The following is a 447,049-nucleotide window of genomic DNA, read 5'->3' on the forward strand; positions in this document are numbered from 1 at the left end:
CGACACCCCCGAGCGCATGTATGCCGAGGCCGGCCTCGACGCCGACGCCATCGTGGCCCTCGTCCGGGACACCCTGCCGGAGCGTCAGGACAGCCGGACCGGCAGCCGGCTGCGCCTCGCCTGAGGCCGCGGCTTTCGGGTGGCCGCGCAGGGCTTCGCGCCGGGGTGTGGCCGCCAAATCCTTGTCCAATCCGCCGTTCGATGACACAAGCGCGCGGCATGACGGGTCGCCCAGGGTGGAAATCACCCTCGGGCGCCGTTTTCCTTTGACGATACGAGCGTGATGGCAGAGGCGACCCAGACCGGCATCTCCGATCCCGGCCCCGTGCTGATCACCGGCGCGAGCGGATTTCTCGGCGCCGCCCTGGTCGACGTGTTTCGGGCGGCCGGCTTTCCGGTCCGGATCCTGGTGCGCGCCTCGAGCCCGCGTACGAATCTGACCTGGACCGATGTCGAGACCGCGGAGGGCGACATGCGCGACGCCGCGGCGGTGGCCGGCGCCATGCGGGGCATGCGCTACCTCGTCCACGCGGCGGCCGATTACCGGCTCTGGGCGCCCGACATGGAGGAGCTCGTCCGCACCAACCGCGACGGCACGCGCCTCCTGATGGAGGCGGCCTTGCGGGCGGGCGTCGAGCGCATCGTCTACACGTCGAGCGTCGCCACCATCAAGCCGCACGACGACGGCACGCCCGCCGACGAGACCCGGCCCCTCACCCCCGGCACCGCGATCGGCGCCTACAAGCGCAGCAAGGTCGTGGCCGAGCGCGTGGTCGACGAGATGGTGGCACGCGACGGCCTGCCCGCCGTGATCGTGAACCCCTCGACGCCCATCGGCCCGCGGGACGTGAAGCCGACGCCGACGGGGCGCATCATCCAGGAGGCCGCGCTCGGCCGGATGCCGGCCTTCGTCGATACCGGGCTCAACCTCGCCCATGTGGACGACGTCGCGGCCGGGCATCTTCTCGCCCTGCAGAAGGGCCGCCTCGGCGAGAAGTACATCCTCGGCGGCGAAAACGTGCTCCTGTCGCAGATGCTCGCTGACATCGCCGGCATGGTCGGGCGCAAGCCGCCGACCGTGAACCTGCCCCGGGCGGTGGTCTACCCGATCGCCTTCGTGTCCGAGCAGGTCGCCCGCTTCACCGGCAAGGCGCCCTTCGCGACCATCGACGGCATCCGCATGTCCCGCTACCGGATGTTCTTCACCGACGCCAAGGCGCGGACCGAGCTCGCCTACACCGCGCGGCCCTATCGCGAGGGCCTGTCCGACGCGATCCGGTGGTTTCGCGGCGCGGGGTACCTGAGGTGAGCGCGGGCCTGCAGAACGCGACCGCCGCGCGCTCCGGCAAGGGGCACCGCGACGAGAACTTCCCGGTCGCCTCCCACCTGATCCATCCGCGCCACCGCGGCGCGATCCTGGCCTTCTACGACTTCGTCAGGGCCGGCGACGACGTCGCCGACCATGGCGGCCTGTCGCCCGAGCGCAAGATTGCGCTCCTCGACGGCCTCGCCGACGCGCTCACCGGCAGGGGGCCCCGCGACGAGGAGGCCGAGCCCCTGCGGCGGGAGCTCGCCGCCCGCAATCTGGCGCCGACCCACGCCCTCGAACTCCTCGACGCCTTCCGGATGGATGCGCGCAAGAGCCGGTACGCGGATTGGGACGAGCTGATCCATTACTGCCGCTACTCGGCGATGCCGGTCGGCCGCTACGTGCTCGACGTGCACGGGGAGGATCCGGCCCGGGTCTGGGCCGCGTCGGACGCCATCTGCGCCGCCCTGCAGATCATCAACCACCTCCAGGATTGCGGAAAGGATTTCCGCGACCTCGACCGGGTCTACATCCCGCAGGACAGCCTCGATCGCCACGGCGCCAGCGTGGCGATGCTCGGCACTGAGCGCGCGAGCCCGCAGCTGCGCGCCGTGATCGCGGAGCTGGCCGAGCGTACCCTCGGATTGCTCGATGAGGGCGCGGTGCTGCCCGACCTCATCGACGACCTGCGTCTCGCCCTTGAGATCGCCGCGATCCATCGTCTGGCCGTGGTGCTGGCCCGTGGGCTGACGACGCGCGATCCCTTGTCCGAGAAGGTCCATCACGGCAAGGCGGCCTTCGCCCTGACGGCCCTCGGGGGGATCCTCGGGACCCTGGCGCGCCGCCCCTTCCGTGGGCGAGCCCTGCGCGCCGCCGCTGCTGAAGGAGCGCGACGTTGAGCGCCACCGCGACGCCGATGCCCGAGACCGCCGGCGCGGCGGCGCCCGCCCTGCCGGCGGCCGGCTCCTCGTTCTACACCGCGATGCGCCTGCTGCCGAAGCCCCGGCGCGAGGCCATGTACGCCGTCTACGCCTTCTGCCGCGCCGTCGACGACGTGGCCGATGACGGCGGGCCGGCCGAGATCCGCGCCGCCGAGCTCGACCGCTGGCGCGCCGACATCGATGCGCTCTTCGCCGGCAAGCCGCCGGCGCGCGTCCAGGATCTCGTCGGGCCGGTGCGCGCGTACGATCTCAAGCGCGCGGATTTCCACGCCGTCATCGACGGCATGGCGATGGACGCCTTCGAGGACATCGTGGCGCCGGACGAGGCCGCCCTCGATCTCTATTGCGACCGGGTGGCCAGCGCGGTCGGGCGCCTCTCGGTGCGGATCTTCGGCATGCCGGAGGAAGACGGCATCCGCCTCGCGTGGCACCAGGGCCGGGCGCTCCAGCTCACCAACATCCTGCGCGACATCGACGAGGATGCCGGGCGGGGCCGCCTCTACCTTCCGCGCGAGAAGCTCGCGGCCATCGGCCTGACTGCGCCGACGCCCCAGGCGGCGATCGCGCATCCGCGAATCGGGGAGGTCTGCGCCGCGGTCGCGCGGGAGGCCGACGCCCATTACCGGGCGACCTGGGACATCATCGGGCGCTCTCCCCGCAAGGCCACGAAGGCGGCCCGCCTGATGGCCGCGGCCTACCGGCTCTACCTCGACGCCCTGCTGCGGCGGGGCTGGCAGGCGCCCCGCGGCCGGGTGAAGCCCGGCAAGCTCGCCCTCCTGGCGGTCGCCCTGCGTCACGGGATCGTCTGATGGCCACCATCCACGTCGTCGGCGCCGGCCTGGCCGGCCTCTCGGCCGCCGTCTCGCTCGTCGAGCGCGGGGCGCGCGTCGTGCTGCACGAGGCCGCCAAGCAGGCGGGGGGGCGCTGCCGCTCCTATTACGACCCGACGCTCGGCCTGACGATCGACAACGGTAACCACCTGCTCCTGTCGGGCAACACCGATTCGCTCGGCTTCATGCGGATCATCGGCGCCCCGGCGGATGCCCTGACCGGACCCGCCGAGGCCGCGTTCGACTTCGCCGACCTGCGTTCGGGCGAGCGCTGGCGCCTGCGCCCGAATGCCGGGCGCCTGCCCTGGTGGATCCTCAGCCGGGCCCGGCGGGTGCCGGGCAGCCGCGCCCGCGACTACCTGGCGCCGCTCGGCATCCTCAAGGCCGCGGCCGGCAAGCCCGAGGGCCAGGGCGGCACCATCGGGCAGAGCATGGCCTGCGAGGGCGTGCTCTACGAGCGCTTGTGGCACCCGGTGCTGCTCGCGGCCCTCAACACCGATCCCCGCGAGAGCGATGTCGGCCTGGCGGCCAGGATCCTGCGCGAGACGCTGGGCGCCGGCGGCAGCGCCTGCCGCCCCCTCGTGGCGGTCGCCGGCCTCTCGGCGGCCTTCGTCGACCCGGCTGTCGCCTATCTCGAGCGCAAGGGCGCCGAGATCCGCTTCGGCCGCCGCCTGCGCGGCCTGAGCTTCGGCGCGGGCCGGATCGCGCGGCTCGACTTCACCGACGAGCCCGTCGATCTCGGCCCCGATGATTCGGTGGTGCTGGCGCTGCCGCCCTGGGTCGCGGCCGAGATCCTGCCGGGACTGGCCGCGCCCAAGAACTTCCGCTCCATCGTCAACGCGCATTTTGCTGTGGTTCCAAAAGCCGGGAGCCCGCTTCTTCTCGGCGTCGTAAACGGCCTCACGGAATGGTTGTTTGCTTATCCCGACCGGTATTCAGTCACGATCAGCGGCGCCGATCGTCTGCTCGATACGCCGCGCGAAGACTTGGCGCGGCAGATCTGGTCGGAGATTGCAACCCTCGGCAATCTTGATCCGGAACTGCCTAGCTGGCAGATCGTCAAGGAGAAGCGCGCAACCTTCGCCGCAACGCCCGAAGAGGCGGCGCGGCGCCCGGCGGCAGCGACGCATTACGACAATCTCGTCCTGGCAGGCGATTGGACCGCGACCGGCCTGCCATCGACGATCGAGGGAGCGATCCGCTCAGGCAAAACCGCCGCGCTCGCACTCATGTGCGAACCGGCACGCGGACGCGGCGCGGCGTGAGGCATACGGCCGCCTGATGAGGGGCCGGTAAGGCGAGGACGATGCGAGAGGCTGTGAACAAGGTCGAGGCGCTGCAGCGCCCGAAGACCCAGGACATTTCCCTGGAGGATGTCGAGCGCGGCGTGGTGAGCGCGACGCGGGCGTTGACGCGCCTCGCGCATGCCGACGGCCATATCTGCTTCGAGCTCGAGGCGGATGCCACCATCCCGTCCGAGTACATCCTGTTCCATCAGTTCCGCGCGACCACGCCTCGTCCCGGCCTCGAGGAGAAGATCGCTCAGTACCTGCGCCGGACGCAGGGCAAGCACGGCGGCTGGGCCCTTGTGCACGAGGGCCCCTTCGACATCAGCGCCAGCGTGAAGGCCTATTTCGCCCTCAAGATGATCGGCGACGACATCGAGGCGCCGCATATGCGCCGCGCCCGCGAGGCGATCCTGTCGCGCGGCGGCGCCGCGAATTCCAACGTCTTCACCCGCTTCCTCCTCGCCCTCTACGGCGAGGTGCCCTGGCGCGCCGTCCCGGTGATGCCGGTCGAGGTGATGTTCCTGCCGAAGTGGTTCCCGTTCCACCTCGACAAGGTCTCGTACTGGGCCCGCTGCGTGATGGTGCCCATGTTCGTGCTGCAGGCGACGAAGCCCCGCGCCCGCAATCCGCGCGGCATCGGCGTGCAGGAACTGTTCGTCACCCCGCCGGACCATGTCCGCACCTGGCCGGGCTCGCCGCACGCCACCTGGCCCTGGACCCCGATCTTCGGCGGCATCGACCGGGTGCTGCAGAAGGTCGAGAACTTCCTCCCGAAGACGCCGCGCCGGCGCGCCAAGGAGAAGGCCGTCGCCTGGGTGAGCGAGCGCCTGAACGGCGAGGACGGCCTCGGGGCCATCTTCCCCGCCATGGTCAACACGGTGCTGATGTACGAGGTGATGGGGTACCCGTCCGATCACCCGCAGGTCCGCATCGCCTGCGAGGCGATCGAGAAGCTCGTGGTCGAGAAGGATCACGAGGCTTATGTCCAGCCCTGCGTCTCGCCGGTCTGGGATACGGCTCTCGCGAGCCACGCGCTGCTCGAGGCCGGCGGCCCCGACGCCGAGCAGCAGGCCCGCCGCGGGCTCGACTGGCTGAAGCCCCGTCAGGTCCTCGACATCGTCGGCGACTGGGCGGCGAGCCGGCCGAACGTGCGTCCGGGCGGCTGGGCGTTCCAGTACGCCAACGCCCATTATCCCGATCTCGACGACACCGCGGTGGTGGTGATGGCGATGCACCGGGCCATGCGCCAGCACGGCCTCGTGGCCGACATGCCCGATTACACCACCGCGATCGCCCGCGCCCGCGAATGGGTCGAGGGCCTGCAATCGAGCGATGGGGGTTGGGCGGCCTTCGATGCCGACAACAACCACATGTACCTGAACCATATCCCGTTCTCGGACCACGGCGCGCTCCTCGACCCGCCGACCGCGGACGTGACGGCCCGCGTCGTCTCGATGCTCGCCCAGCTCGGCGAGACCCGGGCGAGCTCCAAGGCCCTCGACCGGGGCGTCGATTACCTGTTCGCCGAGCAGGAGAAGGACGGCAGCTGGTACGGCCGCTGGGGCATGAACTTCATCTACGGGACCTGGTCGGTCCTCTGCGCCCTGAACGCGGCGGGCGTCGATCCGCAATCGCCGGAGGTCCGGCGCGCCGTGGCCTGGCTGATCCGCATCCAGAATCCGGATGGCGGCTGGGGCGAGGACGCGTCGAGCTACAAGATCGATCCGGCCTTCGAGCCCGGCTACAGCACCGCCTCGCAGACCGCCTGGGCCCTGCTCGCCCTGATGGCAGCCGGCGCGGCCGACGAGGCGGCGGTGACGCGCGGCATCAATTATCTGGCGCGCACGCAGGGCGCGGACGGGTTCTGGAACGAGGAGCGCTACACCGCGACCGGGTTCCCGCGGGTGTTCTACCTGCGCTACCACGGCTACTCGAAGTTCTTCCCGCTCTGGGCCATGGCGCGCTACCGCAACCTGAAGCATAGCAACACCCGCCAGGTCGCCTTCGGGATGTGAGGCGCCGGGGCCCGGATTTGGGCCCCGCGCCCAGCCAGCCCCGGAACGCCGCTCGGAAGGCCCGGAACGCATGCTGCGCGCAAGTCCCTCCCCTGAACGACGGCCCGCATGACCCGCGTGGCGCGGACCGACGGATCCCCCGCGTTGACGGGCCGCGAGACTGGCCCCCTGCCCGTCCTCGCGGTTACCGGGCTCGCCAAGGAGGCGCGTATGGCCGAGGGGCCGGGCGTGATCGCGGTCGGAACCGGCGGAAACCCGCACCGGCTGCGCCAATTCCTCGCCGAGCGGCGTGAGGCCGGATGCCGGGCCGTCGTCAGCTTCGGGATCGCGGGCGGCCTCGACCCGGCCCTGGCTCCGGGCGATATCGTGATTGCCGCGGGCATCGTCTCGGAGTCCGGCCGCAGCCCGGCCGATTCGGCGCTGGTGCGCAGCCTCCTGGCGCGGCTTCAGGATTCCCGCCTGCGGGTCGTCAGCGGTGATCTCGCGGGGGTCGACGCCGCCGTGACGACGCTCGCCGGCAAGGCCGAGCTTCGGGCGGTCTCGGGCGCCTGCGCCGTCGACATGGAATCGCATGTCGCGGCGGATTTCGCGGGCCGGCACGGGCTGCCCTTCGCGGCGATCCGGGTCGTCTGCGATCCGGCCGAGCAGGCCTTGCCGGCCTTCGCCGCGCAGGCGCTGAAGCCGAATGGCGAGCCCGATCTCGGCAAGGTTCTGGGGGCGCTGGTGCGGGGCTCGGCCAGTCTCGGCAGCCTGATTCGCCTCGCCCGCGATTCCTCGGCGGCCTTCGGGTCCCTGAGCCGGGCCCGCGCTCGGCTCGGGGTGGGCCTCGGTATCTGACCACAGCTCGGCCCCAGCCGGTGGGCTGCGCCCCTCGGCATTGCCCAAAGAAAAGCCCCGCGGGAGACCCGCGGGGCTTTCGCGTCGTCGGTCAGGATGCTGCGCGGCGGCGCCTCAGGCGGCGGTGCGCTTGCGGGCTTCCTGCTTCGTGTCGATGCCGGAGGCTTTGATCTCCGAGAGCTTCTGGGCGACGTTGCGCGAGAACACGAACTCCGCCGGGCGCTGATTCTCGAGGCTGACCTCGGGTGCCATCTCGCCCTCGGTCTTGATGCCGCGAATCGCGTGGACGAGGGGCTTCCAGGGCTTGCGCACCGAATCGACCACCGAGGAGGCCTCGTAGCCGGAATGCACCATGCAATCGGCGCACTTCTCGTAATTGCCGGTGCCGTAGGCGTCCCAGTCGGTCTCTTCCATCAACTCCTTGAAGGTCGCCGCGTAGCCCTCGCCGAGGAGATAGCAGGGCTTCTGCCAGCCGAAGACGGTGCGGGTCGGGTTGCCCCAGGGGGTGCAATGGTAGGTCTGGTTGCCGGCGAGGAAGTCGAGGAACAGGCCCGATTGCTGGAAGGTCCACTTCTCGCGGCCCTTCTCCTTGCCGTGCCGGAACACGCCGCGGAACAGGTCCTTCGTGGCCTTCCGGTTGAGGAAGTGCTTCTGGTCGGGGGCCCGCTCGTAGGCGTAGCCGGGCGAGACGGTGATGCCGTCGATGCCCATCTTCGTCACGCTGTCGAAGAAGTCCGCGATCTTGTCGGCCGAGGAATTGTTGAAGAACGTGCAGTTGATGGTGACCCGGAAGCCCATCTCCTTGGCGGTCTTGATGGCCGAGACGGCCTTGTCATACACGCCGCGCTGGCACACCGACTGGTCGTGCATCTCCTTGTCGCCGTCGAGATGGATCGACCAGGTGAAGTACGGGCTCGGCTTGTACTCCTTGATCTTCTTCTCGAGGAGGAGCGCGTTCGTGCAGACGATGGCGAACTTCTTCTGGGCGATGATGCCCTCGACGATCTGGGGCAGATCCTTGTGGAGAAGCGGCTCGCCGCCCGCGATCACCACCACGGGTGCGCCGCACTCGCGCACTGATTCGAGCGCGTCGGCGACGGGCAGGCGCTTGTTCAGGATCTCGTCCGGATAGTCGATCTTGCCGCATCCGGCGCAGGCGAGATTGCAGCGGAACAGGGGCTCCATCATCATCACCAGAGGATAGCGCTTGCGCCCCGTCAGGTGCTGCTTGAGGATGTAGCCGCCGATCTTCGCGACGTACCGGAGGGGAATACCCAAGACGCGGCTCCTTTGTTTTTGGCCCCAGATTGACGGGCTGCTTAGCGTGAAAAGGATACGAATTCCAGCGATCTAGGTTGGAATGGATCTCAAACCGGACCCTATTCCGACGCACGCGCACGTGTTTCCGGAGATGACGCATGGAGGCCACAGCCGTAACGTCCCGCGGGCTTCCGCCACTCGCGTGGGCAGACGCCTATCCCAGGCACGGCGCGTTTTCCTAGCCCCGCCATCGAATGCCAGCTTTGCGTCGGGATTGAGACAACGACTGCAGGTTGAGCTTGGCCGTAAGCTTGTTGCGGTGCGAAATCACACCTGGAGCACAGGAAAAACCGAGAAAACTCGACCCGCGTTGCATTCGGGCCCTCGTCCCTTTACTGAGCAGCCCCATCGCTGCGGGCCGACGGCAAGCGTCTCGCGGCGCGGGAGAAATCGGTCGGTCCCTATATGGCCGTGATCCGCGGCGCGGGTCCGGCCCCGGGGCGTTTCCCATGAGCGGGTGTTTGTGGCAAACGCCCTGGTTTCCCGTTGCGTCGCACATTCTCCCCCGGAAAGCCGCAGCCTTTTTCCGGTCGGTGCTCTAAGCAGGCAGGATACTCGTGATCGAACGTCTCGTCGCGTTTTCCGTCCAGCGTCGCTGGATCGTCATCGCCGTCATCGCCCTGATGACGGCGATGAGCGCCGGCGTCGCCGCCCACCTCTTCCGCATCAACACCGATGTCGAGCGGCTGATCGACGCCAAGGAGCCCTGGCGCCAGGACGAGATCAATTACGAGAAGGCCTTCCCCCAGCGCACCAACACCATCGTGGCGGTGATCGACGGCCGCACGCCCGAGGCCGCGGAGGAAGCCGCCGCCGAGCTCGCCAAGGCGCTAGCTGTCCACAAGAATCTGATCGAGACCGTCAACCGCCCCGATGGCGGGCCGTTCTTCGACAAGAACGGCCTCCTGCTGATGTCGCAGCAGGAATTGGAGAAGACCACCGAGCAGCTGGTGCAGCAGCAGGGCCTCCTCGGCCCGCTCGCGGCCGATCCGTCGCTGCGCGGCGTGATGCGGGTGCTCACGCTCGGCGCCAAGGGCGTGAAGAGCGGCGACGCCAAGCTCGACGAGCTCGAAAAGCCCATGGGGCAGATCAACACGACCCTCGAGACCGTGCTCGCCGGCGAGCCGGCGCGGATGTCGTGGCAGCTCCTCCTCTCCGGCGGCGAGAGCCGGAGCACGGACCTGCGCAAGTTCGTGATGATCCAGCCGGTCCTCGACTTCAACGCGCTGCAGCCGGGCTACGCGGCCTCCAAGCTGATCCGCAACGTCGGCAAGAACCTCAAGATCACCCCCGAGCACGGCCTGCGCATGCGCCTGACCGGGCCGGTCGCGGTGGCGGATGACGAGTTCTCGACCCTCTCCGACGACGCCGTCCTCAACAACTCCGTCACGGTCGGGGCGATCGTTCTGTTCCTGTGGCTGGCGCTCCGCTCGGCCCCCCTGGTGGTGGCGGTGCTGATCACCACCTTCTCGGGCCTCATCGTCACGGCGGCCCTTGGCCTGCTGATGGTGGGCGAGCTGAACCCGATCTCGGTGGCCTTCGCGGCCCTGTTCGTCGGCCTCGGCATCGATTTCGGCATCCAGTTCGCCGTGCGCTACCGGGCCGACCGCTACGAGCAGCCGAGCCTCGAGGCGGCGATCCGGGCCGCCGCGCGCGGCGTCGGCTGGTCGCTGACGCTCGCCGCCATCTCGCTCATCGCGGGATTCTTCGCCTTCCTGCCCACCGCCTTCCGGGGCGTGTCCGAGCTCGGCCTGATCGCGGGCGTCGGCATGGTGGTGGCCTACCTGTTCGCCCTGACGCTGCTGCCGGCGCTGATCGCGGTGTTCAAGCCTCGGGGCGAGAAGGAGGCGGTCGAGACCACCTGGCTCGCGGGGGTCGATCCCTGGATCCTGCGCAACCGCAAGGGCGTGCTGATCGGCGTCGGCCTGATCACGCTGGCGGGCATGCCGCTCTTGTGGAAGCTCCCCTTCGATTCGAACCCGATGCATCTGCGCAGCCCGAAGGTCGAATCGATCGCGACCTATCTCGACCTGATCAAGGACCCGGCGACGAGCCCGAACGTCATCGACGTGCTGGCCCCCTCGGTCGCCGACGTGCCGGACGTGTCGAAGCGGCTCGAAGGCCTCTCCGCCGTCGCCCAGACCGTCAGCATCGACACCTTCGTGCCCCGCGACCAGGACCAGAAGCTCGCCACGATCGCGGACACGGCTCAGCTCCTCGACCCGATCCTCAACCCGGGCCGGCGCCCGCCGCCGCCGACCGATGCCGAGAACGTGAAGGCCATCAAGGAGGCCGCCGCGGCGCTCCGCACCCTGGCGGTCGGCGACCAGCCGGGGACCAAGACCGCGGGCGCCCTCTCGACCACCCTCGACAAGCTCGGCAACGCCCCGGTCGCCACCCGCGAGGCCGCCTCGGTGGCGCTGACGACGGATCTCAAGACCCTGCTCATGCGCCTGCGCGGCCTGCTCCACCCGGAGAAGATCACGCTGGAGAACCTGCCGCCGCAGCTCAAGGCCGAGTGGGTCGCCGCGGACGGGCGCGCCCGCATCGAGGTGCACCCGAAGGGCAATTCCAACAACGACCAGGTTCTGCGCCGCTTCGCCAAGGAAGTGCAGACCATCGCGCCGCACGCCACCGGCGCGCCGGTGGCCACGACCTCGTCGAGCTACACCATCCTGGGCGCCTTCGTGCAGGCCGGGCTCACCGCTCTGGTGCTGATCTTCATCATCCTGTCGGTGGCCCTGCGCAAACCCTGGGACGTGGCGATGACCCTCGGCCCGCTGGTGCTGGCCACCCTCTGGACCCTGATGGCCCTGAAGGTCGTCGGCATGCCGCTGAACTTCGCCAACATCATCGCGCTGCCGCTCATGCTCGCGGTGGGCGTCGCCTTCCACATCTACTACGTGATCGCCTGGCGGGCGGGCGTGGCCGACATGCTGGCCTCGAGCCTGACGCGGGCGATCTTCTTCTCGGCGCTCACCACCGGCACGGCCTTCGGCTCGCTGGTGCTCTCGAGCCACCCGGGCACGGCCAGCATGGGCAAGCTCCTCGCCCTGTCGCTGTTCTTCACCCTCGTGGCCGCCTTCTTCGTGGTCCCGGCCTTCCTGGGACCCCCGCCGAAGAAGCCCGACGCGGATCGGCCCGAGGGGAGGACGGCGGAGGCCGATCCCCTGATCGCCCGCAAGGCCGAGACGGTGGCGGCCAAGTAGGCGTCGTCGAGGAGGCCGCGAGCGAGGCGGGGCCGGCGGAGATGCGGGCATGATCCCCTGGGAGCCTCTCGACACCGCGGAGATCCCCGGCGGCGGCGGGACCCTGCGGCTGCTGCGGCGGGGAACCGAGTTCTCGATCATGCTCGGCCAGAACGAGCTGATGAACAGCCGTCTCAGCGGATCCGAGCAGGCGCTCGCGGACCTCGTCTGCGCCCGCATCGCAGCCCGCCCGGAGGCGCGCCTGCTGATCGGCGGCCTCGGCATGGGCTTCACCCTGCGGGCCGCCCTCGCGTCCCTGCGCCCGGATGCCCGGGTCATCGTCGCCGAGCTGGTCCCGGCGGTAATCGCCTGGGCGCGAGGCCCGATGGCGCAGCTCCACGGGGCGAGCCTCGACGATTCCCGGGTCGTCCTGCGCGAGGCCGACGTGGCCGCGCTGATCCGGCAGGAATCCGCCGCCTGCGACGCCATCCTGCTCGATGTCGATAACGGTCCCGAAGGCCTGACGCGCGCGGCCAATGATGGCCTCTACGACGCCGCCGGCCTCCACTCCGCCAGGGCCGCCCTGCGGCCGGGGGGCATCCTGGCGGTCTGGTCCGCCGGCCCCGACCGGGCCTTCAGCCAGCGGCTGCGCCAGGCGGGCTTCGCGGTCGAGGAGACCATTGTCCGGGCCCATGCGGGCCGCGGGGGCGCCCGCCACTGCATCTGGTTGGCGACCCGGCGGGACGGGGCGGCCGACGCGAAGCCCGGCCCGCGCCGCGAGCCAGTGCCGCGCGGGCGCGCAGTCAGAGAAAGTCCGAGAAGCCGCCGCTGACCAGCCCGGGCCGCGCCACCGCCGCCCGGGCCTCCGGGGCGATGAGCGCGTCCCGCTCGGCCGCGTAGGCGTAGCCCGGCGCCTCGCCGGGGAAGCCGCCCGCGCTCGCCGGGTGGGTGTAGAGTTCCGTCAGGCCATCGGGCAGATGCGCCAGGAGGGCGGCGACGCGGCGCGGCGTCATCGCCCCCGACCAGGCGAGCCCGAGGGTCCGGTCGGGGATCAGCAGACCCATTTGTCGCGCCCGCACGGCGAGCAGCGCCGCCCAGGGGGCGATGTCGAGGGCGGGCTTCGGATTCGCCCCCGGCTCGGCCCGGCGCAGAACCTCCCGCGGCTCGCGCGGAACCCGGAGCGCCCGCATGCCGAAGCGGGCGCCGATGCGCAGGACCGCGCCCGCGATCAGCGGATGGACGTGGAAATGCTTGTGGGCGTTGACGTGGTCGAGGGGCAGTCCGGTCGCCCGGTAGGCCTCGAACTGCGCCGCGATCTCGGCGGCGAGCTGGCGCCGGGCGGATGCCCGGAGGGCGAGGTCGAGGCCGAGACGGCCCATGTCCCGGCGCATCAGCCCCTGCGCATCCGTCAGGTCCGGCAATTGCCCCGCCGGCAGGGTCGGCCAGGCCTCGACCAGGACGAGATGCAGGCCGACCCGCAGGGATGGCAGGCGGCGGGCCCGCGCCACCGCGTCGGCGGCGGCGGGCGCCGAGACCATCAGGCTCGCGGCCGTCAGGATGCCGTCGCGATGAGCCTGCTCGACGGCCTCGTTGACCGCGGGGCTGAGGCCGAAATCGTCGGCCGTCACGACAAGTCGCTTCACGCTCGGCTCCGGTCGCGGCTCAATCCGCAAATGAAAATGGCCGGGCGAGACGCCCGGCCATACACCTCTCGAACGCGCCGTGATCAGGCGGCTTGGCGCTCCTTGAGGAACCGGTAGAACTCGACGCCCTCGCGCAGGCGGCGTTTCATCATGTCGGGCGAGCGAACCATCTCGCTGACGATCGAGGCGATCTTCGGGGCCCGGAAATAGAACTTTCGGTAGAAATCCTCCACCGAGTTGAAGATCTCCGTATGCGACAGATGCGGGTAGTGCAGCGGCGCGACCTGCACGCCGTTCTCATCGACGAGCTCGGCATTCTCCACGTCGAGCCAGCCATTCTCGACCGCCTGCTTGTAGAGGGACGTGCCCGGGTACGGCGCGGCGAGGGAGACCTGGATGGTGTGGGGATTGATCCGCTTGGCGAACTCGATCGTCTCCCGGATCGTCTCCTTCGACTCGCCCGGCAGGCCGAGGATGAAGGTGCCGTGGATGGCGATGCCGAGATCGTGGCAATCCTTGGTGAACTTCTCGGCCACCTCGACGCGCATGCCCTTCTTGATGTTGTGAAGGATCTGCTGGTTGCCGGATTCGTAGCCGACCAGCAGCAGGCGCAGGCCGTTATCCTTGAGGACCTTGAGGGTCTCGCGCGGCACGTTCGCCTTGGCGTTGCAGGACCAGGTGACGCCGAGCTTGCCGAGCTCGCGGGCGATCTCCTCGGCGCGCGGCAGGTTGTCCGTGAAGGTGTCGTCGTCGAAGAAGAACTCCTTCGTCTGCGGGAACTCCTTCAGGCAGTACTTGATCTCCTCGATCACGTGCGCGACCGAGCGGGTGCGGTAGGTGTGGCCGCCCACCGTCTGCGGCCAGAGGCAGAAGGTGCAGCGCGACTTGCAGCCCCGCCCTGAGTAGAACGAGATGTAGGGATGCTTCAGGTAGCCGATGAAGTACTTCTCCATCTGCAGGTCGCGCTTGTAGACCGAGGTGACGAAGGGCAGCTGGTCCATGTCCGTCATGATCTCGCGGTCCTCGTTATGGACCACGACGCCGTCGGCATTGCGGTAGGACAGGCCCTTGATCTGGGACATGTCCACGCCGTCGGCGACTTCCTTGACGGTGAAGTCGAACTCGTTGCGGGCGCAGAAATCGATGCAGGGCGCCTGGGCCATGGCGCCGGCCGCGTCCACCGCCACCTTGGCGCCGATGAGGCCGGCCTTCAGCTTCGGGTTGGCGGCCTTCAGCGCCTCGATCGTCTTCACGTCGGACTTGAAGGACGGAACCGAGGTGTGGAGCACCACGAGATCGAAGTCGTTCGCCTGCGCGACGATCTCGGGGAGCTTGATGTTGTGGGGGGGCGCGTCGATCAGCTTCGAGTTCGGCACCAGGGCGGCCGGCTGGGCGAGCCAGGTCGGGTACCAGAACGACTTGATCTCGCGCTTGGCCTGATAGCGGGAGCCGGCACCACCGTCGAAGCCGTCGAAGGTGGGGGCCTGGAGAAAGAGCGTGCGCATGGGGTTCGGGGCCTCAGAGCAGGGCAGGATTGATCAAGTCGAACGGCGTCGACGCGAAGGTCAGACGGAGGTGGCTTCAGCATCGCGACTGAGGCTGGCCTCCGGAATAAGCGTTCCATCCGCAACGACGCGATAATCGTGACCTTTCCATGTCACTGCCCCCGAGACGAAGCTCCAGGAGAAGTTGGTGAAGGAGAGGATGTCGCGAATCGGCAACAGCCAGTAGGCGTGCGGCTCCAGGCCGAACGCCCGCTCGAGGCGGACGCAGAGAACGATTCGGCAGGCGAGCGCCAGGGCTGCTACCGCGAGCGCGCTGTGCCCGGCGCCGGGCATCAGGGCGCCGATCAGCGCGAGCGGGAAGGCGTGGGTCACGATCGAGCCGGCATAGCCGGCGGGGTCGACGTTGCGGATGGTGCGGTTCCAGCGCAGCTCGTGCCGCCACAGGCCGGAGAGCTCGGTATCGACGCAGGTATGCCCGATGGTGAAGCTCGGGATCGCCACGTGCCGGCCGTTGGCGCGCAGGGCCTCGCCGATGGCGTAATCGTCCGCGAGGTCGTTCCGGAAGGTCTGGAACCCGCCGATCTCGGCGAGCGCCTTGCGGGTGAAGGCGATGGTCGAGCCGAAGCAGGGCTTGGCGAGGCCGAGCGCGGTGCCCATCACGACGTTCGGCAGGAACTGCACGTCGATGGCGAGCGCCGAGAGCTGCGCGTGCAGGCCCCGATGCGCCGGAACCCCGTGATACAGGCAGGTGACGCCGTTGACGCCGGGCACGGACATCTCGGCGACGATGCGCGCGAGGTAATCGGGCTTCACCACCATGTCGCTGTCGGCCAGCACGACGAGATCATGCGCGATGAGGTCCGACATGTTGATGAGGTTCGAGACCTTGCGGTTCGAGCCGTGCTGGCGCGCGTCGATCACGAGGTCGATGCGCAGGCGCGGGAAGGCGGCCTCCAGGCGGCGGACCACGCCGATCGCCGGATCCGAGGCGCTCTGCACGCCGAAGACGATCTGGATCGGCCCAGTGTAAGCCTGGTCGCAGAAGCTCGCGAGGTTCTCGTAGAGGTTCGGCTCCATGCCGCAGAGCGGCTTGAGCATCGTCACCGAGGGGCGCGGCGCCTCCGCCGAGAGGACGGGCGCCGCCCGGCCGGCGAAGCGCCCGGCCAGGATAGCTGCCAGCAGACCGTAGACGCAGCCGGCGAGCGCGAGGACGAGAAAGATCGGCGAGAGCCAGGTCAGGTCCATGAAGGGCATCGCTCGGTCACGAAGATCGGGAGAGAGCCGCGGGAGCCGCGGCCGGGACGGAGGTCGTGTCGTCTGCGTTCAAGGCGCTGGTTTGGCGGCGAGCATCCCGGCGGTGCGTTCGCGCAGGAATTTCAGCAGGGCGTCGGCGCCCCCCGCCTTCACCGGATCGGAGAACAGCGACCTCTGGCTCGCGATCTCGCTCACATCGCCGTTCAGGAGCACGTCCTGCACGCGATGGCCCGGGTTCATCACGAAGTCGATCTGGGAATCCTCACCCTGGGCATTCGCCACCTTGGTGTGCACCACCCGGCTCGGGCCGCGTGTCTCGGCCTGCGGGGTGACCTCGAACGTGCCGCCGGCGGCCTGTCCGAGGCGGTTGGCGTAGGTCGTGGTGAAGTACTGGCCAAAGGCCTCGGTCAGCGCGCCCTGCTGCTCGGGCGTGAAGCTCTTCCATTTCGGGCCGACCGCGACCCGGACCATGGCGGGAAAGTCGAAGCTCTCCTTCATGGCCGGGCCGATCGCCTCGACCCGGGCCTTCACGTCCTTGGCGCCGGTCTGCAAAGCCGCCTGGAAATTGGCGTAGAGGCTCTCGACCGTCCGGACCGCCGGGTCGTCCGCCGCCCGGGCGGGCATCGCGGCCGCGCCGGCGGCGAGACCCGACAGCGCGAGCGCGACCAGGGTTCGGCGGATCAGGCGCACTTCTTCAGGTCTCCACGCTCGGCCTCGCCGGGGCGCAGGCCGGGCGGCGCGCTGCGGGGCGGGGCATAGCTGTAGAAGGGGCCGAGCGTCGCGGTGGCGGGCTGGAGCACCGGCGTCAGGCGGCGGCCGAGCTCGGCGCCGCGCTCGTCCGTCTCCGCATGCGCGGCGTTGCGCTCCAGGAGGTGCCAGGCGACGAGGCCGGGAACACCGATCAGGAGGTCGGCGAGGCGCTTGACCAGGGAGAGCGCGAGGGCGACCTCCGCCGGGATGCCGAAGATGGCGCAGAGGGCGATCAGGCCGCCTTCCTGCGCGCCGAGGGCGCCCGGCACCGCGAAGGCGGCGCCGCGGACGGCCTGGGCCAGGCTCTCGATCACCACCGCCTCTGCGAAGCTCACCGGATAGCCCATGAAGTGCAGGCAGACATAGACCTCCAGGGTGCCGATGACCCAGCCCAGGAGGTGGATGCCGATGCCGCTGGCGATGCGGGCCGGCGCGCCGTAGAGCTTGCGCAGGTTGTCGTAGAGCACGTCGATGGCGCCGAGCGCGCGCCACTCGCGGCCCGAGGCGAAGCGGCTGATGAGCGCCTGGATCACCCGGTGCCCGGAGCGGCGCTGGATCAGGTAGAAGGCCGCGATGGCCGGCGTCGCGACCGCGAGGCCGCCCGCCACCGTGCGCACGACCGGGCCGTCCCCGGCGAGCCAGATCAGGACGCCGAGGCCCGCCACGGTGAAGATCAGCTGGGTCAGCGCCTGCGTCATCAGGTCGACGAACATGCTGGCGCCGGCGAGGCCGCCGGTCACGCCGCGCTTCGTCAGGAGGCGGGCGCCGACGAAATCGCCGCCGACCGTCGCCACGGGCAGGAGCGTGTTGATCCCCTCGCGCACGAAGCGCAGGTTGATGCAGGCCGCGAGGCTCGGGCGCTCGAATTTCGGGAAGATGGCGAACCAGCCGAGGCCGGCCCAGGCGACCGCGAGGGCGCGGGCCGCGACCACGATCAGGGCACCCCAGCCCGCGCTCACGACGGCCGCCGCCACATCCTCCAGGCCGGAGGACAGGAACAGGCCGACGACGGTGCACAATCCGGCAATGAGAGCCAAGGTCGTCAGGCGCTTCATGGTCCTCTTTCGGGGGCTGCGAAGGCGGAGAATGCTGATGTCCCGCCGAGATGCCGACCTAGAGTGCACCGGGCGTGAGGAGCATCTTGGCAAGTTGCAGCTTCTGTCAGCGTTGTCTATCACCCGATAGACACACCGCTGACCAAAGCAGCACGGGGAGCTGGACCCCGGATCAAACGGTTGCGGGACACGCCAGAAGGGGACGTTGATGGACCGCGATTCGCACGTCACGGCAGGTGAGGCCGTGCGCGACGATGCTCATTCCGGGGCCGACCGACAGGGCATCGGGGCCGGCGCCGGCACCCCCGCGCCCCATTCCCCGGTGATGGCCTGGAACGAGTGGGACCCCCTGGAGGAGGTCATCGTCGGCTCCCTCGACGGCGCCACGATCCCGACCCACCACCTGACCGTGATCTTCAACCTGCCGCGGGCCGCGCAGCCCTTCTACCGCTTCGCGTCGGGGTGGAAGTACCCGAAATTCATGAAGAAGCTCGCGCAGGCCGAGCTCGACAACTTCATCAAGATCCTGGCCGGCGAGGGCGTCACCGTCCGGCGCCCCGACACGGTCGATTTCTCGCGCAAGTTCAAGGCGCCGCGCTGGTCGTCGCGCGGTTTCTGCGTGGCCTGCCCGCGCGATCCCTACCTCGTCATCGGCGACGAGATCATCGAGAGCCCGATGTGCTGGCGCTCGCGCTACTTCGAGGGCGACGCCTACCGCGCGCTGTTCAAGGAGTATTTCCGCAACGGCGCCCGCTGGACCTCGGCTCCGCGCCCGCAGCTCACGGACGAGCTCTACAATTACGATTACCGGGTGCCGAACCTGAAGGCCGGCGAGCCGATGCAGTTCACCGTGAACGAGTTCGAGCCCGTCTTCGACGCGGCCGATTTCGTTCGCTGCGGGCGTGACCTTTTCGTCACGCGCTCCAACGTCACGAACCTGATGGGCATCGAGTGGCTGCGCCGCCACCTCGGTCCCGGCTTCCGGATCCACGAGATCGAGAGCCGCTGCCCGCAGCCGATGCATATCGACTCGTCCTTCATGCCGCTCGCGCCCGGCAAGGTGCTGGTCAACCCGGATTACGTCGATGTCGAGCGCCTGCCCGCGGTGCTCAAGAAGTGGGACGTGCTGATCGCGCCCCGCCCCGACCCGGTCTCGGGGTTCATGAGCAAGATCTCGATGTGCTCGCCCTGGACCTCGATCAACGTCCTGGCCCTCGACGAGAAGAAGATCGTCGTCGACGCTAGCCAGCCGACCCTGATCAAGGCCCTCAAGGATTGGGGCTTCGATCCGATCCCGGCGCCGTTCCTGTCCTACGGCCCGTTCGGCGGCTCCTTCCACTGCGCCACCCTCGACGTGCGCCGCCGCGGCACGCTGAAATCCTACTTCTAGGCCTGTCGCGCAGGTTCGATCATGGGAAGGGGCGTGCCGTGCCGGCGCGCCCCTTTCCGGTTCGTGGGGCATGCCGGCGTTGCGGGGCCGACACAGGCGCGCCCGATCCGGAGGCGGCGCGCCTGCGCCCGCGTGCGAACCGCGCGGTTTGTGTCCATAAGGTGCGCCGAACGCACTCTGGACGCCCCGATGGTCTCGCGACACCCGCTGGTCTGCCTGCCCGCCCGTCTCGCGGGTCCCGCCTTGGCGGCCGCGATCCTGGCCGGGCCCGCATTCGCGGCCGACCTGGCGATCGCGCCCGAGGTCCCGGTCTTCGAGAAGCTCGACCGGACGCTCTGGATCGTCACCCTGACGGGCAACATCCAGGCGACCCCCCGCTCGCCCGGCAGCGACGAGTACACGGCCTTGGGCTATCCCGGCATCGGCATCCGCGAGGCCGGCACGCCGCAGCGCTTCTCCACGCCCGATGACGGGGTCAGCTTCTCGGTCTATGACAGCGAGCGCTTCCGCTTCGGGGCGACCGCCCGCTACGTTCCCGGGCGCTACTTCGCGGATGACCGCCGCCACCTGTTCGGGTTGCGCGACGCGGGGTTCGCCGTCGAGCCGGGCGCGTTCGTCGAGTATTACCCGGTGTCGTGGCTGCGCGCGCGCGGGGAGTTGCGGCACGGGATCTTCGGGCATCACGGCTTCGTCGGCTCGGTCGGCCTCGACGTGATCCAGCCGGTGGGCCGGTTCCAGGTCTCGCTCGGGCCGCGCTTCAACTTCGGCGACCAGGCCTTCGCGCGGCGCTATTTCGGCGTGACGCCCATCGAGGCACTCGTCAACGACCGGATCACCGCCTTCACGCCCGGCAGCTACGTGACGGCCGGCGGGCTCGGGGCCCTCACCTACACCTTCAGCGAGCAATGGGCCGCGACCGGCTATGCCGGCTACAATCGCATCCTCGGCGCGACCGCCGACAGCCCGCTGGTGCGCCGCGGCTTCGGCTCGCCGAACCAGTACGTGTTCGGCGCCAAGGTGGATTACAGCTTCACGGTGCCGGCCCCGTTCTGAGGGGCGCCCGCTCCGCCGCCGATGCGGCCGGGCCCCTCAGGCGCCCGGATGCTCCGCCCGGCGCCCGGCGGTACGCGAGCCTGGCGAGGACGAGGGCGCCGCCGATCTGCAGGAAACCGTTCTCGGCGAGATCCGGCGGGGCGCCATTCCAGTGCAGGATCAGGCGCGTCATCGCGTTCAGGGCGATGAGGCCGACGCAGAAGGCGGCGGCTGCGGCGAGGGCGGCGACGAAATCGGGCATGGCGGCGCGTCCCGGACGGGGAACGAGACGCCTAGCAAGCGGCGCGCCAGGAAGGCTCCGGGCAACGGCTTCTCGCGAGGCCCCGAGCCCTCGGGGCCGGGCTCAGCCGGCGGGCGGCTGGCTCGCCAGCATCGAGGGCCGCTCGGCGAAGCCCGCATACCAGGCGGCGAGCGCCGGGTGCCGGTCGCGCCAGGCGAGGTCGCCGAAGCGCAGATCGAGGTAGCCCAGCGCGCTCGCGACCGCGATGGTGCCGATATCGACCCGGCCCGCGAAGCTCCGGGCCGTCCCTTCGAACCAGCCGAGGGCCGAGGCGATCTTGGCCGTCTGCCCGTCGATCCAGGCCGCCGAGCGCTCGCCCTCCTGCCGCGCCGTCAGCTCGTAGCGGATCAGCAGCGCCGCATCGAGGACGCCGTCGGCGAGGGATTGCTCGTTCAGCGCGCGCCAGCGATCGGCGCCGGCCGCCGGGAACAGCCTGTTGCCCCCGAGATCGTCGAGGTACTCGCAGATGACGCGGCTGTCGGCGATCGCCGTGCCCGCATCGTCGATGAGGGTCGGGACCTGCGCCAGCGGGTGCTTGGCCAGCACGCTCTGGTCGCGCTTCATCGGGTGGACGGCGCTCGGCAGGAGCTCGATCCGGTCGGCGAGGCCGAGCTCGTGGGCGACCACCATCACCTTTCGGACGAAGGGCGAGAAATGCGAGTGGAAGAGCTGCATGGGCTGGGCGTCTCGGTCTCGGGCGGTGATCGGGCTCAGGGCCGGCGGGGCGCCGTGGCGTTGCGGGCGGCCGGCGCCGGGCTCGCCGCAGGCGCGGCGGGCGCGTGCGGCGGGCTCGGGCGCGGCGTCTCGACCGCGAGACGCTTCACCGGCCAGCCATCGTTCCAGCGCTCCATGTCGCTGAAGCGCGAATTGTTCTTGAGGGAGGTCGCGTCGGCCCCCGAGAAGGCCGCGCTCGCCGCGAGGTCGAACGTCTTCCAATAGGCGAGGAAATCGAGGCTGTCGGCGCGGGCATTGTTGATCTGCGCCACCAGGGTCTGCTGCTCGCCCGTCAGCGACATGTCGGCCGACCACTTGAAGGGCGGGGCCTTGGCGTCCTTCGGCTCGGGCGGCAGCTTGATGGCGCCCCCGTCGAAGGCCGGATCCATGCCGGCCGGCGAGGACAGGGTGGCGGTCAGCGCCGGGAAGCCGTGGTCGTCCGAGAGGGCGCGCACGAGGAGCTTGCGGTCCTGCGGCACGGCGCTCGCCTCGCGCAGGAGCCGGCGGGCCGCCGCGTCGGCCGCGCGCGCGTCCTTGTCGCCGATCACCGTGATCAGCAGGGTGTCGGGCGCGATGGTCGCCAGGTCCCCGAGCGTGATGCCGCGCGCCTTCGGGTTGCTGGCGATGCCGCCGGGCATCACCGCGAAGACGAGCTTGGGCGCGGGCAACCCCTGCGCCTTGGCCTCGGCCGCGATGTTGGCGGCGATCGGGGCGCCCGCCAGATGCCCGATCAGCGCCACCTTGGCGAGATTCGGCTTGGCATCCGGATCACTCGCGAGATCGTCGAGGGCCGCCTTCAGCAGACGCTCGGCATTGGCGCTCGCATCCGCCGGCCGGGTGCGGTTCGGCTCCTGGAAGCGCGGGAACAGCACGAGATGCCCCATCCGGGCGAGGTGGTCGATCCAGGCCCCATAGGATTGCGGGTTCACCGCGCCCCAGCCGTGCAGGAACACCACGACGGAGCGCCCCTCCGCCGGGGCGGCACCGGATTTGTAGAACGCGAAGGTCGATGCGCTTGGGCGGCCGAGGCCGCGCTTGACGATGGTGGCCGCCCGGTCCCCGACGCCACCGGGTCCCTCGGCGGGCTGCGCCGGCGGCGTCGCCGCCAGGGCCGGCGAGAGGCCGACGAGACATCCGAGCAATCCGCCGACCAGACGGCCGGACCAGAAATTGAGTTGCATGTGGGGCTCGACGGTACGGACGCAACCGGCGGAGCCGGTGGCGCTACATAGCAGATTTGCCCCTGCTGGCGATGTCGCGGAAGCCACGCCGGGGCTGCATGACAATGCCGGCGCGGCTCACCCGGCGGCCTGCGCGCGGGCGATCTGCGATTCGACGCGGCGGGCCAGGTCGGCGAGCAGGCCGGAGGGCGTCTCGTCCGTCACCGGGGCGTAGTGGCTGCGCAGGTCCTCGCCGATCATCGCGAGCCGCGTCGTCTCGCAGGGCGCGCCGGCCGAAACCCAAGTCTGGCCGTAGCGCGCGGCGTGGTCGGGGGTCACGATCTTCATCCGGCTCTCGTCTTGTGCTGCGGCGAACCGTCTCAACGAGGCTTCGGCGTCAGGTTTCCATCTCGCGCGAAATTAATTTTCCGCCGGGCCCGATGACGGAGGGTCCGCTGCGGCTGCCATCCGGCCGGCCGGCGGCCTCCTCGACCCAGGCCAGGATGTCCTGCGCCCGCCAGGGCTTGGGGATGAAGGTCGCGGAGACCCGCAGGTCGCTCGGCTGGTCGCCGGCATCGCCGGAGGTCAGGAGCACGCGCACGCGGGGCCACGTCACCCCGATGATGCGGGCGAGCTCGAAGCCGCCGATCGGCCCGGGCGTGCGCACGTCCGAGAACACGACGCTGACATCCTCGGCGCGGTCGTTGAGGATCGCGAGGGCGAGCTCGGCGGTCTCGGCCTCGATCACCGTGAAGCCGGTCTCTTCCAGGAGCGTGGCCGCGAGGAAGCGCTCGTCGGGTTGGTCCTCCACGACGAGGATGACCGGCTTTGTTCCCGACGGGTTCGCGTCACTCATGGTCCGGGACACTCTATCTGGGCTGAACGGCGAGCCCACGGTTTTGTTTCATCGAATCTTCGCCGTAACAAAGCGGGCGCGCATCGAAGCAAGACCTGCATCGAAGCAAGATCTGAATCGAAGCAAGACCGGCGTCGATGCAAAGCCGACATCGACACAAGACCTGCCTCGCATCCTCGCACATCCCGGCGCGCGCAGCCGTGTCCCTCAGAGCACAGGCCGTCAGGAGATCAGCCGACGCCGTTCGCCTTGAGGAAGTCGAGCGCCTTCGACCACCCGGCCGCGGCCGCGTCCTTGCGGTAGCTCGGGCGGTAATCGGCATGGAAGCCGTGGGGCGCGTCGGGGAACACCGTGAGGGTGACGGACTTGCCGGCGGCGTTCGCCTTGTCGCGCGCCGCCTCCACGGAGGCGACCGGAATGCCCGTGTCGGCGCCGCCATAGAGGGCGAGGAGCGGCGCGTGGATCTCGGCCGCGACGTCGCCGGCCGTGCGCGGCTGGATGCCCGTGCGCTCGCCGCCGACCGGGCCGTACCAGGCGACGGCGGCCTTCAGGTCGCGGCGATGCGCCGCGTAGAGCCAGACCGCGCGCCCACCCCGGCACCAGCCCATGACGCCGATCCGCTCCGGATCGCCCTTCGACGCGGAGGCCGCCCAGACGATCGTGGCGTCGAGATCGGCCATCCACTGCGCGTCGGGCGTCTTGGCGATGACGTCGCGGACGATCTCCTGCACATCCGTCATGCGGGAGAGGTCCCCCTGCCGGGCGTAGAGCTCGGGCGCGACCGCGCAATAGCCCGCCTTGGCGAGGCGCCGGCAGATGTCCTTGATGTAGTCGTGGACGCCGAAGATCTCCTCGATGACGAGGACGATCGGGAAGGGCCCCTTCCCCTCCGGCATCGCGCGGTAGCCGGGCATCGGCCCGTCACCCGCCGGGATGCGCACCTCGCCGGCCTCGATGCCGGTCGTGTCGGTGTGGATGGCCTGCGCCTCGACCCGGGTGGTCGCGAGCGTCAGGCCCGTCATCAGGCTCGTCATCACGAAGCCGCGCCGCGACAGGGGCGGCGCGATCAGGCCGTCGAGACCCTCGGATCGGTGATCGGGGCCGGTCCAATCCCGCCCGTCGATCGGCTTCGGCGTCTCGTCCTGCATCCAATCCTCCCATGCGTTTCGCGCGGGAGGGCACCATGCCGGGCGAGCCCGGTCAAATCCGCAATCAGGCGGTGGCGCGCAGGCCGCCGCTCCGCGCGGGGCGCTCCTCGCTCGCCGGCCTGCGCGGCGCGGGCTTGGGCCGCACGGACTTGGGCCGCACGATCTCGCCGAGGCTCAGGAACCCGCCCTCGGAGCCGGCGGGCTGGCCGGCCCGGATGCCGAAGCCGAGGGCGAAGGAATGGCCGAGGATCCCGTCCCGGGCGATGGCGAACCGGTCGAGCGCCACCAGGAAGGCCTCACGGAACAGGCTCGGCGTGCACCAGCGCTTCTCGGCCATGTGCAGCGGCCATTCCCACAAACCCTCGTGGCGGCGCGCGCCGATGCTCGCGCGCGGGATGAAGTAGCCCGTCGCGCGGTGCTCGAGACCTTCGCCCGACAGGCACCACTCGTCGTTCCGGAAGAGGATGCAATCGTCCGCGTAGGCTTGGCCGCCGTCGATCATCGCTGCGCCCCTCAGGCTTGCCGAGTCAGGAACGCTGAAGCGTCCGGATCAGCTTAGAACAATAGAGGAACACTGGCTCGAAACGGAACAGGGGTCAAGCTTAACGTTCACGGTGCGTTCGCAAATCCGCGGTTCTGGGCGAAGCGCGCGTCAGCGTGCCCGGAACAGGGGATGCTCGACCCGGTCGCCCGCCCGGATCCCGAGCTTGGCCGCCGTCCCGGCATTGAGCTCCAGCACCGAGAGCACCGGCTCGCCGGAGGGGATGACCCGGGTGGAGAGCGGCTCCGCGTCGGCCGCGACCCGCGCCACGGTCCCGTCCGCCCGGATGAACACCATGTCGAGGGGCAGATAGGTGTTCTTCATCCACATGTTGACCGGCAGGGTCTGGCCGAAATCGAACAGCATGCCGTGATCCGGCGCCATGGTGCGGCGGAACATCAGGCCGCGGGCCCGGCTCGCATCGTCGCGCATCACCTCGACCGCGAAGGCGTGGGGGCCATTCTTCGAGCGGATCGTGAGCGCCTCGGTGGCCATTGCCGCCGCCGGGCTCTCGCCCTTGGCCTGGGCGGCGACAGGCAGAATCTGGAGCGGCAGGATCTGGATCGACAGAATCTGGATCGACAGGAGGAGCGCGAGCGCGAGGCCGGCGACCGGACGGAGGATACGGGACACGGGCAGGAACACCATCAATGGGACGATGGCAGGGCCCCGTCGATCAGGCGAACCTCGGCGGCCATCGCCCCCTTGGATCCGTCGCCGTAGCGCACGAGCACCGCCTCGCCGGGCTTCAGTTCGGCGATACCGTAGCGGCGCAGCGTCTCCATGTGAACGAAGATGTCGGGCGTGCCATCGCCGCGGCTGAGGAAGCCGAAGCCGCGCAGGCGGTTGAACCACTTCACCACCGCGGTCTCGAGGCCGCTCGTCGGCGTCACGCTCACATGGGTGCGCGGCAGGGGTAGCTCGGAGGGGTGCGTCGCCGTCGATTGATCGAGGGAGACCACCCGGAAGGCTTGCCAGCCGCGCGTGCGCTCGACCGCCTCGACGACGATGCGGGCCCCCTCGCTCGCGCCCGAATGGCCGTCACGGCGCAGGCAGGTGATGTGCAGGAGCACGTCCGCGCTGCCATCGTCCGGGACGATGAAGCCGAAGCCCTTCGCGACGTCGAACCACTTGATGCGCCCGGACACCTCGACGAGGTCGAGGGGACGATCCTGCTCGTGCCCCTGCGCCCGCGCGCCTGCGCTCAAGCCGTCTGCCGAATGTGGGCTCTCGAGCCCTGATCCGAATTCGTCAGACATTGATAAGCAACCCACACCGAATCGCCGCGAGCGGTTCACAAACGAGATTAACAAAGTCCCGACTCGGCGAAAGCCCGTTTGCTCGTCATCGCCGCCGCACCGGCGTGCAATTTCGCCGGAATCGGCACGGGAGCCACAGGCCGGCCGCAGGCCCGAACGGGCTCGAATCCGAGTCAAATCGATGCATTGATTCGCGGAATGGCGCGGCGGCCCGCGTCCCGGCGGCGTTTCCCGGCCGCCGCGCCGGCGCGGTCACGTTTGCGAGAGTCCTCGGCGCCGGCCTCCGGCGTCGCAGCCGCAGGCGAAGGATGCTACGGGGCCGGGCCATGCCGAACCCCCTGCCCCCGCCGACCGGCGCGCCGAGACCCTCACCCGCGCGCCTGCCCGTCGTCGACGCGGCGCGCGGCGTCGCGCTCCTGGCGATGGCGGCCTACCACGCCACCTGGGATCTCGGATATCTGCGGCTCACCCCGGAGAATTACGCCCTGACCGGACCCGGGCGGCTGGCCGCGCATCTCATCGCGGGCGCCTTCCTGCTCCTCGTCGGCATCGGGCTCGTGCTGATGAACGGGCACGGGGTGCGGGCGCGCCCGACCCTGCTGCGGCTCCTGCGGATCGGCGGCGCCGCGCTCCTGATCACCGCGGCGACCCTCCTGGCCTTTCCGGACAGCTACATCTTCTTCGGCATCCTGCACTGCATCGCGGTGTCGAGCCTGCTCGCCCTGCCCTCCCTGTTCCTGCCGGTCGCGCTCACGGCCCTGGCCGCCGCCCTGGTGATCGCGGCGCCCCATCTTGTGGCGCACCCGCTCCTCGATGCGCCGGCCCTGTTCTTCCTCGGCGTCGGCGCGCGGGCGCCGCAGACGAACGATTACGTGCCGCTCTTCCCCTGGTTCGGGCTCGTGCTCGCGGGGGTGGCGCTCGGGCGCCTCGGCCTGCCGGCCCTCGCCCGCGCGCGGCTCGGCGCCTGGCGTCCTGCCGGCCGGCCCGGGCGCCTCGCGACCTGGGCCGGGCGCCACAGCCTCGCGATCTACCTCGTCCACCAGCCCCTGCTGCTGGCGCTCCTGGCCGGCCTCGTCACCCTGACGGGCCCGAACCCGCGCGCGGGCCTGCCGAGCTTCCGGGCGGATTACCAGGTGAATTGCGTCCGCACCGGCGGCGAGCCGGGGGCCTGCCGGATCGCGGCGCGCTGCACCGCCGACGCGCTGCGCAAGGCCGATCTCTGGTCGTCCGCCGGCCAGGCCTTCACCCCGGCCGAGCGCGCGCGGGCGCAGAGTCTGTCGCAGCAATGCTACGAGGCGGCGGAGGGCACGGCCGCTCCCCCGTGAGGCGCGGGCCCGGAACGCGCCGAAGGCCGGGGCTTGCGGCCCGGCCTTCATGCGCGTCCGACAGGTTGCGGGCGGTACCGGATCAGTCCTTGGCGCGCTCGACATAGGCGCCGTCGGCGGTCATCACCACGACCCGGGTGCCCGCCGCGATGTGGGGCGGCACGGTGGTGCGCACGCCGTTCGAGAGCGTGGCCGGCTTGTAGGACGAGGAGGCGGTCTGGCCCTTCAGGACCGGCTCGGTCTCGGCCACTTCGAGAGTCACGCGCTGGGGCAGCTCGATCGTCAGCGCCACGTTGTTGTAGATCGAGACCATGACGGGCATGCCCTCCTGCAGGTAGGGAGCCGCGTCGCCGACCACGTCCGCCGGCACGGCGACCTGCTCGTAGTTCTCGGGATTCATGAAGTGAAACCCCTCGCCGTCGCTGTACAGGAAGGTGTGCTCGCGGTCCTCAACGAAGGCGCGCTCGACCTGCTCGGTGGTGCGGTAGCGCTCGGACACCTTCACGCCGTCGGTGATGCGGCGCATGTCGAGCTGCGTCACCGGAGTCCCCTTGCCGGGATGGATGTTCTCGGCGAACAGGATCACGTAGAGCTTGCCGTCCTTCTCGACGACGTTGCCCTTGCGGAGCGTACTGGCGATCACCTTCACGGGGGCGTTCCTAGCGTTGACAAAATCAGGCGGCCTCCCCATCGCGGTCTCCCGCGGGGTCGACGTCTTGCCCCGCCACTATCCCATCCGCGGCCCGGTTGCCAGTCGCCGGGTCCCGAGGCGCCACGGGTCCTATGTTTTCTCTGAGCCACGCCGCGTCGCACCGGTTCGCCGCATCGGTTCCGCGGTGACGCCCAATCCCTCTCCCTGGTGGTCGCCGGACGTCCATGCCGACCGCCGGCCGCGGCTGATCCTGCGCAACCGGATCGTCCAGGCGATGCGGGCGCATTTCGCGGGCCTGGGCTTCGTCGAGATCGAGGCCGCGGCCCTGCAGGTCTCCCCCGGCAACGAGACCCATCTCTCGGCCTTCGCCACGGAGGTGATCGGGCCGGATGGCGGGCGGGGCCCGCTCTACCTGCACACCTCGCCGGAATTCGCCTGCAAGAAGCTGCTGGCGGCGGGCGAACCGCGCCTGTTCAGCCTCGCCCGGGTGTTCCGCAACCGCGAGCGCGGTCCCCTGCACCACCCCGAATTCACCATGCTCGAATGGTACCGGGCCAACGAGCCCTACACGGTGCTGATGCGCGATTGCGCCGATCTCCTGCGGCTCGCCGCCGAGGCGGCCGGCGCGACGCGGTTCTGCTGGCGTGGCCGCAGCTGCGATCCGGCCGCGCCCTTCGAGCGCCTGACCGTCGCGGAAGCCTTCCGGCGCCATGCCGGGATCGATCTCCTGGCGACCCTCGACGCGGGCGGCGGGACCGACCGGGAGGCGCTCGCGGCGGCCGTGGCGGGGGCCGGCCTGCGGGTGGCCCCGGACGATACCTGGGCGGACCTGTTCAGCCGCGTCCTCGTCGCCCGGATCGAGCCGCATCTCGGCGAGGAGCGCCCGACGATTCTGTGCGAGTATCCGGCGAGCGAGGCGGCCCTGGCGCGCCGCAGCCCGCGGGACCCGCGCGTGTCCGAGCGCTTCGAGCTCTATGCCTGCGGGGTCGAGCTCGCCAACGGCTTCGGGGAGCTGACCGACCCGGCCGAGCAGCGCCGCCGCTTCGAGGCGGCCATGGCCGAGCGCCTGCGCATCTACGGGGAGGCCTATCCGATCGACGAGGATTTCCTCGCCGCACTTGCGCGTATGCCGGAGGCGAGCGGAATCGCTCTCGGCCTCGACCGCCTCGTCATGCTGGCCTGCGGCGCGCGCCGGATCGAGGAGGTAATCTGGACGCCGGTGGCAGAGCGGAGCGCGCGATGAGCCGCCCGCTGCGCAACGCCGCCGACCTCGCGGCGGCCGGGCTGGTGGCGCCGGCCGACCTCCCGGCGCTGGTGGACGTGGCCGCCCGCTACGCCGTCTCGGTGACGCCCGACATGGCCGAGCTGATTGACGCCGCCGATACCGCCGACCCGATCGCCCGCCAGTTCGTCCCCCGCGCCGAGGAGATGCGGGTTCGGGCGGAGGAACTGGCCGACCCGATCGGCGACGCCGCCCACGCGCCGCTGCCCGGCATCGTCCATCGCTATCCCGACCGGGTGCTGCTGAAGCCGCTGCATGTCTGCCCGGTCTATTGCCGCTTCTGCTTTCGCCGCGAGATGGTCGGCCCGGATGGGCTCGGGGCCCTGAGCGAGGCGGAGCTGAATGCGGCGCTCGGCTACATCGCCGGGCATTCGGAGATCTGGGAGGTGGTGCTCACCGGGGGCGACCCCTTCGCGCTCTCGCCCCGCCGCCTGCGCGCGATCGCGGCGGCGCTCGCCGGCATCCCGCATGTGCGGGTGCTGCGCCTCCACACCCGCGTGCCGGTCGTCAGCCCGGCGCTCGTGGGGGACGACCTCGTGCGCGCCCTGAAGGCGTTCGAGGGCGCGGTCTTCGTGGCGCTCCATGCCAACCACCCGCGCGAGTTCACGCCCGCCGCCCGCGCCGCCATCGCGCGCCTCGTCGATGCCGGCATTCCGGCGGTGAGCCAATCCGTGCTCCTGCGCGGCGTCAACGACGATGCCGCGACCCTCGAGCAGCTGATGCGCACCTTCGTGGAGAACCGCGTCAAGCCCTATTACCTGCACCAGGGCGACCTCGCGCCCGGCACCGCGCATCTGCGCACGCGCCTCGTCGAGGGGCAGGATCTGATGCGCCACCTGCGCGGGCGCCTCTCGGGCCTCGCCCAGCCCACCTACGTCCTCGACATCCCGGGAGGGCACGGCAAGGTCCCGGTCGGCCCGGGCTACCTGCGCGAGGGGCCGGACGGTACCCGGGTCACGGATCCGCAGGGGCGGGAGCATCCCTACGCGCCCCCGGATCCGTGAGCCGGGGCACGGCGCGGGGGCGGGAGCCATCGATCTCCGGTTGCCCCGGCCCCGCGCTCGGTTAGGAAGGGGCCGGGACAAGGGGAGACCGCGCGATGCGCAAGCTGTGGGGCCGGGCGAACTCGGTCAACGTGCAGAAGGCCTTGTGGGCACTGGACGAGCTCGGTCTCGCCTATGAGCGGATCGAGGCCGGGGGCGCGCACGGGGTGGTGGGGGATGCCGCCTACCGGGCTCTCAACCCGAACGGGCTGGTGCCGACGCTGCAGGAGGACGATTTCGTCCTCTGGGAGTCGAACGCGATCCTGCGCTACCTCGCCGAAGCCTATGCGGGCCCCCTGGCCCTGCCGCCGGACCTGCGCGAGCGGGCGCTGATCGGGCAATGGCTCGACTGGCAGACGACGAGCTTCACGGCGGCGATGCGCGACGCCTTCCTGCAGCTCGTGCGCACGCCCGAGGCCGAGCGCGACCCGGCCTTGCTCGCCGCATCGCTGGCGCACAGCGAGGCCCAGGCCGAGACCCTCGATCGATACCTGCGCGGTCGCAGCTACGTGGTGGGCGAGCGCTTCAGCATCGCCGACATCGCCCTCGGCTGCGCGGCGCATCGCTGGCTCGCGCTGCCGGCGGTGCGCGCGGAGCGGCCCGAGCTGCAGCGCTGGTATGCCGGCCTCGCGGTGCGGCCGGGCGCGGCCGTGGTGATGCGCCAGGCCCTCAGCTGACCCGCCCCGGATCGCCGCGCGCCGGGGGGCTCGATGTGGACCGGCCCTGATCGACGCGGATCGGGGCCGTCGCGATCCAGCCTCGCCGGGAATCCGGCGCGACCTACCTTGGGCGAAGACCTGAGGGCCCTCGTCCCAGCGGAGATCCCCACCATGCCGATCGACCCCACCCTGCGCGACGCGCTCTCCGCCGTGACCACGGCGTGCCTCGGGCGGGTGCTCGCCCGGCGCGGCGTGCCGGCCGTCAATTTCCGGGGGCTTCGGGCCCGATCCGGCTCCGCCCGGGCCGTCGGCCCGGCCGCCACCCTGCGGCTGATCCCGGCCCGCGGCGAGGCCGGGCTCTCCCTCAGCCGCAGCATCGAGGCCATCCCCGAGGGCGCGGTCGTGGTGGTCGACACGGGCGGCTCGGTCGAGGCCCTGCCCTTCGGGACGATCCTTGCCGGCCGCCTCGGGCAGCGCGGAATCGCCGGCCTCGTCACGGACGCCGCCGGCCCCCTGGAGGGCGCCCTGCCGGTCTGGTGCGCCGCGCCGGATCGGGCCGAGGCGGGGCCGGGCCTCGTCCTCGTCGGGGCCGACGAGCCGATCGCCTGCGCCGGCGCGGCGATCCATCCGGGCGACATCGTGGTGGGGGATGCGGACGGGGCCGTGGTGATCCCGGCGGGACTCGCCGAATCCGTGGCGCTCGAGGCGGTCGAGCAGCAGCGCCTCGATCTCTGGATCCAGCGGGAGGTCGAGAAAGGCGCCAGCCTCGACGGCCTGCTCCCGCCCGACGACGCCGCGATGGCGCGCTTCGCGGCGGAGACGCGGCCAGCCTGATCCCGCAACCCGTTCGACCGCAGGGCCCGGCCGCACCATGTTCTTCCCCCTCTCGAAGCTGATCTTCTTCGCGATCACGCCCTCGAACTTCCTGATCCTGGTCGGCCTCCTCGGCTGCCTCCTGCTCGCCGCGACGAAGCGCTGGCGCCGGAGCGGCGCGTGGCTCTGCGCCCTCGGCTTCGTCGGCCTCCTGGCCGGGGGCCTTTCGCCCCTGTCGGCAATCGCGCTCGCGCCCCTGGAGGAGCGCTTCCCGGCCTTCACGGAGGACGGCGCCCCGGTCACCGGCATCATCGTGCTCGGGGGCGGCATCGATGCCGGCCTGTCGAAGGCGCGCAACCAGCTGGTGGTGAACGATGCGGGCGAGCGCCCGATCTACCTCGCCGATCTCGCCCGGCGCTTTCCCGGGGCCCGCCTCGTCTTCTCGGGCGGCAGCGGCAGCCTGCACGACGCCACGTCGGAGGCCGATATCGTGGGCTGGATGGGGGACGTGCTCGGGCTGCCCCGCTCGCGCCTGATCCTCGAGAACCGCTCCCGCAACACCTACGAGAACGCGCAATTCACCGCCAACCTCGTCCAGCCGAAGCCCGGCGAGCGCTGGCTGCTCGTCACCTCGGCCTGGCACATGCCGCGGGCGATGGGCTGCTTTCGGCAGGCCGGGTTCGCGGTGACGGCCCACCCGGTCGATTACCGGACCCGGGGCTGGGCCGATGCCGCGCGCGTCTCCAGCTTCGCCTCGGACGGGCTGCTGCAGCTCGATCTCGCGGCCAAGGAATGGATCGGCCTGCTGGCCTACCGCCTCACCGGCTACTCGGACGCCCTGCTGCCGGCGCCCTGAACGGCCGCGTCCCGCGGCTGGCCGAGGCGGTAGATCCCGCGAAAATCGTCCGGGTCCGGCACCACCCGGCCCTTGCGCAGGATCGCGACGCGGCCGGCCTTGGTGAGCCGCACCGCCACGCGCCGCACCGGCTGCATGAGCGGGCCCCAGCCGTCGGGATGCGGGCCGCCGAGGGCGCGGGCGACCTCCGAGGGGCACACCGTCTTGTCGGCGCCCCGTTCCGCCACGAGGCGCAGGAGCGTCTCGGCGATCTCGTCCTCGCTCGGGCGCCGCGGCTCGGGCGCGTTCGGTGGCTGAATCATGATTCGGAATCCGGGTCCGGGCTCGGATCCTCCGCCAGGAGGGCGGCGCGGATCTCCGAGACGAATTGGCGGCGCCACATCACCAGCACCACTGCGGTGGTGGTCAGCATCAGGATGATGGGGCTGACGAACCAGCCGAGATAGGCCAGCGCGAAGAAGAAGGCCCGCTGCCCGCGGGCGAAGTGGCTGCCGGCCGCGATGTTCATGGCGGCGGCCCGGCGGGCGGCGCGCAGCATCACGGCCTCCGAGCAGCCCGCGCCCCTGACCGGCACGGCGCCGATCAGGATCGCCCCGTAATTGAACAGCCGGTAGGCCCAGGCGAATTTGAAGAAGGCGTAGACGAACACCACCGCGAGGCCCGCGACCTTGATCTCCCAGGTGGTGCGGGTCGCCACCGTGCCGAAGGGAAGCGTGCCGAACAGGGTCAGCACCTCGTCGCCGGAGCGCGACAGGGTGAGCACGCCGCCCAGCGCGATCAGGGAGGTCGAGGCGAAGAAGGCGGTGCCGTTCTGCAGCGAGGCGTTGATGGTGGTGTCGACGACGCGGTTCTCGCGCACGAGCATCTGGCGTGCCCAGATCTCGCGCTGCGCGTTCATGATCTGGCTGAGGCTGACGAGGCGCCCGCGCATGCGCCCGACCGCGAGCCCGTAGCCGATCCAGGCGACGATGAAGACGATCAGGGCCGCGAGGTCGAGATGCGAGAAGGCGGCGTCGGTGGTCAGGTTGGTCATGTCACTCGGCGATCGGCTCTGCGCCGGGCAGCCCGGCGGCCCGAATCAGGGTCCCTGGGCCCGCGCCCCGGCTCTTGGGTCTCGGTGCGACGCGCGGGGCCCGCCCCCGTCGAGGAGCCAGCGCCGGCCGCGTCGTCACGCCCCGCGGATCTCGAAGCCCCGGCGCCCGGCCGGACCGCCCGCCTCGCTGACCGTCACCGCGGTGACGTCCGACCCGCGCGGGCCCTGCGCGCAGGCCTTCAGCATAGCCTCGATCGCCTCCGGCGCGCCCGAGAAGGTCGCCGCCACGCTGCCGTCCTCCCGGTTGCGGACATGGCCCGAGAGGCCGTGCAACTCGGCCTGATGCTTGGTCCAAACCCGGAAGCCGACGCCCTGCACCCGACCTGTGATCACGACGTCGACGGTTCTGGTCTCGCTCAAACGGGTCTCCCGCAGTTGCGTGCGTCCGGGCGCGCGCTCCGGGCTCAGGTAGCACGCGGGCGGAATGATGAGAACGCCGGCGGCGTCGCCTCCCGCTAGCCCGCCGGCCCGCGCTGCCAGGCGCGCAGCTCCCGGATATAGGCGGGCGGCAGCTGCGCCGCCTCCGCGGCGCGCAGGACCGCCTCCAGATAGCCCGGACGCGGTGCGCCGGGGGCGGCGCTCCGGCCGAAATAGATCAGGGCGCGCTTGATGCCGCCCTGCGTCACCACGGGCTGCGAGGCCTTGGCGTAGAGCCTGCTCGCCACGCCCTCGTAGCGGTCGAGGGCCGGCACGTCCGCGAGGGCGAGGTCCCAGAGCACGCCCCAGACGCTCCGGGCCGGATCGCGGATCACCGAGGCGTAGCCCTCCCGCATGATGATGAAGCGGTGCCGGTGCAGCTGGCCCTGCCCGATGAGGCGCGAGCCCGGGCAGCGCAGAGCCATCGCGGCGGCATCCATGTTGGCGCCGTAGGCGAAGTAGAGGGGCATCGGGTCAATCCGGGGCCGCCCGGCGGCGGAGCGCCGCCGGGCGGGTGAGGCCGGGCAAGGCTCAGGCGAATTCGAGGATCACGGCATCGACCGCGAGGCTGTCGCCTTCCTTGGCGTGGATCTTCGCCACCGTGGCGTCGCGCTCGGCCCGGAGCACGTTCTCCATCTTCATCGCCTCGACGATGGCCAAGGGCTCGCCGTTCTTGATCTCCTGGCCTTCCTTGACGAGGATCTGCTTCACGAGGCCCGGCATCGGGCAGAGCACCTGCTTGCCCGAGCCCGCATCCTCCTTGACCGGCATCAGGGCGGCGAGCTCGGCCTCGCGGCGGGTGTAGACGCGGGCCTCGGCCGCCGCGCCGGCGTGCTGGAGCGCGACGCCGTTGAGGAGGCCGCGCACCTGGATGGCGACGCGCTGCGCCCCGATCGTGCCGGTCCAGACCGGCTCGCCCGGGCGCCAGTCGCTCATCACCGAGACGGCGTTGCCGTCGGCCTCGGTGACGACGAGGTCGCCCTCCTGCGAATCCACCGTCACCGGGTAGGTGTCGCCCGCCAGGACGACGATTCGGTCGCGCTCGAAATGCAGCAGGCTCGCGTCGCGCATCTGGCCGGAGATGCCGCGCTTGCGCTGGTTGAGCTTGTGGTCGATGGCCGCCGCCGCCGCCGCCATGCGGCGGGCGATCTCGCCCTTCGGCTCCGGCGCGATGAAGCCCTCCGGGAATTCCTCGGCGATGAAGCCCGTCGAGAGGTTGCCGGCGCGCCAGCGCGGATGCGCCATCAGGGCTGCCAGGAACGGGATGTTGTGGCGGATGCCGTCGATCGCGAAGGCGTCGAGGGCCTCGCCCTGCGCCTCGATCGCCTCGGCGCGGGTGGGCGCCCAGGTGACGAGCTTGGCGATCATCGGATCGTAGTGGATCGCGATCTCGCCGCCCTCCTCGACGCCGGTGTCGTTGCGCACGATCGCGCTGCCCTGGCGCCCCTCCTCCGGCGGCCGGTAGGTGGTGAGCCGGCCGATGGAGGGCAGGAAGTTGCGGGTCGGGTCCTCGGCGTAGACGCGGCTCTCCACCGCCCAGCCGTCGAGCTTCACCTCGGCCTGCGTCAGCGGCAACGCCTCGCCCGCCGCCACCCGGATCATCAGCTCGACGAGGTCGAGCCCGGTGATCATCTCGGTGACCGGGTGCTCGACCTGGAGGCGCGTGTTCATCTCCAGGAAGTAGAAGGACTTGTCCTGGCCGGCCACGAACTCGACGGTGCCGGCCGAATCGTAGTTCACCGCCCGCGAGAGGGCCACCGCCTGCTCGCCCATCTTACGACGGGTCTCCGCGTCGAGGAGCGGCGACGGGGCCTCCTCGATGACCTTCTGGTTGCGGCGCTGGATCGAGCACTCGCGCTCGCCCAGGTAGATCACGTTGCCGTGCTTGTCGCCGATCACCTGGATCTCGATGTGGCGCGGATCGGTGATGAACTTCTCCACGAAGACGCGGTCATCGCCGAAGGAGGAGGCCGCCTCGGATTTGGCGCGGGCGAAGCCCTCCGCCACCTCGGAGGCCGAGTGGGCGATGCGCATGCCCTTGCCGCCGCCGCCGGCCGAGGCCTTGATCATCACCGGATAGCCGATCTCGTCGGCGATCTTGACCGCGTGTTCGGGGTTCTCGATCACCCCGAGGAAGCCCGGCACCGTCGAGACCTTGGCGGCCGAGGCCGCCTTCTTCGACTCGATCTTGTCGCCCATCGCGGCGATCGCGCCCGGGTTCGGGCCGATGAAGACGATCCCGGCCGCCTCCAGGGCCTTCGGGAAGGCTTCGCGCTCGGACAGGAAGCCGTAGCCCGGATGCACCGCCTGGGCGCCCGTCTGCTTGCAGGCGTCGATGATCTTCTCGATCAGCAGGTAGGACTGCGCCGCCGGTGCGGGGCCGATATGCACCGCCTCGTCCGCCATCGCGACGTGGACGGCGTCCCGGTCGGCGTCGGAATAGACCGCGACGGTCTTGATGCCCATGCGGCGGGCGGTCTTGATGATGCGGCAGGCGATCTCGCCGCGGTTCGCGATCAGGATTTTTTCGAACATCGAATACCGCATTCACTTTAGACGATGTCGGGCCGCAGGACCCGCACTCAAGCTTTGCCCCGTTAAAGCACTTGTGCGCGTTCTGAAAGGTGACCTTGGGGGGGAGGCGCGGTTTCGGCACCGCACCGATCGGTGCGTCGCTCTGCGGAACGCGCGCGAGCGCCCCGGATTCACCCGCCCGGATGCGGGGTCAGGCGGCGCAGATCCGCGCCCCCGCCGCATCGGCCGGGGCCGCCTCGGGGCCGCGCGCGGACCAGGCCGCGACGACGCGGTTCCGGCCCGCCGCCTTGGCATCGTAGAGCGCCGAATCCGCGATCTGCACCAGGGCGTCGGTGCAGGAGCTCGGCCCCTCGGCCGGCGCGATCGCCACCCCGATGCTGACGCTCACGTGGCGGCCCTCGCCGAGGCCCGGATGGGGCATGCGCAGATCCGCGATCGCGCCGCGCAGGCGTTCGGCCAGGGTCACGAGGCTCCGCGGGCGCGCATCCGGCACGATGGCGATGAATTCCTCGCCCCCGTAGCGCCCCGCCAGGGCGCCCTCCGGCAGCGTGGTCCGGATCGCCTCCGCGACCGCGATCAGGCAGGCATCGCCGGCCGCGTGTCCGAGGCTGTCGTTGAAGCGCTTGAAGTGATCGACGTCGATGAGGACGATGCCGACCGCGCCCTTCACGGCGGCCTGCGCGGTCCAGTCGGCGGTGAGGCGGCTGCCGACCGCCCGCCGATTGGCGAGGCCGGTCAGCCCATCGGTATCGGCCAGGATCGCGAGCTGCGCGTTCACGGCCGCCAATTCCTCCGCCTGCAGGCGGTTTCGCAGGCTGAGCAGGAAGGCGTGTTCGAGGACGAGGTTCATGACCTGCCGGGCCGGCACCAGGCAGCCGATCACGAAGGTGAAGAACATCGTCAGCGTGAGCGGGACCCTGGTCTCGACCATGGGGTTGGTCAGGCTGAAGCCGAGATAGAGGCCGAGGTCCAGGATCGTGGCGGCGAAGCACCAGCCGAAGCGCATCGGGAACACCACGATGGCGGTCGAGGTCGCGAACAATCCGCCGGTGAGGTAGCGCTCGTGGATCGGGCCGCCCCCCGCGGACCCGAGGCTCTGCGCCACCAGCATCATCACGGCGATCGCCAGCGGCAGGGTGATGCCCTCCAGGAAGCCGCTGCGGGGCCGCGACCAGACCCAGATCAGCACGCCGTAGATCGCCGGAATGAAGACCGCCCGCATCGTGATCGAGGTCCAGAACATCTTCGGGTCCTGGAGGAAATCGAGGACGCAGGTGCAGACGCTGAAGACCGAGACCCAGATCAGCCAGGACCGGATGGTGCGGCTGCGCTGGCGCCAGCTCGCCGCGCGGTAGATCTCCCGAAGCCGCCCGGTCAGTTTGATGTCGCGGATCCGGCAGGCCAGGACGGCGTCGAGCTCGGCGAGCAGGACCCGCCGTTCCTCGCGGCTGAGGGCATCGACCAGGCTCAGGCGGGACGCCTCCGCCTCACGACCGTTCCGCACCTCGCCCGTCCTGCCCAAGGGAATCCCACTCATTGCGTTCGAGGCACGCTGTGATGGTCAGACTCTAGTGGGTGAACCTCAGTACTTTCTTGCCGTCCGGGCACGTCGTTGCTCTTGTTCTCAACCTCTAAGCGCAATTTCTGCTTTTCATCCGCCGTCGCGCCGAGGCCGGGCCCGGTTCCATCCCGGCCCGGAGGACATCGAGTGCTCAGGCCGCGCTGGACCGTTCGATTCCGGCATCGGCCTCGCCGTGGCGGACGCAGCATCCCTTGCCGAGAGTCTTGGCCCGGTAGAGCGCCGAATCCGCCTGCCTGAGCAGCTCGGTCGCGTCGCGGCGGCCCGGCCCGGCGCAGGCGATGCCGACGCTGCCGCCGATCCGGATCCTGGGCACGTCGCCGACGCGCATGTCGCGGGCGAGGTCCCGCACCAGCCGGCGCGCCAGCCTCAGGGCGTCGGCGCCATCGAGTCCGCGGGCCAGGATGACGAACTCGTCGCCCCCGAGGCGCGCGACGAGATCGGAGGCGCGCGTCGCCTCGCGCAGGCGCTCCGCCACCGCGATCAGCACCGCATCGCCGACGCCGTGACCGTGGGTGTCGTTGACCGCCTTGAAGCCGTCGAGGTCGACGAAGAGGACGGCGAAATCGGTCCCCGCCGGATCGGTGCAGACCGCGTCGAGCGCGCTCGCGAAGGCGGGCCGGTTCGCCAGCCCGGTCAGGCTGTCGCGCAGGGACCGGCCGAGGCTCTCCTCCTCGGCGACCATGGCGGCGACGAGCGTGCGGTTGATGCGGAAGGCCGCGTTGCCGACGACGAACAGGTAGATCGGGATCTGCAGGCAGAAGACCAGCAGGATCGTCTGCCCGGACAGGAGGGCGCCGAGCGCGATGGGCAGGATGCAGCCGGTGAGTTGCAGCACGACGCCGCGGGGCGCGACGTAGCTGCGCACCACTAGGCCCCCGCTGATCGCGATCGTCGAGGCCACCGTCAGGATCTGCAGGGCGGGATCGTCGGTCCGAAGCGCGATCAAGGCGGCGCACCCGACGAACCAGAGCGAGAGGTGATCCCCCAACAGGAAGAGATCCGTCGGCGTCGGCAGGTTCCGGGTCGATCGCCGGTAGCAGATGACCAGCAGGGTGAACCGACACAGGCTGAGGATCAGGTCGGCCAGGAAGAAGCCCACATGCAGGGCGTCCGGATGCCGGATGGCGCCGATCAGGTTGACCAGCACCGCATTCGTGACCCCGACGAGCCACATCGGCACGAGCGCGAATAGATGGGCCCGCAGCCTGTCCCGGACCCGGTCGGAGACCGGCATGCCGCAATCCGAGAGCCAGCGCAGCGCGCGCCAGCGCAACGGCGAGAAGGTCCGGCCGGACAGGGCGGGGTCCGGCCCCCGCATGGCCACGAGGTCGAGCCAGGGGCCGAGGACCGCGCCGCGAAGGCTCCATCTCGTCAACCCGGTCTGTCCCACGGTCAATCCGGCGCTGCTGCGAAGGGGAATCGGCGGAGCGCAGAATGGCGCCTCGATGCCGATGCCGCCGTTAAGATTCCGCGTCGCGGACCCGCCAAGGCGCACCGAAAACCGATCAAGATCGGTCGAGCCGAGGGTCCCGGAAACCGATTGTGTTCTCCTGCAACCGAAGGGCGCGACGGGCTCAGGCGGCGTTGCGCAGGATCCGCTCGTCCGCGGCCGCGGCCTGGCCCTTGGAGGCGACCTGGCTCTTGGCGGCGAGCGCGAAGGCGACCAGGGCCTCGTCGCTCGACTGCGCCTCGCGCACCACCTCGAAGGCGATGCGGGCGCCGACCGGGCTCGGGCCGTGGCCGTTGCCGATGGAGGCGGCGAGCCAGCGCGCGGTGTCGCGGTCGACATAGCCGGTGGGGCGCTCGCCCCAGACCGAGAAATCGACGATGGCCGCGACCAGCATGTCGGCGAAGGGGGTGCCCGCATGGGTCACGACCCGCTCGAGGGCGATCAGCATGTCGGCCTCGTCGCGCGTGGTGATGCCCTCGGGCAGAAGCTCGCGGCTCAGGATCCGAACATCGGCGGTCGTGATGCGGCCGGCCGCGACGGTACGGTTACAGAAGTTCTGAAGCGAAGCGTTGATCATGTCTTGATGCTCCCCCGGCCTTTGTTTGTGCCGGTCTTTGTCCCTGTGTGTATTGGACTATGCGGGAGGGCATCGACTGCGCGGTTAACGGCCAAATCTGAACTGGCGTTCAGGTTAAAGCCTGATCACGAATGAGCCTTTCGAGATTCTTGCCGAAGGCCGGTCGGGCCGCGCCTCAGCGCACGACCACGCGGGCCCCGACGGGCACGCGGTTGAACAGGTCCACCACGTCGATGTTGCGCAAGCGGATGCAGCCGGACGAGACCGCCTGGCCGATCTTCTCCGGCTCGTTGGTGCCGTGGATGCGGTAGAGCGTGTCGCGTCCCTGGTCCGAGAGGTAGAGCGCGCGGGCGCCGAGCGGGTTGGCGGGGCCGCCCGCCATGGCGTGGACGTGCGGCCAGCGCCGGACCATCTCGGCCGGCGGGTTCCAGGCCGGCCATTCCGCCTTGCGGCTGACCGTGGCGCTGCCGGTCCAGCCATAGGCCTCGTCCCCGACGGTGACGCCGTAGCGGAGCGCCTTGCCGCCGGGCTCGACGAGGTAGAGCTGGCGCGCGCGCGTCTCGACCACCACGGTGCCGGGTGGCTCGTGGGTCGGATCGTCCACGCGGTAGCGGGCGAAATGCGGGTCGAACTCGGCCTCGGGCACCAGGGCCATGAAGGCCGCGTCGCGCGCCGAGAGGCTCGGATCCGGCACCGAAGTGAAGCTGCAGCCGGCGAGCGCCAGAGCCAGAAGGCCGCCCCAGAGGGCGCCGCGCGGGAGGGTCTGGGCAAACATGCGGAGGCGCCGATCCGGCCGCGTCTCGCGTTTATGGTGGACGAGGCCTTGCGCAGCTTATGGCGGCGGCGCACTCATCCGTAGCCCGCATGGCCGATCCCGTGGCAGATTTGCCGCGCTTGTTGCGCGGGCGCGACAGAGCGGGCCCGGCCAAGGACCCGCCGCCGGGAGGGTGACCGTGAGTACCTTGTACCTGAGCCATCCGGCGGCCCTCGACCACGAGATCCCGCCCGGGCATCCCGAGCGGCCCGACCGGATCCGGGCGATCGAGCGCGTGCTGGAGGACGAGCGCTTCGCCTGCCTCGTGCGCGGCGCGGCGCCGCGCGCCGAACCCGAAGTCGCGACCCTGGTCCATCCCGCCGCCTACGTGCAGGCGCTGGTCGAGGCGGCGCCCGAGGACGGCTTCGTCGAGATCGACCCCGATACGCTGATGTCGCCCGGCACCCTCGGGGCGGCGCTCCGGGCGGTCGGGGGCGCGGTCCACGCGGTCGACGCGGTGATGCGGCGCGAATGCGCCAACGCCTTCGTGGCGATGCGCCCGCCCGGCCACCATGCCGAGCGCGACCGCGCCATGGGATTCTGCCTGTTCAACCACGCGGCGATCGCGGCCCGGCACGCCCAGCAGGCGCACGGGGCCGAGCGGGTCGCCCTCGTCGACTGGGACGTGCATCACGGCAATGGCAGCCAGGACATCTTCTGGGACGACGGCAGCGTCCTGTACGCCTCGACCCACCAGATGCCGCTGTTCCCCGGCAGCGGCGCGGCCTCTGAGCGCGGCACCAAGGACACCATCGTCAACGTGCCCCTGCGCCCGAACGACGACGGCGCCGTGTTCCGCGAGGCCTTCGAGGTCGGCATCCTCACCCGCCTCGAAGCGTTCCAGCCCGACCTCATCGTCATCTCGGCGGGCTTCGACGCGCACCGCCTCGATCCGCTCGCCAATCTGCGCCTCGACGAGACGGATTTCGCCTGGGCCACGCGCCGGCTGATGGAGCTCGCCGACCGGCACGCGGGCGGGCGCATCGTCTCGGTCCTGGAGGGCGGGTACAGCCTGGAGGGCCTGGCCCGCTCGGTCGCCGCCCACGTGGACGCCCTGATGGGGCGCTGAGCGCGATCCCTCAGCGCTCACGGCATCTGGCGCAACCCGAGGCGGGCCTGCGCGATCGAGAGCCGGTTGAAGCTCTGGATCAGGGTTAGCAGGTCCGGCGCGGGGCTCGATGTCCGGCGCGCGCGCAGGAAGGCCGTGAGGGTGGCGGGGCGCAGGCCGGCGGAGCGGACGAGCAGCATGATCGGGCGCGGATCGGCGGCCGCATGCGCCGTCAGGGCCAGCTCGTTCTCGACCTCCGCGAGATGCGCCAGGGCGAAGAGCGCCTCCAGGATCCGGCCGCTCTTGAGCCAGTGCAGGACGTCCGCCTCCTCGAGGCCGATCCGCACCCGCAGGCTGACGCAATCGCCGGCGCGGGCGCGGGCCCGCGGCCCGAGGTCGAGATCGGAGCGCGGCCGTCCCCGCTGGCCCTCCGCCCGCATCTCCCGGGACCGGCGCTCGCGCAGCAGATCCTCGCGTCGCGCCGGAGCCACGTCGTCGCGGCTCGCCAGACCGGATTCGAGGGCCGCGCCGTCCTGCACCCGCGCGGCCAGGGTGGCGAGGGCGCGGTCGGAGAGGCGCGCGCCCTTGTTGCCGATGAGCGTCCGCAGGACCGCCTCGTCGCCCTGCTCGGCCAGGATCTCCGAGACGCGCTCGCTCAGGGTCGCGCGCAGCGCGATCGCGGCGAGGTGGCCCTGGCTCCGACCTTCGGCGAGATGCACCAGCGCGTCGTCGGGAATCGCCGCGCAGTTCCGCAGCACCGGCGCCGCCACGTTCGCGGCCCGGTCGGCGGCGAGCTGGCGCACCACCTTGACGGGAGGCTTCGGCAGAAGGCTCACGCGCTCGGCGACGTCCTGGCGGTCACCGGGCGCGGCGCGCGCGACGAGGCGGCTGATCACCGCATCGAAGGTGAGAACCTGGCCGGCGGACAGGTGCGGCGCCTCGTCGACCAGGAGACCGGTGACCTCGCGCAGAACCATGCGGTGCCGGTCCGTATCCGCGACCTCGACGACGCGGTCGACGGTGTCCATCAACTCGGCGAGCGTATTCACCGGGTGCTCCTGTCGTGACGCCTCGGGCGCGGCGCCACCGCCCGGGGGCCGGGTCGGCGCGTCCGTCCTTGGCGGGGGTGGGAGGGGCGGCGCGGGCGCCGTCCCTCCGGGGGTTCAGTTTTGGCCCGGCGCGCTCAGCGCAGGAGCTGCAGGATGCCCTGCTGCGACTGGTTGGCGAGCGACAGGGCCGAGATCGCCAGCGAGTTGCGGGTCGAGAGTGCCTGCGAGTTCGCCGCCTCCTCGTTGAGATCGGCGTTCGTCAGGTTCGCCGCGCCCGTGTCGAGGATGTTGGTCAGGTTCTTGGTGAATTCCTGCCGGTTCTGCACCACCGAGAGGTTCGAGCCGAAGGTCGAGGATTGGGTGCGCAGGGTGCTGGTGGCGGCGTTGAGGCTGGCGACGGCCGTGTTGATGTCGGCGTCGGACTGGAAGCCGTTCGACACGGCATTGAGCCCGAGACCGGTGGCGTCGAAACGCACGCCCGAGATGTCGAGGGCCGAGGTGCCCTTCTCGTTGAAGGTGATGTGCAGGGTGTTGTCGGCCGCGTTGCTGCTGGTCCGGAAGAGCAGGTTGACGCCGTTGTAGCCGGTGTCCTGAGCCTGCTGGGTGATCTGCTGCAGGATCTTGTTGAACTGATCGGCCAGCGTGGAGCGGGTCGAGCTCGCGCCCTTGCCGCCGCCCACGTCGGTTCCCTGCGCGGTAAACGTCGTGCCGTTCGACGCGAGACCGAGGCCGATATCGGTGGTGCCGGCCGACTTGAGGGTGAGCTTCTGGTCGGAGCCGAAGGCCGTGGTCTGAATCGTGAGGTTGTTGTTGACGTAGCTGGCTTTGACCTTCCCGGAGAGGCCAGTATCGGCGTTGATCTGCGTGTTGATCGCGTCGGCGATGTTCTGCTGGGTGACCGTGCCGGTGGTGGTCAGGGTGCTGCTGTCGAGGGTGATGGTCTTCGTCTGACCGCTGCCCAGGGTGAGGCTGAACGAGCCGTTGGAGAAGGCGTTGGCGGCGAAGGAGGCGGGGGTCGTCACCGTGCTGGTGATCTTGGCGAAGGACGACCCGTCGCTCGCATCGCGGCCGTAGCCGGTCAGGCCGGCCGCCGGGGCGCCGGCGCCGCCCGCGCGGGTGCCGTTGTTGTTGGATTTCGTGCCGAAGCCGATCCCGACCGTGTCGTTGGTCACCGAGGCGGTGACGCTGGGGGCCGGCCCCGACGTGGACTTGGCATTGTCCGAGCTGAACGTGATGGCATTGCCGGCGATGGAGGCGGTCGCGGCGATCGACTGCGCGCCGCCGGTCGTGTCCTTCAGCTTGACGTTGATCGCCTCGATGAGCTTCGCCTGCGTGGCGGTGGTGCCCAGCGCGACGCCGTTCTTGTCGAGGCTGGTCGCATCGATCGTGAAGCTCTTCGTGTTCGTGCCGTCACCCACCGAGAAGGAGACCGCCTTGCCGCCGGTGAGATCCACGTTGGGCGTGGCGACCGTGGCCGCACCGGTCGTCGTCGCCCGGGTGCCGAGCAACCCGAGGGTGTCGGCGCTGTCGGTGACCGTGATGTTGACGTTGTTCGCCTTCGACTGGAACGTGAGCTTGTTTCCGGCCGTGCCCGAGACGTCCACCGCCACGGCGGTGCCACCGTCGAGCTGCCCCTGGATGTAGGTGGTGATGTCGGCGGTGGTGGCGGTCGTCTTGCCGAGGTTGGCGGCGTTGATGGTGATGGTCCTGGTGTTGGTGCCGTCGCCGACCGACAGGACCGTCGATTGTCCGCCGCTCAGGTCGTAGGTGGCCGCGAGGTTCGCGGTGCCGGCGATCGAGGACTTCGTGCCGGTCGTCGCGTCGACCCGCGTCCCGATGCCCGTGGCGGCGGGGCCGGCGGTGCTGGCGACCGGCGTGAAGGTCGAGAATCCGAGGCCCGTCGCGCCACCGGCCGTCTGGGCGCTTGCGATGACGGAGAGCTGCGTATCCGGGCCGACGTCCTGCGACGTGAATTTGAGGGTCTTGTTGTTGGTCGCGTCCACGAACGAGGCGGTGATCGTCGATCCGGCATCGGAAAGCTTCTTGTTGACGGCGGCGAGGATGTCCTCGGGCGTCGCACCCGCCGGGTTGGTCCCGAGCGTCTTGCCGGTGTTGTCGACGGCCGTCGTCGCCGACAGGTCGATGTTGACGGTCTTGTTGCCGTCGAACACCGTCAGGGACGACAACTGGCCCTTCGAGAAATCGGTGTTGGCGGCGAGCGCCGCGCCCGCCGTGACGGTGACGGCCGTCGGCGGCGTCGTCGAGACACCGAAGCCGATGTCGAGCGTCGCGTTCGCGGACCCGTTGACCTTGATCTGGCTGCTGCTGCCCGTTGCGGTGCCGGCGAGCGCGATCTTGCCGTCGGCCGTCTGGCTGGCCACGACCTTGCCGGAGAGCGAGGATGCCTGGATCTGGCCGTTGATCGCCGAGATGATCTGATCCGCGGTCACCTTCGTCAGGTCGGAGGTCACGCTCTTCAGGGTCGTGGCGTCGAGCCGGATCGTCGTCTTGCTCACGCCGCCGTCGAGGGAGATGTCGATCGAGGCGTCGTCGTTCGTCAACGACGAGAAATCCTGCGTGCCGTTCGTGCTGCCGTTCAGACTGGCGTAGCTGGCGCCTCCGGCCACGGTGGCGACCTGCGCGGCAGTGCCGCCGAGAACCGCGCCGGTCCCGCCGCTCTTGTCGGCGAGGGCCTGCTGGGCCGTCGATTTCGCGGTGTCGATCAGCTTCTGGATCGAGGTGATGCCCTGGTTGGCCGCCTGGATGGCCTGGACGCCGTTCGAGATGCCGTCGAGGAGCGAGCTGAGGTCGCTGGAGCGGGCCGTGAGCGACTGCGCGGTGAAGAAGTTCGTCGGGTTGTCGAGGGCCGAATTGACCTTCTTGCCGGTCGAGAGGCGGCTCTGGGTGGTGGAGAGGAGGTTGGCCGTGTCCTGCAGCGAGAGCAGGTTCTGACGGGTGGCGGCCGAGAGCGTGATGCTGGAGGACATGATGCGTAACCCTTCTGGTTGCGTCATTCGGGTGAAAGACAGTCCAGATGGTGAGGGTCCGCAGTTTATCCGAAGCTAAATGCCCAGGATTGCTCGCAGAGTTGAGGGTACAATTTGTCCTGTAAAAGATACTTTTCGTACTGTGGTTGTATAGCCGGGATGTGATCGACCTTTTATCAGATCGACGGCATGCGAACGTGGTCTCTCGCGTTGTTCGAGCGACAGACGCGCCACGCCTGCTGGAATTATGCAATTCAAAGTCGTCGATCCGCGTCTTTCACAAATCGAGGATGAGAAAACCCGGCTGAACGTCTGGCGGGGCGTGATCGCGCCATTCTTCGATACGCGCGTGGACCCGGCCACGCCCTTCCCGAGCGATATCGGGTTGCGCTGCTATCACCTCGACCGCATGCTGCTCGGGGCGATCAAGGCCTCGGCCCAGAGCGTCGAGCGCAGCCGCACCCAGATCGCGGCCCAGACAATCGACCATGTCCTGCTGCATCTCAGCCTGTCGGGGGAGACCAGCCTCCAGACCCGCGGCGGGGACGTGCCGATCCGGGCGCGTTCCTTCGTGGTGTTCGACCTCTCGCAGGAGGCGCGCTTCGCCTCCCGGGGCCTGACGGGGATCAACCTGTGCCTCCCCCGACGGGCCTTCGACGCGCGGGTCGGCGAGATCGCCAATCTCCACGCGGCAGCGCTTCCGGCGCGGGAGAACCCGCTGCTCAAGCTCCTGGCGGCGCATCTGCGCACGATGCGCCATTGCCTGGAGAATGCCGACGCCCTGCGGCTCGACCACGTGGTCTCGGCGACCCTGGCGCTCTGCAACGCCGCCTTCACGGCGCCGACGGACAGCGCCCACGACCGCGAGACGGTGCTGGCCGTCGCGATCCGGCAATTCATCGAGGAGAATCTCGGGTCCGAGAGCCTCGACATCGAGATGCTGACGGCGCGGTTCGGCCTGTCGCGCACGCCCCTCTACGAGCTGTTCGCGCCCGAGGGCGGCGTGGCGCGCTACATCCGGGGGCGCCGCCTCGCCCGGGCCATGCGCGTCCTGTCGGGCCTCGAGCGCGGCCCGCGCCCCCGCATCTCGACCCTGGCCTATGCCTGCGGCTTCGATTCCGAGAAGACCTTCAGCCGCGCCTTCCGCCGCCAATACGGGGTGAACCCGCGCGACGTCGACGCGACCTTCCGGCCGGAGGTCCACCACGAGCAGGGCGCCCTGCTGCTGTCGTGGATCCGCGACCTCTGAGCCTGCGCCGGCCGGCGCGCCTCAGCCGTCGAGGGGCTCGTCGCCCAACATCTCGATGCCGAAGCCCGAGAGGCCCACATAGGCCCGCGACGAGGTCGAGAGGTTGCGGATCGAGACGACGCCGAGGTCGCGCAGGATCTGGGCGCCGAGGCCGACCTCGCGCCACTGGCGCACGCGCTGGGCCTCCGTGCCCTCCTCCTCGGAAAAGCGCGAGAGCGGCACGCCGGCGGTGCCGTCGCGCAGATATACCAGCACGCCCCGGCCTTCCTTGGCGAAGCGGCGCATCACGCAGGCGATCTGCGCGCCGCCCTCGATCACGTCCGCCACCACGTTCGAGCGGTGCAGCCGCACCAGCAGGTCGCGCCCGTCGCCGATGCGCCCGTGCACGAAGGCGAATTGCTGGATGCTCTCGAAGGGGGTGGTGTAGGCGTAGCCGGTGAGGTCGCCGAACTCGGTCTTGACCGGGAAATGCCCGACGCGCTCCACGAGCTTGTCGCGGGCCTGCCGGTAGGCGATCAGGTCCGCCACCGAGACGCGCTTCAGGTTGTGCTGGTCGGCGAAGGCGTCGATCTGCGGCCCCTTCATCACGGTGCCGTCGTCGTTGGCGAGCTCGCAGATGACGCCCACGGGGGGCAGGCTCGCGAGCTTGCAGAGATCGACCGCCGCCTCGGTATGGCCGGAGCGCATCAGCACGCCGCCATCCTTGGCGATGAGCGGGAAGACGTGGCCCGGCCGCACGAAATCGGCCGCGCCCATGTTGCCGTTGGCGAGCGCCCGCACGGTGTTGCAGCGCTGCTCGGCGGAGATGCCGGTGGTGAGCCCGTGCTTGACGTCCACCGTGACCGTGAAGGCGGTGCCGAGCGGCGCGTCGTTGGAGGCGACCATCGGGTCGAGGCGCAGCCGGCGCGCCTCGCTAAGGGTGATCGGCGCGCAGACGATGCCGCAGGTGTTGCGGATGATGAAGGCCATCTTCTCGGGCGTGCAGAGGGAGGCCGCGACGACGAGGTCGCCCTCGTTCTCGCGGTCGTCGTCATCGGTGACGACGACGATCTCGCCGCGGGCAAAGGCCTCGATGGCCTCGGTGACGCTGGAATGGGGCACGGGCTTGGTCTCTTCGGAAGGCTGCGGCGGATCAGGCGGGGGTGCCGACCTGTCCCCGATGACGCAGATAGTGATCGGCGAGCACGCAGGCCATCATGGCCTCGGCCACCGGCACGGCGCGGATGCCGACACAGGGGTCGTGGCGGCCCTTGGTGACGAGGTCGACGTCGCGGTTGTCGCGGCTGACCGAGCGGCGCGGCGTCAGGATCGAGGAGGTCGGCTTCACGGCGAAGCGGCAGACGATCGGCTGGCCGGAGGAGATGCCGCCCAGGATGCCGCCCGCGTGGTTGGCCAGGAAGACCGGCGTGCCGTCGTTGCTCGCCCGCATCTCGTCGGCATTGTCCTCGCCGCGCAGGGCCGCAGAGGCGAAGCCGTCGCCGATCTCGACGCCCTTGACGGCGTTGATCGACATCATGGCAGCCGCGAGATCCGCGTCGAGCTTGCCGTAGACCGGCGCGCCGAGGCCCGCGGGCACGCCCTCGGCCACCACCTCGATCACGGCGCCCACCGACGAGCCGTCCTTCCGGATGGCGTCGAGATAGGTCTCGTAGCGGGCGGCGGCCTCGGCATCGGGGCAGAAGAACGGGTTGCGGCCGACCGCGTCCCAGTCCCAGTTCGCCCGGTCGATCGCGTGCGGGCCCATCTGCACCAGGGCGGCGCGGATCCGGACGCCGGCGGGCAGCACCTTGCGGGCGATGGCGCCGGCGGCGACCCGGGCCGCGGTCTCGCGGGCGGAGGAGCGCCCGCCGCCGCGATAATCGCGCAAGCCGTATTTCGCCTCGTAGGTGTAGTCGGCGTGGCCCGGCCGGTAGGTGTCGCGGATCTCGGAATAATCCTTCGAGCGCTGGTCGGTGTTCTCGATCATCAGGGCGATCGGCGTGCCGGTGGTCAGCTGGCGCCCGCCCGTGCGGTCATCCGCGAACACGCCGGACAGGATCTTCACCTGGTCGGGCTCGCGGCGCTGGGTGGTGAAGCGCGACTGGCCGGGCTTCCTCCGGTCGAGCTCGGCCTGGATCTCCTCGGCCTCGAGCGGCAGCCCGGGCGGGCAGCCATCGACCACGCAGCCGAGGGCGACCCCGTGGCTCTCGCCGAAGGTGGTGACGCGGAAGAGGTGGCCGAAGCTGTTGTGCGACATGGCGGCACCGCTCTAGCGCGGGATCGCCCGGCCCACAAATCCGAACCGGGGCACGCCGCGTAAACCCTCCCCGGCGGCGCGCCCGGCCCCGGCGCCGTCGCGGTCCCTCAGGGGCGCGCCAGCACGCCCCCGGTGATGGCCTCGCGCACCCCCGTGGTCGACGGGAAGGTGATCGGCAGGCCCCGGAGCGAGCGCACGGCGAGATGCGCGAAGGCCTGGGCCTCGAGATAGGCCGAGGACCAGCCGATGGCGTCGGCGGTCGTGATCTCGGCGCGCAGGTGGTAGTTCAGGAGGCGCACCAGCTCGCCGTTGCGGGCCCCGCCCCCGGCCACGATCCAGCGCGTCGGGATCTCGGGGGCGTGGTCGAGGGCGCGGGCCACCGCCCGGGCCGTGAAGGCGGTGAGCGTCGCGGCCCCGTCCTCGGTGGAGAGCTGGCCCGCGAGCTTGTGCGAGAACCAGTTCCGGTCGAGCGATTTCGGCGGCCGGCGCACGAAGAACGGGTGGGTCAGGAGCCAGGCGAGGAGCGGCTCGTCGGGCCGGCCCCGGGCGGCGGTGCGGCCGCCGTCGTCGAGGTTCTTGTTCTCCCGCTCCTGCATCCACTCGTCGATCAGCGCATTTCCGGGTCCGGTATCGAAGGCGATGATGCCACCTTTCGAATCGATCAGGGTGGCGTTGGCCACGCCCCCGATATTGAGGATGCCGAACGGCCCCTCGAAGCCCGAGGCCTGCGCCAGGGCCTTGTGGAAGATCGGCACCAGCGGCGCCCCCTGGCCGCCCGCGTCGATATCGGCCCGGCGCAGGTCCGAGACCACCGGGATGCCGAGGCGGCTGGCCAGCGCCTGGCCGTCGCCGACCTGGATCGAGAGGCGGTGGTCGGGCCGGTGGATCACGGTCTGGCCGTGGAAGCCGATCACGTCGATCTCGGAGGCCGCGAGCCCGTGGTCGGCCAGGAACTGCTCCACGGCCTCCGCATGCGCCCGGGTCACGAAGGCCTCGGCCTCCGGCAGCCGGCCGGGCCGGTCGCCCGGCGCGATGACGCTCTCGGCATCCTTGGTGGCCGCCCGCAGCAGGGCCTTCTCGTCGTCGGAATAGCCGCGATAGCCCGTCGGCCCGAGGGGCTCGAGGAAGTTGTTGTGGCCCCTCACGACGCTGACGGTCTCGCCATCCGTCTCGATCAGGGCGACGTCGACCCCGTCGAGCGAGGTTCCGCTCATCAGCCCGATCGCGCGCATCATCGTCATGTCGAACCGCCCCCGTGCCTTTCGGTGGGCGCCCTGCTAAGAGCCGGCGCAATGTGTCGAAGCGCAGGAGCTAGCACGGGCGCCCCGACCCTGTCGCGCGCTCAAGCCTCGCCGAAGCCCCGCCACACGCCCTGCACCGAACCCGAGACCCGAACGCCGCCATGACCAGCCCGACCGAGAGCTTCGCGCCGAAATCCGATTTCCTGCAGATCCTGGGCGAGCGCGGCTACATCCACCAGACCTCGGATCTCGCCGGCATCGACGCGGCCGCGCGCGAGGGGCGGCTCACGACCTATGTGGGCTACGATTGCACGGCGGCCTCGCTCCATATCGGCCATCTCCTGTCGATCATGATGCTGCACTGGCTGCAGAAGACCGGCGGCAAGCCGATCGCCCTGATGGGCGGCGGCACCACCCGGGTCGGCGACCCGTCCGGGCGCGACGAGACCCGCAAGATCCTGACCCTGGAGCAGATCGAGGAGAACAAGGAGGGCATCAAGAAGACCTTCGCGCGCTTCCTCAGCTTCGGCGAGGGCGGCAACGCGGCGATCATGGTCGACAATGCCGAGTGGCTGACGAAGCTCAACTACATCGAGATGCTGCGCGACATCGGGCGCCACTTCTCGGTCAACCGCATGATGTCGATGGACAGCGTGCGGATGCGCCTGGAACGCGACCAGGAACTGTCCTTCCTCGAATTCAACTACATGATCCTCCAGTCCTACGACTTCGTGGAGCTGAACCGCCGTTACGGCTGCATCATGCAGATGGGCGGCTCGGACCAGTGGGGCAACATCGTCAACGGCCTCGATCTCGGCCGCCGCCTCGGCACGCCGCAGCTCTACGGCCTGACCTGCCCGCTCCTCACCACGGCGTCGGGCGCCAAGATGGGCAAGACCGCGGCCGGCGCCGTCTGGCTCGATGCCGGGATGCTGAGCCCCTACGATTACTGGCAGTTCTGGCGCAACACCGAGGATGCGGACGTGGTCCGCTTCCTCAAGCTGTTCACGCTGCTGCCGATGGACGAGATCGCCCGGCTGGGTGGCCTCGGCGGCGCCGAGATTAACGAGGCCAAGAAGGTGCTGGCCACCGAGGCCACCGCCCTGATGCATGGCCGGGAGGCGGCCGAGGCCGCGGCCGAGACCGCGCGCAAGACCTTCGTGGAGGGAACGCTCGCGGCCGATTTGCCCACCGTCACGGTGGCGCGCGATCTCCTCGAGGCGGGTCTCGGGATCCTCACCGCCTTCGGGCCGGCCCATGCCGGGCTCGTGCCCTCCACCAGCGAGGCGCGGCGCCAGATCAAGAGCGGCGGCCTGCGGGTGAACGACGTGGCGGTCAGCGACGAGCGCGCCGTCCTCAATTCGGGAGACCTGAACCCGGAGGGCGTGATCAAGCTCTCCTTCGGCCGCAAGAAGCACGTGCTGCTGCGGGCGGAGTGAGCCCAGACGCGGGTGGAGTGCGGCTGGTAGGGGCGCGCGAGCGCCCCCCTACCGGTCGCTCGCGGGATTGCCCGAGAGGCCGTCCGCGAAGGCGTCGCTGCCGCCGCCGGCGCTGAACAGCTTGCGCAGGAAGCCGGGCGCCACCGCCGAGAGCGGGTTCACGCTCACGTCCGGCGCGGCGAGCTTGCCGGAGACCCGGAAGTTCACGGCGAACAACCCCTCATTGTGGCCGCCCGCCAGCAATGGGCCGAAGAGCGGCACCTGGGCCACCACGTTGTTCAGGCCGTAGAGCGGCACGAAGGTGCCGTTGATGTCCGTGCGCTCCTTGCCGGTGTCGAGATAGCCGGAGAGGGTGAAGCCCATCACGGCGTTCGAGATCGCCGCATCGGTGAAATCGACGCGGCTGCCGTTGCGCACGAAGTTCGCGCGCATCCGGTCGAAGGTGACCTCGCTGCCCTGGCCCTGCACCACGCGCTTGCGGCCACGGACATCGACCACCTCGCTGCTCGCCGGCCCCTGGGCCATGATGCTCGACAGGGCCGGCTCGTTGCGCAGCGTGAAGCTCCGGATCTGGATGACGCCCGATTGCGGGCCATCATTCATGTAGGTGCTGAGCGCGAGCTTGCCGCCATACATCCGCTTGTAGATGTCGACGAAGCGCAGCGTCGCGCCGGCATCGAGGGACTCGACCGCGAGGACCGGGATGCCGCGCTCGCCCCGCGTGATGTTCGCCGTGAAGGGGGCCGAGCGGAAGCGGCCCTGGAAGGTCGCCGACCGCACCTCGCGCCCGCGCAGGGAGAGCTTGAGCGTCGCCCCCGTCAGGGCCTCGTCGTTGAAGCCCGTGAGGATGTTGAGGGCGATGTCGGCCTCGATGTCCTTCGGGCTGTCCTTCCCGGGCTTGGCGTCGCCCCCGGAGAGGGAGCGCAGGAACGGGCGGGCATCCGCGACGGCGCCCTTCACGGCGAGGCGGTAGCCGCCGCCGCTCCGATCGACCACGACCCGCATGTCGTCGCCGGGCGAGAGCTTGAGCGTCGAGAGCTCGGCCCGTTCGAGGTTGCCCTCGGGGCTGATCGCGGCGTTGCCGCGGGCGCTGGCCGGGCCCGCATCCAGGACGATGTCGCGCAGGTCGAAGCCGTTGCCCGGGCCGCCGTCGATCAGCGCGAAGCTGAGACGGCCGGGCTTGCCGGGGGGCTTGCTGAAGCCCGGTACCAGCCCGTCGATGCCGGCCCGGGCGAGATCGGCCTCGACCTTGATCGGCGTGCGCGCCGGGCGGCCGATCGGAACCACGGCCCTCACCGGAATGGCGCCCGTGAGCTGGGGCGAGACCGGGAGGCCTCGCTTGGCGCGCAACGCCTCGTCGAGGGTGAGGCTAACCAGGGCCTCGCCGGCCCCGCCGGCGCGCGGCTGGCGCAGGTCGATCGCCACGGGCGAACCCGCGATGCGACCGTCGCCCTTCAGCCCGAAGCCGTTGCGGTCATAGGTCACCGCGAACTTCCCCGATTCGAGCTTCTCCTTGCCGAAGGCCTTGTCGACCGCGAGGTCCGTCAAAGTCCCGGTGAGGGTGACGGGCAGGTCGGGCAGGTCGGGTATGTGCTTGAGGTTGAGGGGGAAGTCGATGCGCAGGTCCGCATTGCCCTTCACGGCGCCCGGATCGAGGTCGGCACTCACCAGGGGCTTGAACATCTTCGTCTGCAGGAGGGCGGCGAGCGCGTCGGCACCGCCGCCGAGATGCAGCCCGATCTGCGCCACCACCTTGTCGGGCGTGATCTCCGGGATCACGAAGGTCCCGTCCGAGATGGCGAGGGCGCGGCCGTCCGGCATCCGGATATCGGCCGTGACGCCGCGGATCGTCGTGGTCCGGCCAGTGATGACGCCGTTGACGCGCCCGCGAGTGAGCGGGGGCGCGTCGTTGGTGACGGTCAGCGCCGCGTCCGACACCGCGAAGGCGATGTGGACCGCGTTGTCGGGCATCGGATCGCCCTTGGTCGCGGCGGCGAGCTCGGCCGCCGACATGTCGACCGTGATGTCGACCGAATCGGCGCGGCCGCCGCGCAATTCGTCCACCAGGTAGTTTCGGGCGGCGGGGGCGATGTGCTCGGGCCAGAGGCGCAGGGCCGTGCGCGCCTCGGTGTTGGCCGCCGTGATGTGGAGGGTCAGGCCGTCATCGTCGCCCGTGGTTCCGACCGTTCCGGTGATGCGTCCCTGAACGCCCTCGCCGCTGACGCTGAGGTCGTCGATGGCGATCCCGCCGGCGCGCCCGGTCAGGTGGGCGTCGATGGTCGCGATCTTCAGCGGCTTGTCGCCGGGGCTCGCCCCGCGCAGGACCGCGTCGCGGCTCGCGAGCGTGGCCGTCCAGTCGTTCGCCGCGCCGGCCGGGCTCTCGGTCCAGGCGCCCGAGAGCCGCACCGCGTTGCCGGCGCCGCGATAATCGAGCGAATCGAGCTTCATCACCCGGGCCCGCTCGTCCCAGCTGGCGCTGGCCTTCACGGACTCGATGGTGACGGGATTGAAATCCTTCTCCTCGATCAGGAAATTGCCGTCGCTGGTGTGGAGCGTCGCCGTCATGCCCTCGATGCGGCCGGCATCGATCGCGACATCGGCCTTGGCCGAGAGCTTCAGGTCCGTCGTGACCGGGAGCCGCGACTGGCCCGAGAGCAGCAGCAGGTCGGTCACCGGCAGGTCGTCGAGGGTGATGATGCCCGTCCGGCGCGCGCCGCCGGCCTCGCGCAGCGTCCCGCCGAAGCGCCATTCTCCGCGCGGCCCGTCGATCCGCAATTCGAAGATGCGCGCGTCCTGGGTGGCGTCGCGCCCGAACAGGCCGTTGACGTGCTCGAACACGGCGCGCTCGCGGGCCTCGTCGTCGATCAGCGTCAGGCGCGCATCGGTGATGCGGGCCCGGTCGAGGGCGCCGACGACGCCCGCCGAATCGAGGACGACGCCGAAGATCGAGGCCACGGCCGCCGAGAGCGGCGAGACGCTGCCCCGCGCGGGGTCGACGCTCGGCAGCGTGTGCGGCTTGATCTCGCCCTGATGCGCGGGCTCGGAGGCCCCGAAGGCGATGGAGCCGTCCCGGTGGACGAGCGCCGTCATCTGCAGGTCGCGGAACTCGATCGAGCGGGGCTGAACCGCGAGGCGCAGAAGGCCCCAGGTGTCCAGGCTGACGACCGCGAGGGGCGCCCGCACCACCAGGGCCCCTTGCGGGTTGCGGATGTCGAGCCCGGCGACCCGGAGCGCGAGGGAGCGCTCGCTGTCGAGCTCGACCGCGCTGTCGCGCAGCGAGACGTGCCAGCCGGGACCGATCCGGTCGGCGATGGCCGAGGCGACGCGTTCCGAGAGCCCGTCGACGTGAAGCGGCCCGGAGGCGAGGCGCAGCACCCCGAGCCCGGCGCCGAGGCCGAGCAGGAACACCAGCGACAGGGCCGTCCAGAGGCAGACCCCGCGCCAGCGACGGGCCGGTGGCTTCGGGCGAAGTCCCTGGTCCGTTTCCTCAACCATTTAAACCTTGACCGCTGGATCGGAGCGACCGCTCACCGTAAAGCGAAGGGGTCTTCCGGGCTATGTCGGCACCTGTCGGCGCGTCGCGCGGATGGCGTTTCTCACCGCATACCAGCAATCAGCCGAAAGGAAGGCATGATGCCCCTCGACAAAGGCGATCAGGCTCCGGATTTCGCTCTGCCGGGGGCGGGCCAGGAGACAATCTCCCTCGATGGCCTCAAAGGTCACAAGATCGTGCTCTACTTCTATCCGAAGGACGACACGAGCGGCTGTACCCTCGAGGCACAGGGCTTCAACGGCCTGCTGGGCGAATTTGGCGCCGCGGATACGCGGGTGATCGGCGTCTCGCCGGATTCCGTGAAGAGCCACGACAAGTTCCGGACGAAGTACGGCCTGACCTTCCCGCTCGCCTCGGACGAGGCCAAGACCATGCTCGAAGCCTACGGCGTCTGGGTCGAGAAGAGCATGTACGGCCGAAAGTACATGGGCGTGGAACGGACCACGATCCTGGTCGACCGTGCGGGCCGCATCGCCAAGATCTGGCCGAAGGTGAAGGTGCCAGGCCATGCGGAGGAGGTTCTGGCCGCCGCGCGCGCGCTGGCCTGACCCGCGCCGCCATCGCCTGGACGGTGCGCCCGCGCCTTCTCGGTTCGTTAACCTTACGCGGGGCCTAATGGCGGGACGCCATCCGGGTTCGATCCCATGCCCTCCTGTGCCGCTCCCGCGACGACGCTCCCGCGCTGGATGGCAAACCCCCGCCGTTCCACGCTGGTCCTGGGCTGCGGCCTTGCCCTGACGGCCGCCTGGGCCGTCGCGGCGAGCTATTTCCTGGTCTTCCACGACGAGGTGCTGGCGCGCTTCCTGGCACGCCAGGCTTTGGCGCAATCCGCCTACGAGACGCGGCTCTCCGACCTCCAGGGCAAGCTCGACCGGGCCGCATCGGACCGGACGCTGACCCGCGAGGCCGTGGAGGTTCGCCTCTCCGTCCTGGCCGAGCGCCAGGAGGAACTGTCGCGCAGGCAGGCGGCCTTGGCGGAGCTCACGGGCGAGGCCCCCCCATCCACGGGCGGCGGCGACCCGGGCGTCACCGGATCCCTCGGGGAGCCGGAGCCCCTGGCGCTGCGCACGACCGAGACGGCGCCGAAGCGTGAGCGCCGGTCCGCCCGCGAGATCGGCGCCCGCCTCGCGGCGCTCGAGACCCGCCTCGACGCCGCGGCGCAGGTCCAGGCGCGCAGCTTCGATCGGGTCGCCCGGAGCGCCGCGCGCCGGGCCGAAACCCTGCGCGGCCTCGTGGCCGGGACCGGGCTCGATCCGGCGCGGTTCGAGCGCCCGATGCCGGGTCTCGGCGGCCCCCTGGTGCCGATCAGCTCGGATCCCTTCGCGCAGGGGCTCGCGCAGGCCCAGCGCAGCGCCGGCGACGAGGCGCGGCTGCGCCGGGTCGCCGGCGCCCTGCCGTTGCGCCGGCCGATCCTCGGCGAGCACGCCGTCTCGAGCGGGTTCGGGACGCGGCTCGATCCCTTCACCCGCGGCCTCGCGCTGCATACGGGGCTCGACCTCAAGGCCGAGACCGGCGAGCCGGCCCGCGCCACGGCGCCGGGCCGGGTGACGGCGGCGGAGATCGCGGGCGGCTACGGCAACATGGTCGAGCTCGACCACGGATACGGGGTGGTCACGCGCTACGCCCACCTCGCCCGCCTCGGGGTCGCGCCGGGGCAATGGGTGCGGGCCAACGACATCGTCGGGTATGTGGGCTCGACCGGCCGCTCCACCGGCAGCCACCTCCACTACGAGACGCGCATCGACGGCGAGCCCGTCGATCCGCAGCGCTTCCTGCGCGCGGGCGCCCAGCTCGACGCCTGGCAGTTCAACGCCCGTTGACGGTGCCTCGGTCGAGGCTCCCGCTCAGTCGATGTCGGCGACGGCCTCGGTGGCGCCGAAGACGCGCTGGGCGAGGGAAGCTTCCATAAAGGGATCGAGATCGCCGTCGAGCACCTCGTCGGGATCGGTCGATTGGGTGCCGGTGCGCAGGTCCTTCACCAGCTGGTAGGGCTGCAGCACGTAGGAGCGGATCTGGTGCCCCCAGCCGATATCCGTCTTGGCGGCGGCCTCGGCGCTGGCCTTCTCCTCCCGCTTCTTCAATTCGGCCTCGTACATGCGGGCCCGCAGCATGTTCCAGGCGGTGGCCCGGTTCTTGTGCTGCGAGCGCTCCTGCTGGCAGGCCACCACGATGCCGGTCGGGATATGCGTGATGCGCACCGCCGAATCGGTGGTGTTGACGTGCTGGCCGCCCGCGCCCGACGACCGGTAGGTGTCGATGCGGCAGTCCGATTCCTTGATCTCGATCTCGATCCGGTCGTCGATCACCGGATAGACCCAGACGCTGGCGAAGCTCGTGTGGCGCCGCGCGCTCGAATCGTAGGGCGAGATGCGCACGAGGCGATGCACGCCCGATTCGGTCTTGAGCCAGCCATAGGCGTTGTGGCCCTTGATCAGCAGCGTGGCGCCCTTGATCCCGGCCTCCTCGCCGTCCGACCACTCGACGATCTCGACCTTGAACTTCCGGCGCTCGGCCCAGCGGGCATACATGCGCTGCAGCATGTTCGCCCAATCTTGGCTCTCGGTGCCGCCGGCGCCGGAATGCACCTCGAGATAGGTGTCGAAGCCGTCGGCCTCGCCCGAGAGCAGGGTCTCGATCTGGCGGCGGGCGGCCTCGGCCTCGACGGCCCGCACGGCGTTCTCGCCCTCCGTCACGGTGGCTTGGTCGCCCTCGGCCTCGCCGAGTTCGATCAGGGTCGCGGCATCCTCGAGATCCTGCTCCAGGGCCTTGATGGCGGTGACGGCCTCATCGAGCTGCGTGCGCTCGCGCATCACCTTCTGGGCGGCCTCGGCGTCGTTCCAGAGTTCCGGGTCCTCGGAAGCCGCGTTCAGCTCCGCGAGGCGTTTCTCGACGGTATCCCAGTCAAAGATGCCTCCTCAGCAGTCCGATCGACTGCTTGGCGGCATCCGAGGCTTGTTCGATCTCGGCGCGCATCTTGTGTTGGGTCTCTTGAAGTGGGTCTCTCGGGGTGTGGCTCTTGGGGTGTGCCACTCGTGGGCGAGGCGTGAGGCGGCGTGATACCGGCCTGCCCGGGCGCTGTAAACGGCGCCGGGTGCCGTGGATCCGTGACGGCGTCCGTCGAGCCTTCCTGTCAGCGCCCCGGCAGGGGCGCGATCAGGGCCGGGGCCAGGACGTATTCGCGCAGGCGCCGGCGGGCGCCGAAGCGACCCTCGGAGATGCTGTCGTTGTAGTAATCGTAGCCCGTCAGCCCGTAGCCGCCGCCATTCATCACGTGCGGCACCGGGATCGCCGGGACGGCGAGATCGGGCCGGTTCGGCGGCACGATCAGGAGGCCGGTATCCGGGTCCTGCCGCAGGACGGTCGGGGCCTCGGGCGCGGCGTAATAATAGGGCACCGGCTGGGCCGAGGCGTCGCCCGCGGTGAGGCCGAGCCCGATCAGGCTCGCGGCGATGAGGGTCCGGTGGGCGTTGGTCACGCTGAACTCCGCTGCAGGCGCGGCCGGGCGGCAAATGCCGGGCGCTGATGATGGGCCGGGCGCGCCGTCGCGTCCGCGCGCGTCGTCGATCCGGGCGGGGGACCGGCCTCAGCCCTTGGCGCGGACCACGACCTGCGGCTCGCGGGCGACCGGGTCGCAGCGCGAGTAGAACCCGTTCAGGACGGTCGGACGGGAATCGCAGACATAGCCGACCTCCGGCCCCGGCGCCGGGACCGGATCGCGGGCGATGATCGGGTTCGGCGCACAGGCGCCTGCGGCGGCGGTGAGCAGGAGGGCAGCGAGCAGGTTGAGGCGGCGCATACGACCCTCGGACGCGGGGAACGGACAAGTCCGCCCGACCCTGCGGACCGTGGCGGCGCCTGACAAGCACCCCGGGGCGTACCGGGCCGCTTTACCCCCGCCTGTCTCCCCGCCGCAACATGGCGTTCCGCGCGCTCAGCCGGCCTTGGACAGCGGGACGACGTTGTGCAGCGTCCGATCCGAGGTCTCGAAGAAGCGGCGGATGTTGCGCGCGGCCTGTCGGATGCGCTGCTCGTTCTCCACGAGGGCGATGCGCACGAACTCGTCGCCGTACTCGCCGAAGCCGATGCCGGGCGCCACCGCGACATCCGACTTCTCGAGGAGAAGCTTGGAGAATTCGAGGCTGCCCAGCGCCTTGTACTTCTCGGGGATCGGCACCCAGGCGAACATCGAGGCGGTCGGCGCCGGGATCTTCCAGCCCGCCTTCTCGAAGGAATCCACCAGCGCGTCCCGGCGCTTGCGGTAGATGCCGCGCATCTCCTTGATGCAATCGTCCGGCCCGTTGAGCGCGGCCGTCGCGGCCACCTGGATCGGCGTGAAGGCGCCGTAATCGAGGTAGGACTTCACCCGGGTCAGGGCGGCGAGCAGCCGCTCGTTGCCGACCGCGAAGCCCATGCGCCAGCCCGCCATCGAGAAGGTCTTGGACAGGGAGGTGAACTCGACCGTGCAATCCATCGCGCCCGGCACCTGCAGCACCGAGGGCGGCGGCTCGCCGTCGAAATAGACCTCCGCGTAGGCGAGGTCCGACAGAATGATGATCTCGTGGCGCTTGGCGAAGGCGACGAGGTCCCGGTAGAAATCGAGGCTCGCCACGTAGGCCGTCGGGTTCGACGGGTAGCAGACGACGAGCGCCACGGGCTTGGGGATCGAGTGCTGCATCGCCCGCTCGACGGCGGGGAAGAAGGCCGAGGTCGGCTCGGCCGGGACCGAGCGAATCACGCCGCCCGCCATCAGGAAGCCGAAGGCGTGGATCGGGTAGCTCGGGTTCGGCACCAGCACCACGTCGCCCGGGGCCGTGATGGCCTGGGCCATGTTGGCGAAGCCCTCCTTCGAGCCGAGGGTCGCGACGACCTGGGTCTCGGGGTTGAGGCTCACGCCGAAGCGGCGTTGATAGTAATTGGCCTGGGCCCGGCGCAGGCCCGCGATGCCCTTCGAGGCCGAGTAGCGGTCGGTGCGCGGGCGTCCCGCGGTCTCGACGAGCTTGGCGATGACGTGCTTCGGGGCATCGAGGTCGGGGTTGCCCATGCCGAGATCGATGATGTCCGCGCCGTTGGCCCGAGCCGCGGCCTTGATCCGGTTCACCTGCTCGAAGACGTAGGGCGGCAGGCGCTTGATGCGGTGGAAGTCGGTCATGGCCTTCGAGGTGTCCATCGGCGCGGGTCCCGGATTGCGCGGTTCTGTGTCGTCGCTGCGGGATCGGCCTGTCTAGCATCTCAGGCCACGGACGCCGACCCCAAAAACGCTACTCGGCCGGCGCGGCCGCCGGCTTCGGGGCCGAGAGGCCCTTGGCGGTCGTCCGCCCCACGCCCTCGGCGGCCCGGCTCTTGGCCTCGTTGCGGCTGCGGGCGCCTTCGAGCTCGCTCTCGAGGGCCTTCTGGCCCTCGGTCGATTTCGCACGGATCGGCCGCTGCGGCGCCGAGACGCCGACGGGGAGGAACTCACCCCCGGGCTTGCGGGATTCGGCGACGAAATCCGGGGCCGCGATCGGCTTCGCGCCGTAGCCCGCCCCCGTGACGGCCTCGCGCAGCGGGTTCACGTCGCTGGAGCAGGCCGCCACCGTCGCGGCGGCGGCGAATGCGAGGGCGCGCAGGGCGTGTCGGGTTGTGAACATGGTTTCGATGTTTCGACAAATCTGCGCCGCGCTCTGGCGGAACCTCGGCGTGGAGCGTTAATTTGTCGGAAACGAGGCTGATCGGGCAAGCATGCCCCCAGGGCCCGCCGCGGGACGGCAAGGACCGCCGAGACAGTCCGCGAAGACAGGGAGAGACGCACGCGTGACGACGCTGAAAACGACGCCGCAGCTGCCCGACATCGAGGCCCTGTCGCGGAACGCAAGCCTGTTCGTGGAGCAATTCGGCCGCACCGCCGCCACCTACATGAAACCCCTCGAAGGCGACGGCATCCCGACGGGCCCGTCGGAGGAGGTCGGCGACGTGGTGCGGACCCTCGGCACCGTGGCGGAGAAGTGGCTCGCGGATCCGCAGAAGACCCTCGAGGCCCAGGCGAAGCTGAGCGAGGCCTTCATCACGCTCTGGGGCTCGACCTGGTTTCGCATGCAGGGCGAGGCGCCCCAGCCGGTCGCCGTGCCGGAGCCGAAGGACAACCGCTTCGCCCACGCGGATTGGACCACGAACCCGGTCTTCGATTTCCTCAAGCAGAGCTACCTGATCACCTCCCGCTGGGCGGAAGGCCTCGTGGAGGGAGCCGAGGGCATCGACGACCACACCCGCCACAAGGCGCAGTTCTACCTGCGCCAGATCGTGGGCGCGCTCTCGCCCTCGAACTTCGTCCTGACCAATCCCGAGCTCCTGCGCCACACCCTGGAGGAGAACGGCGCCAACCTCGTGCGCGGCATGAAGATGCTGGCGGAGGACATCGAGGCCGGCAAGGGCGAGCTGCGCGTGCGCCAGACCGATCCGTCGAGCTTCGAGGTCGGCCGCAACGTGGCGGTGACGCCGGGCGAGGTGGTGTTCCGCAACGACCTGATGGAGCTGATCCAGTACGCGCCGCAGACCGAGACGGTGCTGAAACGCCCGTTCCTGATCGTGCCGCCCTGGATCAACAAGTTCTACATCCTCGATCTCAATGCGCAGAAGAGCCTGATCGGCTGGATGGTGTCGCAGGGCCTGACCGTCTTCTGCATCTCCTGGGTCAATCCGGACGAGCGCCACGCGCAGAAGGATTTCGAGAGCTACATGCGCGAGGGGATCGAGGCGGCGATCGACGCGATCGGCGCCGCGACCGGCGAGAGCGAGGTGGCCGCCGCCGGCTACTGCGTCGGCGGAACCCTGCTCGCCGTGACGCTCGCGATGCAGGCCGCCACCGGCAACAAGCGCATCAAGAGCGCGACGCTGCTGACCACGCAGGTCGATTTCACCCATGCGGGCGACCTCAAGGTCTTCGCCGACGAGGAGCAGATCAAGGGCATCGAGGCTCGGATGGCCAAGCAGGGCTATCTCGATGGGGCCCGCATGGCGAACGCCTTCAACATGCTGCGGCCCAACGACCTGATCTGGTCCTACGTGGTCAACAACTACGTCAAGGGGAAGGCCCCGATGGCCTTCGACCTGCTCTACTGGAACGCCGACGCCACCCGGATGCCGGCCGCCAACCACTCGTTCTACCTGCGCAACTGCTACCTCGAGAACAATCTCGCCAAGGGCAAGATGGTGCTCGGCAATGTCCGCCTCGACCTCAAGAAGGTGAAGGTGCCGATCTTCAACCTCGCGACCCGCGAGGATCACATCGCGCCCGCCCTCTCGGTCTTCGAGGGCTCGGCCAAGTTCGGCGGCAAGGTCGATTACGTGCTGGCGGGCTCCGGCCATATCGCGGGCGTCGTCAACCCGCCCGCGAAGCCGAAATACGGCTACTGGACCGGCGGCCCGGCCAAGGGCCGCCTGGAGGACTGGATCGCGGCGGCCACCGAGAACAAGGGCTCCTGGTGGCCCTATTGGTTCTCGTGGCTGGAGAAGCAGGCCCCCGCGCGCGTGCCCGCCCGCATCCCGGGCAGCGGCGGCCTCGCGTCGCTCGGCCCGGCCCCGGGCACCTATGTCCGCATGAAGGCCTGAGGCAGCCTCGCCCGGCGCCCATGAAAGAGGCCGGCGGGGAGCCCCCGCCGGCCTCTTTCACGTCGTATCGGGTGTCTTACTGCATCGCCTTCGTGCCGCGCCGGCACGCAAGGCTCCGCGTCGATCCCTGCCCTCAGTACTTGCGGATCAGGGGCGCGGGCGCCGCGACCGGGGCCGGATCGCCGAAGACGTAGCGGAAGCCCACCGACACGATGTCGGCGCTGCCGTCGGCCACGCCCGCGAAGGCGATGCTCTGGCCGATGGCGTTGCGGCTGTCGTAGTCGCGGCCGATGCCCGCCAGGATGCGCGACTTGTCGAGGAACAGGTGCGAGTAGGCGAAGTTCAGGGTCAGCTTCTCGCTCCAGCGGTAGCTCGCGCCGACCGCGAGGTTCACGCGGTCGTTGTCGGGCAGGCGCACCGAGCGGTTCGAGAAGTCGATCGGCGATACCTCGTAGGAGACGCCCGCCCGCAGGGTCAGGTTCTGCGACCAATCGTACTCGCCGCCGATGGAGTAGGTGAAGCCGTCCTTGTAGTTCAGCGGCAGGACGTTCACCGGCACGCCGCGCGCCACCGAGACGACCCCGATCGTGCCGAGCCGGGTCCAGTTGTCCCACTCGAAGCCGAGATTCAGCCGGAGATTCGGGGCGACGGCCTGGGTCAGGCCGACGCTGAGCTTCTCGGGGGTGTTGAGGTTGGCGCGGACCTGCCCGCCGAGGGGCGCCAGGGACAGGAGCGGCACGCCGATCGAGCCCTCGATGTCGTGATGGACCGAGGAGCGGTAGCCGACGCCGAAGGCGGTTCCGGCCCAGGGCGTGATCAGCGCGCCGGCCGTGAAGCCGACGCCCCAGGAATCACCCTTGAGGAAGGAGCTCGGCAGGGCGCCCGGCGGGAGCAGCGGCGTCAGCGGCACGGCCTGGCGCAGGGTCAGGCGGAAATACTCGATATTCGGGCCGGCCGCGACCGAGAGCCAATCATTGACCTTGAAGCCGACGACCGGGTTGAAGGCGAGCGAGAAGATGCGGCTCGAGCGCCCGTAGACCTCGCCGGCCCAGACGTCGCGCGGCTTGGTCACGAGGCCGAAGGGGGCGCCGGTCTGGATGCCGATCCAGAGGCGCTCGTTGAGCTGATAGGAGGTCGCGCCGGAGGGCAGCACCGCGCCCTGCCCGATATCGCCCGAGCCGCCGAGGCCCGCGAAGGCCGGGGTGGTGCCGGCGGTCGGGGTGATCTTGCCCGAGAGATTGACGAAGGTGAGGTTCTGCTCGGTGACCCAGCCCGGGCTCATCGTCACGGTGGCGGGGTTCCAGAACAGCGAGGAGACGCCGCCGCTGCCCGAGGCCGCGCCCGCGTCCGCCATGCCGGCCGCGACCGTGCTCTGCTCGCGCAACCCGAAGGCGCCCGCCTTCGCATCGCTCACGCCGAGCGCCAGCACCGCTCCGGACACGCCCGCCAGCGCCAGAGCGCGAGCGCGAAGATTCCCCACCATGACCGTTCCCACGCTCGATTGTGGCGTCCTGCTTCCCCGTCCCCAGTACGGGTGCAACGCCTTGGGCAGAACATTGCCCTGCTTGCGGTCACTTCGCAATCCCGAGATGAGAACTTGATAGTTAAGATGTGAATTGAACTTTCACTGTGGTTTTAAAGTAAATCCGCCGGTTCGGTAATTTCCGTACCGACACGCGAAGATTCGTTCATATCTAAACCTTCTGCATCCTCGTGCAGGCTGGGCTGTCGAAACCGCGGGTTCGGCGGTTTTGTGCAGATCGTGTGGGATTCCCGCAACATTCCGAAACCGGGCGGCGCGCGCAGCGCTTGACCCCGGCGGCGCCCGGACCACGTTGGGAGGAGAACTGGGTTCGAACGGCGTCGACGGAGCGTGTGAGCGATGAAACTGGTGCGTCACGGAGCGAATGGCGACGAGAAGCCCGGGCTCGTCGACCGGCAGGGCGGCCTGCGCGACCTGTCGAGCGTCGTGCGGGACCTGTGCGGACCCGCCCTCTCGCCGGACGCCCTCGACCGGCTCCGCAGGATCGATCCCGAGACGCTGCCGCTGCTGCCGGCGGGCACGCGCCTCGGCCCCTGCGTCGGCGGCACGCGCAACTTCATCGCGATCGGGCTCAACTTCGCCGACCATGCGGCGGAGACCGGCGCGCCGATCCCGTCCGAGCCGATCGTCTTCAACAAGGCGCCCTCCTGCCTGTCGGGCGCCAACGACCCGGTGATCCTGCCCAAGGGCTCCGCCAAGACCGATTGGGAGGTGGAGCTCGCGGTCGTGATCGGCGCGAAGGCGTCCTACGTCCACGCCAACGAGGCGATGGATTACGTGGCGGGGTTCTGCGTCTGCAACGATCTCTCCGAGCGCGAGTACCAGTTCGACCGGGGCGGCACCTGGACCAAGGGCAAGGGCTGCCCGACCTTCGGGCCTCTCGGGCCCTGGCTGGTGACTCCGGACGAGATCCCGGACCTCGGCAATCTCGGCCTCTGGCTCGACGTCAACGGCGAGCGGATGCAGACCGGGTCGACCGGCACGATGATCTTCGACGTGCCCCAGATCGTCGCCTATCTCTCGCATTTCATGATGCTGGAGCCCGGCGACGTGATCACCACCGGCACGCCGCCCGGCGTCGGCCTCGGCCGCAAGCCGCCGCGCTACCTCAAGAACGGCGACGTCATCACCCTCGGCATCGATGGTCTCGGCGCGCAGCGCCAGGAGGTGATCGCCTTCGACGACTGGACCGCGAAGGTGGCGGCGGGCGAGCCGACGAATTGAGGGCCGGCCCGGCGTCTTGATTTTCCGGCCGAGTTCCGCCTCATGGGCGCATGACGCAGATCTCGGCCCCCGCTTCCCCCTTCGCCAACGCCCTGCCCGTCGCGGTGAAGCCCGTGATCCGCCACGATTGGAGCGTGGCCGAGATCCAGGCGATCCACGACTTGCCGCTCCTCGATCTCGTCTTCCGCGCGGCCGAGATTCATCGCGCGCACAACGATCCGGCCGATATCCAGCGGGCGAGCCTGCTCTCGATCAAGACCGGCGGCTGCCCGGAAGATTGCGCCTATTGCCCGCAATCGGCCCATCACAAGGGGACCGGCATGGCCCGCGAGCGGCTGATGCCGGTCGAGACGGTGCTGCGGGAGGCCGCCGCCGCCAAGGAAGCGGGCGCGCATCGCTTCTGCATGGGCGCGGCCTGGCGCCAGCCCAAGGACGGGCCGGAATTCGACGCGGTGCTCGCCATGGTGCGGGGCGTGCGCGGCCTCGGCATGGAGGCCTGCGTCACCCTCGGGATGCTGACGCCGGACCAGGCGCGGCGCCTCGCCGAGGCCGGGCTCACCTCCTACAACCACAATCTCGATACCGGTCCGGACTTCTACGGCGACATCATCTCGACGCGCAGCTACGCGGACCGCCTTACAACCCTCGAGAACGTGCGCGAGGCCGGGATCGGGGTCTGCTGCGGCGGCATCGTCGGCATGGGCGAGGGCGTGAAGGACCGCGCCGCCATGCTGCAGGTTCTGGCCAACCACGCGCCGCATCCCGAGAGCGTGCCGATCAACGCCCTCGTGGCCGTCGAGGGCACGCCGCTGGAGGACCAGCCGCCGGTCGACCCCCTCGACCTCGTGCGCATGTGCGCCACCGCCCGCATCGTGATGCCGCGCGCCCGGGTGCGCCTCAGCGCCGGCCGCAAGGGCCTGACCCGCGAGGCCCAGATCCTGTGCTTCCTCGCCGGGGCGAACTCGATCTTCTACGGCGAGCGGCTCTTGACGACCGCCAACAACGAGACCGATTCCGACGCCGCCTTGCTGCGCGATATCGGCATCACCGTGCCGGGCCTGACCCTGGCGGCGGCCGAGTAGGCGCCGGGCCCGAGCGCCGGTTCAAGGCCGGCCCGAAGGCCGGTTCTAGGCCGGCCCAGGAATCCAGTCCGGCAGCGTGATCCGGAAGCAGGCGCCCGGCACGCTGTCGTCGAGGCGCAGCGTGCCGCCATTGAGCTCGATCAGCTCCGCCGCGATCGCGAGGCCGAGCCCGGTGCCGCCCGCCCGCATCGAGCCCTGGAAGGGTGCGAACAGGTGGGCCTTCGCCCGGTCGGGCAGGCCCGGCCCGTTATCGGCGACCAGGATCGTCACCGAGCCGGAGCCGACGCCGCCCTGGCGCGTCGCGACGACGGACACTTCCGGGTCGCCCCCGCTCGCGCCCGCCGCATCGAGGGCCTGGACGGCGTTGCGCACGAGGTTCGTCAGGGCCCGCGAGAGCTGTTCGGGATCGGCGCAGATCTGGAGCCCCGAGGGGACGCGCTCCCGCAGGCTCACCCGCGAGCCCGTCGTCAGCCCCGCGAGATCCGGCAGGTCGGCCAGGATCGGGGCCAGCAGGACGAGGCGGCGCTGGGGATGGCGTTCCGTGGCGCGCCCGTAGGCGAGCGTCGCCTCGCAGAACCGGATCGCGCGCCCGAGGGTCGCGACGAGGCGCGGGGCCACGCGCTGGACCGTCAGGTCGGCGGCCCCTTCGAGGCGGTCCCCGAGAAGCTGCGCCGTCGTCAGCAGATTGCGGAGTTCGTGGTTGATCTTGCTGACCGCGAGGCCGAGCTCGGCCAGCCGGCGCTTCTCGCGCAGCTCCGAGGCGAGCGCCCGCTCCATCCGAGCCAGAGCCGTCTCGGCAAGCCCGATCTCGTCGGTGCGGTTGCTCGGCGCGATGATGCGGTCGAGGCTCTCCGGATCGTCCGCGAAGGCCGTGATGTTGCGCGCGAGGCGGCGCACGGGCTCGACGATGACGTGCCGCAGCACGAGGAAGACGAGGCTCGCGGCGGCGGCCGCGATGATCAGGGACGAGACCAGCAGGCGGATCGAGAATTCGACGATCGCCGCGCGCAAGGGGGCTTCCTCGAGCAGGATCTCGACCAGATCGAACCCGTCCCGCCCCTGGCCGACCACCCGGATCGGCGCGTCCGCCGGCGCGATCAGGGTCCGCCACGAGCCGCGGATCGAATCCCACCAGCTGTCCCGCCGCAGGTCGACCATGTCGGAGACCGCGCTCGGCATCGTATCGACGGCGAGCAGCCGGCGCGTGCCCTGCCCCCGCACCGCGATCGCCCGCGCGCCGACGCCGGTGAGCAGGCGGCGCGCCAGCTCGTCCGAGACCGCCTGCCCGGGACTCGCATCGAGGACCAGGGCCGCGACCTGAGCGGCGGCGATCCGGTCGGACAGCCACATCAACCGGTAATTCGCCACCGCCGGCACGTAGATCAGGACTTCGGCGACCGCCACGAAGGCGACGGTGAGCAGGAACAGGCGCCCCGAAAGCCCGAGCCGGCGCCCCATTCCCGGTGTGGCCTCCCGCACAGGTCCCGACGCGGCCGCAGGCGCGATCGCCTGCGCCGTCTCGGTCTCCGAACGCGTACTCACACCCATCGTGCCCCTGCGGGTCTCGTTGCGCCTCCCGCCGGCGCGGCTGCCCCGAGCCCCCTCGCCTGCCGGCCGCATGCGAGGTCGCGGCCGGCGGGGCGGTGGGCTCAGCCTTGGAAGGATGACAGATCAACCAAGTCTCTCGTTACGCGCCGGACTGCGCCGCGTCGAGGGGGGCCTCTGCTGAGCACGTGAGAACAAGATCCGGGCTTTTCCGCGTTCGAACACTTTAGGGTTGAAACGATTCTAGATTGCATTCTTCGGTGGTTTTGCATTCTGGATGCAGTTGCTTGCGATCGCGGCATCCTCGGCCGCCCGATCGGGTATTCGGGGAGATCCCGGCCGCGTCGGGCGCGGGCGCCGCGCGCGCATCGACCTTGGTCAGCCTCTCACGGCGCGCGCCCGGAGGTCGCCGCGAAGCGGCGGCGCAGGACGACCGTGAGCAGGGAGAAGATCGCGAGTGCGGCAAGGCCGGCCAGCATCTTGGGCGAGACGAGGCTGCCCAGGGTGAGGACCTGGTCGCAGGCGCTCGAACCCGCCGCGCGGCAGGCGGCGACCGCCCGCTCATGGCCCGCCACCGCATCCTCGATCCCGGCCCCGGTCGCCGCATACACGAAGGCGCCGGGCAGGAGGCCGAGCAGGGTGGCGAGCACGAAGGTGCGCAGGCGGACGCCGAAGGCGGCGGGCGCGAGATTGGTCATCCAGAAGGGGAAGATCGGCAGCAGGCGCAGGAACGCGATGTACCCGAAGGCATCGCGCCGGAAGCCTTCCGCCAGCCGCCCGAGGCGCGGGCCGGCTCTGCGCCGCAGGAGGTCGGCGGCCGGGCCCCGGCCGAGGGAGAACACGATGGCGGCCCCCGTCGTGGCGGAGGCGACCGCCAGGAGCGCGCCCGTGACGATGCCGAACAGGAAGCCGCAGACCATGGTCAGCACGAGCGAGGCCGGCACGGAGAGGATGACCGCGCAGACATAGACGAGGCCCGCCACCAGGATGGCGCGGGCGCGGTCCGCCTCGACATAGCTCTGGAGCCAGGCCCGGGAGGCGAGCATCCTGTCGAAGCTGAAGAGATGGTAGGCGCCCGAGGCCAGGACGGCCACGGATGCGAGGGCGAGGAGCCCGAGCGGCAGCCATCGCAGGAGCGCGCGGCCGCGATCCGGGCTCGGCGGCTCCGGATTCGGAAACGGCTCCCGCGAGGCAGAGCCCACTCCATCCTCATCGTCGTTGCGCTTCAACGGCACCATCCGGCGCGCCGGCGGCTGCGATGCGCAGGCTCAGGCGCGCTTTCGCATCCGCAGGATCTTGAAGAACCCGCCCGGGAAGGTCGGGGCGACGCCGATGAACTCGACGCCGTTGGCCCGCGCCCAGGCCTCGATCCGCGTGGACTTGAAGTCCGACGACCAGCCGATCTTGGTGCAGAGCGGCGCCACGATCTCCTCGACCCGGGCGACCGGCCCCTCGGTCTGGCCGAAATGGTTGGCGAGCACGATCTCGCCGCCGGGGCGCACCACGCGCAGGAACTCGGAGAGGGCGGCCTCGGGATCCGGCACCAGGGTGATGAGGAACTGGGCCACGACCGCATCGAAGGCCGCGTCGGCGTAGCCGAGCCGGCAGACATCCATCACCTGCAGGCCCTGGACATGGACGAGGCCGCGCCGGCGAACCTTGTTGCGGGCGCGGCGCAGCATGTCCTCGGAGAGATCGACCCCGCAGACGAAGCTTCCGCGCGGGTAATAGCCGAGGGACAGGCCGGTGCCGACGCCGGCCTCCAGGATCCGCGGGCCGCAGGCCACCGCCGCCTCGACGGCCGCGCGGGCGGCCGGCTCGGTCAGCTTGTCGTAGACCACGTCGTAGACAGGGGCCCAGCGGGCGTAGGCCTTGCGCATCAGGGCCGTGCTCGGCCCAGCCTCCTGCGGCTCCCTCAGCATGTTCGTCTCGATTCCGTCGTTGTGGGGCGGGGTCTCAGGCGGCGCGTGCCGTGCCAGCCTGCAACGCGTCGATGCGCCGGATGGTGCCACCACCGAGCACGCGCGCACGCGCAGTGTCGTCGGCGTAGATGACACAGGCTTGACCGGGCGACACGCCGTCCTCGGGCGTCGCCAGCGTCACCTCCGCGCAACCGCTCGCGCTGTCATAGGTCAGGTGAGCCGGCCGCGGCTCGCGGGTCGAGCGCACGCGGACCGCCACCGGCATCTCGTGGAGGTCGCTCAGCGCGCCCTCGCCGAGCCAGTTCACGTCGGTCAGGCGCACGCGGCTCGTGGCCAGCGCGGAGCGCGGACCGACGACGACGCGCGCGGATTCCGGCTCGAGGCGCACCACGTAGAGCGGCTCGCCGACCGCGAGGCGCAAGCCCCGGCGCTGGCCCACCGTGTAATGGATGATGCCCTCGTGGCTGCCCAGGGGCCGCCCGTCGAGGTCGACGATCTCGCCCGGCCGCGCGGCGTCGGGGCGCAGCCGCGCGATCACGTCGGCGTAGCGGCCCTGCGGCACGAAGCAGATATCCTGGCTGTCGGGCTTCTCCGCGACCGCGAGATCGAGGGCGCGGGCGAGGCGGCGGGTCTCGTCCTTCGGCAATTCGCCGAGGGGGAAGCGCAGGAAATCGAGCTGCGCCGGCGTCGTCGCGTAGAGGAAGTAGCTCTGGTCCCGGGCCGGATCGAGGGCGCGGAACAGGGCGCGCCGGGAGGAGCCCGGGGCGACGGGCCGGCTCGCCACGTAATGGCCGGTCGCCAGGGCATCCGCGTTCAGCTCCCGCGCGGTGGCCAGGAGATCGCGGAACTTCACCGAGCGGTTGCACTCGACGCAGGGAACCGGCGTCTCGCCCGCGAGGTAGCTCTCGGCGAAGCGGTCGATCACGGAATCGCGGAAGCGGTCCTCGTAATCCAGCACGTAATGCGGGATGCCGAGGCGCTCGGCGACGCGCCGCGCGTCGTGGATGTCCTGGCCGGCGCAGCACGCGCCCTTGCGGTGGGTCGCGGCGCCGTGGTCGTAGAGCTGCAGCGTGATGCCCACGACATCGAAGCCCTGCTGCTTGAGCAGCCCCGCCACCACGGAGGAATCGACGCCGCCCGACATGGCGACGACGACGCGCGTCTCGTGGGGGGGCTTCGGGAGATCGAGCGCGTTCATGGCTTCAGGGTCGGGGCCGCGGGACGTCAGCGTCGGGCCGGATCCGGGACTCTATAGGGGGTGTCGGCCGCAAGTTCCAGGGACGCGGCGTCGTTCGGGGCCGAGGGCCGCCCCGGCAATTCCTGCCGGGCGGGGGGCAGGTTCGGCCGCGCGGGGCCCCCGCCTCTCTCGCGCTTCGAAAAACTGACCTGTCTTTTCAATTGCTTAGCCGGATGGCCGCGTGGCCTGCCGCTTGCTCGGTCTGCTCCCGTGAGGAGACCCGATATGACGGCGGCGACGGATTTTGCGGATATCTTCGTGCGGCGCGCGACCCAGCCGCCCGCGCGGGAGAACCCGGTCCGGTCGGCGCCGGACCAAGCCCGCTTCAGCCTGGACCTCGCGGCGGGCGACCAGGCCGCGGCCGCGGCCCGCGCGCGGGCCAACGACGCCCGCGACGCCGCCCGCCGGGACCGTGACCAGGACGCGGCGCGCGACCAGGAGAGGCTGACCCGCGATCGCGCCGGCAGCTTGAAGCCCGAGCGGCAGGGCGACACGGCGTCGGCGCGCGCCGGCAAGCCGACGGCCCCGGACAAGCGGGCGGACGACGCCCGGGAGGCCCGCCGGGCCGCCTCGGCCAAGGATGAAGCGGGCGCGCCCGGAGCGCAGGACCGCACGAGCACGGCCTCGGCGGGGGGGGCCGATGCCGCAAAGGCGGCGAGCTCCGCCCAGTCGAGCCAGGCCACCGGAGCGACGGCCTCGCACCTCGCCTCCGTCGCCGCCGGGACGAGCGAGGCCAGGAATGTGGGCGAGACCTCCGCCGACGAGACTCCCGCCGACGAGACGTCCGACGACGAGACCGAGGACGGCAAGACCGCCGCCGCCCCGGGCCTGCTCGGCCTCCTGGGCGCGCTCACGCCGACGCCGCCTCCGGCCCAGCATGCCGGGGCGGCGGCTGCGCCGAGCGGACAGGGCGCCCCGCAACTGCCGACCGGCACGGCCGCGCCGGCCACGGGCCCGGCAAACGCGCAGGCCGCGGCGATCCCGGCCGGCGGACCGACCGTGGACGCCGCCGGCAAGGCCGGCGACCCGGTTGCGGCCGGGCCGCGGCGTCTCGCCGAATCCGGGGATCCGGTCGCGCCCGGCGAGGCTCGCCCCGAGGCCGGCGCGAACCCGATCGACTTCGCCGCCGCGCTCGCCGACGCGAGTCCTCCGCCGCCGGCCGATCCGCGCGGCGTCAAGGAGGCGGCGGCCGCGGCGCCGACCCACGCGCCGTCCGCGAGCGAGCGGGCCCCGGCTCAGGCGTCGCCCGCGCCGATCCAGATCGGACAGGTTCCGCTCACCATCGGCCTGCGCTCGCTCGCCGGGTCGAGCCAGTTCGAGATCCGCCTCGATCCGGGCGATCTCGGCCGCATCGACGTCAAGCTCGACATCGACAAGGAGCGCGGCACGGTGATGACGCATCTCGTGGTCGAGCGCGTCGAGACCCTGCAGATGCTCCAGCGCGATGCCGGCAGCCTGCAGCAGGCCCTCTCCCAGGCGGGCCTCGACCCGAGCGAGGGCGGCATCAACCTCTCCCTCCGGGGCGATTCCCATTCCAGCGGCGGCAACGCCGAGCAGCGCGACGGCCAGTCCCGCGGCAATCCTGCACGATTCGGCGATGTCGAGGCGCGCGGCGCCATCGAGGCCGTGCCGCTGCGGAGCCTGCGCGGGCTCACCGGCCTCGACATCCGCATCTAAGGGAGAGACACGATGGCATCGGGCATCAGCGGGCTGGCGAGCACCGCCACCACCACGGCGACGTCCACCGGCTCGGGCAAGACCTCCCAGGAGATCGCCGGCAACTTCACCCAGTTCCTGACGCTGCTGACGACGCAGCTGAAGAACCAGAACCCCCTCGACCCGATGGATACGAACCAGTTCACCCAGCAATTGGTGCAGTTCGCCCAGGTCGAGCAGCAGCTGAAGGGCAACGATCGCCTGGACTCGATCCTGACGAACTCGAAATCCGCGAGCGCGGCCTCCTCCACCGCCTATCTCGGGCAGACGGTCACGGCGGACGGCAAGACCGCCCAGCTCAAGGACGGCGAGGCCACCTGGAGCCTGAAACCCGCCCGCGCCGTCAGCAAGGCGACGATCACGATCTCGGATGCCAAGGGCAACGTCGTCGGGACGCAGACGAAATCGCTGGCGGCGGGGGCGCAGAGCTTCACCTGGGACGGGCGCAACTCCGCCGGGCTCGCCTCGGCCGAGGGGCAGTACTCCATCGTGGTCAACGCCGTGGACGCCACAGGCCAGAGCGTGAGCGTCGATACGGGCGTGAGCGGCAAGGTCGACGGGGTCGATCTCAGCGGCAGCGAGCCGGTCCTCACCATCGGGAAATCGCGGCTCCCGGTCTCCAGCGTGCGCTCGATCGGCGGTGCGTTATCCACATAGCGTGGAGATCGAATCAGATACGATCGATCCGCTTCAACATATTTTAAGCGGGCGCAAGTAGCTTCCATCCTCGACAGGTCAGTCGAGTGTAGAGCGTATCATGACCGAACCGCACCGCCCGAGAGTGAAATACGTGATCGGGCCCGATGGCAGCCCCCTGACGATCGCCGACCTTCCACCGACCACCACCCGCCGCTGGGTGATCCGCCGCAAGGCGGAGGTGGTGGCGGCCGTGAGAGGCGGCCTCCTCAGCCTCGAGGAAGCCTGCCAGCGTTACACCCTCACCACCGAGGAATTCCTGAGCTGGCAGTTCTCCATCGACCAGCACGGGCTCGCGGGCCTGCGCACCACCCGCATCCAGCATTACCGGCACTGAGCCCGCCACGTCCGGCCGGCGCCCGCCTCGCGCCGCCCTGATCGCGCCGCCTTGCCCCGCCCTTTCGAGCCGCGCCCGGCACCCCGGGTGCGGCTTCGTCGTGTCAGGGACGTCGATCCGCCGCCGCCGCGTCGCCTTGTTAACCGCGTGCTAACCACATCCCCGGCAAATTTTGCCGAGCGCGCCGGCCGTCGGCCGTGCGTCGAGGGGTGCGTCGCGTCGTGAAACCGGTTCTCGATCTGGTGACGAAACTGGGCCCGGCACGGCTCGCCGCCATGGCGGCCGTGACCCTGACCCTGATCGGCTTCTTCGCCTTCGTCATCCTGCGGGTCTCGCGGCCCGATATGGGCGTTCTCTACGCCGATCTCTCGATGCAGGATTCGAGCGCGGTGATCCGGGATCTCGACGCCCGCGGCATCCGCTACGAGACCCGGGGCGATGCCGGCCAGACCGTGCTAGCGCCCCGCGGCGACCTCGCCCGCCTGCGCATGGACCTCGCCGGCAAGGGCCTGCCGAGCCAGGCCGGCGTCGGCTACGAGATCTTCGACAAGGGCGACGCCTTCTCGTCCACGAATTTCGTGCAGAACGTGAACCACCTGCGGGCGCTCGAGGGCGAGCTCGCCCGCTCGATCCGCGCCATCGGGCGGGTCCAGGCCGCGCGCGTCCACCTCGTCATGCCCGAGCGCCGCCTGTTCGAGCGCGACCGCGAGATGCCGAGCGCCGCGATCGTCCTCAAGCTGATGGGGGATCTCGATGCCGGGCAGGTCCGCGCCATCCGCCACCTCGCGGCCTCCTCGGTCGAGGGGCTGAAGCCCGAGCGCGTCTCGATCGTGGACGAGCGCGGCCGGCTCCTGGCCGACGGCGCCCGCGGGGCCGACAACGAGGCCGGCGCCGGGCTCGACGAGAAGCAATCCGGGATGGAGCGCCGCCTGCGCGCGCAGATCGAGGAGATCGTGGCCGGCATCGTCGGCCAGGGTCGCGCCCGCGTCCAGGTCGCGGCCGAGCTCGCCTCGAACCGGATCGAGAGCCGCTCCGAGACCTTCGATCCCGAGAGCCGGGTCGTGCGCTCGAGCCAGACCCGCAACGAGACCGCCCTGACGGGCGGCGCCGAGGGCGCGGTCAGCGTCGGCAACGAGCTTCCCGGCGCCAACCAGCAGGAGAAGGCGCCGACGCCGAAGGATTCGACGAACAAGACCGAGGAGACCACCAATTACGAGATCTCCCGCGTCACCAAGACGGAGATCGTCGAGGGCGGCCGGATCAAGCGCCTCTCGGTGGCGGTCCTGGTCGACGGCGCCTACCTGCCCGGCCCCGACGGGAAGCTCGCCTACCAGGCGCGTCCCGCCGCCGAGATCGAGCGGATCGCCGCCCTCGTGCGCACGGCGGTGGGCTTCGACAAGGCCCGCGGCGACCAGGTCGAGGTGGTGAACCTGCGCTTCGCCGAGGCGCCGGCGGTGCCGGAGTTCAGCGAGCCGGGCCTGATCCAGTCGCTGCTCATGCCGAGCAGGGAGGACATCCTGCGCATGGTCGAGCTGGCGGTCCTGTCGCTCCTCACCATCATCGTGCTGATGGCCGTGGTCCGGCCCCTCCTGCGCAAGGTGCTGAGCCCGGAGCCGATGCCGGCCGGCCTGCTCGCCGGCGCCGGGGCTGCGGCCGCCCTCGTGGGGATCGAGGGCGCCGGCTCCGACATGCAGATCGTACCGCGCGACAACCCGACGGCCCGCCTCGTCGAGTTCGCCAAGATCAACGGCCAGGTCCAGGCCGAGACGGTGCAGCGGGTGGTCGACATGGTCCGGGCGAGCCCGGCCGAGACCGTCGAGGTGCTGCGCAACTGGATCCAAGAGAGTTGAGGCGCCGGCTCGGGCGCGGGGGCGCCCGGCAGGGTCTGGAGCGTGGGGAGTAGCGGGTCATGGCATCGGGGCTGAATATCGGGAAGGCGATGGAGGCGATGGGGGCGAACGCGTTCGCGGCCATGCCCGGCCCCCAGCGCGCGGCCGCCCTGCTGCTGCTCCTCGGCGAGACCGAGGGCGCCCCGATCTGGCAGCTGCTGGAGGAAGAGGAGATCAAGAAGGTCTCGCACGCCATGGTCCAGCTCGGCTCGCTGGAGGCGGAGGTCGTCGAGAAGCTCATCGTCGATTTCGTCTCGCGCCTGTCGTCGGGCGGCGGCATCACCTCGAATTTCGAGCGGACCGAGACGCTCCTCCTCAAGATCTTCCCGACCGAGCAGGTCTCGGCCATCATGGCGGAGATCAAGGGCGCGAGCGGCAAGCGGGTCTGGGCCAGCATCGCCCAGATCGACCCCGAGATCCTCGCCTCCTTCCTGCGCAACGAGTACCCGCAGACCGTCGCGGTGGTGCTCTCCAAGGTGCGCTCGGACTACGCCGCGAAGGTGCTCACCATCCTGCCCGAGGAATTCGCCATCGACGTCCTCAACCGGATGCTGCGCATGGAGACGGTGCAGAAGGAGGCGCTGCGCCACATCGAGGAGACCCTGCGCGTCGAGTTCGTCTCGACCATCTCGCAGGCGACGCGCCGCGACGCCCACGAATTGATGGCCGACGTCTTCAACGCCTTCGACCGCCAGACCGAGGGCCGATTTCTGGCCGCCCTCGACCAGGCCAATCGCGGCTCGGCCAAGCGCATCCGCGAGCTGATGTTCACCTTCGAGGACCTGCTCAAGCTCGATCCGGGCAGCGTCCAGACCCTGATGCGCACGATCGAGAACGACACCCTCTGCCGCGCCCTCAAGGGCGCCGACGAGCGGGTGCGCGCCTTCTTCATGAGCCAGATGTCGACGCGCGCGGCCAAGAACCTCACCGACGAGATGGGCTCGATCGGTCCGATCCGCCTCAAGGAGGTCGATGAGGCGCAGGCCAAGATGACCGAGCTCGCCAAGGACCTCGCCGAGAAGGGCGAGATCATGATCGCCAAGAACAGCGCCGAGGAGGAGCTGGTCTATTGAACGCGCGGCCCTTCCTGTTCGACACCGATTTCCGCCGTCCGCAGGCGAGCCAGACCAGCGCCGAATCCGCCGCGGCGCTGGCGGAGGCGGTCGCGCAGGCCCATGCCAGCGGCGTGCAGGAGGGGCGCGCCCAGGCCGAGGCCCAGGCGCAGGCCCGCCTCTCCGACGCCCTCACCCGCCTCAGCCTCGCGGCCGCCGGGCTCCTGGCCCAGAGCGACGCGCGCGACGCCGAGCGCGAGGCGCAGGCCATCGAGGTGGCCGTGCTGCTCGCCCGGCGCGTCGCGGGCGAAGCGCTCGACGCCCGGCCCCTCGCGACCATCGGCGAGGCGGCGCGCGCGGCGCTGCGGCACCTGCGCGGCGTGCCGCACCTCGTCGTGCGCGTGCATGACAGCCTCGTGGACGAGGCCGAGGCCCTGATGAAGGCGCTCGCCCGCGAGCGCGGCTACGAGGGCCGGCTCGTCGTCCTCGGCGAGCCCGATCTCCTCCCGGGCGACGCCCGCATCGAGTGGGCGGATGGCGGCATCGTCCGCGACCGCGCGCGCATCGAATCCAGCATCATCGAGGCCCTCGGCCTCGACCCGGCAGTGACGCCCTGAGGCCCCCATGTCCGATGATTTCAGCCTGCCGCAGCTCAGCGAGACCGACGGCACCTCCGACGGGCTCGGCTCGATCCGGGACGCGCCGACCGCGCCGAAAAGCGCGTCCGACCTCGAACAGCTCTTCGACGTGCCGGTCGTGGTCTCGGCCGTGCTCGGCTCCTCGCGCATGCCGATCGGCGACCTGCTGCGGCTCGCCCCCGGCGCCGTGCTGGAGCTCGACCGCAAGGTCGGCGAGGCGATCGACATCTTCGTCAACAACCGGCTCGTGGCCCGCGGCGAGGTCGTCCTGGTGGATGACCGCCTCGGCGTCACCATGACGGAGATCGTCAAGGGCGAGCACTGACCGGCCCGCCCCGACACCCTGACATTTCGGCCCGCGCGCCCGCGCCGGGCCCCTCGGACAAGACGGAGTGCCCAGGATGCGGCTCTTGATGATCGGACGGCTCAACGGCGAGCTGATCACCGCCTCGAAGATCGCCATGAGCCGCGGCGCGGCGGTGACCCAGGCGGACGGCATCGCGCAGGGGCTCGCCGCCCTGCGGGCCAAGGGCGCCGACCTCATCATGATCGATGTCGGCCTCGTCATCCGCGACCTCGTGGCGGCGCTGGACGCCGAGCGCATCCGCACGCCCGTCGTCGCCTGCGGCGTCGCCACGGATGCGCGGGCCGCCGTCGCGGCGATCCAGGCCGGCGCGAAGGAGTACATCCCCCTCCCCCCCGACCCGGAGCTGATCGCGGCTGTGCTGGAGGCGGTGGCGGCCGATGGCCGGGCCTTCGTCTGGCGCGATCCCGCGATGGAGCGCGTGGTCAAGCTCGCCGAGCAGGTCGCCCGCGCCGAGGCCTCCGTGCTGATCACCGGCGAGAGCGGCACCGGCAAGGAGGTGCTGGCCCGCCACGTCCACGCCCGGTCGATGCGGGCCGCGAAGCCCTTCGTCTCGGTCAATTGCGCGGCGATCCCCGAGGCGCTCCTCGAATCCGAGCTGTTCGGCCACGAGAAGGGCGCCTTCACGGGCGCGGTGGCGCGGCGCATCGGCCGGTTCGAGGAGGCCCATGGCGGCACGCTCCTCCTCGACGAGATCTCCGAGATGGATGTGCGCCTGCAATCGAAGCTGCTGCGCGCGCTGCAGGAGCGCGTCATCGACCGGGTCGGCGGCTCCGCTCCGGTCAAGGTCGATATCCGGGTCCTGGCGACCTCGAACCGCAACCTCGCCGAGGAGGTCCGCAAGGGCACGTTCCGGGAGGACCTGTTCTACCGCCTGAACGTCGTCCACCTGCGCCTGCCCGCTCTGCGCGAGCGGCCGGCGGACATCCTCGAACTCGCGACGCATTTTTCCAGGAAATACGCCGAGGTGAACGGGTTGCCGGTGCGCCCCCTCAGCCGCGCGGCCCAGACCGTGATGTGCGAGAACCCGTGGCGCGGCAACGTGCGGGAGCTGGAGAACACGCTCCACCGCGCCGTGCTCCTCGCCAGCGGCCCGGAGATCGGCCCGGAGGCGATCATGACGCCAGAGGGCGACACCCTCGCGCCGCCGGCCGGCCCCGCCGCCCGTGCCGCTCAGGTCGCCGAGGCGGCGACCCGTGGCCTCGTCGGCCGCACGGTGGCGCAGGTCGAGTGCGACCTGATCCTCGACACCCTCGACCATTGCCTCGGCAACCGCACCCATGCGGCCAAGATCTTAGGGATCTCGATCCGGACCCTGCGCAACAAGCTCAACGAGTACATGGTGGCGGGCCTCGACGTGGCCGAGCCCGGCAGCGCCCGGGCCGCGGCCGCCTACGGCTGACGATCAGCGGCGCCCGCCGCCCTGCCCCGTATGGGCGGCATTCTGTGCCGCGAGCGCCGCGTCGAGCTTGCGCAGGGCCTCGTGGCGGGCGATGTCGCCCTCGACGTCCCGGATCGTCTCCTCCACGAGATGCCGCTGCAGCGCGATGCGCGGATCGTCGGCGGGCAGGGATTCCCGCTCCTGCAGCCGCTGAACCGCCTGGCGCACCACCGTGTAGACCGCCTCGCGCGCGGGGCGGTCCATCGACGGCGTGATGGCCCGTGCGACGAGATCAGCGAAATCCGACATGGCGCTCGAAGGGGGTTTCGGGGAGGTCCTGAGCCTCGCGCGGCTTGGCTTGGAGGCGGCTTGGCTTGAAGGCGGCCTGGCTTGAAGGCAATTTGGGCCGAAAGGGGCTCCTAGCAGATCGCTGCGGGTGCGATCCAGCCGGGGTGCGGCCTCAGGCCCTCACAACCGCTGGTCGTTGACGCCGCCGAGGATCAGCGAGACCGAGCTCCACACCACCAGGAAGCAGAAGAAGGTGACGAACAGGGTGCGGCCGCGCTGGGGATAGAGCGTGTCGGTCGGCAGGACCGGCGGCACGAAGGTCGCGAGATAGATCTGCTGCTTGCTCGCCGAGATGCGGGCGCGGTCGAGGAGCGTGTTGGCGGATTCGTTGAGCTTCTCGGCGATGACGCGCTCGACGAGCAGGCCCTCATATTCGAGGAGCGCCTGCGTCATGTTCGGCAGGCCGCTCGCGACCGAACTCTCGGTGGTGAGCTGATCCTGCAATTGCTTCATCTGATGGTCGATGGCCGCCACGGTGGCCACCAGCACCTGGATCCCGCGCGACTTCTCGTCGAGGCTCGAATTGCGCAGGACCTGAAGGTCGTTCTCCGCCTTCAGCTTGTCCTTGCGCAGGGCACCGAGGGTCAGGAGCGTCGATTCCGCGGTCTTGATCGGGTCGATGATGCCCCAGTGGTTGCGGAAACGCTGGAGATCGAGATGCGCCTTCTTCAGCCGCTCCTGCGCGACCGTGGCATCCGCCTGGGCATGCGTGACCATGTCGGATTGGGCGCGCAGCGAGATCGCGTTGATCAGCACCTCGGTCTTGGCGATCACGTCGCGCGCGATGGTCAGCGCGTCCTCGGGGGTGAAGGCCCGGGTGGTCAGGGTGATCACGCCCGAGACCGCCTCGATCCGGGCATCGACGTGGTTGCGCCAGTAGCGGGTCAGCTCCTCGATCGGCTGCGGCACGCGGTAGCGAGCCCAGAAATCGGCGTCGCTGCGCGAGAACATCTTCGAGATGCCGATGCTCTTCTCCGCCGCCTCGACGATGCTCTGGCTGTTGATGTAGTCCTTGACGATGAAGCTGTCCTGGCTGTTGTGCTTCTGGATCAGGCTCGTGAACTCGCCGAGATTGACGTCGCCCATGGGCTCGACGTTGCCGCGCACGGCGAACTGCGCCTCCGCCACGTACTGATCCGAGGCGAAGACGAAGAGGTACACGGCCATGAAGGCCGTCGGCAGCAGGACGAACAGGCTGAAGCGGCGGATCAGCTGGGCCGACAGGCTGACCGGCTTGTACTCGCGCGGGCGAATGCCGGGCAGGCGCGTCCAGTCGAGGTTCTCGCGGGCGCGGCGCAGCAGGGCGAGGCCGCGGCGGTCGCGCACGGGCTCGATCGTCTCGGCGTTGCGGCGCAAATCCGGCATGGACCGGCGCGCGACGTCGATCATGCCGCGGAGCCGTTCGCCTTGCTTGACCTCGTCGACGCTCATCCGCTCGTTTTCCTGGGATCCGCTCCGGCACGAAACGGTCGCGGACCGAGCCTCGCGAGGGTCCGGCCAGGCCGCGAACGGACCGGCCGGCACGGTCGCCGAGACCCTGCGGAGATCCCGTCCTTTTCGGCCCTTTTTAAGGCATCCCGCCCGCCCCTGCCAAGCTTGGATCCCGCCCGCGCCCTTTCGGCCACGCGGCCGCGCGCTCCATCGCCACAGGAACCCCTCGGCCGATTGCGCCCGCGGGCGCGAGCCCCTAGCCAAGCTCCATGAGCCAGAGCCCGATGCGCGAGAGCCCGAAGCGCGACAGCCCGATGCGCGAGACAGCGGACGCCGCCCCGCGCGTCGACCGGCCGGCCTCCGGCCCGAAGGTCCGGGCCGCGAAATCGAAGATCGCCGCGGTGGTCCTGGTCTGCGCGAAGTGCCAGAAGCGCCAGGGCGTGGCCAAGCGCGCCGTGCGCGACCTGATCAAGCGCGGCTTGAAGCGCGGCCATCCCAAGCGCAAGGTCCGGATCGTCGAGACCGGGTGCCTCGGCCCCTGCCCGAAGCGGGCGCTCGCCGTCGCGACCGGCGCGAGCCTCGCCTCCGGCCGGATCCTTCTTCTCGATCCCGCCGCGACGCCCGACGACGCGGTCGCGACGATCCTCCCCGATTTCAGCCCCAAAGCCGCGCTAGCGCGCAGCTTAGCGATTCCAGCCGGCCGCCCGTCCGGCGCCTGAGGCGTCCGTCATGCCGGTCGAAGACCCCGCCCCGCCTGAAGCCCCGCTGGGGGGCACGGCGCCCCGCGCCGCCTCCGCTCCGGCGGCGCTCGGTCGGGCGCTGCTGCGCCGCCTGCCCCTCGTCGGCACGCTGCTCGGCCTCGGCCTCGCGATCTGGCTGGTGGCGACGAACGATCTCGGCGCCGTGGCGACCGCCTTCGGGCGCATCGGCTGGCTCGGCCTCGCGGCCGTCGTGCTGACGCGGGTCGTCATCATCCTGCTCTGCGGCCTGGCCTGGGCCCGGCTGCTGGCCGGGATCTGCCGGGCCGGGACCGGCGCCTTCCTGGTCCTGCGCTTCGTGCGCGAGGGCATCAACGTGCTCCTGCCCGTGGCCTCGGTCGGCGGCGACGTGGTCGGGGGGCGCCTCCTCACCTTCTGGGGCGTCACCGGGGCGCTGGCCGCCGCCTCGATCCTGGCCGACCTGCTGATCCAGGCGGGCACGCAGGCGCTCTTCGCGCTGCTGGGCGCTGTCCTGCTGACGCAGCGCGAGGGCGAGGCCGCCGCGGCCTTGTCCGGCTGGGTCCTGCGCGCCCTCGGGGTCGCCGGGATCGCCCTGGCGGCCTTCTTCTCGCTCCAGCGCCTCGGGGCGATCCGGACGATCGAGCGGCGTCTCGCGGGCCTCGGCCGGCGCTTCGTGCGCGAGGCCGAGCCCGATCCCGCCGGCCCCCTGCCGGCGGCCGCGAGCGTGCAGGACGCCCTCGATGCCGTCTGGGGCCGCGGGCGGCTCGGAAACCTGCTGCAGGGGGTTCTGCTCCATCTCCTCGCCTGGGTGATCGGCGCCGCCGAGATCGCCATCGTGCTGGCCTGCATCGGCGTCGAGGGCGTGACCCTCGCGGAGGTTCTGGTGATCGAGGCGCTGGCGCAGGCGATCAAGTCCGCCGCCTTCCCGGTTCCGAGCGGGCTCGGCGTGCAGGAGGGCGGCTTCGTCGTCGTCGGCACGCTGTTCGGCATCGATGCCGGGACGGCGATCGCGCTGTCGCTCGCCAAGCGCGTGCCCGACGTCGTGCTCGGCCTGCCCGCGCTCCTGGTCTGGCAGAATCTGGAAGCCCGGCGCACCGCCCTGGCGCCGCCTCCGTGAGCGCGCGCTTGCGTACCGTCGTGCCCCGATCCAGTTTGCCGCCCCGATGAGCATCCCGAATCGACGTTTCCTCCGCGGCCGGCGCGCCTCAGCCGCCCTCACGGGCGCCGCCCTCGGCCTCGGCGCGAGCGCGGCCCTGGCGCAGAGCGTCACGGTCGATCTCGGCGCGGGCGGCGTCACCGAGCGCGCCCTGCAGCTCGTCGCGCTGATCACCGTCCTGGCGCTCGCGCCCTCGGTCCTGGTGATGGCGACCTCGTTCACCCGGATCGTGGTGGTCCTCTCGATCCTGCGCTCGGCGCTCGGCACCCAGACCGCCCCGCCCACCGCGGTGATCGTCAGCCTCGCGCTGTTCCTGACGGCCTTCGTGATGGCGCCGACGGCGCGGGAGGCCTACCGCACCGGCATCGAGCCGCTGATCGCCGGCCAGATCACGCAAGGGGTCGCCTTCGAGCGGGCCTCGGCGCCGTTCAAGACCTTCATGCTCCGCAACGTGCGCGAGAAGGACCTGAAGCTCTTCCTCGACATGGCGAAGGTTCCGACGCCCTCGGGGCCCGAGGCGGTGGGCCTCGAGATCGTCACCCCAGCCTTCATGATCTCGGAACTGCGCCGCGCCTTCGAGATCGGGTTCCTCCTCTTCATCCCGTTCCTGATCATCGACCTCGTGGTCGCCTCGATCCTAATGGCGGTGGGCATGATGATGGTGCCGCCCGCCACGGTCGCCCTGCCCTTCAAGCTCATCTTCTTCGTTCTGGTCGACGGCTGGACGCTCGTGGCCGGCTCGCTCGTCCAGAGCTACGGCGGCTGAAGGGCTCAGCCCGGCGGGGCGGGCGCTGCGCCCTCGGGCCGGTTCTCGGCCGCGCGGCCGCGCTCCGGCACGGCGGTCTCGGGGTAGCGCTTGCGATACTCGGCCAGGAAGGCCGCCAGGGTCTCGGCGCTCGTCGCCCGCTGGGCGATCTCCCGGAAGCCGGGATTGCGCACCGCGTTCGCGGCGGTGAGGAGCGCGAAGGTCCGGGCATCCGCGCTCTCGGCCATCGGACCCGCGAACTTGGCCTTGAGCCGCTCCAGCCCCAGGCCCTCGGCCGACAGGTCGTAGGCGATCGCGGCCCGGATCACGTCGGCGCGCGCCGCGTCGTCGAGGGGCTGGCGTCCGCGCCAGGCCTCGCCGAGCAGCGTCTCGTGGGCCTCGCCGGCCTCGCGCCAGCGCCGCGCGCCCCACAGGATGTCGGCCCGCAGGCGCTGCGCGTCGGCGCCGGTCTCGCCCTCGATCGTCTCCAGCGCGAGGTCGGTGCGCGACAGGTCCGAGAGGGCGCGGGCGCGGATCAGGCTGCGGGCGCGGCGCAGTTCCCCGGGCAGCTCCGGCAGGTAGGTGGCGTCGAGGGTTTCGAGCGCCTGCAGCGGCTTGGCATCCATCAGGCGGATCGCCGCGAGCCGGGCCGCCACGCCGGCGCGGGCGGGGCCCGCGAGGCGGTGATCGACCTGATGCTGGAGCAGCTCGGCCGCCGAATCGAGGAGGTCGAGCTCGACCAGCCGATCCGCGAGGCGGCGCACGATCTCGTCGCCCCGCCGGCCGATCGGCGCGAATTCCTTGAAATCGAAGTAGAGCGCCACGGCCTCGATCCCCGAGAGTCCGCTGCCGCGCTCGCTCAGGAACAGGTCGTCGAACAGCGTCTGCGCCTCCGCGTGCAGGGCGCGGCTCGTCGGCGTGTCCGGGGCGCTCGCGTTGGCGCGCCGGGTCATCAGGAAGGCATCGCGCCAGCGGCCGGCCTCGGCGTAGAGCCGCGCCAGCCCGGCCACGACGCCGTTCTCGGTCTCGCCCCCGCGCCAGGTGAGGAGGAGGCGCTCCAGGCGATCCACGGTCTCGGCCGCCGTGAGCTTGCCCGCGCCGTGGCCGAGCAGGGCGCCCCGCAGGGTCGCCTCCGCGGCGACCGGCAGGGTTCTGGATTGCGCGAGCGTCGCGTAGGTGGCGGCGGCCACGACGCTCTGCCCCGTCGCCTCCTCGATCCGTCCGCGCAGGAGCGCGAGCCGGTCGCGCGTCAACGCATCCCCGGCGCGGCCCGTCGCGGCGGCGATCTGGCGGGTCGCGGTCTCGAGGTCGCCGGTCTCGATCAGGGTCTCGGCCACCGCGGCGCGCAGAAGGCCCTGCAATTCGTCCGGGTAGCGGTCGAGGATCTCGAGCGTCCCCCGGAAGGCGCTCTCGGCGGCGAGCCAGCGGCCCGCGGAGGCGTCGGCGTAGCCGCGCCAGAGGCTGGCCTCGGAATCGCGCAACAGGGCCTCGCTCCCGAGGATGCGCTTGGCCGCGACGTCGCGGCCCATCAGGGCCTGCGCCGCTCCGGTCAGGAGCACGACGTCGCGCTGGTTGGCCATCAGCGGATCATCCGCCGCGATGGATTCCAGGACGGCGATCGCCTCCAGGTTGAGGCCGTTTGCCAGGAGGCTGCGGGCCAGGACGAGGCGGGGCGGGCCGCGCATCGAGCCCGAGGCCGCCGCGGTCGCGCCGAAAAGCTCGCGCAGGGTGTCGCGGACATTGCCGCGGCGGGCGACCTCCCAGGGGCCGCGCTGGAACGCGAGGTCGCCGACCTCCGCCACCGCGACCTCGGGCTGGCGCGCCACCGTCGAGACGGCGAGCCCCCCCTCGCGGCCGATCGTGACCCCTTCGAGCTCGGGGCGGACCACGAGGTCGTCGGCCTGGGCCAGAACCGCGAGGCCGAGGCGGCTCGGCAGCAATTCGAAATCCACGAAGCGCTGGCGCTTGGAGATTCCGGCGGGCCGCCGGCCGGCGCTGGTGACCACGGCGACCCGCTCGCCATCGAGGTCGAGCCAGGTCGCGCGGCCGGGATCGGGCAGCCTGACCCCGACGCGTCCGGCGGCGCCGGCGAGCCGCGTCGCCGTCAGGGTCTCGCTCGGGCTCAAGCTCTCGCCCGCGACGAGTTCCCACCCGCGCGGCGCCTCCGGGTCGCCGACCGGCAGGAGGTCGATCAGGCGGCCCGCCGGGACCGTGAAGCGATAGGCCACGACCCCGCCCGTGCGCTTCGGCTCGCCGAGCATGCGCAAGCCGGTCCGGCCGGGATCCGGGACCGCGATGGTCTCGCCGGTCTCGAACACGAGGGTGGCGATGTCGGCGCGCTCGAACAGGGCCACCGGGACCGGGCGCGCGAAGGCGAACACCATGCCGTCCCCGGCCGGGCGTGCGGGGCGCGGCGCTGGCGCCTCCGCGCGGCTCGTCGCCGGCGCCGGCGGGGCGGCGGATGGCGCCGACGGGGCGGCGGATGGCGGTGCCGCGCGCGCGGGCATCGCGGCTTTCGCGTCCTGCGCCTCGCCCGGGGCGGCCGGCTCGGTCTCGGCGACGGGTTTCGGCGCCGTGTCCTTGAGCGCCACATCGATCGTGAGGCTGTCCTCGTCCCGGTCGGTGGTGGCGACGTAGCCCTCGGCCGGCATCACCACGACGCTCGCGGCCTTGTCGTCGGCCTCGGTGGTCAGGCTGGCGATCGCCGGCTTGGTGCGGCCGCGGGTATCGGCCGTGTCGAGCCGCCACGCGCCCGGCAAGGTGATGCGGGTCGCGCCACCCGGCCGCTCGATCTGGGGCTGCACGTCGGCGGGCAGGCGGATCGAGAGGCGCGTCAACGACGGCAGGTGCGCGACCTCCAGGCTCAGCGGCCTCGGGACCGGCGGCGGCGTCGCGGCCTTGAGGGCGGCCTCGGCCTTCTGCGCGCGTCGGGCGAGGTCGGCCACGATCTCGGGCGGAAGCGGCGGCGGAAGGCCCGCCCAGTTCTCCGGCAGCAGGTCGACGAAGACCTGCTCGCCGGCTTCCTGAACATTGATGCGATAGGGACGCTGCAGCGCCAGGCGCAGGCCGCTGCCGTCGGGATCGCGCCGGGCGGTCGAGACGAAGGCCGGCATCTCGGTGGCGAGCCGCTCGGTCCCGCCCGAGGCGCGCTCGGCGTAGCTCAGGACCAGGATCGTCCCGGACAGCTTCGCCCGCACCGGCACCGACTTGTCGAAGGCCAGGACGATGCGGCCATAGTTCTCGGGCTGGCTGCCGCGGGCCGAGAGCAGGCGCGCGGCCTCGGCCGGCGCGAGCCCGGCCGTGAGGGCGAGAACCAGCGCCAGCGGGACGGCGGCGAGCGTGGGGCGAACGCCCCTTGCCGGCGCGCCGCGCCGGCCCGAACGCCGTCCTGTTGCGAGAGCCGCCCCCATCGCGAAACGCCACACCCGAGAGCGGCGGGCGCCTTCACGGGAAAGCGCGTCGCCGGATACACCACGATGCAGCGGAGTGTGCCCAAACGCGGCTAACGCCCGCTTAATCCGGAGGGCTACTTCTTGACGATGAGCCCGGGAATCGCGGTTCCGGCCTCCCCGAAGGTCTCGACCGCCCGCTTGCAATTGGCCGGAACGTCTTTCTGGTAGATCTCAGTGTAGGCCTTCGCGCGCAGGTAGAGTTCGCCCTGGCGCAGATCGACCGGATCGACGCCGAGGCGCGTAACGGCGACGCTCAGCCGTTCCGGATCGCCCCGCATCTCGGGGCAGGAGGCGTCGACGAAGGCCACGAGGCCCGCGAGCTTGGCGGCCCCGTTGCGCTGGCGCTCGGTCTTCGGGTCGGGGGCCGGTCCTTCCGGCCCCGGCTGCGCCACTGACGAGGCGACGAGGACGGCCGTCAGGGCCGCGGCGAGCAGGATGCGCTTCATCGTCGTCTCCTCGGGGGCGCCGGGGTTCTGCGACCCTTCGGCGATGTCTCTTTGCGGCGATGTCTCTTTGCGGCGAAGATCTTGCGGCGAAGATGCCGCGCATTCAGCTCCCGAGGGCCAGCACGCGCGCGAGTGCCGCGGAGAAGCCGTTCAGCGGCACCGTGATGACGGTCGGCTCCGCGCCCTCGCGCTTCTGGGCCGTCACGGTCAGGTTCTGGGCGGTCTTCATCGCGTCGGTGGCGAGGGTGGGGAAGCTGATCGGCACGTAGCAGCCCTCGGGGCCGCAGGTGAGATAGGGCGCGCCCTTGCCCAGCACCGTCTCGTCGAGCTTGAAGCTGACGCCGGCCTCGATCGATTGCCCGAACGGCATCAGGATCAGGCCCTCGGCCCGCCCGTCCTTCGGGGTCTTCAGCTCGAAGGCGAATTGGCGCCGGCCGGTCTTCGCGTCGCCCTGCGACTGGACCATGTTGCACTGGGTCGCGGTGTCGCGGACGCAGTTGACCGTCCAGTCCCCGTAGGTCTCGCTGACGGAGCTCGCGCCCTCCGGCCAGACCGCCTTGGGTGCCGTCTCGGGCGCGGCGGCCTTCGCTTCGGGCTTCGCTTCGGGCTTGGTCTCGGCCTTGGCGGCGGGCTTCGGCGGCGGCCTGCGCGGTGCGGGCTTGGGCTTCGGCGCCGCTTCGGGCGCGGCCGGAGCCTCTTCCTGCGCCAAGGCAGGCGACGCGGCGAGAAGCAGCGCGGCGGTCAGGGCGGCGAAGGGCCGGATCATGCGGATCGGCGGCATGGGCAGGTCCGCATGGGCAGGTCCCCGTGGGCAACGCGACAATGCCTTGCCGCCTACCCGCCCGCCGCACGCGATGCAATCGAGCCAAGCGGGATTTCTGCGCACATCCCCGATAGCGCGGCGCCGGATTCCGGCCCGGCGCGGCGTCAGTTCGAGGCGTGGAACCCGGTCGCGCGGGCCTTCTCGCAGCGGCGCGCGAACGCCGCCTCGTGGCCCCGCCGGATGGCGCGCAGGAGGGTGGCGGCGAGCGTCAGCACGCCGGGATCCCGGTCCAGCGGCTCTTCCAGGGGCTCGGCGATATTTGAGACGAGAACCGTGAGCATCGTGGCCTCCTTCGCCCGCGATAACGTTGCTATTGCATTGCAATATGAGAGGCCGGAGAAACTGCTGCAACGCAGCAGGGCGGCGGGGGCGCCATGCGCCGGGCTCATGCGTCGGCAACCGGATGTTCACCCCTTCCCGCGGCGCCCGCGGTTGACCCGGCCGCCGTCAGGCGCCACTGAGCGCGTCGCTCATTCGTCATTTCCGGCACTTATGCACGCCGCTTCGCCCGACGAGGCGACCTGAGAAGAAGGATTGCTCGCGCCATGACAGACCGACCGACCCAGCACCCCATCCATGGCCGGATCACCGGCCCCATCGTGATGATCGGGTTCGGCTCGATCGGCCGCGGCACGCTTCCGCTCATCGAGCGCCACTTCACCTACGACAAGGCGCGCTTCACGGTGATTGACCCGTCCGACAAGGATCGGGGGCTGGCCGACAAGCACGGCCTGCGCTTCGAGAAGGTGGCGCTGACGCCGGAGAATTATCGCGACATCCTGACCCCGCTGCTCACCGAGGGCGGCGGCCAGGGCTTCTGCGTCAACCTCTCGGTCGACACCTCGTCGCGGGCCATCATGGAGCTCTGCCGCGAGCTCGGCGCCCTCTACATCGACACGGTGGCCGAGCCCTGGCCGGGCTTCTACTTCGACAAGAGCAAGAGCCAGGGCGACCGCACCAACTACGCCCTGCGCCAGAACATCCTGGATGCACGCGCCGCGAGCCCCGGCGGGCCGACCGCGGTGTCCTGCTGCGGCGCCAATCCCGGCATGGTCTCGTGGTTCGTCAAGCAGGCGCTCCTCGACCTCGCCAAGGATCTCGGCCTCTCGACCCCCGAGCCGACATCGCGCCAGGAATGGGCCGCCCTCATGCGCGAGGTCGGCGTGAAGGGCATCCACATCGCCGAGCGCGACACGCAGCGCGCCAAGTCCGAGAAGCCGATGGGCGTCTTCGTCAATACCTGGTCGGTGGAGGGCTTCGTCTCGGAGGGCAACCAGCCGGCCGAGCTCGGCTGGGGCACGCACGAGACCTGGAAGCCCGACAATGCCCGCGAGCAGGAGGCGGGCTCGCGCTGCGCCATCTACCTGCTCCAGCCCGGCGCCGACACCCGGGTGCGCTCCTGGACGCCGACCGCCCAGTCGCAGTTCGGCTTCCTCGTGACCCACAACGAGGCGATCTCGATCGCGGATTACTACTCGGTGATGGAGGGCGCGACCGTCGCCTACCGGCCGACCTGCCACTACGCCTACCACCCCTGCAACGAGGCGGTGCTCTCGCTGCACGAGATGTTCGGCAATGCCGGCAAGGTCCAGGCCGAGCACCACATCCTCGACGAGAACGAGATCGTGGACGGCATCGACGAGCTCGGCGTCCTCCTCTACGGCCACGCCAAGAACGCCTACTGGTACGGCTCGCAGCTCTCGATCGAGGAGACCCGCCGGATCGCCCCCTACCAGAACGCCACCGGCCTGCAGGTCACCTCGGCCGTGCTCGCCGGCATGGTCTGGGCGCTGGAGAACCCCGAGGCCGGCATCGTGGAGGCCGACGAGATCGATTTCCGCCGCTGCCTCGAGGTGCAGACCCCGTATCTCGGCCCGGTCGTCGGCGTCTACACCGACTGGACGCCCCTCGACGGCCGCCCGGGCCTTTTTCCGGAGGATATCGACGCGAGCGATCCCTGGCAGTTCCGCAACGTGCTCGTGCACGGCTGAGCCGCCGCGATTCCGCCCGGGCGCCGCGCTCCGCTGGAGCGCCCGGGTTGCGGCGTCCGGACGGCCCCGAATGCCTGTCGCGTGCGCGCGGCGGGTGTTAAGCTCGCGCTCAAGATCGAGCGCGAGTTGTTGCCCTTGCCCCATTTCGAAGATTTCTACGCCGACAAGCTGCGCGGATCGCTCGGCGTCACCGACGCCGAATCGGTGCTCGACCTGCGCGGCACCAATCGCCCCACCGCCGAGGCCTCCCTCAAGGAGATGCTGGAGCGCAGCCGCTTCGCCAAGGGCAAGACCGTGGCGATCCGGCTCGACGCGCCGCCCGATGGCGGCGGCGAGACCCTGTTCCAGCCCGCCGGCCGCCTCCTCCTCGACGCCAAGCGCCGCGGCCTGATCGAGCGCCTGCAGACGCTGCCCGCGCAGGACGGCCTCGGCTTCTACGTGGCGCTCGCGGGCAAGGCCCAGCGCGAGCCGGAGTGAGGCGCGGATTGGCCGGCCTCACCCGATTCCATTTCGGCCGCAACACCCTCGAGCGCCTGGCGCGCTTCGGCTACGGCGCCCGCGGCGCGGTCTATTGCGTGGTCGGCGCCCTCGCGGTCCTGGCGGCGATCGGCCGGGGCGGGCAGGCCGGCGACAGCAAGAGCGCGCTCCGGACGGTGCTGGGCGGCCCCTTCGGCGCCTGGATCGTCGGCCTCATCGCGCTGGGCCTGTTCGGCTTCGCCCTCTGGCGGCTGATCGAGGGCGTCACCGACGCGGACAACCGGGGCAGCGGCCTCAAGGGCCTCGTCGTGCGGGCCGCCCATGTGGGCAGCGCGGCGATCTATAGCGGTCTCGCGGTCACGGCCGCGAGCCTCGCCCTCGGGCTCGGCCGGCACCGCGGCAGCCAGGACGGGATGCAGGACTGGACCGCGTGGCTGCTTTCCAAGCCCCTCGGGCTCTGGCTCGTCGGCCTGATCGGCCTCGGGGTGATGGGCGGCGGGATCGCGTTCCTGCTCAAGGCCTGGAAGGGCGACGTGACCGAGCGCCTCGCCCTCGACGCGGCGGCCTGCCGCTGGGCGAAGCCCATCGGGCGCTTCGGCTACGCGGCGCGCGGCATCGCCTTCCTGCTCATCGGGGGCTTCTTCGTGGCGGCGGCCTGGCACCAGGCCTCGTCCGAGGTAAAGGGGCTCGCGGGCGCCTTCGCGGCCCTGCGCGCCCAGCCCTACGGTTGGGTGCTGCTCGCCCTCGTGGCGGCCGGCCACTTCGCCTTCGGGGCCTTCGGGCTGATCCAGGCCCGGTTCCGCCGGATCGACGCGCCCGATCTCGACAAGGCGGACGATGCGGTGGCGCGCGTCGTGCGCTCGGTCACCTGACGGGTTAGGAATGAGCCTGCGGCCCCGGACGCCGCGTTGACAAGAGCCGGACCCCGCGCCGATACCGCGGGCCGGCCCGGAGCCCATGCAGCAGCGCACCTACAAGACAGCGGTGATGGTGGTCCACGATCTCGTGGCGACCGCGCTGGCCGTGATCCTCACCTTCGTGTTCCGCTTCAACGGCGAGTTCCTCGCCGAGCGGCTGCACGCGCTCCCGCTCCTGCTGCCGCCCTTCATGGCGTTTGCCGGGCTCGTCTACGCGCGGTTCAAGCTCTACCGGACGAAGTGGCGCTTCGCCTCGCTGCCCGATCTCGCCGGCATCGTGCGGGCCGCGAGCGTGCTGGCGCTGACGCTTCTGGTGCTCGACTACGTGCTGGTCTCGGCCGACCTCTACGGCTTCTACTTCTTCGGCAAGATCGCGATCGTCCTCTACTGGGTGCTGCAGATCTTCCTGCTCGGCGGCACCCGCCTCGCCTTCCGCTACCTCAAATATGCCCGCTCCCGGCAATCGAGCGCGCGCGGCGCCACGGTGCCGACGCTGCTCCTCGGGCGGGGCGGCGACATCGAGGTGCTGCTGCGCGCCATCGAATCGGGCTCGGTGCGCAAGCTCAGCCCCAAGGGCATCCTGTCGCCCCGCGCCGACGAGGCCGGGCAGATGATGCGCGGGGTGCCGGTGCTCGGCGGCTTCGCGGATCTCGAGCGGGTGGTGGGCAACCTCGCCGAGCGCGGCCAGCCGGTGCGGCGCCTCGTGGCAACGCCGAGCGCGCTGACGCCGGAGGCCGAGCCCGACGACCTCATCGCCCGCGCCCGCCGCCTCGGCCTGCCGCTCGCCCGCGTCGTCAGCCTCGGCGAGGGGATGCGCGACGCCGAGCTGGCGCCGCTCGAGATCGAGGACCTGCTCCTGCGCCCGACCGTCGCGATCGACCGGCCGCGGCTGGAGCGCTTCCTCGCCGGCGCCCGCGTCATCGTCACGGGCGGCGGCGGCTCGATCGGGTCGGAGATCTGCGCCCGCGCGGTCGCCTTCGGGGCGCGCGCCGTCCTGGTGGTGGAGAGTTCCGAGCCGGCGCTGCACGGGGTCCTGAGCCAGCCGGCCCTGGCCCATGCCGAGGCCGAGGTGACGGGCGCGCTCGCCGATATCCGCGACCGCGACCGCCTGCACGCGGTCTTTGCCGGGTTCCGGCCGGATTACGTGGTGCACGCCGCGGCGCTCAAGCAGGTGCCCTATCTCGAGCGCGACTGGACCGAGGGCATCAAGACCAACGTCTTCGGCTCGATCAACGTCGCGGACGCGACCATCGCGGCGGGCGCGCGCGCGCTGGTGATGATCTCGACCGACAAGGCCATCGAGCCGGTGTCGCAGCTCGGCGTCACCAAGCGCTTCGCCGAGATGTATGCCCAGGCCCTCGATGCCGAGCAGGCCCCCAACACCGAGGGGGCGGCAGAGCGGGCGGCAGAGGGCGGGCGGGCGCCGACGCGGCTCATCGCGGTGCGCTTCGGCAACGTGCTCGGCTCGGTCGGCTCGGTCGTCCCGGTCTTCAAGGCGCAGATCGCCCGCGGCGGCCCCGTGACCGTGACCCATCCCGACATGGTCCGCTACTTCATGACCGTCCGGGAGGCGGCCGACCTCGTCCTCACCGCCGCCTCGCATGCCGACCGCGAGGCGCGCGCGATCCCCGCCGGCCCCTCCGCCGACCAGCGGGCCGCCGTCTACGTCCTCAAGATGGGCCAGCCCGTGCGCATCCGGGAGCTTGCCGAGCGCATGATCCGGCTGGCCGGGTTCGAGCCCGGCGACGAAATCGAGATCCTCACCACCGGGGCCCGGCCCGGCGAGCGCCTGAACGAGATCCTGTTCGCCCGCGAGGAGCCGCGGGTGACCCTCGACGGGATCGAGGGCGTGATGGCGGCCAAGCCGGTCTTCGCCGACCGGGCCGTGCTCGAAGGCTGGACCGAGCGCCTGGCGCGCGCGGTCGCGACCAACGACCGGGCCGACGCCGAGGCGGTGTTCGAGGAGGCCATCCCGGATTTCCGGGACCGCGCCGGGGCGGCGGCCGCCGCCGAGAACCTGGCCCAGAGCCACCCTGAGCCGGCGCCGAACCCGGTCTGAGGGAGGGCCGCCTCAGGTTTCCGAGCGCGCGAGCGCCGCGAGGCCGTCCCGCGAGGGCATGGCGGGCTCCCAGCCGAGCGCCGACAGGCCGTCCGATCGCGCCTGGAGGCCGGTCGAGAGGCGGCTGAACGCCTCCTCCCGCCCGACGAGGCGGCAGGCGAGGCCGAGGAGCGGGGCCGGCACCGGAACGAGGCCGGGGCCCCGGCCGAGACCGGCCCGCAGGGCCGCGACCATCTCGGGCAACGTCAGCGCGTCCGGATCCGCGACCACGAGGGGCCGGCCGAGCGGCCCGGGCGCGGCCAGGACCGTGGCGATGGCCGCCCCGAGGCTCTCGACCGAGACGAGGGAGCGGCGCTGGCGGAGCGAGGCCAGCGGCAGCGGATAGGGCGAGCGGGCGAGCCGCACGAGCGCCGCCATGTTGCCCTTCACCCCCGCCCCGTAGACGAGGACCGGCCGCAGGGCGACCCAATCGAGGCCGGTCTCGGCCAGCGCCGCCTCGGCCGCGAGCTTCGAGCGGCCATAGGCGTCGGTGGGCGCCGGCATCGCGGCCTCCGTCTGGATCGCCGCGCTGCTCGCGCCGACCTGCGCCCGGATCGAGGACAGGAAGACGAAGCGGCGGACCCGCGCCTTGACGGCGGCCTCCGCGAGGCGCCGCGTCGCCTCCGTGTTGAGGGTGCGGTAATCGTCCTCGGGCGCCCCCGACATCGCGTGGGCGAGGCCCGCCGAATGCACGATGGCGTCCACGTCGCTGAGCGCCGCCGCCATGTTCATCGGCCGCGTCAGGTCGCCGACGACGGCGCTGCTGGCGCCCTCCGGCACCGCGATCGGGCGCCGCAGCAGCACCCGGACCCGGTAGCCCTGCGCCGACAGCGCCCGCAGGAGGTGGCGCCCGATGAAGCCGGTCGCGCCCGTCAGTGCCACGAGCTTCGCGCTCACATCCTGTTTCCCCGTTCGAGCGCTCTCCTGAAGTGGAGACCGGTTCGGCGCGAGAGCGCGCGTTCCATCAAGACCGAGAGCCGCCCCCGGCGGCGATGCGGCCGGAAACGACGCTCAAGCGGCCGGCACCGCGCCGCGCGGCGCCCGGCCGAAGCGGCGCAGCAGGATCGCCACCAGGGCGGCCCCGAGCAGCAAGGCCCCCAGGGTGACGGGCCAGAGGGGCCAAAGCAAGGTCGCGGCGGCCAGGAGCGCCAGCCCGGCATTCACCGCGAAGACGCGGCCCACGACCGCGCCGACGCTGAGCCCGTTCAGCGTGGCGCGCTGGTAGAAATGGCTGCGATGGGCCTGCCAGACCGGCTCCCGGCGCAGGGCCCGGCGGATCAGCGTCAGGGTGGCATCCGCGATGTAGACGAGGGGCAGGAGGATCGCGGCGGCAAGGCCGCCCTCGAGCGCCAGCCGATACAGGAGCCAGGCCGTGATCAGCCCGATCGGCAGGGATCCGACATCGCCGAGGAAGAGGCGCGCCACCGGCCGGTTGAACGGGGCGAAACCCAGCATCGCCCCGAGCAAGCCCGCGGCGACGAGCGTCGGGCCGAGGGGCCATCCGCCGCTCTGGCCGAACAGCACGAGCGCCCCGGTGATCGGCACGATCTCGCAGACCGTCATCCAGTCGAGCCCATCCATGAAGTTGACGAGGTTGACGAACCAGAGGCCGGCGATCACCGCCAGAGCCCGCTCGAGCCAGAGCGGCAGGTCGGGCAGCAGGCGCCCGTCGATGGCGAGGATCAGCGCCGTCACGGCCAGGGCCTGCAGGGCGAGGCGCAAGGCCGCCGAGAGGGGGCGGATGTCGTCGACGGCCCCGGTCACCGCGAGCAGGAGGGTGGCGAGCGCCAGCACCGTGAGCTCGCGCGTCTCCCCGCCCGGCAGGATACCCGAGAACAGGCCCGCGACCGCGATCGAAGCCGCCACCACGGCGATCCCGCCGCCCTGCGGCGTCGGCACGCTGTGGCTCGACCGGGCATTCGGCCGGGCGAGGGCGTAGCGCTGGAGCAGGGGCCGCAGCAGCAGGATGAGGCCGGCGCTCGCGGCGGCGGCGAGCGGGATGGCGAGGAGCGGCGCGAGGGGCATCGAGACGGGTGTCAGATCGCGCGGGCGGAGGCGATGGAATGCGCGCAGGCCGCGCGGGCCGGCAGCGTCCGCCGGCCCTTCGAACCGCGATCGGTCAATAGACCTGCGCCGTGCCCGCGTTCTGCTTGGCCGTGCCGTCGCGCCGATGGGCCTCGGAGGTGTCGAGCGCGCGCTCCACCACCTTGGCGAGCCCGATCATGATCTTGTCGAGGACGTAATCCTTCGGCGTGTAGACGGCGGTCACGCCCATGTTCTTGAGGACCAACTCGTCCTCCTGCGAGATGATGCCGCCGACGACCACCGGAACGTGGTCGAGGCCGGCCTCGCGCAGCCTGGCCTTGACGTCGCGCACCAGCGGGACGTGCGAGCCGGACAGGATCGACAGGCCGACCACGTGGGCACCGGTCTCCTTCGCCTTGGCGACGATCTCGGCCGGGGTCTGGCGGATGCCATCATAGGTGACGTCGAAGCCGACGTCGCGGGCCCGCAGGGCGATCTGCTCGGCGCCGTTCGAGTGGCCGTCGAGGCCGGGCTTGCCGACGACGAGCTTCGGGGTCTCGCCGAGGCGCTCGCCGAGATCCGCGATCAGGAGGCGCGCCTCCTCGGCGGCCCCGGAGGATACCGTCTCGAGGGTGACGCCGGTGGGCGCGCGGTACTCGCCGAAGACCTCGCGCAGGCGCGCGCCCCACTCGCCGGTGGTGACGCCGGCCTTCGCGGCGGCGATCGAGACCGGCATGATGTTGGCGCCCGAGCGCGCCGCCGCTTCGAGGTCGGCGAGCGCCGTCTCGACGGCGGCGCCGTCGCGCTTCGCGCGCCAGTCGCGGATGCGCGCCTCGGCCTCCATCTCGACGGTCTCGGAGACCGTGAAGATCGCCCCCTCCCCCGCCGTCAGCGGCGAGGGCTCGCCGTTCTGCCACTTGTTGACGCCGACCACGATCTGGTCGCCGGCCTCGATCGCCGAGATGCGCTTGGCGTTCGATTCGACGAGCGCCCGCTTCAGGGCCCCGGTCTCCACCGCCGCGACGGCGCCGCCGATGCCGCCGATGCGCTCCAGCTCCGCCCGGGTCTCGGCCTTCAGGGCCTCGACCTTGGCGTCGATCACCTTCGAGCCGTCGAAGATATCGTCGTATTCGAGCAGGTCCGTCTCGAAGGCGAGGATCTGCTGCATGCGCATCGACCATTGCTGGTCCCAGGGGCGCGGCAGGCCGAGCGCCTCGTTCCAGGCCGGCAGCTGAACGGCGCGGGCGCGGGCGCGCTTCGAGAGGGTCACGGCCAGCATCTCGATGAGGATGCGGTGGACGTTGTTCTCGGGCTGCTGCTCGGTGAGCCCGAGCGAGTTGACCTGGACGCCGTAGCGGAAGATCCGCTTCTTCGGGTCGGCGATGCCGTAGCGCTCCTGGGCGATCTCGTCCCAGAGTTCCGAGAAGGCCCGCATCTTGCAGATCTCGGTGACGAAGCGCAGGCCCGCATTCACGAAGAACGAGATCCGGCCGAACACGTCGGCGAAGCTCTCCTCATCGAAATTCGGGTCGTCCCGCACCGTGTCGAGCACTGCGATCGCGATGGCGAGGGCGTAGGAGAGCTCCTGCACCGGCGTCGCGCCCGCTTCCTGCAGATGGTAGGAGCAGACATTCATCGGGTTCCACTTCGGCACTTCCTTGGTCGTGAACAGGATCACGTCCTTGGTGAGCCGCAGCGAGGGCGCGGGCGGGAACACGTAGGTGCCGCGCGAGAGGTATTCCTTGATGATGTCGTTCTGGGTGGTGCCCTGGAGCGCCGCGAGCGGCGCGCCCTGCTCCTCGGCCACCGCGAGGTAGAGCGACAACAGCCACGGTGCGGTGGCGTTGATCGTCATCGAGGTGTTCATCTGGACGAGCGGGATATCCTGGAACAGGGCCCGCATGTCGCCGAGATGCGCGATCGAGACGCCGACCTTGCCGACCTCGCCCCGGGCGAGCTCGTGGTCCGGGTCGTAGCCGGTCTGGGTGGGAAGATCGAAGGCCACCGACAGCCCGGTCTGGCCCTTGGCGAGGTTGCCCCGGTAGAGCTTGTTCGATTCGGCCGCCGTCGAGTGTCCGGCATAGGTCCGGATGATCCACGGCTTGTCGCGCTTCGCCTCTGCGACGCCTGCCTGCCCACCCATCCGACCGAACTCCGCTTCCCTGAGACCGTGCCACGGCATACGCGTGCCGGAGCTTGCTGCCAACGTAGCCGAGGCGGCTGCCCGCGTCACCCGGCCCGAAGGTCGGAGGAGCCGGCGCCACAATGGAACATCTCCACGCATCGCCGGAGGGCGAAACGCGCGGATCGTGCATGATTTGTTCAGGGGTTCGGCCGCGCCCCGACCGGAATTTTTGCAACCGCACGGTTGTATCGGTGGCGAGGATTCCGGGGCGCCGGGCGAGACCCGGCCGCCCGCGCGCAGGTCGATCCCGCCTCCGGCCGGGCGGCGCGAAAGCTTTATTTTGAATACAGTAGACCTCGTCGTGAGCCGGCGTTCCTTTTCGGTGGAAACCGCGCAGGCACTAGCCTTTTGTGGCACTTGGAGCGCCCTGTCATCGTCGCTATAGGGGCGCAACGACAGTGTCAGGGAGAGGTCACATGGCTGCGAGTGCGGCGGTTCAATCGGCCGAGGGCAAGGACCTCTACGAGATGGGCGAGATTCCGCCCCTCGGTTACGTGCCGGCGAAGATGTATGCCTGGGCGATCCGGCGCGAGCGCCACGGCCCGCCGGAGCAATCGCACCAGCTCGAAGTGCTGCCCACCTGGTCGATCGCCGACGACGAGGTCCTGGTCTACGTCATGGCCGCGGGCGTGAACTACAACGGCGTCTGGGCCGGCCTCGGCGAGCCGATCTCGCCCTTCGACGTCCACAAGGGCGAGTATCACATCGCGGGCTCGGACGCCTCCGGCATCGTCTGGGCGGTCGGCGCCAAGGTGAAGCGCTGGAAGGTCGGCGACGAGGTCATCGTCCACTGCAACCAGGATGACGGCGACGACGAGGAGTGCAACGGCGGCGACCCGATGTTCTCGCCCACCCAGCGCATCTGGGGCTACGAGACGCCGGACGGCTCCTTCGCGCAATTCTGCCGAGTGCAGTCCCGCCAGCTGATGACGCGCCCCAAGCACCTGACCTGGGAAGAGGCGGCCTGCTACACGCTGACCCTGGCCACCGCCTACCGGATGCTCTTCGGCCACGCGCCGCACACCGTCCGGCCGGGCCAGAACGTCCTGATCTGGGGGGCGAGCGGCGGTCTCGGCGTGTTCGGCGTCCAGCTCTGCGCGGCCTCCGGCGCCAACGCGATCGCGGTGATCTCGGACGAGTCGAAGCGCGATTACGTCATGAGTCTCGGCGCCAAGGGCGTGATCAACCGCAAGGATTTCAATTGCTGGGGGCAGTTGCCCAAGGTCAACTCGCCGGAATTCCACGCCTGGACCAAGGAAGCCCGCAAGTTCGGCAAGGCGATCTGGGACATCACCGGCAAGGGCAACGACGTCGACATCGTGTTCGAGCACCCCGGTGAGCAGACCTTCCCGGTCTCGGCGCTCGTCGTGAAGCGCGGCGGCATGGTGGTGTTCTGCGCCGGCACGACCGGCTTCAACATCACCTTCGACGCGCGCTACGTCTGGATGCGCCAGAAGCGCATCCAGGGCTCGCACTTCGCCCATCTCAAGCAAGCCTCGGCCGCCAATCAGTTCGTGCTCGATCAGCGCGTCGATCCGTGCATGAGCGAGGTCTTCCCCTGGGACAAGATCCCCCAGGCTCACACCAAGATGTGGAAGAACCAGCACCCGCCCGGCAACATGGCCTGCCTCGTGAACGCGCCGCGCGCCGGCCTTCGCACGGTCGAGGACGTGATCGAGGCCGGTCCGCTCAAGCGCTGAGCCGATACCGACCCTTCGCGATGCCTCCTGCGGCCCCTCGCCCTCACGGTGGGGGGCCGCAACGCATTCCGGGTCCGCGCCGCCTCAGCGGCCGCGTGGCGGGTCCTGCGGCAGGTGGCGTCCGTAGGTCTCGGCCTTTTCCTCGCGCTCCTTGATCAGATCGGCATAGGCCTGACGCATCTCGGGCGAGACCGAGACATGGCGCGCCTTGGTGGGTTTGCGCTTCGGCGCCTTCTTGAAGGTGTTGTTGACGTCGCTCATCGCCATCCCCCATCCCAGGATCCCAGCTTCGGCCTCACTATAGGTCGGGGCCGAGACATTCGCGAGACACTTCGGTTCGGGGTCGCCCGAGCCTTTCGGCGATCGGCCACGGCTGGTAGAAGCCGCCCAGGATCCCGCCGGCTCTCGCAGCCGGCCCTCATACGGCGGCGGCAATGGACAAGTTTACAACTCTGGAGGGCGTCGCGGCGCCCATGCGGATCATCAATGTCGACACCGACCGGATCATCCCGAAGCAATATCTAAAAACCATCAAGCGCACGGGCCTCGGCCAGGGCCTGTTCTCGGAGATGCGTTACAACGACGATGGCTCCGAGAATCCGGACTTCGTCCTCAACAAACCCGCCTATCGACAAGCCAAGATTCTCGTCGTGGGCGACAATTTCGGCTGCGGCTCGTCGCGCGAACACGCGCCCTGGGCGCTCGCCGACTTCGGCATCCGCTGCGTCATCTCCACGAGCTTCGCCGACATCTTCTTCAACAACTGCGGCAAGAACGGAATCCTGGCGATCGTGGTCTCGCCGGAGGATCTCGAGAAGCTGTTCCAGGATGCGGAGCGGGGTGCCAATGCGACGCTGTCGATCGACCTGGCGGGTCAGACCATCAAGGGTCCGGACGGCGGCACGCTGCATTTCGAGATCGATTCCGGCCGCAAGCACAACCTGCTGAACGGTCTCGACGAGATCGGCCTCACCCTCGAGCGCGCAACCGCGATCGATTCCTACGAGGCGAAGCTCGCGGCGCGCGGCTGGGCCTGACCGCTCCGGGTCGGACACGGTTCGTTTACCATCAGGGCGCCTTAAAGGGAGAGCATCGTTCGAAACTCCCTGGAGACGCCCCGATGACGTCGCGCATGAAGACCCCCCTTCTCTGCCTGGCGAGCCTCGCGGCCGGTCTCGCGACCACGGGGGCAGCGCGCGCCGATTTCCAATCCTGCCTCTCCGGCATTCAGGCGCAGGCGGCCTCCGCCGGCGTCTCGGCGCAGACCTTCCGGACAGCCACAAGTGGCATAATCTACGACGACAAGGTCATCGAACTCTCCCAGGCCCAGCCCGAGTTCAAGACACCGATCTGGGATTACATGGCGGCCCTCGTCGACGACGAGCGCGTCGATGACGGCAAGGCCGCGATGCGGCAGCATGGCCAAGCATTGGCGGCCGCCGAAGCGAAATACGGCGTCGACCGCTACACCATCGCGGCGGTCTGGGGCGTCGAGTCGAATTTCGGCAAGAATCTCGGCAAGATGCCGCTGGTTCAGTCGCTCGCCACCCTCGCCTGCTCGAGCAACAGGCGGCGAGATTTCTTCCGTGGTGAGCTGATTGCGACCCTCAAGATCATCGAGCGCGGCGATATCGATCCGTCGCGCCTCTACGGTTCCTGGGCGGGGGCTTTCGGGCAGACTCAGTTCATGCCGACGACCTACCAACGCCTCGCCGTCGATCTCGACGGGGATGGCCGCCGCGACGTGGTCGATTCGGCCGCCGATGCCGTCGGCTCCACGGCGAATTTTCTCCGTGCGGCGAAGTGGTCCAACGGCTATGGCTGGGGCTATGAGGTACGTGTACCGAGGGGGTTCAACACCTCCGCGGCCGGGCGCCGCAACAAAAGGCCGGTCTCGCACTGGGCCTCGCTCGGCGTGACCCGGATGGACGGCCGCCCTCTTACCGGTGACGGCCCGGTCGGGATCATGGTCCCGGCAGGCGTGGACGGCCCGTCCTTCCTCGTGACGAAGAATTTCGACGCGATCTATTCCTACAATGCGGCCGAGTCTTACGGCCTCGCCATCGCGGTCCTCTCCGACAGGCTGCGCGGACGACCGGGTGTGCAGGCCGATTGGCCGACCGATGATCCGCCGCTGTCGCGCGCCCAGCGACGCGACCTGCAGAGCCGTTTGGCCGCCCGCGGCTACGATGTCGGCGAGCCGGACGGCAAGGTCGGTGCCAAGACCCGCGAAGCCATCAAGGATGTCGAGGCCAAGCTCGGGATGCCGCAGACCGGCCGGCCCGGGGCGAAGGTGCTCGAGGCCCTGCGACGCGGCTGAGCCGGCGCGTTATCCATCGGCTGACGCGGAGAAGCCCTGCTCTCGTGAGGTCAGGCATGCTCGGCCGCGATGGACCTTTGAGACGTGATTTGATGGCTCGTGCCGGACCGGCTATCGGCTGGCGAGGCCTCGCCGCCTGATCTCGTCCGGTTCGCCCTTCGAGTCCGCGTATGGCTACGCGCGCGGTCGTTCAAGACGGCTTCGTGTTCGTCGCCGGCACCACCGGCTACGATGACGCCAGCATGGTCATGCCCGCCTCAGTGGAAGCGCAGACGGAAGCTTGCTGGCGCACCATCGGATCGGTTCTCTCCGAGTCCGGAACATCCCTCGCGTGTATCGTCCGCGCGACCTATTACGTGACCGATCGCGAGGATGCCGAGGTCGTGCTCCGCGTCTGCGGACGCGTCCTGGCCACGATAAAACCCGCAGCGACGCTTCTCGTCGTTGCGGGTCTGCTTCGTCCCGAGATGAAGGTCGAGATCGAGGTGACGGCCGCGCTGCCGTGAGGTGCGCGGCGCGTGCGCCTTACTCGGCGGCGGCGGGCGCCTTGGCGGGGGCCTTCGCGGCAGCCTTGGCGGCCTTCTCGCTCCCGCGCTCGGCGCGCTCGACGATGCGGGCCGACTTACCGCGACGGTCGCGCAGGTAGTAGAGCTTGGCGCGACGGACCTTGCCGCGGCGGACCACCTTGATCGAGTCGATCAGCGGGCCGTAGACCGGAAACACGCGCTCCACGCCTTCGCCATAGGAGATCTTGCGAACCGTGAAGCTCTCGTTGATGCCGGCACCCGAGCGGGCGATGCAGACGCCCTCGTAGGCCTGGACGCGGCTGCGCTCGCCTTCCTTCACCTTCACGTTCACGATCAGCGTGTCGCCGGGCTCGAAATCGGGAATGGTCTTGTTGAGCTGGGCAATCTGCTCCTGCTCGAGCTGCTGGATGATGTTCATAGCAATACTCCGGCCGTTGCGCCCGCGCCCCGGTTCGGGACTTCGAGCGTCAGGATTTCGGCATCCTGTTGTGAGTTGGCGCAGCCGTTACACCAACCGCTGCGGGTTGTCGATGCAATTCGGATGGGAAACCGGCTGACGCCGCTGAGGCGGCCAGCTTGCGACAGTTGAGAAATGTCGGGCGGCGGTCCACATGGAAGGGGGCGCCCGCGCGGGCGAGCGCCGTTCCCGGCCGGCCTTGAACCGGCGCAGAGGACGAGGATCATAGACAGCCATGTTCATCCAAACCGAAGCCACGCCGAACCCAGCCACCCTGAAGTTCCTGCCCGGCCGGGTGGTTATGCCCGAATCGACCTTCGAGGCCCGCGATGCGGAGACAGCCGAGCGATCGCCGTTAGCGAGCCGGCTCTTCGATGTTCCCGGTGTGGCCGGTGTCTATTTCGGCCACGATTTCATCTCGGTCACGAAGGCCGAGGACGGAAACGAATGGCCGCAGGTGAAGCCCGCGATCCTCGGTGCGATCATGGAGCATTTCCAATCCGGCGCACCGGTTCTGAACGAGGGCGCGGCCCTGGCCGGCCAAAGCGAAGCCGACGAGTTCTACGACGAATCGGATGCCGACACGGTCGCGACCATCAAGGATCTGCTGGAAACCCGAGTTCGTCCGGCTGTCGCCAGCGATGGTGGCGACATCACCTTCCGGGGCTACAAGGAGGGCGTGGTGTTCCTGGAGATGAAGGGCGCCTGTTCCGGCTGCCCATCTTCCACCGCGACGCTTCGGCATGGAGTGCAGAACCTGTTCCGGCACTTCCTGCCGGAGGTGCGCGAGGTGCAAGCCGTCTGAGCGCGACGCAGCCGCGCAACAGGTCCGAGCGTTCTGTCGGCACGAAGGCCGCTCCGCCCTGACGGAGCGGCTTTTTTGCCGTAACGTTCGGCAGCGCTTCGGCGCGTGTTTCCATTAAGAAGACCGGTCGGTCTCCGCCGGCTGCATCTGGAGTGAGCGTGCGTATCCTCGCCATCGACACGGCACTCGACGCCTGCGCTGCCTGCGTGGCGACGGACGCGTCGGACGATCTTCTCGCGCAGGAGAGCATGGTGCTCGCCCGCGGGCATGCGGAGGCACTTCTACCCTTGGTTGAGCGCGTGATCTCGCGGATCGAGGGAGGCTTCGAGAGCCTCGACCGCGTCGCCGTCACGGTCGGGCCCGGCAGCTACACGGGACTTCGCGTCGGCCTCTCCGCGGCTCGCGCCATCGGTCTGGCCACAGGCGTGCCGGTCGTCGGCGTCACCACCCTCTCGGCCCTGCTCGCCCCGCTTCTAGCGCTGAATGGTGATGGTTTGATCGCGGCCGCGATCGATGCGCGCCACGGTGCCGTGTACCTTCAGGCCATGAGCGTCGGCGAGGGCATCGTGGTCCCTCCGAGCCTCCTTAAGCTTGACGAGGCCGTCGAGCGGCTGGGCGCGGGGCCCTTGACCCTGATTGGTTCTGGCGCTCCGGCGCTCGCTGCGGCCGCCAAGTCCCGAGGCGTCGAGGCTGAGGTCGCCGGCACCGGGGCACCGGAGATCGCCTGGGTCGCATCGCTCGGAATCGTCGCCGATCCGGCGCAAGCGATGGCGCGCCCGCTTTATCTGCGCGGGCCGGATGCGCAGCCGCAGGATCATGCGAGGCTCGCCCGCCAATGAGCCGCCCGGTTTCGCCCTTCTGGCCGTTCGAGTGGTGGCTCGCTTGGTGGGATGCTTGGGGACCCGAGCCCTACGTGGCTCCGCTGCGCGATTCCGGGCAGGCCGCTACCCTGGCGCGGCTCCACGCGACGGCGTTCGCACGTCCCTGGGATGCGCATGAGTTCGAGCGCCTGCTTTGTGAGCGATCTTCCGAGGCCCATGCCCTCTGGCGGGCCGGAACCGTGCAGGGCTTCATCCTGTCACGCCGGGTCTCGGACGAGGCGGAGATTCTCACGATTGTCCTGGCCCCTCCTGCACGTGGCGGTGGTCTGAGCGGTCGCCTCCTGCGCGAGCACCTGACGCATCTCGCACATGCGGGGGTGCACCACGTCCATCTTGAGGTCGACGAGGGCAACGCGCCGGCGCTGAGGCTGTACAAGCGTTACGGCTTCGCGCAGGTCGGCGCTCGCACCGGCTATTACACGCGGGCCGACGGCAGCCGCGCGACGGCGCTGACCATGCGCGCGACGCTCTCGTGAGTGTCCGACGAGCGGTGCCATGACGCGCCTCGGCATCGGCGTCCGGCTTGCCGTCTGCGCCATCGTCTTCCTGATCCTCATCGGACCGCACTGGCTCAGCCTGCGATTCAGGCGAGGCCGTATCGCCGCGCACGCACCGACTCTGTTTCACCGCGCCCTCCTGAAGCTTTTCGCGATACGCGTCACGCAGAGCGGAACACCACCCGTTCCCGGCGAACCGGCCCTCGTCCTCTCGAACCACATCTCGTGGCTCGACATCATCGCGTTGGGATCGCTGCGCCCTCTCTCCTTCGTGGCAAAATCCGAGATCGCGGGCTGGCCCCTGATCGGCACACTGGCCCGACTCCAGCGCACGGTCTTCATCGACCGGGGGCGTCGGACCGCAACCGCGAGCGTCAATGCGGCCGTCGGCAATCGTCTCGCGGCCGGTGACCTCATCGTGCTCTTTGCCGAGGGCACGACGGGAGACGGCAATCGCCTCCTTCCGTTCCGCTCGTCGCTCGTCGGCGCGGCTCGCACGGCGATCCGAACCGAGGCGGGCCGGCTCGATCGGATCCGCCTGCAGCCCCTGGCCATCACCTATCCACGTCGCAGCGGCCTGCCGCTCGGCCGCGTGGAACGCCCGGAGATCGCCTGGTACGGCGACATGGAGCTGGCACCTCACCTCGCGCTCTTCGTGAAACGCGGTCCCGTCGACGTGCACGTCGTGTGGGGGGCGCCGATTACCTTTGAGGCGGGAACCGATCGGAAGGCCGCCACGGCCCTTGCCGAGGCATCGGTTCGGTCGGCGATGCAACAGGCGGTGACGGGACGCCTCCCGGGAGGCCCAATCTGGCCCGGTCATCGATCAGGCATATCCGGCGGGCCGAGGGCAGGATCCCTCGGCAACCTGCCGGGTTCGAGCCTGCCCGCGATCTGACATCGGCGCGCGTGCCGGCGCGACGCATCGCGAAATCTGTGTTAGAGGCCGCCCCTCAACCTCCCTATGCCCACGCCCAAGGCAGGGCCTCCTCGGACCTGAACCGTTGAAGAAAGCCTTCGTCCGTTCCTACGGCTGTCAGATGAACGCCTATGACGCCGCCCGCATGGCAGACGTCCTCGGGCAACAGGGCTACGCGGCAACAGACTCGGTCGAAGAGGCCGATGTCGTCATCCTCAACACCTGCCATATTCGCGAGAAGGCCGCCGAGAAGGTCTATTCCGAGCTTGGGCGCCTGCGGGTCCTGAAGGGCGAGCGCAAGCGCGCAGGGCAGGACACCCGCATCGTCGTGGCAGGCTGTGTCGCGCAGGCCGAGGGCGCCGAGATCCTCGCACGTGCTCCGGCGGTCGATGTCGTGGTCGGACCGCAGAGCTATCACCGCCTGCCGCTCCTCCTCGATCAGTCACGGGCCGGGCGCGTCGTCGACACGGAATTTCCGGCGGAGGACAAGTTCGATCACCTGCCGACCCGGCGCAGCAAGGGTGTTTCAGCCTTTCTCACCGTGCAGGAGGGATGCGACAAGTTCTGCGCCTTCTGCGTGGTGCCCTATACCCGCGGCGCCGAGGTCTCGCGCTCGGTTGCGAGCGTGGTGGCGGAAGCGCGCAAACTCGCCGAGGCCGGTGTGCGCGAGCTGACTTTGATCGGCCAAAACGTGAATGCCTATCACGGCGAGAGCCTGACTGGCGGCGCCGCCGCGACCCTCACCGACCTCATCCGGGCGGTGGCGGCGATCCCGGGCATCGCCCGCATCCGCTACACCACCAGCCACCCGAACGACATGGGCGACGACTTGATTCGGGCGCATGCTGAGATTCCGGGATTGATGCCCTATCTCCACCTGCCGGTTCAATCGGGTTCGGATCGCGTGCTCGCGGCGATGAATCGCAAGCACACGGGCGACCAGTATCGCCGTCTGATCGAACGCATCCGTGCAGCGCGTCCGGACATCGCACTGTCTTCGGACTTCATCGTCGGTTTTCCCGGCGAGACCGACGCGGAGTTCGAGGAGACGATGCGGCTCGTGGCGGAGATCGGTTTCCAGAGTGCCTTCTCGTTCAAGTACAGCCCGCGCCCCGGCACGCCGGCCGCCGCGCGCGAGGACGCGGTGCCGGAGAGCGTGAAGAGTGAGCGGTTGGCCGCTCTGCAAGGCCTGCTCGATCGCCAGCGCCACGCCTATCAGAACGCGGCCGCGGGTCAGGTCACGGACGTTCTCGTCGAGAAAACGGGCCGGCATCCGGGTCAGGTCGCCGGCAAGACACCGCACATGCTCGCGGTTCAATTCGACGCACCGGCCTCCACCATCGGCAGCATCGTCGCGGTGCGCATTGTCGAGGCTGGGACAAACAGCCTGTTCGGCGAGATGGCTCCGCAGATCGCGGCCGCCTGACGTGACGGGATCGATCATCCAGAGCGAAGGAAGCTTGCGTGTCACCAGCTGATGGCGGGAGCGGGCGTGGCGGAGCCTCGCGCGGGCATGATTCGGCTGCGCCGACAGGCGACATCACCGAGACGGTCGAGGTCTCCCTGACCTTCGACGACAACCGGCTCGCGAGCCTCGTGTTCGGCCAATACGATCAGAACGTCGCCCATATCGAGCGGAAGCTCGAGGTGACGGCGACGGCGCTCGGCAACCACCTCGTGGTCAAGGGCCCGCCGGACGCGGCCGAGAAGGCGCGTCGCGTGTTCGAGCGGCTCTACGCGCGCGTGAAGACCGGAGGCAGCACGCTGAACCTCGGCGACGTCGACGGGGCAATCCAGGAGACCACCCTGCAGGGCAATCTCTTCCCGTCGGTCGAGATCGCCGCCGAGGCGGACCGGCCGCAATTTGAGCAGATCGCCACGCGCCGGCGCGGCGCCGTGCGGGCCCGCAATGCCGCGCAGGATGCCTATATCAAGGCGCTGCGCACGAACGAGCTCGTCTTCGCCGAGGGGCCCGCCGGGACCGGCAAGACCTGGCTTGCCGTCGGGCATGCGGTCTCACTGCTGGAGCAGGGCCATGCGGAGCGCCTGATCCTGTCGCGCCCTGCCGTGGAGGCGGGTGAGCGGCTCGGCTTCCTGCCCGGCGACATGCGGGACAAGGTCGACCCCTACCTGCGCCCGATTTACGACGCGCTGTACGATTTTATGGAAGCCCGGCATGTCGATCGCGGATTGCAGACCGGCATCATCGAGATCGCACCGCTCGCCTTCATGCGCGGGCGCACGCTGACCAATGCCGTGGTGTTGCTCGACGAGGCGCAGAACACCACATCGATGCAGATGAAGATGTTCCTGACCCGCCTGGGCGAGAACTCGCGCATGATCATCACGGGCGATCCGAGCCAGATCGACCTGCCGCCCGGGCAGCGATCCGGACTCGTCGAGGCCGTGAACGTCCTTGATGGCGTCGAGGGCATCGGCCGCATCACCTTCAAGGACGTCGATGTGGTCCGCCACGATCTCGTGCGCCGCATCGTGACTGCCTACGAGCGTGCCACCCACGGCGAATCGGAGGCTGATCGCAATCCCAATCCGCGCCGCCGCCCGCTCGCGTGACCATGCCGGACATCGAGATCGACGTCGCTCTGGAGGATGAGCGCTGGGTCGGCGTCGACCCGGACCTCGAGGCGTTCGTGGCGCGCGCCGTGCGGGCCGGGTTCGCCATCGCACCGACGGCGCCCACTGGACCTGTCGAGGTCAGCATTCTCCTCACCGATGATTCCGCGGTTCAGGAGTTGAACCGGACATGGCGCGGCAAGGACAAGCCGACAAATGTCCTGTCATTTCCGGCCGCCGCGCAGCCCGCGCGGGGTGGAGCACCGATGCCTCTCGGCGATGTCGTCCTTGCGTATGACACGATGCTGCGCGAGAGTGCCGAGCAGTCGAAGCCGCTCGCCCATCATCTCGCCCATCTCCTCGTTCATGGCACGCTTCACCTTCTCGGCCAGGATCACGAGACCGGCGAGGCCGAGGCCGACGCGATGGAAGCGCTCGAGGTCGCGGCTCTGCGCACGCTCGGCGTCCCCGATCCCTACGGCGACTGAGCGTCGAACACGGCAGACCTGCCCGTTGACCTGCCTGATATCCCAGATCCGAGAGACATGACGAACGATCGAAGTCGCGGCGCGGCCCAGGCCGCGCTCAGTTCCGTGGACGGCGAGACCGGCGCCCGTGAGCCCTGGTACGATCGTCTGCTTCAGGCCCTTCACCTGAAACCGCGCGATTCGCTGCGCGACGATATCGAGGATGCGCTCGCCGAGCCGGATTCCGGAGAGAATGCCTTCTCACCCCTTGAGCGCGCCATGCTCAAGAACGTCCTCGGGCTGCACAAGGTGCGGGTCGACGACGTGATGATTCCGAGAGCCGATATCGTCGCGGTCTCGATCGAGACGTCCCTGGGCGACCTGCTGAAGCTGTTCCGAACCGCCGGACATTCCCGCTTGCCCGTCTACGGCGAGACCCTCGACGACCCGCGCGGCATGGTCCACATCCGCGATTTCGTCGACCATATCGCCGCGAAGGCCGAGGCCGGAAGCCGACGCGCCTCCAACGGAGCGGCGCCACAAGCTCCGGCCGCGACCGAAGCAGGAGCGGCTGCCGCGCCGGCGGCGCGCACCCGGCGCAACCCGACCCGGGCGCTTCGCGCGCTGAACCTCGGCAATGTGGATCTCTCCACGACACTTGCCGCCACCCGAATTCAACGCCCGGTCCTGTTCGTCCCACCCTCGATGCCGGCGATCGACCTGTTGGTGCGGATGCAGGCGACGCGCACGCACATGGCCCTCGTCATCGATGAGTATGGCGGCACCGATGGCTTGATCTCGATCGAAGATCTGATCGAGATGGTCGTGGGCGACATCGAAGACGAGCATGACGTCGCGGAAGGCCGCCTCATTCAACGGGTCGAGGGGGACGCCGAGGTCTTCGTGGCCGATGCCCGCGCGGACCTCGCGGAAGTCTCGGAAGCCACGGGAGTCGACCTCGTCGCTGCCGTCGGGGAGATGGCCGAGGAGATCGATACGATCGGCGGTATGATCGTGACGCTCGCAGGCCGCGTGCCATCGCGTGGGGAACTCATCGCCGGACCAGGCGATCTCGAGTTCGAGGTGCTCGACGCCGACCCGCGTCGCCTCAAGCGTCTTCGCCTGCATCGGGGTCCCGCGAAGATCGCGGCGATCGTCCCGCTGGCTCTGCCGCCTCCGCCGAAGAACAGCACGTCCGCGGCCGAGACGCACGGCCCGTGACGACCGCTCTGAACGTTCAACCCCGCTCCGTGACCCGAGAGGGCTCCGGTGCGGGGAGCGCGCTGTTGCGCTTGCGCGCGTGGTTTGCCGCGCAACGGGGCTGGGGGCGCCTGACCTGGGCATTTCTGGCCGGCACCCTCGGCGCCCTGGCGATGCCGCCTTTCGGCGTCCTGCCCGCACTCGTCGTGTCCCTGACAGCCGCGGTCTGGCTGATGGATGGCGCGGCGAGGGGCGATCCACGCCTGTGGCGAACGCTTTTGCCCTGCGCCCTGGTCGGCTGGGCCTGGGGCTTCGGTTACCTGACGGCGGGCCTCTGGTGGCTCGGTTCGGCCTTCCTGGTGGAGGCCGACGAGTTTGCTTGGGCTCTTCCGCTCGGCGTCGTCGGCCTGCCGGCCGTGCTCGCCCTGTTCTTCGGCGCAGGCTTCGCGGCGGCCCGCCTGCTCTGGTCGTCCGGCGCGGGTCGGATCTGCGGCTTCGCCGTCGGCATCTCCGCGGCCGAATGGTTGCGCGGCCATCTCTTTACGGGATTTCCCTGGAATACCCTCGGGATGGCGCTCGGGCAGAACCTGTGGCTCACGCAATCGGCCTGCCTCGTCGGCCTCTATGGTCTCACGCTGATCGCCGTCCTCGTCTGCGCCGCCCCCGCGACGCTGGCGACGGAAGGCGGTGCGCTTCGGCGCTTCGGCCCGACGGCGCTCGCTGCCCTCGCCCTCGGTGGCCTGATGCTTTTCGGCGCGTATCGCGTCCCCGCTGGTTCCGAGGCGACAGTGCCGGGTGTACGGCTTCGCTTGGTCCAGCCGAACCTGCCGCAGGACGCGAAGTTTCGGCCGGAGAACCGCGCCGACATCGTCGACCGCTATATCGAGTTGAGCCAGCGGCCGCCCGAGGCCGGCGGAGTATTGCCGACGCATATCATCTGGCCGGAATCCGCTTTCCCGTTCCTGATTCAGCGTGACCCCGGGTCTCTCGCCAAGGTCGGCGGCGCACTTCAATCCGGTCAGCACCTCATCACCGGGGCGGCGCGTGCCGAGGAGCCTCTTCCGGGAGAACGCCTGCGCTTCTTCAACGCGATCATGACGATCGAGCCGCCGAACCGGATCTCGGATACCTACGACAAGGTTCACCTCGTGCCCTTCGGTGAGTATCTGCCTGCCCCTCTCGACGCGCTGCTGCGGGCGATCGGTCTGCGCCAGTTCGTGTCGATCCCGGGCGGATTCTCCGCAGGGAGCCGAGCCGGACAGCGTATCCTGGAAGTGCCGGGCCTCCCGCCCGCCGCCGCGACCATCTGCTACGAGGCGATTTTCCCGGGAGCCGTCGTGCCAGCGGGAACGGCCGGTTCGGCGGCGCGCCCCGGACTGATCCTCAACGTCACGAACGATGCTTGGTTCGGGGACACGCCGGGCCCACGCCAGCACCTCGCTCAGGCGCGCCTGCGCGCCGTCGAGGAAGGGTTGCCGCTCGTGCGCGATGCCAATACGGGCATCTCGGCCGTCATCGACGCGTATGGTCGCGTCACCGCAAGCCTGCCCCTCGACAAGGAAGCCGTGCTCGACGCGGATCTCCCAACCCGAATCGAGCCGGCGCCTCTCTATGCCCGCTTCGGCGACTGGCCGTTCCTGGCCATGCTGATGGCCGCCCTCCTCTGCGCACTCGGCGCGTGGCGGCGGGCGTGAGGCCGGGTGCGGGCGCGCCGCCGGGCCCGATCCTGACCGGGCTCGGCGTGATGCTGGTGGCCTTCAATCTGCGCCCCGCTCTCACGACGGTCGGCCCGCTGCTCACGACGATCCGTGCGGAGACCGGCTTGAGCGCAACCGGCGCGGCGATTCTGACGACGCTTCCGGTCCTGTTCCTCGGGCTCGCCAGCGCAGCCGGACCCGCGACCATCCGGCGCTTCGGCGCCGACCGGGGCATTCTCCTCGCCATCCTCATCGTGGCGCTGGGCTTGGCGAGCCGGGCCGTCGGCGGTCTCGGCCCGCTCTTCTTCGGCGCCTGTCTCTCGGCCGCCGGGATCGGCCTCGCGGGCGTGCTTCTGCCCGGTCTTGTCAAGCGCGATTTTCCCGGGCGGGTTGGCGTGATGACGGGACTCTATACCAGTGTGCTCTGCCTGGGCGCCGCGGCAGGGGCCGGGCTGACCGTGCCGCTGCGGGATGCTCTCGAAGCCGGCTGGGCCCTGCCTCTGGCAGCATGGGCCGTTCCGGCATTCGCCGCGGCCCTGGCCTGGCTGCCCTTCGCGGTCCGAGAACGCCCCGAGATGTTTGCCGCGGCGGCGCGATCAAAGGGCAGAGCCCGTTTCTGGGGCGACCCGCTCGCATGGCAGGTGACGGGCTTCATGGGCCTGCAATCCTCGCTCGCCTACATCATGTTCGGGTGGATTCCGGCGCTGCTGCAGAGCCGCGGCCTCAGCGCGATCGAGGCGGGGTTCATGGCCTCGCTGATGAGCATCGGGCAGGCACCGTCCGCCCTTCTGATTCCGACTTTCGCGGCGCGAGCCGGGGATCAGCGCGCCTACGCGGTCGGGCTGATTCTTCTCACACTCACGGCATTCCTCGGCGTGGTTTACGCGCCGGTTTCGCTCGTGGCTCCGATGACGGTCGCGCTCGGTTTCGGCCTCGGCGGCACGTTTGGGCTAGGGCTGACGATCATCGTCCTGCGCGCCCGCGACGCCGCGAGCGCAGCGGGACTCTCGGCGATGGCGCAGGGCGTCGGTTACAGCATCGCCGCGCTGGGCCCGCTCGGCTTCGGTCTCGCCCACGAGGTCGGCAAGGATTGGACGCTGTCGGTGCTGCTCTTCTGCGCGATCGCCTCGGCGGGCATGCTCTGCGGTCTCGGCGCCGGCCGGAACCGGCTGGTCGGCGTGCCGGCTTGAGCGCGGGAGCAGGCGCCTGATCTTGCATCGAGGAAGCGCGGCGCGAGGCTGACGGCATTCATGCGCGACGCATCTTCCGTTGCGCCGCTTCGAGCGAGATCGGTGACCGTAGGCCATCGATAGGGACGCAGGCGGATTCGCCCGCCTTCAGGACCGACGCCAAAAGAAAACCCCGCACGGTTCGGAACCGTGCGGGGCATCGAATCAAATCGCGGCTTCAGGCCTGGGGCTTACTCGGCGGCGACCTGATGAGCCTGCGACCCATCCGTGTAGGTGTTGGACGAGAGGCGCTTGCCCGGAGCGGCGCGGCCCGGCAGCGGCGGCAGAGCCTTGGCCTTCTCAAAGTCGATCCCAGCACCCTCGGCAACCCGACGGCCGTAATCCTCGTCCGCGTGCCAGAAGTGCCAAATCATCCGCAGTTGGATCGGCTCCGGGCATTCCTTCATGTCGGCGACGAGGTTGGCGATCAGGTCGTCGCGCTCCCAGTCCTGGAATGAGCGGTAGCGAACGCCGGCCTGAGCGTAGTCGTCCTCGGTGCGGCTGGTCTGGTAGCGGCCGAGCTTGCCCTCCACCGGCTGGTGGTATTCCTTCGCGGGCTTCGGCGCCTCGCGCAGGCCCTCGGCGAGCGTCGACGGCTCGTAGTTGATGTGCCGGTTCGGACCCGATCCATCGACGCTGTAGGCCATCTGGCCGTCACGCTGGTTCGAGTAGACCTTCACGCCGGGCTGCGGCGCGTTGATCGGCAGTTGCAGGTAGTTGGCGCCGACGCGGTAGCGCTGCGTGTCCGAATAGGACAGCGTGCGCCCCTGAAGCATCTTGTCGTCCGAGAAGTCGATGCCATCCACGAGCACGCCCGTGCCGAAGGCCGATTGCTCGACATCCGTGAAGAAGTTGTCCGGCACCCGATCCAGCACCATGCGGCCGACGGGCAGCAGGGGGAATTGGTCGACCGGCCACAGCTTGGTGTCGTCGAGGGGATCGAACGACAGGTGGTCGTTCGGGCCGTCTGGCATGATCTGCACGCAGAATTCCCACTCAGGGAAATTGCCGGCATTGATGTTGTCGTAGAGATCCTGCGTGGCGTGGCCGACGTTCTTGGCCTGGATCGCCTCAGCTTCGCCCGAGGTCAGGTTGCGCACACCCTGCTTCGGCTCCCAGTGGAACTTGCAGAGCACCGCCTCGCCCTGGTCGTTGACGAGCTTGTAGGTGTTGACGCCCGATCCCTCCATCTCGCGGTAATTCGCCGGGATGCCCCAGGGAGACTTGAGGTGCGTCACCATGTGGATCGACTCGGGGTGCTGCGCCACGAAGTCGAAGAAGCGCCACGCCTCCTGGCGGTTCGTCACCGGGTCCGGCTTGAACGCGTGGATCATGTCGGGGAACTTGATCGCGTCGCGGATGAAGAAGACCTTGAGGTTGTTGCCCACCAGATCCCAGTTGCCATCGACGGTCTTGAACTTCACCGCGAAGCCGCGCGGATCCCGCGCCGTCTCCGGGCTCTCCTTGGCGCCGGCCACGGTGGAGAACCGCACGAACATCGGCGTCTTGACGCCGGTCTCGTTGAGGACGCGAGCGCGGGTGTACTTGGAGGCCGGCTCGTTGCCGATCTTGCCGTAAGCCTCGAACCAGCCATGCGCGCCGGCGCCGCGAGCATGCACAACGCGCTCGGGAATCCGCTCCCGGTCGAAATGCGTGATCTTCTCGATGAACTGGTAATTCTCGAGCGTCGCGGGCCCCCGCTCGCCGACCGTGCGTGTGCTCTGGTTGTCGCGGACCGGATGGCCCTGGCGGGTCGTCAGAATGGGACGTTGCTCGCTCATGCGTCTCACCTCGTGAAGATTCTTGGGTTCGGTCGCGGCAGCCGGAAACGAGGCCGCCTTCCTGGAACTGTTCTGGGGTGCCGTTATGACCGGGAGGCGACCCACTGGCAAATGCATCGTTACAAAGACTGTGATAGACGCGCACTATGAATGCCGCCGGGTTGTCCCTTCGCGACCTCGAATATGTGGTCGCCGTCGCCGACGAGAATCACTTCGGACGCGCCGCCGAGCGCTGCAACGTCAGCCAGCCGACGCTCAGTGTTCAGGTGAGAAAGCTGGAGGAATCCCTCGGGCTCGTTCTGTTCGAGCGCTCGAACCGGCGCGTGCTCCTGACACCCGCCGGTCAGATCATCGTGCGCCAGGCCCGCGCGGTCCTGGCGGAAGCACAGCGCCTGCTTGCCCTGGCGAGCGAGGGCCGTGGCGCTCCCCTGACCGGCCGCCTCGTCCTCGCGGCGATCCAGACCCTCGGCCCCTATCTGTTCCCCCTCGTCCTTCGCCTGTTGCGGCAGGAATTTCCGCTCCTGTCTCTGGCCCTCAGCGAGGCGCGCACGGCCGAAATCCTGGAAGGATTGCGCGACGGGCGCGTCGATGCGGCGCTGGTCTCGCTTCCGCTGCCGCCATCGGGGCTGACGATTTCGCCGCTCTTCGTCGAGCCGTTCTGGCTGGCCTGCCCGGCCGACCATGCCCTCGCCCGCGGCGGTGCGCTCCGGGCGACCGACATCGCCGGGCCTGACCTCCTCCTGCTGGATGAGGGCAATTGCCTGCGTGACCAGACGGTGGCCGCCTGTGGGGCAAGCAGTTCCGCCGGGCGCCATGCGACGAGCCTCGAAACCCTTCGCTCGATGGTGGCGGCGGGGGCGGGCTATACCTTGCTGCCGGCGCTGGCCTTGCCGGCCGGCCCCGATCCCAGCGGCCTCATCGTCACGCGCAGCTTCGACGCGGATGGACCGGGGCGCACCATCGCCCTGGCATGGCGTTCCAGCGATCCGCGCGCGGCAGGGCTGCAGCATCTTGCCGCCTTCTTCCGGGCGCATGCCCCACCCAACACCGCCGCCTGCCGTGTCGAGGATGCCGCGCCCGCGCGGCCCCGTGACAGCGTGGCCGATCCGGTGTAGCGCCGCCCGATGCGGGTGTACCCCGGCGCGGCCCGCGAGAATTCGAACGGTCCCCTTGTCCGTGTCAAAGACCCTCGGCCTCTGGGCGGCTCTGCTTGCCGCATCAGGTCTCCTCGCCTACGGCTTGGCCTCCGCCCATTTTCCCGCTGCTCTCCTCCTCGGGCCGATGCTCGCCGCGATCGCGTTCGGCGTGCGCGGCGCGCCGCTGCGCGTCCCCAAGCCCGGCTTCCAGGGCGCGCAGGCGCTCATCGGCTGCCTCGTCGCGCATGCGATCAATCCCGAGATCGCCGGCACGATCCTGGATGACGGCTTCCTGATCCTGCTCGTCGTTCTCGTGACCGTGCTGGCCGGCGGAATCGTTGGCTACGTTCTGACGCGGATGCGCGTCCTGCCCGGCACCACGGCCGCCTGGGGCTCGTCGCCGGGCCGGGCCGCCGCGATGGTGGCGATGGCCGAGGAATACGGGTCCGATCCGCGCCTCGTCGCGTTCATGCAATATGTCCGCGTCGCGGCGGTGGTCCTGTCGGCCTCGGTCGTCGCGCGGCTGCTCACCGAGCCGGTGGCGGCGAGCAGTGCCGGGACGATGCCGGCGCAGGCTCTGGCGCCCATCTCGGTGCTCACGACGCTGTGTGTCGCGGTGATCGGCGCCGGGATCGCGCTCGCGCTCCGGTTGCCGGCCGGGGCGCTGATCGGCCCCATGATCCTCGGCGCCGGCCTGCACGCGACAGGGCTCGCGAGCATCGTTCTCCCGCCCGTGCTGCTCGATGCCGCCTATGCGACGATCGGCTGGTACGTGGGCTTGCGCTTCACTCGCGAGACCTTGCGCGAGACATTCCATGCCTTGCCGGGCATCCTCGTTGCGACCGTGGCGGTGATCCTGCTCTGTGCCGGCTGGGCCTTCGGCCTCACCCGAATCCTGCCAATCGACTTCCTCACCGCTTTCCTGGCAACGAGCCCGGGCGGTCTCGATTCCGTGGCGATCATCGCGGTCGGCTCGAAGGCCGACGTCTCCTTCGTTCTCGCCGTCCAGACGCTGCGCCTCTTCGTGGTGCTGATCACCGGCCCGTTGCTGGCGAAATGGGTCGCGCGCGCTGCGCCGCCGGATACCCCCGAGGCAGGCTGACCATGGACGCGCTGATCGTCGCCTTCCTGAATTCCTGGCGCGGCCTACTCCACGGGGCCCGCACGGAGCGCGCCGTCCGCCAGGAACTCGTCCTCCTCGCGCTGGGCGTGCCCGTGGCACTGATCCTCGGTTCCGGTCTCTGGGTGCGGGTCGGGCTCATCGCCAGCCTGCTCCTGATGCTCGCGGCCGAGTTCCTGAACACCGCCATCGAGAAGCTCTGCGACCATCTCCATCCCGATCGGCATCCGCGCATCGGCACGGTCAAGGACCTCGCATCGGCGGGCACCTTCCTGGCGCAGGCGCTGGCCGCACTGGTCTGGATCGCGGCCCTGATCGATCGTCTGAGCTGACCTGCCCGCCGGGCGCTCGCATCCGGCCGCCCGAAGGTCTATCTCGGGCGGAGACCTGAACTTCGTATCCGCGAAACGATCGCTTCCGCCCGTGACCGATTACATCCGCAAGATCCTCACTGCCCGCGTCTACGACGTCGCGATCGAGAGTCCGCTCGATCCGATGCCGCGCCTCACCGCGCGGTACGAGCGACCGATTCTATTGAAGCGCGAAGATCTGCAGCCGGTCTTCTCGTTCAAGCTGCGCGGCGCCTACAACAAGATGTCGAGCCTCGACGCGGAGCAGCTCGCCCGCGGAGTCATCTGCGCTTCGGCCGGCAATCATGCCCAGGGCGTGGCGCTCTCGGCGGCCAAGCTCAACGTGCGCGCTGTGATCGTGATGCCGCGCACGACGCCGGCCATCAAGGTCGATGCCTGCCGGGCGCGGGGCGCCGAGGTGATCCTGCACGGCGATGCCTTCGACGAGGCCCTGGCGGAAGCGCGGCGGCGCGAGGTCGAGGAAGGACTGACCTTCCTACATCCCTTCGACGATGCCGAGGTGATCGCCGGTCAAGGCACGATCGGCATGGAACTCCTGCACCAGCATACGGGCCCGATCGAAGCGATCTTCGTGCCCATCGGCGGCGGCGGCCTCGCGGCGGGCATCGCGACCTTCGTCAAGTACCTGCGGCCGGAGACCAAGGTGATCGGTGTCGAGCCCGACGATGCCGCCTGCATGGCCGCGGCACTAGCCGCCGGCGAGCCCACGACCCTCGACAGCGTCGGCCTGTTCGCCGACGGCGTCGCGGTGCGCCGTGCCGGCGAGGAGACCTTCCGCCTCTGCCGCGAGCATCTGGACGGGGTGATCACCGTCGATACCGATGCCATGTGTGCCGCCGTGAAGGACATCTTCGACGATACGCGCGCCGTGTCGGAGCCGTCGGGCGCCCTCGCGCTCGCGGGCGCCAAACTCTACGCCGAGCGCGAGGGTGGCATCGGCACGCTGATCGCCATCTCCAGCGGCGCAAACCTCAATTTCGACCGCCTGCGCCACATCGCCGAGCGCGCCGAGATCGGCGAGCAGCGCGAAGTGCTGCTCGGCGTGACGATCCCGGAGCGGCCGGGCGCCTATCGGTCCTTCATCAGCACGCTCGGCCCCCGCGCCATCACGGAGTTCAATTATCGCTACGCCAAGGATGCCGAGGCGCAGATCTTCGTCGGCGTGAACCTGCCGGGCGGCCTGGCGGAGAAGCGGGCCCTCATCGCGTCGCTGCGCGACGGCGGCTATCGCGTCCTCGACATGAGCGACAATGAGATGGCCAAGGTCCATATCCGCTACATGGTCGGCGGGCGGGCGACCGGCCTGAGGGACGAGCGCCTCTACCGCTTCCAATTCCCGGAGCGGCCCGGTGCGTTGATGCGCTTCCTCGATGGCCTCGGCGAAGATTTCAACATCACCCTGTTCCATTACCGCAATCACGGCGCCGATTACGGAAGGGTCCTGGCCGGCATCACGGTTCCGGTCTCCGAGCGTGCCCGCTTCCACGCGGCGGTGGATGAACTTGGCTATCCCTGCACAGACGAGACCGACAATCCGGCCTACCGGCTGTTCCTCGATAACGGCTCGGACACACCGGCGCTCACCTGACCCCGAGCGCAACCGCCCGACCAATTTTCGGGTCAGGCGTCGGGGGGTCGCTAGCCGTCCTCGATCTCGACGCTCTCGACCCCGGGAAACGTGCGCAGGCGCGCGGCAATCGCCTCGAGATGTCCGGCGGTCAGGCGGGTGAAGGCGATCCGGATGTCTTCCGCACCCTCCGGGCCCGGCTGCACGACGAATTGCTTGACCCGCGAGAGCGGCTGCCCGGTCGCTTCCTGCACGTCGTCGAGGGTGAGCGATCCGGTGCGGGCCGTGATGCGAAGTGCTCGCGCCTGTGATCGTGCGCGCCAGCGCTCCTCGATCGGCTTGATGCCCGCCAGGATCGCGAACACCATTCCGGTCGTGGCGATGGCCGGGACGTAGAGGCCGCCGCCACTCGCGAGGCCGATAGCCGCGACCGCCCAGAGACTCGCGGCGGTCGTCAGGCCGCGCACCACCTCGCCCCGCAGCAGGATCGTTCCCGCGCCGAGGAAGCCGATCCCCGAGACGACCTGGGCGGCTACGCGGGACGGGTCGAGGACGACGTGCTCGTGGGTGATGACGTCGAAGAATCCGAAGGTTGAGACCAGCATGAACAGACATGCGCCGACGCAAACGAGCATGTGCGTCCGCAGGCCCGCGGCCCAGAGCAGGCGTTCCCGCTCGAGACCGATGATGCTGCCGAGCACAGCCGCCAAGGCGAGACGGCCGATCATCTCCGCGTTACCGAGCAGAGTGAACCTCCCACAGTTTCAGCGCCGGGAGAGACCGTTCGAACGGACGCCGAAGCGCGGGCCACCAAAGCGGGTTTGCGCCTATCTCAGACAGAGCTCAGGGCAGCTTTCTCGACCTCGTAGGCCGCGCGTACCGTCGCTTTGCCGTAGCTGCGCTCGAGCCGCCTCACCGTGAAGTGCGCCCGCGCGGTCGACTGGAAATGATCCATGAACGCGGTGTTCACGGCCGCGCCCCCGAAAGCCCCGAGGATCGGGATCGCCTGAGCCGCGACCTTCTGCGAGACCACGACGCCGAAGCGCGCAGCGATCTGGGCGGTGAAGCGCAGAAGCGCGGGCGCAGCCTCTTCCACGAGGCTACGGCTGCCAGCATATCGCGCGGCCTCCGCCATCGTCTTGGCCAAAGCCGCCCGAACCGCGAAGTAGCCGCTCTCCGCAAGCCCCGTCTCGCTGCCCCGGCCGCCCAGCGCAAAGACCTGCACGCAGGCGAGCGCCCCTTCCGGCGTCTCGATCTCTTCCCCCTCTTCGCGGGCGATCTCGGCGATCGAGCGGAGCATCAGCGTCGTGGAGAGGGGAAGTTCCACCGCGAGCGTCGCGAGGCCGAACGCTCCCCCGACGGCGCCCGAGATGGCGGCGAGCGCCTTGTGGTTCAATTCGCTCGACTGGAACAGGCGTGCGAAGCGGCCGGTGCGCGTCGCGCTGATCGGTGCGACCTCGGTCCCGTCCGTGACGATCTCTTTCTTGGGCAAGGTCGCCAGCGCTACGCGCAGCGCGCCGCGCATGGCGGTCTCGGTCGAGCGGGCCACCGCCTCGGTGACGGGCGCGGGCAAGGATCGTCCGATGATGTCGAGCGGCGCACCGGCCGCCGCGGAGAGGCGCGCGGCGAGCCCGGGCTGCTCCAGGGCGCGCACCGCACGCCGGAGCGCCGCGAGGTCGCTCTCGCTGAGGGGGCGGGTGTCGCTGTCGATGGAAGCCGGGAGGGTCTCGCCGGCGAGGGTGATGTCGCTCACGTTGGACGTCCCTTGCAAATCATCCTGCTCGGCGGTGGAGAGCGCCGGTCAAAGCAAGCGCCATGGTTCGCTGTTGGTTCCGGCCTCGCTCAAGCCTTGGCGGCGATGGCCTCCTCCTCGGGCAGCGCCGCTGTCGCTTCCTCGGGCTCGGCGACTCCCTCCCGCAGGGCGATCAGGGCGAGGCAGAGCAGTGCCACCGGGATGCCGATCGCCGCGGAGGCCGCGAAGAATTTCGGATAGCCGAGCGCGTCGACCATGTAGCCCGAGAAGCCGCCGACGAACTTGCCGGGCAGGGCGTAGAGTGAGGAGAGCAGGGCGTATTGCGTCGCCACGAAGGCCGAGGAGGTCAGGCTCGACATGTAGGCGATGAGCGCCGTGCCGGCGAAGTTGCCCGCGAAATTGTCGATCGAGATGCTGGCGACGAAGAGCGCCGTATCGTGCCCGTTGAGCGCGAGCCAGGAGAACATCAGGTTCGAGGCTGCCGCCGCGATGCCGCCGAATAAGAGCGAGGCCTGCAGACCGAAGCGGATCACCGCGTAGCCGCCCGCGAGCGCTCCCGCGACACCGATGATGACGCCATAGACCTTGGTGACATTGGCGATCTCGGTCAGGGAGAAGCCCTGTTCGATGTAGAAGGGCTGCGCCATCACGCCGGAGATGATGTCCGGCAGGCGATACAGCATGATCAGGGACAGGATCAGGATCAGGCGTGCGCCCTTGCGGCGCACGAGGTCCCCGAAGGGCTCGACGACCGCGATCTGAAGCGTGCGGCTGAACGAGCGGTGCTCCTCCGGGACTGGAGCGGGGTCCTGGCGCGGAGCCAGGATCGACGCGATGAGGCCGGTCAGCATGAGGAGCGCCATCGCCCCGTAGGCGAGTGACCAGCCCGCACCTTGCGCGATGTAGAGGGCTCCCGCTCCCGCGAAGGCCCGCGCGATGGCGTAGCCGAGCTGGTAGGCGGCGAGCATCACGCCCTGGCGCTCCGTGGGCGCGGCATCGATGCGCCAGCTGTCGACCACGATGTCCTGCGTGGCCGATGCGAAGGCGGTGATCAGGGCGCAGATCACCATGAAACTCAGCGATTCCGCCGGATCTCCCTGGCTCATGCCGATCAGTCCGGCCGCGACACCGAGCTGAGACAGGACCATCCAGGCCCGGCGCCGTCCGAGCCAGCCCGCCAACACGGGCAGGTCGAGGCGATCGATCACGGGGGCCCAGAGGAACTTGAGCGAGTAGGCGAAGGACACGTAGGAGAGCAGGCCGATGCTGGTGCGCTGAATCCCCGCAGTCGCCAGCCAAGCGGAAAGTGTCGAGAAGACGAGCAGGATCGGGAGGCCGCAGGCGAAGCCGAGCGCCAGCATCAGGCCGATGCGGCGATCCTCGAGGATATCGCGCATGCGGAGTTTCTTGCGCGCAACAGAAGCGGGCATGCGATGGAACTCCTCAGGCCTTTGCGCCTTGGTCCGCAAAAATCATGGCAGTCTTGCGCCCTGTTTTCGAGTCGCGGGGTACGGGTTTTGGCCGGGAGGGCCTGGGGGAAGATGCTCGACGAAATCTTAACATGCGTCCGTCAATTTCGCGGTGGACAGGCCCTATCCGAGTGGAACTCGGTCGGTCCAATCCTGTTCGCACCCCGGGGCAGCGTTGACGCCGACGGTGAATATCGCCTCGCGGAAATTTCGGACGCGGACGGCCAGGGGACGGAAGTGCGGTCGGCGGCATGACGGACGACGACAAACGGGCGCTGCAAGAAGTCGGCCTTGAAGACGGCGTCTTCGCGTCGGCATTCGGTGCGAGCCCGACGCCGATGGTGGTCACCGACGCGCGAAGCGCCGACAATCCGATCCTTTGGGTGAACGACGCGTTCCTCATTCTCACGGGCTACCGGCGCGACGAGCTTTACGGCCGCAATTGCCGGATGCTGCAGGGACAGGCGACCGATCCGGGCGAGGTTCGCCGGATGCGTGACGCGGTCACCTCCGCTGAGAAGATCGAGTGCGAGCTGTTCAACTATCGCAAGGATGGCTCCGCGTTCTGGAACGCCATGACGATCTGCCCGGTGCGCGATGCGACCGGAGAGGTGGCGTGGTTCTTCGCGGCTCAAGCCGACATGACCGACAAGCGCCGCTACGAGCAGGCGATGCGCGGCACGAACGACGAGCTCGAGCGCCTCGTCGATGTCAGGACCGCCGACCTGCAGGCGGCCTTGGAGCAGAAGACGGCGCTGCTCCATGAGGTTGATCACCGGGTCAAGAACAACCTTCAGGTGATCTCGTCGCTGATGCTGCTCAAGGCGCGTAGGACGCCAGAGGGTGAAGCCCGCGACGCGTTGCAGAGCATGGCCGAGCGCGTCGGTGCGCTCTCGACGGCGCACCGCATGCTGTACTCCGCCGGCGACGTGACGCGCTTCGACCTGCGGGAATTCGCCGACGATTTCCTGGCCGACCTGACGGCCGGAATAGATTCCGACCGCACGACGGTGGAGGCAGAGGTCGATTCGATCGCCGTCTCGGCCGCCATGGCGGCACCGCTGGCTTTGATGATGCACGAGCTCGCCACCAATGCAGTTCGCCACGCCTTCCCGAACGGGCGGAGCGGCCGGGTGTCGATCACAGCCAAGCGTGACGATGGCGGCTTGCGCCTGCTGATCCAAGACGACGGAATCGGCATCGCGGCGGGCCCGGTCAATCCTGCGGGCTTCGGGCATAGTCTCGTCGAGATGGTGGTGCGTCAGCTGCGCGGCACCATCGCCTGGAACGAGGCTTTCCCGGGCACACGCGTCGAGATCACAATCCCTCTGGACCGCGCGGATTGAGATGCCTCCTCACGCGCGCGCCGCATGAGGCCGGCAACGAATGAATTCGGGGAGGTGCTATGACGGCTGAGCCCGCTTTGCGCATCCTCGTGGTCGAGGATGAAGTCCTGATCGCACTCGAACTCGAGTACCTTCTCGAGGATCTCGGCCACGTCACCGTCGGGGTCGCGGCAAGTTCGTCGGAGGCCATCGCGCTCGGGGTTTCGACGATCCCCGACGTCGCACTCGTCGACATCCACCTCGTCGACGGGCCGACCGGCGTCGCCGTGGCGCGGGCACTCAGCGCCGATGCGCGCACGACGGTTCTGTTCATGACCGCCAACAGCAAGCGCATTCCGGAGGATTTCGCGGGCGCCATCGGGGTGATCGCGAAGCCCTACTCGGAGCGGGTGGTGGCGAGCGCCCTCAGCTACGTCGCGGAATATCGCTCCGGTCGCAAGCCGTCCCACGAGACCCCGGACGGGTTCAGCCTCGCGCCGCCGGTTTAAGGGGAATCAGTCCTTAGCCGCGCGCGCGCGTTTGAGCCGATACAGGGCGTCGAGCGCCTCGCGCGGCGTCATCGCGTCAGGGTCGATCGTGTCGAGGAGCAAACCCAGGGCGTCGTCGGCTTCCGGTGCCGGCTCCGGCGGAGGTGGTGGCGGGGCGAGGCTCGCGAATAGCGGCAGATCGTCGATCCTGGGCCGGGAGGGCCGCTCGCGCTCGGCCTTCTCCAGCCCCTTCAGGATTGCACTGGCCCGGGCGATCACGCTCGCGGGCAATCCAGCAAGGCGCGCCACCTGAAGGCCGTAGGAGCGCTCGGCGACGCCCGGGACGACCTCGTGGAGAAACACAACCTGCCCCCGGTGCTCGGCGACCTTAAGAGTCGCATTGTCGAGACGGGACAGGCGCTGGCTCAGCGCGGTCAGCTCGTGGAAATGGGTGGCGAACAGGGCCCTGCAGGCATTGGCCTCGTGCAATTGTTCCAGGCAGGCCCAGGCAATCGAGAGACCGTCGAAAGTCGCGGTGCCGCGCCCGATCTCGTCGAGGATCACCAGGGAGCGCCGGGTCGCCTGATTCAGGATGGCCGCCGTCTCCACCATCTCGACCATGAAGGTCGATTGCCCGCGGGCGAGATCGTCCGCCGCGCCGACGCGGGAGAACAGGCGATCCACGAGCCCGAGATGCGCCTTGGCGGCCGGCACGAAGGCGCCCATCTGAGCGAGCACGGCGATCAGCGCGTTCTGGCGCAGGAAGGTCGACTTACCGCCCATATTGGGCCCGGTGATCAGGCGGATGCGGCCGCGCCCCTCGCCTGACAGGTCGCAATCATTGGCGATGAAGGGCTCGCCCGAGCGCCGCAGGGCCGCCTCGACGACGGGATGGCGACCGCCCTCGACATGGAAGGCGAGACTGTCGTCGACGCGAGGTCGTGTCCAGCTCTGCTCCACCGCCAGCTCGGCGTGGCTCGCCGCGACGTCGAGGCCGGCGAGCGCTTCGGCCACCCGCGCCACGGTCTCGGTCTGGGCCAGCACTTGAGCCGCGAGATCGTCGAAGACCGAGGCTTCGAGGGCCAAGGCGCGGTCGGAGGCCCCCGAGATCTTCGTCTCCAACTCACCGAGCTCGACGCTCGTGAAGCGCAAGGCGTCGATCATGGTCTGCCGATGCACGAAGGTCTCGCGCAGGATCCCTTTCAGGCAGGCCTCACCCACCGCCTGCGGCACCTCGATGTAGTAGCCGAGCATGTTGTTGTGCTTGATGCGTAGCGTCCGGCAGCCGGTCTCCTCCGCGTAGCGGGATTGGAGCGCCGCGATCACCTTTCGCGAATCCTGGCCGAGAAGGCGGGCCTCGTCGATCTCGGGGTGATAGCCGCTCCGCACGAAACCGCCGTCGCGCCGGCTCAAGGGCAGTTCGTCGGCAAGTGCCGCCCGCAGATGCGCGACCAAGGCCGGATCGGCCGCGCGCAGGTGTTCGGCGAGCGTCGCGAGATCCGCCGGCAACGCCTCCGCGCCAGCGAGCAGACCCGCGATCGCGGTCGCGGCATCAAGCCCCTCGCGGATGGCCGCGAGGTCGCGCGGACCCGCCCGTCCGAGCCCGATGCGGGACAGCGCCCGGGCGAGGTCGGGCGCGCGGGCCAGCGCCTCGCGCGCCGCGCGGCGCAGGACATGGTCCTCCGCGAGGCAGGCCACGGCCTCGTGCCGGCGCGCGATGGCGCCGAGTTCCATCAATGGACCGGCGAGATGCTCGGCCAGCAGACGCGCGCCGCTCGCCGACACCGTCCGGTCGATCGCGTCGAGCAGGCTGCCCGTCCGCGCGCCGGCAAGCGTCCGGGTGAGTTCGAGGTTGGCGCGGGTCGCGGCGTCGATCGCGAGCGTCGCCCCATTCGCCTCCCGGGTGGGCGGGTTAAGCGGTGGCCGCGCGCCGATCTGCGTCCGCTCGATGTAGAGGAGGACAGCGCCCGCGGCCGCGATCTCGGCCCGCGTGAAGGTCCCGAAGCCCTCAAGCGTCGAGACGCCGAACTGCGCCTTGATGCGGCGCTCGGCCGCGTGGGGCTCCAGCTCGCCCTGCGCCAGGGGGGTGACCGGGGCCGTCACGTCCTGCCAGACCCGCGCGAGGATCGGATCGGCGTAAATCGTCTCGGAGAGCACGATCTCCCGAGGGTCGTGGCGCGCGATGGCACCACCGAGTTCGACGCCGGGAACCTCGCTGAGGGAGAACCGGCCCGTCGAGATGTCGACGGCCGCAAGTCCGTACGCGTAGGCGTCCTCGGACAGCTTGCGACGGCCGATGGCGAGCAGAAGGTTCGCCCGGCCCGGCTCCAGCAGGCGATCTTCCGTGATCGTGCCCGGTGTCACGAGGCGCACGACCTCGCGGCGGACCACGGATTTCGGCCCGCGGCGCTTGGCCTCGGCCGGATCCTCGGTCTGCTCGCAGACGGCGACGCGGTGGCCGAGTGCGATCAGGCGATTGAGATAATCGTCGGAGCGCTCAACCGGCACGCCGCACATGGCGATGTCGGCGCCCGCATGCTTGCCGCGCTTCGTCAGCACGATGCCCAATGCCCGCGAGGCGATCTCGGCATCGCCGAAGAACAGCTCGTAGAAATCGCCCATCCGATAAAACAGCAGGCAATCGGGATTGGCCGCCTTGATCTCGATATACTGCGCCATCATGGGCGTGGCGCCCCGGTCAGGCGCGGGCGCCCTCACCACGTCCTCCGCCGGCATGGCGCCGGCCTTCGCGATCGATCGAGCAGCAGCTTGAGCCATGGGGCCTTCATAACAGAGCCTCGGGCGCGAATCAGGCGGGCTGACCGGTTTGTCTGGGGAGAAGGATGCGGTGCGGGATCGACGGAGCGCCGGCCCTGTAACCCGGCAACTCAGGCGCAGGCTTGAGTGTCTTTTGCACAATCGATAGGCGGCCTCTCTGAGAGGAGCACCCGATGACAGAGCCGAAGAACCAGCCGAAGCGCGCCAAACGCCCGACCTTCACCGATGACGAGGCGCTGCAATTCCACGCCCAGGGGCGGCCCGGCAAGCTCGAGGTGGTGGCCACGAAGCCGATGGCCACCCAGCGCGACCTGTCGCTGGCTTACTCGCCGGGCGTCGCGGTGCCGGTGCTCGCGATCGCGCAGGATCCCGCCAAGGCCTACGAGTACACGGCCAAGGGCAACCTCGTGGCGGTGATCTCGAACGGCACCGCGATTCTCGGGCTCGGCAACCGCGGCGCTCTCGCCTCGAAGCCCGTCATGGAAGGCAAGGCGGTGCTGTTCAAGCGCTTCGCCGACATCGATTCCTTCGATCTGGAAGTCGGAACGGAGGACCCCGAGGCCTTCATCAACTGCGTGCGCTATCTCGGGCCCACCTTTGGGGGCATCAACCTCGAGGACATCAAGGCACCCGAGTGCTTCATCATCGAGGACCGGCTGCGCGAGATCATGGACATCCCGGTGTTCCATGACGACCAGCACGGCACCGCCATCATCGCCACCGCCGGCCTCATCAATGCCCTGCACCTCACCGGTCGCGATATCCGGCAAGCCAAGCTCGTGGTGAACGGTGCGGGCGCCGCCGGCATCGCCTGTATCGAACTCCTCAAGGCGATGGGCTTCGGTCAGGACAACGTCATCCTCTGCGACACCAAGGGCGTCGTCTACGAGGGCCGCCAGGACGGCATGAACCAGTGGAAATCGGCGCATGCGGCGCGCACCGAGACGCGCACCCTCGCGGAGGCTCTGTCGGGTGCCGACATCGTCTATGGGCTCTCGGTCAAGGGCGCCTTCTCGGCCGAGATGATCCGCTCGATGGCGCCGAATCCGATCATTTTCGCGATGGCCAATCCCGATCCCGAGATCACCGTCGAGGAGGTCGGGCAGATCCGCACCGACGCCATCGTGGCGACGGGGCGCTCAGACTACCCGAACCAGGTCAACAACGTCCTGGGCTTCCCCTACATCTTCCGGGGCGCGCTCGACGTGCATGCGACGACGATCAACATGGAGATGAAGATCGCGGCGGCCCAGGCGCTGGCACAACTGGCCCGCGAGGACGTGCCGGACGAGGTCGCGGCGGCCTACCAGGGCGAGCGTCCGCGCTTCGGACGCGACTACATCATCCCCGTCCCCTTCGACCCGCGTCTGATCCATACGGTGCCGCCGGCGGTCGCCAAGGCCGCGATGGAGACCGGTGTCGCCCGGAAGCCGATCACCGACATGGCCGCCTATCGGGACCGTCTCTCGGCCCGGCGTGACCCCGTGGCCGGGATCCTCAACCGGGTCTTCGAGGAGGTGCGCCAGGCCCCGAAGCGGGTCGTCTTCGCCGAGGGCGAGGAGGAGCTCGTCATCCGCGCCGCCGTCAGCTTCGCCAACCAGGGCCTCGGCACCGCGATCCTCGTGGGTCGCGAGGACCGGGTGGAGCAGAATGCGAGCGCCATGGGAATCGATTTGTCGAAGCGCGACAACATCGAGATCCACAACGCCGCGCTCTCGCACCGCAATGCCGAGTATGCCGAGTATCTTTACGCGCGGATGCAGCGGCAGGGCTACCTGTTCCGCGACTGCCAGCGCCTGATCAACCAGGATCGCAACCACTTCGCCGCCACCATGGTGGCGCTGGGGGATGCCGACGCCATGGTGACGGGCGTGACGCGCAGTTACTCGATCGCCCTGGAGGATGTCCGCCGCGTCATCGACGAGCGGCCCGGCCACCGCGTCATCGGCCTTTCGGTCTGCGTCGCGCGCGGGCGCACGGTGCTCGTCGCCGATACCGCCATCACCGAGATGCCCTCGGCGCAGGAACTCGCCGCGATCGCGATCGAGGCAGCGGGCGCGGCGCGGCGGCTCGGCACCGAGCCTCGGGTGGCGCTGCTCTCGTTCTCGACCTTCGGCCATCCCCGGGGCGAGCGCATGGAGAAGGTGCGGGAAGCCGTGCGCATCCTCGACGCCATGAAGGTCGATTTTGCCTACGAGGGCGAGATGGCGGCCGACGTCGCCCTCGATAAGGATTTGATGGCGCAATATCCGTTCAGCCGCCTGAAGGAGCCCGCGAACGTGCTGGTAATGCCGGCGTTCCACTCGGCCGCGATCTCGACGAAGATGCTCCAGGAACTCGGCGGCGCCATGGTCCTGGGCCCGCTCCTCGTCGGCCTCGGCAAGGCGGTGCAGATCGTGCCGCTCGGTGCCACCGATGCCGACCTCGTCAACATGGCAGCGCTTGCGGCCTTCGATATCGGCAACTGACGGAGATTGGCTTCCGTAACGAATCATCCCCGCATCCGGCATGGATGCGGGGATGGACGATTGAGCCGGACGCGGACGGCGCGCCGATGTCACGGGGCGGCACCGCCCACCGGCCGCAAGGCCTAGTAGCGGGGACCACCCGTGGTGTTGCCGCGCTGCTGGGCATAACCCGGCCGCTCCGGGTTCCGGGCATTCGGATCGCCATGCATCATCCGGTTGCGCGTATGGTGCCGGCGCCAGGCACGATGATGGTGCACCGAGCGGTGATGCCTGCGATATACCACCTCCGTGGCGCCGGCATCGTTGGCAATCAGGCCCACCGACGGCATGGCAGGCGCAGCGGAGGCTGCGGAGAGGCCGAGTCCGCACAGCATCACGCCGGCGGCCAAGGTGAGGGCAAGCTTTGTCATTCCGTCCATCCGTTCGGGTGCGCCGGCGGCGCGCCGAGCCTACAAACCGCCGAAAGCCTTTATGTTCCAAGGGATAGATTGGATTTACACAGCTTAGAACCTGGAATTGACGGGGGATTTAAAAGGCTTGAGAAACGTAGCCGATCACGGTTCTGTGATAGACTGCATTTTGACAAGTATTTTCAATCAGGAGTTGCATCATCATTAAACCTTCGTCGCGGGCAGCCTGATGCAGGCTTCTGACGGCTCGGGCAGCCCGCCCCTCCCGATCGACGCTGCCCTGCCGGCGCTTGGCGCGGCGCTGGCTGCAGGCCACGCCGCCGTGCTTGTGGCGCCGCCGGGCGCCGGCAAGACGACGCGTGTTCCCCTCCGGCTCCTCGATGCGGACTGGCTTCAGAACCGCAAGATCATCCTCCTCGAGCCCCGCCGTCTCGCGGCGCGCGGCGCGGCCGAGCGCATGGCTGCGACGATCGGTGAGCGCGTCGGGGAAACGGTCGGCCTGCGCGTCCGCCTCGGCTCGAAGATCTCGGGCCGTACCCGCATCGAGGTGGTCACCGAGGGCGTGTTCACGCGCATGATCCTCGACGATCCGGAATTGTCGGGCGTCGGCGCGGTGCTGTTCGATGAATTCCACGAGCGCTCGCTCGATGCCGATCTCGGGCTCGCTCTCGCGATCGACGCACAGGGCGCGCTCCGTGAGGATCTGCGCATCCTCGTGATGTCCGCGACCCTCGACGGCGCACGCGTGGCCCGCCTCCTCCGGGATGCGCCGGTCATCGCCTCCGAGGGGCGCGCCTATCCGGTCAAGACCCGGCACCTGGAGCGCGATCCCAACCGCCGGATCGAGGATGCGATGGCCGACGCGATCCTGCGGGCTCTGCGGGCCGATCCCGGCTCCGTCCTGGCTTTCCTGCCGGGTCAAGGCGAGATCCGCCGCGTGGCCGATATGCTCGCCGGACGCGTCGACGACACGACCGAGATCGCGCCCCTCTACGGGGCCCTGACGCAGGGGGAGCAGGATCGCGCGGTCTCGCCCGCCCCGCCGGGCCGCCGCAAGGTCGTGCTCGCGACGAGCATCGCCGAGACGTCCCTGACGATCGAAGGCGTGCGGATCGTGGTGGATTCCGGTCTCTCGCGAATTCCGGTCTACGAGCCCGGGATTGGTCTGACCCGGCTCGTCACGGCGCGTTCGTCGCGCGCCTCGGTCGACCAGCGCCGCGGGCGCGCGGGACGCACCGAACCCGGCATCTGTTGGCGCCTCTGGTCCGAGGCGGCCACGAACGCGCTCGAACCCTTCACCCGGCCCGAAATCCTGGCCGCCGACCTCGCCAGCCTCCTCATCGATTCGGCAGCCTGGGGCGTCACCGATCCGACCACCCTCGCATTCCTGGACACCCCGCCAGGCCCGGCGCTCATGGAAGCGCGGACGATCCTGGGCGAGATCGGCGCGATCGACCCGGATGGGCGCCTGACGCCGACTGGGCGGCGCCTTCGATCGCTTCCCCTCCCGCCGCGCCTTGCCCGCATGGTGGTGCGTGCCGCGGAGGGGGGGCAGGCGCGCGCCGCCGCCGATCTCGCGGCCGTCCTCGTGGAGCGGGGCCTCGGCGGGGACGGCGTCGATCTCGCGGATCGGGTCGAGCGCTTCGGCCGCGACCGGGGCACGCGGGCCGCCGATATGCGCCGCCTCGCCCAAGGCTGGGCGCGACAGGCCGGCGGCAGCGGGACGGCTGTCGATGCGGCCGAAGCCGGTGCGCTGCTGGCGCTTGCCTACCCGGATCGAGTGGCGCGGGCACGAGGCCGCGACGGCGAGTTCGTGATGGCGAATGGGCGCGCGGGCCGCCTCGATCCGGCCTCGTCCCTCGCGCGCGAGGCCTACCTCGTCGTGGCCGACATCGCGGGTGCAGCCGGCAATGCCCGCATCCTTGCCGCAGCGGCGATCACGCCAGAGGCGATCGAGGCGCTTTTTGCGGATCGGATCGAAGCGGGCACCAGCGTCGTCTTCGATCGCGGCGCACGGGCATTGCGCGCGCGCGCCGTCCGCCGTCTTGGCGCGATCAGCCTCGGCGAGCGAACGCTGCCGGTCCCGTCCGATGCCGCGAGCGCCGAGATTCTGGCCCGCGGCATCGCCGAGCTCGGTCTCGACCTGCTTCCCTGGACACCGGCGCTCAGCCAGTGGCGCGCCCGGATCCGGTTCCTGCGCGCCGCCGAGGGGCCGGACTGGCCGGACGTCTCGGACGAAGCCCTCGTGGCCAGCGCGACCGAATGGCTCGCGCCCGCGATCCTCGGTCGGACCGGCCTCGCCGGCATCACGGCGGACGACCTCGCGCAAGGTTTGCACGGATTGCTGCCCTGGTCGCTGCGGGCCCGCCTTGAGGCCGAGGCGCCGACGCATGTCGAGGTGCCGACGGGATCGCGCATCCCCGTCGATTACGCGGCCGAGGGAGAGCCGGCCCTTGCGGTACGGGTCCAGGAACTCTTCGGGCTCGATCGGCACCCGGCGATCGGCGGAGGGCGCGTCCCCCTCGTCCTGCACCTGCTCTCGCCGGCCTCGCGCCCGATCCAGATCACCCGCGACCTCCCGGGCTTCTGGCGGGGCTCGTGGAGCGCCGTGCGCGCCGAGATGCGCGGGCGCTATCCCCGCCATCCCTGGCCCGAGAATCCCCTTGCCGAGCCACCGACCCGCCGGGTCAAGCCGCGCGGGAGCTAGTGCGGGCGTGCGCGCTCGACCACGAGCCGGGCGGCCTCGAAGGCTTCGTCGGCATCGAGCTCGGTGGTGTCGAGCATGACCGCGTCCGCTGCGGCCTTGAGCGGGGCGGTCGCCCGAGAGGCGTCGCGGGCGTCGCGGGCCAGAATGTCGGCCAGGATGGCGTCGAATGTGGTCGTCTCGCCGCGTCCCTCGAGCTCGCGGTGCCGGCGCCGCGCGCGTTCTTCCGGGGCAGCGGTGATGAAGAGCTTCACGCGCGCCTCCGGGCAGACCACCGTGCCGATGTCGCGGCCATCGAGGACGGCGCCCTGCGAATTTCCAGCGAAGCGCTGCTGCCAGGCGAGCAGCGCCGCGCGCACCGCCGGCACCGCCGAGATGCGCGAGGCCGCCTCCCCCATCGCCCGTTCGCGCAGGCGCGGATCGGCGAGACGGTCCGCGATCAGGGCTTCGGCCGCGCGCGCGGCGGCGGCCTCGTCCTCCAGCGGGAAGCCCGCATCGAGCATCGTCAGGGCAACGGCCCTGTAAAGCAGGCCGGTATCGAGGTGCGGCAGGCCGTAATGCGCCGCGAGGCGCTTCGCCAGCGTGCCCTTGCCCGAGGCGGCGGGCCCGTCGATCGCGATTACCATCGGGGCGCTCAACCTTGGATCACTCCACCCAGCATCCGCATCGTCGGCAGGAAGCTTGGGAAACTCGTGGCGATCATGGCGCCGTCATCGACCGTGACGGGCTCGCGCGTGGCGAGCCCCATCACGAGGAACGACATCGCAATGCGGTGATCGAGATGCGTCGCCACCGTGCCACCCCCACGCGCGGCGCTGCCGTCGCCGTGGACGATGAGGTCGTCGCCATCGACCAGATGTGCGACCCCGTTTGCCGTGAGACCGTCCGCGACCGCCGCGAGGCGATCGGATTCCTTCACCCGAAGCTCGTGCAGCCCATTCATCCGGGTCGTGCCCTCCGCGAAGGCGGCAGCGACGGCCAGGATCGGGTACTCGTCGATCATCGCGGGCGCACGCTCAGGGGGCACGTCGACGCCCTTGAGCCGGCTCGCCCGCACGCGCAGATCCGCCACGGTCTCGCCCCCCTCCTCGCGCTCGCGCAGCCGCTCGATCTCGGCGCCCATCTCGATCAGCGTGGTGATGAGGCCCGTCCGCAGCGGGTTCATCATCACGCCCTCGATCGTGACCTCCGAGCCGGGCACGATGAGCGCCGCGACGATCGGGAAGGCCGCCGAGGAGGGGTCGGCTGGCACGATCACGTCGGTGCCGCGCAGCGTCGGCTGGCCGGTCAGCGCGATGGAGCGGCCATGCCCGCCCTCGCCGTGACGCGTGACGCGGACCTCCGCACCGAACAGGCGCAGCATCCGTTCCGTGTGGTCGCGGGTCGCCTCGCGCTCGATCACGGTCGTGACGCCAGGCGCGTTGAGGCCCGCGAGCAGGACTGCCGATTTGATCTGCGCCGAGGCCGCCGGCGTCTCGTAGGTGATCGGGATCGCCTCGCGGGGGCCGCGCAATGTCAGCGGCACGCGCCCGCCCTCGGCCTCGCTCAGCACCTGCGTGCCCATCTGCACCAGCGGGTCCAGGATGCGGCGCATCGGGCGCTTGCGCAGGGACGCATCCCCGTCGAAGGTCGCGGTCACGGGCTGGCCGCCGACGACGCCCATCATCAGCCGCGAGCCTGTACCCGCATTGGCGAAGTCGAGGGTCTCGGCCGGGTCGCTCAAGCCGCCGATGCCGACGCCGCGCACCGTCCAGCGCCCGTCGCCCAGACGCTCGATGCCGGCGCCAAGGGCCTTGGCGGCGGCGGCCGTGCGGAGCACGTCGTCGCCTTCCAGCAAGCCCTCCACCCGTGTCTCGCCGATGGCCAGGAGTCCGAGGATCATCGCCCGGTGCGAGATCGACTTGTCGCCCGGCGGCCGCAGGGAACCGCGCAGGGGGGTGCCGGGCGAGGCGGTGAGGGGTTGCGGCTCGGAATCGTGCGACACAGGCGAGAACTTCTTACGGGCTGGGGCGGTCAGGGCCGGCACGTTGCGTGCGGCCCTGCTCTCTCGTGGCGGCCGGTTATCACGGGCGCGGTCTCCCGTCATCCGGCGGGTGCGCGTTCGACCGCTCGGGGCCTTGTAAAAACCCTGCGAAACCGATGGTGTGTCGCGGAAATTCCAAGCTATTTGACACAAGCGCGCGCCTTGACTAACGGGGCCCCTCTCCCAGACCCCCACCTTAGAGGTTTTCGCCCGTGGCCAGACCGGAACTCGGCTTGAAGCGTCAATGCATGAGCTGCGGCGCGAAATTCTACGATCTCGATCGCGACCCGGCGACCTGCCCGAAATGCGGCACGGTCTACCAGGCCGCCGCGACGAGCCGTGTTGCCGCCCCCGCCCTCGCCGCCCGCGCTTCGGATGAAGAGGACGAGACGGAAGAGAAGGGCGGCCCCGAGATGGTCTCGCTCGATGAGGTCGAGGCGGCCGAGGACGAAGCCGACACCACGACAGAGGACGATACGGATTCCGATGCCGAGTCGACCGACGGCGACGACGACACCTTCCTCGAGGAGGAGGACGCGGGTGACGACGATGTCTCCGACCTGATCGACGGCGACATCGAGAACGACGAGGAAAGCTGAACCGACCGCGCTCTGACGGCGACATCGCTGCCGACGCGACGTCGGGGCAGGATCCCGCCCCCTCTCGGAGAGGACCAGAAAACTCTCCGAGCCGGCGAAAAAAGGGTTGAGTCCGGGCCGAGGCCCGCCTATAGAACCGGCCTCGCCGACGGACATCGAGACCGACGGCGAGACGAACTCCGCGGATGCACCAGCCGCCGCGGTGGATAGAGTGGGGCCTTAGCTCAGCTGGGAGAGCGCTTCCATGGCATGGAAGAGGTCATCGGTTCGATCCCGTTAGGCTCCACCATCCCACTCTTTCCCATCAAAGCCGTTTAAGCGCGATTCGACCGCGATCCCGTAGGATGCCGGGCTGAGCGCGGTTTTTGCGTTTTACCGAGAGCCCGTCGGCTCGGCGCGTCCGAGACCGCGAAGGATCCCGGACGCGGCGTTGATGCGCTCTCAGGGCTTCGGGGCACCGTCGCCGGCCGTTGCAGCCGTGCCCTCGGCCTCGGATTTCTTGCGGAGATCCTCATCGCGCTGATCGATCTCCGCATCGATCTTCTTCGCCTGATCGGCGAGCACTTTCGGGTCCAGGGCGGGGCCGTCGAAGCCCTTCCCGAAGCCCGCGAGCGGGACCACGAAGGTGACCTCGCGCTGCGTCTGGTTCTGCGCCTGGATGCGCAGCTCGGTGCCCTTCTTCATCGACTCGATGTAGTCGCCGTGGAAGCCGGTCGCGTCCGCGAAGCAACCGACCGTGTTGCAGGTCGAAAATTTGCCCGTGTTGCCCTGCTGGCTGTCGATGTTGAAGCGGACGCCCGGCTGCACCTGCATGCCGAGAGGCATCAGGAACCGGAGCGCGTAGACGTCGCGCTTGGCCTGAGGGTCCTTCGTGGCGAAGACCGCGATGGCGAGCAGCGGCTGCCCGCTCGCCGTGACGAAATCACGGGTGACGTTGCAGATGTCGCTGCCGTTGCTCGGCTCCTTGTTGCAGACTTTCACCCAGGCCGGCTGCTTCGGATCGGCCTTGACCGCGATGGTGATGGGGCCGGTCTGAGGCCGGGCGGCCGGGATATCTGCCGCCGGCTTGTCCGTTGGCTCGGCCAGAGCCGAGCCGGCCGCGAGGGCTCCTGCGGCGAGGGTGACGAGCAGCGTGCCCGCGTGGCTTCTACCGGAGAACATTGACACTGACCCCTTCGACTGGACCGAACGTATGGGAGAAGCTCTGGCGACGCGGACGACCGCCGACGCGCTCCGGCGGATGGGCCGTAATGCCCCGGATCTGCCGGTTCCTGGACCGCACGCGGCGTTTGCCGCCCTCGCGGCACCGCTCCGACCGCAGGGCGGGTTGCTTTCCCGCCGAATGCGGCGAAGGCATGACAGGTCCGAGCGGGGCGCCCGGCAGCACGATCGTCGTCCGGACTGATCGAGGAGAGCACGACGCTCGGCGCGTGAACGCCATGGACGTTCCGGCGGACACCTTATATCGCGATGCATCATGGACCGCGCAGGTGCTCCCATGCGAAGGGCTTTCCTCGTCCGAGTTGTGACAGCAATGCTTCTGCCGGTACTGTCCGCCCATGCCGAAGCTCCTGCGGTCGTGCACCAGGGCGAGTCAGCGAGAGCCGAGACGGCTAGAGTGATCGAGACCTTGCGCGCACGCCTGCTGGCAGGCCCCAGCGCCACGGCCGTCCTGGAGGCGTGGTGCGCCGAGCGGGGCCTTGCCGACGACCCGCGCCTGGTGGCGCGCCGCGTCGCCGGTGCGGACAAGCCCTTGAGCGCACTGCAGCGCCAGCGCCTCGGCCTCGCCGCGGACGAGCCCGTCCGCTATCGGCGGGTTCGCCTGACCTGCGGCGCTCACGTGCTCTCGGAGGCGGATAACTGGTACGTGCCCTCCCGCTTGACGCCGGAGATGAACGCGGCGCTCGACACCACCGAGATGCCATTCGGGCGCGTGGTGCGTCCGCTGAGGCCGACGCGCAGCAATCTCGGCCTGCGGATGATCTGGCAGCCCGGGGACGGCCAAATGCCCAATCCGGGTGACGCGCTGTTCTCGGTCGAGGCCGTGCTCTCGACGGGCGATGGCGTGCCGTTCTGTGAGGTGGCCGAGACCTATACGGGCGCCGTGCTCGCCCAGGGCAGGCGCTGAGCGGACGACTGCTCCGGCGCCGTACCAGTCTTGCGAAAATTGCATCGGGATCTGGCGACGCGCAGGCGCTGAAGCGCGTTCCGCCCGCTTGCCGAAGCCGAACCGGAGCCGCTAAACCAACCGGAACCATGTCCGTACGGACACGGACGGGAGGGGCTTCTTCATGACGACATTTCGCGCACGACTGTGCTTGGCGGCCGCACTCCTCGGCGCCGTCGCGACCGGCAGCGCCGTCCTCGCGCAGAAGGGTGGTGACCCGAGCGGAGTCTGGCTGACCGAGACGGGTGATTCGAAGGTGCGCCTGGCCCGCTGCGGCGCAGGCTTCTGCGGCACGATCGTCAGCACCTCGGGCAAAGGCCTCGACCAGAACAACCCGGACCCGGCGCTGCGCACGCGCAGCGTGGTCGGCGTCCAGATCGTGAATGCCACCAGGGCCACCGCCGACGGCTTCGAGGGATCCCTCTACAACCCGAAGGACGGGAAGACCTATTCGGGCTCGCTCAAGCTGACAGGGCCTTCCACCATCGAGGTGGCGGGCTGCGTCCTGAGCGTGTTCTGCAAGCGCCAGACCTGGAAGCGCGTGAACTGAGGACTGCCTGACCGGCGGCGCCTGAGCAGCGCCGCCCCTTGCATCACGCTGCCGCCGCCAGCGCATCCACGATCGCCGCCAACGCGGCCTCCGCCCCGGCCCCGTTTGGGCCGCCGGCCTGGGCCATGTCACGGCGTCCGCCACCGCCCTTGCCGCCGAGATACCCGGCGCCGGCCCGGACGAGCCCGACCGCGTCGTAGCGCTCGGTGAGATCCTCGGTGACCCCGACCACGAGACCGGCCTTGCCGTCCGCGGCGACGCCCACGATGGCGACGATCCCGGACCCGAGGCGTGTCTTGCCCTCGTCGGCGAGGCTCTTGAGGTCGCGCATCTCGACGCCCTCGACGACACGGGCCATCAGCTTCACGCCGTTGACCTCGCGCGCCGCCTCTTCCTGGGTGCCCGATCCGCCGCCCATCGCGAGCTTCTTGCGGGCCTCGGCCAATTCGCGCTCGAGCCGTCGGCGATCCTCCAGCAGGGTGGTGAGGCGCTCCGGCGCGTCGGTGACCGGCGCCTTGAGGAGCCCCGCCAGAGCACCGAGCGTGCGGCTCTCCTCGGCCCTGTGGCGGCGGGCGGCATTGGCCGTCATCGCCTCGATGCGACGGACGCCCGCGCCGACCGCGCTCTCGCCGACGACCGAGATGACCCCGATATCACCGGTTCGGTCCGCATGGGTGCCGCCACAGAGCTCGATCGAGAAGTTCGGCAGACGACCCTCCCGGAGCTCGGACCCTGCATTGTCGACGGGCCGACCCATCGAAACGACCCGGACCTCATCCCCGTACTTCTCACCGAACAGGGCGCGGGCGCCCGACTCGATGGCCTCGTCCACCGCCATGAGCTTGGTGACGACCGGCGCGTTCTGCAGGAGGACCGCGTTGGCGATGTCCTCGACGGCGCGGATCTCGGACTCATCCATGGGCTTTGGATGGCTGAAGTCGAAGCGGAGCCGGTCCGGCGAGACCAGCGAGCCCTTCTGCGCCACGTGGGCACCGAGTACCTGCCGCAGCGCCTCGTGCAGCAGGTGGGTCGCCGAGTGGTTCGCACGGATCGCGCTGCGACGGACATGATCGACCTGCAGATCGACCGCTTGGCCGATGGTGAGGCGCCCCTCCGCCACGGTGACGTGATGCACGAAAAGATCGCCGAGCTTCTTCACCGTGGCCTTCACCTGTGCCCTGAGGCCGCCGGCGAGGATCGCCCCGGTATCGCCGACCTGGCCGCCCGATTCGGCGTAGAACGGCGTCTGATTGACGAGGACGAGTCCCGTCTCTCCGGCCGCGATCGCCTCGACCTCGCTTCCCTCGCGCAGGAGCGCGGTGACGATGCCCTCGGCCTGCTCGGTTTCGTAGCCGAGGAATTCCGTCGCGCCGATGCGTTCCTTCACGGAGAACCAGACAGTCTCGGTGGCGGCCTCGCCGGAGCCGGACCAGGCTGCGCGCGCGGCCTGCCGCTGGCGCTCCATCGCCTGCCCGAATGCCGCCGTGTCGACGCCGATGCCGCGGCTCTTCAGGGCGTCCTGGGTCAGATCGAGGGGGAAGCCATAGGTGTCGTAGAGTGTGAAGGCGGTCTCGCCCGAGAGATTCTGCCCGGCCTTGAGGTCGCGGCTCTCGGTGTCGAGGATCGCGAGGCCGCGCTCCAAGGTACGGCGGAAACGGGTCTCCTCGAGGCGCAGGGTCTCGCCGATCAGGCTCTCGGCCCGCATCAGTTCGGGGTAGGCCTGCCCCATCTCGCGCACCAGCGTCGGCACGAGCCGGAACATCATCGGATCACGCGACCCGAGAAGCTCCGCGTGCCGCATGGCGCGGCGCATGATCCGGCGCAGAACGTAGCCCCGCCCCTCGTTGCCCGGGAGTACCCCGTCGGCAACCAGGAAGGCAGCGGCCCGCAGGTGGTCGGCAATGACCCGATAGGACGCGACGTTGCCAGGTTCCGGCGCGCGACCGACCGCGTGGCTGACCGCGTCGATCAGCGTCCGGAACAGGTCGGTGTCGTAATTGCTCGTCACGCCCTGCAGGATCGCGGCGATGCGCTCCAGACCCATGCCGGTGTCGATCGACGGGCGCGGCAGGGCGAGGCGGTTGCCCGGCTCGATCTGCTCGTATTGCATGAAGACGAGGTTCCAGAATTCCAGGAACCGATCGCCGTCCTCCTCGGGCGAGCCGGGCGGGCCGCCCTGAAGGGCCGGACCCTGATCGATGAAGATCTCCGAGCACGGGCCGCAGGGGCCGGTATCGCCCATCTGCCAGAAATTATCCGAGGTGCCGATGCGGATGATCTTGTCGTCCTGGAAGCCCGCGATCTTGCGCCAGAGGCCGGCGGCCTCATCGTCGTCGGCGTAGACGGTCACGAGGAGCCGGTCCTTCGACAGGCCGAATTCGCGGGTGATCAGGTTCCAGGCGAGCTCGATCGCTTCGGCCTTGAAATAGTCGCCGAACGAGAAATTCCCGAGCATCTCGAAGAAGGTGTGATGGCGCGCGGTGTACCCGACATTGTCGAGGTCGTTGTGCTTGCCGCCGGCGCGGACGCATTTCTGCGCCGTGGTCGCCCTGGTGTAGGGCCGCTTCTCGACGCCCGTGAAGACGTTCTTGAACTGCACCATTCCGGCGTTCGTGAACATCAATGTCGGGTCGTTCTTCGGCACGAGCGAGGACGACGGCTGAACGGAGTGGCCCGCCTTGGCGAAGTAGTCGAGAAAGGTCGACCGGATCTCGTTGACGCCGCTCATCGAAATTGACTCTGTCTTGGCCTGGACTTGGCGGTCCGGGCCTCCGTCGGAAGCCTGACCGCGTTATCCGCCCTCATACGGTTCGGCGCGGCGTAAGTCACGGCTCACTTCATCGCGGCAGCAAGGCGGGCTAGGTACGAATCCGTTCGATCCCTGATTCCCTGAGGTTGCCCGACATGCCGGTTGAAGTTCGTCTCCTCGCCTGGTCCTGCCTGCTCGGGCTCATCCATATCATCGCGGCCTCGGCGAGCGGATTGCAGCAGCGGGGCGGCTTCAACTGGGCGGCCAGCAACCGCGAGGGGCCCTCCCCGGACGTCTCGGGGCCCGCGGCCCGCCTGGAGAAAGCGTCGAAGAACTTCTTCGAGACCTTCCCGATCTTCGCCGCCCTCGTCCTCGCCTGCGTGGCATCGGGCCGGCACAACACCGCGGTGGTGATGGGTGCCTATCTCTATTTCTTCGGACGCCTCGCCTACCTTCCGGTCTACGGTCTCGGGGTACCCCGGGTGCGCACCCTGGTCTGGGGTGTCTCGATCGTCGGCATCCTGCTCGTATTCTGGGGGCTGTTCATCAAGATCCTGCCCTACGGCAGCTGAGCCCCAGCGCCCGTCACCCGAAACGACGAAGCCCGCCGCGGTTTCCCGCGGCGGGCTTCGTCAGGGACCGAGCCTCGCTGAAGCGATCAGGCCTCACCCTCATCCAGGTCGTCGTCGGTCGGCTGCGCGGTCTCGAGGATCCGCTCGGCGACGAGGCCGGAATTCTGGCGGATCGCCGCCTCGATCTTGTTGGCGATCTCGGGGTTGTCGCGCAGAAAGCCCTTGGCGTTCTCCCGACCCTGTCCGAGGCGCTGGCTCGCATGCGAGAACCAGGCGCCGGATTTCTCGACGATACCGGCCTTCACGCCGAGATCGACAAGCTCGCCCACCTTCGAGACGCCCTCACCGAACATGATGTCGAACTCGACCTGCTTGAAGGGCGGCGCGACCTTGTTCTTCACCACCTTGACGCGGACCTGGTTGCCGATGGCCTCGTCACGATCCTTGAGGGTGGAGATCCGGCGGATATCGAGGCGGACCGAGGCGTAGAACTTCAGGGCGTTGCCACCAGTAGTTGTCTCGGGCGAGCCGTACATGACGCCGATCTTCATCCGGATCTGGTTGATGAAGATCACCATGCACTTCGAGCGCGAGATCGAACCCGTCAGCTTGCGCAGGGCCTGGCTCATCAGCCGGGCCTGAAGGCCGGGCTGCGAATCGCCCATCTCACCCTCGATCTCGGCCCGAGGCGTGAGCGCCGCCACAGAATCGACCACCAGCACGTCGATCGCACCCGAGCGCACGAGGGTGTCGGTGATCTCGAGCGCCTGCTCGCCCGTATCGGGCTGCGAGATCAGAAGGTCGTCGAGATTGACGCCGAGCTTGCGTGCGTAGATCGGATCGAGGGCGTGCTCTGCATCCACGAAGGCGCAGACGCCGCCCTTCTTCTGGGCTTCCGCGATGGTGTGCAGCGCGAGCGTGGTCTTGCCCGAGGATTCCGGTCCGTAGATCTCGATCACGCGACCGCGTGGCAGACCGCCGACGCCGAGGGCGATGTCGAGACCCAGGGATCCGGTCGAAACCGTCTCGACCTCGGCCACCTTGTCGCTCTTGCCGAGCCGCATGATCGAGCCCTTGCCGAAGGCACGCTCGATCTGAGAGAGGGCGGCATCGATCGCCTTAGACTTGTCCTTGTCCATGCTGGGCGTATCCACAACTCTCAAGGCAGATTGGGCCGTATCGCGGGCCATGGTCGGCATCCTTATGCAGGGGAAAGGCGCCGTTCTCAATGCGCCCCGGATGTCATTTATGTACTTGTTTTGTTCTCATTCGACAAGGGGAGACACGCCGTTCTCGTGCGCTCTTCCACCGGTTCGGAGCGGATCGCACGATGGCGTCAGGACGCCATCGTGCGCTTCACCGTCTCGACGAGCTGCTTCAGGCTGAAGGGCTTCGGCAGGAAATTGAAGGCCTCTCCCTCGGGAAGGTTCTTGCGGAACGCGTCCTCCGCGTAGCCCGAGACGAAGATCACCTTCAGGTCAGGCCGGTGCTTGCGGATCTCCCGCAGCAGGGTCGGCCCGTCCATCTCCGGCATTACCACGTCCGAGACGACGAGATCGATCTCGTGGGCGCCCTCCCCGACGATGCGCAGGGCTTCGAGGCCGGAGGCGGCCTCCAGCACGGTATATCCGCGAGCCGAGAGCGCGCGACTGTTGACGGCCCGGACGGGGTCCTCGTCCTCGACGAGCAGGATCGTGCCCTGTCCCGTATGGTCGGCCGAGGGCTTGCGGGGCTCCGGCGAATTGGCCTTCGCGGCGTCGGCGCTGTCCGCGCCGGCGGTGGACAATGCGCCCTCGGGCGGGGAGACCTCACCGGACTTGCCGGCGAGCCGCGGCATCGTTGCCGGCGGCAAAGTCGGGACGGCATCGGCCTCCGGCTCGGCGGCGGGCTCGTGGCGCGGCAGGTAGATCCGGAAGGCTGTGCCCTCGCCGACCGTCGAGCGCACGTCGACGGTGCCTCCGCTCTGCTTGACGATGCCGAAGACCGTGGACAGGCCGAGACCCGTGCCCTTGCCGATATCCTTGGTGGTGAAGAAGGGCTCGAAGATCTTCTCCATCAGCTCGGGCGGGATGCCCTCGCCGGTGTCGAGGACCTCGATCAGGACATGGTCGCCGGCCGGCGCACCGACGCGTCCTTCCGAATCCTCGTTCGTTGCCGGCACATTCGCGGTCCGGATCAACAGGCGACCGCCCTCCGGCATGGCATCCCGGGCATTGACCGCGAGATTGACGATCACCTGCTCGAACTGATTCACGTCGGCCTTGACCGGCCAGATGTCGCGCCCGTGCTTGAGTTCGAGGTCCACCCGCTCTCCGAGCAGGCGTTTGAGCAGGAGCGTCAGCTCGGACAGGGCCTCACCGACGTTCATGACCTCGGGGCGCAGGGTCTGGCGGCGCGAGAACGCGAGAAGCTGGCGCACGAGGCCCGCCGCCCGATTCGCGTTCTGCTTGATCTGCATGATGTCCTGGAAGGCGGGATCCGTCGGTTTGTGACTCGCGAGGAGCAGGTCGGAATAGCCGATGATCGCCTGGAGGACGTTGTTGAAGTCGTGCGCGATGCCGCCGGCGAGCTGGCCGACGGTGTCCATCTTCTGCGTCTGCGCGACCTGCTGCTCGAGCTGGCGCTGCGCCGTGGTGTCGAGGGCGTAGAGGATCACGCATTCGCGGTCGGCCTCGTCGGATGCGGTCTCGGAGGCCGGCCCCTCGCCGCCGGCGGGGCTGAGCCAGACCCGGGCCGAGCGGTTGCCGTTGCCCTTCAGTGAGACCTCGATCGGCTCGACATCGCCGAGGCCGCTCGCGGCGCGCGCGAGAGAGGCTTCGAGCGCCGCGCGGTCCCGCTCGATCACCGTCTCGCTCATGGTCGGCTCGGCGCCCGCCTCGCCGGTGCTGTCCTCGATCGCCTGGCGCGGCATCGCGCCGAACAGGCGGGCAAAGGAGGTGTTGGCCCGGGCGATGTGGCCGGAACGGTCGAGGGTCGCGATCGCGATCGGCGAGTTGTTCAGGAAGCGCGCGAGGCGCACTTCGGCCGCGCGCTGCGGTTCGTCGAATTCGGCGCCGGCCGAGCGGTTGATCACGAAGGTCCGCGAGGAGCCGGGCTTGCCGTCCTTGCCGAAGGCGATGCGATGATAGAGCCGCGCGGGCAGCGAGTGGCCGTTTCGCCGACGCAGATCGAGGTCGAACCGGTCCGTGCGAACCTCTCCGGGCAGGCCGACCGTGCTCGTCAGCATGTCGGCGCCGGGGGCGATCTCGGACAGGTGCGGGCCGCCGGGGCCCACCGTCGCGAGATCGTAGCCGAGCCATGAGGCCAGCGTCGCGTTCATGTAGACGATGGTCCCGGCGGGATCGATCGACAGGAAGCCCGCCGGCGCGTGATCGAGGTAGTCGATCGCGTGCTGCAACTCCTGGAAGACGTTCTCCTGCCGCTCGCGCTCGTGGGTGATGTCGCTGACGGTCCACAGAGCCGCGCCGCGACGCGGTCGGCTGAGGGCTCTCACGGAGATGCGGAACCAGGCAAATTCGCGCTCCGCCGTCCCGCTCGGGGGCGGCGCCATGCGGATTTCCTCGATGTGGCTGCGCCCGTCGCGCGCAGCCTGGGCGAGACGGTAGATCGCTTCCGACACCTCCGGCGACCCGACGAAGATGCGCTCGACCGAGCGCAGGTTGGAGAAGCTGTCCCCCCCCGCGATCCGCAGATACGCCTCGTTGGCGTAAATCAGCCGGCCGCCCTCCTCCACTACGGTTGTGGCCTCCGGCGCGGCATCGACGATGCTCTTGGTGATGTCGTCGCGAGCCCCCTGCCCGCTGAGCTGGATCGCCCCGATCGCGAGGGCGAACAGGAAGAACACGCCCGCCATCGCGAGCAGCGCCAAGAGCCAGACGATCAGGGATTGTGCCTGCTCGTTGGCGACGAAGGACAGGCCGATCGCGGCGCCGACGAGGAGCCCCGCCAGAACGAGGAGCAAGCCGACACGGCCCGGCCGCTCGGACCGGTCGATCGAGCCCGAAACCGGTGCCGTAGGTCCACTCAACTCAGCCATCGGGCCCCATCCAGCCGCACGGGCATCGGTTATCCCCGGGCCCGCTCGCGCAGCAAGCGGATTGTCTCGGGAAGTCTTAGAAAAGTCTCGCGAAAGAAGGTGGACAAACCGTGGCTTTTTAGGACGCACGCCCTCACGCCGCCCGTTGGCGCAGCCGCATCACGAAACCGATCACCTCGGCGACCGCCCGATAATGCTCGGCTGGAATCTCGTCGTCGATCTCAACAGTAGCGTGCAGGGCGCGGGCGAGCGGCGGATTTTCCAGGACGGGCACGTCGTGCTCCGCCGCGACGGCGCGGATGCGCAGGGCGAGCGAATCGACGCCCTTGGCCACGCAGACCGGGGCAGCCATGCCGGGCTCGTAGCGCAGAACCACCGCATAGTGCGTCGGGTTCGTGACCACGACGGTGGCGCCCGGAATCGCCGCCATCATGCGCTTCTTCACGCGGGCGGCGCGGAGTTGGCGCATCCGGCCCTTCACCTCGGGATTGCCGTCGCTCTCCTTCATCTCCTGCTTCAGCTCCTCCTTCGACATGCGAAGGCGCTGGCGCCAGCGGAAACGCTGGTAGAGCGCGTCCGCGAGCGTGATCACGAGGTAGATGGCGAGGACGCCCCCCATCATCTTGAGGGCGATGCCCAGGATCGCGGGCAGGCATGCGGCGGGAGACAGCCGGGCGAACACTTCGAGGCGGTCGCGGTCGCTCCACAGGATAGTCCCGACGACGACACCCACCACCGCCATCTTGGCGAGGCCCTTGGCGAACTGGACCAACGCCTCGATCCCGAAGATGCGCTTGATCCCGGCCATGGGTGAGACCCGCTCGAACTTGAATCCGAGTGTCTCGGTGGTGAAGACGAGTGGATGCTGCAGGAAGCCGGCGGCAAGGGCCGCCACCACGACGAGCCCGGTCGGGATCGCGAGCGCCTGCGCCCAGATCAGGAGCGAGCGGCTCGCGATCCCCGCGTAAGCGTGGGGGTCGGACGGGACCGCATGCGCATTCATCAGGAAGCCGCGCATGTCAGTGAACAGTCCGCTCGCGATCGAACCCGACGCGAGGACCAGCGCCAGCGTGAAGGCCGCGAGGGCGAAGAAGGTGTTGATCTCGATGCTGTTGGCGACCTCGCCGCGCTCGATTGCCTGATCGATGCGTCGCTGGGTCGGCTCTTCTGTTTTGTCTTCCTGCTCAGTCCCCTCCGCCACGGTTCAAGCCTTTCCGACCAGGCTCAGCGGCCGGTGAACTCGGCGAGGTAACGCCCGAGATCGTCCAGGAACACGCCCAACATCACGCCGAGCGAGCCGAACAGGATCAGCATGCCGATGAGGATCGAGGCCGGCACGGCGACGAAGAACACCTGCAATTGCGGCATCAGACGCGAGAGCACGCCGAGGCCGAGATTGAACAGGATGCCGAAGGCGATGAAGGGCGAGGAGATCTGCACGGCGAGGGTGAAGCCGCGCCCGATCGCCTTGACGGCCAGCATGGCGGCCTCGCCCAATCCCGGCACCGCATTCGGCGGCAGCACGGCGTAGCTCCGGCCGATCGCGTCGAGGGCGAGATGATGCAGGTCGGCAGCGAGGATCAGGGTGACGCCGAGCAGCGTCAGGAAATTGCCGAGCGCCGCCTGCTGGCCTCCCATCGTCGGGTCGACCGTCATGGCATAGGAGAGGCCCAGCTGCTGCGAGATGATCAGGCCCGCGGTCTGGAGCGCGGCGAGCACCATCCGGACGGTCAGCCCAAGCACCAACCCGACCAGCGTCTCCCCGAACAGCAGCGCGATCAGCCCGGGCCCGGCAAGCGAGCCGTTCTGAAGCGGCAGGAGCGGTCGAACCATCGGGAACAGGACGAGCGAGACCAGGAGCGCGAAGGCAAGGCGAAGGCGCGCCGAGACGAGCTGCTCGCCGACGCCCGGCATCAGCATGATGAGCGTGCCGACCCGCGCGAAGGTGAGCAGGTAAGCCGCCGCGACGCCCGGCAGGAGGAGGTTCATGCGGCTTCATAGCAGGGCCGAATTCCGCCGTCTCAGCCTCCCGCCACGATGCGGGCGGCGATACGGGTCATGTAGCCGGCCAGCGCGTCCCCCATGAAGGGCAGCATCAGCAGCAGCGCGGCGAAGACCGCCACGATCTTCGGCACGTAGATCAGGGTCTGTTCCTGGATCTGGGTCAGTGCCTGGACGAGCGAGACCAGGAGGCCGACGACGAGGGCGACGATCATCAGCGGGCCGGCGACCTTCAGGAAGACGAAGATGCCGTCGCGCGCGACGTCGAGGATGGCAAGGCCGGTCATGGGCTCTTCAGGTCTCAAGAGAGGTTGGGCTGCGGGTCGACGCGGCCGGTCGCCGAGCGTGGCGAAGCCGCTCAATCGGGCCGGGTTTAAATCTGCATCCTCATGATCTCCTCGTAGGCCGAGATCATGCGATCGCGCACGGCCACGAGGGTCTGGAGAGCGGTCTCGCTCTCGGCGACCGCTGTCACGACGTCGACCACGTTGGCTTTGCCAGCGGCGACGGACAGGGCCTGCGCGTCCGCGTTCCGCCCGGTCTCTCCAACGGAATCGAGGGCCGAGCTGAGAAGCGACTGAAAGTTGTTCCCCGCCGCGCCCTGCGTCGGCTGGACCTTCGGCGTACCCTTCAGGCCGCCGATGTTCTGGACGGCGGCGTAGGCCCCGGCCGCGAAATTGCTCGATGCCACGGCGCGACCGCTATTTCAGGATTTCGAGGGTGCGGGAGATCATCCGGCGCGTCGTCGTGACCATGTTGAGGTTCGCCTCGTAGGAGCGCTGAGCCTCGCGCATGTCCATGTTCTCGATCAGGGAATTCACGTTGGGCAGCCGCACCTCGCCCTTCGCGTCTGCCGCGGGATTGCCAGGATCGAATTTCGTGCGGAAGGCTGTCGGGTCGCGGCGGACGCGGCCCGCCTCGACGAGGCTCGCGCCGGTCTCGCGGTCGATATGCTGCGTGAATGTCGGAATCTTGCGGCGATAGGGCTCGCCGTTCGGGGTGGTGGCGACGGAATCGGCGTTGGCAATGTTCTCGGCGATAATGCGCATGCGACCGGATTGAGCCTTCAGCCCCGAGGCGGCGATGCTCAGCGATTTCAGGAAGTCCATGGTGCGGTCTCCGGCGGCTCAGATTGGGTCCGGATCAGCGCTTGCCGACCGCGATCTTCAGAGCGTCGAGGCTTTTCTGGTAGAGCGACGCGGCAAGCTGGTAATCCGACTGGTTGTCGCCGGCCTTCAGCATCTCCTCCTCGAGATTGACCGCGTTCCCGCTGGGGCTGACCTCGAAGCTCTTGACCCGACGCGGGTCGGCACCGATGCCGTCGCCCCCGGCCGCCGTCGCGATATGCGAGCTGCTCGTCAGGGCAAGGGAGACGCCTCCGCTTCCCTGCGCGATCTCGCCGGTGGCGCTGTTGAACTGCGGCTGCGTGAGGTCGCGCGGCCTGAAGCCCGGCATGTCGGCATTGGCCACGTTCTCGGCGATCAGCTTCTGGCGGGCCTGATGCCACTGCATCTTGGTCCGCAGCATGCTGAGGATCGGCAGGTCGGTGACGGCCACGGCGCTCGCGCCCCAGTTCGACTATCCGCCGGAACAGTTCCGCTCGGTCGGCAAAATCTGCCGGCCTCATGGTTAACGTCGAGTTAAGGTTTCTGCGCGCCAGGACGGCAGCGCGGTTATGCTGTTAACGAATTCTTAGGGTTGATTGCGCGGTCGGTGTCCGACCGTGATATTCAGGGTCCGCGTCGGGCCGGGCCAAGCGGCCTTCAGAAAAGCGAGAGACTTCCGCCTTGTCAGCGTTCTTCGGCTCGGATGGCTCCTTCGTCCTCCAGTTCGCCATCATCTTCCTCATCATTCTCGCCGTCTTGACGGCGATCGTGCTCATCGCGCGCCGTTTCTCGGGGCGGGGCCTCTCCCTCGCGGCCAAGAGCACGCAGCGCGGTCGGCAGCCGCGTCTCGGCATCGTCGACGTGTACGAGCTCGACCGGCAGCGACAGCTCATTCTCCTGCGGCGCGACAATGTCGAGCACCTGCTCCTCGTCGGCGGACCGAACGATGTCGTCATTGAGCGCCACATCCAGCGTGGCCTGCGCGGTGGCGCCGACCCGATCCTGCGCCCCGAAATGCTTCCCGAATCCGTTTCCGGGTCCCTTCCCGAGGAGATGTCCGAGCGCGTCGAGATCGAGGCGCGCCGGAGCGAGCAGACCCGGTACGAGCCGGATTTCGCGATGCCCCTGGTGGTGCCGGCCTCCGTGCCGGGCTCGAACGCGCCTCCGCCCATGACGCATCCCCTCGACGAGGCCGCGCTCGGCCCGGAGCCGCTGAACGAGGCGGGCGGAGATCTGCCCGAGCCGCCGCGGCGGGGAGACTCGCCCCCGAAGCGTCCGCTGAGCCGGACCACTCCGCCCCTGATCAATCCGCGCCCCGACGTTGCCTCCGAGCGGGCACGCAGCGAGCCGTCCTTCGCGGAATCGCCGGCCGCGCCGGTCGCCAAGCCGGCTCCGCCTCCCCCCGCGCCCGTGATCGCCCCCGTGGAGCCGCGCGCCGTAGATGCCGGAATCCTGTCCGACATGGCGCGGCAGCTCGAGATCGCGCTGTCCCGCCCCGCCTCCGCGGTAACGCCGCCCCCCGGGCTGGCGCGGCCGATGCCGGCGCCCGCGCCGACGCCCGCACCGAATTCGGCCCCGCCGGAGGCGCAGCGCCCGGACGCGAGAGCCGGAACCGATCCGATCGCGGCCGCGATGGCGGCTTCGACGCCGAGCACCGAATCCGAGATCTCGCTCGACCGGACATCGGCCGTGCAGCCGGTCGATCCGGGGCGGGAGCTTGAAACTGGACCGGGGCCGGCACCCACTGCGAAGCCCGTCCTGCCGCAGCCTCCGGTCACCGCGGCCCCGAAGCCGTCTGCCCCGGCGCCCGCCGCGCCTTCGATCAAGCCCGCCGCACCGCAACCGGCCACGCCTCCCCCGGCACCGGCGAAGGCGGCAGCCCCTCCGCCAGAGGCGCCCGCGGGCGGGACGAAGCCCGCCCAGGCACCCAACCCCTTCTCGGTGGAGGAAATCGAGGCCGAGTTCGCGCGCCTGCTGGGCCGGCCCCTCGACAAGAAGAACTGAGCCTGCAGCCCACGGGGCCGCGCGGGGGCCTCTCAGGATTGTCGGAGAGGGTGGGCCGTCACACACCGCGCCGCGCCGTCTCCGGCATCAGGTACACGGCGAGGAAACTGATCGCGGCCGCGATGCCGAGATACGCACCGACCCACGCGATGCCGCCCCAATCAACCAGGCGCTGCGCCAGGTAGGGCGCGCCTGACGCCCCGAGAATCCCCGCGAGGTTGTAGGTGACGGAGGCGCCGGTATACCGCACCCGCGTCGGAAACAGCTCGGGCAGCAGTGCTCCCATCGGCCCGAACAACCAGCCCATGGCCAGGAGCCCGAGGCAGAGAAAGCCGAGGACGAGGGCGGCCTGCCCGCTTCCGAGCATCGGCCCGAGCAGAAAGCCGAGCGCGATCGTCGCGGCGAGCCCCGAGAGCAGGACGGGGCGGCGCCCGAACCGGTCGGCGGCGGCCCCCGAGAGTGGGATCCCGAGTGCCATGAAGCAGACGGCGATGCATTCGAACAACAGGAAGGTCGGGCGGGAATAGCCGAGGGTCGTCGTACCGTAGCCGAGGGCGAAGACGGTCGAGAGGTAGAACACCGCGTAGCACGCCACCATCGCGAGGGTTCCGAGGAGCGTGGCGCGCCCGTGGCGGGTCAGAATCGTGGCAAGCGGCACACGCTCCGGTGCCTCGCGGGCGAGCGCCGCCTTGAACAGCGGCGTCTCGGTCAGCTTGAGGCGGACATAGAGCCCGACGCCGACGAGACCCGCCGAGGCGAGGAAGGGCAGTCGCCAGCCCCAGGCCTGGAAACTCTCGGCGTCGAGCCCGAGACTGAGGGCGAGGAAGCAGAGATTGGCCGAGATGAAGCCGACGGGCGCTCCGAGCTGCGGGAAGATTCCGTACCATGCGCGCCGGTCCGGCGGTGCGTTCTCGACAGCCAGGAGCGCGGCGCCGCCCCATTCCCCGCCGAAGCCGAGGCCCTGCCCGAACCTCAGCAGGCAGAGCGCCGCCGGAGCGATCCAGCCTGCCATGGCGTAGGAGGGCAGGCATCCGATCAAAACGGTCGAGATGCCCATGATCATCAGCGAGGCGACGAGGGTCGCCTTGCGCCCGATCCTGTCGCCGAAATGCCCGAACAGGGCGGCCCCGATGGGCCGGGCCACGAAGGCGATCGCGAAGGTCGCGAAGGCGCTGAGGAGCTGGATGCCGGGCTCGCCCGGCGGAAAGAAGATCGGCCCGATCACCAGCGCGGCGGCGGTTGCGTAGACGTAGAAATCGTAGAATTCGATCGCCGTCCCGACGAAGCTCGCCACCAGGATACGTCGCGCGGACGGACCGCCGGGTGCTGGAATCTCACGCATGGTCGAACATTCGTCCCTTCAGGATGGCGCGCCCTGTTAGAGCAGCGCGGGCCGATTGCACACCCATCTCGGAGCGCGACGGCGCGCTGAAACCGGCCGCATCTTTAACCTATGTAAATCGCGATATTTGTTGGAAACCACAGCAATTTTCGCGGGTTCGTTGAAGGACGCCCTCAGGATGCGGCGCTGGGAGAAGCGATTATGCGAGCACTGGTCTGGCACGGAACGCAGGATATTCGCTGCGACACCGTTCCTGATCCGCAGATCGAGCATGAGCGCGATGCGATCATCAAGGTCACTGCCTGCGCCATCTGCGGTTCCGATCTTCACCTCTATGATCACTTCATGCCGGGAATGAAGTCCGGCGATATCATGGGGCATGAATCCATGGGCGAGGTGGTCGAGGTCGGCCGCGGCATCAACGGCGCGCTCAAGAAGGGCGACCGGATCGTCGTGCCGTTCACGATCATCTGCGGCGAGTGCGATCAGTGTAAGCGCGGCTTCTTCTCGGTCTGCGAACGCTCAAACCGCAACAAGCACCTGGCCGCGAAGGCTTTCGGCCACACAACCGCGGGCCTGTTCGGCTACACGCACCTCACGGGAGGCTACGCGGGCGGACAGGCCGAGTATCTGCGCGTGCCGTTTGCCGACAAGACGCACATCAAGGTGCCCGAATCTCTCACCGACGAGCAGGTCTTGTTCCTGAGCGACATCCTGCCGACAGGCTGGCAGGCGGCGGTGCAATGCGAGATCGAGCCGACCGACACGGTCGCGATCTGGGGCGCCGGCCCGGTCGGACAGATGGCGATCCGCTCCGCGGTCCTGCTCGGAGCCAAGCAGGTGGTGTGCATCGATCGGGTGCCCGAGCGCCTCGAGATGGCGCGCGCGGGCGGAGCCATCACCATCAACTTCGCCGAGGAGAGCGTGATCGCGCGGCTGAATGAACTCACGGCCGGCAAGGGACCCGAGAAGTGCATCGATTCCGTGGGCATGGAGGCGCATGCCACGGCCACCCTCGACTCGATGTATGACCGAGCAAAGCAGGCGGTGATGCTGGAGAGCGACCGACCGCATGTCTTGCGGGAGATGATCTACGTCTGTCGCCCGGCCGGAACCCTCTCGATTCCGGGCGTCTATGGCGGGCTCATCGACAAGATCCCGTTCGGCGCCGTGATGAACAAGGGTCTGACGATCCGCACAGGCCAGACCCACGTGAACCGCTGGACCGACGATCTCGTGAAGCGAATCGACGACGGCCAGATCGATCCGTCCTTCGTCATCACGCACCGGATCGGCCTGGAACAGGGTCCGGAGATGTACAAGACCTTCCGCGACAAGAAGGATGGCTGCATCAAAGTCGTGATCCGGCCCTGAGGGAGACGAAGCGATGCGCTACGAAGGACCTCAATCCCGCCGACGCGGCCATCCGGACGAGGCCACCGACACGCTCGCGCGCGGCCTCGGCTGGTTCTCGATCGGTCTCGGAATTACCGAACTCCTGGCTGGCAAGAGCCTCGCGCGGGGCCTCGGCCTGACAGGCCAGGAAGACCTGATCCGCGCCTACGGCGTGCGCGAGATCGGCACGGGCCTCGGGATCCTAGCATCCGACGATCCGACGCCGTGGATCTGGGGTCGGGTCGCCGGCGACGCCCTCGACCTCGCCACGCTGGCCTCGGGCCTCAACAACCGGAACCGGCAGATGGACAACCTGCTCATCGCAATCGCGGCGGTGGCGGGTGTGACGGCCATCGACATCATTTGCGCCGACACCCTCAGCCGGGAGACGCGCAAGCCGTTGCGGCCGCTCGCCGATTACCAGGATCGCAGCGGCTACCCGAGAGGCCTCGAGAGCGCCCGGGGAGCCGCGCGCGATTTCGCGGTGCCGAAGGGCTTCCGCACCACCGATCTGCTTCGTCCCTTCGCGGGCTGAGGCCGGGAGCGGGACGCTCCACCGCTGATTCATGAGCAGGGCGCACAAGTTTTGTGCGCAGCAGCATCGAACCTGGCAAGCGCGCCTTCGGGCGCGCTTTCGCGTTCTCGGCAATCTCTGCTGAGGCGCGCGGGCTCGCGAGGATTGGCACATTTCCTGCTGGCTTCCGGACGCCCATCAATGGCGACGGGCAGCCTCCACCAGCAATGGCGCTGAACCGACCTGTCGTCCCGCGCGAGCCGCGGACAGCAGGGTCATGCGTTCGCGCGCCGCGAGGGCGCTGCGGGGGCCGGCGATCGAGAGCAGGATACAGGTGTCGATGCAGAACGGTGAGCTCAAGACTCGGCGAAGCCTCCTCAAGGGCGCCGCTGCCGCCCTGTCGCTGACGGCCGCCGCGCGGCTGGCCCTGCCGGGAGGCGCTTTCGCGCAAGGGGCCGGGCCGGAGGTGAAGGGCGCCAAGCTCGGCTTCATCGCACTCACGGATGCGGCTCCCCTCTTCGTCGCGAAGGAGAAAGGCATCTTCGCCAAGTACGGCATGCCCGACGTCGAGGTGCTCAAGCAGGCGTCCTGGGGCACTACCCGCGACAACCTCGTGCTCGGTTCCGAGGGCAACGGCATCGACGGCGCCCATATCCTGACGCCGATGCCCTACCTGATCAGCGCCGGCCGGGTCACGCAGAACAACGTGCCCATCCCGATGTACATCATGGCCCGGCTCAATCTCGCCGGCCAGTGCATCTCCGTGGCCAGGGAGCACATGGGCGACAAGGTCGCCCTAGACGCCAAGCCCTTCAAGGCGGCCCTGGAGAAGAAGAAGGCCTCCGGCAAGGCCGTGAAGGCCGCCATGACCTTCCCGGGCGGCACCCACGATCTCTGGATCCGCTACTGGCTCGCGGCCGGCGGCATCGATCCCGACAAGGACATCGAGACCATCGTGGTGCCGCCGCCCCAGATGGTGGCAAACATGAAGGTCGGCACGATGGACTGCTTCTGCGTCTGCGAACCGTGGAACGCGCAGCTCATCAGCCAGGGCATCGGCTACACGGCCCTGACCACCGGCGAGCTCTGGAAGGACCATCCGGAGAAGGCATTCGCGATGCGGGCCTCCTTCGTCGACAAGTACCCGAATGCCTCCAAGGCCCTACTGATGGCCGTCATGGAAGCGCAGCAATGGTGCGACAAGCCTGAGAACCGGGACGAACTCGCCGGGATCGTCGCCAAGCGCCAGTGGATCAACGTCTCGGTCGGCGACGTGGTCGAGCGCATGAAGGGCAACTTCGATTACGGCGACGGACGCAAGGCCGAGAACAGCCCCCACATCATGAAGTACTGGGCCGACAACGCCTCGTACCCGTACCAGTCGCATGACCTCTGGTTCCTCACCGAGGATATCCGCTGGGGCAAGTTCGACCCGATGACGGACACCAAGGCGCTGATCGCCAAGGTCAATCGCGAGGATCTGTGGCGCGACGCGGCCAAAACCCTCGGGGTGTCCGCCATCCCGACATCCACGTCGCGCGGAAAGGAGACCCTGTTCGACGGCAAGGTCTTCGACCCGGCCGACCCGAACGCCTACCTCGCCAGCCTCGGCATCAAGAGGGTTGCATAATGGCCTCTCCCACCACCCTCGACGGGAAGGTCAGCCTCGGGACCGGCGGCCGCGACGCGGCTCCGGTGAAGGCCCGCAGCCTCCCCAGGATCTCGGGCAAGGGCCTCGCCAAGGTCGCCGCGATGGTCCTGCCGCCGCTGGTCGTGCTGGCGGGCTTCCTCCTGTTCTGGGAGGTCGCCTGCTCGCATCCCGGCGCCGGCCTGCCGCCGCCGTCGCGCGTCGTCAGCGAGGCCTGGCCGATCATCGTCGATCCCTTCTTCGACAATGGCGGCACCGACAAGGGCCTGTTCTGGCACATCTCGGCGAGCCTCCAGCGCGTGGCGTTGGGCTTTGCCCTCGCGGCTATCGGCGGCATCCTCCTCGGCACGCTCGTCGGGCAATCCGAATGGGCTATGCGCGGCCTCGACCCGATCTTTCAGGTCCTGCGAACCATCCCGCCGCTCGCCTGGCTTCCGCTCTCGCTCGCGGCCTTCCGCGACGGGCAGCCCTCGGCGATCTTCGTGATCTTCATCACCTCGATTTGGCCGATCATCATCAACACGGCGGTCGGCATCCGGAACATCCCGCAGGATTATCGCAACGTTGCCGCGGTGGTGCGCCTGAACCCGCTCGAGTTCTTCTTCAAGATCATGCTGCCCTCCGCCGCGCCCTACATCTTCACCGGGCTGCGGATCGGCGTCGGCCTGTCCTGGCTCGCCATCGTGGCGGCCGAGATGCTGATCGGCGGCGTCGGCATCGGCTTCTTCATCTGGGACGCCTGGAACTCCTCGCATATCAGCGAGATCATCGTGGCGCTCGTCTACGTGGGTGTCATCGGCTTCATCCTCGACCGTCTGGTGGCAGGGCTCGGACGCCTCGTCACCCGCGGCACCAGCGCTGCGTGAGGGAGGACTTTCGCATGGCCCATCTTGATCTCTCCCAGGTCGGCATCAGCTTCACGCGCGCCGGCCGGACCACGGAAGTCCTGCGCGACGTCGACCTCAAGATCGCGAAAGGCGAATTTGTCTCGATCATCGGGCATTCCGGCTGCGGCAAGTCCACGGTGCTCAACATCGTGGCGGGTCTCCTTAAGGCCTCGACCGGAGTCGTGCTGCTCGACGGCCGGGAGGTCTCGAGCCCGGGCCCGGAACGGGCGGTGGTGTTCCAGAACCACTCGCTCCTGCCCTGGCTGACGGTCCGGGAGAACGTGGCGCTCGCCGTCGACAAGGTTCTGGCGAGGAAGAAGTCCAGAGCCGAGCGCAGCGCCTGGATCGAGCACAATCTCGCCCTCGTGAACATGATGCACGCCGCCGACAAGCGCCCGAACGAGATCTCGGGCGGCATGAAGCAGCGCGTCGGCATCGCCCGGGCGCTCGCCATGGAGCCGACGGTGCTCCTCATGGACGAGCCGTTTGGGGCGCTCGACGCGCTCACGCGCGCCCATCTTCAGGACCAGCTGATGGATATTCACGTCCGGCTGAAGAACACCGTCATCATGATCACGCACGACGTCGACGAGGCCGTGCTTCTCTCCGACCGCATCGTCATGATGACGAACGGTCCCTCGGCCACGATCGGGGAGGTCCTGACCGTCCCGATGGCTCGACCGCGCAAGCGCCTCGAACTCGTCGAGGACAAGGACTACGTGCATTGCCGGGCGGAGGTGCTGGAATTCCTCTATGCCCGCCACGCCCGGCCGGCCCTGGCCGCCTGATCCCGGGGCCCCGCGCTCTCATCCGCGCCGGCGAGACTTGGGCCAACCGAGTTCGGACGGCGCGGAGCCGGCTGCCGCTCAGGCCGTCAGGGCGGCGCCGAGATCCTCGATCAGGTCGGCCGGATCCTCCAGGCCGATCGAGAGGCGAACCACCTCCGGCCCGGCCCCCGCGGCGGTCTTCTGGGCGTCCGTGAGCTGCCGGTGCGTGGTCGAGGCCGGGTGGATCACGAGGGAACGCGTGTCGCCGATATTGGCGAGGTGGGAGAACAATTGCAGGTTCGAGACGAGCTTCACGCCCGCCTCGTAACCGCCCTTGAGGCCGAACGTGAAGACGGCACCGGCCCCGTGCGGCGTGTAGCGCTTCGCGAGCTGGTGGTAGCGATCGGTCTCGAGCCCCGGGTAGCTGACCCAGGCGACGGCCGGATGCTGCGACAGGTGCGTGGCGACCGTCATGGCATTGTCCGAATGACGCTGCATCCGCAGGGGAAGCGTCTCGATGCCATTGAGGATCAGGAAGGCGTTGAAGGGCGAGAGCGCCGGCCCGAGATCGCGCAGGCCGAGGACGCGGCAGGCGATAGCGAAGCCGAAATTGCCGAAGGTTTCGGAGAGCACCATGCCGGCATATTCCGGGCGTGGCTGGCTCAGCATCGGGTAGCGGTCGTCTCCGGCCCATTTGAAGCTGCCGCCATCGACGATCAGGCCCCCGATCGAGTTGCCGTGACCGCCGAGGAACTTGGTCGCCGAGTGCACGATGATGTCGGCCCCATGCTCGAAGGGGCGGATCAGATACGGCGTCGCCATGGTGTTGTCGACGATGAGCGGGATGTTGTGGCGCTTGGCGATCTGGGCGATCGCCGCGATGTCCGTGATGACGCCGCCAGGATTGGCGATGGACTCGCAGAAGATCGCCTTGGTGCGGGGCGTGATCGCCCGCTCGAACGAGGACGGGTCGTCGGTATCGGCCCAGACGACCGACCAGCCGAAGTTCTTGTAGGAATGGTTGAACTGGTTGATCGAGCCGCCGTAGAGCTTGTTGGCCGCCACGAATTCGTCGCCCGGCTGCATCAGGGCATGCATGGTCAGGAATTCGGCCGCGTGGCCCGACGCCACCGCGACCGCTGCAGTTCCACCCTCGAGGGCGGCGATGCGCTCTTCGAGCACCGCGTTCGTGGGGTTGGTGATCCGCGAATAGATGTTGCCGAAAGCCTGGAGCCCGAACAGCGAGGCGGCATGGTCGACATCGTCGAACACGAAGCTCGTGGTCTGGTAGATCGGCGTTGCGCGCGCGCCCGTGGCCGCATCGGGGGCGGCGCCCGCGTGGATCGCCAGCGTGTTGAAGCCGGGCAGGCGGTCGGTCATCGGTGTCTCCTCGGGCGGGCCATACAGTGCCGTTTACGCCCGGGCATGAGAGCGGCGCAAGGCATCGGACGCGGGAGCGGCCCGGTGCTCTGGCCCGGTTTGCGGGCTTTCGTACGCTCGTTTGCGGTTGACCGACCCTAAAAAAGTCTGAACCGCGTGATGTCCCCAGGCTTGGGCTGCCTCACTGCGCCTCTACGGGTCGAACCGCTCAATGCTGAAAACCGCCTTCGTTGCCGCGCGCGATCGTCAGCGCCTGTCTGAGATCGCCACGATCCTCATCGGCTTCGGCGTCAACAAGGTCGTGGATCGCCTTGGTCTGCGCTACATCCCGCTCCTGCCCCGCCGCAAGCCGCGCGTCGATGTCACGCGCCTGTCCCAACCCGAGCGCCTCCGCCGCGCCATCGAGGCGCTGGGGCCGACCTTCATCAAGTTCGGGCAGGTGCTGGCGAGCCGGCCCGACCTGCTTTCCCCGGCCTGGACCGAGGAGCTGGAGAAGCTGCACAGCCAGGTCTCACCCGTGCCGTGGGAGCTGATCCGGCCGCAGCTGGAGACCGATCTCGGCGCCTCCCCCAACGAGGTCTTCGCCGAGTTCGACCTCAACCCGATCGCGTCCGCCTCGATTGCGCAGGTCTACCGCGCGCGGCTGCATTCGGGCGAGGAGGTGGTCGTCAAGGTTCTGCGTCCGGGGCTGCGCAAGATCATCGAGGCGGACCTGCGCCTGATGGCGCACGGCGCCCGGATCGTCGAATCCGAGTGGCCCGACATGGCCCGCTATCAACCCCGCGAGCAGATGCGCCATCTCGCGGCAGGCCTGAACGGCGAGCTCGACCTGCTCAATGAGGCCCGCAACTGCGAGTTGCTCGCGGCGATCTTCGAGGGTCGCGACGACGTCGTCTTCCCGAAGATTTTCTGGGAATGGTGCTCGGAGCGCGTCCTCGTTCAGGAATTCATCCACGGCATCTCGCCGAACGACGAGGAGGGCTTGAGGGCCGCGGGCGTCGACAAGAAGCTCCTCGCGCAGAAGGGCACCGACGCCTTCCTGCGGATGGCCCTGATCGAGGGCGTGTTCCACGCCGACCCGCATCCCGGCAACCTGCTGGCGATGTCGGGGGACCGCATCGGCTTCATCGATTTCGGCATCATCGGACGCCTCTCGCAGAAGCGGCGCAACCAGCTGCTCGTCCTCATCGGCGCGATGCTGAAACAGGACGCGGACGGGCTCATGGCCGTGCTTCTCGACTGGACGGGCACCAGCAATCCCGACCTGACCAAGCTCGAAGCCTCAGCCCAGGCCTTCGTCGAGAGCCATTCCTCGATTCCGCTGAACCTCGGCCTGGTGCTCACCGACTTCATGACCATGGCACGCGAGAACGATCTCGCGATGCCGACGGACCTCGCCATCCTGTTCAAGGGCCTCGTCACGGCCGACGGGGTGATGCGCCAGCTCGATCCGAATTTCGACCTCTTCGCCGCTGCCGGTCCGACCGTGCGCTCGACGATGCAGACGCAGTTCTCCCTGAAGGGCATCAAGCGCAAGGCCGAAGCCCTCGGTGTCGGCCTGTTCGGCGCCGCCTCCGAGCTGCCGACCCTGATTCACCTGATGCTGGTGCGGCTGAAGCAAGGACGCGTCACCGTCGAGATCGAGGTGAAGGGCCTCGACAAGGTCACGCGCGGCATCGAGCGCGCGGCCGCCCGCGTCGCCGTCGCCCTCGTGGTCGCAGCCTTCGCGACGCAGCTGGCTCCCCGCCTGATCGACCTCGGGACGCCTGTCTTTATCACGATCGGCATGATGGTGTTCACGATCGGCGTCGGTTGGCTGGTGCTGCTCGGTCGTAACAAATGAGAAATTTTACCGGGCGAGATTTGCTCAAGTCGTCGGAATTCTGAACACTGGTATTTCGGATCCGGTTACTTGCGGCCCTGGCGTGGCATGATACCGTGCAGGGACAACCGAATCGCGAGGCGTCGAGCAGGCGGTGGGGCAAGAAGCGGAATCATCCGCCGGTTTCCCGTCGAACCCCGGCATCAAAGCCGCCGCGCCGCGAATGTCGGGACGTTCACGCGTCGGGCTGCGTCCGCGAGATCGTGTTTGGCGGCCGGGATCGGCGCTCATGGGGAGCGTGGCGGTGTATACGAGCACCTATCCCGAAACCTTGATGGTCGATCGGCATACGGCGGCATTGGAAGCCGAGAACGCGCATCTGCGCGCGCTCCTGGCGCAAGCCCAGCGTCGGGCTGCGGCGGATGCCGACCGGTTCGCGGCCGAGAATGCGCGCGCGCTAGCGGAAGCCGCGTCTCTCGCTTGCCTCTATGAGCGCGGTCTCGCCGAGGGTGCGGCCCGCCTCACGCGCGTCGAGGATCTGAATACGCAACTCCGCGCCAGCGAGGAGTTGAATCGCCGCATCCTCTGGACCACAACCGACTGCGTGAAGATCCTGGATCTCGATGGGCGGCTCATCGCGGTGAGCGAGAACGGCCCTTCCGTCCTCGGTGCCAAGGATTGCACTGCGCTCGTCGGACAATCCTGGATCGCATTCTGGTCCTGCGAGGCGAGTCGCGCACGTATAGGCGAAGCGCTCAAGGCGGCCCGCGCCGGGCGGGCCTCCCGCTTCCAGGCCATGCTCGAGATCGGCTCCAGCACCCGGACGGTGACGTGGTGGGACGTCGCGGTCACGCCGGTCAACGGCGATGACGGACAGCCGGAACGGATTCTCGCGGTCTCCCGCGACATTTCCGAATTGAAGCAGAACGAGGCGCGCCAGACCCTGCTGATGCAGGAGTTGGCCCACCGGGTTAAGAACACGCTCGCGATGGTTCAGGCGGTCGCGACCCAGACCCTGCGAAACGCGGTCTCCCTCGAGGCGGCCGGCGAGGCGCTCGGCGCACGCCTGATCGCTCTGGCGCAGGCACACGACGTTCTGATGCAGGGCTCGTGGTCGAGCACCGACCTGAGGAAGCTCGTCGCCGGAGCCGTCAAGCTCCACGGCGATGGGGCTCCGGACCGCTTCCGCGTGCAGGGTCCGGACCTCATCCTGGGTGCGCGCCCCGGCCTGACGCTGGGCCTGATGCTGCACGAACTGGGGACGAACGCGGCCAAGTACGGCGCCCTCTCGACGCCGGACGGGCATGTCGAGATTGCCTGGAACATCGTCCGCTCCGGCTCGACAGAGCACCTGCATTTCCGCTGGGAGGAGGTCGGCGGACCCTTGGTCGCGGCTCCAACGCGGAGCGGGTTCGGCACACGCCTGATCGAGCGGAGCCTGTCTCACAGCTTCGACGGGATCGTGAGCCTGTCCTACCCGAGCACAGGCGTCGTCCTGACCCTGGAGGCGCCGTTGGCAGGGGTCCTCGGCGAGGCCGCCTGAAACTCTCGCCGCTCGCCTCGCCATGCCCGTGGGCATCCCGCCGGTGGACCCGGGGCCCCCTGGTCCTTGACGGAGCACGGCGCGGGGAATAGGCCCCGGACTCCGGTTCAAGGGATCGCCTCAGGCCTGATGACTGACACTCCGTCCGAGCAACCCGTCGTTCTCCTCGTGGAAGATGACGGCCTTCTCCTGATGGAAGCGTCCGACACGCTCGCGGATGCGGGCTTCACGGTGGTCGAAGCGACCCACGCGGACAAGGCCCTGAAAGTCCTGGAAAATCGCGACGATGTCGGCCTGCTGATGACCGATGTCGACATGCCTCAGGGATCGATGGACGGCTTCGCCCTGGCCCGGCTCGTTGCCGATCGCTGGCCTGCGATCCCGGTCCTCGTCGTATCCGGCATGGGGACGCCCGGTCCGCATGATATGCCGGATGGGGCCCGCTTCATTCCCAAACCCTACGAGCCCAAGACACTCGTCAGAACCCTGCGCGCGTTCGTCCGGCGCGCGGCCTGAACCGCCTGCTTTCCACCGTCGCATCGAAGTCGAGCTGATGTCCGAGACCCGTTCCCCCCGCTTCGCGACGCAGGCCATCCATGCCGGGGCCTCGCCCGACCCCGCGACGGGCGCGCGGGTTCAGCCGATCTATTTCACGAACGGATTCGTCTTCGACTCGACCGAGCAGGCGGCCGACATCTTCGCGATGCGCCGAACCGGCTTCTCCTATTCGCGCGGTTCGAACCCGACCGTGGCGGCCCTCGAACGCCGCGTCGCCGCACTGGAAGGTGCCAAGGCGGCGATCGCGGTCGCGTCGGGGCAGTCGGCCGTTCTGCTCGTCCTGATGACCCTGATGAAGAGCGGGGATGCCTACGTCGCCTCCTCGCGCCTGTTCGGCGGCTCGCTCGGGCTGATGCGCCGCCTCGATGGCCGCTACGACATCAAGCCTCAATTCACCAAGGGCTTGAGGCCGGAGGATTTCGAGGCCGCGATCTCGCCGGAAACGCGCGCGATCGTCTGCGAATCGATCGTGAATCCCTGCGCCACCGTCATGGATCTCGACGGCATCGCGGCGGTGGCGCGCCGCCATGGCCTGCCTCTCATCGTCGACAATACCCTCGCATCCCCGGCCCTGATCCGACCGATCGAGCACGGCGCCGACATCGTGGTGCACTCGACCTCGAAGTTCCTCGGCGGGTCCGGCCAGACGATCGGAGGCATCATCTGCGATGCGGGCTCGTTCGAATGGACGAAGCACGGCCATTACAACCTCATCACGGATCCCTGGCCCGATTACGACGGCCTCGTGATCACGGAGCGTTTCCCGGATATCAGCTTCGCGGTGGCCTGCCGCCTCTTCGGCCTGCGCGATCTCGGTCCCGGCCTGTCGCCCATGAACGCCTTCCTGACGCTCACGGGCATCGAGACCTTGCCGCTGCGGATGGAGCGCCATTGCGCCAATGCGCGGGTCGTGGCGGCGCATCTCAAGGAGCACCCGAAAGTCGCCTGGGTCAGCTATCCTGGCCTTCCCGGCCAGCCCGGCCAAGCGCTGGCCGAGCGCTACGTGCCCCAGGGACCGGGCTCGATCTTCACGTTCGCGCTGAAGGCTGGAGAAGCGTCGGCGCTGAAGTTCATCACCAGTCTGGAATTGATCTCGCACCTTGTGAATATCGGTGAGATCAAATCGCTGGCGATCCATCCGGCGACGACCACGCACCGCCAGCTCGACGACAGCGACAAGGAGGCGGCCTGCGTCGGACCCAATTCGGTGCGTCTCTCGATCGGCCTCGAGAATGTCGAGGATCTGATCGCGGATATCGACCAGGCCCTCGCCCAGGTCGAATGAGCGGACACGGGTCTCAGCCCGCCGCGGCGAGGTCCGAGAAGACCGCGCGGGGCGTTCGCGACACGCCGAGTCCCTTGCTGAGGAGCCAGGGAATGCGGCTCGCCGCTGTCGGCTTCGCGTAGAGATAGCCCTGAGCGAAGCTGCAGCCGCCCGCCTCCAGGAAGCGGGCCTGCTCGACCGTCTCGACGCCCTCGGCGGTGACGTCGAGGCCGAGACTTCGGCCCAGCTGCAACACCGCCGTGACGATCGCCACATCGTTGACGTCGCGCGTCAGGTCATTGATGAAACTGCGGTCCACCTTGATCTCGTCGACCGGAAACCGTTTCAGGTGGGTGAGGGACGCGTAGCCCGTTCCGAAATCGTCGAGGGCGACGCGGATTCCGGCCACGTGCAGGCGCTTGAGCACGTCGGAGACCCGCTCACCGCGTCCCCCGAGGAGGACCGTCTCCGTGACCTCGACACCGAGGCGCTCCGTCGGCACGCCGGTCGCCGCCAGCATGGCGAGGAAGCTCTCGGCAAGATCCCGGTCCGCGAATTGCGCGGTCGAGAGATTCACGAAAACGCGCCCCGGATCGAGTCCGCTCGCCAGCCAGGAGCGCAAGTCGCGCGCGACCTGTTGGGCGATGCTCGCACCCAGAGCCGCGCCGATCTCTGGATCGTCGAAGGCGGACGCGAAGGCGGCGGGCGCGAGCAGGCCCCGCGCCGGGTGATGCCAGCGGGCGAGCGCCTCGAAACCCACGATGGCGCCGGTGCCGAGATGCACCTTGGGCTGATAGAACGGGACGATCCCGCCCTCCGCTAGGCCCGCGCGGATCTCGCGGGCGACGGTGACGCGCTCCTCGATGCTCGCGCGCAGCGCCGGCTTGAAGAGAGCCGCTTGATTGCGCCCGGCCGCCTTCGCCGCGTAGAGCGCGAGATCCGCATTGGTGAGGAGATCGGCCGCGTTGCGCGCGTGATCCGGGTAGAGCGCGAGACCGAGACTCGCCCGCGGCGAGACGCTGCGGCCCGCGATGGCGACGGCCGGCCCGAGAACATCCAGCACGGCGGCCGCCACCGCATCGATGCGGGGAGACTCGCCCGTCCCGTCGCGGGTCCCGGCCGTGATCAGCACGAACTCGTCGCCGCCGAGCCGCGCCACGAGATCGCCGGGCTCGACCAGCCCCGACAGGCGGATTGCAACCTCCTTGAGGAGGATGTCGCCCGCGTCGTGACCGAGGGTATCGTTCACCTCCTTGAACGCATCGAGATCGAGAAGGATGAGTCCAACCTGGGACGCTTCCCGCTCCGCACGCGCGAGCGCCGCATCGAGGGTCACCTGGAACAGGGCACGGTTGGGCAGGCCGGTGAGGACATCGTGATGGGCTGCATCCCGGATCGTCTCCTCGGCCGCCTTGCGGGCCGTGATGTCGACGAGGCTGGTGATGACGCAGGGGCGGTGGCCGATCTGGACGGCATCGGCCGACAGCAGCACGTCGCGATGGGCCCCGTCGATGGTTCTCAGAGGGACCTCGATGTCCCGCACGGTCCGGTGCCGATCGAGCGCACCCTGAACGCGCCTGCGATCGGGCTTATCGATGAAGGTCCGCGTGCTCAGCGCGGTAAGGTGTCCCGGACTGCCGATGCCGAAGAAGGACCGGGCGGCGTCGTTCATGTTGACGAAGCGGCCATCCTGCGCGTCGGACACGACCACCGGGATCGGGACCGCCGTGAAGAGGGCCTCGAAAAGTTGGCGGCTCTCGAGGAGGTCCCGGTTCGCGCGCCGCTCCGCCTGCATGGCGATCCATTCGAGGCGCCGGAGCCGATTCGACCGGACGACGACGAGGAGCAGTGCCACGTTCGCCATGACGGCCGCGAGGCCGAGGCCGATGCTGGTCGCGGGGAGCGGCGGCGGCAATGCATAGGCCGCGAGAAGCAGGCCGGATGTCCCGACGCCGACCACGACGGTCCAACGGAAGCGCGTCGGCGCGACCAGGAGGAAGACCGCCGGGAGCATCAGCACGACGAACAGGGCGATGTCCGAGCGAGAGGACACCAGGAGCGCGACACCGATCGCGGCGGCGGTCTCCCACCCCAGGATGAGGCGCTGAAGTGCCGGAAAATTCGTGGCCCTCGGCGCGAGCCCGAGGCAGATCAGCGAGATCACGACGACGCCGAGGCGCGCCGGCACCGCCACGGCGAAATGCGGGTCGCCGAGGAAGCGCCAGTCGCTTGCCAGAAACAGAAAGTTCAGGATCGCCGCGAGCCCGAAGAGCAGGCGCGCATGGCGAAGCGTCTCGGGCAGGCGCTCGGCTTGGAAAGCGGCTTCGCGTTGCGGGTCCAGGAACTCGCCGCCGATGGTGCTGAGTGAATTGGGCTGCATGGGCCGGCATGCTCGCAGCCAAAGCTGTGAAGGTTGTTAATGCCGACAGACTCAACCCACGCGATATGAATCAATCGCTCGCTGGCGGTTTGGCCCGCCGGCTCAACGCCCGCAACGCGCCCCGGAGCGTGCGGACATCCTGCTCCGTCATCGCCATGCGATGCAGCATGTCGCGCATGTTGCGAGCGATGATCTCGCGCTTCTCCGGCGGATAGAACCCGGCAGCCTGGAGCCCTTCTTCCAGACTCGCGAAGAGCGAGAGCAAGGCCTCGCGCGTGGCCGGGAGCGAGAGCAGCGCGCCGGAGAACGGGAGTTCCGCCCGTCCGGACGCCCGGCGCCACTCATATCCCATCAGCAGCACCCCTTGCGCGAGGTTGAGGGATGGAAAATCGGGGGAGACCGGAAATGTCACGATGGCGTCGGCCAGCGAGACCTCGTCGTTCGTCAAGCCGACGCGCTCGCGGCCGAACATGATGCCGATCCGCTGGCCCTCGCGCGCCGCCACCTCTACCATCGCGGCCTCCGGTGCCAGGACGCGCTTCATCTGCCCCCGCTCGCGGGCCGTCGTGGCGAGAACCACGTGCAGATCGGCGATCGCTTCCGGAACGGTCGCGTAGATCCTGGCCGCGTCGAGGACGTGCGTTGCGCCGGAGGCGGCCTCCCGGACGCCCTTCTTCGGCCAGCCGTTCTTCGGGTTGACGAGGCGCAATTCCGACAGGCCGAAATTTGCCATGGCGCGTGCCGTCATGCCGATGTTCTCGGCAAGCTGGGGCTCGACCAGAATGATGGCGGGCGGGGTGCCCGATGGGAGTTCGGTGCGTATCGACATGGGAATGGGTGCGTGTCTGGAGAGCTCTGCTCTTACGCCGCGCGTGCCTGTCATTTCCAGACGGACGTGAGCCGGAGGCCCGGTCGGCATCGATTTTTGTTCTTATTGCATTCTGGCTCCGTATGGCCATGCGCTGAAAACCACCAAAACCGGTCAAGTCCTCGCGCGCACAGAGCCGCGTGAACAAGTCATCCTTAGAAGTTCGACGGCGATAATGACGCCTCGGCACGCGCTGCACGACAATAAGTGCCAAGTGAGACGAGAATCCAGTGATGTTGTCGATCCGGAGGATTCTTCGCGCGAACCTCGCGCGAGCCGATCGATACCGCCGGCACGTGTGGCGGGCGCAGACCGGCGCGGGCGCGATTGAATTCGCCATCATCGCCCCGTTGGTGATTGTGGCGATCATCGAAACGATCCAAGCCGGCTGCTACTTCTATCAGACATCGCAGCTGGCTCAGGCGACGGCCAGCGCGGCACGACAGCTGCAGATCGGCGCCGTCGGCATAACGGCGCCGACGCTCGCGGATTTCAGAACGCAGATTCTCTGTCCGAGGCTCGGCGCCGGAATGTCCTGCGCCTCAATCATCCTAAGCATCCAGACCGTGCAGCCCGGGACCGCTCCGAATGGCTTCTACACATACGTCAAGTCGGATCTGAGCGACATCGTTCGGGTGGCGACCGACGGCTCGCAGACGCCGTACTGCCCCGGCCAGTCGAACTCCTACGTCTACATCCAGGCTGTCTACGCGATGCCGGTCTTCAGCCCGGCCTGGATCATGCTCGGCAGGACGAGCAACGGCCGCAAGGTTCACTTCCTGAACGCTTCGGCCGTGTTCCGCAACGAGCCATTCGATCCCACCGCTCAGGTGCCGGCTCAGTGCTGACCATGTCCCGGCGCGCGAATGACAACGGTCACGAGACCGCGCCCGGATCCCTTCCGCGGGCGACGAGGGTGGCATTGGCAGCCGCAACCGCCTGGGTCGCCGATCGGCGCGCGGTATCGGCGATCGAGTTCGCATTCGTGTGTCCGATCCTGATTGCTCTCCTGCTCGGCACGGCCGAGACGGCGCGCTACCTGAACTTCACCTGGAAGATCGGAAATGTTGCCCAAACCGTCGCGAGCCTCGTGAGCCGGAATCAGACGGGCTCGGTCAAGACCAGCGATCTGTTCTTCGCAAATGATTCGGCAATGCTCATCTTTCCGGATGTTCTGGCTGATGCCAAGTCGCGCGGCACACAATGGTATTCGAATATTGCAGTCACGATTTCCAGTGTGATTTTTAGCAAAATAGACCTCTCCTGCACGACGAATTGCATCTATCAAGCATTCGTCGGCTGGTCATATGGTGCGAATCAACGTCCTTGCTCTACGCCGATAAAACCCGTCCCCAATACCGACGACGTGATCAGGACGACGTTGCCTGCCGACACTTTCGGCCCTGGCTCTCTGACCGTGGTGGAAATCGGATATTACTATACGCCAATCATAGGTAAATCAATAATCGGCAGCAAGTGGATCATCCGCAGCGTTTATCTTGCGCCGCGCTACGTCCCGAAAATCAACTACGATCCGAGTGAGGGCTATGTCGCGACGGTTTGCCCCGAAAGCTGACGCGTCGATCGAGCCAACCAACGTTCCGCGCGAAGAGCGCGCGCCGAGGAAAACAGGCATGGGCATGATGGACTGGCTGAATCGCTTCCGGCGGGATACGGGCGCGAACGTAATCATGCTCTTCGGCCTCTTCGCGTTGCCGACCATCGGAATCGTCGGGGCGGGACTTGAATACGGTCGCTTCAACATTCTCCGCGGTCGCCTCGATACGGCCGCGGACGCCGCCGCGATCGCGGCCATTGCGACCGCGCGCGACTTCATCACCCAGAATGCGGGATCTCAGAGCGGCTCCGCGCTGACGGATGCGGCGATCGCCGCCGGTAAAGCTCAGGCTGCAAAGGCCTTCGCGGCCAATGCCGGCAGCGTGACGCGGCTCTTCGCCGTGACTCCGAGCATTGACCTGACAAGAAACGGCCAAGGTATCGGCGGACAAGTTAAATACGCAGCAATATATCCCAGCACATTCGGTAAATTATTCGGTTATAGTACGTGGCCGTTTTCAGGAAAAGCCACGTCGACATTGACGCTCACCACCTACATCAATTATCACATCATCGTCGACACCTCTCAATCGATGGGGATCGGGTCGACGCCGGCTGACATGCAAGCTCTGTTTGACCGGGTCGTCAAATACAATAATGGATTCGGCGGAGAACCCGGATGTGTCTTTGCCTGCCACGTCAAAGCGCCCGGCCAGACCTATACGAACGAAGATCTCGCACGAAACTATTTGCCGAAGATCACACTTCGAATCAATTCCGCGGCCGGTGCGGTCCAGACCATCGTCAATCAAGCACTTGCCTCGCAAGGATCCTCTGGTCAGAACACCATCAAGTTCGCTCTCTACGCGATGCAACAGGACCCGGCGACCGGAATCGCGCTGCGGACATTGGCAGCACCCGAAAACGCCCCGTTCTCGAAAGTCGCCGCGGCCGCCTCCGTCATGGAACTGGGGAACAACACTCAAGACGGGATCGGCGATTCCAACTTCTCCGCATCGATCGGAGCGTTCACGAATTCATTGGCGCCTCAGGGCGACGGAAGCACCGCCGACCTTGCTTTGAATTACGTCTTCATCATCACGGATGGCGTCCAGGATGTTCCTGGGGGTTGTTACACCGGGCATTGCGTCACCGCCCTCGACCCGGCAATCTGCACACCGCTGAAGGCCAAGGCGAATGTCGGCGTTCTATACACCACTTATAACCCGATTTATAAGGATAACATGATAAGCAAGGGTTATGAGGCTAATTACAATAATCTTGTCTCCCCGATTGCGAGCATGATCGCGCCTAACCTGCAGGCTTGCGCGACCCAGCCGACCTCGCAGTATTATTTTGAAGCAACAGATGGGCCGGCCATTACGACCGGGATGCAGAAGCTCTTCGCCCCCACCAGCCAGCTGGCCCGGCTGCGACCGTGACGGGGATTGGCCGGGCCGCCCGATCGGATCCGGCAATCCGAACCGCTGGCGCAGGTTTTTCGGCTCCCAGCACCGCTTCCTGGCGGGCTGGACGATCGGTGCCGGCATTCTGCTGAGCGCGTCCAATCCGCCTGACACTCGGCCCTCCTTGTTAGACCTGTAGGGCGCGGCGCAACCTTCCCCCGTTCACGGCACCGCGCTATGGACTGCGCCAAGCGCGGCCCTCGCCTTGCGTCGGCGCGGTCGCAGGGCTTCGGATCAGGAAGGCACGGACGATTATGGCGAAGATCAAGGTGGCGAACCCCGTCGTCGAACTCGATGGCGACGAGATGACCCGGATCATCTGGGCCGAGATCAAGAACAAGCTGATCCATCCCTATCTCGACGTCGACCTCGAATATTACGACCTGGGCGTCGAGCACCGGGACGCCACCAACGACCAAGTCACGGTCGATGCGGCCAACGCCATCAAGCGCCACGGCGTCGGCGTGAAATGCGCCACCATCACGCCCGATGAGGCGCGCGTGAAGGAGTTCAACCTCAAGGAGATGTGGAAGTCGCCCAACGGCACCATCCGCAACATCCTCGGCGGCGTGATCTTCCGCGAGCCCATCATCTGCAAGAACGTGCCGCGCCTCGTCCCCGGCTGGACCCAACCGATCGTCGTCGGACGTCACGCCTATGGCGATCAGTACAAGGCCACGGATTTCAAGGTGCCGGGCAAGGGCCGCCTCACCATCAAGTTCGAGGGCGATGACGGCACGGTCATCGAGAAGGAAGTCTTCAAGTTCCCGGATGCTGGCGTCGCGCAGGCGATGTACAATCTCGACGACTCGATCCGCGACTTCGCGCGCGCCTCGATGAATTACGGCTTGAACCGCAAATATCCGGTCTACCTGTCCACCAAGAACACGATCCTCAAGGCCTATGACGGCCGCTTCAAGGACCTGTTCGAGGAAATCTATCAGAATGAGTTCAAGTCCCGCTTCGATGCCGCCGGCATCACCTACGAGCACCGCCTCATCGATGACATGGTGGCCTCGGCGCTCAAGTGGTCGGGCGGCTATGTCTGGGCCTGCAAGAACTACGACGGCGACGTGCAGTCCGACACGGTGGCACAGGGCTTCGGCTCGCTCGGTCTGATGACCTCGGTGTTGCTCACGCCCGATGGCCAAACGGTCGAAGCCGAGGCTGCCCACGGCACCGTGACGCGGCATTACCGGGAGCATCAGAAGGGCAAGGAGACCTCGACGAACTCGATCGCATCCATCTTCGCCTGGAGCCGCGGCCTCGCCCATCGGGCGAAGCTCGACGGCAACGCGGAGCTGGCGAAATTCGCGACGACGATCGAGACGGTCTGCGTCGACACCGTCGAGTCCGGTTTCATGACCAAGGATCTCGCGCTCCTCGTGGGGCCCGATCAGAAATGGCTCTCGACCACCGGCTTCCTCGACAAGGTCGACGAGAACCTCAAGGTTGCGATGTCCCGCTGATGAGGCGGAGGGGGCGGCGTTGCAGCCGCCCCCGTCACGATCGGTGATGGGTCGGGTCCGATCGTTCGGGGACGGCGCGCCAGCGGGCAGACGCCTCGCGAATACCCGCCTGCCGTCGGATCGGGGTCGATCTTTTCGCACATTGCGTTAAACCCCAGCGCAATTCCGCGATCCTGACGAGCCGAACCAGCGATGATTTCCTCCCCCCTCATGACCGTGATGGTCGATGCCGTGCGCAAGGCCGCGCGCGGTCTGAAGCGTGATTTCGGCGAGGTCGAGAACCTCCAGGTTTCCCGCAAGGGCCCGGGCAACTTCGTCTCGGCCGCCGACCGCAAGGCTGAGGAGGTTCTGCGCGACGCGCTGATGAAGGCGCGTCCCGGCTACGGGCTGGTGCTAGAGGAGAACGGCGTCATCGAGGGCCAGGACAAAAGCCATACCTGGCATGTCGACCCCCTCGATGGGACGACCAACTTCCTCCACGGCATCCCGCACTTCGCCATCTCGGTCGGACTTGAGCGCGACGGCCAGATCGTGGCCGGCGTGATCTACGACCCGATCAAGGATGAACTGTTCGTGGCGGAGCGCGGCAAGGGCGCCTATCTCAACAACCGCAGGCTGCGCGTGTCCGGGCGCATCGACATGGCGGACGCGCTGGCTGCCTACGGCACACCCTATCTCGGCCGCGGCAACCACCCGCGCCTCCTCCGGGAGGTCGCCGCCGTGATGGCGGTATCCGGCGGCACCCGCCGCCTCGGCTCGGCGGCCCTGGACCTGGCCTACGTCGCCTGCGGCCGGCTCGACCTCTACTGGGAGCGCGACCTCCAGACCTGGGATATGGCCGCGGGCATCATCCTGGTGCGGGAAGCCGGCGGCTTCGTCTCATCGGCGGACGGTGCCTCCGAGGCCCTCGCAACCCGCTCGGTGGCTTGCGGCAACGAGGTCCTGCACCGTGAGCTTGTCGGCATCCTGCGCAAGTGCAACGCCTGACCGGCATTGTTGCGCGGCGCCTCACCATCCTGGATGCCGTCGGGTTCGTCCGTGGGTTGCGGGACGTCAGCGAACGAGGACGGCCACGGTGATCCGTGAACTCCGCCTTCACGGGCTCGCATGGCTGAGGGTCAATGGTGCAGGCGGCGCGGGTCAGAATCCGAGGTCAGGAGCCGGAAGGGGCACGAAGCTGGTCAGTCGCCCCGGCTTCTGCTTAAACCCGCCCTGCTCTCGTCTCAGAAGGCACTCCGCATGGACGTCCGTCGCCATGCCGCGCTGAAGGAATCGATTCGCTCGATTCCTGACTATCCCAAGCCCGGCATCATCTTTCGCGACATCACCACCTTGCTGAGTGATCCGCGCGCCTTCCGGCGCGCCGTCGACGCGCTTGTGCATCCCTATGCCGGCGGACGAATCGACCAGGTCGCAGGCATCGAGGCGCGAGGCTTCATTCTCGGCGGGGCCGTGGCGCATCAATTGTCCTCGGGCTTCGTGCCGATCCGCAAGAAGGGCAAGCTGCCGCACAAGACGGTCTCGATCGCCTACGCGCTGGAATACGGCACCGACGAGATCGAGATCCATGTCGACGCGATCAGGCCGGGGGACCGCGTGCTTCTGGTCGATGACCTGATCGCGACCGGCGGGACTGCGATGGCGGCCGTCAACCTGCTGCGCCGGATCGGTGCCGAGGTCGTGGCGGCCTGCTTCGTCATCGATCTCCCGGAGATCGGCGGTGCGCAACGGCTGCGCGATCTCGACGTCCCGGTCCGGACCCTGATGGAATTCGACGGGCATTAAGGCGCGCGTCGGCGGTGGACAAAACGTTGACTCCGCCAGACCCTTCCGCCATAAGCCGGCTCGTCGCGACGTGGCGCCCCGTTTCGGGCGCCCTTCGCGCTTGCAGACAATCTCAGGACGCGAAGGTCCGGCGCGGATTTTGCCGCCCGCGATCGCGCCTCGACCTTTGGAGGCCTTGAGCCATGAAGAGAACCTACCAACCCAGCAAGCTCGTGCGCAAGCGCCGGCACGGTTTCCGCGCCCGCATGGCGACTGCCGGCGGCCGCAAGGTCATCGCGGCTCGCCGCGCCCATGGCCGCAAGCGCCTTTCGGCGTAAGCTTGGTGGCGCGCCGTCGTGAGGCGGCGCGAACGGCGCCTTGTCAGAGGGGCCGCAGGATCGAACCAGCAGTGTCGACGATCGAACGGCTGAAGCGGCGATCCGATTTCCTGGCGGCGGCCGATGGGCGCCGCTTTCACACCGAGCGCATGACGGCGCAAGGCCGCCTGCGCGATGCGGGCGAATTGCGCGACGGTGTCCCCGCCGAGGGGCTGCATCTCGGCTTCACGATCACGAAGCGGGTTGGCCATGCCACCGAGCGAAACCGCATCCGACGCCGCCTCCGCGAGGCCGTCGATGCCGTCGCTGAGGATGCGCCGATGATCGCGGCCGACATCGTGCTGATCGCGCGGCGCCCTGCCCTGAGCGCGTCCTTCGAGACCTTGAAGGACGACCTGCGCCGTGTGTTCTCCACGGTGACGCGGCCGCGAGGCCCGAAGCCCGCCGCGAAATTCGCCGCAAACGCCGCACGCGGCAGCCCTGGCGCCGGGAGCGCGGAGCCTACACCTACGGGGCGTGCGGCGGGCCGTGGAGACGCGGCCACGGCGGCAACCAGAATCCTTGCGGTGGATGCGGGGCATGCCCGCGTTGCCCCTTCCGACAGACACGCGTGCGACGGATCCAGTGATGGGCAATGACAAGACCAACATGATCGTGGCGATTGCGCTGTCGCTCGTGGTCCTGCTCGGCTGGAATTACTTCATCGCGGCCCCCCGCGTGGAGCAGCAACGGCAGGCGGCCGTGCAGAATCAGGCCGCGAACCAGAGCCCGGGCGTGACCCCGGACGGGGTGCCCTCGCCGAGTCCGAAGGAAGGCGGCCCGGCCGCCCCCGCCGCCGGCACTCTTCCGTCCGGCGCGCCGATCTCCCGCGAGGCGGCGCTCGCACGTTCGCCGCGCATCCGCATCGAGACCCCGGCCATTTCCGGCTCGGTCGCGCTAAAGGGCGGCCGCATCGACGACGTTTCCTTGAAGAACTACCACGAGACCGTCGACGACAAGAGCCCGCGGATCGTGCTGTTCTCGCCGGCCGGGACTGAGACGCCCTACTACGCCGAGTTCGGCTGGGTCGGTCAGAATTCCGGCCCCCTGCCCACCAACGACACGCTCTGGACGGCGGATGGCGAGACCCTCTCGCCCGGCAAGCCGGTGACGTTGACCTGGGACAACAACGCAGGTCTCCTCTTCCGCCGCATCCTCGCGGTCGACGACAAGTTCATGTTCACGGTGCGGGACGAAGTCGAGAACAAGAGTTCGGGTGCCGTCACGCTCTATCCCTACAGTCTCGTGTCTCGCTGGGGTAAGCCGCACACGCAGGGTTACTACGTGTTGCACGAGGGCATGATCGGTGTGCTTGGCGGCGACGGCCTGCAGGAATACACCTACGATCACCTCGCCAAGGAGCCCGCCTACGGTGGTCCCGCCACGAAGGGCAAGGCCTGGTCGAACGTCACCGGCGGCTTCGTCGGCATCACCGACAAGTATTGGGCCGCGGCCGCGATCCCCGACCAATCGGCTCCTTATACGGGTGCCTTCACCGAGCGCACCGATGGGACCACCAAGGTTTTCCAGGCAAGCGTGCGGGCGGATGCGCGTAACGTCGAGCCGGGCGCCAGTGTCGGCATGACCCAGCGCCTGTTCGCGGGCGCCAAGGAAGTCAACACCATCAACGCCTACGAGCGGGAGCTTGGGATCAAGCAGTTCGATCTCATGATCGATTGGGGTTGGTTCCACTTCATCACCAAGCCGATGTTCCGGGCGCTGGATTTCTTCTACCACCTGATCGGCAATTTTGGTGTCTCGATCCTGGTGGTGACGCTGATCCTGAAGATCTTCTTCCTGCCGATCGCCAATCGCTCCTACGTCTCCATGGCCAAGATGAAGGCCGTACAGCCGGAGATGCAGTCGATCCGTACGCGCTATGCTGACGACAAGATGAAACAGCAGCAAGCGATGATGGAGCTCTACAAGAAGGAGAAGATCAACCCGGTGGCCGGTTGCTGGCCGGTGCTGATTCAGATCCCGGTCTTCTTCGCGCTCTACAAGGTGCTGTTCATCACGATTGAGATGCGGCACGCGCCGTTCTTCGGCTGGATCCAGGATCTCGCTGCGCCCGATCCGACGAGCATCCTGAATTTGTTCGGTCTTCTGCCCTTCGCGGCCCCGGATTTCATCCATCTCGGCATCTGGCCGCTGATCATGGGCGTGACCATGTTCGTGCAGATGAAGATGAATCCCGCCCCGCCGGATCCGGTTCAGGCGCAGATCTTCACCTTCATGCCGATCGTGTTCACCTTCATGCTGGGCTCTTTCCCCGCCGGGCTGGTGATCTACTGGGCCTGGAACAATACGCTCTCGGTGATTCAGCAATACGTGATCATGCGCCGGAACGGCGTGAAGGTCGAGTTGTGGGATAACTTGCGGGGTACGTTCCGGAAGGGCTCGTCCGACAAAGCAACAGTCAAGAGCTGATGAGGCGCTGACCCGTTCGGCGGCGCGTTGGGGGCCGGGACACCGCGCCCGGCCCTGGAAGAAATCATGCACGATTCGACGGAAATCGACCCGGCCCTGATCGAGAGCGGCCGCCTGCTCTTCGCCGGCAACGCGGACTTCCTCTCGGCCGCCCCCTCGCTCGGCAGCCTGCCGCCGATGAAGGGGGTGGAGATCGCGTTCGCGGGACGCTCGAATGTCGGCAAGTCGAGCCTCGTCAACGCGCTGACCGGCCGCAACACGCTGGCGCGGACCTCGCACACGCCGGGGCGCACGCAACAGTTGAACTTCTTCGACATCGGGGGACGCCTGACCCTCGTCGACATGCCGGGCTACGGCTTCGCGGCGGTGGAGAAGGCCAAGGTGGCGGCCTGGACCGAGCTGATCCACGCCTACCTGAAGGGTCGGGCGAATCTCGCGCGCGTGTTCATGCTGATCGATTCGCGCCATGGCCTGAAGGCGATCGACACCGACGTCCTCGACGGCTTGGACAAGGCTGCGGTGAGCTACCAGATCGTCCTCACCAAGGCCGATGCCCTGAAGAAATCCGAGATGGACGCCCGCATCCGCGGCGTCGAGGCGGCGCTGGCCAAGCGGCCGGCCGCTTACCCGGAGGTGCTGCTGACCTCGAGCCGCGACGATCGCGGCGTTCCGGAACTGCGCGCCGCGGTGGCGCGGCTCCTTGCCGAGCACGGCGGTTGAGGCCGGTCCTCGCAGGGCCTGAGCGGATCCTGCTCGCCGTCGCGGGCCTCGCCGGTCTGCTGGGCGTCGCGGCGAGCGCGGCGGCGGCCCACCGCGTCGACGCGCCATCCCTGACCATTGCGGCGCAGTTCCTGCTGTTCCACGCGCCGGCCCTGATCGGCCTCGCGCTCCTGGCGGGCAGCGGTCTCGCGCCCTTGCGCCTGACCCGGATCGCCGCCTTCGCGCTCGCCCTCGGCCTCGCGCTGTTCTGCGGCGATCTCGCGCTGCGGGCGCTCGCCCAGACGCCGCTTTTCCCCATGGCCGCGCCGACCGGAGGCGTCCTGCTGATGGCCGGCTGGCTGCTTGTCGGCATCGCCGCGCTCGTGCCCGCGCGGGCCTGAGGTCGGATCTCAGGCTGCGCGCGCCGGGGCCGCCAGCAAGGCGTCGATCCGGTCCGTCCGGGCGAGCAGGGCGTCGACCGCCTCCGCCTCCATCGGCGGGTGGAAATAGAAGCCCTGCATCATCTCGCAGCCGAGATTTGTCAGCACGCTGACCTGCTCGGCGGTCTCCACGCCCTCGACCACGCAGCCGAGCTTCAGGGTGCGGCAGAGATTGATCACGGTCCGGACGACGTCGCGGCAGGTGTCGTTCTCGGTGACCTCGCTGATGAAGGAACGGTCGATCTTGAGCCGGTCGATCGGGAGCCGGTGGACGTAGCTCAGGCTGGAGAAGCCCGTGCCGAAATCGTCGAGGGCGATGGTGCAGCCGAGCGCCTTCAGGGCGTCCAGGGTCTGCTTCGCCTTCACGAAATCCTGGATCAGGCTCGTTTCCGTCACCTCGAAGGTGATCCGCGCCGGGCTCACGCCGCTCGCGCGGATGAGGACGGCGATGCGTGCGGCGATCTGCGGATGCGCGATGTCCTGGCTCGACAGGTTGAAGGATAGGCCGATGCCGGGCGGCCAATGCGCGGCGGCCGCGAGCGCCTTGACCAGAAGGATCTCGGTCATGCGGCAGACGATGCCGATGCCCTCGGCCACGGGGATGAAATCCCCGGGCCCCACCCCGCCGAGGCTCGGGCTGGTCCACCGGGCGAGCGCCTCGAATCCGACGATCCGGCCGGCCTCCGCATCGACCAGAGGCTGCAGCACGACGCGCATCTCGCGCTCGAAATCGGCCTGGTGCAGGGCCTGCTGGACCCGGTCGCGCCAGTCGCGCCGCCGCTCGAGTTCCCGCGAGAAGACCACGGCGCTGCCGCGGAACTGCGCCTTGGCGTGGTAGAGCGCGTAATCCGCGTGCTCAATGAGGCGCGCCCAGTTGCGTCCGGACTCGCCGAGGCCCGCGAGCCCGACGCAGCACCCGACCTGGACCACCCCGTGGGCCAGGACGATCGGCCTCGCCACCGCCGCGCAGACCGCGCGGCCGAACTCCGCCACGCCGTCCTCCGCGTCGAGGCCGGTGAGCACGATGCCGAACTCGTCGCCGCCGAGGCGGCTGACGAGGCAATGCGGTCCCGCCAGGCTGCCGAGCCGGCGGCCGATCTCGCACAGCACCGCGTCGCCGGCCGGATGCCCGTAGGTGTCGTTGACCGGCTTGAACCCGTCGAGATCGATCAGGGCCACGTGGAGGGCCCTGCCCTCGCTCTCGGCCAGAGCCGAATCGAGATGGGTGAAGAAGCTGCGCCGGTTCGGCAGGTTCGTCAGCAGGTCGCTATTGGCGAGCCGCAGGTTCTCGCTGCCGAGCCGATGCAGCTCGGCATGTTGCTTCACGAGGGAGAAGAAGACCTCGTGGTAGACGTAAATCAGGTAGGTCGCCGCGCTCGAGAACACCAGGAAGCTGCCGGCGATCAGCTGCTGCGTCGTGTTTCCGATGCTGAGGAAGTAGAGGCCCCAGACCGGGATCGCGGTGGCGCAGCAGAGGGCCGCCGACCGGACATGCATCAGGCCGAAGATCGAGGCCAGCATCGTGAAGGTCATGAAGAACATCACGTGCATCTGCGTTCCCGCATTGCCGTAATGGGTCAGGACGATGCTCCAGCCGGTCATCGCCATGAACATCGCGAAGACGGCCCGGTTCAGGGTCTGCAACTGGCGGTAGGCGACCTCGCCGGTAAGCGCGCAACGGGAGAGGCGGTGGTAATGCAGGCCGCGCGTCGTGCAGCCGATCGTGAACAGCAGGAGCGGCAGGTAGGTGAGCCAGGGCGGGCAGTGGTCGAGATGGTCGTAGACCAGGATCGCGACGTTGATCCAGAGCACGCCGTAGAACAGCGGCGCCTGCTTGGCGAGGGCATGGATCTGCGCCACGTGCATCTCCGGAGCATCCGGAGGGACCGTGAACGGCTTCAGAAAGGTTTTGAGCGTGAGCACCGTCGCACGGTCCGGGATCTAGATTTCGGGCATTCCACAGCCACATGTGCCATGCCAAACAAGAACAAGCCGTAAATCCGAAAACTCGCTCGAATTCTTACGAATTTACGATCGTGAGTTGTGTTGTTGCTTGCAGCGCGCAGCAAGACCGGACTCGTCCCAGCAGCTGGCGCCGCCGGGGCGAAACCGCGCGGCTCTCAGCCCGGGACCACGGGCGGGTGATAGGTCAGGGTGAAGGCGAGCGCCCAGAGCAGGAACAGCACCACCGGCAGGTGGACGAGGAGCTGCAGGAAGCTGAAGCCGACGATGTCGCGCGCCTTGAGGCCGAGGATGCCGACGAGCGGCAGCATCCAGAACGGGTTGATCAGGTTCGGCAGAGCCTCGGCGGCGTTGTAGACCATCACGGCCCATCCGAGATGCACCTTCAGCTCGTTGGCCGCCTGCATCACGTAGGGCGCCTCCAGCAGCCACTTGCCCCCGCCCGAGGGCACGAAGAAGCCGAGCACGGCCGAGTAGACGCCCATCGATAGCGGGAAGCTGCCCGTCGTGTTGAGGCTCACGAAGGCATGCGTGATCACGTCCGAGGCCGAGGTGCCGGCGCCGTTCCTGGCATTCGTCAGCATGGAGCTGATCGCGGCGTAGAGCGGGTATTAGATCAGGATCCCGGCGGTGGCCGGGACCGCCCGTCCCACCGCCACGAGGAAGCGCTTGGGGCGCCAGTGCAGCAGCAGCCCGAGGGTGAGGAACAGGAGGTTGTAGGTGTTGAGGTTCGAGATCGCGGTGATCCACGATTGGCGCGCGAATTCCTGAACCACCCAGCCCGACGCCAGCAGCACGAGCAGGATCGTCAGGATCGGCGAATGTTCCAGCCACTCGCCGGGCTGCTTCGGGCGGTCGATCGCCTCGCTCTCGCGGGCGACGTCGATGCCGAGATCCTCCGCCGTGACGGCGGCGGCGGAGCCCGGCGCCGACGCGTAGGCGATCACCACCGAGATCACGAACAGGATCAGGGCGACGAGCATCGATTGCCAGAGGAAGATCGTCTCGCTGAACGGGATCACCCCCGTGATGGCCAGGAGGTTCTTCGGCAGGCTCGCGGGGTTCGCCTGCAGCTGCGCGGCCGACGAGCTGAGACCGAGCGCCCAGGTGGCGCCGAGGCCGAGATAAGCGGCCGCACCCGCGGCCCGGTAATCCATCCGCAGGTCGGTGCGGCGGGCCAGCGCCCGCGCGAGCAGGCCGCCGAAGATCAGGCTCAAGCCCCAGCTCAGGAAGGACGAGATCATGGTGGCGGCCGCCACGAAGCCGACGGCGGCCCGGCCGCTCCTCGGGACCTCGGCCATGCGGTCGATCAGGGCCTGGACCGGGGGCGAGGTCGCCACCACGTAGCCGCCGATCGTCACGAAGGCCATCTGCATCGTGAAGGGGATCAGGCTCCAGAAGCCGTCGCCGAAGCTCTTGGCGATTGCGGGCGCCGGCGCCCCGTTCGCGAAGGCGCCGAGCGCCACGATCACAACCGCGATGGCGACGAAGATGAGGGCGTCCGGGAACCAGCGCTCGGCCCAGGCGGTGAACCGGATGCCGAGGCGCGCCAGCCTGCCCTCGGTCAGCGCCGTGTGCGCCGGGGGCGCCCCGGCGGGTCGAATGGGCTCGATCGGCTTCGTCGGCATGGGCGCTTTCCCTCGGGCCAGGCGCGGTCGTGCCGCGCCCATCCGCATCTTGCGCGCTGCCGGCCCGGGCTCAAGCCGCTCCGCCGCGCGCAGGCAGCCGAAATCACCGGGAATGTCGGCTCGGGCCTGCCGGCACCGGTTCTCGCGACGAAGCGGGTTGGGTGATCGGCGCCAACATGCCATGCCGTTCGGCCATCACGGGAGACAGAGAGCCGATGGCGCGATCCGAGAAAGAGAAGATGCTGGCGGGCGAGCTCTACCACGCGGGCGACCCTGAGATTCAGGCGGATGCCGAGGCGACGAAAGCCTGGCTCGTGCGCTACAACGCCTCGCTCGCGCTAGCCCCCGCGGAGCGGCGCCAGCTCCTGATCGAGCGCCTGGCCGAGGTCGGATCTGACGCGGTGATCCGCCCGCCCTTCTTCTGCGATTACGGGACCAACATCGCCCTCGGGGCGAATGTCTTCCTGAACTTCAACTGCATCATTCTCGACGTGGTGCGGGTGACGATCGGCGAGGGCACGCAGATCGGCCCCATGGTGCAGATCCTCACGGCCGACCATCCGCGAGACCCGGCGATCCGCCGCTCCGGGCTGGAATTCGGGCGGCCGATCAGCATCGGCCGCAATGTCTGGATCGGCGGCGGCGCCCTGATCATGCCGGGCGTCACCGTCGGGGACGATGCCATCATCGGGGCGGGCAGCGTCGTCACGCGGGACGTGGCGCCCGGCGCCACCGTGGTGGGGAACCCGGCTCGCCCGGTCCGCGGGGCCGCGGCCGGGTGAGACCGGGGCGCGGCCCGGGTTTGGGCCGAACCCGGGGCCGGCGCCGGCCCGTCAGGCCGCGAAGGCCGGATGATCCGCGCCGCAGCTATGCTGCAGATAGAGGCTCATCGCATCCATGTGCGCGGCGCCGTGGCCGCTCCCGTGCGCCGAGCCGTCGGCGTGGTGGGTGTGGGCGGCCCGATCGAACAGGTCCTGGCTGAAATGGAAGGCGTCGTGGCGCCCGCCGGTCTCCGGATCCGCGGACGGCCCGGCATGCGGGTCCGTCGCGCCGTCCGTCTGGCCGGGCGTCTCGACGGGCGCCTTGTCGGGTGCCTTGTCGGGCGCGGTCACCTTCGGCGGGGACGCGCCGCCCGCGGCATCGTCGCCCGACCCGGTCCCTTCGCCGGCGGGTTGCGCCGGGGGCGGCGTCGTGACGGTGCCGAGACCGCTTCCCTGCCCGTCGCGGACGCCGTCGAGATCGATGCTGTCGAGGTTGAGATGGGCGACGTAGCTGCCCAACCCGTCCCGATCGGACTGGGCATGCACGTCGGCGATCTTCTCGGACCCGCTGACATACTCGATCGCGATCACGTCCTTGCCGGCATCGACCATCTTCTTCAGGAATTCGAGGCTCGCCTGCGTCTCCTCGGCCGGCTGCTTCTCGCCCGAATCCGTGTAGTACAGGTTCTCCTTGAACATGCCGTCGATGGCCTTGAAATAGGTGTCGTTGGCGAGGAGCTCCTCCGCGCCGTTCACCCAGATCTTGAAATCCGGGTTCTGGGCGCGGGCATGGTCGGCGAGCGCCTTCACGAGGTCCGCCATGGCTTTGGCCGGGTCCGCGATCTGGCTCTTCGCCCAATCGGTCTGGAACTCGTCGACCACGTCGAAATAGACGCCGTCGTAGCCGGCCTTGATCAGGTTATCGACGTAGCGGGTGGCGATGTCCTTCCAGCTGCTCGACCAGAACGCGACCTCGTAATTGCCCTGCCATTGCGGGTCCTCCGGGCCGAGCACGTCCTTCGGGATCGTGCTGTAATAGTCGCGGTAGACCTCCGCCTCGCCGATGCTGAAATAGCCGAGCAGCAGGTGCGGATCGGCGCTGCCGCCGCCCATCTGCACCACCTGCTGCCCGGACCAGGGCGTGCCGTTGTCGTCGTAGGGGTCGATCACCCGCACGTCGAACGGCGATGTCGCGACTGTGTCGGGGGAAATACCCTGCAGCAGGTACAAGCCAGTCTTCGGCATATAATCCTCGCCTTAATCATTGTTAATATATTTGTTTACAATTATAGAATGAGGCGAAAAAGTGGCAGCTCGTAATATCTATAGTTATGTACTAATCAATACGCTTGGTCTGATCCGCTCAATACAGACTTCGACAAACGGAAATCAATGTTTACGCAGAGCGTTTTGCGGGGACCTGTCCGCGCATCACCTCAGACCTCCGCAGGCTCGAAAAATCGCGCTCCAGCCGGCCGATTGATGGCCTTGAGGGCGGGCTCTCGTGCCGCTGCGCAGCCGAATCAGGCCGCGTAGCGCCGCGCCGGCACGCTGAGATAGGCCACGGCCGGTCCCTGCGCGCCGGTGAACACGCCGGCCGTCAGCGCGCCGCCATAGACGGCGCCGGTGTCGAGATTGGTGCGGTGGGGATGCAGGTCCGGCTGGCCGGAGAGCTGCGGCGTGTGGCCGTGGACGACGTGGCGCCCGAAATCGCAGGCCTCTGACAGGAAGGGCTCGCGGATCCAGAGGCGGTTGCGCAGGTCCGGGTCGGGCGGGGTGCAGCCGGGGCGGAAGCCCGCATGGACGTACCAGCGCTGTGCGTCGGCATGCACGCTCGGCAGGGCCTCGATCCAGTCGAGCACGTCGCCCGGCACATCCTCGATCGCGTCGAGGCCGAAGGAGGCGAGCGTGGCGCCGCCGCCGTTGCGCAGCCAGAGGTCGGCCGCCCCCGGCACCTGCAGGGAGGCGAGCAGCATCGATTCGTGATTGCCGATCAGGCAGGTGATGCGCTCGGGGTCGTTCCAGTGAAGGCGGCGCACGGTCCGCAGCACGCCGGCACTGTCGGGCCCGCGGTCGATATAGTCGCCGAGGAAGACGAGATGGTGCGGGCGCCCGGCGCTGTGGACCTCGATGCGCTCCAGCAGGCTATCGAGAAGATCGGAGCAGCCGTGGATATCGCCGATCGCGTAGGTGAGGTCGTGGTTCATCGCGCCCGCACTGTCCGCGCCCGCGCGCCGAAAGAAAAGCCCCGGCGCCCCCTGCGGGAGGCGCCGGGGCGCCGGCTCAGTTCAGCGTGGCGTTGGGCGGCCGGCGCTCGGCGCCGACGGCGGTGTCGCCGATCATCAGCCCCATCGGCCCGAGATGGACCGGCACCGTCTCCCCGTCATGCACCTTGCCGGACAGGATCAGCTCGGCGAGCGGGTCCTGCACGTTCTTCTGGATCACGCGCTTGAGGGGGCGCGCGCCGTAGGCCGGGTCGTAGCCCTTGTCGGCGAGCCAGGCGCGGGCCTCGGCGTCGACCTCGAGGGCGAGCTTGCGCTCCTCCAGGAGCTTCTCCAGGCGCTGGAGCTGGATGTCGACGATCGCCCCCATCTCGCCGCGGGCGAGGCGGTGGAACAGGATGATCTCGTCGACCCGGTTCAGAAATTCGGGGCGGAAATGGCTGCGCACCACCCCCATCACCTCGTCCCGCACCGCGTCCGAATCCTCGCCCTCGCGCTGGTTGACCAGGTACTCGGCCCCGAGATTCGAGGTCATGATCAGCAGCGTGTTGCGGAAATCGACCGTGCGCCCCTGCCCGTCCGTCAGGCGCCCGTCATCGAGCACCTGCAGCAGGACGTTGAAGACGTCCGGATGCGCCTTCTCGACCTCGTCGAACAGCACGACCTGATAGGGCCGGCGCCGCACGGCCTCGGTCAGCGCACCGCCCTCCTCATAGCCGACATAGCCCGGAGGCGCGCCGATCAGGCGGGCGACCGCGTGCTTCTCCATGTACTCGGACATGTCGATGCGCACGAGGGCCGAGTCGTCGTCGAACAGGAAGCCGGCGAGCGCCTTCGTCAGCTCGGTCTTGCCGACGCCCGTCGGCCCGAGGAACATGAACGAGCCGATCGGCCGGTTCGGGTCCTGAAGCCCGGCCCGCGCCCGCCGCACCGCGGTCGAGACCGCCTCGACGGCCTCGCGCTGGCCGACGACGCGCCGGCCCAAGGCCGCCTCCATGGCGAGCAGCTTCTCGCGCTCGCCCTCCAGCATCTTGTCGACGGGCACGCCGGTCCAGCGCGAGACGACGCCCGCGATATGGGCCGGCGTCACCGCCTCCTCGACCATGCCGTCCCGCGCGACCGCGCTCTCGGCCTTCGCCTCGATCTCGGTGAGCTGCTTCTCCAGCCCCGGGATCACCCCGTAGGCGAGCTCGCCCGCGCGCTGGTACTGGCCCTGGCGCTGGGCGCTGGCGAGTTCGGTCCGGGCCTCGTCGAGCTTCTTCTTGAGCTCGGCCGCGGCCCCGAGCTTGTCCTTCTCGGCCTTCCAGCGGGCCGTGATCGCGGCGGATTGCTCCTCGAGGTCGGCGAGCTCCTTCTCGAGCCGCACGAGGCGGTCGCGGGAGGCGGAATCCGTCTCCTTCTTCAGGGCCTCGGCCTCGATCTTCAGCCGCACGATCTCGCGGTCGACATTGTCGAGCTCCTCCGGCTTCGAGTCGACCTGCATGCGCAGCCGCGAGCCGGCCTCGTCCACGAGGTCGATCGCCTTGTCGGGCAGGAAGCGGTCGGTGATGTAGCGGTTCGAGAGCGTCGCGGCGGCCACCAGCGCCGCATCCTGGATGCGCACCCCGTGGTGCTGCTCGTACTTCTCCTTGATGCCGCGCAGGATCGAGACCGTGTCCTCGACGGTCGGCTCCGAGACGAAGACGGGCTGGAAGCGCCGGGCCAGGGCGGCGTCCTTCTCCACGTGCTTGCGGTACTCGTCGAGGGTGGTCGCGCCGACGCAGTGCAGCTCCCCCCGGGCGAGGGCAGGCTTCAGCAGGTTCGAGGCGTCCATCGCCCCATCCGCCTTGCCGGCGCCCACCAGCGTGTGCATCTCGTCGATGAACAGGATGATCCCGCCCTCGGCCGCCGTGACCTCCGAGAGGACGCCCTTCAGCCGCTCCTCGAACTCGCCGCGATACTTCGCGCCCGCGATGAGCGAGCCCATGTCGAGGGCGAGAAGCGCCTTGTCGCGCAGGGATTCGGGCACGTCGCCGTTGATGATGCGCAGAGCCAGCCCCTCGACGATCGCGGTCTTGCCGACGCCGGGCTCGCCGATCAGCACGGGGTTGTTCTTGGTGCGGCGGGACAGGACCTGGATGGTGCGGCGGATCTCCTCGTCGCGGCCGATCACCGGGTCGAGCTTGCCCTCGCGCGCCGCCTCGGTGAGGTCGCGGGCATATTTCTTCAGCGCGTCGTAAGCGTTCTCGGCGCTCGCATTGTCGGCCGTGCGGCCCTTGCGGAGCGCGTTGATGGCCGCATTGAGCGAGGCCGCCGTGACGCCGGCCGCCGTCAGCGCCCGGCCTGCCTCGGTGTCCTTCTCGACCACGAGGGCAAGCAGCAGCCGCTCCACGGTGACGTAGGAATCGCCCGCCTTCTCGGCGGCCTTCTCGGCGGTGTCGAACAGGCGCACGAGCTCGCGCGTCGCCTGCGGGGCGGATGCGTTGCCGGAGACCTTCGGCTGCTTGGCGAGCCAGCTCTCCGTCTGCGCCAGCGCCACGCGGGACTGCCCGCCGGCCCGGTCGATCAGCCCGGCGCAGAGGCCTTCTGGGTCGTCGAGCAGCACCTTGAGCAGGTGGCCCGGCTGCAATTGCGGGTGGCCCTCGCGCATCGCGAGGTTCTGCGCCGCCTGGACGAAGCCGCGGGCGCGCTCGGTGTACTTGTCGAAATTCACTGGATCTCACCTCCCCGTACCGGCGATCCGCCGCCCGCCTCGCGGCACGGCCTCGCCGAAACAGCGCCCTCCGGCCTGGACAGCCGCCGAGAGCCCCGGCGCCCTCGGGCCGCCGGTAGACGGGATGTGGTGTTGTAAATCGGCACCACAAGGGGGCGATCCAGGCTTGCTTTGCGGGGAATTTCAGGGTCACGCTCCGCGCATGACCGCACGCCCCAGCTTCCGCATCTCCGCCCTCTACCGCTACCCGGTGAAGGGCCTCAGCCCCGAGCGCGTCGAGGCCGCGACTCTGGAGACGAGCGGCCACTTTCCGGGCGACCGGCTCTACGCCATCGAGAACGGCGATTCGGGCTTCAACGCCGTGGCGCCGCGCCATCAGCCCAAGACCAAATACGTGATGCTGATGCGCGACGAGGCCCTGGCGCGCCTGCGCACCCGCTACGACGAGGCGAGCCGGACGCTGACGGTCGAGACCGGCGACGGTCCTCCCCTCGCGGCCGATCTCGGCACGCAGGAGGGCCGGGCCGCGCTGGAGGACCTGATGCGAAAGCTGCTGCCGGAGGCGCTGCGCGGCGAGCCGCGCGTCCTCACGGCCCCTGCGCAGTACCGCTTCACCGATTCGCGGATCGGCTTCGTCTCGCTGATCAACCTCGCGAGCGTGCGCGCCATCGAGGATTTCGTCGGCGCGCCGGTCGATCCCCTGAGGTTTCGCGGCAACCTTCTGGTGGAGGGTCTGGAACCCTGGGCCGAGCTCGGCCTGGTGGGCGCGCTGCTCGAAGGGCCCGACGGCCTGCGCCTGCGCGTGACGCAACGCACGCAGCGCTGCGCCGCCACCAATGTCGACCCAGTGAGCGGCCTGCGCGATCTCGAGATCCCCTGGACCCTCGACGCGCGCCTCGGCCACCGCGATTGCGGCGTCTACGCGGAGGTCGTGGCCGGCGGCACCCTGCGCGACGGCCACGCGCTCACGGTCGCCGCATGAGCGGCGACCGCCTCGGGGCGCCACTCAGGAGGCGTGGTCGGCCGTGCGCACGGGGGATGATTCGGCGTGGCGGCGCTCGCAGGTGATCTTCAGGTAGCGCTGGTCGCCGCCGGGAAAGCCGGCCGCCGCCGCCATGGTCTGGGCATGCAGCAGCCACTCCATCGGGGTGCGGGCGGGGGCCACGATGACATCGAGCGCCGTGTCGCGCGAGCAATCCTGGGCCAGCAGCGTTCCGGCGCAAACGAGCGCGACCGAGAGCAGTTCAGACATGACGGACCTCCTGTTCGAATGGTCGAAAGGTCCGCGGTGGTGCTCTGGCGTGGAGCCGCCGCGTGATGATTGGCCTGGCGCGTTCCCCACTCGTCTCGTTGTTCGATGAAGGCCGGTTCGTGCCGGCCTTGTCTGTTACGCCCCTCACGGACGCCCGCCTGGACCGGCTTGCGTCACCGGCTCCCGCGAGCGTCGAGGCTCGGCGAAGGCCTGTCCGGCTTCCGTCAGTCGCGGGTCGCGAGCCAGGTCGGCTCCGGATCCTCGTTCGGCATCAGGGCCGCGACCGCGTCGAGATCGACCGTGTAGTGCTGGGTCAGGAGTTGCCAGATCTCGGCCTTCGAGCCCGCTTTCCGTCTGAGACCATCGAGGGCGATCGAGAGATGGTTCGGGCTGGTCAGCGTCGGGCGGGCGACGAGGGGATCGGCGTTGAGCATCGGTCTCAGGATCCTGTTCGGTCGGTACAGAATCGGACCCTATGGTTAACGAAGTGTTGACAATGTTGGCGGCCCAACCCGCCGTCGATCGCCCGATCGACGACTGGTACAATCAAGCATTGCAGAGTGCATCGGGGTTAGGCCGCGTCAGCGCAACCTTTCACTCCACTTGAGGCCGCGTCGGCGAAGGCGGAAATTGGGGGCGTCCGCAGCGACCAGGGTCGGAACAATCGGCGCTTTTTCAGCGTCGCGCGCCTCCGGCAGCCCGGGAGGGTGTCTTGGGTGGGCGCACCGCTCCCCAATCCCTGATTGTCGTGAACGGGTGAAAAGATTTTTCGGATCGGCGAACCGGGCCTACCGGAAAAGCCGGATGGGCGAGCCGGCGGAGCGAAGCCGGCGCCGTCACCCGGGCGGGCTCGATCGGAGGGCGCCGCCAGGACGCGGCCACGCGGGAGCAAGATTCGGCGCCAAGATACCCCGCCAAGATACCGTGCCAAAACTCCGCGCGAAGGTTTCGCCGTGACATCGCGAAAAGGGGTCCGACGCGATTTTGCGCAGATCAGACTTCGCAGGGGAGCGCCGCTCATGTAGAAGGCCGCCCGCATCCACCATCCATTTCGCGCCATCCATTTCGCGCCGTCGATCTTGTCGCCACCGGCTCTCAGAGGACCACGATGACCGACCTGCCGAACGTGCATGTGCGCGCCGAAGTCCTGGCCCAGGCCCTGCCGCACATGCAGCGCTACGATCAGGAGATCGTGGTCATCAAGTATGGCGGCCACGCCATGGGCGACCGGGCCGCCGCCGAGGATTTCGCCGAGGACGTGGTCCTGCTTGAGCAATCCGGCCTGAAGCCCATCGTGGTCCATGGCGGAGGGCCGCAGATCGGCCGGATGCTGGAGCGCCTCGGCATCCAATCCGAGTTTCGCGGCGGTCTCCGGGTCACCGACGAGGCCACCGTCGAGGTGGTCGAGATGGTGCTGGCCGGCTCCATCAACAAGCAGATCGTCGGCTGGATCTCGGCCGAGGGCGGGCGCGCCATCGGGCTCTGCGGCAAGGACGGCAACATGGTGCGGGCCAAGCGCGCGCTCCGCACCGTCAAGGATCCGGACAGCCAGGAGGAGAAGGCCCTCGACCTCGGCCTCGTCGGCGAGCCCGAGCATGTCGAGCGCGGCGTCCTTGACGCGGTGCTCAAGGCCGAGCTGATCCCGGTCCTGGCCCCCGTGGCCTACGGGGCGGACGGGCAGACCTACAACGTCAATGCCGACACCTTCTCGGGGGCGATCGCGGGGGCGCTCCGGGCCAAGCGCCTGCTCCTCCTCACCGACGTGCCGGGCGTCCTCGACAAGGACAAGAACCTGATTCCCGAACTGACGGTGGAGGATTGCCGCCGCCTGATCGCGGACGGCACCATCACGGGCGGCATGATCCCCAAGGTCGAGACCTGCATCTACGCCATCGACCAGGGCGTCGAGGCGGTGGTCATCCTCGACGGCAAGGTCAACCACGCGGTGCTGCTGGAGCTCTTCACCGATTACGGCGCCGGCACCCTGATCCGGCGCCGTTGAGGCGCCTCACGGGCTCGCGAGCCCGGAGGCGGTTTGCTTTCGCGGCCAAGGCATCCATCTTACACTGCCCTGGCCGCGCAAGCCCGCGCGGCGGTCACGAAACGCGAGAGCCTTGTTCCTTCCAGGCGAGAGCCACTTCACCACGGTCGAGTCCCGCGGCTTCCGAGATGTCGACACCTGGGTCTTCGACCTCGACAATACGCTGTATCCGAGCGACGCACGGGTCTGGCCGCAGGTCGACGAGCGCATCACCCTCTACGTCATGCGCCTCTACGGGCTCGATGGGCTCTCGGCCCGCGCCCTGCAGAAGCATTTCTATCATCGCTACGGGACGACCCTGAAGGCCTTGATGGTCGAGGCGCAGGTGGACCCGCACGACTTCCTCGATTTCGCCCACGACATCGATCACTCGACGATCAAGCTCGACCAGGCCCTCGGCGACGCCATCGAGCGCCTGCCCGGGCGCAAGCTGATCCTCACCAACGGCTCGCGCCGGCACGCCGAGAACGTGGCGGCCAAGCTCGGCATCCTCGACCATTTCGAGGACGTGTTCGACATCGCGGCGGCGGATTTCGTGCCCAAGCCCGAGCGCTCGACCTACGAGCGCTTCCTCGCACGCCACGGCGTCGACCCGCGCCGCTCCGCCCTGTTCGAGGACATCGCCCGCAACCTCGTCGTTCCGCACGAACTCGGCATGACCACGGTGCTGGTGGTGCCCCGCGTGATCGACCCGTTCCGCGAGGCCTTCGAGCAGGAGGCGGTGCGCGAGGCGCATATCGACCACATCACCAACGATCTGGCGGCCTTCCTGGAGGAATGCGTCTTCCCGGTCTCGGGCGAGGTCCCGGTTCCTGGCGAGGTCCCGGTTCCTGGCGAAGGCCGGTGACGCGGGGCACGCCCGCGCGGGATCTCGCGGAGGCCAAGGTCCCGAGCCTCGCGGAGGCCAAGGCCCCGAGCCTCGCGGCCATCGAGGAACTGGCGCTCGAGGCCTTCGCGCAGCTGCCCGAGGCGTTCCGCAGGCTCGCGGCCGGCGTGCGCATCGTGGTCGAGGATTTCCCCGACGAAGAGACCCTGACCGAGATGGCGTGCGAGAGCGAGTTCGACCTGCTCGGCCTCTTCCGGGGCATCGGGCTCGCGCAGGCCGGCGAGGTGGTGACCGGCCAGATGCCCAACATGGTCTGGCTCTACCGGCGCCCGCTCCTCGATTACTGGGCGGAGCACGACGAGACCCTCGGCCACCTCGTCACCCACGTCCTGGTCCACGAGATCGGCCACCATGTCGGCCTGTCGGATGCCGACATGGCGGCGATCGAGGCGGCGGCCGAGATCTAGCTAGAGCCGCGCCCGATCGCGTTGCAACGGGCTGGAAAATCGGCAGCCCCGGTTCGGTTCGGCGCGACGGACCCCCTCTCCCGTGCGGGAGAGGGTTGGGGTGAGGGATGAGCGCCGTCAGGATGGAGCATACGGTCGTATCGCCGACCGGGCGCCGATCGGGCGCACCTCGTTCTGAAAGTTCTCGACCCTCACCCTGTCCCTCTCCCGCACGGGAGAGGGGATCCGCGCCCGCTTCGGCACGGGCGCGGCCGACGGTCCCGTCGCAACGCGATCGGGAACAGCTCTAGGCGTCGGGCTGCTCCCGCACCCGCCGGAGCAGGCTGATCTTCGGGCGCCGGGAGCGGAACTGGCCGCGCTCGATCGCGATGAAGACCAGCACCGTGATGGCGAGCGTCGTGAGCCACCACATCACCGTGAGGCCGACGCCCACGCAGGCGATCGTGAAGGCGGTCGCGAAGGCCGCCATCGCGCCGGGCACGAGGGCCGGCGCGTCGCGGCCGCTGCGCCGGACCGAGGCGTAGAGCGCGAAGGCCGCCGCCAGCGCGCCGACGATCCCGAGCTCGTACCAGAACTCGAACAGCATCGTGGTCGGGGCGTTGGCCGGCAGCAGGCCAACGAAGCGCCCGCGCAACGCCGTCTCGAAGCCGTGCCCCGTCACCAGCCGCATCGGCTCGGTGGTCACGACCTTCTGCCAGGCCTTGAGCGAGAGCACGCCCGGCGAGACCGGCCCGAACAGGGCCGCGCCGATCGGGCGCGCCACGAAGGGCAGGAGCGGCGCCAGCGCCAGCAGCAGCGCCGAGAGCCCGGCCGTCACCGCGATGCCGAGGCTCGCGCGGACGCTCGTCAGCGCGAAGGCGAGCGCCCCGATGGCGAGCGCCACGATCTGCGTCGAGTTCGGCGAGACCGCGAGGGCGGCCGCCACCACGAGGGCGGTGGCCAGGGCCTCGCGGTCGCGGTGGCGCGAGCGCAGCCAGGCGACGGCGGGCCAGACCAGGAGGGCCAGGAGCGTCAGGCCCCGGTCGAGGGCGTTGTCCTCCTCCGGGCTGCCGCGCATCAGGCTGTCGCCGAAGACCCCGATCATGATCGCCACGATGGCGGCCGCCGTCACCCCGAGGGGGAGCAGATAGAGGTTGGCCGAGCGCATCCGGTCCGGCAGGGCGAGGTAGCCCGCGAGCGTCAGCAGGATGGTGGCGACGAGGTTCAGGAGCCGCTCGGTCGCCTGGCCCGGGAACGGCGTCCAGATCAGCGACAGGGCCGACCACAGGATCACCAGGATGCCGGCCAGGAAGGCCGGCGCCTTGATGAGTTGCGCGGCGGCGGGCCAGAGCGGACGCTGGCGGTTGTCGATGGCGCTGGCGAGGATCAGCAGGATCACGGCGATCGGGCCGAGCACCACGGTGGCGCGGCGCGCCACCTGCGCCACCACGGGCACGATCACGAACAGGCCGAAGAAGCCGACGCGGCGCAGGAGGGCCGCTGCATCGAGCGCTGGATCGACGGTGGGGTTGGACGCGCGCGCCATGATGCGACTGACAGACCGTGAGCCGGCGCGGGGGCCTCGTCGTCCGCGCGCGTGCTCTACCCTCGTAGTTCAGCTGCACCGGTGCCGCTGTAGACCCCGGGCAACACATGATGTCACAACGGCGGGCGCCTGTGCAGGCCACCCATGCGCGCAAGGCGCCGCTCAGGCGACCCGCGGCTCGCTGCGGGAACGCCGCCGGGTCATCCGGCGGCCGAGATCCGAGAGGACGCGCCAGCCGCCCCAGCTCGCCAGGAAGCCGAGGAGCCCGGCCACGAGGCCGTCCGTCGTCGTCGGCACGGCGGGGCTGAAATCCTGATAGGTGGCGCGGGCGAGCGACAGGTCCGGGTCGCGGATCACCGTCGCGAGCTTGCCCAAGGGGCTCGTCGCCTCCGCGAGGGCCTGCTGCTGGGCCGTGAGCCGGGCGAGGCGCTCGATGTCGGTGCGCGCGGCCTCGCCGCGCCGGGCCACGAGGGCGTCGGCATTGCCGCGCAGCCGGTCGACGGCGCCGTCGCGGCTGGTGCCGGTGGCGCGGGCATCCGCCTCGAGGGACTGCACCGAGCGGCGCAGCTCGTCCACGGTGCCGCCGAGGCGCTGGGCGTATTGCTGCGCGAATTCGGGGCCCTGCGCGGCGATCACGCCGCCGAGGAGCCCGAGCGCGAGGCCGAGGGTGCGGATCACACGAAACACGAACGGCACCTCCGCCAATCGACGCTGAGCGAGAAGAGCACGACCGGGGGCAAGGTTCCAGGCACGGCTCAGGTTCTGGGGCGGCGCCTCAGCCCGGCAGCGTCAGCAGCCCCGCCTCCCCGTCCGCGCAGCCGAAGGCGAGGCGTGCGCCCCGGGCGTCCCAGGCCAGCGCCGTCACGCCGCTGCCCTTGCGGGCCGGGCGCACCAGGAGCTCGGAGGCGTCCGTGAAGCGCACGAGCAGGATGCAGCCATCCTCGTAGCCCATCGCCAGGACCGGGACCTTCGGGTGGAAGGCCACGCGCGAGACCCGGGCCGGGCGCACGCCGCACTCGCGCGGCGCCTTGCCGGTGGGGCCCTCCTTCGAATCGAACGGCCAGACGATGGTGGCCTCCGCCCCGCTCGTCGCGAGCCAGTGCCCGTCCGACGACCACGAGACCGAGCGGACCTTGCCCGGGTAGCCCGACATCCGCATGTGCCCGCGGTCCGGCTGCAGGCGCCAGCCGTGGAGGGCATTCTCCTGCATCGTCGTGATGACGAAACGCCCGTCCGGCGACCACGTCACGTCGATATGCGAGCCCTTCCACTCGATCACCTCGGGGGCCGCCTCGTGGTTCGGGTACCAGAGGCTGACGCCGTTGTAATGGGCCACCGCCAGCCGGTAGCCCTTCGGCGCGAAGGCGAGGCCGCGCGCGGTCGAGGGCGCCGTGAGCGTGCGCTCGCGGCCCTTGGCGTCGCGCGCCGTCACGGCGCGGCCGGCCGCGTAGGCGAGCCCGCCATCCGCGTGCAGGGCCAGCGCGTCGATCCAGGCCCCGCCCCGGGCGGTCGCGACCGCGCTGAGCCGCCCGTCGGCGCGGATCTCGACCACGCGCCCGTCATCCCCCCCGGTGACGAGCCGGCCGGAATCGCCCGCCGCCACCAGGATGCTCCCGTCGGGATGGGCGGCAACGTCCTGCGCCGCGCCGTCGCGCACCAACTGAACGCGCCCGTCCCCGAGGGCGAGGGCCAGCGTGTCCTTGAGCCAGTGGGCCGCCGTGACGTGGGCGCCCGCCTGGATCGGCGCGACGTGGCTCGTGAGCGAGGTGGCGGGGCTGGCGTTGGAGCTCATGCGCAGAAAGCCTTGAGGAGCGGGAAGCCGTGAGGAGCAAGGATAGGTGTCAACGTCCCGTCGGGGAGAACCCCCGAGGCGGGATCGGGTGCGGCGTCAGGGCGAGGCCTGAACGGGCTCGGGGCGCCGGGCAATCACCACGGCGGCGCCGATCGACAGCGTTGCGGTGATCGTCGCCGGCACCACGAGGGCGACGAGCCCGATCCGGTCATACACGACGGTGCCGGTCGCCGCGCCGGCGAGGAGCGCCAGCCAGACAGCCCCGTCCCCGACCCAGCCGTAGCGCGGGCCGCGCCGGGAGAGCGCGAGGGCGACCTTCTGGCCGAAGCTGAACAGCGCCCCGGTCACGAAGGTGGTGCCGGCGCGAAACCCCTGGACCTGCACCAGCACGGCGTTCTGGGCCCCCATGGCCAGCGCCATGAACAGCGAGGCGAGCCCGAGATCCGGCGTCGTCAGCCCGATCGAGAGGGCGCCCAGCACGGTCAGCGCCTCGAAGGCGAGGACCACCGGCATCGCCCAGCGCGGCGCCGTGACCACCGAGAGGCCCCCGCCCAACGTCGCGCCGAGGAAGAAGGCGAAGATGAGCAGCGCCGGCAGGACCGCGTGGGCGAAATCCCGGTGGCCGAGGGCCACGGAGAGCTGCGTGGTGTTGCCGCTCATGAACGAGGTGTAGAGGCCGCCGAGGCGGATGAAGCCGAGCGCGTCGATGTAGCCGGCGAGCGCCGTGAGGATCAGGCCATAGGCCAGGAGCCAGGAACGATTCATCGATCTGAAGACGCCCAGAGGGTTCGTAACGCTTCATTAACCCTTTCGGCCCTTCCGTGAGGGTGCGGGCGGGCAGGGTTAAAGGTTCGCTCACCAAACCTGAGCAATTCGAGAGGAACACGGCGAACGTCGGCGCGAGTGGACCCGTTGGTCCGACGATCCGACATCGCGGCCTTCGCCGCGCGCCGGGTGAGTTGGAGTTGCGTCATGATCCCCTTCGCCTGCGCTGCCCTCACTGCCCCCGCCTTCTTCGATGGCGTCACCGGGACCGTCCTGGTCGTCGAGGACGAGGCCACCGTCTGCGAACTCGCCGTCGAGGCCCTGCTCGACGAGGGCTACCGCGTGCTCAGCGCCGCCGACGCCGTCGAGGCCGAGGCCATCCTGGCCCGCGAGACCGTCGACCTGCTCTTCACCGATATCGATCTGGCCCGCAACACGAACGGCATCGCCCTGGCGCGCCGGGCCCGCAGCCAATGCCCGGGTCTCCCGGTCGTCTACACCTCGGGTGGCCGCGGGAGCCTTTCGCAGGCCGACGCCGTTGCCGAGTCGATCTTCGTCCCGAAGCCCTACCGGCCGAGCCAGATCGTGGAACTCACGAACGGCATCCTGCGCCGCAGCTATCCCCACCACGCCTGAGCGGCCGGACCAGAACCGGCCCGCAGCCGGAGCCATCACCCATGCGCCTCGCCCTCACCCTCCCCCTGATCCTGGCGGCCTTCGGGCTCGGCGGCGCCGCCGAGGCCGCCTGCGACGTGAAGGGCGCCAAGCTCGAAGAGGCGATCGCGCAGAAGAGCGAGCTGCGCGAGACCGCCAACAAGCAGACGGTGCGCGACCTGCGCACCCTGCGGGACGCCGCCATCGTGCTCGACACCTACAAGTACGGGGCCGAGTGCGAGCGCCTGATCGAGATCGTGAAGGCGCTCGCCGCCAACCCCGAGAAGACGATCGAGCAGGGCGGCGATACCGACGAGGACAAGGCCGAGAGCCTCGAGGAAGCGCGTGCGCCCAAGGCTCCGCCGCCGGCCGATTCCAGCACGGCGCCGCGCCCGAAATAATCGGTGGATCGCGGCCCCCGCGGCGCACCCGATCCCGCTTCGCGCGTTCCAATCCGTTCGGTGCGTGCGCAAGCGTACCGCGTCCGATCACGCGCGAGGGGGACGAGGCGGCATGGCAGGGGGAACGGCGAACGGTCATTCGGCGATGGCGCACGGGGCGCGCGACCTGCCCTCCGTCACCATCGACGATTACAACATCGAGCTGGCGAACGAGGAAGGCTTCATCGGCGACCGGGTCTCGAAGGGCGCGTTCCGCGACCTCGTCGAGGATTGGCGCGAGAAGCTGCGCCAACTCGGGGACGATCCCCTCGGCGACATCCCGAGCCAGGACATCAGCAAGAAGCGCCTCGACCGCCTGCTGCTCTCGGACGACGTCCTCGGGGCCGGGCTGGTCTTCGGCGCGGTGGAGGATTTCGCCCAGGAGCTCGCCACCGTGGTGCGGCGCTTCCTTCGGCAGAAGGATTGGCGCGACACGCAGGCCATCGTGGTGGGCGGCGGGTTCAGCGACAGCCTCATCGGCCGCTTCGCCATCAGCCGCGCCGCCGTGATCCTGCGCGCGGGCGGCCTCGACGTGCGCCTCGAGCCGATCCGCAACTATCCGGACGAGGCCGGCCTGATCGGCGCAGCCCATCTCGCCCCAGCCTGGATCTTCTCCGGCTACGACAGCCTCCTCGCGGTCGATATCGGGGGCAGCAATTTCCGCGCGGGCGTCCTCGTCACGAACCGCAAGAAGAACCCCGACCTCTCGCGCGCCGCCGTCTGGCGCTCCGAGCACTGGCGCCACCGCTGCGAGGAGCCGCCGCCCTCGCGCGACGCGGCGGTGGAGCGCCTCATCGGGATGCTGCGCGAGCTGATCGTGCGGGCCGAGCGCGCCCGGCTGAAGCTCGCCCCCTTCATCGGGGTCGGGTGCCCGGGCCTGATCGAGGCGGATGGCTCGATCACCCGCGGCGGCCAGAACCTTCCGGGGAACTGGGAGAGCAGCCGCTTCAACCTGCCGGACGCGCTGCGGCAGGCGCTGCCGGAGATCGACGGCCACGAGACCATGGTGCTGATGCACAACGACGCCGTGGTGCAGGGCCTGAGCGAGGTGCCGAACATGGGCGCCTACGCCCGTTGGGGCGTGCTCACCATCGGCACCGGCCTCGGCAATGCGCGCTTCACCTACCGCAACCGGGAGAACGGCGAGAAGGCGCAGGAGGGTTGATGGAACGGGATCCGCGCGCCGACGCGGCTCCCGACACCATCCCGGGACGCGGGTGACCCGCGCGACGCGGCTGACGCTGACGCGGCGGGCCAGCGCACCCCGATCCTCATCGCGCCCGGTCGCCCGAGCGCATCTTCGCGAGCGTCCGCGACAGCTTCTGCGCCATCTGCTCGCGCAATTCCTCCGTCACCTCGATGTCGACGAGGCGCCAGGTCCAGCCGCGCAGCCGCAGGCGGATGCGCAATTGCCGGGCGCGCGGCGCATCGGGCGGCACCGCGATGACGACGGTGCGGAAGCCCCGCATCTCGGAATGCGCGTAGAGGGCCAGGAACCGCACGAGGCCGTCCACGCGCAAGCCCGTCTCGCGGGAGGCGGTCGCGGGCTTGGGCATGTCGAGGGTCTCGGGCCAGCCATCGTCGAGGAGATCGACCACGGTTTTGGGCGTCACCATCGTCTCGGCCAAGGCGAGCGCGACCGCCACCGCCGCCTCGTTCAGGCGCTGGCGCTCGCGCGTCTCCAGCCCCGGATCCTCCGCGATCGTGGCGCGGGCCGCCGCAGCCGTCTGGCGCACCAGCGAGAGCCGAAGCGTCCGGAAATTGACGTGACGGTCGACATAGTCGACGTCGCGCGCCTCGACCGCGCGGGCGAGCCCGTACAGCGCCCAGAACGGCGTGAGGGTGAAGGCGAACCACCCCAGGGCGATGAGAATCGGGACCGACCACCAGCGCATGGCCGGACCTCAGGCTGCACGCGGCGGGCTCACGCCCCCGCGTGCCACTGCGCGAGGCGCGAGAACGCCGCGACGACGCCCTCGTAGACCGGCCGCTTGAACGGGATGATCAGCCCCGGCAGGGTCGCGAACGGCTCCCAGCGCCAGGCCTCGAACTCGGAGCGGTGCTGGCCGCCACCGGGGCGGATGACGTCGATCTCGTCATCCGAGCCGAGGAAGCCGAAGGCGAACCATTTCTGGGTCTGGCCGCGATACCGGCCCTTCCAGGCCTGCTTCATCACGTCGGGCGGCAGGTCGTAGGGGAGCCAATCCGGGATCTCGGCGAGGAAGCGCAGCGAGCCCTCCGCGACATTCGTCTCCTCGTAGAGCTCCCGGGTCGCGGCCGCCCGCGGCGCCTCGCCCGGATCGATGCCGCCCTGGGGCATCTGCCAGGAGAAATCGCCCGACACGTGCTCGGGGCCGCCTTCCTGGCGGCGGCGGCCGATGAAGACGCGGCCCGAACGATCGATCAGCGTGATCCCGACACAGGGGCGGTAGGGCAGACCGGTTTTGTCCCGGCGGCCGTCGAACTCTTCTGCGCGCGTCATCGGCCGGACCATAGGGCAGCCGATCCTGTCGCCGCAACGGACGAAAGCGCGCTTGGCCTCCACCTTTCGTCGGATTCGGCCGTCTCACTCGGCCTTGGACAGGCGGGTTCCCGCGCCCGGCGCCCGCAGGGCGGCGCTGACGGGCACGAGGCGCAGCCCGCGTGCCTCGAGATCGCGCGACCAGCGCGCGATGCGCTCGATGGTGAGCGGCTGGGCGGTGGCCGAAGCGAGGACGAAGCCCTTGCTGCGGGCCTGCGCCTCCAGGCGTGCGAGCTCGCGGTCGATCGCCTCGGCCCGCGGCACGGCATCGAGCGGGATCTTGGCCCGCACGGCCGGGAGCTTCAGCTTGGCGGCGAGGCCGGCAGGCAGGCCGCGGGCCGCCGTGCCGTCATCGACGAAGCCGAGGCCGCGCGCGGCGATCTCCTTCAGCACCGGCTCCAGCGCGCCCGCATCGGCCAGGAGCTTGGCCCCCATGAAATTGACGAGGCCGACATAGCCGGAGACCCGGCTCATCACCCAGGCAAGCCGGTCGGCATTCTCGGCCGGGCGCAGGGCGGTGAGCAGGGATTGGGGGCCGGGATCGCTGTCGGGATAGTCGAAGGGCTCCATCGGGGCCTGGAGCAGAACCTCGTGGCCGAATTCGCGGGCGCGCGCGGCGCTCCGCTCGGCCTCGCTCCCGTAGGGTGCGAAGGCGAGGCTGACCGCCGGCGGCAGCTTCACGATGGCGCTTGCGGTCGCGGATTGGCCGATGCCGAGGCCGGTGATCAGGATGGCGATGCGGGGGCCGGAGCCCGGCTCCTCGGGCCGCGCGTAGACGTCGAGGGGGCGCAGGCGCCCCTCCCCCATCTTCGGAACCGGGCCGTGGCGGCCGCGCTCGGTCAGGCGCGGATCCGGGGCGGGCGCGAGCTTCACCGGGGAGGACGGCACGCGGATCACCACCGCCTCGCTCGGCGCCGCGGTGCCGGAGGGGCGCACCACGACGACCCCGGAGGCGCTCTCGACCTCCTCGGCGCTGCGCTGGCTCGGGACCGGGACCGGAACCGGCGGCTCGATCTCGGCGAGGCGGGCGGATTCGGCGGGGGCGGATCGCGCCTCGGCGGGCGGGGCCTCGCGCCGCGTGATCGTCACGGTGACGCGGGGCTCGCCGCCCCGCGGGTCGCCGAGCAGGAACAGGAGGCCGACGAGGACGAGCATACCTCCGGCCGCTCCCGCGGCCAGATGGCGCGGAGCCAGCCGGGCCCGCACGCGGGCGAGGCGGCCCTTGAGCCCGGCCTCGACCGGAGCTGCGACCCCGAGGGGGCGGGTCAGGATATCGTCGGAGGGCAGGCTCACCGCGTCCTCGGCACGGGGACAGCCGCCACCCGGCCTTCGCGCGACGCGGTCCCCCGCCCCCATTGCGGCCCCGCATGGTTAACGTTCCGTCAACGGGGCCGAAAACCCTGCGGCCAGAACGACGAAGCCCCCGCCCGGTTCTCCCGGGCGGGGGCTCGATCGCGTGCGGGGTCCGGGCGACCTTGCGTCAGTTCGGCAGGCTCGGCTTCTGGGTGTTGGCCGCGCCCTTCTGGATGCCGCGCAGGAAGTCGAAGGCTGCGGTGAGCTGCTTGTCCTTGGCCGGATCCGGCGGGACATAGGCCGAGGAACCGCCGCGCTCCTCGGTGTCCTTCTGCTTGAGGTGGCCCTTCAGGCCGGCCTCGCCCTTGGTCTCGTCCTTGCCCTTCAGCTCGTCCGGGACCTCCTGCATCACCTCGACATCGGGCTCGATGCCCTTGGCCTGGATCGAGCGGCCCGACGGCGTGTAGTAGCGCGCCGTGGTGAGCCGCAGCGCGCCGCTGCCGCCGAGCGGGATGATCGACTGCACCGAGCCCTTGCCGAAGGAGCGCGTGCCGAGGATCGTCGCGCGCTTGTGATCCTGCAGGGCGCCGGCCACGATCTCGGAGGCCGAGGCCGAGCCGCCATTCACCAGCACCACCACGGGCTTGCCCTTGGTGAGATCACCCGATTTCGCCGAGAAGCGCTGGGTCTCGTCCGGGTTGCGGCCGCGGGTGGAGACGATCTCGCCGCGATCCAGGAAGGCGTCGGAGACCATCACGGCCTGGTCGAGCAGGCCGCCCGGGTTGTTGCGCAGGTCGAGCACGTAGCCCTTGATCTTGTCCTGACCGATATCGGTCGAGAGCTTGTCGATGGCGCTGCGCAGGCCGTCGAAGGTCTGCTCGTTGAACTGCGTCAGGCGGATATAGCCGACGTCGCCGCCCTCGGCGCGGGAGCGCACCGGCTTGATCTTGATCACGTCGCGGGTGAGCGTGACCTCGATCGGGTCCTTGGCTTCCTTGCGGGAGATCTTGAGCTTCACCGGCGAGTTGACCGGCCCGCGCATCTTGTCGACGGCCTGGTTCAGGGTGAGGCCCTGGACCTGATCCTCGTCGATCTGCGTGATCACGTCGTTGGCGAGCAGGCCCGCCTTCGAGGCCGGGGTGTCGTCGATCGGAGTCACGACCTTGATCAGGCCGTCCTCCATCGTGACCTCGATGCCGAGGCCGCCGAACTCACCGCGCGTGGTGGTCTGCATGTCGCGGAACGCCTTGGCGTCCATGTAGCTCGAATGCGGATCGAGGGAGGTGAGCATGCCGTTGACGGCCGCCTCGATCAGCTTCGATTCGTCGGGCTTCTCGACGTAGTCGGTGCGCACCTTCTCGAAGACGTCGCCGAACAGGCTCAACTGGCGATAGGTCTCGGCGGAGGCCGCGACCGCGCTCGGTCCCGACAGAAACTGGGTCTGCGTCGCCAGCATCGACGTGCCGGCGCCGAGAAACGCGCCGAGCATGAGGAGGGACATCTTGCGCATTATCCGCGAACCTTCTCAATGGGGCCCTTCGCCCACCAAGGCTCCGGGTCGATGGAGCCGCCGTCTTTCTTGAACTCGACGTACAGGACCGGATCACCGCGGTCACCGTCAGTCGCAGCCGAATTCGCCGTCGCGGTCAGATTTGCCCCGCCCTCGCCCATGCCGGCCACCGGCTCGCCCGCGAGCACGAACTGGCCAACCTCGACGTTGATCTGATCCATCCCTGCCAACAAGAGATAGTAGCCATCGCCCGCATTGATGATCAAGAGTCGGCCGAAGGAGCGGAACGGGCCCGCGAACGAGACCCACCCGTCCGCCGGTGATGACACGACCGCCTTCGGACGCGTGGCGAGCGAAATGCCGCGCGTCATCCCGCCATTGCCGTCGGGCACGTTGAAGCTGCGCAGGAGGCGCCCGCTCACCGGCCGCGGCAGCTCGCCCCGGGCCTCGGCGAACTTCACCTTCGGGCTCAGCCGGGCCGGGTCGCGGAAGCCTGCGGCCGCGAAGCGCTCCTGCGTCGCCCGCGCCTCGCGCTGCTCGGCCTCCCGGGCGGCCTCGACGGCGCGGCGGGCGGCGCCGACCTCGCCCTCCATCCGGTCGACGAGGTCCTTCAGGCTTTTCGCCTGCACCCCGAGCTCGGCAGCGCGGGTACGCTCGGCGTTGAGTCCGCTCTCCACCTCCGCGAGGCGGGCGCGGCGCGCGGTCACGAGGGCGTTGAGGCGCTGCTGCTCCTTGGCCCAGCCGGCGAGATCGTTCTGCAGCCCCTGCTTGTCGGCCGCGATCAAGCCGCGCAGGCGCACGAGCTCGCCGAGGTCGCTCGCCAGGGTCTCGGCCTCGCCGCGCAATTCCGGCACCACGGCGCCGAGCATCATCGAGGTGCGGATCACCGCGAGCACGTCCTCGGGCTGGACCAGGACCGCCGGCGGCGGGCGCCGGCCCATGCGCTGAAGCGCGGCCAGAATCTCCGCGATGACGCCGCGGCGCGCCTCGAGGGAGCGGCGGATCGCGGCCTCGCTCGCCCCCATGGTCTTCAGGCGCTCTTCCAGACGGCTCATCCGATCCTCGGTCGCCTGGGACTGGCGGCCGGCATCGATCAGCGCGGCGTTGAGCTTCGCCCGGTCGCCGCCGATGGCGGCAATCTCGGCCTCGTACTGGGTGCGGGCGCTGCCGCTCGCCCTGAGGGCATCCTCGATGCGCTTGAGGTTCTCGGCGCGGCGGTCGCGCTCCTCGACGGCGCGCTGGATCTTGTCCTGATCGGGGTTCGGCGCCGGGCTCGGCTCCGCCCGCGGGCCGCCCGCGCAGCCGAGCAGGCCGGCCAAGCCGACCACGATGCCCAGACCCTCGCGTGCGCGCCGATTCATCCTGCCCCTATGCCGGTTAAACGCCGTCCGGACCACCGCGGTGATAGGGATGACCCGCCAGAATGGTGAGCGAGCGATAGAGCTGTTCGAGGGCGAGAACGCGCACCAGCCCGTGGGGAAGTGTCGCAGCCCCGAAGGACAGGATCAGGTCGGCGCGGGCGCGCACCGCCTCGTCCAGCCCGTCGGCGCCGCCGATCACGATGACGAGGGCGGGCCGCCCGCCGTCGCGCCAGGCGCCGATGCGCTCGGCGATTCGCTCGCTGGCGAGATCCGAGCGTCCCCGCTCGTCATAGACGATGAGCACCCCGTTCGCCGGGAGATGCGCCAGGAGCGCGGCGGCCTCCTCGGCACAGCGGTCCGGCGCGCGCCGGGCCCGGCTCTCGGGCATCTCGACCGCCTCGCAGGCGGTGAAGCCGAGGCTGCGGCCGAGGGCAACCGCGCGCTCGCGATAGCGCGTCGCGAGATCCCGCTCGGGCCCCTGTTTCAGGCGCCCGATGGCGGCAACGAGGAGACGCAATGCCCGGTATCAGCCGGCCAGACGACCGGCCGGGCGATCGGCGCCCGAAAGCGGGCGGTCGGCGCCCCACATCTTCTCGAGATTGTAGAAGCCGCGGACTTCGGGCCGGAAGATATGAACGAGCACGTCGCCGGCATCGATCAGCACCCAGTCGCAGGCCGGCAGGCCCTCGACACGCGCCGTGCCGAAACCCTTGGCCTTCATATCCTGGATGATCTTGTCGGCAATGGCGCCCACATGGCGCTGCGAGCGGCCCGAGGTGACGATCATCGTATCGGCAATGGAGGTCTTGCCTGCCAGATCGATCTCGATGGTTTCCTCGGCCTTCATCTCGTCGAGGCAACCGAGCGCGAGCGCTTTCAAGTCTTCGACCCTCTCCAGGGCGGCGTTGTCGGAACCAGCGGTTCCCGTTTGGATCGTCTCGGACAGCGTCCTGGTTCCTCGAATGACAATGGACATACGGTGCCTGCACCGCATTCAACAGAGAGTGGATTGTTCCACGCCCATTTTCAATATCTGCGCGGCACTCATCCCCGCATCCCCGGGATGCATTGAGGGACTTCCCCTGCGCAGATCCGTCGAGGAGAGCGGCGAACGCGGCCCGTGGAGGAAGACCCAGGCCGGCGGCCGTCTCCCGGGAAGCGCCGGCGAATCACTTTCGCGGATGCGCGATCCTGCCATCGCGCCCGCGCCGGGCGCGTTCGGCGCCCGCAGGGTGAAGCCGGGCCGGTCGACCACCGCGATCGGCATCAGGGCGGCGATCTCGCGAAATCCCCGCCAGCGGTGGAACGTCGCGAGGCTGTCGGCCCCCATGATCCAGACGAAGCGCAGATCCGGGCGCCGCGCCGTGAGGAAGCGCAGGGTGTCGCGGGTGTAAGGCGCCCGGAGGCTCGCCTCGAACGTGGTCACGGCGATGCGTGAGTCGTGAGCGACCCGCTCGGCCCGGGCGGCGCGCTCGGCAAGGGGCTCCAGCGCGCTCCGGTCCTTCAATGGATTGCCCGGGGTGACGAGCCACCAGACCTTGTCGAGGGCAAGCCGCCGCAGCGCCGTCAGGCTCACGTGGCGATGGCCCCGATGGGCCGGGTTGAACGATCCGCCGTAGAGCCCGATCCGCTGCCCCGGCGCCGCCGGCGGCAGGCCCGCGAAGACCATGGTTCAGGTCCGGACGGGTCCGCCGGCGATCCCGCCCGCGATCGCGCTCACGGACGGGTCTGGCCGTTGCCGTGCACCCGGTACTTGAAGGTCGTCAGCTGCTCGACGCCGACTGGGCCGCGCGCATGCATCCGCCCGGTCGCGATGCCGATCTCGGCGCCGAAGCCGAACTCGCCGCCATCGGCGAATTGCGTCGAGGCATTGTGGGTGACGATGGCCGAATCGACCTCCGCGAGGAAGCGGGCTGCCTCGGCCGCATCCTCGGTGATGATCGCATCGGTGTGGTGCGAGCCATTCGCCTCGATATGCGTGATGGCCTCGTCGAGCCCGTCGACCACGCGGGCCGAGATGATGGCATCGAGGTGCTCGGTGCGCCAATCCTGCTCGGTGGCTTGGGTGACGCGCGGATCGGCCGCCTGCACCGCCCCGTCGCCGCGGACCGCGCAGCCGGCCTCCAGCAGCGCGGTGACGAGGGGCGCGAGATGCGTCCCGGCGCAGGCCCGGTCGACGAGGAGCGTCTCGGCCGCGCCGCAGATCCCGGTCCGGCGCAGCTTGCTGTTGATCAGGACGTCGCGGGCCATGGCGAGGTCGGCGGCCGCCGCCACGTAGACGTGGCAGATGCCGTCGAGATGGGCGAAGACCGGCACCTTCGCCTCGGCCTGGACGCGCTCCACGAGGCCGCGCCCGCCGCGCGGCACGATCACGTCGATGCAGCCGTCGAGGCCGCTCAACATGGCGCCGACCGCCGCGCGGTCCCGCGTCGGCACGATCTGGATGGCGTCGGCAGGCAGGCCCGCCTCGGCGAGCCCCTCGCTCATCGCCTTGGCGATCGCCATGGCGCTGCGGTGGCTGTCCGATCCCGCCCGCAGGATCGCGGCATTGCCGGCCTTGAGGCAGAGCGCGCCCGCATCGGCGGTGACGTTGGGACGGCTCTCGAAGATGACGCCGATGACGCCGAGCGGCACGGCGATGCGCTCGATCAGCAGGCCGTTCGGCCGCTCGAAGGCGGCGAGCTGACGCCCGACCGGATCGGCGAGCGCCCCGATCTTCTCCACCGCGTCGGCGATGCCGGCGAGCCGCGCCTCGTCGAGGGTGAGACGGTCGATCAGCGCGCTGGTCTGGCCGGCAGTCCGCGCGGCGGCCACGTCGCGGGCGTTCTCGCGCAGGATCTCGGCGCGGCTCGCGCGGATCCGGTCGGCGATGGCCCGCAGGCCGACATCCTTGGTCTGCGCCGAGGCGAGCGCCATCTGGCGGGCGGCGGTCCGGGCGCGCCGGCCGATCGCGGCCATCTGGGTGCCGAGATCGTCGGCATCCGCGAAATCGGATTTCAGGTTCAGAGCGGGCACTGTCACGATCCTCGCGGCTCAGACATCTTGGTGGCCGCCTGTACGTTGCACCTGTCTTTGCATGGCAGAACGGCCTGGAACAACCCGGAATTGGGTCTTGCTGCCCTACTCTGCAAACATCGCCATGTCGTCGCGGTGCACCATTTCCGAGCGGCCCGGATGGGTCAGCAGGTCCGCGATGTGGCTGCTCGGGCGGCCGATGATGAGCGCCGCCTCGGCGCTGTCATAGGCCACGAGGCCGCGGCCGAGGGTGCGCCCGTGCAGATCGCGGATCAGCACCGCGTCGCCCCGGCCGAAGCTGCCCTCGATGGCGCGGACGCCGACCGGCAGCAGGCTCGCGCCGCCCTGGAGCGCGCGCGCCGCGCCGTCATCGATCACGAGGCTGCCGCGGGGCTCGAGGGAGCCGGCGATCCAGGTCTTGCGCGCGGCGGTCGGGGTCGAGCCCGACAGGAACCAGGTGCAGCGCCCGCCCTCGACGATCGTGCGCAGGGGGTTCTTCTCGCGCCCGTCCGCGATGATCATGTGGGTGCCACCGCCCGCGGCGATCTTGGCCGCCTCGACCTTGGTGCGCATGCCGCCCCGCGACAGCTCCGAGGCCGGGCCGCCCGCCATGGCCTCGATCTCGGGGGTGATGCGCTCGACGACCGGCAGGTGCCGGGCCTCCGGATCGGTCAAGGGGGGCGCGGTGTAGAGGCCGTCGATGTCGGAGAACAGCACCAGCACGTCGGCGCCGATCATGGTGGCGACGCGGGCGGCGAGCCGGTCGTTGTCGCCGTAGCGGATCTCGCTGGTGGCCACCGTGTCGTTCTCGTTGACCACGGGCACCGCCCGAACCTCGAGCAGCTTCAGAATCGTGGCCCGCGCGTTGAGGTAGCGGCGGCGCTCCTCGGTGTCCCGCGGCGTGACCAGGATCTGGCCCGCCACGATGCCGTGATGGCCGAGCGCCTCGGCCCAGTGCCGGGCCAGCGCGATCTGCCCGACGGAGGCGGCGGCCTGGCTCTCCTCCAGGCGGAGCGCGCCCGGCGGAAAGCCCAGCACGGTGCGGCCGAGGGCGATGCTGCCGGAGGAGACCACCAGCACGTCGACGCCGCGGGCGTGCAGGTCGGCGATGTCCTCGGCGAGCGCCGCGAGCCAGGCGTGGCGCAGGCGGCCGCGGGCCCGGTCGACCAGCAGGGCCGACCCGACCTTGATGACGACGCGGCGGAATTCTTCGAGGGAGGGAATCATCGGGACGTCGGGGGCGGGATGGCGTGTGCGGGCTCGGCCCCGGTGTGCACGAAGTCGCCGGCCTTGAACAGGAGCGGGACCGCAGGCGGCCGGGTACTCGCGGGCAGGCGGCGGCCCCGACCGCACGTGACCGATCGCGCCGGCCCGCCGCGCGTCAGGGCTGCCAGGCTTCCGCCGGCGCCCCGGTCGCGGCGGCCTCGGCGCTCGCCGCATCCATCTCGGCCATCACGGCGCGCAGGGCGTCCTGCACGCCCTGTCCGGAGGCCGATGACAGGACCAGGGGCTTGCGCTTGGCGGCGCGCCTGAGCCGCGCGACCTGCTCCTTCAGGGTGTCGGGGTCGAGGGCGTCGGCCTTCGAGAGGGCGACGATCTCGGGCTTGTTCGCGAGGTCGTGGCCATAGGCCTCGATCTCGCCGCGCACGAGCTTGTAGGCCTTGCCGGCATGCTCGCTCGTTCCCTCGACGAGGTGCAGCAGCACCCGGCAGCGCTCCACATGGGCCAGGAACTTGTCGCCGAGGCCGACGCCCTCATGCGCGCCCTCGATCAGGCCCGGGATGTCGGCGAGGACAAATTCGCGCCCATCCGCCCGCACGACCCCGAGGCCGGGATGCAGGGTGGTGAAGGGATAATCCGCGATCTTGGGCTTGGCGGCGGTGACGGTCGCCAGGAAGGTCGACTTGCCGGCATTCGGCAGGCCGACGAGGCCCGCATCGGCGATGAGCTTGAGGCGCAGCCAGATCCACTGCTCGAAGCCCTCGAGCCCCGGATTGGCGTGTTTCGGGGCGCGGTTCGTCGAGGTGGTGAAGTAGGCGTTGCCGAAGCCGCCATTGCCGCCCTTGGCGAGACGGACGCGCTGCCCGACCTTGGTCATGTCGGCGATCAGGGTCTCGCCGTCCTCGGCGAGGATCTGGGTGCCGGCCGGAACCTTCAGGACGACGTCGGCGCCGTTGGCGCCGTGCCGGTTCGAGCCCATGCCGTGCTCGCCCTTCCGGGCCTTGAAATGCTGCTGGTAGCGGTAGTCGATGAGGGTGTTCAGCCCCTCGACGCACTCGACCCAGACGTCGCCGCCGCGGCCGCCATCGCCGCCATTCGGGCCGCCGAACTCGATGAACTTCTCGCGCCGGAAGGACACGCAGCCCGCGCCCCCGTCGCCGGAGCGGACGTAGACCTTGGCTTCGTCGAGGAATTTCACGGTACTGCTCGTCTCGCAATCGGCACCCGCGCGGGGACGCGGGTGCTCGGAAGAAGGTGGCTCCCGGCGCCGTCGATTGCCAGGATCCGATCGGGCCGGTCAGGCATGCACGGCGACGAGGTCCAGGCCCCGGCTCTCCCGGCCCTGGCTCTCGCGGCGGCGCTCCCACATCCGCCGGTCGAGGCGGAAGCGATCGACCGGCAGGTCGCAGCCCCGGGCCGGGTACGGCGCCAGCACGCTGCCCGCATGCGCGAATCCGCATTTCTGCAGGACGCGCCGCGAGGCCGCATTCTCGATCCGCGCCGCCGAGGTGAGAAGCCGGCCCGGCGTATAGGCGAAATAGGCCTCCACCATGGCGCCGACCGCCTCGGTGACGAGGCCGTTGCCCCAGTGGGGGGCGCCGAGCCAGTACCCGAGATGCGGGCCGGCCTCGCCCGGGTCCGGCTCGATCGACACGATGCCGATCAGGCTCTGGGGCTTGCCCCGGGGCGCGATGCCCATCACGAGCGAGCGCCCCTCGCTGTTGCTCCACCGCGCCTTGAGGATGAAGGCGTCGACGGTGGTGCGGTCGAGGGGATGCGGGATCCGGGCGGTCATCTCCGCGACGGCCTTGTCGCCGGCGAGCGCCACGATGGCGGCCGCGTCGGCCGCGCAGGGCCAGCGCAGCCACAGCCGCCGGGTCTCGAGGCGGAAGACGTCGTCGCGCGTCAGGTCGGGGAACATTCTCGGCTCCGATCACCGGGCGGAAGAACCGCCTCGGACCTTCGGACGAAGAAAGGGGAAGATGGCATCCCATCCTCCCCCGCGTTCCGTATGCACCCGGGCCCCGGTGTCAGGGCCGCGAAGGGAGCTTCGATCCGCCGGTTCGGTGTGGGACACCGGCGGGAAGCTCCTTCGTCCGTCGAGCTTGTCCGCCGCTTACTCGGCTGCTTCCTGCTGGGGCACCACCGCCACGAAGGCGCGGCCGCGCTTCGTCTCGAAGCGTACGCGGCCGTCGGTGAGGGCGAAGAGGGTGTGATCCTTGCCCATGCCGACATTGACGCCGGGATGCCACTTGGTGCCGCGCTGACGCACGATGATGTTGCCGGCGATGACGGCTTCCGCGCCGAACTTCTTGACGCCGAGGCGCTGACCGGCCGAGTCGCGGCCGTTGCGGGACGAGCCGCCTGCTTTTTTATGTGCCATGGGATCTGCTCCGAATTCGAATGGGGGCGGGGCGAGCGGCTAGAGGCTCAGCCCTTCGCGCTCTTCGCGCCGGCGTCGATGCCGGTGATGCGCACCACCGTGTGGTGCTGGCGATGGCCGCGCTTGCGGCGCGAGTTCTGCCGGCGGCGCTTCTTGAAGGCGATCACCTTCTTGTCGCGGCCATGGCCGACGATCTCGCCCGTGACGCTGATGCCGGACAGGAGCGGCGCGCCGACCTGGGTGGCGCCCTCGCCGTCCGTGAACAGCATGACCTCGCCGAAGGTGACGCTCGAACCGGCCTCGCCCTCGAGGGTGGCGATCGTGATGGTGTCGTTGGCGGCGACGCGGTACTGCTTGCCGCCGGTCTTGATGACTGCGAACATCGTTCTCTCTCGTGTTCCGATCGGCCTCCGGGGCGCGCCCCTGGGCCGGCTTTTTATCAGTTCGTCCCGACCGGCAGAGCGAGCTGCGGCGAAACGCGAAACGCGCGGACTTCTGCGAGGAAGCCGCGCGTGGTGGCCGGTGGATAGGCCGAGCGCCACCGATTTGTCAATCCGAGCGCGGCCCGGCCCTCAGCGCTTCATCAACCCGCCCAGCACGTTGCGCAGGATCGCGTTGCCGACCTGCGTGCCGACGCTGCGGGCCATGGAGCGCGCGGCGTTGGAGACCACCTGCTCGGCCAGGCTCTGGGGCGGCCGGCGCCCGCCCTTGGCGGCGGGCTTCGTGCCGAGCACACCGCCCAGCATGCCCCCCAGGCTGCCGAGAAGTCCGCCGAGCCCGCCCTCCGAGGCCTGGGCGGCCTCCGCGGGGGCCGCGTCGAGCCCCTTGCGCTTGGCGAGCATCTCGTAGGCGCTCTCGTTGTCGACGGCCTCGTCGTATTTTCCCCGCAACGGGCTCTGGGCGATGATCGCGGCGCGCTCCGCCGGGGTCAGCGGCCCGACGCGCCCCTGCGGCGGCGCGATCAGGGCGCGCTCCACCACGGACGGCGTGCCCTTGGCCTCCAGGAAGCTCACCAGCGCCTCGCCGACGGCGAGCTCCGTGATGGCCTTGGCGACGTCGAAGCCCGGATTCTGCCGGAAGGTCTCGGCGGCGGACCGCACCGCGCGCTGGTCGCGGGGGGTGAAGGCGCGCAGCGCGTGCTGGACGCGGTTGCCGAGCTGCCCCAGCACGGTCTCGGGCACGTCGAGGGGGTTCTGCGACACGAAATAGACGCCGACGCCCTTCGAGCGGATCAGGCGCACCACCTGCTCGACCGCATCGAGCAGCGCCTTCGGCGCGTCGTTGAAGAGCAGGTGCGCCTCATCGAAGAAGAACACCAGCTTCGGCTTGTCGAGATCGCCGACCTCGGGCAGTTCCTCGAACAGCTCGGAGAGCATCCATAGCAGGAACGAGGCGTAGAGCCGCGGCTTCTGCATCAGCTTGTCGGCGGCCAGCACGTTGACGATGCCGCGCCCGTCCCGGTCTGTCCGCATGAAGTCCGAGAGGTTCAGGGCCGGCTCGCCGAAGAACTTGTCGGCGCCCTGGTTCTCCAGCATCAGGAGCTGTCGCTGGATCGCCCCGACGCTCGCGGCCGAGACGTTGCCGTACTTGCCCGAGATCTCCTTCAGGTTCTCCGACAGGAAGCCCAGGAGCGCGCGCAGGTCCTTCAGGTCGATGACCGGCCATTGATTCTCGTCCGCCACCCGGAAGGCGATGTTGAGCACGCCCTCCTGGGTGTCGTTGAGCTCGAGCAGGCGCGCCAGCAGCAGCGGGCCCATCTCGGTCACGGTGCAGCGGATCGGGTGGCCCTGATCGCCGAACAGGTCCCAGAACACGGTGGGGAAGCGGTCGGGCTCGTAGGTCAGGCCCAGCTCCTCCGCCCGCTTGACGAAGACGGGCTTCGCCTCGCCCGCGGCGGCGAGCCCAGAGAGGTCGCCCTTGATGTCGGCGGCGAAGACCGGGACGCCGGCATTCGAGAAGCCCTCGGCCATGACCTGCAGGGTCACGGTCTTGCCGGTGCCCGTGGCTCCCGCCACGAGGCCGTGCCGGTTGGCGAGCCGCAGGCTCAGCTGCTCCGGCTTGCCGCCGCCGCTTCCGGAGCTCTTGCCGACGAGAATCGTGCCGTCATCCGCCATCTGGATCGAACCCCACCGCCTGTGCCTACGGTTATGCAGGCGGGGCGCCCTATTTTCCAGATGCCGCCCCGCCGACGCTTGATTTCGCACAGCCCAAGCCCGAAGGACGGGGCCATACCCCTCAGGAGCCTGTCACGATGGAAGAATTGATTGCCCGCGTCACCAACCGGACCGGCCTCGACGCCGCGACGGCGCAGACCGCGATCGGCCACATCCTCGCCTTCCTGCAGAAGGACGGGCCCGCCACCGAGGTGAGCCAGCTCCTGGCGGCGATGCCGGGCTCCGAGACCCTGATCGCGCAGGCCAATGACGGCGAGGGCGGCGGCGGCCTGATGGGCATGCTCGGCGGCATGATGGGCGGCGGCGTCATGGCGCTCGGCCAGAAGCTGATGTCGGCCGGGGTGCCGATGGGCCAGATGCAGCCCCTCGGGCAGGAACTCTTCGCCTATGGCCGCGAGAAGGCGGGCGAGGACGTCATGGGTCCGATCGTCGGCTCGATCCCGGGCCTGAACCAGTTCGTCTGAGAGCGGCGGACGCCGCAGCGCTCCCGGCCGCGGGAGGAACCGCGCCGGGGTCGCAACCCTTCGGCGGCTATGATTGCGCCGCCGCCGCCGGGCTCCCCCTCGGCGGCGCGCAAGTCCCTGATGCGCCGCGCCTTCCTGTGTCATAAAAGCGTGCGCGCTTCGTGGTGTTGTCGCGTCGCGAGGCGCGGGGCCGGCCATCCCGAGGGGATGCGCTCCGTGCCCCCAAGGGCAGGCTGAACCATGGTGGCGAATTTCGCCCGAGGCGCTTCCGCGGCGTGGCTGAGCGGCTGGGAGAAGGGCATCCACGGCCCGATCACCCGCCTGAGGCGACGGACCTTCGAGGCGGGGCTGCCCGGTTTCGGAGGCCGCAGCCTGGTCCCGCCCGGCGCGACGCCGATCCGCTTCGGCGAGCGTTTCAAGGCGCCCCTGGCGACGCCCGGTCTCGACCCGAGCCTCGGGCGGATCGGCAGCCTCGAGGTGCGGCTCGCCACCCGCAAATCCGAGATCCGCCGGGCGCAGCGCCTGCGCTTCCGGGTGTTCTACGAGGAGATGTCGGCGATTCCCTCCGGGATGGCGATGCTCTCGCGCCGGGACGTCGACGATTACGACGCGGTCTGCGACCACCTCCTGGTCATCGACCACGCTGCCGAGGCGAAGCCTTTCCGCAAGCCGCGCCCGAAGGTCGTCGGGACCTATCGGCTGCTGCGGCAGGACGCGGCCGACCGCCATTTCGGCTTCTACACCGCGGGCGAGTACGACATCGCGCCCCTGCTCGCAGCCAATCCGGGCAAGCGCCTGCTCGAACTCGGCCGCTCCTGCGTGCTCAAGCCCTACCGGACCAAGCGCACGGTGGAGCTCCTCTGGCACGGCATCTACGCCTACGTGCTGCACCACCGGATCGATGCCCTGCTCGGCTGCGCCAGCCTCGAAGGCACCGACCCGGATCGCCTCGCCCTGCCGTTGAGCTTCCTGCATCATCATGCCCGCGCCCCCGAGGCGTGGCGCGCCCGGGCCCTGCCGGAGCGCTACGTGCCGATGGACCGCCTCTCCCGCGAGGCGATCGACCCCAAAGCGGCGTTGCAGGCGCTCCCGCCGCTGATCAAGGGCTACCTGCGGGTCGGCGCGACCTTCGGGGACGGCGCGGTCATCGATCGGCAATTCGGCACCACCGACGTGTTCGTGGTGCTGCCCGTCACGGCGATCGCGGCACGCTACCTCGGGCATTTCGGGCCGGCGGCCAACCGGCACGCCGCCTGAGCGGCAGCGGCGGCGCGGCCCGAACCCAACCCGGATGGCGATCCTGAGCGCTCAGAGCCAGAAAATGGTCGAGAGGAGGAGCATCATGGCGGCCGCGACGCACAGATAGGCGCCGACGAGAAACCAGGAGCGGCGATCGCGCATGGGCCGGCGGCTCCCGGGACAACCGATCCGCGACGCGGCGCGCTGCCTGACGCGCGCTCATCATTCCAAAAATTCGCGAGACCGCCAGAGCAAAGAAGGCCTGGCCTGCGAGGGTCCGAAACCGGTCGATGCCCCCGCGGGCCCTGGCGCGATCCGGCCCCGGACGCCGCGGCACGCCGGGGCGGTGACGGGCACCGCCGATCGCGCCTCCGGTCGCGCTGCCGCCGCATTCGCGGGGCATCGCCCGGATGGTCAGGGTCGGGCGAGGGGCGCCCATGACGGAGTCGGCGCGATGCGTGGCTATCGGTATGAGGCCCTGGACGGGGTGCGGGCGCTCGCGGCGCAGGTCGTGCTGGTGAGCCACGGCCTCGGCATGGCGTTCTTCCCCGTGCACAGCCCCGGCGCCGCCGCGGCCGAGTGGTTCGGGCGCCTCGCCGTGATGGTGTTCTTCTCGCTCTCCGGATTCGTGATCGCCACGAGCCTCAGCCGCCTCGTCGCCAGCGACGGCAGCCGCTTCGGCGTGGCTTACGCGGTGCATCGCCTCGCCCGGATCTGGCCGCCGCTCGTCCTGGCGATCCTCGTCACCTTCGCGGTGGGCTGGCTCGGGCAGAACGGGCTCGCGCTGCTGACCAAGACCGGCGACGCCTATCGGCTCGACGCCATCGCGTTCCTGCGCGGCATCACCCTGACCTTCGCGCCGGGCGACGCCACCTTCGTGATCGACCGGGCGCTGTGGTCGCTGCGGCAGGAGGTCTATCTCTACGCCGTCGCGGCCTGCGCGGCCCTCGCCTTCGCGGGGCGCGGGGCCCGGCGCCTCCTCGGCGGGATCGCGGTCATCGGTCTCGTGACCGTCACGGCGGACCGGTTCTTCTACCTGCAATCGCTGGCGCTGTTCAGCGCCGGCGCCGCCGCCGCGCTGCTCGGCGGCCGGGACCGCGTCCGAATCCTCGCCGGCCGACCCTGGCTCGGCCCGGCGACCCTCGGCCTGCTCGCGGCGCCGCTGCTCTTCGTCGGGCAGCCCGGCTTCATCGATGCCATGAGCGAGGGGGGCCTGTTCCTCACCTATCAGGCCCTCCTCGGCCTGCCGGTGGCGCTCTGTCTCCTCGGCCTCGCCATCGGCGACGGGCTGGCCGCGCGGGCCTCCGCCCGCTGCAGCTGGGCGGCGGCCTTCTCCTACACGCTCTACGTGATCCACGTGCCGGTGATGACGCTGGTCTTCTCGCTGCGCGCCCATTTCGGGCTGGCGCCCGGCCTCGGCGGGACTTTGGCCACCCTCGTGCTCGCCCTCGCGGTCGCGGAAGGCTGCTCCTACGCGGCGGCCCTCGTGGTCGAGCGCCCGCGCCTGTTCCGTCGGATCCTGTTCCGGCTCCTCGCCGCGACCGGGCTCGGGCCGCGCCCGGCCGTCCAGGCCGCGCCCTCCGCTTGATCAGCCCCGCGCGTCGTCGACGAGGGCGGCCAGGCCCTCGCGAAAGGTCGGATAGGCCAGCCTCACCCCGAGCTCCTCGCGGATCAGCCGGTTCCGCACCCGCTTGTTCTCGCCGTAGAAGCTGCGCGCCATCGGGCTGAGTTCGGCGGTCTCGAAATCGACCGCCGGCGGCAGCGGCAGCCCGGCGAGATCGGCCGCATGCTCGGTCACGACCTGGGGCGGGGCCGGCTCGTCGTCGGTGACGTTGTAGACGGCCCCGTTGCGCGGCCGGTCGAGGGAGGCCGCGAGCGTCGTGGCGATGTCATCCACGTGGATCCGATTGAAGACCTGATCGCGTTTGATGATGCGCTGCGCCTTGCCCTCGCGCAGCTTCACGAAGGGGTTGCGGCCGGGCCCGTAGATGCCGGACAGCCGGAACACCTGCACGGCCCTGCCGGTCTCGGCGCCGAGCCGGAGCCAGGCCCGCTCCACGGCGAGGCGGCTGCGCGAGCGCTCGCTGCGCGGGGTGGCCTCCGTGGTCTCGTCGATCCAGGCCCCGCCCTGGTCGCCGTAGACCCCGATGGTCGAGAGATAGCCGATCCAGCGGATTCGGCTGTTCCGGATCGTCGCCTCGTAGCGCGCCAGCACGGTGTCGCCGTCGCGCCCGGGCGGCGCCGAGATCAGCAGCGCGTCGGCCTCGGCAAGGTCGGCGGCGATGCGCGGGTCGTCCGCCTCGGGGCCAAAGGCATAAACGCGGTGAGACGATCCGGCCGAGAGGGCGCGGGCCTTCTCGGGCTCCGTTACGGTTCCGCTGATGCGTCCGAAGCGAGCGCCCTCGCGCTCGACGAAGCGGCGCGCCGAGAAGCCGAGTCCGAAGACGAAAAGGTTCATGGACGTTCTGCCTCCCCGCGGCCGGTGCGGCCCTCGCCGAGGACGGCGTCCCACTCGGCCAGCACCTGCGCATCCGTTTCGCCCAGGCCGAAACGCTTGAAAAGACCCGAACAGGCGGAGCGCCCCGAAAGCCGCCCGCAGGCCCAGACCGCCATGGCGCGCACGAGGGGGCTCGCATCGGCAAGGCAGCGCTCGGCCTCCGGCACGAGGCCGGGCTCGCCCGAGTTCCCGATGGCGATCAGGACATTGCGCAGGAACCTGTCCCGCCCGGTCCGCTTGATCGGCGTGCCGGAAAAACGCTGGCGGAAGGCCGCCTCGTCGAGGCGGACCAGTTCCGCGAGGGGCGGCGCCGCGAGGTCCGCCTGGGCGGCGAGGCGGGCCTCGCGCGCGGTCTCGGCGAACTTGTTCCAGGGGCAGACGGCGAGGCAATCGTCGCAGCCGAAGATGCGGTTGCCCATCGGGGCGCGGAATTCCGCCGGGATCGGCCCCGCATGCTCGATCGTCAGGTAGGAGATGCAGCGGCGCGCATCGAGTTGGTAGGGCGCCGGGAAGGCGTTCGTCGGGCAGGCGTCGAGGCAGCGGCGGCAGGAGCCGCAATGGTCGATCTCGGGCGCGTCCGGCGCCAGATCGGCCGAGGTGTAGATGGCGCCGAGCAGCAGCCAGTTCCCGAGCTCGCGCGAGATCAGGACGGTATGCTTGCCCTGCCAGCCGAGCCCGGCGGCGGCGGCCAGGGGCTTCTCCATCACCGGGGCGGTGTCCACGAACACCTTCACCCGCACATCCCCCTTGGCGGAGAGATAGCCGCCGAGCTCCTTCAGCTTGCCCTTGATCACTTCGTGATAGTCGCGCCGCTGCGCGTAGGCCGCGATGGCGCCGCGCTCGCGCCGGGCCAGGAGATCGAGGGGATCGCTCTCGGGTCCGTAATTCATGCCCAGCATGATGATGCTGCGGACCTCCGGCCAGAGGGCCCGGGGGTCGGCGCGCTGGTCGGAGCGCTCGGCCATCCACGCCATCTCGCCCTGGGCGCCCGAGGAGAGCCAGGCCGACAGGCGCTCGGGCAGGTTCGACAGGGCCTCGGGACGGGTCACCCGGACCGCGTCGAAGCCGAGATGGCGCGCGCGCGCCTCGACCAGGCGGCGCAGCGCGTCCCCGTGATGGATCGTGCGTTTCAGAAATCCAGGTCCGCGTAATGCTCGGCCGGCGCCATGCCCGGCACCCGGTCCGCCAGGAGCGCCCGGAAGGACGGGCGCGACTTCACCCGCGCGTACCAGTCCCGTGCCGTCTCGTCCTCGTCCCATGGCACGTCGCCGAGATAATCCACGCAGCTCAGATGGGCAGCGGCGGCGAGATCCGCATAGGTCAGATGGTCGCCCGCGATCCAGCGGCGGCGGCCCATCAGGTAGCCGATATATTTGAGGTGATAGCGCACGTTGATCCGCGCGGCCCGGATCGCGTTCATGTCCGGCGGGCCGCCCCCGTCGGAACTGTTCATGAACCGCTTGCTGATCTTCTCCATGACGAGGTAGCCCGTCACCTCGGCATCGAACTTCACCAGGAACCAGTCGAGGAGGCGGCGCACCTCGACCCGCTCCGCCGTGGTGTCGGGCAGGAGGCGGCGGCCGCTGAGGCCGAGGCCCCGGGTCTCGTCGAGATATTCCGCGATGATGCCCGAGCCCGGCACGGCCAGCCCGCTCTGCTCGACCAGGACCGGCGTGGTGCCGGCCGGGTTGAGCAGCAGGAACTCGTCGCGCCGCTCCCAGGTCCGTTCCTCCACGAGGATCGGCTCCATGCCCATCTCGGCGAGCACGAGGCGGATGAAGCGGGATTGGGGGCAGAAGGGTGAGTGGTGAAGCGTCGCCATCGAGGCCGTGAGCGGACGGGGGAATCTACCGGCGGGACGCGCCTTGCGAGGGCCCCTTCGGGACCGAGCGCGGGATTACCGTTATTGCTCGATCGTTGCCGCCTCATTAACACGCTGAGCGCGTGTCGGTAACCGCCCGTCAACCGTGATCGGCCAACCCTGCCGCCGCGTGCGCATCCGCGCTGTGTCGTCCCTCCGCAAGCCCGGCACCCCAAGGGCGGCGCGACCCGAATTTCGAGGCAGGCTCAATGATGGATGCGATGAGCATCGCGAAGGCGGTCGTGCTCGCCGTGGTCGAGGGCGCCACCGAGTTCATCCCGGTCTCCTCCACGGGGCACCAGCTCCTCGTCGGGCACTTCATCGGCTTCCACTCGCCGAACAACACCTTCGAGGTGCTGATCCAGCTCGGCGCCATCCTGGCGATCCTGGCGGTCTATTTCCGGCGCCTGCTCGGCATTGCCCTGGCGCTGCCGAGCGACCCCAAGGCGCGCCGCTTCGTCCTCGGCATCCTGGTCGCGTTCCTGCCGGCCGCGATCATCGGCGGCATCTTCTCGAAGATGATCAAGGCCTATCTCTTCAATCCCTGGATCGTCTGCGCGACGCTGGTGGCCGGCGGCCTCGTGCTCCTCGTCCTCGACGACACCGAGCTCGAGGTGAAGAAGCGGGACGTCTACGACTTCACCCTGCCGATGGATCTCAAGATCGGCATCTTCCAGTGCCTGGCGATGATCCCGGGCGTCTCGCGCTCGGGCGCCACCATCGTGGGCGCGATGCTGATGGGCGCCGACAAGCGCTCGGCCACCGAGTTCTCGTTCTATCTCGCGATGCCCACCATGGCGGGTGCCTTCGCCAAGGATCTCCTCGACAATTACAAGAACCTCTCCGCCGATGATTTCGGCCTGATCGTGATCGGCTTCATCGTGGCGTTCTTCTCCGCCCTGATCGTCGTCCGGACGGTTCTCGACTACGTCTCCCGCCACGGATTCTGGCTGTTCGCGTGGTGGCGCATCATCGTCGGGTCGCTGGGCTTTGCCGGCCTGATCATCTTCGGCTGAGCGCCAAGCGGCCGGGGACCGAGCGCGCATCCCGGCTTTTAAGGCGATTGCCTCGCCTGCGGCATCGTGCCAGGGCTTCCGCCGAGATTGGCAGACCGCCGGAATCAAGGCCCGCACGATGGAAGACAGACCGCTTGCCGACCTCTTCGAGCCCGCCACGCGCGAGCGCTGGCGCGGGCTCGTCGACGGCGTCCTCAAGGGCGCCGATTTCGAGAAGCGTCTCGTCGCCAAGACCGCCGACGGCATCCGCATCGAGCCGCTCTACGAGCCGGCCGATCCGGTACCGCAGCCGATGCGCGCGCCCGGGCCCTGGCGGATCAGCCAGCGCGTCGACCATCCGGACGCCGTCACCGCCGCCGCCCTGGCTTTGGCCGACCTCGAAGGCGGCGCAGACGCGCTGACCCTCGTCTTCGCCGGCGCCCCCGCGGCTCGCGGCTACGGGCTGACGGCGGCTTCCGCCGAGGAACTCGACGCGACGCTCTCCGGCGTGATGCTGCCCCTGATCGCCCTGCGCCTCGATGCCGGCGGCCGGGGCCTGGAGGCCGCCGCCCTGCTCAAGGCGCTGGTCGAGCGCCGGGGCGACCGCTTCGCCGAGCTCGAGATCGATCTCGGCATCGATCCGATCGGCACGCTCGCGGCGACCGGGAGCCTCGGCGCGGTCTGGGACGAGATCACCCCGAGGCTCGCCCGGACCCTGGCGGAATTCGACGCGGTGGGCTTCACCGGGCGCGCGCTCCTGGCGGATGGGCGCCCCTATCACGCGGCCGGCGCCAGCGAGGCGACCGAGCTCGCGGCCGTGCTCGCCACCGCGGTGGCGTATCTGCGCGCCCTGGAGGCCGGCGGCCACGACCTCGCCCGGGCCCGTGACGCCATCGGCATCCTGCTCGTCGCCGATTCCGACGAGTTCCTGACCATCGCGAAGTTCCGCGCCATGCGCCGCCTCTGGGCCCGCGTCGAGGCCGCCTGCGGCCTCGATCCGAAGCCGCTGCGGCTCCATGCCGAGACGGCTTGGCGGACGATGACCCGGCGCGACCCCTTCGTGAACATCCTGCGCGCCACCATGGCGGCGGGATCGGCCGGGCTCGGGGGCGCCGATTCGGTGACCGCCCTGCCCTACACCCAGGCGCTCGGGCTCCCGGACGCCTTCGCGCGCCGGGTCGCCCGCAACAGCCAGATCGTGCTCATCGAGGAATCGAGCCTTGCCAAGGTGGCGGATCCGGCCGCCGGCGCCGGCGGCTTCGAGAGCCTGACGGCGGAGCTGACTGGGGCGGCCTGGGAGGCCTTCCAGGGTATCGAGCGCGAGGGCGGCATCGTGGCGAGCCTCAGCCTCGCCAAGCTGCAGCGCCGCATTGAGGACATGCGCGCCACGCGGACCCGCAACGTCGCGACCCGCCGCGAGGCCCTGACCGGGGCCACCGAGTTCCCCTTCCTGGCGGAGAAGCCCGTCACGGTCCTCGACCTGGCGCCGCTCCCGGCGACGGCCGTGCCGGGTTTCGGGCCGGGCTCCGCCGTCGCGAGCGAGGCGCTGCCGAGCGGGCGCCTCGCCGAGCCGTTCGAGGAATTGCGCGACGCCTCCGACGCCTATCAGGCGCGCACGGGCCGGCGCCCGAGCGTGTTCCTCGCTAATCTCGGGCCGATCCCGGCCTTCAACGCGCGCGCCACCTTCGCGGCGAACGCCTTCGCGGCGGGCGGCCTGGAGGCCCCGGGCAACGAGGGCTTCGCCGATCCGGAGGCGCTTGCCCGGGCCTTCGCGGAATCGGGCGCGGCCCTGGCCTGCCTCTGCTCCTCGGACGCGATCTACGAATCGCAGGCCGTGGCGGCGGCCGAGGCTCTGGCCAAGGCCGGGGCGGGCACGATCTATCTCGCGGGCAAGCCGGGCGACCTCGCCGAGCCCCTGAAGGCCGCGGGCGTCCACGGCTTCCTGTATGCCGGATGCGACCTGCTCGCCCTGCTCAAGGACGCCTTGATCCGCGCGGCTAAGGGCTGATCCAGGACTTGTTTCGACCCGCGCGGCTAAGGGCTGATCCAGGACTTGTTTCGACCCGCGGGGCTTGGGTCGACCCACGGGGCCTGGCCGGTGCGCTCGCGTGCGCTGGCCGGCGGGCAACCGATCGGGAGCTCAGGAGTTTTCGGCACGACCAAGCTTCGAGATCTGGAACATCATGAGAGTAGCGATTCTCGCCGCAGCCACCCTCTCGCTCGTGGCGGCCGGCATGGGGACGGCCGAGGCCGCCCGCAAGAAAGTCCAGGTGGCGAGCGCCTATGACGGCACCTGGAGCATCGAGGTGATCACCCTGGACGGCCCCTGCGACCGGGCCTACCGCTACGGCGTCCAGATCCGGCAGGGCGAGGCGCGCTACCCCGGCAGCGACTTCAACATCACGGGCCGCGTCGCGACGAACGGGGCCGTGCGCGCCACGATCTCGCGCGGGTCCGACAGCGCCAACGTCGTCGGCCGCCTCGGCCGGCAGGGCTACGGGAACGGCACCTGGACGACGAATGGCGGCATCAGCTGCCGCGGCCAGTGGAACGCCGAGCGCCGGGGCTGAAACTCGGTAAAAAATGGCTTAAGCGGCGCCAGGCCACGGCGTCGCATGTGACGGCCCGGCGACAGGGTCGAACAATCGCCGGCCGCCCCGGATTTGGCCGCCCAAAGCCCTGTTCCAGTCGCATTCTTCGGGAAATACTTGGCCTTCTTCGAACCCGTTCGAGGCTTCCCCGATGAAGGCCCTGTATCTCGGCATCCTTGTTGCCGCCCTCGCCTCCACCGCCCAGGCCCGCCCGGGTGGTTCGTCCCAGCAGACGACCGACAATGTCCTGATGCCCCTGCAGCAGGCCGCCACCGATTGCTTCGCCGACACCGTGATGGCGAACCCCGCCGCCATGAACCACGCCCGCGCCGGACGCTGGTATCAGGCCGCCGGGGTCATCGGCTTCCTCTGCCGCCCCGAGGTCGACGCGATGGTGCAGGCGCATGACCGCGTCTACGGGGCCGGAGCCGGCGCTCGCTACTTCAAGGGCGCCTACGCCAAGCATCTCGACCGCGAGCTTTCCACCCGCCTGCAGCCGCTCCTGGAGCGCAAGGCGGTGGCGAGCGCGGAGCCCGCGCCCGAGAAGGTGTCCGACGAGACCTCCGCCGACCAGTGAGCCCGGCAACCATCGTGCCGCTCCGTGCTTGACCTCCGCGAGGGTGAGGCGCGCGCGATGGCCTATGAGCTCTATTACTGGCCGATGCTGCAGGGGCGCGGCGAATTCGTGCGCCTCGCCCTCGAGGATGCGGGCGCCGATTATGTCGACATCGCTCGCGGACCGGATGCGGATGGGCGCGGCCTCGGCGCCCTGACGCGCTTCCTCGAAGATCCGTCGATTGCGCGCCCCGCCTTCGCGCCGCCGGTCCTGCGGGACGGCGACACGCTGATCGGGCAGACCGCCGCGATCCTGCTCTACCTCGGACCGCGGCTCGGGCTCGTGGGCGAGTCCGAGGCGGACCGGATCTGGACGCATCAGATTCAGCTCACGATCGCGGACGTGGTGGCGGAAGCGCATGACACGCACCACCCCATCGCAATCAGCCTGAACTACGAGGACCAGAAACCGGAGGCGGCGCGCCGCGCGCGGGATTTTTGCCGCAACCGCATTCCCGAATTCCTGGCCTGGTTCGAGCACGTCCTGACCCGCAACGACGGCCGCCACCTCGTCGGCGACCGGGTCACTTATGCGGACCTGTCCCTGTTCCAGCTCGTCGACGGGCTGCATTACGCCTTCCCGAACGCCAGCGCGGCGGCGCTCTCCGACAACCCGCAGGTCGCGGCCCTCCACGCCGCGATCCCCCGGCGCCCGCGGCTGGCCGCCTACCTCGCGAGCCCGCGCCGGATTCCCTTCAACGAGCAGTGCATCTTTCGCCGCTACCCGGAGCTCGACGGTTAGGCGCGGGGCAATCGACGGCGGCCAAGCCGGCCCCCGTCACGCCGCCGCCGCGGCCCTCTCCCCGCGGGCCCGGTAGGACAGCGCCTCGGCGAGGTGGAGGCGGCGCACCTCGGCCTCCCCGTCGAGATCCGCCAGGGTCCGGGCGACCCGCAGGGTCCGGTGGAAGCCCCGCGCGGACAGGCGCATGCTCTCGGCGGCCTGGCGGATCAGCGCGGCGCCCTCGGAATCGGGCGCCGCCACCGCCTCGATCATGCTCGCCGGACAGGTCGCGTTGGTGGTGGCCTCGGACAGGCCGCGGGCCGTGTAGCGCGCCGTCTGCAGCGCCCGGGCGGCCGCGACGCGGGACGCCGTCTGCGCCGACCCCTCCGCGGGCGGCGGCAGGATCAGGTCGGCCGCCGTCACGGCCGCGACCTCGATGCGCAGGTCGATCCGGTCGAGGAGCGGGCCGGAGATGCGGGCACCGTACTGGGCCATGCAGCGCTCGTTCGGCCCCCGGCGGCAGGCATAGCCGGGCTCCATTGCCTGGCCGCAGCGGCACGGATTCATCGCGGCCACGAGCTGGAACCGCGCCGGGTAGGTGACCCGGTGGTTGGCGCGGGCGATCATCACCTCGCCCGTTTCCATGGGCTGGCGCAGGGAATCGAGGGTCTGCGGTGTGAATTCGGGCAATTCGTCGAGGAACAGCACGCCCCCATGCGCGAGGGAGACCTCCCCGGGGCGGGCGTTGACGCCGCCGCCGACCAGCGCCGCCATCGAGGCGGAATGGTGCGGCTGGCGGAACGGGCGCCGGTTCGACAGGATTCCCTCCTTCAGGGCGCCCGCCACGGACTGGATCATCGAGACGTCGAGGAGCTCGCGCGGCGAGAGCGGCGGCAGGATCGAGGGAAGGCGGGCGGCGAGCATCGACTTGCCGGCGCCGGGCGGCCCATTCATCAGGAGGTTGTGGCCGCCGGCCGCCGCGATCTCGAGCGCGCGCTTGGCGCCCTCCTGGCCCTTGATGTCGACGAGGTCCGGCATCGGGCCGCCGGGCGCCGCGATCGCCGGCACCGGGCGGGCCATCACCTGGCTCCCCTTGAAGTGGTTCGCGAGCTGGATCAGCGAGCGGGGGGCGAGCACGTCCATGTCGCCCCCGGCCCAGGCGGCCTCCGGCCCCGTGGCGGCCGGGCAGATCAGGCCGAGACCGCGGCCATTGGCGGCCATCGCGGCCGGCAGCACGCCATTGACCGCGGTGATCGAGCCGTCGAGGGCGAGCTCGCCGAGGACGCAGTAGCCCGCCAGCGCATCGGCCGGCAGCGCACCGATCGCCGCCATCACGCCGAGCGCGATCGGCAGGTCGTAATGCGAGCCCTCCTTCGGCAGGTCGGCGGGGGCGAGATTGACGGTGATGCGCTTGGCCGGCAGCGCCAGCCCGGAGGCGATGAGCGCGCCGCGCACCCGCTCGCGCGATTCCGCGACCGCTTTGTCGGGCAGGCCGACCACGCTGAAATTGACCGCGCCCGGGATGATCTACACCTGAACGTCGACGGCGCGCGCCTCGATCCCCTCGAAGGCGACGGTCTAACTTCGGAGCGCCGATATTAAACCATTCATGGCAATGCTTTGCCGGTGTGTCGCCGGCAAATCGCCGGGGAACTGTCACCGCTGTGTCACCGTGCGAAGGCGCATCAACGGGAACGGCGCAAAATTTGCAACAGGCTTGGTTGATCCATTTCCAGCTAAGGTCGTGTGCGGGGTCGGACTATCTCTCGACCTAATTCAGAAACGCTGCCACAACAAGTGTGACGACAGTCTGGAATTTACTTCTGATTCTCGAAACTGGTGACGCAGACTCAGAAGAACAGTAATTGGCAAACTCTCGTTGACGTTGCGAGCTTATCGCACCATGGTAGTCTACTTGGAATGCCTATGGTCGCGTGATGATCACGCGTCGCCATTGATTTGACGCGACCACCTAATGGTATTGGTATGGATACTTACCAATAACAACGAGGAGGTTCAAATGAGTGATCGCAAAACAATCCAGGTGCCACGGTATCAAAAGAGCAACGATCATGACACTCGCGATGTCACTGAGATTGACTATCAGAAGCTGGTGAAGAGACTAAAAGATCAGTTAGATCTGGCGCCGGACTTCGTCAGGGCTTTGAAGCGGGTAGACAACCAGGGTTGGCAAGAAGTTATCAATGATGTATTGGGACATGCTGAAAAAAATCCAGAAATATTGAAGCTTATTCGAGTTACTCCAGGTGACCAGCAGGGAATTTCTATTGGAGACCCGAATTGGGCACATATTGGGGTGATGATAGCTATATCAGCTTTTGGCGCGGGTTATATTCTCGGGACTATATGTTTTGAATTGGGGCCCTGCGACTTCGTAGATTAGAGGCTGCTATACCGTTAAATTGTTTGCTCGCGTTATTTACAAAGGTGTGGTCGCGCTCGCCGCCGGCTGCAGCTTAGTTCCGGCGCGGTTTCCAGCCTCGCTTGGTCCTCCAAGCTACGCCGTCCATGTAAAATCTATAGTAATCTGGCATATTGCCTAGGACCCAGTTAGATTTCTCTATCCACCAGTAAGCATTCTTTTGGCCGAGAAGATGAAGACGAAACATGTCTAGCGTTTCATCTTCGGGAATACGTCCTTCAACGACATGCCTATCGAGCTCTTCAAATACTGAAATCCTTATTTGATTGCCAAACCTAATCTGCTTGTCAGAACCAACTAGAGAGCCATTTCGAGCATCAAATTCAAGCGCGCGTGTTTTGTGCTCTAGTTCCCTGCAGTCGTTACATAGGCCTCTGGAAAACGTCTCGATGCCGCGTTGCTTTGCTTGAGGGCTCCCGTTGAGCACTCGCATGTGGGTATGGCTGCAGGCGTGAGTAATTTCGAACTGCTCAGGACCCGTAGAGGGGAAGGGCTTGTGCCTGGTCTCAGACATCCTCAGTGTCCCCGCGATCTTGATCGGCTTACCTGCGCCGACGCCCGGGCGGCAGACTACGCCGCCCGGGTGCGAATGCCACACTGCGTGAGCGTGATTAGCACTCAGGCCGCCGAGCGCTCCCGCTTCAGGCGTTCGAACTGGCGCCGCTGCTGCCGGCTCATGTGCGCCAGGTCCGGGGCAGCATCCCGTTCCGCCTCTCGGTCCTGGCTTGGGTCGATGCGCTCGCCGACCTTGTCCGCCCACGCCTCGCCGATGCTCGTCGTGATGGTGCCGTCCCGCTTCAGGGTCATGAACACGGGGAAGCCGCCGACGAAGTGATGATGCTCACCGCCCTCGAAGTGCGTCCCGGTCTCCAGGCGCTGCGCCTTGAGGATTTTCGTGCCGAGCCGACGAATGGCCGAGTGGTCCAGCGCCGCGAGATTGCCGCCGAACCCGGATGCCCGCACTTCGCCCCAGAACTCATCCGGCGGGAGCGGCGCAACGATGATGTCCGGGACATTCACCTCCGTGAGAGCCACGACAGGAGCCGGGCCAGCGCTCAGGTAGTCGAAGTCGTCGCTGAGGAGCGTATCAGGGTCTTCCTCGCCAGGCTGCGAGTTCACGTAGAAACCGCGGCATCCGCCCGTGGAGGGCGAAACGCCGACTGCATGGACCTCGATTGCTGGCGGGCCGCCCCACTGGGTAAGAGCTTCGTGATGGCGCTTGCAGTAATCCGCCAGGAACGCCTCGGCTCCGTCCGCGAACTCGTCGATGTTGCGGAATTTGATGCTGGCCTCTGCAAGAAGGAGGGCCATGCCGAGCATGGGACCGCGCACTGCCAGAATGCCGGGCCAATGCGGGATCGTCACGGCCTTGGGCGCGAAGCCCTGCACATACCCATCGAGGTCGTAGAAGGCGCTGTCGGTGACGATGTGCGCCACATCGCGCTGCAGGATCACGTTGATCGCGGTCATGAACGGTCTCCGTTGGAGCTGAGGCGGGCCTCAAAGGCCCCGAAACTGAGAGAGGCCGGGCGTCCGAGGCAGCTGCCGGCCACGAGGCCAAAAGGGCCGAGACCCGGGATCGCGGAGGCCAGCATCATGCCGCCCATCGCGCCACTCAGGCCGCAAACCGCTTGGACCTGCCGGGCCGGCCGTACCGGGCGCGGCGCGAGGTCAAAAGCGAGGTTGGAATAGCGGGGCATGGCGTCTCCGATCTCAGGCGACGATGCGCAGTTGCGGAGGCGAGCGCTGCGGCAGAGGCCCGGCGCCCTCGGGCTCGATCCGGCGGCCGACCTCGTCGGGCCAGCGTTTCACGATCCGTTGCGCGATCCCGGCCTCGGACACCTCCGTCAGGACGGCCGCGCCGCCCACCACGTAGGCGGTCTCGGCGGCCGAGCCGCTACCGACCGGGCCGGGCGTGCGCCGCTGCAGCTCGATCGCCTCGAGGAGGGTGTGCGCCGGCCGGGACGTGTCGAAGGACCGGCCCACCTTCAGCCCGATCCGGCGCATGGCCGAATCGTCGAGGTCGGGTGCGAGGATCAGGCTGAGCTGCCGGAAGGCGAAGGGCGTCGAGCCGCCGTGGCTCAGGCTGGAGAGCGTGTAAGCCTCGGCCTGCCGGCGGCTCGGCGACCATCCGACCATTATCAGGTCGAAGTTGTCCTCCCACGCGCCGGCGAACGCGAAGGCGCCGGCCTGGTACGCCTCGCGCAACACCTCCCCGCCCTCGGCGATCACCGCATCGAACGACGCGAAGGCCTCCAACTCCTCGGAGAGCGTGCGCCGGGTCGCGAGCGCGCCGCGGGTGGCGAACACCATGCCGAGGTGCGGGACGACGACCGTCTTGTTGACGAAGGCCGTCACGACGCCGTGCCGGTCATAGGCCGCCGTGTCGGTGATGAGGCGACCGCGGGCGCCGAGTGCGATGGCGTTAATGGCGGTCATGTCAGGTCCCCGGATGGAGGCCCGGCGCCGTGTCGGGCGGCACCGGGCGTGTCGAGAGGTGGAAGACGAGCATCAGAGCCCCACTGCCCAAGAGGGATCGAAGGCGGCATCATCGAAGGCCGAGCGCTGACCGCCGGACGCGTCGGCCCGGCCGGTCGCCATCGCCGCCGCCACCAAGGCGTCGATCGCCTGCGTGCTCTTGCGCTTCGAGATGTAGGGAAGTCCGGTATCGCCGTAGATCGGCACTGCATTCTGGACGCACCAGCGTAGGACCGGGTGTCCGCCGTGTCGGAAGCGCCGACCGATGATGGCCTTCTGCAGCTCGCTGTAGAACGGTCCCATGATGATGGGGCGCTGCTGCACCTCGACGGCCGGAAGGTCGTCCTCGATCAGCCGAGCCATCATCTTGGCCGCGAATTTCGGGTCGAAGGCGATCTCCTGGACGTCGTAGAGGTCGCACAGCTCGCGCAGCTTCCCCTCGATCGCGTCGTCGTCGATCAGATCGCCCGGGATCACGGTGAGATGGCCGTCCTCGCGCCACTGGCGCAGCGGCACGTCGGGCAGCTCCTCACAGCGCCGCTTGAACGCAGTCTCGGGCAGGAAGGCCCAGGTCAGGGTCTTGAAGCCGCCGGCCTCGTCGAGGAACGCGGCCACGATCGCAGTCAGGTCATAGCTCTTCGAGAGGTCGACGCCGATCCAGCACGCCTCGCCGGTCAGCTCCTCGGCATCGATCTTCACGCCGGCCTCGTCATAGACCGCCATCTCGATCCAGCCGGTGGTCGAGCCGTCCTGCCAGATGTTGAGGTGGGTCTGCTTGAAGCCCTCGCGGAGCTGCGGCAGCTCGCGGGCGATCCGGGCCTCTGATCGAAGCTCGTCGAGGTCGGGGAAGCCCTCGGAGAGGCCAGGGTTCACGGAATGCCAGACCGCCTCATCGAGCCAGTCGCAATCGGCATCGGCCTGGAACAGGATCGGCAGGAACGAGGGATCCCGCTCCGGATCGTGATGGCAGCGCACCGCGTACTGGAACAGGTCGTGGCAGATGCCCTCGGCCCGCTCGCCCGCGGTGGTGATGACGACAGTGAGGGAGCCGGGCGTCTTCGAGGCACCGGTTTTAAGCGCGTTCCAGAGGGAGAAGCCCTTCCAGACATGGAGCTCGTCGGCCAGCACGAAGCTCGGCGTCTTCCCGTGCTGCGCGTCGCCCTCGGCCGAGATCGCCACGTAGCTGGATCCGCTCTTGGGGTGCTCGATCCGGTTCTTGGTGTCACGGATGCGGGTCGCGCCGAGAAGGCGGTCATCCGCGCGCAGCATGTCGGCTGCCTCGTCGAAGGCGATGCGGGCCTGCGTCCGGTCCGATGCGGCGACCACTACCTGGCCGCCTGTTCGTTGCTCCGGCCCGATCGTATGGCCGAGCGTCAGGACGGAGCCGAAGGTCGTCTTGCGGCCCCCGCGCGGCAGCAGAATGAACACGGTCGATACCTGGCGGCGGCCGTCTGGCGTGCTCGGACCATAGATCCGCTCGATGATACGACGCTGCCAACGGGCCTGCAGAGGGCGACGATCCGTGCCGGCCGTCTTCGGGTGGCGCAGGATGTCGGCGAAGCGCAGCATGTTCGCGGCCCGCCCGTGCGGGTCCACGATCACGCTGTCGTCAAATGCCCAGGTCGGCGTAAGCATCGTAGCCTGCCTCCCCGTCTGGCGTTTTGCCGGCCTTGTTACGGGACGCGGGCGTAAGACCGATCTCGGCCGCGAGCCGGCGCATCTCGGTCATCATCTGACCCATCGTCTGGAAGGCCGGATGCCGCTTGGTGCCCGTGTTCGTCTCGAGGGTGTCGCCCTCGCGGGCCAGCGTCATCTGACACCGCCGGATCGTGCCGACCGCGAGGCAGTAGCTCTCGACGGTCGCCATGTCGGTGTCGGTGAGGATGCGGCGATCGATCAGGCTCGGCAGGATGCGCTTCCACTCGTCTTTGGCCTCGTCGGGCAGCCAGGACGGGGCGCGCGGCACCGTCGAGAGGCCGCCCTCGATCGCGCGCAGCCCGGGCTTACGGCCGCGCATCTCAGCAGCTCCACACGGCATAGTCGGCGAGTAGGTCATCAACCGCCGAGCGGATGAGCTTCTCGGCCGCGTCCGAGACGGTCCAGGTGGTGGCGCCGATCCCTGCGACCTCCTCGCTGCGTAGCGAGAGATCCTGAGTGCCGAGCGAGCGGAGCTGCGTCGCGATCAGGATGACAGCGTGCCGAGGCGCAGCCAGTGCAGGATCGTCGGCGGCATAGCCGGCCTCGAAGCGGATGCGGATAGCCTCGGCGCGGCGCGGGACGCTCGGCCAGCGGCCGCCGACTGGCGCGACCGAGCCGCAGCGAGAGCCAACGCCGAACACGAGATAGGAGGCGGGATCGACCGCCTGCGCCTCGCCGGCCTCGCTCAAGCTGACGATCGAGAGAACCCGCCGGAGCGGGGGCCAAGGCAGCATGATTTCGCGCTCGTCGAGGCCATCGAGGCGCAGCTCCAGCGTCTGCGCACCAAAGGCGCGGCCAATCCAGGACCGCTCGAGCTGAGACTGAGCCACGGAGAGGAGCGCCGTGACGCGCTGATCGTCGTCGGCGGCGAAAACCGGAGCCTGAAGCTTCGCTTCCGATGCGGTGACGAGGGCGGCCGGAGGGGTGATCACCGCGACGTGCATGGCTCACTCCGCACGGCGCGACCGAAGGCACCTTCCTCGCGAACAGCCTTCCGGCTGTTGCAGCCCTTCGCCATCGGCTGCCAGTTCCAGCGCGCCCAGAACAAACGCTGATTGCCCTTGTGAGCCTGCCTGTGGTCCACGACCGTGGCGGGGCGACCGCAGCCGCACGCGCAGATTTGGTTCATGGGCAGAGCGAGGAAGGCCTTGCTCTCCCGCTCCCACTTCGAGGTGTAGCCGCGCTCGCGGGCGGTCGGCCGGTTGCGCTCAGCCTCGCGCGCCCGCTGCACCTGACAGGGGCAGGCCTCGTCGGCTGCGATCTTGTGGCCGCATCCGCAGATGCGCGGGGCGCGCTGTGCCATGGGATCCTCTGAAATTTGTGCCGGGCTCGCTGGCCTTGACCGCTCCCCAGCCGGATCGCTCGATCCGGGGAGGCGCCACGGAGGCCAACTTCTCGTTGTCGGGCTGCCCGGCGTCGCCCTCCAGGGGTGGCGCCTCTCTGGCCGGCTGTTAGGCCGCCATCGGCATGGTGCGGGCGTTGCCCAGCACCGCCAGGGCGGCGATCGGGGTTCCGGTGCCGTGCGTGCCGTTGAAGTCGGCTCGCAGGCGGACGTAGCGGCGGTCACCGACCGTGCCATCCACGTAGCCGAAGCGGTGGACGGTGGCGGCCGGGTGCGCAGTGCGCTGGCTGAGCACGATCCCGGACGCGTCGGGCGTTGCGCCGAGGAGGTTGGTCGGATCCACCGCCTCCCAGGTCGCGCCGTCGTCCGAATGCTCGACGATGAAGTCGATCCGGTTCGTGTTCGTGAAGGTGATGCCGCCGACGCCGAGCATCAGGACGAAGGTCACGGCATCGTAGCCGGAACGATCGATCGTGATGGCCGCGGGGTCGTCGGTCAGGACGGCCGGGGCGATGGCATTCACCGCCCCGAAGTTGTGGGTCCAGTCGCGCATGGTCGTGCTCCTCAGTTCGCTGCGATCTTGAGCTTGCGGACGGCCTCCGGACGGACCACGCCGGCGCCGACCCGGCGGCGAGCGTGGAAGCGGGTCTGGCCCTCGGTGGCGATGCTGTAGGGATCGCGGAGGATCGACATGCCGACCCGGTCGTAGATCCGGTAGGCCGACTGGATGTCGCCGAAGAGTACCGGGGTGGCGTTGGCCGCAACGTCGGGCATGTCGACCGCCTCGACCACGGGCCGGCCGAGTAGCGTCGGGGGCTGGCCCTCGGCGATGCTCTCCTGCCAATAGTACCGGCCGGTGGTGTCATCGAGAACCGCGCGCCGGTAGAAGATCGAGCGGCCGAACCGATCGAAAGCCGGACCATCGCTCTTGATGCACCGCCACTTCGCCAGCGTGGCGACTGCGACGGGCGTCCCGTAGGCCGCGGCGAGGTAGTCGCTGGCCTCAACGGGGTTGAGGCGAGGCTTGCGGAAGCGAGGCTCCAGGCAAGCCGGGAGCGTTGCTCCCGACAGATTGTCGGGAAGCTGCGTATTCACGGTCATGTGGAAATTCCTCTGAAGTTGTTAGTCGTCCGAGCCGAGCGCGTTGCTCTCTTCTTCCAGGTCCCTAATCACGCGACCGCGCGTGTACTTGAGATACCATTCGCGCGCGGAGACGATGTCAGTTCCGCTCATGTCCGTGGCATCCCGGTCGAACTCATCCGCACGCAGCCAAACCGGACTTCCCATCGAGGTCGTGACGTGGACCACCCGCTCTGCGTCAGGATGCTGAGCGAGAAGCGTCCGCAGCCCACAAGCGACCTGCCCGGCGGAACGGGGGATCATGCCTTCGTCGAGCAGGCGGCCGTAGATGCGCAGGGTCACGATATCATTCACGTCGAATAGGCGCGTGGCGCCGCGGACGGTACTGGGCGCGCAGGGGTAAAATCCCTCCGCAACTGCTTCGTTGAACCTCTGACGGTTGACCAACGCGATCTCGGTGGCGAGGGCGGTGCGGGCCTTGAGCTTGCAGGCTGACATGTAGAACTCCGTTATTGGAATTCCCATAGGATACGCGAACCTATGGGAAAAGCAATAACAGTGCTTGTGGAAAAGCCCTTGCGCCTGTGAGCACAAGGGCTCCCCGGCAATCAGCGCTCGCGACAACCGTGCGGAAGGATCACAGGCTCTTGCCGCGCCATTCGCAACCGACCGCACTCAGAACGAGCGCCGCTCGAGCCGAGGCTTGCTGCGAGTTGGTGGCGTGAAACTGCGCTCCGCCATTCGCAAGCGGCACCTGATCGAAAGTGGCACCCCTGCCATCCGAGAAGGGATGAGGAAGCCGATAGACCGGCTGACTCCGATACCGCTCCCACTGAAGCTGCCGTCGCTCGTGCTCGAGCCAGGCGTCGTAGCTATCGAGGAGCTCGTTTGTGACGGGCTCGGCTGCGGATGTGGAGCTTCCAGTGAGCGCCACGCTGCCGCCGATCAGCGAGAGCGTGGGCAGGCTGCTCAAGAGTGAGCGGAGAAAGTTGCGGCGAGACGACGAAGGCTTCTTGTGCTCGCCTGAGAAGATAGCAGCGATGAAGGAAACGAGCTTCGAATTGCGTCGCTGCAATCCCGGATCCGCTGCCCTCATCGTCCGAATGGCAGAAGTTACGGGACCCGGCTTGGTCGCGGGCCCTGCTAATAGTAAGCACAGCCCGTCTTTCGAACCGAGACGTAATAAGGTCGACGTGATATAACTTTGGCAAGCCATCATGATCTCCGTGGGATCGTTGGTGGTTCAGGCCTTCGCGAGCGTTGCAGCGCTCTCGGAGGCCGTTTCTTTTGTGCGCTCCATCCTCTCGCGGACGGCGCGAACAACTTCGCTGTTTTGAGTAGACCTGTTCCTGTCCGCTTGGCCGGCGACGAACGCCTTGAGGTCGAGCGGCAGACGGATCTTCATCTGCTCGTTGGTCTTCATGTGGGCTCCGTTATGTGGACCACGGTGGTGTATGAACCACGGTGGTTTATTGCTGTCAAGACCACGGTGGTCCATACCGGCGGAATGACGCGCGCAGACCCGCAGATGAAAATCCGACTGCCGGACGATCTTCGCGATCGGATCGCCGAATTGGCGAAAGCCAACGGGCGCTCAATGAACGCAGAAATTGTCGCGCGCCTTCAGTCCAGCGTCGACGGCGAAGGCAGCGAGATGATCTCGAAGGCGGAGGCCGAGCGGCTCAACGGCAACATGGTTGCGCTGCTGGACGCGCTAGAAGCCGGGGCAAAGTGGGCACTTGATGGCTCTAGCGACTATGCGAAACGAGTTGAAGAAATGAAAAGACGGAACGATAAGAACTCAAAGCTCGATCCGCTGGCTGAGTCACCAACAAAGCGCTGAGGCCGAGGAAGTTTCGACACGAGGCTATGATCAATCAGCCGAGCCGGACAGGTAATTCAAAAATGCGAATGCCGCGCCTTCAATGGCCGAAAAATCTAAGCTTCCCGGCTGTAATTCAGAAAGTAAAATCTGAAGGAGTTCTCACTCCCTTGCTCTGGTTGTGCGGCCTTTCTTTCATTGCTACTTTGGTCGCGGCGGCGCTTTCTAGTCCGGTGATGTGGGTTTTTGCTTTCATATCATGCGCTAGCGCGTTCTGGGTTTTCCGAAGCTTCGACTACTTTCGAACGGTAAATCCGAATTTGATGCAATCTGAAAAACTTCAGATCGAAATGGGCAGGCAGCAGCACGCGATTGCGAGTCGTATCGCTGAGGATGCGCAATACCGTGATGTGCAAAGAGGGCCGAATCTACACCTCGAACACGCTCAAATGAAGGACTCGACCAATGGCTGAAGACCCTAAAATCTACAGCCTCAACTTTCAGGCCTCGAGCAACACGCACTACAAAATTGTAGAAAATTGGCTGTATATCGACGTCAGGATCCTTGACTACTACTCGCCCATACCCCTGGTGTATTTCATAAAGACAAATCTAACTGCTAGGCAACTTGCAGAAGCCACCTCTTTCATGTTCCCGGACGTCGGTGCCATATTTGCTCGAATCAACACACAAGATCTTGATGGCGTACTCGGTCCAGGGGCTTGGGAGTGGTTCTACAAAGATACTTCGAAGATGGCGCCTTTGAACCGATAGTTCGTGCAAACAGTTATTTCAGAAGTAACTCGACAATTTTTCCGCTACCTTATCTGCCGCAGCGATAAGCACGGCGTCGAGATGGTGGATGTACCGGGAGGTCACGCCGTGCCCGGCGTGGCCGAGCATGGCGCCGATGGTGCTGTCGCTTAAGCCAAGGTCGCCAGCCGTCGAGGCGTAGGAATGGCGCAGGGTGTGAGCGCCGACGCCGCGTAGCTCTGCCCGCCTCGTATACCGCTCGACCGCGTCGGGAATGCCGCCGAAGCCGCCCTTCCCTCTTGTCGCCGGTAGCACATGGGCGCCGGCCTGGCGCTCGGCGATCTGGCGCAGCAACGCGACTGCCGCCTGCCCGACCGGGCGGACCGACCGGCCCTCCTTCGTGTCCGAGAGCCGCAGGCAGGACCCGGAGAGGTCCACCTCAGCCCAACGAAGGTTCGCGATCTCCCGCATCCGGCAACCGGTCAGGCACAGGAGCCTGATGCTGTGTGTCGACTGCCAGCTCTCGCCCTGCTCGTCAGCCTCTGCGAGCACCCGGCCCAGCGCCTGATATTCCTCGGGAGAGAGCCGGCGGTCCCGCTTCTGATCGGCCGGCTTCTTCACGCCGCGCACGGGGTTCAGGGCGATGATCCCCTCTCCTATCGCGTAGCTCATGATACCACCGAGCAGGCCGGCGCTGCGCGAGGCTGCGCCGTCGCCGCCTTCGACCAGCACGATGCCCCTGGCCTTCGTCTTGTAGCGTTTGGCGGTCTTGCCTTCCTGGACCTCGCGCACGAACCGTTGAACGTCGGCAGTGGTCAAATCGCGCGCGAGGCGCCGGCCGAGCAGCGGGATGATGTGGTGCTCGATCCGGCCGCGGTCTGAGACCAAAGTTGAGGCCTTCTTCGGCTTCCGGGCGCGGCCAAGGATCTGACCCTTGTCGGCCGCCTTGAGGTACCGCTCGCAAAGCTCGGCGATCGTCATGGACTTGCGCCGGGTGATTCGCTCCTCGACAGGGTCCTCGCCGCGGATCACGTCGCTCATCGTGTTGATGGCGAGCTTGCGCGCCTCCTCCACAGTGATTTTGCCGTGCTCTCCGATCGCCATGCGGCGTCGGAGCCCGCCGGTGGTGCGATAGTCGGCGTAGTAGACCCGCCGGCCGGACGGGAAGACCCGAGCGCCGAAGCCCCTCAGCTCGGTGCACCAAAGAAAGTACGGCGCCGGACGGGCTTCTGCTGCGTCGACTATCCGCTTCGTGAGCTTGGGCATCGGTGTCACCGTCGTCCGTGGAGTCACCGCAGTGTCACCACGGACTAGGAAAACAGCGAAATTTCGCGACGTTGCCGGTGATGGATTTCCACAATAGCTTTCGCCGGAAGCGCCGTAGCTGCAGCAGTTTAGATACAGCGGGCAACGTTCGTCATCGAAGGGAAAAGTCCTACCACTTACCCCTCGAAGGCGACGGTGGCGACGCGGGTGACCATGCTGTCGGGATCCTGAAGGCGAGGGTTTGAGCGTAGGCGCCGATCGTTGCGGACACAACTGGGAACCCGCAGAGGCTTCGGCGGTTCATCGCCGGCCAACAGAGCCAGGAGACACGCCATGCGCCTTCCCACCGCCGCCCTCGCCCTTGCCCTCGCGACCGGCTTCACGGGCGCCCTCGCCGGCAGCGCCCGCGCCGACGAGAAGCTGCCGCCCGACCAGCAGACCAAGGTCGAGGCCGTGCTGAAGCAGGAGGGCTTCACCAAGTGGAAGAAGATCGAGCTCGACGACGGCATGATCGAGGTCGACGACGCCATCGATGCGAGCGGCAAGCAGTTCGACCTGAAGCTCGACCCGAAGAGCCTGGCGATCGTGAAGCGCGAGGCCGAGTAAGGCCCGCCTCCGGGGATTCGCGGGGCCGGGAGCCGCTTGCGTTCGGGGCGGCGCCCGGCCATATAGGCGGCGGGAGGTTGGTGAGGGACGTTTCACTCGCCAACCGGGTCAGGTCCGGAAGGAAGCAGCCCTAACGAGACCGAGCGGGTCTTTGTCAGCCTCCCACCCGTCTCAACCGCTCCGCGGGCGCGGCCCGCCCGAGCGGACCGGGACCCCAGCCAAGACGCCTCCCAAGACGCATGGACGCGACGCCCGGCACGCATGACGACGAGCCGGGCCTGCCCGGGTTCCCGGCCCCGGCGGCCGCAGTGACCCCCTATCGGGTGCTGGCCCGAAAGTACCGTCCCAAGGATTTCGACGACCTGATCGGCCAGGGCGCCATGGTGCGCACCCTGGCGAACGCGTTCGCGGCCAACCGCATCCCGCAGGCCTGGATGCTCACCGGGGTGCGCGGGGTCGGCAAGACCACGACCGCCCGCATCCTCGCCCGCGGCCTGAACTATGCCCGCGCGGACCAGCCCGATACCGGCCCCACCATCGCGATGCCGGAACTCGGCCTCCATTGCCAGGCGATCATGGAATCGCGGCACATGGACGTGCTGGAAATGGACGCCGCCTCGCATACGGGCATCGACGACGTGCGCGGCATCATCGACGGCATCCGCTACAGCCCGGTCTCGGCCCGCTACAAGGTCTACATCGTGGACGAGGTCCACATGCTCTCCGAGAAGGCCTTCAACGCCTTCCTGAAGACGCTGGAGGAGCCGCCGCCCCACGCCAAGTTCGTGTTCGCCACGACCGAGATCCGCAAGGTCCCGGTGACGATCCTGTCGCGCTGCCAGCGCTTCGACCTGCGCCGCGTCGAGGCCGAGACCCTGTCGGCCCACCTCGCCCGCATCTGCGCCGCCGAAGGCGTGAGCGCCGAGGAGGAGGCGCTCGCGGCGATCACCCGCGCGGCCGAGGGCTCGGTGCGCGACGCGCTCTCGCTCCTCGACCAGGCCATCGCGCACGGGGCCGGCGCCGTCACGGCCGCGAGCGTGCGCGACATGCTCGGCCTCGCCGATCGCGGGCGCATCGTCGACCTGTTCGAGGCCGTGATGCGCGGCGACGTCCCGGCGGCCTTCGCGGAACTGCGCGGCCAGTACGAGGCCGGCGCCGACCCCGCCGTGGTGATGGCCGACCTCGCGGGCTTCACCCACCTCGTCACCCGCCTCAAGCTCGTGCCGGAAGCGGCCGCCGCCAACCCGACCCTGAGCGAGGTCGAGCGCCGCCGCGGCTCGGATTTCGCCGCCGGGCTCTCGGTCCGGGTGCTCTCGCGGGCCTGGCAGATCCTCATCAAGGCGATCCCCGAGGTGCAGGCCGCCACGCGCGCGCTCGCCGCCGCCGAGATGGTTCTGGTGCGCCTCGCCTACGCGGCCGACCTGCCGACACCCGACGAGGCCCTGCGCCAGATGAAGGCGGAGGCGCTGCAAGGCGGCGTGCCGGCAGCCTCGCCGCAGCGCTCCCTCCCCCCGGTCCAGGGATTCGCCGGACCGGCCCCCGTCCCATCGCAAGTTTCACCGCAAGTCTCGCCGCAAGTCTCGCCGCAAGTCTCCGCTCAGCCCCCCGAGGCGCCCCCGCGGCCGGCGCTCGCCCTGGCGGGTGGCGGCGGGGCCGCCGCGCGCCCGGCACCGGTCGCGCAGGCCGCGCCCCAGCCCGCCGGCCCGCGCCTCGGCCGCTTCGAGGACGTGGTGGCGCTCGCCGACGAGCGGCGCGACATCGGGCTGAAGACGGCGCTGGAGCGCGATGTCCATCTCGTGCGCTTCGAGGAGGGCCGGATCGAGTTCCGCCTCGCCGAGGGCGGCCGCCCGAGCATCGCCAACGATCTGGCCCGCGCCCTCGATCTCTGGACCGGCCGGCGCTGGATCGTCGCCCTGTCCAAGGATGCGGGCGCCCCGACGCTCGAGGCCCATGCCCGCGCGGCGACCGAGACCCGCCACCAGAACGCCGCCGCCCATCCCCTCGTGCGCGAGGTCCTGTCGCGCTTCCCCGGCGCCCAGATCATCGACGTGCGCGACAAGGCGCCGGAGGCCGGCGACGGCGCCGGGATGCTCGGCGAGGCTGCCCCGATCGAGGCCGGCGAGGACGACGAGCCGTAGCGCCGGGGGCCAGGAGCCACTAGATCAGGCCTTCGAGCGTTTCTCACACCAGCCGGGATCGATCCGCATGCGCGACCTCATGGGCATCATGAAGCAGGCTCAGGCCATGCAGGAGAAGATGGCCAACCTGCAGAGCGAACTCGACGCCGTCGAGGTCTCGGGCGCCTCGGGCGGCGGCGCCGTCCAGGTGACGATGACGGCCAAGGGCCTCGTCAAGGGCGTCACCATCGACCCGGGCCTGATGATCGCCGACGAGCGCGAGATCCTCGAGGACCTCGTCGTGGCGGCGGTGAACGACGCCCGCTCCAAGGCCGAGCAGACGGCCCAGGCGCGCATGGCAGAGCTGACCAAGGATCTGCCCCTGCCGCCCGGCATGAAGCTGCCCTTCTAGTCACTCCGGTCGTCCGCTCTCGCGCGGGCTTACGGCCGTGATTGTGCGGCCTCGGACGAAACGGTAGAGCTGAGCGGACCTCAGGAAACGGTCATGTCTCGTTCCACCGACGAACCCTCCGCGCCGGCCGGGACGGAGCGCGCCCCCGACGCGTCGCGCCTGCGCGGGCTCGCGCCCCTGGTGGGCGGGTTCCTCCTGCTGCTCGCGGTCGTGGTGGGCAGCGGCGCCCTCGTGGTGATGCAGCGCGTGACGGTCGCGGAGATGCGGCGCAGCTACGATCTGCGCTCCGCGATCGCGACACTGTTCTCCACGCTCCAGGATGCCGAGACCGGCCAGCGCGGCTACCTCTTGACCGGCGAGGATTCCTATCTGGCGCCCTACGCGGAGGCGACCGCGCAGTTCGAGGCCGGCCTCGCGGGGGTGGAGGCCGCGATGGCGACCGAGCCGGATCTCGCCGGGCTCGTGGCGAGTCTGCGCTCCGCCGCCACCGAGAAGATCGCCGAGCTCGGCCGAACCATCGCGCTCCGGCAAGCCGGGCAGGAGGCGGCGAGCCGCGACCTCATGCGGTCTGGCCGGGGCAAGGACCTGATGGACCGGGTCCGCACGCTCGTGAACCAGCTCGAGACCGAATCCGCCCGGGTGCTGGAGGCCCGTCAGGACCGCGCGGCCGACACGGAGCGCCTGCTGCAGATCGTGATCGCGGTTGCGGTGCTGCTGGCGCTGGCGCTGGCCGCCTACGCGATCCTGGACGCGCGCCAGCGGAGCGCGCGGCTGGTCTCGGCCAACGCCGCGCTCCTGGCGAACCACTACGCCCTGGCGGCCACGGTCGCGAGCCGCGATGCCCTGGAGGCGCAGCTGCGCCAGTCGCAGAAGATGGAGGCGATCGGCCAGCTCACGGGCGGCCTGGCGCATGATTTCAACAACATGCTGGCGATCATTCTCGGCAACCTCAACCTCTTGAAGCGCCGCCTCGACCGCGGCGAGACCCGGGTCGGGCACTACATCGAGCAGGCCCTGACGGGGGCCGAGCGCGCCGCGACCCTGACGCACCGCCTCCTCGCCTTCGCGCGCAAGCAGCCGCTCGCCCCCGAGACTCTCGATTGCAACCGGCTGGTCTCGGGCATGTCCGAGCTGCTGCGCCGGACCCTCGGCGAGACCGTGCAGATGGAGACCGTGCTGGCCGGGGGGCTCTGGGCGACGCGGGCCGATGCGAACCAGCTGGAGAACGGGCTCGTCAACCTCGCGGTCAATGCCCGCGACGCGATGCCGGGCGGGGGCCGGCTCACGATCGAGACGAGCAACGCCCATCTGGACGATGCCTACGCGGCGTCTCATCTCGGCGTGCCGGCGGGGCAATACGTCATGATCGCCATCACGGATACCGGCGTCGGAATGATGCCGGATGTCGTCGCGCGCGCCTTCGATCCGTTCTTCACCACGAAGCAGGTCGGACAGGGAACCGGGCTCGGCCTCAGCCAGGTCTACGGCTTCGTGAAGCAGTCGGACGGGCACGTGAAGATCTATTCCGAGCCCAACCACGGCACCACGGTGAAGATCTACCTGCCGCGCCTCGTCGGGCCGGTCCCCGCGCCGGCCGGGCGCCAGGTCCATGCCGATATCCCGGAGGGTCATCCGGGCGAGATCATCCTGGTGGTCGAGGACGAGGACAATGTCCGGCGCATGGCCGTCGAGGCCCTGCGCGACCTGCGCTACACGGTCATCCACGCGAGCGGGCCGGCGGAGGCCCTGCGCCTCCTCGACCGCCAGGGCGAGATCGCGCTCCTGTTCACCGATGTCGTGATGCCGGACATGAGCGGCAAGGAACTCGCCGACGCGGTGCGGCGCCTCCGGCCGGGACTGCCGGTGCTCTACACCACGGGCTACACCCGCAACGCCATCGTGCATAACGGCATCGTGGATTCCGACGTGCAGCTCCTCGGCAAGCCCTACACGCTGGAGCAACTCGCCCGGAAGGTCCGGACGGTGCTGGCCGAGAGCGCCAAGGCGCGCGTCTGAGGCGCCTCGTGTCGGCAGGTCCGCCCGACGCGGCCCGCCCGCGCCACCTCGACGTCAGGTGGCGCGCTTCGGCGGAGGAGCGGAGCGAACCGCTCCGCCCCCGATCGCTTGCGCGGCCTACGCCGCGATGGCCTGGGTGGTCGGCTCGGCGGCCTTCACCTCGGCATCCACATGCGCCTCGAAGCGCTTGAAGTTCTCCTTGAACATCGCGACGAGCTTCGTCGCCGTCTCGGCGAAGGCGGCCTTGTTGTTCCAGGTCTTGACGGGCTCGAGCACGTGCTGCTCGACCCCCGGCACCTGGGTCGGGACCGCGAAGCCGAAATAGGGGTCGCGCCGGAACTCGGCCTGCGACAGCGAGCCGTCGAGGGCGGCGGCGAGGAGGCGCCGGGTCACCCGGATCGGCATACGCCGGCCGGTGCCGACCCCGCCCCCGGTCCAGCCGGTGTTGACGAGCCAGCAATCGACCTCATGCTCGGCGATCAGATCGCGCAGCAGGTTGCCGTAGACGCTCGGGTGGCGCGGCATGAACGGGGCCCCGAAGCAGGTGGAGAAGGTGGCCTCCGGCCCCGTCAGGCCGCGCTCCGTGCCCGCCACCTTGGCGGTGTAGCCCGAGAGGAAATGGTACATCGCCTCGGCGCCCGAGAGCTTGGCGATCGGCGGCATCACCCCGAAGGCGTCGCAGGTGAGCATCACGATGTTCTTCGGGTGCCCGGCCCGCCCCGTGGCGCTCGCATTCGCGATGAAGTCGAGCGGGTAGGCGCAGCGGGTGTTCTCGGTGAGGGAGGCGTCGTCGAAATCCGGCACCCGGGTCTCGGGGTCGATCACCACGTTCTCCATCACGGTGCCGAAGCGCTCGGTGGTGGCGTAGATCTCGGGCTCGGCGTTGCGCGAGAGCCGGATGGTCTTGGCGTAGCAGCCGCCCTCGAAGTTGAAGATTCCCTCCGGGCTCCAGCCGTGCTCGTCATCCCCGAGCAGCATGCGCGAGGAATCGTTCGAGAGCGTGGTCTTGCCGGTTCCCGACAGGCCGAAGAACAGGGCCGAGCCGCCCTCGGCGTCGAGGGCGGCGTTCGCCGAGCAGTGCATCGGCATCACGCCGGCCGTGGGCAGGGTGAAGTTCAGGTAGGTGAAGACCGATTTCTTCATCTCGCCCGCATAGGCCGAGCCGCCGATCAGCACGATCCTGCGGGCGAAATCCATCGCGATCACGGTCTTCGAGCGGCAGCCGTGCCGGGCGGGATCGGCCTGGAAGCTCGGCAGGTCGATCAGGGTCAGGTCGGGGACGTAGGCGGCAAGGTCGTCGCGCTCGGGTCGGATCAGCAGGTTGCGGATGAAGAGCGAGTGCCAGGCGAACTCGGTGAAGACCCGTGCCTTGACGCGGTGACCCGGATCGGCGCCGCCGAAGAGGTCCTGGGCGAACAGCTCCTTGCCCTCGGCATGGGCGAGGAAGTCCGACAGCAGGGTGTCGAACTGGTCGGGCGTGATGGCGCCGTTGTTCTCCCACCAGATCTCGTTCTCGGTGGTGGCGTCGCGCACCACGAACTTGTCCTTGGGCGAGCGTCCGGTATGGCTGCCGGTGGTGGCCACCAGGGCGCCGCCGCGGGCGAGCTGCCCCTCCCGGCGGGCGAGGGATTCCTCGTAGAGACGCGGTGTCTCAAGGTTCCAGTGAACGGCTTTCAGGTTTCGCAGGCCGATCGCGTCCGCGCCGTGACCTGCATTGAACTGTCCGATGTTACTCACGAGCTTTGCTCCCGGCCCCTGATCGCGCCTGACCCTGCCCCGGCCCAGACGGGCGCCGGGATCTTCGAGAGACGTCCGTGCGGTCGTTCAGGAGCGCCGCACGCTGGTTCACCGCTTCTCGTTGTAACACTTGGTTAAACGGCGAACCTTCGCGGTCAATTGGACGAAACGCCGATGTCGAGACTGGGACGCGGCTTTGTCAGGACCCCGCGGACCGTCGGTCCGGTCGCTGACCGTCGCGGACGCGCCGGCGCGGAGACCTCCCGGCGCAGCGGCCCTTGCGCGCATGCGCGTGCGGGTGCAATCGCACAAACCCATATCGGGTGCGCAGCCCCGCCGTCATCCCGGCAGCACCCAGCCCCTTCGCGCCCCGCGAGATGCCGCCTTGTACGCGCCGCGCGTCGCCCCTGTTTGAGACGGACACCCGATGCCCCAAGCCGTCGCCGGTCCCGAGATCGAGCGCCTGATCCAGCTCCTCGCCCGCATGCCGGGCCTCGGCCCGCGTTCGGCCCGGCGGGCGGCCTTGCAGCTGATCAAGAAGCGCGACACCCTGCTGGGGCCGCTCGCCGAGGCCATGCGGGTCGCGGTGGAGCGCATCGTGGTCTGCCAGGATTGCGGCAACGTCGATACCAGCGACCCCTGCACCATCTGCCGCGATGCCGCCCGCGACCCGAGCACCCTCGTGGTGGTGGAGGATGTCTCCGATCTCTGGGCGCTGGAGCGCTCCGGCGCCGTGCAGGCGCGCTACCACGTGCTCGGCGGCGTGCTCTCGCCCCTCGACGGGGTGCGGCCGGAGCACCTGAACCTCGCCTCCCTGGTGGAGCGGGCGAGCGACCCGGCCATGAAGGAGATCATCCTGGCGCTGAACGCCACGGTCGACGGCCAGACCACCGCCCATTACGTCACCGAATCCCTCGGCCATCTCGGCCTCAAGGTGACGAAGCTCGCCCACGGCGTCCCGGTCGGCGGCGAGCTCGATTACCTCGACGAGGGCACCCTCTCCGCCGCCATCCGCAGCCGCACCGCGTTCTGACTCAGCGGCCGCACAGGGTGCGCAGATTGCTCTCGATGAGGTCGCGCATCAGGCCCATCACGTCCCGGTCCTGCCGGGTATAGGCCTTCTCGCGGTCGTCGAGGACGCAGAGGGTGCCGAACAGCGTCCCGTCGGGCCAGCGGATCGGATAGCCGAGGTAGCTCGCCAGCCCGTGCCGGGCTAGCGACGGATTGCCGTCCCATGACGGGTCCGCGACGGCGTTCGGGACGAGGAGCGGCACCCCCTCCCGCAGGACCGCCTCGCAATACAGGCCGGAGCCCTCGAGCGCGGCCGCCTCGCCCACCGCGTGTGGGTTGCGCGCGTCGTCATTGGTGACGCAGACCGCGAGCTCGGGGCCGCGCCGGCGCATGATCTGCCCGACCGGCACATTGAGGCGCCCGGCCACCTCGTTGACGATGTATTGCCAGCTCTCCAGGACCTCGTCGGACACCTCCGGATAGGCGGCCGACCCGGTTCCTGCGGATGGCCCCTGCTCGCGGCGCTCCTCCACCATGCGCGCTGTCCTTCCTGGCCTCAGCGGTGCCGGATCCGCGCGGGCGCCGTCCAGGCCTCGCGCGATCCGTCGATGTCGGGCTCGACCGGGCGCGTCCCCGGGACGGCGCGAACGCAGTCCCGGGCAGGCCTCGGCGGGAGATCCGGGCCAGGGGCCAGGCCGCGCCTCATTTGACCGGTCCGGTGGCGCATCCTATCTGCAGACACCCGCGGGCGCCGCCCGTGGCCGATCCCGCCCAGCCGGTTGCGTCATGACCGTTCGTCCCCTCGTCATCCTGCCCGATACCCGCCTGCGCCTGATCTCCGAGCCGGTCGGTGCCGTCACGGATGAGATCCGCAAGCTCGCCGCCGACATGCTCGAGACCATGTACGACGCGCCGGGCGTCGGGCTCGCGGCGATCCAGATCGGTGTCCCCCGCCGCGTCGTGACCATTGATACGTCAAAAGACGAAAATGCGCGCGAGCCGCGCGTGTTCCTGGACCCGGAAATTGTTTGGTCCTCCGAGGAGAAGCGCGTCTACGACGAGGGCTGTCTCTCGATCCCCGAATATTACGCCGAGGTGGAACGTCCGGACCGGGTCCGGGTCCGGTACCGCGATCTCACTGGCGCTACACAGGAAATCGACGCGGACGGGCTGCTCTCGACCTGTATTCAACACGAGATCGACCATCTTAACGGGGTTCTGTTCATCGATCATCTGTCGAAACTCAAGCGTGATCGAGTGAACAAGAAGTTTGCAAAGGCCGCCAAGCGCGGCGAGGCTGCCTGAACCGCAACATATCTGCGGAGGGGGCTCAGCGGGAATCGCGTTCCAGTGAGAATCGTCTTCATGGGCACCCCGGATTTCGCGGTGCCGACGCTCGCGCGCATCGCGGCCGACGGCCACGCGGTCGCGGCCGTCTACACGCGGGCGCCGGCCCGGGCCGGGCGCGGCATGGGCCTGACACCCTCGCCCGTGCACCGCCTCGCCGACAGCCTCGGCGTTCCGGTGCTGACGCCCGGAAGCCTGAAGGGCGCGGGGGCGGCAGAGACCTTCCTGGCGCATGCGGCCGATGTCGCCGTGGTGGTCGCCTACGGGATGCTGCTGCCTCAGGCGATCCTCGACATTCCCCGCCACGGCTGCCTGAACCTGCACGGCTCGCTGCTGCCGCGCTGGCGCGGCGCGGCGCCGATCCAGCGGGCCGTGATGGCGGGCGATGCCGAGAGCGGCGTCGGCGTGATGCGCATGGAAGCGGGGCTCGACACCGGCCCGGTGGCCTTGGAGGCGCGGCTCCCGATCCGGCCCGGCATGACCGCTGGGGCCCTGCACGACGCGCTGATGCCGCTCGGCGCCGACCTGATGAGCCGTGCCCTCGCCCGGCTCGAGGCCGGCGCCCTCACCTTCACGCCGCAGGCCCCGGAGGGCGTCGTCTACGCCCACAAGATCACGAACGAAGAGGCCCGAATCGACTGGAGCCGGCCCGGCGGGGTAGTCGCCAACCACATCAACGGGCTCTCGCCCTTCCCGGGGGCCTTCTTCGAGGTCGATCTCGGCAAGGGACAGGAGCGCGTGAAGGTGCTGCGGGCGCAGACCACCGAGGGCACCGGGGCGCCGGGCACGCTCCTCGATGCGCAGGCCGCAATCGCCTGCGGGACCGGGGCGGTGCGCCTCCTCGAACTGCGCCGCGCCGGCAAGGGCGGCGTCGCGACGGGCCCGGACTTCCTGCGCGGCGCCCGGCTCCAACTGGGCACGCGCCTGCCGTGAGACCCTAGCGCCGATGCCCCGCTACAAGCTCGTCATCGAGTACGACGGCGCCCCGTTCCGGGGTTGGCAGCGCCAAGTCGAGGACCCGAGTGTTCAGGGCGCCATAGAGGACGCGGCGGTGCGGTTCTCCGGCGAGAGCCCGCGCCTCACCTGCGCCGGGCGCACGGATGCGGGCGTCCATGCCACACATCAGGTCGCCCATCTCGACCTCGCCAAAGCTTGGCGCACCGACACCGTGCGGGACGCCATCAACGCGCATCTGCGTCCGCTTCCGGTGGCGATCCTGTCCGCCGAGATCGTGGAGCCGGGCTTCGACGCGCGCCATTCCGCGATCCGCCGGCATTACCGCTATCGCATCCTGAACCGTCGCAGCCCCGCGGCGCTCACCCGCGCCCATGTCTGGCACGTGCCCTGGGCGCTGGATGCCGGGCTGATGCACGCGGCGGCGCGCGGACTCCTCGGACAGCACGATTTCACCGCCTTCCGGGCGGCGGAGTGCCAGGCGAACAGCCCCGTGCGCACCCTGGAGCAGCTCGACGTCGTGAAGGCACCGATGGGCCTGATGGACGAGATCGTGATCGCGACCTCGGCCCGCTCGTTCCTGCACCACCAGGTCCGCAGCATGGTCGGAACCCTGATGCTGGCGGGCTGCCGGCGCATCAGCGCGGCCGACGTCGCCGAGATCCTGGCCAGCCGCGACCGGGCGCGCTGCGGCCCGATGGCGCCGGCCTGCGGCCTCACCTTCGCGGGCGTGGATTACGCGCCCCTCGGCCCATCGGCGGACGCGGTGGACGACCCGGCGAAGTAGCCGTCGAGGACGCGGCCGTAGATGGCGGTCAGCCGCTCCAGGTCGGCGACCGCCACGCACTCGTCGGTCTGGTGCATGGTCTCGCCGACGAGGCCGAACTCGATCACCGGGCAGGCATCCTTGATGAAGCGGGCGTCCGAGGTGCCGCCCGTGGTCGAGAGGGTCGGCGTCAGCCCGGTCTCGACCCGGATCGCCTCGGCCACGAGATCCACGAAGGCGTCGGGCTGCGTCAGGAAGGCCGGGGCGTTCGAGGGCTGCAGGTCGAGGGTGAAGCGGATCGCGTTGCCGGCGGCCCGTTCCAGGCGGGTCCGGATCTCGGCCCCGAGGGTCTCGGCGCTCCAGCCCTCGTTGAAGCGGATGTTAAAGACCGCGCGCGCATCCGCCGGGATCACGTTGGTGGCGGGGTTCCCGACATCGATGGTGGTGAATTCGAGATTCGAGGCGCTGAAATGCGCCGTGCCGTCGTCCAGCGGCTCCGCCGCGAGGGCGGAGGCAAGGCGCAGCATGCCGGGAATCGGGTTCTCGGCCCGGTGCGGATAGGCCACGTGGCCCTGGCGCCCGTGGACCGTGAGCTTGCCGGTGAGCGAGCCGCGCCGGCCGATCTTGATCATCTCGCCGAGGCGGCTCGGGTTGGTCGGCTCGCCGAGCAGGCAATGGTCGAAGCGCTCGCCGCGGGCACGCGCCCAATCCAGGAGCTTCACGGTGCCGTTGATCGCCGGCCCCTCCTCGTCGCCGGTGATCAGGAAGCCGATCGTGCCGCCGAAATCCGGGCCGCGCCGCGCGACGAATTCGAGGGCGCTCGCCAGCATGCAGGCGATGCCGCCCTTCATGTCGGCGGCGCCGCGCCCGTAGAGAAGCCCATCCTCCACCGTTCCGGCGAAGGGACCGTGCCGCCACGCCGCGACGGCGCCCGGCGGCACCACGTCGGTATGGCCGGCGAATAGCAGATGGCGCCCGCCCGAGCCGATCCGCGCGTAGAGGTTCTCGATGTCCGGCGTGCCCGGCTCGGAGAAGACCGGACGCTCCACCCGGAAGCCCGCCTCCTCCAGCACGCGCTGGAGCAGATCGAGGGCGCCGCCCTCGTCGGGTGTCACCGAGGGGCAGCGGATCAGGGCCTGGGCGAGGGCGAGCGGGGCGATGTCTGTGGGCACGGGTCCGGGGCGCTTCTTGCGGGTGCGGGAGGACACCCTAGAGAACCGGGGCCCAAAGAAAAGGCGGACACCGCCGGCCCGCATCCCCGGCGCGGACTTCCGCGCGCGCCGGCACAGGTCTAGATCCACCCGATGGCACTCTCCCGCGACGAGATCGAACGCTATGCCCGCCACCTCGTGCTGCGCGAGGTCGGCGGCCCCGGTCAGGCGCGGCTGAAGGCGGCGCGGGTGCTCGTGGTCGGCGCGGGCGGACTCGGGGCGCCGCTGATCCAGTACCTCGCCGCCGCCGGCATCGGCACCGTCGGGATCGTCGACGACGACACCGTCTCGCTCTCGAACCTGCAGCGGCAGGTCATCCACGGAACGCCGGATGTCGGGCGCCCGAAGGTGGAGAGCGCGGCAGACGCCGTCGCCCGCCTCAACCCGAACGTGGCGATCGTCGCCCACCCGGTCCGGATCGACGCGGAGAACGCCGTCGACCTGATCGGCCGCTACGACCTCGTCGCCGACGGGTCCGACAATTTCGCGACGCGCTACGCCGTCTCGGATGCCTGTTTCCACGCGCGCCGTCCCCTGGTGACGGCGGCGCTCGGGCAGTTCGACGGCTCGCTCACGACCATCCGGGCCCACGAGACCGGCCCGGACGGGCGGCCGAACCCCACCTATCGCTGCCTGTTCCCGAACCCGCCGCCGCCGGGCAGCGTGCCGCCCTGCGCCGAGGCCGGCGTTCTCGGGGCGCTCGCCGGCGTGATGGGCTCGCTGATGGCCATGGAGGTGATCCGCGCCGTGGCGGGCTTCGGCGAGCCCCTCGTCGGGCGCCTGCTGATGGTCGATGCGCGCTCGATGCGCTTCGAGACCCTGGCCTATGCCTGGGACGAGGCGAACCCGCTGAGCGGCACCGGCGCGGCGTAGGCCGGCTCGACCCGCCCGGATCTGAAGGAAATTGCCGGCCTCCAGGCTTTCCCCGCTTCGCGACCGCGCACGGACGCTGAGCCCTGGTAAGATAGTGCCGCATCGCGTAAGCAGGCCACGCCCGACATAAATTCTTAAATCCAGCGGGCGGGAGGAAAACGTGCTTCAGACCGATCTCCTGATCATCGGATGTGGTCTCCTGACCGTCACGCTCGTCATCGCCGGCTCGCTCTACACGCGCGGCCGGTTCGGGCATCTCAAGCCGCGGCCGTAACCGGCCGCCGGGCCCGGGGTTCGCGCGCCATCCTGGTCCGCTCGACGCTCAAGATGCGCTTCGCCGCGTCGCCCGGGTTGCCGGGCGATGGCTGAACGCCCTGCGCTCCCTTCCTGGCGCGCTGCCGGTTCCGGCCCGCCGGCGGCGCCGGGGCGGCAGATCCCGGCAGTGTCGGCCATCCCGAGATCGTCTCTCGCAGAGGCCAAGACCCTCGCGCGAGGCTATCCGGGTAGCCCTCCGGAAGTCTAGGCAATGGCGTTGCTCGGAGACGCGAAAGCTTTGCTGTTGGCTATCTGCGCGGGAGTGATGGACACAAAGCACTCTCGGATTGGATAAATTTCGACCATTCCGGCTGGCTCGGCGGTCCTGCGAGCTATGAAAATGCCCAAACAATTTTAGATATTCAGCATTTGTTGCTCTTGATATCTTTCAAGTCATCGAAATATGATGCTTGCCACCGACGCTGGATACGTTGGTGGTACGCAGTGATCGATACGCAATAGTTATCCCCAGACGTCCTGATCCTGATCGAACAGGTGGCACAACTGCACAGGACCACCTTCGGGTCGGATCAGGCAGTCGAGACCATCTCGGTTTGAGATGGCGCAACACGTCGAGGCGTCGATCGAGGGCGGTTGACGCTTCTTGTCACGACGGCATTCCGACACGATGAGATGATCTCATGCCGCAATTCTTTCTGCATTTCAGAACACCGGTCGAAACCCACCGCGATGATGAAGGTTCGACCTTCGCCAGCTTGGAGGACGCCTTCGTCGAAGCGTGCGAAGCGATTCCCGACATCGCCGCGGAATTGTGGCGGAGCACCGTCCTGGGCCGGCGGGACGACCCGCTCGGCTGCACCTTCGAGATTGCCGACGCGTTCGGCCGGCTCCTGATGGAGGTGCCCTTCCGGGAGATCCTCGATCCGGAAGGATATCGACGCAGCGCGGTGCTGCGGCCGGACCTCTGCTGAGGACGGTTACCGCGCGGTCGGGGTCGGCGTTCCGCCTTTCCCCAACGGACCCGGCGCCGATGCGCCGACGCGTCCGCACCCTGGAGGTCACCATGTCCAAGACGCCGGAGGCAGCAGATCGCCGATCATGGCCATCCCCGGAATGCGCGCTCGATGCGGCCATTCTGAACCGACTCGGCCAGACATTGCGGGAACTCTACGAGCCGCTGCTGCACGAGATCCCGAACGCGCGCATCGCATCGCTCCTTCAGGCGCTCGAGGACCGCGATGGCGGGACCGATGTCGTTTGGCCGGCGATGCGGATGCCCCTGCACGGCCCGCGCCGGTTCGCGCAACCCGCCTGCCGGGTCTAGCGGCCGGCATCCGGCGCCTGGGACCGTCCGCTCGCGATCCTGAGGAGCCGTTCGAGATGACATCCGGTTCGGGCTGCTGAGGGCGGCAGAGCGGATATGCTTAAAGAGTCGAGAGCTTCAGAACATTGCGGAAGGCCCAGTGACCCTGCCGAACGCTCACAGGTAGAGCCGGAACCACGGCAGCGTGAGGTACACGCACGCCATCATCGCGCCCAAGGGAACAACCCAGACCCATCCTGACCAGAGCCGACGCGTCCATCGTTCGGGGAGGATTGCGGCCGCGAGGCCGAACACGAGCGCCCCGAGCGCCGCTGTCGCCGTCCAGCCATACCAATACATCGCGGGGGCGAGGAACCCCATGGAAGGACTGACCGTGTCTCGCGCATGGTGCGTCCCGGCAAGGACGATCCCGAGCGACGGATAGACCGTGAACAAGGCGAGATCTCGCGCCAGGGCGATGACGTAGATCACCGCGAAGGCCGGCCCGAACGCGAAGGCGAACCGGCGACATGCCGACGAGCCCGTCATGATCCCAACCCCTTGATGTTGTTCACGACGTGGCCGACGAGGAAGTTCCACCAGACGATGCAGGCCAGGATCGTCGTCAGGGCAGCGCGCGTCCGGGCAAGCGCGCCGACGAGCGGCGGCTGCCAGCAGATCCAATAGGCCGGCAACAGCGCCAGTCCGATGGAGACGAAGTGCTCCTTGATGTCGAAGAAGCCGAGAGCCGGCCAGTGGGCCCCCCGTTCCAATCCGGGCCTGACGTCGACGCGAAAATACAGGTACACGACCGCGCCCAGGAGGGCCGATAGGACGTAGAGGAGCACGATGGCGTCGGCGAAAGCGGCCGACGGCACCGCCCGGAAGCGGCCCAGGAATGAGCCGGGCCGCGCGCGCGCGTGTCTCCAGGTCGCCAGGGTCTGGTGCGTGGCTGCGCCCAGCAGCGCGACCGCCACCAGCCCATGGATGATCAGGAGGATGGTGGCCATGACCGCCGGCTTGGCCGTCGATCGCGGACTTTCATCGGAACAACTCTTCCGTGCCGAAGGGCTCGGCCGATCCGGGGCGGAACCTGTTGAGCGTGAGCTTGGTGTTCTGGCCCGGTTTCACGTCCACCAAGACGTAGTTGTATTCCTCCGTCGGCGGCTGGCCCTTCCAATAGAGATCCGGTGGATAATCCGCCGGCACCTTGATGCTCGTGCGGCCCGAGAGGATCGGATCCTGCTCGGCGCCGCCTCCGCCCAGCATCAGGTATTTGACGCCGTCGACGTCATAGATCTCAGTCGTGTGAACGTGCCCATTGAAGACGACGATCTCTATGTCCTTGGCGTAGGACGCGATCAGCTTGTGCGGGTTGTCAGGCGCCGGGATGGGTCCGAGGCCGGACCGGGCGAAGACCGGGTAGTGAAAAACCAGGAACGTCTTGCGAATCCCCGCCGCCTTGGCCTCATCCATCCATTGCTGGAGCTGCTGCATCTGCTCGGCGTATTTGGGCCGGTCGGCATCCCAGAGCGAGGGAGACCGGTAATCGTATTTTCCGGACCACAGGACGATGAACCGAACGCCCCTGAAGTCGAACTTGTAGATGAGGCGGTCCGGCGTGACGCCGAGCGTCTTGAGATGGGGCACGGCGGAGAGCACGCCCTCGATCCTGGGATCACCCCAGACCTCGTGGTTGCCGACCCCGATGAACCAGCGGCCTTCGAGCCCGGCCGCGCGCATTTCGCCGTCGGGCGCGGGCAGCTGCGTCAGCATGGTGTCGTTGACGCGCTTCCAATAGGGGCTGTCGGCGAGCGTGAGGCCCTGATTGCCCCACCACACGACATCGCCGCTGTTGACCACGAACTTGGCGCGCCCGGCCCGGACGTCCTTCACGATCTCCCGCGCCACCCAGTCACCATCGGCCAGCCTGAAGATCGTCCGGTGCACACCGGGCAGCAGCTTCACATCCTCGACGGAGGCCTCGGTGACCCATCCTTTGTCGACCGTCAGGGTCATGACCTCGCTGCGGCTCTCGAACGGCATGATGATCCGGATGAGGTCGCGGGTGACCGGGTCGAAGATGGGCCGCACGTCCTTCCGGACCACCGCTTCCGCGACCTTCTCGGGCATGACCAGCCCGAACATCTCGACGAACAGCTTGGTCAGGTCCGGCTGACCCTGCTTGTAGGGAAGGTACATCATCGGGCGCGTATCGCCGCAGACGGCGAACGAGAGGTCGGATCCCGCCGCCGATTGGGCTTGCTGGGCCGCCGCAGGTGCCATCCCCAACACCGGCATGGCGGCCAGCGCCACCATGCCCCCGCCCTGTTGCGCCAACGCTCTGCGTGTGATCCCGGTCGAAGAGAGCGGGGTTTTCATCATGGGATCCTCCCCGTGGCTAGAGGGTCCCCCCGATGCACGACTCCTGGATGCACGACTCCTGGATCAACGCCTCGCGGCGTTGTGCGTCGAAGCCGGACCAGTGCTGCGCAAGCTGCTCGCGAGCCTGCGTTTCATCGCGGACGCCATTCCGGTCGGTGGTTTGGCCACCGGCTTCCAGGCTCGGACCCACCCGGCACATCGCTTCGACATCGTCGTGTGGACGCTCGCCACCCGGACCAGGGGACGCGGTCAGAGCATTGAACACTACACTTGCAGAGCAAAACATCGGGCCGCCCCCCGATGAAAAGAGGCCCCGATGCGCTCTATCATCGAATGCGAACTCGGCAAAGATATTGTATCAGTGCTGCAAAATCTCGGCTGAACTTGAAAGACAATCCAAGTTGTTTTGACCGTACGCTGATCTTCGGCTCGTTTCACCGGGAACGTTCCACAACGCCCAAATATGGGTGGGTCCCGCGCGTCGGATCTCGGCCGCCGGGATGTCTCCACGCCACGCCGCCCGATGGGACGCGCGGTCAGGTCCGAAGGGCCCGGGCCGCCGAGGATCAGAGGGCGGCGAGGCAGCACTTCTTGAACTTCTTGCCGCTGCCGCAGGGGCAGGGATCGTTGCGGCCGACATCCTTGAACGGGTTGCGCACCGGCTCGCCCGCCCCTTCCGCCGTCCAGGCGAGGGCCGCCACCGGGTCGTCGAGATAGCCGAGGCCGCGCTCGTCGAGGTCGCGGCGGTCGTCGGGCCGGGTCTCGGCCCGGCGCAGGGTCGCCTTGAACCAAGCGGGATCGCTGATATCGTCGGTGAGTCGGCCGTCCTTGCGGGCGGCCTCGACGCGGGGGCTCAGCGCGCGCAGCCCGAGGAGCGCGACCGCCTCCTCCCAGCCGGTCCAGCCGATATCCCCCTCGACCGCGACGCGCTTGTCGTCGAAGCGGACGAGGAGGTCGCTCACGGGCTCGCGGGCGACCCGGCCGTCGCGGGCCAGGAACGCCAGGGCCGCCAGGGCCTCGTTGCGCACGAGGTCGTCGATGGTGGTGTCGAGGATCAGGCCGAACAGGCCCTCGGGCTCGCCGTCATAGAGGCTCGCGAGCACGCGCGGCAGGGTCGTGCTCGCGGCGTCCCCGAGGAGGTCGTCGAGGGTCTCGGCATCCTGGCGCAGGAGCCGCAGGAGCGGCGCGAAGGCCCGCGTGTCGCGGGCGGCCGCCAGGACATGCACCCCCCAGAACAGGAGGTTGGCCTCGGCGTCGGTCAACGCATCCCCGTCCGCCGCGGCCCTCAGCAGCCGCAGCGTCTCGTCCGCGATCGCGGCTGGGGCGGCGACGGCGCGGCGCAGGGCCTCCTCCGGGAGGTGGTCCGCGCCCGACAGCGCGGCGATCAGGTCGCTCTCCGTCATCGCGCCGACCGCCTCATCGCCGGCCGCCTTGCCAACCGCCTTGCCGACCACCTTGCCACCCACCGCCATGCCGCTCTCCCGCGCTCAGGACCGGAGGCTCGCGCCGGTCTTCCGGGCGACTTCCGCGACGATCCGGGCACTCACGGCCTCGATCTCCGCATCGGTCAGGGTCTTGTCGACGGGCTGCAGCCGCACCGCGATGGCGACGGATTTCGCGCCCTCCGGAATGCCGGTGCCCTCGTAGAGGTCGAACACGTCGATGCCGGCGATGAGCTTGCGCTCGGCCGCCTGCGCCGCCCGCACCACCTCGCCCGCCGGCACGTCGCGGCCGACCACGAAGGCGAAGTCGCGCGAGACCGGCTGGAAATCGGAGAGCGCGAGGGCCGGCTTCACCTTGGTCGGCTTGAACTTCGGCAGCGGCAGGGCGTCGAGCACGATCTCGAAGGCCACCAGGGTGCCCTTGAGGTCGAGGGCCTTCATCACCCGCGGGTGGATCTCGCCGAAGCTACCGATCGGGTTCTTCGGACCGAATTGCAGCGTGCCCGAGCGGCCCGGATGCAGCCAGGGGGTGCCGCCCGGCACGACTTGGAGCCCGCCGGTCGGCACGCCGAGGGCGGCAAGCAGCGCCAGCGCATCCGCCTTCGCCTCGAACACGTCGACCGTTCCGGCCGCGCCGTCCCAGTGGCGCCCGCTGCCGGCATGGCCCGCGCTGCCGCGGCGGATTGCCGTCGCCCGGATGCTCTGGCCCTCGGGCTGGTCGTCGGCGAAGCACTGGCCGACCTCGAACAGGGCGACGTCGGGAGAGCCGCGGTCGGCGTTGCGCTGCGCCGCCCGCAACAGGCCCGGCACGAGGCTCGGCCGCATGTCCGAGAGGTCGGCGGCGATCGGGTTCGCGAGGGCGAGGGCCGGGCCGCCGCCGCCGAACAGGACGGCGTCGTCATGCGGGATGAAGGACCAGGTCACGGCCTCCATCAGGCCGCGGCTCGCGAGCGCGCGCTTGGCCGCGCGGGTTCGCCGCTGGATCACCGTGAGGACGGGCTTGGCCACCGCGGCGGTCAGGCGCGGCAGCGGCTTCGGCTCGATCCGGTCGAGCCCCGCGATCCGGATGATCTCCTCGACGAGATCGGCCTTGCCCTCGATGTCGGGCCGCCAGGAGGGCGACAGAACCTTCACCCGGTCGCCGCTCCCCGCGACGTGGAAGCCGAGCGTCTCGAGCGTCACCTTCATCTCGGCGCGCGACAGCTCGATCCCGGCGAGCCGGCGCACCTCCGTCCAGGGGAAGTCGATGATGCGCTCCATCTCCGGCGGCTCGCCCGCGATCACGGGCCGGCTCGCGCTGCCGCCGCAGAGATCGAGGACGAGGCGGGTGGCGAGGTCGAGGCCCGGCAGGGTGAAGGCCGGGTCGACGCCGCGCTCGAAGCGGTAGCGCGCATCCGTGATGACGCCGAGGCGCCGTCCGGTCTGGGCGATGTTGGTCGGGTCCCACAGGGCCGACTCGATCAGGACGTCGACGGTGTCGGCGTCGCAGCCCGAGCCCTCGCCGCCGATGATGCCGGCGATCGACTCGACGCCGCGCGCGTCGGCGATCACCACCATGTCCTCCGTGAGCGCGTGGGTGCGGCCGTCGAGCGCCTTCAGCGACTCGCCGGCGCGGGCCCGGCGCACCTGCAGGCCGCCCGAGACCTTGGCGGCGTCGAAGACATGGAGCGGGCGCCCCCGGTCGAAGGTCACGTAGTTGGTGATGTCCACGAGGGCGTTGATCGGCCGCAGGCCGATGGCCCGCAGGCGGGCCTGCATCCAGGCCGGCGAGGGGCCGTTGCGCACGCCGCGCACGAGCCGGAGCGCGAAGAGCGGGCAGAGATCGCGGTCGGCGGCCTCGAAGTCGAGGCTGACCGGGACCGGGCACTCCCCCTCGCCCCGGACCGGCGGCAGCGCCTCGCGCTTCAGGGTGCCGAGGCCGGTGGCGGCGAGGTCGCGGGCGATGCCGTGAATCGAGGTGCAATCGGGCCGGTTCGGCGTCAGGTTGATCTCGATGACCGGATCGTCGAGCCCGGCATAGAGGGCGTAGGGCTGGCCGACCGGGGCATCCTCGGGCAGGTCGAGGATGCCGTCATGATCGTCGCCAAGGCCGAGCTCGGCGCCCGAGCAGAGCATGCCGCGGCTCTCGACGCCCCGGATATTGCCTACCGACAGGGTGATGTTCTTGCCCGGCACGTAGGTCCCGGGAGGGGCGAAGACCGATGTCATACCGGCCCGCGCGTTCGGCGCGCCGCAGACCACCTGCAGGGGCTGGCCGTCGCCGGCATCCACCGTGCAGACGCGCAGCCGGTCGGCGTTCGGGTGCTGCTCGGCGGTGAGCACCTTCGCGACCACGTAGGGCCTCAGCTCCGCCGCCTTGTCGGCGATGCCCTCGACCTCCAGGCCGATCCGCGTCAGCGTCTCGGCGATGGTTTCGAGGGAGGCCTCGGTCTCGAGGTGGTCCTTGAGCCAGGAGAGGGTGAGTTTCATCGGCGCCATCCCTCGGCGTCCGCCCCGTATGTCGGGCGGGGGCCGCCGGCCAGGAAGAGAAGGAGCGCCCCCGTTGTGGTCCGGGGCGCTATGGGAATCAGGTCAGCTGGTGAGGCCGCCGACGAGGCTCGGGATGTCGAGAGGCCGGAAGCCGTAATGGTCGAGCCAGCGGACATCCGCCTCGAAGAAGGGCCGCAGGTCCGGCATGCCGTATTTGAGCATGGCGATGCGGTCGATGCCGACCCCGAAGGCGAAGCCCTGGACGCTGTCGGGGTCGAGGCCGCAATTGCGCAGCACGTTCGGGTGGACCATGCCGCAGCCGAGGATCTCGAGCCAGTCCTCGCCCTCGCCGAAGCGGATCTCGCCGCCCCTGCGCGAGCACTGGATGTCGACCTCGGCCGAGGGCTCGGTGAAGGGGAAGAACGAGGGGCGGAAGCGCATCTTGACGCCCTCCACCTCGAAGAACGCCTTGCAGAACTCCTCCAGCACCCATTTCAGGTTCGCGATGTTGGCGGCGCGGTCGATGACGAGCCCTTCGACCTGATGGAACATCGGCGTGTGGGTCTGGTCGGAATCGTGCCGGTAGGTGCGGCCCGGGATGATCACCCGGATCGGCGGCTCCTGGCTGCGCATGGTGCGGATCTGCACCGGCGAGGTGTGGGTGCGCAGCACCTTGCGCTGGCCGTCCCGGTCGGGCCGCAGGAAGAACGTGTCGTGCATCTCGCGGGCCGGGTGGCCGGGCGGGAAGTTCAGCGCCGTGAAGTTCAGCTCGTCCGTCTCGATGTCCGGCCCCTCGGCCACCGAGAAGCCCATATCGGCGAAGATCGCCGTGATCTCGTCGATCACCTGGCTGATCGGGTGGATGCGCCCGCGCAGTTCCGGCGCCTCGCGCAAGGGGAGCGTGACATCGACCCGCTCGGCCGCGAGCCGCGCCTCGAGGGCGGCCTCCGCGAGCGCGTCCCGCCGCCCGGCCAGCGCGCCCTGGACCCGGTCGCGCAGGCCGTTGATGAGGGGGCCGCGCGCCTTGCGCTCCTCGGGCGTCATCGCCCCGAGGGTCTTGAGCAGGTCCGAGACGCTGCCCTTCTTGCCGAGCGTCGCGACGCGCACGGCGTCGAGCGCCGGCTCGTCGGCCGCCGCTTCCACCTGGGCGAGCAGGTCGCGTTCGAGAATGTCGAGGTCGGTCATCGCTATCCTTGGCGCTATCCTGGGCCGGACGCGGCGTCGGGGTGATCCGCGGATCGTTCTTTTCCGGGTCGCGCGCGCGGTGGCAAGGGCCAAGGCGGCGCGAGGGCCCGGCGAAGGCGCCCGAAAACAACGAAGGCGCGGCGCTTGTCCCGCGCCGCGCCTCTCGCCTCAACGTCCGTGTTCGCGGGTTCGCTCAGGCTGCCTTGGCGGCCGGCAGGGCGGCCTTGGCCTTCTCCACGACGGCCGCGAAGCTCGCGGGCTGGTGGATGGCGAGCTCGGAGAGGGCCTTGCGGTCGACCTCGATGCCGGCGATCGCCAGACCGTTGATGAAGCGCGAATAGGTCAGGCCCTGCTCGCGGACAGCGGCGTTGAGGCGCTGGATCCAGAGAGCGCGGAACGTGCGCTTCTTGTTCTTCCGGTCGCGGTAGGCATATTGCATGCCCTTCTCGACCGCCTGCTTGGCGATCCGGATCGTATTCTTGCGCCGGCCGTAATAGCCCTTGGCGGCCTTGAGGACTTTCTTGTGCTTCGCGTGACTGGTCACGCCGCGCTTGACGCGGGCCATGGGATATCTCCTGGATTATCGAGAAAGCAGTGTCGGCTGGTGAAGGATTACCGGCTGTTGGGCAGGAAATACTTCTTCACGTTGGCAGCATCGCCCTCGAAGAGGGTCGTCGTGCCGCGCAGGTTGCGGATCTGCTTCGTCGTCCGCTTGATCATCCCGTGGCGCTTGCCGGCCTGGGCGTACATGACCTTGCCGGTGCCGGTGATCTTGAAGCGCTTCTTCGCGCCCGACTTCGTTTTCAACTTGGGCATTTCGCTCTCCTTCGCGCAAAACCCGCCCGGCCGGTGAGGACCGGAGCTCTGCGCACATTGGATGCTTCTGATGGAGCAACACGAACCGCCACGGCAGCCCTATCCGGCCGGGCGGTTCGACGCGGGCGGGCTTATGACAGAAAAGAGACGCGGTTTCAATCGCCTTGCGGGCACCGCAGGCATTGCCATGCGGGCGCCGCAGGCATGGGATTTGGCCCCGAAGACTCGGGCAGCATCCCCTCCTGGCCCTTTTCGTGCTTGGCGCCCGAGGATCCCGACCCTGATCTGGCGCGGACAGGGAGGATATTGGGGACAGATCGGGGATCTCTTCTCACGGTTGTATCGCGCGCGCCTCAAGCGGAACCATAACCTTGGCTGTCTGTTTCGTTCATGTCCCACTCAGGCCGGATCGGGTTAGCTCTCCGAAACGTTCGCCTTCACAGGAGACTCTTTCGTGCGCATTGCCCAGATCGCCCCGCTCTCGGAGGCCGTTCCTCCGAAGTTCTACGGCGGCACCGAGCGCGTCGTGTCCTGGATCACCGAGGAGCTCGTCCGGCAGGGACACGACGTCACGCTCTTCGCGAGCGGTGACTCCAAGACTTCGGCGAAGCTCGCCGCCTGCACGCCCGAGGGCCTGCGCCTGCTCGGCTACCGGGACCATACCGCGAGCCACCTCGCCATGCTGCATCAGATCCGGCGCCGGGCGCACGAGTTCGATATCCTCCACTTCCATATCGACCTGCTGCAATACCCCCTGTTCGAGGACCTGAACCACAAGTGCCTCACGACGATGCACGGTCGCCTCGACGTTCCGGATTTCATGCCGGTCTACAAGACCTTCACGGGCATGCCGCTGGTCTCGATCTCGGACAATCAGCGCGAGCCGATGCCCCCGACCGTGAACTGGCTCTCGACGATCCATCACGGCCTGCCGGCCGAGAACTGCCCGTATTACCCGGAGGCCAATGGCGGCTACCTGGCATTCCTCGGACGGATCTCGCCCGAGAAGCGTCCCGACCGCGCCATCGAGATGGCGATCCGCTCGGGCGTGCCGCTGAAGATCGCCGCCAAGGTCGACAAGGCGGACCAGGATTACTGGGATGAGGTCATCGAGCCGATGATCCACCATCCGCTGGTCGATTACATCGGCGAGATCAACGAGGAGCAGAAGAAGGACTTCCTGGGCAACGCCCTGGCGCTCGCCTTCCCGATCGATTGGCCGGAGCCCTTCGGCCTGGTGATGATCGAGGCGATGTCGGCCGGCACGCCGGTGATCGCCTTCCGCAACGGCTCGGTGCCCGAGGTCATCGCCGACGGCGTCAGCGGCGTGCTCTGCGAGAGCATGGACGAGGCGGTGGCGGCGGTCGACAAGGTCAAGACCATGAGCCGCGCCGGCGTGCGCCGTCACTTCGAGGGCCAGTTCACCGCCGAGTGCATGGTCAAGAAATACGTCGCCGCCTACGAGCAGCTGATCGCCGGCCAGAACGCGGTGATCAAGCTCCCGACCGCGTCGGCCTTCGCGCCGCATTACGGCGAGTTGAACGGCTCGGCCCGTCCCTCGCTCTCGGCCGCCGCCATGCCGGCGTGAGGCCGCCGCGGGCCTGAATTCGATCCGGTCCGAGGCCGGATCGAACGGCACCGGGCTTGCAAGGCTTACCAAGGCCCGTCCGGCGTCGTAAGATCGCCTAACTGAGACGGTCCCAAGGGCCGCCGCTTCGCCCGCGAGCGATTCGGCGGCCCTTTCGATTCGCGCCCCTCGACAATCGGAGATGCCCAGGCATGGCGGCAGAAGACATGACGGCGAAGGCGCATCCCGCCGCGAGCCAGGCGCCGCAGCGCGTTCACGGCTTCCAGGACGCCGACGAGGTTCTTCCGCAATATCACATCGAGGCGCAGACCTCCCTGGTCGAGCGGCCGCTGCGCTCGCTGAAGTTCGGGGAGGCCTTCGCGGTGCTCGACAGCTACGGCGATATCGGCGTGCTGCCGGGACCCGAGGGGCTGTACTTCCAGGACACCCGCTACCTCTCGCGCCTGCACCTCACCGTCGAGGACCAGCGCCCGCTCCTGCTCTCCTCGGTGATGCAGGACGATAACGGCGCGCTGAGCGTCGACATGACGACGCCGGACATCCGCATCGACGCGCATGACGATTCGACGATCCCCCGCGAGGTGATCGCGATCGAGCGCACCAAGTTCCTGTTCCGCGGGGCCTGCTACGACCGGATCGGCCTGCGCTCCTACGATACGCGCCGTCGCGACTTCCGCATCGGCATCAGCTTCGACGCGGATTTCCGCGATCTGTTCGAGGTCCGCGGCACCAACCGGGCGCATCACGGCAAGCGCTCGGTGCTGGTGGGAAGCGACCACGAGGTGCAGTTCCGCTATGTCGGCCTCGACGAGGTGGTGCGCACGACGAGCCTCCATTTCGGCCCGAAGCCCCACCACATCGAGCCGGGCCGGGCCGAGTTCAACGTCTCGCTGGCGCCGGGTGAGCGCGCCTCGATCTTCATCCGGGTCGTCTGCGAATCGCACCGCGCCTTCACGAGCGCCCCGGCCGCCGAGAAGGTCGGGGAGGACGCCGCCGCGGGCCTCGCTCTGGCCGCCGGCAGCACGGGTGACCGGCCCCCGAAGGGCATGTCGGAGGGCGTGATCTTCGCCCGCGCCTACCGGGACGCGCGCCGGGACCTGCGCCAGCTCACCGCCGGCATCACCACGATCATCTCGTCGAACGACCAGTTCAACGAGGCCGCCTGCCGGGCCACCGCCGACCTCTACATGCTGGCGAGCCGCACGCCGGAGGGGATCTACCCCTTCGCCGGCATCCCCTGGTACTCCACCGTGTTCGGGCGCGACGGCATCATCACGGCCCTGATGGCGCTCTGGATCGACCCGAACTTCGCCAAGGGCGTGCTGCGCTACCTCGCCTCGACCCAGGCCAAGGCCGTCGACCCCGCCGCCGACGCCCAGCCCGGCAAGGTGCTGCACGAGACCCGGCGCGGCGAGATGGCGATGCTCGGCGAGGTGCCGTTCCGGCACTATTACGGCACCATCGACGGCACGCCGCTCTTCGTCATGCTGGCCTCAGAATATTACGCGGTCACGGGGGACCGGGACACGATCGCGAAGATCTGGCCGGCGCTCGAACTGGCGCTCGCCTGGATGAACGAGTACGGCGACCGGGACGGCGACGGCTTCGTGGAATATGCCCGCGACACGGACAAGGGCCTGGAGAACCAGGGCTGGAAGGACAGCCACGATTCGATCTTCCACGCGGACGGACAGCTCGCCAAGGGCCCGATCGCCCTCTGCGAGGTCCAGGGCTACGTCTACGCCGCCAAGAACGGCATGGCGAAGCTCGCGGCCATGCTCGGCCACGACGCCATGGCGGAGACCCTGACCCACCAGGCGCGCGCCCTGCGGGAGGCCTTCGACAAGGCCTTCTGGAACGACGCGATCGGCACCTACGTGCTGGCGCTCGACGGGGAGAAGCGCCAATGCGCCGTGCGCTCCTCGAATGCCGGCCACGCGCTCTTCACCGGGATCGCGCTGCCGGAGCGTGCCGCGAGCGTCGCGGCCCAGCTCCTGTCGAAGGACGGGTTCAACGGCTGGGGCGTGCGCACGATCGCCCGCGGCGAGGCGCGCTACAATCCGATGTCGTATCACAACGGCTCGATCTGGCCGCACGACAACGCCATCATCGCGCTGGGCCTCGCCCGCTACGACCTCAAGCCCGAGGCGAGCCGGATCTTCCAGGGCATGTTCGACACGGCCCTCTACCAGGACCAGAAGCGCCTTCCGGAGCTGTTCTGCGGCTTCATGCGGCGGCGCCAGCGCGGGCCGGTCTCCTATCCGGTGGCCTGCTCGCCGCAGGCCTGGGCGGCAGCCGCCCCCTTCGCCTTCCTGGCGGCCTGCCTCGGACTGGAGATCGACCACGGCCGGAACCGCGTGCGCTTCCGCAACCCGACGCTCCCGGCCTTCCTGGACGGAGTCTCGATCTTCAACCTGAAGCTCGGACATTCGCGGATCGACATCCGCCTCGAGCGCCACCACGACGACGTCACCGTCAACGTGCTGCGGCGGTCGGGGGACGCGCAGGTGGCGCTGCTGAAATAGGCGGGCCCGAGCGGCCGGATGGGCGCGGCAATCGCCCGCCCGGCCACCGTCGGACGTGGGCCGCTCGGGCGAACGGCGTCCCGGCTCAGAAGCCGAGGCGCCGCCGCAGGCCGGCGAGCCCGCGCTCGGCCTGCATCGCCTTGAGCCGATCCAGGCGCTCCCCGGCGCGGCAACCGATCAGGTCGGTGTTGCAATGGTGCTCGATCAGGTGGGTGTGGAGAAACTGGTAGACGCCGAGGCGGCGCACGTCGGTGAGGCGCCCATGGCGCCAGACATGCAGCTCCGGGAAGGTGTCGAGCAGGCGTTCCAGGAAACGGCGGGGGCTTCGGTCGTAGGAGGCGATCTGGCACCACGAGTTGAACTCGAGCATCACGACCGGGTCGAAGCGCGCCAGCGTCGCGGTGGCGCCATTCAGGGCCTCCTCCTCGAAACCCTCGATGTCCATCTTGATGAAGTCGAGGCGCTCCAGGCCACGCTCGGCCACGAGGTTGTCGAGGGTGCGCAGCGGCACCGGCGTGCCGCGCGAGGCCGCCATGTCGGCCTCGGCCACGACGTAGCCGAAGGTCGAGTTGTCGAAGAAGGGCACCGATCCCTCCTGGGCGCCAACCGCGCAGTGGATCGGCCGGATGATCGAGGCGCCGTGCTCGTAGACGTTGCGGCTCAGCGCCGCGAAGTTCCGGGGCGCGGCCTCGATGGCGTAGATGCGCCCGCGCGTCGTCACGTCGGCGGCGATCAGGGCGGTGAGGCCGATATTCGCCCCGATGTCGAAGCTCACGGAATCGGGCCGCAGCACGGCCCCGCACAGGCGCCGGAAGTGCCGGAACCCGCGCCCGTTGGTGTAGCGGGAGAAGGCGTAATCGCCCGACGGCGCGTGGATCAGCCGGATCCGGCCGGCGAGCGGCACCCGCCGCGAGAGGAAAGCGTCGCTCAACAGGGGATCACGCCAAAAAGAGGCGCCGCCCCTGGCAGAGGCGGCGCGAACGAACGGGCGGGTGTCATGGATCCGGGCTGCGCCACGCCTCAGCGCGGCGCGAGGATCATGATCATCTGACGGCCTTCGAGCATCGGCTCGCTCTCGACCTTGGCGATCTCGGCCGTCTCGGACTTCACGCGCTCGAGCAGACGCAGGCCAATATCCTGGTGCGCCATCTCGCGGCCGCGGAAGCGGAGCGTGACCTTGACCTTGTCGCCCTCCTCGAAGAAGCGATGCACGGCCTTCATCTTCACGTCGTAATCGTGCTTGTCGATGCCGGGGCGGAGCTTGATCTCCTTCACCTCGACCGTCTTCTGCCGCTTGCGGGCCTCGTTCTGCTTCTTCTGTTCGTTGAAGCGGAAGCGCCCGTAATCGAGGAACTTGCAGACGGGAGGCGTGGAGTTCGGCGCGATCTCGACGAGATCGAGACCCGCCTCTTCAGCCATCTGAAGGGCGTCGAAGAAGGCAACGACACCGCGGTTCAGGCCGGTATCGTCGATGAGCTGGACTTCACGAACGCCGCGGATGTCCCGATTGGCGCGCGGCCCGTCCTTCTGCGGGGCCGGCATGGCTCTCATAGGTCTACGAATGGCTGTGTTCTCCTAAATCAACAACGAAACGGCCGCCTGCGACATCACCCACCGGGCTGTCCTGACCGCCGATCGCTCCGGCCTTTCCCGGACGCGACACCTTGGCTGAACCGCGCGACAAGTCAACATCGACCGATTGCTTTGGTTCATGAGTCGCGGCCCGGTGTCACGCGCGGGCCGCGAAGTTCTGACGAAATGTCCGCAGCCCGACTGAGCCGCCGAACTCACCCGTGGAGGAGCTCGGTGTAGACCGCGAGCGTGTCGCCGGCCATGCGCTCGAGGGAGAAATGCGTCTCCACATGGGCCCGGCCCCGGCGCATCAGGGCGTCGCGGGCGCTGGCGCCGAGGGCGAGCACCTCCGCGAGGGCGTCGGCGAGGGCCGCCGCGTCGCCCGCCGGCACCCGCCATCCGGTCCGCTGCGCCGCCGGAACGTCGGGCGGGCTGAGCACGGTCTCCGGGACTGCGCCGAGATCCGACACCACCACGGGGGTGCCGAGCGCCTGCGCCTCCACGGCGGAGCGGCCGAAGGCCTCGGGCTCGGTCGACGGGACCGCCACGACCGAGGCCGCCCGGAAGGCCGCCGGCATGTCGGCGCAATGCCCGACGCGGCGCACGATGCCCTGCAGGCCCCGGGCGGTCACGAGGGCGTCGAGCTCGCGCTCGTAGCCCACCCGGCCCTGCGGGTCGCCCGCGAGCACGATGGCGAGGTCACCGATGCCCCGGTCGCGCATCAGGGCTGCCGCCTCGATCAGCACGCGCTGCCCCTTCCAGGCGGTGAGCCGGGCGGCGAGGAGCACCACCCGCTCGTGCGGCGCCACCCCCCAGGCCCGGCGCAGGGCCTCGACCCGGCCAGGCCCCACCGCCACGGGGTTGAAGGTCGCGAGGTCGGTGCCCCGGTGGATCACCCGGACGCGCTCGCCCGCCTGCTCGGCATGCAGGCTCCGGATCAGATCCGCGGTGTAGTGCGAATTCGCGATGACGACGTCGCCGCGCGCCATCACCGAATTGTACAGGACCTTCACGCCGGTCCGGCCCGAATAGCTGCCGTGATAGGTGGTGACGAAGGGGATCTTCAGCCGCCGCGCTGCCCCGAGGGCGACCCAGGCCGGGGCGCGGGACCGGGCATGGATGATCTGCACGTTCTCGCGCCGGCACAGGCGCATCAGGCGCGCGACATTGCGCGCCATCGCGATAGGGTTCTTGGCGGCAGCCGGGAATGGCAGCCAGACGCCGCCCTTGGCCTGAAGCTCGCCCACGAGGCGGCCGCCCTCCGTGGCCACGAGGGCCTTCGCGCCGGCCGCCGCCAGAGCCGCCGCGACGTCGACGGTGGTGCGCTCGGCGCCGCCGGCCTCGAGCTCGGGGATGATCTGAAGGATGCGGGCGCCCGCCAGGGGCGCGGCCTCCGACGGGAACCCGACGGCCGGGCGCTGATGGCCGTTCATCGCAGGAAGCTCCCGCGCGGATCGCCTGCTGCGCGTGCCGTCACCCGGCCATCCGTCCTCGTTCCGCTCATGATCACAGGATCGTCGCCGCCCTTTACGGTCGGGTAAACGAAGCCCGCACGCGACGCGTTCAAGTTGAACGATTCGCACGGTCGTTCATTCGACCGGAAGGCGGGAGCGGAACGGGAGGCGGCATGCAAGAGGGTACGCAAGGAAACCTGAGCTTCGTCGAACTCGGGGCGGGCGCCGAGCAGCGGCGGATCGCCGTGCGGGTGCGCGAGGGCAGCGGACCGCCCGTGGTCTGGCTCGGGGGTTTCCGCTCCGACATGGGCGCCACCAAGGCGATGGCGGTGGATGGCTGGGCGGAGGCGGCGGGTCGCACGCTTGTGCGCTTCGACTATTCGGGCCACGGCGCCTCCGGCGGAGACTTCGCGTCGTGCACGATATCCACATGGCTCCAGGATGCCGAGGCCGTGCTGGCGGCCCACGCGCCCGAGCGGCCGGTGCTGATCGGCTCCTCCATGGGCGGCTGGATCGCCTGCCTGGCGGCGCGCAACCGCCTGCGGAATGGCGCGGGCCCGGCGGCCGGCCTCGTCCTGATCGCGCCGGCCCTCGATTTTACCGAGGATCTGATGTGGGCGCAATTTCCGCCGGAGGTGCGGGCGACGCTGGAGCGCGACGGAATCTGGCTCCGCCAGAGTGCCTATGCGCCCGAACCCGATCCCATCACCATGGCGCTGATCGAGGATGGCCGGCGCAACAGCCTGCTCGGCGCGCCGCTCGATCTCGGCTGCCCGGTCCACATCCTGCAGGGGATGCAGGATCCGGACGTGCCGCATCCTCACGCCTTCAAAATCCTCGATCGGCTGCCGAGAGCCGGCGTCGTGTTGACCCTGATCGCGGATGGGGACCACCGCCTGTCGCGTCCGCAGGATGTCGCGCGGCTGATCGCGGCGGTGGCGGAGATGGCCTGACGGCGAAGCGCCCGCGGGATCGCGGGCGCCGCTCCTCAGGCATGGATCGCGATGTCAGTGCAGGCTGACCGTGTGGAGATCATGCGCCATGGCGTTGGCCACCACCACGTCGCGCGAATCGGCGAGGAGGATCGGCGCCCCGCTGGCAGACAGGAGCGCGAACAGCGCGAGGCCGGGCGTCAGGTCCGGGGCCTGCGGGAAGAAGCGCTTCACCTCGTCCGAGCTGATCGGGCGCACGTAGGCGAGGTGTCCCTCGCCGAGTGCGGCGAGATCGGCGGGCTGAAATTCGGCCGGGTCGAGATCGGCGGCCGTGAGGGGATTCCGGCTCAGGTCGGTCATGTCATGCCCTCCTTTCGAGGCAGAGCGTCCGGTCGGCTGATGTCCCGTAGCGACGAACCGACCGAGGCTGGAGATGGTGTGTCCGGGCCTCGGATTCAATCGCGGGACGCGATGGCGATCTTGCGCACGACCCGCTCGGGATCGGGGCGGACGAGGTCGATCGAGAGCATTCCGTTCGAGAGGTCGGCCCCGAGAACCTTCATGCCGTCGGCGAGCAGGAAGGCCCGTTGGAATTGACGCGCGGCGATGCCGCGATGGAGGAACTGGCGCTCCCGCTCCTCGATCTGACGCCCGCGCACGATGAGCTGGTTCTCCTCCAGCATCACGTCGAGCTGGTCGAGGGTGAAGCCCGCGACCGCCAAGGTGATGCGGAGGCGCTCGGGCTCGCGCTCGGTGCGCGGCAGGCGCTCGATATTATAGGGCGGATATCCGTCATTGGCCGCCTTCGAGACGCGGTCGAGGGCCTGTTCGATCTCGTCGAAGCCGAGCAGGAACGGATGTCCGAACGGAGAAACGCGCGTCATCGGCAGATGTCAGTCCCTTGCGAAGCCCCAGCGTCGGCGGACAGGCACTTCGTGGTTGGAGCCCGCGGCTTGCAGCACTCCGGCCGGCGCGTTGACGCCCGCCTTCGAGATATGGAGCCCCGCCCGAACGCCATCAAGCCCGCCATCCACAGGTTGCGTCGGCGAGCCGGGGCGGGGCGCGCAGGATTTCGTCGGAAAAAAGGGAGCAAACGGCACCTTCATTCGGGATCATTCGGCAAGAGGCCAGACGGGTGCCTCAACGAGCGAGAGTAACAGTTTGGAATTACTCTCAAATTCTTCTCAGACCTTGATCCCGGGGCAGCACCTCGGATATTTCCGGCGCCAGGCGTCATGCGGGGTTCCGCCGAGCGGGACCGTCCGGCTGGGTCCTGCGCTTGACCGGAGGCCGTATGAACGCGTCGTCGAACCCGTCCGGGCACAACCGCATGCTGACGGTCGCCGAGGTCTGCGGGGACGATGCCGACGTCCTCGCTTTGTCGGTCGCCCGGTTCGTGGCGTCCGGCTACATGACGAGCGACGTCGCCTGCTGGGATGCGGCCTTCGACGGGGCCGAGCGCCTGCTCGGTTGCAGCGAGGGCGGCCGCCTGGTCTCCGGCATGGTCGGCATCATGCGGACCCTGCGGGCCGAGCGGGAGGGCGACTGGCAATTCATGCCGGCGACCTGCTGCCGGGTGACGGCACACGAATGCGCCCTCGTCGCCCTGATCGGCCGGGGGCGCCGGCGGTTGTGGGACGAGGTCGGGCGGGATGCCGCCGCGATCACCGGCCGCACCGAGGCGCCGCGGCTCGTCGCGGCGGTTCGCGACGCGGTCGAGACGATCAATGCAGCGGCGCGCCAGCTCGGCGAGGCGCGCCCGTCCGGAACGGCCCTGCACTGACGGGGCCGGCGCCCGGGTGGGCGATCACGATCCGGGGCGCGCAGGGAGCCACCGGGACCAGGAACGGTTGGGGAGAGCGGGACAGGTGATGGAGAAGGCGCAGGTGCTCACGCGGGAAAAGCCCCGGAATCGCGTCCGGATCGGCCGGCTCGCCCGCGGATTGGTGGCGGGCCTCGCGCTGACCCTGGCAACGGGCGCGCGCGCGCAGGACACTGCGCCGTCCGCGCCCGACGCCAAGGCCGCGCCGATCAAGCTGCAGCTCAACCGCCTGGAACCGGCCAGCGAATCCTGCCGCACCTATCTCCTCGTCGACAACAGCCGGGGCACGGCCCTGAAATCCCTGAAGGTCGACCTCTTCGCCTTCGACCAGGAGGGCGTGGCGCAGAAGCGGGTCGCGGTCGAGCTCGGCCCCCTGCCCGACCGGAAGACCATCGTGAAGATCTTCGATTTCACCGGGATCGCCTGCCCCAAGATCGGGCGGGTCCTTCTCAACGACGTCCTGGCCTGCGAGGGGGGCGAGGCGAGCCGCGAGACCTGCCTCGAACGCACCGAGACCGAGACCAAGACCAGCGTCGCCTTCGACCGCTGAAGGGCCGCGCGCCGGGCCTGACCGCCGCCCCGGCTCGTGCCGCGCGGGATCGGCCGACCTGCGGCCCGGCAGGCCGCGGCGGATATGTCACCTGCGGCCTCGAAGGCCGCGACCGGGATGAGACCTGCGGCCTCCGGGCCGCATCAGAGATGAGCCCCGCGGCCGACCGGCCGCACCAGATTTGAGCATGAGGGAGTCCGTCATGGATCCGACATCCGCGCCGGCAGAAGTGGTTCACGATTTCTCGTTCCTCGGGCTGTTCCTGCAGGCCGACCCGATCGTGAAGGGCGTGATGCTCCTGCTGGTCGTCGCCTCGGTCGCCTGCTGGACCATCGTGTTCGAGAAGCTGGTGCGCCTCGCCGCCGCCAAGCGCCAGGCCAAGGCCTTCGAGACGCTGGTGCGCTCCGGCGGCGCGCTGGAGGCCGACCGCAAGGGCATCTCGGCCCACGTGGTCAACGCCGCCCTCGAGGCCTGGCGCGACCAGGACCCGACCGAGACCCGCGCCGAGCGCCGCGACCGGATCGAGCGCGCCATGCGGGCGGCCCTCGGCCTTGAGGTGAAGCGGCTCCAAGGCGGCCTGCCGCTCCTCGCGACGGCGGGCTCCACGGCCCCGTTCGTCGGCCTGTTCGGCACGGTCTGGGGCATCATGAACTCGTTCTCGTCGATCGCGAAGAGCCAGGACACCTCGCTCGCCGTGGTGGCGCCCGGCATCGCCGAGGCGCTGTTCGCCACGGCGATCGGCCTCGTCGTCGCGATCCCGGCCGTCATGGCCTACAACAAGCTCACGAACGATGTCGGGCGCATCCAGGGTGCCTTCGTGTCCTGCATCGGCGTGCTCGGCAACCGTCTGGCCCGCGACCGCGCCGCCCACGGACGCGCCGCGGCGGCCGAGTAGGACCGGGGCGCGCTTCCACGCCTTCCGGGCCCGCCCGAGGGCCCTGCGCCACCTGAATCACGATGGACCTGTCCGTCGGCGGCCCGCGCGGCTCCCGGCGGCGTAGACAGATTGCGGCGGCGCGCCCGGCAGCGCCCGCCGACGGAGCCCCGGAGGGCGAACCATGGCCATGGGATCGATCCGCGCGAGCGGCGACGACGACGACGGACTCGACACGACGCCGATGTCGGAGATCAACGTCACCCCGATGGTGGACGTGATGCTGGTGCTGCTCATCATCTTCATGGTGGCGGCGCCCCTGATGACGACCGGCGTGCCGGTGCAATTGCCCAAGACCTCCGCCGCGAAGGTGGCGCAGGCCAAGAAGCCCCTGGAAGTCACGATCGATAAGGACGGGCATCCCTCGATCGCCAAGGAGGTCTTCACCCTGGAGACCCTGATGCCGCGCCTGAAGGCGATGGCCGCCGAGGACCCGTCCCAGGTGATGCTGGTGCGCGGCGACCGGGACGTGCCCTACGGCAAGATCATGGAGGTGATGGGCCTCGTCGGCCAGGCGGGCTTCACCAAGGTCTCCCTGATCGCGCAATCGCCGGGCGCTGCCGCGCCGGCCGCGCCGGCTGCCGCGCCGGCCGCGGCCCCCGCAAGCGGGGCGGCGCAGTAGTCTCATGAGTGCTCTCGTCTCGACCGGAAATTCCTCGACCGGTGATTCCGGGCGCGGGCCGTCCGGCCTGTTCGCCGCCTTCCTGGTGGCCCTCGCGCTGCACCTCGCGGCCCTGGTGGGCCTGGCCTTCTATCGCCTGTCGCCCCCGACCCCGCCGGGCGAGAACACCATCTCGATCGATCTCGCCCCGCAGATGACGGAGGCTGACACGCAGGCCCCGAGCGAGCAGATGGAGAGTCAGACCGCCCCGCCGGAGACCTCGACCGAGCCCCCGAACGAGGTCGCGGCGGTGCCCCCGCCCGAGGCGTCGCAGATCGTTCCCGAGGAGACCCTGACCGAGAAGCCGCCGGAGGCCGTGGAGCCGCCGCCGGTGCAGGCGTTCACCGAGCCGCCGACGGACGCGGTGCCGGTGGAGCCGGAAAGCCAGGTCATCACCTCGACGGCGCCCCAGGCCGAGCCCCTGGCGCCCCCGCCCCCCGTCCTGGCGCAGACCCCCGATCCAAAGCCCATCGAGGAGGTGAAGCCCAAGCCCGACCTCGCCAAGATCGCGGCCGAGCGCGAGGCGCGCCTCAAGGCGATTCGCGAGGCCAAGCGCAAGGCCCAGGCCGAGGAGCGCCGCCAGGAATTGATCGAGGAGCACCGCGAGGCCGTCCGCGAGGCCAAGGAGAAGGCCGCGCGCGAGGCCAAGGCCCGGGCCTCCGCGGCGAATGCCGGCCGCGCCGCGCAGAACTCCGCCTCGGCCTCGCGCCAGAGCAGCTCGGGATCCGCCTCCGCCGGGAACGACCCGAATGCGCTGCGTCAGTGGCAGGGCGCGCTCAGCTCCGCCATCCATGGCCGCATGAACAAGAACGCGGCCTCCGGAACGGCCGGCGGCGTCGCGACCGTGCGGTTCACCGTGTCGCGCTCCGGCCAGGTGCTCAGCGCCGGGCTCGCCGGCAGCAGCGGCATCGGGCCGATCGACAGCGCGGCGCTCGCGGCGGTGCGCGGGACCCTGCCGGCCGCCCCGCCCGGCGTGACGGTCTCCAGCCTCTCGGTCACCGTGCCGATGCGGTTTAGTCCAGGCCGCTGAACAGCAGTTGCATCCTGTACTTGTATTCATTCTACAGGTTGAAACCACCTCTTCACGCAACTGTTAATCCGGAGGGTGGAACCGCCGTCCCGGCAAGATGATTGCGCAGGGGTCGAGGCTAGGCCATTCGGTCGGTCCCGATTCCGCGACGCAGGACCGGGGAACCTCATGGCCGGGTTGAATCAGACGGACGCGCGCGCTTCCGTGCGCGCGCCTTCCGCCGCGGCCCTGCGCGGCCTCGACGCCCTCAACTTCTTCCTCGCCGACGTGCGGGACGGGCTCGGCCCCTATCTGGCGATTTACCTGCTCGCCGTGCGCGGACCGGAGCAGGGCTGGAACGAGGCGACGATCGGCCTGGTGATCACGCTGTCGGGCATCGCGGGCCTCGTCGCCCAGACCCCGGCGGGCGCGCTGATCGACCGGACCAGCCACAAGCGGATGGTCGTGATCGCGGCGGCGCTCGCCGTCACGGCGAGCTGCCTGATCCTGCCCTTCATCACGAACTTCACCCTCGTCGCCGCGACCCAGTCGGTGGCCGGCATCGCGGGGGCGATCTTCCCGCCGGCGCTGGCCGCCATCACCCTCGGGGTGGTGGGGCCGAAGATGTTCTCGAAGCGGATCGGCCGGAACGAGGGCTTCAACCACGCGGGCAACGCGGTCTCGGCGGCGCTCGCGGGGTCCACCGCCTATTTCTTCGGGCCGATCGTGGTGTTCTGGCTGATGGCGATCCTGGCTGCCCTCTCCATCGGCGCCATGCTGATGATCCCGGCCGAGGCGATCGACGACGACCTCGCCCGCGGCCTCGATCACGACGCCGAGGCGGCGAGCAGCGAGGCGCCCTCGGGCCTCACCGCCTTGCTGCAGAACCGCACCCTGATGGTCTTCGCGGGCCTCTGCGCCCTGTTCCACCTCGCCAACGCGGCGATGCTCCCCTCCGTCGGCCAGCTGCTGACGAAGCTCTCGGGCAAGGACCACGCGACCTCCCTGATCGCGGTCTGCATCGTGGCGGCGCAATGCGTGATGGTGCCGGTGGCGGTCTTCGTCGGCGCCCGGGCCGACGCGATCGGGCGCAAGCCGATCTTCCTCGCGGCCTTCGGGATCCTGGCGATCCGGGGCGTGCTCTACACGCTCTCGGACAACCCGTTCTGGCTCGTCGGCGTGCAGCTGCTGGATGGGATCGGGGCCGGGATCTACGGCGCCCTGTTCCCGGTGGTCGTCGCGGACCTCACCCGCGGCACCGGCCGCTTCAACGTCGCGCAGGGGGCCGTCGCCACCGCGCAGGGCATCGGCGCCTCCTTCAGCGCCACCCTCGCGGGCGTGATCATCGTCGGGGCCGGCTTCTCCGTGGCCTTCCTGTCGCTCGCCGTGATCGCGGCCGTGGGCTTTGCCGGCTACCTGCTGCTGATGCCCGAGACCCGGGGCAGCACCGCGCCGGATGCGCGGACCGGCGGACCCGGGCCGATGCCGCAGCCCGCCGCCGCCTGAGAGCCGCACCGCCCCCGCCAGCCCGAGGCCCGCGCGATGTCCGACCTCAACCCGAAAGCCTCGGCCAAGGCGCCGCGGCCCTTCGTCTTCGTGCATGTCGGCGACCTGCACCTCGACGGTCCCGACGCCGCGTCGGTGCGCGACCTCGCGGCGATCCTGGCGGATCTGGCCACCTTGAGCCCGTCGCCCGACGCGGTCGCGGATTTCCTCTACCTGCCTGGCGACATCGCCGAGGATGGCCGCGCGGCCCAATACGACCTGCTGCGCGGGGCGCTGCCGCGGGCGCCGCTGCCGGTCCGCCTCATCGCTGGAGACCACGACCGCCAGCACGGCTGCATGGCGGATTTCGCGGTCCTGTTCCGCGAGGTCATGGGTGAGGACCGGGTCGTTCCCCCCCGCACCGATCCGGTCCGGCGCCCGCTCCCGGAGCAGTATTTCTACGCCGAGGATATCGGGGGGGTACGCTGCCTCTTCCTCGATCTCTGCAGCGCCGGCTACGGCGAGAAGGGCAAGGGCCTCGATTTCCGCCTCGGCTGGGCGCAGGCGGAGTGGCTGACGCGCGAGATCCTGGCGACCCTCGACGCGCAGGGCGAGCCGACCCGCCCCTGCGCGGTCTTCATGCACGCCTATCCGGACGATCTCGACCCCCCGGACACGCGCGCCGAGACGGCGGGCCTGTTTCGCGCCGCGCGCGTGCGCCTCGTCGAGATGGGCCACACCCATTACAACGAGCTGGCGCAGGACGGCGTGACCCTCTACGCCGCCGCCCGCTCGGTCGGCCAGAACGAGGACGGCTCGGTCGGCTACGCGGTGGCGGCGATCGACCGGGACGTCACGAGCTGGCGCTTCAAGCCCCTCGACCAGCCCTGGCCCTTCGTCCTGATCACGAGCCCGGCCGACCGGCGGCTCGCCACCGCGGCCCGGGCGGACGAGCCGTGGCTGTGCGTGCGCGCCCTCGTCCTGTCCGGGACGGCGCCGGCCCTCGTGCGATGCCGGGTCGATGACGGCCCCTGGATCACCATGGACCCGCCGGACGGCGACGACCGCTGCTGGACGCGATCGATCCCGTGGCCGGCCGAGGGACGGCGCCTGAGCGTGCAGGCCGCCCTCGACACCTGGAACGGCGAGGGCCCGCAGGGCATGGATTTCGACGTGATCGAGCCGGTCGGCCGCCATTGGAGCGCGCCGCACCGGGCGGGTCGGCCCGGCAGCGACGCCTTCGCGTTGGGCCGCTGGCTCCAGAAGGGATTGCGCGGCGATCAGCTCGGACCGAACCGCAACGGGCGGCACTGGTAGGCGACGACGAACACAGGACGACGAACGAATTCATGGGCGCGCTCACCTTCTCACCGAACCTCGCCACCTGGGGTATCGCCGGCCTCGCCACCCTCGGGGTGATCCTGCGGCCCTTCTCCTGGCCGGAGGCGATCTGGGCCGTGGTCGGGGCCGCCTGCCTCGTCCTGTTCGGCCTCCTGCCCGTGGGCGCGGCCCTCGACGGCATCGCCAAGGGCACCGACGTCTACCTGTTCCTGATCGGCATGATGCTGCTCGCGGAGATCGCCCGGAAGGAAGGTCTGTTCGACTGGCTGGCCCAGGCCGCCGTGCGGCAGGCCAAGGGTTCGGCGACGCGCCTGTTCACGCTGATCTACCTCGTCGGCACCGTGGTGACGGTCTTCCTGTCGAACGATGCCTGCGCGGTGGTGCTGACCCCGGCCGTCTACGCCGCCGCCAAGGCCGCCAAGGCCGAGCCCCTGCCCTACCTGTTCATCTGCGCCTTCATCGCGAATGCCGCGAGCTTCGTGCTGCCGATCTCGAACCCGGCCAACCTCGTGGTCTTCGCCGAGCACATGCCGCCGCTGACGCGCTGGCTCGCGCATTTCGCCCTGCCCTCGGTCCTGGCGATCGGGGCGACCTACGCGGTCCTGCGCTGGACGCAGGCCGGCGCGCTCGCGAGCCAGGAGATCGCCACGGATGCCGACGCCGCCACGCTCTCCGGCACCGGCAAGATCGCCGGCCTCGGCATCGTGGCGACGGCGGCGGCGCTGATCGGCGCCTCGGCCTTCGGGCTCGATCTCGGCCTGCCCACCTTCGTCGCCGGCCTCGCCACGACGCTCGTGGTTCTGGCGATCAAGCGCGGCGGCCTCGTGGACATCCTCCGCGACATCTCCTGGGGCGTGCTGCCCCTGGTGGCGGGCCTCTTCGTCCTCGTCGAATCGCTGGAGAAGACCGGCATCCTCGCCATGCTGGCCGACCTCCTGAAGCGGGCGGCGCAGGGCGACCCCGGCACCACGGCCTGGGGCTCGGGCATCCTCGTCGCGGTGGCCACCAACCTCGTCAACAACCTGCCCGCCGGACTTCTCGCGGGGGCGGCGGTTCAGGCGGCCCACGTCTCCGAGAAGGTCGCGGGCGCGATCCTGATCGGCGTCGATCTCGGCCCGAACCTGTCGGTCACGGGCTCCCTCGCCACGATCCTCTGGCTCACCGCCATCCGGCGCGAGGGCGAGGACGTGAGCGCCTGGCGCTTCCTCAAGCTCGGCCTCCTGGTGATGCCGCCCGCCCTGATCCTGGCGCTGGCCGGGCTGCTCCTCATGCCCTGACGCCGTCTCTGCCCAATCCCCGATCCCCGATCCTCGACCCCGAAGCCTCCGGAGGCGCCGCGCCGTGAACCCGCTCCTGCTCTATCCCTTCATCCTCGTGGCGGGGGCGCTCCAGGCCGCCGGCAACTCGATGAATGCGCGCCTGCGCAACGCCCTGGTCAATCCGTGGCTCGCCGCGACGGTCTCCTTCGCCCTGATCGTCTTCGTCTTCGCGACCCTGTTCTTCGTGATGCCGACGCCGCTCCCGAGCCTCGCGAGCCTGGCCGGGATGCCCTGGTGGGCGCCGCTCGGGGGGCTCGCCGGGGCGGTCGCGGTGTTCGGCGGCCTCGCCCTCGTGGACAAGGTCGGGGCGGGGCCGTTCAACGGCCTGCTCATCGCCGCCAACATCCTGACCTCCCTCGCCATCGACGCCTTCGGGCTGTTCGGCATGCAGGCGGGGGGCTTCAAGCCCCTGCCCTGGCTCGGCGGCGCCCTGATGGTCGGCGGCATCGTGCTGATCGCCCGCTCGAAGAACCCGGACGGCGAGAGCCGCCAGGATGGCGGAACCGAGGCTGCGCGATGAACGGCCGCCTGCTCTATCCCTTCGTCCTCGGCGCCGGCGCGCTCCAGGCCTTCGGCGTCGTCATGAACGCGCAGCTGCGCGGGGCGCTGGTCAACCCCTGGCTCGCCGCGGCGGTCTCGTTCCTGCCGATCGTGTTCGTGTTCCTCACCATGCTGGCGATCCGCCCGACGCCGCTGCCGAGGACCGAGGATCTCGCCAAGATGCCCTGGTGGGCCCCCCTCGGAGGGCTTGCCGGGGCGGTCGCGGTGTTCGGCGGCCTCCTCTTCGTCGACAAGGTCGGGGCGGGCCCGTTCAACGGCCTGCTCATCACCGCCAATCTCCTGACCTCGCTCGCCCTCGATCATTTCGGCTGGCTCGGCATGCCGCGGCACCGGGCCGGCCGCGCGCGCCTCGTCGGAGCGGTTCTGATGGTCGCCGGGATCGTGCTCATCGCCGTGTTCTGAGGGCACCGGACGGTCGGCTGAGGACAAAGGACGGGCCGCGTTGGCTTTGCGGTGCGCAGCCGTGCTACACCCGGGTTGATCCAGCCCGGAGCGATGTGCGTGACGGGTCTTGGGACCCAAGCCGACGGCCGCTCACATCCCTCCCCGAGCCGGCCGGGCCTGCCCCCGCCCCTCGCCCGGCCGCGACCGATGCGTCGCGCCGTTCCGGCCGAGTTCACCGCGGCCGGGCAGCGAGAAAGGATTGCGATGAGCCAGGACAGCGACACCCGGACCCGAGCCGAGGAGCGCGCCGAGCGCGCCGAGCGGATGGCCAAGGAGGGGGCTGAGGCCATGGCCGAGCATCACGCGCAGGCCAAGGCGATGGACGAGCGCACGGTCCGCCTGCGCGCCCTGCGCCTCGCCAAGGAAGCGGCCGATGCCGAGGCGAAAGCTGCGGCCCCGCCGCCCGCCCCGAAGAAGCGCAAGCGTTCCTGAGAGGGTCCGATGGCCTACGATCGAAGCCGCCGCACCAGTGATCCCCGGCAAGCCGCCGAGGCTGCCTTCAAGGCCGCGACCACGAAGCCCGCCGCGGCTGCGCCCGCCGCCCCCCGCGAGGCGGCGCCCGCCGCTGTGCCGGGCGCGCGCGAATCCGTGACCCTGCGCCTCGACAGCGCCGTGCTGGAGCATTTCCAGAAGGACGGCCCGGGCTGGCAGGACCGCATCAACGCGGCGCTGAAGAAGCTCGCGGGCCTCTAGAACATCAGGCCCCGCCCCGCCGGAGCCGGTTCACGGCCCGGTCGAGGGCCCCCAGGAAGGCCGAGCGGTCCCGGGCCGAGAACGGCTTTGGGCCGCCCGTGATCGTGCCCGCCTCGCGCAGGTCCTGCATCAGGTTCCGGGTCGCGAGCGCCATCCCGACGGAGGCATCCGTGAAGGCCTTGCCGGTCGGCGCCAGGACGGCGGCGCCCGCCTTCACGCAGCGGCTCGCCAGCGGCACGTCGGCGGTGATGACGATCGCGTCCGGCCCGGCCCGCTCGGCGATCCAGTCATCGGCCGCGTCGAGGGCGTCGCTCACCACGACACGCTGGATCCAGGGCTCGCGCGGGACGTTCAGGAAGCTGTTCGCCACCACGATGACGGGCAGCCCGTAGCGGGCCGCGACCCGGTAGGTCTCGTCCTTCACCGGGCAGGCATCGGCATCGACGTAGATCGTGATGCCCATTCAGCGTCCCGGCACGAGGCGTGCGCTGAAGCCGAGCGCGATGAGGATGATCCCGAGGGCGAAGCGGGCATGGCTGATCTCGCCGCCGATCGACGCCACGATCGCGCTCCCGATCACCACGATCCCGAGGATCGGCGGCCCGAAGCGCAGCACGAGGCGCAGGGGCGTGCGCCATGTCCTGGGGCGGGCGCCCGCCGGCGCGGGTGCGGATCTCGCCGCCGGCTCGGCCCCGGCCCTGCCCGAGCGCTCCGCCATCAGCGCAGGCCGGCCGCGACGCGCGGGGCGGCGTCCGCCGCCGGCCGATCCGGTTGGCTGAGCTCCGGGGCAGCCCGCTCCAGCGTCGCCACCGAGAGGGGCTGGCCGCGCCCGCGCACCGTATGGGCGCCCAGCGAGCGCGCCGTGATGCCGGGCGGCAGGGCATCGAGCCGCGCGAGGAGGTCCTCCGAGATCAGGATCTCGGTCTTCAGCGGGCGGCACAGGGCTTCGATCCGCGAGGTCACGTTCACGGCGTCGCCAAAATACGCGATCTTGTGCCGGTCGACGCCGACCTCGGCCGTGACCACGGAGCCGCCATGCAGGGCCGCGCGCAGGCGCGGCACCGTGCCGAAGCGGGCCCGCCACGCCTCGGCCTCCGCCTCGATCCGGTCGAGCACGTCGAACACGCAGGCGACGCAGCGCGCATCCTTGAGACCGCGCGCCATCGGCCAGGTGATCATCGCCATGTCGCCGATGTAATCGTCCGTCGAGCCGGCGTTGCGGCGCACGGGCTCCGCGAGGGTGGCGAAGACCGCGCTGAGATAGGCCTGCGCGCGCAGGTCACCGTGGGTCTCGGCGAAGGCCGTGGACCCGACCACGTCGAGGAACAGGAAGATCCGCTCCTCGCGGACGGGCTGGTGATAGCGCCCGACGAGGAAGTTCACGAACACCTCGCCGCCGATCAGGTCGCGCATGCGCACCACGAAGACGAGCAGCGCCGAGACCGCGAGCGAGTAGGCGAGCACCCGCGGGGTGATCTTCACGGCGGTCTTGAGATCGTCGTCGGTGAGGCCGAGCACCCAGACGACGAGGCCCCCGAAGGCGATGCCGAGGGCGATCATCAGCACGTAGGCGAGTTCGGCGGCCGGCACGTAGAGCATGGCGGGCAGGCGCCGCATCCGCGTCTGCAGGCCCGCCAGGATCAGCCCCCGGTCGAAGCCGAGCCCGGCCGCGCCGACCGCGAGCCCGTAGACCAGCCCGGCGAGCGGCGTGGCGCCGGCCGCGAAGATCACGTTGTAGAGGAGCCCCGCGCCGCCGCAGGCGACGATCATCAGGATCCAGAACCAGCGGTGCTGCGGCAGCATCAGCACACCCCACGGCGCGTGCGGCGACCCGGCCGCCGGTCCGCGCGTGATGGGATCGGGGCGGCGGTGAACACGGCGCGTCCTTGGTCTAAAGTCCAGCGCCGCTCCGAGCGCCGCCCCCATTGCTCATTCCCCCATGATGGCGCGAATAAGGCATCGGGAGAGACCGCGCCGTGATCGCGGGAGCCAGGCCGCCAACGTCCGGGCCCCGAGGCGCTCGTCGCCCGACGGGCCCGGCCCAACCAGAAGCGGGAGACAGCCATGCGGGTGCGCAGCTTCGGCGCGACCGGCCATCGCGTACCGATCATCGGCCAGGGCACCTGGCGCATCGACGCCGCCGCGCGGGCGGAGGTCCTCGCGACGCTGCGCGCCGGGATCGATGCCGGGATGACCCATATCGACACCGCCGAGATGTACGGCGAGGCCGAAGCCATCCTGGGCGAGGCCCTGCAGGGGCTGCGCGAGGAGATGTTTCTGGTCTCGAAGGTGGTGCCCAGCAACGCCACCCGGCGGGGCGTCGTGCGGGCCTGCGAGCAATCGCTCGCGCGCCTGCGCACCGACCGGCTCGATTGCTACCTGCTGCACTGGCCGGGCAGCCACAGGCTGGAGGAGACGATCGCGGGGTTCGAGGACCTGCGCCGCGCCGGCAAGATCCTCTCCTGGGGCCTCAGCAATTTCGACGTCGACGACCTCGACCGCGCCCTGCGGATCGCCGGCCCCTACAGAATCGCCTGCAATCAGGTCCTGTACCATCTGGGCGAGCGGGCGATCGAGCACGCGGTCCTGCCCTGGTGCGCCCATCACGGGGTCGCGCTGGTCGGCTACTCGCCGTTCGGCAGCGGGGATTTCCCGCACCCGGACAGCCCGGGGGGGCGGATCCTGGCCCGCATCGCGCAGGCCCACGCCACCACGCCCCACGCGGTCGCCCTCGCCTTCCTGACGCGGTTCGAGCACACCTTCACGATCCCCAAGACCAGCCGGCCCGAGCGGGCGATCCGCAATGCCGGGGCCGGCACGCTCGTGCTGACGGGCGACGAGGTCGCAATGATCGAGGCGGAGTTCCCGCGCGGACCGCGCCCGCGGACGCTGCCGATGCTGTAGCGCCCCGAGTTCGTCAGGCGCGCAGGGCCGGCACGCGGTCCGGCACCGGGGCCTCGACCATGCGGACGCGGTTCCGGCCGCTGCGCTTGGCCTCGTAGAGGGCGGCATCGGCCTCCGCGAACAGCGCTTCCGGCGTGTCCTGGGCGCCCGGCACCACGTGCGCGACCCCGATGCTGACGGTCACGATGCCGCCCATCTCCGGGGCATGCGGGATCTGCAGCCCGACCACGGCGCGCCGGATCCGCTCGGCCGCGGACCAGGCCTCGGCGGCGGAGGCCCCCGGCAGGACGATGCCGAATTCCTCGCCGCCGATGCGGCACGCGATGGCGTCGAGGGGGTTGAGCGTCTCCTCGAGGCAGCGGGCGAGCGCCTTCAGGACCACGTCGCCGCTCTGGTGGCCGAAATGGTCGTTGTAGTGCTTGAAATGGTCCGTATCGAGCACGAGCAGCGACAGGGGCGACCAGGACCGGCTGGCGCGCCGCCACTCCCGGCCGATCACCTCGTCGTAGCGCCGCCGGTTGGGCAGGCCCGTGAGGCTGTCGGTGGCGGCGAGCGCCGCGAGCTCGGCATTGGCCGCCCGCGAACTGGCCTCGGCGGCCGCGCGCCGCACCACCTCGCGCTGCAGCAGCACCGTCAATCCGAGGGTCGCGAGGCAGAGCCCGAGGATCAGGGCGCCGACCGTGACGGCCTTGGGCAGCCACACGGCCCGGATGCTCTCCGTCCCGAGGGCGACGTCGACGATGAGCGGCACCCCGGCGATATGCGTGTAGGCGTAGAGGCGCTCGGCGTCGTCGATGGCGGACCGCTCCACGAAGGTGCCGCGGGGGCTCTCCTTGAAGCGCCGGAAGGTGGCGCCGCCCGCGATGCTGCGCCCGACATTGGCGGCCACGAAGGGCTCGCGCACCAGGAGCGTGCCGTCCATGTGGAACAGGTTGATGGAGCCGCCCTGGCCGATATGCAGCTTGGCGAAGAGGGATTGGAAATAGGCGAGCTCGATCGTCCCCGTGACCATGCCGCCGAAGCTGCCATCCGGCTCGGTGATCCGGTGGCTCAGCGTCATCACGGTCCGGCCGGTGACGAGGCATTGCCGCGGGCCCTCCACGACGACGCCCGTCCCGGGCTTGCCGCGCAGGGTGGCGAGGGACGGCATGGTCTCGAGGGTGAGGTCGCTCGCCACGGCCGGATCGGAGGCGGCTTTCAGGCGTCCCTGCGCGTCGGTGATCAGGATGGCGCCGAGGCCGGAGGCCTTCGCGGAACTGTCGAAGAGGGCGCTGTCGCGGATCTGGTGCGGGAGCGCGGCGAGGTCGGCGCGCGGTGCGGCGGCGGCGGCCGAGCGCAGCGAGAGATCGTACATCTCGACGCTGCGGGCGACGCTCTGCTCGATCAGCGTCAGCAGGTTGAGCGAATTCTGCTCAGCCTGCCGCCAGGCCGCCTCGCGCATGTCGGCGACGAGATACAGGCCGAGCATGCACGACCCGGCGGTGACGCCGAGGCCCAGGCAGGCGATCAGCCGCGAAGCCCGATCCTGCCAATGCCGCGCCACGGAATGCTTCCAGACCGACTTCACGCCCCTGCCCTCGCCGAACCCTGATCAAGGACATTTATCGCTCAGAGGTATGTGCCGAAGCCTACCGAGCAGGCCTAACGCCGGCTTACCGCCCGGCATGCTCAACGGAACGGAAATCGGATCGCGCGATTTTTGCGCGACGGCGGGCCCGGATGGGCGCCGCCGGCGCCCGTCACTCGCCGATGCCGAACAGCTTCTCGAGGAAGTTGCGGTCGTCCTGGCTCGGGCCGCGGGCGCGCGTCCCCGCCGACGGGCGCGGTTGCGCGACGGGCGGGGCGGCGGCCTGAGGCGCCTCGCCGATGAGCGTCCCGAGGAGGCCGCCCGGGCTCGCGCTCGCCACCGAGGCGGTGGTCTCGGGGGCCTTGCGCCAGCGGTTCATGCCGGGCAGCGGCACGGGCGTCTGGCCCTTCAGGGCCACGCTCATGTAGGTCTTCCAGATCTCTACCGGCAAATTGCCGCCCGACGCCTTCTTGGTCGGCTCGCTGTCATCGTTGCCGAGCCAGATCCCGGTCACCAGGGTGCCCGAGTAGCCGATGAACCAGGCATCGCGAAAATCCTGGCTGGTGCCGGTCTTGCCGGCGAGGTCCCAGCCGGCGATGTCGCCCTTCTTGGCGGTGCCGATCACGAAGGTCTCGTGCATCATGGCGTTCATCATGCCGACCGCGTTGGCGTCGATCACGCGCCCGAGGCCGCCCTCGCCGCGCTTGTAGAGGACCTTGCCGTCCGCGGCCTTCACGGTGGAGACCACGTAGGGGATGACCCCGATGCCGCCATTGCCGAAGGCCCCGTAGGCCCCAACCATCTCGAGCGGCGTCACCTCGGAGGTGCCGAGAGCGATGGAGCCGTTGGCCTGCAGCGGCGAGGTGATGCCGAGCCGCTGGGCGGTCTGCACCACGGCCTTGGGGCCGACCTCCTGGCCGAGGCGCACCGCCACGGTGTTGAGCGAGAGCGCGAGCGCCGTGCGCAGCGTGACCGCGCCCTCGTATTGGTGCGAGTAGTTCTCGGGCTGCCAGGTACCGATCCTGATCGGCGCGTCCTCGCGCACGGTGTCGGGCGTCGCGCCCTTCTCCACCGCCGCCAGATAGACGAAGGGCTTGAACGAGGAGCCGGGCTGACGCTTGGCGCTGGTCGCCCGGTTGAACTGGCTCTGCGCGTAGTCGCGCCCGCCGATCAGCGCCCGGATCGCCCCGTCCGGGCGCATCGAGACGAGGGCGCCCTGGCCGACATTGTAGCGCCCGCCCTTGGTGTTCAGCTCGTCCACGAGCGCCTTCTCGGCGACGCCCTGGAGGGTGGTGTCGACGGTGGTCTGCACCACGATGTCGCTGTCGAATTTTGGCACGAAATCGTCGAGGACATCCATGACGAGGTCGGCGACGTAGTTGGCCGAGCCGCCGCCGCGGCTGCTCGCCGGTCGGGCCGGCTGCGCCAGCGCCACCTTCACGTCCTGCGGCTTGGCGAAGCCGAGCTCCTGCATGGCCGCGAACACCTGGGCGGCGCGCGCCTGGGCGGCCGGCAGGTTGCGGTTCGGCGCGAGGCGCGAGGGCGCCTGGACGAGGCCGCCCAGCATCGCGGCCTCGGCGAGGCTGACACTCTTGGCCGGCTTGCCGAAATAGCGCTGCGCGGCCGCCTCGACGCCGTAGGCGCCGGCGCCGAAATAGACCCGGTTCAGGTAGAGTTCGAGGATCTCGTCCTTGGTGTATTTGTGCTCCAGCCACAGCGCCAGGATCGCCTCCTGGATCTTGCGCGAGGCCGAGCGCTCGGGCGTCAGGAACAGGTTCTTGGCGAGCTGCTGCGTCAGGGTCGAGCCGCCCTGCGCCACGCCGCGCCGCGTCAGGTTCTGCCCGATGGCGCGGGCGATGCCGACGGGATCGACGCCGAGATGGCCGTAGAAGCGCCGGTCCTCGATCGCCACGAAGGCGCGCGGCAGGTAGGGCGGCAATTCCTTGATGCTCACGACGCGCCCGCCCGTCTCGCCGCGATTGGCCAGAAGCGAGCCGTCGCTCGCCAGGATCGCGATGTTGGGCGGGCGCTTCGGAACGCTGAGCTGGTCGATCGGCGGGAGCTGCGAGGCATGATACGCGACGAGGCCCGCGAGCCCGATCACACCCCAGAGGCCGAGCACCACGCCGGCATAGGCGAGGCGCCCGAGGAAGGAGCCCCGGCGCTTGCCCTTGCGCGGCGCCGGGGACGATGCCCGCCGCCCATTGCCACGGGGCGCCGGCGCGCTCGCGCGGCCACGCTGATCCTGTCCACCACCACCCGCGCGCTTCGCCACACCGCCTCCCGGGCGATCCTCGCGCGACAGGCGCAGGTCGAGATCGCCCGCAACCGCGGCGCGCCCTTCCGGCACGTCGAAGTTCGGCTCGCCTCGGCCGGCCCGTCCGCGTCCGTTCGCCATGCGTCCCGTCTGTTCCCTGGGCCTCGCCCGGCCGGTGCCGCGGTCGCGGCGTTCCCGTTCCGGTGGGGCCCGGTTCGGCACCGTAAATGCGGCGGGTTTAAGAGTTCTTGACCATGTGAGCCCGCGCGCGAGGGGGTGGCTCGCGGATGACCGGGGCAGGCGGATCGTGACGCCGTGGCGGCCTCACGCTCACGCCTGCGCGGGAGCCGGGGCCCGAGGCATTCGGTGCGACCCAGTTCCTGCACGGGGGGCGCTTCAGCACGCAAGGCCTCCTCGTGCGGGCCGGCCTCAATGATCACTTCGCCGAGTTCTGAGGCGCGACCGATCGCTCCGGGCGCTTCGCGCCCTGCGGCGACGGGTCCTCCGGCCGGCGCGGAACGGCGCCCCCGATCCCCCGTTTGGTCAGGCCGCCAGCGTGGCGGGACCGCCCAAACGGATTCGAGATCGATGCTGAACATCCTCGTCGCGGACGGGAATGCCCGCGATGGACGTGCGGGCCGCATCGCGGCGACCGGGCAGAGCTCGGCGCAGGCCTATGCGGCGATCCTGAAGGCGCTGGCGCCCGACATCGTGGCGACGATCCTCAACCCGGCCGATGCGGATGCGGCCCTGCCCGGCGGCGTCGGGCTCGCGAGCTTCGACGGCGTCATCGTGACCGGATCCGAGCTGCACGTCACCGACGAGACGCCGGCCGTGCAGCGGCAGATCGCGCTGATGCGCGATTGCCTCGCGGCGGGCCTTGCGGTCTTCGGCTCGTGCTGGGGCGTGCAGGTCGCGGCCGTGGTGGCGGGGGGCCGGGCGGGCCGCAACCCGCGCGGGCCCGAATTCGGCTTCGCCCGCCGCATCGTGCCGACGCGGAGCGGCCAGGCGCACCCGCTCCTGAGCGGCCGCCCGGCCGCCTTTGACGCGCCCGCCATGCATCTCGACGCGGTGATCGAGCCGCCCCCGGATTGCCGGGTTCTGGCGGAGAACGGCCTGCTCGCCGTTCAGGCGATCGAGATCGTGCGGGGCGAGGGCGTGTTCTGGGGCACGCAGTATCATCCGGAGCTCGACCTCGACGCGGTCGCGGCGATGCTGCGGCTCAGCAGCGCCGAGGTGGTGGAGGCGGGGCTCTGCCGCACGCCCGGCGAGGTCGAGGCCTACGCCGCGGAACTCGACGCCTTGCACGCGGATCCGGAGGGGCGCCTCGACCTCGTCTGGCGCCACGGGCTCGGGCCCGAGGTGATGGCGCCGATTCGGCGCCGGCGCGAGATCGCGAACTTCCTCGACCGGCTGGTGCGGCCCCGCGCGCGGCGCTGAGATCAGGCCGGGCGGAGCACCGGACGCGCGGGTGCCTCCACCGCCGTGCCCACGAGGTGGAAGGCGGGCGGACGCCGGAACAGGAAGGACAGGACCGTGCCGCGGATCGCCCGCTCGAGGGCGAGCGGCACCAGAACCGCGACACTTGTCACGATCAGGCTCGCGAGTCCGATATCCGGCACCCATCCGGTCTTGACCAGGAGCGTGCGCGTCGCCGCCATCGGCAGGAAGAAGGCGAGATAGATCACGATCGAGCGGCTTCCGCAGGCGCGGAGAGCCGCCGTCACCGGCCCGCCGATCCGGGTCAGGAGGGCCGCGGCCGCCACGATCGCGAGGGCGCCCGCGCCTCCGAGGACGAGGCTGACCAGGGGCAGGCTCGCGAGGGTCGGGAAGCCCGGCAGGCCGGATGGCGTGAAGGCCAGCCAGGCCTCGGCCAGGGCCCAGAGCGCAAGCCCCGCGAGCGCCGGGACCGGCCGGCTTCGCACGAACCCGGCGAGCGCGAAGATCCGGGGCGCGAACAGGTAGCCCGCCACGAAGTAGACGTAGCGCGCGCAGAACTCCTCCAGGAGATAGGACGTGGTCGCCAGCGGCACGATCTGGAGCAGCGCCGCGCCCGCGAGCAGCACGGGCGCCGGCAGGCGCCGCAGCAGCTTCGTCACCACCGAGAAGACGGCGAGCAGGTAGATGAACCAGAGGGTCGAGTAGGGCTCGACGAGGGCGTGGGCGAGATGGGCCAGGAAGGCCGAGGGTCCGGCGCCGTCGGTGATCTGCCCGTATTTGGCGAGCGACTGGAGCACGACCCAGAGACCGTAGAAATACGCGAAGTGCACGACGCGCCGGTCCGCGAACAGGCGCCAGTCCCGATCGATCACCCGACCGACGAAGAGGCCGGAGAGCAGGAAGAAGTCGGGGATCCGGAACGGCTTGGCGAAGGCCACGACCGTGTGCAGGAAGCCCTCCCCGCCCAGGGCCTCGCCGGTGCCGAGCGTCGCATGCATCATCACCACGAGCAGGATGCAGATGCCTTTGGCCACGTCGACCCAGGCGAGGCGCATGGCCTCGTCGGGCCGCCGCGCCACCCTCTCCGCCCCTGTCGCCATGATCGCCGCGCCCTCTTCGAACCCGCCGGAAGGGTCGCGCCGCGACCGTAAAGGCCGGGCTACGACGGCGGCGCGATCGCGCAACGTGCCGAAGGCCGCGTAAACGCGCGGCCCTCGATCCGGGCCTATTTCTGGCGGCGGGCGCCGCGCCGGTCGCGGGTCATGCGCGTCGCGGCGTGGAAATCATCGGGCTTGGTCCGGACCCAGGTGACGAAGCGGCCGATCTCCGGGTCGGCCCGCAGCGCCTCCACGTCGGCGAGGCGACGGGCGATCTCGGCCTCGCTGTAGCGGGCATGGATGGCGGAGTGGCAGATCTGGTGCAGGCGCACCGTGCCCTGGTGCGTGCCGCCCTTCAGCTTGGGCGTGAGGTGGTGCAGGCTGGACCTGGCGCGCGCCGGAATCGCCCGCTCGCACAGGGGACAGATGATCGGGGCCGCGCCCTGGGGGCCGTGCGTCGTCGGATCATCGTCGCGCCAGCGGCGGGTGCGTCGGGCCAAGCGTCGATCCTCGGTGGTCGGCTCCCCGATATGAGGCCGAGCCCAGGCCCCGGCGAGGCGGCGCGTCATCGTGCCGGAGGCCCGGGGCCGGGGTCACTCGACCAAGCTGTGGGCGATCTCCGCGCAGGCCGCCCCGATCCGGCCGCGGAAGAACGGCTCGGCCGCCGCGTCCCGTTCGCCCAGGATCAAGACATGGTCGCCCGCCAGGGCCTCGAAGCGCGCCGCCGGCCCGGCCGCCGCCGCGAGCCGATGCGCGAGCTTCACCGGAACGATGCCGTCCTGCAGGCCGTGGACGATCAGCACGGGCTCCCGGCTCCCGGCGATCCGCAGGTCGGACCGGTAGGTGTCGCGCAGGAGGATCGCGGGCGCCAGCGGGAAGCGAAGCCGCACCAGGGCCGCCAGCGAGTCGAAGGGCGCTTCGAGGTAGAGCCCGAGATGGGGCACCCGCTCGGCCTCCGCGACCGCCACCGCCGCGCCGAGGGAATGCCCGTGCAGCAGGATCGGGGCGCCCGGGGCCCGGCGCGCCGCCTCCCGAGCGGCCGCGACCCCGTCCGCGATCAGCCCCGCCTCGCTCGGGCTCCCGCTCGACCCGGCATAGCCCCGGTAGGCGATGGCGAGAACGCCCCAGCCGCCCTCCGCCCACGCCCCCGAGGCGAAGCGCGCCGCGTGCGGCTCCGGCCGCGAGCCGTTGCCGTGGAAGGTCAGCACGACGCCGCAGCCGGGACGGGGCGCGCGCCAGAGGGCGTGGAGGCTCTCCCCGTCACGGGTCGTCAGCGAGACGGGCGCGGTCCCCGGCGGAGCCATCCCGGCGGGAAGTGGCGGACCGGCCCGGACGGCGCCCGGATAGATCAGGTGACGCTGGAACAGGAAGAGGAGGCCGAGGACGAGGCCGTAGCAGAGGGCGACGGCGAGGAACCCGAGGGCGATGATGCGCATCTCGCCCCAACGCATGAAATGTGGGAATCGGCGGCCGGGCGATGGCGCGAATGGGCGCGCCAGCGCAATGCCCCCGTCCATCGCGCCACGACGGATCATTTCCAAGCCAAACACCGCACAGTGTGGATTTGATACTGAACATATCAGCTTCAAAAACAGTATAAAGGCTGTCGACGTGACCGCTGTGTCGTTCAAGGCCAGAATTGCTGTGTTTTCCCGCTTTCAGAGAATATTTTTTTCAGTTCTCCGGCCGGTTCGTGCCTTCGGATCGTGGGACCGTCAGCCGAATAGGCTCTCGGCGTCCCGGTTGTCCCGGAGCGACCGAGGGAAATCGAGATCAATCGAAAACATCCAGCTATTCCCAACCTCAAGTTGCAATTACGAGGATTGATTAACTTCGAGTTAACAAGATATCCCGTGGTGGCCGACGAACGGCACGCGAATCTCGGGAAGATCATCATGCAGATCAAGGTGAATGCGGACGACTGGAACGGCATATCGGAGGAGGACCGCAAGGCGATCCAGGAGATCCTGTCCAAGACCTTCAAGAACGATCCGCAGGTCGTGACGGACCCGCAGGCCACGGCCGCGGCCCAGTCGGGCGAGGCGGATCTCGGCGGCATCTGCAACTCGCTCTGCAACATGGCCCAGTCGGCCGCGGAGGCGCTTTGCGGCAAGATCGGCAACGCAACCGCCAAGCAAGTCTGCCTGGTTGCCGCGCAGACGGCGGGCGACGTCTGCCGCAGCAAGTGCTGACGCGGCCCGCGTCCTGATTCCGTGCGCGGCCGCCGACCTCCCGCCGCGGAGGAACGCGGCCCGCTTATCCCCGCTGATTGACAAATGCGCCCGAGCCGTGAAGATTCGAACCGTTCCGAGGGGAGCCCCATGACAGGGGGCTGAGATTGGGCCTGAAGCCCTGACCCTTGAACCTGATCCGGCTCATACCGGCGGAGGGACGGGAACTTGCGGCTCGGGACGTATTGGCCGCACCCATTCTGACCTGTGACGAGTTCGGATCGCTCCAACGCCAGGAGAGATCCCTCATGAACGCACCCGTCCTGCCCAAAGATCTGCCCAAGGGCAGCCCCCAGAGCGTCACCACCGGCCCGGTCACCGGCTCGCGCAAGGTCTACGCGAGCGTCGCCGGCCGGCCCGACATCCGGGTGCCCTATCGCGAGATCGTGCTGACGGATGCGAACGAGCCGCCGGTGCGCGTCTACGACCCGTCCGGGCCCTATACCGAGGCGGAGGCCCGCATCGACCTGAGCCAGGGCCTGCCGGGCGTGCGCGAGCCGTGGATCGCCAAGCGCGGCTACGCGGCGGTGGAGCCCCGGGCGGTCAAGCCCGAGGATAACGGCTTCGTGGGGGCCGACAAGCTCGTGGCCCCCTGCCCGGCCGAGCGCGTCATCCGCAAGGCGGCGCCGGGCCAGATGGTGACCCAGTACGAGTTCGCCCGCGCCGGGATCATCACCGAGGAGATGATCTACGTCGCCCACCGGGAGAATCTCGGCCGCGAGCGGATGCTGGAACAGGCCGAGGCCAAGCTCGCCGACGGCGAGAGCTTCGGCGCCGCCGTGCCGCCCTTCATCACGCCGGAATTCGTGCGCGACGAGGTGGCGCGCGGCCGGGCCATCATCCCGGCCAACATCAACCACACCGAAGTCGAGCCGATGGCGATCGGCCGCAACTTCCTGGTCAAGATTAACGCCAATATCGGCAATTCCGCCGTCACCTCCTCGGCGGCCGAGGAGGTCGAGAAGCTCGTCTGGTCGACGCGCTGGGGCGCCGACACGGTGATGGACCTGTCGACGGGCCGCAACATCCACAACATCCGCTCGTGGATCGTGCGCAATTCCCCGGTGCCGATCGGCACGGTGCCGATCTACCAGGCGCTGGAGAAGGTCGGCGGCGATCCGCTCAAGCTCGACTGGGAGGTGTTCAAGGACACGCTCATCGAGCAGGCCGAGCAGGGCATCGACTATTTCACGATCCATGCCGGCGTGCGCCTCGCCCACGTGCCGCTGACCGCGCGGCGCGTCACCGGCATCGTCTCGCGGGGCGGCTCGATCATGGCGCGCTGGTGCCTCGCCGGGCACCGCGAATCGTTCCTCTACGAGCGCTTCGACGAGATCTGCGACATCTGCCGCGCCTACGACGTGTCTTTCTCGCTCGGCGACGGCCTGCGCCCGGGCTCGATCGCGGATGCCAACGACGCGGCCCAGTTCGCCGAGCTCGAGACCCTGGGCGAGCTCACCAAGATCGCCTGGCGCAAGGGCTGCCAGACCATGATCGAGGGCCCCGGCCACGTGCCGATGCACAAGATCAAGGTCAACATGGAGAAGCAGCTGCGCGAGTGCGGCGAGGCGCCGTTCTACACCCTCGGCCCGCTGACCACCGACATCGCCCCGGGCTACGACCACATCACCTCGGGCATCGGCGCCGCCATGATCGGCTGGTACGGCACCGCGATGCTCTGCTACGTCACCCCGAAGGAACATCTCGGGCTGCCGAACCGCGACGACGTGAAGACCGGGGTGATCACCTACAAGATCGCCGCCCACGCCGCCGACCTCGCCAAGGGCCACCCGGCCGCGCAATTGCGCGACGACGCCCTCTCGCGCGCCCGCTTCGATTTCCGCTGGGAGGATCAGTTCAACCTCTCCCTCGATCCGGATACGGCGCGGAGCTACCACGACGAGACCCTGCCGAAGGACGCCCACAAGGTCGCGCATTTCTGCTCCATGTGCGGGCCGAAATTCTGCTCGATGAAGATCACGCAGGATTTGCGCGCCGAGGTTCTGGCGATGGAGGCGGCCGGCGAGGTCATCCACACGGCGCCCATCCTGACGAGCGCCGAGCGCGAGGCCGGGATGCAGGCGAAGTCCGAGGAGTTCCTGGCCGAGGGCGGCAAGCTCTACGTCGACGCCGCCGAGTAAGCCTCGGATTCAGCCAAGGCCGGAAGGGCCGGGTTCCTCGGGAGCCCGGCCCTTTTTGTATTTGCAGCCAGCCCCGGCATCGCGCGGCGGGAGCCGCCAGCGCCGGCGGCGCGGAGGTTACCATTCCGTCGAGCCGGGAGCCGCCGGAGCGCGAAAAATAAAGAAATTTCGGGCATTCGGGTAACCCGATATTCACGCTCGATCCGGGCAGGTCTGAGCCATTAAGGCTCAGGTAAGCACCAGGGGCCCAGTCTGACGCGGTGTCTCATGCGCAGGAGTTCAGCCGTGAGCGAGATCAGTACCCTGCGGCCGATCGAGCGACCCGCAATCCCGGCCGTCGACCCCGTTCCGGTGGCCACCCCGTCACGCCCGGTCGAGACCGATCCGGGCCGGCGCCGCCTCGACCCGGCCGTGACCCTTGCGCTCGGCAGCGGGTCCGGGCCGGCGACGCGGCAGGACAACGAATATCGCGACCAGTTCATCCGCGACCCGGATTCGCGCCGGATCGTCTACCAGGTGGTGGATCCGGCAACCGGCGATATCGTGGTGCAGCTGCCGACCGAGACCACGCTCAAGGCCCGGGCCTATGCCGACGCGGCGGCGCTCCGCAGCGCCGAGCCAAGCCAGGAGCGCGCCGCGCCGGTTTCGGGCGAGTCCTACAGCATCGACCGCAGCGCCTGAACCGATCCGGGCCCGGGTGACACGCCGCGCGCGAGCGCGGCTGTCGGCGTTTGCCGCGACGAAGGCCGGCGCCCGACGGTTGCGCGAGGCCAAAAACGCGAGAAAGCCGCGCTCGCGCGCGGCTTTCCCCGGTCCGGTCCGGCCCCGGAGGGCCGGAGCCTTCCCCTTAGCGGAGGAGCTGCAGGATGCCCTGCTGCGCCTGGTTGGCGAGCGACAGCGCCGAGATCGCCAGCGAGTTGCGGGTCGAGAGCGCCTGCGAGTTCGCTGCCTCCTCGTTCAGGTCGGCGCTCGTGAGGTTCGAGGAGCCGGTGTCGAGGATGTTGATCAGGTTCTTCGAGAAGTCCTGACGGTTCTGCACCACCGAAAGGTTCGAACCGAAGGTCGAAGCCTGGCCGCGCAGCTGGCTGGTTGCCGTGGTGATGGCCGAGAGCGTCTTGGTGATCTCGTCATCCGACTGGAAGCCGCCCGTCACCGCGGTCAGGCCGAGGCCGTCGGCATCGAGCTTGACGCCCTTGATGTTAAGGCTGGAGGAGCCGTTCTCGTTGAAGGTCACCTTCAGGGTGTTCTCGTTCTCGTCGGCGCTGTTGCGGTAGAGCAGGTTGACGCCGTTGTAGCTCGAGTCCTTGGCCTGCTGGGTGATCTGGTTCAGGAGCTCGTTGAACTGCTTGGCCAGAGACGCGCGGGTCGAGTTGGTCGAGCCGGTGCTGTCCTTGCCGGAAGAGGTCAAGGCTGTCGCCGGGCCTTGTCCAGCGACGCCAGAGGTCTGGAGACCGAAGCCGACGTCGACGTTGTTGCCCGCCGTGGCACCCTGAGCTGCCTGAATGGTCAGCTTCTGGCCTGCACCCGCAGTCGTCGTGTTGATCACGAGCTTGTCGTTGGCGTCAAGGCTCGCCGTGACGTTGCCGGCAAGACCGGTATCGGCAGCGATTTGCTTGTTGATCGCAGCCAGGATTTCGGTCTTGCTCGTCGTGGCCGCCGCTGCGCCGGTCGTACTGTCGAGCTTGATCGTCTTTGCCGGACCGGTTCCGAGCTGGAGGGTGAAGCTCGCAACCTTTGTGCCGCTCAAGTCGGTCGCGCTGGTCAGCGAAACGTTACCGTTGATGACAGCCTTAGCAGAACCGTCGGTGGCGTCTGAACCCGTTGCCGAAAGGCCGGTCACGGCGCTACCAGCAGCGCCCGCCGTGAGGACCGTCGTTCCAGCGCCGGTCGTGGTGCCGAAGCCGGTATCGGTCTGCGTGCTTCCGCTCGGAGCAGCTCTGACATTCACCGAAACCGCAGCGCCCGAACCGAGATCCGTGGAGTCGAACTCGATCTTGGTACCACCGTTAGCGACCGCCTTCAGCGAAGAACCCGCAGCCGTAAGCTGGACGTTGATCGCGTCGGCCAGGTCAGTCGCACTTGGGCCTGTTCCGAGAGCAGTGCCATCGGCTTTCAGGCTCGCAGAAGTCAGCGAGATATCCGTGCTGTTCACACCATCGCCAACGGTGAGGAACGCGCCGGCGGTGGCGCTCAGCGTGACCGCGCCAGAGGCGGTGCTGGCCACTGCCTTCGCTGCGGTCGGGGCGGTCGCCGGCTTTCCGAAACCGAGATCGTAGGTCGCGCTGGTCGCGCCGGAGACGGTGAGCTTCTGAGCTGCGCCAGTGTTCGTGGTGGAGAGGTTGAGGCGGCCATCCGCACCGACGGAGGCCGACACTTTGCCCTTGAGAGCAGGGCTGCTTGCGATCTGGCTGTTGATGGCCGAGGCGACCTGATCAGCCGTGACCTTGGTGAGATCGGCGACCGAACCCTTCAAGGTCGCAGCATCGAGGCGGACTGTCGTCTTCGTGACGCCACCGTCGAGAGAGATGTCGAGCGAGCCGTCTTTGCCCAGCGACGAAAAGTCCTGGGTGCCGTCGGGCGTGCCGGCGAGACCCTGGAACGAAACGGAGCCGGAGACGGTCGCGGCGGTCGCGGCTTTGCCGCTCGACACGGCGCTCTTGTCCGACAGCGCCTGGTTGGCGGTGGACTTGGCCGAATCGACCAGCTTCTGGATCGAGGTGATGCCCTGGTTGGCGGCCTGGATCGTCTGGACGCCGTTCGAGATGCCGTTCAGGAGCGCGCTCAGGTCCGACGAGCGGCTGGTCAGGCTCTGCGAGGTGAAGAAGCTCGTCGGGTCGTCGAGGGCCGAGTTGACCTTCTTGCCGGTCGAGAGACGGTTTTGGGTGGTGGAGAGGAGGCTGGCCGTGTCCTGCAGCGAGAGCAGGTTCTGACGCGTGGCAGCCGAAAGCGTAATGCTGGAGGACATTGTGGCGATCCATTCTGATCGGTACGTCTCCGATTTTGGAGACGGGCCCATGTCACCCCGGATATCTTGCAATCGGCTTAAGCCGCGTCGGTAAAGCGCCGTTAAGAGAACTGGACAAATCCTGAATACTTGAGAGCGGGCCCAGTTGTTTCAAAGACTTAAGCCAGGTCAGCCCGGGAAACATTTACCATCCGTTTACCATACCGAAGGATGGTGGCGGCAACCCTGGAGATCGCGCCCGTGCCCCTGAAGATCGAACTCAAGCCGTTCGAGCGCCTGCTGATCGGCGGAGCGGCGATCCGCAACGGATCGCGGCGCTCGAGCTTCGTCATCGAGACGATGACGAAGTTCCTGCGCGAATCGGACATCATCACGGAGAGCGAGGCCGACACGGCCTGCAAGCGACTCTACCTGACGCTGACGGTGATCTACCTGACCGACAACGCGCCCGAGGCGGAGAATGCCTTCGTGCTCCAGGCCAACGAACTGATCTCGGCGGTGCCGACCACGGCGCCCTACGTCAAGGACATCTGCGCCCTGATGGCGGCGCGCGAGTTCTACAAGGCGCTCAAGCGCGGCAAGGAACTCGTCCAATACGAGCGGGCTCTGGCCGACCGGCTCGCCGGCACCCTGGCCGCCGGCGAGACCTCGGCGAGCCAGGCGCCCTGACGGGCGCTGCCGGACGATCCGGGAATCGAGAAAGGGCCGGGCGCGGGAGGGCGGAACCTTCCCTCGCCCGGCCCTTCGCGCAATCGCGGGATGCGTGTGCGCCGGCCGGGTCTCAGCCGCGCAGGCCGGCGGCGAGCTGGTGATTGATGTTGATCAGCGCCGAGAGCTTCTCGGCCTGCGGCTCGACCATGGTGTCGATGCTGCGGCGGAACACGAAGATCGAGAGCTGCGCGATCTCGTTCTTGACCGTGACGGGCAGCGGGCTCTCCGGCGCGGTCGCGGCACCGGCCAGGACGGTCCAGACCTTCTGATTGAAGTTCAGGGCCTCGTTGATGCCGGCACTCTGGTTCGCCCAATCCGACTGCACCGCCTGCAGGCGGGTCGCGGCCTTGATCAGCACCGCGGCTTCGGCTTCACGCGGCGACAGGGCCACCTGCGAAACCTTCGCGTAGGCGCTCGCTCCGTACGACATCGACGTCATTCCCCCCAGGCCGCGGCGCGAATCGTGACAAGCCGCTGGCGCAGGCTAGGCGAGACTGTCTTAAGACAAGGTAATCCGCAGCCCTGCCGCAATCGTGCCGAGAAGCGCGCTCAGGGACCGCGGCGCGATCGTGCGGCCGTCGCATCGGACGGCCTGGGGCGGGATGCCTGCGGGATGATGAATTTTCTGTTGGGGATGGTCGCCGGCGGACTGATCGCCTGCGTGGCGACGATCGCGGCGGCCCGTCACCCGGAAGTGCAGGCCCGGCTCGGCCTGAGGCCGGCGCCGGTGCCGGCCGTCTCGATGCCGGCGGCCCTTCCGCGACCCGAATCCTGCCCGCCGAGGGCGGGCGATCCGCCGGTGGTCGGCAATGCCGAGATGCTGTTCTCGAAGCGCCGGTTCTGGTCCGTGACGCCCCGGTAGGGCGCGATTCAGACGCTGCTGAGCAGGAACATCAGCATGGTCGTGGCGACCGTGGTGCTGAGGAAGCCGCAGAGCGCCGCGGCGAAGGACGGGCCGGTGGCCGGCAGGGTCTCGGCGGCATGGGTGTTCAGCGTGGTCATGGCGTTCGGCCTTCATCGCGACTCGGGCGCCGCGGCTTGAGTGAAGATGTCGTGAAAGCGGGTGGGCGGGTGTGCGTGGCCGCACCCGCTCAATCGCAGCGGTTCACGCGCTTGGCGACGCGCAGCGCCCGCAACTCGCTGCGGAGGTCGATGGCGATGACGCCGGCGCCGCAATCCTCGAAGGCGTCGCGGGCGTCGTTGTAGCGGTCCCCCACCTCGTCGAGGGTGTCGCAGACCCGGTCGTGGTTGCCGATGCGGGCCTCCTGGCGGGCCTGGAAGCGCAGGGCGTTGGCCTCATCGACCTTGCGCTGCGCCTCGAGGCAGGACGGCAGGGCAGAGGCCGGCGCCGCACAGGCGAGCAGGCTCAAGCCCGCGAGAGCGGAGAGCGAGAACTTCAACATGGGACACCGTTAACGCGGTCACTCGATCGTGAGCCAAGGGCGCAACCAGAAGTGAAGTAACTTCGGTCATAGCCCGTTCAGGTCCTTGAAACGGGACAGCGTACGCGATGGTTCCGTTCATCGCTCAAGCTTCGTCCGGGGTCTTCGCGAGACCAGGATCGCCGCCAGCGAGACGGGCGCGAAACCCTGCGCGTCGACCCCGACATCGTATTGCCGCGGGATCGGCTTCAGCTGTCCGTGCGAATGCCCGTGCAGGTTCAGGGCCCCGCGCCCCATCCCGTTCCAGGTCCGGAAGGCGTAGTGGCAGAGCACGAGGCGGCGCTCGTCGAGGCTGATCTCCGCGTAATGCCCGACGAAAACCCAATCCGGCGCATCCAGCGTCGCCGGCCCGTCATTGTTGCCGATGATCAGGCGCTTGGTGCCGTTGAGGCCGGCCAGGATCTCCCGCACCCGCTCCGCCGGCGGCCCGAGGGCGAAGTCTCCGAGATGCCAGACCTCGTCCTGCGGTCCCACCACGGCGTTCCAGTTGGCGATCAGGGCGGCATCGTGCGCGGTCAGATCCGGGAACGGCCTGCGGTCGAGCCGCAGGATCCGCGGATCGCCGAAATGGGTGTCGCTCGTGAAGTAGGTCGCCATCCGGTCGCGCCTCGCTGGTCCGCGCGGGGCAACGCGGGGCGGCGCCAAGGGATGCTCAGGGGCGCGCGGCCGGCATCTCCACCGTGAAGCTCCGCTCCAGCGCGACCGCGCCGGCGCGCAGGACGCGGAAATGCGCCGTGTAGGAACCGGGCGGCCAGCCGCCCGGCGGGCGCTTCCGGCCGCCGAAGAGCAGGGACTGGGCCCGGGGCCGGACGAGGGCCGGGTCGTTCGCCTCGGCGAGGACGCGTCCGTCCGGGCCCCGCAGGACGAGGCTCTGCACGTCGCCGGCATCGAGGCCGATCGCCCGGGCCCAGGCCACGAGGGCGTCCGGATCGCGGCCGGGCGGCCGAGTGGTCCCGGTCTCGATCGCCGGCATCGTGACGGCGCCGTCGGCAAATCCCGCGTCGAGGAGGCTGCCGGCCCGGTAGCTCAGGCTCTCGTGCAGGGCGGGGTCCCACAGGCTCGCCTTGAGCGAGGCCGCGCCGGGCGCTGAGGTCTCGGCGCCCGGCGCGAAGGGGTCCAGGGTTCGGCCGTCGCGGCGCAGGGTGAAGTGCAGGTGCGGGAACTCGCTGGCGCCGGAGAGGCCGGCCCGGCCGATCGGCTGCCCGGCCATCACCGCGGTGCCGGGGCGCAGCGTCACGCTTCCCCGGGCGAGGTGGCAATACTGGGTCTCGTAGCCGTCCGGATGGGCGATCACCAGGCCGTTGCCGCACTCGACGCCCGCGACCTTGGCGAGACCCGTCTCGCGCACGGAGATGTCGGGGGCGTCGTTGCGGCTGCGCAGGATGGTGCCGGCGGCGGCGGCTCGCACTACCCCGAGCGGGCCGGCCTCGGCGGCGAGCGACGGCAGCCGGATATCGGTGCCGTCATGCCCGTCATAGGCGCGGCTGCCGCCCGTATAGTCGCGCGCGCCGGGCCCCGGGTCGCGGTCGACGTAGTACTGGATGAAGCAGGTGCGGCCGGGCTCGCAGGCGAGCGGAAATTGCAGGACCGGCAGCTCGGCGCGCGCCGGGCCCGCGAGGAGCAGCAGCGGCACGAGGAGCGGAGTGAGGCGGGGTCGGGTCGCCATAATGCGCGGGTCTCCACCGGGTCCGGATGGGCAGGCCCGCAGCCGCGGGCACCCGCATGTGCGGGCACCTGCATGTGCGGGCAGAGGGGATCAGTTGAGATAGGTCCGGATCCAGACCGGCGGGAGCAGGTCGCCCTCCGCAGTGGTGATCCAGGGCTGCAGGGCCGGGTCGGCCAGGAAGGCCCCGGCCGCCGCGATCGCCTCGCGCAGGCTCGCGAAGCGGGCCGGATGCTCCGGGGAGAAGCGCGCCGGGAGCGCGTGCCAGACCTTGAGGGCGGCCGGGCGATCGAGGATGTCGAGATCCATCGGAAGCATCCTTGTGCGCCGCGCTCAGCGGGTCTGCGGGTGGGGTTGGGCGGGCACCCGGATCTCCACCAGGCGGCCCGTGATCGGATCGAGAATCGTGAGGGTCATGGCGAGCTCCGGAATGCCGATGCGTCGATCCTCGCCGATCGGGGGGCCTATGACTGTGACGTCCCTCACGCCCCCCCGGATGGCGGCCCGCGCCGGCCTTCTGTGACCGGCATCACCGAGCCCCGGCCGGCGCGCCCCTACAACGGGACATCCCCGCCGGGGCCCAGCCCCGATCCCGGCGGCCCTCCCCCGGCTTCCTGTCAGGAGCGCGCCCGATGCCCACGACCCTTCCGCTCCGCGCCGACACCCGCCTCGCCGGCAGCCGCAGCGCGGATGCCGCCAGGATGGCGATCCGGCGCCAGGTCCGCATCGCCGTGCTGGTCGTCCTCGCCCTCGTGGGCGGTGTCGGCGGCTGGGCGAGCCTCACGGTGATCGGCGGCGCCGTCATCACCTCGGGCCAGCTCGTGGTGGAGAGCGACGTGAAGAAGGTGCAGCACCCGGTCGGCGGCATCGTCGGCGAATTGCGGGTGCGCGAGGGCGACCGGGTCAAGGCCGGCGACATCCTGGTGCGCCTCGACGAGACCCAGCCGCGCGCCAGCCTCGACATCGTGCTGCGGGCCCTCGACGCGCTCAGCGCGCGGCGCACCCGCGAGGAGGCCGAGCGCGACGGCGACATCGCCCTCAACTTCCCCTCGGACCTCCAGGCCCGGGCGGCTTCGGACGCGGCGGTCGCCAGCCTGATCGACAGCGAGACGCGCCTGTTCCTCGCCCGCTCCAAGGCCCGCAACGGCCGGAAGGCCCAGTTCCGCGAGCGCGTGGCGCAGCTCGAACAGGAGATCGCCGGCCTCAACGAGCAGATGGCCGCCAAGACCAAGGAGAGCGCCGCCGTGAACCTGGAGCTGAAGGGCATCCGCGAGCTCTGGCAGAAGAACCTCGTGCAGCTGCCGCGCCTCACCGGGCTCGAGCGCGAGGCCGCGCGGCTCGAGGGCGACCGGGGCAAGATCCTGGCCGGGATCGCCCAGACGAAGGGCAAGATCAACGAGGTCGAGCTGCAGGTCATGCAGGTCGACCAGGACATGCGCAACGAAGTCGCCAAGGACCTGACCGAGATCCGGGCGCGCTGGTCGGAATTCGAGGAGAAGCAGACGGCGGCCCTCGACCAACTCCGCCGCACCGACCTGCGCGCTCCCCAGGACGGCATCGTCCATCAGATGACCGTGCACACCGTGGGGGGCCTCGTGGTGCCAAGCGAGCCCGCGATGCTGATCGTGCCAGAATCCGACGAGCTCGCGGTCGAGGTGAAGATCCAGCCCAAGGACATCGACCATGTCCGCGTCGACCAGCACGCGACCCTGCGCTTCTCCGCCTTCAGCCAGCGCACCACGCCGCAGGTTGGCGGCACGGTGGAGCGCGTCGCGGCCGACGTCACGCAGGATTTGAAGACCGGCGCCAGCTTCTACAAGGCCCGGATCCGTGTCTCCCAGAGCGAGCGGGCCCGGCTCGGCACGGTCCAGCTCGTGCCTGGCATGCCGGTCGATGCCTTCCTGGAAACCGGCGAGCACACGGTGATCGCCTACCTGACGAAGCCGCTCACCGACCAGATCACCAAGGCCTGGCGCGAGCATTGAGGTGCCGGATCATCCGGCCCGGGTTCAGAGCCGGGGATGCGTCCGCACAGAGTCCGGACTCGGCGCCTTCGGTCGGGATCATCCGCGCTTCGTCGATGCCTTTCGCGAAGCCTTCGGCGCCCGGTTCGAGGTCGCGCCGTGGCGCGCAGACCTGCCTGTCCGTGTCGGGCGCGCGGGACGAGCGAGGTCAGGGCGCGGGCTCCCGCCAGGCCACCAGTTCATAGGCCGTGACCGGGCGATGGAAGCCCTTGAGGCCGAGCGGCCCGAGGGAGCGGACCTCCGCCCAGGCTTCCGTCAGGTGCTGGGCGCGCTGGCTCACGACGATCTGGCCGGCCGCCGCCTCGTCGCAGAGACGGGAGGCCAGATTGGTGACGCTGCCGAGCGCCCCGTACTCAAGCCGGCCCTCGAACCCGAACTGACCGAGCGTCGCGTACCCGACCGCGATCCCGATGCCGAAGCCGATCTGGTGGCCGCGCCGCTCCCACGCATCCGAGAGCGACCCGACGGCCTCGCGCATCGCCAGCGCCATGCGCAGGGCCCGCTGCGGATGGTCCGGGCACGGCAGCGGGTCGTTGAAATAGACCATGATGCCGTCGCCCGCGAAATGCTCCAGGGTGCCCTCGAACCGGGCGATCACCGCCCCCATGGCGGCGTGGTACTCGCGCAGAACCTGGAGGGCATCCTCGGGCGCGGCCGTGTCGGTGAAGGCCGTGAAGCCGCGCAGATCCGCGAACACCACCGAGATCTCCCGGCGGTGGCTCTCCAGCAGCGCGCTGCCGGTGCCCTCCGCGGCGACGAGGTCGGCGATCTGGGGCGAGAGAAAGCGCCGGAGGCGGCCGATGCGGGCGATCTCGTCGACTTGTTCGGCGACCCGCGCGGCGAGCTCCGCGTTGCCGCGGGCGAGCTCGGCGGCCTGCGCCTCCAGCCGCTCGGCCTGGGCCCGCACCGTGTCGGTCAGGCTCTTGATGCGCAGCATCGAGCGCACCCGCGCCATCAGGGCGGCGTGCTCGTAGGGCTTCGTCAGGTAATCGTCGCCCCCGGCATCGAGGCCCGCCACGATGTCCCGGGTCTCGGCGCGGGCGGTGAGCAGGATGACGGGGACGAATTGCAGGTTCGGGTCCTGCTTGAGCGCCCGCAACACGTCGATGCCGTTGAGCTTGGGCATCATGATGTCGAGGAGGATCAGGTCGAAGCCGTCCTCCCGGGCCCGCGCGAGCCCGTCCTCGCCATCCACCGCCGTCACCACCGCGTAGCCGCTCGCTTCGAGGCGGATCCGCAGAATCTCGAGATTCTCGGGTGCGTCGTCCACGGCCAGGATGCGGGGCGGCATGGTGCGGGACCCTTCGGGCTCAGCCATCCTGCAGGATCTGGCGCACCAGCCCCAGGATCTTGCGCGGGCTGAAGGGCTTGGCGACGTAGCCGTCGCAACCGGCCGCGAGCGCCTTCGCCTCGTCGCCCGAGAGCGCGTAGGAGGTGACCGCGACGATCGGGATGTGGCTTGTCGTCGGGTCGGCCTTGATGTGCCGGGTCGCCTCGTACCCGTCCATGACCGGCAGCTGGATGTCCATCAGGACGAGATCCGGGATCTCCTGCTGGGCGAGGCGCACGCCCGCGCCGCCATCCGTGGCCTCGATCAGGCCGTAGCCCGCGCAGGTCAGGAGATCGCGCAGGATGCGGCGATTGTCCTCGGTATCCTCGACCACCAGGATTCGCTTCATCACGCGGCCTGCCTTTCCTCGCTTGCCCGAACCGGCAGGATGACCCGGAAGGCCGCGCCCCGGCCGAGCTCGGACTCGACCTCGATGCGCCCGCCATGCAGCAGGACGAGCTTGCGGGCGATCGACAGGCCGAGCCCGGTGCCGCCCTGCTTGCGCGTGCTCGAACTGTCGATCTGCTGAAACTCGTCGAAGATCCGGCCCTGATCGGCCGGGGCGATGCCGGGGCCGGTATCCGTCACCGTGACGGTGAACCAGCCGCCCTCGGCCTCCGCCTCGATCCGGACGGCGCCGGTCTCCGTGAACTTGATGGCGTTGCCCACGAGGTTCATCAGCACCTGGGTCAGGCGCCGCTCGTCGCCCTGGCCGAGGGGCATGTCGTCCGCGGCCGAGACCGTCAGGGCGAGGTTCTTGTTCTGCGCGAGCGATGAGGCCGCGGCCGCCACCGACTCGATCACCGCCCGCATCGAGTAATCCTGGAAGCTCAGCGTCAGCGAGCCCGCCTCGATCTTGGTGAAGTCGAGAACGTCGTTGATCAGGCTGAGAAGGTGGCGCCCGTTGATCTGGACCCGCTCCAGGGCGTCGAGGGCCCGGTCGCTCAGCGGCCCGTAGAGCCCATCCACGAGAAGCTCGGAATAGCCGAGGACCGCGTTGAGGGGCGTGCGCAATTCGTGGCTCATATTGGCGAAGAACTGGGTCTTGTGCAGGTCCGCGATCGCGAGGGCGCGGCCCTTCTCGTCGACCTGATGGAACAGGCGCGCGTTGCGGATCGCCAGGACGGCCTGATGCGCGAAGGTCTGCACCACCTTGGCGGAGGCCTGCGCGAAGCTCCCCGCCTCACCGCGCAGGAGCAGGAGCAGGCCGAGCGGTCCCTCCTTGTCGGCCAGCGGCACGACGAGGCCGTTGCGGAAGCCCGCCCGCTCGAGTTCCGCGCCGGGGAGCCAGGCGGCCTCGCCGAGTTCCGGGAGGCTCAGGGTGTCCCGGCGCTCCGTCACGGCGAACAGGGCCATCGCACCGGGCGCCAGTTCCCCCGGGAAGGCGCCGCTCCTCTGCGCGCCCGCGAGCGTGAGGCTCTCATCGGCCTCCGCGATCAGGTAGACGGCGCCGGCCTCGGCCCCGGTCAGGGCCACGGCCCTGTCCGCCACCGCCGCCACCACGGCATCGAGGTTGAGGGAGGCGACGATGGCGCGGCCCGCCTCCTCCAGGGCCTTCAGCTCGTCCACCGAGCGGGCGAGCGCCCGGGTCCGCTTCTCGATCTCGTCCTCCAGCCGGCCATAGGAGCCCGAGAGCTGGTCGGCCATGTGGTTGAAGCGGTCGGCCAGGTGCTCGAACTCGTCGCCCGTCTTCAGGTCGATGCGGTGGTCGAAGCGGTTCGCCGCCAGGTGCTCGGCCCCGGCATGGAGGGCGCGGATCGGCACGATCAGCCGGCGCGCCAGGACGAGGCTCGCGCAGATCGCCACGACGAGGCCGAAGGCGAGGAGCGAGGCGAGGCGAAACAGCAGGTCCCGGATCGGCGCCATCGCCTCGAGGAGCGGCTGCTCCACCAGGATGCTGGCGGGCAGGGTCGAGATCGCGGCCGGCGTGGCGATCACGAGGCCGCCGGCGGAATCGCGCCCGAACATCCCGGGCTCCCCGCCGCCCGCGACGATCGCGGCGACCTGCGGCAGCGCGGCGACCGTGGCGCCGACCTCAGGCATCGCGCCGGCCGAGCGGGCGACGACGCGCCCGGTGCCGTCAACCAGGATCGCGCTGCCGCCCTGGCCCGGCGGGCCGGGCGGGAAGGCGCCCGACAGGGGCTGCAGGCTGACCTGCGCCAGGGTCACCCCGGCATTCGCCCCGGAATGCCGGATCGCCAGGGCCGCGTAGGGCTCGTTCCCGATGAAATAGGGCTTGCCGAAGCCCGCGCCGCCCTCCGGCGCGGGGGCCTCCGGCGCCGGATCCGCCGCCCGGGCGCCACCGCGGCGGGCGCGCACCTGCTCGCGCCCGGTCCCGTCCAGGAAGGCGACCGCCAGCACGCCCGGTACCTGGCGCAGCAGCAGATCGTAATCGTCGCGGTGCTGCGCCAGGGTCACGGCGCTCGCCCGGGTGACCCAGCTCACCTCGCGCTCGATCTCGCTGAGCGCCGCCTGCATGGCCGCGACGGCGGCGGCCGCGTAATCCGCCTGGGCATGGGTGACGCTCGCCCGGGTCTGGCGATAGAGAATCCAGGTCTCGACGCCGGCATTGATCGACAGGACCAGGGCCACCAGGCTCACGAGGGTCAGGACATATTTCCGGAAGAGGCTGGCGCGCCAGGAGGACCGGTACAGGACCTGTTTGGCGATGCGGGCGCGCAGGCTCACGGGGCTGCCCGCCGACGCGGGCGCGGCCGCTCCGATGCGCGGGACACCATCATCCCCTCCTCCGCGCGACGCCCACACGCCCTGGTTGGGCCTGAGCCGAGGCAGCAGTGTCGGCTTAGCCGGAGAGCCGCGATATAACATTCGTGAAGGAGGCAGGGCGGGAGCCCTCCTAGGATCGGAACAAATCCGCACGTTGGCTGGGGGCGGAAGCGGCGGGTCCGTTCATGAAAAGTTCCGACTTCGAGGTCCTCCTTCGCCTCAACCCGCTCTTCTCCGACCTCGGTCCGGAGGTGGTCGCAACGCTGGCCGCCATGAGCCACACCCGGTCGCTGCGTGCGGGCGAGGTTTTGTTTCGCGAGAACGACTTAGGTGATGCGCTCTACGGGATCCGACGCGGCGAGATCCTGATCGAGACGGGCAGCGCCTCGGGCAAGCGCGTCGTGCTCAACACCCTCGGGGCCGGCGACATCTTCGGCGAGATCGCCCTCCTGGACGGCCAACCCCGCACCGCCGATGCCCTCGCGGTGGAGCAAACCGAACTCTTCGTGCTGCGCCGGTCCGATCTTCTCAGCTATCTGTCACGGGAACCGGCCATCGCGATCAAGTTGATCGAACTGCTATGCGCCCGCGTACGCTACATTGCCGGGCAGATGAACGAGATGACCGTCCTGCCGCTCTCGACGCGCCTTGCTCGGCGCCTGACTGTCCTTGCGGAAGACTTCGGAAGCGAGATCCAGATCTCTCAGGAACAGCTCGGCGCCTATGTTGGCAGCACCCGCGAGAGCGTCAACCGCCAGCTCCAAGCCTGGCGCAAGGCCGGCCATCTCGATCTGAAGCGCGGCTGCATCATGCTCCGCGACAAGGAAGCCCTCTCCCAACACGCCGGCTTCCTCAACGCCGCGGACAGCGATTGGTGAACCGCCCCGTCAGGGCATCGCCCGGACAACCCTGAAGCCATTGGCGTAGTAGCGAACATCCGCATCGTAGCGGAAGCGCGCCGATGGCTTCACGTAAGCTGCTGAACTGTCAAAGGAACCACCGCGCAGGACCCGCTGTCCGCAATTGCCGCGCAAGGACGCGGACCCGTCCTGAGGCGCGCCCCGGTAATCGTCGGACCAGCAATCCTCCACCCATTCGGCGGCATTCCCGGCCATATCGAACAGGCCGAATCCGTTCGGCGGAAACTGCCCGGCTTCGACGATCTGCGGATTCGTGCCCGAGCGGCAATCCCGGCAATTCGCCTTGCCGGCCCCGACTTGCTGCCCCCATGCAAAAGCTGAGTTCGCCCCGCCGTGAGCCGCGTATTCCCACTCCGCCTCGGTCGGAAGGCGATACGTCTGGTGTGTCTTGGCCGTCAGCCAAGCCGCGTATTCCTTTGCATCGTACCAGCTCACATTGGTAATAGGCTTGTGGCCCGGACCTGCGTCAGTGGACCGATACTTGCACGCGCCGGCCTCGACACACCGGTTCCACTCGTCGAGGGTTATCTCATAGCGTGCCATGGCGAAGGGTTTCGCGATGGTGACACGTCGCACGGGCCGATCAAACGGCGTGCTCGCCGACCCCATCTCGAAGGATCCGGCGGGGAGGACCACCATCTCCGGGCAATCCTCGCAATCGCGGATCGGCTCAGCGCCCCTCTGTTTCGGCACCACAGCCGGAACGGGGGGAATGGCCGCGACGACCGTCGGTGGCTGAGCCGGCACCGGCGGAGCCTGGGCGGGGACCGGCGGACCTTGTGCGGGGGCTGGCGCCGGGCTCGTCTGACGCGGACGGCTGATCCGGGGCGGAGCAGCTTCGCTCTCAGGAATTCTGGCAGCTTGTGCGGTTGACGGGAGGGTGCCCGATGTCGCCGGCTTGGTGAACTGGAACTCTTCGATCAGCGACGAGGCCACCCACGGGACCTGCTCCGTGTTCGAAGCGCGTGAAACGCCCATCCGCGTGTGGGCAAAGACCTCCTCGGCCGTCAGATTCGGAGTCCGCAATTCCTTCAGGAGTTCTCCCATGAAGAGGCTGACGTCACTAGTCCCGTCACGAAGCACTTTCCCGGGCGGCGCCGTGAAGAGCACGAGCGTTCCTTCCGGAGCATCGACCGGCGCAAGGCCAGCCGACGATGCACGAAAGCGGCGTTCGTAGGGATTTGCTCGAGCGGCATCCACAATACCGATTTTTACTTTTGCACCGCGGCGATTCATTTCCGTGAGAACAGCGTCCAGGTTGATGCCGTCCCTCCGCGTCTCGGTCTCTGACCAGACCTGAGCGTTCACCGGCAACAGGTAACTTTGGCGGCCAACCTGGATCCCCAATCCGCCGAAATAGAAAAGTGCCGCCGATCCGGCGTTGATCTTCGAATAAAATCCATCAAGGACGAGCTGCGTGTCTTCGCGAGTAAGATTTTCGCGGAGATCGACATCGAAGTCGTTGCGACGCAGTTCCTCTGCGAGGAGTCGCGCATCCTTGCCGATGCTGGGTAATGGTGCGTTGGCATCGGGGTAGCGAACGTTCGCAATCAGAAGCGCGAAACGACGCCCGACGCCGATATATCCTTGCGCGGTTGCGGCGTCGATCACCGACAGAAGAGCCAACGCAGCTCCCAATGCTATCGCGATTGCGCGAAGATTCCTCGACGGAATCCTCAGTGGCACGGTGAGTCTGCGTGACCCAACCACCGCAAAGCTATGGATCGGTACGGCACCAAACACATCACGGAACGAAAATCCTGTCATCAAGAGCTGGCCCAGGAACCGTAAAACCTAACGCCGTGTCTCCGAATCGGGCACCAGCGACGGCACAAAGTTTCCTCCGAAGCGGATTCAGATGCAAATCATACGCTTGATCTGAAGCGATACATCCGCAAGGTCATGGCGTTCGCCCGAAAGAGTACGGAACTAACACTCTTGCGCTTCTGCGCCCGCCGCCGGATCATGCGCGTATTGGCGGGGAATGACGCTTTGCTTGGGAGCAGGAGGCCTCTGATGCGGGCTTGGACACGGAGGACCTGCACGCAGCTGGCGATCCCGCTGGTTTTGGCCGCTGGCGCGAGCCATGCGCAGGACAACAAGACGACCCGGACCCCTTCGGCTCCCGGAGCCGCCGTCTATTTCATCGACATCAAGGATGGCGCGGTCCTCCCGCGTAAGGCCATGATCCGCTTCGGCCTCCGCAACATGGGCGTGGCGCCGGCGGGTTCCGATCGGATCAATTCGGGCCATCACCATCTGCTGATCGACGTCGCGGCGCCGGCGCCCGATCGGCCCATTCCCAATGACTTCAATCATCTTCACTTCGGAGCCGGGCAGACCGAGGCGGAGGTCGACCTTCCGCCTGGAGAGCACACACTGCAATTGCTCCTCGCAGACAAGGATCACGTCCCGCACAATCCGCCGATCGCGTCCGAGGTTGTCAAAGTGCGCGTGGTCGAATCCCCAACCCAGAGCCCGACTGTGGCAAACACCTCGCCGCAGACCCGTCGGTCATCCCCACCGGGCGCACGCGTGTATTTTGTCCAGCCGCGCAATGGCTCTGTGATCGCTCGCAAGACGACCATTCGATTCGGCCTTGTTGGGATGGGTGTTGCGCCGGCGGGCTTCGACAAAGCGAATACCGGCCATCATCATCTCTTGATCGACACACCCATGCGGTCGCCCGACGAGCGCATTCCCAATGACTTCAATCATCTGCATTTCGGCCTCGGCCAGACCGAAGCGCAGGTCACCTTGCCGCTGGGCACACACACGCTTCAGCTTGTCCTCGCGGATGCCGATCACGTCCCGCACAATCCGGTCGTGATGTCCGATCCAATCAAGGTTCTGGTGACACGAACCGGGCGGCGGTCTCGCGCCAAACACGCTCGCGCACGCTGAGCCCGTTGGGTCGTCAATCGACCCTCTCCTTCGGGCGAGCGCGACAGATGGCCAAGGCGTGCCCGACATCGCCCCTGCGCAGTTGCGGCGCGACGGCTGGTTCGCCACGAGATCCGCTCATCTCGTCAGCCTGCAGGTAGGCCGGATTTTACCGCCGCATCGATCTCTGCGCGACTTCATCGGCACGAGGAATGACGGGAGCACATAACGAGTGACGTTAGGTGCTCGAACTCGACCTTGCCGACTTCGTCACCTGTGCGCCTGTGAACGCCGCGCCCAATTGCGGAACTGCCAGAACGCTAGCGAGGCCGCTCAAACAATGCAGACACAGGGACAGACCACCCCGGCAATCGGCCAGGTTGGGTCGCTGGATCTATCGCTGGAGCTACCCGCATCAAGACAATCCGGCGCTTGAAACTCAATGGAAGCGACCAGCCGAACTACGGCATTCGCACCTCAAAAAACACGGTGTCGCGCCATGGACGCGACACCGGGACGAAGGTGAAGCCTTCCCTCCCGGAAGAGGGAAGCCGAGGGATTTTGCGCTCGACGAGGCGGGAGCATCTTGATGCCAGCGCCGCGCTACGAGCCTTGACCGCATGGCCTGAGCCAAACCGCCAAATCGAAGCCCGGTGCAGGTCACACGCGATCTGCACCGGGCGAACGGGACTGGTCAGCTATGGATGATCCAACCCGCCTCGATCTTGCCGATGAGGTGCGAATGCGCCTCAGGACTTTCGGCAATGCCCACCGCGATGTCTGCCCGTGATGCGCCGTGAGCGAGCGCGTTGGTCCACCCGTTCAGGCCGCCCGGATCCGCGTGCCGGTCCAGGGCACCCTGGTACACGAGGTCCACGAAAGCTGCGTCACTCAGCCCAACGTGACTGGCTGTGAACTCGGGCGAGGCGATGATCGTCTGCGCGACCTGCGCCAGTGATTGCACGCCGTGTGAGACGGCATTGCTGTAGCTTTGCAAGCCGCTGACATCCGGAGCGCGGTCGAGGAGCCCGTAATAGAGCCGCGCGATATCGCTTGCCGTGTGATCAGGGGCGAAGACACCGGCGGTGAACGCATCCTGGAGCACGTGCTGCGCTTCGGACGAAAGGGCGATCTGGGAGGCGACCTGCGCCTGTGAGCCCCCGTGGTCCAGCACGCCGGTCCAGTACTTTAGGCCATCCGGATCCGCAGCCCGATGCAGAGCGGATTGATAAAGACCCTGCACGTAGCTCGCATTGTCCGAAGTGGGATGACTCGCCTTGTATTCCGCTGAGTCGAGCAGGGCTTGGGCGAGATCGGCGAGGCTCAGGCCGGATTGTAGTTTGGCTGCGTAGAACTCCTGACCGGTGACATCCGGGTTACGTCCAAGAAGAGCGTGGAAGAGCGCGTAGACCTGCCCGTCCGCCCCCGAAGCATCGTGCACGACGTTCCCGAAGAATTTTGCGTTGGCTGGGTTCGTCGTTGTTGCTGTTCCGCCGGACCCCGCTTGGGCATCGCCGCCCGAGGTGCCGTCGCCGCCGGAGCCAGCGGAGCCGGGAGAGCCACCTGATCCGGGCTGGTTGCCACCGCCCGAACCTCCTGAGCCGGGCTGATTGTCGCCGCCCGAGCCACTTCCCGTGAAGGCATCGACCGTGAAGCTGAATGTGGCGGAATCGGAGACGTTGCCGGCAGCATCCGTCGCGATCACGGTGATCGTGTGGCTGCCGACCGCGAAGGTATCGCCGGGTTGAACGACCGTGTTGCCATCCTTGTAGATGACCCCATCCGCTGTCCCGTCGATGTTGTCGGTGGACAAGCCCCCGAAATCGACCTCGGCACCGCTCGCCGATGTCGCAGCAACATGCTGCGGCACATCATCGACGAAGAGATGCACCACCGGTGGCGTGGTGTCGATGGCGAGGAAGCCCGGCAACGCGACGTTGACGGTAAGGGGCACGCCCGCACCGTGCGGCCCGCTGATCGTGCTTCCGTTCGGCTCGAGATTGGAGACCTCCAGATGCGCGATGTCGTGCCCTGCCTGCACAACGTATTTGAAGGTCAGGGTGTTGGTGCCTGAGCCGCCGCTGTAGCTCGCGATGGCACCGGATGAGAGAAGGAGGTCGGGCTTTTGCGCAGCTTGGCCCACCGTGACGGTGTCGGAATACTGGACCGTGAAGGTAATCTCCTTACCGGCTCCGATGTGACCCGAACCGTTTATATCGATCCCATTGCCGGAGACCGAAACTTTTTGAACCGTTAGCGGCGCGACATCGTGCAGCCCGAGATTGACCGCCTGAGCATCGGCTCCGACGCCCAGGGTCTGGCTGACACTCGGGTTGATCGCGACCTTGCCGTCCGGCGGCACGACCTTGACCGTGTAGGTGTCCGGCGCGAGGTGGTAGAAGCTGTAGACGCCGGATTTGCCTGGAAGTCCGGCATCGTGGTTGCTGGTCACGGTGGTGCCGGCGAGGTTGCCCTTGCTGTCGTAGAGTTGGACCGTCACCCCGTCATGCAGCGCGTCGCTTCCGCCGAGGCTGCCGTTGCCATCGGTATCGTCGTAGACCACACCGCGAATGTCGGCGCCCGGGATGACGCCCTCGTTCAAGGTCGTCGAGTTGGTACCGTCGACCTTGATGTTCTTGACCCAGCTGAACCCATCCGCCGTCACCGTACCGTCATTCGTGCGGTAATTGCCGAAGGTGTCGAAGCGGACGCTGTAGGTACCGGCTGCCAGGCTGCCGAAGCTGTAATTGCCGCCGGCATCCGTGGTGGTAGACTTGAGGAGCTGTGTGCCGTCGGCGCTGTAGAGCTTGACGGGGAAGCCGGCGAATAAGTTGGCCTCGCCCGGTCCCTGCGCGTTGTCGGCGTTACCGTCAAAGAAGAGATGACCGCCGATGCTCGACGTGTTGGCCGCGACCGGCGCGTCGCGCAGCCCCAAAGTGATCCCGTATACGTCAGCGCCGCTGGTCACATTCAGGCTGACGCTCGGGTTGACCGCGACCTTGCCGTCCGGCGGCACGACCTTGACCGCGTAGGTATCCGGCTTGAGGTGATAGAAGCTGTAGACGCCGGATGTGCCTGGAAGTCCGGCATCGTGGTTGCTGGTCACCGTAGTGCCGGCGAGGTTGCCCTTGCTGTCGTAGAGCTGGACCGTCACCCCGTCATGCAGCCTGTCGCTTCCGCCGAGGCTGCCATTGCCGTCGGTATTGTCGTAAACGATGCCCTTGATGTCGCCGCCTGGGAAGATGCCCTCGTTGAAGGTCGTCGGGTTGGTGCCGTCGACCTTGACGTTGCTGACCCAGCTGAACCCGTCCGCCTTCACCGTCCCGTCCGTGGCACCACTGTTGCCGGGGGTGTGGAAGCGGACATTGTAGGTGCCGGCCGCGAGGTCGCCGAAGCTGTAATTGCCGTTGAGGTCCGTCGCGGTCGTCTTGATCAGCTGCGTACCGGCAGCATCGTAGAGATCCACGATGAGGCCGAGGTCCGGAGCGCCTTCACCGGTCCCCTGCACGCCGTTGGCATTTGCGTCGTTGAAGGTGTGCCCGTTGATCCGGCCCGTGCTCAGGACCGGCACCGCCGGCGCGGCCACCTTGGTGTCGCCGATGCTCACCCCGTACGGGCTGGTCCAGACCGGCACGTCGTTGTTGTCATAGATCGCGTTGCCGTTACCCGGGCCACCGGGCAGGGCCAGCCGCTGGCTGCCCCAGGCGTAGAACAGCTGGTCGGCGGGGGACACGTCGTGGTCGAAGGTGACCAGCACATGCGTACCGTCGACGATCTCGGTCTTGGCCCCCGTCGCGTTGAAGGCGTGGATCGTCGCCCCGGGGAAGAAGCCTTCGTTCAGCGTGGTCGTAGTCGTGCCGTCGACGTGGAAGCCCTTGACCCAGCTGAAGCCGTCGGCGGTGACTGTGCCGTCGTTGGCGCGCTTATTGCCCGACGACTGGAAGCGCACGGCGTAGTCGCCCGCCGCCAGACTGCCGAAGCTGTAGTTGCCGCTGGCATCAGTGGCGGTGCTGGCCAACTGCGTCGTGCCGTCGGCGGCGTAGAGGTCGACCTTGAACCCGGCCCCGAGTGAGGCCTCGCCGCTCCCTTGCACGCCGTCGGCGTTCGTATCGGAGAAGAGATGACCGCTGATCTGGCCGGTCGAGATCGATGTCGTCGGCGTGACGACGACGGCCGTCGGGTTGACCGCGACGCCGCGGGGATCGGCCGAAACCGGTACGTTGTTGCTGTCATAGACGGCCGCACCGACACCAGATGCGCTCTGGGAGGTCGCAATCCGGTCGCCGCCCCAGTCGTAGAAGAGCTTGTCGGTGGCGGCGTTGACCGCGTGATCGAAGGTTAGCAGCAGCTTGTCACCACCAATGATCTGCGCCTTCGTAGCCTGCGCGTTCGCGCTGTCGTCCTGATAATCGGTCCGCAACGACCAGCTCGTGCCGTCTGCGGCAGGCCCGCTCAGAGCACCCAGTTTCGTCGCTACGTCGTACTTGAAGGTCAACAGCAATTGATCCGGATGCCCTGCAACAGTCTCCACCTTCGAAACGGTCGGACCTTCGTTGTCTATGTTGCCGCCTGCCAGCGCGATCGGAGACCCCGAAATAGCTGAATCCTTGAATTTTTCCGCAATGGATTTGGCAACACGCCCAAGGAGGGTTTGCGCATCCGCAACATTGATGTGGAAGCCGTTGATGGCGCCGTCACCGGACATGTCGACATCACCGGCTTGGCGCGTCGCGTAGGCTGCGTTGAAATCCGGGTCTTCAGTCAACGTGGCCTGTCCAACGCGGATATTCTGGTTCTGGATGGGTTGCGGTCCATATCCATTGGTCGGAAACGGGATCGCGTTGACAAACATATACGGGACGGAACCGACGTCCTGCCCCAGGACTGCCCGCGCGAGTCCTGCCTCGTAGCGCGCACCGCTCATCCACTTGTCAACCGTCGTGCCCGGCCGATAGCTGTCGGTTTCGTTGTGCAACCAAACGAACGCAGTCGGCGCCGCCTTCTGGGCATCGGGCAGTTTGCCCAACGCGCTCAAGAAGCCCAGTTCGTAGAACTTGGCGTTCCATCCGTTCTTGTAATCTCCGCCGACCGGATCGAGCCAGTCCGTGAGAAGCCCCGTGCCGCCGCGTTCCGTGTTGGCGCGATCGGCACCCTGCTCAGTTCCGATGACATTGACCTTCTGATTGACACCGTCGAAGCCAAGCAGCTTCTCGATCTCGCTCTTGAGGTAAGGATTGAGGCCGTAATAGTCCGACGCGTAAACGGTGTTGGATTGTCCTCGTATAACGACGTTGATTTCCTTCACGTTCTTCGGAATGTCATCGGTCTTAACGACGTCCGGATCTTTGACGAAGCCGACATCGAACCCACTGACCTTAGAGCCGGGGGTGAGTTGTCCGGTGCTGATGCTCGTGTCAATCTTTCCCGAGCCCTTCATATTGGCGGGCGACGCAAAATAGACCTTGTATTTCGCTGCGTCGATATTATCGAAAGTGTAGTTGCCATTCTTGTCGGTGAGCGTGGTGCGGACGACATACCCCTTGTCGTTTTGCAAGGCGACGCTGACGCCTTCAATTCCGGCCTCGCCGGCCGTTCGCACATGGTCGTTGCTGGAATCAACGTAAGCCGTGCCGCTGATCGAGACAGCGCTGGCCTTGTCGCGTGCGCCGAGGTCAACGGTGGTCGCTCCCTGACTGACCCCAAGCGTCACAGCCTTGTCGCCGGTGGTGCTGACCATGCTAGAGTCAACAGCCGTCTTCACGACATAGTCGCCCTGCTTCAATCCATAGAAGAAGTAGGCGCCATTCGCGTCCGTAGTGGCCGACGAGAGAAGATTGCCCACTTTATCGTAGAGTTGGACCGTTTCGCCTGCGAGACCCGTTTCCCCGGCCCATTTGATGCCGTTTCCGTCAAGATCGTTTGCGACGGTGCCCTCGATATACGAATGCGAGAAGACGCCTTCGTTCAATTGAACGTTGGCGCCCGCGTCGACCTTGATGCCGCTGATCAGGCTCTTGTTGTCGCCCGGTGACCGCATGATGCCATCGAAGGCACGATAACCGCCGGATGTCGGAAGAAGGATGGAGTACGTTCCGGCGGCCAGATTGCTGAACTGGTAACTGCCCCCGGCATCGGCGCTGGTCGTCGCCACGACAGCACCGGTTGTGTCCAGCAGCTGAATACCGGTCGGCGTCCACGGACCTTCGCCCGGATCCTGCACGTTGTTCGCGTTGAAGTCGAAGAACAGCTTACCGGTGATCGTGGCCATCTGACGTTCCTCCCAATGCTTCCAGCCGCCGTTATCGGCGTGCAGGCATGCAGCCAGCGACGTTCTTAGGGTGACGCTGTTCTGGGCAGTTGAGCCGGCCGAGGGCCGATCCGCCTCTTCGCTGCACTCGTGGTGGGAAGGCTTTAATCCGGAAATGGCCGATCATGAAACGATTAAAACAACGTAAACGGAATTTTTCCAGATTTTTGTAACTGTATGCATCTCAAATCTAGGAGTTACAACGCAAAAATACAGTCAAACCTCATCGGTTTGACTGTTAAACATTCATTTCAATCTGTTCAGTGCGTTTGCTCGCTCCTCGGAAGCGACGCTGGCGCGACCCACTCAGCAACCCCGACATGACCCATCATATATTGGACGGGCCACCGCAGATGGACTGACGGCAAAGCCCTCGCGCCCTGCCTATCAACAGAACAGAAATTACAAGTTGTATTCAGTTTTATTTATAACCTTTAGATGCAATATAGTAATATCCGACACGGTTCGACTCTGTCAAGCGCTTTAAAAACAGCTGGATATTATAGTGTGCACGATCATTATTCCTAAGCTGCCACGATTTCAACACAGATTCACGTACGCAATTTGCTCAATATGAATTTTCTGCAGAAATTGCTGTAAATTTGCTCACCATTAGAGGCGCCAGAGAGAAGGCCTACGCCGCCGATAAGCACTTTGATCGCGAAACGCATTCCACCTTTCCTCAATGTGAATGAAATTTGCTTCATGAGACCGGACATGTATCTGTCATCGCCAACATGTCCCGAACCAAGGAGATCGGTCGGGGTTTCCTGGCCCTTGCGCAATCATTGCCCATGATTGTGGAAGCTGAGCTGAGGGTCGAGCCAAGGAAGGGAGCGTCCTCGGGCCGCTTCAACGACTTTGACAGTTGGCCTCGCAGGGTTTTGGACGCGGCTCTAACCGTCATGAATCTGTGAACTGGAAAAGCCACCTGCGGAAGGCTCCGAGATCCAAAGCGGCGGAGCTTCGGGTTCGATCTCGGCAGCTGGGCGGAGGGCAGTTCAGCCTGCCGAGGGCATCCTGTCTGCACGAACAGGTTCGTGCCCAGCACAATCTCCGAACTGCAACAGATGGTTCGGGGGATTGGTGGAACGCCGGCGAATGCAGGCAACGCAGTTCGAAGCCCGCATCGTCGCGGCCTATCATTGCCGCGCATTCCCGGTTCATCGGTCATCAGCGCGCGCCGGTTGGCCGCCGGCCTAGCCCGGCCGACCCGAGTTGACGGCCAAGCCTCCCTTGCAGAACACTTGAGGAACGTTTAACGTGTTCGCGGTTTGTTTCTATGACTGCCCGGTACGGTGCAGCGAGAGGGATGGGTTGCCGGATGCTGACGCGTAAACAGCTGGATCTGCTCCGCTTCATCCAGCAGCGGATGCGTGAGAGCGGCGTTCCCCCCTCGTTCGACGAGATGAAGGATGCTCTCGACTTGAAGTCGAAGTCGGGCATCCATCGCTTGATCACCGCGCTCGAGGAGCGAGGTTTCTTGCGGCGTCTGCCGAATCGTGCACGAGCCATCGAGGTGATCCGGATGCCCGAGAGTCTCGCGGCGCCGACGGTGGGACAAGGTGAGGTGCGCCGCTTCACGCCGAGCGTTGTCGAAGGCGGTCGCGCGAAGGCTCCCGCGTCCAAGATGCCGCTCACTCAGGCCACCGACGAGAACGGCCGGGCCATGACGATCCCGGTGATGGGCCGGATCGCGGCAGGGACGCCGATCTCGGCGATACAGAATCAGAGTCATTCGATCACGATGTCGACCGACTTCCTGGCAGGCGGCGAGCATTACGCACTCGAGGTCCGTGGCGACTCGATGATCGAGGCAGGCATCCTTGACGGCGACCTCGTTGTCATCCGCAAGCAGGAGACGGCCAACACGGGCGATATCATCGTGGCGCTGATCGACGACGAGGAAGCCACCTTGAAGCGCCTGCGTCGCCGCGGTTCGTCGATCGCCCTTGAGGCTGCCAACCCGTCCTACGAAACGCGCGTGCTCGGTCCGGACCGCGTCCGGATTCAGGGGCGGCTCGTGAGCTTGGTTCGTCGCTACTGAAGGCTTTCTGGGCTCGGTTCAACGAACACATCCGGCTCCTCCGGTCCATTGGGATTCAGCGGAACTTGGTTGGCCGTGCGCGGGATTGCTCCACCCGTGTCTTCGGCCTCCAGGCGGCCCCGTGAACGCCACGGCAGAGATCTTCGGTCGGCTCTCGCATGCGCAACCAAGGGCGTGCCTTTGGTCAAGCGCAGGGCTGTCGCGCCGTAACGACCGAGATAGGCACGGTCGATGACGAGGGCAGCAGCGCATGGTTGCGGTGCAAATCGTGGAGTCATGAGAAGATCGGCCCGCGCGCAATCCTCCGGGAATGCGCGCTTGTCCTTGACCCAAGCGATCTTGCGTCCATCGAAGGCCTCCACGGTGCAACCGAGTCGGTCGCACGAAGCGCCGCCCGCAAGATCGGCAGGCTTGCGCGGGTCGCCATCCGCTTTCAGCCATTGTTCGAGGACGAAAGCGGGCGGCTTCCCGAGTGCGACCAAGCGACCCGATCGATCCCGGACCGCGGCGCCATTGCCGTCTCGATCGATGTAGATGTCATATCGCTCGGAGGCCGCTGCGAAACCGACACCCAGGATGGCCGGACCGACCGCCAGCCAGCGCAGGCGCGAGACGGGCAGCGTGGCGAGCAGCAATCCCGTTGCGAGCAGCATCATCGCGCCGGCGCCGAAGGCGGGCACCACAAGAGTGGCTTGTCCAAAGCCTGAGATCCAGGTCGAGATCATCAGCATGCCGCGCACGGCGAGGCCCATCGTCCACCAGATCGGGAGATCGAGGGCGAAAGGGTAGGCCAGAATGCCGATCACGGCGGACGGCATCACGGCCAGCGAGACCAATGGTAGCGTGAGCGCGTTGCCGATCAGGCCGAAGGGCTGGATCGTCTGGAAGTGGAACGTCGCGAAGGGCGCGGTCGCGATCTGCGCCACCAAGGTCGTCAGGAGCGTGCCGAACACGGCCGAGAGGGCGAGACCGATGTTCCGCGCCAGCCATCCGGTACCTTCACGTCGAAAGAAGCGTCCATTGAGCCAGCGCGCACATGCGATCAGGCCGGCGACGGCCCCGAACGACATCTGAAAGCTCGGCCCGAGCAAACCCTCCGGTTCGCGTGCGAGGGCGATGAGTGCCGCGAGTGCCAGGTTCCGCATGCTCAAGGCGGGCCTGTCCACCAAGATCGCGCCAAGCATGATCAATGTCATGATCAGAGAACGCTCCGCGGCAATATCCCAGCCTGAGAAGGCGCAGTAGGCCGTGACCCCGACCATCGCGACAGCGGCCGCGTATTTCTTGATGGGCAGATGCAGAGCGGCGTACGGGATGAGTGCCAATCCTGCTCGCAGCAGCCAGAAGACAACGCCCGCGGCGAGGACCATGTGGAGGCCGGAGATCGACACCACGTGGTAAATGTCCGCGGCACGGAGGACGTCGTTCGTTTCCTGGGTGATCAGACCGCGCTTGCCCGTCACGAGAGCTGCCGCGACAGCCCCCGCTTGGCCTCCATTGGCATCCGTGATGCGGCGCGTGAGGCCATTCCGCGCGTCGTCGATCGCCGCCGCCAGGCGCAGATCGAGAGGCACGGGAACCGGTGGCGTCCGCACCTCGATCTTGCCGAGGAGAGATCCGACTGCACCGATGCCGCGAAAGAAGGCGTCACGGGCAAAATCGTAGCCGCCTGGGCGGGCCGCTTCGGGCGGAGGCAGAAGCCGCGCGGTCGCTGCGATGAAGTCGCCCGGCTTCAAGGCATGCGGCTTACGGAACGAAACCCTGACCCGTGCTGGCCGGTCCTGCGCACCGAGCGTGCCGAATGTGGAGACGCGCACGATCAGACGTGCCCCCTCTTCCCGCTCGTCCAGGGCTTCGATGAAGCCGGTCAGCGGAGCGATGCTGGTCCGGCTCAAGATCGGGCTTGCGACCTGTGCGACGCGCCACGTTCCGCTGGCGAAGCCCGAGGCGACGGCGCAGAGGGCGATCAGAGCCGCGCGTCCGAGAGGATGAGCACCGAGAAAAGGCAGGACGGCGAGGCATGCCACGGCGGCGATGAGCGGCGCCCACACATTCGGCAGGCCGTCGGTCGCCGTGAAGAAGATCAGGATCCCGCACCCGAACGCGACCGCGATCCAGGGGAACAGCCGCCTCTGCTCAGCTTCCTGCGCCAACTCGCCGATCACGAAGGCGCGGGCCGCCGGCATCCACGCGACGGGTGTCGCCAGGCGAGCGGGCGCCAGGACCGCGAGAGCCCGACCGGAGAAACGCGTGCGCAGCTCGCCCATCGGTTGCCACATCAGTTCTACGCAGAGCGGCTGGACATGCCGGCCTGCGCGACGATTCCTTAACGCATTCGCTCCCGCATGCTACAGGCGCCAGACCGGGCCGGTCGATCCGCCCCCGCTTGTCAACCCGCACGCCCCTCCACTCGAACGTTCAACTGGATCGATGTCGTCAGCCGTCGTCACGCGCTTTGCGCCCTCCCCCACCGGCTACCTCCATATCGGTGGTGCCCGCACGGCCCTGTTCAACTGGCTCTACGCGCGCCATTTCGGCGGCCGCATGCTGCTGCGCATCGAGGATACCGACCGTGAGCGCTCCACCCAGGGCGCGATCGACGCGATTCTCGACGGAATGCGCTGGCTCGGGCTCGAATGGGACGGAGAGGTCATCTACCAATTTGCGCGGGCCGCGCGTCATCGCGAGGTCGCCGAGAGCCTCCTCGCAACGGGACACGCCTATCATTGCTACGCGACGCCGGAGGAGCTCGCCGCGATGCGCGACAGCGCCCGCGCCGAAGGGCGCCCCATGCGTTACGACGGCCGGTGGCGTGACCGGGATCCGGCCGAGGCGCCAAGCGGCGTCAAGCCGGTCATCCGGCTGCGCGCTCCCGCCGAGGGAGAGACCGTGGTGGAGGACGGTGTCCAGGGCCGGGTCACCTGGCAGAACCGCGACCTGGACGACTTGGTCCTGCTGCGCTCCGATGGCAACCCGACCTACATGCTCGCGGTCGTCGTTGACGACCACGACATGGGCGTGACCCAGATCATCCGTGGGGATGATCACCTGACGAATGCGGCGCGGCAGAGTCAGATCTATCAGGCGCTCGGTTGGGCGGTGCCGGCCATGGCGCATATCCCGCTGATCCATGGATCCGACGGCGCGAAACTCTCCAAGCGCCACGGTGCTCTCGGCGTCGACGCCTATCGCGATCTCGGCTACCTGCCGGCAGCTCTGCGCAATTACCTGGTTCGCCTTGGCTGGAGCCACGGCGACCAGGAGGTGTTCTCGACGGACGAGATGGTCGCGGCGTTCGACCTGAAATCGATTGGGCGCTCGCCTGCCCGCTTCGATTTCGCGAAACTCGAGAACCTGAACGGACTCTATATCCGAAATTCGGGGGACGCAGCGCTCGTCGACGCGATCGAGACCATCGTTCCGGCGATCGGGCCGGATCGCGGGCTGGCCCTGCCCATCGCCACGGACCTTCGCGCGAAGCTGATTGCCGCCATGCCGGGGCTGAAGGAGCGCGCCAAGACCCTCGTCGAGCTTGTCGACAGCGCCTACTATCTCTACGCCGCGCGTCCGCTCGCCCTGGACGAGAAGGCCAGGAGCCTTCTCGGTGACGAGGCGCGGACGCGCCTTGGGGCCATCGTGCCGGTGCTCGACACGCTTCCGGAATGGTCGGCGGCGGCGACCGAGGCTGCGGTGCGGCAATTTGCGGAGGGAGCCGGATTAAAACTCGGCCAAGTTGCTCAACCTCTCCGCGCTGCACTGACCGGTCGTACAACCTCGCCACCGCTCTTCGACGTTATGGACGTGCTCGGTCGAGACGAGTGCCTTGCGCGCCTGCGCGATCAGGCGCAGAGCGCTCCGGTTGTATGACCTCGAAGCTGATCCGGACCGAGCTCGGCCCGGATTTCGCTTGGTGTTCGGTAGCGGATGTCACCCGCCCCGTTGATGGCAGGGTGCTGATCCGCTAACCCGATGGTCCTGTGAGCAACTGCAGCAAAGCTGCCGTTCCGCCCCGGACCCGGGCCAAGGCTCACGTCGCCGCCCGGGCCGGCGCCGTCCTGTTGCTAGGAAAGGGTCCACGTCTCCATGAGCGCATCCAGCACCATTACCGTGGACGACAAGCAGATCGACCTTCCGGTCAAGACTGGAACGATCGGCCCGGACGTCATCGATATCGGCAAGCTTCACGCCAAGACCGGTGTCTTCACCTTCGATCCTGGGTTCACGTCGACGGCGTCCTGCGAGTCGAAAATCACCTATATCGACGGTGACGAGGGCGTGCTGCTCTATCGCGGCTATCCCATCGAGCAACTCGCGGAGCAGGGCGACTTCCTCGAAACCTGCTACCTGATGCTCTTCGGGGAGTTGCCGACGCCTGCCCAGAAAGCGGATTTCGATTATCGCGTGACGCGCCACACGATGGTGCACGACCAGATGAACCGCTTCTTCCAGGGGTTCCGCCGCGACGCTCATCCCATGGCAGTGATGGTGGCCTGCGTCGGTGCCCTCTCGGCCTTCTATCACGACTCTACGGACATTTCCGACGAGAAGCAGCGGATGATCGCCTCGCTGCGCATGATCGCCAAGATGCCGACGCTCGCCGCGATGGCTTATAAATATTCGATCGGCCAGCCATTCGTTTACCCGAAAAACGAACTGGATTATACATCTAATTTCCTCCGGATGTGCTTTGCTGTTCCGTGCGAAGACTATCAGGTAAACCCAATCTTTGCACGCGCGCTCGATCGGATCTTCATCCTCCACGCCGACCATGAGCAGAACGCCTCGACCTCGACGGTTCGGCTCGCCGGCTCCTCCGGTGCCAATCCGTTCGCCTGCATCGCGGCCGGCATCGCCTGCCTGTGGGGACCCGCCCATGGCGGCGCCAACGAGGCGGCGCTCAAGATGCTCATGGAGATCGGCACGCCCGACCGCGTCAAGCACTACGTCGACAAGGCCAAGGACAAGAACGATCCTTTCCGTCTGATGGGATTCGGCCACCGGGTCTACAAGAATTACGACCCGCGGGCGCGGATCATGCAGAAGACGACGCACGAGGTTTTGGGTGAACTCGGCATCAAGGACGATCCGCTCCTCGAAGTCGCGATGCAGCTGGAGCAGATCGCTCTGAAGGACGACTACTTCATCGAGAAGAAGCTCTACCCAAATATCGACTTCTACTCAGGCATTACCCTCAAGGCGATGGGCTTCCCGACCGATATGTTCACGGTGCTCTTCGCGCTCGCCCGCACCGTCGGCTGGATCGCCCAGTGGGCCGAGATGATCGAGGATCCATCTCAGAAAATCGGCCGTCCGCGTCAGCTCTATATCGGACCCGACAAGCGGGAATATGTGCCGATCGGCCAGCGCGGCTGAGACTGCACGATGACGAGGGGACGCTGCGCCCCCTCTCACGTCAGGATCTCGTGATCGGGAAGGCGGACGTCCTCACCGGACGGTGGCGAGCACGATCCGAGCGGCGCTCCGGCTCGGTTCATCGCCATCGGGCAGGCGCATCAGACCATCGATCCGCTGAAGCGAGCGAAGCTGCGCTTCCCGCGCCGGACCGCCCTCGACCAGCGGGACGAGCGCGCCTGACAGGGCCTCGGCGGTGCAATCCGCCTGGATGAATTCCGGCATCGCGTTCTCGCTGAGGATGAGGTTCGGCAGCACGATGGTCGGCACCTGGATGAGGCGCCGAGCAACCGCTTCTTCGATGCGCGAGACCTTGTAGGCCACGACCATCGGGACGCCGGCGAGTGCCAGTTCGAGGGTCACGGTCCCGGAAGCCGCGAGGGCGGCACGTGCGCGCCGAAAGGCCGCGTGCTTGGCAATCTCTCCGTGCACGATCTCCACTGGGCTCTCCCACGCTGCCGCAAGCTGCTCGATCAGCGCGCGGTGCCGCGTGACCGCCGGCAGAATGGCTTCGACCGCGCAACCTTGGGCGCGAACACGCCTCAGGGTCTCGCCGAAGACCGGCATGAGCCGCTCGATCTCGGATCGACGGGAGCCGGGCAGGATCACGAGGGGACGCGGGCTCGCCTCGCGGAGGGCAATTTCCTCCGGATCCGGACGCAGCTCCGCCAGCCGCTCGATCAGAGGGTGGCCGACATAGGTGCAGGCTGGCCCGTTCAGGCGACGATGCGCGTCCGGCTCGAAGGGCAGAAGCGCCATGACATGATCGATGAATGGCCGCATCCCGGCCGCACGCCAGGGCCGCCACGCCCACACGCTCGGCGAGACGTAATCGACTATAGGTATGTTCGGAGCCGCCTTCCGAACCCGCTTGGCCACCGCGTGCGTGAAGCCCGGGCTATCGATGATCACCAGAACGTCGGGCTGGGCGGCCACGATATCGGCAACCGTCTGCCGGATGCGCCGCAGCAGCGTGCGCAAGCGCGCCAGAACGGGCAGATAGCCCATCACCGCGACGTCATCGAGCGGAAACAGGGAGGTGAACCCGTGCGCTATCATGGCCTCCCCGCCGACACCGCCGAAGTGAATCGGCGCCGGGGCCAGTTCGCGCAGGCTTCGCATCAGCTTGGCCCCGAGCTGGTCTCCCGAATCCTCACCGGCTACCAGCCAGATCTTCACGCATGCGCTCCCAATCCGACGAGGAACAGCCCGTGGCGATCCGCAGCGGCGACCGTCTCAGCCCGGTCGATCACTAGCGTGTGTGCCGCCTGGATCGCGAGACCGACACAACCAGCGCCCGCGGCCGCCTGGATCGTCCGCGGCCCGATCGTCGGGAGATCAATGCGGAGATCCTGCCCGACCTTGGCGATCTTCACGAGGACCATCCCGGGCAGTGGACGTCCGTATCCGAAGGGCTTCCGGGCGATCGAGCGTGCTCGAGCCAGCATCCGGTCGGTCCCCTCGGGGCCCTCGACGGCGACGATGCGATCGGCTGCGACAACGGCCGCCTGACCGACATCAAAGGGCGAGAGTGCGGATAGGAGGGCTCGTCCCGTTGCAATCGATGCCAGCGCCGCCGCATCCGGCTCGTGGCGGCCGAGGCGGCCCTCCGGGCTCAGCAGATCGGGCGCGACCTCGTGAATACCCAGAACGCTGTGGCCATTCTCCTCGAGGAGCGCGAGCACAGCACGGAGCAGCCTGTCATCACCGCCGCCCGCGATCGCCCGAAGAGCCTCGCGATTCCGCACGGCAGCAGCCGCGTTGAAGATGGCAGCCGGGCTCGGCCGGGTCACACCCCCGGCGGGCACGATGGCCGCCGGTCCCCATTCCTGAAGAATCCGCAGGGTGCCGGCAACATCGAGTAGATCGACGACCGCGTCCGAGCGCGCGCGCAGCGGCCGGTCCGTGAATCCCCTCACGCCAAGAACCTTGAAGGTATGTCCCGATCGTTCCAGGGACGCAGCCACCAGTTCCGGCAACCGACCGGCACCTGCCACCAGCACGAGGGTTCGTTCGGGCTCGATGGGTGTGGCCGGTCGCGACGATGCTGGCACGGCGGCGCTCAGGCCGCGCTCGCCGGGGTCTCGCGCGGCGTGCAGATCGAGCGTTTGCCGCCCGCGCGGATGAAGTCGAGGATCTCCGTCACGGCCGGATGCTTCTGGAACTCGGCGGCAACGTCCTCGACCCGCTCCATCAAGGTGCCTTCCGGCGCGAAGAGTGCCCGATAGGCACGCCGCAAAGCGTGGATGTCCTCACGGGCAAAGCCGCGCCGCTGGAGGCCGATGATGTTGAGACCCGACAGGTAGGCGCGATTGCCGAGGACCATGCCGTAGGGAATGCAATCATTCTCCAGGCCCGACAGACCACCGACAAAGGCGTGCGCGCCGACCCGCGCGAACTGGATGACGGCGGCGCCGCCGCCGAGAATGGCATAATCGCCAACGCTGCAATGGCCGGCCAGCATGACATTGTTCGAGAAGATGACGCCGTGTCCGACATGGCAATCATGGCCCACATGGGCGTTCGCCAGGAAGGTGCACCTGTCACCCACCACCGTCTCAAGGCCGCCGCCGGCAGTTCCGGGGTTCATGGTGACCCCTTCCCGGATCAGGCACTCGGCACCGATGCTCAGCGTCGAGGGCTCCCCGCAATACTTCAGATCCTGAGGCGGATGCCCAATCGACGCGAACGGAAAGATGCGCGTACGCGGCCCGATGCGCGTGTCGCCGGCCACGACCACATGGCTCACGAGCTCGCAGCCCTCGCCGAGGTTGACGCTCGAGCCGACATGACAGAACGGCCCGATGCGCACGCCATCCCCGATCGTGGCACCGTCCTCGATCACGGCACTCGGGTGGATCATCCCCGCGCTCACTCGGTCACCAGCATCGCACCGATTTCGGCCTCAGCCACCAGCGTGTCGCCGACGCGAGCCTCGCCACGGAACCACCACATGGTCCGCCTCTGGTTGAGCTTCTTCATGTGGTACTGGACCGTGTCTCCGGGAACGACCGGCTTGCGAAACTTGCATTTGTCGATCGTCATGAAGAAGACCTGCTTCGTGCGCAGCTCGTCCGTCATGATATGGCGGCAACAGATGGCTCCGGCGGTCTGCGCCATGCCCTCGATCAGCAGCACACCGGGGAATACGGGCAGATCCGGGAAATGCCCGGTGAATTGCGGTTCGTTGATGGTGACGTTCTTGATGCCGATGCAGCTCTCGTCGCGATCGATATCGATGATCCGATCGATCATCAGGAAGGGATAGCGGTGGGGAAGAAGCTCAAGGACCTTCTGTATGTCGGCCGAGCCGAGCTCACGCGCCATCTCACTCATCGATTCCCGCACCTTTTCAATCCGCTGCCTCGGCTCGCTCGCCGGCCGCTGCTTGCTTCATCATCCGGCTGATCCGTCCTCTTCGACAGAAAAATGGGCGGAAGCAAGCCCTCCTGGATCGGCCAAGGCGGCAGTTCTCAATTCGGTGCCCGAACGTCCCAGACCTTGCTGACGAGATTTGCGGCCGTGATCGGGATGGATTTGGGGCGTGACGGCTTCAGCAGCTCGGCTGCTGGATCACTGCAATGCGAGTCTTGCGTGGCACAAGGCCAGGAGCCCCACCTCTTTTGGTGAGCCATCGACCCGCAAATCAGTCCGCCGCCTCACCCGTTTCATTCCGGCCGGACCGTTCCGCGAGGCGCGCGAGCGTCGTCAATTCGCGGAACCACGCACGAACCGGCTTTGCTGGCGTGCCGCCCCATCGGCTGCCGGGGGGGACATCGCGATTGACGTTGGACGACCCTGCGATCTGCGAGCCCTTTCCGATGCGCAGGTGACCGACCACACCGACCTGACCGCCGAGAACCACGTAGTCCTCCAGAGTGGTCGAGCCCGAAATTCCCACACCGGAAACGATGACGCAGTGGCGTCCGACCACGACGTTATGAGCGATCTGCACCAGGTTATCGATCTTGGTGCCCTCCCCGATCACGGTGTCCCGGCTTGCGCCCCGATCGATCGTGGTGTTCGCCCCGATCTCGACGTCGTCCTGGATGACCACGCGGCCGATCTGCGGCACTTTCAGGTGGCTCACGCCCATGGCGAAGCCGAACCCGTCCTGCCCGATGCGAGCTCCGGGATGGACGATGACGCGATTGCCCACGAGCGCGTGGATGAGAGTGGTGCCGGCGCCGATGGAGCAATCGCGACCGATCCGCACATTCGGTCCGATCGCCGCGTTCGCGCCGATAATCGTACCGGAGCCAATCTCCGCCCCGGGACCGATCACCGCGCCCGGATCGACTTGAACCCCCTCCTCGAGCCGGGCCTGCGGATGGACATGGGCGCCCGGCGCAACCCCCTCCGTGCCGAAGAGGGCGGCTGGGCGCACCGCCTCAGGGTGCATTCGGGCAAGAAGGCCCGCATAGGCCCGGTAAGGATCCCGCGTCACGAGGGCGATCGTCTCCGCCGGGACCCGGGCGGCGAAGCGCGGCGAGATCAGGCAAGCCCCGGCTCGCGTCGCCGCGAGTGCGTCGCCGTAGCGGGCATTGTCCATATACGCGAGATCACGCCGCCCGGCACTTTCGAGGGGTGCGGCCCCGGTGAACATCGTTGCCGGATCGGCACCGGCGGGCAGTGAAATGCCTGCAGCCTCGGCGATGTCGCCGAGGCTGAGGCTGTGATTGGTGGAGAAGAAGACGGTATCGGACATGCGGGACAACGCGCCGGCCGCTCTCCCGGCTCGGCGCGCGACCTCTTTTCTTAGAAGCGGGAGCCGCCGGAGAAGCGGAACGCCTGGGTCTGATCCTTGCCGACGCGGAAGTTCGTACCGGGCACGCGGACGCCTTCATCCTTGGTGAGAGCGTAGGCGTAGTCGAAGCGGATCGGGCCGAGCGGCGAGTTCCAGAGGATCGAGGCGCCGATCGAGGAGCGGATCGTCGCGGAGTCGTGAACGTTCACGCATTCGGGTTCGACGCCGAGGGTAAAGGCATTGAAGCTGCAGGCGCCGCCCGGTGCCACGCCGTTGATGAATGAGTCGCCGTTCACGTTGAAGGTGCGCCGACCGTGATAGCCGAACAGCGTACCGGCATCGGCAAAGACCGCGCCCTTCAGGCCGAGATCGCGCGGAATTCCCCAGATCGGGAACTGCACCTCGACAGTACCGCCGACATAGGTCGAACCACCGATGGCGTTCGAACGGCTGTCGGCGATGCCGACGTCGCGGGGACCGATGCCGTTCGGCGCGAAGCCGCGAACCAGCGACGGGCCGAGGAAGAACTGGTCGGTGATGCGAAGCGGGTTGCCGTCGAGGGCCTGGACGTTACCGCCCTGGATGCGGACGAAGCCGACCACGTCCTCCCAAAGTTCCTTGTAGTAGCGGGCTTCACCCGTCACGCGGAAGAACTTGGAGTCACCGCCGAGACCCGCGACGTCCGGCTTCAGCTCGGCATAGAGGCCATTTCGCGGCGAACCGACATTGTCGAGGGTCGAGTACGCGAGCGTCAGACCGGCCAGCGAGGTCAGGGTGTTGCCCTGCGAGCCCTTCAGCGCGATCGAAGCCTCGCCGTCATAGGCGCAGAGCGGGTACTGGGAGAGGCCAGCGACGTTCTGCCCGTTGATCACCGTACCTGCGCCGTAAACGGACGTGTATCCCGGGATCGGCACGGAGCAGTCGTTGTACGGCTTCTTGAGCGTGTTCGGGACCTTGAGCTCGGTATTGTAGAGCGAGTACCGCATCGTGATGCCGAACTCTTCCGTGATCGGCAGACCGACGCGCAGCTGACCACCGTAAACGGTCGTCTCATAGCGCGAGTACCGGGTCAGATCGCTGTACTTGTAGAAGGCATCGAAGCCGGCAGCGAGGCGGTAACCGAGGAAATACGGCTCCGTGAACGAGAAGTCGAAACCGCGGGAGTACTGGCCGCCGGTGCCTGCGACGCGGACGTACTGGCCGCGACCGAGGAAGTTCGACTCGGAGACCGAGACTTCGCCGATGATGCCGTCCTGCGTCGAGTAGCCACCGGCCACCGAGAACGAACCCGTGGGCTGATCCTCGACATCGATGTTGATCACGACACGGTCGGGCGAAGAGCCCGGCTCGTTGGAGAAGCGCACCTTCTTGAAGAAGCCGAGGCCGTTCAGGCGCCGCTCCGCGCGATCGGTCAGGACGCGGTTGTAAGCATCGCCCTCGGTCAGGTCGAGCTCGCGCCGGATGACGTAGTCACGAGTCCGGGTGTTACCGCGGATGTTGATCCGCTCGACATAGACGCGCGGGCCGTCCTCGACGACGAACCCGAGCGCCACCTGGTGGGTCGCGCGATCACGCTGGCCGGTGGGCCGCACCTGTGCGAACGGGTAGCCCTGGCGCGCCACCTGCGTGGTCACGCCGGTGAGGGTCTTCTCGACGTCCTCGGCATTGTAGACATCGCCGACGGCTGCCCGGACCTCGCCGTCCAGTCTCTGGGTGTCGAGACCGGGCAGGCGCGAATCGATGGCCACGGCCCCGACCCGGTATTGCTCGCCCTCCTCCACCGTGACGGCGATGACCCAGCCGCTCTTCTCGCCCTCGACATAGCGCGCGTCGGCATTGACCACCCGGAAATCGGCGTAACCGTTCTTCAGGTAGAAGCGACGCACGAGGTCGAGGTCGTTCGTGATCCGATCGGGATCGTAGACGTCCGAGGTCTTGATGAAGCTCAGGAAGTTCATCTCGGAGGAGCTCATCAGATCCTTGAGCTTCGACTCCGAGTAGGCCTGATTGCCCACGAAGTTGATGGCGACGATGCCAGTCTTGTCACCTTCGTCGATGGTGTAGATCACGTCGACGCGGCCGTTCGGCAGATCGACCGTGCGATAGCTCACCTTGGCGGTCCCACGCCCGGCGCGACGGTAGATCTCGCGGATGCGCTGGAGATCGGCGTTGACGATGCCTTCGCTGAAGGAGCCGCGGGACTTGGCCTCGACCTCGGCTTCGAGCGTGGCCTTCTCGACCTTCTTGTTGCCCTCGAACACGACCCGGTTGATCAGGTTGTTCTCGCGCACGCTCACGACGGTGCGGCCGCCGGCCTGAGAGACCTTCACGTCGGAGAACATACCGCTGGCGAGGAGGTTGCGCCGAGCTTCCTCCGCCGAACCCGATGCCGTGCCCGTCACGTAGGACCGGATCGTGTCCGAATCCACGCGCTTGTTACCCTGGACGACGATCTGCTGCGCCTGCGCGGCACCGCCCAGCACGACACCGACGGCTGCGGCGGCGACTAGGACGATGGTCCGTTCCACCGACTTACGCCGGCGCTTCCCCGTCATCGAGATCATGTAATCGCCCGTCTGTTTTATTGTCGGCACGGGTTCGCACCCGTAGGAAGGCGGCCGTTAACCGACCGTCCTGCCTCTGGTCCCAGCCCAGCTTCTAGCGGGATTCCCCTCGGAAGCAAACGCTCCGAGGGGGCCGCGCCTGGGGATTTTGGAGGGACGTGGCCTTCGCGCCACTTAACGCTGTCGCGGATATCTGGAGGATCGCCAAACAGGGTGAATATCCCGTAAAGGTCGGCAGCTATGGGCCTTTTCAGAACGGGTCTAACCTGCGTTCAGTTCTCGTTATCCCTGATCGCCGCGATCCCGTTGCCCCGCTCGACCGTCCGCACCGCGATCATGGTGAGATTGCGGCAAGGCTCCGCCGGAAGGGCAATCCGCCTCGGCAGGGAAAGTATTCCGCGCGGGCAGCATGCATCCAGCTCGGGCGGCCGGCAGGCTCCGGTCCCGGGCTACGGCCCTCAGGTCCCACGCCCCCACGAAGCGCCGAGATTGAGAATGTCGTTCCAGGCGGCGAACAGCATCAGCATGAGCACCAGAGCGAGGCCGATCCGAAATCCGATCTCTTGAGCGCGCTCGCTGAGGGGACGCCCGCGCACCACCTCGAACGCGTAGAAGAGGAGGTGCCCGCCGTCGAGAAGCGGAACCGGGAACAGATTCAGAAGGCCGATCGACACCGACAGCAGGGCGACGAGGCCGATGAGGCCACCGACGCCGCCAACCTTGGCAACCTCGCCGGAGACCCGCGCGATCCCGATCGGACCGGAGAGTTGATCGGCGGATTCACGCCCCGTGATCAGCTTGCCGAGATAGGAGAAGGTGCGATCCACGACAAAGTAGGTCTCGGACACGCCGAGGGAGAGCGACTGGACCGGCCCGTAGGAAACGAGCTTCGCCTCCGATCCCTTGGGACCCTGGATGCCGAGGCGGCCGAGACGATGCCGGCCGAAGGGCGTGCGCTCCTCGTAGACCTCAGGCGTGGCCGTCAGCGTCTTCTCCTCTCCGGCGCGCTCGATCGTGAACTGCAGGGTGGAGTCCGCGCTTGCCGAGACGGTGCGCTGCATCGCGATGAAATTCGTGATCGGGCTGCCGTCGATCGCCTTGATCGTGTCGCCCGGCTCGAACCCGGCGCGGGCCGCCGCGCTGTTCGGCATCACCGCCTCGACGCGCGGCGGCAATTCGTAGCGGCCCCCGAACCAGATCGCGCCGCTGAACAGCGCGATCGCCAGAATGAAGTTCGCGATCGGGCCCGCGGCGACGATGGCCGCGCGCTTGGCGACCGGCTGCGTCGGGAAGCTGATCGCCCGCTCCGCAGGACTCATCCGGGCCACGACCTCGGGTGCCGGCACGCTCGCGCCGTTGGCGTCCCCGAAGAACTTGACGTACCCCCCGAGCGGGATCGCGCAGAGCTTCCATCGCGTTCCGTGGCGATCGTTGAAGCCGAAAATCTCCGGCCCGAAACCGATCGAGAAGGCGTTCACGCCGACGCCGCACCAGCGGCCAACCAAGAAATGTCCCATCTCGTGCACGAACACCACGATGGTGAGCACGATCAGGAAGGGAATGACGGCGCCGAAGAAGCCGGCGGCGGTGCCGCCCATGGCGTTGAGGAAGTCCATGCGTCGATCCTTGGGGCCGCTTGAGCGACCATCGCAAGCGTCCTAGCAGATTGGGAGGCTGCCAAGCCAACGCAAACCCGCGTCATCGAGCACCATGGTCGCACACCCGCCTGCCGCAGGCGACCCGGCCGGTCCGCGCGCGCCCGCTTTCCCCGCTTTCCAGGCCGGCTCAATGGCCTCCGCCGGACCCCGCTGCCGCTCGGGGACGCCGGATCAGAGGCGTTGCGCAGGCCATGGCGAGGAAGAGCAGGGTCAAGACCAGAAATACATCCGAGAAGCTCATCAGCAGCGCCTGCGTCCGGACGGTGTTGGACATGGCCTTCAGGGCCATGCCGTTGGCATCTCCACCGAGCACCTCGAACTGCCGGCGCATCATGTCGAGTCGCTCGAGCACGGCCGCGCTCGTCCAGGTGAAGCGCTCGTGCATACGCGCGAGGTGAAGGTCCCAGCGGTCGTTCAGCAGCGTGTTGATCAGGGCGAGCCCAACCGCGCCGCCGAGGTTGCGCGTGAGATTGTAGAGGCCCGAGGCATTCTTCAAGCGCGTGGGCGCAAGGGTGCCGAGCGCGATATTGTTGATCGGGATCATGCACAGCATCAACGAGCAGCCCCGCAGAACCTGCGGCAGAAGAAGCTCCCAGAAGTCCCAATCCTTGGTCAGTCCGGTCACGATCCAGGTCCCGGCCGCGAACCCCGCAAAGCCGATGGCCATCATGATGCGGGGGTCGGCTTTGCCCGAGAGCCGTCCGACGATCGGGGCAGCCGCGAACATGCACAGGCCCGAGACGAACATCGTCTCGCCGATCTGCAGGGCCGAGTAGCCGCGGACGCGCCCGAGATAGACTGGATAGAGGTAGGTCAGGCCATAGAGGCCGATGCCCATGACGAAACTGAAGACGCAGCCTCCAGCGAAGTTGCGATCGGAGAAAGCGCGCAGGTCGACGATGGGCTCGCGTGCCGTGAAGGCGCGCCAGAAGAAGGCAGCCCCCGAGACGACGCAGATGATCGCGCAGGCAAAGACTGCCTCGTCCGCGAGCCAATCGTGGTTCGGGCCCTCCTCGAGCACATATTCGAGGCACCCGAGGAAGCCGGCCATGAAAGCCAAACCGAACCAATCGAAATGCTTGAACAGGTCGAGATTCGGCTTGTCGAAATCGACGAGGAGATATGTCGAGATCGTTACGAAGATGCCCGGCACGATGTTGATCAGAAACAGCCAGTGCCAGCTGAACAGATCCGTGAGGTAGCCGCCGACCGTCGGGCCGATCGTCGGCGCGAGCGTGGCCACGAGACCGATCATCGGTGACACGATCGAGCGCTTCGACGGGGGAAAGATCGTGAAGGCCGCCGCGAAGACGGTGGGAATCATGCCGCCGCCGATGAAGCCCTGCAGGGCGCGCCAGAGGATCATCTCGTTGATCGACGTCGACGTCGCGCACATCAGGCTCATCAGCGTGAAGCCACAGGCCGCGATCGAGAACATCCAGCGCGTCGAGATCACCCGCGACAGGAAGCCCGAGAGCGGGATCATGATCACCTCTGCGATCAGGTAGCTCGTCTGAACCCAGGGGATCTCGTCAGCGGAAGCCGAGAGGCCGGCTTGGATCTCGGCAAGCGAGGCCGACACGATCTGGATGTCCAGGATCGCCATGAACATTCCGAAGACCATGCACAGGAACGCCACCATCCGACGGCGATCGAGCGGCGGCTCCTTCGGTTCGGCGATGCTGGCGGCCGTGGCGGCCATGATCGCGCTCCTACTCGTGCCCGGCCGTGCGCAGCCGCCCGTCGGGAGCCGTTCCCGGCACTCGCGTGTCGACGCGCACCGTCGCCGACAGGCCCGGCCGCAGGAGACCTTCGCGGGCAACGGCTTCCGGAACATGCACGCGCACGGGGAGGCGCTGAACGATCTTGGTGAAGTTGCCGGTCGCGTTGTCAGGCGGCAGCAGGCTGAAGACCGAGCCCGAAGCGGGTGACAGGAACTCCACCTCGCCGACGATGTCGCGATCGGGATAGGCGTCGACCGCGATGTGGACCGGCTGCCCGGGCCGCATCCGGGCGAGCTGCGTCTCCTTGAAGTTCGCGTCGATCCGCACGCTCTCCAGTGGGACGAGGGCCGCGATACGGGATCCTGGCGACACGTAAGCCCCTGCCTCCACGGCCTTATTTCCGACGACGCCGTCGAAGGGCGCGCGGATCGTCGTGAAGGCGAGGTCGCGCGCGGCGCGATCCTCGGCGTTCTTCAATTCGACCGCGAGGCTCTCAGCCTCGCGTTGCTGGGCGCGCAGGACCTCGACATTGGCATGGGTCGCGATGAGAGCGGCCTCCGCTCCCTTGACGGCTGCCTCGGTGCGGTCGCGGTCGGCGCGGGCTTGCTCCATGCGGGATTTCGCAACGAAATCAGACTTTTCAAGCTGCTGCTGGCGCAGGTAATCGGCCGCGGCTCGGACGGAATCGGCCTTGTTGGCCTCGATCTGGGCCACACCCTGGGCAATCTGGGCCTGAGCGGCCTCGACCTGGCGCCCGATCCGGGTGATCGTCGCCTGCTGGGTCTGGAACTTTTCATGAGCGGCCTCCAACGCGAGGCGGTAATCGCCGTCGTCGAGGCTCGCGATCACGTCACCCTTGCGCACGGCCTGGCCGTTCTTCACGGGCACCGACGCGAGGTAGCCGGACACCTTCGCGGCGAGAACGGAGATGTCGGCCTGAACGTAGGCGTCGTCTGTCGCGACGAAGAAGCGCCCGACCGTCCACCATTCGAGCCCCTGATAGGCGCCGGCCGCGAGGGCCGTCGCTAGGAGGCCGAGGAGAACGAACCCACGAAGGCGCTTGCGCGGCGGCTTCGGTAACCTGTCTCCGGCAGGATTTGGCCGTGTGGTCGGAGGCGCGCTCTGCGCGGCTGATGCGGGCGCAGGAACACGATTGGTCGGCATAGGGTCCGGAAAGTCGGCGCCGTCAGCTTTGATCGCGCCATCGTCACGGAAGGACATCGCTCGAACCTCGACGGGATATTGACTGAACGGTTCGGTCAGTTCGCGGCGGACATTGACGCGCGGCTGATCTCGGGCATAGATAAAATGACTGAACGGTTCGGTCAATCGAGATCACGACGATGACAGGCGACCCGCCGACCCTCGAGCGCCATCCAATCCGTCCGGGAGCCGAGAGCGACAAGCGACGGCAGATCCTCGATGGGGCGCGCGCCGTCTTCCTCGCCGCGGGCTTCGACGGGGCGAGCATGGGCGAGATCGCCAAGACGTCGGGCGTCTCGAAGGGAACGCTCTACGTCTATTTCGACAGCAAGGAATCGCTGTTCGAGGCGCTGACGCTCGAGGAGAAGCGTGGTCTCGCCGAGGCGATGTTCCGGCTGGACGCCGACGATCCGGACGTCCGCGCTGTCCTGACCCGCCTGGGGCAGACCTATCTCGTCGAGATGATGCGGCCCGAGCACGTCGCGGTGATCCGCATGGTGATCGGGGCCACCGAGAAGTTTCCCCGATTCGGACAGGCCTTCTACGAGGCCGGCCCGGCCCAGGGGGTCGCGCGGCTCACCCGCTACATCACGGCCCAGGCCGAGGCCGGGCGTCTGCGCGCCTGCGACACGGAGCTGGCCGCCAAGCACTTTTTGCACCTGTGCCAAGCAGGTTTGCTGACGGGCCTGCTCTTCGCGGCCGGCAACCCCGTCTCGGCGGCCGAGACGGCTTACCGGGTGGAGGAGGCGGTGCGGGTGTTTTTCGCCGCCTATGGTCCAGAGGCCTGAGGCTACTCCGCCGCGCGAGCGCGCGGCAGCGACGCGGTACTCCAGGCCCGCACGTCTGCGTCGATCGCCAGCGCCTCGTCCATGTCGGCCGGTGCCGCGCGGTGCCGGCCGGCAAAGTGCGTGCAGGCCCGCTCGACCAGCTCAGCGATGCCATAGAAGGTGATCTCGCCGCGGATGAAGGCCGCGACCGCGATCTCGTTCGCGGCATTCATCACGGTCGGCGCCGCGCCACCCTCGGCCAGAGCCGCGCGGGCGATCCGGAGGCAGGGAAAGCGAGCCTCGTCCGCCGGCTCGAAGGTGAGGCTGCCGGCGGCCGCGAGATCGAGGTTGCGCCCCCGCGCGATGCTGAGCCGGTCTCCGAGACCGAGGCAATGGGCGATCGGCACCCGCATGTCCGGCATGGCGAGCCCCGCGGTGACCGCGCCGTCACGCCAATGGACCAGCCCGTGCACGATCGATTGGGGATGCACGATGACGTCGAGGCGCTCCGGCTCGATGGTGAAGAGGTGATGCGCCTCGATCAGTTCCAACCCCTTGTTCATCAGCGAGGCGGAATCAATGTTGATCTTCATGCCCATCGACCAGGTCGGATGGGCGGCGGCCTCGGCCGGGGTCGCTGCCGCGATGCGCTCGCGCGTCCAAGTCCGGAATGGGCCGCCCGAGGCCGTGATGGTCATCTTGGCCACGTCCGAGACGCGTCCGTCACCGAGCGCCTGCGCGAGGGCGTTGTGCTCGGAATCGACCGGGAGCAAGCGTGCGTTGTAGCGGGCGGCGTCCCGCATGAAGGCGTCGCCCGCACAGACGAGGCTCTCCTTGTTGGCGAGCGCCACGGTGCGGCCGAGCCGAAGCGCGGCGTGGGTCGGCTTGAGACCGGCGGCGCCGCTGACGGCCGCAACCACGATGTCGGCGTCCCGCGCCACGGCTTCGAGCACGGCGGATTCCCCGGCCCCGCTCGGAATGCCCGATCCCGAGAGCGCCTCGCGCAGGGCTGGGCCGGCGCTCTCGTCGGCGAGGGCCGCGAACTGCGCCCCCATCTCGCGGGCAAGCCGCCCGAGCGCGGCGGCATCCTTGCCGCCGACGAAGGCGCCGACTCGGAAGCGCCCGTCATGCTGGGTCAGCAGATCGGTGGTCGAGCGGCCGATCGAGCCGGTCGCGCCGAGAACGGTGACGGTGAGAGTCACGGAATTTGCTCCGTCAGGCCGCGATCAGGCGGCGAAGGATGAGGTAGAGGCCGGCTAGGAGGGCCACCGCGAAGAACCCGTCAAGCCGGTCCATGACGCCGCCGTGACCGGGAATCGAGCGGCCGGAATCCTTGACGCCGTGACTCCGTTTGAGAGCCGATTCCACGAGGTCGCCCGCCTGGCTGAGGACGGATGCCGCGCCGCTGACCAGCGCGACGAGGACGAAAGGCGTCTCGGCGAGGCTGCTCCAGCCGTAATGGCGCGCCAGCGCCACGATGCCGACGCCCATCAGCATGCCGGCCGCCAAGCCCCCGAGGGCCCCCGACCAGGTCTTCTTCGGTGACACGCGGGGCATCAGCTTCGGGCCGCCGAAGGTGCGGCCGGTGAAGTAGGCGATGATGTCCGTCGACCAGACCACCGCGAACATCCAGGCCGGCCCGAGGATGCCGATGCCCGGATCGTCCCGGAGCGCGGTGGGCACCAGGGCGATCACCACCGCGCCGAGGAGCCCACAGACGGCGCGCAGCCGCCCGCGCCCGCCCTGCGCCAGAACCACGAGACCGAGCAGGCCGAGACCGAGGAGAGCGAGGGCGGCGGCCGGAGGAGCACCGCCCTGCGCGCAGAGGACGAGAGCCGCGAGGGTCGCGGCCGTGATCCCGGCCACGGGTTTGACCGGCGTGATCCGGCTCATGCCGATCCACTCGGCCGCGCCGACGATCCCGGCGGCGAGCCAGATCAAGGCGAACGGCCAGCCGCCGAGGATGAGGGCGGAGACCACGATGACGGCCAGGATGATGCCGGAGAAGACGCGCAGGCCGAACTCGCGGCCGCCGAAGGGATTGCGACCCGGCATGGGCGAAGGCGCGGCCTCGCCGCGGGCCAACATCAGCCGGCCTTGTCGCTGAGACCGCCGAAGCGGCGGTCGCGGCGATGGTACTCGTCGATCGCCGCCGCGAAGGCGCGATGATCGAAATCAGGCCAGAACTCCGGCACGATCACGTATTCGGAGTAAGCGGTCTGCCAAGTCAGGAAATTCGACAGGCGCTGCTCCCCGGAGGTCCGGATCACGAGGTCTGGGTCCGGGATGCCGCTGGTGTCGAGGGCCCCCGTCACCGCCTGCGCGTCGAGTTGATCCGGCCGCATCCGCCCGTCGGCCACCGCCTCCGCGAGCTGCCGGACGGCGCGCAGGATCTCCTGGCGGCCGCCGTAATTGAAGGCGACCACCAGGGTCAGGCCGGTATTGGCCTCGGTCTTCTCCTCAGCCTCGCGCAGCACGCCCGCGATATCGGGGCTGAGGCCGTCGCGCTCACCGATGATCCGGATGCGAACGTTGTTGCCGTGGAGTTCCGCGAGGTCGCGACGCACGAACAGCTTGAGGAGCCCCATCAGGTCGGCGACCTCCGCCGGCGGGCGGCGCCAGTTCTCCGACGAGAAGCTGTAGATGGTCAGGTAGCGGATCCCGAGATCGATCGCGGACCGAACGGCCCGACGCACGGCTTCGAGGCCGCGGCGATGGCCTTCCACCCGCGGCAATCCGCGATGGGCGGCCCAGCGCCCGTTGCCGTCCATGATGATCGCGACGTGCTGAGGCGGGCTCGGATGCGACGAGAGCCCGCGTGGCGCGGCTGGCGCCGCACCCGATCGGGCGGCCGTCTGGCTCTCGCTCGTCATGCCTGCCTCGCGACGCGGGTGCTCACAATGCGCCACGCGTCTCTCCAAACTTCGTGCCGATACCGTAGCGGCGCGGTTCCTCGTGCCCAATCCCCGCCCTGCCCGCCAGGCGGGATCACGGCGCTGCTCGCGCCCCTGGCCGGGGCCGGGACGAAGCCGCCGCGGCGGAGCCATGCAGGCTGCTCAAACCTGCATGATCTCCTTCTCCTTCGAGGCCAGCACGCCATCGATCTCGGCGATATGCTGATCGGTGGCCTTCTGCACCTCGCCGGCCTGCCGCTTCTCGTCATCCTCCGAGATGGCGCTGTCCTTGAGGAGCTTCTTGAGGTGGTCGAGCCCGTCGCGGCGCACGTGCCGGACAGCCACGCGAGCCTCCTCCGTGTATTTGTGCGCGACCTTGACCATCTCCTTGCGCCGCTGCTCGTTCATCTCGGGGATGCGCAGGCGAATGGTCTGACCCTCTGTCTGAGGGTTGAGGCCGAGATCGGATTCGCGGATCGCCTTCTCCACCGCCGAGATCATGCCCCTGTCCCAGACCGAGATGCTGAGGAGGCGCGGCTCCGGCACGCTGACGGTCGCGACCTGCGACATCGGCATGGCGGCGCCGTAAGCGTCGACCTGGATCGGGTCGAGGAGGCTTGGCGTCGCGCGCCCCGTGCGCAGCGAGCCGAGATCCTTGGAGAGTGAGCTGACGGCGCCCTGCATACGGCGCTTGATGTCGTTCAAGTCGAAGTCCGGTGTGGCCATTTCCTGCGCTTCCCGACACGTCCCGGTTGATGCGTGGGCCGGGACGAGACGCCCGGCGTGTTGCGGTTTCAATGAACGAAAAACTCCAGAGCCGCAAATGCCGTTCTGGCGAACGCAACCGCGCGTCGAACCGCCCGAAGCGCGGGCGGCGGTCCGACGGCGCGACGCTAGGGCACCACGTGAGTGGACGGGGCGGCGCCCGTGAGGATCGCGGTGATCGAGCTCGGCGCGTGGACCGAACCCACCACGATGGAGAGGCGGCTCTCGCGGGCGAGCGCGAAGGCCGCCGTGTCCATCACCTTGAGGTCGCGGGCAATGGCCTCGTCGTGGGTGATGCGATCGTAGCGGATCGCCGACGGGTCGCGCTTCGGGTCCGCCGAATAGACGCCGTCGACCTGGGTCGCCTTCAGGACGGCGTCGCAACGCAGTTCCGCCGCCCGCAGCACCGCCGCGGTGTCGGTGGTGAAGTAGGGGTTGCCGGTCCCACCCGCGAGCACGACCACCTGCCCCTTGTCGAGGTGATGCAGGGCGGGCTGGCGGGCGTAGGTCTCGCAGATCGTCGGCATCGAGACCGCCGACATGGTCCTCGCCGTGACGCCGGCCGCGTTCAGGGCAGTCTCGAGGGCGAGCGAATTCATCACGGTCGCCATCATGCCGAGAGAATCGCCGGTGGCGCGGTCGATGAAGCCCGCCGCCGAGATCCGGGCCCCGCGGATCATGTTGCCGCCACCGACCACCAGGGCCACCTCGATCCCGGCCTCGATGGTGCGGGCGATGTCCTCGGCGAGGCCGGCCAGGGTCGGGGGATGGAGCCAGTAGCCGTCCGGTGCGGCCAGCGCCTCTCCGGAGAGCTTCACGAGCACGCGGCGAAACGGCGTGGTCTCCGGCATCCGGCGATCCCCTTATTGCCGGCCGCGACACGCCGGCCTGAACTGCAACCGAGGCGCTTCTACTTAAGCGTCGTGGAGCCGTCGAGGGGTCTGTCGCCGGTCCTCGGCCATACCTCATTCCGGGCAGTTGCTGACGGATGTCTGCGAAGGACGCGATGCGAGGGAATTTACCCTCGACGCGGCGCTCGGAAGCGGAGGCAGTCCACCACGCCGTCGTTCCGGGATGTTGCCGGCGAGCCCGGCCCCAACGATGCCGCGATGTTCAGTGCGCATCGCCGAAGATCCCGGGCCCGTCTGCGCAGCCCCGGAAGCGCGCTGAGCGGCATCAGTTCCTATGCGCGCGACGCGCCCCACCGCCCAAATGGGGAGGGTGGAGCGCGCCACGACAGGACATGGTTCGTGGGGCGGTTGCCCCGCTCAGGCGCGGCCGGCCTGCTGGGCGACTTCCGTGGCGAAGTCGGGGCCCTCTTCCTTCTCGATGCCCTCGCCGAGGGCATAGCGCACGAAGCCGGTGAGCTTCACGGGCGCGCCGACCTTGGACTCGGCCTCCTTGAGGACCTGCGTCACGGTCTTCGAGCCGTCATGCACGAAGGGCTGTTCCAGGAGGGTGACCTCCTTGTAGTAGGTCTTGAGGCCGCTCTCGACGATCTTCTGGAGGACGTGGTCCGGCTTGCCGGCGTTCTTCTCGCGCAGGATGTTGCTCTCGCGCTCGAGGGTCGCCTGATCGACGCCGGACGCATCGAGTGCGACCGGATTCGTCGCGGCCACGTGCATGGCGATCTGACGGCCGAGGGCCGAGAGCCCACCGACGTCGCCCTCGGATTCGAGCGCGACGAGCACGCCGATCTTGCCGAGGCCATCGGTGATCTGGTTGTGCACGTAGGAGGCGATGACGCCCTTCTGCACGTCGAGCTTGGCGACGCGGCGCAGGTTCATGTTCTCGCCGATGGTGGCGATGAGGGTCTGCAGCTTCTCGGTGACCGTGGTCGACTCGCCCGGGAATCGGGCGGCCTGCAGGCCCTCGAGGGTGCCGTCGGTGTTGAGGGCGAGCTTGGCCGCCTCGCGGACGAAGGCCTGGAAATTGTCGTTGCGGGCGACGAAGTCGGTCTCGGAGTTCACCTCCAGGATGGCGGCGTGGTGGCCGGACGACTCGACGGCGACGAGGCCCTCGGCGGCCACGCGGCCGGCCTTCTTGGCGGCCTTGGCGAGACCCTTCTTGCGCAGCCAATCGACGGCGGCCTCGATGTCGCCGCCCGTCTCGTTGAGGGCGCCCTTGCAATCCATCATGCCCGCGCCGGTCGTCTCGCGGAGCTCCTTCACCATCGCGGCGGTGATGTTGGCCATGGCCGGTCCTTCCTTCAGGTCGTTCAGAGAGGGGTCGTTCAGATGATAAGGAGCCCGGCGCTCAGGGGCAGAGCACCGGGCCCGAAGGGTCTTTCAGATCCGTCCGGTGCGGCCCGATTTCAAGCCGCGGGACGGGAGGCTCACGCGGCGGCGGCGGCCTCGACGAAGCCGCGGGCCTGGTCGACCCAGCCGTCGCGGCCGAAGCGGCCGTTGAGCTTGAGGTCGGCATCGACGCGGGCGACGTCCTCGGGGCTCATCGCGGCGATCTGCCAGTAATGGTAGATGCCGGCATCGTTGAGCTTCTGCACGATCTGCGGACCGGCGCCATTCAGCTTGGTCAGATCGTCCGGCGCGCCGCGGGGGGCGGCGAGCAGCTCGAAATGCTCGGTCGACTCGGCGAGCGCGGCGACATCGGCGGCGTTGAAGTCGCCGGATTCGACGGAGGCCGCGAGGTCGTCGTTGGCCGGCAGCTCCTCGGCCACCGGCTCCTCGGAGGCACCGAGGTCGACGCCCGACGAGCCCTGACCGCGCGAGATGCCGTCGATGGCGGCGCGGGCGATCAGGTCGCAGTAGAGGGCGATGGCGCGGCCCGCGTCATCGTTGGCCGGGACCACGTAGGTGATGCCGTCCGGGTCGCAATTCGTGTCGACGATGGCGGCGACCGGGATGCCGAGGCGCTGGGCCTCCTTGATGGCGAGCTGCTCCTTGTTTGTGTCGATGACGAACAGGAGGTCGGGCACGCCGCCCATATCCTTGATGCCGCCGAGCGCCTTCTCGAGCTTGTCCTTCTCGCGGGAGAGCATCAGGCGCTCTTTCTTGGTCAAGCCCTGGCCGCCGCCCTCGAGGGTCTCGTCGACCTTGCGCAGGCGCTGGATCGAGCCCGAAATGGTCTTCCAGTTGGTCAGCATGCCGCCGAGCCAGCGGGAGTTGACGTAGTACTGGGCCGAGCGCTTGGCGGCCTCGGCGATCGTGTCGGCCGCCTGGCGCTTGGTGCCGACGAAGAGCACGCGGCCGCCCTTGGCGACGGTGTCGCTCACCGCCTGCAGCGCTTGATGCAGCGCCGGCACGGTCTGGGCGAGGTCGATGATGTGGATGTTGTTGCGGGTACCGAAGATGTAGGGCTGCATCTTCGGGTTCCAGCGGTGCGACTGGTGTCCGAAATGGGCGCCCGCCTCGAGGAGCTGACGCATAGAGAAATCGACGGCCATGATCTGGTTCTCTCCGGTTGATACCGCCGCGGAGGAAGCGACCCGCTCGCGCGAGCAGGCCACCGGAAACGCCTCATTCAGGCATGAGGCCGGCTCCGCGTGTGGGATGGGCGGGGCCTTAGCAGAGGAGCCCCCGGAAGGCAAGGCGGCCGAACCGGCGGCACCTATCCCTCGGCGAAGACGCGCGCGATCTCGGCCTCGCTCATGATCCGGTGGGCGCCGGGCGCGAGATCCGCGGGCAGATCGAGGCCGCCGACCCGGTCCCGGTGCAGGGCCGTCACGTGGTTTCCGAGGGCGGCGAACATCCGGCGCACCTGATGGTAGCGCCCCTCCGTCAGAGTCACGGCCACGCGGGTCGCATCGTGCACCGTGAGGGTGACCGGCAGGAGCGGCCGCTCCTCGCCCTCGAGCATCAGCGTACCGGAGGCGAGAATTGCGCCCTCGTCGCCCCTCAGCGGGCGGTCGAGGCTGACCTGATAGCGCTTCGAGACGCTCGCCTTCGGCGAGATGATCCGGTGCAGGAGCGCCCCGTCATCGGTGAGGAGCAGGAGGCCGGAGGTTTCCTTGTCGAGGCGTCCGACGGTGGAGAGGGCTGGTTCGCGGCGGCGCCAGCGCGTCGGCAGCAGGCCGTAGACCAGGGGCCCCGCCTCCTTGTGCGAGCAGGTGACGCCGAGCGGCTTGTGCAGCATCAGTGCGAGGCCGGGCGGCGGGTCGAGGGGCTCGCCGTCGACGATCAGGCGCCCGGCGAGGTCCGGCGTGACCGGGATGCGCTGATCGGCGTCCCGCAGGGGCCGACCGTCGAGGACGACGAGGCCGGCGCGGGCAAGCCCGCCGATCTCGCGCCGGGAGCCGTAGCCCATATTCGCGAGCAGCCGGTCGAGGCGAAGGTTCGGGACCTTGCTCTTGCCGTCCGCGCTCACGCCTTGGCCTCGTAGACCTTGTAGCCGTGGGCGGACGCCCTGAGCGTCACGGCCTTGAAGGTCGCTTTGAGGACGGCCTCGTAGGGCAGATGCGCGTTGGCGGTGAGCCAGAGCAGGCCGCCGGGCCGCAAGCTCTCGGCGGCACGGCGGATGAAGGCTTGGCCCAGCGCCTGGTCCTCGGCGCCGCCATCGTGAAAGGGCGGGTTCATCACCACGAAGTCGAGGCGCGCCAGCGTTGGGTCGGGCTCGCGGATGTCGGCCCAGCGGAAGGCCGCGCGGGCATCGGCGACGTTGCGCTCGGCCATCTCGACGGCGCGACGATCGATGTCGATCAGGGTCAGGGCCGTCACCTTAGGGGATGCCAGGACGGCGCGCGCGAGGATGCCGAGGCCGCAACCGAAATCGGCGCCCCGCCCCGCCTGGGGCGGGAGGTTGGCCAGGAGCAGCGCCGTGCCGGGATCGATCCTGTCCCAGGAGAAGATGCCGGGCTGGGTGCAGAGCGCGAGGTTCTCGATATGGCGCGGGGCACCCGCCGCGATCGGCTCGGCGAGGGGCAGCGCGGCCTCGGGCCGAACCAGCGTGCAGATGCGATGGTGGCGCCGCGGCTCCTCGGAGAAGCTGCAGCCGAGATCGCGCAATTCGCGGCCGAGGCGCGCGCCGCCGCGGTCCTTCGGGGCGAGCAGCACCATGCGCCCGCCAGCCTTCACGGCCCTCAGGGCATGCGCCACGGCGAAGCGCCGCTCGACCGTGCCGGGGGGCGCGAGCATGACCAGCGCCTCGAGGCTCTTGTCGCCGGCATCCTCGAGACGGATCGATCCGGGAATCAGCGGCGAAACCTGGGCGGCCCCATCCGGGATCTCGGCGAGTTCGGCAGGCGGCAGGCCGTAGACGGCAGCGTGCATCATCAGTTCGGGCATGAAGGAATCGGGTGGATCGACCGCGTTCTGGACGTCGTCGGGCGAAGTCTGCGAGACAGCAGGCAGAGTGCGGAGCAAGTCGAGCCCCCGCGTCTCAGCCACGGGGAAATTCGAGGCCCATCTCGCGATACCGGGCCGGATCATCGGCCCAGTTCTCGCGCACCTTCACGTGCAGGAAGAGGTGGACCCGGGTCTCGGCCACCTCGGCGATCTCGGTGCGGGCCGCCTGCCCGATCGCCTTGATGGTCTGGCCGCCCTTGCCGAGCACGATCGAGCGCTGGCTCTCGCGCTCGACGAAGATCGTTTGCTCGATCCGGACCGACCCGTCGGCGCGCACCTGCCACTGATCGGTCTCGACGGTGGAGCGATAAGGCAATTCCTCGTGGAGCCGGTCGTAGATCTTCTCGCGCGTGATCTCGGCAGCGAGCATCCGGATCGGCGCATCCGAGACCTGATCCTCGGGATAGAGCCAGGGGCCGTCCGGCATCATCGCGGCGAGCGTGCGCTTCAGGTCCTCGACGCCGTCCCCATTGAGGGCCGAGATCATGAAGGTGTGGGCAAAAGGCATTCGGGCATTCAGCCCGGCCGCGAGGTCGAGGAGCTTCTCGCGGGGGATGAGATCGATCTTGTTGAGGATCAGCACCCGTTTGCGCTTCACCTCCGGCAAGCGCTGCAGGATCGCCTCGACCTCGTCGTCGACGCCCTTGCGCGCGTCGATGAGGAGACAGACCGCATCGGCGTCGGCCGCCCCGCTCCAGGCGGAATGGACCATCGCCCGATCGAGGCGGCGCTTGGGCGCGAAGATGCCCGGGGTGTCGACGAGGATGATCTGCGCCTTGTCCTCCATCACGATGCCGCGCACCAGCGCCCGGGTCGTCTGCACCTTGCGCGAGACGATGGAAACCTTCGTGCCGACGAGGCTGTTGAGGAGGGTGGATTTGCCCGCATTCGGCACGCCGATCAGGGCCACGAACCCGGCCTTGGTGTCGCTGGGCATCGGCGCCAGCGGTGGGATCACCGGCAGCGCCTCCTCCGCGCGATCCGGCATCTGGTCGGTCTCGTCCTGAGGCTCACGGGCCATCACGTCACTTTCCTCAGGCCGCACGCCGGCCCTCATTCCGATCGTCAATCTGGTCGCCGGCTCCGGGCGCGCTCCTGAGCCACCGCGAGGGGCGGAGAAACGGGCGCGGAAGGCACTCGAATCAACCGGGCTCGGCCTCGTTGGTTTCGATGCCGCTCTCGACGATGCCCTCCCGCTGCAGGATGGCGCGGGCGGCCTCCTGCTCCGCGAGGCGCTTGGAGGACCCCTCGCCGATTCCGGGCTCGATGCCCTCGACCCGGGCCGCGATGCGGAAGAGCGGCGCGTGGTCCGGTCCCGAGCGCTCGACCACGTCGTAGACGGGGATCGGCAGACCGCGGCCCATCGCCCATTCCTGGAGGGCCGATTTGGCATCGCGCCCGCGCGGAGCAGCGGTCTTCCGGGCAGGCTGGAAAGCCGCCTCGACGAGATCCTTCGCCTTGGCAAATCCGGCATCCAAAAAGACGGCGGCGAGGATCGCCTCGCAGACATCGGCGAGAATGGTCTGGTTTCGGCGCCCGCCGCCCATGACCTCGCCGGGGCCGAGGATGAGATGAGGACCGACATCCCACGTCGTCGCGACGGCCGCGCAGGTCTCGCGCCGGACGAGGCCGGCAAGGCGCCGGGAGAGATCGCCCTCATCGGCAATGGGGAAAGCCGCGTAGAGCAGGTCCGCGATGGCGAGGCCGAGCACCCGGTCGCCGAGGAATTCGAGGCGCTGGTAGCTGCCCGCCCGCCCGCTTGCCTTGCTGACATGGGTCAGCGCCCGCACCAGCAGGTCCGGATCGGCGAAGCTGTGGCCGATCCGCTCCTCCAGGTCGCCGAGGGCGGGTTTGGGACGATGCGCGCGCCGCGCGCGGCTGGAGGGACGCGCGGCGTCGTTCAAGGGATCATCCTCAGTGGATGGTGTTGAAGATGCGGTTCCACCGGACCTTGGCGGGCCAGTTCCAGATCTGCCAAGCCGGCGTGCCCTCGTCGATCGAGAAGAAGATCATCTCGGCGCGACCAACGAAGTTCTCGAACGGCACGTAGCCGACATTGGCGAGGTCGCGGGAATCCGTGGAATTGTCGCGGTTGTCGCCCATCATGAAGAAGTGACCGGGCGGCACGGTGTAGAGCTCGGTCTTGTCCCAGAAGCCGTTGTCGCCGTCGCGCTCGATCACCCGGTGGGCGACGCCGTTGGGCAGCGTCTCGAGGTACTGGGGCACCTTCGTGGCCTGACCGTAAGGGTCGATCGTCTCGTAATCGGCGATGCGCTCGCGCTTGACAGCCTTGCCGTTGATGTTGAGCACGCCGTCGATGACCTGGATCTTGTCACCGGGCAGACCGATCACGCGCTTGATATAATCGGTGGCGTTGTCCTTCGGCAGCTTGAACACCGCGATGTCGCCGCGCTTCGGCTCCGCCGCCCAGACGCGCCCCTCGGATTTGATGGGAATGTATTCGCTCAACGGCAGGGAGTATTTCGAGTATCCATAAGAATACTTCGAGACGAACAGGTAATCGCCGATCAGAAGCGTCGGCACCAGCGATCCCGACGGAATGTTGAAGGGCTGGAACAGGAGCGTCCGCACCACGAGCGCGATGAGCAGCGCCTGGATGCCGACCTTCAGGGTCTCCCGGATGCTGGCCCAGGTGCCGGGGGCGCCGGTATCGGCCGTCCGCAGCTCGTGCTTGGTGTCGTGATCCACGCGTGCGCGTTCCATGGTTCGTGACGTCCTCGGCTCGGTGCCCCCCGGCTCCGGTCCACCGGCACCCACCTCGGGGAGCGTGCCGCAATCCTGTCCGCTGTGAGCGGCGGTCTAGACTAAGCCGGGACTGCCCGCAACGCGCGACCGCCGCCGCCTAATCCGGAAATGTGCCGAGCGGCACAGCCTCGATGATCACGAAGGCCTGCGCCAGGGGTGGGTCGTCCGTCAAGGACACATGCACCTTCGGGGCGTGGCCATCCGGCATCATGGCTTTCAGGCGCGCCAGCGCGCCGCCGGTGAGCCGAAGCGTCGGCTGGCCGCCCGGCAGGTTCACGACCTCCATGTCCCGCCAGAACACGCCGTGGCTGAGGCCAGTGCCGAGGGCCTTGGCGCAGGCCTCCTTGGCGGCGAAGCGCCGCGCGTAGGAGGGCGCGCGCGCCGCCCGCCGGTCGCATTTCAGCCGCTCGCCGTCGGTGAAGATCCGGTGGGTGAAGCGATCCCCGAAGCGGCCGAGGGAGCGCTCGATCCGCCGGATGTCGCAGAGATCGGAGCCGATGCCGAGAATCATGCGCCGGCCATCCGCGTGCCTGTGCCCTCGCTTGCGTCCCCGCGCGCCGCATCCATGGCGGCCCGCATGTCGCGCAGCGCCTGCGGCAGGCCCACGAAGACGGCCTCGCCGATCAGCGCATGCCCGATATTCAGCTCGGCGACCTGCGGCAGGCGCGCCACCGGCCCGACATTCTCGACCGTGAGGCCGTGACCGGCATGAATCTCGAGACCGATGCCGGCGCCATAGGCGGCGGCTTTTCGGAGACGTGCATACTCGGCCTCGACCCGCTCGGCCTCGCCGGCCACGAAGGCGTCGCAGTAGCTTCCGGTGTGCAACTCGACCACCGGCGCACACAGGATGCGCGCCGTGTCCATCACGGCCTCCTCGGGCTCGACGAAGAGCGACACCCGGATGCCCGCTGCCGCAAGTCTCGCGATGCGGGGCGCGAGATGCTCCCGTCCCCCGATAATGTCGAGGCCGCCCTCGGTCGTTCGCTCCTCCCGCTTCTCCGGCACGAGGCAGGCCGCATGGGGACGCAGGCGCTCGGCGAGGCAGACCATCTCGTCGGTCGCCGCCATCTCGAAATTCAGCGGGACCGTCAGGCTCTGCATCAGCGCGACCATATCGGCGTCGCGGATGTGCCGACGGTCCTCCCGGAGATGGGCCGTGATGCCGTCGGCGCCCGCCGCGACAGCAAGATGCGCGGCCCGGACCGGATCCGGATAGGCACCGCCGCGGGCGTTCCGCAGGGTCGCGACGTGATCGATATTGACGCCCAGGCGCAGGCGGGAAGCGGACATGGCACGGGTTTCCGGTGGCCGAATGCGCGCGGGTCTAATCGAGGCGCGCACGGGTGGGAAGCCGAATGCCCGAAGGGAAGACCGGCGCATCGGGGGCGAGGCCCGCCATCGGCCTGCCGGATCCTCTGCTCGCTGGCTGGACTGATGACTTGGCCGGAACGCGCCCCCACATCAGCCCGGACCAGGGAGAAGCAGGACAATGGGAATTCTCGACGGCCTCTTCGGCCATGGCAGCGATCTGAGCGCGGCCGAGCTCGGCGAACAGCTCGCGGGTGTCCTCACCGAGGGCGAGTCGGTTCGCGTTGCCTTCACGGTGATCCGCGACCTCTTCGTCTTCACCGATCGACGCCTGATCTTCGTCGATCGCCAGGGCCTGACGGGGCGGAAGGTCGAGTACCTGACCATACCCTACCGGGCGATCACGTCGTTCTCGGTCGAGACGGCGGGAAGCTTCGATCTCGATTCGGAACTCAAGATCTGGGTCTCGGGCAGGCCGGACCCGATCCAGCGCACCCTGAAACGGGGCGCCAACGTCCTTGGCATCCAACAGGCGATCGCGGCCTCGCTGAAGTGAGGTCCTGGTGCCCGGGCCCTCAATGTCCGCCCGGCCCGTCGCGGCCCTCATCAAGGAATTCCGAGACGATCAGCAGCGTGGCGGTTAGCACGCGCTCCCCCTCTCCGTCCCGCACGTCGGCCCGGATCTGAACAGCCCCGCCCCGCTGCGACTGGTGGCTGACCAGCTCCGCCAGCGCCCGGTGGGCCTCCGCCCGGACGGCAATCATGTCGGGAAGCTCGATCCCCTGATCATCGCGCACGTCGATGCCATCCTGGATATCGAAGAAGTAGCGCGGCATGAATTCCGTTCATGGTTTCGCCGACTGCCTGGCCTCGGTCAGGAACCGAGCGGATCCGGTCTACAATGTGACAGACCGTAAAGACGCCAGGATCGCAAAATTGATCCATGACAATAATCACGGATCCGTGAACAGCGTCGGCCGGTCGGGGCGAGCCGAGCATTCTGCCGGTGGCTCGCCGGCCAAGAGCCGACGCTTGAGGGTTCGGCTCGGCTCGAGAGGCCCGCGTGGCTTGCGGGCCGTCTCGCGGACCCGCGCTTCTTGCATATCCGCTCTTGCGATCCTGCGCGAAAACCGCTATGCGCCGCCCTCGCGTTCGCTCCGGCCGGGGGCTGAACGGACGGTGCCCATCGGGGCACAGGACGGGTTTCGACCCGCTCTCCGTCGTCCGGTGTCTCCGCCTTCGATCAACCGCTCGGGCCTGAATACGGCTCGAAGGGCTTGGCGCCGGGTGACGCGGAAACGAACCGGCCCGACCCTCAACGCACCCTGCGTGCCGTCGGGCCCCATTCAAGCTGAAGGGCCCGCAATGCCTTTATACGAGCACGTCTTCCTGGCGCGCCAGGACGTGACGTCCCAACAGGTCGAGACCATGGTCGAGGCCTACAAGGGCGTCATCGAGCAGAACGGCGGTAAGGTCGAGAAGATCGAGATGTGGGGCGTGAAGTCCCTCGCCTACCGCATCAAGAAGAACCGCAAGGCGCATTTCACGCTCCTGAACATCGAAGCGCCCCCGGCGGCACTCGCCGAGATGGAGCGCCAGATGCAGATCTCGGAAGACGTCCTGCGCTTCATGACGATCCGCGTCGAGGAGCTCGAGGGCGAGCCGTCCGCGATGATGCAGAAGCGTGACCGCGACGACCGCAAGGATCGCGATCGCGGCCGTCGTCGTGACGACGAGGGCTTCGGTGGCGGCTTCGGCGGCGACCGTGATCGTGGCGACCGCGGTGACCGCGGTGACCGCCCTGAGCGCAGCTTCGGCGGGGAGAACTAAGTCATGGCATTTGGTGCTGGTGGTGGCGGCGGTGGCCGTCGTCCGTTCTTCCGTCGTCGCAAGACCTGCCCGTTCTCCGGCGCGAACGCTCCGAAGATCGACTACAAGGACGTGAAGCTCCTGTCCCGCTACGTCTCGGAGCGCGGCAAGATCGTTCCGAGCCGCATCACCGCGGTCTCGGCCAAGAAGCAGCGCGAGCTCGCCCAGGCGATCAAGCGCTCGCGCTTCCTCGGCCTGCTTCCCTACGTCATCAAGTAGGGCGTCGGCGCCCCGGCCCATCCGGCCGGGGCGCTACTCTGGACCGGGTTTCGCCTACGGAAATCCGGGATCGTTGGGGCAAGCCTGCCTCTAACCCTGCTCCCAGGTCGGGACAGCGGGACAGCGGATTGTGATGGTTCAGTCTCTCGGCATCGGTATCGGCGCGGGTCTCGTCTCGGCACTCCTGTTCGGCGTGCTCCTGAAGGCGACGCCGCTCGCCATCGTGCTCTACCTGCTGGCCCCGCTCCCGATCCTGATCGTGGGCCTCGGCTGGAGCCACAAGGCCGCCCTCACGGCCGCCGTGACCGGAACCCTCGCCCTCGCGCTCGGCGTCTCCCCCTTCCTCGGCCTCGGCTTCAGCGCCTACCTGGCGGTGCCCGCCTGGTGGCTTGCGTATCTCGCGCTCCTCGGGCGGCCTCGCGCCGACGGCTCCCTCGAATGGTACCCGACCGGCCGGCTCCTCGGCTGGACCGCCGCCACCGCGGCCCTGGCCTTCGTGGCCATCGCGGTGATCGCCTCCCCGAACTACGACGCCTTCCAGACGCAGCTTCGCGAGATGAGCGGCTCCCTCGTCCAGCTCCAGACCCGCAGCGCCCCCGACACGCCGCCCGCCGGCACCGGGCAGACCGAGACCCCGCCGAGCGACCAGAAGACGGAGGTCGCGAATGCGCTCGCCCGGATCGCGCCGGCGCTCGCCACGCAGGGACTCGCCCTGCTCCTGACCCTCTATCTCTGGGCGGCGGCGCGCATCGTGCAGGTCTCCGGGCGCCTGCCCCGTCCATGGCCCGACCTGCCCTCCACGATGATGCCCCGGACCGTGCTGGTGCTTCTGGCCGCCGCCGTCATCCTGGGCTTCCTGCCGGGCTACGCGGGCGTGCTCGGGATGGCACTCGCCGGCTCGCTCAGCGCCGCCTTCGCCCTGCAGGGGCTTTGCGCCTTCCACGACCGCAGCCGCGGGCGAACGGGGCGGGGGGCGCTTCTGTTCGGACTCTACCTCATCGTCTTCGTGACGCAGGGCATCGCCCTGTTCGCGCTCACCCTGTTCGGCATCGCCGACACCGCCCTCAACCTGCGCCGTCCCAAAGAGGGCGCCGGCAGATCCTGAGAGACCCGCCGCCCCGGCGGCTCCCTAGATAAGGAAGACCACGATGGAAGTGATCCTGCTCGAACGCGTCGCCAAGCTCGGCCAGATGGGCGAGACCGTGAACGTGAAGCCGGGCTTCGCCCGCAACTTTCTCCTCGCCCGCGGCAAGGCCCTGCGCGCGACGGAAACCAACAAGAAGCACTTCGAGGGTCAGCGCGCCCAGCTCGAGGCCCGCAATCTCGAGCGCCGCAATGAGGCCCAGGCCGTTGCCGACAAGCTCGCGGGCCAGAGCTTCGTGCTGATTCGCCAGTCCGGCGAGACGGGCGTGCTCTACGGGTCGGTCTCGACCCGCGACCTCGCCGAGGTCGTCACCAAGGAAGGCTTCAGCGTCGGCCGCGACCAGTTCGCCCTGAACCAGCCGATCAAGACGCTGGGCCTGCACACCGTCCCGGTCGTGCTGCACCCCGAGGTTGAGGTCAGCATCACCGTCAACGTGGCGCGCAGCCCGGAGGAGGCCGAGCGTCAGGCCCGCGGTGAGTCGGTCACCGAGCGCGAAGCGTTCAACCTCGACGACCTCGGCCTTGAGGTCGGCGCAGCGCTCGCCGAATCCGGCGAGGGCGACGAGGGCTGAACCGCCCGCGGGACGCAATCCCGGCCGGGATTCTCCGTTTGATCCAGTGAAGAACGGGGATCCTGGCCGCCAAGGCTTGACACGTTCCACGTTTGTTCCAGCATAGACGCCCGCCGCTCTCCGGAACGGCGGGCGTCTTGCGTCTCGGGGTCGGCCTTGTCGGCGCCGGAAGCCGGCCGCAGCTAAGCTTCGGCTAACCATGCCGATGCCATGGTTGTCGGGTGTTTTTGGACAGCGGCCGATCGGCCGCGAGACTCGGAGCGATCCTGCCGATGGCCCTGCCCAATGCCCTGACGGCGAAGCTCGAAGCGGTGCAGGCCGAGTACCGCGTCGCGCCCCATAACATCGACGCGGAGCAGGCGCTGCTCGGCGCGATCCTGGTGAACAACGACGCCTATTACCGGGTGTCGGACTTCCTCCTGCCCGAGCACTTCATGGAGGAGGCGCATCACCAGATCTTTCAGGTGGCCACCAGCCTGATCAAGGCCGGCAAGCTCGCGACGCCGATCACGCTGAAGACCTATCTGGGCGACGCCGATTTCGGCGGTCAGACCGTGATGCAGTACCTCGCGCGCCTCGCCGCCGACGCGACGACGGTGATCAACGCGGGCGATTACGGCCGGGCGATTTACGATCTCGCCATCCGCCGCCGCCTGATCACCATCGGGGAGGATCTGGTGAACGGGGCCTACGAGGCCCCCGTCGAGGCCGCGCCGCGCGACCAGATCGAGGCGACCGAGCGGCGGCTCTACGAGCTCGCCGAATCGGGCAAGTACGATGGCGGCTTCCAGAAATTTTCCGATGCGCTCACCGCCGCCGTGGACATGGCGGCCAAGGCCTATCAGCGCGACGGCAAGCTCTCGGGCATCGCCACGGGTCTGTCCGACCTCGATGCCAAGATGGGCGGCCTGCAGCCCTCGGATCTGATCATCCTCGCGGGGCGCCCGGCCATGGGCAAGACCTCGCTCGTCACCAACATCGCCTTCAACATCGCCAAGGCCTATCAGGGCGAGAAGCGGCCCGACGGCACAATCGAGACCAAGAACGGCGGCATCGTCGGGTTCTTCTCCCTCGAGATGTCGGCCGAGCAATTGGCGACCCGCATCATCGCCGAGCAATCCGGGGTGCCCTCCTACAAAATCCGCCGCGGCGACATCCGGCCCGAGGATTTCTACAAGATCACCGACGCCGCCCGGGACATGCAGACGATCCCATTCTACATCGACCAGACCGGCGGCATCTCGATCGCGCAGCTCGCCGCCCGCGCGCGCCGGCTCAAGCGCCAGAAGGGGCTCGACCTTCTCATCGTCGATTACCTGCAGCTCCTATCCGGCTCGTCCAAGAAGGGCGACAACCGCGTGCAGGAGATGACCGAGATCACCACCGGCATGAAGGCCCTCGCGAAGGAGCTGAGCGTGCCGATCATCGCCCTGTCGCAGCTCTCGCGTCAGGTCGAGAACCGCGACGACAAGCGTCCGCAGCTCTCGGATCTGCGTGAATCGGGCTCGATCGAGCAGGACGCCGACGTGGTGATGTTCGTGTTCCGCGAGGAATACTACGTCAACAACAAGAAGCCCCGCGAGGGCACCGAGGAGTTCTTCGCCTGGGAAGCCGAGATGAACCGCGTCCACGGAAAGGCCGAGGTGATTCTCGGCAAGCAGCGCCACGGTCCCACCGGCACCGTCGAACTTCAGTTCGACGCCAACATCACCCGGTTCTCGAACCTCGCCCAATCGGACCGGATGCCCGAGCAGATGTGAACGGAGCGGTCGGAGGCGCCGGGCCTTTCCGGAAGCGTTTCGCTCCGAGCCAGCCAAGTCCCCGCAGGGCCCCGGTCCGAGATCGCGGCGGTGAGGATACGGTTTCGCGCAAGAGCCCGGCCCGACGGCCATCGATCCGCCGTGGATCGGCAGTATTCCTGCTGCGGCGAGGGACCGCGGCCGGGGACGCTCTCCCGGCCGAGGCCTGTTCCGGCTACGAAGGGCCGGCGGCTGTAGCTAGGCCGCCCACAGCGGAGGAATTCGAGCCATCTCACGCCCGACACAGGCCATGGACCAGCAACGCACGCCAGAGGACACGCTGGCCTTTCACGGAGCCCGTCTCACCGTCGATCTCGGGGCGATCGTCGAGAACTGGCGCCGGCTCGGATCGCAGGCACCGGGCATTCCCTGCGCCGCGGTGGTCAAGGCGGATGCGTATGGCTGCGGCCTTGAGGCCGTGGCGTCGGCACTGTGGAGGGGTGGCTGCCGAACCTTTTTCGTGGCGCATCTGAGCGAGGCCGTGGCGGCACGCGCCGCCTTGCCCGAGGCCACGATCTACGTCCTCAACGGCTTGCTGCCCGGCAGTGGGCCCGCGCTGGTCGCGCACCGCCTTCGGCCGGTGCTGGGCGCGCGCGAGGAGTTGGAGGAATGGGCGTCCCTCGCTGTCGAGGCCGGCCGCACGCTTCCGGCGGCGCTCCACGTGGATACCGGCATGAACCGGCTCGGGCTCTCGGTGACGGACGCCCTCGCCTGCGCGGGCGATCCGCTCCTCGATGAAGCCGGCATCGCGCTCCTGATGAGCCATCTCGTCAGCGCCGAATTGCCGGACGATCCCGTGAACGCGCGCCAGATCGCGGATTTCGCCCGGGTGCGGGCGGCGCTGCCCGGCATTCCCGCCTCCCTGGCCAACTCGTCGGGCATCTACCTGGGATCGGGCGCGCACCACGATCTGTTGCGCCCTGGCTACGCGCTCTTCGGCGGCAACCCGACCCCCGGCCGGGCGAACCCGATGCGCCCGGTGGTTCACCTCGAAGCCCGGATCGCGCAGATCCGCGACATCGCGGCTGGCGAGAGCGTCGGCTATAACGGGCGCTGGACCGCGCCTGCGCCGCGGCGGCTCGCGACGCTCTCCCTCGGTTACGCGGACGGCTATCCGCGTGCCGCGAGCGAGCGCGGTCACGCCCTCGTCGGCGGTGTGTCCTGCCCCATCCTCGGCCTGATTTCGATGGACCTGATCATCCTCGACGTCACCGGTGCGCCCGGCGCCCGGCGCGGCGACACCGCGACGCTGATCGGCGACGGGCTGGATGTTGATGCGGTGGGTCGTGCCGCCGGCACGATCGGGTACGAGATCCTGACGGGCCTAGGTTCTCGATATGTTCGTCATTATGTAGGAACCGAAGGTTAGTCGCCACGCGCAGCGCTCCCGACCGATCCGATGGCCGCGCGTCATCCCCGGCTGCCTCGCAGGGTCCGGGATGACGCGAAGTGTCGACGGTGCGTGGCGCGTCCGCTCCCGAACACGACGGTGCCATGGCCAAGATCCAACAGACCTTCGTCTGCCAGTCCTGCGGGGCCGTCTATAACCGTTGGCGCGGGCGCTGCGAGGCCTGCAACGGCTGGAACACGATCGTCGAGGAGACGCCCGGCGGCACCGGTCCGCAATCCGGACCCGCCGCGACGCGGCCCGGGCGTGCGCGGGGCCGCGTCTTCCCCCTCGAAGGCCTGACCGGCGAGGCGAAACAGGCACCGCGCATTCCCTCCGGTATCGCCGAGCTCGACCGCGTCACCGGCGGCGGCTTCGTGCGGGGTTCGGTGATCCTGCTCGGTGGTGACCCCGGCATCGGAAAGTCGACCCTCCTGATGCAGGCCTCCGCCGCCATGGCAGGCACGGGCGAGCGCGTCGCCTACATCTCGGGCGAGGAGGCGGTCGGGCAGGTGCGCCTGCGGGCCGAGCGCCTCGGCCTGTCCGCTCAGCCGGTGGAACTCGCAGCCGAGACCAATGTCGAGGATATCGTCGAGACCCTGTCGCAGGGCCGCCCACCGGCCCTGGCGATCATCGACTCGATCCAGACGATGTGGACCGAGACCGTCGAATCGGCCCCCGGCACGGTGACGCAGGTCCGCTCCTCCGCCCAGAGCTTGATCCGCTTCGCCAAGACCTCCGGCACCGCCGTGATCCTGGTCGGACACGTGACCAAGGACGGGCAGATCGCGGGGCCGCGCGTCGTCGAGCACATGGTCGACGCCGTGGCTTCCTTCGAGGGCGACCAGGGCCACCATTTCCGCATCCTGCGCGCGGTGAAGAACCGCTTCGGCCCGACCGACGAAATCGGGGTGTTCGAGATGACGGATGGGGGCCTCGCCGAGGTGCCGAACCCCTCGGCGCTCTTCCTCGCCGGGCGCGACCACGCCGCACCCGGCACGGCGGTCTTTGCCGGCATGGAGGGCACGCGCCCGCTTCTGGTCGAGATCCAGGCATTGGTGGCGCCCTCCGCGCTCGGGATGCCGCGCCGCGCGGTGGTCGGCTGGGACCCGAACCGGCTCTCGATGGTGCTCGCGGTGCTGGAAGCCCACGGGGGCATCCGGCTCGGCACCCACGACGTTTATCTCAATGTCGCGGGCGGCCTGCGCATCAGCGAGCCGGCGGCCGACCTCGCGGTCGCGGCGGCACTCGTCTCCTCCCTGTCCGGGGCGGTCCTGCCGAGCGAGAACGTGTATTTCGGCGAGATCGGGCTCTCCGGCGCGATCCGTCCGGTGGCGCAGGCAACGGCCCGCCTCAAGGAGGCGCAGAAGCTCGGCTTCGGGCGGGCGTTGACGCCGCAGGGGCGGGGCGAGGCCGGGACGCAGGCGCTGCCGACCGAGGCCTTGCGCCACATCGCGGATCTCGTCTCCGGCATCGCCGCCAACGCCCCCCGCCGGGCGGGTTCCGGGCGCGGCTCCCGGAGCTACGACGACGAGGATTAGGCTCGGCCATCGCGTGCCGAGCCGCGGCATCGCACGCGGGGCGGCGCCCGTGATTAACAGGAAAAGGAGGCGCCGGCCCGACACGATCGCGCGAGATCTCCTCGCCTTCTCGCTCTGGAGACGCCTTCGCGACATTGCGCGAGATCGATGCCGATGCGCGAGGGTGACGCCCGAGTTTCGGCACGGTATACAAGCCCCGCGGTCCGGGGGAGCCGCGATACTTCCAGATGCCACCGCATCTCCCCGTGTGACCTATAGGGCGCGATGCCGTTCTCCATTCTCGACCTCGTGGTGCTCGGTATCGTCGTGATCTCCGCGCTGCTCGCAGCCGTGCGCGGCGTCACCCGCGAAGTCCTTGCTATCATCGCTTGGGTGGCCGCCGCCGCAGTGGCATGGTCCTTCCACCCACTCTTGCTGCCGACCGTGAAGCAGCACGTCACCAGCGATACGGTGGCGCTCGTCGCCTCGATCGCGGCGATCTTCCTTGGCACACTGATCGTGGTCTCGATCATCACCGTGAAGATCTCCGACGTCGTGCTCGATTCGCGCATCGGTGCCGTCGACCGCTCGCTCGGCTTCGTGTTCGGCGCGGGACGCGGCTTCCTGATCTGCGTGATCGGCTGGGTGTTTCTCGCTTGGCTCGTTCAGGGCAAGATGCCCGAATGGGCCGCGCAAGCCCGCTCCCGTCCCATGCTGGAGAAATCCGGCGACGCTCTCGTGGCGCAGCTTCCGGAAAATCCCGAAGGCTTCCTGAAGCAGTTCAAGAAGCCGAAGATCGAGACCCCTCCGAACGAGCCCGTGGATGCGCCCGCCGAGACCGACGCGCCGGCGCAGCGCCGGAGCGATGTGGGCGGCCAGCCCGCACCCGTGCCCGCACCGCGACGCTGATCTGCTCGCGGCGCCGCTTGGTTGCCGCGTAAACACCTCTTAGATACCGGCCACGTGACGATGCCGGGTCAAGGCTCAAGGCGCGATGGGTGCAGGTGACTGCCCCGCCGCGCCGCGCGTGACGTCGAGCCGACGGCGACGAGGGATCACCATCAGCATGTCAGAGAGCTCCGCGCCCGTTCAGCCCCATTCCGGCTTCGCCGATGGGCTCGACTGCGATGGGGATACGCTGCGCGAGGAGTGCGGTGTCTTCGGGATCTTCGGGCACCCGGACGCCTCGGCGGTCGTGGCGCTCGGTCTCCACGCGCTTCAGCACCGCGGCCAGGAGGCGGCGGGCATCGTCTCCTTCGACGGCGAGATCTTCCATTCCGAGCGCCGGCCCGGCCTCGTCGGCGATTCATTCTCCGACCGCTCGACGATCGAGCGGCTCCGGGGCCGCTCCGCGATCGGCCACGTGCGCTACTCGACGACCGGCGGCACCATCCTGCGCAACGTGCAGCCGCTCTTCGCGGAACTCGCCGGAGGCGGGCTCGCGGTGGCGCATAACGGCAACCTGACCAACGCGCTCTCGATCCGCCGCGATCTCGTCCGGGACGGCGCCATCACCCAGTCGACATCGGACACGGAGGTCATCCTCCATCTCGCCGCCCGGAGCCGTTCGCCGCGGATCATCGAGCGCTTCATCGACGCGCTTCGCCAGATCGAGGGGGCCTACGCCCTCGTCGCGTTGACGAATAAGAAGCTGATCGGCGCTCGCGATCCGATGGGCATCCGCCCGCTGGTGCTCGGCGAACTCGATGGCCGCTACATCCTGGCGTCGGAGACCTGCGCCCTCGACATCATCGGCGCGAAATTCGTGCGCGACGTCGAGAACGGGGAGATCGTGGTGATCTCCGAGGAGGGTGTGGAATCGATCCGCTTCGCCGAGGTGCAGTCGGTCCGTCCCTGCATCTTCGAGTACATTTACTTCGCCCGGCCCGATTCCATCGTGAACGGCAAGAGCGTCTACGCGGTGCGCAAGAACATCGGCACCGAATTGGCCAGGGAGGCCCCCGCCGCGGCCGATATCGTGGTCCCGGTGCCGGATTCCGGCGTCCCGGCAGCGCTCGGCTTCGCGCAGAAGACGGGCATTCCCTTCGAGATGGGAATCATCCGCAACCACTATGTCGGGCGGACCTTCATCCAGCCGACGCAATCCGTGCGGGAACTCGGCGTGCGCATGAAGCACTCGGCCAACCGCGCGGCGATCGAGGGCAAGAGCATCGTCCTCGTGGATGACAGCCTCGTCCGCGGCACCACCTCCGTGAAGATCGTCCGCATGATGCGGGAAGCCGGCGCCAAGGCCGTGCACTTCCGCATCGCATCGCCGCCGATCACCTATCCGGACTTCTACGGAATCGATACGCCCGAGCGCGAGAAGCTTTTGGCGGCAACCCACGATCTCGAAGGGATGCGCCAGTATATCGGCGCCGATTCCCTGGCCTTCCTGTCGATCGGTGGGCTCTACCGGGCCATGGGCGAGGAAAGCCGCCACGAGGCCTGCCCGCAATACACCGACCATTGCTTCACGGGTGACTACCCGACCAGCCTGACGGACCTTGCCATCGCGGGCCCGCGCCGGCTCGCGATGCTGGCCGAAGCCGACTGAGCGCGCACGATGGCGATCTCTCCCGACAAACCCCTCGACGGCCGCGTCGCCGTCGTGACGGGCGCCTCGCGCGGCATCGGCCGCGCCGCGGCCCTCGCGCTCGCGGGCGCTGGCGCCCACATCATCGCGGTGGCACGGACCCAGGGCGCCCTCGAGGAACTCGACGATGCGATCCGGGACACCGGCTCCGGCGCGACCCTGGTGCCCCTGAATCTCACGGATTACGACGCGATCGACCGGCTCGGCCAGGCGATCCACGATCGCTGGAAACGCCTCGACATCTTGGTGGGCAATGCCGGCATTCTCGGTAACCTGATGCCGATCGGGCACGTGACCCCGAAGGTCTGGCAGCAGGTCATGGACATCAACGTCACGGCAAATTGGCGGCTGATCCGCTCGTTCGACCCCCTGTTGCGGATGTCGGATGCGGGCCGGGCGATCTTCGTGACCTCCGGCGCCTCCACCAAATGCCGCGCCTATTGGGGGCCTTACTCCGTCTCCAAGGCGGCCCTCGACGCGCTGGTGCGCACCTACGCGGCGGAGACCGAGACCACTCGGGTTCGGGCCATGCTGCTCAATCCCGGTCCTCTGCGGACGGCGATGCGCCACGCCGCGATGCCGGGCGAGGATCCGGAATCCTTGAGGACGCCCGAGGATCTGGCTCCGCATTTCATCCAGCTGGCCAGCCCAGACTGGGCGGAATCGGGCAAGATCTACGACTTCCCGCAGGATCGCGTGCTGACGCCGCAGGCGCCGGCCTGAACGATCGCGCGGGCACGGATCCGCGCCGCACCACGCTGGTTTTCCTCACATCGGCAATCGGGAGAGACGGACCGGGATGATCGACGTTCGCTGCATCTGCGCCATCGGCCAGCGCGGGCAACTCGGCCTCAACGGGCATCTGCCCTGGGAGGGCAACACCGATCCGCTCTTTGTCGAGGACGTGACCCGGTTCTTCGCGCTGACGATGGGACACGTCCTGATTGCAGGCCCGAAGACCGTCGCCTCGGTTCCGAGATTCGCCTTCGAGGACCGCACGATCGACGTGATCCGCTCGCACGAGGATCCCGAGGCGGTGCTGAAGCGCTATCCTGGCCGCCGCATATTCGTTGGAGGCGGCATCACGGTCTGGAATGTCTACGCCAAGTACATCCAGCACTGGGATATCACCCGCCTGCCCTATGACGGCGAGGCGGATCGCTGGTTCGATCCGGCTTGGCTTGTGGGGGGGCCTTTGCGAAGCTGAAGGCACCAGACGGGCCCCGGCGAGTTGACGCGGACGTGTCCTCGCGGGGTGATCATGAGTGACCACAACTATCGGTTCGGTATCGAGGAAGAGTACTTTCTGGCCGATGCCGAGACCCGGGGGACGCCGCGGCGGTCGGTGAAGCCCTTCCACGCGGAAGTCGGCGAGAGCCTGCCCGAGGCAGGCCGCGAACTTCTGCAATGCCAAGTTGAGGTTTGCACACCGCCCTCCTGGGATTTTGCCGAGGCGCGCGCGGTGCTGGCCCGGCAGCGCGCGACGCTGGCGGAAATCGGCGCCCGGCACGAACTCCTTGTTTTCGCGGCAGGAACCCATCCGGTGGCGGATTGGTCGCTGCAAGTGCCGACCAAGGGCGACCGCTATCGCGGCATCCTGCGCGATGTCGGCCTGGCTGGCCGGCGCAGCCTGATCTGCGGCATGCACGTCCACGTTGAGGTTCCGGTGCCGGAAGCGCGGGTCGGGCTCATGAACCGCCTGCTGCCGTTCCAGCCCTTGCTGTTCGCCCTGTCGGCTTCGTCGCCGTTCTGGCAGGGCAAGCCGACGGGCCTGATCGCCTACAGGTTGAGTGCCTTCGGGGAACTTCCGCGCACGGGTCTGCCGGAACTCTTCATGCACGATTGCGACTACGAGCGGTACGTCCGCATCATGACCAAGGCCGGCGCGATCCAGGATGCGAGCTACCTGTGGTGGTCGCTGCGCCCCTCGATCAAGTTCCCGACCCTGGAGTTGCGAATCGCCGATTCCTGCACGCGGCTCGAGGATGCGCTGACGATCGCGGCCCTGTTTCGCTGCCTGGTCCGCCTGGTGGTGCGCCGGCCGGAGCTGAATGCCGGGATCGACGGGGTGACGCGGGCGCTCGCCGGCGAGAACCTCTGGCGGGCGCAGCGCAGCGGCATCGTAGCCGAGATGATCGACGAGGCCCGGGAGGAGGCCCTGCCCTATGGGGAGGCCCTGGAGGGCATGCTGGCGCTGATCGAGGAGGACGCGGCGGCGCTCGGCTGCACGGCGGAGGTCCGGAACGCCCGCGCCATCCTCCAGGACGGAACGAGTGCCGACCGGCAGATCGCCGCCTTCGAGGCCGCGCGCGAGGCGGGGCTGACCAACCGGCAGGGCCTCGACGCGGTGGTGGATTGGCTCGCGGCGGTCTCGCGCGGCACGGATGCCGGAACCGGTTAGGCCGGCGTCCCGGACGACCGGAGCGCCGGCCGCTCTCAGCCCTTGTCGAACGGGTTCTTCGAGGTCCTGAGCGAGAGCCGGATCGGGGTACCGGGCAGGTCGAAGGCCTCGCGCAGAGCGTTGACGAGGTAGCGGGTGTAGGATTTCGGCAGGGCGTCGAGCTGGTTGCCGAAGAGGGCGAAGTGCGGCGGGCGGCTCTTCACCTGGGTGGCGTAGCGGATCTTGATGCGCCGGCCGGAGACGGCGGGCGGCGGGTTCCGGCTGGTCGCCTCGCTGAGCCAGTCGTTGATCCGCGAGGTCGAGACGCGCCGGTCCCAGACCTCGGCGGCGTCGACCACCGCCTTCATGAGCTTGTCGACGCCCTCGCCGGCGAGCCCCGACAGCGGCACCACCCCGATGCCGCGCACCTGCGGCAGCAGGCGGGTGCAATCCTCGCGCAGCTTCTTCAGGAGGCCCGGCTGGTCGGCCACGAGGTCCCACTTGTTGAGGCCGATCACCACGGCGCGGCCCTCGCTCTCGACGAGGTCGACGATGGTGAGATCCTGCTTCTCGAAAGGAATCGTGGCGTCGAGGAGCACCACCACGACTTCGGCGAAGCGCACGGCGCGCAGCCCGTCCGAGACCGCGAGCTTCTCGAGCTTGTCGTCCATGCGCGCGCGGCGGCGCATGCCGGCGGTGTCGTGAAGCTTGATCCGGCGCCCGCGCCATTCCCAGTCGAGGGAGATCGAATCGCGGGTGATGCCGGCCTCGGGCCCGACCAGCAGGCGCTCCTCGCCGAGCATGCGGTTGATCAGGGTGGATTTGCCGGCATTCGGCCGGCCCACGATGGCGACCTTGAGGGCGCGGCCCGCCGGGTTGTCGGCGTCCTCGTCCTCCTCGATCTCCGGAAGCGTCGCCTGAAGGGCGCTGTGCAACTCGCCGACACCCTCGCCATGCTCGGCCGAGAACGGGATCGGGTCGCCGAGGCCGAGGGCGAAGGCCTCGTAGGCGCCGCCCAGGCCGGCGCCGCCCTCCGCCTTGTTGGCGATCAGGATGACGGGGCAGCCGGCGCGGCGCACGAGCTCCGCGAAGGGCTGGTCGGCCGGCAGCACGCCCGCGCGGGCGTCGATGACGAAGAGCACCACATCGGCTTCGAGGATGGCGGCCTCGGTCTGGGCGCGCATGCGGCCGAGGAGCGAGGCGGAATCCGCCTCTTCGAGGCCCGCCGTGTCGATGACCCGGAAGACCAGGCCGCCGAACTGGACATCGCCCTCGCGCCGGTCGCGGGTGACGCCCGGACGGTCGTCGACGAGGGCGAGCTTCTTGCCCACGAGACGGTTGAAAAGGGTCGACTTGCCGACATTCGGCCGTCCGACGATGGCGACGGTCGGCATATTCATGGTGGTCTCGTCCGGTCGGCCGGCGGAAAGCCGGCAAGTGCCGCGCCCGCCTTGCGGGAACGGTTCCAAGGTATTGATCGATCGCGTTTCTTCAACCGGCCGGCACGGCCGGCTGGGCTATCGCGTGATCGGCGGGGGCGGCGCGGCCGGCTCGGGCTTCGCCTCGGTGACGGTGACCGGGCCGCCGGCCACGAGGGCAGCGTAGACCTCGATGCGCTGGCGCAGGTTCTGCGGCGTCTCGGGGTCGGTGGTCAGCTGGTCGAACCAGCGGCCGGCCTCCTCGTACTGCCCGCGCTTGAGGGCCGCGAGGCCGAGCATCTCGCGGGCGGTATGCCGGAAGGCGCTGCCGGCGGCGAGGCCTTGAAGGCTCGCCAGCGCGGGCGCCGGATCGGCCGCATCGATGCGCAGCAGCGCGGCGCGCAGCCGGGCCAGGTCGCGCAATCCGCTCGCGAGGCCGGTATCGTTCGCGATCGCGTCATAGGCAGTGGCCCCCGCCGCGGGATCGCGCTTGGCCGTCTCGGCCGCGGACCGGAACTGCGCCAGCAGGCGGTACCCGGCCGGTCCTTCCGCCTCGATCGCCGTGAAGGCCTTGTCGGCCTCGTCCGTCTTGCCCTCGCGGACGAGGCGGTTGGCGGCGTCGAAGCGCTCGGAGGCCGTCTCGGCGGCGGCGCGCTGCGCGCTCTGCCAGTAGCGCCAGCCGCCGACGCTGGCCACCACCAGGATCGCGAGCGCGATGATCACGCCGCTGTAGCGCCGCCAGATCTGCGCGACCTGATCCCGGCGATAATCCTCGTTGACCTCGCGGATGAACTCGTTGTTTTCAGCCATGGTCTCTCAGGCCGGTCCCGAACGGGACGACCGCCTCACGGAGTTGGAGCGCCCGCGCCTAGCACAGACCTTCGGGCTTGGCGACCGGGCTCCTTGGCGACCGGCCTCTTGGGCGACCGGCCTCCTGGGCGACCGGCCTCCTGGGCGACCGGCCTCCTGGCCGACCCGCAGGTTCGGGGGCCGGTCGAGCCGAGCCCGCCCGGTCGACGCCCGTTCAGGCCATGCCCGGCCAGGCATACACGCCGATGACCGGGTAATGCAGGTAGCGGCCGAACACGAACCACACGGCGACGCCGATCACGACGGCCAGGATGTCGTTGCGGTAGCCCGACGGGCGGGCGGCCTCGCCGCCATGCTGCGCCGCCACCTGTCCGGCGGTGAGCGCCCGGCGCTTGGCGCTGATGCGGGCGGCGACCGCCCAGGCCAGGAAGCTGCCGAACAGCAGGATCGAGCCGAGATCGCCGTTGGCGAGGAGATGCGCGGTCGCCCAGATCTTCACCGCGAGCAGCATCGGATGCTTGGCGCGCGCCCGGATATGGCCGGGCAGGTAGGTGGAGGCCAGGGCGATGAAGGCGAACAGGTTCAGGAGGACGGCGAGGTGGCGCGTCCAGACCGGCGGATCCCAGACCGCGATGTAGCCGGAGGCGCGATATTGGTGGAAGCCGTAGGCGATGAGGACGAGGCCGGCCAGGGAGGCGAGCGTGTAGGCAAGCTTGAAGCGCTTCTCGCCGAGCTGCCCGATCGCCTCCGCGCGCTTGGCCCGGGCCATCGAGAAGGCATGCGTGCCGAGAAACAGCACGAGCCCGAGGATCAGGATCAGCATGGATGGCCCTTGAGGACAGAATCTTGGGGATGGGAATTTTGGGGACGGGAAACTTGAAGAGGGAATCTCGGAGACAGGAATTTCGGGGAGCGGCCGAACCGATGCCGGTCCGGGCAAGCACTCTGTAACGGTTCTGAAGCGAATCTGGCGGCCTTGTCCAGGCTGCCCCGATGACGCGCCCCCTCCGGTACACCGCTCTCCTGCTTCTCGGGCTGACGGGGGCCGCCCAGGCCGCGCCCGAGCCGCCGCTCTCCAGCCTGACCCTGGTGGGACCGCCGACCGCGATCTTCCGGGCCGGGCGCGACGCCTGCGACGGCGCCGACGTGCCGGATGCCTCCGCCCGGGCCTTTCGGGATGCGCGCGGGGCCGTGGCTCTCTTCGGCATGCATTACCGCAACCGGGCGCTGCGCGGGCCGGATCTCGACCACCTGACGCTCGATTGCAGCATCGTGCTGGATTCCGGCGAGAAATCCGATCCGGCGCTCTATGACGACCGCTCCTGGATCACCGCAACCTGGACCGAGGACGGGCGCGCGGTCGCGGGCCTCCTGCACCACGAGTATCAGGCGAACGAGCATCCGGGCCGCTGCCGCTCCAAGCTCTACCTGGAATGCTGGTACAACACGCTGACCGCCGCGGCCTCGACGGATGGCGGCCGCAGCTTCACCCGCGCGGCGCCGCCCGCGGTAGTGGCCGCCGCCCCCTTCCGGCAGGAGGTGGACCAGGGCCGGCACCGCGGCTTCTTCAACCCCTCGAACATTTTCGGCGCGGGGCGCTGGCGCTACATTTTCGCCTCGACCACGGGCTGGGACCGGCCGGGCAGCGACCAGGCGGGCGGCGTCTGCCTGTTCCGGACCGCGACGCCCGCCGACCCGTTGAGCTGGCGGGCCTGGACCGGCACGGGCTTCACCGCCGCCTTCCCGGATCCCTACCGGCAGCCTGTGCGGATCCCCGACACCTGCAAGCCGGTGGCCCCCTTTCCCACCCCGGTGGGCGCCGTGGTGCGCCATCGCGGCACCGGCGCCTATATCGCGGTGTTCATGGCCAAGCAGGCGGAGGCGTTCCCCCAGTCGGGCTTCTACTGGACCAGCTCACGCGACCTCCTCACCTGGGACACGCCACGCCTGCTTCTCGCCGGCGCCACCCTCTACGACGATCCGTGCCAAGCGCCGGGCGGCCTCATCGCCTACCCGTCGCTCCTCGATCCCGCGGCCGAGGGCCGCAACTTCGACGATGTCGGCGACACCGCGCGCTTCACCTACGTGACCCTCAGGACCGAGGGCTGCCGCATCACCTCGGATCGCGACCTGGTGCGCCGGCCCGTGGCCATCACGGTCTGGCCGTGAATTGACGCCGGGCTCACGCGATGGATTCTGGCCCGAGAGGGAGACGCCCGATGCCGCCGCATTGCCTGACTTGGAACGACCTGCCGGAGACGCGTGCGCCGAGCGGCGTCGCCAAGCGCGTGCTCGAAGGCGCCGGCGCGACGCTGGTGCGGGTGCTCGTGCCGGCCGGCACCTCGGCCGAACGCCACAGCCACCCGCACGAGCAATGCGTGCAGGTGCTCTCCGGCTCCGGCACCCTGGAGACCGCGCAGGGCCGGACGGCGTTCGGACCGGGCAGCCTGTTCCACTTCCCGCCCGGCGCCTGGCACGCGGCCGAGTTCGACACCGAGACCGTGTTGGTCGAGACGAATGTCCGCGCGTGACGGCGGTGCGTCGATGGGCCGGGCGGCCCAATTCTATAATCAGGTACGATCGAGGTCGGGCGATGCGTGACGCTGCGCAGAAACGTTCGATCCGTCGGTACCGGGCACGCCTGGGCGAGCGCGGTCTGGCACGCTTCGAGGTGATCGGTCTCGATGCGGACCGCGCGCTCGTGCGGATGCTGGCCCGCCGACTCGCGGAGGACGGACCGGAGGCCACCGAGATCCGAGATGCGGTCAGCCGCACCCTGTCCAATGAGCCGTCGCGAACGGGCGGTATCCTCGATGCCTTGCGTCGATCGCCCCTGGTCGGCTCCGACATCGACCTCGACCGGTTGCGGGTCGAGGGCCGCTCGATCGACCTGTGACGCGCTATCTCCTCGACACCAACATCATCAGTAACGTCATCAAGCCGCTCCCGTCGCCTACGCTTCTCGCCTGGCTCGGATCACAGCGGGACGACGATCTCTTCATCGCCGCGCTGACGCTCGCGGAGATTCGGCGAGGCATCCTCGAGATGCCCACCGGGCGGAAGCGACGCGCGCTCGAAGCGTGGTTCGTCGGTCCCGAAGGTCCGCAGGCCCTCTTCGCCGGGCGAATTCTGCCGTTTGATGCGAGCGCCGCATTGTTATGGGCCGAGTTGATGGCGGAGGGCCGAGCCTCAGGCCGGCCGCGCAGCAGCCTCGACATGATCGTCGCCGCAGTCGCCCTCGCCCATGGCTGCGTCGCGGTGACCGACGACGCATCCGACTTCGCCGGTTTCGCCCCCGTCAATCCGCTTCGGGCCGGGATGGGTCGGAGCCGCTGAGGCTCACTCCCACTCGATCGTGCCGGGGGGCTTCGAGGTGATGTCGTAGGTGACCCGGTTGATGCCCTTCACCTCGTTGATGATGCGCGTCGCGACGCGGCCGAGGAACGCCATGTCGAAGGGGTAGAAATCCGCCGTCATGCCGTCGACGGAGGTCACGGCGCGGAGCGCGCAGACATGGTCGTAGGTGCGCCCGTCCCCCATCACGCCCACGGTCTTGACCGGCAGGATGACCGCGAAGGCCTGCCAGATGGTGTCGTAGAGGCCGGCCTTGCGGATCTCCTCGAGATAGATCGCGTCGGCCTTGCGGAGCGCGTCGAGCTTCTCGCCCGTGATCGTGCCGGGGCAGCGGATGGCGAGGCCCGGGCCCGGGAAAGGATGGCGGCCCACGAAGGCGTCGGGCAGGCCGAGCTCCCGGCCGAGGACCCGGACCTCGTCCTTGAACAGCTCGCGCAGCGGCTCGACGAGCTGCATGTTCATGCGCTCGGGCAGCCCCCCGACATTGTGGTGGCTCTTGATGGTGACCGAGGGGCCGCCCGTGAAGGACACGCTCTCGATCACGTCCGGGTAGAGGGTGCCCTGCGCCAGGAAGGCGGCGCCGCCGATCTTCTTCGACTCGGCCTCGAACACGTCGATGAACAGGCGCCCGATCGTCTTGCGCTTCTGCTCGGGGTCGCTGACGCCCTCGAGCTCGCCGAGGAACAGATCCTGCGCCTCCACGTGGACGAGCGGGATGTTGTAGTGGTCGCGGAACAGACGCACCACCTCCTCGGCCTCGCCGGCGCGGAGCAGCCCGTGATCGACGAAGACGCAGGTGAGCTGCTCGCCGATGGCCTCGTGGATCAGCACCGCCGCGACCGCCGAATCGACGCCGCCGGACAGCCCGCAGATCACCCGTTCCCGGCCAACCTGGGCCTGGATCTTGGCGATCGCCTCCTCGCGGTAGGCGCCCATGGTCCAGTCGCCGGAGCAGCCCGCGATGTCGCGCACGAAGTTGCGGATCAGGAGCGCGCCGTGGGGCGTGTGGGCCACCTCCGGGTGGAACTGCACCGCGTAATAGTTGCGCGATTCGTCCGCCACCGCCGCGAAGGGCGCGTTCTTCGAGATCGCCACGGTGGTGAAGCCGTCCGGCAGCTTCGTCACCCGGTCACCGTGGCTCATCCAGACCGGGTAATGCTCGCCCACGTGCCAGACGCCCTTGAACAGGGGGCAATCGGCCAGGATCTCGATCTCGGCCCGGCCGAACTCGGCATGGTGCCCTCCCTCGACCTCGCCGCCGAGCTGGGCCGCCATGGTCTGCTGGCCGTAGCAGATGCCGAAAACCGGGACGCCGGATTCGAACACGAGCTGGGGCGTGCGCGGCGAGGCCTCGGTCGTCACCGATTCCGGGCCGCCCGACAGGATCACGCCCTTGGGCCGCGACTCGGCGAAGGCCTCGGCGGCCTTGGTGAAGGGCACGATCTCGCAATAGACGCCCTCCTCGCGCACGCGCCGCGCGATGAGCTGCGTCACCTGGCTGCCGAAATCGACGATGAGGATCTTGTCGTGGTCGGTATTCATGAGGTGGAGTTAGACGAGCACCCGCGCGCGTGCAACGCGCAAGGCCCGCGGGGCTGGCCGGATCCGCGGGCAGGATCGCGGACGCGCCGGCCTGAGGTGGTGTTAACCGGAGGTTCACCGGAGCGGGGCGACACGGTCCGCCCAGTCCACGCAAGCAGGAGGCTTTCCCATGAGAGCAGCTATTTTCGGACTCGCCGCCGTCGCGTTCGCGGCCCTTGCCGCCCCGGCCTCGGCCCTGCCCGTCGCGGGCGGATCGCTCGTCGGACCGGAGAGCGGCATCGCGCAGGCCCGGGTGGTCTCGCGCAGGGTGGTCCGCGGTCCGCGCTGCCGGACCGTCGTCGAGCGCCGCCGCGGGCCGATGGGCCGCGTGGTGGTGGTGCGCAAGCGCCGCTGTTTCTAAGACGCGCGCCCGTATTCCGGGCGGTTGCACGAAGACCAGAATGGCCCCGCTCCGGGGCCATTCTCCTGTCCGGGGTCAGCCGCGCCGCTCCAGCGTGGCGAGGTAGAACCCGTCCGTGCCCGTGAGGCCCGGGCTCATCTGCAGGCCGTGCCGCGTGAAGCGCACCACCGGCGCGAGCGCCGGGCTGATCTCCGCGACGACGCGCTCGGCCGGGATCACCGCGAAGGCCTTGCCGGTCCGCTCGAGCAGGCCCGCGATCGCCCCGTCATTCTCCTCCGGGAGCAGGGAGCAGGTGATGTAGGCGATGCGGCCCTTCGGCCGCACCAGAGCGGCCGCCCGGTCGAGGACGGTCGCCTGTTCCGAGAGCCGCGTCGCCAGGCTCCCGGGCCGCAGGCGCCACTTGGCATCGGGGTTGCGCCGCCAGGTCCCGGTGCCGGTGCAGGGCGCATCGACCACGACGCGGTCCACACTCCCATCGAGGTCGGTCAGAACATCGACGCGGGCGCGCCCGGCTCGCGGGGTGCGCACCTCGGCGCGCGCGCCGGCGCGGCGCAGGCGCTCGTGGATCGGCGCGAGGCGGCGCGGATCGCCGTCCGTGGCGATCAGGCGCCCGGCATTGCCCGTCAGGGCCGCGAGCGCCAGGGTCTTGCCGCCGCCGCCCGCGCAGAGATCGACGATGGTCTCGCCGGGTATGGCGCCGCTGAGGCGGCTCGCGAGCTGGGAGCCCTCGTCCTGGATCTCGTACCAGCCGTCGAGGAATTCGGGCTCGACATGGAGCGCCGGTCCGCGCCCGTCGGCGCCGATCGGGATGCGCAGCCCGTCGGGCGCGTGCGGCGTCGGCTCGGCGTTCAGATGGCCGAGCGCCGTGAGCGCGTCGGCGCGAGTCTGCTTCAGCGCGTTGATGCGGATATCGAGGGGCGCGCGGCGCGCGAGGGCGCGCAGCTCCGGCAGCAGATCCTCGCCGAGGATCGCGGCAAGCGCGGGCAGCACCCAGTCCGGCGCGTCGCCCGCGATCGCCGGAGGCGCATCGCTCAAGGTTGCCTCGCCGAGGCGCGCCTGCTCGGCCGCGCTCAGGGGCGCCGGCGCGAAGCGGTCGCCGGTGAACAGGGCCGCGATGGTCGGGGCGGCCAGCCCCTGCTGCAGGCGCAGCGAGCCGATCAGGATCGCCCGCGGGCTGTCGGAATCCATGATCCAGGCCGCGGAGGCGCGCCGGCGCAGGGCGTCATAGACGAGGCTCGCGATGGCGGCGCGGTCACCCGAGCCCGCGAAGCGGTGGCCGAGGCCCCAATCCTTGAGGGCATCGGCGGCCGGACGGCGGCGCTCGGCGATGTCGGACAACACCTCGATGGCGGCGGAGCAGCGGGCGGCGGGGGTCAGATCACTCTCCTGAATTCCATTAACGCTGCCGCGATACGGCCACGCTTCCTGCGCAGGCGGGCCACATTACGGCCGAGCTTCCGGCGGGATCGGTCTCCAGAACGGCAATCCCCGAACCCCGTCAACGTTCAAGGCTTCGAGAGACCACATGTCCCCCGTCATCCATCTTACCCTCGCGGGTCTCCTGACGCTCTGCGTCGCCGCCTGCTCGACGGCCCCGGCCGCTCCCGACCTGACGCCCCCGCTGCGCCGGCCGGTCGATGCGAAGACGCAGCTCGAATACGGCAACCCGCCGCCCGCGCCGCCGCCCGGCCAGCGCTACTGAGGGGTTGAGGCAGCTCAGGCCGTCTCGCGGGCGCGCCGCCGCTCATAGGCCTTGAGATGGGTGTAGGCGCGCGCGAGGCCGGGACGCGGTGAGTCCGGCGCGTGGGCATCGCCCCGCGCGATCAGATCGCCGATGACATGGTCCGCCTCGATCCGGGCCTTCCCCTCGATGTCGCGCAGCATCGAGGCGGTGATCGGGGCGCCCTCCTGGGTCAGCATCGCGCGGGCCTGGGCCGACACCGCCTCGCGCGGCGCGAAGCCCGCCGCGGTCGCGACCGCCACGCACTCGGCGTAAACCTCCTCGATGGCGGCGCGGCCGCCCGGTGCCCCGACGATGTCGCCGATGCTGGCCCGCATCAGGCAGGTGATGCCCGCGAGCGTCGCCAGGAAAACCCACTTCTCCCACATCTCCAGCACGATCGTGCTGCTCAGCTTCGGCTGAAAACGCGCATCCCGCACGAGCGCCTCGATCGCCTCGACGCGGGGCGAGCGGCTGCCGTCGCGCTCACCATAGGTCAGGGTGGCGAACGCGCTCATGTGGCGGATCTCGCCGCCGGCCGCGACCGTCGCCACGATGGAGCAGGAGCCCCCGAGCACGCGCTCCGCCCCGAACCGGGCATCGAGGGCGTCGAGGTGGCGCATCCCGTTGAGGACGGGCAGCACCAGGGTGCCCTCCTGGACGGCCGGCGCGAAATCCGCGATGGCCGCGTCGAGGTCGTAGGCCTTGCAGGACAGGAGCACGAGATCGAAGGCGCCGCCCTGGCCCTGCGCCAGGGCATCGGCCGTGACGGTGGCGGGCGCCGGAAGATGCACATCGCCGAGCGGGCTCTTCACCGAGAGGCCCTTCGCCGCGAGCGCCTCCGCCCGGGCTGGCCGTACCAGGAAGGTGACGTCGCGCCCGGCCTCCCCGAGGCGCGCGCCGTAATATCCGCCGGTCGCCCCCGCCCCCACCACGAGAACCCGCATGTCGAACGCCCCCTCCCGAATCTGGACGGGCCCTCCATGCGCGCGATGGCGCCGCGATGCAACGCGGCGAGGCTCAGACCGCCAGCGGCGTGAGGAGAATACGGATGGCGAAGATCAGCCACATGATGCCGAGCACGGCCACGCCCGCCATGTAGAGGCGGAAGCGGGTCGGGACATGGTTCGAGGTGACGTAGACGGTGGCGTGCGCCGCGCGGCTCGCCACGAAGATCCAGGCCAGCACCACGAAGAGAAGATCCGCCTTGCGAGTCACGAGCGCGAGCGGCACCAGGGCGAAGAACAGGATCGGGATCTCGAACTGGTTCGAGAAGGCGTTGGCGGCCGCCTGCACCTTCGGCGGCCAGTTGCGCTCGCCGAGCGCGATCTGGCCGATTCGCACCCGCCCGGCCCCGATTTCGGCAAAGCGCCGGCGCCCGAGGACGATCAGCAGGCCGAAGGTGAGGAAGACCTGCACGAAGACGGGCGCGAGGATGGCCGGGACGGTCATGGTTGAGTTTGCTTGCCCCAGTTCGCGAGCGCGACGAAATTGCCAGCCCAGGGGCTCGCGGCACAGGATCGGATGAGACGCAGATCCGCCGTGACCAGAGTCGCGTTCCACTGCTTGGCAGCCGCGACATACAGCGCATCGTAGAACGAGGCACCCGTCTCGAACGCCAGACGTGCCGCGTCCCGGTGCAGGCCAGCGAGCGGGATCATCGCGACGGTTCGTGCGAGCCCGGTCAGTGCGTCTTCCATCGCGGAAAGCGGCAGCAGGGTCTCCCGGGCACGCCGCGCCAGAACCTGTCCCAACTCGGCCGGCGCGTGGGCAGGGGCCGCGAGGAGACGGTCCTGGCTCAGGAGCATTCGAGCCTGATCCGAATGCTCCTCGGGGTAGAACCACTTCGCCATGACGCTCGCATCGACGATGAGCATCACTCCCCGTCACGCAGACGGCGGATCAGAATCGTGCTGTCCTCGAAAGGCTGCCCATCGCCCGGCGGACGCGCGACCGCCCGGATCCTGTCCGCATGCGCGACGCGCTCGGCGGGCGACCACATCAGTCCCCGCAGCATGGCCTCCTTGGCCACGTCCTCAGGCGATCGGCCCGTCTCCGACGCCCGCTCCATCAGAATGGCCATCAGCATCCCGCCGGTGTCGTGCAGGGTCAGATCACCCACGGATCCCTCCAGATCGGCATCGCCCCAAGCGTTCGATGCTATGCCAAGGGTGCGCCGCGGCCAAGGCGAGCCGCGGCGCCCTGTCCGACCGGCCTCAGGTCCGCGACGGGTAGTTCGGGCTCTCGCGGGTGATCGTCACGTCGTGGACGTGGCTCTCGCGCAGGCCCGCATTGGTGATGCGGATGAACTGCGCCCGCTCCTGGAACTCCGGAACCGTGGCGGCGCCGACATAGCCCATGGCGGCGCGCAGGCCCCCGGCGAGTTGGTGCAGCACCGCCGCGACGGGCCCCTTGTAGGGCACCTGCCCTTCGATGCCCTCGGGGACGAGCTTGTGGGTGTCGTTGACCTCGGCCTGGAAGTAGCGGTCCGCCGAGCCCCGCGCCATGGCGCCGACGGAACCCATGCCACGGTAGCTCTTGTAGGAGCGGCCCTGGTAGAGGAACACCTCGCCCGGCGCCTCGTCGGTGCCGGCGAGCAGCGAGCCGAGCATCGCCACCGAGGCGCCGGCCGCGATCGCCTTGGCGAGGTCGCCCGAATACTTGATGCCGCCATCGGCGATGACCGGCACGTTGGCGTCGTAGGCGGCCTCCACCGCCTCGATCAGGGCGGTGAGCTGGGGCACGCCCACGCCCGCCACGATGCGGGTGGTGCAGATCGAGCCCGGGCCGATGCCGACCTTGATGGCGTCCGCGCCGGCATCGATCAGCGCCTGCGCACCCTCGCGGGTGGCGACGTTGCCGGCGATGACCTGCACGGCGTTCGAGAGCTTCTTCACCCGCGCGACGCTCTCCAGCACCTTGATGGAGTGGCCGTGGGCCGTGTCGACCACGATGACGTCGCAGCCCGCATCGATCAGGCGCTCGGCCCGCTCGAAGCCGCCATCACCCGTGGTGGTGGCGGCGGCGACCCGCAGGCGCCCATGCTCGTCCTTGACGGCGTGCGGGTAGGCGACGCGCTTCTCGATGTCCTTGACGGTGATCAGGCCGATGCAGCGGTAATGATCGTCGACGACGAGCAGCTTCTCGATGCGGAACTGGTGGAGCAGGCGCTTGGCCTCGTCCTGGGTCACGCCCTCGCGCACGGTGATGAGGCGGTCGCGCGTCATCAGCTCGGCGACCGGCTGGCCGGAATTGGTGGCGAAGCGCACGTCGCGGTTCGTCAGGATGCCCACGAGCTTGCCGCGCGAGCCGTTGGGCCCGCGCTCCACCACCGGGATCCCGGAGATCCGGTTGGCCTTCATCACCTCGAAGGCGTCCGCCAGGGTCTCGTCCGGATGGATCGTGATGGGGTTCAGCACCATCCCGGACTCGTATTTCTTGACGAGGCGGACCTGCTCGGCCTGCTCCGGCGGCTCGAGGTTGCGGTGGATGACGCCCATGCCGCCGTTCTGCGCCATGGCGATGGCCATCGGCGCCTCGGTCACCGTGTCCATGGCAGACGCCAGGATCGGCAGGTTCAGGGCGATCGAGCGGGTCAGCCGGGTCGCGACATTGACCTCGGTCGGCATCACCGAGGAGGCGGCGGGCCGCAGGAGGACATCGTCGAAGGTCAGGCCTTCGATGATGGAATTCGTCGTGATGCGGGCCATGTGCCAACTTCCTTGCTGGGCGATTGCAGGCCCGAAAAGGGCTTGCCGCGTGAGCGGGTTGGCACGGGCCAGTAACACGCGGAGGACGCCTGCGCAAAGCGGCTGCGCGGGCCTGCATACAGGTTTTCCCCGCAGGTCCGCCCTGCGCCGCGCGCGGGGAATAAACTGGTCGGCCGGGTCCCGGCCGTCAGTTGATGCGGGGCGAGGCGCCCTTGTCGCCGAATTCCGGCGGCAGGCCGATGTAATCGCCCAGGATGCCATCGACGCCGGGCGCGCGACCGAAGGCCTCGCAATCGGGATCGAGGGGCGCCTCGCCCAGCACCGTGATGCGCAGGCGGTCGTAGGTCGGCAGCGTCAGGGGTGCCTTGAAGGGGTCCTGCCCGGTCGCGAGATAGAAGCCGAAATCCTGCCCGAACTCGCCCGCGAGGTCGTAGGCGTCGCTGATCGGCGAGAAGCGCGGCTGGCTGGTGAAGGAATTCGCCGCCCCGCCCCAGATCATCGCGGCGCGCTGCTCGTGGCGCCGGTCGAGGGCCTCGGCCTCGACCGTGAGGCTGCCGAGACCGATGGGAACGCGCGGCACCGGGATGCGCCCGACCGCGTCCGCGAAACCGACGCCGAGCTGCGACGCGATGGTGATCGCCCCGGAGGCCGCGATCGTGGCGCCGGCGCCGGGCAGGCCAGTGAGCTCGACGCGGGTCACAGCCGCCCGGACCGTCAGGTCGGCGTCGCGCCCGGAGACCACGTCGTAGCGCAGCGACAGCTCGTAGCAGAGGGCCCGGTCGGCGGCGTTCGCCACGAGCTTGCGCTGCTTGGCGGTGATGGCGGGGCCCGAGATCGATTCCGGGAAGGCGGTCGGGATGATGCGGACGGTGCGGGTGCGCGCGAGCGCGGTCTGGTCGGCGTAGAGGCGGGCCGTGGTGGTGGCCTCGTCGCTGGTCTTGAGGCGGTCGTAGCGGGTGAGAGAGCCGGTCTGGTTGAGAAGCACGGTGCCGCAGGCGGCCACGCTCAGACAGAGCGCGAGCCCGGCCGAGAGCCGGGTCAGCGAGCGGGTCTTGGTCAGCCGAGGACGCATCCTGTCACTTTCACGCAGCGGACATGGGGCACGCGGTCGGGGTGCGCCGGCCGCGCCGCGGCCGCAGGAAGGCGGCCGTCCCGACGCATGCCGAGCGCGCGGCGGGCCGCGGCGTTGCGGAAAGCTTAAGGGTGAGGCCGCGGCCGGGGAAGGGATCCGGCCCTGGCCACGGCCGATCGTTGCTGCGTGTGTCCGAGGGGACACGACTCCCGCCCCGGGCCGGAACGCCGCGATGCAACCGAGCGCCGCGTCAGGGTTTGTTGAGGCCGATGCGCAGCTCCCAGATCGTCCCCCTCGTCGTCGCCACCGCGCTGTTCATGGAGAACACCGATTCCACCGTGATCGCCACGGCCCTGCCGACGATCGCCAGCAGCCTGGGCGAGGACCCGATCGCCCTGAAGCTCGCGCTCACGGCCTACCTCGTCAGCCTCGCGATCTTCATCCCGATCAGCGGCTGGATGGCCGACCGCTACGGGGCACGCACGATCTTCCGGGCGGCCCTCGTGGTGTTCATGGCGGGCTCGCTCGCCTGCGCCTTCTCAGGGGGGCTGACGGGCTTCGTCGCCGCCCGGTTCCTTCAGGGGGTCGGCGGCGCCATGATGGTGCCGGTCGGCCGCCTCGTTATCCTGCGCAGCGTGCCCAAGGGCGAGCTCGTCTCGGCGCTGGCCTACCTGACGATCCCGGCGCTCATCGGCCCGATCATGGGGCCGCCGCTCGGCGGCCTCATCACCACCTGGCTCGACTGGCGCTGGATCTTCTTCATCAACATCCCGATCGGCCTCGTCGGCATCGTCCTGGCGAGCCTCTACATCGCCGACATCCGGGAGCCCGAGCGCCCGCCCCTCGATCTCGTCGGCTTCCTGCTCCTCGGGCTTGGCCTCGCGACCCTGATGCTCGGCCTCGCCTCGACCGGCCGCCACCTGCTGCCGGCCTGGGTCACCTGGGGCTGCCTCGGGGGCGGCACCGTGCTGCTCGCCACCTATTTCCGGCACTCGCGCGCGGTGGCCCACCCGGTCCTGCGCCTCGATCTGCTGCGCTACCCGACCTTCCGGGCCGCCGTGACCGGGGGCAGCCTGTTCCGCATCGGCACCGGCGCGATCCCGTTCCTGCTGCCCCTGATGCTGCAGATCGGGTTCGGACTCGACCCGCTGCAATCGGGCCTGATCACCTTCGCGGCGGCGGCCGGGGCGATGTTCGTGAAGATCGTCGGGCCGCGCATCCTGCGCCTGCTCGGCTTCCGCCGGGTGATGGTGACGAACGCCGTGCTGGCGGCGGCATTCCTGGCCGTGAACGGGCTGTTCACGGCCGGGACCCCGCACGGGCTGATCGTCGGGGTGCTCTTCCTCGGCGGCTGCCTGCGCTCGCTCCAGTTCACCTGCGTCAACGCCATCGCGTATGCCGACCTCGAGTCGCGCGACATGAGCGCGGGCACGAGCCTTGCCAGCGTGGCGCAGCAGATCTCCCTCAGCCTCGGCGTGACGATCGGGGCGCTGGCGCTGGAAGCGGCGGCGGGCTGGCACGGCCGCAGCGCCATCGCGGCCGCGGATTTCGCGCCGGCCTTCGTGACGGTGGCGCTGATCTCGGGCGCCTCGGTCCTGGCCTTCCTGCGCCTCGCGCCCGATGCGGGCGCGGAGGTGTCGGGCCAGCGCCTCGCCGCAGCGCCGCCGGCGGGGGCGTCGGGCCGGAACTAGGCGGGCCAGCCGGATGCGCGGCGAGCCCGTCGGCTCACGCCGCGGCGCGGGCGGGGGCGCGGCTGCCGGAGCGCTTCGCGGGCGCGCCGGACCGCGCGCCGGCCTTGGCAGCGGGTTTCGCCGGCTGGCGGGCCGGCGCGGCGCGGTCCACGCGCCAGCCCTGCCAGCTCCAGGCCCCCGGCCCGGTGAGCGCGTAGAGCAGGAAGCCCCCGGCGAGGCCGAGATCGGCGAGGAACAGGGTCCGCTCGGCCACGGCCGCCGGGCCGGAAAAATGCCAGAACGGGTGGATAAGCACCGCGGTGACGGCCGCGAAGGCCCCCAGGGCCAGCCCGGTGAGGCGCGGCAGGACCCCGAGGATGAGGGCGAGCGGCCCGAACACCTGCACGATCACGGCCGCGGTCGCGACGGCGTTCGGCGCCGGGAGCCCGGTGCCGGCGAGCGTCAGGGCGAAGCCCGAGACGTTGAGCGCCCGGGCAATGCCGGTGGGCAGGAGCGCGGCGGCGAGGAGCAGGCGCGACGAGAGAAGCAATCCGTCCTGGGCGCGGGCGATCACGGTTGGGCTCCGGTGGCATGCGGGAAACGCCACCACCCTCGCGAGCGGGCCTGAAGACGGGGTTAAGCGCGGGGCGTTCTCAACCGGAGACGCCGCCGCGGAACAGGCGCCCGCGCTCGGTCCAGGCCACCACGAGGAGCGCGAGGCCGCCGAGGCCGGCATAGCCGAGGCCGATCGGCAGCGTGGTGCCGTCGAAGGCATGCCCGATCAGGAAGCCGCAGAAGGCCCCCAGGATCGTGGTGTAGAACCCCAGGAAGGACGAGGCCGTGCCGGCGATCTCGCCCAGCGGCTGCAGCGCCAGGGCGTTGAAGTTCGGCATGGCGAAGCTGATCAGGAACTGGTTGGCGGCCAGCACCGTGAGGAACAGGGCGAGCGGCGGGTGGCCCTGATAGGCGAGCCCGATCCCGACCTGCAAGAGCGCCACGAGCACGAAGGCGCAGAGCCCCGCATGCGAGAGCGCGCGCATGCCGAGCCGCCGCACCACGCGGGCATTGACGAGCGTCGCCACGCCCATCGCGCCGGCGACGAGCCCGAAGGCCAGCGGGAACAGGGCGCCGAGATGGTAGAGCCCCGTGTCGAAGACCTGCTGGGCGGAGCCGACATAGCCCATGATGCAGCCGGTCAGCAGCCCGAGGGCGGTGGCGTAGCCGATGGCGACGCGGGTGCGCAGGGTCAGGCCGAGCGCCTGCCCGACCGCGCGGGGCGAGAGGGGCCGGCGATAATCCGGGTGCAGGGTCTCGGGCATCCGGGCCGTGAACCAGACCACCAGGATGCCGGCCAGGACCAGCATCGAGACGAAGACGTAGTGCCAGGAGCCGAGCGCCAGCATCATGCCGCCGATGGCCGGCGCGATCATGGGCACGATCAGGAAGACCATCATGATCAGCGACATGACGCTCGCCATCTCGCGCCCCGCGAAGCGGTCGCGGACGATCGCGGTGGAGAGGACGCGCCCGCCCGCCGCCCCGAGCCCCTGGACGACGCGGGCGGCGAGCAGCCAGCCGAAGGACGGCGCCACCATGGCGAGGAAGCAGCCCGCCACGTAGACCGAGAGGCTGAGGAGCAGGACCGGGCGGCGGCCGAAGCGGTCGGAGACCGGCCCGTAGACGATCTGCGCGAAGCCGAAGCCGATCATGTAGACGTAGACGAGGAGCTGGAGGCTGTTCGGGTCCGCGATGCCGAAGCGGGCCTGGATCACCGGGAAGGCCGGCAGCAGGTTGTCGATCGAGATCGCCGTCACCGCCATCATCAGGGCCACGATGGCGACGAACTCGGCAAAGCCCGGCCTGGTCCAGGCCGGTACCTCACGGGTGGACGCGCCTAGGGTCGAGCCGGGCCGGATCGGTGCTGTCACGGAATGCCTTCGGTGAATGGGCGCGGGTGATCGGGAAACGCGCCCGGGCCTCTTCGGTACCGTTCAAGGCGGCGGTGTGACGCCGCGCATGACGGGGAAGCAGGGCCGCCACGCGACGCGCTTCGGCCGCAAATCCGGTCTAGCTCGGCGCTCGCTCCCCGTGCGGAGAGGTGCCATGCGTCCCTGCCTCCACGTCGCCATCCTGCTCCTCGGCCTCGCCGTTCTCGGCGCGCCGGCCACGTGGGCACAGTCCCAGCCCCCGACGCGGGCGGGCTTCGCCCAGCGCGCCGACGCGCTGGTGAAGCCCTATCTCGAGGCGAAGCTGTTCTCGGGCGCGATCCTGGTGGCCCATCGCGGCCGGCCGGTCTTCCGGCGCGCCTACGGCCTCGCCAACCGGGAATGGGGCGTGGCGAACACCCCGGAGACCCGCTTCCGCGTCGGCTCGATCACCAAGCAATTCACCGCGGCGGCGATCCTCAAGCTCGCGGAAGCCGGACGCCTCAACCTCGACGACCCGATCCGCCGCTTCTACCCGGAGGCGCCGGCGGCCTGGGACCGCGTCACCATCCGGACGCTGCTGACCCACAGTTCCGGCATCCCGAGCTACACCAACCTGCCGGATTACTACGCGCGCATCCAGCGCCTCGAAATGGCGCCGCGCGAAATCGTGGCGCTCACGGCGGACAAGCCGCTGCTGTTCGAGCCCGGCAAGGGCTTCGACTACGACAATACCGGCTACATCCTGCTCGGCCTCGTGGTCGAGGCCGCATCCGGCCAGTCCTACCAGCGCTACCTGCGCGAGACGATCTTCGAGCCGGTCGGCCTCAAGGATACGGGCTACGACGATGCCAGCGTGATCCTGCCGCGCCGGGCCTCCGGCTACCGGCTCGGCAACGGCCAGTTGCGCAACGCCCTGCCGATCGCCTCCAGCATCCCGTACGCGGCCGGCGCCCATTACTCGACTGTGGACGACCTGCTCGCCTGGGACCGGGCCCTGTTCTCGGGGCGCGTCATCTCGGACCTGTCGCGCCGGGCGATGTTCGCGGATGCCGGCTACGGCTACGGCTTCGGCTGGTACATCGGGCAATCGCACGGGCACCGGCTCTGGTCGCATGGGGGCGGCATCAACGGCTTCCTGACCATCAAGGACAATTACCCCGACGACGACCTCATCGTGCTGGCGCTTGCCAACACCGAGACGGCGCCGGTCCAGGCCATGGCGCGGGAGATCGCGGCCCTCTGGTTCCGCATTCCCGATCCCGGCAGCGAGATCGTGCTCGAGCCCGAGATCATGGACCGCTATGCCGGGCATTACCGCCTCGGGCCCGGCCGGCTCCTGACCCTGACCCGCGAGGGCGACCACCTCATGGCGCAGGTGACGGGCGAGCCCGCCCTCCCCTTCGTGCCGGAGGGCGACCGAACCTTCGTGTCGAAGGCGCGCAACGCCCGCATCACCCTCGACACCGAGCCGGATGGGCGCCCGACCGGCCTGATCCTCTACCGCGACGGGATCGACCGGACCGCGCCCCGCATCGAGGAGACGCAGTAGGATCGGCACGCCACCGTACGGTGCAGGGGCCGGCGATCCGTCCGTGCGGGATCGCGCGGGTGTCGCCATCCTGGTCATTCGCGCGTATTATCGTCACCACACCGCAAGTTGCGATGCCATAAAACGACGTTGCAACGCCGCTGAACTTCGCAGCTCGGCCGTGTGAGACGGGTCGTTTTCTGCACTGCATCATCGCTATGGCCAAAAGTCCAACTTGATTTGGCGGGCCATCTGCCATTGGCTGCGGCCGAGCGGTCAAAGAGCCACCTGAGGAGACGCCAATGAACAAGCCGGAATTCCTGGGCGCCAGCACGAAGGCGCCCTTCTCGGCGCGCTACGAGAATTTCATCGGCGGCAAGTGGGTCGCCCCGGTCGCCGGGCGCTACTTCGAGAACACCTCGCCGATCACCGGCAAGGTCGTCTGCGAGGTCGCCCGCTCGGACGCGCAGGACATCGACAAGGCGCTCGACGCCGCCCACGCCGCCAAGGACGCCTGGGGCTGCACCGCGCCGGGCGAGCGCGCTCGCATCCTCAACCAGATGGCCGACCGGATGGAGGAGAACCTCGATCTGATCGCGCTGGCCGAGACCTGGGACAACGGCAAGCCGATCCGCGAGACGACCCACGCCGACATCCCGCTCGCCATCGACCATTTCCGCTACTTCGCGGGCTGCGTCCGGGCGCAGGAAGGCTCGATCTCCGAGATCGACCACGACACGGTGGCCTACCATTTCCACGAGCCGCTCGGCGTCGTCGGGCAGATCATCCCGTGGAACTTCCCCATCCTGATGGCGGTGTGGAAGCTCGCGCCCGCGCTCGCGGCCGGCAATTGCGTGGTGCTCAAGCCCGCCGAGCAGACCCCGGCCTCGATCCTGGTCCTGCTCGAGATCATCGGCGACCTGCTGCCGCCGGGCGTGCTCAACGTCGTCAACGGCTTCGGCCTCGAGGCCGGCAAGCCCCTCGCCTCCTCGCCCCGCATCGCCAAGATCGCCTTCACGGGCGAGACGACGACGGGCCGGCTGATCATGCAATACGCCTCGCAGAACCTGATCCCGGTGACGCTGGAGCTCGGCGGCAAGTCGCCGAACATCTTCTTCGCGGACGTGGCGAACGAGGATGACGACTTCTTCGACAAGGCCCTCGAAGGCTTCACGATGTTCGCCCTCAACCAGGGCGAGGTCTGCACCTGCCCGAGCCGCGCGCTCGTGCACGAGTCGATCTACGACCGCTTCATGGAGCGGGCGATCAAGCGCGTCGAGGCGATCACCCAGGGCTCGCCCCTCGATCCGACCACGATGATCGGCGCGCAGGCCTCCTCCGAGCAGCTCGAGAAGATCCTGTCCTACGTCGATATCGGCCGGCAGGAGGGCGCGGAATGCCTCACCGGCGGTGAGCGCGGCACCCGCGAGGGCGACCTCGCCGAGGGCTTCTACATGAAGCCGACGGTGTTCAAGGGCCACAACAAGATGCGGATCTTCCAGGAGGAGATCTTCGGCCCCGTCCTCTCGGTGACGACCTTCAAGGACGACGAGGACGCCCTCTCGATCGCCAACGACACCCTCTACGGCCTCGGCGCCGGCGTCTGGACCCGCGACGGGACCCGCGCCTACCGCTTCGGCCGGGCGATACAGGCGGGCCGCGTCTGGACGAACTGCTACCACGCCTACCCGGCCCACGCGGCCTTCGGCGGCTACAAGCAATCCGGCATCGGGCGCGAGACCCACAAGATGATGCTCGACCATTACCAGCAGACCAAGAACATGTTGGTGAGCTACTCGTCGAAGAAGCTCGGCTTCTTCTGAGCGAGACGCTCCGCGAGAGCCCCGCGCGCCCCGGCCGAAAGCCGGGGCGTTCTCGTCTCGAGACCGCTTCACGGCGCGAGGCAGGCCTTGGCGATGGCGTTCGACCGCTCGGTCCGGAACGCGCCGGCGACCCGCGCCTGCGGGGGCCGGACCTCCTGGCCGGGATTGGCCTCGGCCCGCTCGAGTTCCGGCAAACCCGCCTTCACGGCGGCGTCGGCGTAGCAGGCGCAGAATCGGTCCGGGTCGGCGACCGTGCTGCCCGGCGGGATCAGGTCGGCGAGGTCGGTCAGGCAGGTCCGCAACTCGGTCCGGCGCCCGCCCGTATCGACGTCCGTGCGCGTCTGCGCCGCGGCCGGGAGCGCGGCGAACAGAAGGGCGGAGAGTATTGCGGGGCGGATGGCGGGCGGCGGCGTGCGGCTCATGGCATCGATTCTCCGGGCCGCGGCGAGATCGCGCGCTCGCGCCGTCAACGCGGACAAGGCCCAAATGTCCCGGCGGCCGATCGGACGATTCCCGCCGATCTGCCGCCCTTCGGCCGCCCCTGCATTTCCGGCGCCCGCGCGCCACATTGCCCTTGACCCCGCCCCTGGAGACAGCGCGCCATGACCGAGACCGCAGCCCCCGAAGCCACCACCGCCGAGCAGGCGGGCGTCGACGGCACGCCGCTCCGGGTCACCGCGACCCCGGCGGCCCTCGCGCTCATCGACGAATTGCGCGCCGAGCACGGCCCGGTGATGTTCCACCAGTCCGGCGGCTGCTGCGACGGCTCCTCGCCGATGTGCTACCCGGTCGGCGACTTCATCACGAGCGACGGCGACGTGCATCTCGGCCAGGTCGGAGGCGCGGATTTCTTCATCAGCCGCTCGCAGTTCTCGGTCTGGAAACACACCCACATCATCCTCGACGTGGTGCCGGGGCGCGGCGGCATGTTCTCCCTGGAGAATGGCCGCGAGAAGCGCTTCCACATCCGCTCCCGCCTGTTCACGGATGCGGAGAACAAGGCGCTGGAAGGCGCCTGCCGGTTGTAGGTCCGTAGCCCAGGCGCTTCGCCAACCCCCGACGTCCTGCGCACCCGGTCTCACAGGCCTCGCCTCGGGGAGGATCGATCGCGCGGGAACGCCCGGCTCAGTCCTCTTCTGGCTCAGACTTCCTCGGGCTCAGTCCTCTTCGGGCTCAATCCTCTTCGGGCTCTTGCGCCGGGGCGCCGCGATAGCCCGTGGCCAGCACGTAGAGCTCGCTCGAATCGGCCCGGCTCGCCGGCGGCTTGACGTGGCGCACGCTCGCGAAGTCGCGCTTGAGGTCGGCGAGCAGCGTGCCCTCGGTGCCGCCCTGGAAGACCTTGGCGACGTAGGCGCCCCCCGGCGCCAGGATCTCGCGCGCGAAATGGGCCGCGGTCTCGGCGAGCCCGATGATGCGCAGGTGGTCGGTCTTCTTGTGGCCCGTGGTGTTGGCCGCCATGTCCGACATGACGATGTCGGCGGGGCCGCCGAGACGATCCGTCAGAAGCTCGGGGGCGGACGGGTCGAGGAAGTCGAGGGTGATGAATTCGACGCCCGTCATGGGCTCGATCTCGAGGAGGTCGATGCCGACGACGCGCCCCTGGGGCCCCACCACCTTGGCGGCGACTTGCGACCAGCCCCCCGGCGCCGCCCCGAGATCCACCACCCGCTGCCCGGGCTTCAGGATGTGATAGCGCTCGTCGATCTCCAGGAGCTTGAAGGCGGCGCGGGAGCGGTAGCCCTCGCGCTTGGCGCGCGCCACGTAGGGATCGTTGAGTTGCCGCTCCAGCCAACGCTTCTGGGACAGGGTGCGCCCGCGCCCGGTCTTGACCCGCTGCTTGAGCTCACCCCGGATACTGCCGCCGCCCCCTGCCCCACGCCGCTCGCTCACCGATAGCCTCCACGGCGCCAGACGCCGTCCTCGCGCATCATGTTCATCAAGAGCCCCTCGCGCAGGCCGCGATCGGCGATGCGCAGGCGCTCGGAGGGAAAGGCGCGCCGGATCGCTTCCAGGATCGCGCAGCCCGCCAGTACCAGATCGGCGCGATCGCGTCCGATGCAAGGGTTGTCGGCGCGCTGGTCGAGGCGGGTGTCGAGGAGATCGTCGATCGCGTCCGAGACCTCGTCGTCGTTCATCCAGAGCCCGTCGACGCGGCGGCGCTCGTAGCGCGGCAGGCGCAGGTGCATGGCGGCCAGCGTCGTCACCGTGCCGGAGGTGCCGAGCAGGTGGAAATGCGGGGCGGTGGCCGCCGCCGCCGCCCGGATGGCGAAGCGCGACAGCATCACCGCCACCTCCTCGACCATGCCCTCGAACATCATCCGGGTGACCTCGGCCCCGCCGTGGCGCTCGGCCAGCGTCACCACCCCGACCGGGAGCGAATCCCAGGCGCGGATGCGCAGGGTCGGATCGGCCGAGGGGTTGGTGGCGGCTCCGTCGAGCCAGGCGATCTCGGTGGAGCCGCCGCCGATGTCGAAGATCACGACCGATTCGGCCTGCGGGTCGGCGAGCGCCGCGCAGCCCGTGACCGCGAGATAGGCCTCGGTCTGGCGGTCGACGATCTCGAGATCGAGCCCGACGTCGCGGCGGACGCGCTCGACGAAATCGGCCCCGTTCACGGCGAGCCGGCAGGCCTCGGTGGCGATGATCTTGGCCCTCACCACCCCGCGCGCCTGCATCTTGCCGCGGCAGATCCGCAGGGCCTCGACGGTGCGCTCCACGGCGGCCTCGCTCAGGCGGTCCGAGCTGCCGAGGCCCTCGCCCAGGCGCACGATCCGCGAGAAGGCGTCGATGACGCGGAAGCCGTGCGAGGCCGGCTCGGCGATGAGCAGGCGGCAATTGTTGGTGCCGAGATCGAGGGCCGCGTAGGCGTTGCGGCGGCCGTAGCGGGCCGGCTGCGCGGCCGGGGACGCGCCCTCGCGGTGGCCGCCCTCACGTTGGCCCGGGGGGCCGGCCGCAGGGCGGGCCGGCACGGCAGCGGCACTCTCGTCCCTCATCGGCGGTGCCGAAATCCTCAACGCGTGGCCCCGGCAGACTGCCCGGCCACCATTCATCGGGAAGCGTACAAGGTCGGGTGGGAACTGCAAAGCCTCGAATCGGCGACGCAGCCGATCGCGGCGCCGCCCCGATCGTGTCAGCCCGGGAACGGCTTGCGGTCGAACTCAGGCCATCGCCTTGGCGCCGCCGGCCATCCGCACCGTCGGGCGCAGCAGGCTCTTCACCTGGGAATAGGGCCGAGGCCGGTTGATCACCTCGTCGAGGCGCGACCACAGGGTCTTCGGGGAGAATGGCTTGGCGATGATCTCGTTGACCCCGAGCGAGATCGCCCGGTCCACGACGTTGCGGCGGGGCTGGGCCAGCATCAGGATGATCGGCACCGTCGGGCAGGGCGAGGTGGTCGGGGTGCGGGCGAGGCGGATGAACTCCTCGCCGGACAGGATCGCGAGGTCCCAGTCGATGATGGTGAGGTCGGGCTTGCTCTCCGCGAGGACGCCGAGCGCCTCCGCCCCGTCGGGGGCCTCCAGCACGCGCTTGATGCCGACGCGCATCAGCATGTCGCGCACGATGCGGCGGATATACAGGCTCTCGTCCACCACCAGGGCGGAGAGATCCGGGAAGGTCGGAGTCGCGATCATCGCTTGCGGAATCGGGCCGGCCCGGAACGTCCGGCGACCCGGAGCCTACGCCGGCGACCTTTTCGCTTCCCTAACGTCCTGTGGGCCGAAGGGCGCCCAGGCGGGCAGGCCGGCAGTCCCATTGCGTACGCGGACGCCCCTGAAGCGGAGGGTCCGGGCTTGGCCGCCCGGGACCCGAACCGGGTTTCGAGGCCGTAAAAACGGCCCGCGGCACCCGGGAAGCGTGAGAAGGTCCTTGCGGTAAGGCCGGGATTGCGTCAGGACTGAGGCGTTATTCTTGGTTACCGCGACCAGGAGTAATGATAGTGCGGAGCGTGGGCTGTCTGGGATGGCGCGCACGCGGTATTCGAGACGATGGTCGGCGGACGGTTTTTGCGAGCTTTCGATGGGACGTGGTCGTGATTTCAGGGGGCCGCAGAAGCGCGGCTTCGATGACGGTGCCGAGCCGCGGTGGCCGGATCAGGCACCGCCGAGCGGCGGATACGGTGGCGGCGGCTTCGGTGGCGGTGGTGGATACGGCGGCGGTGGCGGCGGTGGTGGTTTCGACCGCGGACCGGCGCGTGCAGCCGCTGCCCCGACTGGCCCGGAGCGCGATGCCACCGTCAAGTGGTTCAACAAGGAGAAAGGCTTCGGTTTCGTCGAGCTCGGTGACGGCTCGGGCGATGCCTTCCTCCACATCCGCGCGGTCGAAGCGGCAGGACATGCCGACCTGATGCCGGGCACGCGCCTCACGGTCCAGACGGCCCAGGGGCAAAAGGGTCCGCAGGTGACGAACGTTACCAGCGTCGACACCTCGACGGCCGAGGCGGCTCCGCCCCGGCGCGACGCTCGCCCACCTCGGACCGGCGGCTTCGGCGGCGACCGTTTCGGGGGCGGTGATCGCTTCGGCGGCGGCGGCGGCGACCGCTTCGGTGGCGGCGGCGGCGACCGCTTCGGCGGTGGTGGCGGCGGCGGTGGTGGCGGACGTTTCGCGTCCGGTCCCTCGGTCGAGATGTCCGGAACTGTGAAGTGGTACGACCCGGCCAAGGGCTTCGGCTTCGTCTCGGTCAATGATGGCGGCAAGGACGTCTTCGTGCACCGCTCGGCGCTGTCGCGGGCCGGCCTCGATTCCCTGGCCGAAGGTCAGCAGGTTACGCTTGCCGTGATCGAGGGCCAGAAGGGCCGCGAGGCCCAGAGCATCAACGTCGAGGATTGAGGCCCGGCGGCCTTGCGGTCGCCGTGTTCCCTGATGAGATTGAGACGGCGGTCCCTGGCGGGCCGCCGTTTCGCGTTTCACGCCGCTCCGGGAGCCCCCATGCGCGTCGCTTTTCTCCTCGTCAGTGGCCTCCTGCTCGCGGCGCCGGCTGCGGCCGAGGATTTCACGGGCTTCTACGCGGGGGTGAATGCCGGCTACGGGTTCCAGCGCGACCGGAAGTCTCGCGAACCCGTCTGGGTCCCGGCCCCCGGCCCCGGAGCCTCCGCCGCCGACGGGCTGCCCCCGAGCGCGGCCGGCGCCCTGCGGGCCATGGCGGGGAGCCGCCCGAATGCGCGCCAGGGCGCCGTTCTGCCGCAATAGGCTCCGCCGGCGGTTCGGCCGCGAAGCGGGCAGGCGCGATCAGGCCTCCTCCTGCGCGAGCGGGGAGGCGCCGGCCAGCGGCCGGATCGGCGCCGCGTACTGGAGGGCCCCGGATGCATCCTTGACCTCGATGCTCCAGCCCGCCACCGGGCGCCCGCCGAATTGCGCGTAGCTCTTGCAATCATCGGCCCGGCGCCGCGCGACCACGATGGCCGCCTCCAGATCGGGGAGGTCGAGACCGTCGGCATCCTTGAGCACGAGGTCGTCCGGGGACAGGACGTCGAAGAAGAAGATCGCCACGATGCACCTACGGTCGCGGGCCTCGTCCAATGCAGCGGCCCGCTAAACCATAGATCGTTCTCTTACCCAAACACAGGGGTCAGGTGCACACGAACGGTTGTATTGTTGATCAAGTCGAGGGGTGATGAAACCGGCGGCTCGTCGGTGATCGTCAAGCTCAGGCCCGTCACCGGAGGCCGTCACGCCACGGCGCGCGTCTCCGACTGATGAGAGCGCCGGTCCGGGGCGGCGCTCCGGTCAGCATCCCGGTGGCCTCGGAGGGATTGCTCCTCGGACGGCGGCAGGTTGATGATCACCGGCTTGCCGGACACCGGGTCGAGGATGATGATCGCCATCAGGAACTCCTACGCTCCCCCGTGAGGCGCAGTCCGCACGCTCGATGTGGCGGTTTTGTGATTCCCGGATAGGCCTCGGCGCCGGGCTGGGAATTGCGGGGACTGGCGCCCTCCGCCCCGTGAATGCAACTCAGGCTGGTTTCAAGCCAGCGCGCCTGTGCCTCGCGAGGGCGGGCGGGCCCTGTCCTTTCCGGGCCGAAGCGCTTAACGAGCCGCCTGAGGGCCGGGGCTCGGATCCGCGGCGCACCGTGAGGGATGCCGCGCCGCGCGGCCGCAGATGGATTGCCATGAACGCCGTCACGATCATCGTCCCGATCTTCGGGATCATCCTGATCGGCTGGGCGGCGGCGGTGACCGGCCTGCTCTCGGACCGGGTCAGCGACGGGTTGTCGGAATACGTCTTCGCGATCGCGGTGCCGGCCCTGATCATCGGGACATTGACGCGCCCGGGACTCACCGGCGAGATCGCCTGGTCCTACTGGCTCGCCTATTTCGGCGGCGCGGGCTTCTCCTGGCTCTGCGGATCGCTGGTGGCGTGGCGCCGACACGGGATCGGACGCCAGGGCGCCATCCTGCACGGCTTCGCGGCGAGCCAATCCAACACGATCTTCGTCGGCGTGCCGACGATCCTGCAGGCCTATGGGGAGGCCGGCGCCTACCCGCTCTTCCTGCTGCTGGCGGTGCACCTGCCGCTGATGATGGGCTTTGCCACCTTCCTGATCGAGGCCGAGGGTGACCGCCCCCTCCTGCACCGATTGCGGAGCCTCGCATGGGTGCTCCTGCGGAATCCGATCTTCGTCGCGTTGGTCATCGGGATCGCCATGAAGACGGTCGGCATCGTCCCGGGGGGCCCCGTGAAGGCGCTGCTCGACGCGTTCTCGGTCACTGCCTCGACCTGCGCCCTCGTGGCGCTCGGCGCCGGCCTGAAGCGCTACCGCGTCCTGTTCGATCTCCCGGGCGCCCTCGTGGTGGCGGGCCTGAAGCTCGTGGTGCACCCGCTCATCGTCTGGCTCCTCGCCTTCCACGTCTTCGCGATGCCGGCGGCGTATGCGGGAGTGGCGACCCTGTTCGCGGCCATGCCGGTCGGCATCAACGCCTATCTTCTCGCGGTCCGGTACAAATCCGAGACCGGTCTCGTCGCGGCCTCGGTCCTGGCCTCGACCCTGCTCGCGCCGGCGACCACGATCGCGTGGCTGATGATCCTCGGCCGGGCCTGATCGCGCAGAGCCCGGCGCTCACTCGACGCACAGCGTCGTGAGCACCGTGCGGTCGCCGTCACGCACGATCATGCGCCAATTGGCGTTGTCCCCGAGCTCGCCGCTGCTGAGCAGCTCCGCGACCGCCAGCTTGGCCTGCTGCAGGGCCGCGTCGAGGTCGAGCACCTCGACCCCGACCTCGTCACGCAGGGTGGTCAGCCCGTCGGTCAGGTCGAAAAAGATATGCTGGGTCAAGATCAGTCCCCTGGCAGTTTACTGAAAAATTCCAGACAATTACTTAAATGACTACGCATTTAGACTGCCATTTGGCGGACCGTACACATTTAACTTTTCTTGGAAAGCACGAAATCGCACCTTCATAATAACATGTTGCAATAGTAAGGACTTCGCGCTAGGAATTCAGGATAGATCGTTAACTATTCATTGATCAATCCGAAACACAGCCCGACTCAAAGGTACTAACACCAAGCGTCCCGGAGGAAAATCATGTCAACCGGGTACGATATCGAACAGATGCCTGGGCGTCTTGCTTCGGAACTTACTGAACCGCAGGAGACACGCATTCTCGCACATCTTCGCGCGATTTTCTCGAAGATCGCCGATTCAGCGACGAAGCAGCTTGGTCTCCCTGAAGTACGCGTCGCCGATCCTCGTCTCGACGGCTGATCGATCGGCACATCCGACACCGAATTCGTTCAAAATATGCAGCCACGCGCTGGCATCTGTGGGGAGCATCGCCATGTCGATCGTCGGGGACGTGCCGACTGCCCTGGTGGCGTCGAGTTCGTTCGTGCGGGAGGGGCTGACCTCCTTCCTGGGCGGGACCCGGTTCCGGGTCGTGGAGATCGCCGCGGACCTCGATCGGGACGACGGGCTCGCGCCGGTCCCGTCTCGTCCGGCCCTGGTTCTCGCCGCGCTCGACGACGCCGCGAGCGTCGAGGCGGCCCGCCGCGTCCGCGATCGCTGCCCGGATGCGAAGCTCGTCGTCTTCGGGCGGGCCGACGCGCCCGGCAACCTGCCGAAGGACCTCTGCTTCGGCGCGCAGGCCATCCTCGACCGGGACATCGGCCGCGACACCCTGGTCAAGGCCCTCGACGTCGTGATGTCCGGCGTCACCGTGCAATCCTCGGGCTTGTTCTCCTGGCTCCTCGAGCGCTCACGCATCGCGGCCGACGGAGCGGGCGACCGACAGCAGATCCTGATCGGCGGCCCGCCGGACGCGGAGGAGATGGGCGCGGCCTCCGGCCATCCCCTCTCGAGCCGCGAGCTCAACGTTCTCCGCTGCCTCGCGGACGGCGCGTCGAACAAGGTCATCGCCCTGAAGTTCGATCTTGCCGAGGCAACCGTGAAGATTCACGTGAAGAACATTCTTCGCAAGCTCAAGACCCAGAACCGCACCCAGGCCGCGATCTGGGCCAGGGAGCATGGGATCTATCCGAAATAGGCCACGCCCCGGGGCCGGGGCCGGGGCCGGCAGCCGCGACCAGGCCGGCGATCCGCCGGCCGACCCCGAAACGCCTCCTCCGAAGCGCCTCCTCCGAAGCGCCTTTCCCGACCGCCGGGCTCGCGGGCCTCAGAGCCCCGCCACGTGCAGCCGAGCGCCCGCCTCGGCGAGCAGCCGCCGCTGATCCGCCGGTGCGCCGTAATCCGTCACCAGGGTCCAGGTCCGGGGAAGGGGCGCCCAGGCGGTCTGCTCGGCACGGCCGAGCTTGCTCGCGTCGGCGAGCACGATTACCTCGCGGGATTGCCGGATCATCAGCGATTTCAGCGTGGTCTGATCGAGGCTCGCTTCGCAGAGGCCGCGCCCGGCCACCACGCCGTCCGCGCTCATGATGGCGCGGTCCGCCGTCATCAGGCGCAGGGCCTCGACGGCGAGCGGCCCCACGGTGCTCATGCTGGTCGTCCGGACGCCGCCCCCGAGAACGACGAGTTCGAGCCCCGGCGCCTCCGCCAGGAAGGGCAGCAGGGCGAGGTTGTTGGTGATGATCCGAAGCCGGCGCCGACGCAGCAATTGCCCGAAGGCGGCGACCGTGGAGCCGGCATCCAGGATCAGCGTGTCGCCATCCTCGATCAGGGCGATCGCCACCTGCGCGATGGCGCGCTTCTCGGCGCCGTTCACGGCATGCCGCTCGGCCAGCGTGGTCTCGACCGGATGCCGCGCCAGGATCGCGCCGCCATAGGTCCTGCGCACCGCGCTCGTGGCGGAGAGGTGCTGCAGGTCGCGCCGGACCGTCGAGGCGGAGACGCTGAAGCGGCGCGCGAGATCGTCCACGTCGATCTCGCCGGCACTCAGCGCGTCCATGAGCAGCGCCCGACGCTCCCTGCTGCGCATCGACATCGCCCCCTCGGCTCCCCCACCCTGTCGGCGCCTCCGCGTCAGGCGGCCTGCGGCTTCGGCGCGAGATCGACCGCCTGACGCAGCGCTTCCACCAGGCTTCCCTCGTCCGCGATTCCTTTGCCGGCGATGTCGAACGCCGTGCCGTGATCGACGGAGGTTCGTATCACCGGAAGGCCCACGGTGATATTCACGCCGGATTCGAGCCCCAGGACCTTGATCGGGCCGTGACCCTGATCGTGGTACATGGCGACCACCATGTCGTAGTCGCCGCGGCCGGCGAGAAAGAACAGGGTGTCGGCCGGCAGCGGGCCGCGCACGTCCCAGCCCCTGGCCTGGCAGGCCTCGACGGCCGGCGTGATCTTCTCGGCCTCCTCGCCGCGGCCGAAGAGCCCGCCTTCGCCCGCATGCGGGTTGATGGCGCAGATGCCGATCTTCGGGTTCGCGATCCCGGCCTTCACCAGGACGTCGTGCCCGCGCGCGATGACGCGCTCGACGAGACCGGGCTCGATCTTCGCGATGGCATCGAGCAGGCCGATATGGGTGGTGACGTGGATCACCCGCAGCTTCGGCGAGACCAGCATCATCGAGACTTCCGGCGTCCCGGTGAGATGGGCGAGAAGTTCGGTGTGGCCGGGGAATCGGTGGCCGGCGGCGTGCAGCGCCTCCTTGGAGAGCGGCGCGGTGCAGATGCCCTGCGCCTGGCCCGCCTGCACGATCTCGACGGCCTTCTCGATATAGCGGTAGGCCGCCTCGCCGGCCGTCGCGGAGACCCGGCCGAAGGGCAAGTCCTCGGGCACGACCTTCAGGTCGATGCATTGCACGGACGCGGTCTCGAACGTCGCCGCGCCGGCATCGCTCAACGCCTCGACCGGGATCTCGATGCCGACGAGGCGGCCCGCCTGCCGCAGGCGCTGCGCATCCCCGACCACGAGGGGCCGGCAGAGGGCCTGGACGTCCGCGCGGGCGAGCGCCTTCATGACGATCTCGGGGCCGATTCCGGCCGGATCGCCCATCGTGATCGCGAGGGTCGGGCGGGTCATGTGAAACGTCCTTCGGTTCTGACGGTGCGCAGGCGCGCGCCGATGCGCAGGAGGCTGTCCGCGTCGCCGAAGGCGCCCGCCTTCGTGGCGACCGGGATGGAAAGGCGGCCCAGCGTCAAGCCGAGCGAGACGCCCGGCTCGATCTCGTCGAGGAGGCGGATGCCGATGACGCCGAACCGCGTGAGCAGGGCCGCGGCGGTCTCGCCGCCCGTCGCCGCGAAGGCGCCGATCCGCGCGGCCACGGGCTCGAGGACATCCGCGAGCCCCTGGACGAGGCGCGGGCCGAGCGACATGTCCGGCGCGCCGTCCATGGCGATCTCGACCAGCACGTCGCCGCCGGCGGCGGTCACCCCGGCGATGCGCGCGGCGAGCGCCGCCTTGCCGGCCGCATCGCCCAGCAGCGTCCCGGGCGCGACCGGGAGGTGGGTCACGCGCCCCTCCGCCGCGAGATTGCGGGCCGCCGCGCGGGAGGCCGCCGCGAGGGACCCGACCACGATCAGGGCGCCGCACCGGCTCGGCGTGATGCGGACCGGCTCGGTGGGCGGCGCCCTGTCGATGGCCGCGAGGGCGTGGGCAAGGCCCGCGCTTCCGATGAAGAAGGTCGCGGGCGTGCCCGGCAGGCTCGCCCGGGCGATCCGGCCGAGATCATCCTCCGTCTCGGCATCGCAGATGGCCACGACGTCGCCCAGCGTGGCCACTTGCGCGAGCGCGCCCGCGAGGTCGCCGCGCACACGCGCGAGCGGAATCGTCTCGGCCCGGATTTCGGCCGAGGCAAGGACAGCCGACAGGTCGGCAGTCGCGTAGGTGTGGTCGCGATGCCAGACCTCCGCCTCCTCCAGCGGACGGCCGCCGACGCGGACGCAGCCCGCGACTGTGGTCCGGCCCGTTGCCGGGAAGGCGGGCGCGAAGATCCCGAAGGCCGTCCCGGCCCGCGCCTTCAGGGCCGCGATCGCCGCCACCGTCTCGGCGGCCGGCTGTCCCCGCAGGGTCGAATCGATCTTCTTGAAGAGCACCCGGTCCGGCTCGAGCAGCCGGCCGAGTAACGCGGCGTGGCGCCGCGCGGCCGCTTCCGCCGACAGCCCGCGGCTGTCGGCATCGTAGGACAGGACGGTCGGCCGGTCCGGCCCGACGAGGCCCGCCTCACCCCAGGTCACCGCCGCGTCGCGCCCTCGGCGCCCGAACGCGATCGCGCAATCGGCAGCCCCGGTCAGGTCATCGGCGAGGATGAGCCAGCGGCCGGCCATCTCAGTGGTGCCCGGCCCGCTGCGCCGGAACCGCGTCCGAGGCGGCCGCCGGCTCGACCACCCTCTCCGCCTCCTCGGCACGGCCGAAGACCCGCGCGGTCCAGGCCGTGGCGACCGGGACCAGGATCGCCGTCACCACGACGCAGGCCGCGACCAGGATCGTGGCGGGGCCGGCCGCATCCGCATAGGCCGGGTTGGCGGAGGCCACGATGGCCGGCACGGCCGCGGCATTGCCGGCCGTCGAGGCGGCGGCCACGCCGGCGACGCCCGTTCCCCCGGTCAGCCGGTCCGCGAAGAAGAGCGGGATTCCGGTAACGACGACCACCGCCACGCCCATCCCGAGGCCGAGCAGGCCCGCCTGCCAGACCTTCGACAGGTCGAGCCCTGCCCCGAGCGCGAAGGCGAAGAACGGGATCATCACGGGAATCGCGCGGCTCAGGAAATCGCGCATCTCGCGGTCGAGATTCCCGATGATCATCCCGACGAGCAGCGGCAGGATCGCGCCCACCAGAGTCTGCCAGGGGAAGGCCGAGAGCCCGGCGACCCCGAGGGTCACCATCGTCAGGAAGGGGCCGCTCTCCAGCGACATGATCGTGTAGGCGCCGACGTCGCGCGGGCGGCCGTACTGGCCCATCAGCGCCATGTAGAGGCCGCCATTGGTGTCGTTCATGCTGGCGACCACCGCCAGGGTGGAGAGGCCCGCGAACATGCCGGCCGCCACCGGCGCCTCGCCGAGCAGGCGGCCGAAGATCAGGCCCAGGACGATCGCGATCCCGACCTTCACGGCGAGGAGCGTGCCGCCCTTCTTGACGATATAGGGCGTCGCCCGGAAATCGATGCTCGCGCCCATGCAGACGTAGAAGACCGCAAGGATCGTCAACGCGCCGGAGAAGAGCGCGCCCGTGAAGGAGCCGAAGAACTTCGGGGTCCCGGGAAAGAACGTGGCGATCAGGGCGCCGGCCAGCAACGGGACCACCATCATGCCGCCGGGCACGGCTTCGATGAATCGCTTGATCGGGACCTGCATGGCGGCTGCCTCCCTGCGCGTTGTGCGCAATCTTATTACTGTGACGCGCGCACTCGCTCGATCATCGATGGAGAGAACCCGGGTCTGCCGCCTAATCTGCGCAAATAATGCATTCAGTCAACGACTTTGCGCAATCTGCGCAGCTTGCGGCGGCCCCGAATACTGGCCGGGCCGGGAAGCGCTTCGTTGCCTGCCCCCCGCGCACGGCCCTTACCACTGGGCGGTTCGTGCCCTAGTTTGACGCCCCCGAGCAGGCGCCTCGGCTTGGGGCGGCGGGTCGTGCCGGCTGACCGCATGGGCGCGCGACGCGCCTCCTCGGATCCGCCGCGCGGGCGCCCGCACCGGCCCCGAGGCAACGATCGGGCCTCACCAACACCGGATGACACGCATGCAGTACCGCAATCTCGGCCGCTCCGGCCTCAAGGTCTCGCAGATCTGCCTCGGCACGATGATGTTCGGCGGCCAGACCGACGAGGCGACCGCGTCCCGCATCATCGGGTCGGCCGGCGCGGCGGGCGTCAACTTCATCGATACGGCGGACGTGTACAACGAGGGCCGTTCCGAGGAGATCACCGGCCGGGCCATCGCGGCGGAGCGCCGTGCCTGGGTGCTCGCCACCAAGGTCGCCAACCCGATGGGCCCGGGGCCCAACGATGCGGGCCTGTCGCGCGCCCGGATCATGCTCGCGGCGGATGAGAGCCTGCGCCGCCTCGGCACGGACTACATCGACATCTATTACCTGCACAGGGAAGACCACGGAACGCCGCTCGCCGAGACCGTGCGGGCCATGGGCGACCTCGTCCGGCAGGGCAAGATCCGGTATTTCGGAGTGTCGAACCACCGCTCCTGGCGGGTTGCCGAGATCTGCCGCTGGTGCGACGAGCTCGGGATCGACCGGCCGGTCGTCAGCCAGCCCTATTACAACGCCCTCAATCGCATGCCGGAGACGGAGCACCTGCCGGCCTGCGCGTATTTCGGCCTCGGGGTCGTGCCCTACTCGCCCCTGGCGCGCGGCATTCTCACGGCGAAGTACGACCCGGACGCGCCGCCGCCCGCCGATACCCGGGCCGGCCGCCAGGACACGCGCATGATGCAGACCGAGTGGCGGCCGGAATCGCTGCGCATCGCGCGCCTCCTGCGGAGCCATGCCGAGGCGCGCAAGATCACGGCCGGTCAGTTCGCGACGGCCTGGGTCCTGAACAATGCCCTCGTGACCTCCGTCATCGCCGGGCCGCGCACCGAGGCGCAATGGAGCGACTATATCGGGGCGCTGGAATACCGCTTCACCGCCGAGGATGAGGCCCTGGTCGATTCCCTCATCGTCACCGGCCACCCCTCGACGCCCGGATACAACGATCCCGCCTACCCGATCGAAGGACGCATCGCGCGAAGCGGCCTCTGATCCTATGATCCCGGTTCGCCCGAGCGCGGCGAGCCGGCATTCGACTGCGGCCGCCCCGCCGGGGCGGCGCGATCGGCAAGGCGAGCCACCGCGTCCGGCCGATCAGATCGCGGCAGGCCGCGATCGAAAGCCGTCCACGCCGCGGTTCCGCGCGCGCCAGGACCGGGCGATCAGGTGATCGAGCGAGAGCGCGCCCGGCCCCTGCGCGACGATGACCAGGAGCAGGCCGAGCCAGTAGGCGTGCACCGTCCACCACGCATCCGGATAGACGAAGATCTGGATCACCATCGTCATGCCGATCAGGCCGAGCGCGGAGAAGCGGGAGGCCAGACCGAGAAACAGCAGCACCGGCAGCAGATGCTCGGCGAAGGTCGCCAGATAGGTCGAGAGGCCGGAGGGCAGGACCGGCACCTTGTACTCCTCGGCAAACAGCGTGAAGGCGGAATCGCGGATATGCGTCGGGATGATCACCGACAGGTCGAGACCAGCGACCTCGCCGCCGATCACCGGCCCCTCGACCTTGGTCTGCCCGGAGGCGAAGAAGGCGTGCGCCACGACGATGCGGGCGAACAATGCGACGAGTGCGTACGGAATGGCGTCGAGGAGCCGGATCACCCGGTCGGTCAACGCCGCGAGCAATCCGGCCCTCTCCGTGTGGGTCGACATGACGAGACTCTCCTTCAGAGCGGCGCCGCGCCGATCCGGGCCGTCGCGGCGACGCCCGACCGGAACAGGATGACGAGGTTGGCGGCGAGATCGAAAGCGGGGACGCGCGCGGCAGCCTCCTCGGCCGCGCGGGCGAGCGGGACGCCGGTCGCGAGCGCGCTCAGGAAGGCATGCCCGCCCGGCGGCAGAACCGAGACCGCGGCCGCGAGATGAGGCCGCACGACGAGCGCGTCCTCGGCCTGCGCGACCGCGACCGGCCGAACGGTCGCGTCGCGCGTGTTGGTCTCCCAGAGCGAGACGATCGCGTGAGGCGACGCGACGAGGTTCACGGACGGGTGCAGGCCGACCACGAGTTCGCCCCAGGCGCCCTGCGGAAACCGCCCGAAGGCCGCCGGCCCCAGCGGCTCGGCATCGGCCGCGTGATAGGCACGGCCGAGCGCGACTTCGAGGCGGGCGACGTCGGCGAGATAGGGCAGGCCGCAAGCCGGCGGGAACTCCGCCACGAAGGCCGGGAAACCCTCGCCATACGCGGACATCACGGCCGATCGCGGCGGCGATTGCAGGGCGAACAGGCTGGCCATCGCGTCGAAGAACGCGTCGCCGACGAGGCGCCGGCAGACGGGAAAGCGCGCCGCGAGGGTCGCGACCAGCCCCACCGCGACGTTGTTCCGATAGACCGAGAAGCGCCGATCGGCGCTGCCGCCGGCCGGTACGCGCAAGCCGCGCGGCGCGGCGCAATCCGGATCGAGCAGGCGGGCCGCGAAGGCACGCTCGCCGCCCGCGCCACGCTCAAGCGACGCGGGCATGGTCGCTCAGTCCCGCCGCCTCGCGCAGAACCGCGTCGGCCCGGCGCACATCCGCATGGAGCACGGCCCAGGCCGGCACGTCGTTGTCCCACTCGATCAGCGTCGGCACGGGGCCGCAGCGGGCGAGCGCGCGGCGGTAATACGGCCAGACCGGATCGGAAACCCTCGCCACATGCGCGTCGATCAGGAGCGGGATGCCCCCGTCCTCATCCTCGGCATAGCCCGAGAGATGAATCTCGCCGACATGCCGCATCGGGAAGGCGTCGAGATAGGCGCCCGGATCGCGGCCATTGTTGATGCCCGAGATGTAGACGTTGCTGACGTCGAGGAGCAGGCCGCAGCCGCTGCGCGCGGCGATTTCGGCGAGAAAATCGACCTCGCTTATCGTCGAGGCCTCGAATTCCGCGTAGCTCGCCGGGTTCTCGAGCAGCATCGTGCGGCCGAGCCTGGTCTGGACCTGATCGATATGCATGACGACGCGCGCGAGCGTGTCGGCATTGTAGGGCAGCGGCAGGAGGTCGTTGAAATACTTACCCTCATGGGTCGACCACGCGAGATGCTCGGAGAACAGGCCGGGCTCGAAGCGGCGGTTCAGTTCGCGGAGCCGGTCGAGATGCGCAGCATCGAGCGGGCCCTCGCCGCCGATCGACAGGCCGACGCCGTGGAGCGAGAGCGGGTAGGCCTCGCGGATCCGGGTCAGCCAGGCGAGCGGCGGGCCGCCCGCGCCCATGTAGTTCTCGGCGTGGATCTCGAAGAAGCCGAGATCGGGGCGCGTCTCCACGATCTCGGCATAATGCTCGGGCTTGAGCCCGGCCCCGGCGCGCGCCGGCACCCTGCCATGTCCGTTCGGGCGCGCCGGGTTCGGAATCGGCGGCATGGTGGGGGGCTGCACCGGGCGCGTCCTTCAGCGGCTCGCGACGGGCGAGAGGCTGCCCTTTCCGGTCGGCGTGACGGTCGCCTCGCAGGTGCCCTTGGGGACGAGCTTCCAGGCATTGCCCTGGTAGTTCTTCTTCGAGGTCCCGGCGCAGCTCGTGCCCGCGCCGGCGGCGCAATCGTTCTGACCTTTCAGGGCGACGCCGTAGCACTTCTCGGTCGGCTTATCGTCGGCCGAGGCCGCGACCGTGAGGGCCGCGCTGAACGCCGTGGCCAGAGCGGTCGCGGCGATCAGATGGGGCGTGAGATTGTTTCGCATCGTCTTCACTTTCCTCTGGGTTGAACTGGTTTCGGTCTACCCGCCATCCGGCTGCGACGCGGCAACACGGTGATGGCGGCCCGCGCGCGGACCCGTTCCCCATTCGGGGAAGCGGGCCGAGCGGTTACGCTGCGCCGTCACGCGGGTCGGCCCGCCGTGAGCGCCGCGCGGATCGATGCGAGCGGGGCGGCCTCGTCGAAGGTGACGCCGCCCGCGGCGGCCCACACCCCGAGCTCACGCCAGAGCGCGAGAAGATCGGGGGCGATCGGCCGCGCGCCCATCGTTGCGTAGAGTTCGGAGAGCACGCGCGCGCCGACCGCGCGGTCGGCCGCCGCGAGAATGCGCCGGATCGGCCAAGCGACCTCGTGGTTGCCGCCGGCGGCGAGCACGGCGCGCATCGCGTCCTGAAGCCCGAGGCGGTTCTCCGTCCGGCGCCGGATCGCGATGTCGGCGCAGAGGCAGAAGATCGCCCCGCCCCAATAGGTGCGGGCCCAGCTCCGCGTCCCGTCGAGCCCGCCATCCGGGCGCCCGGGCAGCCCCTGCGGCATGTCGCGGACCATGTCGGCCCAGATCGTCCGGGCCTGGAGTTCGCCTGCCTGCACCCGCGCGATCGGCTCGACATAGACGGCGAGCCCTTCCGACAGCCAGGCGTGGGGCTCGTCGAGGTCGGGGAGCGCGAGATGCACCATCTCGTGCACCATCTTCCAGTCGCGCTGGAGAGCGGCCTCGTCGGCATCCCGGCCGAGCAGGATGCGGATCGCGGCTCCGCGATAGCCCCAGGTGGTGGCGCCCGGCACGTCCGCGCCGGCGACCGGAACGATCAGGAGGCGTGCCGCATCGACGGGGAAGCGCCCGTAATAGGTTGAGACAGCCGTGGCGGAGCGGCGCACCCAGTCGAGGATCACGGGTTGCGACACAGCGAGCGCGCCCGGGGCGATGCCGACGCAGATGCGGCCGCGCGGGGCGGCGACCTGCGTCTGCGGCAGACGATCGAAGGCATCGTAGGGAAAGCCCTGCCCGGCGAGGAACTCGGAACGCGCGGCGATGCCGCCCCCGAGCGAACCGAGCGCCAGCGCGCCGCCGCCGAGTGCGAGAATGGCCCTTCGCGTGCGTGCGCGTCGCAGCATCGGTTTCCTTCGCTCGAGGAATGCGGCGTCAGCGGCCGATCGTGAACCCGCCGAGCAGGCCCGCGCCGACCCAGCCCTGGAGGTAGCCCACGACGCGGCCCGCCGCGCCGTCGGGATCGTCATAGGTGGCGGCCAGGTCGCAGAGGACGCCGAACGGGAGGTCTCCGCACGCCTCGTCCCACAGCATGGCCTCCTCGACCGAGAGCGGACGCACCATCGCGGTGTCCTCCTGGCGCCAGACGATGATCTTGTCCGATGCCGGCAGCGTCTCGACGACGGGCGGGCTCTCCTCGTCGCGCAGGGCCGACCAGAGCGTGAAGGCGTTCGTGCGGAGATCGAGCCTGCGGGCGCTCGCATGCGGGCGGAAGACGAGCGCCGTGAAGGAATCCGGTGGCACCCCGGCGAAATCCGCTAGACCGAGCACGGCCTCGTCGGGGGCATCGAACGCGTCGGCGAGCGCCGTCTCCAGAGCGGACAGCTCCGCCACGGCCGGATGATCGCCGTAGGGCGGCGTCGCGGCCAGGAAGGCGGGCAGGTCCTGGCTGAACCAGCGCAGATTCGGGTGGCGCGAGGGCCGCGCGGCCACGTAGGCGCGCGCCATCGCGTCGAAGGTCTCGTCGCCGAGATAGGCGTGGAGCAGGGGGTTCTCGCAGCGCATCGTCTCGACGAGGCGCAGCACGTAGGCGTTGCGGTAGACGTCGAGCATGACGCCGCGCGCCTCGCGCGGGCCATCGAGGAGGTCTGCGAGCACGCCCGCGTCGCCATCGAGAACGGCCCGCTGAAACGCGCCCTGAAGCCGCGCGAAGTCGCTCATGCCGGGCGCGGCCTTGCCTGAAGCGGCCGCGCCGCATCGCCCAGGATGTCCCGGGCCATGCTGCGGGTCTGCTCCATCTCGACGAGAAGCTCGTCGAGGGGCGGAATGTTGTCGTCGCGCTCGATGATCGTCGAGACCGGGCCGAAGCGCCTGAGTGCCGCCGCGTAGAGATCCCAGACGTCGTCGCAGACCGGCTGGTCGTGCGTGTCGATGATGTGGGTGCCCATATGGCTGTGGCCGGCCATGTGGAACTGCACCACCCGGTCCCGCGGGATGCCCTCCAGGAAAGCGTAGGGATCGTAGCCGTGGTTGAAGGCGCTGACGTAGACGTTGTTCACGTCGAAGAGCAGCCAGCACCCCGTCCGGCGCGACAGCTCGGCGATGAACTCCCACTCCGTCATCTCGGAATTCGAGAATTGCACGTAGGTCGAGACGTTCTCGAGCGTCAGCGCCCGGCCGAGGGTCTCCTGCACCAGATGCACCCGGCTCACGACGTGGTCGAGCGATTCCTGGGTGTAGGGGATCGGCAGGAGGTCGTGCAGGTTCTTGCCGTGGACGCCCGTCCAGCAGAGGTGGTCGGAGATCCATTTCGGCTCGACGCGGTGGGCGAGATCCTTGAGCGCCTTGAGGTAGGCATGATCGGGCGGGGCCGTGGAGGCGATCGAGAGGGAGACCCCGTGCATCACCACGGGGTAGCGCTCGCAGATCCGGTCGAGGATCTGAAGCGGCTTGCCGCCCGGCACCATGTAGTTCTCGCTGATCACCTCGAACCAGTCGATCGGCGGATCGCCTTCGAGGATGTCGGTATAATGCTCGGCGCGCAGGCCGAGGCCGAAGCCGAGGAATTCAGGCTTCTCGGAACGGATCGGTCCACCGTCGCCCGCGCGGCTCTGCGCCGGGCCCTGCCCGGACGCGCATTCCGTCTCGACCGTCATCGTCGCTTCGTTCAACGCCATGATGGATCACCCTCGCATCCGTTCGGTCACCGGCGGAGCGGGCCCGGCGCCGAGCGCCGGACCCGTCCCCTCGGGCGCGGCTCAGGCCGGCTCGAACTTGCCGCCGGCCTTGGCGCAGGAGCCCTTCGTGGTCACCGTGAAGCCCTGGCCCTTGCAGGCGTTCTGGCCCTTGCAGGCATTGGTCGCGGTCTTGCAGGCGCTGGTGCCCTTGCAGGCGTTGACGCCCACGCAGTGACCCTTGGCGGCCTTCGCGTCGGCGGTGGGCGCGAGCGCCGCGCCGGCGAGGAACAGCGTGGCGGCGGCAGCGGCGACGGTCGCGCCGGACTTGGTGTTCATTTTCATGATGGCATCCTCTCTGGAGCACGGGCCGCGTCGTTCGGGCGGTCGTGGGAGCGCTTGTGTGCGTCCGCGAAATCCTTCGCAGCGCATCGACTGGACGATGTTGGGTCGGCGATGTCGGGCAGGGCCGCGGCGCGGTGACCCCGTCGGATCGACCTCGCCAACTCCGTCCGGATGATCATACGGGGTGCCTATACCGATGGTTACGGTCGATCCGGAAAACATTCGGCGGCAAGCCCGGAATTATCGCAATATATCCGCCTAAGCTCCGGATTTATGGAAGATTTGTCGTCTCGCTGATATTTTCGTGAACGGATGACCCGCGAAACCGCTGGGCGCGCGGAGGCGTCGCCGCTTCGGGCGGCCTCGGCGGACTCGCGCCTAACAGGAGGGAGACGGAGGGGCGGCGCTCTCCGCCGATCACGAGACAGTGAGAGGCGTAACGCGGGGTTTCGTCCGGCGTATCCGAGCGGAGCCCCGTTCAGGCCCGCGGAGAACTGACCATGCATACCCGTCGCCCCGACCTTTACGCCATCGCCGCCGGCTTGGCGCTGTCCGCGTCCCTGGTCTGTCCGAGCCCGAGCCGGGCGGTCGAGCGCGTTGCCTTCACGCCGGCCGCGCTGGCGGCGGCGAGAACGTCGGGCAAGCCGGTGCTGGTCGACGTCTCGGCGCCCTGGTGCTCGGTCTGCAAGGCGCAGAAGCCGATCCTGTCGCAACTCTATTCCGACCCGGCTTATAAGGACCTCGTGGTCTTCGATGTCGATTTCGACAGCCAGAAGCCGGCGCTCACGGCGTTGCGCGTGAACGCCCAGAGCACCCTGATCGTCTATCGCGGCGACAGGGAGATCGGGCGCTCGACCGGCGACACCGACAGGTCCAGCATCAAGGCCCTGATCGACAAGGCGATCTGAGCGCGGGTAGGACCGATCCGAGGAGAGCGTCAGCATGATTGGCACGATCGGATTCGCCTTCCTCGCGGGCCTGCTCTCGACGCTCTCGCCCTGCGTTCTGCCGCTGATCCCGATCGTGCTCGGCACGGCCGCCTCCGAGCATCGCCTCGGCCCCGTCACGCTCGCGGCCGGCCTTGCCGTGTCGTTCACGGCAATCGGTCTGTTCGTGGCCACCCTCGGTTTCGCCATCGGCCTCGATGGCGACGTCTTCCGATCGGTCGGCGCGGTGATGATGATCGGGCTCGGACTCGTCCTGATGCTGCCGCGCCTCCAGGCCCAGTTCGCGACCGCGGCCGGCCCGGTCGGCAACTGGGCGGAGGAGCGCTTCGGCGGGTTCTCGACGACCGGCCTCGGCGGGCAATTCGCGGTCGGCCTGCTGCTCGGCGCGGCCTGGAGCCCCTGTGTCGGGCCGACGCTCGGGGCCGCCTCGCTGCTCGCCGCGCGCGGCCAGAACCTCGCCAGCGTCGGGCTGACGATGCTCGCCTTCGGCATCGGCGCGGCACTTCCTCTGGGGCTGCTGGGGCTCGCCTCGCGCGAGGCGCTGTTGCGCTGGCGCGGCAATCTCGCGGCATCGGGCAAGATCGCGAAGATCGCGATGGGGGCGGTGCTGGTGACGCTCGGCCTGCTGGTGCTGACCGGCATCGACAAGCGGGTCGAGGCCTGGGCCGTCGAGGCCAGCCCCGATTGGCTCACGGCGCTGACGACCCGCTACTGAGCTCGTTCGCCGCGGGAGCGTCTCGCAGGCTCAGCGGGCCTGCCCCGCCACGGCACGTCGCCGGCGCCCGGACGCTGAAGGCGGTGACGCAGATCCCACCTGCGCGTCCGTCATCCAGGCGCGGTCAGGCCGATGCCTGGATCTGCCGATCGAGCGGCAGGCAGCCGCGCGCCTCCAATTCGGCCTGGACGGCCTTCTTGGTGATCTTGCCGTAGCCCGATCGCGGCAGCGCGTCCCAGAAGAACACGCGTTTGGGCAGTTTGTAGCGGGCGACCTTGTCCGCGAGCCAGGTCAGCAGCTCGCGCTCGCCCAGTCCTTCCCCGGGCCGCAGGACGCAGACGGCGACCCCGACCTCCCCCCAGGTCGTGTCGGGGATGCCCAGGATGGCGACCTCGGCCACGGCCGGGTGCTTGAGGATCTTCTCCTCCGTCTCGCGCGGATAGACGTTCGAGCCGCCCGAGATGTACATGTCCGAGGCACGGCCCGTGATGAACAGGTAGCCCTCCGCGTCGAGATGGCCGACATCGCCCGTGCGGAACCAGCCATCGCGAAACGCCTTCGCGTTCGCCTCCGGGTTGGCGTAATAGCCGGCAAAGACCGCCGGGCCGCAGGTACAGATCTCGCCGGTCTCGCCGGGGGCCATCTCGCGGCCGTTCTCGTCCTGGATCTGGACCTGCATGCCGGTGCGCTCATAGCCGCAGGTGCCGACGCGGATATCCGGCCCATCCTCGATCTCGTGCTGGTCCGGCGGCAGCACGGTGATGTTGCCGGTCACCTCCCCGAGGCCGAAATATTGGACCAGGACCTTGCCGAGTTTCCGGAGCGCGTGCTTCTGGTCCTCGCGGTACATCGGTGCGCCGGCATAGATGATGTACCGCAACGACGCGTGATCGTGTTCATCGACGGCAGCGTGCTCAGTCAGCATCTTCACGATGGTGGGCACCGTGAACATGTTGGTGATGCGCCAGCGCGCGACGAGGGCCCAAGCCTCATCGATATCGAAGCGGTTGCTCGTGAGCAGCACCGTCTTCGCCGCACGGGCGACCTGCGCGAGCTGGTGGATGCCGGCGCCGTGCGACAGGGGCGCCACCACCAGGGACGCGTCCTGGTGTGTCGTGCCGGGCATCAGGTCGCAGAGATGGTTGGTGGCCACGAACGCCATCTGGCCATGCGTCAGCACGGCTGCCTTCGGGCGCCCCGTGGTGCCCGAGGTGAAGAAGAACCAGCACGGGTCGTCATACGCGACCGACGCCGTCGGCGCCGCCTGCCCCGCATAGGTCTCCACGAGGGCGTCGTAATCCTCGCCGAAATCGGACGCGCCGATCGAGATGACGCGTTGGATGCCGGGCGCGGCCTCGCGTGCGGCGCTGACGTGGCCGGGAAAGTCACTGTGGCAGATCATGGCGGAGGCGCCGCTCGCCTGCGCCAGATAGGCGACCTCGCCCGGCATCTGCCGGAAATTCGTCGGCACCCAGACGGCACCGAGGCGGAAGCAGACGAACATCGACTCGAAGAGCTGGTGGCAGTTCTTCGACTGGACCAGCACGCGGTCGCCCTTCGTCACTCCGCGCGCCGCGAGGGCCGCGGCCATCGCGTCGATGCGCCGGTCGAGCTCAGCCCAGGTCCAGCTCCGCTCGCCCCAGACGAAGCCGATCGCATCGCGGTGGCGGCGGGCCGCCTGCCGCATGAAGTGGGAAAGGTTCATCACCCGCTTGGAGAACGGCGCGACGCCGCCCTTCGGGTCGGGCGCGAGGCCGGTCATTTGCGGCGCTCCAGGATCGAGACGTAATTGGCGACGGCGGCCCCGCCCATGTTGAAGACGCCCGCGAGCGCCGCGCCCGCGACCTGCATGCCGCCGGCCTCGTTCATCAGTTGCAGGCAGGCCATGACGTGCTGGGACACGCCGGTTGCGCCGACCGGGTGGCCCTTGGACTTGAGGCCCCCTGAGGGATTGATCGGTAGCTTGCCGCCCATCTCGGCGATGCCTTCGCGGACGACGCGGTAGCCCTCACCCGGGGCCGCGAGGCCCATCGCCTCGTATTCGAGCAACTCGGCCACCGTGAAGCAGTCATGGGTCTCGACGAAATCGAGGTCGTCGAGGGAGATTCCGGCCGCCGCGCGGGCCTTGTCCCAGGCGAGGCGCGCGCCCTGGAACGCCACCGGATCGCGTCGCGACAAGGGCAGATGGTCGTTGACGTGCTGGCGCGTCCGGAACCCGATGGCACGCTCGAGGGTCTCGGCCGTCTCGGCATCGGCGACCACGAGGGCGGCCGCCCCATCCGAGATCAGCGAGCAATCGGTGCGCCGCAGAGGCGCGGCGACGTAGGGGTTCTTGTCGGAGATGCGATTGCAGAACTCGAAGCCGAAGTCGCGGCGCATCTGCGCGTAGGGGTTGGCGACCCCATTGCGGTGGTTCTTGGCCGCGATGCGGGCCAATTCCTCACTGCGGTCGCCGTATCTCTGGAAGTAGGTGGCGGCGATGCGCCCGAACACGCCGGCAAAGCCGCCGTCGATATCGCCCTCCTCCTTGCGGTACGAGGCGCTGAGCAGGATGTCGCTGGTCTCCACGACGGACTTGGCCGTCATCTTCTCGGCGCCGATCACGAGCGCGACGCGGCCCCGACCGCTCTCGACGAAATCGAGCGCGGTGTAGAGCGCCGCCGATCCGGTGGCGCAGGCGTTCTCGACATGGGTTGCCGGGACATGGGCGAGGTCGGGCCGGTGCAGGGCGACCTGGGCCGCCTCGAAGCCCTGCTTCGAGAAGCCGTTATTCATCACCCCGACATAGATCCCGTCGACCTGATCGCTCCCGACGCCCGCATGGGTGAGAGCCTCGCCGGAGACGCGGGCGATCAGGCTCTCGACGTCCGGATCCTCGAGCTTTCCGAAGGGCGTGTGAGCCCAACCCACGATGCACGCGCGCGTCATGTTCGATCTCCAAGTGAATCGTTACGGTCGGACGGGTCGAGCGACCGTGTATTCCTCGCGAAAGCCTCCTGAGCGACTGTCCCCGGGGATCGCGGAGGCGGATCGGTCGCGACAGCCGGTCGATATCCACGCCACGGCCGCGATGATCACGGCTCCGGAGGACAGCGCCGCCACACACAGGCGACAGCCTCGAACGGGCGGCGGAGTGCGATGTCGCGGGCGATTGCCGGGGCGCGGCGACGGGGCGAGATTCCCGGCTCGGCGCCCTTTGCCAGGGCGAGGGGCTGGAGCGGGGCCGTGGTCACATCAGCTTGCCGGTGGTCCTCTCCAGGATGGCCCAGGCCTCGTCGCCATAGCGCCCCTTCCACTCGGTGTAGAACCCGGCCTTCTGCAGCTTCTCTCGAAATGGAGCCGGATCGGGCTGGTTGAAGACCAGGCCCTTGGCCGTGAGGTCCTGCTGCACGGTGGCATTGAGCTGAGCACAATCTTCGCGCTCCTTCAGGCCGGCGGCGTTGATGTGCTGGGCGACAACCGTGCGGAGATCGGGCGGAAGCCGCTCCCAGGCGCGCCGATTGGCCAGGAACCAGTACCCGTCCCACATGTGGTTGGTCAGCGAACAATATTTCTGAACTTCGTACAATTTCGCCGTGGCGATCAGGGCCAACGGGTTTTCCTGCCCATCGACGATCTTCGTCTGCAGCGATGAGTAGACCTCGTTGAAGTTGATCGATGTCGGCGCAGCCTCGAATGTCCGGAACATGGACGTCCAGAGCGGCGAGGGAGGCACCCGGATCTTGAAGCCGCGCAGGTCGTCGGGGGTTTTGATCTGCCGGGTGGAGGAGGTGGTCTGGCGGAACCCGTTGTCCCAGATCTTCTCCATCGCAACCAGGTTGGCCTTGGCGATCTGTTGCCGGACATGGGCGCCGAGGTCGCCATCGAGCGCCTTCCATACGGCGTTATAATCCGGGAAGACGAAGCCGATGCCGCTGATCGAGGCGCCCGGGACCAGCGTCGACAGGATCAGGGGCGAGAGCGTGAAGAACTCGACGCCGCCCGCCCGGAGCTGGCTCAGCGTATCCGTGTCTGAGCCGAGCTGGCTCGACGGAAAGATCCGCAACTCGAAGCGCCCCTGGGTCTCCGCCTTGAGGGCCGCGGCCATCTCGCGCGCCCGCACATTGATCGGATGAATATCGGGCAGGTTGTTGGCGAACTTGTAGGTGAACTCGGCCGTCTGGGCGCGGGCGATCCACGGCGCACCGACAAGCCCTCCCGCAACGAGCGACGAGCCGGCCGCCAGAAAGCCGCGACGGGAATGACGCATGGAGGTTCCCTCTCGGTGCGAGTTCGCGTGAACTCTTGCTTCCTCAACCCATCTGGTCCATTTCGTGGACCTATTCGTCTGTTATTCTCGACTGTATGACGCGAGAAACCGGTGTCAAGCAAGTTTTCGGGATCGGCGTTCGGCGCCCTGAGAAGCAAATCATCGCGATCAGCATAAGGTCCACGATATGGATCATCCGAAATCAGTCTCGGCCCGCAAGGCTGTCCAGGCAACGGCCGGTGTCGGTGCTGGCGGAACACAGAGCGTCGATCGGGCCGCGACGCTCCTGATCCTTGTCGGCCGCGCAGGCCCCGCGGGCGCGCGCCTGGCGGACCTGATCGTCGAGACGGACCTGACCAAACCGACCGTGCACCGGATGCTGACGGCCCTGGTTCGTGCGGGCTTGCTGGACCAGGACCCGCAGACGCGACGCTATCATCTCGGTCCCGAGCTCTACGTGCTCGGCACGCTGGCGAGCGCGCGGTTCGGCCTGCACCCCGTGTCGATGAAATCCCTGGTTCGGCTGAGTCAGGAATCCGGTGACACCGCCTTCCTCTCGGTGGCGCACGATGTCTACGCGATCTGTCTCCACCGCGAGGATGGTCCCTACCCGATCAGGGTCCATTCCCTCCAGGCCGGCGACCGTCACCCTCTCGGGATCGGGGCGGGGAGCCTCGCGCTCCTGTCCGCCCTGTCCGATGCGGAGATCGATCAGATTCTCGACGTCAACGCGGATGTCCTCACAGGAAAATACGAGGCTTTCTCAGGTCCGACCTTGCGCAGGCTCGTGCAGGAGACCCGGCAGAGAGGATACGCGCTGAATCCCGGGATGCTGCTCACCGGATCCTGGGGGATCGGCGTGGCGATCCGGGGTGAGGCCGGCAAGCCGATCGGCGCCTTGTCCATCGCGGCGATCGAGGGACGGCTTGGCGAGAACCGCCAACGGGAGTTGGCCCAGATCTTACGGCGCGAAGCGCGCTCGATCGAGACACGCCTGCACCAGTTGGGGCGCCGATCCTGAGGAATACGACAGGTCGTCGGATCAGGCGGACGGTCGGGGGTTGGTCTGCGAGCCCCCCGCTTCATGCCCAAGTCCTTCGGTCCCGACGGATTCTTTCCAGCAGCCGGATCCAGAGCCGGCGATCGGGTCGATTGATCGCTCCAACATGGCCTGAGCTCTCGGACAGGCTTGCGTTGATGACATTCTGATCAAGGCGATATCTCTGCCTTGCCACTGCGAACGGATGATGAAGCGCTGCTCAAACATCGGACCATGATCCGAAATGATTGAAAAACATTCAGCTATCATCCAGTAGAATGCTGATATGAATCTCCATTATTCAGTATATTTCCGATTGCGACAAACATTTATGAGCATTTTTCAATCATAGACGTATCATTAACCAAAGACTGATCGAGGCGAATAGCACGGGAGAATTTAACGCGACATACAGTCAGGACGGTCCAGCATCGCTCTATTCGCTTTCTGATCGTCCGGATGCCATGCTCAAGGTCGTCGGTTGTTTTGTCAATTCACACGACCTGTGGTTGGTCGCCCTCGCGGCGGCCATCTGCACCTTGGCGGCGATCACCGCAATCGAGCTGCTGCATCACGCGCGCAAGGCCACGCAGCAGCTCCGGGCCGTCTGGCTCTGCATCGCCGCCGTGGCCTGCGGTTCGGGAATCTGGGCCACCCATTTCGTCGCCATGCTGGCCTTCGAACCGAGTCTTCCCAGCGGCTACGATGTCAGTCTCACGACGCTCTCCCTCGTCTACGCGATCGTCTTGACCGGCATCGGCCTCGCGGTCGCCCTCGCGCGTAACATCCCGTTCACGCCGGTCATCGGCGGCACGATCCTGGGCGGCGGCATCGCGGCGATGCACTACACCGGTATGATGGCCTTCGAGATTGCGGGGCACATCCGCTGGGACCCGATGCTCGTGGCCGCCTCGCTCATCCTGGGCGCCGTGCTCGGCAGCGCCGCCCTGCCGGTTGCCCTCGGCCGGCAGGGCTTCCGCGCACGGGCGACGGGCGCTCTGCTGTTGCTCGTGGCGATCTGCAGCCATCACTTCACCGCCATGGGTGCGGTCACGATCGTTCCGGATCCGAGCCTCGTGATCTCGGAGGCCGCGATTCCGGCGCGCTGGCTCGCCGTGGGCGTCTCGCTGGCGAGCGTCGCCATCCTGATGTTTGCCTGCGCGGCGCTCGCCCTCGATGTCCGCGAGCGTCGCCACGCGGCGCTGGAACGGGAGCGCCTGAATAGTCTCGCCAACGCCGCCGTCGAAGGCCTCGTCGTCTGCCGGGGCGACAGCATCGTGAGCGCCAATGACAGCTTCGGCAAGCTCGTGGGCATGCCGGCCTCCGACCTGTCCGGATGCCTTCTCTCCCGCTTCCTGCCGGAGGCGGCGACGCGCTTGGCCCTGGCCAGCCAGTCGGACCAGGCGATCGAGGCGGAGCTGTGCGAAGCCGGAGGGGGCACGATCCCGGTCGAGCTGATCATGCGGCCGGTGACCTACGGCGACCAACCCCATTATGCCGTCGCCGTGCGCGATCTCCGATCCCGGCGCCGGGCGGAAGGTCAGATCCAGTTCCTCGCGCATCACGACGCGCTCACGGGTCTCGCCAACCGGACGAGCTTCAATCAGCGGATCGAGCAGGAATTGAAGCTGGCCGAGGCCGGCGGCCGGAAGCTCGCGATGCTCTGCCTCGACCTCGACCGGTTCAAGGAGGTCAATGACCTGTTCGGTCACACGGCCGGCGACACGATGCTCGTCAACGTGGCGCGCACCGTCACGGAGATCCTCGACGAGACGCAGATGATGGCGCGGCTCGGCGGCGATGAGTTCGCCATCCTGATGCCCTGTGATCACGCGGTCGCGGCGGGGCGCCTGGCGGAGCGGATCCTGGAAGCGCTGTGCAGCCGCAACGGTGATGCCGCCGGTCCGGTCATCGCCACCAGCGTCGGGATCGCGCTCTATCCCGACGACGCGACCGATCGGGCCATGCTCCTGAGCTACGCCGACACGGCCCTCTATCGGGCGAAATCCGAGGGCCGCGGCACCTATCGCTTCTTCGAGGCCAAGATGGGCGCGCAGGTGCGTGACCGCCGGCTGCTGGAGCACGACATGCGCCACGCCATCGCGCGGGGCGAGATGCATCTTGTCTATCAGCCCCAGACCGATGTCACGACCGGAGCGGTGATCGGCTTCGAGGTGCTCCTGCGCTGGCAGCATCCCGAGCGCGGCGCCGTCTCCCCGGCCGTATTCATCCCGATCGCCGAGGAGAGCGGCATCATCCTGCAGATCGGCGAGTGGGTGCTGCGCGAAGCCTGCCGGGAGGCCGCGAGCTGGGCGAACCCGCTCTCGGTGGCCGTCAACGTGTCGGCCGTCCAGATCCTCGCGCCGCATTTCATCCAGATCGTGCATGAGGTCCTGTTCCAGACCGGGTTGAAGCCCGGGCGGCTCGAGATCGAGATCACCGAGACGGCCCTGATCCGGGATCCGCCGCGCGCCCATTCGAACCTGCACCAGCTCAAGGCCCTTGGCGTGCGGCTCGCCATGGACGATTTCGGAACGGGCTATTCCTCGCTCTCGAACCTGCGTTCCTATCCCTTCGACAAGATCAAGATCGACGGCTCCTTCATCAAATCGGTGGACACGAACGCGCAGACGGCCGCGATCGTGCGGTCGGTGCTGGGCCTCGGCCGCGGCCTGGGATTGCCTGTCCTGGCGGAGGGCGTCGAGACCGAGGGTGAACTCGGCTTCCTCGTCGCGGAGAACTGCGAGGCCGCCCAGGGCTATCTGCTGGGTCGGCCGGCTCGGATCGGCCAGTTCTCGGAGCATACGCACGGTCTCCGGACCCCGGACCGGCCGGCGCTGGTGGCGTGAATTCGCCCCTGTGAACAGCACAGGATTCCAGCAACCGAGACGACGGCAACGGAGGCAAGCTTTCCCGCCCGAGGGGATCCCGGCCAAAACCACCCACCGATGAACGGCCAGGCGCCTCTATGCTCGTCGGGATTGATGCGCCCAGAAACAATTATCGATCGAACTGTCCGAAACCTGCCCAGAACGAGCTTCGCCGCAAACGCGTTTCAGTCCAGGGAGGGTGTTTGTTCGGAGGTGCGACCATGAAACGTTTTGCGCTTTCAGCAGCAGCGATCCTCGCCGCTCTGGCATTTGCACCCGACCCCGCGGATGCGCGCGGCTTCGGCGGTGGCGGCGGGTTCCGTGGAGGCGGCTTCGGGGGTGGTGGGTTCCGCGGAGGCGGCTTCGGAGGTGGTGGGTTCCGCGGCGGCTTTGGCGGCGGCGGCTGGCGCGGCGGCTTCGGCGGAGCAGGGTTCCGAGGCGGCTTCGGTGGCTGGCGCGGTGCGGGCGTCGGCTGGCGCGGTGCAGGCGTCGGCTGGCGGGGGGCGGGCTGGCGCGGTCCGGGCTTCGGTTGGCGAGGCGCCGGCTGGCGTGGCTATGGATGGCGTGGCCATGGCTGGCGCGGCGGCTACGGTTGGGGCCTGGCCGGTCTTGGCCTCGGCCTCGCGGTCGGCTCCGGTCTCGGCTACGGCTACGGCAGCCCCTGGTGCAGCGCCTACGATCCCTACTGCAACGGGTACGGCTACGGGTACGCGCCGGCGGGCTATTACGGCTACGGCTATTACGGACGCCCCTATTACGGCTGGGCCTACTGAGCGCGCACCGCCGAACTGGAGAGCGGTTCGGCGCGCGAGCGCGTCACATCGAGGACTGAGCGCCGCTCCCGGTAGCAAGGCAATCGGGAACGGCGCCAGAGCGCCAGCCTGCTCCAGCACGCACGCGAAGGGGTCCCGGTCGGGATTGTCCCGCCGCGCCCCCGTCCGCATCGTCGCGAGGCGTTGCGCTTGAGGACCAACGCAGCGACACCAGCGCAGGTCGTTCGGTGATGACGCTGCGCTCTACTTGAGGCTCAACGGCCCCAGTCTGCCCCGGAGCGGCATCGCCGCGCGCGGATCCCGGGTCAGCCCTGCCCAGCACCAGGACAGGCCGGCCGCGAGCAGGTCGCAGGAGACGAAGAGGCCGATCGCCCAAAGGCCGGACAGGGGCCATTGCTGGATGATGGCGGCTCCGAGCAGCACCGAGACCAGTGCCAACAGAATGACCGCGGTGCGGGAGGTCCTCACCTCGTGGATGACGGCCCAGACAGCCCGGGCGATACCCGATGCGATCAGCACGAGGCCGAGCACCAAGGTGAGAGCCACCGAGGCCTGCACGGGCTGCGTCACCGCGAACAGGCCGCCAGCGACATACAGCGCGCCGGCCAGGACCCGGGCCGCGCGCGAATGCCACGGCTCGCTCTCGCGCGTCTGAGCCACGGCCTCGATGATCTCCGCGGCCCCGGCCATCAGCAGCAGGACGCCGTACCAGAGGGTGCTGGCGACGGTGAACACCGCGCTCATGTACAGGCCCGCGAGCCCCAGGATGAGGAGAACGATGCCCGCGGCGAGGAACCACCACCGGCTCGGCCGAGCACCGAAGGCCGGATCCTTCGAGGCCACATTGTCGCCCATGCGCCGTCTCCCTGGACATCGGCACGGTAGCCTACGCCGACGGCGATCCGAGGCTTGATCCGATGAGACAGTCGCGCGGGTCAGGCCCTTGGGTGCGATGGATACGCAAGGTGCGAAGCGACGGGGCGAACGTCCTCCGATTGCCTGGATACGGTATCCGACGATGAGACAGGCGGCCTCGCTTCGGAGTGGAGCGCCGGTCCGCTCATGCTAGACTGGCGCCTCATCACGGAGTCGACGCAGGGGAGACTGGAGACCGGCATCGAACGCGCGCTTTCCATTCCGTCGTGACCTGACCTCACCGATCGGACCTGCCCGTGCTTCCGATCCTCGAGAGGCGGATGCGGGATCGCGCCTCCTGGTGCTCGGCGCGCCGGCCAATGCCGGAGATCCATCGGCAGGGCGGAACGGTGTCCTTGTCGTCCGCGCAGGATTCGGCTGGGGCGATCGCCACCGGGTTCGCGGTTGGCGCAGAACCAGCACCTCTGAACCGTCACGGCGAAAGCGCCCGTGATGGGCTCGATGGCTGAGGAGGCCGGACATGGGTGTGGGCATTGCGTCCGAGCGGCGGCTCCTCTCGGAAGACGAGTTCGAACGGGTCAAGCTCAGCCATTACCCGGATCTCGGCAAGCTCGCGCCGGACGAGACGCTCGCCTTGGCCCGGTGGCTGCGCGAGCGCCGTCATCGCATCCGGGACATCGTCGCGGCGCGACGGCGCGCTCGGCGGGGCAAGGCCGCTGCATCTGGCATCGGGGCGCCCGAGGCCAGCGAGCGCGGCCTGTCCGAGAAGAAGCAGGTTTTCGCGCGCGCCATTCGGCGGGTGAACGCGCGTCTCGATCAGGGGCGGGCCGAACGCCGACGCGAGCGGATACGCACGAATTTCGACGCGGCTCTGGGGCGCAAGCGCGCCGCGATCCGGCACCATCCGGAACCGGGCGAGACCTCGGTCGACGGCATGCCGCCGATCGGGAGCGATCGACGTACCGTCACGACCGAGCGAAGTGAGATCGGGCGCGTTTCGCAGGCGGTGAAGGACGCACAAGCCCGGCGCGACAGCTGACGACGCCCGGACCTGCTTTCGCGGCCGGCGCCTCGAAGCTGCGGGCCGGCCCCGCATCGGAGGCACACATGGCTCCCGCCCGCGACCGGCTCGATTCCGACCCGCTTCTGATCGACCTTGCGCTGCAGGGCGGCGGGGCGCACGGCGCCTTCACCTGGGGCGTGCTCGATCGGCTGCTCGAAGAGCGCCAGTTGGAGATCGAGGCCATATCCGGCACCTCGGCCGGAGCCATGAACGCCGCGGTGCTGGCTCACGGCTATTGTCAGAACGGGCCGGCTGGGGCGAAGGCCGCGCTCGAAGGGTTCTGGCGGCAGGTCTCCGATGCCGCGCGGTTCAGTCCGTTCCGCCGCGGCCCTTTGGACGTCCTGCTCGGGCGCTGGTCCCTCGATCATTCGCCGCTCTTCGCCGCCATGGACATGATGGCGCGTGTGGTCTCGCCCTATGACCTCAATCCCGCCGGCGCCAATCCACTCCGCGCGATCCTGGCGGACACGGTCGATTTCCCCGGCCTCGCACGCAGCCCGATCAAGCTGTTCGTCACGGCGACGAATGTCCGGAGCGGCCGGGGACGCGTGTTCCGCAATGCCGACTTGAGCCCCGATGTGCTGCTGGCCTCGGCCTGCCTCCCGACGCTGTTCCAAGCCGTCATGATCGAAGGCGACGCCTACTGGGATGGCGGATATGCCGGCAATCCGACGATGACGCCGCTCATCCGCGATTGCGAATCCCAGGACACGCTCCTGGTTCAGATCAATCCGATCGAGCGGCCGGGACCGCCGACCTCGGCCAGGGAGATCACCAACCGCCTCAACGAGGTCTCGTTCAACGCCGTCCTGATGAAGGAACTCAGGATGATGGCCCTGCTCGGGCGTGTCGCCAGCCCGACCGACGAGGAGGGCGCACGATGGGCCGGGATGCGGATCCATCGGATCTCCAGCGCGATGATGCTGGATCTCGGCTATTCCTCCAAGCTCAATGCCGAGTGGCCGTTTCTCGTCATGCTGCGCGACGAGGGGCGACGCGCGGCCTCCGAGTTCCTGGACCGGCACCGACTGGATCTCGGCCAGCGCTCGTCTCTCGACCTCGATGCCTTCCTCCACGGGATCTGACCGATGGGGCTGCTCGGCATCGCGATCGGTCTCGGGCTTCTGGTCGGCTTGGCGTATCGCGGATGGAGCATCTTGCTGCTCGCGCCGGCGGCGTCCCTGGTCGCCGCGCTCTTCGCGCGGGAGCCACTCCTGGCGCACTGGACGCAGACCTTCATGGGCGCGGCCGCCCACTTCGTTGGGCAATATTTTCCGCTCTTCCTCCTCGGGGCCCTGTTCGGGAAACTGATGGAGGATAGCGGCTCCGTGACGGCCGTGGCGGACGCGATGACCCGCTGGTTGGGTCCTGGCCGCACGATCCTCGCCGTGGTCCTGGCTGGCGCGCTCGTCACCTATGGCGGCGTCAGCCTCTTCGTGGCGTTCTTCGTGCTGGCACCGATGGCACAGAAGATGTTCCGGGCTTCCGGCATTCCGCGTCGCCTGATGCCGGCGGCGATCGTCCTCGGCACGTCGACCTTCACGATGTCGGCCATGCCCGGGACGCCCTCGATCCAGAACGCGATCCCGATGCCGATTTTCGGCACGACGCCGTTTGCCGCCCCCGGCTTGGGGCTGATCGCCTCAGCCATCATGCTGGCCTTCGGGCTCTGGTGGCTGAGGCGAGCCGAGACCCTGGCCCGCGGCGCCGGGGAAGCCTTCGGCGAGGGGTCGCCACCCTCCGCACAGGTGCTTGCCGCCGACGACAAGCTGCGCGAGCGGGCCGTCATCGCCCGGGAATTCGATCCGGCCGAGATCGATCATGGCCCTCCGGCCTCCCGGCCTCCTGGCGTCGTCGTCGCCATGCTTCCCCTCGCGATCGTGATCCTCGTCAACCTCACGCTCTCCCTCATCGTGCTGCCACGCCTCGATTTCACCTATCTCGGCGAGGCCCGTTGGGGCGCCACCTCCTTCGCGGCGGTTGCCGGCGTGTGGTCGGTGGCCGTGGCTCTTGCCAGCGCCTGCATCACCGTCGTCCTGCTCAACCGGGCCCGGTTGCCCAGCTTGCGCGAGAGCGTGGATGCGGGCGCCAACGCTTCGGTGCTCCCGGTTCTCAGCGTCGCGAGCCTCGTCGGATTCGGCGCCGTCGTGGCGGCGATGCCCGCCTTCGCCGTCGTGCGTGACGCGGTGCTCGGGGTCGGCGGCGGTCCCCTCGTCTCGCTGGCGGCATCGACCAACGCCCTGTCGGCCCTGACTGGCTCCGCCTCCGGCGGCCTGACGATCGCGCTCGATACCCTTGGGCCGACCTACCTCGCACGGGCGGCGGAGATCGGGCTGAGCCCGGACCTCCTCCATCGGGTCGCGGTGATCGGAGCCGGAACCCTCGACAGTCTGCCGCATAACGGCGCCGTGATCAGCCTGCTGTCGGTCTGCGGCGCGACCCATCGCGACAGCTACCGCGACATCGTCCTGGTTGGCATCGCCGGCCCGATCGTCGCGCTTCTGGGCGTGATCCTGCTCGGCTCGATGCTGGGTTCGTTCTGAGAGCCGGCACCCTGCGGGCGACATCGCGCAGGATGCCTCCGAGCCGCCGATCGATACCGGAGCGCGTCAGCCCTCCTACCAGCGCCACGCGCATACGCGGCGTCCGCGGCGCCACCAGCAAACGCGCCGGCGCCGGCGCCGGCGATGGCGCGGATGCACCACCACGACGCGGGCCTTCTCGACGAGGTTGTCGGGGTTTGCCGGATCGGCAGCGCCTTGAGCGGACGCGCCCAGTGCCGGCACCATGGCCTCGGCGGCCTTCGGCAGGAACGCCAAGCCCAGGGAGGCAGCCAGAACCCCGGACGACATGCCCCGGAGCATCGCGCGGCGATCGAGTGCTGTCATGGGGCACTCCCCTGCTTCGAATCGGAGCCTGCCTGACTGTCACGTCAGCATTTGCAAGCACAAGTTCGGGACCGATGAAATCCGTCTCCGATCCGGCGGCGACCAGCATTCGAGCGGTCGCATCAGGCGCGCGCGATCGGCCTCTTGGAGAAATTCAGAGTCAAATCCTGCGCCTATACCAGCATGGCGTCAAGATGATGCGCACATCATTGAGCGCAACTGGACACACTGTACCATCACAGAGTGACAGGGCCGCATCGGTATGTGATCATCCACGCATTGATCTCTTGGAGCCGGCGATGAAAGCTCGCCCGCGATAGCGCGCGTCGACGTCGCGTCCGTCACATAGCCGAAGCGTCACGGGAGGCCGCGATGAAAGCTCTGATCGGAGCGCTTGCAATCCTCGTCGCCCTCGGCTTCGCTGCCGCTCCGGCGCAGGCCGCGAAGCCCATGCGCGGCGAGCACGCCGCCAAGCGGGCCGAGTGCCTCCAGCAGGCCAAGCTCCAACGCTTCGGGAGGCAGTTTGCCGCGCGCAACCGCTTCATGAGGACGTGCATGGCACGATCGTAAGATCAGACGGATCGGTCTGACGGGCTCGCGATGCGGCGGGCTGGCCTCGGAGGCGCCAGCATGGACGAGCCCACCAATCCCATCCGTCTCCTCATCGCCATCGGTGCCTTGATCCTGATCTGTGGTGCGCTCGCGCTCGCCCGCTCGGTCTTCGCGCCTGTCGCCTTCGCGATCTTCATCATCGCCATCGTGTGGCCGGTTCAGAGGGGGCTCCAGGCGGTTCTTCCCAAAGTCCTGGCATGTGCGATCAGCGTCGTCGGGACGGCCGCGATCATTCTCGCGTTCGGGTCCTTGATCACTTGGGGATTCGGCAGGGTCGTTCGGTCCGTCATCAGCGACGCGACGCGCCTGCAAGGCCTCTACGCTCAGACGGCCGACTGGCTCGAGACGCACGGGATCGTGCTCGCCGGGCTCTGGGCCGAGCACTTCAATATTCCATGGCTGCTGCGCCTGCTGCCAGAGTTGACGAGCCGGTTCAACAGCACCTCGACCTTCCTGTTCGTGATCCTGATCTACGTCATTTTGGGCCTGCTCGAAGTCGAGGATGTGGCGCGGAAGCTTTCCGCCGGCGGCGCGCGCGGGTTCGGACAGGTTCTTCTCGCCGGGAGCGCGCGAACGGCGGGCAAGCTTCGCCGGTTCATGCTCGTTCGCACGCTGATGAGCCTCATGACGGGCGCACTCGTCTGGGCATTCGTCGCCATGATGGGCCTCGACCTCGCCCTCGAATGGGGCGTGATCGCGTTCGTCCTGAACTACATCCCGGTGATCGGGCCACTCATCGCGACCGTCTTCCCGACCCTGTATGCCATGGCCCAGTTTGCCTCCTGGCAGACGGCGCTCCTGGTCTTCGTCTGCCTGAACCTGATCCAGTTCCTGGTCGGCAGCTACCTGGAGCCTCGGGTCGCCGGAAATGCCCTCGCGATGTCGCCGTTCATCGTGCTGTTCGCGGTCTTCTTCTGGACGTTCCTGTGGGGATTGTCCGGCGCCTTCATCGGCGTGCCGATCGTGATCGCGATCCTGACGATCTGCGACCAGCATCCCTCGAGCCGCTGGATCGCGGATCTTCTGGGCGCCCCGCGGGATCGCACCGACGAGGCGCGCACGCCCCTCAGACAACCCCGAAATTAGGCGGGGTCGCCCGGTTGCTCGCCGACGAACTGGCCTGGCGTCGGTCGATCGATGGCGTGCGCGCCGATGAGCCCATTCTCAGCATTCCACGCTCCCCCGGCCTCGAAGTTCGACGCGCTCAGGTTCGAGGAGCCGCAATCGATGATCCGGATCTGCCTCAAGGGTATGGATGTAGAAATAGCTGTCGCTGCCCTCGACGGATTCCATGACCGGCGAGGGCGCCGACACGATCAGGAGTCCGCCGCATTCGCCGATCCAGTCCACATGCCGATGCCCATGCATCACGACGACGTGGTCGGCCATCCGTTGCAGCTTTCGGACGAACCAGCTGCCATTGACGAGAGCGGTTCCGATCCGTTCCGACAAGGCCTTGGCGGGTTTGGGATACTCGACAGGATGATGGTGGAGCGCAACGATCCAGGCGGCATCGGGGTATTGGCGGACGGCAATCTCGAGCGCGCCGATCTCCTCGGCCGACACGATCCCGAGGGCATTCGTGAAGGAGAAATGCGTCTCCGCATTCGAGTTCAGCGCGATGATCCCGAGCCCGTCGGCCGAGGCCGGCGGTCGGATCATCGGGAAAAGGCCGCGCCAAAGCTTTGCGAGCGCCAGAGGCCGGCGTGGGCGGCCGCAATCGGCGAAGGTCCGGATCGCCTCGATATGGGGCCTCAGCGCTTCCGAGAGTGAAGCACCCATTCGCCCGGCCTCTCGGTCAACGGTCAGGACCCTCGATCCCTGCAGGGCCTCCAGCGCAGACAGGGTCCGAAGCTGTCGCAGACGCTTCTTCGGACTGGTCGGCAGTTCGAACCGCGCCGGATTGGCTCGGTCGATGACGTTCACGTCGTGATTGCCCGGGAGCGCGACGATCAACCTGGACAAGGCCGGGTACGGCGCGAGCGCATCGAAAAGCTCGGCCCATTCGCTCGAACGGCCTGCATCCGTGAGGTCGCCCGTGACGATCACGGCATCAAGGGGGCGCGCCGCATGAATGGCATCCAACCGAGCGAGGACGCCGCGCAGGCGCTCGTTGCCTTGGACGCCCGCCCGTCCGCTCTCGATGCGAAAGCCGTATCGCTCCCCGACGACATGGAGGTCGGACAGGTGAGCGACGCGCCACCGACGCGCATTCATCCCGGACCGATGGAAGGAAGCGAGATCCCTCGGTTGCGGCGTCACCGCGTCGGCAACGCCCCAGAGAAGGCCAGCCAAGCCGAAATAGACGGCAATGATCACGACGGCATTCGCGATCGAGGGTGAGACCAATTGGTGGGGTGTGACCAGGTCCGCCAAACCCGCACTCCATCGCGTGGCCGGCCAAGCAAGCGAGGCCACGGACAGACCGATCGCTCCCATCACCAATCCGGCTGCGGCCGCCAGGGCGGCGCGAATGGACGCGACCGTCGCCCTGCTGGCTCCGGCCGGGAGAAGGCCCTCGACGAGGTGGCGGAAGGTTTCGCGCGCGAGCGCGTAGCCGGGCTGAACCACGAGCGCGTTCAGGGACCAGAAGCTGCTCTCGGCCAGCCGAAACAGAGGCCGTCCGCCGAACCAGCCGACGACCGCAAACCCCGAGAGCAGCAGGACCGGCCAGGTGCCGCTCAGCACGGCCGAGAGCTTGGCGGAAACACCCATGATCCAGATGGACGCGATGAGAGGCGCCGCTCCGAGCATGAGGCCGGGCAGGACAATGAGCAGGAGGCAGGCGACGATGAGCTTCGGAAGGCTGACCTCCGCGAGCAGGTTGCCCGCGAGTGACAGCATCGAGTGCCGCTTCGTGCTAGAGCGGTCGTCCTCGGTATCGCCGAGGCGTGGATCGATGATCGTCACGCTGCGCCCCCTGAGTGAGTTCCAGGACGCGCAACTGCGATGCCTGAATGCGTCCTTGACGAATGGCGGCTGCCGAGGCGAAGCGATGCTGGGGCGCCCTCCGCCGAAGTGGAGACCGGTTCGGCGAAAGAGAGCGCGTCCCATCAAAGACTGAGCGCCGTTCCCGATCGCAACGGGATCGGGCGCGGCACTAGGCGCCGCGCGTGAAGCCGAGATTGTCGCCGATGACGGCCCTCGGTCCAATCGGCAGTTTCTCCGCGGTTGCGCCCTCGAGCTTGACGAAGTCGATCTTGTCGCTCCAGACCTTCCTGAGGAAATCCTCGAACACCTGGATCGTCAGTTGTTCGCCAGGACAGCGGCGATATCCGAATCCGAAGGGCGCGAAGCCGGCATAGTCGCAGACGGGCAGAGGCTTGCCCTGAGCGATTCCGTAGACGGTGCCGTAGGCGCTGTTGTGCAGGGCGGCCTTTCTGCCGTCCTTGACGTCGAAGGACGTCCTGTCGAACGGACATCGGGCAAAGCCGATCTGGTGCATCCGGGCTTCATCGATGGCGTGGCTCGTCGGCACGCCTTGGTAGCGCGACGGATCGAACGTCTTCGGATCTTTCCAATGAATCGGATCCAGGCTCGTGGCCGTATGCGGACTGATGATGTAGCCGTGCCGCTCGAACACGGGCGTGCTGACTTCCTCGACCGCGGAGATGCTTCCGCCATTAGGTGAGATCGTGCGGAAAAGCTCCATGACGAAGCATTCGAGCGGCGTGAAGGCGGCCCCGTTGGCGTTGTCGAAATCGCCCGACATGGTCTTCTTGAACGAGGCGCGCGCCTCCGGATCTCCACCAGCACGCTCCAATTTGAGCATGATGTTGTAGATCGTGTTTCCCCATTGACTAAACGCAACAAAATTGTGGAAGCACTCGAAGACGACATCCTTGTGCCGGAAGTTTTCACCTTCCTCGCCATTCTTGATCCAATAATACGCGAACGTCTTCTCGGGATCGGGCGTCTTGCCCGTCACCACGTCCGCGAGCTTTGTGTCGATCCAGGATTTGAGGAAGCCGAGATTCGCGCGCACGGCCATGTAATGGTCGTACACGATCCGCTGGGTCGGATCGCGGTGGGCGAGCACCGTGTTGAAGCTCTCCCCGATCTGGCGGACCCGCGTGGGGATCGCATCGCCCTTCACTCCGAGATGCAGGTCCCAATACAAGTCCCAGTAATTCTCCAGATACGACCGCATCAATGGCTTGCCGGAATTTTCCGTGGCCAGAAGGGCGCTGAAGAACCGGGTGACCTTGTCGCCATACATGGAACGGTAAAGGTTCGGCGTCAGAGCCGACATGTAGATCCGCTTTCGCCGGTTGTCCGGACCGCGCTTCTCCAATCCCTGCAGGAAGACGGTCACGCCCTGCTCCGGATCCGGTCTCCAGGTTTCGCTGATGAGACCCCAGAGATCAGCCGGAAGTGCATCTTCCTTCGTCAACGTCACATCGATCATCGGGAGCGCCGGCCGCTCGCCGGCGTAAGTGCTGACCAGGAAGTAGGGCAGGATGACGTGTTCGACGTAGGCGGGATCGTAGACCTGGAGAAATTGCCGCCGCAATCTGGCTGCGTTCTCCGCGAGCTCGCCAGGCGCCAAGGTCTGACCGGTCGTCGGTGGGGAATAGTGAGACAGGGCCATGTGGGGCACTGCTGCCGCGGCTGCGCCGCCGGCCAAGAACGTTCGTCTTTTCATGACAAAGCCCTTCGCCTTGAATATTGGCCACACCCATAAAGAGCGCAACGGAAGTCAGGCGCAAGCGATCCTGTCATTTCGTACAGAACTGTCTTCAGACTTGGTCCGAATGGCGACAGTTTTATCTTCGGATCAACGCCGGGAAAGCGGATTCCATGACCACGAAGAGAGCCGGATTACACGCCGGGCTGCAGCGTCCGACCCTGTCGGACCGTGTCATTGGTAGGGGTAATCGAGCGCCGCGACGGCTAGGGTCTCGACCGAGCCAAGCCAATCAGGCCGGCCGCCGACTCGAAAGAAGGGAGTGGCGGAGAGGGAGGGATTCGAACCCCCGATGCCCTTGCAGGCATGCCGCATTTCGAGTGCGGTGCATTCAACCGCTCTGCCACCTCTCCGCGAGGTGTCTCGACGAGACGGGCGGTGCCTAGCACGAGTGGTCCGGCTTTCACAAGCGGCTTGAGGCGGCGACGTCGCGCGCGATCCGCGCCACGTAGCCGCGAAGCTCCGCGTCGAACCGGGCCGGGTCGTAGAGCGTGCGAATCCGCGACGCGAGGGCGGGATCCGGCGGGCGTGCCGCGGCCCTCAGGATCGTCTGAGCCAGGGCCTCGGGCTCACGGGGGCTGAGGAGCGCCGTGTCGGCGCCGGCCTCCACCAGCATGGTGCGATGGGCCGGGATGTCGGTCGCGGCGACGGGCAGGCCCCGGGCCAGGGCCTCGGCGAGCGCCAGGGGCTGGGTCTCGGCGCCCGAGGGGAACAGGGCGACGCCGACTCCGGAAAAGGCCTCCGCGGGCCCGCGCTCGCCCGTGAAGGTCACGGCGGCGGCAAGGCCCAGTTCGGCGATCCGCGTGCGCAGGCGCGCCGCGAAGGCGGGATCGAGTTCGGGGCCGATGAGCGTCAGATGTGTGGTCGCGCCGGCGTCGAGGCCGCGCAGGTGGGCGAGCGCCTCCACGGCGAGGTCCTGGCCCTTGCGCGGCACCACCGCGCCCACCACCGCGAGGCCCGGGAGCCCGCCCCCGGGCGCTGGCTCGGCCGGCCGCAAGGGCCCGCCCGGCGGCAGGACGAGCGGGTTGCGGATCAGCCGGCTCGGCAGGCCAGCGGGCGGGGCGACATGGGGGCTGATGACGATGCAGGCATCCGCCAGGGCCGCCCGGAGGCGCGCGGCGCCGCCCTGCCCCGCTCCCGCATGCAGGTGCCAGAGCAGGCGCGGCCGGGGGCGCAGCGCCTCGGCGGCCACGCCGTAGACGTAGAGCGACGGCTCGTCGTGGACGTAGATGAGGTCGGGGCGCAGGCGCCGGAGGGCGGCGGCCTCGCGCCAGAGGATCGCGCCGAGCCGCGGCAGGATCGCGAGCTTGCGTCGGAAACCCACGAGCGGCTGGCTCGGGAACAGTGCGCGGACCGGCTCATCCGCCTCGGCGATCGGCGCCCGGACGGTGACGGCGTGCTCGCCTCGCAGGGCCTCGGCGGCGGCGAGCAGCACGCGCGTCGAGCCGCCATGGGTGTCGTAGAGCGTGGGGATCAGGATCTTCATGCGGGCCGCACCCTCCACCGGGGCGGTGGAGGGTGCAAGCGAGGAAGGCTCAAGCGTCGGGCGGCCGCCCGGCGGGCTCACTCCGCCCTGCGCCCGCGAGCGCCGCCGCGATGGTGCGCGCGAAGGCGACGGGGTCGCGCGGCGTGTCGCCGTCCTGGATGCGCGCGAGGTCGAGGAGCGTGCCGGCGGCGGCCGGGACATCGCTCTCCGGTCCCTCCGCGAGCGCGCGGATCAGGGCATGGTGCGGGTTGATCTCCAGCACCGGCAGGCTGCCGCCGCCGCGCCCGGCCCGGCGGAGCAGGCGCTGCATCTGCAGGTCCGGGCCGCTGCCGGAGGCGGAGAGCACCACGGCGCTGTCCACGAGGCGATCGGTGGCGCGGACGTCCGAGACGTCGGCGCTCAGCGCGGCCTTGAGGCCCGCCACGAGGGCATCGATCCCGGCCGGCACGTCGCCCGGGTCGCCCTCGCGCGCGAATTTCGACAGGTCGAGGCCGCCCTGCGTCACCGAGCGCAGGGGCTTTTCCGCGAAACGGTCGAGGGAATCCGGCCAGAAGGCGTCGACGTGGTCGGAGAGCAGCAGCACCTCGACGCCCCGCGCCCGGAAGCCTTCGAGCTGGGGCGAGCGCGCCAGCGCCTCGGCATCGTCCGCCACGAGATAGTAAATGGCCTCCTGCCCGTCCTTCATGCGGGCGACGTAGTCGGGCAGCGAGGTCCAGCCCTCGACCGCCGAGGACCGGAACCGCAGGAGCGGAGCGATCTCGCCGCGGCGCTCATGGTCCTCGTAGATGCCTTCCTTGAGGACGGGGCCGAAATTTTCCCAGAACGTGGCGTAGTCGGCCGAGTCCTTTGCCCGGTTGGTCAGCTCGGAGAGGACGCGGCCCGTGACCGCCCGGCGGATCCGGGCGAGAACCGGGGTCGCCTGCAGCATCTCCCGCGAGACGTTGAGGGGCAGGTCCTCGGTGTCAACGACGCCCTGGACGAAGCGCAGCCAGGACGGGAGCAGGTTCGCCGTGTCGGTGATGAACATCCGGCGCACGTGCAGCCGCACCTTGCTCTCGCGCTCGGCCTCGAAGGCCTGGAACGGCTTCATGCCGGGCACGAACAGCAGGGCGGTGAATTCGAGTTGCCCCTCCGCCCGCCAGTGCAGGGTGGCCCAGGGCTTGTCGAAATTCATGCCGACCTGGCGGTAGAACCCTTCGTAGAGTTCGGGCGTGATCTCGGATTTGGGCTTGCGCCAGAGGGCCGTGCCCTGGTTGGCGGCCTCCTCCCTGCCCTCCTGCACGACGGCGATCGGCACGGTGATGAAGTCGGCCCATTTGCGCACGACGTGGTCGAGCCGATGGGGCTCGAGATACTCGTCGGCATCCTCCTTCAGATGCAGCACGATGTCGGTGCCGGGCTCGGCACGGTCCGCCCGCTCCAGGGTGTAGCTGCCCTGCCCGTCGGAGGTCCAGGTCCAGGCCGCCTCGGCCTCCGCGCGACGGGAGGTGACGCTGACCCGGTCGGCCACCATGAAGGCCGAGTAGAAGCCGACGCCGAACTGGCCGATCAGGCTCGGCCGCGGATCCTGGCCGTTCTCTCCGGTCTTGGCTTGCCCGGCTCCGCTCTCGCTGAGCGATTGCGAGAATGCACGCGTGCCGGAACGCGCGATGGTGCCGAGATTCTGCGCCAGATCCTCCTTCGACATGCCGATGCCGGCATCCGAGATCGTCAGCGTCCGGGCTGCCTTGTCGGGCACGATCCGCACCTTGGCGTCGGGCGGCAGGGCGCTCGCCGCATCAGTCAGCGCCTCGAAGCGCCGGCGGTCCATCGCGTCGGCGGCGTTCGCCACCAACTCGCGCAGGAAGATCTCGCGGTCGGAATAGAGCGCGTGGACGACGAGGTCCAACAGGCGCCCGACCTCGGCACCGAATTCATGCCGCTCCACCGTGTCGCTCAAGGGAATGCCTCCGCGTGGCCGTCGAAAATCGCTCGCGATATGCATCCGGCCCTGCGCGAATTCAATGCCGCCGACGCGGCGCATCCCGGGACCTCGGCGCGTTGGGAGTCCGGGCACGCCCGCAGCGCCCTGGAAAGACAACGTGCGGGTGACACCCATCGCCGGCAGCACCGGGCGAAGCCTGGATCAGCCCGGCGATGACCGCGTGATTCGGGCCGCAGGCGCGACGGATCGCGCGGTCGCGTTCAGCGGCTCACAGGAAGCCGGCGAGATGCGGGAGCTCGGTCGCCAAACCCAGCACCTTGACGTCGGCATGCGCCTCCGCAGGGGCGCTCTCCGGCCCGACGTGACCCGGGGCTTCGTGTCCTGCATCGGCGGAGAACACCAGGGTGCCGTCCTGCGACACCATCGCGGGCAGATCGGCGGCTCGAACTGCGGGAGGCGTCGGCGGCACGACGCTCGGGCCGGGCGGCGTCGCGGCCGGATCGGTCGTCGCCGCGGGACCGGAATCCGCCGCGGCCGGCGGTGCGCCGGGGGCCTGCGCCGCAGGGGGCTCGACGGGCGCGGCCGGATGAGGCGGCGCCTCGATCGCCGCCCCGGTCTCGTGCGTGGGCGAGGCCTCCGTTGCACCGGACGTTGCGGGAGAGCTTGCCGCAGCCCCCGGATGCGATTCCGGCGCGAGATACGGCGCCCGGACGAGGGTCGCCGAAGCCTCGACGGGCGCGGCGGCTAGCGGCTGAGCGGAGGCGTCGCCCGCGCCGGCCGCGTGGGCCATCGGCCCGACTTCCGCGGACGCAGCGTGGAGGGGCGATGCGGCGTCGGCGGCGGGCTGGACCGCAACGGGTTCGGCCGATCCGTGCTCGGCAGTCATCGCCGCAGTCGGTGCGCAGGAGACCGACAGGACCCCGGGATCCACCGCATGGAGCGTCGCCGGCGGCTGCGTCGCGTGCGCCGTGGCCGCGGGCGTGGGATCGGCCTGCGTCACTAGGTCGGGCGTCGCTTGCGGGGATGTCGATTGCACCACCGTCACATGGGGCGCCCCGGCTCCTGTCTCGGGCAGGTTCGTGGACAGCTCCGGCATTGGCGGAGCGGCCGACGCTGTCGCGGTGGCCCCGACGGCGTTGCTGACGCCAGCCGGGTGCGTGTCGTTCGCCGAGTGCGCATCGGTGTCGATTGCCACGATCGAAGCGGCATTGGCGGAACTCGGGACCGCCGCCGGAACAGGCGCCGCGGCCTGCACCACCGCCGAGAGCGTCCCCGCGACCGCGGTGACCGGGTTGATCACGGCTTCCAGGACGGGCGATGCGGATGTGGCGCCGGTGCTGACCGTATGCGCGAGGCTCGCCGCATCCGTCGCCGTGCTCGCCACGACACTTGGGACAACACTTGGGATAACACTTGGGATAACACTTGGGATAACACTTGGCACGACACTCGGCACGACGACCTTGACGGGCGCGACGGCCGTCTCGGTTGCCGGGACGGGTGTGGCGCTCTCGCTCGATGCGGGCAGACCTGCCTTCACGACGATTGTTGGGGCAGCCGCGGTTGCGGCGACGGTCGCCGCGATGGTCACAGTCGCGACGACGGTGGCTGTCGCCGCGCCGGTCGTCACCGTCTCGGTGGCCGCGTGCGCGATGGGGGCCTCCGGCGCGAGCGTCGCGGGCAGGGTTGCGGCGGCGATCGCGCCCGCATCCTTGATCAGTTCCTTGGCCGCCGAGACCGGCGCGACGACGGGCGCGCCGTCCGTGGTGCCCGGAGCCACGACCTTCGCCTGGATCAGGAGGCCGGTGCTCGCCGCGGCCGCCCCGGAGGCGGCGACGGCCGGGGCGGCGGACGGCAGCGCCGCCGCCGACAGGGCGCCGGCCGTGGCGGCCGCGACAGGTCCGTCGGAGGCAACCACCTTCTCGGCCGAGGCCTGCACCGAGGGCTGAACCGACGCGATGGTCGCGCCGACATCGGCACTTTGGGGCTGGATCGCCGTGGCCCCGGCCTTCGTTCCGCTCGCCGGGCTCAACACGTCGGGGGATGCCTGATGGGCGTTCGGGGATGTGGCCTGGATCACCGATGCGGCCGCCGAGGGCGCGGCCGCAGTCGCGGCGCTCGCCCCATCCCGGTGCTCGGGCAAAGCCGCCTTCCTCGCCGACGGCGTGGACGCCGCGGCTGCGGCACCGGACTCGCCGCTGCTGCCCTGGGCCGCCGGGGTGCTCGGGGCATCCGAGGACGCCGGTGCTGGGCGTTTCTCCGCTTGAGACCGGCTGATCAGGGCCACGCTCGAGCCGACCTCGTAGGCCTGGATCGCGCCGAGATTGCCGGGGCTCAATTGCAGGAACTGAAGGAGGCTCGTGGAGGTCAGGGTTCCGAAATCGTGGAATGTCGGCGTCACCTGACTCGGATGCAGGCAGACCGCTCCCGTCCCCGAAAGGCTCGGCGGTTGGCCGGCGCAATCCGCGGCGGAGTTCAGGGTGGCGGCCGTCTCGGCGGATCGGCCTGCGCTACCCCCGCGCTCCGCTGCGGCAGCGGCTGTGGGAACGGAGGCGTCGGTCCGCGCCGCATGCGCCGCGACCGTGGCGCCGTCGTCGGTCGACAGCAATTCCGGCTCGAGCTTCTGCGTCAGGTCGGCGAACGCGAAGGCCCCCTCGGCGATCAGCATCGCCGAGAGGATGATGGTGTCGAAATGCTTCCGGTGGTCGTCCTCCCCGCCCTCCCGGCCGCCCTCCGGCTTCGTCGGGGCCGGCGGCGGCGGCCCGTCGAGAAAGCCGGCCGACGCGCCGCCATCGGGGAGATCGGCCCCGGAATGCGTCCCGAATCCGTCGGAAGTCAGCTCGTGTGCGACCGCATCCTCCGAGAAGAGGCTGAACGCCGCGCTCGCGACGATCGCGGCCAGCAGGGCGGCCGGGTGGATCACGAGGCGTGCGCCGCTCTTGGCGCTCGGGATCGGCAGGAGCGTCGGGTATTGCGAGGCCAATTGGTTGAGGAGTGAGCGGAAGTCCGGGCCCCATAACGGGGTTTCCAGCGTCTCCGACGCGATCACGTAGCGGCCGTCGATCCGTGCGAAATGCATGATCGTCTCGCCATCGGAGCGGCAGAAGACGAACCACGGATCATCCTCGTCGCTCGACCCGCATTCGCTGGTGATGCGCATCCCGGCTTGGACGAGCGCGGCCTCGACCCGATAGAACTCGGCGAGTTCCTGCTGTGACCATTGTCCGCGGGCCGTGGGGGCAGGCCGGAAGAATGAGATCACCGCACTCATGAACCCACCTCGACCCCCGTCATCGCGTCCCTGAGAAGAAGATCCGAAGATCTCGCCTGCCTGATCCGTCCCGGGGGTTGCTAAGCTTTGCGGATATCCAGTCTCCGCGGATGCTGATCCGAACGCGATGCCTAAGCAACCGCAGGTAGCGTACCAAAGGACCGCGATCCTCGTGCGGAACCGCGCGAGCGACCGGCCCAGCGCTCATGTCAGCGCTCATGGAAAGCGCGTCCCATCGCCTCGAAGAGGGGTGCCACCATGTAGTCGAGCGCCGTGCGCTCGCCCGTGGTGACGACGATCTCGGCCGGAAGGCCCGCCACCAGGCGATGCCGGATCGCGTCCGGAACCTCAACTTCGCTGATCTCGATGATGCCGAGGAAGTAGGGCTGCTTCGTCGTCTCATCGATCAGGCGGTCGCGCGACACCGAGGTGAGATGGCCGAGGAGGGTCGGAATCCGCCGTGAGTGGAAGGTCGGGAACCGGATCTCGGCCGGCATGCCCGCCTGGACCGTCTCGAGGTCGTTCGGGGTGAACTGCACATGCACCACGAGCTTGTCGCTGGTCGGCACGATTTCCATCAGGGGTTCGCCCGAGCGGATCACCTGCCCGATCGTGTAAACCTTGAGCGCCTGGACCACGCCGTCGCGGGGCGCCGTCACCTCGAGCCGCCGAAAGATGTCCTGCGCAACCAGAAGCTTCTCTCGCACTTCGGAGATCTTCTGGCGCGCCTCCAGCAATTGTCCGGCGATGTCCTCCTGAAGCTTCTGCTTGAGCTGCGCGACCTGCATACCGGCTTCCCCGATGGCGTTCTGCGCCTTGGCCGTATCGGCGACGGAACGGCCGAGAATGCCTTCGAGCCGCGTCCGCTCGCGCTCCATCACGAGCAGGCGCGAGAGCGGGATCAGGTTCTTGTCACGCAATTGCCGGAGTCCGGTCAGTTCCTGATTGATGAAGCCGACCTGCTCCTGGACGGAGGAGCGCTCGACCGCCAGCCCGCTGATCTCCGTCTTCAGCTGGGTGATGCGGGCCGCCAGGAGATCGATCTGCGCCCGCAGGGAGGTTTGCCGCTCCTGGAGCTGGTTCAACTGATCGTTGATCACCCGCGCGACGTTCGGGTCGGCGACGCGCTCGGAGATCTCCCGCGGCAGGTCGAGACCGCTCTTGCGGTCCCGCTCGGCGATCAGCCGCGCCTCGAGGATGAGGGCGGCGTCGAGTTGGCCCTGGAACAGGTCGACGCTGGCGCGCGACTGCAGGGATTCGAGCCGCAGGAGGATGTCGCCCTGCTGGACGGATTGCCCTTCCTTCACCAGCACCTGACGGACCATGCCGCCCTCGAAGTGCTGGACGACCTTGCGGCTCGATTCCACGTTGATCACGCCGGGGCTGACGATGGCGCGATCGAGCCGCGCCACCATGCTCCAGCCGCCGACCACCCCAAAGGTGAGGACGATCAGCGTATAGCCGGCGATCGCGTGGTATCGCCAGGTCGTGACGGGAACCGGACCTCGCGCGGCCTGCGGCGCGATCTGCCGAGGACCTCCCGGTGCCACGGCTTCGCGCGGGAAGGGCCGCAAGCTCGACGATCCGGCCAGTGTCGGTACCATGGCTCACCCGACCGCGCGCTGGGCGGGAACAAGGACGGGATCCTCGTTCCTGTCGCCCGGAAAGCTCGGGACGGGACGGGGCCCCGACACGCTCGGCAGCACCTGCTCCGGCGGCCCGGAGATTTGGACGATCCCCGCATCCATCGCCAGGACGAGGTCGGCCTCGACCAGCACGTTCACCTTGTGGGTGATGATCATGACCGTGGTGCCGCGGCTCTTGAGTGCGGAGACGGCGCGCATCAGCGCCGCCTCCCCCTCCGTGTCGAGGTTCGCATTCGGCTCGTCGAGCACGACGAAGCAGGGATCCGCGTACATGGCCCGGGCGAGCGCGATGCGCTGCCTCTGCCCGCCGGACAGGACATATCCGCCGGCCCCAATCTGCGTGTTGTACCCGTCGGCGAGTTCCTGAATCATGGCGTGGCAGCCGGCCGCCTGGGCGACCGCGATCACCGCCTCCGCGTCGATCTCCTGAAACCGGGCGATGTTCTGGGCTACCGTGCCGGAGAATAACTCGACATCCTGGGGCAGGTAGCCGACATGGCGCCCGAGGACCTGCGGATCCCAGTGCGCGAGATCCGCCCCGTCGATCCGCACGGTGCCACGCTGCACCGGCCAGACCCCCGTCATCGCGCGCGCCAGGCTCGACTTGCCGGCGGCGCTCGGCCCGACGACGCCCAGGACGGTTCCGGGTGCGAGCCGGAAGCTGATCCCGCGCAGGATCGGATCGTGCTGGCCGGGGGCCGCCGCGAACAGGTTCTCGGCCTCGATCGCACCGTGGGGCCGCGGCAAGGCGAGGCTTTCGCGCCGCGGTCTGGCCAACGCGTCGAGGCGCCTCAAACGCCCGTAGCTGAGGCGGGCCGAGACGAAGCCCTTCCAGTTCGCCACCAAGACTTCGACCGGCGCCAGCGCGCGCCCGCTGAGGATCGAGGCGGCGATCATCGAGCCGGCGGTGATCTCCCGGTGGATCGCCAGATAGGCGCCGGCGCAGAGGATCATCATCTGCAGGAGCATGCGGATGAACTTCGACAGGGCGACGATGAGGCCGGCACGGTCGCTGGCGCTGGCCTGAGACGCCAGGACGGCGCGGTGGCACCCGCTCCAGAGGTTGCGCAGGGCCGCCAGCATGCCCATCGCCTGAATAACGTCCCCGTTCCGGAAGGTCGCCTGGGCGGTGCGACCGGCCGCGCTGACGGCCTGGCCCGCCGCCGCGAGGGCGCGACGCGTCACGCACTCGTTGACGAGGGCGAGGACCAGGATCGCGGCGCCGCCAGCAGCGGTCATCCAGCCGAACCAGGGATGCAGGACGAAGCAGATGCCGAGGAAGATCGGAGCCCACGGCGCGTCGCAGATCGCGAGCAGGCCGGGGCCGGTCAGGAACTCCCGCACCGTATCGACGTCCCGCAACGCGATACCGTGACCGGCCTCGGGGCTCCGCAGGTTGCCGCGATGCACGGCGCCGAAGATCGGCTCCGCGATCTGCTGATCGAAGGCCAGCCCGCCGCGCACCAGGATGCGCGCGCGCAGCATCTCCAGCACCGCGCAGACCAGGAGCGCGAAGGCCGCGATCACGGTCAGGCCGATCAGCGTCACCTCGTTCCGGCTCGACAGCACACGATCGTAGATCTGCAGCATGTAGAGCGGGCTGACGAGCAGCAGGACGTTGATGAAAAGCCCGAACGTCAATGCCGTGACGAGAGCGGGCATCATCGAACGAACGCCGTGATCCAATATCAAGGAATCCTTGCTTGAGATCATGATGCTCATTCTGAACACGAGAACCAACGCCCGAATGCAGCGATGAAACGTTCGGGATGCCACCCAGGCGTCGGAGCTATCGAGCTGTACCCACCGAATTTCTGCGGCTTACGACCTGCACAAACGGCAGGAGGCGAGATCTACGATTATGCTCTCGATTTTACACGTGGCGCCCGGACGCGGACCACCACGATTGCTGAACGTGCTTTTGTCGAGACTGCCAGTCTGCAATGTCACGCGGACATCGCAAAGATATCCCTTGGAACCACACATGTTATGTTGCGAATGATACTACACCAATAGGGCTTCGTGGCACCCCCAATGACCCCGATGGTCTGAGATCGCACCCTCGTTCTGCTTGCGGACCCGGCCCGTTTGATGGGCCTGGAAACCGTCGCGGTCAGCGCCACCGAGATCCCGGCGCCATGCGGCGCGCCGACCCGCTGCGGGACCACCCATTGGCCGACATGGATTGGCCGGCACGGACCTGATTGGCACGGGCGGGAGAGGTCATCGGCTCCACGGCGGCCGGGCGCCCGATCAATGGGGCGTTTCCCGCAAGGGCGCCGCGGGCCACGACATCCCGATCGATTGTTGCAGAATCCGGAAGCTGGCCTTGCCGATTGCGGCCATTCTTACATCCGGCGCCAGCCGTTACATCGAGGCGACACAGAGCGTCGATGCCGGCCCGTTCTCCGTCCGCTGCCCGGGGTGATGCGGCCAGCGTGGCGCGGACGGCGCATCCCGCCAACAGGAGGGACACCATGCGACACCGCTTCTTCGATCTCGCCTTCACCCCATCCGTCCAGTCCGAGCAGGCGCGCCGGGGATCGCGCGCAGCCTACGCCTCGGCGGCCGCGGCATCCGAAGACGACGTCTCGGGCGATCGTCTCAGCGACCGCGAAGCCGGCTTCGTCGGGGCACGGGACAGCTTCTACCTCGCCAGCGTCTCGGAGACGGGCTGGCCCTACGTGCAGCATCGGGGCGGCCCGGTGGGCTTCGTCCGCCAGGTCGACGACCGGACGCTCGGCTGGAGCGAGTTCGTGGGGAACCGCCAGTACGTCACGCAGGGCAATCTCGCGGCCGACGACCGGGTCGCCATGATCTTCGTGGATTACCCGAACCGGCGCCGCCTCAAGGTCCTGGGGCGCCTGCGGATGCTTGAACCCGGCGAAGCGCCGGATCTGGCCGAGCGCTTCGGCGTCGCCGCGTATCGGGCCAGAACCGAGCGCCTCGCCGTCGTCACGGTCGAGGCTTTCGACTGGAACTGCCCACAGCACATCACCCCGCGCTTCAGCCTGCCGGAGATCGAGGCTGCGGTTGCGCCCCTGCATGCGCGGATTGCCGAACTCGAAGCACAGGTCGCCGCCCGAGGGGCAGTGCCTGCCTGAGATGTCGGTGGGAGCCGGCGCGCATGCGGCGGATCTTGCCGGTTGGCCCGGGGCCTGCCTCCGGGACGGACCGAGGCGGAGAGGATCACCTGCCCGGCTTGTCGAAGCGGCCGGTCCACGACGCTGCCGGCGCGATCGCGCGACGGGAGCGCTCCGGCAGCCCATCCTCCCGGATGACGCGGCGGCTATCGCCCGGGGTCGGGCGAAGGCCGCGCGTCGATGCGTCCGGAATTTGCCGCGCTACTCGCGCGAAGCCATGAGGTCGTGGCTCAGGACGCTGAGCTTGCCGATCAGGCTGACGATGTCGCCGTTCGTGCAGGACCATTGCGTGCCGACCGCACCACCATCGGCCGTCACCGACACGATCGCGACGGACCGGAGCTTGCCCTCACGCGCCAGGTTCAGTTGCTCCTGAAGGACGGCGATGATCGAGGCGATGTTCTCGTCGGGCTCGACATCGGCAGCGCGCGCAGGGAGCCGAACGACGTTGGTGGTGTCCAGGGAGTAGCCAATTGCCGACATCAAGCAGCCTTTCGCCGGGGAGTACGCCGCGGACGACTGAGGGGGCCGACCAGCAAACGCTGGATCAGCGAATCGAATTCGACGGGCAGCGCCTCGTTGGGAGACACCGAGTAGGTGTCCCCGAGGGCGAAGGTCACGCCGCGGATCACACGCTCGACGGCCTGTGGGTCGAGGATATCGGGCGACCGCCCATCGGTGAGTTCTTCATCGAGGCACAGCGTGCCGGAAGCCGTGGGTGAAGCAGACATGACGCGCTCACTGAATTGCCCCGGATCGCGATCAGCCTGCACCCTGCGACGTGGAGGGAATATGGCCGGCCAGCGACGCAAAGCGTTTTCCGGAACGACTGTGTTCGATGGGCCACAGATCCGCCGCAGCCCTCGCCACTGCCGCGAAGGTGACAAGATCATTCGAAGAAGAACGGAGGAATTTTCGCCGGTTCTGTCCAGAATGGTACGAATACGGGATCTCTTGACGATGTTGAGATCGGTCTTGAGACCTTTCCGCTTGCATGACAGCATTTGCGGCGAGCGCGGCGATCGGCATTTGTCGGATCTTCGCCGTCCGGTGAGCGCGGGATGCCCGTCAACGCAGGCTCGGAGATGCACCTCCGCCGAAGAAGCGTGCAGGAATACCGCGCCGCCGTGATGCGGCGCGCGCTCCGGCGGGCGGCCTATCGCGCCGTCGTGAACCGCGCCGTTGCCACCCTGGCTCTGGTCGCGGCCGGCCTCGTCCTCGACCCCGTCTCGACCGCACGCGACGATGCGCATCATCGCGGGCTTGGCACGCGCGCGGGGATCGATGCCGACACGGCCGCCACGCCCTGGATCATCTCCGCCACGATGCAGGGAGGACCGGCGCATGCCTATGCGCGGCAGGCCGCTTCGACGGCGAGCGGCGTGGACCTCGAAGCGTCAGCGTTCCGAGCGATCGAGGATGCATGGTCGCGCGCCTTCTACGGCGATCGGCAGCGCATGGCGGAATTCATCGACCACGCGGCGGTGATCAACGGGTTGCCGGTCGCGTTCCTGATGCGCCTTCTGCGGCAGGAGAGCGGCCTCAACCATCAAGCGGTGAGCCGGGCGGGCGCCCGAGGGGTCGCCCAGTTCATGCCCGCGACGGCGCGTGAACGCGGTCTCGTCGACCCCTTCGATCCCTTCGAGGCCATCCCGAAATCGGCGGAGCTCCTGAAGGCGTATCGGGACCGCTTCGGCAATCTCGGCTATGCCGCCGCGGCCTACAATGCCGGCCCGCAACGCGTGCGCGACTGGCTGTCGGGACGCGCGACCCTCCCCGCCGAGACACGCGACTACGTCGCGAAAATCACGGGCCGGAGCGCCGAGGATTGGCGCCGGAGCGGAGACATGCCGACGCTTGCCGAGGCGTGGATGCCCTTGACGGCGCAGGCCGATTTCCCCAAAGGATCGAGGATTGGCGGTATGTATCCGACCCGCTGAAGCCTTGCTCGCATGATGCGCAAGCGGCCGCGCCGTGGAACGCGCATCGTTGCGCCGTCCGACCTTCAGGCCGCGCGCGGCGTCAGCGTGGCGGCTTGAGCGGCGAGGCGCGAATTTCGATAATCCGGGTCGGCCGTGACCTCGCGCCCGATCCAGGGCGGCAGCGTGATCGCCTGGTCCTCGCTGGTGAGCTCGACCTCGGCGAGAATGAGGCCGGTCAAGGCCCCGCCGAACACGTCCACGTCCCACACGGCATCCGCATGCGCAATCCGGTATCGGGTCTTCCGAAGGCGGCGGCCCGGCGGGACGAAGGCCAGCAGGAAATCGCCGACGCCGCGCGATAGGGCATATTCGTACTCGGTTCGGCTGGCGCCGCGGCGGCGGCCCTTCCAGGTGAACAGCGTCCGCTCGCCGGCACGACGAATCCGGACCGTGTTCTCGGCATCGGTGTAGAGATACCCTTGGACGATGCTGACGCCGAAGCTGCACTGCTCCAGCACGCTGCGGCTCGCCAGGAACTTTCGCTCGATCTCAAGGGCCATGCGGCAGCTCGGCTGTCGTGATTGCGGAGGTGTCATGTCGAAGGCGGGCAAGACACGCAATGGCATCGGCTCGACGCAGCCAACGCCCACACGCATGGCTCGATGGCCCGGTCGCGCCTGCGCGTCGGCATCGATCCTCTGACCGGATCCCGGGCAGCACGGTGATAAGATGGCGCAAACCGCCCGGTTGCAATGGGGCTGACCGGAACATTCCGCATCGTCCCCGGGGAAGCGAACCCGACGCGGAGGCAGGCTTTCGCGAAAGCGGGCCGCGCCAGCGACACTCAGCCTTCAGCGAAGAGGTCTTGCGCGGCCCTCATCGAGATGGTCGCGCGCCGACAAGCTCCGGCCCGACCGCTTCGACAGGGCCGGCGCACAAGGCCCCCCAGCTGTCGAGAAGGCCCGGCTTCGGATCGTCGCCGCGGGCGGCGAGGCCTTGCGGCCACGATTGCGAACGCTATCCTGGCGTTGGAACAAATCTGGAACGACTCATGCCGCGCCGCCCTCGACGCGACTTCGATGCGCTCACCGAGGCGCAACTCCTCGCCGGCCGTACCACGGCCCGACGGATTGAGCTCGACCGGATGCCTCGGCGATCGGCCGCAGGCCGGGACAGCCCGAGCGTCGCAGATCTGCTCGACACGATCGCCGCCGTCGCCGAGGCGGCGACGGGCGACCGAAGCTTTCTGCACCTGAAGGCATTCCCCCTCGGGGACGGACCGATCCCTGAGGCGCAGCCGCTAGAAATTGTAGCCGATGCGCAGGCGCGCCTGATGCCGGTCGAAATTCGTCAGGTCCAGGCCTCCCCCCTCCCCGGCGGCGCGTCCGGCGACCTGGACGCTCCAGGCGACGGAGAGCCAGAGCTGCGCTGAGAGACTCGCGTAGAGGGTCGGCCCGAGAAAGACGGCCTCGCCGGTGAACCGGTCCAGACCGAGACCGTCATAGGCGCGCAGGTAACGCAGCTCGCCGCCCAGGAAGGTGCCGGGCTGCACCTGGTAGGCCAGGGCGCCAGAGACTTCGAGACCGGAACTGAGCAAACGGTCGTCGAGGCGGTGGAGGCGCGTCGCGGCAAGGGCGTAGCCGAGATTGATCGCGCCCACGAGCTTGCCGGGGATCAGTTCGCGATCGGCGAGCAGACCCGCCTCCGTTCCGTAGCTGCTGGCGCGCAGGCCGGAGCCCGTATCGATGCGGCCGACGCTCGAGACGATGTTCAAGGTCAGCCCGAACGGCGCCTCGCGGCGGTCCTGCAGGCGCAGCCTCGTCTCGAGGAAGCCGGCGCTGAGCCCCCCGACGGTTCGGGTCTGCCCGCCAGGCGGCCCGACCTCGTACGCGTTGAACGCGACGCCCGGGGCGAGACGGAAATCGTTGCTCAGCGGGACCTTGAGGGCGAGACCGCTATCGACGGCGCCGAAGGTGCCGGGTCGGCGGCCGAGCCGCCCGGTCGTTTCCCATTCGAGTTCGGGCTCGCCCGGAATGCCGAGATCGGAACCTTCGGTGAAGCCGAACAGGTGCTCGGTGTCGAGATCGCCGGGGGTGAGGTTCTCGGCCGCCGTCGGCAGGCCCTGTCCGAACGCCGCCGATACCGGCGTGAGGCCTGTCGCAATCAGGCAGGCCGCGAAGGGCATGAAGCGACGGGGCAGAGGCATGGCAGCTCGGGCTATCTGTTATAGCTAATGCTATAACAGATAGCGTCGCCGCGTCCGCCCTGTCAACGAACCGCGCTGCGGCCGCGGTTCGTCGTCGAACCCGATATCTCCGCGGCACGCGCGTTCGCAGCAGCGTTGCTGCAATGGGGAGCAATTTTTCTGAGCGTAAACAGGCTTTGCACCTGTGATCTACGATTGTTTATTGGCCCGCGCCCCTTGAACCGAATCGCCTCACGATGATTTATGCCCGCAAGGGGACAAGCATTTCATCAGCAACTGGATCGAACACGTGTCAGAAGAAGCTCAGGGCGTTTCGCCCGAATTGGTCACGCTCGCGGCCGATATCGTCTGCGCCTATGTATCGAACAACTCCGTTCCGGTGGCGGAGTTGTCGACGCTCCTCGGCAGCGTGCATGCAGCCCTCAACGTGCTCGCTGCCGGTCCGAGCCAGACAGCCCACGCCGAGGATGTCGAGAAGCCGACGCCGGCGCAGGTTCGTAAGTCGATCACACCTGACGCGCTGATCAGCTTCCTCGACGGCAAGCCCTACAAGACGCTGAAGCGGCACCTGACGGGCCACGGCCTCGATCCGCACAGCTACCGGCAGCGCTACGGTCTCTCGTCCGATTACCCGATGGTGGCCTCGAACTACGCGGCTCAACGCTCCGCCCTTGCCAAGCAGATCGGTCTCGGCCGGGCCGGTGCGCAGGCCAGTTCCGACGACCCGAAGCCCCGGGGACGCCGCAAGGCCGCGTGAGCACTCACGGCTCGCCCGGATCAGGGGCGAGTCGCCGCAAGGTCTTGGGCCAACGATCGCCGTCCGGGCGATGGAGTGCGGACGGTAGTCATGTCGGCGATCCTGGCGCAGGATTGCGCAGGGTGCCCGTCCCCGCGAACAGATGCCCGGCCGTTCCGGCCAGCCAAGGACGAAGCCCTCATCGGCACGCGCGAGCAGGCTGCCGCCCCGTCGTCGAGATCGCAGCGCATGGCCATGCTGACCTGTATCGCAGCCATGCCGCCTCGCGGCTCAGATCAGAAATCGCTAGACTTCAATAGAAACGCAAACTCGGCTTTACTGGTGGACGTATTTAACATTTGTCTATGATATCATAAGTAAATTTTTCAAAACAACTGCAATACATTGCATCATAAGCACTTGGCAGCAATCGATTTATTGCCTTCAAACAAATCCATTAACGCATGTAAGGGACCCGTTCGACTTAGCCTCTCAGATTGATTTCTGGCTGATTTCCAGCTTGACAATATCAAGAGGCATTCGATGGCAACGATCTTGGGCTCGAACGGCAACGATGTCCTGACCGGCACGGCAGCTGACGACATTATTCTCGGACTTCTCGGCAACGATGCCATTTCCGATCCCGGCGGTTTCAACCGGATTGATGGACAGGACGGCAACGACATCATCACGGGCGGTGTCAATCTCGACTACATCGCCGGCGGTCCCGGTGATGATACCATCTACGGCCAGGGCGGGAACGATCAGATCATCGGCGAGGCCGGCAACGACATCATCTACACGCAGGACGGCGACGACTACGCCGCTGGTAATCCCGGCGACGACATTCTCTACGGCGGCAACGGCAACGACTTCCTGGTCGGCGAAGCCGGACGTGACCAAGTCTATGGTGAGGCCGGCAACGATTTCCTCGCCGGCGGCGACGATGACGATGTTCTAAACGGTGGCGCTGGTGACGATCTCGTCGATGGTGATGCAGGAAACGACAGTCTCCTTGGCGGTGCCGGGGCAGACGTGCTGTTCGGCGACTATGGTGACGACATATTGAATGGCGGCGTGGGCAACGACACCTTAGACGGCGCACTCGGCACCGACACAGCGGTATTCAACTTCAACTTCCTTCAGGGGACTGTGACCTCGGCTGGCGCTTTGGTGACAATCAGTGGCGCCGACGGCACCGAAGTTGTCAAGAACACTGAGGTGTTCTTGTTCAGCGGCCGGTCTATCGTTCAGGGTGACGGAAACCAGACCGTTGACGACCTTTTCTACCTGAGCAATTACTCGGATGTCTTCAACGCGGGCGTCGACCCCGAGGCGCATTACGCCGCGATCGGTTGGCGAGAGGGCCGGAACCCGAACGCGTTCTTCGACACAAAGGGCTATCTCGCAGCCTATACCGATGTGGCGGCAGCCGGCATCAATCCCCTCGAACATTATCTCACCTTCGGGTGGAAGGAGGGCCGTGATCCGTCCACCGCCTTCGACACCAAGGCCTATCTGGCGGCCAATCCGGATGTCGCGGCGGCAGGGATCAACCCGTTGCAGCATTATCTCGAATTCGGCAGCGTCGAGGGCCGGGCCGTCGTGAGCGACGGCGCTTTCTTCCACTGAGCGGATCATCATTACGGAAAAGGGCCGCGCGTGCCCTGCGGCGCGCGCGGCCCTGACGGATCGCGGTGCTCGGCTTACTCGGCCGGCTGAAGCACAGGTGCCGCGAGGGGCGCGGGCCGGCCCGCAAGGGCGGCTGCGAGCTTCGCCTCGTCGACCTCGCCCTCCCAGCGGGCGACCACGATGCAGGCCACGGCGTTGCCGATGAAGTTCGTCAGCGCGCGGCATTCCGACATGAAGCGGTCGATGCCGAGGATCAGGGCCATGCCGACGACCGGCACGGAGGGAACCACCGCGAGCGTCGCCGCCAGGGTGATGAAGCCGGACCCCGTGACCCCGGCGGCCCCCTTCGAGGACAGCATCGCGACGAGGAGGAGGAGCGCCTGCTCGCCGAGGGAGAGCGGGGTATCGGTGGCCTGCGCGATGAAGAGCGCCGCCATCGTCATGTAGATGTTGGTGCCGTCGAGGTTGAACGAATACCCGGTCGGGACCACGAGGCCGACGACGGGACGGGAGCAGCCGGCGCGCTCCATCTTGTCGATGAGCGAGGGCAGCGCCGATTCCGACGAGGAGGTGCCGAGGACGAGGAGCAGTTCCTCCTTGATGTAGCGGATCAACCGCACGATCGAGAAGCCGTTGTAGCGGGCGACGGCGCCGAGCACGACGAAGACGAAGATCGCCGAGGTCAGGTAGAAGGCGCCGACGAGGTAGGCGAGGTTGGCGAGCGAGCTGATGCCGTACTTGCCGATGGTGAAGGCCATGGCCCCGAAGGCGCCGATCGGCGCGACCTTCATGATGATGTTCACCACACCGAACACCGCCTCGGACAGGACCTTGATGATGTCGAGCACCGGCTTGCCGCGGTCGCCCATGAAGGCGAGGCCGAAGCCGAACAGCACCGAGAAGAACAGCACCTGAAGGATCTCGCCGCCCGCGAACGCACCGACCGCCGTTGCCGGGATGATGTTCATCAGGAAGTCGACGATGCTCTGCTCCTTGGCCTTGCCCGCATAGGTGGCGACCGCCTTCGGATCGAGGGATTTCGGATCGATGTGCAGGCCGTTGCCGGGCTGGAGCACATTGGCGACGATGAGCCCGACGATGAGGGCCAGGGTCGAGAAGGTGATGAAGTACAGGAGGGCCTTGCCGCCGACGCGGCCGACCTTCTCGAGGTTGGTCATGCCGGCGATGCCGGACACGACCGTCAGGAAGATCACCGGCGCGATGATCATCTTGACGAGCTTGATGAAGGCGTCGCCGAGCGGCTTCATGTCCGCGCCGAGTTGCGGATACAGATGTCCGAGCAGGATGCCGACCGCGACCGCGACCAGCACCTGGAAGTACAGGGTCCGGTAGAGCGGCTTCGGCGGGGGCGGCGCATGGGGCGCGGTGAGTGGCGATGGGACGGCGTGCATGGCGTTCTCCCTGTGGTTGCGATGGTGATGGGTGGGTCTGTCCCGCGGCGGCCTCTCGGCTGCGCGCGGCGTCCACTCTCGCTGTTGGCCCTTGGGGCGAGCAGGCCCGCCTCAGAGGCAGGGCCGAACGACGCCTCCCGAATGGCAACCGGCGTGCCAGCCGAGCGGGCTCGCAAAGTTTTTGTTATCCCTCTGATGGAGCGAGGGTTTTTCGGATGACGCGCGGCACTCCGCCGGGCGCCCTGGCGATCCGCCGCACGGCGCGCGCGAGATCTGTCCGGAAATCCGCACAGGCCCGTTGCCCATGAATCTGCCCGAGGCCCCGCAGGCGCCTGACCGCAATAGCGCCCGCCCGCGCGCCGGACCCGGCCGGTGGCGCACCAGCCTCGCGATCCTTGCCGGAACCGTCGCGGTCCTCATCGTGATCTGGGCGGCCGGGCGGATTGCCGAGCGCTGGGCGCTGGGCGACCTGCGCCGCGCGGCGCAGACCACGCTCGGCCTCCAGATCGGAGCCCTGCATGCCGAGATGCAGCGCCAGAGCGCCCTGCCCCTCGCCCTCGCGGCCGATCCGGAGATCGCCGCCCTCCTGGCCCCGGACCCGGCCGCGGGGCTGGCGGAGCGCGTGAACGATCGCCTCGCCGAGCTTGCCGCCGCGACGGGGGCTGCGGTGATCTACGTAATCGGAGCGGACGGCCTTACCGTGGCGGCGAGCAATGCCCGCGAAGCCCGCAGCTTCATCGGCCAGAACTACGCCTTCCGGCCCTACTTCCGGCGGGCGCTGGCCGAAGGCTCGGGCTCGCAATTCGCTCTCGGCACCATCAGCGGCCGGCCCGGCCTCTACCTGACGCGCCGGCTGCCGGAAGCCAGGGGGATCGTCGTGGTGAAGATCGAGTTCGACGCGGTCGAGGCGGTGTGGCGGGCGGGGCGCGAGACCGTCTTCGTCACCGATCCGCGCGGCATCGTCCTGGTGGCGAGCAACCCGGATTGGCGCTTCCGCAGCCTGCGCCCGATCGCGCCGGACGAGCGGGCGCGCATCCGCGAGAGCCTGGAATTCGGCGAGGCTCCCCTGGCGGCGCTTCCGCTCCACCCCGTCGAGGACCACCAGGACCTCGTGCGGATCGGCAACGGCGCCCTGCCAGCGCGCCCCGCCCTCCTCCTCGCGAGCCCGATCCCCGGAACCGACTGGCAGTTCCACACCCTGACCCCGGTCGGTCCGGCGGTGGATCGGGAGCGGATCCAGGCCCAGATCATCGCCCTGCTCGGCGCCGGGCTCGCCGGCTTCGGCATCGTCGCGGTGGCGTCGCGCCGGGCTCGGACGCGGGAGCGTCTCGCGGAGGCCGCGGCCCAGCGCGTCGAGCTTGAGGCCCGCGTGCGGGAGCGGACGCGGGCCCTCAGCGACGCCAACCGGCAATTGCGGGCCGAGGTCGAGGAACGGCGTCGCTCGGAGGCGGAGCGCGAGCGCCTCGGCCGTGAACTGGCGCAGGCGGGGCGGCTCGCGGCGCTCGGCCAGTTCGCCGCCAGCATGGCCCACGAGATCAACCAGCCCCTCGCGGCGATCCGCTCCTACGCGGACAACACCGCCATCCTGGTCCGGCGCGGGCGCGTGGAGGATGCGGCCGAAAACGTGAATGCGATCGGGCGCCTCACCGAACGCATCGCGGGCCTGACGCGCCAGCTCAAGGGTTTCGCCCGGCGCGCCTCCGGGCGCCGCGAGCCCGTGCTCCTGGCGGATATCCTCGGCAACAGCCTCGAACTCGTGGAGGCGCGCGCCCGCGAGAGCGGGATCGTCCCCGCGGTGGAATTCCCTGCCCCGGACCTCGCCGTTCTGGGCGATGGGCCGCGCCTCGAGCAGGTTCTCGTCAACCTGCTGCAGAATGCCCTCGATGCGGTCGGCGACGCCCCGGCACCGCGCGTCACGGTCACGGTCGCGGATCTCGGCGAGCGGATCTCCGTCGCGGTCGCCGACAACGGGCCCGGCATCCCCGAGACGAGCCGCGCGCAGATCTTCGATGCCTTCTTCACCACCAAGGCCGACGGGCTCGGCCTCGGGCTCGCCATCGCCCGCGGGATCGTCGAGGATTGCGGGGGCCATCTCACGGTGTCGGCGGGCGAGGCCGGCGGCAGCGTCTTCCGCATGGAACTGGCGCGCGCGGCCGTGCCGGCAGTGGACGAGCGAGCGGAGACGATGACGTGAGCGGTTCAGGCGAGGCGGCGCAGGATCGGTCGGAGCGCATCGTCTTCATCGACGACGAGGAGGATGTCCGCCGGGCCAACCGGCAGAGCCTGGAGCTCGACGGGTTCACCGTCGAGGTGTTTCCCGCCGCCGAGCCGGCGCTCGCGGCAATTCTCGCCGATCCGCCCGGCGTCGTCGTCAGCGACGTGCGCTTGCCGGATCTCGACGGGCTCGGCCTGTTCGAGCGCATCGCCCGTGCCGATCCGGACCTGCCCGTCATCCTGATCACCGGCCACGGCGACATCCGGATGGCGGTCGGCGCCATGCGCGACGGCGCCTACGATTTCCTGGCCAAGCCCTATCCGGCCGATGCCCTCGTGGCCTCCGTCCGGCGCGCGCTCGACCGGCGCCGGCTCGCCAACGAGAATCGGCGGCTGCGCGCCCGCCTCGACGCTGCGATCGAGGCGGATCCGGCCTTCCTGGGCGTTTCGCCGGAGATCGTGCGGCTGAGACGCCTGGTGCGCGAGGTGGCCCAGGCCGATATCGACGTGCTCGTGCTCGGCGAGACCGGTTCGGGCAAGGAGGTGGTGGCGAATGCCCTGCACCGCTGGAGCCGGCGCGCGAGCCGGAACTTCGTGGCGATGAATTGCGGTGCCCTGCCCGACAGCGTCGTGGAGAGCGAAGCTGTTCGGGCACGAGGCCGGCGCCTTCACGGGGGCGCTGAAGCGCAGAATCGGCCGCATCGAGCACGCCCATGGCGGGACGCTGTTCCTCGACGAGATCGAGAGCGTGCCCCTCGCCCTCCAGGTGAAGCTCCTGCGCGTGCTGCAGGAGCGCTCCGTGGAGCCGCTCGGCACCAACGAGGTGCGGGCGATCGACATGCGGGTCGTGGCCGCCACGAAGGTCGATCTCGGCCAGGCGGCGGCCCAGGGCACCTTCCGAGACGACCTCTTCCATCGCCTCAACGTCATCACGATCGCGATTCCGCCCCTGCGCGATCGGCGGGAGGACGTGATGCTGCTGTTCCAGCACTTCCTCGGCCGCGCCGCCTCCCGCTTCAACCGCGAGCCGCCGCCCGTGACGCCCGCGATGCGCGACCACCTCATGCGCCATGCCTGGCCCGGCAACGTGCGCGAGCTCGACCATTTCGCCGAGCGCTGCGCCCTCGGGCTTGCTCCGGAGAGTGAGGTTGGCGAGGCGCCCGCTCAGGGGTCGACGAAGGGGTCGAGCCTCGGAGAGCAGGTCGACCGTTTCGAGCGCGGCCTGATCCGTGACGAGCTGATCATGGCCGGCGGCGATGTCCGCCTCGCCGCGGAGGCACTCGGGACGCCGCGCAAGACGCTCTACGACAAGATCGCCCGCCACGGGCTCACCCCGACGGATTACCGGTAGGACCAAGGCGTTCGCGTCACCCTGGACTCGGCGCCCGACCGAAGGGCCGCGCATGCGATCGGGTGAGCGGGGCGGCAGCGCCGCGCGCGGACGCCCCGCCTCCGCGGCCGAGGTCTGTTCCGGCCATGCGACGCCCGCGCTCTACGGGTTCGGGCGGCACGAGGACTGCAGGAAAAGACATCGAAGCGCTTTAATCCCGAAAAAGCTGGAGAAACGCGAAAAAATATCGATTGCAAAGATTACTGGCACACCAAATTATGAGTTCTCGCGTGCCCGAGAATAAGCATCATCAAGACGCTTCGGGGCATGCTCGAAAGCATTGCGTCACTGGGCGAGCCAAGATTCACGGCGGCCTCGAGACCTCAATGCGGGGAAAGAGGAAACGCCCGATGACGTCATCGACTGCTGTTCACGTGGAATCGCGCCCCCTTGCGGGCCGCTGGCTTCAGATCGTGCTGGGTGTTGCCTGCATGGTTGCGGCGGCGAACATCCAGTATGCCTGGACGCTGTTCGTTCCGGAGATCCAGAAGACCTTCGGCTGGGACCGGGCCGCCATCCAGGTGGCGTTCACGATCTTCGTGGTGGTCCAGACCTGGCTGACCCCGATCGAGGGCTACTTCATCGACAAGTACGGTCCGAGCCGGGTCGTGCTGTTTGGCGGCCTGATGACGGGCCTCGCCTGGATCATCAACTCCTACGCC

Annotated in this window: 414 protein-coding genes, 2 tRNA genes, 1 other RNA gene, 5 pseudogenes and 1 riboswitch; of the genes and pseudogenes, 193 read left to right on the forward strand and 229 right to left on the reverse strand. The window is 68.9% G+C overall.

From position 1 onward, the window contains the following. The first annotated feature begins 283 nt into the window (after positions 1-283). From hpnA to F6X53_RS00030, 6 genes are all read left to right on the forward strand, one after another. Positions 284-1,309 carry a hopanoid-associated sugar epimerase gene (hpnA, locus tag F6X53_RS00005; protein WP_150995940.1) on the forward strand — a complete coding sequence of 342 codons (1,026 nt, stop codon included), beginning with the start codon at positions 284-286 and terminating at the stop codon, positions 1,307-1,309. After that, positions 1,306-2,208 carry a squalene synthase HpnC gene (hpnC, locus tag F6X53_RS00010; RefSeq protein WP_150995942.1) on the forward strand — a complete coding sequence of 301 codons (903 nt, stop codon included), beginning with the start codon at positions 1,306-1,308 and terminating at the stop codon, positions 2,206-2,208. The genes hpnA and hpnC overlap by 4 nt, the downstream gene beginning before the upstream one ends. Then, positions 2,205-3,059 (forward strand): presqualene diphosphate synthase HpnD, encoded by an 855-nt coding sequence (hpnD, locus tag F6X53_RS00015; protein ID WP_150995945.1) that lies wholly within the window; start codon positions 2,205-2,207, stop codon positions 3,057-3,059. Before hpnC ends, hpnD begins: the two co-directional genes overlap by 4 nt. After that, positions 3,056-4,345, forward strand: a complete 1,290-nt coding sequence (gene hpnE, locus F6X53_RS00020) for a hydroxysqualene dehydroxylase HpnE (protein ID WP_150996672.1) — start codon at positions 3,056-3,058, stop codon at positions 4,343-4,345. Before hpnD ends, hpnE begins: the two co-directional genes overlap by 4 nt. A gap of 41 nt (positions 4,346-4,386) precedes the next feature. Continuing rightward, entirely contained in the window at positions 4,387-6,384 is a 1,998-nt protein-coding gene (gene shc, locus F6X53_RS00025; RefSeq protein ID WP_150995947.1) for a squalene--hopene cyclase, read from the forward strand. A gap of 108 nt (positions 6,385-6,492) precedes the next feature. Further along, entirely contained in the window at positions 6,493-7,221 is a 729-nt protein-coding gene (locus tag F6X53_RS00030) for a phosphorylase (RefSeq protein ID WP_150995949.1), read from the forward strand. Between the two features lie 114 nt (positions 7,222-7,335). On the opposite strand, the gene hpnH is transcribed toward F6X53_RS00030, so the two are convergent. Then, entirely contained in the window at positions 7,336-8,499 is a 1,164-nt protein-coding gene (gene hpnH, locus F6X53_RS00035; protein ID WP_150995951.1) for an adenosyl-hopene transferase HpnH, read from the reverse strand. Positions 8,500-9,098: 599 nt separating this feature from the next. Here hpnH and F6X53_RS00040 point away from each other — a divergent pair. Together F6X53_RS00040 and F6X53_RS00045 are read left to right on the forward strand one after the other, a co-directional pair. After that, on the forward strand, positions 9,099-11,750 hold the full coding sequence (locus tag F6X53_RS00040) for an MMPL family transporter (RefSeq protein WP_150995953.1): 2,652 nt from the start codon (positions 9,099-9,101) through the stop codon (positions 11,748-11,750). Positions 11,751-11,799: 49 nt separating this feature from the next. Then, entirely contained in the window at positions 11,800-12,561 is a 762-nt protein-coding gene (locus tag F6X53_RS00045) for a spermidine synthase (RefSeq protein ID WP_150995955.1), read from the forward strand. Here F6X53_RS00045 and hpnK read toward each other — a convergent pair. The 5 genes from hpnK to F6X53_RS00070 form a co-directional block, all read right to left on the reverse strand. Further along, positions 12,533-13,372 carry a hopanoid biosynthesis-associated protein HpnK gene (gene hpnK / locus F6X53_RS00050; RefSeq protein ID WP_150995957.1) on the reverse strand — a complete coding sequence of 280 codons (840 nt, stop codon included), beginning with the start codon at positions 13,370-13,372 and terminating at the stop codon, positions 12,533-12,535. The two genes, F6X53_RS00045 and hpnK, sit on opposite strands and share 29 nt — an antisense overlap. Before the next feature lie 83 nt (positions 13,373-13,455). After that, complete coding sequence (hpnJ, locus tag F6X53_RS00055) at positions 13,456-14,877, reverse strand: hopanoid biosynthesis associated radical SAM protein HpnJ (RefSeq protein ID WP_150995959.1); 1,422 nt, start codon at positions 14,875-14,877, stop codon at positions 13,456-13,458. Positions 14,878-14,937: 60 nt separating this feature from the next. Next, on the reverse strand, positions 14,938-16,122 hold the full coding sequence (gene hpnI, locus F6X53_RS00060; RefSeq protein ID WP_150995960.1) for a bacteriohopanetetrol glucosamine biosynthesis glycosyltransferase HpnI: 1,185 nt from the start codon (positions 16,120-16,122) through the stop codon (positions 14,938-14,940). Between the two features lie 78 nt (positions 16,123-16,200). Further along, positions 16,201-16,821 carry an MlaC/ttg2D family ABC transporter substrate-binding protein gene (locus F6X53_RS00065; RefSeq protein WP_150995963.1) on the reverse strand — a complete coding sequence of 207 codons (621 nt, stop codon included), beginning with the start codon at positions 16,819-16,821 and terminating at the stop codon, positions 16,201-16,203. Then, entirely contained in the window at positions 16,812-17,936 is a 1,125-nt protein-coding gene (locus F6X53_RS00070) for a flippase-like domain-containing protein (RefSeq protein WP_150995965.1), read from the reverse strand. Before F6X53_RS00070 ends, F6X53_RS00065 begins: the two co-directional genes overlap by 10 nt. Before the next feature lie 208 nt (positions 17,937-18,144). Here F6X53_RS00070 and F6X53_RS00075 point away from each other — a divergent pair, with 208 nt between their 5' ends. Both F6X53_RS00075 and F6X53_RS00080 read left to right on the forward strand, forming a co-directional pair. Continuing rightward, entirely contained in the window at positions 18,145-19,326 is a 1,182-nt protein-coding gene (locus tag F6X53_RS00075) for an amidinotransferase (RefSeq protein ID WP_150995967.1), read from the forward strand. 189 nt (positions 19,327-19,515) lie between these two features. Continuing rightward, positions 19,516-20,379: a MipA/OmpV family protein gene (locus F6X53_RS00080; protein ID WP_150995969.1), complete on the forward strand. Its 864-nt coding sequence runs from the start codon at positions 19,516-19,518 to the stop codon at positions 20,377-20,379. On the opposite strand, the gene F6X53_RS00085 is transcribed toward F6X53_RS00080, so the two are convergent. From F6X53_RS00085 to F6X53_RS00125, 9 genes are all read right to left on the reverse strand, one after another. Further along, positions 20,357-20,620, reverse strand: coding sequence for a hypothetical protein (locus F6X53_RS00085; protein WP_238298385.1), 264 nt, complete (start codon positions 20,618-20,620; stop codon positions 20,357-20,359). The two genes, F6X53_RS00080 and F6X53_RS00085, sit on opposite strands and share 23 nt — an antisense overlap. 102 nt (positions 20,621-20,722) lie before the next feature. Then, the gene (locus F6X53_RS00090) at positions 20,723-21,334 is read right to left on the reverse strand and encodes a glutathione S-transferase family protein (protein WP_150995970.1); all 612 of its coding nucleotides are present in this window, start codon (positions 21,332-21,334) and stop codon (positions 20,723-20,725) included. 35 nt (positions 21,335-21,369) lie between these two features. Then, a complete protein-coding gene (locus tag F6X53_RS00095) occupies positions 21,370-22,554 on the reverse strand; it encodes an esterase/lipase family protein (protein ID WP_150995972.1) in 1,185 nt (394 codons plus the stop codon). Between the two features lie 117 nt (positions 22,555-22,671). Then, positions 22,672-22,881, reverse strand: a complete 210-nt coding sequence (locus tag F6X53_RS00100; RefSeq protein WP_150995974.1) for a hypothetical protein — start codon at positions 22,879-22,881, stop codon at positions 22,672-22,674. A gap of 49 nt (positions 22,882-22,930) precedes the next feature. After that, positions 22,931-23,389 (reverse strand): response regulator, encoded by a 459-nt coding sequence (locus F6X53_RS00105; RefSeq protein ID WP_150995976.1) that lies wholly within the window; start codon positions 23,387-23,389, stop codon positions 22,931-22,933. Positions 23,390-23,619: 230 nt separating this feature from the next. After that, positions 23,620-24,423: a dienelactone hydrolase family protein gene (locus F6X53_RS00110; protein WP_210386367.1), complete on the reverse strand. Its 804-nt coding sequence runs from the start codon at positions 24,421-24,423 to the stop codon at positions 23,620-23,622. Positions 24,424-24,601: 178 nt separating this feature from the next. After that, positions 24,602-25,039, reverse strand: a complete 438-nt coding sequence (locus tag F6X53_RS00115) for a hypothetical protein (RefSeq protein ID WP_150995980.1) — start codon at positions 25,037-25,039, stop codon at positions 24,602-24,604. Positions 25,040-25,189: 150 nt separating this feature from the next. Then, on the reverse strand, positions 25,190-25,717 hold the full coding sequence (locus tag F6X53_RS00120; protein WP_238298386.1) for a DUF192 domain-containing protein: 528 nt from the start codon (positions 25,715-25,717) through the stop codon (positions 25,190-25,192). An 8-nt stretch (positions 25,718-25,725) separates the two neighbouring features. Beyond that, positions 25,726-26,337, reverse strand: a complete 612-nt coding sequence (locus F6X53_RS00125) for a cold-shock protein (protein ID WP_150995983.1) — start codon at positions 26,335-26,337, stop codon at positions 25,726-25,728. A gap of 326 nt (positions 26,338-26,663) precedes the next feature. Between F6X53_RS00125 and F6X53_RS00130 the strand changes: the two genes are divergently transcribed. Continuing rightward, a complete protein-coding gene (locus F6X53_RS00130) occupies positions 26,664-27,662 on the forward strand; it encodes a heparan-alpha-glucosaminide N-acetyltransferase (RefSeq protein ID WP_150995985.1) in 999 nt (332 codons plus the stop codon). Between the two features lie 82 nt (positions 27,663-27,744). On the opposite strand, the gene efp is transcribed toward F6X53_RS00130, so the two are convergent. After that, a complete protein-coding gene (efp, locus tag F6X53_RS00135; protein WP_150995987.1) occupies positions 27,745-28,353 on the reverse strand; it encodes an elongation factor P in 609 nt (202 codons plus the stop codon). 145 nt (positions 28,354-28,498) lie between these two features. On the opposite strand from efp, the gene epmA reads away from it, so the two are divergent. The 5 genes from epmA (at position 28,499) to F6X53_RS00160 (ending at position 32,967) form a co-directional block, all read left to right on the forward strand. Then, positions 28,499-29,557 (forward strand): EF-P lysine aminoacylase EpmA, encoded by a 1,059-nt coding sequence (epmA, locus tag F6X53_RS00140; RefSeq protein WP_150995989.1) that lies wholly within the window; start codon positions 28,499-28,501, stop codon positions 29,555-29,557. Next, positions 29,554-30,600, forward strand: coding sequence for a lysine-2,3-aminomutase-like protein (locus F6X53_RS00145; protein WP_150995991.1), 1,047 nt, complete (start codon positions 29,554-29,556; stop codon positions 30,598-30,600). Before epmA ends, F6X53_RS00145 begins: the two co-directional genes overlap by 4 nt. A 95-nt stretch (positions 30,601-30,695) precedes the next feature. After that, positions 30,696-31,316 carry a glutathione S-transferase family protein gene (locus F6X53_RS00150; protein ID WP_150995993.1) on the forward strand — a complete coding sequence of 207 codons (621 nt, stop codon included), beginning with the start codon at positions 30,696-30,698 and terminating at the stop codon, positions 31,314-31,316. 153 nt (positions 31,317-31,469) lie between these two features. After that, complete coding sequence (locus F6X53_RS00155; protein WP_150995995.1) at positions 31,470-32,132, forward strand: RraA family protein; 663 nt, start codon at positions 31,470-31,472, stop codon at positions 32,130-32,132. A 37-nt stretch (positions 32,133-32,169) separates the two neighbouring features. Next, positions 32,170-32,967, forward strand: coding sequence for a YdcF family protein (locus F6X53_RS00160; protein WP_150995997.1), 798 nt, complete (start codon positions 32,170-32,172; stop codon positions 32,965-32,967). Here the strand turns inward: F6X53_RS00160 and F6X53_RS00165 are convergent. The 9 genes from F6X53_RS00165 to F6X53_RS00205 all read right to left on the reverse strand — a co-directional run bounded on the left by F6X53_RS00165 (position 32,937) and on the right by F6X53_RS00205 (position 41,396). Further along, on the reverse strand, positions 32,937-33,269 hold the full coding sequence (locus F6X53_RS00165; RefSeq protein ID WP_150995998.1) for a DUF3253 domain-containing protein: 333 nt from the start codon (positions 33,267-33,269) through the stop codon (positions 32,937-32,939). The genes F6X53_RS00160 and F6X53_RS00165 overlap by 31 nt on opposite strands. Further along, complete coding sequence (locus F6X53_RS00170) at positions 33,266-34,000, reverse strand: DUF599 domain-containing protein (protein WP_150996000.1); 735 nt, start codon at positions 33,998-34,000, stop codon at positions 33,266-33,268. The genes F6X53_RS00165 and F6X53_RS00170 overlap by 4 nt, the downstream gene beginning before the upstream one ends. A 135-nt stretch (positions 34,001-34,135) precedes the next feature. Then, complete coding sequence (locus tag F6X53_RS00175; protein WP_150996002.1) at positions 34,136-34,420, reverse strand: acylphosphatase; 285 nt, start codon at positions 34,418-34,420, stop codon at positions 34,136-34,138. A 95-nt stretch (positions 34,421-34,515) separates the two neighbouring features. Further along, positions 34,516-34,947, reverse strand: coding sequence for a gamma-glutamylcyclotransferase (locus tag F6X53_RS00180; RefSeq protein WP_150996004.1), 432 nt, complete (start codon positions 34,945-34,947; stop codon positions 34,516-34,518). Positions 34,948-35,008: 61 nt separating this feature from the next. Next, the gene (locus F6X53_RS00185) at positions 35,009-37,012 is read right to left on the reverse strand and encodes an acetyl-CoA carboxylase biotin carboxylase subunit (RefSeq protein WP_150996006.1); all 2,004 of its coding nucleotides are present in this window, start codon (positions 37,010-37,012) and stop codon (positions 35,009-35,011) included. A gap of 190 nt (positions 37,013-37,202) precedes the next feature. Next, positions 37,203-38,516: a GGDEF domain-containing protein gene (locus F6X53_RS00190; RefSeq protein ID WP_191970639.1), complete on the reverse strand. Its 1,314-nt coding sequence runs from the start codon at positions 38,514-38,516 to the stop codon at positions 37,203-37,205. A gap of 208 nt (positions 38,517-38,724) precedes the next feature. Further along, the gene (locus F6X53_RS00195) at positions 38,725-39,969 is read right to left on the reverse strand and encodes a GGDEF domain-containing protein (protein WP_150996010.1); all 1,245 of its coding nucleotides are present in this window, start codon (positions 39,967-39,969) and stop codon (positions 38,725-38,727) included. A 199-nt stretch (positions 39,970-40,168) separates the two neighbouring features. Then, positions 40,169-40,621, reverse strand: a complete 453-nt coding sequence (locus F6X53_RS00200) for a hypothetical protein (protein ID WP_150996012.1) — start codon at positions 40,619-40,621, stop codon at positions 40,169-40,171. Between the two features lie 175 nt (positions 40,622-40,796). Then, complete coding sequence (locus tag F6X53_RS00205; protein ID WP_150996014.1) at positions 40,797-41,396, reverse strand: L,D-transpeptidase; 600 nt, start codon at positions 41,394-41,396, stop codon at positions 40,797-40,799. Between the two features lie 178 nt (positions 41,397-41,574). Here F6X53_RS00205 and F6X53_RS00210 point away from each other — a divergent pair, with 178 nt between their 5' ends. Further along, on the forward strand, positions 41,575-42,504 hold the full coding sequence (locus tag F6X53_RS00210; RefSeq protein ID WP_150996016.1) for a histone deacetylase family protein: 930 nt from the start codon (positions 41,575-41,577) through the stop codon (positions 42,502-42,504). A 17-nt stretch (positions 42,505-42,521) separates the two neighbouring features. Here the strand turns inward: F6X53_RS00210 and F6X53_RS00215 are convergent, their stop codons facing one another. Together F6X53_RS00215 and F6X53_RS00220 are read right to left on the reverse strand one after the other, a co-directional pair. Next, on the reverse strand, positions 42,522-43,532 hold the full coding sequence (locus tag F6X53_RS00215) for a DUF2336 domain-containing protein (RefSeq protein ID WP_150996018.1): 1,011 nt from the start codon (positions 43,530-43,532) through the stop codon (positions 42,522-42,524). A gap of 134 nt (positions 43,533-43,666) precedes the next feature. Continuing rightward, complete coding sequence (locus F6X53_RS00220; protein ID WP_191970640.1) at positions 43,667-46,519, reverse strand: flagellin N-terminal helical domain-containing protein; 2,853 nt, start codon at positions 46,517-46,519, stop codon at positions 43,667-43,669. A gap of 247 nt (positions 46,520-46,766) precedes the next feature. Between F6X53_RS00220 and F6X53_RS00225 the strand changes: the two genes are divergently transcribed. After that, on the forward strand, positions 46,767-47,768 hold the full coding sequence (locus F6X53_RS00225) for a helix-turn-helix domain-containing protein (RefSeq protein WP_150996022.1): 1,002 nt from the start codon (positions 46,767-46,769) through the stop codon (positions 47,766-47,768). 21 nt (positions 47,769-47,789) lie between these two features. Here the strand turns inward: F6X53_RS00225 and ribB are convergent, their stop codons facing one another. The 3 genes from ribB to F6X53_RS00240 form a co-directional block, all read right to left on the reverse strand. After that, entirely contained in the window at positions 47,790-48,869 is a 1,080-nt protein-coding gene (gene ribB / locus F6X53_RS00230; RefSeq protein WP_150996024.1) for a 3,4-dihydroxy-2-butanone-4-phosphate synthase, read from the reverse strand. 31 nt (positions 48,870-48,900) lie between these two features. After that, a complete protein-coding gene (gene aroC / locus F6X53_RS00235; RefSeq protein ID WP_150996026.1) occupies positions 48,901-50,004 on the reverse strand; it encodes a chorismate synthase in 1,104 nt (367 codons plus the stop codon). Positions 50,005-50,111: 107 nt separating this feature from the next. Further along, the gene (locus F6X53_RS00240; RefSeq protein ID WP_150996028.1) at positions 50,112-51,245 is read right to left on the reverse strand and encodes an anhydro-N-acetylmuramic acid kinase; all 1,134 of its coding nucleotides are present in this window, start codon (positions 51,243-51,245) and stop codon (positions 50,112-50,114) included. 161 nt (positions 51,246-51,406) lie between these two features. Between F6X53_RS00240 and tyrS the strand changes: the two genes are divergently transcribed. After that, positions 51,407-52,684, forward strand: a complete 1,278-nt coding sequence (tyrS, locus tag F6X53_RS00245; protein ID WP_150996030.1) for a tyrosine--tRNA ligase — start codon at positions 51,407-51,409, stop codon at positions 52,682-52,684. A gap of 48 nt (positions 52,685-52,732) precedes the next feature. On the opposite strand, the gene F6X53_RS00250 is transcribed toward tyrS, so the two are convergent. Next, a complete protein-coding gene (locus tag F6X53_RS00250; RefSeq protein ID WP_150996032.1) occupies positions 52,733-56,179 on the reverse strand; it encodes a YhdP family protein in 3,447 nt (1,148 codons plus the stop codon). A gap of 138 nt (positions 56,180-56,317) precedes the next feature. Here F6X53_RS00250 and F6X53_RS00255 point away from each other — a divergent pair, with 138 nt between their 5' ends. Continuing rightward, positions 56,318-56,785 carry a peroxiredoxin gene (locus F6X53_RS00255; RefSeq protein WP_150996034.1) on the forward strand — a complete coding sequence of 156 codons (468 nt, stop codon included), beginning with the start codon at positions 56,318-56,320 and terminating at the stop codon, positions 56,783-56,785. A gap of 138 nt (positions 56,786-56,923) precedes the next feature. After that, positions 56,924-58,057, forward strand: coding sequence for a M23 family metallopeptidase (locus F6X53_RS00260; protein WP_150996036.1), 1,134 nt, complete (start codon positions 56,924-56,926; stop codon positions 58,055-58,057). Between the two features lie 24 nt (positions 58,058-58,081). On the opposite strand, the gene prfB is transcribed toward F6X53_RS00260, so the two are convergent. From prfB to F6X53_RS00285, 5 genes are all read right to left on the reverse strand, one after another. Continuing rightward, positions 58,082-59,210 (reverse strand): peptide chain release factor 2 gene (prfB, locus tag F6X53_RS00265; RefSeq protein ID WP_150996038.1). Its coding sequence is split into 2 segments (ribosomal slippage): positions 58,082-59,140 and positions 59,142-59,210, totalling 1,128 coding nucleotides; the frame shifts between segments, so codons are not numbered across the junction. A gap of 157 nt (positions 59,211-59,367) precedes the next feature. Next, on the reverse strand, positions 59,368-59,712 hold the full coding sequence (locus F6X53_RS00270; RefSeq protein WP_150996040.1) for a hypothetical protein: 345 nt from the start codon (positions 59,710-59,712) through the stop codon (positions 59,368-59,370). A gap of 108 nt (positions 59,713-59,820) precedes the next feature. Then, entirely contained in the window at positions 59,821-60,033 is a 213-nt protein-coding gene (locus F6X53_RS00275) for a hypothetical protein (protein WP_150996041.1), read from the reverse strand. A 135-nt stretch (positions 60,034-60,168) separates the two neighbouring features. Then, positions 60,169-61,386, reverse strand: a complete 1,218-nt coding sequence (locus F6X53_RS00280; protein WP_150996674.1) for an LL-diaminopimelate aminotransferase — start codon at positions 61,384-61,386, stop codon at positions 60,169-60,171. 109 nt (positions 61,387-61,495) lie between these two features. Further along, complete coding sequence (locus F6X53_RS00285) at positions 61,496-61,864, reverse strand: hypothetical protein (protein WP_150996043.1); 369 nt, start codon at positions 61,862-61,864, stop codon at positions 61,496-61,498. A 163-nt stretch (positions 61,865-62,027) separates the two neighbouring features. On the opposite strand from F6X53_RS00285, the gene F6X53_RS00290 reads away from it, so the two are divergent. Continuing rightward, positions 62,028-63,821 carry a PHA/PHB synthase family protein gene (locus F6X53_RS00290; RefSeq protein WP_150996045.1) on the forward strand — a complete coding sequence of 598 codons (1,794 nt, stop codon included), beginning with the start codon at positions 62,028-62,030 and terminating at the stop codon, positions 63,819-63,821. 133 nt (positions 63,822-63,954) lie between these two features. On the opposite strand, the gene F6X53_RS00295 is transcribed toward F6X53_RS00290, so the two are convergent. Beyond that, positions 63,955-65,304, reverse strand: coding sequence for an OmpP1/FadL family transporter (locus tag F6X53_RS00295; RefSeq protein WP_150996047.1), 1,350 nt, complete (start codon positions 65,302-65,304; stop codon positions 63,955-63,957). Positions 65,305-65,703: 399 nt separating this feature from the next. Here F6X53_RS00295 and F6X53_RS00300 point away from each other — a divergent pair, with 399 nt between their 5' ends. Both F6X53_RS00300 and bioB read left to right on the forward strand, forming a co-directional pair. Next, positions 65,704-66,588: a fumarylacetoacetate hydrolase family protein gene (locus tag F6X53_RS00300; protein ID WP_150996049.1), complete on the forward strand. Its 885-nt coding sequence runs from the start codon at positions 65,704-65,706 to the stop codon at positions 66,586-66,588. A gap of 50 nt (positions 66,589-66,638) precedes the next feature. Next, on the forward strand, positions 66,639-67,670 hold the full coding sequence (gene bioB, locus F6X53_RS00305) for a biotin synthase BioB (RefSeq protein ID WP_238298789.1): 1,032 nt from the start codon (positions 66,639-66,641) through the stop codon (positions 67,668-67,670). 45 nt (positions 67,671-67,715) lie between these two features. On the opposite strand, the gene F6X53_RS00310 is transcribed toward bioB, so the two are convergent. The 4 genes from F6X53_RS00310 to mnmA form a co-directional block, all read right to left on the reverse strand. Beyond that, positions 67,716-69,218: a sensor histidine kinase gene (locus F6X53_RS00310; RefSeq protein ID WP_150996051.1), complete on the reverse strand. Its 1,503-nt coding sequence runs from the start codon at positions 69,216-69,218 to the stop codon at positions 67,716-67,718. Positions 69,219-69,601: 383 nt separating this feature from the next. Further along, the gene (locus tag F6X53_RS00315; protein ID WP_150996053.1) at positions 69,602-70,453 is read right to left on the reverse strand and encodes a TVP38/TMEM64 family protein; all 852 of its coding nucleotides are present in this window, start codon (positions 70,451-70,453) and stop codon (positions 69,602-69,604) included. A gap of 30 nt (positions 70,454-70,483) precedes the next feature. Further along, positions 70,484-71,137: a class I SAM-dependent methyltransferase gene (locus tag F6X53_RS00320; RefSeq protein ID WP_150996055.1), complete on the reverse strand. Its 654-nt coding sequence runs from the start codon at positions 71,135-71,137 to the stop codon at positions 70,484-70,486. 34 nt (positions 71,138-71,171) lie between these two features. Further along, positions 71,172-72,335 carry a tRNA 2-thiouridine(34) synthase MnmA gene (gene mnmA, locus F6X53_RS00325; RefSeq protein ID WP_150996057.1) on the reverse strand — a complete coding sequence of 388 codons (1,164 nt, stop codon included), beginning with the start codon at positions 72,333-72,335 and terminating at the stop codon, positions 71,172-71,174. Positions 72,336-72,599: 264 nt separating this feature from the next. On the opposite strand from mnmA, the gene F6X53_RS32035 reads away from it, so the two are divergent. From F6X53_RS32035 to flbD, 8 genes are all read left to right on the forward strand, one after another. After that, positions 72,600-74,051: a flagellar hook-length control protein FliK gene (locus F6X53_RS32035; RefSeq protein WP_210386363.1), complete on the forward strand. Its 1,452-nt coding sequence runs from the start codon at positions 72,600-72,602 to the stop codon at positions 74,049-74,051. 12 nt (positions 74,052-74,063) lie between these two features. Beyond that, complete coding sequence (locus F6X53_RS00335) at positions 74,064-74,747, forward strand: flagellar hook assembly protein FlgD (protein WP_150996059.1); 684 nt, start codon at positions 74,064-74,066, stop codon at positions 74,745-74,747. A gap of 100 nt (positions 74,748-74,847) precedes the next feature. Then, entirely contained in the window at positions 74,848-75,123 is a 276-nt protein-coding gene (sciP, locus tag F6X53_RS00340; RefSeq protein ID WP_055885701.1) for a CtrA inhibitor SciP, read from the forward strand. 221 nt (positions 75,124-75,344) lie between these two features. Next, a complete protein-coding gene (fliF, locus tag F6X53_RS00345; RefSeq protein WP_150996061.1) occupies positions 75,345-76,973 on the forward strand; it encodes a flagellar basal-body MS-ring/collar protein FliF in 1,629 nt (542 codons plus the stop codon). 59 nt (positions 76,974-77,032) lie between these two features. After that, positions 77,033-78,085 carry a flagellar motor switch protein FliG gene (locus F6X53_RS00350; RefSeq protein WP_150996063.1) on the forward strand — a complete coding sequence of 351 codons (1,053 nt, stop codon included), beginning with the start codon at positions 77,033-77,035 and terminating at the stop codon, positions 78,083-78,085. Continuing rightward, positions 78,082-78,681: a FliH/SctL family protein gene (locus F6X53_RS00355; RefSeq protein ID WP_150996065.1), complete on the forward strand. Its 600-nt coding sequence runs from the start codon at positions 78,082-78,084 to the stop codon at positions 78,679-78,681. The genes F6X53_RS00350 and F6X53_RS00355 overlap by 4 nt, the downstream gene beginning before the upstream one ends. A 7-nt stretch (positions 78,682-78,688) precedes the next feature. Beyond that, positions 78,689-79,027, forward strand: a complete 339-nt coding sequence (fliN, locus tag F6X53_RS00360) for a flagellar motor switch protein FliN (RefSeq protein ID WP_150996067.1) — start codon at positions 78,689-78,691, stop codon at positions 79,025-79,027. A gap of 76 nt (positions 79,028-79,103) precedes the next feature. Continuing rightward, positions 79,104-80,468 carry a sigma-54-dependent transcriptional regulator FlbD gene (flbD, locus tag F6X53_RS00365; RefSeq protein ID WP_150996069.1) on the forward strand — a complete coding sequence of 455 codons (1,365 nt, stop codon included), beginning with the start codon at positions 79,104-79,106 and terminating at the stop codon, positions 80,466-80,468. Between the two features lie 3 nt (positions 80,469-80,471). Here the strand turns inward: flbD and F6X53_RS00370 are convergent, their stop codons facing one another. Both F6X53_RS00370 and F6X53_RS00375 read right to left on the reverse strand, forming a co-directional pair. Then, positions 80,472-80,756, reverse strand: coding sequence for a hypothetical protein (locus tag F6X53_RS00370; RefSeq protein ID WP_150996071.1), 285 nt, complete (start codon positions 80,754-80,756; stop codon positions 80,472-80,474). 159 nt (positions 80,757-80,915) lie between these two features. Continuing rightward, positions 80,916-82,226, reverse strand: coding sequence for a KpsE/RkpR family capsule polysaccharide export protein (locus F6X53_RS00375; protein ID WP_150996073.1), 1,311 nt, complete (start codon positions 82,224-82,226; stop codon positions 80,916-80,918). 269 nt (positions 82,227-82,495) lie between these two features. On the opposite strand from F6X53_RS00375, the gene F6X53_RS00380 reads away from it, so the two are divergent. The 3 genes from F6X53_RS00380 to fliP are packed head-to-tail and all read left to right on the forward strand — an operon-like array spanning position 82,496 to position 84,867. Next, positions 82,496-82,945 carry a (2Fe-2S) ferredoxin domain-containing protein gene (locus tag F6X53_RS00380; RefSeq protein ID WP_244965499.1) on the forward strand — a complete coding sequence of 150 codons (450 nt, stop codon included), beginning with the start codon at positions 82,496-82,498 and terminating at the stop codon, positions 82,943-82,945. Positions 82,946-82,955: 10 nt separating this feature from the next. Continuing rightward, positions 82,956-84,062, forward strand: a complete 1,107-nt coding sequence (locus F6X53_RS00385; RefSeq protein WP_150996075.1) for a lysylphosphatidylglycerol synthase domain-containing protein — start codon at positions 82,956-82,958, stop codon at positions 84,060-84,062. A 46-nt stretch (positions 84,063-84,108) separates the two neighbouring features. After that, complete coding sequence (gene fliP, locus F6X53_RS00390) at positions 84,109-84,867, forward strand: flagellar type III secretion system pore protein FliP (RefSeq protein WP_150996077.1); 759 nt, start codon at positions 84,109-84,111, stop codon at positions 84,865-84,867. Between the two features lie 5 nt (positions 84,868-84,872). Here fliP and F6X53_RS00395 read toward each other — a convergent pair whose 3' ends face one another. The 4 genes from F6X53_RS00395 to F6X53_RS32040 form a co-directional block, all read right to left on the reverse strand. Next, complete coding sequence (locus tag F6X53_RS00395) at positions 84,873-88,256, reverse strand: hypothetical protein (protein ID WP_150996079.1); 3,384 nt, start codon at positions 88,254-88,256, stop codon at positions 84,873-84,875. 116 nt (positions 88,257-88,372) lie between these two features. Continuing rightward, positions 88,373-88,744, reverse strand: coding sequence for a hypothetical protein (locus tag F6X53_RS00400; protein WP_150996081.1), 372 nt, complete (start codon positions 88,742-88,744; stop codon positions 88,373-88,375). Between the two features lie 103 nt (positions 88,745-88,847). Further along, positions 88,848-89,525, reverse strand: coding sequence for an invasion associated locus B family protein (locus F6X53_RS00405; protein WP_150996083.1), 678 nt, complete (start codon positions 89,523-89,525; stop codon positions 88,848-88,850). A 146-nt stretch (positions 89,526-89,671) separates the two neighbouring features. Further along, entirely contained in the window at positions 89,672-89,848 is a 177-nt protein-coding gene (locus F6X53_RS32040; protein ID WP_191970642.1) for a hypothetical protein, read from the reverse strand. Positions 89,849-90,112: 264 nt separating this feature from the next. On the opposite strand from F6X53_RS32040, the gene F6X53_RS00410 reads away from it, so the two are divergent. The 4 genes from F6X53_RS00410 (at position 90,113) to F6X53_RS00425 (ending at position 95,011) form a co-directional block, all read left to right on the forward strand. Continuing rightward, a complete protein-coding gene (locus F6X53_RS00410; protein WP_150996085.1) occupies positions 90,113-91,558 on the forward strand; it encodes a homospermidine synthase in 1,446 nt (481 codons plus the stop codon). Positions 91,559-91,693: 135 nt separating this feature from the next. Beyond that, a complete protein-coding gene (locus tag F6X53_RS00415; RefSeq protein WP_150996682.1) occupies positions 91,694-92,035 on the forward strand; it encodes a hypothetical protein in 342 nt (113 codons plus the stop codon). Positions 92,036-92,043: 8 nt separating this feature from the next. After that, positions 92,044-92,907: a DUF1206 domain-containing protein gene (locus F6X53_RS00420; RefSeq protein ID WP_150996087.1), complete on the forward strand. Its 864-nt coding sequence runs from the start codon at positions 92,044-92,046 to the stop codon at positions 92,905-92,907. A gap of 85 nt (positions 92,908-92,992) precedes the next feature. Then, positions 92,993-95,011 (forward strand): SDR family NAD(P)-dependent oxidoreductase, encoded by a 2,019-nt coding sequence (locus F6X53_RS00425; RefSeq protein ID WP_150996089.1) that lies wholly within the window; start codon positions 92,993-92,995, stop codon positions 95,009-95,011. 12 nt (positions 95,012-95,023) lie between these two features. Here F6X53_RS00425 and F6X53_RS00430 read toward each other — a convergent pair whose 3' ends face one another. The 3 genes from F6X53_RS00430 to F6X53_RS00440 form a co-directional block, all read right to left on the reverse strand. Further along, complete coding sequence (locus F6X53_RS00430) at positions 95,024-95,947, reverse strand: NAD-dependent epimerase/dehydratase family protein (RefSeq protein WP_150996091.1); 924 nt, start codon at positions 95,945-95,947, stop codon at positions 95,024-95,026. Between the two features lie 114 nt (positions 95,948-96,061). Then, the gene (locus F6X53_RS00435) at positions 96,062-97,075 is read right to left on the reverse strand and encodes an MraY family glycosyltransferase (protein WP_150996094.1); all 1,014 of its coding nucleotides are present in this window, start codon (positions 97,073-97,075) and stop codon (positions 96,062-96,064) included. A 94-nt stretch (positions 97,076-97,169) separates the two neighbouring features. After that, on the reverse strand, positions 97,170-99,218 hold the full coding sequence (locus tag F6X53_RS00440) for a protein meaA (protein WP_150996096.1): 2,049 nt from the start codon (positions 99,216-99,218) through the stop codon (positions 97,170-97,172). A 458-nt stretch (positions 99,219-99,676) separates the two neighbouring features. On the opposite strand from F6X53_RS00440, the gene ccrA reads away from it, so the two are divergent. Then, on the forward strand, positions 99,677-100,960 hold the full coding sequence (gene ccrA / locus F6X53_RS00445; protein ID WP_150996097.1) for a crotonyl-CoA carboxylase/reductase: 1,284 nt from the start codon (positions 99,677-99,679) through the stop codon (positions 100,958-100,960). An 84-nt stretch (positions 100,961-101,044) separates the two neighbouring features. Here ccrA and F6X53_RS32045 read toward each other — a convergent pair whose 3' ends face one another. Beyond that, positions 101,045-101,221 carry a hypothetical protein gene (locus F6X53_RS32045; protein ID WP_191970643.1) on the reverse strand — a complete coding sequence of 59 codons (177 nt, stop codon included), beginning with the start codon at positions 101,219-101,221 and terminating at the stop codon, positions 101,045-101,047. A gap of 173 nt (positions 101,222-101,394) precedes the next feature. On the opposite strand from F6X53_RS32045, the gene leuD reads away from it, so the two are divergent. From leuD to F6X53_RS00460, 3 genes and pseudogenes are all read left to right on the forward strand, one after another. Beyond that, complete coding sequence (gene leuD / locus F6X53_RS00450) at positions 101,395-101,997, forward strand: 3-isopropylmalate dehydratase small subunit (RefSeq protein WP_150996099.1); 603 nt, start codon at positions 101,395-101,397, stop codon at positions 101,995-101,997. An 83-nt stretch (positions 101,998-102,080) separates the two neighbouring features. Beyond that, positions 102,081-103,280: a lytic murein transglycosylase gene (locus tag F6X53_RS00455; RefSeq protein ID WP_150996100.1), complete on the forward strand. Its 1,200-nt coding sequence runs from the start codon at positions 102,081-102,083 to the stop codon at positions 103,278-103,280. Positions 103,281-103,398: 118 nt separating this feature from the next. Further along, a pseudogene (locus F6X53_RS00460) lies at positions 103,399-103,786 on the forward strand (RidA family protein). 19 nt (positions 103,787-103,805) lie between these two features. On the opposite strand, the gene rplS reads toward F6X53_RS00460, so the two are convergent. Beyond that, positions 103,806-104,225 (reverse strand): 50S ribosomal protein L19, encoded by a 420-nt coding sequence (gene rplS, locus F6X53_RS00465; protein WP_150996101.1) that lies wholly within the window; start codon positions 104,223-104,225, stop codon positions 103,806-103,808. A 274-nt stretch (positions 104,226-104,499) separates the two neighbouring features. Here rplS and F6X53_RS00470 point away from each other — a divergent pair, with 274 nt between their 5' ends. The 10 genes from F6X53_RS00470 (at position 104,500) to F6X53_RS00515 (ending at position 114,494) form a co-directional block, all read left to right on the forward strand. Next, a complete protein-coding gene (locus tag F6X53_RS00470; protein ID WP_150996103.1) occupies positions 104,500-105,069 on the forward strand; it encodes a NifU family protein in 570 nt (189 codons plus the stop codon). Positions 105,070-105,227: 158 nt separating this feature from the next. Then, positions 105,228-105,908 (forward strand): tRNA (adenosine(37)-N6)-threonylcarbamoyltransferase complex dimerization subunit type 1 TsaB, encoded by a 681-nt coding sequence (gene tsaB / locus F6X53_RS00475; RefSeq protein ID WP_150996105.1) that lies wholly within the window; start codon positions 105,228-105,230, stop codon positions 105,906-105,908. After that, the gene (locus F6X53_RS00480) at positions 105,905-106,426 is read left to right on the forward strand and encodes a GNAT family N-acetyltransferase (protein WP_150996106.1); all 522 of its coding nucleotides are present in this window, start codon (positions 105,905-105,907) and stop codon (positions 106,424-106,426) included. The genes tsaB and F6X53_RS00480 overlap by 4 nt, the downstream gene beginning before the upstream one ends. A gap of 19 nt (positions 106,427-106,445) precedes the next feature. Continuing rightward, positions 106,446-107,345: a lysophospholipid acyltransferase family protein gene (locus F6X53_RS00485; protein WP_150996108.1), complete on the forward strand. Its 900-nt coding sequence runs from the start codon at positions 106,446-106,448 to the stop codon at positions 107,343-107,345. Positions 107,346-107,451: 106 nt separating this feature from the next. After that, positions 107,452-108,792, forward strand: a complete 1,341-nt coding sequence (miaB, locus tag F6X53_RS00490; protein ID WP_150996109.1) for a tRNA (N6-isopentenyl adenosine(37)-C2)-methylthiotransferase MiaB — start codon at positions 107,452-107,454, stop codon at positions 108,790-108,792. Positions 108,793-108,830: 38 nt separating this feature from the next. Continuing rightward, positions 108,831-109,940, forward strand: coding sequence for a PhoH family protein (locus F6X53_RS00495; protein ID WP_373875831.1), 1,110 nt, complete (start codon positions 108,831-108,833; stop codon positions 109,938-109,940). A 2-nt stretch (positions 109,941-109,942) separates the two neighbouring features. Then, positions 109,943-110,428, forward strand: coding sequence for an rRNA maturation RNase YbeY (gene ybeY / locus F6X53_RS00500; RefSeq protein ID WP_150996686.1), 486 nt, complete (start codon positions 109,943-109,945; stop codon positions 110,426-110,428). A gap of 57 nt (positions 110,429-110,485) precedes the next feature. Continuing rightward, positions 110,486-111,628 (forward strand): CBS domain-containing protein, encoded by a 1,143-nt coding sequence (locus tag F6X53_RS00505; protein ID WP_150996111.1) that lies wholly within the window; start codon positions 110,486-110,488, stop codon positions 111,626-111,628. Between the two features lie 65 nt (positions 111,629-111,693). Then, the gene (lnt, locus tag F6X53_RS00510) at positions 111,694-113,301 is read left to right on the forward strand and encodes an apolipoprotein N-acyltransferase (RefSeq protein WP_425324672.1); all 1,608 of its coding nucleotides are present in this window, start codon (positions 111,694-111,696) and stop codon (positions 113,299-113,301) included. Then, on the forward strand, positions 113,298-114,494 hold the full coding sequence (locus F6X53_RS00515) for an MFS transporter (protein WP_244965500.1): 1,197 nt from the start codon (positions 113,298-113,300) through the stop codon (positions 114,492-114,494). Before lnt ends, F6X53_RS00515 begins: the two co-directional genes overlap by 4 nt. Before the next feature lie 230 nt (positions 114,495-114,724). On the opposite strand, the gene F6X53_RS00520 is transcribed toward F6X53_RS00515, so the two are convergent. Next, a complete protein-coding gene (locus F6X53_RS00520; RefSeq protein WP_150996113.1) occupies positions 114,725-116,314 on the reverse strand; it encodes a catalase in 1,590 nt (529 codons plus the stop codon). Between the two features lie 146 nt (positions 116,315-116,460). Between F6X53_RS00520 and F6X53_RS00525 the strand changes: the two genes are divergently transcribed. From F6X53_RS00525 to ilvA, 4 genes are all read left to right on the forward strand, one after another. Beyond that, positions 116,461-117,429, forward strand: a complete 969-nt coding sequence (locus F6X53_RS00525; RefSeq protein ID WP_150996115.1) for a LysR substrate-binding domain-containing protein — start codon at positions 116,461-116,463, stop codon at positions 117,427-117,429. A 55-nt stretch (positions 117,430-117,484) separates the two neighbouring features. After that, positions 117,485-118,552: an AbrB family transcriptional regulator gene (locus tag F6X53_RS00530; RefSeq protein ID WP_150996117.1), complete on the forward strand. Its 1,068-nt coding sequence runs from the start codon at positions 117,485-117,487 to the stop codon at positions 118,550-118,552. Positions 118,553-118,554: 2 nt separating this feature from the next. After that, the gene (locus F6X53_RS00535) at positions 118,555-118,902 is read left to right on the forward strand and encodes a diacylglycerol kinase (protein ID WP_150996118.1); all 348 of its coding nucleotides are present in this window, start codon (positions 118,555-118,557) and stop codon (positions 118,900-118,902) included. A 91-nt stretch (positions 118,903-118,993) separates the two neighbouring features. Then, positions 118,994-120,529, forward strand: coding sequence for a threonine ammonia-lyase, biosynthetic (gene ilvA / locus F6X53_RS00540; RefSeq protein WP_150996120.1), 1,536 nt, complete (start codon positions 118,994-118,996; stop codon positions 120,527-120,529). Positions 120,530-120,579: 50 nt separating this feature from the next. Here the strand turns inward: ilvA and F6X53_RS00545 are convergent, their stop codons facing one another. The 3 genes from F6X53_RS00545 to F6X53_RS00555 all read right to left on the reverse strand — a co-directional run bounded on the left by F6X53_RS00545 (position 120,580) and on the right by F6X53_RS00555 (position 123,658). After that, positions 120,580-121,236 (reverse strand): MgtC/SapB family protein, encoded by a 657-nt coding sequence (locus F6X53_RS00545; RefSeq protein ID WP_373875848.1) that lies wholly within the window; start codon positions 121,234-121,236, stop codon positions 120,580-120,582. Between the two features lie 104 nt (positions 121,237-121,340). Then, complete coding sequence (locus F6X53_RS00550; RefSeq protein WP_373875849.1) at positions 121,341-122,252, reverse strand: EcsC family protein; 912 nt, start codon at positions 122,250-122,252, stop codon at positions 121,341-121,343. A gap of 98 nt (positions 122,253-122,350) precedes the next feature. Then, positions 122,351-123,658, reverse strand: a complete 1,308-nt coding sequence (locus tag F6X53_RS00555) for an AmpG family muropeptide MFS transporter (protein WP_238296017.1) — start codon at positions 123,656-123,658, stop codon at positions 122,351-122,353. Positions 123,659-123,981: 323 nt separating this feature from the next. On the opposite strand from F6X53_RS00555, the gene F6X53_RS00560 reads away from it, so the two are divergent. Both F6X53_RS00560 and F6X53_RS00565 read left to right on the forward strand, forming a co-directional pair. Continuing rightward, positions 123,982-125,076, forward strand: a complete 1,095-nt coding sequence (locus tag F6X53_RS00560; RefSeq protein ID WP_150996126.1) for a histidine kinase dimerization/phosphoacceptor domain -containing protein — start codon at positions 123,982-123,984, stop codon at positions 125,074-125,076. Between the two features lie 59 nt (positions 125,077-125,135). Then, a complete protein-coding gene (locus F6X53_RS00565; protein WP_150996128.1) occupies positions 125,136-125,564 on the forward strand; it encodes a response regulator in 429 nt (142 codons plus the stop codon). Between the two features lie 6 nt (positions 125,565-125,570). Here the strand turns inward: F6X53_RS00565 and mutS are convergent, their stop codons facing one another. Continuing rightward, positions 125,571-128,279 (reverse strand): DNA mismatch repair protein MutS, encoded by a 2,709-nt coding sequence (mutS, locus tag F6X53_RS00570; RefSeq protein ID WP_238296018.1) that lies wholly within the window; start codon positions 128,277-128,279, stop codon positions 125,571-125,573. 215 nt (positions 128,280-128,494) lie between these two features. Between mutS and F6X53_RS00575 the strand changes: the two genes are divergently transcribed. Beyond that, the gene (locus F6X53_RS00575) at positions 128,495-130,789 is read left to right on the forward strand and encodes an NADP-dependent malic enzyme (protein WP_150996132.1); all 2,295 of its coding nucleotides are present in this window, start codon (positions 128,495-128,497) and stop codon (positions 130,787-130,789) included. Positions 130,790-130,911: 122 nt separating this feature from the next. Here F6X53_RS00575 and F6X53_RS00580 read toward each other — a convergent pair whose 3' ends face one another. Continuing rightward, positions 130,912-131,199: a hypothetical protein gene (locus tag F6X53_RS00580; RefSeq protein WP_150996134.1), complete on the reverse strand. Its 288-nt coding sequence runs from the start codon at positions 131,197-131,199 to the stop codon at positions 130,912-130,914. 229 nt (positions 131,200-131,428) lie between these two features. Here F6X53_RS00580 and hrpB point away from each other — a divergent pair, with 229 nt between their 5' ends. Beyond that, positions 131,429-133,906 carry an ATP-dependent helicase HrpB gene (gene hrpB / locus F6X53_RS00585; RefSeq protein WP_150996136.1) on the forward strand — a complete coding sequence of 826 codons (2,478 nt, stop codon included), beginning with the start codon at positions 131,429-131,431 and terminating at the stop codon, positions 133,904-133,906. Here hrpB and cmk read toward each other — a convergent pair. Continuing rightward, positions 133,903-134,529, reverse strand: coding sequence for a (d)CMP kinase (cmk, locus tag F6X53_RS00590; protein WP_150996138.1), 627 nt, complete (start codon positions 134,527-134,529; stop codon positions 133,903-133,905). The genes hrpB and cmk overlap by 4 nt on opposite strands. 8 nt (positions 134,530-134,537) lie before the next feature. Next, positions 134,538-135,887, reverse strand: coding sequence for a 3-phosphoshikimate 1-carboxyvinyltransferase (gene aroA / locus F6X53_RS00595; protein ID WP_150996140.1), 1,350 nt, complete (start codon positions 135,885-135,887; stop codon positions 134,538-134,540). Positions 135,888-136,138: 251 nt separating this feature from the next. Here aroA and F6X53_RS00600 point away from each other — a divergent pair, with 251 nt between their 5' ends. Together F6X53_RS00600 and F6X53_RS00605 are read left to right on the forward strand one after the other, a co-directional pair. Next, complete coding sequence (locus F6X53_RS00600; RefSeq protein WP_150996142.1) at positions 136,139-136,525, forward strand: TIGR02300 family protein; 387 nt, start codon at positions 136,139-136,141, stop codon at positions 136,523-136,525. Positions 136,526-136,738: 213 nt separating this feature from the next. Next, positions 136,739-136,814: transfer RNA gene (locus tag F6X53_RS00605), tRNA-Ala, on the forward strand. A 152-nt stretch (positions 136,815-136,966) separates the two neighbouring features. Here the strand turns inward: F6X53_RS00605 and F6X53_RS00610 are convergent. Next, positions 136,967-137,686: an invasion associated locus B family protein gene (locus F6X53_RS00610; RefSeq protein ID WP_150996144.1), complete on the reverse strand. Its 720-nt coding sequence runs from the start codon at positions 137,684-137,686 to the stop codon at positions 136,967-136,969. A gap of 337 nt (positions 137,687-138,023) precedes the next feature. Here F6X53_RS00610 and F6X53_RS00615 point away from each other — a divergent pair, with 337 nt between their 5' ends. Together F6X53_RS00615 and F6X53_RS00620 are read left to right on the forward strand one after the other, a co-directional pair. Further along, the gene (locus F6X53_RS00615) at positions 138,024-138,653 is read left to right on the forward strand and encodes a hypothetical protein (RefSeq protein ID WP_373875822.1); all 630 of its coding nucleotides are present in this window, start codon (positions 138,024-138,026) and stop codon (positions 138,651-138,653) included. A gap of 163 nt (positions 138,654-138,816) precedes the next feature. After that, positions 138,817-139,242: a DUF2147 domain-containing protein gene (locus F6X53_RS00620; protein WP_150996148.1), complete on the forward strand. Its 426-nt coding sequence runs from the start codon at positions 138,817-138,819 to the stop codon at positions 139,240-139,242. 43 nt (positions 139,243-139,285) lie between these two features. On the opposite strand, the gene alaS is transcribed toward F6X53_RS00620, so the two are convergent. Further along, positions 139,286-141,970 (reverse strand): alanine--tRNA ligase, encoded by a 2,685-nt coding sequence (gene alaS / locus F6X53_RS00625; RefSeq protein ID WP_150996150.1) that lies wholly within the window; start codon positions 141,968-141,970, stop codon positions 139,286-139,288. Positions 141,971-142,146: 176 nt separating this feature from the next. Between alaS and F6X53_RS00630 the strand changes: the two genes are divergently transcribed. Continuing rightward, positions 142,147-142,563 carry an MAPEG family protein gene (locus tag F6X53_RS00630; RefSeq protein ID WP_150996152.1) on the forward strand — a complete coding sequence of 139 codons (417 nt, stop codon included), beginning with the start codon at positions 142,147-142,149 and terminating at the stop codon, positions 142,561-142,563. Positions 142,564-142,649: 86 nt separating this feature from the next. Here the strand turns inward: F6X53_RS00630 and recA are convergent, their stop codons facing one another. The 8 genes from recA to flgB all read right to left on the reverse strand — a co-directional run bounded on the left by recA (position 142,650) and on the right by flgB (position 150,157). Further along, the gene (gene recA / locus F6X53_RS00635; protein WP_150996154.1) at positions 142,650-143,753 is read right to left on the reverse strand and encodes a recombinase RecA; all 1,104 of its coding nucleotides are present in this window, start codon (positions 143,751-143,753) and stop codon (positions 142,650-142,652) included. 146 nt (positions 143,754-143,899) lie between these two features. After that, the gene (gene cckA / locus F6X53_RS00640) at positions 143,900-146,599 is read right to left on the reverse strand and encodes a cell cycle histidine kinase CckA (protein WP_150996156.1); all 2,700 of its coding nucleotides are present in this window, start codon (positions 146,597-146,599) and stop codon (positions 143,900-143,902) included. Between the two features lie 133 nt (positions 146,600-146,732). Beyond that, entirely contained in the window at positions 146,733-147,800 is a 1,068-nt protein-coding gene (flhB, locus tag F6X53_RS00645; RefSeq protein ID WP_150996158.1) for a flagellar biosynthesis protein FlhB, read from the reverse strand. Positions 147,801-147,823: 23 nt separating this feature from the next. Next, entirely contained in the window at positions 147,824-148,588 is a 765-nt protein-coding gene (gene fliR, locus F6X53_RS00650; protein ID WP_150996160.1) for a flagellar biosynthetic protein FliR, read from the reverse strand. A gap of 32 nt (positions 148,589-148,620) precedes the next feature. Continuing rightward, positions 148,621-148,887 carry a flagellar biosynthesis protein FliQ gene (gene fliQ / locus F6X53_RS00655; protein ID WP_150996162.1) on the reverse strand — a complete coding sequence of 89 codons (267 nt, stop codon included), beginning with the start codon at positions 148,885-148,887 and terminating at the stop codon, positions 148,621-148,623. Between the two features lie 86 nt (positions 148,888-148,973). Continuing rightward, on the reverse strand, positions 148,974-149,291 hold the full coding sequence (gene fliE / locus F6X53_RS00660; RefSeq protein ID WP_150996164.1) for a flagellar hook-basal body complex protein FliE: 318 nt from the start codon (positions 149,289-149,291) through the stop codon (positions 148,974-148,976). 10 nt (positions 149,292-149,301) lie between these two features. Then, positions 149,302-149,709 (reverse strand): flagellar basal body rod protein FlgC, encoded by a 408-nt coding sequence (flgC, locus tag F6X53_RS00665; protein WP_150996166.1) that lies wholly within the window; start codon positions 149,707-149,709, stop codon positions 149,302-149,304. A 34-nt stretch (positions 149,710-149,743) separates the two neighbouring features. Next, complete coding sequence (gene flgB, locus F6X53_RS00670) at positions 149,744-150,157, reverse strand: flagellar basal body rod protein FlgB (RefSeq protein ID WP_150996168.1); 414 nt, start codon at positions 150,155-150,157, stop codon at positions 149,744-149,746. 230 nt (positions 150,158-150,387) lie between these two features. Here flgB and F6X53_RS00675 point away from each other — a divergent pair, with 230 nt between their 5' ends. After that, a complete protein-coding gene (locus tag F6X53_RS00675; protein WP_150996171.1) occupies positions 150,388-151,710 on the forward strand; it encodes a hypothetical protein in 1,323 nt (440 codons plus the stop codon). Between the two features lie 58 nt (positions 151,711-151,768). Here F6X53_RS00675 and F6X53_RS00680 read toward each other — a convergent pair whose 3' ends face one another. Then, positions 151,769-153,052 (reverse strand): MFS transporter, encoded by a 1,284-nt coding sequence (locus F6X53_RS00680; RefSeq protein WP_150996173.1) that lies wholly within the window; start codon positions 153,050-153,052, stop codon positions 151,769-151,771. A gap of 201 nt (positions 153,053-153,253) precedes the next feature. On the opposite strand from F6X53_RS00680, the gene F6X53_RS00685 reads away from it, so the two are divergent. From F6X53_RS00685 to F6X53_RS00705, 5 genes are all read left to right on the forward strand, one after another. Continuing rightward, entirely contained in the window at positions 153,254-154,426 is a 1,173-nt protein-coding gene (locus F6X53_RS00685; RefSeq protein ID WP_150996176.1) for a zinc-dependent alcohol dehydrogenase, read from the forward strand. A gap of 13 nt (positions 154,427-154,439) precedes the next feature. Beyond that, positions 154,440-154,982, forward strand: a complete 543-nt coding sequence (locus F6X53_RS00690) for a cyclase dehydrase (protein WP_150996178.1) — start codon at positions 154,440-154,442, stop codon at positions 154,980-154,982. Positions 154,983-155,301: 319 nt separating this feature from the next. After that, entirely contained in the window at positions 155,302-156,591 is a 1,290-nt protein-coding gene (locus F6X53_RS00695; RefSeq protein ID WP_373875824.1) for a CmpA/NrtA family ABC transporter substrate-binding protein, read from the forward strand. After that, on the forward strand, positions 156,591-157,475 hold the full coding sequence (gene ntrB, locus F6X53_RS00700; RefSeq protein ID WP_150996180.1) for a nitrate ABC transporter permease: 885 nt from the start codon (positions 156,591-156,593) through the stop codon (positions 157,473-157,475). The genes F6X53_RS00695 and ntrB overlap by 1 nt, the downstream gene beginning before the upstream one ends. Before the next feature lie 14 nt (positions 157,476-157,489). Next, positions 157,490-158,284 carry an ABC transporter ATP-binding protein gene (locus F6X53_RS00705; protein WP_150996182.1) on the forward strand — a complete coding sequence of 265 codons (795 nt, stop codon included), beginning with the start codon at positions 157,490-157,492 and terminating at the stop codon, positions 158,282-158,284. 78 nt (positions 158,285-158,362) lie between these two features. Here F6X53_RS00705 and F6X53_RS00710 read toward each other — a convergent pair whose 3' ends face one another. Next, a complete protein-coding gene (locus F6X53_RS00710; RefSeq protein WP_150996184.1) occupies positions 158,363-159,643 on the reverse strand; it encodes an O-acetylhomoserine aminocarboxypropyltransferase in 1,281 nt (426 codons plus the stop codon). Positions 159,644-159,854: 211 nt separating this feature from the next. On the opposite strand from F6X53_RS00710, the gene F6X53_RS00715 reads away from it, so the two are divergent. From F6X53_RS00715 to F6X53_RS00730, 4 genes are all read left to right on the forward strand, one after another. After that, positions 159,855-161,486, forward strand: coding sequence for an ABC1 kinase family protein (locus F6X53_RS00715; RefSeq protein ID WP_150996186.1), 1,632 nt, complete (start codon positions 159,855-159,857; stop codon positions 161,484-161,486). 283 nt (positions 161,487-161,769) lie between these two features. Then, positions 161,770-163,008, forward strand: a complete 1,239-nt coding sequence (locus tag F6X53_RS00720) for a sensor histidine kinase (protein ID WP_238298400.1) — start codon at positions 161,770-161,772, stop codon at positions 163,006-163,008. Between the two features lie 129 nt (positions 163,009-163,137). Beyond that, positions 163,138-163,524: a response regulator gene (locus F6X53_RS00725; RefSeq protein ID WP_150996188.1), complete on the forward strand. Its 387-nt coding sequence runs from the start codon at positions 163,138-163,140 to the stop codon at positions 163,522-163,524. 37 nt (positions 163,525-163,561) lie between these two features. Then, positions 163,562-164,851: an O-acetylhomoserine aminocarboxypropyltransferase/cysteine synthase family protein gene (locus F6X53_RS00730; RefSeq protein WP_425324673.1), complete on the forward strand. Its 1,290-nt coding sequence runs from the start codon at positions 163,562-163,564 to the stop codon at positions 164,849-164,851. A 13-nt stretch (positions 164,852-164,864) separates the two neighbouring features. On the opposite strand, the gene F6X53_RS00735 is transcribed toward F6X53_RS00730, so the two are convergent. Both F6X53_RS00735 and F6X53_RS00740 read right to left on the reverse strand, forming a co-directional pair. Further along, on the reverse strand, positions 164,865-167,210 hold the full coding sequence (locus F6X53_RS00735; RefSeq protein ID WP_150996191.1) for a putative bifunctional diguanylate cyclase/phosphodiesterase: 2,346 nt from the start codon (positions 167,208-167,210) through the stop codon (positions 164,865-164,867). A 70-nt stretch (positions 167,211-167,280) separates the two neighbouring features. Further along, on the reverse strand, positions 167,281-168,039 hold the full coding sequence (locus F6X53_RS00740; protein ID WP_150996192.1) for an RNA methyltransferase: 759 nt from the start codon (positions 168,037-168,039) through the stop codon (positions 167,281-167,283). 272 nt (positions 168,040-168,311) lie between these two features. Here F6X53_RS00740 and F6X53_RS00745 point away from each other — a divergent pair, with 272 nt between their 5' ends. The 11 genes from F6X53_RS00745 (at position 168,312) to F6X53_RS00795 (ending at position 178,241) form a co-directional block, all read left to right on the forward strand. Further along, complete coding sequence (locus F6X53_RS00745; protein ID WP_150996194.1) at positions 168,312-168,926, forward strand: TadE/TadG family type IV pilus assembly protein; 615 nt, start codon at positions 168,312-168,314, stop codon at positions 168,924-168,926. A gap of 2 nt (positions 168,927-168,928) precedes the next feature. After that, complete coding sequence (locus F6X53_RS00750; protein ID WP_238298684.1) at positions 168,929-169,654, forward strand: TadE/TadG family type IV pilus assembly protein; 726 nt, start codon at positions 168,929-168,931, stop codon at positions 169,652-169,654. Between the two features lie 64 nt (positions 169,655-169,718). Continuing rightward, positions 169,719-171,077 carry a TadE/TadG family type IV pilus assembly protein gene (locus F6X53_RS00755; protein ID WP_210386364.1) on the forward strand — a complete coding sequence of 453 codons (1,359 nt, stop codon included), beginning with the start codon at positions 169,719-169,721 and terminating at the stop codon, positions 171,075-171,077. A 278-nt stretch (positions 171,078-171,355) separates the two neighbouring features. Beyond that, positions 171,356-172,570, forward strand: a complete 1,215-nt coding sequence (locus F6X53_RS00760) for an NADP-dependent isocitrate dehydrogenase (RefSeq protein ID WP_150996200.1) — start codon at positions 171,356-171,358, stop codon at positions 172,568-172,570. A gap of 192 nt (positions 172,571-172,762) precedes the next feature. Then, positions 172,763-173,557: an inositol monophosphatase family protein gene (locus tag F6X53_RS00765; protein WP_150996202.1), complete on the forward strand. Its 795-nt coding sequence runs from the start codon at positions 172,763-172,765 to the stop codon at positions 173,555-173,557. A 252-nt stretch (positions 173,558-173,809) separates the two neighbouring features. Then, on the forward strand, positions 173,810-174,355 hold the full coding sequence (locus F6X53_RS00770; RefSeq protein ID WP_150996204.1) for an adenine phosphoribosyltransferase: 546 nt from the start codon (positions 173,810-173,812) through the stop codon (positions 174,353-174,355). Positions 174,356-174,537: 182 nt separating this feature from the next. Beyond that, positions 174,538-174,672 carry a 50S ribosomal protein L34 gene (gene rpmH, locus F6X53_RS00775; protein ID WP_012253788.1) on the forward strand — a complete coding sequence of 45 codons (135 nt, stop codon included), beginning with the start codon at positions 174,538-174,540 and terminating at the stop codon, positions 174,670-174,672. A 5-nt stretch (positions 174,673-174,677) separates the two neighbouring features. Beyond that, positions 174,678-175,310, forward strand: coding sequence for a ribonuclease P protein component (rnpA, locus tag F6X53_RS00780; RefSeq protein ID WP_425324675.1), 633 nt, complete (start codon positions 174,678-174,680; stop codon positions 175,308-175,310). Beyond that, complete coding sequence (yidC, locus tag F6X53_RS00785) at positions 175,300-177,141, forward strand: membrane protein insertase YidC (RefSeq protein ID WP_150996208.1); 1,842 nt, start codon at positions 175,300-175,302, stop codon at positions 177,139-177,141. The genes rnpA and yidC overlap by 11 nt, the downstream gene beginning before the upstream one ends. Positions 177,142-177,207: 66 nt before the next feature. Further along, positions 177,208-177,861, forward strand: coding sequence for a ribosome biogenesis GTP-binding protein YihA/YsxC (yihA, locus tag F6X53_RS00790; protein WP_150996210.1), 654 nt, complete (start codon positions 177,208-177,210; stop codon positions 177,859-177,861). Then, entirely contained in the window at positions 177,858-178,241 is a 384-nt protein-coding gene (locus tag F6X53_RS00795; protein WP_150996212.1) for a DUF423 domain-containing protein, read from the forward strand. Before yihA ends, F6X53_RS00795 begins: the two co-directional genes overlap by 4 nt. Positions 178,242-178,250: 9 nt before the next feature. On the opposite strand, the gene F6X53_RS00800 is transcribed toward F6X53_RS00795, so the two are convergent. Then, a complete protein-coding gene (locus tag F6X53_RS00800) occupies positions 178,251-180,140 on the reverse strand; it encodes a putative bifunctional diguanylate cyclase/phosphodiesterase (RefSeq protein WP_191970646.1) in 1,890 nt (629 codons plus the stop codon). 260 nt (positions 180,141-180,400) lie between these two features. Next, positions 180,401-181,870 (reverse strand): annotated as a pseudogene (locus F6X53_RS00805) (short-chain fatty acid transporter). A 215-nt stretch (positions 181,871-182,085) separates the two neighbouring features. On the opposite strand from F6X53_RS00805, the gene F6X53_RS00810 reads away from it, so the two are divergent. Continuing rightward, positions 182,086-182,652, forward strand: coding sequence for a sugar O-acetyltransferase (locus F6X53_RS00810; protein WP_150996216.1), 567 nt, complete (start codon positions 182,086-182,088; stop codon positions 182,650-182,652). A gap of 51 nt (positions 182,653-182,703) precedes the next feature. Here the strand turns inward: F6X53_RS00810 and F6X53_RS00815 are convergent, their stop codons facing one another. The 3 genes from F6X53_RS00815 to clpB all read right to left on the reverse strand — a co-directional run bounded on the left by F6X53_RS00815 (position 182,704) and on the right by clpB (position 187,545). Further along, a complete protein-coding gene (locus F6X53_RS00815; protein WP_150996218.1) occupies positions 182,704-183,876 on the reverse strand; it encodes a glycoside hydrolase family 191 protein in 1,173 nt (390 codons plus the stop codon). A gap of 278 nt (positions 183,877-184,154) precedes the next feature. Further along, on the reverse strand, positions 184,155-184,838 hold the full coding sequence (locus tag F6X53_RS00820; protein ID WP_150996220.1) for a metallophosphoesterase family protein: 684 nt from the start codon (positions 184,836-184,838) through the stop codon (positions 184,155-184,157). Between the two features lie 76 nt (positions 184,839-184,914). Next, a complete protein-coding gene (clpB, locus tag F6X53_RS00825) occupies positions 184,915-187,545 on the reverse strand; it encodes an ATP-dependent chaperone ClpB (protein WP_150996222.1) in 2,631 nt (876 codons plus the stop codon). A gap of 202 nt (positions 187,546-187,747) precedes the next feature. Between clpB and F6X53_RS00830 the strand changes: the two genes are divergently transcribed. Continuing rightward, the gene (locus F6X53_RS00830) at positions 187,748-188,527 is read left to right on the forward strand and encodes an MOSC domain-containing protein (RefSeq protein WP_150996224.1); all 780 of its coding nucleotides are present in this window, start codon (positions 187,748-187,750) and stop codon (positions 188,525-188,527) included. A 24-nt stretch (positions 188,528-188,551) separates the two neighbouring features. On the opposite strand, the gene F6X53_RS00835 is transcribed toward F6X53_RS00830, so the two are convergent. Both F6X53_RS00835 and F6X53_RS00840 read right to left on the reverse strand, forming a co-directional pair. Then, positions 188,552-188,797 (reverse strand): hypothetical protein, encoded by a 246-nt coding sequence (locus tag F6X53_RS00835; protein WP_150996226.1) that lies wholly within the window; start codon positions 188,795-188,797, stop codon positions 188,552-188,554. 224 nt (positions 188,798-189,021) lie between these two features. Continuing rightward, the gene (locus F6X53_RS00840; protein WP_150996228.1) at positions 189,022-189,231 is read right to left on the reverse strand and encodes a hypothetical protein; all 210 of its coding nucleotides are present in this window, start codon (positions 189,229-189,231) and stop codon (positions 189,022-189,024) included. A gap of 674 nt (positions 189,232-189,905) precedes the next feature. On the opposite strand from F6X53_RS00840, the gene argB reads away from it, so the two are divergent. The 3 genes from argB to F6X53_RS00855 all read left to right on the forward strand — a co-directional run bounded on the left by argB (position 189,906) and on the right by F6X53_RS00855 (position 192,131). Further along, positions 189,906-190,799, forward strand: coding sequence for an acetylglutamate kinase (argB, locus tag F6X53_RS00845; RefSeq protein WP_150996229.1), 894 nt, complete (start codon positions 189,906-189,908; stop codon positions 190,797-190,799). A gap of 112 nt (positions 190,800-190,911) precedes the next feature. Then, entirely contained in the window at positions 190,912-191,685 is a 774-nt protein-coding gene (locus F6X53_RS00850) for a pyrimidine 5'-nucleotidase (RefSeq protein WP_150996231.1), read from the forward strand. Then, positions 191,682-192,131, forward strand: a complete 450-nt coding sequence (locus F6X53_RS00855) for a metallopeptidase family protein (protein WP_238298319.1) — start codon at positions 191,682-191,684, stop codon at positions 192,129-192,131. The genes F6X53_RS00850 and F6X53_RS00855 overlap by 4 nt, the downstream gene beginning before the upstream one ends. Positions 192,132-192,417: 286 nt before the next feature. On the opposite strand, the gene F6X53_RS00860 is transcribed toward F6X53_RS00855, so the two are convergent. The 4 genes from F6X53_RS00860 to F6X53_RS00875 form a co-directional block, all read right to left on the reverse strand. Beyond that, entirely contained in the window at positions 192,418-193,656 is a 1,239-nt protein-coding gene (locus F6X53_RS00860) for a peptide ABC transporter permease (protein WP_150996235.1), read from the reverse strand. A 162-nt stretch (positions 193,657-193,818) separates the two neighbouring features. Continuing rightward, positions 193,819-194,343: a DUF2937 family protein gene (locus F6X53_RS00865; RefSeq protein WP_150996238.1), complete on the reverse strand. Its 525-nt coding sequence runs from the start codon at positions 194,341-194,343 to the stop codon at positions 193,819-193,821. Between the two features lie 88 nt (positions 194,344-194,431). Beyond that, positions 194,432-195,448: a WD40 repeat domain-containing protein gene (locus F6X53_RS00870; protein ID WP_150996240.1), complete on the reverse strand. Its 1,017-nt coding sequence runs from the start codon at positions 195,446-195,448 to the stop codon at positions 194,432-194,434. 96 nt (positions 195,449-195,544) lie between these two features. Continuing rightward, positions 195,545-196,213, reverse strand: coding sequence for a YoaK family protein (locus F6X53_RS00875; protein WP_150996242.1), 669 nt, complete (start codon positions 196,211-196,213; stop codon positions 195,545-195,547). Positions 196,214-196,420: 207 nt separating this feature from the next. Here F6X53_RS00875 and F6X53_RS00880 point away from each other — a divergent pair, with 207 nt between their 5' ends. The 3 genes from F6X53_RS00880 to F6X53_RS00890 all read left to right on the forward strand — a co-directional run bounded on the left by F6X53_RS00880 (position 196,421) and on the right by F6X53_RS00890 (position 198,472). Next, on the forward strand, positions 196,421-196,849 hold the full coding sequence (locus F6X53_RS00880) for a response regulator (protein WP_150996244.1): 429 nt from the start codon (positions 196,421-196,423) through the stop codon (positions 196,847-196,849). A gap of 41 nt (positions 196,850-196,890) precedes the next feature. Continuing rightward, positions 196,891-197,268 (forward strand): photosystem reaction center subunit H, encoded by a 378-nt coding sequence (locus F6X53_RS00885; protein WP_150996246.1) that lies wholly within the window; start codon positions 196,891-196,893, stop codon positions 197,266-197,268. A 112-nt stretch (positions 197,269-197,380) separates the two neighbouring features. Further along, on the forward strand, positions 197,381-198,472 hold the full coding sequence (locus F6X53_RS00890; protein ID WP_150996248.1) for an ROK family protein: 1,092 nt from the start codon (positions 197,381-197,383) through the stop codon (positions 198,470-198,472). 106 nt (positions 198,473-198,578) lie between these two features. On the opposite strand, the gene F6X53_RS00895 is transcribed toward F6X53_RS00890, so the two are convergent. From F6X53_RS00895 to F6X53_RS00965, 15 genes are all read right to left on the reverse strand, one after another. Next, on the reverse strand, positions 198,579-199,202 hold the full coding sequence (locus F6X53_RS00895) for a DUF2939 domain-containing protein (RefSeq protein ID WP_150996250.1): 624 nt from the start codon (positions 199,200-199,202) through the stop codon (positions 198,579-198,581). A gap of 29 nt (positions 199,203-199,231) precedes the next feature. Continuing rightward, a complete protein-coding gene (locus F6X53_RS00900; protein WP_150996252.1) occupies positions 199,232-199,789 on the reverse strand; it encodes an RNA pyrophosphohydrolase in 558 nt (185 codons plus the stop codon). An 84-nt stretch (positions 199,790-199,873) separates the two neighbouring features. Further along, a complete protein-coding gene (locus tag F6X53_RS00905) occupies positions 199,874-201,121 on the reverse strand; it encodes a divergent polysaccharide deacetylase family protein (protein WP_150996254.1) in 1,248 nt (415 codons plus the stop codon). 187 nt (positions 201,122-201,308) lie between these two features. After that, positions 201,309-202,631, reverse strand: coding sequence for a S41 family peptidase (locus F6X53_RS00910; protein WP_150996256.1), 1,323 nt, complete (start codon positions 202,629-202,631; stop codon positions 201,309-201,311). Beyond that, the gene (locus F6X53_RS00915; protein WP_150996258.1) at positions 202,631-203,992 is read right to left on the reverse strand and encodes a murein hydrolase activator EnvC family protein; all 1,362 of its coding nucleotides are present in this window, start codon (positions 203,990-203,992) and stop codon (positions 202,631-202,633) included. Before F6X53_RS00915 ends, F6X53_RS00910 begins: the two co-directional genes overlap by 1 nt. 16 nt (positions 203,993-204,008) lie before the next feature. After that, complete coding sequence (gene rlmH, locus F6X53_RS00920; RefSeq protein WP_150996260.1) at positions 204,009-204,509, reverse strand: 23S rRNA (pseudouridine(1915)-N(3))-methyltransferase RlmH; 501 nt, start codon at positions 204,507-204,509, stop codon at positions 204,009-204,011. Positions 204,510-204,518: 9 nt separating this feature from the next. Next, positions 204,519-204,968 carry a ribosome silencing factor gene (gene rsfS / locus F6X53_RS00925; RefSeq protein ID WP_238296252.1) on the reverse strand — a complete coding sequence of 150 codons (450 nt, stop codon included), beginning with the start codon at positions 204,966-204,968 and terminating at the stop codon, positions 204,519-204,521. Between the two features lie 18 nt (positions 204,969-204,986). Next, the gene (locus F6X53_RS00930) at positions 204,987-205,661 is read right to left on the reverse strand and encodes a nicotinate-nucleotide adenylyltransferase (protein WP_150996262.1); all 675 of its coding nucleotides are present in this window, start codon (positions 205,659-205,661) and stop codon (positions 204,987-204,989) included. A 47-nt stretch (positions 205,662-205,708) separates the two neighbouring features. Continuing rightward, the gene (locus tag F6X53_RS00935; RefSeq protein ID WP_150996703.1) at positions 205,709-207,007 is read right to left on the reverse strand and encodes a glutamate-5-semialdehyde dehydrogenase; all 1,299 of its coding nucleotides are present in this window, start codon (positions 207,005-207,007) and stop codon (positions 205,709-205,711) included. 105 nt (positions 207,008-207,112) lie between these two features. Then, positions 207,113-208,234, reverse strand: coding sequence for a glutamate 5-kinase (gene proB / locus F6X53_RS00940; protein ID WP_150996264.1), 1,122 nt, complete (start codon positions 208,232-208,234; stop codon positions 207,113-207,115). A 154-nt stretch (positions 208,235-208,388) separates the two neighbouring features. Continuing rightward, positions 208,389-209,426 (reverse strand): GTPase ObgE, encoded by a 1,038-nt coding sequence (gene obgE, locus F6X53_RS00945; RefSeq protein ID WP_150996266.1) that lies wholly within the window; start codon positions 209,424-209,426, stop codon positions 208,389-208,391. 99 nt (positions 209,427-209,525) lie between these two features. After that, positions 209,526-210,149 (reverse strand): GNAT family N-acetyltransferase, encoded by a 624-nt coding sequence (locus F6X53_RS00950; RefSeq protein WP_150996268.1) that lies wholly within the window; start codon positions 210,147-210,149, stop codon positions 209,526-209,528. Positions 210,150-210,344: 195 nt separating this feature from the next. Continuing rightward, positions 210,345-210,611, reverse strand: coding sequence for a 50S ribosomal protein L27 (rpmA, locus tag F6X53_RS00955; protein WP_150996270.1), 267 nt, complete (start codon positions 210,609-210,611; stop codon positions 210,345-210,347). A 47-nt stretch (positions 210,612-210,658) separates the two neighbouring features. Then, complete coding sequence (gene rplU / locus F6X53_RS00960; protein WP_150996272.1) at positions 210,659-210,994, reverse strand: 50S ribosomal protein L21; 336 nt, start codon at positions 210,992-210,994, stop codon at positions 210,659-210,661. 189 nt (positions 210,995-211,183) lie between these two features. Next, complete coding sequence (locus tag F6X53_RS00965; RefSeq protein WP_150996274.1) at positions 211,184-212,725, reverse strand: helicase HerA-like domain-containing protein; 1,542 nt, start codon at positions 212,723-212,725, stop codon at positions 211,184-211,186. Between the two features lie 137 nt (positions 212,726-212,862). Here F6X53_RS00965 and F6X53_RS00970 point away from each other — a divergent pair, with 137 nt between their 5' ends. The 3 genes from F6X53_RS00970 (at position 212,863) to F6X53_RS00980 (ending at position 216,076) form a co-directional block, all read left to right on the forward strand. Beyond that, on the forward strand, positions 212,863-213,249 hold the full coding sequence (locus F6X53_RS00970) for a DUF2267 domain-containing protein (RefSeq protein WP_150996276.1): 387 nt from the start codon (positions 212,863-212,865) through the stop codon (positions 213,247-213,249). A gap of 240 nt (positions 213,250-213,489) precedes the next feature. Beyond that, positions 213,490-214,506, forward strand: coding sequence for a l-ornithine N(alpha)-acyltransferase (gene olsB / locus F6X53_RS00975; protein ID WP_150996278.1), 1,017 nt, complete (start codon positions 213,490-213,492; stop codon positions 214,504-214,506). A 436-nt stretch (positions 214,507-214,942) separates the two neighbouring features. Continuing rightward, on the forward strand, positions 214,943-216,076 hold the full coding sequence (locus F6X53_RS00980) for an acyltransferase family protein (RefSeq protein WP_191970647.1): 1,134 nt from the start codon (positions 214,943-214,945) through the stop codon (positions 216,074-216,076). Here F6X53_RS00980 and F6X53_RS00985 read toward each other — a convergent pair whose 3' ends face one another. Genes F6X53_RS00985 through F6X53_RS00995 form a run of 3 tightly spaced genes read right to left on the reverse strand, consistent with a single transcriptional unit; the run spans position 216,077 to position 218,807 of the window. After that, positions 216,077-216,946, reverse strand: a complete 870-nt coding sequence (locus F6X53_RS00985) for an SDR family oxidoreductase (RefSeq protein ID WP_150996282.1) — start codon at positions 216,944-216,946, stop codon at positions 216,077-216,079. Next, positions 216,943-218,088, reverse strand: coding sequence for a tRNA epoxyqueuosine(34) reductase QueG (queG, locus tag F6X53_RS00990; RefSeq protein WP_150996705.1), 1,146 nt, complete (start codon positions 218,086-218,088; stop codon positions 216,943-216,945). The genes F6X53_RS00985 and queG overlap by 4 nt, the downstream gene beginning before the upstream one ends. Positions 218,089-218,114: 26 nt before the next feature. Continuing rightward, positions 218,115-218,807, reverse strand: coding sequence for a glutathione S-transferase family protein (locus F6X53_RS00995; RefSeq protein ID WP_150996283.1), 693 nt, complete (start codon positions 218,805-218,807; stop codon positions 218,115-218,117). 251 nt (positions 218,808-219,058) lie between these two features. Between F6X53_RS00995 and F6X53_RS01000 the strand changes: the two genes are divergently transcribed. The 5 genes from F6X53_RS01000 to F6X53_RS01020 all read left to right on the forward strand — a co-directional run bounded on the left by F6X53_RS01000 (position 219,059) and on the right by F6X53_RS01020 (position 223,789). Then, positions 219,059-219,862 carry an undecaprenyl-diphosphate phosphatase gene (locus F6X53_RS01000; protein ID WP_150996707.1) on the forward strand — a complete coding sequence of 268 codons (804 nt, stop codon included), beginning with the start codon at positions 219,059-219,061 and terminating at the stop codon, positions 219,860-219,862. 118 nt (positions 219,863-219,980) lie between these two features. Continuing rightward, complete coding sequence (locus F6X53_RS01005; RefSeq protein ID WP_150996286.1) at positions 219,981-221,849, forward strand: methylmalonyl-CoA mutase subunit beta; 1,869 nt, start codon at positions 219,981-219,983, stop codon at positions 221,847-221,849. Positions 221,850-222,024: 175 nt separating this feature from the next. After that, entirely contained in the window at positions 222,025-222,411 is a 387-nt protein-coding gene (locus F6X53_RS01010) for a hypothetical protein (protein WP_150996288.1), read from the forward strand. A gap of 172 nt (positions 222,412-222,583) precedes the next feature. After that, complete coding sequence (locus F6X53_RS01015) at positions 222,584-223,009, forward strand: hypothetical protein (RefSeq protein ID WP_150996290.1); 426 nt, start codon at positions 222,584-222,586, stop codon at positions 223,007-223,009. Between the two features lie 57 nt (positions 223,010-223,066). Beyond that, positions 223,067-223,789: a glutathione S-transferase gene (locus F6X53_RS01020; protein WP_150996292.1), complete on the forward strand. Its 723-nt coding sequence runs from the start codon at positions 223,067-223,069 to the stop codon at positions 223,787-223,789. A 36-nt stretch (positions 223,790-223,825) separates the two neighbouring features. Here the strand turns inward: F6X53_RS01020 and F6X53_RS01025 are convergent. Next, positions 223,826-225,328, reverse strand: a pseudogene (locus F6X53_RS01025) (YifB family Mg chelatase-like AAA ATPase). 460 nt (positions 225,329-225,788) lie between these two features. Between F6X53_RS01025 and F6X53_RS01030 the strand changes: the two are divergent. After that, a complete protein-coding gene (locus tag F6X53_RS01030; protein WP_150996294.1) occupies positions 225,789-226,172 on the forward strand; it encodes a hypothetical protein in 384 nt (127 codons plus the stop codon). Positions 226,173-226,829: 657 nt separating this feature from the next. Here F6X53_RS01030 and F6X53_RS01035 read toward each other — a convergent pair. From F6X53_RS01035 to F6X53_RS01085, 11 genes are all read right to left on the reverse strand, one after another. Beyond that, a complete protein-coding gene (locus F6X53_RS01035; RefSeq protein ID WP_150996296.1) occupies positions 226,830-227,666 on the reverse strand; it encodes a hypothetical protein in 837 nt (278 codons plus the stop codon). A 258-nt stretch (positions 227,667-227,924) separates the two neighbouring features. Continuing rightward, entirely contained in the window at positions 227,925-228,650 is a 726-nt protein-coding gene (locus F6X53_RS01040; protein ID WP_150996298.1) for a hypothetical protein, read from the reverse strand. Between the two features lie 72 nt (positions 228,651-228,722). Continuing rightward, a complete protein-coding gene (locus F6X53_RS01045) occupies positions 228,723-230,324 on the reverse strand; it encodes a terminase large subunit (RefSeq protein ID WP_150996300.1) in 1,602 nt (533 codons plus the stop codon). Continuing rightward, on the reverse strand, positions 230,299-230,706 hold the full coding sequence (locus tag F6X53_RS01050; RefSeq protein WP_150996302.1) for a phage terminase small subunit P27 family: 408 nt from the start codon (positions 230,704-230,706) through the stop codon (positions 230,299-230,301). The genes F6X53_RS01045 and F6X53_RS01050 overlap by 26 nt, the downstream gene beginning before the upstream one ends. A gap of 1 nt (position 230,707) precedes the next feature. Then, positions 230,708-231,331, reverse strand: coding sequence for a head-tail connector protein (locus tag F6X53_RS01055; RefSeq protein ID WP_150996304.1), 624 nt, complete (start codon positions 231,329-231,331; stop codon positions 230,708-230,710). Next, complete coding sequence (locus F6X53_RS01060; protein WP_150996306.1) at positions 231,316-231,690, reverse strand: HNH endonuclease; 375 nt, start codon at positions 231,688-231,690, stop codon at positions 231,316-231,318. Before F6X53_RS01060 ends, F6X53_RS01055 begins: the two co-directional genes overlap by 16 nt. 148 nt (positions 231,691-231,838) lie before the next feature. Next, a complete protein-coding gene (locus F6X53_RS01065) occupies positions 231,839-232,282 on the reverse strand; it encodes a hypothetical protein (RefSeq protein WP_150996308.1) in 444 nt (147 codons plus the stop codon). Positions 232,283-232,293: 11 nt separating this feature from the next. Beyond that, on the reverse strand, positions 232,294-232,830 hold the full coding sequence (locus tag F6X53_RS01070) for a phage major capsid protein (protein ID WP_150996310.1): 537 nt from the start codon (positions 232,828-232,830) through the stop codon (positions 232,294-232,296). Between the two features lie 21 nt (positions 232,831-232,851). After that, complete coding sequence (locus F6X53_RS01075; RefSeq protein WP_150996312.1) at positions 232,852-233,307, reverse strand: hypothetical protein; 456 nt, start codon at positions 233,305-233,307, stop codon at positions 232,852-232,854. A 139-nt stretch (positions 233,308-233,446) separates the two neighbouring features. Then, positions 233,447-233,884, reverse strand: a complete 438-nt coding sequence (locus tag F6X53_RS01080; RefSeq protein WP_150996314.1) for a hypothetical protein — start codon at positions 233,882-233,884, stop codon at positions 233,447-233,449. A 168-nt stretch (positions 233,885-234,052) separates the two neighbouring features. Further along, a complete protein-coding gene (locus F6X53_RS01085) occupies positions 234,053-234,232 on the reverse strand; it encodes a DNA-binding protein (RefSeq protein ID WP_150996317.1) in 180 nt (59 codons plus the stop codon). Positions 234,233-234,244: 12 nt separating this feature from the next. Between F6X53_RS01085 and F6X53_RS01090 the strand changes: the two genes are divergently transcribed. Genes F6X53_RS01090 through F6X53_RS01100 form a run of 3 tightly spaced genes read left to right on the forward strand, consistent with a single transcriptional unit; the run spans position 234,245 to position 235,405 of the window. Further along, positions 234,245-234,652, forward strand: a complete 408-nt coding sequence (locus tag F6X53_RS01090; protein WP_210386365.1) for an Arc family DNA-binding protein — start codon at positions 234,245-234,247, stop codon at positions 234,650-234,652. 26 nt (positions 234,653-234,678) lie between these two features. Continuing rightward, positions 234,679-235,104, forward strand: coding sequence for a hypothetical protein (locus tag F6X53_RS01095; protein ID WP_150996319.1), 426 nt, complete (start codon positions 234,679-234,681; stop codon positions 235,102-235,104). Beyond that, positions 235,097-235,405 carry a hypothetical protein gene (locus F6X53_RS01100; RefSeq protein ID WP_150996321.1) on the forward strand — a complete coding sequence of 103 codons (309 nt, stop codon included), beginning with the start codon at positions 235,097-235,099 and terminating at the stop codon, positions 235,403-235,405. Before F6X53_RS01095 ends, F6X53_RS01100 begins: the two co-directional genes overlap by 8 nt. Positions 235,406-235,423: 18 nt before the next feature. Here the strand turns inward: F6X53_RS01100 and F6X53_RS01105 are convergent, their stop codons facing one another. After that, positions 235,424-236,650: a tyrosine-type recombinase/integrase gene (locus F6X53_RS01105; protein ID WP_150996323.1), complete on the reverse strand. Its 1,227-nt coding sequence runs from the start codon at positions 236,648-236,650 to the stop codon at positions 235,424-235,426. A gap of 333 nt (positions 236,651-236,983) precedes the next feature. On the opposite strand from F6X53_RS01105, the gene F6X53_RS01110 reads away from it, so the two are divergent. The 5 genes from F6X53_RS01110 to F6X53_RS01130 all read left to right on the forward strand — a co-directional run bounded on the left by F6X53_RS01110 (position 236,984) and on the right by F6X53_RS01130 (position 241,801). Then, the gene (locus F6X53_RS01110) at positions 236,984-237,256 is read left to right on the forward strand and encodes a PepSY domain-containing protein (RefSeq protein WP_150996325.1); all 273 of its coding nucleotides are present in this window, start codon (positions 236,984-236,986) and stop codon (positions 237,254-237,256) included. 71 nt (positions 237,257-237,327) lie between these two features. After that, an RNA gene (gene ffs / locus F6X53_RS01115) (signal recognition particle sRNA small type) lies at positions 237,328-237,423 on the forward strand. 72 nt (positions 237,424-237,495) lie between these two features. After that, a complete protein-coding gene (locus F6X53_RS01120) occupies positions 237,496-239,394 on the forward strand; it encodes a DNA polymerase III subunit gamma/tau (RefSeq protein WP_150996327.1) in 1,899 nt (632 codons plus the stop codon). 67 nt (positions 239,395-239,461) lie between these two features. Next, positions 239,462-239,785, forward strand: a complete 324-nt coding sequence (locus F6X53_RS01125; RefSeq protein WP_150996329.1) for a YbaB/EbfC family nucleoid-associated protein — start codon at positions 239,462-239,464, stop codon at positions 239,783-239,785. 93 nt (positions 239,786-239,878) lie between these two features. Beyond that, a complete protein-coding gene (locus F6X53_RS01130; protein ID WP_150996331.1) occupies positions 239,879-241,801 on the forward strand; it encodes a CHASE3 domain-containing protein in 1,923 nt (640 codons plus the stop codon). A 117-nt stretch (positions 241,802-241,918) separates the two neighbouring features. Here the strand turns inward: F6X53_RS01130 and F6X53_RS01135 are convergent, their stop codons facing one another. After that, positions 241,919-243,538, reverse strand: coding sequence for a phosphoenolpyruvate carboxykinase (locus tag F6X53_RS01135; protein WP_150996334.1), 1,620 nt, complete (start codon positions 243,536-243,538; stop codon positions 241,919-241,921). Between the two features lie 427 nt (positions 243,539-243,965). Here F6X53_RS01135 and recR point away from each other — a divergent pair, with 427 nt between their 5' ends. After that, on the forward strand, positions 243,966-244,571 hold the full coding sequence (gene recR / locus F6X53_RS01140) for a recombination mediator RecR (protein WP_150996335.1): 606 nt from the start codon (positions 243,966-243,968) through the stop codon (positions 244,569-244,571). Between the two features lies 1 nt (position 244,572). Here the strand turns inward: recR and F6X53_RS01145 are convergent, their stop codons facing one another. After that, positions 244,573-245,085, reverse strand: a complete 513-nt coding sequence (locus F6X53_RS01145; protein WP_150996337.1) for a GAF domain-containing protein — start codon at positions 245,083-245,085, stop codon at positions 244,573-244,575. A gap of 250 nt (positions 245,086-245,335) precedes the next feature. Here F6X53_RS01145 and def point away from each other — a divergent pair, with 250 nt between their 5' ends. The 3 genes from def to truA are packed head-to-tail and all read left to right on the forward strand — an operon-like array spanning position 245,336 to position 247,637. Beyond that, positions 245,336-245,854 carry a peptide deformylase gene (gene def / locus F6X53_RS01150; RefSeq protein ID WP_150996339.1) on the forward strand — a complete coding sequence of 173 codons (519 nt, stop codon included), beginning with the start codon at positions 245,336-245,338 and terminating at the stop codon, positions 245,852-245,854. Positions 245,855-245,914: 60 nt separating this feature from the next. Then, positions 245,915-246,829: a methionyl-tRNA formyltransferase gene (gene fmt / locus F6X53_RS01155; RefSeq protein WP_191970661.1), complete on the forward strand. Its 915-nt coding sequence runs from the start codon at positions 245,915-245,917 to the stop codon at positions 246,827-246,829. A 13-nt stretch (positions 246,830-246,842) separates the two neighbouring features. Beyond that, a complete protein-coding gene (gene truA, locus F6X53_RS01160; protein WP_150996343.1) occupies positions 246,843-247,637 on the forward strand; it encodes a tRNA pseudouridine(38-40) synthase TruA in 795 nt (264 codons plus the stop codon). Here truA and dapE read toward each other — a convergent pair. Then, positions 247,586-248,788, reverse strand: a complete 1,203-nt coding sequence (gene dapE / locus F6X53_RS01165; RefSeq protein WP_244965502.1) for a succinyl-diaminopimelate desuccinylase — start codon at positions 248,786-248,788, stop codon at positions 247,586-247,588. The genes truA and dapE overlap by 52 nt on opposite strands. A 132-nt stretch (positions 248,789-248,920) precedes the next feature. Between dapE and F6X53_RS01170 the strand changes: the two genes are divergently transcribed. The 3 genes from F6X53_RS01170 (at position 248,921) to F6X53_RS01180 (ending at position 251,300) form a co-directional block, all read left to right on the forward strand. After that, positions 248,921-249,700 carry a HesA/MoeB/ThiF family protein gene (locus tag F6X53_RS01170; RefSeq protein ID WP_150996345.1) on the forward strand — a complete coding sequence of 260 codons (780 nt, stop codon included), beginning with the start codon at positions 248,921-248,923 and terminating at the stop codon, positions 249,698-249,700. Positions 249,701-250,656: 956 nt separating this feature from the next. Beyond that, the gene (locus F6X53_RS32050; protein WP_191970648.1) at positions 250,657-250,947 is read left to right on the forward strand and encodes a DUF6894 family protein; all 291 of its coding nucleotides are present in this window, start codon (positions 250,657-250,659) and stop codon (positions 250,945-250,947) included. Between the two features lie 92 nt (positions 250,948-251,039). Beyond that, positions 251,040-251,300: a hypothetical protein gene (locus F6X53_RS01180; protein ID WP_150996349.1), complete on the forward strand. Its 261-nt coding sequence runs from the start codon at positions 251,040-251,042 to the stop codon at positions 251,298-251,300. Between the two features lie 156 nt (positions 251,301-251,456). Here F6X53_RS01180 and F6X53_RS01185 read toward each other — a convergent pair whose 3' ends face one another. From F6X53_RS01185 to rpmI, 8 genes are all read right to left on the reverse strand, one after another. Further along, positions 251,457-251,828, reverse strand: a complete 372-nt coding sequence (locus F6X53_RS01185; protein WP_150996351.1) for a hypothetical protein — start codon at positions 251,826-251,828, stop codon at positions 251,457-251,459. Further along, positions 251,825-252,289: a hypothetical protein gene (locus F6X53_RS01190; RefSeq protein ID WP_150996353.1), complete on the reverse strand. Its 465-nt coding sequence runs from the start codon at positions 252,287-252,289 to the stop codon at positions 251,825-251,827. The genes F6X53_RS01185 and F6X53_RS01190 overlap by 4 nt, the downstream gene beginning before the upstream one ends. Positions 252,290-252,320: 31 nt before the next feature. After that, positions 252,321-253,664, reverse strand: a complete 1,344-nt coding sequence (locus F6X53_RS01195; protein WP_238296759.1) for a metallophosphoesterase family protein — start codon at positions 253,662-253,664, stop codon at positions 252,321-252,323. A gap of 566 nt (positions 253,665-254,230) precedes the next feature. Beyond that, on the reverse strand, positions 254,231-255,067 hold the full coding sequence (locus F6X53_RS01200; RefSeq protein WP_150996715.1) for a DUF1186 domain-containing protein: 837 nt from the start codon (positions 255,065-255,067) through the stop codon (positions 254,231-254,233). An 84-nt stretch (positions 255,068-255,151) separates the two neighbouring features. Next, the gene (gene pheT, locus F6X53_RS01205) at positions 255,152-257,575 is read right to left on the reverse strand and encodes a phenylalanine--tRNA ligase subunit beta (protein WP_150996355.1); all 2,424 of its coding nucleotides are present in this window, start codon (positions 257,573-257,575) and stop codon (positions 255,152-255,154) included. A 102-nt stretch (positions 257,576-257,677) separates the two neighbouring features. Then, a complete protein-coding gene (gene pheS / locus F6X53_RS01210; RefSeq protein WP_150996357.1) occupies positions 257,678-258,760 on the reverse strand; it encodes a phenylalanine--tRNA ligase subunit alpha in 1,083 nt (360 codons plus the stop codon). 193 nt (positions 258,761-258,953) lie between these two features. Beyond that, complete coding sequence (gene rplT, locus F6X53_RS01215; RefSeq protein WP_150996359.1) at positions 258,954-259,325, reverse strand: 50S ribosomal protein L20; 372 nt, start codon at positions 259,323-259,325, stop codon at positions 258,954-258,956. Between the two features lie 47 nt (positions 259,326-259,372). Next, complete coding sequence (gene rpmI, locus F6X53_RS01220; RefSeq protein WP_018044555.1) at positions 259,373-259,576, reverse strand: 50S ribosomal protein L35; 204 nt, start codon at positions 259,574-259,576, stop codon at positions 259,373-259,375. A gap of 454 nt (positions 259,577-260,030) precedes the next feature. Here rpmI and F6X53_RS01225 point away from each other — a divergent pair, with 454 nt between their 5' ends. Beyond that, positions 260,031-261,164: a glycosyltransferase family 4 protein gene (locus tag F6X53_RS01225; protein ID WP_150996361.1), complete on the forward strand. Its 1,134-nt coding sequence runs from the start codon at positions 260,031-260,033 to the stop codon at positions 261,162-261,164. Between the two features lie 191 nt (positions 261,165-261,355). Further along, positions 261,356-263,689, forward strand: coding sequence for an amylo-alpha-1,6-glucosidase (locus tag F6X53_RS01230; RefSeq protein ID WP_150996363.1), 2,334 nt, complete (start codon positions 261,356-261,358; stop codon positions 263,687-263,689). Positions 263,690-263,774: 85 nt separating this feature from the next. On the opposite strand, the gene F6X53_RS01235 is transcribed toward F6X53_RS01230, so the two are convergent. From F6X53_RS01235 to F6X53_RS01245, 3 genes are all read right to left on the reverse strand, one after another. After that, positions 263,775-264,620 carry an FkbM family methyltransferase gene (locus F6X53_RS01235; RefSeq protein ID WP_191970650.1) on the reverse strand — a complete coding sequence of 282 codons (846 nt, stop codon included), beginning with the start codon at positions 264,618-264,620 and terminating at the stop codon, positions 263,775-263,777. A gap of 89 nt (positions 264,621-264,709) precedes the next feature. Further along, on the reverse strand, positions 264,710-265,231 hold the full coding sequence (gene infC / locus F6X53_RS01240) for a translation initiation factor IF-3 (RefSeq protein WP_238296760.1): 522 nt from the start codon (positions 265,229-265,231) through the stop codon (positions 264,710-264,712). A gap of 245 nt (positions 265,232-265,476) precedes the next feature. Then, entirely contained in the window at positions 265,477-266,694 is a 1,218-nt protein-coding gene (locus tag F6X53_RS01245; RefSeq protein ID WP_150996369.1) for a glycosyltransferase family 4 protein, read from the reverse strand. 194 nt (positions 266,695-266,888) lie between these two features. Between F6X53_RS01245 and F6X53_RS01250 the strand changes: the two genes are divergently transcribed. Beyond that, positions 266,889-267,668: an alpha/beta hydrolase gene (locus F6X53_RS01250; RefSeq protein WP_150996371.1), complete on the forward strand. Its 780-nt coding sequence runs from the start codon at positions 266,889-266,891 to the stop codon at positions 267,666-267,668. Between the two features lie 54 nt (positions 267,669-267,722). Here the strand turns inward: F6X53_RS01250 and F6X53_RS01255 are convergent, their stop codons facing one another. Next, positions 267,723-268,007, reverse strand: a complete 285-nt coding sequence (locus tag F6X53_RS01255) for a BQ00720 family protein (protein WP_150996373.1) — start codon at positions 268,005-268,007, stop codon at positions 267,723-267,725. Positions 268,008-268,102: 95 nt separating this feature from the next. Continuing rightward, positions 268,103-268,531 (reverse strand): Hsp20 family protein, encoded by a 429-nt coding sequence (locus F6X53_RS01260; protein WP_150996375.1) that lies wholly within the window; start codon positions 268,529-268,531, stop codon positions 268,103-268,105. 410 nt (positions 268,532-268,941) lie between these two features. On the opposite strand from F6X53_RS01260, the gene F6X53_RS01265 reads away from it, so the two are divergent. From F6X53_RS01265 to F6X53_RS01320, 11 genes and pseudogenes are all read left to right on the forward strand, one after another. Further along, on the forward strand, positions 268,942-269,430 hold the full coding sequence (locus F6X53_RS01265; protein ID WP_150996377.1) for a hypothetical protein: 489 nt from the start codon (positions 268,942-268,944) through the stop codon (positions 269,428-269,430). 88 nt (positions 269,431-269,518) lie between these two features. Next, positions 269,519-270,019, forward strand: coding sequence for a Tat pathway signal protein (locus F6X53_RS01270; protein ID WP_150996379.1), 501 nt, complete (start codon positions 269,519-269,521; stop codon positions 270,017-270,019). A 202-nt stretch (positions 270,020-270,221) separates the two neighbouring features. After that, positions 270,222-270,914, forward strand: coding sequence for a MotA/TolQ/ExbB proton channel family protein (locus F6X53_RS01275; RefSeq protein ID WP_150996381.1), 693 nt, complete (start codon positions 270,222-270,224; stop codon positions 270,912-270,914). Positions 270,915-271,077: 163 nt separating this feature from the next. After that, a complete protein-coding gene (tolR, locus tag F6X53_RS01280) occupies positions 271,078-271,575 on the forward strand; it encodes a protein TolR (RefSeq protein ID WP_150996383.1) in 498 nt (165 codons plus the stop codon). Between the two features lie 4 nt (positions 271,576-271,579). Then, on the forward strand, positions 271,580-272,644 hold the full coding sequence (gene tolA, locus F6X53_RS01285) for a cell envelope integrity protein TolA (protein ID WP_150996385.1): 1,065 nt from the start codon (positions 271,580-271,582) through the stop codon (positions 272,642-272,644). A 168-nt stretch (positions 272,645-272,812) separates the two neighbouring features. Further along, positions 272,813-274,129 (forward strand): MFS transporter, encoded by a 1,317-nt coding sequence (locus F6X53_RS01290; RefSeq protein ID WP_150996386.1) that lies wholly within the window; start codon positions 272,813-272,815, stop codon positions 274,127-274,129. 36 nt (positions 274,130-274,165) lie between these two features. Beyond that, positions 274,166-275,425 carry a metallophosphoesterase family protein gene (locus F6X53_RS01295; protein ID WP_150996388.1) on the forward strand — a complete coding sequence of 420 codons (1,260 nt, stop codon included), beginning with the start codon at positions 274,166-274,168 and terminating at the stop codon, positions 275,423-275,425. 32 nt (positions 275,426-275,457) lie between these two features. After that, positions 275,458-276,726: an arsenic transporter gene (locus F6X53_RS01300; protein ID WP_150996390.1), complete on the forward strand. Its 1,269-nt coding sequence runs from the start codon at positions 275,458-275,460 to the stop codon at positions 276,724-276,726. 64 nt (positions 276,727-276,790) lie between these two features. Continuing rightward, positions 276,791-277,731, forward strand: a pseudogene (locus F6X53_RS33940) (DMT family transporter). Between the two features lie 246 nt (positions 277,732-277,977). Continuing rightward, positions 277,978-278,205 (forward strand): hypothetical protein, encoded by a 228-nt coding sequence (locus F6X53_RS01315; protein WP_150996396.1) that lies wholly within the window; start codon positions 277,978-277,980, stop codon positions 278,203-278,205. A 9-nt stretch (positions 278,206-278,214) separates the two neighbouring features. Then, the gene (locus F6X53_RS01320; protein WP_150996398.1) at positions 278,215-278,466 is read left to right on the forward strand and encodes a BrnA antitoxin family protein; all 252 of its coding nucleotides are present in this window, start codon (positions 278,215-278,217) and stop codon (positions 278,464-278,466) included. A 4-nt stretch (positions 278,467-278,470) separates the two neighbouring features. On the opposite strand, the gene F6X53_RS01325 is transcribed toward F6X53_RS01320, so the two are convergent. From F6X53_RS01325 to F6X53_RS01335, 3 genes are read right to left on the reverse strand one after another with little or no spacing between them, the layout of a single operon-like run. Further along, positions 278,471-278,929 carry a YaiI/YqxD family protein gene (locus F6X53_RS01325; protein ID WP_150996400.1) on the reverse strand — a complete coding sequence of 153 codons (459 nt, stop codon included), beginning with the start codon at positions 278,927-278,929 and terminating at the stop codon, positions 278,471-278,473. Further along, positions 278,930-279,184, reverse strand: coding sequence for a hypothetical protein (locus F6X53_RS01330; protein WP_150996402.1), 255 nt, complete (start codon positions 279,182-279,184; stop codon positions 278,930-278,932). After that, complete coding sequence (locus F6X53_RS01335) at positions 279,184-280,269, reverse strand: adenylate/guanylate cyclase domain-containing protein (RefSeq protein WP_150996404.1); 1,086 nt, start codon at positions 280,267-280,269, stop codon at positions 279,184-279,186. Before F6X53_RS01335 ends, F6X53_RS01330 begins: the two co-directional genes overlap by 1 nt. Before the next feature lie 261 nt (positions 280,270-280,530). Between F6X53_RS01335 and F6X53_RS01340 the strand changes: the two genes are divergently transcribed. Beyond that, positions 280,531-281,370 (forward strand): aldo/keto reductase, encoded by an 840-nt coding sequence (locus tag F6X53_RS01340; RefSeq protein WP_150996406.1) that lies wholly within the window; start codon positions 280,531-280,533, stop codon positions 281,368-281,370. A gap of 13 nt (positions 281,371-281,383) precedes the next feature. Here F6X53_RS01340 and F6X53_RS01345 read toward each other — a convergent pair whose 3' ends face one another. Together F6X53_RS01345 and F6X53_RS01350 are read right to left on the reverse strand one after the other, a co-directional pair. Further along, entirely contained in the window at positions 281,384-282,937 is a 1,554-nt protein-coding gene (locus F6X53_RS01345) for a GGDEF domain-containing protein (protein WP_238298676.1), read from the reverse strand. Positions 282,938-283,109: 172 nt separating this feature from the next. Then, positions 283,110-285,335 carry a transglycosylase domain-containing protein gene (locus tag F6X53_RS01350; RefSeq protein WP_150996408.1) on the reverse strand — a complete coding sequence of 742 codons (2,226 nt, stop codon included), beginning with the start codon at positions 285,333-285,335 and terminating at the stop codon, positions 283,110-283,112. Positions 285,336-285,782: 447 nt separating this feature from the next. On the opposite strand from F6X53_RS01350, the gene F6X53_RS01355 reads away from it, so the two are divergent. Beyond that, complete coding sequence (locus F6X53_RS01355; protein WP_150996410.1) at positions 285,783-286,634, forward strand: type 1 glutamine amidotransferase; 852 nt, start codon at positions 285,783-285,785, stop codon at positions 286,632-286,634. A 2-nt stretch (positions 286,635-286,636) separates the two neighbouring features. Here the strand turns inward: F6X53_RS01355 and F6X53_RS01360 are convergent, their stop codons facing one another. The 3 genes from F6X53_RS01360 to F6X53_RS01370 all read right to left on the reverse strand — a co-directional run bounded on the left by F6X53_RS01360 (position 286,637) and on the right by F6X53_RS01370 (position 289,182). Continuing rightward, positions 286,637-287,734, reverse strand: coding sequence for an acyltransferase family protein (locus tag F6X53_RS01360; RefSeq protein WP_150996412.1), 1,098 nt, complete (start codon positions 287,732-287,734; stop codon positions 286,637-286,639). Positions 287,735-287,859: 125 nt separating this feature from the next. Next, positions 287,860-288,231 carry a restriction endonuclease gene (locus tag F6X53_RS01365; protein ID WP_150996414.1) on the reverse strand — a complete coding sequence of 124 codons (372 nt, stop codon included), beginning with the start codon at positions 288,229-288,231 and terminating at the stop codon, positions 287,860-287,862. A 93-nt stretch (positions 288,232-288,324) separates the two neighbouring features. Beyond that, positions 288,325-289,182: an alpha/beta hydrolase gene (locus F6X53_RS01370; protein WP_244965503.1), complete on the reverse strand. Its 858-nt coding sequence runs from the start codon at positions 289,180-289,182 to the stop codon at positions 288,325-288,327. A gap of 405 nt (positions 289,183-289,587) precedes the next feature. Here F6X53_RS01370 and F6X53_RS01375 point away from each other — a divergent pair, with 405 nt between their 5' ends. The 3 genes from F6X53_RS01375 (at position 289,588) to F6X53_RS01385 (ending at position 292,784) form a co-directional block, all read left to right on the forward strand. Continuing rightward, positions 289,588-289,923, forward strand: coding sequence for a hypothetical protein (locus F6X53_RS01375; RefSeq protein WP_150996416.1), 336 nt, complete (start codon positions 289,588-289,590; stop codon positions 289,921-289,923). Positions 289,924-290,031: 108 nt separating this feature from the next. Then, positions 290,032-290,140: riboswitch (TPP riboswitch) on the forward strand. Positions 290,141-290,210: 70 nt separating this feature from the next. After that, positions 290,211-292,103 carry a phosphomethylpyrimidine synthase ThiC gene (thiC, locus tag F6X53_RS01380; RefSeq protein WP_150996418.1) on the forward strand — a complete coding sequence of 631 codons (1,893 nt, stop codon included), beginning with the start codon at positions 290,211-290,213 and terminating at the stop codon, positions 292,101-292,103. Positions 292,104-292,388: 285 nt separating this feature from the next. Next, complete coding sequence (locus F6X53_RS01385) at positions 292,389-292,784, forward strand: flagellar protein FlaG (protein WP_150996420.1); 396 nt, start codon at positions 292,389-292,391, stop codon at positions 292,782-292,784. 166 nt (positions 292,785-292,950) lie between these two features. Here the strand turns inward: F6X53_RS01385 and F6X53_RS01390 are convergent, their stop codons facing one another. Continuing rightward, on the reverse strand, positions 292,951-295,068 hold the full coding sequence (locus F6X53_RS01390; protein WP_191970651.1) for a flagellin N-terminal helical domain-containing protein: 2,118 nt from the start codon (positions 295,066-295,068) through the stop codon (positions 292,951-292,953). Positions 295,069-295,308: 240 nt separating this feature from the next. On the opposite strand from F6X53_RS01390, the gene F6X53_RS01395 reads away from it, so the two are divergent. Continuing rightward, positions 295,309-295,737, forward strand: coding sequence for a flagellar biosynthesis repressor FlbT (locus F6X53_RS01395; protein WP_150996425.1), 429 nt, complete (start codon positions 295,309-295,311; stop codon positions 295,735-295,737). Positions 295,738-295,849: 112 nt separating this feature from the next. Here the strand turns inward: F6X53_RS01395 and flaF are convergent, their stop codons facing one another. Continuing rightward, positions 295,850-296,209: a flagellar biosynthesis regulator FlaF gene (gene flaF / locus F6X53_RS01400; protein WP_150996427.1), complete on the reverse strand. Its 360-nt coding sequence runs from the start codon at positions 296,207-296,209 to the stop codon at positions 295,850-295,852. Between the two features lie 183 nt (positions 296,210-296,392). Here flaF and F6X53_RS01405 point away from each other — a divergent pair, with 183 nt between their 5' ends. Then, positions 296,393-296,641 (forward strand): hypothetical protein, encoded by a 249-nt coding sequence (locus F6X53_RS01405; RefSeq protein WP_150996429.1) that lies wholly within the window; start codon positions 296,393-296,395, stop codon positions 296,639-296,641. A gap of 8 nt (positions 296,642-296,649) precedes the next feature. On the opposite strand, the gene F6X53_RS33575 is transcribed toward F6X53_RS01405, so the two are convergent. The 6 genes from F6X53_RS33575 to F6X53_RS32055 form a co-directional block, all read right to left on the reverse strand. Next, positions 296,650-296,781, reverse strand: coding sequence for a hypothetical protein (locus tag F6X53_RS33575; RefSeq protein ID WP_280525985.1), 132 nt, complete (start codon positions 296,779-296,781; stop codon positions 296,650-296,652). A gap of 89 nt (positions 296,782-296,870) precedes the next feature. Beyond that, a complete protein-coding gene (locus tag F6X53_RS01410; protein ID WP_150996431.1) occupies positions 296,871-297,182 on the reverse strand; it encodes a hypothetical protein in 312 nt (103 codons plus the stop codon). 117 nt (positions 297,183-297,299) lie between these two features. Next, positions 297,300-297,818, reverse strand: a complete 519-nt coding sequence (locus tag F6X53_RS01415) for a metallophosphoesterase (RefSeq protein WP_150996433.1) — start codon at positions 297,816-297,818, stop codon at positions 297,300-297,302. A gap of 55 nt (positions 297,819-297,873) precedes the next feature. After that, a complete protein-coding gene (locus F6X53_RS01420) occupies positions 297,874-298,887 on the reverse strand; it encodes a M23 family metallopeptidase (protein ID WP_150996435.1) in 1,014 nt (337 codons plus the stop codon). Between the two features lie 90 nt (positions 298,888-298,977). Further along, positions 298,978-299,193, reverse strand: coding sequence for a hypothetical protein (locus F6X53_RS01425; RefSeq protein WP_150996437.1), 216 nt, complete (start codon positions 299,191-299,193; stop codon positions 298,978-298,980). A gap of 24 nt (positions 299,194-299,217) precedes the next feature. Then, positions 299,218-299,370: a hypothetical protein gene (locus tag F6X53_RS32055; RefSeq protein ID WP_191970652.1), complete on the reverse strand. Its 153-nt coding sequence runs from the start codon at positions 299,368-299,370 to the stop codon at positions 299,218-299,220. 146 nt (positions 299,371-299,516) lie between these two features. Here F6X53_RS32055 and F6X53_RS01430 point away from each other — a divergent pair, with 146 nt between their 5' ends. Beyond that, positions 299,517-300,869, forward strand: coding sequence for an HlyD family type I secretion periplasmic adaptor subunit (locus F6X53_RS01430; RefSeq protein WP_150996439.1), 1,353 nt, complete (start codon positions 299,517-299,519; stop codon positions 300,867-300,869). A 187-nt stretch (positions 300,870-301,056) separates the two neighbouring features. Here the strand turns inward: F6X53_RS01430 and F6X53_RS01435 are convergent, their stop codons facing one another. Genes F6X53_RS01435 through F6X53_RS01445 form a run of 3 tightly spaced genes read right to left on the reverse strand, consistent with a single transcriptional unit; the run spans position 301,057 to position 304,926 of the window. After that, entirely contained in the window at positions 301,057-302,226 is a 1,170-nt protein-coding gene (locus F6X53_RS01435; protein ID WP_238296826.1) for an adenylate/guanylate cyclase domain-containing protein, read from the reverse strand. Beyond that, positions 302,219-302,587: a response regulator gene (locus F6X53_RS01440; protein ID WP_150996723.1), complete on the reverse strand. Its 369-nt coding sequence runs from the start codon at positions 302,585-302,587 to the stop codon at positions 302,219-302,221. The genes F6X53_RS01435 and F6X53_RS01440 overlap by 8 nt, the downstream gene beginning before the upstream one ends. Then, positions 302,587-304,926, reverse strand: a complete 2,340-nt coding sequence (locus tag F6X53_RS01445) for a sensor histidine kinase (protein ID WP_191970653.1) — start codon at positions 304,924-304,926, stop codon at positions 302,587-302,589. The genes F6X53_RS01440 and F6X53_RS01445 overlap by 1 nt, the downstream gene beginning before the upstream one ends. 224 nt (positions 304,927-305,150) lie before the next feature. Here F6X53_RS01445 and F6X53_RS01450 point away from each other — a divergent pair, with 224 nt between their 5' ends. Beyond that, the gene (locus F6X53_RS01450; RefSeq protein ID WP_150996443.1) at positions 305,151-305,843 is read left to right on the forward strand and encodes a Crp/Fnr family transcriptional regulator; all 693 of its coding nucleotides are present in this window, start codon (positions 305,151-305,153) and stop codon (positions 305,841-305,843) included. Positions 305,844-305,852: 9 nt separating this feature from the next. On the opposite strand, the gene F6X53_RS01455 is transcribed toward F6X53_RS01450, so the two are convergent. Next, a complete protein-coding gene (locus tag F6X53_RS01455; protein ID WP_191970654.1) occupies positions 305,853-307,511 on the reverse strand; it encodes an SUMF1/EgtB/PvdO family nonheme iron enzyme in 1,659 nt (552 codons plus the stop codon). A gap of 390 nt (positions 307,512-307,901) precedes the next feature. Between F6X53_RS01455 and F6X53_RS01460 the strand changes: the two genes are divergently transcribed. After that, positions 307,902-308,789 carry a DUF4399 domain-containing protein gene (locus F6X53_RS01460; RefSeq protein ID WP_150996447.1) on the forward strand — a complete coding sequence of 296 codons (888 nt, stop codon included), beginning with the start codon at positions 307,902-307,904 and terminating at the stop codon, positions 308,787-308,789. 673 nt (positions 308,790-309,462) lie between these two features. Here the strand turns inward: F6X53_RS01460 and F6X53_RS01465 are convergent. Then, complete coding sequence (locus tag F6X53_RS01465) at positions 309,463-315,036, reverse strand: SdrD B-like domain-containing protein (protein WP_150996449.1); 5,574 nt, start codon at positions 315,034-315,036, stop codon at positions 309,463-309,465. Positions 315,037-316,399: 1,363 nt separating this feature from the next. On the opposite strand from F6X53_RS01465, the gene lexA reads away from it, so the two are divergent. Then, positions 316,400-317,122, forward strand: a complete 723-nt coding sequence (gene lexA, locus F6X53_RS01470) for a transcriptional repressor LexA (protein ID WP_150996451.1) — start codon at positions 316,400-316,402, stop codon at positions 317,120-317,122. On the opposite strand, the gene F6X53_RS01475 is transcribed toward lexA, so the two are convergent. Then, entirely contained in the window at positions 317,116-319,389 is a 2,274-nt protein-coding gene (locus tag F6X53_RS01475) for a ComEC/Rec2 family competence protein (RefSeq protein WP_150996453.1), read from the reverse strand. The genes lexA and F6X53_RS01475 overlap by 7 nt on opposite strands. Before the next feature lie 163 nt (positions 319,390-319,552). Between F6X53_RS01475 and gltX the strand changes: the two genes are divergently transcribed. Both gltX and gltA read left to right on the forward strand, forming a co-directional pair. Next, positions 319,553-320,989: a glutamate--tRNA ligase gene (gene gltX, locus F6X53_RS01480; RefSeq protein WP_150996725.1), complete on the forward strand. Its 1,437-nt coding sequence runs from the start codon at positions 319,553-319,555 to the stop codon at positions 320,987-320,989. 216 nt (positions 320,990-321,205) lie between these two features. Then, positions 321,206-322,495 carry a citrate synthase gene (gene gltA / locus F6X53_RS01485; protein ID WP_150996455.1) on the forward strand — a complete coding sequence of 430 codons (1,290 nt, stop codon included), beginning with the start codon at positions 321,206-321,208 and terminating at the stop codon, positions 322,493-322,495. A gap of 72 nt (positions 322,496-322,567) precedes the next feature. Here the strand turns inward: gltA and lpxB are convergent, their stop codons facing one another. The 9 genes from lpxB to F6X53_RS01530 form a co-directional block, all read right to left on the reverse strand. Continuing rightward, a complete protein-coding gene (gene lpxB, locus F6X53_RS01490; protein ID WP_150996457.1) occupies positions 322,568-323,713 on the reverse strand; it encodes a lipid-A-disaccharide synthase in 1,146 nt (381 codons plus the stop codon). Next, the gene (locus F6X53_RS01495; protein ID WP_150996459.1) at positions 323,710-324,588 is read right to left on the reverse strand and encodes an LpxI family protein; all 879 of its coding nucleotides are present in this window, start codon (positions 324,586-324,588) and stop codon (positions 323,710-323,712) included. Before F6X53_RS01495 ends, lpxB begins: the two co-directional genes overlap by 4 nt. Before the next feature lie 8 nt (positions 324,589-324,596). After that, on the reverse strand, positions 324,597-325,409 hold the full coding sequence (gene lpxA, locus F6X53_RS01500; RefSeq protein ID WP_191970655.1) for an acyl-ACP--UDP-N-acetylglucosamine O-acyltransferase: 813 nt from the start codon (positions 325,407-325,409) through the stop codon (positions 324,597-324,599). Beyond that, positions 325,406-325,870 carry a 3-hydroxyacyl-ACP dehydratase FabZ gene (gene fabZ, locus F6X53_RS01505; RefSeq protein WP_150996461.1) on the reverse strand — a complete coding sequence of 155 codons (465 nt, stop codon included), beginning with the start codon at positions 325,868-325,870 and terminating at the stop codon, positions 325,406-325,408. The genes lpxA and fabZ overlap by 4 nt, the downstream gene beginning before the upstream one ends. 310 nt (positions 325,871-326,180) lie before the next feature. Continuing rightward, on the reverse strand, positions 326,181-327,242 hold the full coding sequence (gene lpxD, locus F6X53_RS01510; RefSeq protein ID WP_150996727.1) for a UDP-3-O-(3-hydroxymyristoyl)glucosamine N-acyltransferase: 1,062 nt from the start codon (positions 327,240-327,242) through the stop codon (positions 326,181-326,183). Between the two features lie 50 nt (positions 327,243-327,292). Beyond that, positions 327,293-329,845: an outer membrane protein assembly factor BamA gene (gene bamA, locus F6X53_RS01515; protein WP_150996463.1), complete on the reverse strand. Its 2,553-nt coding sequence runs from the start codon at positions 329,843-329,845 to the stop codon at positions 327,293-327,295. A gap of 458 nt (positions 329,846-330,303) precedes the next feature. Beyond that, positions 330,304-331,461 (reverse strand): RIP metalloprotease RseP, encoded by a 1,158-nt coding sequence (rseP, locus tag F6X53_RS01520; RefSeq protein WP_150996465.1) that lies wholly within the window; start codon positions 331,459-331,461, stop codon positions 330,304-330,306. Between the two features lie 169 nt (positions 331,462-331,630). After that, positions 331,631-333,205: a DHA2 family efflux MFS transporter permease subunit gene (locus F6X53_RS01525; protein WP_150996467.1), complete on the reverse strand. Its 1,575-nt coding sequence runs from the start codon at positions 333,203-333,205 to the stop codon at positions 331,631-331,633. A 10-nt stretch (positions 333,206-333,215) separates the two neighbouring features. After that, positions 333,216-334,391: an HlyD family secretion protein gene (locus F6X53_RS01530; protein WP_150996730.1), complete on the reverse strand. Its 1,176-nt coding sequence runs from the start codon at positions 334,389-334,391 to the stop codon at positions 333,216-333,218. Between the two features lie 179 nt (positions 334,392-334,570). On the opposite strand from F6X53_RS01530, the gene F6X53_RS01535 reads away from it, so the two are divergent. Next, positions 334,571-335,218: a TetR/AcrR family transcriptional regulator gene (locus F6X53_RS01535; RefSeq protein WP_150996469.1), complete on the forward strand. Its 648-nt coding sequence runs from the start codon at positions 334,571-334,573 to the stop codon at positions 335,216-335,218. 2 nt (positions 335,219-335,220) lie between these two features. Here F6X53_RS01535 and dxr read toward each other — a convergent pair whose 3' ends face one another. From dxr to F6X53_RS01605, 14 genes are all read right to left on the reverse strand, one after another. After that, positions 335,221-336,399, reverse strand: coding sequence for a 1-deoxy-D-xylulose-5-phosphate reductoisomerase (dxr, locus tag F6X53_RS01540; RefSeq protein ID WP_150996471.1), 1,179 nt, complete (start codon positions 336,397-336,399; stop codon positions 335,221-335,223). A gap of 13 nt (positions 336,400-336,412) precedes the next feature. Beyond that, entirely contained in the window at positions 336,413-337,252 is an 840-nt protein-coding gene (locus tag F6X53_RS01545) for a phosphatidate cytidylyltransferase (protein ID WP_238298743.1), read from the reverse strand. Positions 337,253-337,284: 32 nt separating this feature from the next. Then, positions 337,285-338,070, reverse strand: a complete 786-nt coding sequence (locus tag F6X53_RS01550) for an isoprenyl transferase (protein ID WP_150996475.1) — start codon at positions 338,068-338,070, stop codon at positions 337,285-337,287. 183 nt (positions 338,071-338,253) lie between these two features. Further along, complete coding sequence (gene frr, locus F6X53_RS01555; RefSeq protein ID WP_150996477.1) at positions 338,254-338,817, reverse strand: ribosome recycling factor; 564 nt, start codon at positions 338,815-338,817, stop codon at positions 338,254-338,256. Positions 338,818-338,984: 167 nt separating this feature from the next. Then, entirely contained in the window at positions 338,985-339,707 is a 723-nt protein-coding gene (gene pyrH, locus F6X53_RS01560; RefSeq protein WP_150996479.1) for a UMP kinase, read from the reverse strand. A gap of 417 nt (positions 339,708-340,124) precedes the next feature. After that, entirely contained in the window at positions 340,125-341,051 is a 927-nt protein-coding gene (tsf, locus tag F6X53_RS01565; RefSeq protein WP_150996481.1) for a translation elongation factor Ts, read from the reverse strand. Positions 341,052-341,191: 140 nt separating this feature from the next. Then, entirely contained in the window at positions 341,192-342,259 is a 1,068-nt protein-coding gene (locus F6X53_RS01570; protein ID WP_150996482.1) for a 30S ribosomal protein S2, read from the reverse strand. A gap of 164 nt (positions 342,260-342,423) precedes the next feature. Continuing rightward, positions 342,424-343,179: a pseudouridine synthase gene (locus F6X53_RS01575; RefSeq protein WP_280525987.1), complete on the reverse strand. Its 756-nt coding sequence runs from the start codon at positions 343,177-343,179 to the stop codon at positions 342,424-342,426. Further along, positions 343,176-344,081 carry a class I SAM-dependent methyltransferase gene (locus F6X53_RS01580; RefSeq protein ID WP_150996734.1) on the reverse strand — a complete coding sequence of 302 codons (906 nt, stop codon included), beginning with the start codon at positions 344,079-344,081 and terminating at the stop codon, positions 343,176-343,178. The genes F6X53_RS01575 and F6X53_RS01580 overlap by 4 nt, the downstream gene beginning before the upstream one ends. A 109-nt stretch (positions 344,082-344,190) precedes the next feature. Then, entirely contained in the window at positions 344,191-345,144 is a 954-nt protein-coding gene (era, locus tag F6X53_RS01585) for a GTPase Era (RefSeq protein ID WP_238295940.1), read from the reverse strand. 154 nt (positions 345,145-345,298) lie between these two features. Continuing rightward, positions 345,299-346,060 carry a ribonuclease III gene (gene rnc / locus F6X53_RS01590; RefSeq protein WP_150996486.1) on the reverse strand — a complete coding sequence of 254 codons (762 nt, stop codon included), beginning with the start codon at positions 346,058-346,060 and terminating at the stop codon, positions 345,299-345,301. A 10-nt stretch (positions 346,061-346,070) separates the two neighbouring features. After that, the gene (gene lepB, locus F6X53_RS01595; RefSeq protein ID WP_150996489.1) at positions 346,071-346,880 is read right to left on the reverse strand and encodes a signal peptidase I; all 810 of its coding nucleotides are present in this window, start codon (positions 346,878-346,880) and stop codon (positions 346,071-346,073) included. Positions 346,881-347,019: 139 nt separating this feature from the next. Continuing rightward, on the reverse strand, positions 347,020-347,433 hold the full coding sequence (gene acpS / locus F6X53_RS01600) for a holo-ACP synthase (protein WP_150996491.1): 414 nt from the start codon (positions 347,431-347,433) through the stop codon (positions 347,020-347,022). Beyond that, positions 347,430-348,215, reverse strand: a complete 786-nt coding sequence (locus F6X53_RS01605; protein ID WP_150996493.1) for a pyridoxine 5'-phosphate synthase — start codon at positions 348,213-348,215, stop codon at positions 347,430-347,432. The genes acpS and F6X53_RS01605 overlap by 4 nt, the downstream gene beginning before the upstream one ends. A 199-nt stretch (positions 348,216-348,414) precedes the next feature. On the opposite strand from F6X53_RS01605, the gene F6X53_RS01610 reads away from it, so the two are divergent. After that, complete coding sequence (locus F6X53_RS01610; protein ID WP_150996495.1) at positions 348,415-348,789, forward strand: PH domain-containing protein; 375 nt, start codon at positions 348,415-348,417, stop codon at positions 348,787-348,789. Positions 348,790-348,808: 19 nt separating this feature from the next. Here F6X53_RS01610 and F6X53_RS01615 read toward each other — a convergent pair whose 3' ends face one another. Next, a complete protein-coding gene (locus tag F6X53_RS01615; RefSeq protein WP_150996497.1) occupies positions 348,809-349,069 on the reverse strand; it encodes a DUF6894 family protein in 261 nt (86 codons plus the stop codon). A gap of 529 nt (positions 349,070-349,598) precedes the next feature. Here F6X53_RS01615 and rpsF point away from each other — a divergent pair. The 12 genes from rpsF to F6X53_RS01675 all read left to right on the forward strand — a co-directional run bounded on the left by rpsF (position 349,599) and on the right by F6X53_RS01675 (position 361,739). After that, positions 349,599-350,063 carry a 30S ribosomal protein S6 gene (rpsF, locus tag F6X53_RS01620; protein WP_150996499.1) on the forward strand — a complete coding sequence of 155 codons (465 nt, stop codon included), beginning with the start codon at positions 349,599-349,601 and terminating at the stop codon, positions 350,061-350,063. A gap of 3 nt (positions 350,064-350,066) precedes the next feature. Next, entirely contained in the window at positions 350,067-350,321 is a 255-nt protein-coding gene (gene rpsR / locus F6X53_RS01625) for a 30S ribosomal protein S18 (RefSeq protein WP_091948993.1), read from the forward strand. Positions 350,322-350,454: 133 nt separating this feature from the next. After that, positions 350,455-351,426, forward strand: a complete 972-nt coding sequence (locus F6X53_RS01630) for a DUF2232 domain-containing protein (RefSeq protein WP_150996501.1) — start codon at positions 350,455-350,457, stop codon at positions 351,424-351,426. A 43-nt stretch (positions 351,427-351,469) separates the two neighbouring features. Beyond that, a complete protein-coding gene (gene rplI, locus F6X53_RS01635) occupies positions 351,470-352,036 on the forward strand; it encodes a 50S ribosomal protein L9 (protein ID WP_150996503.1) in 567 nt (188 codons plus the stop codon). 272 nt (positions 352,037-352,308) lie between these two features. Further along, on the forward strand, positions 352,309-353,796 hold the full coding sequence (locus tag F6X53_RS01640) for a replicative DNA helicase (protein WP_150996505.1): 1,488 nt from the start codon (positions 352,309-352,311) through the stop codon (positions 353,794-353,796). Positions 353,797-354,085: 289 nt separating this feature from the next. Continuing rightward, on the forward strand, positions 354,086-355,204 hold the full coding sequence (gene alr / locus F6X53_RS01645) for an alanine racemase (RefSeq protein ID WP_150996507.1): 1,119 nt from the start codon (positions 354,086-354,088) through the stop codon (positions 355,202-355,204). Positions 355,205-355,329: 125 nt separating this feature from the next. Beyond that, positions 355,330-356,763: a DNA repair protein RadA gene (gene radA / locus F6X53_RS01650; protein ID WP_150996509.1), complete on the forward strand. Its 1,434-nt coding sequence runs from the start codon at positions 355,330-355,332 to the stop codon at positions 356,761-356,763. Between the two features lie 264 nt (positions 356,764-357,027). Further along, entirely contained in the window at positions 357,028-357,651 is a 624-nt protein-coding gene (locus F6X53_RS01655) for a CvpA family protein (RefSeq protein ID WP_150996511.1), read from the forward strand. A 157-nt stretch (positions 357,652-357,808) separates the two neighbouring features. Next, the gene (gene purF, locus F6X53_RS01660; RefSeq protein ID WP_150996513.1) at positions 357,809-359,299 is read left to right on the forward strand and encodes an amidophosphoribosyltransferase; all 1,491 of its coding nucleotides are present in this window, start codon (positions 357,809-357,811) and stop codon (positions 359,297-359,299) included. Between the two features lie 9 nt (positions 359,300-359,308). Continuing rightward, the gene (locus F6X53_RS01665) at positions 359,309-360,061 is read left to right on the forward strand and encodes an SDR family NAD(P)-dependent oxidoreductase (protein ID WP_150996515.1); all 753 of its coding nucleotides are present in this window, start codon (positions 359,309-359,311) and stop codon (positions 360,059-360,061) included. A 76-nt stretch (positions 360,062-360,137) separates the two neighbouring features. Beyond that, positions 360,138-360,545: a dihydrofolate reductase gene (locus tag F6X53_RS01670; protein WP_150996517.1), complete on the forward strand. Its 408-nt coding sequence runs from the start codon at positions 360,138-360,140 to the stop codon at positions 360,543-360,545. Between the two features lie 54 nt (positions 360,546-360,599). Next, positions 360,600-361,739 carry a carboxylate-amine ligase gene (locus F6X53_RS01675; protein ID WP_150996520.1) on the forward strand — a complete coding sequence of 380 codons (1,140 nt, stop codon included), beginning with the start codon at positions 360,600-360,602 and terminating at the stop codon, positions 361,737-361,739. Between the two features lie 35 nt (positions 361,740-361,774). Here F6X53_RS01675 and der read toward each other — a convergent pair whose 3' ends face one another. From der to F6X53_RS01690, 3 genes are all read right to left on the reverse strand, one after another. Continuing rightward, positions 361,775-363,118 carry a ribosome biogenesis GTPase Der gene (gene der / locus F6X53_RS01680; RefSeq protein WP_150996522.1) on the reverse strand — a complete coding sequence of 448 codons (1,344 nt, stop codon included), beginning with the start codon at positions 363,116-363,118 and terminating at the stop codon, positions 361,775-361,777. Positions 363,119-363,235: 117 nt separating this feature from the next. Next, a complete protein-coding gene (locus F6X53_RS01685) occupies positions 363,236-363,946 on the reverse strand; it encodes a tetratricopeptide repeat protein (RefSeq protein WP_150996524.1) in 711 nt (236 codons plus the stop codon). A 214-nt stretch (positions 363,947-364,160) separates the two neighbouring features. Continuing rightward, a complete protein-coding gene (locus F6X53_RS01690) occupies positions 364,161-364,769 on the reverse strand; it encodes an NnrU family protein (RefSeq protein WP_150996526.1) in 609 nt (202 codons plus the stop codon). Positions 364,770-364,939: 170 nt separating this feature from the next. On the opposite strand from F6X53_RS01690, the gene F6X53_RS01695 reads away from it, so the two are divergent. The 4 genes from F6X53_RS01695 (at position 364,940) to F6X53_RS01710 (ending at position 367,282) form a co-directional block, all read left to right on the forward strand. Next, positions 364,940-366,115 (forward strand): hypothetical protein, encoded by a 1,176-nt coding sequence (locus F6X53_RS01695; RefSeq protein ID WP_150996528.1) that lies wholly within the window; start codon positions 364,940-364,942, stop codon positions 366,113-366,115. Between the two features lie 50 nt (positions 366,116-366,165). Next, positions 366,166-366,477 carry a cupin domain-containing protein gene (locus F6X53_RS01700; protein WP_150996530.1) on the forward strand — a complete coding sequence of 104 codons (312 nt, stop codon included), beginning with the start codon at positions 366,166-366,168 and terminating at the stop codon, positions 366,475-366,477. A gap of 62 nt (positions 366,478-366,539) precedes the next feature. Next, positions 366,540-366,842 carry a hypothetical protein gene (locus tag F6X53_RS01705; RefSeq protein WP_150996532.1) on the forward strand — a complete coding sequence of 101 codons (303 nt, stop codon included), beginning with the start codon at positions 366,540-366,542 and terminating at the stop codon, positions 366,840-366,842. Further along, positions 366,839-367,282 carry a PIN domain-containing protein gene (locus tag F6X53_RS01710; protein WP_150996534.1) on the forward strand — a complete coding sequence of 148 codons (444 nt, stop codon included), beginning with the start codon at positions 366,839-366,841 and terminating at the stop codon, positions 367,280-367,282. Before F6X53_RS01705 ends, F6X53_RS01710 begins: the two co-directional genes overlap by 4 nt. Positions 367,283-367,285: 3 nt before the next feature. Here the strand turns inward: F6X53_RS01710 and guaA are convergent, their stop codons facing one another. Beyond that, positions 367,286-368,842 (reverse strand): glutamine-hydrolyzing GMP synthase, encoded by a 1,557-nt coding sequence (gene guaA / locus F6X53_RS01715; protein WP_150996537.1) that lies wholly within the window; start codon positions 368,840-368,842, stop codon positions 367,286-367,288. Between the two features lie 169 nt (positions 368,843-369,011). Between guaA and F6X53_RS01720 the strand changes: the two genes are divergently transcribed. Further along, positions 369,012-369,242, forward strand: a complete 231-nt coding sequence (locus F6X53_RS01720; RefSeq protein WP_150996539.1) for a hypothetical protein — start codon at positions 369,012-369,014, stop codon at positions 369,240-369,242. Positions 369,243-369,317: 75 nt separating this feature from the next. Here the strand turns inward: F6X53_RS01720 and F6X53_RS01725 are convergent, their stop codons facing one another. Continuing rightward, positions 369,318-370,619: an RsmB/NOP family class I SAM-dependent RNA methyltransferase gene (locus F6X53_RS01725; protein WP_150996541.1), complete on the reverse strand. Its 1,302-nt coding sequence runs from the start codon at positions 370,617-370,619 to the stop codon at positions 369,318-369,320. Between the two features lie 148 nt (positions 370,620-370,767). On the opposite strand from F6X53_RS01725, the gene F6X53_RS32060 reads away from it, so the two are divergent. Further along, positions 370,768-370,944 carry a hypothetical protein gene (locus F6X53_RS32060; RefSeq protein WP_191970656.1) on the forward strand — a complete coding sequence of 59 codons (177 nt, stop codon included), beginning with the start codon at positions 370,768-370,770 and terminating at the stop codon, positions 370,942-370,944. Positions 370,945-370,958: 14 nt separating this feature from the next. Here the strand turns inward: F6X53_RS32060 and panE are convergent, their stop codons facing one another. The 6 genes from panE to F6X53_RS01755 form a co-directional block, all read right to left on the reverse strand. After that, positions 370,959-371,909: a 2-dehydropantoate 2-reductase gene (gene panE, locus F6X53_RS01730; RefSeq protein WP_150996544.1), complete on the reverse strand. Its 951-nt coding sequence runs from the start codon at positions 371,907-371,909 to the stop codon at positions 370,959-370,961. Between the two features lie 73 nt (positions 371,910-371,982). After that, entirely contained in the window at positions 371,983-372,414 is a 432-nt protein-coding gene (locus F6X53_RS01735) for an MAPEG family protein (RefSeq protein ID WP_150996546.1), read from the reverse strand. Continuing rightward, positions 372,411-372,839: a type II toxin-antitoxin system VapC family toxin gene (locus F6X53_RS01740; protein WP_150996548.1), complete on the reverse strand. Its 429-nt coding sequence runs from the start codon at positions 372,837-372,839 to the stop codon at positions 372,411-372,413. Before F6X53_RS01740 ends, F6X53_RS01735 begins: the two co-directional genes overlap by 4 nt. Then, positions 372,839-373,084 carry a hypothetical protein gene (locus F6X53_RS01745; protein WP_150996550.1) on the reverse strand — a complete coding sequence of 82 codons (246 nt, stop codon included), beginning with the start codon at positions 373,082-373,084 and terminating at the stop codon, positions 372,839-372,841. The genes F6X53_RS01740 and F6X53_RS01745 overlap by 1 nt, the downstream gene beginning before the upstream one ends. Positions 373,085-373,178: 94 nt before the next feature. After that, positions 373,179-374,672: an IMP dehydrogenase gene (gene guaB, locus F6X53_RS01750; protein WP_150996552.1), complete on the reverse strand. Its 1,494-nt coding sequence runs from the start codon at positions 374,670-374,672 to the stop codon at positions 373,179-373,181. A 187-nt stretch (positions 374,673-374,859) separates the two neighbouring features. Continuing rightward, positions 374,860-375,744: a DUF3313 domain-containing protein gene (locus F6X53_RS01755; protein ID WP_150996554.1), complete on the reverse strand. Its 885-nt coding sequence runs from the start codon at positions 375,742-375,744 to the stop codon at positions 374,860-374,862. 269 nt (positions 375,745-376,013) lie between these two features. Between F6X53_RS01755 and F6X53_RS01760 the strand changes: the two genes are divergently transcribed. After that, positions 376,014-377,435, forward strand: a complete 1,422-nt coding sequence (locus tag F6X53_RS01760) for an MFS transporter (RefSeq protein ID WP_150996556.1) — start codon at positions 376,014-376,016, stop codon at positions 377,433-377,435. Between the two features lie 34 nt (positions 377,436-377,469). Here F6X53_RS01760 and F6X53_RS01765 read toward each other — a convergent pair whose 3' ends face one another. Next, a complete protein-coding gene (locus tag F6X53_RS01765; protein WP_150996558.1) occupies positions 377,470-377,988 on the reverse strand; it encodes a DoxX family protein in 519 nt (172 codons plus the stop codon). Between the two features lie 79 nt (positions 377,989-378,067). Next, positions 378,068-379,342 (reverse strand): multidrug effflux MFS transporter, encoded by a 1,275-nt coding sequence (locus F6X53_RS01770; protein WP_425324674.1) that lies wholly within the window; start codon positions 379,340-379,342, stop codon positions 378,068-378,070. Positions 379,343-379,517: 175 nt separating this feature from the next. On the opposite strand from F6X53_RS01770, the gene F6X53_RS01775 reads away from it, so the two are divergent. Continuing rightward, entirely contained in the window at positions 379,518-380,891 is a 1,374-nt protein-coding gene (locus F6X53_RS01775) for a serine hydrolase (protein ID WP_150996562.1), read from the forward strand. A 281-nt stretch (positions 380,892-381,172) separates the two neighbouring features. Beyond that, positions 381,173-382,693, forward strand: coding sequence for an aldehyde dehydrogenase (adh, locus tag F6X53_RS01780; protein WP_150996564.1), 1,521 nt, complete (start codon positions 381,173-381,175; stop codon positions 382,691-382,693). 68 nt (positions 382,694-382,761) lie between these two features. On the opposite strand, the gene F6X53_RS01785 is transcribed toward adh, so the two are convergent. After that, positions 382,762-383,115: a hypothetical protein gene (locus F6X53_RS01785; protein ID WP_150996566.1), complete on the reverse strand. Its 354-nt coding sequence runs from the start codon at positions 383,113-383,115 to the stop codon at positions 382,762-382,764. A gap of 180 nt (positions 383,116-383,295) precedes the next feature. Here F6X53_RS01785 and F6X53_RS01790 point away from each other — a divergent pair, with 180 nt between their 5' ends. Then, entirely contained in the window at positions 383,296-383,721 is a 426-nt protein-coding gene (locus tag F6X53_RS01790) for a DUF779 domain-containing protein (protein WP_150996568.1), read from the forward strand. Positions 383,722-383,866: 145 nt separating this feature from the next. Here F6X53_RS01790 and F6X53_RS01795 read toward each other — a convergent pair whose 3' ends face one another. The 3 genes from F6X53_RS01795 to F6X53_RS01805 form a co-directional block, all read right to left on the reverse strand. Then, on the reverse strand, positions 383,867-384,583 hold the full coding sequence (locus F6X53_RS01795) for an RlmE family RNA methyltransferase (protein WP_150996570.1): 717 nt from the start codon (positions 384,581-384,583) through the stop codon (positions 383,867-383,869). Next, on the reverse strand, positions 384,580-385,686 hold the full coding sequence (locus tag F6X53_RS01800) for a Ppx/GppA phosphatase family protein (RefSeq protein ID WP_150996572.1): 1,107 nt from the start codon (positions 385,684-385,686) through the stop codon (positions 384,580-384,582). The genes F6X53_RS01795 and F6X53_RS01800 overlap by 4 nt, the downstream gene beginning before the upstream one ends. A 165-nt stretch (positions 385,687-385,851) precedes the next feature. Next, complete coding sequence (locus F6X53_RS01805; protein WP_150996574.1) at positions 385,852-386,325, reverse strand: response regulator; 474 nt, start codon at positions 386,323-386,325, stop codon at positions 385,852-385,854. Positions 386,326-386,710: 385 nt separating this feature from the next. On the opposite strand from F6X53_RS01805, the gene F6X53_RS33580 reads away from it, so the two are divergent. Beyond that, on the forward strand, positions 386,711-387,520 hold the full coding sequence (locus F6X53_RS33580; RefSeq protein WP_150996576.1) for a cold-shock protein: 810 nt from the start codon (positions 386,711-386,713) through the stop codon (positions 387,518-387,520). A gap of 99 nt (positions 387,521-387,619) precedes the next feature. Further along, positions 387,620-387,880, forward strand: a complete 261-nt coding sequence (locus F6X53_RS01815) for a hypothetical protein (protein ID WP_150996579.1) — start codon at positions 387,620-387,622, stop codon at positions 387,878-387,880. Positions 387,881-387,919: 39 nt separating this feature from the next. Here F6X53_RS01815 and F6X53_RS01820 read toward each other — a convergent pair whose 3' ends face one another. Beyond that, a complete protein-coding gene (locus F6X53_RS01820; protein ID WP_150996581.1) occupies positions 387,920-388,180 on the reverse strand; it encodes a DUF6894 family protein in 261 nt (86 codons plus the stop codon). Between the two features lie 179 nt (positions 388,181-388,359). Next, positions 388,360-388,515, reverse strand: coding sequence for a hypothetical protein (locus F6X53_RS32065; RefSeq protein ID WP_191970657.1), 156 nt, complete (start codon positions 388,513-388,515; stop codon positions 388,360-388,362). Positions 388,516-388,802: 287 nt separating this feature from the next. Between F6X53_RS32065 and F6X53_RS01825 the strand changes: the two genes are divergently transcribed. Further along, positions 388,803-389,732: an AEC family transporter gene (locus tag F6X53_RS01825; RefSeq protein ID WP_150996584.1), complete on the forward strand. Its 930-nt coding sequence runs from the start codon at positions 388,803-388,805 to the stop codon at positions 389,730-389,732. 18 nt (positions 389,733-389,750) lie between these two features. Here the strand turns inward: F6X53_RS01825 and F6X53_RS01830 are convergent, their stop codons facing one another. After that, on the reverse strand, positions 389,751-389,966 hold the full coding sequence (locus F6X53_RS01830; RefSeq protein WP_150996586.1) for a DUF6894 family protein: 216 nt from the start codon (positions 389,964-389,966) through the stop codon (positions 389,751-389,753). Positions 389,967-390,218: 252 nt separating this feature from the next. On the opposite strand from F6X53_RS01830, the gene F6X53_RS01835 reads away from it, so the two are divergent. Beyond that, positions 390,219-390,398 (forward strand): hypothetical protein, encoded by a 180-nt coding sequence (locus F6X53_RS01835; protein ID WP_150996588.1) that lies wholly within the window; start codon positions 390,219-390,221, stop codon positions 390,396-390,398. A gap of 73 nt (positions 390,399-390,471) precedes the next feature. After that, positions 390,472-391,176, forward strand: coding sequence for a LuxR C-terminal-related transcriptional regulator (locus F6X53_RS33000; RefSeq protein ID WP_238296770.1), 705 nt, complete (start codon positions 390,472-390,474; stop codon positions 391,174-391,176). A 129-nt stretch (positions 391,177-391,305) separates the two neighbouring features. On the opposite strand, the gene F6X53_RS01845 is transcribed toward F6X53_RS33000, so the two are convergent. Genes F6X53_RS01845 through F6X53_RS01860 form a run of 4 tightly spaced genes read right to left on the reverse strand, consistent with a single transcriptional unit; the run spans position 391,306 to position 395,381 of the window. Beyond that, complete coding sequence (locus F6X53_RS01845; RefSeq protein WP_150996590.1) at positions 391,306-392,070, reverse strand: DeoR/GlpR family DNA-binding transcription regulator; 765 nt, start codon at positions 392,068-392,070, stop codon at positions 391,306-391,308. Between the two features lie 38 nt (positions 392,071-392,108). Then, positions 392,109-393,110, reverse strand: coding sequence for a 4-hydroxythreonine-4-phosphate dehydrogenase PdxA (gene pdxA, locus F6X53_RS01850; protein ID WP_150996592.1), 1,002 nt, complete (start codon positions 393,108-393,110; stop codon positions 392,109-392,111). Further along, entirely contained in the window at positions 393,107-394,354 is a 1,248-nt protein-coding gene (locus F6X53_RS01855) for a four-carbon acid sugar kinase family protein (RefSeq protein WP_150996594.1), read from the reverse strand. The genes pdxA and F6X53_RS01855 overlap by 4 nt, the downstream gene beginning before the upstream one ends. Before the next feature lies 1 nt (position 394,355). Beyond that, on the reverse strand, positions 394,356-395,381 hold the full coding sequence (locus F6X53_RS01860) for a 2-keto-3-deoxygluconate permease (RefSeq protein ID WP_150996596.1): 1,026 nt from the start codon (positions 395,379-395,381) through the stop codon (positions 394,356-394,358). A gap of 388 nt (positions 395,382-395,769) precedes the next feature. Here F6X53_RS01860 and F6X53_RS01865 point away from each other — a divergent pair, with 388 nt between their 5' ends. After that, positions 395,770-396,783, forward strand: a complete 1,014-nt coding sequence (locus F6X53_RS01865) for an aldo/keto reductase (RefSeq protein ID WP_150996598.1) — start codon at positions 395,770-395,772, stop codon at positions 396,781-396,783. A 102-nt stretch (positions 396,784-396,885) separates the two neighbouring features. Here the strand turns inward: F6X53_RS01865 and F6X53_RS01870 are convergent, their stop codons facing one another. The 8 genes from F6X53_RS01870 to bufA2 form a co-directional block, all read right to left on the reverse strand. After that, complete coding sequence (locus F6X53_RS01870) at positions 396,886-397,449, reverse strand: DoxX family protein (protein ID WP_150996600.1); 564 nt, start codon at positions 397,447-397,449, stop codon at positions 396,886-396,888. A gap of 14 nt (positions 397,450-397,463) precedes the next feature. Beyond that, a complete protein-coding gene (locus tag F6X53_RS01875) occupies positions 397,464-398,255 on the reverse strand; it encodes an HvfC/BufC N-terminal domain-containing protein (RefSeq protein ID WP_150996602.1) in 792 nt (263 codons plus the stop codon). Continuing rightward, entirely contained in the window at positions 398,239-399,132 is an 894-nt protein-coding gene (gene bufB / locus F6X53_RS01880) for an MNIO family bufferin maturase (protein ID WP_150996738.1), read from the reverse strand. The genes F6X53_RS01875 and bufB (F6X53_RS01880) overlap by 17 nt, the downstream gene beginning before the upstream one ends. Before the next feature lie 27 nt (positions 399,133-399,159). After that, positions 399,160-399,447: a BufA1 family periplasmic bufferin-type metallophore gene (locus F6X53_RS01885; protein WP_150996604.1), complete on the reverse strand. Its 288-nt coding sequence runs from the start codon at positions 399,445-399,447 to the stop codon at positions 399,160-399,162. Between the two features lie 137 nt (positions 399,448-399,584). Further along, positions 399,585-400,574, reverse strand: a complete 990-nt coding sequence (locus F6X53_RS01890; protein ID WP_238296558.1) for a hypothetical protein — start codon at positions 400,572-400,574, stop codon at positions 399,585-399,587. A 28-nt stretch (positions 400,575-400,602) separates the two neighbouring features. Next, a complete protein-coding gene (locus tag F6X53_RS01895; RefSeq protein WP_150996607.1) occupies positions 400,603-401,388 on the reverse strand; it encodes an HvfC/BufC N-terminal domain-containing protein in 786 nt (261 codons plus the stop codon). Beyond that, on the reverse strand, positions 401,385-402,344 hold the full coding sequence (gene bufB, locus F6X53_RS01900; protein WP_238296556.1) for an MNIO family bufferin maturase: 960 nt from the start codon (positions 402,342-402,344) through the stop codon (positions 401,385-401,387). The genes F6X53_RS01895 and bufB (F6X53_RS01900) overlap by 4 nt, the downstream gene beginning before the upstream one ends. An 81-nt stretch (positions 402,345-402,425) precedes the next feature. After that, entirely contained in the window at positions 402,426-402,686 is a 261-nt protein-coding gene (bufA2, locus tag F6X53_RS01905) for a BufA2 family periplasmic bufferin-type metallophore (RefSeq protein WP_150996609.1), read from the reverse strand. A gap of 500 nt (positions 402,687-403,186) precedes the next feature. Here bufA2 and F6X53_RS01910 point away from each other — a divergent pair, with 500 nt between their 5' ends. Next, complete coding sequence (locus F6X53_RS01910; protein ID WP_150996611.1) at positions 403,187-403,594, forward strand: thioredoxin family protein; 408 nt, start codon at positions 403,187-403,189, stop codon at positions 403,592-403,594. 34 nt (positions 403,595-403,628) lie between these two features. Beyond that, positions 403,629-404,348 (forward strand): cytochrome c biogenesis CcdA family protein, encoded by a 720-nt coding sequence (locus tag F6X53_RS01915; RefSeq protein ID WP_150996613.1) that lies wholly within the window; start codon positions 403,629-403,631, stop codon positions 404,346-404,348. A gap of 124 nt (positions 404,349-404,472) precedes the next feature. Here the strand turns inward: F6X53_RS01915 and F6X53_RS01920 are convergent, their stop codons facing one another. The 3 genes from F6X53_RS01920 to F6X53_RS01930 all read right to left on the reverse strand — a co-directional run bounded on the left by F6X53_RS01920 (position 404,473) and on the right by F6X53_RS01930 (position 408,597). After that, positions 404,473-406,110, reverse strand: coding sequence for an acyl-CoA synthetase (locus tag F6X53_RS01920; protein ID WP_150996615.1), 1,638 nt, complete (start codon positions 406,108-406,110; stop codon positions 404,473-404,475). Next, positions 406,107-407,276, reverse strand: coding sequence for an acetyl-CoA acetyltransferase (locus F6X53_RS01925; RefSeq protein ID WP_150996617.1), 1,170 nt, complete (start codon positions 407,274-407,276; stop codon positions 406,107-406,109). The genes F6X53_RS01920 and F6X53_RS01925 overlap by 4 nt, the downstream gene beginning before the upstream one ends. A gap of 301 nt (positions 407,277-407,577) precedes the next feature. Next, on the reverse strand, positions 407,578-408,597 hold the full coding sequence (locus tag F6X53_RS01930) for a TRAP transporter substrate-binding protein (RefSeq protein ID WP_150996619.1): 1,020 nt from the start codon (positions 408,595-408,597) through the stop codon (positions 407,578-407,580). A 187-nt stretch (positions 408,598-408,784) separates the two neighbouring features. Between F6X53_RS01930 and F6X53_RS01935 the strand changes: the two genes are divergently transcribed. The 3 genes from F6X53_RS01935 (at position 408,785) to F6X53_RS01945 (ending at position 413,279) form a co-directional block, all read left to right on the forward strand. Then, positions 408,785-409,618 carry an IclR family transcriptional regulator gene (locus F6X53_RS01935; RefSeq protein ID WP_150996621.1) on the forward strand — a complete coding sequence of 278 codons (834 nt, stop codon included), beginning with the start codon at positions 408,785-408,787 and terminating at the stop codon, positions 409,616-409,618. Between the two features lie 482 nt (positions 409,619-410,100). Continuing rightward, on the forward strand, positions 410,101-412,485 hold the full coding sequence (locus tag F6X53_RS01940; protein ID WP_150996623.1) for an EAL domain-containing protein: 2,385 nt from the start codon (positions 410,101-410,103) through the stop codon (positions 412,483-412,485). A 242-nt stretch (positions 412,486-412,727) separates the two neighbouring features. After that, on the forward strand, positions 412,728-413,279 hold the full coding sequence (locus F6X53_RS01945) for a hypothetical protein (protein ID WP_150996625.1): 552 nt from the start codon (positions 412,728-412,730) through the stop codon (positions 413,277-413,279). A 243-nt stretch (positions 413,280-413,522) separates the two neighbouring features. Here F6X53_RS01945 and F6X53_RS01950 read toward each other — a convergent pair whose 3' ends face one another. Beyond that, on the reverse strand, positions 413,523-414,134 hold the full coding sequence (locus F6X53_RS01950) for an HdeD family acid-resistance protein (protein ID WP_150996627.1): 612 nt from the start codon (positions 414,132-414,134) through the stop codon (positions 413,523-413,525). Between the two features lie 541 nt (positions 414,135-414,675). Here F6X53_RS01950 and F6X53_RS01955 point away from each other — a divergent pair. The 3 genes from F6X53_RS01955 to F6X53_RS01965 all read left to right on the forward strand — a co-directional run bounded on the left by F6X53_RS01955 (position 414,676) and on the right by F6X53_RS01965 (position 417,761). Further along, the gene (locus F6X53_RS01955) at positions 414,676-415,194 is read left to right on the forward strand and encodes a hypothetical protein (protein WP_150996629.1); all 519 of its coding nucleotides are present in this window, start codon (positions 414,676-414,678) and stop codon (positions 415,192-415,194) included. Positions 415,195-415,262: 68 nt separating this feature from the next. Continuing rightward, the gene (locus F6X53_RS01960; RefSeq protein ID WP_150996631.1) at positions 415,263-416,303 is read left to right on the forward strand and encodes a patatin-like phospholipase family protein; all 1,041 of its coding nucleotides are present in this window, start codon (positions 415,263-415,265) and stop codon (positions 416,301-416,303) included. A gap of 3 nt (positions 416,304-416,306) precedes the next feature. Beyond that, a complete protein-coding gene (locus tag F6X53_RS01965; protein ID WP_150996633.1) occupies positions 416,307-417,761 on the forward strand; it encodes a GntP family permease in 1,455 nt (484 codons plus the stop codon). Between the two features lie 75 nt (positions 417,762-417,836). Here F6X53_RS01965 and F6X53_RS01970 read toward each other — a convergent pair whose 3' ends face one another. Then, positions 417,837-418,106 (reverse strand): hypothetical protein, encoded by a 270-nt coding sequence (locus F6X53_RS01970; RefSeq protein WP_150996635.1) that lies wholly within the window; start codon positions 418,104-418,106, stop codon positions 417,837-417,839. Positions 418,107-418,478: 372 nt separating this feature from the next. On the opposite strand from F6X53_RS01970, the gene F6X53_RS01975 reads away from it, so the two are divergent. Continuing rightward, positions 418,479-418,676, forward strand: a complete 198-nt coding sequence (locus F6X53_RS01975) for a hypothetical protein (RefSeq protein WP_150996637.1) — start codon at positions 418,479-418,481, stop codon at positions 418,674-418,676. A 60-nt stretch (positions 418,677-418,736) separates the two neighbouring features. Continuing rightward, on the forward strand, positions 418,737-419,804 hold the full coding sequence (locus F6X53_RS01980; RefSeq protein WP_150996639.1) for an AI-2E family transporter: 1,068 nt from the start codon (positions 418,737-418,739) through the stop codon (positions 419,802-419,804). Positions 419,805-419,882: 78 nt separating this feature from the next. Here F6X53_RS01980 and F6X53_RS01985 read toward each other — a convergent pair whose 3' ends face one another. The 8 genes from F6X53_RS01985 to F6X53_RS02020 all read right to left on the reverse strand — a co-directional run bounded on the left by F6X53_RS01985 (position 419,883) and on the right by F6X53_RS02020 (position 433,445). Continuing rightward, positions 419,883-421,628: a metallophosphoesterase gene (locus tag F6X53_RS01985; protein ID WP_238296553.1), complete on the reverse strand. Its 1,746-nt coding sequence runs from the start codon at positions 421,626-421,628 to the stop codon at positions 419,883-419,885. 190 nt (positions 421,629-421,818) lie between these two features. Continuing rightward, entirely contained in the window at positions 421,819-423,309 is a 1,491-nt protein-coding gene (locus F6X53_RS01990; RefSeq protein ID WP_210386366.1) for a hypothetical protein, read from the reverse strand. 359 nt (positions 423,310-423,668) lie between these two features. Beyond that, positions 423,669-423,758 (reverse strand) — tRNA-Ser (locus F6X53_RS01995). 50 nt (positions 423,759-423,808) lie between these two features. Then, positions 423,809-424,891 carry a glycosyltransferase family 4 protein gene (locus F6X53_RS02000; protein ID WP_150996645.1) on the reverse strand — a complete coding sequence of 361 codons (1,083 nt, stop codon included), beginning with the start codon at positions 424,889-424,891 and terminating at the stop codon, positions 423,809-423,811. A 49-nt stretch (positions 424,892-424,940) separates the two neighbouring features. After that, positions 424,941-426,830: a molecular chaperone HtpG gene (gene htpG / locus F6X53_RS02005; RefSeq protein WP_150996647.1), complete on the reverse strand. Its 1,890-nt coding sequence runs from the start codon at positions 426,828-426,830 to the stop codon at positions 424,941-424,943. 253 nt (positions 426,831-427,083) lie between these two features. After that, a complete protein-coding gene (locus F6X53_RS02010; RefSeq protein WP_150996649.1) occupies positions 427,084-430,086 on the reverse strand; it encodes a hypothetical protein in 3,003 nt (1,000 codons plus the stop codon). A 209-nt stretch (positions 430,087-430,295) separates the two neighbouring features. Next, positions 430,296-431,690 carry an HlyD family type I secretion periplasmic adaptor subunit gene (locus F6X53_RS02015; RefSeq protein WP_150996651.1) on the reverse strand — a complete coding sequence of 465 codons (1,395 nt, stop codon included), beginning with the start codon at positions 431,688-431,690 and terminating at the stop codon, positions 430,296-430,298. A gap of 3 nt (positions 431,691-431,693) precedes the next feature. After that, a complete protein-coding gene (locus F6X53_RS02020; RefSeq protein WP_150996654.1) occupies positions 431,694-433,445 on the reverse strand; it encodes a type I secretion system permease/ATPase in 1,752 nt (583 codons plus the stop codon). Positions 433,446-434,209: 764 nt separating this feature from the next. On the opposite strand from F6X53_RS02020, the gene F6X53_RS02025 reads away from it, so the two are divergent. Further along, complete coding sequence (locus F6X53_RS02025; protein ID WP_150996656.1) at positions 434,210-434,836, forward strand: pyridoxamine 5'-phosphate oxidase family protein; 627 nt, start codon at positions 434,210-434,212, stop codon at positions 434,834-434,836. Positions 434,837-435,076: 240 nt separating this feature from the next. Here the strand turns inward: F6X53_RS02025 and F6X53_RS02030 are convergent, their stop codons facing one another. Genes F6X53_RS02030 through F6X53_RS02040 form a run of 3 tightly spaced genes read right to left on the reverse strand, consistent with a single transcriptional unit; the run spans position 435,077 to position 435,904 of the window. After that, on the reverse strand, positions 435,077-435,358 hold the full coding sequence (locus F6X53_RS02030; RefSeq protein WP_150996744.1) for a hypothetical protein: 282 nt from the start codon (positions 435,356-435,358) through the stop codon (positions 435,077-435,079). Then, a complete protein-coding gene (locus tag F6X53_RS02035) occupies positions 435,358-435,606 on the reverse strand; it encodes a hypothetical protein (RefSeq protein ID WP_150996658.1) in 249 nt (82 codons plus the stop codon). The genes F6X53_RS02030 and F6X53_RS02035 overlap by 1 nt, the downstream gene beginning before the upstream one ends. 31 nt (positions 435,607-435,637) lie before the next feature. Continuing rightward, the gene (locus F6X53_RS02040) at positions 435,638-435,904 is read right to left on the reverse strand and encodes a hypothetical protein (RefSeq protein WP_150996660.1); all 267 of its coding nucleotides are present in this window, start codon (positions 435,902-435,904) and stop codon (positions 435,638-435,640) included. Between the two features lie 32 nt (positions 435,905-435,936). On the opposite strand from F6X53_RS02040, the gene F6X53_RS33945 reads away from it, so the two are divergent. Beyond that, complete coding sequence (locus F6X53_RS33945; RefSeq protein ID WP_373875907.1) at positions 435,937-436,815, forward strand: lytic transglycosylase domain-containing protein; 879 nt, start codon at positions 435,937-435,939, stop codon at positions 436,813-436,815. A gap of 65 nt (positions 436,816-436,880) precedes the next feature. Here F6X53_RS33945 and F6X53_RS02050 read toward each other — a convergent pair whose 3' ends face one another. Together F6X53_RS02050 and F6X53_RS02060 are read right to left on the reverse strand one after the other, a co-directional pair. Further along, positions 436,881-437,357 (reverse strand): CYTH domain-containing protein, encoded by a 477-nt coding sequence (locus tag F6X53_RS02050; protein ID WP_150996662.1) that lies wholly within the window; start codon positions 437,355-437,357, stop codon positions 436,881-436,883. 740 nt (positions 437,358-438,097) lie between these two features. Then, the gene (locus F6X53_RS02060) at positions 438,098-439,003 is read right to left on the reverse strand and encodes a hypothetical protein (RefSeq protein WP_238296552.1); all 906 of its coding nucleotides are present in this window, start codon (positions 439,001-439,003) and stop codon (positions 438,098-438,100) included. A 289-nt stretch (positions 439,004-439,292) separates the two neighbouring features. Here F6X53_RS02060 and F6X53_RS02065 point away from each other — a divergent pair, with 289 nt between their 5' ends. Then, a complete protein-coding gene (locus F6X53_RS02065) occupies positions 439,293-439,760 on the forward strand; it encodes a Ros/MucR family transcriptional regulator (RefSeq protein WP_150996664.1) in 468 nt (155 codons plus the stop codon). Between the two features lie 522 nt (positions 439,761-440,282). Then, complete coding sequence (locus F6X53_RS02070; RefSeq protein WP_150996666.1) at positions 440,283-441,371, forward strand: calcium-binding protein; 1,089 nt, start codon at positions 440,283-440,285, stop codon at positions 441,369-441,371. Positions 441,372-441,445: 74 nt separating this feature from the next. Here the strand turns inward: F6X53_RS02070 and F6X53_RS02075 are convergent, their stop codons facing one another. Next, positions 441,446-442,783: a dicarboxylate/amino acid:cation symporter gene (locus tag F6X53_RS02075; RefSeq protein WP_150996668.1), complete on the reverse strand. Its 1,338-nt coding sequence runs from the start codon at positions 442,781-442,783 to the stop codon at positions 441,446-441,448. Positions 442,784-443,087: 304 nt separating this feature from the next. Here F6X53_RS02075 and F6X53_RS02080 point away from each other — a divergent pair, with 304 nt between their 5' ends. From F6X53_RS02080 to F6X53_RS02090, 3 genes and pseudogenes are all read left to right on the forward strand, one after another. After that, positions 443,088-444,977, forward strand: coding sequence for a sensor histidine kinase (locus F6X53_RS02080; RefSeq protein WP_150996670.1), 1,890 nt, complete (start codon positions 443,088-443,090; stop codon positions 444,975-444,977). Continuing rightward, positions 444,974-446,348: pseudogene (locus F6X53_RS02085) on the forward strand (sigma-54-dependent transcriptional regulator). Before F6X53_RS02080 ends, F6X53_RS02085 begins: the two are co-directional and overlap by 4 nt. 389 nt (positions 446,349-446,737) lie before the next feature. Beyond that, on the forward strand, positions 446,738-447,049 hold a 312-nt coding region (locus F6X53_RS02090; protein WP_483403759.1), incomplete at its 3' end, for an MFS transporter.

The organism is Methylobacterium soli (genome assembly GCF_008806385.1).
In the GTDB taxonomy this organism is placed as follows: Bacteria; Pseudomonadota; Alphaproteobacteria; order Rhizobiales; family Beijerinckiaceae; genus Methylobacterium; species Methylobacterium soli.

Bases quoted from the DNA above. Each gene is read 5' to 3' on its own strand.
- hpnA (WP_150995940.1), top strand. From the start codon at position 284: ATGGCAGAGGCGACCCAGACCGGCATCTCCGATCCCGGCCCCGTGCTG.
- shc (WP_150995947.1), top strand. From the start codon at position 4,387: ATGCGAGAGGCTGTGAACAAGGTCGAGGCGCTGCAGCGCCCGAAGACC.
- F6X53_RS00030 (WP_150995949.1), top strand. From the start codon at position 6,493: ATGACCCGCGTGGCGCGGACCGACGGATCCCCCGCGTTGACGGGCCGC.
- F6X53_RS00045 (WP_150995955.1), top strand. From the start codon at position 11,800: ATGATCCCCTGGGAGCCTCTCGACACCGCGGAGATCCCCGGCGGCGGC.
- hpnJ (WP_150995959.1), bottom strand. From the start codon at position 14,877: ATGCGCACGCTCTTTCTCCAGGCCCCCACCTTCGACGGCTTCGACGGT.
- hpnI (WP_150995960.1), bottom strand. From the start codon at position 16,122: ATGGACCTGACCTGGCTCTCGCCGATCTTTCTCGTCCTCGCGCTCGCC.
- F6X53_RS00070 (WP_150995965.1), bottom strand. From the start codon at position 17,936: ATGAAGCGCCTGACGACCTTGGCTCTCATTGCCGGATTGTGCACCGTC.
- F6X53_RS00075 (WP_150995967.1), top strand. From the start codon at position 18,145: ATGGACCGCGATTCGCACGTCACGGCAGGTGAGGCCGTGCGCGACGAT.
- F6X53_RS00080 (WP_150995969.1), top strand. From the start codon at position 19,516: ATGGTCTCGCGACACCCGCTGGTCTGCCTGCCCGCCCGTCTCGCGGGT.
- F6X53_RS00085 (WP_238298385.1), bottom strand. From the start codon at position 20,620: ATGCCCGATTTCGTCGCCGCCCTCGCCGCAGCCGCCGCCTTCTGCGTC.
- F6X53_RS00090 (WP_150995970.1), bottom strand. From the start codon at position 21,334: ATGCAGCTCTTCCACTCGCATTTCTCGCCCTTCGTCCGAAAGGTGATG.
- F6X53_RS00095 (WP_150995972.1), bottom strand. From the start codon at position 22,554: ATGCAACTCAATTTCTGGTCCGGCCGTCTGGTCGGCGGATTGCTCGGA.
- F6X53_RS00100 (WP_150995974.1), bottom strand. From the start codon at position 22,881: ATGAAGATCGTGACCCCCGACCACGCCGCGCGCTACGGCCAGACTTGG.
- F6X53_RS00105 (WP_150995976.1), bottom strand. From the start codon at position 23,389: ATGAGTGACGCGAACCCGTCGGGAACAAAGCCGGTCATCCTCGTCGTG.
- F6X53_RS00110 (WP_210386367.1), bottom strand. From the start codon at position 24,423: ATGACGAGCCTGATGACGGGCCTGACGCTCGCGACCACCCGGGTCGAG.
- F6X53_RS00115 (WP_150995980.1), bottom strand. From the start codon at position 25,039: ATGATCGACGGCGGCCAAGCCTACGCGGACGATTGCATCCTCTTCCGG.
- F6X53_RS00125 (WP_150995983.1), bottom strand. From the start codon at position 26,337: ATGTCTGACGAATTCGGATCAGGGCTCGAGAGCCCACATTCGGCAGAC.
- F6X53_RS00130 (WP_150995985.1), top strand. From the start codon at position 26,664: ATGCCGAACCCCCTGCCCCCGCCGACCGGCGCGCCGAGACCCTCACCC.
- efp (WP_150995987.1), bottom strand. From the start codon at position 28,353: ATGGGGAGGCCGCCTGATTTTGTCAACGCTAGGAACGCCCCCGTGAAG.
- F6X53_RS00145 (WP_150995991.1), top strand. From the start codon at position 29,554: ATGAGCCGCCCGCTGCGCAACGCCGCCGACCTCGCGGCGGCCGGGCTG.
- F6X53_RS00150 (WP_150995993.1), top strand. From the start codon at position 30,696: ATGCGCAAGCTGTGGGGCCGGGCGAACTCGGTCAACGTGCAGAAGGCC.
- F6X53_RS00155 (WP_150995995.1), top strand. From the start codon at position 31,470: ATGCCGATCGACCCCACCCTGCGCGACGCGCTCTCCGCCGTGACCACG.
- F6X53_RS00160 (WP_150995997.1), top strand. From the start codon at position 32,170: ATGTTCTTCCCCCTCTCGAAGCTGATCTTCTTCGCGATCACGCCCTCG.
- F6X53_RS00165 (WP_150995998.1), bottom strand. From the start codon at position 33,269: ATGATTCAGCCACCGAACGCGCCCGAGCCGCGGCGCCCGAGCGAGGAC.
- F6X53_RS00170 (WP_150996000.1), bottom strand. From the start codon at position 34,000: ATGACCAACCTGACCACCGACGCCGCCTTCTCGCATCTCGACCTCGCG.
- F6X53_RS00180 (WP_150996004.1), bottom strand. From the start codon at position 34,947: ATGCCCCTCTACTTCGCCTACGGCGCCAACATGGATGCCGCCGCGATG.
- F6X53_RS00185 (WP_150996006.1), bottom strand. From the start codon at position 37,012: ATGTTCGAAAAAATCCTGATCGCGAACCGCGGCGAGATCGCCTGCCGC.
- F6X53_RS00200 (WP_150996012.1), bottom strand. From the start codon at position 40,621: ATGATCAACGCTTCGCTTCAGAACTTCTGTAACCGTACCGTCGCGGCC.
- F6X53_RS00205 (WP_150996014.1), bottom strand. From the start codon at position 41,396: ATGTTTGCCCAGACCCTCCCGCGCGGCGCCCTCTGGGGCGGCCTTCTG.
- F6X53_RS00220 (WP_191970640.1), bottom strand. From the start codon at position 46,519: ATGTCCTCCAGCATCACGCTCTCGGCCGCCACCCGTCAGAACCTGCTC.
- F6X53_RS00225 (WP_150996022.1), top strand. From the start codon at position 46,767: ATGCAATTCAAAGTCGTCGATCCGCGTCTTTCACAAATCGAGGATGAG.
- aroC (WP_150996026.1), bottom strand. From the start codon at position 50,004: ATGTCGCACAACAGCTTCGGCCACCTCTTCCGCGTCACCACCTTCGGC.
- F6X53_RS00240 (WP_150996028.1), bottom strand. From the start codon at position 51,245: ATGACGATGATGCGCGCGATCGGGCTGATGAGCGGAACCTCGCTCGAC.
- tyrS (WP_150996030.1), top strand. From the start codon at position 51,407: ATGACCAGCCCGACCGAGAGCTTCGCGCCGAAATCCGATTTCCTGCAG.
- F6X53_RS00250 (WP_150996032.1), bottom strand. From the start codon at position 56,179: ATGGTTGAGGAAACGGACCAGGGACTTCGCCCGAAGCCACCGGCCCGT.
- F6X53_RS00255 (WP_150996034.1), top strand. From the start codon at position 56,318: ATGCCCCTCGACAAAGGCGATCAGGCTCCGGATTTCGCTCTGCCGGGG.
- F6X53_RS00260 (WP_150996036.1), top strand. From the start codon at position 56,924: ATGGCAAACCCCCGCCGTTCCACGCTGGTCCTGGGCTGCGGCCTTGCC.
- F6X53_RS00275 (WP_150996041.1), bottom strand. From the start codon at position 60,033: ATGCGCCGCCTCAACCTGCTCGCTGCCCTCCTGCTCACCGCCGCCGCA.
- F6X53_RS00280 (WP_150996674.1), bottom strand. From the start codon at position 61,386: ATGACCGACTTCCACCGCATCAAGCGCCTGCCGCCCTACGTCTTCGAG.
- F6X53_RS00285 (WP_150996043.1), bottom strand. From the start codon at position 61,864: ATGTTCACAACCCGACACGCCCTGCGCGCCCTCGCATTCGCCGCCGCC.
- F6X53_RS00295 (WP_150996047.1), bottom strand. From the start codon at position 65,304: ATGGTGGGGAATCTTCGCGCTCGCGCTCTGGCGCTGGCGGGCGTGTCC.
- F6X53_RS00300 (WP_150996049.1), top strand. From the start codon at position 65,704: ATGAAACTGGTGCGTCACGGAGCGAATGGCGACGAGAAGCCCGGGCTC.
- bioB (WP_238298789.1), top strand. From the start codon at position 66,639: ATGACGCAGATCTCGGCCCCCGCTTCCCCCTTCGCCAACGCCCTGCCC.
- F6X53_RS00310 (WP_150996051.1), bottom strand. From the start codon at position 69,218: ATGGGTGTGAGTACGCGTTCGGAGACCGAGACGGCGCAGGCGATCGCG.
- F6X53_RS00315 (WP_150996053.1), bottom strand. From the start codon at position 70,453: ATGGTGCCGTTGAAGCGCAACGACGATGAGGATGGAGTGGGCTCTGCC.
- F6X53_RS00320 (WP_150996055.1), bottom strand. From the start codon at position 71,137: ATGCTGAGGGAGCCGCAGGAGGCTGGGCCGAGCACGGCCCTGATGCGC.
- mnmA (WP_150996057.1), bottom strand. From the start codon at position 72,335: ATGAACGCGCTCGATCTCCCGAAGCCCCCCCACGAGACGCGCGTCGTC.
- F6X53_RS32035 (WP_210386363.1), top strand. From the start codon at position 72,600: ATGACGGCGGCGACGGATTTTGCGGATATCTTCGTGCGGCGCGCGACC.
- F6X53_RS00335 (WP_150996059.1), top strand. From the start codon at position 74,064: ATGGCATCGGGCATCAGCGGGCTGGCGAGCACCGCCACCACCACGGCG.
- sciP (WP_055885701.1), top strand. From the start codon at position 74,848: ATGACCGAACCGCACCGCCCGAGAGTGAAATACGTGATCGGGCCCGAT.
- F6X53_RS00350 (WP_150996063.1), top strand. From the start codon at position 77,033: ATGGCATCGGGGCTGAATATCGGGAAGGCGATGGAGGCGATGGGGGCG.
- fliN (WP_150996067.1), top strand. From the start codon at position 78,689: ATGTCCGATGATTTCAGCCTGCCGCAGCTCAGCGAGACCGACGGCACC.
- flbD (WP_150996069.1), top strand. From the start codon at position 79,104: ATGCGGCTCTTGATGATCGGACGGCTCAACGGCGAGCTGATCACCGCC.
- F6X53_RS00370 (WP_150996071.1), bottom strand. From the start codon at position 80,756: ATGTCGGATTTCGCTGATCTCGTCGCACGGGCCATCACGCCGTCGATG.
- F6X53_RS00375 (WP_150996073.1), bottom strand. From the start codon at position 82,226: ATGAGCGTCGACGAGGTCAAGCAAGGCGAACGGCTCCGCGGCATGATC.
- F6X53_RS00380 (WP_244965499.1), top strand. From the start codon at position 82,496: ATGAGCCAGAGCCCGATGCGCGAGAGCCCGAAGCGCGACAGCCCGATG.
- F6X53_RS00385 (WP_150996075.1), top strand. From the start codon at position 82,956: ATGCCGGTCGAAGACCCCGCCCCGCCTGAAGCCCCGCTGGGGGGCACG.
- fliP (WP_150996077.1), top strand. From the start codon at position 84,109: ATGAGCATCCCGAATCGACGTTTCCTCCGCGGCCGGCGCGCCTCAGCC.
- F6X53_RS00395 (WP_150996079.1), bottom strand. From the start codon at position 88,256: ATGGGGGCGGCTCTCGCAACAGGACGGCGTTCGGGCCGGCGCGGCGCG.
- F6X53_RS00400 (WP_150996081.1), bottom strand. From the start codon at position 88,744: ATGAAGCGCATCCTGCTCGCCGCGGCCCTGACGGCCGTCCTCGTCGCC.
- F6X53_RS00405 (WP_150996083.1), bottom strand. From the start codon at position 89,525: ATGCCGCCGATCCGCATGATCCGGCCCTTCGCCGCCCTGACCGCCGCG.
- F6X53_RS32040 (WP_191970642.1), bottom strand. From the start codon at position 89,848: ATGCTCACGGTTCTCGTCTCAAATATCGCCGAGCCCCTGGAAGAGCCG.
- F6X53_RS00410 (WP_150996085.1), top strand. From the start codon at position 90,113: ATGACAGACCGACCGACCCAGCACCCCATCCATGGCCGGATCACCGGC.
- F6X53_RS00425 (WP_150996089.1), top strand. From the start codon at position 92,993: ATGCAGCAGCGCACCTACAAGACAGCGGTGATGGTGGTCCACGATCTC.
- F6X53_RS00435 (WP_150996094.1), bottom strand. From the start codon at position 97,075: ATGCCCCTCGCGCCGCTCCTCGCCATCCCGCTCGCCGCCGCCGCGAGC.
- F6X53_RS00440 (WP_150996096.1), bottom strand. From the start codon at position 99,218: ATGGGTGGGCAGGCAGGCGTCGCAGAGGCGAAGCGCGACAAGCCGTGG.
- ccrA (WP_150996097.1), top strand. From the start codon at position 99,677: ATGGCTGCGAGTGCGGCGGTTCAATCGGCCGAGGGCAAGGACCTCTAC.
- F6X53_RS32045 (WP_191970643.1), bottom strand. From the start codon at position 101,221: ATGAGCGACGTCAACAACACCTTCAAGAAGGCGCCGAAGCGCAAACCC.
- leuD (WP_150996099.1), top strand. From the start codon at position 101,395: ATGGACAAGTTTACAACTCTGGAGGGCGTCGCGGCGCCCATGCGGATC.
- F6X53_RS00455 (WP_150996100.1), top strand. From the start codon at position 102,081: ATGACGTCGCGCATGAAGACCCCCCTTCTCTGCCTGGCGAGCCTCGCG.
- rplS (WP_150996101.1), bottom strand. From the start codon at position 104,225: ATGAACATCATCCAGCAGCTCGAGCAGGAGCAGATTGCCCAGCTCAAC.
- F6X53_RS00470 (WP_150996103.1), top strand. From the start codon at position 104,500: ATGTTCATCCAAACCGAAGCCACGCCGAACCCAGCCACCCTGAAGTTC.
- F6X53_RS00480 (WP_150996106.1), top strand. From the start codon at position 105,905: ATGAGCCGCCCGGTTTCGCCCTTCTGGCCGTTCGAGTGGTGGCTCGCT.
- F6X53_RS00485 (WP_150996108.1), top strand. From the start codon at position 106,446: ATGACGCGCCTCGGCATCGGCGTCCGGCTTGCCGTCTGCGCCATCGTC.
- ybeY (WP_150996686.1), top strand. From the start codon at position 109,943: ATGCCGGACATCGAGATCGACGTCGCTCTGGAGGATGAGCGCTGGGTC.
- F6X53_RS00505 (WP_150996111.1), top strand. From the start codon at position 110,486: ATGACGAACGATCGAAGTCGCGGCGCGGCCCAGGCCGCGCTCAGTTCC.
- F6X53_RS00520 (WP_150996113.1), bottom strand. From the start codon at position 116,314: ATGAGCGAGCAACGTCCCATTCTGACGACCCGCCAGGGCCATCCGGTC.
- F6X53_RS00525 (WP_150996115.1), top strand. From the start codon at position 116,461: ATGAATGCCGCCGGGTTGTCCCTTCGCGACCTCGAATATGTGGTCGCC.
- F6X53_RS00535 (WP_150996118.1), top strand. From the start codon at position 118,555: ATGGACGCGCTGATCGTCGCCTTCCTGAATTCCTGGCGCGGCCTACTC.
- F6X53_RS00545 (WP_373875848.1), bottom strand. From the start codon at position 121,236: ATGATCGGCCGTCTCGCCTTGGCGGCTGTGCTCGGCAGCATCATCGGT.
- F6X53_RS00555 (WP_238296017.1), bottom strand. From the start codon at position 123,658: ATGCGCGATATCCTCGAGGATCGCCGCATCGGCCTGATGCTGGCGCTC.
- F6X53_RS00560 (WP_150996126.1), top strand. From the start codon at position 123,982: ATGACGGACGACGACAAACGGGCGCTGCAAGAAGTCGGCCTTGAAGAC.
- F6X53_RS00565 (WP_150996128.1), top strand. From the start codon at position 125,136: ATGACGGCTGAGCCCGCTTTGCGCATCCTCGTGGTCGAGGATGAAGTC.
- mutS (WP_238296018.1), bottom strand. From the start codon at position 128,279: ATGCCGGCGGAGGACGTGGTGAGGGCGCCCGCGCCTGACCGGGGCGCC.
- F6X53_RS00575 (WP_150996132.1), top strand. From the start codon at position 128,495: ATGACAGAGCCGAAGAACCAGCCGAAGCGCGCCAAACGCCCGACCTTC.
- F6X53_RS00580 (WP_150996134.1), bottom strand. From the start codon at position 131,199: ATGACAAAGCTTGCCCTCACCTTGGCCGCCGGCGTGATGCTGTGCGGA.
- hrpB (WP_150996136.1), top strand. From the start codon at position 131,429: ATGCAGGCTTCTGACGGCTCGGGCAGCCCGCCCCTCCCGATCGACGCT.
- cmk (WP_150996138.1), bottom strand. From the start codon at position 134,529: ATGGTAATCGCGATCGACGGGCCCGCCGCCTCGGGCAAGGGCACGCTG.
- F6X53_RS00610 (WP_150996144.1), bottom strand. From the start codon at position 137,686: ATGTTCTCCGGTAGAAGCCACGCGGGCACGCTGCTCGTCACCCTCGCC.
- F6X53_RS00615 (WP_373875822.1), top strand. From the start codon at position 138,024: ATGCGAAGGGCTTTCCTCGTCCGAGTTGTGACAGCAATGCTTCTGCCG.
- F6X53_RS00620 (WP_150996148.1), top strand. From the start codon at position 138,817: ATGACGACATTTCGCGCACGACTGTGCTTGGCGGCCGCACTCCTCGGC.
- alaS (WP_150996150.1), bottom strand. From the start codon at position 141,970: ATGAGCGGCGTCAACGAGATCCGGTCGACCTTTCTCGACTACTTCGCC.
- F6X53_RS00630 (WP_150996152.1), top strand. From the start codon at position 142,147: ATGCCGGTTGAAGTTCGTCTCCTCGCCTGGTCCTGCCTGCTCGGGCTC.
- recA (WP_150996154.1), bottom strand. From the start codon at position 143,753: ATGGCCCGCGATACGGCCCAATCTGCCTTGAGAGTTGTGGATACGCCC.
- cckA (WP_150996156.1), bottom strand. From the start codon at position 146,599: ATGGCTGAGTTGAGTGGACCTACGGCACCGGTTTCGGGCTCGATCGAC.
- fliR (WP_150996160.1), bottom strand. From the start codon at position 148,588: ATGAACCTCCTCCTGCCGGGCGTCGCGGCGGCTTACCTGCTCACCTTC.
- fliQ (WP_150996162.1), bottom strand. From the start codon at position 148,887: ATGACCGGCCTTGCCATCCTCGACGTCGCGCGCGACGGCATCTTCGTC.
- flgC (WP_150996166.1), bottom strand. From the start codon at position 149,709: ATGGACTTCCTGAAATCGCTGAGCATCGCCGCCTCGGGGCTGAAGGCT.
- F6X53_RS00680 (WP_150996173.1), bottom strand. From the start codon at position 153,052: ATGCGTGAGATTCCAGCACCCGGCGGTCCGTCCGCGCGACGTATCCTG.
- F6X53_RS00685 (WP_150996176.1), top strand. From the start codon at position 153,254: ATGCGAGCACTGGTCTGGCACGGAACGCAGGATATTCGCTGCGACACC.
- F6X53_RS00690 (WP_150996178.1), top strand. From the start codon at position 154,440: ATGCGCTACGAAGGACCTCAATCCCGCCGACGCGGCCATCCGGACGAG.
- F6X53_RS00695 (WP_373875824.1), top strand. From the start codon at position 155,302: ATGCAGAACGGTGAGCTCAAGACTCGGCGAAGCCTCCTCAAGGGCGCC.
- ntrB (WP_150996180.1), top strand. From the start codon at position 156,591: ATGGCCTCTCCCACCACCCTCGACGGGAAGGTCAGCCTCGGGACCGGC.
- F6X53_RS00705 (WP_150996182.1), top strand. From the start codon at position 157,490: ATGGCCCATCTTGATCTCTCCCAGGTCGGCATCAGCTTCACGCGCGCC.
- F6X53_RS00710 (WP_150996184.1), bottom strand. From the start codon at position 159,643: ATGACCGACCGCCTGCCCGGCTTCAACACGCTGGCGATCCACGCGGGC.
- F6X53_RS00715 (WP_150996186.1), top strand. From the start codon at position 159,855: ATGCTGAAAACCGCCTTCGTTGCCGCGCGCGATCGTCAGCGCCTGTCT.
- F6X53_RS00725 (WP_150996188.1), top strand. From the start codon at position 163,138: ATGACTGACACTCCGTCCGAGCAACCCGTCGTTCTCCTCGTGGAAGAT.
- F6X53_RS00730 (WP_425324673.1), top strand. From the start codon at position 163,562: ATGTCCGAGACCCGTTCCCCCCGCTTCGCGACGCAGGCCATCCATGCC.
- F6X53_RS00735 (WP_150996191.1), bottom strand. From the start codon at position 167,210: ATGCAGCCCAATTCACTCAGCACCATCGGCGGCGAGTTCCTGGACCCG.
- F6X53_RS00740 (WP_150996192.1), bottom strand. From the start codon at position 168,039: ATGTCGATACGCACCGAACTCCCATCGGGCACCCCGCCCGCCATCATT.
- F6X53_RS00745 (WP_150996194.1), top strand. From the start codon at position 168,312: ATGTTGTCGATCCGGAGGATTCTTCGCGCGAACCTCGCGCGAGCCGAT.
- F6X53_RS00750 (WP_238298684.1), top strand. From the start codon at position 168,929: ATGTCCCGGCGCGCGAATGACAACGGTCACGAGACCGCGCCCGGATCC.
- F6X53_RS00755 (WP_210386364.1), top strand. From the start codon at position 169,719: ATGATGGACTGGCTGAATCGCTTCCGGCGGGATACGGGCGCGAACGTA.
- F6X53_RS00760 (WP_150996200.1), top strand. From the start codon at position 171,356: ATGGCGAAGATCAAGGTGGCGAACCCCGTCGTCGAACTCGATGGCGAC.
- F6X53_RS00765 (WP_150996202.1), top strand. From the start codon at position 172,763: ATGATTTCCTCCCCCCTCATGACCGTGATGGTCGATGCCGTGCGCAAG.
- F6X53_RS00770 (WP_150996204.1), top strand. From the start codon at position 173,810: ATGGACGTCCGTCGCCATGCCGCGCTGAAGGAATCGATTCGCTCGATT.
- rpmH (WP_012253788.1), top strand. From the start codon at position 174,538: ATGAAGAGAACCTACCAACCCAGCAAGCTCGTGCGCAAGCGCCGGCAC.
- yidC (WP_150996208.1), top strand. From the start codon at position 175,300: ATGGGCAATGACAAGACCAACATGATCGTGGCGATTGCGCTGTCGCTC.
- yihA (WP_150996210.1), top strand. From the start codon at position 177,208: ATGCACGATTCGACGGAAATCGACCCGGCCCTGATCGAGAGCGGCCGC.
- F6X53_RS00810 (WP_150996216.1), top strand. From the start codon at position 182,086: ATGGCGCGATCCGAGAAAGAGAAGATGCTGGCGGGCGAGCTCTACCAC.
- F6X53_RS00815 (WP_150996218.1), bottom strand. From the start codon at position 183,876: ATGCCGAAGACTGGCTTGTACCTGCTGCAGGGTATTTCCCCCGACACA.
- F6X53_RS00820 (WP_150996220.1), bottom strand. From the start codon at position 184,838: ATGAACCACGACCTCACCTACGCGATCGGCGATATCCACGGCTGCTCC.
- F6X53_RS00830 (WP_150996224.1), top strand. From the start codon at position 187,748: ATGACCGCACGCCCCAGCTTCCGCATCTCCGCCCTCTACCGCTACCCG.
- F6X53_RS00835 (WP_150996226.1), bottom strand. From the start codon at position 188,797: ATGTCTGAACTGCTCTCGGTCGCGCTCGTTTGCGCCGGAACGCTGCTG.
- F6X53_RS00840 (WP_150996228.1), bottom strand. From the start codon at position 189,231: ATGCTCAACGCCGATCCCCTCGTCGCCCGCCCGACGCTGACCAGCCCG.
- argB (WP_150996229.1), top strand. From the start codon at position 189,906: ATGACCGACCTGCCGAACGTGCATGTGCGCGCCGAAGTCCTGGCCCAG.
- F6X53_RS00860 (WP_150996235.1), bottom strand. From the start codon at position 193,656: ATGGCGCGCGCGTCCAACCCCACCGTCGATCCAGCGCTCGATGCAGCG.
- F6X53_RS00870 (WP_150996240.1), bottom strand. From the start codon at position 195,448: ATGAGCTCCAACGCCAGCCCCGCCACCTCGCTCACGAGCCACGTCGCG.
- F6X53_RS00875 (WP_150996242.1), bottom strand. From the start codon at position 196,213: ATGAATCGTTCCTGGCTCCTGGCCTATGGCCTGATCCTCACGGCGCTC.
- F6X53_RS00880 (WP_150996244.1), top strand. From the start codon at position 196,421: ATGATCCCCTTCGCCTGCGCTGCCCTCACTGCCCCCGCCTTCTTCGAT.
- F6X53_RS00885 (WP_150996246.1), top strand. From the start codon at position 196,891: ATGCGCCTCGCCCTCACCCTCCCCCTGATCCTGGCGGCCTTCGGGCTC.
- F6X53_RS00890 (WP_150996248.1), top strand. From the start codon at position 197,381: ATGGCAGGGGGAACGGCGAACGGTCATTCGGCGATGGCGCACGGGGCG.
- F6X53_RS00895 (WP_150996250.1), bottom strand. From the start codon at position 199,202: ATGCGCTGGTGGTCGGTCCCGATTCTCATCGCCCTGGGGTGGTTCGCC.
- F6X53_RS00900 (WP_150996252.1), bottom strand. From the start codon at position 199,789: ATGACGCGCGCAGAAGAGTTCGACGGCCGCCGGGACAAAACCGGTCTG.
- F6X53_RS00910 (WP_150996256.1), bottom strand. From the start codon at position 202,631: ATGCGCAAGATGTCCCTCCTCATGCTCGGCGCGTTTCTCGGCGCCGGC.
- F6X53_RS00915 (WP_150996258.1), bottom strand. From the start codon at position 203,992: ATGAATCGGCGCGCACGCGAGGGTCTGGGCATCGTGGTCGGCTTGGCC.
- rsfS (WP_238296252.1), bottom strand. From the start codon at position 204,968: ATGTCCATTGTCATTCGAGGAACCAGGACGCTGTCCGAGACGATCCAA.
- F6X53_RS00930 (WP_150996262.1), bottom strand. From the start codon at position 205,661: ATGGTCTTCGCGGGCCTGCCGCCGGCGGCGCCGGGGCAGCGGATCGGG.
- proB (WP_150996264.1), bottom strand. From the start codon at position 208,234: ATGATTCCCTCCCTCGAAGAATTCCGCCGCGTCGTCATCAAGGTCGGG.
- F6X53_RS00950 (WP_150996268.1), bottom strand. From the start codon at position 210,149: ATGTTCCCCGACCTGACGCGCGACGACGTCTTCCGCCTCGAGACCCGG.
- rpmA (WP_150996270.1), bottom strand. From the start codon at position 210,611: ATGGCACATAAAAAAGCAGGCGGCTCGTCCCGCAACGGCCGCGACTCG.
- rplU (WP_150996272.1), bottom strand. From the start codon at position 210,994: ATGTTCGCAGTCATCAAGACCGGCGGCAAGCAGTACCGCGTCGCCGCC.
- F6X53_RS00965 (WP_150996274.1), bottom strand. From the start codon at position 212,725: ATGGCGGATGACGGCACGATTCTCGTCGGCAAGAGCTCCGGAAGCGGC.
- F6X53_RS00970 (WP_150996276.1), top strand. From the start codon at position 212,863: ATGGAAGAATTGATTGCCCGCGTCACCAACCGGACCGGCCTCGACGCC.
- olsB (WP_150996278.1), top strand. From the start codon at position 213,490: ATGGTGGCGAATTTCGCCCGAGGCGCTTCCGCGGCGTGGCTGAGCGGC.
- F6X53_RS00980 (WP_191970647.1), top strand. From the start codon at position 214,943: ATGCGTGGCTATCGGTATGAGGCCCTGGACGGGGTGCGGGCGCTCGCG.
- F6X53_RS00985 (WP_150996282.1), bottom strand. From the start codon at position 216,946: ATGAACCTTTTCGTCTTCGGACTCGGCTTCTCGGCGCGCCGCTTCGTC.
- F6X53_RS00995 (WP_150996283.1), bottom strand. From the start codon at position 218,807: ATGGCGACGCTTCACCACTCACCCTTCTGCCCCCAATCCCGCTTCATC.
- F6X53_RS01000 (WP_150996707.1), top strand. From the start codon at position 219,059: ATGGATGCGATGAGCATCGCGAAGGCGGTCGTGCTCGCCGTGGTCGAG.
- F6X53_RS01005 (WP_150996286.1), top strand. From the start codon at position 219,981: ATGGAAGACAGACCGCTTGCCGACCTCTTCGAGCCCGCCACGCGCGAG.
- F6X53_RS01010 (WP_150996288.1), top strand. From the start codon at position 222,025: ATGAGAGTAGCGATTCTCGCCGCAGCCACCCTCTCGCTCGTGGCGGCC.
- F6X53_RS01015 (WP_150996290.1), top strand. From the start codon at position 222,584: ATGAAGGCCCTGTATCTCGGCATCCTTGTTGCCGCCCTCGCCTCCACC.
- F6X53_RS01020 (WP_150996292.1), top strand. From the start codon at position 223,067: ATGGCCTATGAGCTCTATTACTGGCCGATGCTGCAGGGGCGCGGCGAA.
- F6X53_RS01030 (WP_150996294.1), top strand. From the start codon at position 225,789: ATGAGTGATCGCAAAACAATCCAGGTGCCACGGTATCAAAAGAGCAAC.
- F6X53_RS01040 (WP_150996298.1), bottom strand. From the start codon at position 228,650: ATGACCGCCATTAACGCCATCGCACTCGGCGCCCGCGGTCGCCTCATC.
- F6X53_RS01045 (WP_150996300.1), bottom strand. From the start codon at position 230,324: ATGCTTACGCCGACCTGGGCATTTGACGACAGCGTGATCGTGGACCCG.
- F6X53_RS01050 (WP_150996302.1), bottom strand. From the start codon at position 230,706: ATGCGCGGCCGTAAGCCCGGGCTGCGCGCGATCGAGGGCGGCCTCTCG.
- F6X53_RS01055 (WP_150996304.1), bottom strand. From the start codon at position 231,331: ATGCACGTCGCGGTGATCACCCCTCCGGCCGCCCTCGTCACCGCATCG.
- F6X53_RS01060 (WP_150996306.1), bottom strand. From the start codon at position 231,690: ATGGCACAGCGCGCCCCGCGCATCTGCGGATGCGGCCACAAGATCGCA.
- F6X53_RS01065 (WP_150996308.1), bottom strand. From the start codon at position 232,282: ATGCGCGACTGGACCCACAACTTCGGGGCGGTGAATGCCATCGCCCCG.
- F6X53_RS01070 (WP_150996310.1), bottom strand. From the start codon at position 232,830: ATGACCGTGAATACGCAGCTTCCCGACAATCTGTCGGGAGCAACGCTC.
- F6X53_RS01075 (WP_150996312.1), bottom strand. From the start codon at position 233,307: ATGTCAGCCTGCAAGCTCAAGGCCCGCACCGCCCTCGCCACCGAGATC.
- F6X53_RS01085 (WP_150996317.1), bottom strand. From the start codon at position 234,232: ATGAAGACCAACGAGCAGATGAAGATCCGTCTGCCGCTCGACCTCAAG.
- F6X53_RS01090 (WP_210386365.1), top strand. From the start codon at position 234,245: ATGTGGACCACGGTGGTGTATGAACCACGGTGGTTTATTGCTGTCAAG.
- F6X53_RS01095 (WP_150996319.1), top strand. From the start codon at position 234,679: ATGATCAATCAGCCGAGCCGGACAGGTAATTCAAAAATGCGAATGCCG.
- F6X53_RS01100 (WP_150996321.1), top strand. From the start codon at position 235,097: ATGGCTGAAGACCCTAAAATCTACAGCCTCAACTTTCAGGCCTCGAGC.
- F6X53_RS01105 (WP_150996323.1), bottom strand. From the start codon at position 236,650: ATGCCCAAGCTCACGAAGCGGATAGTCGACGCAGCAGAAGCCCGTCCG.
- F6X53_RS01110 (WP_150996325.1), top strand. From the start codon at position 236,984: ATGCGCCTTCCCACCGCCGCCCTCGCCCTTGCCCTCGCGACCGGCTTC.
- F6X53_RS01120 (WP_150996327.1), top strand. From the start codon at position 237,496: ATGGACGCGACGCCCGGCACGCATGACGACGAGCCGGGCCTGCCCGGG.
- F6X53_RS01125 (WP_150996329.1), top strand. From the start codon at position 239,462: ATGCGCGACCTCATGGGCATCATGAAGCAGGCTCAGGCCATGCAGGAG.
- F6X53_RS01130 (WP_150996331.1), top strand. From the start codon at position 239,879: ATGTCTCGTTCCACCGACGAACCCTCCGCGCCGGCCGGGACGGAGCGC.
- recR (WP_150996335.1), top strand. From the start codon at position 243,966: ATGCCCCAAGCCGTCGCCGGTCCCGAGATCGAGCGCCTGATCCAGCTC.
- F6X53_RS01145 (WP_150996337.1), bottom strand. From the start codon at position 245,085: ATGGTGGAGGAGCGCCGCGAGCAGGGGCCATCCGCAGGAACCGGGTCG.
- def (WP_150996339.1), top strand. From the start codon at position 245,336: ATGACCGTTCGTCCCCTCGTCATCCTGCCCGATACCCGCCTGCGCCTG.
- fmt (WP_191970661.1), top strand. From the start codon at position 245,915: ATGGGCACCCCGGATTTCGCGGTGCCGACGCTCGCGCGCATCGCGGCC.
- truA (WP_150996343.1), top strand. From the start codon at position 246,843: ATGCCCCGCTACAAGCTCGTCATCGAGTACGACGGCGCCCCGTTCCGG.
- F6X53_RS01170 (WP_150996345.1), top strand. From the start codon at position 248,921: ATGGCACTCTCCCGCGACGAGATCGAACGCTATGCCCGCCACCTCGTG.
- F6X53_RS32050 (WP_191970648.1), top strand. From the start codon at position 250,657: ATGCCGCAATTCTTTCTGCATTTCAGAACACCGGTCGAAACCCACCGC.
- F6X53_RS01180 (WP_150996349.1), top strand. From the start codon at position 251,040: ATGTCCAAGACGCCGGAGGCAGCAGATCGCCGATCATGGCCATCCCCG.
- F6X53_RS01185 (WP_150996351.1), bottom strand. From the start codon at position 251,828: ATGACGGGCTCGTCGGCATGTCGCCGGTTCGCCTTCGCGTTCGGGCCG.
- F6X53_RS01190 (WP_150996353.1), bottom strand. From the start codon at position 252,289: ATGGCCACCATCCTCCTGATCATCCATGGGCTGGTGGCGGTCGCGCTG.
- F6X53_RS01195 (WP_238296759.1), bottom strand. From the start codon at position 253,664: ATGATGAAAACCCCGCTCTCTTCGACCGGGATCACACGCAGAGCGTTG.
- F6X53_RS01200 (WP_150996715.1), bottom strand. From the start codon at position 255,067: ATGACGGAGAGCGACCTGATCGCCGCGCTGTCGGGCGCGGACCACCTC.
- pheT (WP_150996355.1), bottom strand. From the start codon at position 257,575: ATGAAACTCACCCTCTCCTGGCTCAAGGACCACCTCGAGACCGAGGCC.
- pheS (WP_150996357.1), bottom strand. From the start codon at position 258,760: ATGACCGACCTCGACATTCTCGAACGCGACCTGCTCGCCCAGGTGGAA.
- rplT (WP_150996359.1), bottom strand. From the start codon at position 259,325: ATGGCCCGCGTCAAGCGCGGCGTGACCAGTCACGCGAAGCACAAGAAA.
- rpmI (WP_018044555.1), bottom strand. From the start codon at position 259,576: ATGCCCAAGTTGAAAACGAAGTCGGGCGCGAAGAAGCGCTTCAAGATC.
- F6X53_RS01230 (WP_150996363.1), top strand. From the start codon at position 261,356: ATGGCGGCAGAAGACATGACGGCGAAGGCGCATCCCGCCGCGAGCCAG.
- infC (WP_238296760.1), bottom strand. From the start codon at position 265,231: ATGCCGGCCCCGCAGAAGGACGGGCCGCGCGCCAATCGGGACATCCGC.
- F6X53_RS01245 (WP_150996369.1), bottom strand. From the start codon at position 266,694: ATGAACGGCCATCAGCGCCCGGCCGTCGGGTTCCCGTCGGAGGCCGCG.
- F6X53_RS01250 (WP_150996371.1), top strand. From the start codon at position 266,889: ATGCAAGAGGGTACGCAAGGAAACCTGAGCTTCGTCGAACTCGGGGCG.
- F6X53_RS01255 (WP_150996373.1), bottom strand. From the start codon at position 268,007: ATGACCGACCTGAGCCGGAATCCCCTCACGGCCGCCGATCTCGACCCG.
- F6X53_RS01260 (WP_150996375.1), bottom strand. From the start codon at position 268,531: ATGACGCGCGTTTCTCCGTTCGGACATCCGTTCCTGCTCGGCTTCGAC.
- F6X53_RS01265 (WP_150996377.1), top strand. From the start codon at position 268,942: ATGAACGCGTCGTCGAACCCGTCCGGGCACAACCGCATGCTGACGGTC.
- F6X53_RS01270 (WP_150996379.1), top strand. From the start codon at position 269,519: ATGGAGAAGGCGCAGGTGCTCACGCGGGAAAAGCCCCGGAATCGCGTC.
- F6X53_RS01275 (WP_150996381.1), top strand. From the start codon at position 270,222: ATGGATCCGACATCCGCGCCGGCAGAAGTGGTTCACGATTTCTCGTTC.
- tolR (WP_150996383.1), top strand. From the start codon at position 271,078: ATGGCCATGGGATCGATCCGCGCGAGCGGCGACGACGACGACGGACTC.
- tolA (WP_150996385.1), top strand. From the start codon at position 271,580: ATGAGTGCTCTCGTCTCGACCGGAAATTCCTCGACCGGTGATTCCGGG.
- F6X53_RS01290 (WP_150996386.1), top strand. From the start codon at position 272,813: ATGGCCGGGTTGAATCAGACGGACGCGCGCGCTTCCGTGCGCGCGCCT.
- F6X53_RS01295 (WP_150996388.1), top strand. From the start codon at position 274,166: ATGTCCGACCTCAACCCGAAAGCCTCGGCCAAGGCGCCGCGGCCCTTC.
- F6X53_RS01300 (WP_150996390.1), top strand. From the start codon at position 275,458: ATGGGCGCGCTCACCTTCTCACCGAACCTCGCCACCTGGGGTATCGCC.
- F6X53_RS01315 (WP_150996396.1), top strand. From the start codon at position 277,978: ATGAGCCAGGACAGCGACACCCGGACCCGAGCCGAGGAGCGCGCCGAG.
- F6X53_RS01320 (WP_150996398.1), top strand. From the start codon at position 278,215: ATGGCCTACGATCGAAGCCGCCGCACCAGTGATCCCCGGCAAGCCGCC.
- F6X53_RS01325 (WP_150996400.1), bottom strand. From the start codon at position 278,929: ATGGGCATCACGATCTACGTCGATGCCGATGCCTGCCCGGTGAAGGAC.
- F6X53_RS01330 (WP_150996402.1), bottom strand. From the start codon at position 279,184: ATGGCGGAGCGCTCGGGCAGGGCCGGGGCCGAGCCGGCGGCGAGATCC.
- F6X53_RS01335 (WP_150996404.1), bottom strand. From the start codon at position 280,269: ATGCTGCCGCAGCACCGCTGGTTCTGGATCCTGATGATCGTCGCCTGC.
- F6X53_RS01340 (WP_150996406.1), top strand. From the start codon at position 280,531: ATGCGGGTGCGCAGCTTCGGCGCGACCGGCCATCGCGTACCGATCATC.
- F6X53_RS01350 (WP_150996408.1), bottom strand. From the start codon at position 285,335: ATGGCGAACGGACGCGGACGGGCCGGCCGAGGCGAGCCGAACTTCGAC.
- F6X53_RS01355 (WP_150996410.1), top strand. From the start codon at position 285,783: ATGCTGAACATCCTCGTCGCGGACGGGAATGCCCGCGATGGACGTGCG.
- F6X53_RS01360 (WP_150996412.1), bottom strand. From the start codon at position 287,734: ATGGCGACAGGGGCGGAGAGGGTGGCGCGGCGGCCCGACGAGGCCATG.
- F6X53_RS01370 (WP_244965503.1), bottom strand. From the start codon at position 289,182: ATGCGTTGGGGCGAGATGCGCATCATCGCCCTCGGGTTCCTCGCCGTC.
- thiC (WP_150996418.1), top strand. From the start codon at position 290,211: ATGAACGCACCCGTCCTGCCCAAAGATCTGCCCAAGGGCAGCCCCCAG.
- F6X53_RS01390 (WP_191970651.1), bottom strand. From the start codon at position 295,068: ATGTCCTCCAGCATTACGCTTTCGGCTGCCACGCGTCAGAACCTGCTC.
- flaF (WP_150996427.1), bottom strand. From the start codon at position 296,209: ATGTCGTACGGAGCGAGCGCCTACGCGAAGGTTTCGCAGGTGGCCCTG.
- F6X53_RS01405 (WP_150996429.1), top strand. From the start codon at position 296,393: ATGATGAATTTTCTGTTGGGGATGGTCGCCGGCGGACTGATCGCCTGC.
- F6X53_RS33575 (WP_280525985.1), bottom strand. From the start codon at position 296,781: ATGACCACGCTGAACACCCATGCCGCCGAGACCCTGCCGGCCACCGGC.
- F6X53_RS01410 (WP_150996431.1), bottom strand. From the start codon at position 297,182: ATGTTGAAGTTCTCGCTCTCCGCTCTCGCGGGCTTGAGCCTGCTCGCC.
- F6X53_RS01415 (WP_150996433.1), bottom strand. From the start codon at position 297,818: ATGGCGACCTACTTCACGAGCGACACCCATTTCGGCGATCCGCGGATC.
- F6X53_RS01420 (WP_150996435.1), bottom strand. From the start codon at position 298,887: ATGGCGACCCGACCCCGCCTCACTCCGCTCCTCGTGCCGCTGCTGCTC.
- F6X53_RS01425 (WP_150996437.1), bottom strand. From the start codon at position 299,193: ATGGATCTCGACATCCTCGATCGCCCGGCCGCCCTCAAGGTCTGGCAC.
- F6X53_RS01430 (WP_150996439.1), top strand. From the start codon at position 299,517: ATGCCCACGACCCTTCCGCTCCGCGCCGACACCCGCCTCGCCGGCAGC.
- F6X53_RS01435 (WP_238296826.1), bottom strand. From the start codon at position 302,226: ATGGCTGAGCCCGAAGGGTCCCGCACCATGCCGCCCCGCATCCTGGCC.
- F6X53_RS01440 (WP_150996723.1), bottom strand. From the start codon at position 302,587: ATGAAGCGAATCCTGGTGGTCGAGGATACCGAGGACAATCGCCGCATC.
- F6X53_RS01450 (WP_150996443.1), top strand. From the start codon at position 305,151: ATGAAAAGTTCCGACTTCGAGGTCCTCCTTCGCCTCAACCCGCTCTTC.
- F6X53_RS01460 (WP_150996447.1), top strand. From the start codon at position 307,902: ATGCGGGCTTGGACACGGAGGACCTGCACGCAGCTGGCGATCCCGCTG.
- F6X53_RS01465 (WP_150996449.1), bottom strand. From the start codon at position 315,036: ATGGCCACGATCACCGGTAAGCTGTTCTTCGACTTCAACGCGAACAAC.
- lexA (WP_150996451.1), top strand. From the start codon at position 316,400: ATGCTGACGCGTAAACAGCTGGATCTGCTCCGCTTCATCCAGCAGCGG.
- F6X53_RS01475 (WP_150996453.1), bottom strand. From the start codon at position 319,389: ATGGGCGAGCTGCGCACGCGTTTCTCCGGTCGGGCTCTCGCGGTCCTG.
- gltX (WP_150996725.1), top strand. From the start codon at position 319,553: ATGTCGTCAGCCGTCGTCACGCGCTTTGCGCCCTCCCCCACCGGCTAC.
- gltA (WP_150996455.1), top strand. From the start codon at position 321,206: ATGAGCGCATCCAGCACCATTACCGTGGACGACAAGCAGATCGACCTT.
- fabZ (WP_150996461.1), bottom strand. From the start codon at position 325,870: ATGAGTGAGATGGCGCGTGAGCTCGGCTCGGCCGACATACAGAAGGTC.
- lpxD (WP_150996727.1), bottom strand. From the start codon at position 327,242: ATGTCCGATACCGTCTTCTTCTCCACCAATCACAGCCTCAGCCTCGGC.
- bamA (WP_150996463.1), bottom strand. From the start codon at position 329,845: ATGATCTCGATGACGGGGAAGCGCCGGCGTAAGTCGGTGGAACGGACC.
- rseP (WP_150996465.1), bottom strand. From the start codon at position 331,461: ATGGACTTCCTCAACGCCATGGGCGGCACCGCCGCCGGCTTCTTCGGC.
- F6X53_RS01525 (WP_150996467.1), bottom strand. From the start codon at position 333,205: ATGGCCGCCACGGCCGCCAGCATCGCCGAACCGAAGGAGCCGCCGCTC.
- F6X53_RS01530 (WP_150996730.1), bottom strand. From the start codon at position 334,391: ATGCCGACCAATCGTGTTCCTGCGCCCGCATCAGCCGCGCAGAGCGCG.
- F6X53_RS01535 (WP_150996469.1), top strand. From the start codon at position 334,571: ATGACAGGCGACCCGCCGACCCTCGAGCGCCATCCAATCCGTCCGGGA.
- F6X53_RS01545 (WP_238298743.1), bottom strand. From the start codon at position 337,252: ATGCCGGGTCGCAATCCCTTCGGCGGCCGCGAGTTCGGCCTGCGCGTC.
- F6X53_RS01550 (WP_150996475.1), bottom strand. From the start codon at position 338,070: ATGACGAGCGAGAGCCAGACGGCCGCCCGATCGGGTGCGGCGCCAGCC.
- frr (WP_150996477.1), bottom strand. From the start codon at position 338,817: ATGGCCACACCGGACTTCGACTTGAACGACATCAAGCGCCGTATGCAG.
- pyrH (WP_150996479.1), bottom strand. From the start codon at position 339,707: ATGCCGGAGACCACGCCGTTTCGCCGCGTGCTCGTGAAGCTCTCCGGA.
- tsf (WP_150996481.1), bottom strand. From the start codon at position 341,051: ATGGCCAACATCACCGCCGCGATGGTGAAGGAGCTCCGCGAGACGACC.
- F6X53_RS01570 (WP_150996482.1), bottom strand. From the start codon at position 342,259: ATGGCCGTCGATTTCTCTATGCGTCAGCTCCTCGAGGCGGGCGCCCAT.
- F6X53_RS01580 (WP_150996734.1), bottom strand. From the start codon at position 344,081: ATGCACGCTGCCGTCTACGGCCTGCCGCCTGCCGAACTCGCCGAGATC.
- era (WP_238295940.1), bottom strand. From the start codon at position 345,144: ATGCCGGATCGCGCGGAGGAGGCGCTGCCGGTGATCCCACCGCTGGCG.
- lepB (WP_150996489.1), bottom strand. From the start codon at position 346,880: ATGGAACGCGCACGCGTGGATCACGACACCAAGCACGAGCTGCGGACG.
- acpS (WP_150996491.1), bottom strand. From the start codon at position 347,433: ATGATTCTCGGCATCGGCTCCGATCTCTGCGACATCCGGCGGATCGAG.
- F6X53_RS01605 (WP_150996493.1), bottom strand. From the start codon at position 348,215: ATGTCCGCTTCCCGCCTGCGCCTGGGCGTCAATATCGATCACGTCGCG.
- F6X53_RS01610 (WP_150996495.1), top strand. From the start codon at position 348,415: ATGGGAATTCTCGACGGCCTCTTCGGCCATGGCAGCGATCTGAGCGCG.
- F6X53_RS01615 (WP_150996497.1), bottom strand. From the start codon at position 349,069: ATGCCGCGCTACTTCTTCGATATCCAGGATGGCATCGACGTGCGCGAT.
- rpsF (WP_150996499.1), top strand. From the start codon at position 349,599: ATGCCTTTATACGAGCACGTCTTCCTGGCGCGCCAGGACGTGACGTCC.
- rpsR (WP_091948993.1), top strand. From the start codon at position 350,067: ATGGCATTTGGTGCTGGTGGTGGCGGCGGTGGCCGTCGTCCGTTCTTC.
- F6X53_RS01630 (WP_150996501.1), top strand. From the start codon at position 350,455: ATGGTTCAGTCTCTCGGCATCGGTATCGGCGCGGGTCTCGTCTCGGCA.
- rplI (WP_150996503.1), top strand. From the start codon at position 351,470: ATGGAAGTGATCCTGCTCGAACGCGTCGCCAAGCTCGGCCAGATGGGC.
- F6X53_RS01640 (WP_150996505.1), top strand. From the start codon at position 352,309: ATGGCCCTGCCCAATGCCCTGACGGCGAAGCTCGAAGCGGTGCAGGCC.
- alr (WP_150996507.1), top strand. From the start codon at position 354,086: ATGGACCAGCAACGCACGCCAGAGGACACGCTGGCCTTTCACGGAGCC.
- radA (WP_150996509.1), top strand. From the start codon at position 355,330: ATGGCCAAGATCCAACAGACCTTCGTCTGCCAGTCCTGCGGGGCCGTC.
- F6X53_RS01655 (WP_150996511.1), top strand. From the start codon at position 357,028: ATGCCGTTCTCCATTCTCGACCTCGTGGTGCTCGGTATCGTCGTGATC.
- purF (WP_150996513.1), top strand. From the start codon at position 357,809: ATGTCAGAGAGCTCCGCGCCCGTTCAGCCCCATTCCGGCTTCGCCGAT.
- F6X53_RS01665 (WP_150996515.1), top strand. From the start codon at position 359,309: ATGGCGATCTCTCCCGACAAACCCCTCGACGGCCGCGTCGCCGTCGTG.
- F6X53_RS01670 (WP_150996517.1), top strand. From the start codon at position 360,138: ATGATCGACGTTCGCTGCATCTGCGCCATCGGCCAGCGCGGGCAACTC.
- F6X53_RS01675 (WP_150996520.1), top strand. From the start codon at position 360,600: ATGAGTGACCACAACTATCGGTTCGGTATCGAGGAAGAGTACTTTCTG.
- der (WP_150996522.1), bottom strand. From the start codon at position 363,118: ATGAATATGCCGACCGTCGCCATCGTCGGACGGCCGAATGTCGGCAAG.
- F6X53_RS01685 (WP_150996524.1), bottom strand. From the start codon at position 363,946: ATGGCTGAAAACAACGAGTTCATCCGCGAGGTCAACGAGGATTATCGC.
- F6X53_RS01690 (WP_150996526.1), bottom strand. From the start codon at position 364,769: ATGCTGATCCTGATCCTCGGGCTCGTGCTGTTTCTCGGCACGCATGCC.
- F6X53_RS01695 (WP_150996528.1), top strand. From the start codon at position 364,940: ATGACGCGCCCCCTCCGGTACACCGCTCTCCTGCTTCTCGGGCTGACG.
- F6X53_RS01700 (WP_150996530.1), top strand. From the start codon at position 366,166: ATGCCGCCGCATTGCCTGACTTGGAACGACCTGCCGGAGACGCGTGCG.
- F6X53_RS01705 (WP_150996532.1), top strand. From the start codon at position 366,540: ATGCGTGACGCTGCGCAGAAACGTTCGATCCGTCGGTACCGGGCACGC.
- guaA (WP_150996537.1), bottom strand. From the start codon at position 368,842: ATGAATACCGACCACGACAAGATCCTCATCGTCGATTTCGGCAGCCAG.
- F6X53_RS01720 (WP_150996539.1), top strand. From the start codon at position 369,012: ATGAGAGCAGCTATTTTCGGACTCGCCGCCGTCGCGTTCGCGGCCCTT.
- F6X53_RS32060 (WP_191970656.1), top strand. From the start codon at position 370,768: ATGTCCCCCGTCATCCATCTTACCCTCGCGGGTCTCCTGACGCTCTGC.
- panE (WP_150996544.1), bottom strand. From the start codon at position 371,909: ATGCGGGTTCTCGTGGTGGGGGCGGGGGCGACCGGCGGATATTACGGC.
- F6X53_RS01735 (WP_150996546.1), bottom strand. From the start codon at position 372,414: ATGACCGTCCCGGCCATCCTCGCGCCCGTCTTCGTGCAGGTCTTCCTC.
- F6X53_RS01740 (WP_150996548.1), bottom strand. From the start codon at position 372,839: ATGCTCATCGTCGATGCGAGCGTCATGGCGAAGTGGTTCTACCCCGAG.
- guaB (WP_150996552.1), bottom strand. From the start codon at position 374,672: ATGGCCCGCATCACGACGAATTCCATCATCGAAGGCCTGACCTTCGAC.
- F6X53_RS01755 (WP_150996554.1), bottom strand. From the start codon at position 375,744: ATGCGTCCTCGGCTGACCAAGACCCGCTCGCTGACCCGGCTCTCGGCC.
- F6X53_RS01760 (WP_150996556.1), top strand. From the start codon at position 376,014: ATGCGCAGCTCCCAGATCGTCCCCCTCGTCGTCGCCACCGCGCTGTTC.
- F6X53_RS01775 (WP_150996562.1), top strand. From the start codon at position 379,518: ATGCGTCCCTGCCTCCACGTCGCCATCCTGCTCCTCGGCCTCGCCGTT.
- adh (WP_150996564.1), top strand. From the start codon at position 381,173: ATGAACAAGCCGGAATTCCTGGGCGCCAGCACGAAGGCGCCCTTCTCG.
- F6X53_RS01785 (WP_150996566.1), bottom strand. From the start codon at position 383,115: ATGAGCCGCACGCCGCCGCCCGCCATCCGCCCCGCAATACTCTCCGCC.
- F6X53_RS01790 (WP_150996568.1), top strand. From the start codon at position 383,296: ATGACCGAGACCGCAGCCCCCGAAGCCACCACCGCCGAGCAGGCGGGC.
- F6X53_RS01800 (WP_150996572.1), bottom strand. From the start codon at position 385,686: ATGAGGGACGAGAGTGCCGCTGCCGTGCCGGCCCGCCCTGCGGCCGGC.
- F6X53_RS01805 (WP_150996574.1), bottom strand. From the start codon at position 386,325: ATGATCGCGACTCCGACCTTCCCGGATCTCTCCGCCCTGGTGGTGGAC.
- F6X53_RS33580 (WP_150996576.1), top strand. From the start codon at position 386,711: ATGGGACGTGGTCGTGATTTCAGGGGGCCGCAGAAGCGCGGCTTCGAT.
- F6X53_RS01815 (WP_150996579.1), top strand. From the start codon at position 387,620: ATGCGCGTCGCTTTTCTCCTCGTCAGTGGCCTCCTGCTCGCGGCGCCG.
- F6X53_RS32065 (WP_191970657.1), bottom strand. From the start codon at position 388,515: ATGGCGATCATCATCCTCGACCCGGTGTCCGGCAAGCCGGTGATCATC.
- F6X53_RS01825 (WP_150996584.1), top strand. From the start codon at position 388,803: ATGAACGCCGTCACGATCATCGTCCCGATCTTCGGGATCATCCTGATC.
- F6X53_RS01835 (WP_150996588.1), top strand. From the start codon at position 390,219: ATGTCAACCGGGTACGATATCGAACAGATGCCTGGGCGTCTTGCTTCG.
- F6X53_RS33000 (WP_238296770.1), top strand. From the start codon at position 390,472: ATGTCGATCGTCGGGGACGTGCCGACTGCCCTGGTGGCGTCGAGTTCG.
- F6X53_RS01845 (WP_150996590.1), bottom strand. From the start codon at position 392,070: ATGTCGATGCGCAGCAGGGAGCGTCGGGCGCTGCTCATGGACGCGCTG.
- pdxA (WP_150996592.1), bottom strand. From the start codon at position 393,110: ATGACCCGCCCGACCCTCGCGATCACGATGGGCGATCCGGCCGGAATC.
- F6X53_RS01855 (WP_150996594.1), bottom strand. From the start codon at position 394,354: ATGGCCGGCCGCTGGCTCATCCTCGCCGATGACCTGACCGGGGCTGCC.
- F6X53_RS01860 (WP_150996596.1), bottom strand. From the start codon at position 395,381: ATGCAGGTCCCGATCAAGCGATTCATCGAAGCCGTGCCCGGCGGCATG.
- F6X53_RS01865 (WP_150996598.1), top strand. From the start codon at position 395,770: ATGCAGTACCGCAATCTCGGCCGCTCCGGCCTCAAGGTCTCGCAGATC.
- F6X53_RS01870 (WP_150996600.1), bottom strand. From the start codon at position 397,449: ATGTCGACCCACACGGAGAGGGCCGGATTGCTCGCGGCGTTGACCGAC.
- F6X53_RS01875 (WP_150996602.1), bottom strand. From the start codon at position 398,255: ATGCCCGCGTCGCTTGAGCGTGGCGCGGGCGGCGAGCGTGCCTTCGCG.
- bufB (WP_150996738.1), bottom strand. From the start codon at position 399,132: ATGCCGCCGATTCCGAACCCGGCGCGCCCGAACGGACATGGCAGGGTG.
- F6X53_RS01885 (WP_150996604.1), bottom strand. From the start codon at position 399,447: ATGCGAAACAATCTCACGCCCCATCTGATCGCCGCGACCGCTCTGGCC.
- F6X53_RS01890 (WP_238296558.1), bottom strand. From the start codon at position 400,574: ATGCTGCGACGCGCACGCACGCGAAGGGCCATTCTCGCACTCGGCGGC.
- F6X53_RS01895 (WP_150996607.1), bottom strand. From the start codon at position 401,388: ATGAGCGACTTCGCGCGGCTTCAGGGCGCGTTTCAGCGGGCCGTTCTC.
- bufB (WP_238296556.1), bottom strand. From the start codon at position 402,344: ATGGCGTTGAACGAAGCGACGATGACGGTCGAGACGGAATGCGCGTCC.
- bufA2 (WP_150996609.1), bottom strand. From the start codon at position 402,686: ATGAAAATGAACACCAAGTCCGGCGCGACCGTCGCCGCTGCCGCCGCC.
- F6X53_RS01910 (WP_150996611.1), top strand. From the start codon at position 403,187: ATGCATACCCGTCGCCCCGACCTTTACGCCATCGCCGCCGGCTTGGCG.
- F6X53_RS01915 (WP_150996613.1), top strand. From the start codon at position 403,629: ATGATTGGCACGATCGGATTCGCCTTCCTCGCGGGCCTGCTCTCGACG.
- F6X53_RS01920 (WP_150996615.1), bottom strand. From the start codon at position 406,110: ATGACCGGCCTCGCGCCCGACCCGAAGGGCGGCGTCGCGCCGTTCTCC.
- F6X53_RS01925 (WP_150996617.1), bottom strand. From the start codon at position 407,276: ATGACGCGCGCGTGCATCGTGGGTTGGGCTCACACGCCCTTCGGAAAG.
- F6X53_RS01930 (WP_150996619.1), bottom strand. From the start codon at position 408,597: ATGCGTCATTCCCGTCGCGGCTTTCTGGCGGCCGGCTCGTCGCTCGTT.
- F6X53_RS01935 (WP_150996621.1), top strand. From the start codon at position 408,785: ATGGATCATCCGAAATCAGTCTCGGCCCGCAAGGCTGTCCAGGCAACG.
- F6X53_RS01940 (WP_150996623.1), top strand. From the start codon at position 410,101: ATGCTCAAGGTCGTCGGTTGTTTTGTCAATTCACACGACCTGTGGTTG.
- F6X53_RS01945 (WP_150996625.1), top strand. From the start codon at position 412,728: ATGAAACGTTTTGCGCTTTCAGCAGCAGCGATCCTCGCCGCTCTGGCA.
- F6X53_RS01950 (WP_150996627.1), bottom strand. From the start codon at position 414,134: ATGGGCGACAATGTGGCCTCGAAGGATCCGGCCTTCGGTGCTCGGCCG.
- F6X53_RS01955 (WP_150996629.1), top strand. From the start codon at position 414,676: ATGGGTGTGGGCATTGCGTCCGAGCGGCGGCTCCTCTCGGAAGACGAG.
- F6X53_RS01960 (WP_150996631.1), top strand. From the start codon at position 415,263: ATGGCTCCCGCCCGCGACCGGCTCGATTCCGACCCGCTTCTGATCGAC.
- F6X53_RS01965 (WP_150996633.1), top strand. From the start codon at position 416,307: ATGGGGCTGCTCGGCATCGCGATCGGTCTCGGGCTTCTGGTCGGCTTG.
- F6X53_RS01970 (WP_150996635.1), bottom strand. From the start codon at position 418,106: ATGACAGCACTCGATCGCCGCGCGATGCTCCGGGGCATGTCGTCCGGG.
- F6X53_RS01975 (WP_150996637.1), top strand. From the start codon at position 418,479: ATGAAAGCTCTGATCGGAGCGCTTGCAATCCTCGTCGCCCTCGGCTTC.
- F6X53_RS01980 (WP_150996639.1), top strand. From the start codon at position 418,737: ATGGACGAGCCCACCAATCCCATCCGTCTCCTCATCGCCATCGGTGCC.
- F6X53_RS01990 (WP_210386366.1), bottom strand. From the start codon at position 423,309: ATGGCCCTGTCTCACTATTCCCCACCGACGACCGGTCAGACCTTGGCG.
- F6X53_RS02000 (WP_150996645.1), bottom strand. From the start codon at position 424,891: ATGAAGATCCTGATCCCCACGCTCTACGACACCCATGGCGGCTCGACG.
- F6X53_RS02010 (WP_150996649.1), bottom strand. From the start codon at position 430,086: ATGAGTGCGGTGATCTCATTCTTCCGGCCTGCCCCCACGGCCCGCGGA.
- F6X53_RS02015 (WP_150996651.1), bottom strand. From the start codon at position 431,690: ATGGTACCGACACTGGCCGGATCGTCGAGCTTGCGGCCCTTCCCGCGC.
- F6X53_RS02020 (WP_150996654.1), bottom strand. From the start codon at position 433,445: ATGATCTCAAGCAAGGATTCCTTGATATTGGATCACGGCGTTCGTTCG.
- F6X53_RS02025 (WP_150996656.1), top strand. From the start codon at position 434,210: ATGCGACACCGCTTCTTCGATCTCGCCTTCACCCCATCCGTCCAGTCC.
- F6X53_RS02030 (WP_150996744.1), bottom strand. From the start codon at position 435,358: ATGTCGGCAATTGGCTACTCCCTGGACACCACCAACGTCGTTCGGCTC.
- F6X53_RS02035 (WP_150996658.1), bottom strand. From the start codon at position 435,606: ATGTCTGCTTCACCCACGGCTTCCGGCACGCTGTGCCTCGATGAAGAA.
- F6X53_RS02040 (WP_150996660.1), bottom strand. From the start codon at position 435,904: ATGCCGATCGCCGCGCTCGCCGCAAATGCTGTCATGCAAGCGGAAAGG.
- F6X53_RS33945 (WP_373875907.1), top strand. From the start codon at position 435,937: ATGCCCGTCAACGCAGGCTCGGAGATGCACCTCCGCCGAAGAAGCGTG.
- F6X53_RS02050 (WP_150996662.1), bottom strand. From the start codon at position 437,357: ATGGCCCTTGAGATCGAGCGAAAGTTCCTGGCGAGCCGCAGCGTGCTG.
- F6X53_RS02060 (WP_238296552.1), bottom strand. From the start codon at position 439,003: ATGCCTCTGCCCCGTCGCTTCATGCCCTTCGCGGCCTGCCTGATTGCG.
- F6X53_RS02070 (WP_150996666.1), top strand. From the start codon at position 440,283: ATGGCAACGATCTTGGGCTCGAACGGCAACGATGTCCTGACCGGCACG.
- F6X53_RS02075 (WP_150996668.1), bottom strand. From the start codon at position 442,783: ATGCACGCCGTCCCATCGCCACTCACCGCGCCCCATGCGCCGCCCCCG.
- F6X53_RS02080 (WP_150996670.1), top strand. From the start codon at position 443,088: ATGAATCTGCCCGAGGCCCCGCAGGCGCCTGACCGCAATAGCGCCCGC.